The sequence below is a fragment of the Sphingomonas sp. AP4-R1 genome, from assembly GCF_013113735.1.
Lineage (GTDB): Bacteria > Pseudomonadota > Alphaproteobacteria > Sphingomonadales > Sphingomonadaceae > Sphingomonas_I.
Map to the genome: position 1 here is coordinate 4770128 of NZ_CP053346.1, position 461373 is coordinate 5231500.

A 461373-nucleotide genomic window follows, 5' to 3' on the forward strand; every position below is an offset into this window, starting at 1 on the left:
GAAGGATGATCGCCTCGCGCTGAACGCCCGGCGCGTGAACCAGGCCGAGGTGCGCCGCCTCGTCGCGCCGTATCTGGGGCCGGGCGCGGATCTGGCGCTGCCCGCTTTGATCGATGCGGACCTGCCGCCCGGCGGCGGGATCGCGGCGGTGCGCGCGGCGCTGACGTCGATCGACTCCGCCGAGGTGGATTCGGAAGGCGGCGCGCTGACGCCGCTGCTCGGCCTGATTGCGGCGCTGCGCCGGCTGTCGCTGGCGGTGCTGCTGCTGGCGGGCGCGGTCGCGATGCTGGTGACGGTGCTGGTCGCGCGCGCCGCGCTCGCCGCCCACGCCGGCACGATCGAGACGCTCCACGGCCTCGGCGCCACCGACATGCAGCTCGCCCGGCTGGTCGAGCGGCGCACGGCGCTGGATGCGCTGGCCGGCGCCACGATCGGGCTGGTTCCGGCCGTGGGCGTGATCGTGCTGGTCAGCACACAGCTGGGCGCGCTCAACGGGGGGGATGCCGCGCAGCGCCTGCCCCTCGCCGACTGGGGCCTGCTGGCGGTGCTGCCTCTGCTCCTTGCCGCGGCCGCCTTGCTGGCGACGCGCCTCACGATCCTCCGCCAGTTGCGGCGAGCCATCTGATGATCCGCCTGATCGCCACCCTCCTGCTGTTCTGGGCGCTCGGCTTCGCGCTGTTCGCGACCACGCTGCCGCACCCGGCCGACGATCGCGTGACGGACGGGATCGTCGTGCTGACGGGCGGCCCCGGCCGCGTCCAGCGCGGCGTGCAGCTGCTGGAGGCGGGCCGGGCGAAGCGCATGCTCGTCTCCGGTGTCGACCGGCAGGTTCGCCCCGCCGAACTCGCCACGATCAATCGCTTCCCCCACGCCTTGCTCTCGCGCATCGATCTCGGCGCGGACGCGGTCGATACGCGCACCAATGCGGACGAGGCGGCGGCGTGGGTCAGTTCCTATCGCTTCCACACGATCCGGCTGGTCACGACCGACTGGCACATGCGCCGCGCCCGGCTGGAGCTGGAGCAGCAGATGCCGCGCGACGTGGTGATGCTGCCCGATGCGATCCCCAGCACGCCGAACCTGCTCGCTCTGGTGCGCGAATATAATAAATATCTGCTCCGCCGGGGCGCCACGCTGATCGGGCGCTGAGCGGCGGCGCAGTCGCGTCTCCGACGCTCTGGGCTCCCGCTTTCGCGAGAGCATGGATGCGTGAGATGGGGTCTGTTCCCATCCAACCTAACGCACGGCCCGCCTTCCCGTTAAAGGCTCATGGGTGACCGATTCGCGCACAGAGCCCTCTCGCGTCCTGCCCATCCTCGCGCTGCTGGTCGCCAACGTCGTGCTGGCGCTCGGCCCGTGGCTCGTGCGCCTGTCTCAGAGCGAAGGCGGGATCGGGCCGGTCGCGGCGGGCTTCTGGCGGCTCGCGCTCGCGCTGCCGGTGCTGCTGATCGCCGCGCGCCGGATCGATCATTTCCCGCCGCATGCGCCACCCCGGGCGTGGGCCATCGTCGGCGCGGGCGGCCTCGCCTTCGCCGCCGATCTCGGCCTCTGGCATGTCGGCATCCTTCATACGCGGCTCGCCAACTCCACCCTGTTCGGCAACGTCACCGCCCTGCTCTTCCCGCTCTACGGCTTCCTCGTCGCGCGCGCCTGGCCACGCCCGCGCCAGTGGCTCGCCCTGCTCCTCGCGGCGGCGGGTGTGGCGCTGCTGGCCGGCCGTTCCTACGAGCTGTCCAGCCGCAATCTGCTCGGCGATCTGCTCTGCATCGGCGCGGGTATCTGCTACACGCTCTATCTGATCATGCTGGATCGCGCGCGCGGCCTGCTGCCGCCCGTCTCCACCCTCACCGTCTCGGCCGTCGCCGGCACGCCCGTGCTGCTGCTGTTCGCGCTCGGGCTGGGCGAGACGGTCTGGCCGCAAAGCTGGTGGCCGATGGTGCTGCTGGCGGTGGGCAGCCAGATCGTCGGCCAGGGACTGATCCTGTTCGCCGTCGGCCGAGTGCGCCCGCTCCTGATCGGCCTGATGCTGCTGACCCAGCCCATCGTCTCCGCCGCCGTGGGCTGGATCGCCTATGGAGAGGTGCTGACCATCGCCGACGCGATCGGCGCGATCGGCATCGCGATCGCGGTGATTCTGGCGCGGGAGAAACAGCGCAAGCCCTTGCCCGACGCACCACGGAGCCTAAATTCCGCGCCATGACCGACTCCGCCATCGCCCCCCTCGACATGACGCTGGACGAGCTGCGCGCCGCCCTCGGCCCGCTCCTGCCCCAGGAGGCCGCGTTCGATGGCTGGAGCGAGGCCGCGCTCGCCGCCGCCGCCACCGGGCTCGGCGTGCCGCCCGATCGCGCGCGCCTCGCCATTCCGGGCGGTGCGGTCGACATGATCGACGCCTGGTTCGCCAGCATCGATGCCGGCATGGTCGCCAGCTTCACCCCCTCGCAGCTGGCCGCGATGAAGATCCGCGACCGGATCACGAACATCCTGCTCGCCCGCCTCACCATCGCGGCCCCGCACCGCGAGGCGCTGCGCCGCGCGCTCGCCATCCTCGCTCTGCCCACCAACGTCGCGACCGCGACCACACTCGGCTGGCGCGCGGCCGATGCGATGTGGCGGCTGGCGGGCGACGACGCCACCGGCTTCGCCCATTATTCGAAGCGCACCACGCTGGGCGCCGTCTATGTCTCCACCCTGCTCGTCTTCCTCGACGACGAGAGCGAGGACATGGCCGAAACGCGCGCCTTCCTCGCCCGCCGCATCGCGGGCGTGATGCGATTCGAAAAGTTCAAGGCGCAGCTCCGCCCCGATCCGGACATGCATTTCAGCCCCGCCCGCTTCATCGGCCGCCTGCGCTATCGGGCGCGGTGATGGTGCGCCTATTCGGCGCATGACGGCACCAGCCCGCTCCCCCACCCGACCTCCCATCCAGGATATTCTGTGGGAGGTCGGGTGGGGGAGCGGGCTGGTGCCGCCTCGAAATGCGATCTTCCTCGCATTTCGCAAACAGACTCTTCCGCGCCGAACCGAACGCGACGTAATTGATAATCAGTCGCAACAGCCCTATGTCGCCGCCATGCGTCTCGATGAGCTCCCCCCGCGCCGTGCCACCCATATCGCCGCGATCGATTGGGATGCGCTGGACGACAAGGCCGCGCGCCGCCTGCGCGAGCTGGGTTTCGACGAGGGCGTGACGATCGAGACGCTTCATCGCGGTCCCGTCGGCCTCGATCCGATCGCGGTGCGCGTCGGTAAGATGACGATCGCGCTTCGCAAGGTCGTGGCCAATGCCGTCACGGTGACGCCGGCATGACGCCCGCCCCCCTCGTCGCCCTCGTCGGCAATCCCAATGCGGGCAAGAGCGCGCTGTTCAATGCGCTGACGGGCGCGCGCCAGAAGGTCGGCAATTATCCCGGCGTCACGGTCGAACGGAAATCGGGCCGGATGGCGCTCGACGACGGCCGCCCGATCGAGATGCTCGATCTGCCCGGCACCTACAGCCTCGATCCGTCGAGCCCCGACGAGGCGGTGACGCGCGACGTGCTGATCGGCACGCAGGATGGCGAGCGCCGCCCCAATGCGATGGTCGTCGTGGTCGACGCCACCAATCTCGACAATCACCTCCGCTTCGCGCTCCAGCTGATCGCTTTGGGGCTGCCCACCGTGGTGGCGCTCAACATGATCGACATGGCCGAGCGCGACGGCACGCAGATCGATATCGCGCGCCTTTCGGCCGAGCTGGGCGTGCCCGTCGTCGCCACCGTCGCCGTCCGCAAGCGCGGGCTGGAGGACCTGAAGGACGCGATCGGCCGCGCGAGCGCCGGCGGCGGCCGCGCGGTGGTGCCGCCGGTCCTTCCCGAAACCGACATCACCAGCCTGCAGCGGCGCGCCCGCCAGATCGCGCGCGCCGCGACCGTCCAGCGCCCGATCGCCACCCGCTGGACCGAGCGCTTCGATCGCGTCGCGCTCCATCCCGTCGCCGGGCCGATCCTGCTGGCGGTGCTGATGTTCGTGATGTTCCAGGCGGTCTTCTCCTGGAGTCAGGCGCCGATCGACTGGCTGGCCGCGCTGCAGGAATGGCTCGCGGCCCAGGCCGTCGCGCATCTGCCGGACATGTTCCTGCGCGATCTGCTGGTGGAAGGCGTGATCAACGGCGTCGGCTCGGTCGTCGCCTTCCTGCCGCAGATCCTCGTCCTGTTCGCCTTCATCCTCGTGCTGGAGGCGTCGGGCTATATGGTCCGCGCGGCCTTCCTGATGGACCGGCTGATGGCGAGCGTGGGCCTGTCCGGTCGCGCCTTCATCCCGCTCCTCTCGTCGTTCGCCTGCGCCATCCCCGGCATCATGGCGACGCGCGCGATCGACGATCCGCGCGATCGCCTGACGACGATCCTGATCGCGCCGCTGATGACCTGCTCGGCGCGCCTGCCCGTTTATGCATTGATCATCGGCGCCTTCATTCCGGCGCGCGACGTGGCGCCGGGCGTCGGCCTGCAGGGGCTCGTCCTGTTCGGGCTCTATATCGCCGGCATCGTCGGCGCGATGGCGGCCTCGGCCGTGCTGCGGCGGACCGTCACCAAAGGCGGCGGCGGCGGCTTCATGATGGAATTGCCGCGCTATCAGCTGCCGGTGGTGCGCGACGTGCTGCTCGGCCTGTGGCAGCGCACCTTCGTCTTCATGCGGCGCGCGGGCACGGTGATCCTCACCGTCACGGCGGTGCTGTGGCTGCTCACCTCCTATCCGAAGGTGCCGGTCGGCAGCCCGATGAAGCAGAGCGAATATTCGATCGCCGGACACATCGCGAGCGCGCTGGAGCCCATCGTCCGCCCGATCGGCTTCGGCCACGATATGGCGCTGGCGATCATTCCCGCGATGGCCGCGCGCGAAGTGGCCGTGTCGGCGCTCCAGACGGTCTATTCGATCGACAGCGCCAGCGACGAGACGCAGGGCGAGAAGAAGCTGGCCGAGCGGCTGCAGGGCGCCTGGTCGCTCCCCACCGCCCTCGCCTTCCTCGCCTGGTTCGTGTTCGCACCCCAGTGCCTCTCCACCATCGCCGTGATCCGCCGCGAGACCAATGGCTGGCTGTGGCCCAGCTTCACGCTCGCCTATCTGTTCGGCATGGCATGGCTGGCGGCGGGCGCGACCTTCTGGACGGCGACCGCGCTGGGGTTGTAGCCCGTCGCTTATCCCCGACTTTGATGCGTCAAGCCCTCATGCCGGACTTGTTCCGGCATCCACCGTGCGGCACAGTCCGTCCGATCGAGTTTCACGCATGGTGCCCCCGGGATGAGCCCGGGGTGACGCGGATCAGGCGCCTGCCGTCCGTTCTCACCCGACTATCGAGAGGAAAGACATGGCCGGATCGGTCAACAAGGTAATTCTGGTCGGCAATCTGGGCCGCGATCCCGAATCGCGCAGCTTCCAGAATGGCGGCAAGGTCGTCGAACTGCGCATCGCCACGTCGGAGACGTGGAAGGATCGCAGCAGCGGCGAGCGCAAGGAAAAGACCGAGTGGCACACGGTGAAGCTCTTCAACGAGGGCCTCGCCAACACCGCCGAGCGCTATCTGCGCAAGGGCAGCAAGGTCTATATTGAGGGCCAGCTCCAGACGCGGAAGTGGCAGGACCAGAGCGGCGCCGATCGCTATTCCACCGAGATCGTGCTGCAGGGCTTCAACGGCACGCTCGTGATGCTCGACGGCCCGCAGGGCGGTGGCCAGGGTGGCGGCGGTGCCAGCCGCGGCGGCTGGAACGAGGATGACGGCGGCGATTTCGGCGGCGGCTATGGTCAGGGTGGCGCAAGTGGCGGCGGAAGCGGCTTCGGCGGCGGCGCGGCCGGCGGCAGCTTCGGCGGTGCGCGCGGCGGCGGAAACGCGGGCGGTGCACGCCCGAGCCCGGCCCCCTTCGACAGCGATCTGGACGACGACGTCCCGTTCTAAGCAGACGCGTTCGCCTTGCTTCCGTACCCCGGCGAAAGCCGGGGTACGGTCTCACATCACTTCTTCAGCAGGTCCTTGAGGCCCGCCAGCGCGCCGGCGGGCTTGGCCTCCTCCTCGCTCTTCACGCCTGCCGCTTTCAGCGCCTGCGCCGCATGGGCCGCGCGCGGATAGGGATCGAGCGCCAGCGCCAGCGTCTGCGCCACCGCCTCGCCCACGTCGATACTGCCGCCCGTGTAGAACAGTTCGTCCAGTTCGCCCTCGTCCAGCTCCACTTCCTCGTCGCCGCCATTCGCGGCCTGCTCGGGCACGAAGCGCAGGGTGAAGGGCTCGTCGATCGCCTGCGGCACATCCTCGCCGCTCGCCACGCACGCCTGCACCACGTCGGCCACGATCCGGCCGGACACCTCGACCGCCTCGCCGACGCGCGTCAGCATCGTCTCCGCCTCCAGCCGGCCGATCGCCACGATGCGGAAGCGCGCCGTCAGCGCCGCACGCTCGGCCTCGTTCGCCGTCACGGCCAGCGCGCGCGCGCCTTCGCCGAGCGTGTCCAGCCGCACCGGCCGGGAAAATTCAGAAGTCACGTCCGCCATGCACCATCCAATAATTCGTTCACCGGCGTCGCTTCCAGCGCCGTATACAGCGAAACCAGCCCGTGGCGCAGCACCGCCACCGCCGCCGGGTCCGCCGCATCGCTGCGCAGCAGGTTGCGCGCGATAGGCCCGTCGAGATCGCCTTCCCAGGCCAAACCGTCGCGGAACGCGCCGAGCCTGCCGCCCAGCGCGCCCATCATCCGGCCGACATGCTTGCCCACCACGATGTCGCCCACGCCCTGCTGGCGCAGCTGGCCGTCCATATCGTCCACGAACAATTCCGTCAGCCGCGCCGATGCGGCGACCGCCCGATCGCCCTCGCGCTCCAGCCGGATCAGCACGAGGCTCAGGATCGTGGCGATCATGTCGAAGCGGCCGTCGATCGTGTCGGGCACCTTGCCCGCCTGATACCAGACCGGAAGGCGGGCGGCGGAGACGACCGCGCGATACAGCGGAACGAGCGCATCCCGCTCCGGATCGCGCCCGATCAGGCGGCTAATCAGCTTCGTGATCAATCCATCGTCCCTTTTGCGATCGCCCGTTCTTGCCTGACCGCGGGCTCCCGCATATTGAGGCCCCCGCCCGCCGTTGCAATCCCGGCCGGGTTGCCGGTGTTCCCAACGGGAGAGAAGTTGAATGCCCACCCTCGCATCGCGCCGCCTGATGGTCGGCCTGTGCCTTGGTGCGGTCCTCCTTTCGGGCTGCACGCGCATTCGCGACCACAAGGGCTATGTCGTCGATTCGACGTTGGTCGAGAGCGTCCAGCCCGGAGTCGACAATCGCGATTCGGTGATGAAGACGCTCGGCCGCCCGAGCTTCGCGTCCGAATTCGATGATGGCGCCACCTGGTATTATCTGTCGCGCGAGACGCGCCAGTTCGCCTTCACCAATCCGAAGCCGGTGCAGCAGGTGCTGCTCGCGGTCCACTTCACCAAGACCGGCGATGTCCTCAACGTGAAGAAGACGGGCACCGAGACGATCGCGAACGTCACGCCCTATGGCAAGAAGACGCCGACGCTCGGCCGCAATCGCGGCTTCTTCGCCGATCTGTTCGGCAATATCGGTGCCGGCGGCGCGAACGCCACCCGCGCGCCCACGGCGGACAATCCCACCAACCGTTGATCCGGGCGTGAGGCCAGCAAGAGCTGGCATCGCCTGAGGCGGAAGCGGCCTCCCCCAATATACGTCATCCCGGCGAAAGCCGGGATCCATGTCGGCGACTCGCTCTCCTTTGAGCGAACCGTAATGTGGATCCCGGCTTTCGCCGGGATGACGATCTTTCAGAGGATGGCTTGCGCGATGCCGCCCGTCAGACGGCGATGCCCGCTCCCGCCAGCACCGCCAGCGTCAGCAGTTCGGATGCGGTCGACGACATGGTCGCGATCTGCACCGGCTTTTCCATGCCCACCAGCATCGGCCCGATCATCGCATCGGCGCCCACCACCTCGCGCAGCAGCTTGGCCGAAATGTTGGCCGACTGAAGGCCCGGCATGATCAGCACGTTCGCCGGCCCGGACAGGCGGCTGAACGGATAATTCTTCATCACGTCCTCGTTCAGCGCGACGTCGGGCGCGATATCGCCCTCATATTCGAAATCGGGCTTGTCCTGATCCAGCAAGGCGATGGCGTCGCGGACATTGTCGATCCAGGTGCCGTGCGGATTGCCAAAGGTGGAGAAGGAAAGGAACGCGACGCGCGGCTCATGCCCCATCTTGCGGGCGACATTGGCCGTATGCTGCGCGATCGCCGCCAGCTCCTTGGGCTCGGGCCGCTCGGTCACCATCGTGTCCGACAGGAACAAGGTGCGGTTCTTCGCCACCAGCACGTGGATGCCGCACGGGCGGCGGCCCTTCACCGGATCGATCACGCGGCGCACCTGCTGCAGCGTGCGCGCATAGGTGCGCGTGACGCCCGTGATCATCGCATCGCCCTGGCCCAGCGCCAGCAGCAGCGCGCCGAAGACGTTGCGGTCCTGATTGACCATCGATTCCACTTCGCGGCGCAGGTAACCGCGCCGCTGCAGCCGGCCGTACAGATAATCCACCATCTGCGGCACGAGCGGCGAGTGGCGGCTGTTGTGCAGTTCGAAGCCCTCGGGATTGGTGATGCCCATCTCGCGGAGCTTCTCCGGCACGCCGTCGCGGCCGACCAGCACCGGGATGCCATAGCCGCCCTCGCGGAAGGCGATCGCGGCGCGCAGCACCACTTCCTCTTCCGCTTCTGCGAAGATCACGCGCTTGGGATTGGCGCGTGCCGCCGCATAGGCGCTCGTCAGGACCGAGGTGGTCGGGTTCAGGCGGCCGCGCAGGCTGTCGCGATAGGCGGTCATGTCCTCGATCGACTTGCGCGCCACGCCCGTCGTCATCGCGGCCTGCGCCACGGCGGCGGGCACGATCTCCATCAGGCGCGGATCGAACGGCGCCGGGATGATGTAATCGGTGCCGAACGAGGGCGCCCGGCCGCCATAGGCCGCCGCCACTTCCTCCGGCACCTGCTGCCGCGCCAGTTCCGCCAGCGCGCGGGCGGCGGCGATCTTCATCTCCTCGTTGATCGTCGTCGCGCGCACGTCCAGCGCGCCGCGGAAGATGAACGGGAAGCCCAGCACGTTGTTCACCTGGTTCGGATAGTCCGAACGGCCGGTGGCGATGATGCAGTCGGGCCGCGCCGCCTTGGCTTCCGGCGGCGTGATCTCGGGATCGGGATTGGCCATCGCGAAGATGATCGGCTTGGGCGCCATCGTCTTCAGATAGGCGGCCGGCAGCGCGCCTGCGGCCGAAAGGCCCAGGAACACGTCCGCATCGACGAGCGCCTCTTCCAGCGTGCGCCGATCGGTGTTGGCGGCATGGGCCGACTGCCACTGGTTGATGTCGTCGCGGCCCTTGTGGAGCACGCCGGTGCGGTCGCACATCAGCACCTGATCGTTCGGCACGCCCATCGCCTTGATCAGCTCGGTGCAGGCGATCGCCGCCGCGCCCGCGCCGTTCACGACGACATTGACGGTGCGGATGTCGCGCCCGGTGAGGAAGCAGGCGTTGATCAGGCCGGCGGCGGTGATGATCGCGGTGCCGTGCTGGTCATCGTGCATCACCGGAATGTTCATGCGCTCGCGCAGCGTCTGCTCGATCACGAAGCATTCGGGGGCCTTGATGTCCTCCAGATTGATGCCGCCGAAGCTCGGCTCCATCAGGGCGACCGCGTTGATGAAGGCGTCCACATCCTCGGTCGCCAGCTCGATATCGATCGAGTCGACGTCGGCGAAGCGCTTGAACAGCACCGCCTTGCCTTCCATCACCGGCTTGGAGGCGAGCGCGCCGAGATTGCCGAGGCCGAGGATCGCGGTGCCGTTCGAGATCACCGCGACCAGATTGCCCTTGGCCGTATAATCGAACGCGGCGCCCGGATTTTCGGCGATCGCGCGTACCGGCACGGCCACGCCGGGCGAGTAAGCGAGGCTCAGGTCGCGCTGCGTCGCCATCGGCTTCGACGCGACGATCTCGATCTTGCCGGGGCGCCCTTGCGAGTGAAAGTTCAGAGCCTCGCGCTCGGAAAATTCGACGTTGCTGCCCTCGGCCATGCGTTACTCCTGTCTGCGAGCCCCGCCCTATAGCCGCTGAGCCCCATGAGGGAACCGCCAAACGATGCGGATCGTAACTTGTCCGGCAGCGACTTGCCTGGGTGGTGCGCGACCGGCCGAGGCGTTATGCTCGGGCCATGAACGTGGAACGCGGATCATTCGACGGTGAGGAGACGTCCGAGCAGGCGGCGGAGCTGGATGCGCGCATCGCCGCACTGGCCGAGGCGGCCATGCGCGACCCCGCCTATCGGGCCATTTTCGGTCCGGAAAATGATGATGCGCGGCTGGCCCAGGCGCGCGCTGATATCGCGGCCGGACGCGTAGTGCCTCATGAAAAGGTCGCCGAATGGCTGAAGACGTGGGGCAAGCCCGACGCAGGGCCACCACCACGCGAATGGTTCGAGTAGTCTGGACAAAGCTCGCGATCGACCGGCTGGAGTCCATCCGAAGCTATATATCGATCTCCAACCCTTACGCCGCTGATCGGCTGGCCGGACGAATCTTCGCCGCCGGGCAAAGCCTGAGCGAGTTTCCCCGACGCGGCCGCCCCGCACGTGACGATTGTCGCGAACTGGTGGTGCATCGATCCTATGTGATTCTATACCAGATTTCCGCCGAAACCGTTTCCATCCTCGACGTGCGCCACGCCGCCCAACTGCAAGACGAACCCGGACAGCCATGACCACCGCCCCCACGCCGATGATGGCGCAATATCTCGCGCTGAAGGCAAGCGTGCCCGATTGCCTGCTCTTCTACCGGATGGGCGATTTCTTCGAACTGTTCTTCGACGATGCCGCCAAGGCGGCCGCCGATCTGGATATCGCGCTCACCTCACGCGGCGAGCATCTCGGCGCGCCGATCCCAATGTGCGGCGTGCCCGCGCACAGCCACGAAGGCTATCTCGCACGCCTGATCAAGGCCGGCCACCGCGTCGCCATCGCCGAGCAGACCGAATCCCCCGAGGAGGCCAAAAGACGCGGCGGCAAGACGCTCGTCACGCGCGCGATCGTCCGCATCGTCAGCCCCGGCACGCTGACCGAGGAAACCCTGCTCGACGCGCGGGCGGCCAACTGGCTGGCGGCGGTGGGCGAAGCGGCGGGCGGCCTCGGCATCGCCGCCTGCGACATCTCCACCGGCCGGTTCGAGATCGGCCCCGCCGCGCGCGACGCGCTGGAGGCGGAGATCGCCCGCCTCTCCCCCGCCGAACTGATCGCTCCGCCCGCGCTGGCCGCCACGCTTCCCGACGGCCTCGCCGTCGACAAGGGCTTCGACAGCGCCAACGGGGAACGCCGCCTGAAAGCGCTGTTCGGCGTGGCCACGCTGGACGGCTGGGGCGCCTTCACCCGCGCCGAGCTGGCGGCGGCGGGCGCGCTGCTCGACTATCTCGACCGGGCGGGACAGGGCCACCTCCCCTTCCTCCAGCCGCCCGTCCGCCGTGCCGCCGCCGATCACATGATGATCGACGCGGCCTCGCGCGAAAGCCTGGAAATCACCGCCACGGCCTCGGGCCAGCGCAAGGGCAGCCTGCTCGACGCGATCGACCGCACCGTCACCGGCGGCGGCGCCCGCGCGCTGGCGGCCGACCTGTCCGCCCCGCTCGGCGATCGCCCGATGATCGAGGCGCGGCTGGACCTCGTCGCCTTATTCCATGACGACACCGATCTGCGCGCGCGCCTGCGCAGCGCTCTCCGCGCCCAGCCCGATGTCGCCCGCGCCCTCGGTCGCCTCGCCTCGGGCCGGGGTGGCCCGCGCGATCTCGGTCAGCTCCGCGACGGTCTGGATCAGGCGCAGCGGCTGCAGGCGATGCTGCGCGGCGTCGATCCCGCCCCGCCCCTGCTCGCGCATCTGCTCCCGGCCCTCGGCGGCCACGGCGCCCTCGTCGACGAACTCGCCCGCGCGCTCGTCCCCGCCCCGCCGATCGAATCCGCGCAGGGCGGCTATATCGCACAGGGCTATGATGCCGCGCTCGACGCGCTGCGCGCCACCGGCGGCGAGGGCCGCCGCGCCATCGCCCAGCTGGAAGCGCGCTTCCGCGAGAAGACCGGCGTCTCCCAGCTCAAGATCAGGCACAACAATGTGCTGGGCTATCATATCGAGGTGCCGGCCAAGTCCGCCGATCCGCTGATGAAGGCGGAGAGCGGCTTCACGCACCGCCAGACCCTGGCGGGCGTCGTCCGCTTCAACGCGCCCGAACTGCATGAGGAGGCCAGCCGCGTCGGGCAGGCCGGCGCCCACGCGCTCGCCGCCGAGGCCGCGCATCTGGAGGCGCTGACCGAACAGGCGCTTGCCCGCCGCCACGACATCGCCGCCACCGCCGATGCGCTCGCCCGGCTGGACGTGTCGGCAGGCCAAGCCGAGCGCGCGGCCGAGGGCGGCTGGTGCCGCCCCGCCATCGCCGAACATCCCTGCCTCGAGATCGAGGGCGGGCGCCACCCCGTCGTCGAGAGCGCCGTCGCCGCCACCGGGGGGCGCTTCGTCGCGAACGATTGCCGCCTCTCGCCCGACGATCGCCTGTGGCTCGTCACGGGCCCCAACATGGGCGGTAAATCCACCTTCCTGCGCCAGAATGCGGCGATGCTGATCCTGGCGCAGGCGGGCGGCTTCGTGCCCGCCACCAGCGCCACTTTGGGTCTCTGCGATCGCCTGTTCAGCCGCGTCGGCGCGTCGGACAATCTCGCGCGCGGCCGCTCCACCTTCATGGTCGAGATGGTCGAGACTGCCGCGATCCTCGCGCAGGCGACCGAACGCAGTTTCGTGATCCTCGACGAGGTCGGGCGCGGCACCTCCACCTATGACGGCCTCGCCATCGCCTGGGCGGTGGTGGAGGCGGTGCACGACATCAATCGCTGCCGCTGCCTGTTCGCCACTCATTACCACGAGCTGACGCGGCTGGCCGACCGGCTCGACTCGCTCTCGCTCCACCATGTCCGCGCGCGCGAATGGAAGGGCGATCTCGTCCTGCTCCACGAGCTGGCGCAGGGGCCCGCCGACCGCAGCTACGGCCTCGCCGTCGCGCGGCTGGCCGGGCTTGCCCCCGCCGTGGTCGGGCGCGCCAAGGATGTGCTGAAGAAGCTGGAGGCCGGCCGCGTCGCCACGGGCGGCATCGCGGCGGGTCTGGACGACCTCCCCCTCTTCGCGGCTGCCGCAGTCGCCCCCGAGGAAGAGAAGCCAGACGCCCTGCGCGACGCCCTCGCCACGATCGATGCCGATGCGCTGAGCCCGCGCGAGGCGCTGGAGGCGCTCTATCGCCTCAAGGGGCTGGCGGCGGGAGAGTAAGCCGCCCTACCCGCCTCACGTCACCCCGGACTTGATCCGGGGTCCCGCTACCCATCCAGCGCCGAGAGGGAAGAAGACGCGGGATCCCGGATCAAGTCCGGGATGACGAGGAAGAATGAGCAATCTCTCCGCGCAATAGCACCGCCCCGCTCACCCCTCTTCCTTCTCCCCCAGCGCATCGCGCAGCGCGCTCACATCCGCGTTGAGCCGCATCAGCGTCTCCACCGGCAGGCCCGATCGCTCGGGCAGAGTCGCCAGCAGGCAGGCCGACTCCTGCTGCAGCGCCCGCCCCTGCTCGCGCAACGTCACGATCACCTGACGCTCGTCCTCGGGATTGCGCTCGCGCCCCACGAAGCCCGCCGTTTCCAGCCGCTTCACCAGCGGCGTGATCGTGCTCGATTCCAGCGCGAGCCGCTCCGCCAGCGCGCCCACCGTCTGCCCGTCCCGCTCCCACAACACGCGCATCACCAGATATTGCGGATAGGTGATGCCCAGCCGCTCCAGCACCGGCCGATAGGCGCGGTTGATCGCGATATTCGCGGAATAGATGGCGAAACACAGATGCGCGTCGAGCGGCAGAGTCTCGAGGGGCATAGGTGCGGACGGCGTCGTCACGATCGATCTCCAAAGGGGCAAACAGGCCCTTATCACGAAATTCGATATCGCGATAAACGAATCGCTTTACAAGGCCGTGGGACACGCCTACTTAATCGTTATCGCGATAATCAATATCGCGATCAATTATCGAAGGAACCCGCCATGAACGTTCTCTATCGCGCCGAAGCAACCGCCACCGGTGGCCGGACCGGCACCGCCAAGACCAGCGACGGCCGCCTCGCCGTCACGCTCGATACGCCGAAGGAACTGGGCGGCGCGGGCGGCGACGGCACCAATCCGGAGCAACTGTTCGCCTCGGGCTATTCGGCCTGCTTCCTCGGCGCGCTGAAATATGTCGCCGCGCAGAAGAAGGTGACGCTGTCGGAACAGACGACGGTCACCGCCACGGTCGGCATCGGCCCGCGTGACGACGGCAAGGGCTTCGGTCTCGAGATCGCGCTGTCGGTGAGCATCCCCGGCATCGAACGCGCCATCGCCGAGGACCTGGTCGCCGCGGCCGACGTGGTCTGCCCTTATTCGCACCTCGCCCATAACGGCGCCGCCGTCGCCCTCAGCGTCGCCTGAGCCCCCCTTTGCCCGAATGATGCCCGCCGGTGATCCCGGCGGGCGACAGGAGATTTGCCATGACCTCGTTCCGCACCCTGCTCGCCGCCGTTTCGCTGGCCGCCCTCTCCGGCACCGCCGTCGCCGCTCCCGCCACCGGCCCCGTCCGCAACGTCGTCCTCGTCCACGGCGCCTTCGCCGACGGATCGGGCTGGAAGCCGGTCGCCGATCTGCTGATCAAGGACGGCTACACCGTCAGCGTCGTGCAGGAGCCCGAAACCTCCCTCGCCGATGACGTCGCCGCCACCAACCGCGTCATTGATCGCCAGTCCGGCCCCGTTGTGCTGGTCGGTCACAGCTATGGCGGCACGGTCATCACCGAAGCGGGCAACAACGCCCGCGTCGCCAGCCTCGTCTATGTCGCGGCGCTGGCGCCGGACGAAGGCGAGAAATCGGGCGCGCTCCTCGCCTCCAAGCCCGGCGCGGCCACCAGCATCGGGCCCATCGCGGATGGCTATCTCCTGATCGATCCGGCGAAGTTCCCGGCCGATTTCGCGGCCGACGTGCCCGCCGCCGAGGCCCGGTTCATGGCCCTCTCGCAGGTGCCGATCAACGGCGTGATCTTTGGCACGGCGATCACCGCGCCGGCATGGAAGAGCAAGCCCAGCTACGGCATCGTCGCGACGCAGGACCGGATGATCAATCCGGATCTGGAACGCTCGATGTACAAGCGCGCCGGCGCGAAAGTGACGGAGATCAAGGGCAGCCACGCGGTGTTCGTGTCGCAGCCCCGCGCCGTGGCCGACGTGATCGAGCAGGCCGCGCGCGACGCCCAGTAAACCACCGCCCACGCGACCAGCCGACATTGCCATGTCGTCCCACACTCCGGTATGCCATCGCAGAAAGTGAGCATATGGAGAGGTTCGTGATGGCTCGGAAACTGGCGCTCGGCATGGCCGCCGCTTTGACGATCGGTGTCGCGATCGGCGCGACCGCCGCGTTCTCGGCGCCGCCGGCGCCCGTCAGCGTGATCGATCCCACCACCGGCCACCGCATCGTCAAGGTCGACGATCGCCCCGGCAATTACGCCCTCTATTTCAATTACAACGCCTTTACGCCCGATGGCGGGCGGATGGTCTATCTCACGCCCGAGGGCATCCGCACCGCCCATGTCGGCGACTGGACGACCAAGCTCGTGCTGAAGGAAAAGATCGATCGGCTGCTGTTCGTCGCGCACCGCAGCCCGACCGCTTATTACACGACCAAGCCCGCCGGTGCCACGGAAGCGGACGAGCCCTACACCGTCTGGGCGGTCAATCTCGACACGGGCAAGCGCCGCAAGATCGCGGACATGCCCAATGGCCGGATCGAATCGATCAACGCGGACGACACGTTGCTTTCAGGCAATCGCGAACTGTCGCCGCCACCGCCCGCCATCGCCGCGCAGGGCCGTCGCGATCCCAAGACCGGCTCGCCCAATTATGCCGGCACCGACGCAGCCGGCCGCCCCCTCTCCTTCGCCGACGCCAAGGAGAAGTGGATGGGCGAGCGGCTGCACGCCGCCGTGCCGATGGAGATCTTCACGATCGACACCGCCACCGGCGCGCGCAAGTCCGTCCACCAGGCGACCGACTGGCTGAACCACGTCCAGTTTTCGCCCACCGACCCCACCTTGCTGATGTTCTGCCACGAAGGCCCGTGGCACGAGGTGGACCGGATCTGGACGATCCGCACCGACGGCAGCGCGCTCACGAAGATCCACCAGCGCACGATGCAGGCCGAGATTGCCGGCCACGAATTCTGGTCCCCGGACGGCAGCACCATCTGGTATGATCTGCAGGCCCCCAAGGGCGCGATGCCGTGGCTCGCGAGCTACGACGTGAAGACGGGCGCGCGCCGCTGGTACAAGGTGGAGGCGAACCAGACCTCGGTCCACTTCAACATTGCGCCCGACGGCAAGATCTTCGGCGCGGACGGCAACGGCACCAACAAATATATGAGCCTGCTCGTCCCCAAGCCCGACGAACGGCCCGAGGCGAAGACCACATTGGATCGCGACAAGCTCATCGCCACCGGCACTCTGGTGACCGAGCATGTCGTGGACATGGCCAGGCAGGATTACACGCTGGAGCCCAATCTCCACTTCACGCCCGACGGCCAATGGCTCGTCTACCGCGCCAACGTGGACGGCAGCCCCGCCATCTACGCAGCAGAGATCGCCAGGGCGAAGTGAGGCTGGGATGACGCCCCCTTCCTCCCCCTCCCTTCCAGGGAGAGGGGAAGATGGTCAGCATCCCCGAACGGGCGTCGCTCCGCCCGCTCTCAGGCCTCCCCCTCCACCAGACTGCCGGGCGCGATGCCGGCCAGATAGGTCCCGACCTTCGTCTGCGGATCCGCGTCGTCGGTAGCATCGGCATGGCCATAGCGCGCCTTGTCCTCGGCGTTGGCGGCGCCGGTGCTCGTCTCGCTCGTCCCGTCCGTATAGGTCACCACGGTCGTCTTGATCGCGCCGGCCACCGTCACGATGCGCGAAAGCTCGGTCTTGGCGGCGCTCCTGCCGCCGCCACCTCCGCCACCGCCATGCGCCCCGCCCGCAGCCTGTGCCGCCCCGGCATCGCCCGTCGCCGCCCCGCTATCGCCTGAGGCCGCGACCGACGCATCCCCCATCCGGTCCAGCGCCTTGCCGATCGTCGCGGCGTCCGCCTCGCTCAGCTTGCCCGATGCGACATCGGCCGCGATCTTCTGGTCGAGCGCCGCGCGCACAGATGCGGGCCTGGCCGTACCCCCGGCGCCCGTCGCCTTGAGCGCCGAGTCCAGATCGTCCTGGACGAGCTTGGCCTTCGCGGTCGAGACGCCGCTCGAAACCAATCTGGTCTGCAGCGCGCTCGTCGAACTGGCGGCGGTGATCATGCTGTCCTCCGGGAACCCGTATGACCGAACGTCGCCCGCCCCCGAAACTTTAGAGAATCCGCCCTTCCCAGCCGCAATTTGCGACCGGCCGAGCCGCCGCGCTCTTCCTCACTCGGGCTTGGGCATCGCCGCATCGTCCAGTTCCGCCGCGCGCTTATGCGCCGGGCGCGCCTTCAGTCCGTCCCAATAGGCGACGAAGGCCGGGCGCGGCGGGATCCGGCCGAACTGCATCCCCCAGCCGATCTGCGAGCCGACATAGACATCCGCCGCGCTGAACGCGCCGCCCGCGACAAAGGCCTTGCCCGTCACCGCCTGCTCCAGCGCCGCCAGCGCATCGTCCATGCAGCCATAGCCGACCATGCGCTTCTTCTCGTCGCTGATCTCGATCCCCAGCGCGCCGTTCGTCACCGCCGCCTCCACCGGACCGGCCGCGAAGAACAGCCAGCGATAATAATCGGCGCGGTCGGGCGATCCCGGCGGCGGCGCCAGCCCCGCCTCGGGAAAGGCATCGGCCAGATAGGCGCAGATCGCCGCGCATTCGGTGACGACCACGTCGCCATGCCGGATCGCGGGCACCTTCCCCATCGGGTTGATCGCGCGATAGGCGTCGCCCTTCATCGTGCCGCCATAGCCCATGATCTCGACATCATAGGGCTGGCCCACCTCCTCCATCATCCAGCGCGCGATCCGGCCGCGCGACATGGGGTTCGTGTAGAGCGTCAGTTGAGCGGCCATGGCATCCCCTTCCCTCGATTCGGGCAGGGGGAGTATTTGTTCTTATTTCGTTCCTTGCAAGTCCTTCGTGCTCCCCGTCACCCCGAACCTCCGTCCGGGGTGACGAAGCGACCTCAGAACCGTGCCTTCACGGTCGCGCCATAGGTGCGCGGATCGGCGGGCTGGCCGACGACGAGGCCGGTATTGCCGGACTGGGTGGCCAGCACCTCGTAATAATTCTTGTCGAACACGTTCCGCACCCAGCCATACAGCTCCCACGTCCGGTTCACGCGGATGCCGGTGCGGATGTTGGCGAGGTAATAACCGGCGATATCGGTGTAGGCCGAGCGCGACGGATTGGACGAGAATTTGGAGCGATAGCTGCCGTCATAGCCGAAGAAGATCTCGCTATCGCCGAACAGCTTGGCGGGGATGCGATATTCGCCGCCATGGCTGCCCGCCCAGCGCGAGACGCCCGGCAGCCACTGGCCGGAAATGTCGCAGGCCAGCGGGCTGCGGCCGCCCGGCGTGCCGGGGGCACTCGGCGTCTGCCCCGCCGTCACGGCCGTTCCGCCGGCCAGTTCGGGCGGGCACGGCGCATCGACGAACTTCACGTACTTGGCGTCGGTGAACGCGCCCGAGGCGTAGAGGCTGAGCTGGCTGGTCGGGCGGAAGCTGGCGTCCAGCTCCACGCCACGCGTCCGCACCTTGCCCGCATTGGCGAGATAGCCGCGGATCACGCCCAGCTGCCCGTTCGTCACCGTCGCCTGATAATTCTTCACGTCGGTCCAGAAGCCGGCGACGTTGAAGGTCACGCGCCGGTCGAGGAACTGGGTCTTCAGGCCCACCTCATAATGGTTGACGCTCTCGGGCTTCACGCTGCCCGAGGACAGGATCGGCTGGTTGTTGGCATCCAGCGGCAGGCCGGAGAGGTTGATGCCGCCCGACTTGAAGCTCTTCGCATAGGTCGCATAGGCCAGCACGTCGCGCGCCACGTCGAACGAGGCGGTGAAGTCGCCCGAGACGTTCCAGTCGCTGAACTTGGGATTGTAGCTCTGCGGCGGCAGCGTCGCGCACTGGTCGGCCAGCGCCGAGCCGGAGGTGAGCGGCGGCGCGCAGTTGATCGTCACGCCCTGCCCGTTGATCACGGTCGCGACATAGCTGCCCGTCTTCTTGTCGTAATTCACGCGCAGGCCCGGCTGCAGGCGCAGTCGATCCGTCACGTGCCACGTCACCTGCCCGAAGGCGGCGAGGCTGGTATTCTTGAAGTGGATGTCGTTGAGCGAGGTCAGCCCGTTCAGCACCGCCGGATTGCTGGCATTGGCACTGGTGGGGTTGAGCAGCCAGCGGCTGGCGGCCGGCCCCTGCACCTGCGATCCGGTCGTGTCGATCTTCTGGTAGAAGCCGTAAAGGCCGCCGACATAATCGATCGGCCCGCTGGTGCCCGCATAGCGGAACTCCTGCGTATACTGATTCTGGTGGGACGGATTCTGCGACACGGTCGTGATCGGCAGGCCGGTGAAGTCGCGATCGTTGGACGGCTTCCAGTCCCAGAAACGCCACGCCGAAACCGACGTGAGCGTGCCCGGCCCCACATCCCATTCGGCCTTCAGCGACACGCCGCCGATGGTCTGCTTGGCCCGCAATGTCGCATCCAGATCGGTCACGCGATCGAACGCGTCGGTGGAGGGCGGCGCATAGTTGAACGCCGCAGCGAGGCCCGCAAACTGGCGATTGAGCGGCCGCTGCGTGGCGCCTGTCCGCACATAGATCTGCACGCAGCAATCCGGGTTCTGGCGATTATAGTCGCCCGACAGGGTCAGCTTGAAATCGCTGGTCGGCTTGAACAGCAATGTGCCGCGCACGCCCAGATTGTCCTGGCTGTTCACGTCGGCATTGGTGGTGATGTTGTGGATCGTGCCGTCGCGCTTCGTGACCGATGCACCGATGCGGACCGCCACCGTATCGGACAGCGGCCCGGAAACGGACGCCTTGCCCTGAACAAAGCCGAGATTGCCGGCCGAGACCTCCACCTGCCCCTCGGGCGTGAAGCTCGGTTCCTTCAGCGTGATGCTGATCGCGCCCGCCGTGGTGTTCTTGCCGTAGAGCGTGCCCTGCGGCCCGCGCAGCACCTCGACCCGATCGATATCGAGGAAGTCGAACGTCGCCGATCCCGGCCGCGCATAATAGACCTGATCGATATAGAAGCCGACGCCCGGCTCGATCCCGTCATTGATCAGGCCGAAGGGCTGGCCCAGACCACGGATGTTCACCGTCGTGTTGCGCGGATTGGTCGAATAGAATTGCAGGCTCGGCTGAATCTGCGTGAGCTTCAGCACATTGAAGCTGCCGGTCGCGTCGATCGCGCGCGCATCCAGCACGGAAATGGCAAGCGGCACCTTCTGCACCGTCTCGCTGCGGCGGCGCGCGGTGACGAGAATGTCGCCGGAAGGCGCGCCCGCGGGCACGGTGCGCTCGCGCGGCCGCTCGGCCGGTGTGGCGACGGGGGCAGGCGTGGATGCGGCGCTCGCCGCCGGAGCCGTGTCCGCTCCAGCCGGAGCCGCCGTCTGCGCTGACGCCGCGCCCTGCACGGCCATGGCCGCAATCAGCGATACTCCCGCCAAACTTCCGATACGGATCGCCCGCGACGCCATCTCATTCCCCTTGAATCGTTGTGGGAACGTTACCTACTTATCTGATAGGATTAGGCGAGTTAGCAAAACTTCGTACGCCGGAAGGCGAACTGCGGGTGCGGCATACGGTTCCCCGGATCGATCGGAGGGGGAGCCCGGTCAGTCCGTCACGATATGGGTGCGAAACCAGTCGGCCAGTTCGTCTTCGGCAAGCTCGCCCGCCGCGAGGGCGAGAACGGTTTTGATCGCATCTGCCGCGTCGAAAACCAATCGATGACCGTTGAGCACAAGAAACAGACGCGGGAGCACCCAGGCCGTTCGCTTATTTCCATCCACGAAGGGATGGAAATAAGCGACACCATAGGCATATGCCGCCGCAAGAACGGCGGGATCATCCTCGCCATAGGCCCAGCGATTTACCGCTCGCGCCAATGCGGACTCCAGCCCGCCCGGATCGCGCACGCCTGATCCCCCGCCATGTTCGGCGAGTTGACGATCATGAATGGCGAGAGCGTCGGTGGCGTCGAGCCAAATCGGCTCGATCCGATCCGACATGGCTATTGCGCCAGAACGCGCAGGATATCGCGATCCTCGCGCATGATCGCTTCGGCGGCCGCCATCTTCGTTTCGAAGTCGGGATTGGAGGCAGTCAGGCGTACGCCATCCGGCGATTCCGTCGCATACAGATTGTCGCCGGTCCCGACACGCAGGCGCGCAAGCAATTCCTTTGGCAGGATCACGCCGGTCGAGTTGCCGATCTTCACGAGCTTCAGGGGCATGTTCATACGAACGTTATAACAGATTGCTCATCACTCAATAATCGATGCCCCCAAACGCGAAAGGGGCGCCGGCTTCCGCCAGCGCCCCTCCCTCTCTGAACCCAAAAGAGCCGCTTACGCCTGCTCTTCCGGCGCCTTCTTGGTCTTGCCGCCCTTCTTGGGCTTCTTCGGTGCGGCCGCCACGATCTCGAACGCCATGGCGCCCTCCTTCATGTGGACCTTCACCTCGCCGCCGTGGAGCAACTTGCCGAACAGCAGTTCCTCGGCCAGCGGCTGCTTGATCTTCTCCTGGATCAGGCGGCCCATCGGCCGCGCGCCATAGAGCTTGTCATAGCCGCGCTCCGTGAGCCACGCCTTCGCATCGTCGTCCAGGCTGATATGCACGTCGCGATCCGCCAGCTGCAGCTCCAGCTGCAGGATGAACTTCTCGACGACGCGGCCGATCACCGGCGTCGGCAGATAATCGAATGGCACGATCGCATCGAGGCGGTTGCGGAATTCGGGGGTGAAGAGCTTCTTCACCGCCTCCTCCTGCACGTCCTCGCGGCTGCTGGCGCCGAAGCCGATCGACTCCTTGGCCATGTCGCTGGCGCCCGCATTGGTCGTCATGATCAGGATGACGTTGCGGAAATCCACCGTCTTGCCGTGGTGATCGGTCAGCTTCCCGTTGTCCATCACCTGCAGCAGGATGTTGAACAGATCCGGATGCGCCTTCTCGATCTCGTCGAGCAGCAGCACGCTGTGGGGCTGCTGGTCGACCGCATCGGTCAGCAGGCCGCCCTGATCGTAGCCGACATAGCCCGGAGGCGCACCGATCAGCCGGCTGACCGAGTGGCGCTCCATATATTCGGACATGTCGAACCGCTGCAGCGGAATGCCCATGATCGAGGCGAGCTGGCGCGCCACCTCCGTCTTGCCGACGCCCGTGGGGCCGGAGAACAGATAATTGCCGATCGGCTTGTCCGGATCGCGCAGACCCGCGCGGCTGAGCTTGATCGCGGACGACAGCACCTCGATCGCCTTGTCCTGCCCGAACACGACTCGCTTGAGATCGGTGTCGAGGCTGGCCAGCGCCTTGGTGTCGTCGGTCGAAACCGATTTCGGCGGGATGCGCGCCATCGTCGCGATCACCTGCTCGATCTCCTTGGCGGTGATCACCTTCTTCCGCTTGGAGGGCACGACCAGCATCTGCATCGCGCCGACTTCGTCGATCACGTCGATCGCCTTGTCCGGCAGCTTGCGATCATTGATGTAGCGCGCCGACAGCTCGACCGCCGATTTGATCGCCTCGGGCGTGTAGCGCACCGAATGATGCTGCTCGAACGCCGAGCGCAGCCCGGTGATGATCTTGATCGTGTCCTCGATCGTCGGCTCGTTCACGTCGATCTTCTGGAAGCGCCGGAGCAGGGCCCGGTCCTTCTCGAAATGATTGCGGAACTCCTTGTAGGTGGTCGATCCGATGCAGCGGATCGTGCCGCCCGACAGAGCCGGCTTCAGCAGGTTCGATGCATCCATCGCGCCGCCCGAGGTGGCGCCCGCGCCGATCACGGTGTGGATCTCGTCGATGAACAGCACGGCGTGCGGCATCTTCTCGAGTTCGGAGACGACCTGCTTCAGGCGCTCCTCGAAATCGCCGCGATAGCGGGTGCCGGCCAGCAGCGCGCCCATGTCGAGCGAGTAGATCACCGCTTCCTTCAGCACTTCGGGCACCTGGCCCTCGATGATCTTGCGCGCGAGGCCCTCGGCGATGGCGGTCTTGCCCACGCCGGGATCGCCCACATAGAGCGGGTTGTTCTTCGAGCGGCGGCAGAGGATCTGCACCGTGCGATCGACCTCGGCGGCGCGACCGATCAGCGGATCGACGCGGCCTTCCTTGGCCTTCTCGTTCAGGTTCACGCAGAATTGCTTGAGCGCGCTCTCGCCTTTCTGCTTGCCCTCGGATTTCTGCGCTTTCTCTTCCTCCGAGCCCTTCACCTCGCGGTTCTCCGTCGGTTGCCCGGCCTTGCCGACGCCGTGGCTGAGATAGCTGACCGCGTCGAGGCGGCTCATATCCTGCTGCTGCAGGAAATAGACGGCATAGCTCTCCCGCTCCGAGAAGAGCGCGACGAGCACGTTGGCGCCCGTCACCTCCTCGCGGCCCGAGGACTGGACGTGAAGGATCGCGCGCTGGACGACGCGCTGGAAGCCGCTGGTGGGCGACGGATCGGCATTGCCCGATGTCTTCAGGGCATCGAGCTCGGTATCCAGATAGGTGGTCACCGCGGTCTTCAGATCGCCGAGATCGACACCGCAGGCGCTCATCACCTTGGCGGCATGTTCGTCGCCGATCAGCGCGAGCAGGAGATGCTCCAGCGTCGCATATTCGTGGTGGCGGGAGGATGCGGCCGTGAGCGCATTATGCAGCGTCTGCTCAAGCTCGCGGGCAAAGGATGGCATAGTCAGCTTACTCCTGGCAGCGGCCGAAGAACGGCCCTGCGACCATCCTCATGTCGTGATGCCGATCCCGCCGATCAAGCCGGGCGCCCATCAAGGCGTTCCTTTCGAAGGCGGGATCCACCTTCATCTCTTGAATAGGCTCTCGGCGCTTGCACGATGGTTAACGGCGGATTTTATTTTTGCGCGGGTGCGCACGATCTCGGCCTCCAGCGTGGCGATCCGGGCGTTCAGCTCATCCACCGAGAGGCTGTCGAGATCCTGCGTGGCAAGGGCCGATGCGGGATCGGCGGATTTGCGCGGCAGGATGTCATCGATATCCATGAGCGGTAACGTTGACCCTCTCCGAAGCCCTGTCAATAAAGCGCGCGACCAATTGCCGGTTCCCGGAGAAGAGATGACCTCCCTGCCCCTGACGATGATGGCGCTCGATCCGGCGACGGCGGGCGAACCCGAGATATTGGTGCCGGTCGAGCGTCCCGTTCCGACTCCCGGACCCGGCGAATGGCTGGTCCGAGTCGCGGCGGCCGGCGTGAACCGGCCGGAGATCATGCAGCGCCAGGGCAAGTATCCGCCGCCGCCCGGCGCGCCCTCGATCCTCGGCCTCGAACTGGCGGGCGAGGTCGTCGCGGCGGGCGACGAGTCGGGCGCCGCGATGATCGGCACGAACGTCTGCGCTCTGGTCGCGGGCGGCGCGCAGGCCGAATATGCGATCGTGAACGCCGGTCATTGCCTGCCCGTGCCGCCGTCGCTCAGCCTGATCGAGGCGGCGGCGTTGCCCGAAACGCTCTTCACCGTCTGGCACAATGTGTTCCAGCGCGGCGGCGCGCAGGCGGGTGAGACGTTGCTCGTCCATGGTGGCACCAGCGGCATCGGCACGATGGCGGTCCTGCTCGGCAATCTGTTCGGGCTGGAGGTGATCGTCACCGCCGGCAGCGCCGCGAAGTGCGAGGCGGCCAAGGCGCTCGGTGCCGCCCACGCGATCGACTACAAGACGCAGGACTTCGTCGAGGCGGTGAAGGACATCACCGGCGGCAGGGGCGTGAACCTCGTGCTGGACATGGTCGGCGGCGACTATCTCCCCCGCAACATGAAATGCCTCGCGCCCGACGGTCGCCATGTCTCGATCGCGACGCAGGGCGGCCCCAAGGCGACCCTCTCGATCATCGATCTGATGGTCCGCCGCCTGACGCTGACCGGCTCCACCCTCCGCCCCCGCGACGCCGCCTTCAAGGCCGCGCTCTGCGCCGACATCCGCGCCAAAGCCTGGCCGTTCGTGGAGCAAGGCAAGCTGCGCCCCGTGATCGACCGCACCTTCCCGCTCGCCCGCGCCGCCGAGGCGCACGCGCATGTCGAGGCGGGCGATCATGTCGGCAAGGTCGTGCTGACGATCGGCTGAGCGCCGTTCTTCCTCTTCTTTCCGTTCGTGCTGAGCCTGTCGAAGCACCGTCCTTCTTCCTCTTCCTCGCGATGAAGGGGAGAAGAACGGCACCCTTCGACTGCCTGCCAAGGCAGGCGCTCAGGACAGGCTTCGACAGGCTCAGTGCGAACGGGAAAGCGGACGGCGGATTCTCGCAGACGCCTCCCAGGCGCACAGCACCCCCACCGCCTCCCCTTCCCTTTCCCCGCCACGCGCGCTTTAACCTCGCGGCATGACCAAGCCGCTCCCGCTCTCCGCCCTCGCCGTCGCCCTGCTCGCCACCACGGTCGCGTCCGCCCAGACGCCGCCTGTGAAACCGCAGGCCACGAACGACATCCCGGCCCACTATGACGCCCCCAATGAGGGCTATGATTATGTGAAGCGCGTGGTGGAAATCCCGATGCGCGACGGGGTAAAGCTCCACACCGTGATCGTCGTGCCGAAGGGCGCGAAGGGCGCGCCGATCCTGCTCACCCGCACGCCTTATTATGCCGACAAGCGCGCCGCGCGATCGGAGTCCGGATCGATGCTCGCGATCCTGCCGCAGGGCGACGACGTGTTCGTGGGCGCGGGCTACATCCGCGTGTTTCAGGACATTCGCGGCAAATATGGCTCCGAAGGCCCCTATGAGATGACGCGCCCCGTGCGCGGCCCGCTCAACCCCACCGACACCGATCATGTCACCGATGCCTATGACACGATCGACTGGCTGGTGAAGAACATCCCCGAGACGAACGGCAAGGTCGGCATGATCGGCTCCTCCTATGAGGGCTTCACGGTCGTCATGGCGTTGCTCGATCCGCATCCCGCGCTGAAGGTGGCGGCGCCCGAAAGCCCGATGGTCGATGGCTGGATGGGCGACGATTTCTTCCATTACGGCGCCTATCGTCAGGCGGGCGATTCCTACTTCGTCGGGCAGGAATCGGGTCGCAAGGGCGGCGAGAGCCTGATCACCTCCAACGCCGACGATTATGACGCCTATCTGCGCGCGGGCTCGGCCGGCGATTTCGCCAAGGCGCACAAGCTGGAGCAGTTCGGCATGTGGCGCCGGATGGTCGATCACACCGCCTACGACGCCTATTGGCAGGGTCAGGCGCTCGACAAATTGGTCGCGGCCCATCCCTCCAACGTCCCCACCATGTGGCTGCAGGGCCTGTGGGACCAGGAGGACATGTACGGCGCGATCCACAGCTGGGAGGGGCTGAAGGCGGCCGGGCATGAGGCGAACAATTATCTGGTGATGGGCCCGTGGCGGCACAGCCAGGTCAATTATGACGGCTATAATCTCGGCCCGCTCAAGTGGGACGGCGACACCGCGCTCCAGTTCCGCCGCGACGTGCTGCTCCCCTTCTTCAACCAATATTTGAAGGATGGCGCGCCCAGGGCCGATACGCCCAAGGTGTTCATCTACAACACCGGCGAGAACCATTGGGACAAGCTGCCAAGCTGGCCGCTCGCCTGCCAGACCGGCTGCGCCGCGCCGCTGAAGCCGCTCTATCTGGCCGAGGGCAAGGGCCTGTCCTTCACCGCGCCCGCCTCGAAGGGCAACGATTCCTATGTCTCCGATCCGGCCAAGCCGATCCCGTTCGTCCCGCGCCCGGTCAACATGCACAATGCCGATCAGTGGAAGCCCTGGCTCGTCAGCGACCAGCGCAATGTCGGCACCCGGCCGGACGTGCTGACCTACCAGACCGAGGCGCTGACGAAGCCGGTTCGCATCTCGGGCGCGGCCATCGCCGATCTGTTCGCCGCCACCACCGGCACCGATGCCGATTGGGTGGTGAAGCTGATCGACGTCTATCCGGACGAGATGCCGAACCAGCCTGAAATGGGCGGCTATCAGCTGTCGGTCGCGCTCGACATCTTCCGCAGCCGCTATCGCGACAGCTTCGAGAAGCCCAAGGCGATCCCGGCCGGCAAGGTGCAGGAATACAAGTTCCGCCTGCCGACGACGAACCACGTCTTCCAGCCCGGCCACCGCATCATGGTCCAGATCCAGTCGAGCCTGTTCCCGCTCTACGACCGCAATCCGCAGACCTACGTGCCCAACATCTTCTTCGCCAAGCCCACGGACTACAAGGCGCAGACGATGACGATCAGCCACGCCCCCGGCGCGGCCAGCGCCGTATGGCTGCCGCTGGTGGACGCGAAATAGCGTTCAGCGAAGAGACGGAGGCGCTCACTCTCCCCTCCCTGCAAGGGAGGGGCCGGGGGTGGGTGGAAACTCGCGCAACGCCGGCCGGATCGCACCTCTTTCTTCCCTCCCTTCTGATCTACGGAATGGAAGGCGCGTGACCGCAATTGGTGGATAGCGGACATCCACATCGAGGTTCTGCTGGTCTACGAAGAATGCCTGCGGCATCAAGATGCGATGAGCGAAAGGCTGATCCCGCTTACCTGCATCATCGTTGCCGCGATTGTTGTCGGCATTCCGGCTGATGCTCAGCCTCTGACCGGTGCAAATGCGCAAGTGATGATCACCGGACCCGAGACCATCGATCCTCCGGCAAATCAAAAGAACGATAGAGCTGCCGTTTTTCTCAGCGGCGAGGCCGCCCGAAAAATCTACGAAGCTATGCCCGGTGCGACCAAGCGCGGAGATGCGTGCGAGGAGGGGCTACGGCTACGGCAAAGCGGTGGTCTCGTGTGCACCAAACATCAGGCGGGCCAGTACGCTTGCAGCGTAGCCATCATTTTACAGACAGGTGAAACTCGATCTGTCGGAGCATGCTGAACGGTACGACGCTGCGTTCCGATGTCCGCTATTGGGGCGAAAGCCGACGCTCCCGTCATTCCAGCGCAGGCTGGGATCGATGCCTCTCTCTTTCCAGCGCGCCGAAGGCCAGAATAGTGAGGGGTGCCAGCCTGCGCTGACATGACGGGAGAAGATGCACTCGTCAGTGCAGTGCGACACCGTCAGCTTATCCCGAAAGGGCGCCCAGCCTCAGCCGGACGCCCACCCCACTCCTCAGAACTTGTACTTCACCGTCGCCTGGAAGCTGCGCGGCACTTCCGGCTTCACGTTCTGCGAACCGTACAGCTCGACGAAGTTGGCGCGGAAGTAACGCTCGTTCAGCGCGTTCTTCATGTTGACCTGGAACAGCCAGTGATTGACCTCGTAGGAAACACCCACATCGACCAGAGTGTAGGACGGCAGCCGCAGCGTATGCGGATAATCGGCCCACACCTTGGGAACGTGGCTCGCGCTGGCGGTGAGCGAGATGCCGTTGTCGAACGAATAGCTCGCCGTACCCGAATAGAGATTGCGCGGGATGCCTGGACGCTCCGCCATGCTCTTGTCGGTCAGCGCGACGAGGCCGTTCGGCGCCGCGCCGAGGATGAGCGCCGGATTGACCCCGATCGCCTGGAACGCGCCCGCGCCATAATAATAGAAGAAGGCGCCGCCACCGTTCAGGAAGGCCAGGTTGACCACCTTCGTATGCGTATAGGCGCCCGTCACGAACAGATGCCTGTCCACCGCCCAGCGCACCTCGCCCTCGATGCCGGTAGTGCGGATCGCCTGGTTCACCGTCAGCGACTGGACGGTGTAATCGGTGCGGGTCTGCTTGTAGACCGAGATCGCCGCATAGAGCCTGTTGTCGAGCCAGCTGCCCTTGACGCCGCCTTCATAGAGTTTCGAGGACGTGACCCACGTATCGGCATAGACGTTGTTCGGATCGACCTCCGCACCCTGCCCGGTGATGATCACCGATTGCTTGGAGATCGTGCCGTAGGGCTTCAGCCCGAACGGCAGCTTGTAATTGGCGCTGGCCGACCATGACCAGACGCCCTTCTTGTCCTGCACCGTCCGGTAGCCGCGCTGGAGATCCGCCGCCGTCGTCAGCGCGGTCTGCGGCATGTTCACGGAGAAAGCGGTGGCATCCATCCGCGACAGCACCGCCGTCGAGGTGACGGCCATCCGGTCATACCGGCCGCCCAGCACCACATCGAGGCCGAAATCGAAATCGAGATCGGCCAGCGTGCTGAACGACGTATCCCAATAATGTCCCTTGAAGTCGCTCGAATAGCCGGACCCGCTCTGCGTGGAGAGCAGGCGCGTCGAATTGGGCGTGTAACCCTGCGTCAGATCGACGCGACCGAAATATTCGTATCCGAAATCATCGGCGTGATTGAAGCGGGTGTAGCGCACCGAGGGCGACGCCTGGATCGAGAATTTGCCGAGGTCGGTCGTGAATTTCTTCGACAGAGTCGTCTTGTTCTCGAAGACCCAGGAGCGCGCGAACTGCGAGAAGCCGTAGGCATTCTCGTTATTGTTCTTCGTGCCGTCGTAGAAGCTCTGATTCTTGATCTCCAGATCGTTGCCGCCATCCCAGATGATGTCCGCATAAGCGGTGGTGGCGATGTTATCGAGGAAATCGTTCGGCCCGGTCAGCGTCTGGCGGCGGCTGAGCTTCGCCGTGCCGGGATTGATCAGACCAGAGTCCGGATAAACGCTCGAAAGGCAGGCATTGGTGATGCTGCTGATGAACGGATTGGCGAAGGGCGGCGTCGTGCAGAAGGCCGAGCCGAATGTCCCCAGCCCCAGCCCCCGGTTCGCCGCCTGCGCCTCGGCCTGCGAGATCTTGCCGTCGCCATTCGTATCCAGCGGCCGCGCGGTGCCGGTGATGTAGGTGCCGTTGTCGATCAGCTGCTGGGTAACGCGGTTCCATCCGCCATTCTGCGTACCGCGATAATTGTCATACATGCCGCCGAACTCGACCCGCAGCGAACTGGTGATGTCCGTGTCGAACGAGGCCTGCAACAGGGTCTGGTGCGTATAGATATTGTCGTAATAGCTGTCGGAATCGGTGACCTCGCCATAGAGGCTGTAGCCGAACTCGTGGCCCGCGATCTTGCCGGGGCCGACGATGTTTCCGGACAGGACATTCCCGTTCCAGCTGCTGCGCGTGTAGCTCAGTTCGGCCTTCGGCTCGGCGAGATAGCTGCCGTTGCCGGCACGCGCCGATTTGGGGACGAAGTTGATGTAGCCGCCGGTCTTGGCCGGCCCCATCAGGGGTGAGGCCGGGCCGCGCACGATGTCGATCCGGTCGGCGGCGCCGATCGGCGTCGGGTAATTGCCCGGATTGTCGAGGCGACGAATGCCGCGGAAATAGACTTCGCCCGGCGTGCCGCGAATATCGAGCGAGCCGCCGACGCCGAAGAAGCTGTTGGTGAACGTGCCCGGCGCCTGCGCCACGAGATCATAGATGCTCGTCACGCCGAAGCGCTCGATCTGCTCCTTGGACACGGTCGAGGCCGAGCGCGGCGTATCCACCAGAGTCTTGTCGAAGCCGAAGACCGTGCCGACGTCCTTCACGGGCAACGCGTTGAGCGAGCCCGAGACGACGATGTCCTCGCCGGACTTCGCGGTGGTTTCGGAATCCTGGGCCCACGCGGCGGAACAGAGCGAAGTACAGGCGAGGAAGCCGGCAACCAGCCCAAGTCGCGAAGCACCGCGCCCAACGCGCTGCACTGCGGCGACGCCATCGATCTCATCGAGACACACGTTTCCCATTGGTATCGCCCCCATTTTTTACGGCCGACACGCGCAAATCCCCCGCGCGTCCTCGCACGATGCTTGGGCAGGGGCCGATCTTCGGCTCTCCTGCTTTTGCCGCATCGCAGTAACGTAATGCTGCAGTCGCGAAACTGTAAAGAGAAACTTGCGGGCACATTTGAGAGGCGGGACATGATGTGTCGCCGCTCTTGCCAAGAGCATGAAATATCGATGATCGGCCCGCAAAAGCGTTGCCCGAAAGCTACAATCGCCGGGACAAAAAGACGTCTCGAGCGCCTGTTTAGCCGCCCCGTGCTCCTGCGAACGCAGGAGCCCAGGGCTTCAAACGAACCACTTGCAGCCCCGGACTCCGGCTTTCGCCGGAGTACGGCACTGATCGCCTTACACCCGCCGCGCGATCGCCTCGCCCTGCCGGATCGGCCGCCCCTCGCCCACGCCCTCGGCCAGCGCGAAGCCTTCGGGCAGGAACATCACGATCGTCGATCCATGTTCGAACCAGCCCATTTCCTCGCCCTTGGCCATGTCCGCCGCCAGCGGCACGGTTCGGTCGCCGCCCTCGCGGAGCAGCCGATCGGTATTGAGGAAGGTCAGGCGGATGCCCGCCACCAGGATCGCCGCCACCGCCACCAGCAGCACCGGCGCGCCGCCCTCGCGCAGGCGACAGCTGACCACCGCGCGCTCGTTGCGGCAGAATAGCCGCTCCACCCGCTTCAGCGCGATCGGATTGACGTTCCAGCAGTCGCCCGAAAGGTAGCGCACGCGCTCCACCGTCAGATCATCGGGCGCGTGGAAATGGTGATACATCGCCGCCGTCAGCCGCAGCGTCACATAGGTGCCGCCCAGAAAGGGTTTGGCGTCCGCCGCATCGCCCAGCAATTCGGCCAGCGAATAGGGCATGCCCTTGATCTGGTGGATCTCGTCCGATGCGATCGTGCCGTTCGCGCCGACGATCGCGTCGCAAGGGCTGGCCACCACGTCCGCGCGCGGATCGACCGGCCGTGCCCCCGGCTTCAGCGCCCGCGTGAAGCAGTCATGCATGCTGCGGAAGCGCGTCGCCGCCGCATCCGACAGATCGAGATCCGAGAAGATCCGCCACGCGCGGATCGAGGCCTTGGCGACGAGCGGCTGCTCGATCTTGCTGAACCAGCCGACCGCATTGGTCGCGAAGCGGCGCGGCAGCCGGTTGGTCAGAAGGAAGTTCACGTCTTCCTGCAGGAGCACGCGCATCAGGGCGCCGCGGACTGTCATCGTTTCGTCTGCCTTGTTGTCATAATTGCGTGTCTCGTCCTGCGTAGGGCAAAGCCATGATACCGACATTCGCACTCGTCGCCGGCGCCGCCGTCACCGCACTCGGCGCCGACAAGGCCCGCCGCCGCCTGATCCTCTCCAAGGCCAAGCATCCCTCGCTGGCAGGCCATGTGCGCTGGGGCAAGCGCATCGCGGGCCAGATCCCCGCCACGCGCTACGACGAGGCGCAGGCCTTCCATGTCGACGATGCCCCGGCCGATATCGTCGCGGCGCGGCGCGCGGGCTTCGATCGGCTCGCGGCCTTGTTCGCGGAGCGCTTCGCCAAGACCCGCGCGCTCACCGCCGAGGCGAGGAGCGGCTTGTCCGATCTGCAATTCACCGGCAGCTACCGCGTGCCCTTCCAGTTCGCGCAGATGATTTCCACCGCGCTGTCGGCCGGCACGTTCTACGAACGCTCCGAAGGCCCGATCCTCACCGATCTGGATGGCAATCGCCTGTGGGATCTCACCGGCTCCTATGGCGTCAACGTTCTCGGCAACGACACCTACAAGACGCTGATGCGCGAGGCGATCGATCAGGCCGAGCCGCTCGGCGGCGTGCTGGCGGGCCTGCACCCCCTCGTCGCGGACAATGTCGCGCGACTGAAGGCGCTGTCCGGCATGGACGAGGTCTCGTTCCACATGTCCGGCACCGAGGCGGTGATGCAGGCGGTGCGGCTGGCGCGCTACCATACGCGCCGCAGCCACCTCGTCCGCTTCGTCGGCGCCTATCATGGCTGGTGGGGCGACGTGCAGCCGGGCATCGGCAATCCGGTGCCGGCCGACGGCACCTATACGCTGGCCGACATGTCCGAAAAGTCGCTGCGCGTGCTGCGGACCAAGAAGAATATCGCCTGCGTTCTGGTGAACCCGCTGCAGGCGCTGCATCCGAACAAGGGCGCGCCCTCCGACGGATCGCTGGTGGCGGGGCGACAGGTGCCCGCCGTCGATCGCGCGGCTTATGCGGCATGGCTGAAGCGGCTGGCCGAGACGTGCCGCGAAAACGACATCGTCCTGATCCTGGACGATGTGTTCACCGGCTTCCGCCTCGCCCCCCACGGCGCCGCCGAATATTTCGACGTGCAGCCCGATCTCGTCACCTACGGCAAGACGCTGGGCGGCGGTTTCCCGGTCGGCGTGCTGTGCGGCAAGGCGGCTTTGATGCGCCGCTTCCGCGACGATCGCCCGGTCGATATCTGCTTCGCGCGCGGCACCTTCAACGCGCACCCCTATGTGATGGCGGCGATGAACGGCTTCCTGCGCCTGCAGGATCAGCCCGCCACGCGCGCGCTTTACGACGGGCTCGACGAGCGCTGGAACGGCCGCGCCGCCGCGTTCAACGCGAAGCTGGAGGCGGCCGGGCTGCCGGTGCGCGTCGCCAACCTTTCCAGCATCTGGACGGTGCTGCACACGGCCCCGTCGCGCTACAACTGGATACTGCAATATTATCTCCGCGCCGAAGGGCTCGCGCTCAGCTGGGTCGGTACCGGGCGCCTGATCTTCAGCCTGGATTATGATGATGCCGCCTTCGCCGAAGTGGCCGACCGCTTCGTGGCGGCGGCCGAGAAGATGAAGGCGGACGGCTGGTTCTGGCATCCCGACGGCGCCACCAACAAGACGATCGGTCGCACCCTGCTGCGCGAGGCGATCGCCAAGCGGCTGGGGCGCAACTGACACGTCCCACATTCCGTTCGTGCTGAGCCTGTCGAAGCACCGTCCCTTTCTCTGCCTCACGCGGGATAAGAAGGACGGCATTTCGACGGGCTCAATGCGAACGGAATAGATACGAGAGAAGGGAGCGGTTGCTCCCGATCCGCCAACCGGATCGCAAGCCTCCACCCCCTCCGTCACGCCTGCGGCGTGCCGCCTCCCCCTCGGGAGGGGGAGGCGCCTTGTCAGCCGATGACGTCAGGCAACGCCGTGATTGTCGATGCGCTCGCCCTTCATCAGGCGCAGCGGCGCGCGCCAGTAGAGCAGGAAGTCGTTGAACGGATCGGTGATGATCTTGGTCGCCCACACGATCCCCGACATCACGTCGCGAATGAAGAACAGATGCACGGTGCGGAACAGCAGACCGCCCACGCCCACCGCCAGCCACAGATAGCCGACTTCGCGCAGCACGTCGCGATAGCCCTGCGGCTCCGGGCACAGACCGAACAGGGTCGGGCTGAAGAACAGTACGGTCGGGCTCAGCGCCCACAGGGTCATCAACACGACCTTGCGGAACAGATTGTAGCCGACCTTGATGTCTTCCTTATGCTCGTGGGTCGCTTGGTTGAAATGGTCGTAACCCTTGGGCTCGAAGAAGAAGTGGCCCGCCTGGCGGCTCGTCATCGCCACGCCCCACGCCAGCAGGCTCGCCAGCGCCGGATCGGTGAACAGCAGCACATAAGCCGTGAGGAACGTCATCGCGCTCACGAAGTGCAGGCTCTGGTTGATCAGGCTGTGATGATAATAACGATGATCGTCCCAGCGCTGCTCGGCCAGCTGCGCCTTGAAGCCGACGCGGTCTTCCATGTCGGCCTGCAGTTTCAACGCCCTCATGCGGAGGCTCCCGGAAGCTTGCGGTAGCGGATCAGCTCGAAATGCCCGAGCGGCGGCAGCGGCGAACGCTCGACGAGGCGCACGGAGGGCGAACCCTTCTCCCACGCCGCATAGCGTTCCCACGAAAATTCGGTGCGGAAGCCCAGCCGGCTCGTGATCGGCATCAGGAACTTCTCGATCGAGGCGCGCGTGCCGGTGTCGGCGCCGATGCGCGTGGTGATGATCACCTCACCGCCCGGCCGCACGACGCGGGCCAACTCGTCCAGCGCCTTTTCCGGATTCGGCACGGCCGTGATCACATATTGGGCGATCGCCACGTCGAAGCTCTCGTCCGGAAAGCGGAGCGATTCGGCATCCATCACCTCGATCGCCTCGACATTGGTCAGGCGCTTGGCGCGGGCTCGCGCCTTGTCGAGGATCTTCTCGGAGATATCGATGCCGAACACGCGGCAGTTGCGCCCGTAGAGCGGCAGCGAGATGCCCGTGCCGACGCCGACTTCCAGCACGCGGCCGCCGATGCGCCCGGCAGCCTCGATCGAGCGCGCGCGCCCCGTGCGGAAGACCGGCCCGAAGACGAGGTCATAGATCGGCGTCCAGCGATCATAAGCGGATGCGACGCCACTGGTGTTCATCGTAAGTGCCATTTCGGGCTCCCTGAGCGAGCCCCCTCTATCGGTCCCTCTCAAGACAACACCGCGAAGATAAGATGAAAGTTCGATGACTATGGCCAAAATGAAATCGGCCTATCATCCAACTGTCATCTTGCCGAAACGAGAACATCACCCTGAAAGCGTAAGGACATCCTCGTGTTTCGAGGAGAAGAGGCGAGATGTCTCAGCCGGAAGCGAAGCGCGATCTGCGCCCCGCCCACCCTGTCCGTCCCCCTGCCCGGCCCGCCGCGAAGCGGTCCGTTCCACGCGTACCCGGCTGGCTGCTGGAGCCGGAACAGGATCATGATGGCGAAACGAAGTCACATCGTTCGCGCACGTCGTATCGCACCATCTGGATTTCGGACATTCATCTCGGCACGCCGGGCTGCAATGCGGAACTGCTCATCGATTTCCTCAAATCGATCAAGTGCGAGACCTTGTATCTCGTCGGCGACATCGTCGATGCGTGGCAGCTGAAGAAGGGATGGTACTGGCCGCCCCGCCATAACGACATCGTCCGTCGCATCCTGAAGATGGCGAAGCACGGCACCGACGTCGTCTATATTCCGGGCAATCACGACGAGATCTTCCGCGATTATACGGGCCTCGGCTTCGGCGACATCACGATCGCGGACGAGGTGATCCACACCACCGCCGACGGCCGCCGCCTGCTGGTGCTGCACGGCGATCAGTTCGACGGCGTCGTGCTCTATGCCCGCTGGCTCGCCTTCCTCGGCGACAGTGCCTACGTGATGCTGCTCAAGGCGAATGCCAGCGTGAACTGGGTCCGCCGCAAGTTCGGCCTGCCTTACTGGTCGCTCGCCGCGCATTTGAAGAAGAAGGTCAAGAACGCCGTCCAGTTCATCTGCCGCTACGAGGAAGTCGTGGCGCATGCCGCGCAGGAGCGCGGCGTGGACGGCGTGGTCTGCGGCCACATCCATTCGGCCGAGATCCGGCAGTTCGGCGACATCACCTATTATAATGACGGCGACTGGGTGGAGAGCTGCACCGCGCTGGTCGAGCATGCCGACGGCACGATCGAAGTGATCGACTGGGCCGAGAAGCGCCGGCTCGAAGCGATGGAAAAGCCCGCGGCCGATACCGCTCCGAACCTTGAGCTGGTGCCCGCGTGAAGATCGCGCTGGTTTCGGACGCCTGGGCGCCGCAGGTCAACGGCGTCGTCCGCACGCTGCAGACGACCGTCGCGACGTTGCGCGGGCGCGGGCATGAGATCGAGACGATCACGCCGGACGGCTTCCGCACGATCGCCTGCCCTACGTATCCCGAAATCCGGCTCGCGCTCGGCTGCAACCGCGCCGTGGCGGACAGGCTGGACCGGGCCGCGCCGGATGCGGTGCATATCGCGACCGAAGGCTCGCTCGGCTGGGCCGCGCGCAAATGGTGCCTCGCCCACGGCCGTCCGTTCACGACCAGCTTCCACACGCGCTTCCCCGATTATGTGGCGATGCGCACGGGGCTTCCCGCCGCCTGGTTCTGGCCGATCCTCGAACGCTTCCACCGCCCCGCGCACGCGATCATGGTCGCCACCGAGACGCTCTCGGCGGAGCTGGCCGCGCACGGCCTGCCGCAGACGCAACGCTGGTCGCGCGGCGTGGATCTCGCGCTGTTCACGCCCGGCAATGCGCCGCATCCGAAGCTCGCCGCCCTCAAGGGGCCGATCCAGCTCTATGTCGGGCGCGTCGCGGTCGAGAAGAATATCGAGGCATTCCTCGCCTCCAGGGTGCCGGGCACCAAGGTCGTCGTGGGTGACGGCCCTGCGCGCGCGATGCTGGCGCGGCGCTTTCCGGACGCGGTGTTTTTCGGCGCGCTGCACGGCGTGGAACTGGCTTCGGTCTATGCGGGGGCGGACGTGTTCGTCTTCCCCAGCCTCACCGACACGTTCGGTCTGGTCATGATCGAGGCATTGGCTTCGGGCGTGCCGGTCGCGGCTTTCCCGGTGCCGGGTCCGCTCGACGTGATCGGCGGCATGGGCCGTGGCGCAGGCGGACGGGCCGGCGCGCAGATCGGCGCGCTGCGCGACGATCTGGATGCCGCGATCATGGCCGCGCTTTCCACCGATCGGTCGGCCTGTGCGGCCGAGGGGCGGCGCTATTCGTGGGACGCCTGCACCGATCAATTCTACGCGGCGCTCGCCAAGCCCGACGAAAGCCTCGCCCGCGCCGCCTGACGACGGGTTGCGGCCGCCGCCGTTCCGCGCCACCATCCTACGACCAGAGCGCGCGGCTCCCATCCGTATAGAGAAAAGAATGGCGACGATTACGGTTTACAGTTCCAAGGGCGGCGTCGGTAAGACGAGCCTGTCGGTCAATCTCGCCTGGGCGTCCGCGACGCTTTCCTCCCGCCGCACCTTGCTGTGGGATCTGGACGGTCAGGGCGCGGCAAGCTTCATCCTCGCCCCCGATCGCAAGATCGGCAAGAAAGCGAGCGAGGTGATCGAGCGCGACGTGGCGCCCGAGAAGCTGATCGTGAAGACGGCCATCCCCCAGCTCGATCTGCTACCCGCCGACGAATCGCTCCGCACGCTCGATCTGCTGTTCGCCGAGCTCGGCGCGAAGAAAAGGCTGCAGAAGATCGCGGGCGAACTGGCCGGGCTCTACGATCGCATCATCGTCGATTGCCCGCCCGGTCTCGGCATCACCGCGGACCAGATCATCCAGGGATCCTCGCTGATCGTGCTGCCGATGATCCCCTCCGCGCTCTCGATGCGGACGGGCGAGGAACTGCGCCAGCATCTGAACGAGCGCCGCAAGGCCGGCCCGCCGATCCTGCCCGTCTTCAATCTCGTCGATCGCCGCCGCCTGTCGCACCGTCAGGCGCTGGATACCGCCCCGGACACGCCCGTCGTGCCGATGGCGAGCGCGATGGAGCAGATGGCCGAACGCCACGCCCCCGTCGGCGCCTATGCTCCGAAGAGCGCCCCGGCCAAGGCGATCGCCGAATTGTGGACCGGGATCGAGCGGAGGCTCGCCGCCGGCTGACCGTTACGGCTTCGCCGTCGCAATCGGCCTTTCCCGGCGCAGCATCGCGCGCGCGATCGCCTGAAAGCTCGTGCCGATCGCCGATCGGGGCGTGCTGAGGTTGCGGTTGAGGTGGACGGGAAGCGCGCCCGCGCCCTCGATCGGCACGATCCGGATCGCCGGGTCGCGCGCCTGCTCGGCCGTGAACGCGTCGATGATCGCCACGCCCAGCCTGCGCGCGACGAAGGCCAGCGCCGTCTCGCCGAAGCGCACATAGGCCCGGACATTGGCGGGATGGCCACCCATCGTCGCCGCGATGGCGCGGCCGTGCGGCGTATCCTCGCGGAACGTGACGAAGGGCGCCTCCGCCAGCATCGCGGGCGTCACCCGCGCCTCCGCCGCCAGCGGATCGTCCGCATGCACCGCCAGCACCAGTGGCGCGGCGCCCAGCTTCACCGAATGGATCGACGGGCTCGTCATCGCGAACACGGTCAGCGTGAAGTCGCCGCGCCCCAGCTCCAGATAATCGTCGGTCTGCTCGACCGAGAGGATGTCGAACTGGAGGACCACGCCGGGGTGTCGTTCCACCAGCTTCGCCAGCATCTCCGGCACGATCGAATGGCCGAGCGAGGGCGAGGCGGCGATGCGGAACAGCCGCCGGTCCCCCGAGGCGAGGCGCCGCGCGACCTGATCCAGATCGATCAGCCCCTTGTGCACCTCCTCGATATGGCGTGCGAGCAGGTGCGCCTCCTGCGTCGGCACCAGCCTACCGCTGGAGCGATCGAACAGAGCGAAGCCCAGCCGATCCTCGATATGCTTGATCATCCGGCTGAGCCCCGGCTGCGCCACGCCCAGCATCTGCGCCGCGCCCCGCACGCTGCCCGCGCGCATCACGGCGTGAAGGGCTTCGACATGGCGCGCGTTGAGCATGGTGGTTCGGTCCCGCTTACTCTCTCTCCCGTCATCCCGGCGAAAGCCGGGATCCATCTCGCGGCAAACGATCCCCTTTAGACCGAGCCGCAACGTGGATCCCGGCTTCCGCCGGGATGACCAAGGGGAAGTCCGTGAGGAGACATATACCATTTGGGTATCGCTGAGGAAGATATCGCCATCTCGTGCTATCGCTCGACTCACGCGACAGTGGCGGTGCTGGCAGAGGAGTTCCCGCAATGATCGACGCGATCGCCACCGTTTCGATAAGCGGCACATTGGAGGACAAGCTCCGCGCCGCCGCCGCCGCCGGCTTCACGGCGGTCGAGATCTTCGATCAGGATTTCCTCGCCTCGGATCTCACCGCCCGCCAGGTGCGCGCGCTGATGGACGACCTCGGCCTCGCCTGCGTGCTCTACCAACCGTTCCGCGATCTGGAGGGCATGCCCGAGCCGCAGCGCACCCGCGCCTTCCAGCGGATCGAGCAGAAATTCCAGGTGATGCAGGTGCTGGGCTGCGATCGCATCCTGCTCTGCACCAATTGCTCGCCCCTCGCCTCGCCCGACGAGGACCGGATGGTGGCGGACCTGCGCGACCTCGGCGATCTCGCCGCCCGCTACGGCGTCACCGTCGGCTACGAAGCGCTCGCCTGGGCACGCCATATCTTCGATCATCGCGATGCGTGGCGGATCGTCCAGAAGGTGGATCACCCGAATATCGGCATCCTGCTCGACAGCTTCCACTCGCTCTCGCGCGGCATCCCGATCGAAAGCCTGCGCGAGATCCGGCCGGAGAAGATCGTGTTCGTGCAACTGGCCGACGCGCCGATCCTGTCGATGGACCTGCTCTACTGGAGCCGCCACTTCCGCAACCTGCCGGGCCAGGGCGGCTTTGATCTCACCGGCTATGTCGGGGAGCTGTTCCGGCTGGGCTATGAGGGGCCGCTGAGCCTGGAGATCTTCAACGATCGTTTCCGCGCCAATTCGGCTTTGATGGTCGCGCAGGACGGCCTCCGCTCGCTCACCGCGATCCGCGACGCCGCCGCGCGATCGATCGGCGCACCTGTCACGATGCCGCCACCCGCGCAGATCGATCATGTCGAGTTCGTCGAATTCGCGGTGGACGAGGCGGATCGCGAGCCGCTGGAGGCTTTGCTGCGCTCGGCCGGCTTCGCGCCCGCCGGATCGCATCGCGACAAGGCGGTGGACCTGTGGTGCAACGGCGCCGCGCGCTTCGTGCTGAATTTCGAGCAGGAAGGGTTCGCCCACGCCTATCGCCTGACGCACGGCACATCGATCTGCGCGATCGGCCTCGCCGTGGCGGATCAGGCCGCGACGATCGCCCGCGCCCGCGCGCTCGGCATAACCGAGCATCCGACCGACATTCCCGCCATGCCCGCCTTGCGCGGCGTGGCCGGCAGCCTCGTTTATGTTCTCGACTCCGCCGACGTGGCCGGCGTGTGGGACGGCGAGTTCGACACGATCGACGCCGGTAGCCCCGGCGCGGCCGTGGGCGTCACCGGCATCGATCACCTCGCCGCCGTCGTCCACAATGACGAGTTCCTGTCGTGGCAGCTCTATTGGCGCGTCCTGTTCGACGTGCGCGTGCAGCAGCCGCAGGACGTGATCGATCCCAACGGCCTCGTCCAGTCGCAGGCGATCCAGAATCCGAGCGGCACGTTCCGCCTGACGCTGAACAGCACGGATGCGCGCGGCGCGCTGTCGGCGCGCTTCCTCAGTCATTCATTCGGCGCGGGCTTCCAGCATATCGCGCTGGCGGTGGCGGACATGACGCAGGCCGCGCGGGCGCTGGACGCGCGCGGCCTTCCCCGCCTGCCCGTGCCGGAAAATTATCAGGACGATGCCGAGGTTCGCTTCGCGCTCTCGCCCGAGCAGAGCGACGCCGCGCGCCGCTTCGACATCATGCTGGACGAGGATGCCGAGGGCGGCCGCTATGCCCAGCTCTACAGCCGCGCCTTCGCCCGTACCTTCTTCTTCGAATATGTCGAGCGCGTCGGTTACGACGGCTATGGCGCGCCCAACGCCCCGATCCGGCTGGCGGCGCAAAGCCGCTTCCGGCCGCTGACAGAGGCGGATTAAACAGCGACCTGATCCCAATTCCCGTTCGTGCTGAGCTTGTCGAAGCACTGTCCTTCCTTTGTGCGGGGAAAAAGAAAGAACGGCACTTCGACAAGCTCAGTGCGAACGGGATGAGGTCGGTGCTGCCAACAGGAGAGAGAGAATGCGCGTCGACCGCCTTGGCCATGTGAACATCCGCACGCCCGCCTTCGCGGAGACGATCGCCTTCTACGAAGCCTGCCTTGGCCTGCGCGCCGGGCCCGCCGTCTCCTCGCAGGCGCGGCCGCAGAATGTGTGGCTGCATGACGAGGCGGGCGATCCGATCATCCATGTGAACGGGCCGATCGAGGGCGAGGCCGTCCACCCGCACGGCGGCGGCAGCCGGCTCGATCATTTCGCGCTGGATTGCTCGGGCCTCGACAGCTGCATCGCCCGGCTGGACGCGCAGGGCGTGCCCTATCAGCGCATCCGCATCGCGGCGCGCGGGCTCACCCAGCTCAACATCACCGATCCGAACGGGCTGAAGGTGGAGCTGACCTTCAGCGATCCAGATGGAGATCGGCCAGCCCCCGCGAAATGATGCGCGCGGCGATCGCGCGCGCCTCCCGCGGGTCGGACGCTTCGATCGCCCCCATCAGCAGCCGGTGATCGCCGGTGGAATCGCGATGCTCGTGCGCCTGCCTCTTGGTGCGCGCGACATAACCGACCGAGACGCCGATCGTGGCGGTCAGTTGCCCCATCAGTTCGTTGCCCGCCGCCGTCGCCAGCGCGGCGTGGAAGCGGCGATCCGCATCCTCGGCCGCCTCGCTGTCCGGCTCGTGCCGCTCCATATCGAGCAGGGCCGCGCCCATCCGCGCCAGATCGTCACCCGATCGCCGCTCCGCCGCCAGTTCCGCGAGGCGCGGCTCGATCGTCAGGCGCAGCTCGAACAATTCGCGCAGGAAAGCGGGCGCCGGATCATTCTCCAGCGCCCAGCCCAGCACGTCGGGATCGAGCAGGTTCCAGCGGCTGCGCGGGCAGACGCGCGTGCCCGTCTTGGGGCGGCTCTCGACCAGCCCCTTGGCCACGAGGATGCGGATCGCCTCGCGATAGGCGGCGCGCGAGACGCCCAGCGCCTCGCTCGCGCCATTCTCGCCCACCAAAGTTTCGCCCGGCCGATAGCCGCCGGTCAGGATCGCCACCGCGATCTCGCGCGCGACGGCCGAGTGCAGCCGTTCGTGTCCGGCCAGCCCATGGGCCTTCTTGCCGCCCACCTGCGCGTTCATCGCGTCACACCACCCAGCCCGCTCATGCCGCGTGGGGTAGGTCGCGGCGGAAATCCTGTCGAGCGGCTATTTTCCAGGCAGAGGATGCGGCCGCACCGGATAATCCGTCACGCCCGCCGCCCACTTGATCGCCTCGAGGAACATCGTCTGCTGGCGCGGATCGTCCCATGAGGCATCCGAATGGCCGAGGCCCGAATAGAAGACGCGGCCCTTGCCGTAATCCTTGATCCACGCGACCGGGAAATCGCCGTCGGTGCGGTGGACGTTCGGGTTCTTCAGATCGACCGATTTGGTATCGATCCGGGCCAGCACGTCGAGGTTGGCGCGATCATAGGGCGCCATCATCTGATAATGCTCGTCCTTCACGATCGGGCTTTTCAGATAACCCTTCATCTCCGGCGCGTCGGGCCGCTCCACGATCACTTTCGCATCGACGATGCCCCAGGGGTGATTGTCGAAATAGGCGCCGATCATCGCGCCATATTCGGGCCACTTGGATGCCGTCGCGGTCGCGGTATGGATGCCGACGAAGCCCTTGCCGTCGTCATGCACGAAGCCCAGCAACGCCGCCTTCTGCTCGTCCGACAGATCGAGATCGCCGTTGGTGTAGAAGACGACGGCGTCGAAATCCTTCAGGTTGCGACCGCGCGCCTGACGCCGGCCGCCCTTCGCATAATCGCCCGTGCCCCACACCTCCTGCTTCGTCACCCATTCGGTATCGGTGCGGATGTAGAGGACGATGCCCGCCGCGCGCGTGATCCGCTCCAGCGTGGCCATGGCGTGGCTCACCGCGTCATGCGCATTCTGGTTGCCGGTGTGGAGATCGGCGACGAGCAGCACGCGCTTCTTGCCCGCATAGGGATCCTCATAGCCGGGCATGCGGCGGCCGGGCGCATAGGTGCCCGGCGGGATCGCGGCGGTGGCGCCTGGCTGCGGCATGGGAGCGGGAGTCTGCGCCGCCAGCCAACCGCCGCCGCAGAGCATCGCGAGGCCCGCCAGCCCCGTCCGTATGACCGATCCGATCCGCATCTGTCTCTCCCTTATGCCGGTATTTCGTCGAGCGTCAGGCGCTCCACCGGTCCGATGATGAAGATGTACGAGGCGGCCCCCACCAGTGCGACCGCGCCGATATAGGCCAGCGCCCCGTGGAAGGAGCCGCTCGCCTGCACCACCACCCCGATCACGATCGGCGTGACGATGCCGGCGATGTTCGCGCACAGATTGAAGATGCCGCTGGTGAGGCCGATGTGCGATTTGGGCGCCACGTCCGAAATCAGCGTCCAGCCCAGATTGCAGATCCCCTGCCCGAACGTCGCCACCGACATGATCAGGATCAGGATCGTATTGTCCTCGACGAAGTTGAGCGACAGGATCGTGGAAATCAGCAGCAGCCCCGCCACGATCGGCGCCTTGCGGCCGATGGTGGGCGATCCCGTCCGCCGGATCAGCCAGTCCGACAGCAGCCCGCCCAGCAGCACGCCCGCCGACGCCGTCACATAGGGCAGCGCCACGAAGAAGCCCGACTTCACGAAATCCATGTGGCGCTCGGTGGCCAGATAGGTGGGGAACCAGGTGATCAGGAACACCAGGGCCGAATTGCTGCAGAACTGGCCGATCGACGCGCCGAGGATCTGCCGCTTCAGGAACAGCCGGCCCATATCGGCCCACGAAAAACGGGGCGACACCTTGCTCTCCAGCCCGCCGCCGGCCGCGATATGCCGACGCTCGGCCTCGTTGATCCGCTTCGCATGCGTCGGATCGCGATAGACCGCGTACCAGAACAGTCCGTAGGCGATGCCGATCGCACCCACGAGCACAAACAGGGAGCGCCAGCCCCAGTGCGCGACGATCCAGAACAGGATCGGGCTCATGAAGGCGAGGCCGAAATATTGGCCGATCGAGTAGACGCCGGTGGCGCCCGCCCGCTCCGTCTGCGGAAACCAGCTCGCCAGGATGCGGCTGTTGCAGGGGTAGCAGGGCGCCTCCGCCACGCCGAGGCCGAAGCGCAGCCCGATCAGCGTGCCGATCGAATTGGCGAAGCCGTGCAGCAGCGTGAAGGCGGACCAGAAAGTGAGCGACAGCGCATAAGTGAGCCGCGTGCCCAGCCGATCGAGCAACAGGCCGCCCGGTATCTGCGAGGCGGCGTACGTCCAGGAGAAGGCCGAGAAGATCACGCCCAGCACGGCGGGGGTGATGCCGAGTTCCTCCGTCATCGGCTTGGCCGCGACGCTCATCACGGCACGATCCAGATAGTTCAGCATCGTCGCGCCCGTCACGAGCGCGAGGATGGTGAACCGGACCCTGGTGGCCCGAGGCGTGGCGCGGGCGGGCGCTGTCGCGAGGCTCATGGCTGGGTCGATCGCAGCCGGATGATGTGGCGCACCGCCAGCCCGTAACCGTCGATGCCGAGGCCGCTGACGATGCCCGTCACCGCCTGCGTCATGATCGACTTGGAGCGCCACTCGGCCTCGCGCCGGTGGATGTTGGAGATATGGACCTCCACGATCGGGCAGTCGCACATCTTCAGCGCGTCCAGCACCGGATAGGCGGCATAGGTGAAGGCGGCCGGATTGAAGACGACACCCGCCGCGCCGACGCGTGCAGCGTGAAAGAAATGCACCATCTCATGCTCGGCATCGGTCTGCTTGAAGACGATGTCGAAACCGGCGGGCTCGGCGATGGCGCGGCATTCCCGCTCCAGATCGGCGAGCGTCGCCGTGCCGTAGATTTCAGGCTCGCGCACCCCGAGCAGACCGAGGTTGGGGCCATTCAGAACGTGGATCGTACCGGACATGATCTTCCTTACTTGGGCAGCGCAAAGGCGACGACGGCGTCGCTGTTGATCGGGCTATCGAGGAAAGAGCCCCCCGTCGCGACGACCGTAACATATTGGCGGCCATCCGCGCCCCGATAGGAAACGGGGGTGGCATGGGCCGAGGCATCGAGCTTCACCGTCCACACTTCCTTGCCCGTCTTCGCATCGAAGGCGCGGAAGCGCGCATCGTCCGACGCGCCGATGAAGACGAGACCGCTCGCCGTGACGATCGATCCGCCGATATTGGGGCGGCCGGTCTTGGCGTTCTCGGCGGGCACGTTGTCGCTCACGCCCAGCGGCACGTGCCAGGCGATCTTGCCGGTGTTGATATCGATCGCGCTGAGCTGACCCCAGGGCGGTGCCTGACACATCAGCTTCGTGTCGGGCTGGGAGAAGCGCGCGCTGGGCGCGCCGCGCTCATAGGGCAGAGGCGATCCGGCGGCGGCGGGCACCAAGGAGGTCACCTGCCCCAGCTCGTTCGTGTTGACGAAGACGAGGCCCAACTGCGCGCTGTAGGACATGCCGCCCCAGTTCGCGCCGCCCTGCAGGCCGGGCAGGCTGATCGTCGTCCGGTTGAAGGCGACGGGCATGTAGATGTCGCCGGACTTCATATTGTTGTCCGCGATCCACTTCGCGCACCAGTCCTTCAGGCCCGGGGCGACATCGGCGATGTCGGTCTTTGGATCGAAATGGGTGCGGACGAGCGGCGGCGTCGCGACCGGGAAGGGCTGCGTGGGCGACGTCTTCTCGCCCGGCACGTCGCTCGGCGGCACCGGCCGCTCCTCGACCGGCAGGATCGGCTTGCCGGTCAGGCGATCCAGCACGAAGAACAATCCGCTCTTGGAGACGACGCCGACCGCCGGGATCGTCTTGCCGCCTTTCTTCACCTCCAGCAGCGCGGGCGCCGCCTCGGCATCGCCGTCCCAGATGTCGTGATGGACGATCTGGAAATGCCATTTGAGCTTGCCCGTCGCCGCATCCAGCGCGACCACCGAGGTGCCGTAGAGATTGTCGCCCTTCCGGTCGCCGCCATAGCGATCGAAGCTGGGCGCGCCGAGCGGCAGATAGAGGATGCCACGCGCGGCATCCGCTGTCATGAAGCCCCAATTGTTCACGCCGGTCCGCCGCTCCGCGCTGCCGGGCTCCCACGTGTCGAAGCCGGGCTCGCCCGCGCGGGGCACGGTGTGGAAGGTCCAGACGAGCTTGCCCGTCCGCACATCCCACGCGCGGATATCGCCTGCGGGCCCTTTCGCGGGAAATTCGGGCGTGGCGGAGCCGGTGATGACGAGATCCCGCCACACGAAGGGCGGCGAACTCATGCCATAATAGCCGGCCGGCTGGCCCTGCAGGATCTCCGGCGTCTTCAGCTCGACGATGCCGCTGGCTCCGAAGCCTTCCGCGAAGGCGCCGGTCTTCGCGTCCAGCGCCACCAGCCGCCCGTCGCGCGTGCCGAACAGGATGCGGGCGCCCATCTTCGCGTCGCCCGGCCAATATTCCACGCCGCGCAGCGAGGGCTGGCCCGGCCCCGGAATCTCGCGCGACCAGATCTCCGCGCCCGTCGTCGCATCGATCGCCACGACGCGCGAATAGGGCGTGCTGAGATACATGACGTTGCCGACCACGATCGGCGTCGTCTCGGATTGCGAGAAGCGGCTGCGCGGGCGGCGCATGCCCACGCCCTCCGCCGCGCGCTGCTGCGCTTCGCCCGCGCCCTGCGCCTGCTCCCCCGCCGTGGCGGCGGGCTTCATATGATAGGTCCAGGCGGGCGCGAGCTTCGCCACGTTGGCGGGCGTGATCTCGCCCAGCGGCGTGAAGCGCGCGCCGCCCTTGTCATGCCCGTAGGTGGGCCAATCGGTGCCGTCGGCCGCCAGCGCAGGCATCGCGACGGCGGCGGCCAGCAGCGCCGCGAAGGAGAGCGAGCGCCGCATCATTTCTTCTCCACCCCCTGATGGCGCGCCAGATAATCGAGCATCGCGTCATAATCCTTGTCGGCAATCTGGGCGCCGAAGCCGATCATCTTGTCGAGCGTGGCGCCCCAGTCGTCGCGCGATTTGCGCGCGGCGGTGACCTGCGTGATCGGATGACAGGCGGCGCAGCTCTTCTGGATCAAAGCGGCGGTGGCGGCATCGGCCGCCGGATCTGCCCCGGCGGCGGGAGCCTGCGCCCCCACCGCCGCGATCGGCAGAAACATCGCTACGCACATCGCTGTCAGCTTCATCGATCGTCCTTTGCGGGTGGGTCAGTCGCGCGGTCTGTCGGGGGTAGTGGACCTGGCGACCGGCGTGGCCGGGTGCGCGACCAGCCAGTCGAGCTTCTTGCCGTCGAGCGGCACCATCCTGGCCGGCACGTCGAAGTCCATCTTCGCGTCGGTCTTCATCGTCAGCGGCGTCCACGGCAAAGCCTTGGTGCTGGGGCTTCCCGTCTCGGCCATGGCGATCAGCGCACCGAGCATCTGGGCGGACAGCTCCCGATCCCCCGGCGTCCAGGCGCGGGTGGTGCGGAGCATGTTATATTTATCCAGAGTATTCAGCCAATATGGCATGTCGGCCGTGTGATAGGCACCGACCGTCTCGATATTCTGGTCGGCGATCTTCACGCCCGGCGCATAAGGATGCTTGCGCGTATATTCGTCGACATAGCCGTTCACGCCCAGCTTCTGCATCGCGAGCGCGCACTGGCGCGAGCTTTTCTCGAGCCCGGCCATCGTCGCATAGCGCTTGGCGAGCGCCGGCACCTCGGCATCGGTCGCGATCGGGAAGGCCTTCAGATAGGCCTCGGCATTGGGCCCGTAGAGCTTCTCCACGGTGGCCTTGTATTCGGCGACCGTCTTCACGCGGCTGAGCGGGCTCATGCCGGCGTCGATATCGTCGCTATTGTAGCTCGCGATGATCGGCACGCGCGCGATGTCGCCCGATGCCAGCATCTCGAAATTCTGCCGGGGCAGCACATAGCCGTCGACGATCGCGCCCTGGATGCGGACGCCCTCGACGCGCGCGCCCACCTGCGTCTCGGACTGGACCGAGAGGATCTTGTCCGCCGGCAGGGCGCGCAGATCCTCCAGATTCTTCGCGCCCAGTTTCTCCTGATAGGCGAGGCCGACCTTCTCGGCCTCGGGCAACGTCATCATCGTGCCGCCCAGCTGGCTCTCGCCCACGAAATTGCAGCCGCTGGACATGACGGCCGCGCGGAACAGCCCGCGCGCCATCGGATTGAACATCTGCAGCGCCACCGATCGCGCGCCCGCCGACTGGCCCATGATCAGGACCTTCGCGGGATCGCCGCCGAACTTGTCGATATTGTCGTGGATCCACTTCAGCGCGAGCGCCTGATCCATCAGCGCATAATTGCCCGAATGGCCGCCCTGCTCGGCGGTCAGTTCGGGATGCGCGAGGAAGCCCATCGCGCCGACCCGGTAATTGAAGTTCACATAGACAGCGCCGGCCTTGGCGACATTCTCGCCATCATAATTGGCCATGCCCGACGATCCGATCGTGAAGCCGCCGCCATAGATGAACACGATCACCGGCAGCTTCGCGCCCGGCTTCGCCGCAGGCGGCGTCCACACGTTCATGTAGAGGCAGTCTTCGGACGAAGGCTCTTCGCCGAAATAATGGTTGATGTTGTGCGGGCGCAGAACCTGGATGCATTCCGGCCCCTTGCGATCGGCGTTGAAGATGCCGTCCCATTTGACCGGCTTGGGCGCCGCCCAGCGCAGCTGGCCCACCGGCGGCTCGGCGAAGGGAATGCCGAGATAGGCACGCACGCCGGACGACAGCATCGTGCCGGACACGCGACCGCTGTCGATCGTCACCGGATCGCCGCCGATCGGATTCATCGCGGCGGGCGCGGAGGTGCTCGCCAGCAAAGAGGCAGCCAACAGGGAAGCAAGAACCTTACGCATCGACATCTCCCATCTTTTTTAGTGATTCTGGTCGCGTAACGTCTGGTCGAAGAAGGCGAAGGTGGCAGAGAGCGCCTTGAGCGTCGCGTCGCGCGTCGCGTCGGGCGTCTTGCCGATGAAGCTGTGGTCCACGTCCGGGATCAGGATCGTCCGAACCGGCACGCGCGCCGCCTTCAGCGCGGCTTCGAACTCCACGGTCTGCTGATAGGGCACGGTCCGGTCCGCCATGCCCGCGATCAGCAGCATCGGCGGATCGGAGGGATCGACATAGCTCACGGGGCTCGCCGCCTTGATCGCGGCGGTGCAATCGCCCCCCGTGCAGCCGAGGAAGGCGGTCTGGGGATTGCCGCCCGGGCCCGCGACGGGGCGCTTCGCCTGCGCGTCGATCGTGGCGAAATCGAACACGCCATACCAGGTGACGGCCGCCTGCACGCAATCGGACACGCCTGCGAGCGGGGCCAGCGGATTGGCCGGCAACGGCCGCCCCTCCCCGTCGATCGCGCCCGGCCGCACCGGCCCGACCGGATCGAGCGTCGGATCCTTGCAGGTGACGGCGGCCAGCGCGGCGAGATGCCCGCCCGCCGAACCACCCCAGACGCCGGCCCTGTCCGGATCCATGCGATAGTCGGCGGCCCGCGCGCGCAGCCAGCGCAGCGCGATCTTCACGTCCTTCTCGGCGGCCGGAAACGGCGCTTCTCCGCTCAGCCGATAATTGAGCGAGGCGACGACATAGCCTTTGGCGGCCAAGCTCGCGAGGACAGCCGGAAAGTCCGAAAGCGCGCCCGAGTGGCGGCTATGCCCGGCGGACCAGCCGCCGCCGTGGATATGGAGAATAAGAGGGAAGCCGCCTCGCGGCGGCTTCAGGCTTCGGGGAGGAAGATAGACGTCCAGCGTCAGCGGCCGGAAGCCCGCCGGCTGGGCATAAACGAGATCGGGCAGTCCGGTCACGCCGCCCGCGAACATCACCTGCCGCGCGGGATAATGATCCTCGACGACGGGGTGATCGGAGACGGCGGGAGCCGGCGCCTGCGCGCCTGCCGCACCGGCCAGAAGGCCCGCGAGGCAGGCGCCGGCGAGACGCGGCGCGAGGGTGGGAGAAGAGCGCCGCGCCCGCATCGTCAGAACTTCGTCCGCAGGCCGACGGTGATGACGCGCCCGATCGGGCTGGCCTGGAACGTGTCGTAGCCGCTCGATCCGTTGAGCGTGGCCGTATTGTAGAAGGGCGGATCCTTGTCGAAGAGGTTGGTCGCGTCGACGAAGATCTGCGCCTTCGAGATGAAGCTCTGCGGCAGCGTGTAGCCGATGTGCAGATCGATCGTGTTGTAGGCCTTCACCTTGTCGCCGCCGCCGATCGGCACGCCGGCCGCGCTGCGCGTGATCGGGGTCAGCGTGGAGCTGCTGTAGTTCCGGTAGCTGCCCGTATGGTTGAGGAAGGCATCGAAGGTGATGCCTGCATATTCCCAGCCGATATTGGCGCGGCCCTGCAGCTTCACCGACGGGAAGGTCGTGTTGAAGCCGGTCGTGTTCAGCACGCTGAAGGTCGGCCCGGTGCCGATCTGCTGGGTGAACTTCAACTCGCGGGTAAAGGCCACGCCGCCGGTGAACCGGCCGAGCGGGGTGTTGCGCGTGTAGCTGATGTCCGCATCGATGCCGCTGACCTTCAGGTTCAGCACGTTGCGCTGGCGATAATTGTAGATGAAGAACTGGTTGGCGGGCAGCGCGCTCGTCTGCGGAAGGCCCGCCGTCGCCGCCGCCAGCTGAGCAGCGCTCGGCAGGATCGTCAGCAGCGGATACAGATCGGGCGAGTTGATCGCGAGCGACGGGATCGGCGCGGTGATGCCGCCCTTGATCCGGTTGTGCCAGTAGGTGACGCTGATGCGCAGGCCCCGCGCGAAGGTGGGCGTGAAATCGCCGCCGAACGAATAGGTCTGGCCCTTCTGCGGCTGCAGATCGGCGTTGCCGCCATTGACCTGTACGCCGGTGATCGTCGCCGTGCCGATCGAGCAGAAGCCGTTCGTGCACGAAACGCCCGGAATGTTCGCCACCTGCGGGAAGGCGGAGATCGGCACGTTGACCTGGCCCAGCCCGTAATTGCCGTAGCCGGATTCGCCGGTCACGCCGGCCGCGTTGCTGCCCCGGCTGGTGAGCGCGGGCGCCACGAACGACTTGGCATAGTTGCCGCGCAGCTTCAGGCCCTCGATCGGCTCCCAGTTTGCCGCGAACTTCGGATTCTTCGTCGTGCCGAAGTCGCTGTAATGATCATAGCGGCCGGAGATGTTGGCGCTCAGCGAGCGGATCGCCGGCACCTCCATTTCGGGGCTGATCAGCGGCACCAGCACCTCGAGATAGGCGCTCTGGACCGAGCGATTATATTTGAGGTTGGTGGTGGAGGATCCGCTCGTCGCCGGCCCGATGTTGAGCGGGCGGGTGATGTCCTGCTTCAGCGTATAGCGCAGCAATTCGCCGCCCACCGCCGCCTTCACGTCACCGGCGGGCAGGGTGAAGAGCGAACCGTCCACCTTCAGCGTGCCGTTCTGGATCGTCTGCCGCGCGAGCTGCGTGGTGGTCGAATCCGTCAGCGCGGCGCGCCCCGCCGTCGAGGTGCGGTTGGTGGCGAGCGCATTCCACACGTCGAGCGAATTGGCCGCCGTCAGCGGCAGCCGCGTCACGATCAGGCCGGTCGCCGGCACCGAAGCCGTCGTCAGGCTGCCCGCGCCGTTGGTGGTGCCGTTGAGCGCGAGATAGGCGCAGCTCGTGCAGAGCTGGCCGACATTCTGCTGCGCGCTGTTGTCGAAGCCGAACGTGCCGCCCAGCGTCACGCGCCAATTGTCGTCCACCTTATATTCGGCGGTGCCGTGGACGTAGAAATCCTCGGCGCGGCCCTCGATATAGGCGCCCGGCCCCAGCAGATCGTCCGCGTTGAAGCGGATCGTCTCGGAGGTGGCGGTGCTGCCGGGCACGCCGACATAGAAGGGATTGGCCTGCGCGCCGGTCTGGAACACGGTGGCGGTCACGCTGCCGCGCGTCACGTTCTGCCGATTGACGCGGTTCGAATAGACGGCGTCGGCCGACAGGGTCAGCTTGTCGCCCACTTCCTGCGTCACGCGGAGCATGCCGTTGTTGCGGATCTCGCGCGGGATCAGATCCGAATTGTCGCTATAGTCGCAGAAGGCGTTGGCCTGCGCGTTCGCCACGCCCGCCCCCGTATAGGGATTGGCGTAGATCAGGCTGCTGCCGGTCGGCTGGATCGTCGCCGGCTGGCAGGCGAAGGTCGCGAAATTGCTGCCGCCCTGCGCGCGGTGATCGAAATTGGTGAAGTCGCGATCGGCGGCGGAGAGCGCGCTGCGCCGCGAATAGCTGTAGGCGAACAGCAGGGAGCCCGTCTCCCAGGTCTTCCCCGCCAGCAGGCTGCCATTGTAGGTCTTGTAGTTGCGCCCGAAGCCGAGCTGGCCGTTCGCCTCGATCCCGTCATAGCGGCGGCGCGTGATGAAGTTGATGACGCCCGCGACGGCATCCGAACCATAGACCGAGGAGGCGCCGTCCGGCAGCACCTCGACCCGCTCGATCGCGATCGAGGGAATGATGTTCGGATCGCCCAGCGCGTGATTGATGCCGCTCAGCGGAAAGCGGTGCCCGTCGATCAGGATCAGCGTCGAGTTGGAGGCCGAACCGCCCAGGCCGTGGATCGTCGGCGCGTTCGTGCCCGATCCGTCCGCCGAGCCGAACGCGCCCTGCCCGGCCGAACCAAGACCGACCACCGCCGGCACGCTCTTCAGCACCTGCTGCACCGATTGGGCGGGGGTGGCGTTGATCTGCGCCTGGCCGATCGAGATCAGATTGGAGCCGACCGGCGGCGCGCCGCGGATGCTCGATCCGGTGACGATGATTTCCTTGGCCGCATCCGCATCGATGTCGGCGGGCGTGGATGTCGCCGGCGCGGCCGCTGCCGGCGCGTCCTGCTCCGCTGCTGCCGTTGCCGCGGTGGTCCCGCAGACGCCCAGCGCAGCCACTCCAGACATAAGTATGGCGTGAAATGAACCCTTCATTTTTCCTCTCCCGACTCTTTTTTCTCAGACAAGGTTTATGTACTATCGAGTTAGTGTCAATATGCGTGTGCGGATCCCCTCCGCCGGGGCCTTGGTTACGGTGCGATTTTTACCCAGCGCATGATCATCTCGATCACGTTGGCGCGGCGGATCGCCTCCATCTCGGGCGACGCCACGTCGCGCGAGAAGATGCGCGAGAGCGTGTGGCGATTGGAGACGTTGTAGAAGCACAGCGCCGAGATTGACATGTGCAGCTGGAACGGATCGATGTCCGCGCGGAACAGGCCCGCCGCGATCCCGCGATCCAGCAGCTTGCGCAGCACGTCCAGCACGCTGTCCGCGCGGGAATCGATTCCCGGCACCTCGCCGATATTCTCGCCGCGATGGATATTCTCCACCATCACGAGGCGGACGAAATCGCTGTGCGTCTGGTGATAGTCGAAGGTGCCGCCCACCAATGTCGCCAGCGCGACCTCGGGATCGCCATGCTCGAAGCCGCTTGCCTTCTCCAGTACGCGGATCTCGTTGTATCGGCGGCCGAGAACCTCGCGATAGAGACCCTCCTTGCTGCCGAAATAATAATAGATCATCCGCTTGCTGGTATTCGTCTCGGCGGCGATCTCGTCGACGCGACTGCCGCTGAAGCCGTGCGACGCGAAATGCGCGGCGGCCACCTCCAATATGTCGGCGCGGGTGCGATCGGGATCGTTCGCCCGCTTCGGTGGGGACGACGACGCTTTCTTGCGGGATGCAGGCCGCGCCAGTTTGGCGGCGGCGCTGGAAAGGGTCGTCGGCCGGGCCATCAGTTCACCTTCTGCTGCAACAATGCGAGAAGATGCGTCTGCATCCGATCGGGATCGGCCGCCAGACCCGTGAAGATTTCGATCGCGCGCGCCGCCTGCAGCACGACCATGCCGCCGCCATCCACCGTGCGGCACCCCATCGCCCGGGCGGCGCGCAGCAGTTCGGTTTCGATCGGCACGTAGATGATCTCGGCCAGCCACATGTCGGGCTGGAGCGCTGCGGACGGGATGGGCATGCCGGGAAGCTTGGCCATGCCGATCGGCGTCGCCTGGACGAGCCCGTCCGCCTGCGCCAGCCTTTGCTCCGCCTCCTCGAACGGAACCGGCAGCAAGATGGTCGATCCGCCGCTCAGCCGCGCGACCAAAGCCTCGGCCCGATCGGCGTCGCGATCGATCACCAGCAATTCGCGCGCGCCCATCCGGCAGAGCGCGTAGGCGGCGGCGGCGCCGGCCCCGCCCGCACCCAGCAGCACGACCGTATCGACGGCCGCATCCGGGATCGTGCGGCGCAGATTTTCGCCGAAGCCCCACCAGTCGGTATTATGCCCCTCGCGGCGGCCGTCGGCGGTGAAGCGCACCGTGTTCACCGCGCCCATCGCCTCCGCTTCGGGGCTGAGCCGATCGAGCAGAGGCATCACCGCCTGCTTCACGGGGAACGTCACGTTGCAGCCGGCAAAGCCGTCGGCCTGCATCCGGTCGAGAATGTCGGGAAGCGCGGCCGCGCCCTTGGGTTCGGCCTCGATGTCGAACAGGCGATAGGAATAATCGAGCCCGAGCGCCCGCCCCTCCGCCTCATGCAGCGCGGGTGACAGCGATTGCCCGATCGATCGGCCGATCAGCCCCGTTTGTATGCGTCGTTGCGACGTCATGCGATTCCTCTCGGTCGCGAGATATGAACTATCTGGTTCATACGTCAATATGTCGGAGAATAATTCCGGCGCAAGAGAGTCTGAGCCAAGGCGATTTCCGGCGGATTAGAGCGGTTTCCGGCTCGATGATATCGCCCGCAGGCCCGGAAACGCGGCAGACCGAGCCACAGAAAAGATCGTCGTGCGCCGTGCCCGACGCGCGCGCGATCCCCGGAGCGTTATCGTTGCTGCGGCGTCGGATGCATCGACGACGCGCGCCGTCCGAGCGAAATCGCGACCGGCGCGCGTCCCGTCATGCCGCGACCGTGAGACTCCAACTCGATGTCAGGCGGCGCGCCCGCGCCCCTTCATCCGATCCCCAGCGCGGCCTCCACCGCCGCCACATAGCTCGGCCCCACCTGCACCGAGGTTCCGTCCTTCAGCAGCAGGATCGTGCTGCGCTGGGCGCGCCTCACCTCGGCCACGCGGGACGGTCGCACGAAGGCGGAGCGATGCACGCGGATCAGGGCTGTGCCCGCCAGCTTCTCCTCCAGCGCCGCCATCGTGATCCGCAGCATGTGGCTGCGAAGTTCGGTGTGGAGCAGCACATAATCGCGCGCCGCCTCCACCCAGTCGATCGTCTCGATCGGCACGCGGCGCTGGCCGTCCCGCTCGGGCACCCAGATTTCGGGATCCGCGCCCGGCGCACGGGCACCCGCGCGCAGCGCCTCCATCTCGGCTTCCAGCATCCCCGCGCGCGCCGCCGCCTCGCGCAGCTGGCGGCGGCGGCGGCCGCGATCGATCGCGAGGCGCAGCCGGTCGAAGCGCACCGGCTTCAGGATATAATCCGCCGCCTCCAGATCGAAGGCGTCGGGCGCATAATGTTCGTGCGCGGTGACGAAGACCAGTTCGGGTCGGGGATCGACAGGGATGTCGGCCGCCGTCCGCAGGCCGTTGCGCCCCGGCATCTGGATGTCGAGGATCACCAGATCGGGGTTCAGCGCCTCGATCCGCGCCAGAGCCTCGTCGCCGTCGCGCGCCTGCCCGACCACCTCGATATCGTCGATGTCCCCGCAGAAGACGCGCAGGCGATCCAGCGCGAGCGCCTCGTCATCCACCAGAAGCACCCGCATCGGCATCGGGTCAGCCGGCCGCCGGCACGTGCAGGATCGTCTCGACGCCCCGATCCCCCGATCGGACGACCACCGACGCCGCGCCGCCGAACAGAGCGCCGAGCCGGCCACGCACCGTCTCCACCGCCATCACCCCGTCCCGTGTCTGCGCGCGCGGTGCGTCGTCCGATACGCTCAACTCCAGCCCCCCTGCCTTGCGTTGAGCCGCGATCCTGATCCGTACCGGCGTGGAGGAAGGCTCCACCGCGTCACGGATCGCCGCTTCCACCAGCGGCTGGATCAACAGCGAGGGTACGATTACGCTACCTACTTCGTCCGGAGTATCGAAGATGACATCCAGGCGATCACCGAACCGCATTTCCTCCAGCTGCAGATAATGATCGACGAGCTGGAGCTGATCCTCGAGCGGGGCGACCGCGTCGGGATCGGTTTCGATCGAGGCGCGCAGAAAAGCGCTGAGCGTCTCGATCCCCTGTTCCGCCTCCGCATTGCGCGCGGTGACGACCATCGCCGAAATCGCGTTCAGCGTGTTGAACAGGAAGTGCGGATTGAACTTGAGCCGCAGCGCGTCCAGCTCGGCCTGCTTCGCGCTGGCGCGAAGATGGACCAGCTCGCGCTCCTGCCGGATCGCGCGACGTCGTCCGGCGGCAAGCTGGAACAGCGCGCAATTGACGGCAAAGACGGCGGCATAATTGAAGGCTGCGCCATAGCTCTGCAGAAGATCGTCCGGCAGGGCCAGCCAGCGCGCCTCCAGCGTGTGCGCGACGAAGCCGGTGAACAGCAGATCGAACGCCGACTGGACGATGGCGATGGCGAAGACGGCCAGGATCATGATGCCGACCTGCACGCGGCGGCGCAGCGAATGGATCGCGCGGAACAGGGCGAACAGCCCCATCGCGAACGCCATCGAGACGAGGATGGTGGAGCTGTCGAGCAGCACGCTCGTCATCCCCATCCCCTCATAGCGGTTGAGGATGATCGGCAGGTAGATGAGCAGGGTGAAGGACCAGAGCGCGACGGTGACGACGGCACCCTCGCGCCACATCCTGTCCTGCCGGCCATCATCGGCGCGCTTCGCCGCTTCGGCGAGGGGGCGAATGCCGGCAGGGGTAACGGGTGATTCGTACATCGCGCCCATTCACCGCGCCGCGCCCGTCACCGCATGGCGTGCGCGACGAATTTGTCGCCCGGTGCGACCGGGATGCTCACCCGCGCTCACAGTCGATAGATCGTTTCGGACACGATCGTCCGGTCCGGCGCGTTCGCGGCAACGCGCATATCCCGCCGCGCCGAGGAGTCACTCTGCGCGATCCGCTCGATCCCGGCGGCCAGTTCCCACCCGTGGCGCCGTGTCGCGCGACCGCGCCGTATCCGCGCATAACCGGCCCGGACGTAAACGAGCGTGCGCGGCGTCACCACGGCGCCCACCCGGCCGCCGACTGCCAGCGCAGGCGTCATCCCCCTGTCGCCGGCCACCGCGCTTTCCGCATCCACGCCCAGGCGCACGCCGGGCATCGGCGCGAAATCCCATCCGCCCCGACGGCTCCCTGCTCCGTCGCCCACCGACGCCACATAGGCGCCGGTGAAAGCGGGCCGTTCGCGCGCGGCCGGGATCAGCAGGCATCCTGCCAGCGCGATCGCGGCGATCGCAGTCCGCTTCGGGTTCGACATGCGCCTGATCCTCTCGCCCGGTGGCGAGCGCCCGTTCGCAGACGCGCCCTCGCGCCGCCGCCGCCACGCGATGGATCCGGGCATCGCCGCGACGAGCGCGGAAGCCGCACGTTGGTCGCGCCGATCGTCGCTCCGGTCGATCCGTCCGCCCCTGCCGGGCGGCGGACAGGTGCCGTTCAGCCCAGCGTCTTGTGGATTCCGGGCTGGGCCGGATCGAGCGTGAAACGGGCGATATCGGAAATGGCGGAATCCTCGCGCTTGGCATCGGCGAGCCCGCGATACCGCACCTCGCCGCCCTTCGGCGTCAGGTCGGCCAGGCCGTAGCCCCGCACCTCATTCTCGGCGAACACCAGTTCGTTGGCCTCGGCCTGTTTCTTGAAGCTGGCGTCGTGGAACAGCGAGGTGATCGATCCGCCGACGAACTCGGCCGCGATCGGCGCCCCGTCCGGCCGGGCCGGATCCCGGATCGAGTCGGCGGCGAAGGCGTGGATGTCGCCCCCGATCGCGAGGGGATTGGAGGTCTTCGCCTCCACCCAGCGCTGGAAGATGCGATCTCGCGCGACCGGATAGGTGGACCAGGTATCGCCCGAAAAGAGCGGTCCCTTCTCGGGATGTGCAGCGTCTATCCGCCCCTGCTTGTGCATCAGCGTCTCCTGCGCGAGCACGTTCCACGTCGCCTTCGAGGTGCCGAGCTGGTTCATCAGCCACTTTTCCTGCGTCGCGCCCAGCACGGTCCGGCGGGGATCGTCGAAATCGCCGCAGGGCGCCACCAGCACCTGATATTGCTCGTGCCGGGCCATCAGCTCGGGCGACTGGCAGGCGCGGTGCGCGCGATATTGCCGGTCGTCGATGATCTGGAACTGGGCGAGGCCGCCCCAGTCCACCGCCGTATAAAGCTTCATCGCCGGCCCCTTCGGGAGCGCCCAGGCCGGCAGCGGCTGATGTTCGTAATAGACCTGATAGGCAGCCGCACGGCGCTTCAGGAAGGTCGCCGGATCGCTGTTCTTCTCGTCCAGATCGTCCGCATAATCGTTGGCGACTTCGTGATCGTCCCACGTCATCACCCAGGGCGCGGCCTGATGCGCGGCCTGCAACAGGGGATCGCGCTTGTAGGTGGCGTACCGCACGCGATAGCCGCCGACATCCTTCGGCTCGGGATTGAGGTGCAGGCGCACCGCCTCCTTCGGGTTCGGATCGGCCTCGTAGATATAGTCGCCCAGGAACACGATCAGATCGGGATCGTCCTCCACCATGTGGCGATAGGCGGCGTAGAAGCCCGCCTCATATTTCTGGCAGGAGGCGAAGGCGAAGCGCAGCCGCTCGGGCGTGGATCCCGCCGCCGGCGCGGTGCGCGTGCGGCCGACCGCACTCTTCTCGCCGCCCGCGATGAAGCGATAATAATAAACGCGCGCCGGCTTCAGCCCCGTCGCCTCGACATGCACCGAATGGCCCCAGCCCGGCTCGGCCCGTGCCTCGCCCGATCGCACGATGCGCGCGAAATGCTCGTCCTCGGCCACCTCCCAGCGCACGGGCACGATCGCGGGCGGCATGCCGCCGTCCGGCTGCAGCGGCTGCGGCGCGAGGCGGGTCCACAGCATCACGCCGCCCGGCTGCGGATAGCCGGAGGCGACCCCCAGCGTGAACAACCCGGTCGGCAGCGCCAGCGCGCCCTTGGCCCCGATCGCGATCAGCGCCGCCGATCCCGCCGCGCCACCGATCAGGCCGCGCCGCGTCAGACGGGTGAGGAGCAGGGGCGAGGCGCCGGCGGCGGGATCGAAAGAGCTGTGCATGGTGCCGAGCCTTGGCAAGCAAGCATGTCCGCTTGGTGACACAAAACCGCGAAATGCGATGGACTGGAAAGAAAGTGTCATACCCGCGTCACCGAAAGATCGCGTGCCGGGACTAGCCGCATGGTCACTCTCGACAGGGGCTCGCCCCGTCCTCACAAGGGCATATTATGCGGAACCGACTGCTTTCGGCCTGCCTCATCGCCACGATCACGACGGCCTCCGAGGCCGCTGAGACGCCCGCGACGCTCGCCCCCGTCACCGAGGTCGCGCGCTTCTCGGCCGAGGAAGCCCGGCAGGGCGTCGTGGCGGACGGGAAATATGTCTATGCCATCTCCAATGCCGAGATCGGCAAATATGATCGCGCCACGCACAAGCGGGTCGACACATGGCAGGGCGATCCCGCCCGCTTCCGCCACATGAACAGCTGCATCCTCGCCGGCAAAGAGCTTGTCTGCGCCGCCTCCAACTATCCGGAAGTGCCGCAGGCCAGCTCGATCGAATGGTTCGACGCGGTCCACCTCGCCCATGTCCGCACGCGCAGCCTCGGCCCCGGTCGCGGTTCGCTGACGTGGCTGGACTGGCACGATGGCAGTTGGTGGGCCTGCTTCGCCAATTATGACGGCAAGGGCGGCGAGCCCAATCGCGATCATCGTTACACCACGCTCGTCCGCTACGGCACCGACTTTCAGGAGCAGGGCGCGTGGCTCTTCCCCGCCACCGTGCTGGAGCGCTTCGGCACCTTCAGCAGCTCGGGCGGAGTCTGGGGCGAGGACGGCCTGCTCTACGTGACCGGCCACGACCGGCCGGAGTTGTACGCGCTGCGCGTGCCCCCCGCCGGATCGACGCTGGAGCATGTGGCGACGATCCCGCTCGTCACGGACGGACAGGCCGTGGCGTGGGAACGCGGCGCCGATCGCATCCTCTGGGGCATCGAACGCAAGACCAAGGAAGCCGTCGCCGCGCACGTTCCTCCGGTGACGACGGGGAAGTAACCTGGCGGCAAGTACAACACGCTCCCCTCCCTGAAAGGGAGGGGCCAGGGGTGGGTCGAGGGCGGCAGCACGAACATCGCTGCCACCACATCATCACCGCAAACCCACCGGTCATCCCAGCGAAGGCTGGGATCGTCTCCAGCGAGCGTGCGCTCGCCCTTCCAGCGATGCCAGCCTGCGCTGGCATGACGGACAGTCATGCCTCAGCCCTGCGCCTTGGCTTCGATGCGATTACGGCCGCCTCGCTTGGCCGCATATAGCAGCTGATCGACCTCTTCGGTGAAGGCCGCGATGGTCGCGTCCGCACCGGGAATGATGGTGCCGACCCCGAAGCTGGCCGTAACGACCGGCCCGCTGGTGGATGTCTCATGCGGGATGGCGAGCTGAGCCAGCAGTTTCCTGCAGCGTCGCGCGAGATCCAGCGCCGCCTCCGCATTGGTTTCGGGCAGGAGAAGGACGAATTCCTCTCCGCCATAACGGGCAACGACGTCCCGCGGCCGCGTGGCCAGGCCTTTCAGCGCGGTGCCGACACTCCGCAGGCATTCGTCGCCCTGAAGGTGACCGTAGCGATCGTTGAATTGCTTGAAGTGATCGATGTCCAGCATGATCAGCGAAAGCGGCTGTCCGGTTCGGGCCGCGTCCTCGAATTCGCTCTCGAGATGATTGTCGAACACCCGCCGGTTGGCGATGCGGGTCAGGCCGTCCTCGAACGAAAGCACCTCCAGATCGCGGTGAAGCCGGAGCAGATCCTGTTCGGCTTTCTTGCGCTCGCTGATGTCGAACATGAAACCGACGAGGCTGTCGACCTCGCCGTCCGCATTCCTCACGACATGCACGACGTCGCGGATCCAGACATAGCCGCCGTCCGCCGTGAGAGCCCGATAATCGGCCTCGTGGTCCACCCCGGCCTGCGACTGCGAGACGCAGAAATTGACGACATAGTCGCGATCCTCCGGATGCATGCGCGACACCCAGTCGTCGACCGAAACCCAGCTGTCCTGCGTCCAGCCGAGGAGCGTTTCGATCTGGGGGCCGATATAGGCGAAGCGCATCGCGGCCCAGTCGATCTTCCAGGGGATTGCCTTGGTGGACTCCAGCAGCGTCTTGTAAACGGCCGGATCATAATCGGGGACGGCGGCGGCATCGGGCAGAATATCGAACGTGGAAACCCGCACGTCCGCAACGTCTTCACTCATGGATACAGGCACTTTCGCGGATCGATCGACGGCGGCGAAGGCGCGACCGTCATTCCCCGCATTATCGGGAAAAAACTGCGACTCCGCCAGAAGGCCAGCGACGCATCGTCGCATCGAGGGCGGCGTCGCATCGGAAGACATCCGCGTCCGGGATACGAAGACGGGGACGGGTGGCGCCCCCACGCCTATAGAGACGCGGCTTTCGCGAGACGTCCCCTCCCCGAGCCCTTTTCCTTCCCACCGCCCGTACACCACTCGCCTCACGCCCATCTTCCGGCCGCCCGCAGGACAGGCTAAGGCCCGGCGCGCATGAGCCTCCTCGCCCTCGCCGCCGCCACCGCGGCCACCGCCGCCGAGCCGATCCGCTATGCGGATCTGCATCTGTCGCCGATCGCCCTCGATCTCGGCTTCTTCCAGATCCGCTGGTATTCGCTCGGCTACATCGCCGGCATCCTGCTGGGCTGGTGGTGGCTGACGAAGATGATCGATCAGCCCGGCGCGCCGATGGCGCGGCGCCATGCCGACGATTTCGTCTTCTATGCCACGCTCGGCATCATCCTCGGCGGTCGCATCGGCTATGTGATCTTCTACGATCCGTGGATGGTGAAGCAGGATCCCCTGCAGGTGTTCCGCCTGTGGGATGGCGGCATGTCCTTCCATGGCGGCGCGTTCGGAACCCTCGTGGCGGTCTGGTGGCTGTCGTGGCGCGAGAAGCTCTCGCCGCTGCGCATGATCGATTATGTCGCCTGCTGCGCCTGTTTCGGCGTGTTCCTCGTCCGCCTCGCCAATTTCGCCAATGGCGAGCTGTGGGGCCGGATCACGGACGTGCCGTGGGCGGTGGTCTTCCCCGGCGCCGATGCCGGTCCATACCCCCGCCATCCGAGCCAGCTGTACGAGGCCGTGCTGGAGGGCATCGTCGTCGGTTCGGTCCTCAACTATTTCTTCTGGAAGACGCGCGCGCGCTACTGGCCGGGCTTCCTGTTCGGCGTGTCACTGCTGGGCTACGGCCTCGTCCGCTTCCTGCTGGAATTCGTGCGCGAGCCGGACGTGCAGCTGGGCACGCTCCCCTGGGGCCTCACCATGGGGCAGACCCTGTCGACGCCGATGGTCCTCGTCGGCCTCTATCTGATCGCGACGGCCAAGGGCCGCCGCATCCGCACCGAACCGATTGCGGGCAGTGACAGCGTCGCCTGATCCCGCCGGGGAGATTGCGGCGCTCATCGCCGCAGACGGCCCCATCCCGCTGTCCCGCTTCATGGGGATCGCCAACGCGCATTATTATGCGACGCGCGATCCCTTCGGCGCGGGCGGCGATTTCGTCACCGCGCCCGAGATCAGCCAGATGTTCGGCGAACTGGTCGGCCTGTGCCTTGCCGATCTGTGGGAGCGCCATGGCGGCGGACCCGCTGCCTATGTCGAGCTGGGGCCGGGCCGGGGCTCGCTGGCCGAGGATGCGCTCCGGGCGATGAAGGCGGCGGGCCTCGCCCCGGCCGCCCATCTGGTCGAGACGAGCCCCGTGCTGCGCGCCGCGCAGGCGGATCGCGTCGCGGGTGCGACATGGCACGATACGATCGAGACGCTGCCGGATGACATGCCGCTGCTGATCGTCGCCAATGAATTTTTCGACGCGCTGCCGATCAGCCAGTTCATCTCCACCGTGATGGGCTGGCGCGAGCAGATGGTGACGGCCGAGGAGAGCGATGGCGCCACCGCCTTCGCGCTCGTGCCCGGCACGAAGCTGATGGACAGCCTGATCCCGCGCCACCTGCTGGATGCCGATCCCGGCGGCGTGTTCGAGCTGAACCCCGAGGCGATCGCGATCGTCAGCGCCCTCGCCCGCCGCCTCGCGGCACAGGGCGGCGCGATGCTGATCGTCGATTATGGGCATGACGGCAGCCGCCACGGCGATACGCTGCAGGCGGTGCGCGCGCATGCCTATGCCGATCCGCTCGCGCATCCCGGCCAGAGCGACCTCACCGCCCATGTCGATTTCCTCGCGCTGGAGGCCGCCGCCGCCACCGCCGAGGCGCGCGTCTTCGGTCCGGTCGAGCAGGGCGAATGGCTGATCGCGCTCGGCATCTCCGATCGCTCGGCCATGCTCGCCCGCCACACCCCCGCCCGCGCGCAGGACATCACCGCCGCCTATCGCCGCCTGACGCACCCGGAGGAAATGGGCAGCCTGTTCAAGGCCTTGGCCGTGGTGGCGCCCGAGTGGCCCGATCCGGCGGGCTTTCCGCAGCGGCGCTAAACCTCTCTCCGCTCGTTCTGAGCGAAGTCGAAGGACGTGCTTCAGGCGGCGTCGTTTGCAGCCCGTGCTTCGACTTCGCTCAGCACGAACGGTATGGGATCAAGCCGCGAACCTCACCCGAACAGGCTCACCAGCAGCCACATATTCGCCCCGGCGATGATCGCGAACAGACACCACGCCAGCGCCACGCTCGGCCAGCGCGCCGCGAGCGATCCCATCACCCTTCGGTCGGAGACGATCCGGATCAGCGGCCAGATGGCGAAGGGCAATTGCAGCGACAGCACGATCTGGCTCAGCACCAGCATCGGCCCCACGCCCCCATCGCCCCACAGGGCCACACCCGCCAAGGCCGGCACGATCGCCGCGATCCGGGTGATCACGCGCCGCTGCCAGCAGGGGATGGAAAGCTTCAGGAAACCCTCCAGCACCACCTGCCCCGCAATCGTCCCGGTGAAGGTGCTGCTCTGTCCCGAGGCGAACAGGGCGATGCCGAACAGCAGGGCGGCGGCCCCCGCCCCCGTCACCGGTGAGAGCAGGCGATAGGCTTCGTCGATGCCCGTCACCGCGACATGTCCGTTGGCGTGGAAAGCACCCGCCGCCAGCATCAGGATCGCACCGTTCACCAGCATCGCGATCACCAGAGCCACCGCCGAATCCAGATTGGCGATGCGGATCGCCCGGCGTTTCTCGCCCGGCGCGGTGCCGACGGAGCGCGTCTGGACGATGCTGGAATGGAGATACAGATTGTGCGGCATCACCGTCGCGCCGATGATCCCGATCGCGATCGCCAGCGCGCCGGGCTGCGACAGCCGCCCCAGATCGGGCACCAGCCCGTGGGCCACCGCCGCGGGATCCGGCGGCACGATCAGCAGCTCGACAAGAAAGCACAGCGCGATGGTCGCGACGAGCGCGCCGACGATCGCCTCCACCTGCCGGAAGCCGCGCCCCTTCAGGCCGATCACCAGCAGCATGTCGCCCGCCGTCAGCAGGATGCCCAGCCAGAGCGGCAGGCCGAACAGCAACTTGATCGCCAGCGCCCCGCCCAGCACCTCGGCCACGTCGGTCGCGAGGATCGCGATCTCGGCCAGCGCCCAGAGCGTAAGGTTGGCCGCCTTGCCGTAGCGCTGCCGGCAGGCCTGCGCGAGATCGAGCCCCGAGACGAGCCCCACCCGCAAAGCCAGCGATTGCAGCAGGATCGCCGCGAGCGACGCCGCCGCCACCACGAACAGAAGATCGAAGCCATAGCCCGATCCCGCCGCGATATCGGTCGCCCAGTTGCCGGGGTCCATATAGCCGACCGCGACCAGCAGCCCCGGCCCGGCGAACCGCGCCAGCCGCTGCAGCAGCGGCGCGCCCTGCGGCACGGCGATGCTGCCCTCCACTTCGGAGGGGCAGAACGGGGCCGTGGCTGTAGCGGGCAGCGTCAGCCCCAGGATCGTCGCCATTCCCGCCATCTAGGCAGTCGCCGCGCGTGCGAACAGCCCCGCCGCGCGTCACCCCGTTTTTCCGCCTGCGCCCGGCCATTCAAACCTGTGGCCGGCTGCTCTAAGGCAGGCGCATGACCAGTCTCCCCCAGCCGATCCGCAGCCGCCTGATGGGCGATCTCCCCCACGCCTTTCTGGGCCGCGAGGGCGGTGTCTCCACCGGCATCCATGCCGGGCTGAACGTGGGTCTGGGATCGGATGACGATCGCGCCGCCATCGCCGAGAATCGCCGCCGCGCGGTCGAGGCGGTGCTGCCCGGCGCCACCCTCGCCACCCTCCATCAGGTCCATTCCGCCGACGCGGTGATCGTCCACACACCCTTTGGCGATGACGAGCGCCCCCGCGCCGACGCGCTCGTCACGCGCACGCCGGGCCTGCTGCTCGGCATCCTCACCGCCGATTGCGCGCCGATCCTGTTCGCGGATCTGGAGGAAGGCGTGGTCGGCGCGGCACATGCCGGCTGGAAGGGTGCGCTCGGCGGCGTCACCGACGCCACCCTCTCCGCGATGGAGCGGATCGGTGCCGATCGCTCCCGCATCGTCGCCGCGATCGGCCCCTGCATCGCGCGGGCTTCCTACGAGGTGGACGAGAGCTTCATCATCCGCTTCTGCGAGGACGATCCCGAAAACGAACGCTTCTTCGCGGACGGGCGCCCCGGCCACTGGCAGTTCGATCTGGAGGGCTATGTCGCCGCCCGGATCGCCGCTGCCGGCGTCACCCGGATCGAGGCGCTGGGGCTCGACACCTATGCCGACGAAGTCCGCTTCTTCAGCTATCGCCGCGCCACGCATCGCGGCGAGCCCGGCTATGGCCGCGAGATCAGCCTGATCGGGGTGCGGGGCTGATCCCCCGCCCCCCTCGCCATACTCAGAAAGGCGACCAGGTCGATTTCTCGGTGAACTTCATATAGCCGACATTGGCGCCCAGCCGCCAACCCACGCCCAGCCGGATCGGCACGATGACGACATCGCCGCGCTTCAGATAGCTGGCCGCGAAGCCGCCGATCACGAACACATTGCCCTCGGCCGCCGGGAAGCGCTTGTAGAGATCCTGCGTGTCGTAAAGATTGTAGACCAGCACGAAGGTCTTGCCCCCGTTCGCGCCGACATCGAAGCCCACGCTCGGCCCGGTCCAGTAGATCGGCCGCTGACCCTCGACCTTGTGGAACATCGTGCCCGATCCGTAGCGGATGCCCGCCACGAACGCGCCGCCCGCCTCACGCCCGGCGATATAGGCGTTGGGGCGGCCATATTGCTTGAACGTCTTTTCGATGACGCCGGCCAGGCCCTCCGCGCCCTTGCCGAACACGCCTTCGGCGGCGGCGAGAACATCATTCTCCTGATAGGCGCCGTCCTGCGAAGCCTGCCCCGCCGCCCGCTCGGTGGCGGGTGCTGCGGGCGGTGGAGCGGACGCGACGGGCGCCTCAGCCTCGGAGACGGGCGCGGGCTCCTCCCGAACCGGTTGAGCGGATGGCCGACCGGCGCGCGACGCCGCCTGGTTGGGATCGATCGTCTCCATCTGGGCCAGCGCGGGCATGGCCGCAAAGCCCATCACCGTGATCGCCCCGAGCCGCTTCATCCCCGTCACCATCCCACTATCCCCAAAAAAATGCCTGCCGAAATAGCCTATTCACCGATTGCCTCACGATGAACGCCGAGCTGCATTGATCCCCGCGAATGTGCCCGCTATAGCGCCCGCCTGCCGCCGGTCCGGAGACGTGGGTGAGTGGCTGAAACCAACGCTTTGCTAAAGCGTCATACGGGAAACCGTATCGAGGGTTCGAATCCCTCCGTCTCCGCCAGAGCCCCCTCCGCAGGGGTCCACAAAAGTCCACCGGTCTAGACTTTTCCTCAACGAAAACCGACGCTTAACTGGCTCACTCGGCCGCGTCCGTCCGTACCTGTCCACGCCTGTCCAGGCGATTCGGAGGTACTTTTTCGTGGTACTTGCGATGAAAAATCGTGGTACTTTTGGGGAGACCAGAGTGCTCACCGATGCAAAGGTCCGCGCGGCCAAGCCGCGCCCGAAATCTTATAAACTCACCGACGCCAACCGTCTGTTCCTGCTGGTCAGCCCCAGCGGCGGCAAGCTGTGGCGCTGGAACTACTATTTTTTCGGCAAGCAGAAGAGCATGTCTTTCGGCGCCTATCCGCGCGTCTCGCTGGCGGATGCGCGGTCAAAACGCGACGAGGCCCAGCAGCAATTGCTGGAGGGCCACGACCCCGCGCTCGCCAAGAAACTCGCGATCGCCCGGGTGCGCCAAGCCGCCCAGCAGACGTTCGAGGCCATCGCCCGCGAGTGGCATGAGAACGGAAAGTCGCAATGGGCCGTCGTCCATCAGAACGACATCATCCGCAGTCTCGAGCGCGACGTCTCCCCGCTATCGGCGCCATCCCGATCGCCCAGCTCACCCCGCCCCTGATCATGGCGGTGCTGCGGGAGGTCGAAAGCCGCGGCGCGATCGAGACCGCCAAGCGCATCCGGCAGCGCATCTCGGCCGTCTTCATCTACGGCATCGCAGAGGGCATCGTGACGAGCGATCCCGCCGAGAAGCTGGGTGCGGCGCTCAAGCCCCTGCGCAAGGGTCGCCAGCCCGCCATCACCGAGCTCAAACCCCTGCAGAAGATGATCATCGCCGCAGAGGAGGATTATGCCCGGCCGCTCACCCGACTGGCGCTGCGCCTGCTTGCCCTGACCGCCGTCCGCCCCAACGAGCTGCGCGGTGCCGAGTGGGCCGAATTCGAGGATCTGAACGGCCGCGAGCCGCTCTGGCGGATTCCCGCGACCCGAATGAAAGGGGATCTCGATCGCAAGGAGGAGATCAAGGGCGACCATCTCGTCCCGCTCACGCCGCAGGCGATCGCTGTGCTGCGGGCGCTCTGGCCCCTGTCCGGCGATGGTCGCCTCGTCTTCCCCAGCAACCGCCACCTGCATCGGCCCATGAGCGAGAATGCGATCGGCTATCTCCTCAACCGCGCCGGCTATCACGGTCACCACGTGCCACAGGGTTTCCGGGCCGCTTTCTCCACCATCATGAATGAATGGGCGGAGCGCCACGGCAAGGATCATGACCGCAAGGTGATCGACCTGATGCTGGCGCACGTACCCAAGGAGAAGGTCGAGGGCGCCTATAATCGCGCGGCGTTCATGCCACGTCGACGCGAACTGGCGATCATTTGGGCCGACATGCTCAGCGAATGCTTACCCCACCCCGTCATCCTGCTGGATCGCCCGGCCAAAGCGACTGCGTCCTCCTCGCGGCGTCGTGCTATCGCCCCTGTGGATGAAGATTTCCGTTTTCCGTCGCGACGACGCGCAGCATAGGAGCGTTCATTGTGCTGCTCGTGGTTGCGGAAAAGCTAGACTGCAACGTGATCGAGGCGTTCGACGGGAACACCGCGCTCTCAAACGAGGCGCCGAATGCGGACCTTCTTATTACCGACGTCGGTCTTCCCGTAAGACTGAAGGGGCGCCACGACGCCACTCAGCCTGAAGGCGGACTTCCGCATGCTGTTCATCAGGAGCATCGCATTGGGCGCGCAAGGACGTAGAGATTTCAAAGCTTCACCGGCGATAACGACCCAGTAGCGGACGTTCGGAGGCGCGTGCTCAATTCCGAACTTCCGACATTCATTGGTGCGATCATCATAACCAGCTGACCGTGTCTCTGCGCTCAAGCCTACGCTGCTGTGACCCGCTGTCGCGCCGCCTCCACGTCGCGCACCGGTGGCTGGCCGAACAGGCGGCGATATTCGCGCGTGAACTGGGGCACGCTTTCGTAGCCGACGGCATAGGCCGCGTTGCTGGCGTGCGCGCTTTCGGCCAGCATCATGCGCCGCGCCTCGATCAGCCGCAGTTGCTTCTGGAATTGCAACGGCGAGAGCGAGGTAACCGCGCGGAAATGGTGGTGGAAGGTCGAAACGCTCATGCCCGCGATCCGGGCAAGATTCTCGACCGGCTGCGCCACAGCATAATCGGCGCGGATCGCATCTACCGCGCGCCCGATACGCCGCGCGTGGCTGTCCGGAAAGCCGAGATGGCGGATAGCAGGGCCGTGCCGACCGGCGAGTAGCCAGTAATGCATCTCGCGCACCAGCGCCGCCTGCAGCATCGGGATCGAGGCGGGTCGATCCAGCAGACGCACCATCCGGAGCGCGGTATCGGCGACCTCCCCGTCGGTCGGCTGGAGCGTCAGCGGCGCGCCGTCATCGACCGACACCGCCTTCATCTCGGTCGACAGCTCCGCGATCAGCGCGGGATCGAGATAGAGCGCGAAGGAGAGATAAGGAACGATCCGGCTTGCGCGGCTGATCTGGCTCACGGTCGGCACGTCGGCGGTGATCAACATCGAATCGCCGCCGCTGAAGGCAAGAGTCCGGCTACCCATCGTCACCTCCTTAGTGCCCTGCACGACGAGGCAGATGAGCGGGCGCTGGATACCGTATTGCAACTCCCCGATGCTCGTCGTGCGAACGAGGTTCATCCCCGAAATCGGTACGCGGGCGATGCCGAGTGGATCTGCATGCACCTCGGCGTAACGTCGGATCGCGTCGAGGAGGGGCTGGGGCATGGCCGCCTTGTACCGCATCCCCGGCGCGGACTGAAGGCGATCCAGAGGATTAGGCAAGAGCTCGCCAGCTTCGGGCAACCGTCGCCGCCCCTTCCCGGCCATATCGGTCGGGCCGGACGAGGAGAGGCCTCGCCGCGGTCTTGAAGGAGACGAAGCATGAGCAAGATCCTGATCGTCCTGTCCGCCGCCGACACCTGGACCCGCGCGGACGGCTCCAAATATGCAAGTGGTGTCTGGGCCGAGGAATTCGTGGTGATGGATGAGACGTTCGTCGCCGCCGGCTGCAGCGTCGATATTGCCACGCCGCGCGGCGTGGCGCCGACGATCGACCCGCACTCGATGAACCCCGCTGTCGTCGGGCAGGAGAATGTCGATCATTTCCGCGCCTATCTCGACAGCATCGCCGACCGGCTGGCGCGGCCGCTGGTGCTCGCCGATGTCGTCACCGCCGATTATGACGCGGTGGTGATCCCCGGCGGCCACGGCCCGGTCGAGGATCTCTACAAGGACGCCGACATGGGCCGCGTGCTGGTCGATGCGCAGGCGTCCGACACGATCATCGCGCCGGTCTGCCACGGCCAGGCCGCCCTGCTCGCGGCAAAGGATGCCGACGGCAAGTGGCTGTTCGCCGGGCGCCGCATGACCGCGTTTAGCGACGAGGAGGAAGTGGAACTGGGCACCGCCGACAATGCGCCGTGGCTGCTCGCCGATACGCTGCGCAAATCGGGCGCGGCTTATGAGAAGGGTCCGAACTGGAGCGCTTACGTCGTCACCGACGGCAATTTGCTCAGCGGGCAGAATCCGGCGTCGAGCGCACCGCTCGCCGATGCCGTGCTCGCCGCGCTGCGCTGATCGCACCTGTGCGGGGCCGCGCGGTTCGCCGCCGACCCCGCCGAACGGGAGAGTTTCGATGAACGATGCCAGCCCCAAACATTGCGGCGTGCGGATGACCGGCGAAGACGGCGCCGATGGCCCCAAAGCCTTCTCGATCCTGATCGAGGCGAAGCCCGGCCGCGAGGAGGAGGTGATCAGGATGCTCGCCGCGATTCGGGCGGCCGTCGAGGACGAGCCCGCGACGGGACCGTGGTACGCCTACCGCCTGTCCGAAACGCAGTTCGCGATCTTCGAGGCGTTCCCGGACATCGCCGGGCGTGACGCGCATGTCGCCGGCCGGGGCGGCGACATCTTTCGCGACGCTGAGCGCATGAACCGCCTCCTCGCACAAGCAGCGCACGTGCAGAAGGTCGACGTCCTTTTCGTCAAGCAGGTGTTCGCGGGTGACGCGGCCGCCGTCAGCCAAGCTATAAATGCAGTCTCTGAAGGCGTCACAGTATAGGCCTCGTGCCGGCGCCGATTTTCCTGCTAATCGCTTTTATCAGCTCGTTCGTCGAAAGAGCGGCGGCGAGTGATCGAAATACATGTTCGGAGCATCGCAGCCGAGATGATGCCATGAAAGACAGCCGTGCGAGAGCACAAGCGTCCGCGGCCCTCAGCCTTCTCGCCGTGAGCATGTTGACCAATCCCGCCGGCGTATTGGGCGCGACGACACCGGTGATCGTCACCGCTCTCGTCGCGGAACTCGGCCAGACCCTGCGTAGCGCGAACATGCTCGTCGCGATCGAATTTGTGACGATGACGCTCGCGATCATGGCCGCGCCGCTTTTGCTGGGCCGGATCGGTGGCCGGGTTCTCGCCATCGCTTCCTGGATGCTGATGCTGGCCGGGCAGTTGGGCACGATTCTCAATATCCCTGTCGCCCTGGCGGTTGCGCGCGGCGCGACTGGCCTTGGCGAAGGTGCCCTTTATGGCCTCGCGCTTGCCGTGCTCGGTCGAAGCACCAAACCGGATCGAGCCTTTGGCGTCGTCGTATTTGCAAATCAGGTTGTAACCGCCGTTCTTCTGGCTCTCGCCGGCTGGGCACATCAACATGATCCGCGCTCCGGAATTTTACAGCTCATAACCGCCTTTCAGTTGGTCACCGGCTTTTTCATCCTGGCCATCGACCGGCAAAGGGTGAGCTCGCGCGAGCCAACGCCAGGATCGCTCGGCGGCCTGCTTGTCATTGCGCCGGCACTCCTCGCCATATTCCTCTTCGCCATCGCGTTCGGCACAATTTGGCCCCTGGCCGCGTCGATCGGTGAGATCAGAAATGTGCCGACCGGCGAGATCAATGCCGCGCTTGCGGTGGCAGGAATAGGGGGCATTGCTGGAGCGGCCGCAGCCGTTGCCCTCGGAAACCGCGCTGGCAGGACCATTCCCTTACTGACGGGATCCGTGGCGATGGCGATCGCTCTAGTAGGGGTGGTCGTCGGGCCGTTGGCGATCGCTGCTCCAGCGGTCCTCTTTCTCTGGTCGTTCCTCGTCCCCTATTATCTGGGAACCGTCGCGATGATGGACGGCGGCGCCCGGTTCATGGGGATCGCTGGCGCCATGCTGCCTTCCGGCATCGCCGCCGGGCAGTTTTTCGCAAGTTGTATGTCCGGAACGATCCCCAGTACCTTGGGGATCTGCGCGGCGATGCTGCAGGTCGCCTCCGCGATCGCTCTTTCGTTCTACCTGTGGATGTCCAAAAGCGACCGTCGCAATCGCGTTGGCCGTTGAAGCCGGAGCGATCCGAAACCGGACGTCGAACAGCGCTTGGCAGTCATCTGAAACCGGACGTTGGTTCATCCTGCTGCGGTCGGCTCGCCCCGATGATAGAAGGACGACCGATGGCGGCCTCGATCGATTTTGAGCGGGAGCAACGAGGCGTTGCGATCAGAATGGCAGCAGCGCTTTGTGTCACCATTTTCGCAGCAGCCGCGCGCCTGCATTGGGGCGCGAGCACGCCTCGCCCTTTGTCGGATCGCCTGATGATCACGGCGGGAGCGGACATGGTGGTTGTGGGTTGGTTGGCAGCGGCGATCGGAAATGTCGCCCGGCTGCGCTTCTTCTCCGTCACCGATATAGCCGGCAGTGGCTCCGCCACCGCCACTACGGAGGTAAGTCGCGCGAACGCGCCTACGAAGCCCTGAGCTGTCCGATTTTGGGGAAGACGGCTAGTCTGCTCTGCAGCAGTGACGGCTTTAGCGAAGGGTCCGCTTTGGTGAGAGGAAAGGGCATCGGCTGCTCCTTGGGGTGGCCATCAGTCGGTCCCTTTACGGAGCAGCAATTCTTTTGTTGCTGATTAACGGCATGACTCAGCTCAGAAAGGCCTACTGGCGGCGCCAGCGTGAATCCGAACGCGCGGCGCTACGAAGTGGCGCAGCGGGCGCTTCATTTCCATGCGCGGCGGAACGCTTTGCGACGAAGCGGCTCAACCTACGTCCAACGGAGATCTGGGAAGACGAGATAGATGCGATGCGCGGTGAGCGGCGCTACGAGATTCGGCAACGTCGAGAGGGGGATCGCCGCGCTTTCGAGCGTTTAGACACGGCCAAATTCGATATATTGGTCGTCTGCGTGTGGACCATCGGGGAGGCGCGAGGGGTTGTGCATCTCAAGTTCGAGTGCAAGCTCCTGACGGCGCAAGCCATTGCAAGAGCCGGAACGGCCAAACTGAACGCGTTGCTATCGGCTGCGCCTACACGATTGAGCGGTAAGGCCATGTCTTTACGCCGAAATCACGTCTAGATATTCACGGCCAAGATAGGCGCGATCAGACGAGCTGCTTTTCGACAAGAGGACCCACAAGTGGACGTTCAGGCCGCCCTCTTCGCTCCCGAAAACCAAACATTGGTTCAGAGAGCAGCGCCGTCACCCGTCGCCCTGCCACCGACCTGTCGTAGGGCTAATCTTGAAGGCAGGTCGCAATAGGGATGACGCAAACGGGGATGCGTTGCCATCGAGGCTTCCACAGTCAATGAAGGGGGGATGACGAACGCCCAAGCCCCCGACCGCGCGCTCGAAGCGAAAATCGCCCTGGACCCGCGGTATGTCGCACTGGTTCGCGACCGGACGCGTTTCTCCTGGTTGCTGACCGCTATTACCGTTGTTGTGTATAGCAGTTTCATCTCGCTGATCGCGTTCGACAAACCGTTTATGGCCAGGCCCATCGCCGGCGGCACAACCACCATCGCGGTCGCGCTGGGCGCGGCGATGTTGATCGGTACCATCGCGATCTGCGCGGTCTATGTCCGGCGCGCCAACGGCGAATATGACGCGCGTTTTGCCGCTTTGCTGACGGAGCTGACAGCATGACGCGCCGGCTCCTGGCGATGGCAGGCATGGTCGCGCTGCTGGGCTGGGCGACCGGGGCGAATGCGGAGATAACAGGCGCGATCACCAGGCAGCCGACCAACTGGACCGCGATCGCGATGTTCGCCGGCTTCGTCGCCATCACGCTCTGGATCACGGGCGTGGCGGCGCGAAGGACGCGCACCGTCTCCGATTTCTACACCGGCGGCGGGATCACCGGGTTCCAGAACGGCCTTGCCATGGCCGGAGACTATTGCTCGGCGGCGTCATTCCTCGGCATCACCTCGCAGATCTTCAACGACGGCTATGACGGGCTGATCTACGCGATCGGCTTTCTGGTCGGCTGGCCGATCGTCCTGTTCCTCGTCGCCGAGAAACTACGCAACCTCGGTCGCTTCACCTTCGCCGATGTCGCCTCCTACCGATTCCTGCAGGGGCCGGTTCGCGGCTTCTCCGCAATCAGCACGCTGCTGGTCGTTTCCTTCTACCTCATCGCGCAGATGGTTGGTGCGGGCCAGCTTATCCAACTGCTGTTTGGCTTGCCCTATCTCTATGCGATCGTCGTCGTCGGCGGGCTGATGATGGTCTATGTCCTGTTCGGGGGCATGCGCGCGACCTCTTGGGTGCAGATCATTAAAGCAGTGATGCTGCTGTGCGGCGCGACAGCGATGGTTTTCGGCGTGATGGCGCATGTCGGCTTCTCGTTCGAAGCGTTGTTCGCGCACGCCGTCGCCGTCAAAACGCAGGTCGCGCTGGATAGTGGGCTCTCGCCTGCGGATGCGGCTACCAAGGGCCGCGCGATCATGGGGCCGGGCGGCTTCATCAAGGATCCGATCTCGGCCCTTTCATTCGGCTTCGCGTTGATGCTCGGCACCGCAGGCCTGCCCCATATCCTCATGCGCTTCTTCACCGTCCCGGATGCCCGTGAGGCGCGCAAGTCTATCCTGTGGGCGACGATCTGGATCGGCTATTTCTATGCTCTCACGTTCATCCTCGGCTTTGGCGCGATCGTGATGATCTCGTTCAATCCCGATTATGTGGATGCTGGCGGCCTGCTGCGCGGTGGTAACAACATGGCCGTGATGCATCTGGCCCACGCTATCGGCGGCAACCTGTTTCTCGGCTTCATCTCTGCGGTGGCGTTCGCCACGATCCTGGCCGTGGTTGCAGGGCTGACATTGTCCGCCGCGTCGGCAATCTCACACGACATCTATGCGAGCGTGCTCCAAAAAGGCGCCGCCGCCCCTCAAAAGGAACTGCGCGTGTCGCGTATCACTACGGTGCTGCTCGGCATCGCGGCGATCGTACTGGGTATCGTGTTCGAGAAGCAAAACGTGGCCTTCATGGTCAGCCTGGCCTTCGCGCTCGCCGCGTCGGGCAATTTTCCGGTGCTGGTGATGTCACTCCTGTGGAAAGGATGCACAACCAGGGGCGCGGCGTGGGGCGGTGGGATCGGCTTGCTGAGCGCTTTCATTCTCACCGTTTTGTCGCCGGTCATCTGGATCGCGGTGCTTCATTTCGATCACGCGATTTTCCCCTACAGTTCGCCCGCTCTCTTCTCGGTGCCGGCCGCATTCCTTGCCATCTGGCTGATTTCGCGTCTCGACCAGTCTCCCCGCGCGGCAATCGACAAGGCAGCATATCCTGAACAGCGACTGCGCTCCGAAACCGGCATCGGCGTGCATAGCGCTGCGGCACACTAAGTCGGGTCCCGTATCGCGCCTTTCGATCGCTGGAGCGCCGCGCCGGGGGCCCCAGAAACAGATATTCAGTCGCGCTCGGCCATCTCCGAAAGGGAACGCTCGTGCAGTTGGCTTGTGCGGCCAATTGTATTCTCGTCCCGCGGAGCTCTCGCAATGATGGCCTGCGCTGCTCGCAGGCGGGCCTTCCATGTTTTCACGGACGGATGGGCGGCGGCGAGACCGGCGAGCCGCCCTTCGATCTGGGCGGCCTCACGCTTTGCAGCTTCAAGTTCGGCGGCCGTCGGCGGTGGCTGTATATTGGCGCGCATGTGTGCGCCGGTGCGTCCCTTACTCTTGCTCATCGATCGCCAAATGGTCTGAGAAGATGGCGCGGGTCAATGCCATGGCCCTCCTCGCCTCAGAGACCGCCAGACCCAGTTATGGACGCTCAGCGTCGCCCAAGGGCTTACCAAAAGCGGACTTTCATTAAGGTGCCTGCGACTGCGCAGCACGCGTCGGCTGGCACCGGCGCCGCGACTCACGGACAGTCTGCCGATCGCAATATCCCGTCGGTATCCAAGCTCCGCCTGAGATGACGAACGCCCCCCTTCGGCGCGAGCATAAGGACAAGATTGCGGCGCCCTTTCCGCGCATTTATCGCGCGCGATCTTCCAACAGCTTGCCAGCACAGAGTCCTGATGGCTGCCATACCTGCGTCAGCGTGGTCGGCGGAAGGCCACGATCGTGGAGGATGAGCGCGAAACCGTTTCTTGGGCTCTTGCCCACCGCCATGAGGAGCATCGGGGCGCCAGCCCTGATCATCTGACTATTGCCCGGCCCACGTCCGATCTGGGCGCCGTCAGGCGTTTCCAGACAGGTATCGCCGCTGATGGCATAAAATGCCTCTGGACCCGAATGAACATGTAAGGGGGCCGTCATGCCCGGGGTAAAGACGGAGCGAAGATATTCGGCCGCGTAGCTTGAGGCGGGCGCGATCGGAAGCGGGCCGATCTTGGCAACATGATCGCCCCATCGCGCGCGCCAGTTCACGTCGGCGATGGTGAAAAGCCAGTAGGAGCCGAAAGCCTCGACCACGGCGCCTGTCGCGGTGGCTGCCCGTTCGGCCATTTCCTTCGAAGGAAATCGGTCCAGGTGCCAGTAGATCTCTCCTGCGGGCAAATCCGGCAGCTCTTTATGGCTCAGCAGGCACGCGGCACCAGCGCCCTCTTCCGTCCCGCATGGCCGCGTCGTCGCCTGAGCCTGCCCGGCGGAGGGCGTGGCCAAAACCAAGAACGCCGCCGCAAGAAGGATCTTCGTTTTCATTGTTTGGCCGATCCTGACCTCGGGGCGACGTCGCTCGAGACTATTCGAAGGCCGAATCCGGCGCTTCTGTATTCAGTTACAACGAGGTTTGGCGGTGGGGCATAATTGCGGCTTGCCGACCGGATCAGGGCCGGAGTGTCCCCCCATGTTCCGCCCCGTGCGACCCGGAACTTGCACTCCGCACTGTCGACCGCCGACGCGTCCTTGGGACGTCCGGCAAGCGAGGCCGTGTAGCAATCCTGGGTCCACTGCCACGCATTCCCGATCATGTCGTAAAGGCCGAAGGCGTTGGGCGCGAACGACTTCACCGGCGAAGTGTTCACCCAGACATCGCGCCCACCCGTCGCGCCGGTGCAGCAGGCATCCGCACCATAGTTCGCGAAATCGTGCGACGGCTCGTCACCCCACGGGTAGGCGGTGACGGAGCCCGCTCTGGCCGCATATTCCCATTCGGCCTCGGTGGGGAGCCGGTAAGGACGCCCCATCTTGCGGCTGAGCCAATCGACATAGGCCTGTGCCTCCGACCAGCTGACGCAAACGACGGGGTCATCATCCCTTTGGGCGAAGCCGAGGTGACGCCAGGACGCTGTTCCTGCCTCTCCCTTCGACAGGCCGCTATAGGCGCAGCCAATGCCGTCCGGGCGGTGAGTGTCGGCGACGAAGGCTGCCCATTGCCGGCGCGTCACATCGGTCTGCCCCATCGCGAAGGACCGGACCTCGATCTGCGTCGGGGGGCTCTCGTCGTCTTTGCGGCCTTGCTCGGTCGCGGGCGACCCCATGACGAACCGGCCGGCCGGAAGCACGATCATGTCCGAACAGTCCGGACAGTCCCGGAACATCGGAAGGCTCTTGGAGGCCGGTTCGGCCGGAGCGGGCGTCCAAGACATTGCCAGTAACAATGTCGCCAGCAGAGCAGCACACAACTTCATGCTCGACCTCGGCTATTTGTGGTTCGAAGCGTGTCAGATCGCCCGAGCTCGCATCCGACGGTGTCGACGCATCCCGATCCCGACAAAACCAAAGCCTCCGATGAACATCGCCCATGTGGAGGGCTCCGGAGAAGCTGTAAGATCAGTCAATCTACCTGTGTTGGAGGTATATTGCGCGCCCTGATAAAAGGTTAAGCTATTCAATATGGGTGAATTTGAAGAGATTCCTTCAATGAAAAACCCGAACGATCCTTCTGTTGAGGAATTGTATCCGAAATTATCAACTAGGTCTGTTCCAATAGATACATTATCGTCATTGATGAAATACTGAAATTCTACCGATTTCGCGGCAGGAAAATCCAGCGATAAAACCGTCAATCCCGTCGTCGTTGGCGCGATGTGACCAGAGTTATCGAACGAAAGCTCAAACTGTATCGTGATCGTGGGATAGGGGCTTGCTATCGGGCCCTGACCGGTCGCGAAACGCGAATAGGTTGCTCGCAGTGTTTTGGTGATGAATGTGGCTTGCGCCGATCCTGTCACCAAGGTTGCAACCACAGCCGCCAGTAGCAAACGCTTCATATGTTCCCCCACATCAGCGCACGAACGAAGCAATGATTTAGCAGAGGATAGCGCGATCGAGGCGCCATGCACACCAAAACCGTGCCAATCTGGCTTTTTGGATTGCCGACAATTTGGCTGGTTCGGTCGGGGTGTCGTCTCGCCAAAGACTGGATGAGCGATCCATTCTTCACGTTTACTGACGCACCAGCAAAGAGCGTTCTCCCTCAAACACGCCCACAAATGCGACTAAACTAGCAGTAGCTCAAAGACGATCAGAGCCGACACCTCAATGGTTCATGTCGATCTCACGGCTACGTTCGACGACCCGTAACAGCCTTCTCGATGCCTCGAAGTCGGTGGAAAGCGGCCGTTACCGACCATCACAGGCGAGCGATCTCGCAACTGTGATCGACAGACAGTAGGGTTCGCGCAGCGTGAATATCCCACGGCGAACAAATTAGTCTGGCGAGCCCGGCGGAAGGCCGGTTCCGCGTGAACGAACCTTGCCGTCGGCACATGTGAAACGGAGGGCTATGCCGATCCTCGTGACCGGCAGGCGCTGGTGCTCCCGGCCTCTCCAGAAGCGCGGCGGCAGCGAGATTACGAAAAATTCCAAGCAGCGGGAATAAAACCGACGCGCCTTCGATCTCACCACTGAGTGGGGATCGAGGCGTCACACGATGAGGGTGTTTTCAGAAACTCGGCCGACGGTCATGGTGCTGCTTGGCGGTGAACATGGCTTGGGCGTGTTCAGGTTTGACACGGCGCGCGTGATCGGCCCCGGCCTCTGTCCTCACGCAAACCAGGAAGACGTCCTTTGCTTTTAAGCGCCGACACGCCCTCGGCGGCGGCGGACGAGGATATCGCCGAGACAGGCGCTATCACCACCAAACATTCCTTTTCACCGGGTTTGCCTGGGCGGCTCGCCGGCCTCGAAATCTCCCTCGCCTTCACCTCTTACCAGTCGGGCATGCTCAACATGCTTGGCTCCCAGGCGGGTCATGGACCTCAACTTCATCAGTCGGCGGTCGGCAAGCCGATGGGCATCACCATCGACGGAATGAACGGATTTGTGCTGGTCGGCGCCAACACCATCACCCGCTATCGGAATGTTCTGAACCCGTCCGAGCGCATCGATCATATTTTTGATGCCTGCTACATGCCGCGCGAGACCTGGCTGACTGGTGGTCTGGACGCGCATGACGTGGCTGTCGACGCGGACGGACAGGTGATCTTCGTCAACACAGCCTTCAATTGCTTAGCGACGCTATCGCCGGTGCACAGCTTCACGCCGGTGTGGCGGCCACGGTTCATTTCAGCGTTGGTGAACGAGGATCGTTGCCATCTTAACGGCTTGGCCATGGAGGCCGGCCGTCCCGCCTTTGTCACCGCGGCAAGCAGATCGGACACGATCGACGGCTGGCGCGATCGGCGCGACGGAGGTGGCGTCGCGATCGATGTCAGAAGCGGCGAAATCGTGTGCAGTGGCCTGTCCATGCCGCATTCGCCGCGCGTCCACCGCGGCAGGCTGTGGCTGCTAAACTCGGGCACCGGGGAGCTCGGGCGGGTCGGCGACAACGGCCTCTTCGAGCCGGCCGTCTTCTGCCCGGGATTTGTCCGTGGCCTCGCGTTCCACGACAATCTGGCTTTCGTGGCCCTGTCGAAGCCTCGCCACGAACGCTTTGACGGCCTGCCGCTCGATCGTCGCCTTGCCGAGGCGGATTCCGATTCGTGGTGCGGGCTGCAGGTCATCGACCTCGACACCGGCACCTGCGTCGACTGGTTCCGGATCGATGGCGATGTGATCGAACTTTACGACGTAGCTGTGATGGCCGGTCATCTTTGCCCGATGGCGGTCAGTCCGAGCTCGGCCGATGCCTTCAACCTGATCACGATCGGCGAAGGCCCATCCACCAACACCAGCACTTAGTCGCTTACGCTTTGCGAGGGGGGAATCATGACCAACGGCAGCAGGATTTTGCGCGGGCAGTTGACGGCCGGCGCGTCGGCGATGGCAGTGTTCTTTGGCGGCTATGGCCGGGCGTTCGCTCAGGCGAGCAATTGCGCACCCCAGCCGGACGGAACGACCTATCTGTGCTCCGGCGCGGCCACGACCACACAGGCGCTGACCTTCGACGCCACTCGGAACATCGCAAATACGGGGCCGGCCTTTTCGGTCGATACGAGCAGCGGCGCCGGACTCCAGATACAGGGTGCCGGCAGCTTCATCGACACAAACCAGTCGACGATCACGGGCCAGTCGAACGGCATCAACTTCACCACCAACACCGGCGATATCAATCTGACGACGAGCGGCGCCGTGACCGGCCGCACTGGTCTTGGCATCAACGCCTATAACCGGGCGGGCAATATCACGATCAACGCCAATACCGTGACCGGCCTGAGCAGCGTCGTGTCTGCCCAGGCGGAAGGCCCGGCCAGCAATATCGCGATTACGGTCAGCGGTGCGGTGACGCAGACCCATGCCACCGGCACATATGGACGGATCAATACCGTCTACGGGCGGATCGACTCCTACACATCCACCGGCTCGGTGACGGTCAGCACGTCCGACGTAACAGCGGACTATCGCGCCATCTGGGCAACGACCCATGGCAGCGGCAACGTCAACGTCATATCGACCGGCAGCCTGATCGGGCATGGCGATGACGTCGTCAGAACCTCGGTCACAAGCGGCACCGCCACGGTGAATGTCCACGACGTCTCGGGCGAAAGCCGTGCTGTCGAGACGTCGGCGACAACCGGCGCCATCGCCGTTACCATCTCGGGTGCGGTCACGACGAGCCATCCGCCGGGCACGGGCACGGACGAAAACTCGATCGCCGTTTTCACCCGCAACAATACCAATGATGCAACCGCCGCCGGCCCGACCAGCATCCACGTGACCAATACCGGCAGCATCACCTCGGCTGTTCGCGCCATTCTAGCGACGAATGACGGTGGGGCTGTGACCATCACTCTCGACGGTCCGGTCACTCGCAGCGCTACAGCGTCAGCCTCGTTCGCAGATAACGGCGTCGTGGTCGTCGCGCCAAACGCATCCTCTCCCGCTCCGACGCAGGGCTCCTTCGCGATCACCGCCAATGCCAACGTCACGGACGGGAGCGGCCAGACGTTTGGCATCAATGCCACCGGCTCCACACCGTCCACGATCGTCGTGGCCTCCGGAGCGACGGTGGACGCGGGCACTGCAATTCGAAGCGTAGGCCCGGCTTCGATCACGATCGCCGGCACGGCCGTCGGCCGTGCCGCAGGCGATGGACCGGGCAACGCCCCGGTCGGCATCCGGGCGGAGGTCAGCGCCGGCCAGAATGGCTCGCTCACCGTCGATGCCGGCGGCACCGTCGATGGACAGGTCCTCGTCAACCGCTCGCTCACGCCGGCCGGCAGCTTCACCCTGACCAGTGCCGGCTCGATCACGCAGAGTATTTTCTCAGCCGCGACAACGACGCTTGCGAACACAGGGTCGATCACCGCCACGAGCGGACAGTCCGCCGTCGAGATCCGCGGCCCGAACAGCGTGATCAACCTGACCAGCGGCACGGTCACCGGCGACATCAACGTCACCACCGCCGATCTCGCCCTTGGCGCCTCGAACGTCACGTGGAGTGGCGGCGCGATCGTCGGTGGGGTCGAGCTGCGCTATACGAGCGACACGACCAGCGACACTGTCGCGGGCAACCAGCTCAGGGTGTCTAGCGGCGCCAACCTTGCCGGCACGACGCATCTGCGGGGCCAGAGCAGTCATGACATCCTGGTCCTCGATAATGTAACACTGCGCGGCGGCACGTTTTCCGACGATGCGACACGCGGGGTCTCGCTCGGCTACGGCGCCGTCGGAGGCTGGAACCGGATCGACTTGGTGAATGGTGCGGCGATGACGCTCACCGGTGATCTGCGTACGGCGGTCGACAGGGCTAGCCAGATCAATATCGACGCCAATTCGCGCCTGCGCATCGCCGACGGCGTGAATCCCACGATCGGCGGGGCGGACATCACCGGTAATCAGCTTGGACTGATCCTGACGAATGCTGGCACGTTCGACATCTCGAACGGAGCCTTGGCGGGCAAGCTGGCGACCGTAAGCGGGAACTATGCTCAAACCGCGAGCGGCTCGATGATCATCGGCGTTTCGCCAAGCGCTATCGACCGCGTCAACGTGCTCGGGACAGCCTCGATCGCCGGCAATCTCGTGCTGGCCTGGGCTCCGGGCACCTACGTCGCGGGGACGCGTGCGTTTCTGACCTCGACTGCGCTTTCGGGCACTTACGCCACTGTCAGCAACGCGGCCGGCACCACCGCGCCGTCCGGAGCCTCGGTCGACTATTCGGCTACTGCGGCATCGCTGACGATCGCAGCACAAACGCCGACACCCACTCCGACGCCCACTCCGACGCCGACGCCAGCCCCAACGCCCACCCCGACACCAACGCCCACTCCGACCCCGACGCCCACTCCGACCCCGACGCCCACTCCGACTCCGACTCCGACCCCAACACCAACTCCCACCCCAACGCCCACGCCGACACCAACGCCTACTCCGACGCCCGCAGTCGTATCGCCGCTAGGCGCTCGCATGTTCAGCACGCAGGCGTCTGCGTTCGCACAGATCAGCGAGAGCCGGACAGCGGATCTTCTTGGCCGCATTCAGGCTGACGGCGGCGGCAACGGCTTCTACAATTTCGCGTCGTCTGGCGATCAGCGGGCTCGCGCCTGGATCGAGCTGACCGGCAACACGCTGGGGGCGGATAAGACCGTTACGCGCGCCCAATTCCGCGCGAGCGCTGCCGGGATGCAGATGGGCGCCGACCTTGCCGTTGGCGCGGGTGGACGTATCGGTATCGCGGGCGGCTATGACCGCACGTGGTTGAATGACAGCACCGGCGGCCACGGTTCCGGCGACGTCGCTCGCATCGGCCTTTACGCTTCTCAGACGATCGGCCGGATCGGTCTATCGGCCGTCGCCAATTATTCCCATGCGTGGCAGCGGAACCGCCGCGAAACGGGCATCGGACAGGCATCCACCCACTATGGCCTCACCGATCTCACCGGCGCGGTCCAGGCGTCGACAGCGTTCGACTTTGCCGGAACCACCATTACGCCGTCGGCGGGCGTTATGGTCTCGCGCCTGACAGCGAGCTCCTTCGCCGAGGGCGGGCAGGCACCGCGCGCCTTCGCCATCACCGGCAGGATTCAAAGCCGGACGTTCGTCTCACCCTTCGCCGCCTTGGGACTGTCCCGCGTGCTTGCGGGCGCTGGCGGGATGGAATGGGTGCCGGACCTGCTGATCGGCTACCGACACAGCGCTGCCGCTACGGGGCCAAACGTGCTGCTCGTTGCGCAGGATGGCACCAACTTCGATGGCAATCGGGCCGGCTTGAGCAAGGATAGCGTTCAGTTGGGCGCCGGTCTGACCGCGCACAAGGGTATCTGGACCGTCTATGCCCGATATCGCGGACAGATCGCCAATCAATGGACCGATCACGGCGGATCGCTTGGGCTCCGTGTCGCCTTTTAAGGAGCGATCCCGATGAAGCTCGAATGCTTCCTTTATCCGGGGTGGGAGCCACGCATCCGTCCCGCCCCCCGCCGCCGGGCATGGATGGACGAGACACCGGAATCGTTCGCCTATCGCTGTCTGCCGTTGTCGATCGCCAACAGCCACGGCTGGGAGATCGCCAATCCGTTTGGTTTCTCGGCGCGATGGAACGGAGGCTGTGCCGTTTCGGATGTCGAGATAAAGTTTGATGACTCGACACGGTCCGTAGTCGAGGCGCCCGTCTCCCTGTTCGGCGAAGGCGTGCTCACCTTTCATATCCCCGGACTGTTCAGGACCGAGCCCGGATGGAATCTGTGGGTTGGAGGGGCGCCCAATGCGGCGAAAGACGGCATAGCTCCGCTTTCAGGCATCATCGAGACCGACTGGTCGCCGTACAGCTTCACGATGAACTGGCAGTTCACGCGCGCCGGCCATTGGATCCGCTTCGAGCCGGACGAGGCCATCGCCTTCTTTTTTCCGGTCGAGCGTAAGATGATCGAAGAGACGGTACCGAGCTTCCACGACATCGGGGATGCTCCCGAACTCCACGCGGCATTTGAGCAGTGGAGTCGCTCTCGAGATGCTTTCCATAAGCGAATGCGCGAGGCACCGCCCCGCGACCCTGCCGACAAATGGCAGAAGCTCTACTATCGTGGAGTCTGCCCTGCCGGAAATCCGGGGACTGATCATCACCAGACGAAGCTGCGCGTTCGCGACTTTTGCACGATGAGAGAGACGAAAAAGTGATGCCTAGCGGCGTCGATACCGCAGCAGCGACAGCGCCTGAAGAGACTGCCAGCTAGCGCTTCCCGAGCCGGTCGATCAGCCGGCAGCTGCCTTCACAAAAAGCTGTTCGAACTCACGCAGCTCTTTCCCGTTGAGATCTGAGATGGCCGTGAACTCAAGATCGCCGGCCGTCCACCGGAGGATGTTGTATCCGTCTCTGGTTTCGTCCCCAGCGGCACGCGATCCACTCGAGGTAACAGGCCGGACGAACACGTTGATGACGTGAAGACGGCGGTGATAGATAAGAGCCGCAACCTCGCGGCTCTCAATCAGGTCGACGCGTCCGCCCGCCAGCGGAAAACCGTCCTTTACGAGGTCGGGCACGGGTGGAGCGAAATCGATCTTGCCGTTGAACCAGGGTTTCACGACGTGTTTGTCGGAGGTTGCGACGTCGATCAGATGATCGGCCAAAAGCGAACGGGTGTGCGCCGCAACCAAATCGTTTCCTTGTTGGACCGTCGGCGCGCGAGGGATCGCAATCATCAGCGCAAGGCCTGCGGCAAGTCCGGTCGCAACGCCGGACGCCCAGCGCCAGCTCAGCACATGACGCGCGAAACCTGCATTCCTTGGTCGAAGGGCTACGACGTTGGTTGGGGCGCCTTCCGAATGAAAATCGACCTCCTCCATCATAGCTAAGATGCTGCCCTTCAGGGCTCCCGGCACCGGATAGGATAATGGCTCGGCTCTCAGCGCCGTGCGAAGCGCCAGAATATGCTCATATTCGGCGCGGCACGCGCCGCACTGCCTCAGATGCGCCTCGATCGCGAGCGCGTGAGCGGCATCGATCTCGCCATCGGCGAGCCCGTGGACCAAAAGGCTTTTGTCCGGACAACCGCTCATGTGCGATCTCCGGAGACGGACGACAGCACCGAAAGTCTGGCTCCTAGCATCTGCCGCGCACGGGCGAGACGCGACATGATCGTGCCGATAGGTACATCAACGATGGTAGCGATTTCCTTATAGGACAGCTCTTCCAGCTCGCGGAGGACCAGAACCTCCCGAAAAACCGGAGGAAGCTCTTCGATCTCCCTCTGAAGGGCTGCCGCTTCGTAACGGCCGATCAGCCATTCTTCTGGCGTGGGGTCTTGATCGGCGACGAGCTCGGCCTCCTCGACCGGAACCGCGAAGCCCGGATCGCGAGACCTGGCGAATACGCAGTTGCGAACGATTGCGAGCAGCCATGCCTTGGACGCACTGCCCCGCCATCCGTCAAAACCGCGATAGGCATTGAGGAAAGCTTCCTGAACGACGTCGTCGGCCGCGACAGCATCACGCGTCAGGAAGCGTGCCAGAGAATAAGCGGCTCCCATGTGCGGAAGCATGATCGCTTCGAATCGCTTTGCACGTTCCGCCAAACCGCACCCCACGCGACGAAAGGCCGACTGCATTGCCGCTCGGACCAGCAGGCCATCACTTCGGCTCAAACAAATGGATCGGAGCCAGTGCGACCATGGCAGCAGCGGCGCGCCGAAGCGAGGCAAGAATGTCGTTTCTCCGAGATTTGAGGACCGTTCATCTTGAAGCGACGCACAACGGCGTGACCGCGCGCCGGCGCAGAAGTCCGGAAACAACAGCAAGGCACTTGGAAGGCGCAAATAGTGAGTAAATGGGGCCACGTCGGATATGAGATCGGCGGCCGCAAGTTTATTCCCGGCGATTAAAAACAGCTCTCGCTTGGCAAGATTCTTGCGGCGCTGTCGTCTAATCGCGCCCGGCGCAAGGAGTTTTTGAGATGCCGTTGCCAGAAGCATGGTCGTCTTCGCGGTCGGCATGGGCCGCCGCATGATGGGGCTTCGCGGAGCGATATCTCCAAGGTTCTCAGACGGCAACAGATGATCGACTGCCGACTGGCAGCGGTGACGGCGGTCTGAGGCAAGGCAGCGTAATTGTCGTCTCTCCCGGTCAAGCAGGGTTTTTAAGGGGCAGAGCGGGATGTCCGAACTACACCCAATCCGGGCAATCGCGCACGGCCGCGCCCACGCCCTCCTCGTTGCGATAGAACATGGCGGTGTCGACGTAGCGATAGCCCGCATCCAGCGCGGCGCGCACGATCGTCTCGGTTTCGGCGGGCGGGGTCTGATAGACGCCGAGGCCCAGCTGGGGGATCGTCCGGCCGTCATTGGAGACACGTCTTCACGGCGTTGCTTGCTGGCGAGCCTCTGCCAACTGCGGCCGTTCTGGGTGGTCAGGGCGCGGTGACATAGCCAGCAGCTTCTGGAAGTAGGTCCTGGCGCTCTGGCTGTTGCCGGCTCGCTTGGCCGCCTCGGCGGCACCGTACAGCGACCAGAACCGATTGGGCTCCTGAACAAGCGACGCTTCGAACGCCGCCAGCGCTTCTACCGGCTGGTTATCCTCTAATAGCATCTCGGCCAGCATCTCCCGGGCCGGCGCCAACGGTCCGGGCGTTACAGACGCCAACTGCGTCTTGTCCTCAAGGTCGGCAGCCTGGCGCATGCCCGTCAGTGCTTCGGCGATATGACCTTCTTCTAGGGAAAGGGTTGCCGCAACTTCCCGCCGCTGAATATCCGTCTGTCCTGCCCAATAGTCCTCGCCCTGCTGGGCGAGCTTATCGTGGATCTGGTCCAGCGATGAGATCGCCGTCCGCGCGGCAGCCGCGTCTTTCAAGTGCGCCGCGCCCAAGCCCCGAGCGAAGTAGGTGATCGATTCTGCGTAGGGAAACCGGCTCGGCGTCGGCTCGAGCTTGACCGCGCTTGCCCAGTCCCGGCGCTCGAGCGCGTAGCGCGCCGGGATCGCGGCGTGAGCGTAGTAGGCGGCCGAGGCCGGCGCGGCGCCGTTGGCTTTGGTGGGATCGAAGCGCGAAAACACTTGGACGGAGGCTTCGGCAAGCTGCCCGGCAGCCTTGTCCTGTCCAGTCTGTAGGTATGCGTAGATCATGTAGTCGCTGGCGTGCAGTTCGTCGGCTGGTTGTCCGGCAGCCCGCGCCGAGGTCGCCGAAGCCAGGTTGGTGTCGATCGAGGCCTGCCAGTCGCCGATCCGTGTGAAGGTGTGGGAGGGCATGTGCAGGGCGTGGGGCGTCGAGGGTGCGATCGCGCCGTAGCGCTTGGCCGCCCCGGCGGCGCGTGACGCCAAGGCCGGCTCGTCATAGGCGTGGATGATGTAGTGAGCCAGGCCAGGATGGTCGGGATATTTGGCAAACAGGCCTTCAAGGATTGCGCCGGCCTTCAGTTGCTTGGCGTAGGTCTTGTCGGCGGGATCGGCGGCCGCTGCGAGCGCCAGGGCGTAAAAGATCCTGGCTTCGGCGTCCTTGGGATAGTCGGCGGCCAGACGCTCCATCGCGCGTTCGTAAGCGACGGTTCGAGCGTCCTGGTCCAAGATCGCAGTCTCGGTGTAGAGGTGCGCGACCGCCTCGATATAGGCGCGTTCGCGCGAGGTCTTGGCCTTAACGGCGCGGCCGACCTGGACCGCTTCGAGGCCTTCTTTCAGCTGTAACGACGACTTGAATCCGGCAAACGGGTTGCTCCAGCTGCTCAGCGCGATTCCCCAATAAGCGATGGCGCAACTGGAGTCAGCCGCAAGCGCGGCGCGATAGCCGTCGATCGCCGGACCAAATTGGAAGGAATGCATGAGCGCCACGGCGCGATTGAAGCGCAGCTGCGCTCCCGCGTTGCACGAGGTTTCGAAGCTGACGTTGCCAAGTCGCTCCATCGCGACATGGTCATGCCCGGCCATCTGTGCCGACGCCGGGCCTACTGGGAGCACAACCAGGAGCCATGAGGCAAGAAAGATCTTCGATCTCATGACACCTAGCCGTTAAGATGAGGACTCGGGACATAGACAATTTTCCCCGTCGAAAAGTCCATCGCTATGGACGCAGAAGGACAGAGGCGCCTCACCATTTGCATGATGATAGGGGTTTGCAAGCGCAATTTCGCTCGGGCAGGATCCGGTAAAGCGACTTTGCTGGTCTGAGCCGCAGCTTCGTGAAAGAGTGTCGGCTAGCCTTGGGCCGGAGACACGTGATGACTTCGAAGCCCGATTTCGCCTCCGACCGCCGCGCACTGATCGTGGGCATGCTGGCCAGCCTATTGGGAGGGACAGTCACGCCAGTCCAGGCTCAGTCACGGTTCAAGTCGCCCGTGGTCGATCGGCTGACTCTGCAAGTGCTGGTCGACAACGCCACTTTCGGCCCGTTCCTCGCAAATCAGACATTGCCGGGCTTGACGGTGAAGCGCGACACCACGCCCCGCGCTGCTCGTATGCCGCGCCAGGCGCTTCTCGCCGAGTTTGGCCTCTCCATTCTGGGCACCTCTCAGGTCGGTGATCAGACCCGCCGGATACTGGTGGATTTCGGCTACAGTCCAAACACCTTGGCCAACAACCTGAACCTTCTTCGCATAGATCCCGACCAGTTCGACGCGGCGGTGCTGAGCCATGGCCACCTCGACCATTACGGTGGTTTCGACGGGCTTTTCGCAGGGCGCACCGCCAAGGACCGCCACCTTCCGCTCTATGTGGGCGAAGAAGAAGCGTTCTGCGAGCGGCTGGCCATGACCGGCTCGCCGCCCTCGATCATGGGTGCCTTGGATCGCGGAGAGTTGGCCCGCTCAGGATTACAGGTGCGCATCGCCCCCGAGCCGGTGGTGGTTGCCGACCAGGCCTTCACGACCGGCATCATCCCGCTGACGTCATTCGAGCGCGCCGCGATACCCACGGTGATGCGGGCTGGTGTCGGTTGCGATGCAGCCAAGCTGTCACCGGAGAAGCGCGGCGGTCAGACGCCCGACGATGGCGAGCACGAGCTGGCCACATGCTATGCCGTCAGGGGCCTAGGCCTGGTGGTGGTCTCCTGTTGTAGCCACCGGGGCGTACTCAACGCCGTTCGCCGCGCTCAGGCCTTATCGGGCGTCGACAAGATCCATGCCGTCGTCGGTGGCTTTCATCTGGTAAAACCTCGCACCGACGAGGATGCGCGCCGGACGGCCGCCGAGTTCGTCAAGCTGGACCCGACCTACATCGTCCCAATGCACTGTACCGGTGAGGTGTTCATCGCGGAGGCCACTCGGCTAATGCCTTCTAAGGTTATCCGGCCCTATGTGGGAACACAGTTGGTGTTCGACGCCAAAGCGTGAACGACACTGTTCGGCGCCAAGAGCCCGTATCTTAAACGGCTGGATGCGAAGCGCACAGGCCTCCGTCTGCTCGGTCCAAACGAATGAGCGGTTCCGAAGCGAGCGGGCTTTCAAGAACCGGCCAGGAATGTCGCGAGCTGGTCGGAAGCCGCCACTACCGCAACTGACCCATTTCCAGATATCCAACAGTGCTGAGCCGTTGTTTGAAACCGGACGCTGGTTCAGGTTGGCCCTTCATCGATGGCTTCGCTTGACTGGGCTTCGGAGGCGCTTCCTTCTTTGGCTTACGCGCCTCTTTCGTGCCCCGTTTTTGAGCTTTGGCCATCAATCAGCCATTCCGCGATCGGGAGTTTCGCTGGGATCAAGCGGATGCCCAGCGTTTGCGATGATCGCGTCGGCCACACCATAAACGGCGAAAGGTGCACCCGAACTGGCGCTGAGTTCGCCGATCCTTCGAGCATAGCCTGCCGCCAAACCGCGATGCGACGCACGCGCTTCCGGGCTGGCGCCCTGCGCTTCCCGCATCAACGAAACCTGGTGCCTGTGGAGGAGGAAATTGAGAGCCATAACTGCATCCCGACCTGTAAGCGGGAGCGCCATCGAGTCTCTCTGCCGCCGGCGCTTACTGCGAAATGCCGTCGATAACCCCCATATAGTGTCGCGATGAGGAAAAGTAAGGCCCCTGCCTTACACGATAGAACTTTTTAGGCCGATCCAACGCCGGACTGTGAGCGACCCGAGTTGTTTGCCACGCGCGGACGTCAGGTCATATCGATGCTACGGCAGTCTCGGGGATTTCTACATCTAGAATGGAACGGCACGGCGTGGCGAGAAATAGTTGGCCGACGCGCAAACCTCGATCCGCCTGACCTTGCAACTTACACCTATCGCAATTGTTAACTCCATAACGGTCCCATGCCGTCCGCCCCCTACAAGGATGACTCATGAGCGATGGCACGCCGCCTCACCCCCTCAACGACGGGGAGCTAGACGCCATGCGCGAAAGCATGAAGCATGGAGTTGATCGACTGGCTCTCCCACCCGGCAGGAAACGTTGGACGCCGCGCACAAAGCCCGTAGATGAGATCGGACCACCTCGACGTTCGTATCGCTGAGAACGCAGGCAATCGGTGTTAAATGCAAATTCCGGCTGGCAGCTTCGTAGCGGCCAAGACCCACAATCCGACATTCAGCCACTGCTCGCGGCTTCCCGGAACCCGCCGTTCGTTCATGTAGGTAGCGAAGCGGTGCCGCGCTGCCCGCTGCAATCGTCGACCATGAAGTCTCGCGCCGCTTAGCTGGCGATCGAGCTCAGGTCCCCAACCTCCTCAACCGTCTAGATCGGGTAGCGCGCCGACGAAAGCTGGCGGGCCAAGCCTGATGAAGATGAGCGATATGTCTACGGGTGCTGTCAGTCCAATGCGAAGCTGCTTTGACAAACCGCTGACACTGTCTGCGGCGGGGCGGTACGTCCCGCCTCACCTTCACTGGAGTGCTGGTTCAAACACTTGCGACACTGTCCATTTGCAGCTTCCACAACGCCAGATTTGTCATGCGAAAGCGATCAAAACTCCATTGCGAGTTTCTCAGTCATTTCCGCAATATTCTCAGGTGGCCACCCAGGATTCTCCGTGCCGAGCCGCAAGCCCATGGACGATAGCACCTCTTTGATCTCATTGAGAGATTTTCGTCCAAAATTCGGCATCCGGAGCATCTCCGCTTCAGTCTTTTGAACGAGATCGCCAATGAAGAGGATATTATCGTGCCTGAGACAGGTTGCAGTACGAACTGAAAGCTCCAACTCATCGATTTTTTTGAGAAGGAAGCGATTGAGCGACATGCTCACATGGTCAGGATCATCCGCTGGCAATGTATCTACCGAGGCTCTTAACCATTTCAGTGACGGGGCAGGCTGCTGAATCGCCGTTTGTTCCACGCCGACCTTTGCTGCGCTTTCGTACAGATCGAGGTGATTTCGCAGAATTCCGGCAGATTCCGCTAGCGCCTCGCCCGGCGTGAGAGAACCGTCGGTTTCGACCGTGAGCGTCAACCTGTCATAATCGAGCTCGCTTCCGCGTCGCGTATTCTCGACTTTGTATGCGACTTGTCGGACTGGCGAAAAAAGCGCGTCTATTGGAATGAGGCCGACTGGGGCGTCCGGCGGTCGGTTTGATGCGGCAGGCAAATATCCCTTGCCGCCGGAAGCCCAGAACTCAATGCCAAGCGTAGCATTGGCATCAAGGTGGCAGAGTGCGAGCTCTGGATTGAGAATCTCTACGCCTGCTCCAGCCATAATGTCGGCGGCCGTCACGACGCACGGACCCATCACGTCAAGTCTGAAGTGGCGCTCTTCATCGCCGTCTGCTTTGATCGCGATTTGCTTAATGTTCAAAACAAGATCGGTCACATCCTCTCGAACGCCCGCAAGGCTTGAGAATTCATGCAGTACGCCATCAATACGTATCGCCGTTATTGCCCATCCGTTGATCGCAGACAGAAGCACGCGTCGAAGGGCGTTCCCGAGAGTGAGGCCAAAACCGCGCTCCAAGGGCTCGGTCACGAAGGTCGCTCTGCGCTCTTTCAGTATCGACAACGATAACTGGCTCTCGACGACTGCAGGTGCGACGACCGTCTGCTCCACCGCCGAAGTCGACGCGCTCTTGCCCAGTATGCTGGCTACGTCGCTTAATTCGTCCGGCTGATCGGCGAGAAATGCTTCGACGAGCTTTCGGACGCTCGATCCTTCCGTATAGTCTGTGCGGATGCTCTCGAGAGCGGTCCGGAGATAAAAGACGTTGCCGATCAGTAGTCCGAGCGAACGAGATTTGAATGCTGAAAGCGGGCGATCGCCGATAGCCATGTGACGTTGGCTATTGGTGTTGATGACAACGTCATCTTCGTCGAGCTCAATCTCATCGAACCCGGTGATTACATCTCGTTGGCATCGCTGAACGTAGGCCGCCTCGTCACGATCGTCATCGGACTCGAACAACGGAATAACAAATCCGTCTCCGATCGCCGCTGGATGCAACGCGCCAGTGAGTCTATAAAAATTCTGGCTCATACGAGGTATTTTTCCGTCTTGAGCCACGCGCGTGTGGCGTCTCGAATCTGCCTTTGTCGTGCATCGACGTGATCGTGATCCAATTCGTATGGCACACGTTCGGCGTCTAGCTTCCCAGCAAACGCTACGATTTCGGGCTCTTCCAACGCCGTCGATGGCCCCACGATCGCGAGGACGTTATCTGGGCGCAACGTGATCGGATCGATGAAATGCAATTCGATCGATGCCGCACGTTGATCGTAGGTGGTCTTGTTGTTGGGGCTGCAAATCTGTTTCAAGCTGTCACTATGGAAATCTAGCTTTGATATCCTGTTGGACAAATCGCTTCGTATCGCCATCTCGTAATAAGCGGAGTTGTCACCGAAGAACGCGCTCACGACCTGAGACGGGGAATCTTTGCCGTCGGGGAGATAGTACTCGTCGATATCTGCATTCTCACAGATATCTTTGTAGAAAAGATCATATCCGCCGGAATCAAACGGGAGCATACTGGATGGGCAGGGAAGCTTGTTATAGTCAAGAATGAACGTGTAAAGCGCAGACCATATCGAGTTGCTCGACCTGCCATCGCTTTTCGGTCTGTAACTTGGTTTTCCGTAGAAAAAGAACGATGCCTCTTTTCCAACGATTGGGTCCAGACGCCCGGCCGCGATCGTGCCGCTCTCCATGATTCGGATGAAGCTTCGCCCAAAACATGTGTGCATGGCGGGGAGCACGGGTGTGGCCGATGCAGACGTTGTGATGAAGCTCTGAAAACGGTGCGCAGGACCTAGCGCCATCGATCTCATCCTTTTTGAACGTCGGCTCACTTGAAGCTAGGTTGGCCTAGGTGCCACCTTTCAACTCCAAATATCAAGACCGCGAGGCGGCCGCGTATGGCGCCATCGCCGCCAACGTGCATGCGCCTTGGCATGCGCGGCTTCGGTCCACAATTCGAGGCTCCTTGTGTCTCGCGTCGCCCATTCCGCGAAAAGATGATCGTCAAAGGATGCCAGCGCTGCAACAGCGATGGCGAACTGGTGCGTTTGCTTCTAGCCATCGCGGATGGCAGGTACGGATCTGGACGACGAGCATCAGGATATCCCCGAGGGTACAGACGGCTCCGACCTGAGGCCAAACGAGTCCATACAGAAGATCCTGATCTCGGCGGTCGCGCGCTTCACCGGCGAATTCTCTTCGCCGAATTTGCTGATCACGCATGCGTGGCCGCCATTCCATTCGGGCCGAAGGGACTGGTTTCGCGAGGATACGCCTCTGTCGCGCACGGCGTTCGTGCTGTCGTTCAGAACGGTGCGATCTCCGAAGCTGCCGGGCTTCGTCGTCCCGAACTATGAACCTGCGGGCCAAATCGTAGGCGCTGTGCTCAGTGTGCTATTTGGTAAGCGCTTCGATACGCACGGGCCTATCGAGATGTCGGGTAGTTTCGGTGTTCCTGATCTTTCGGCCTTCTCGATTCCCAACAATCCGTCGCTCCCTCACATCGGTCCGAAGGTACGGGCAGACTACCCCGTTCCTCTGGAAGTCTCGGAGGCTCGTCGGATGCAGCCCCTCTTCTTGGGCGATCATCCCGACGCTGCAGCACGATCGGCGTTCATGGCCGCCGCCCGTTTCTATCAGCGGGCACTCCAGGCGATCGAGGATGATCCTGAAGTCGCGTATCTCCATCTGATCACTGCCGGCGAGATCATCGCTAACCACAAGCCCTTCGTCGAGGAGGAACACATCGATGAACAAACCCGCGCGGCTCTCGCGCGGATCGAACGAGAAATGGATGGCGGAGCGGCATTGGCCTCGCAGCTAAGAGGAAAACTTCGCGGAATAAAGCGGAGGTTCGTCTCGGCTGTCGCCTCTTACATTGATCCAGGTTTCTTCGATCGAACCGAGGCAATTGATGGTTTTTCGGCCTTCCGGTCAGATAATTTCACCCAGCGCCTGGCGGCTGCCTATGATCTTCGCAGCAAATCCGTTCACACTGGCCGACCGTTCGGGAGCTGGATCGCGGCCAGAAGCGACAGAGGCGAGGTGCAAAGTGGCGAACCGGTTGTCGAAGATGACAGGGAGTTGGCGCGGATCCTTTACCGGGCACCGACCTTTGTGGGTCTGGAGCGCGTGCTCCGGTATGCCCTGATCGGGTTCGCGCAGGAGCTGGGCGCCGCAATGTCGAATATTGGCGTTCGCCCTGACAGTGACGACAACGGCTAGGCCGCTCGCCTAGCTTCGAAATGCGCCTCCATATCGATCAGGGGACGGCCGACGGCAACAAGGTGTGTTGGGCATCCCAGTTCCGACCCACAACCAAACGTTCAGGTTGCCCTGCCCGCTTCTCAACTTCAGACATTTACTAATCTTGGGCTCGCCCGGGGTTCGACGGGCTGCCGACGATGATCGAGATGGCAAAAAGTGGGACTTTCCGGTCATTCTGTTGCGACGTGTTCAACGACGGCTTTTGTCAAACCTAGACATTCGAGGTAGTTTGAGCACTGCCTGATACTGGATGATTGCTCAGGTGAATTTCTCTGGCGTCGACTGGGTCGCGAGCAGATCTGCCGTCCAATGGATGAACCCACACCAGCCTTCGCCTATATAAAGACTGCGGACCGACCCAAGCGTCCGCCGATGGGGGACGATTGAGCGACCGGGAAGACCTCATCGCAGCAGCGAATGCGGGCACGCTGCCCGAGCTGTTTGTCGAACGGCTGCGCCGTCACCGCACCGACGAGCTCGGCAAGGCTTTCCGCGCGACCCTGACCAAACTTCACAATGACGGCACGATCGATGTGCTGGAACCCGCGCGGCAAATGGCGACATCACCGATCAACCAGCACGACTTCTTCACGGTGATGCACGTCTATAGCGAGCTGATCCCGGCGCTCGACGCCAGCGTCCCGGACATGCTCGCCGCCGTCAAAGCCCTGTCGACGCGCGCCGGCGAGGATGTCGCCGCTGGCATGGCCAATGGCGGCTATCGGACCTGGGCCGAACAGGGCAGCCGTGCTCGCGACACGTTCGAGACAATCAACCCCGAGGACGGTGACGATAGCGCCTATGTCTTCCTGGCGTTGCAGGCGCTGGCCAAGACCGAGCCCGATACGGCGCTCGACCGCGCGATCCTCTATGTCGGCAGCAATGCCGGTCCGGCGCGGTCGGCCGCGGCCAAGGCGATCGGCACCTTCGATCTAACCGATCCCGACCGCCGTACCCGCGCTACCGACGCGCTCGCCGCCCATGCAGCGAGCGCCGACGACAACAGCCTCGGCCATATCCTCGCGGCGATCTGCGAAATCGCTAAAGCTCACCCCGACACTCACACAAAGGCCGCGGCGCTGATCGACGCCAATATCGAACGCACCGGCGACCATGCGATCCACCAGCTATCGCTCGAACTGATGTTCCATGCCGACGAGCTACCGCCGGCAATCGTAAAGCCCCTGACCGCGATCATGCACCGTGTTCCGATCGGCAATCGCGGCACGATCCGCGACATTGGCGCGGCAGCGGGCAAACTCGCCGACAAGAACCGCCTCGATGAAGCGCTGGCGCTGATCACGCCGTTGCTCTCACAGCATGAGGAGCTGACCTCCCTCGAGCCGCTCGGCAGCCTAAGCTATCATCTGCTACAGTTACCGCCCGACGAACTCGCTCAAACCATCGTCATCTGGCTGCTGGCGTGCGACCCCAATCTTGGCCGCGCTACTATGGCGCTGGTCGGCGACCATCATGGCGATGCGCCGCTCATCCTCGATCCTCGCTCCGCAGCCGCCAGCCTCGACGACCCCGAGCGGCTGCTGCTTGCCCACCGGGCGATCGGCTGGCTGTTCGTCCATCCGGTCACTGCCACGTCCCTGGTGGTCGGCCTGCTCGACGGCGCCGGCGACACTGCGCAGCGCACGATCGCCGAACTGCTGTTCGATCCGCTGCTGATCAACTTCTCGGGGTCGGTCGGCGAGTGGATCGCCGAACAGGCCAAGGCTCCGGATCATCCGTCGCAAGCCATCCTTAACGATCTCGTCACGCGACTCGAGGCCTATATCGAGGGGCTGCGCGCGCCCGGCCGGATCAAGGAGTTGCGCCCGTCCGAGCGCGAACGGCTGATCGAGAACCACCGCCAGCATGAGTCGATGCGCCAAGTCTATAAGGCATCGAAGAAAACCTCGATTCTCGCGTCGCTCGCGACGCGGCAGGTGCTGCTCTACGGCACGCGCTCGATCAGCTATTTCAAAGGAACGGGCGGCAAGCAGCAGCGCAGCGAGATGAAGATGCACAGCTTCAGCCACAGCATCGAATCGCCGCGCCTCGACATTCTCGAGCCGTTCGATCTCGACTATATGCTGCGCGTGTTTCGCGCGATGAAAGCCGCGTCATGAAACTCGTCATTCGGGAATATCTTGCGTCGCTAAAGGAGCGCGACGAACTGGATGCGGTTCTGCCCGACCTACTGACCGAACTGGGATTCACGGTCTACTCGCGGCCGGCGCGTGGCACGCGCCAATATGGCGTCGATGTCGCCGCGGTCGGCCCCGGCCAGGATGGCATCAGGCGCGTGCATCTGTTCTCGGTCAAGTCGGGCGACCTTGACCGCAACGAATGGAATACGGCGAGCCCGCAAAGTCTCAGACCGTCGCTGGATGAGATTCTTGATCATTATATCGCGAGCCGCATCCCGCCCGAGTATGCGAGCCTCCCGATCGCGATCTGCCTGACCTTCGGTGGTGCGATCGACGAGCAGGTCCGCGCCGAGGTGACGGGTTATATGACCCGCAACACCACGCCCAAGATCAGCTTCGAGGAATGGAACGGTGATCGGCTGGCGCAGGTTATTCTCGACGGCATCTTGCGCGAGGAACTGCTGCCAGCACCGCAACGCAGTCATTTGCGCAAGGCCGTGGCGATGGTCGAGGAGCCCGACATCGCGCTCGACCATTTCCAGAAACTGCTACGCGCACTCGCCGACCAGCCCGGCACGACGCCCGCAGCCCGGCTCAGCCAGGCGCGGCTTATCAACATCTGTCTGTGGATAGTGTTTGTCTGGGCGCGCGAAGCCGAGAATGTCGAAGCGCCGTACCGGGCCAGCGAACTGGCGTTGCTCGAGGTATGGCAGCTGCTGAAGACCGACATCGCCAGGACTTCGAGAGCAGGCGAGGCCGCCAGCCTCGTCCTCAACGAACTGGCCGAGCTCCATTTCCTAATCTGGGACGCGCTGTTCGAAGATAAAATCCTGCCGGCGGCCGAGACCCGTCACGCGATCTCGACCGTGGTCGAAAGCCACGCCGCGCTCGACATCAACCTCAAGCTGTTCGATCTCATCGGCCGGCTGGCACTGCGCGGGCTGTGGCTGGCCTGGCAATTGTCGCCGGCGAGCGGCCCCGTCGTTTTCACCAACGACTATCTCAACACGCTCCCGGCCCTCATCAGCGACACCACCCGAGCGACCGTCAACAAGATCGACCGGCTGATCGAGGCGATGATGGCGATCGTCAGCAACAATCGCGCGTTACTCTCGCCGATTGGAGACTGGCAAGCGATCGACATTGGTCTCGCCTTCACGCTGCTCGCCTGCCGTCCCGGCGCGCACGGCGCGATCGATCAATGGGCCGAGGAACTCGCAAAGCACTCGATGTTCGCGTTCAAAGCGCATGGCCGCTACCCGATTACCAGCAGCTCCTATTGGGACCTAGTCGACCATCCGTCGGAGCGCAGCGACGCGTATCGCACCGCCTCTACCGAGGGCAGCATCCTCTATCCGCTGCTGGCAATTTGGGCGGCGGCGAGAGGCGAGCAGATGCTGTTCGACGAGATCGCAAAGTTCAGCGAGGACGCCCTTGCACATTGCACGTTCCAGACTTGGCTTCCCGACGAGGACAGCGAGGACAATCTCTATCTCAACCGCGACAGCCACGGGGCGGCGCTAGCCGGCATTCCAGTGACCGAGGGCACGCGCGACGCGCTCGATTTCATTCTCGCCGAGGCGAACACCAACAAGCATTACGACCAGCTCACGGCGGTGAAGCTCAGCCATTGGCCGATCGTGCTGACCGCTTGCCGTGCACATCGCTTGCCGGTGCCGCCGCAAGTCTGGCGCGACCTGCTGCCCCATATCTGCCGACCAGCCCGGAGGACTTAGCCTGCCGGTATGGCGTAGGTTATTATATTCAGGCGATCGCTGTACCGGTTCAACGCGTTCAGCTCGCAAATGCGGATTTGGGCGGACCAGCCATAGATGTCGCTTCGCAGATAGGCCATCTCCGGGTGGAAGCCCGCTTCGTCGAGATCGATCCACCAAGCCTTGGGCCTACCGTCGCTGCCATCGGCCCACCGATAGCCACGGGCCTTGAGCAGATCCTTCTTCTCGAATGGCGCTCCATCGGCCCAACACCGCCAGCTTCGCGAGTTGGCCGATGACAAAAGCACCTTCATCGCGCTTTCCGGCCCTCCCACCGGGACGCCGCGGCTCAATATTTCGATGCCTGCGTAGCAGTCGTTCACCGCGCGGTGACCATCGTAGTAGAAACCGTGTGCCAGTCCGATCATGCTGAGCTTAGCGCTCTCAAAACCATGGGCCGCCCAAGGAATCTCAGAGAAGGAGCAGGCCCACCGGTTGTTCACCAGCTGTGGACAGAACCGCTCGACGAAGCGCCGATCGAACCCTGCATTGTGCGCGACGATAAGGCTTTCTCCAGCGAACTGGGCGGCCGCCGTGAAGTCGATCGCCTTGCCCGCCACCATATCAGGCGTGATGCCGGTCAGCCGTGTCACATCGGCGGAGATCAGCTTCTGTGGCTGGCGGAGGGCGGATCCTCCGATCTCAACCCCGGCTATGCGGCCCGAGTCCTCATACCAGAAGGGCACCATCGCGAGTTCGATGATCTCGTCCTCGTTTGGATCCAGTCCCGTGGTCTCGACATCAAGGAACACGGCCCGCTTCATGTGTGGCATCGGCACGAAGCCGGCGGGGGGCACCTTTAGCCGGCGAAGTACCCGGTAGTCACCGCTCGCCTCGAGCTGGGCGGCGAGCGCCTCCATCGTCGGATCGGTCATGATGTTAGCTCCCTTATCCAGCATGGATGGCGGTCGAGTTTCTCAAAGCACCGGCCGATACTCCGGAAGGGCCGCCATGCATCGGCGTTGATCGAAGCATGTGCTCAAGCCGGTGCGAAGTCCCCGACCGACGCCTTTCCAGCGATCCGGTTTCCCAAGGTTTCCGTCATCACGCGCTCGAACGCGGCGATCACCTTTGATGGGGTATCGGAGAGACGGTGCTCGAACAACAGCGCGTCGTGCATTGGAAGCAGAATGGTGACGTCCTTCAGGCTCTCCATTTCGAGGAGCGCCTTTTTGAAGATCAGCGATCCAGTGCCCTGAATGACCTGGCTGACCGCGGAACGCCGCTCCTTGCCCGTGAGTGCGCCCGAGTTGCTCCGGGCGTAGTGATTGCCCATCTCGGTAGCGATCCGTCCCGTGCGCTGGAACTCCGCGCAAACCTCCTTTTTCCATTCCTCGTATCGGGCGAAGACCCGAAAGGCGTCCTTAGCCTTATCGCGCTCGGCCCCCAGTTCGACGGCGGCATCCACCAGTGCCTTACGGCTCATCCCATAGGCGTATGACAGGAAGAGCTGCTTGGCGGCCTTCCGGTTGCCTGTGAGCCCGAGATGGCTCCCCGCGAACAGTTCGTACATGTCCCCAGCCGCGTACAGCGTGGCGAGTTGCTGATCGCCCGAGAGGGCAGCCATGATCCCCACTTCGAACTGATCGAAGTCAACGTAGCTCAGCTCCGCGCCTTCGCGAGCGCAGATGATAGGGCGATACTTCTTGGACATGCTCTGGAGCGGCGGGTTGCGCAAGAGTATGCGCGACGTGCGAGACCCGAAGACGTCCACGATAGGGCGCGTGCGCCCGCCAGCCAAGGTCAAGGAGGAGAGCACGCGCTTGGCGGCGTCGAACTCCTCAAGGGCGAGGGTATCGCCTCCGAAATCTTCGGAATGGGGCACAAACTCCAGGACGTATCTCGTGGAAACGCCTTCAAACTCGAACCCCAAGGCGTGAAGTTTCCGTTCGATTGATGTCCGTGACGGGGTCTCGAGCGGCATGTCGTGCTTGGCCGAATAGTTTTTCAGACAGTAAAAGTAGTCGTGCTCAGCCTCGCGGCGCTTGGCCGACAGATCCGCCGCTTTAATCGTTACTCCCGCAGACATTGCCTTCTGGAGCAGGCGGTAGACGGGCATTTCAACGCTGAAAAAGCGCTCCGTTTCGCCCTTCGCGGCGGCCTGGGCGCAGAGTGTCAGGTAGAGCCTTGCGATCGCTCCCGCCGCCTTCGTGGCGATTTCGGCATCGAACGGGATACCCCGATTGAACATTCTTTTGTACGCTGAGCAAACCTCCTCAGATGCTCCGCAGGGGCCGAGATGGGCGCTTATGTCGATCTTCTCGCGATTGAGCCGGTCGTCGGGATTGCCGCTGATCGAGATCCGCAATTCGTCAATGTCCAGCACGACTGCTGGAAGATCGCCGGTCGTATCGTAAAGCAGATCGCGGATCATCCAGAAGTCGTGACAGACCACCGGACCGGGATAGGCGACGATCTCGACAGGGTTCGTCGCCACGAGCCGATCATGGACGAACCAATAGAAGCAGTCGGCACCTCTGCCGGTGAAATCTTTGATAAAGATGAGTAGCTTGGAAACGAAATCAATCATATTCGCTGATCTCGTCCACAAGGTTCAGGATGTCTGGTCGCTCGCGGACAGCGAAGGGAAGCCCCTCCTCGTCGTCGTAACGGCCCGCCCGGTCCCTAGTCGCTTTCAGTGCTGTCGGCACCTTTCCATAGAGCGGACGCAGCTTGTCGTCGTCCAGCACTGCAGACGAAATGAGCAGATACCGGGCGTTCTGATACGGAAGGCCTTCGAAGCCACCTATGCTTCTCTCGATCAGGCCCTTCTCGCCGACACATCGCAGCCAGATAAGTATGGCTGCCGCCTCCCCTGACTTCATGTCCTCCTGAAGTTTGCGGTCGGCAAGAGCGACGAGGCCGTCAGATCGGTGCTTGCGCATGCCGAGAAGCAGCCAGATGTTGTAGTTCTGCCAATCGTGGATGGCACCGTCTTCGGCCAGCAGGAACGCCTCCAGTGCGGGCAAGCACCTCCCGCCGCGATCCAGGATTGATATGAGCCGGCAGTATTGATCGGTCGTTACGGCATGGTCCGAGAGTGACGCCGAGAGTGTATCGAGGAGCGAGGTAGAGAGGGCGTCACTAACGTCGAACAGACCGGATTCCACAATCTGGGCGACACGGTTGACCGCGAACCTGAAAGAGCGAGACTGCGTTTCTCCGGCTTCGATGCACTTGGTAAGGATTTCGAAGATGTAGGTTACGGACCGCGTGACGATCCGCCGACTCCGCGACTGCCACATCTGGTTGATCGCGGTCGTCGTGCTGTCCTGCGACGGGAAGAATTCGGTCAGGTCCTCCTGCGACGTCTCGGGGGACAGGATCGCCGTTTTGTTCGCGTTGATGTTTAGTCCCACCGTCCGGAGGAGGCGGATGAGGTCCTGCAGAGCACGTCGGGCATGGACCTCGCTATCGGCGATGACCCGGATGTCGTCGACGTAGCGGTAATAGTCATACCCCTTTGCCGCCATCGCTCTATCGACGCTGGCAAGGAGCATGTTGGAAAGGAACGATGAAGCGTCCCGGTTCTGTGGCAGGCCATGGCTTCCGCTGAACGTCCACCGTTCGAGAAGCCTGTCGAGGGTTGCGATTGCATTCCTGATCTGCAGCTTCTCCGGTCCGGTCGCGTCGATTTCCGGAATCACTTTCTCGAGCCCTGCGACGATCTGCTCGCGCGCGATATTCTCGAAGAAGTTGCTGAGGTCGGTGACCAGCAGGAACTTGCCAGAGCGGACGAAGGTCAGCGTAACGCCTTCGAATGTGAACCAGCGATTGATCTTGTTTTTGAAGAGATACTTCCTGTTCTGGGGATTGGGCTCGTATCGGTAGCTGAGCACCCGATGACCGAGCAGCTTGTCATAGTATGGTATCAGAAAGGTGCAGATCGACTGGTAGACAAACCGGTCGAAGAAATCGGTTTCCAGTCCATACCGTTCGCCAAAGCCCTTTTTGGGGATGTTACGAACTACGCTGCGGGTTCCCGCGTATACGCCGTTCCACTCCTGGAGCATTGCGACGATGATCCGCTTCGCCTCCTCGGAATCGTTGAACAGATCGTCGTATTGGAGGCAGTCGAAATACCAGTCGTCGCGCATGTCCTGTCGGAGATGCTTGAGGACCAGATCGAACTGGATCGGAAAGCCAAGTGCCTGACCGTTCTGCCAGAATGCGGAGGTCAGAAAGTAGTCCTTCTCCTCCTTGTTGTCAGTCGACACTCCCGAACCGCCCCCGATTGCCCATGGATAGTTTGTATTTGATCGCTTCATAATAGCTGCGGATCCTCTATCCGCCAGAGGCGCGCGCTCGCCTTCCGCACTAACACGTTTACGGCGAGTTGCCGCCAGACAAGTTCGGGCAAAGCGAATGGCAGCCTCTAGGGGAAGCTGCCGATCAACGCTCGATCAGCGAACGACGTATTTTGGTCGAAAATTGTCGGTCAGCTTCTTCCGCCAACGTTGATTCGCCTGCGATTCTGCCCGCGGGTGATGTGCGCTAAGCTCGTTGTCCGGGTTTGGTGTCGCGCAGTCCCGAACCGGCGTAACCGCGTGGCGGGGACAGCCGAGTGAGCTGGAAGGGAGGGGATGAACATGGAATTCGACTTCACGAACCGGGATCACGGCGAGTTCCTCTTGGAGGAGATCGATCTGACGGCGCAACTGGCTGCGGTGCGCAGCCTGATCAGGCGCCAGCAGCAGGCGGATGAAGAGCTCCAGAAGGAGGTCGCGGACATACGGGAGGCGGCGATGAAGGCCTCTGGCGAATACGCGGTGCACCTTGAGAACACCTGGGTCGACAACATGCATGCCGGCGTCTTCCAGGACGCGGCACACAGCATGTCGGCGCTCGGGATGCTTGCCCCGCTCGTGGAGACACTGATGACCGCGATCTTCCGTGCCATCGGTCGTGAAAAGCTGGTGGCGGTGGCCGATCTGAAGGAGCCGAGGTCGAAGCTCAAGCCTGACGAACTGTGGGATCCGCACGTGGTCGCCGGCACCGTCAGGAAGGGCAAGCGGAAGGGCGAGCTGACCAGGAGCACCGACATACTCCGGGGCACCGTGCAGCTAGCCGGACTGACGGGCCTCGGGGCCCATCTGCCGGCAGGCTGGCACGTCCGCATGGAGGCGCTGTTTCGCTACCGGAACAAGATGTTCCACAACGGCTTTGAATGGCCGGTCGATGAACGTGCGAAGTTCGACGAGGACGTGGCTGGGTGGCCCGACGGCTGGTTCCTGAAGTCGGAGCGCGGCACCTCGAAGAAGGGGGCCATGGAACCATGGATCTTCTACATGAGCGCGGACTTCATTCGCGACACGCTGAAGATGATCGAGGCGATCATAGAGGCTGCCGGGGCCTTTGTGATCGAACGGTCCGCGAAGGTGCGGCCCCCGGGTTGAACGCCCATGGCCACCTGAAAAATCAACGCCACTTCGACAATCCTACGGAAACGCATCGATGACGACACCGCCTGAAGCCGATCTTGAAGCCCACCTCAGCGCTCAGCTCCCGAAGATTTTTCCACATATCGCGCCTGGCGAGATTGACCATCAGACCAGACTCGTTCTGCGCTTCGGCCGGAACGAGATCGTGGTGAAGGGTGACACGCAGTGGAAGAAGGAGGGGCGTGCCGACATCATCCTCAACCACAAGGGCAAGCCGATCGCGGTTGTCGAGCTCAAGCGCGCAGGTGTGAAGCTGACCCGCGACGACGTGGATCAGGGTAGAAACTACGCGCGGGTCCTCGACGACCCGGCGCCGCTCGTGGTCGTCACCAACGGCACCAATACCTGGTTGATCGACGCCTACACAGGCGAGGATCTCGCTGGAGACAGCGTCGAGGCCGACCAGCTCCAGGAACTGTTCGCCAACGCATCGAAGATCGCGGCGGAGAAACGTCAATCGGCGATCGAGGCGCTTCTCGGGACGGACTCGTCCGTCTGGGCGCCCGCAGTGCAGATGGCGTCCGACAAGATCATCGACAGGCTGAGCACCCGGGACGGCGACATCCGAAAGCCGTTCGGCCGCTTTCACTTTCTGAGACAGGCGGCCTTCACGGCGGTCGCCGCGTTCGACAAGGGAGCGAAGACGTTCATCATCGAAGGGGGGCCTCTAACCGGCAAGACGAACGCGCTCAAATCCTTCGCGGTCGTGACGGACGAGGTCGATCCGAAATACGCGATGCTGTTCGTCAGGGCATCGGTGGCGCAGTCGAGCCTCTTCGAGCGGCTGGCCGACGTGCTAACGCTGCAGCTCGGCTGGGAGATCGAGGCGAAGGATGCGCGATCGTGGCTCCGCCGGTTTGCATCCAAGGCCGACGGTCCAGCACTCGTGATCGCTGTAGATGGTGTCACCAAGGACTCGCTAATCGCAAAGGAGCTCGAGAGCTTCGCGGAAGCTGGGTTCGGTGACCGGCTGAAGTTCCTGGTTACGACGGAGAGGTCGGACGATCTGCTGACGTCGGGCCGTGACGCTTCGGCGCTCAGCGAGGATGCCTTCGGGATCGAGCTGGGACCTTTGGCCGACAACGAATTTCGCGCAGCGACGACTTTGCTGAAGAAGGCAGGTGTCGGCTTCGACCGGGGGGCGGAGCTTTCTCGAGCGCACCGCCTACCTTGGATATTGCGAGCCGAGGTCAGCGATGTCCCTGAGAAGATTCCCTACGGTCGTGAGATCAGGCTTCCAGCGTCGGTCGGCGTCGAGATCGTCTGGATCGCCCGCGCGCGGCTTAAGGGGCTCACCGAGATTCAGCGGCCTCTTCGAGATCTGGCGAGAGCTCTGGTCAGCAGCACGAATCGTAAGTCTGCGGAACTGACTCTTGGCCAGATTGGAGGCTTCATCATTCCGATCGACGATCTCGATCAGATTGGTCGGGCCGCGATGGACGTGCTGGTTCGAGATGGTTGGGCCCGGGAATACCGCCACGCGGGTGGCGAAGACGTGTTGATCACCACCGTGCCTAAGTTCTTCATGGCCGAGCTTTGCGACGTAGTCTCACGCGAACTAGAGGGCAGACTCGGCGATCCCGCCGACGCTGCGGCGTGGCTGTCCGACGTGTGCTCGGGTCTCTTCCTCGGTGACGTCATCGGCGCGCAGGCGATCGTCGATTGCACCCAAAGACTAGGCTATTTCCCACGGCTGGTGATCGAGCATCTGCTCGAGGACCGCCCAGAGGTTCGCAAGATGGGTGCGGCATTGATCGCGCTCGCCCTTCGCGACGGCAGTCTGCTCTATCTGAACATGGACGATGACGGTGGTATTACGCCGAGCGATAAGAACGGGGTCGCTATCGGCGAGACGATGAAGTCCGATCCCGCCGAAGGTCTCGGTCAGACATACGGCGGTCTCACGTCGTGGGCGATGCTCGCGCAGTTGACCCGAGTTCCAATGGCGTCAGGGTCCAAGTGGTATGATCGTGTCGATCTCGCGTTGCTGCTCGAGCTCGGGACTTGCCCGTTCCCGCTCGTGCACGTGAGCAACGATCCATTGGACGTGATGGTGCACGATCTTGGTGAGCACGGCGAGACGCTGGCTCGCGAGCATGCCTTGGCGGACCCGATTACCATGTCGATGCGGCATTTGTTCGCGCGTGAATGGCGAGATCTGGACGACTTCCTCTCGGTGATGCTGGCGGAGAGCAGCGCGGTCCTGCTGGTTCGCGCCCACAACGCGCTGCATGCCTTGGAGGGAAGCTCCGATCCAGATCTCTCCGCGTGGGCCGAAAAAATGCTATCCGACACCATTCTTCCAGAAATCGAAAAACTGCTGAAGAGACCGGCGCACGCAGAGGCGGTTTCAGAGAACAAGAAGCTGGAATAGGCTTGGACGAAGACTGAACATGGGGGAGCCCCGCGACCATCATGTTGTCCCGCAGTTCCTGCTGCGGAACTTCGCGCTCGACGAAGCCCGCACGAAGATCGCCACGGTGGCCAAGGAGGGCGACCGCGCGATCTGGAAGGAGCGCTCGATCCGGGGCCTCGGATACGAGCGCGATTTCTACGTGCACATGGAGGATGGGAGGCCGGTTTCGGTCGAGACCGACATAAACCGGAGGATCGAGACGCCAATAAGCCAGAGCGACACCTGGGCCAAGATTGCCTCCGGACGATCCGATCTCCTCGATCGGGACGACCGACCGATCCTCTACGCGCTCGTGCGGCACCTCGAGGCACGCACGCCGCACTATCTGCAGACGGGCGACGAGCTCGCGGAGATGGCGGTCGACCCGAACTCGGACATGGAGTTCAGCGACGAGGAGCGAGAGATGTATGCGTTTCTTCGGGCGAACCCGGACTTCAGGAAGCAGATGTTCAACGCGATGACGCTGCGGCAGTTCGCTTTCGACTACGATCGATCGATCATCATGGTCGCGAGGTCACCGGTCCGGCTTCGCACGACCACGACGCCAGCCTTCGCCGCACCGATGGAGCCGCATCCGGCGATGGATCTGCCGCTCCCGGGAATGAAGGCGTTCCAGCGCGTCCTCATGGTTGATCCGCATACGATGGTCTCGGTGATCGTCGGGGATTTCGGCGGCGCCTTCGCCAACGTCGAGATGGAGCCGAATATCGCCCGGGGCATCAACAGGACCGTGGCGGGGCAGTTCACCAAGTTCCCGATGGTGCGTCACATGGTGACGGATCGGACCGATCTCATCGAGGATATGACCTGGGCGCCCTATGATCTGGTCACGGACACGCCCGAGAAGGTGGTGTTCAGGCGTCGGCCCGGTAAATGAGCATGGGATGGCAAACGCCCGCCGGACGTGCGCGAAGGGTTCGATCAGTATACAGGATCGCCGCTTGGACCGTCTCAGACCGCGCTGCAGACCGTCTTGCGCACCTCGCCGCAGATCCGTTCGACGCGACGGGCGCCCGCAGAGCCAGCACGTCCCTCGGAAGGTTCGCGTTTTGATAGACTTGCTAACTGGAAGTTTGCTGGGGAGCGCACCTAAACCAGCACGGAACGCGATCAACCTCTGGCATTCGGCTTCCCATGACGAACGTCGGGTTCGACCAGTAGCGGCCATTAGTGCGTTCAGAGCAGACGGCGGAACGTGGGTCGAAAGCCGTCTCCGCGGAGGCCGGCGATCGGTCGGCGGCGGCCGCCTCATAGCGCCGCAGGCTCAATCCACCAACGTCGCCCAGCGCGTCCAAACGGGGCGTTACGGGGCCAGATTCACCGCGGAAGGGGGCTGCCAAGACCTTGGGCTCGGCGGCAGTGGAGGCCTCCCCTCCCCCCGCCTATTCATTGCTGCTCGTAGCCGATCGCCTTGGCATAATCGTCGAGCCCATATTGCAGCATAGGATCAGCGCGGCCGAACGCCTCGCGTAGCCGGCTTTTGTAGAGTTTGCCGGGGTTGTGGTTGCCACCCTTGGCCACGTCCTCAATGATCCAGGCGCGCAAGCGTCCTTCAAAATCTTCGACATCAAGCTGGCTGATCATCCGCATCACACTCTCGTTCAAGGACATGGCGACCCGGTCGTCGATCGAGGTGCTCAAGAGTACGGTACGCAGCGCATCGGCGAGGATGACGGAGGCGGTCAGCGGGATGCTGCTATTGGGATAGGCATGGCGGTCGGGGAAGACGCGGTGCGGACTGTCCTCGCCGACCTTCGCGAACCCCTCGACCCAACCGATCAAAGTATCGAAGGCCATGCTGAGCAGCCGTGCTGCTCGCGTCGGAAATTCGGCCTCGCGATCGACCCCCAGCTTGTCGGAATCGTAGGCGCTCTCCAAGCCTTCGATGAAGCTGCGAAAATAAGGCAGCCACATATGATACTCGATGCCTTGGGCGAGGCCTGCAGTGACCATGATGTCGAAATAGAAGAAGCCGCAGAAGGCCGGATCGCGCCACTGCACCTCCTCAAACCCGCTGCCCGGGCCGTTTAGCCAAGCGTGATAATCTGTCCGTTCGCGGCCCTCAATCAGCCGCGAGACATAATTGCCGATCGGGCTCCACACCTGCAGCCGCTCGGCGCGCCGCGCGTCAACGAACAGGAAACGCAGGATGCGGTTCCGTTCAGGCAGCTCGTAGCCGACGGGATAGGTGAGGTTCTGGTTCTGCTCGAGCTCGCGATAGAGCAGGCTGCCAGGCGTGGCGATCAGCCGGGTCAGGATCTGGTCGGTGAAATCACGGCCGGAATGGAACCCGAGCTCCATCAGCGGCAGCGCATCGTGCGGGCGAACCTGCACGAAATGGTCAAGCAAGGGCACGGAGGTGAGCAGAGCGTGCAGCAGATCGTCGGCGGCCTGAGTGGCGAGGCGCTGCGCGGGCACCGCGCGAGCGATAAAGCGCACCGCCGCCGCAACGCGCTTGGGATATTTCTGTCCCGGCGGCGGTTCGTGGCCGGCGAAGTCGAGCCACTTGTTAGGGGGCCGTCCGAAAAGATCGAGCCAATCGTGCAGCGCCTGCCAGCGGCCGCGTCGGCGGCTGGCGGTCAACAGCAATGGTCGCTGCGGGAGGACGAGCTGCAGGAAGTCCTCATATTTGCCAGCATCGAGCAGTGGGAGGGCCACGCGGGCCAGCGCGGGCACCGACGCGACGCGCGGCCGGCCAAGCCGATGCAGCGCATAAGCGAGCGCGCCCCAGGCCAACACGATCAGGAAGGCGTCACGCCGGGCGACATCGTCGGGAAGAGCAATCACGTCGCAGAACCGGCCGAGCGACGCCGGGCAGTGGAGCACGGGCTGCCAGAGTTCCAGCCAGAGGATGGTGAGGCCGGCGACGGCCGCCAGGACGAGCTGGCCGACCCCGGACAGCGAGATGCGAAGCCGCTGGACGGGTGTCATCAACGCGAGGATCGCGGCGACGAGCGTCAGAACGGTGAGGAAGCCGTCGATCGTCATAGTGGCGGTCGGTTCATGCGCATAAGCCAAGCTCTATGCGAACCGCGAAGCTGGACCAAATGGCGACGCTAGCTGGCGCGGTTGCCACTCGCCCGCCAGCAATAAGTGATGCCAGCCGCACATCGTGAAGCGTCCGCGCTTGAACGTCGGTACCGATTCGCGAGGGGCCAAGTGCCCAAGCAATTTGGCTTCGCGTCACCGATCTCATGTACAGCACGATCAACCAGGCGTCGGCCGCACGCGCATTCGAAGACTGGTGGGCGAGCGCTGCAGTTCACCTTTATCGCCTGAACGAACGGCCGGAATCGCATGTCCGCGCTCCAAACCGGCCATTCCGTTTTCCTGAAGAGTTTCGGGCGCCGGCAGGCGTACGAAAGTCGTGGAAGCACGAACCCGCGGGCTGCAGGCGGTGCGCTATGGGGTTTTCGGTTTTAGCCCTGCCTCAGGGTTGGGGCGACACGGCAGGCATGGGCGTGTCCGCCAATGCGGACCGGCTGAATTTGGGCGGCGAGAGATATTCGCAGATGGCGGTGGCCGGGTTTCATGGGCTGTTCCGGCAGCCCTGACAGAGACCGGCACAGGCTCGGCTGCTTCCGCAGATGCAAGCACCGCGAGATTGGTTGGGGTCGGGCCATGCCGGGTCATGGCGCACGTATCCCGGGCGGCATTGCAGGCGCCGGTGGTGCGCGAGGCTGGCGTTGGCGCTCGAAGGTCTCGACGATGACCATGTGCCCGCCGCAACAGGGGCATGGAGGGCATGTATCCGGCGGCTCCACGGCGACATCGTCGGTGGACGCCGGCGCTACGCCGAGCAGCCGGCGTATGGTGTCGAGACCGGCCTTGCGGGTAGCGCCAGCGAGCAGGCCGTAGTGACGGATGCGGTGAAAACCTTTGGGCAGGACGTGAAGCAGGAAGCGGCGAATGAACTCGTCGGCGGCAAGCGTCATGACCTGCTGGCGGTCGGCGTCGCCGCGGCGATAGTCCTTGTAGCGAAACGTGACGCCGGTCTCGTCGAAGCGGATCAGGCGGCTGTTCGAGATGGCAACCCGGTGGGTGTATCTCGACAGATAGGCGAGTACCGCCTCGGGACCAGCGAAGGGCGGCTTGGCGTAGACGACCCAACGCTTCTTCCTGACCGGTGCCAGGTGGCGCAGAAACGCACGCCGGTCGGCGAGATGGGCGAGGCTGCCGTAGAAGCCGAGCTGGCCGCCCTCGTGGAGCGCCATCAGTCGGGTCAGGAACAACCGGCGGAACAGCTTGCCGAGCACGCGCACCGGCAGGAGGAAGGCCGGGCGTGAGGATATCCAGCGGCTTCTGTCTGGAGAGAGGCCACCACCGGGCACTATCATGTGGATGTGCGGATGGTGGGTCATGGCCGAACCCCAGGTATGGAGCACGGTAGTCATGCCGATGCGGGCGCCAAGATGCTTCGGGTCGGCGGCGATGGTGGTCATCGTCTCGGACGCCGCCTGGAACAGCAGGCCGTAGATGGCGGCTTTGTTCTGGAAGGCGGCGTCGGCGACCTCGGCCGGCAGCGTGAAGACGACGTGGAAGTAGCCGACCGGCAGCAGGTCGGCCTGGCGCTCGGCGAGCCAGGTGCGTGCGGCTGCCCCCTGACACCTGGGACAGTGCCGGTTACGACAGCTGTTATAGGCGACCCGCCAGTGCCCGCAGTCGGTGCAGGCCTCGACATGCCCGCCCATGACGGCGGTTCGGCAGGTCTCTATCGCCGACATTACCTTGAGCTGGTCGAGGCTCAGGTGCCCGGCATGAGCGGCCCGGTATGGAGGGCCGGCGGCGCGGAAGATGTCAGCGACCTCGAGAGAGGCGCGCACGCCAGCTCAGCCGCCAGGCGACCTTCCCTCCATGGCGGTCACTCCCAGCCTGTCAAACGGACTGGCCACGTTACGCAGAGTCCGCGTGGCGACCTTGGTGTAGAATGCGGTGGTATCCAGCCTGGCGTGGCCAAGCAGCGCCTGGATGATGCGGACGTCTATCCCGTCCTCGAGCAGGTGCGTGGCGAAGCAGTGCCGCAGCGTGTGTGGCCCGACCCGCTTGCCGATACCTGCCGCCAGGGCGGCCTCGACGACGACGCGGTGTAACTGACGGGTGCTGAGAGGCTTGAGATAATGCTGTCCGGGGAACAGCCATCCGTCGACATGCAACACCCCCTCCTGGCGACCGACCCTCCACCACTCCCTGAGCAAGTCCAGCAACCCGACAGGGAGCATGGCATTGCGGTATCGACCTCCTTTGCCGCGCTCGACCCGGAGCAGCATACGCTCGCTGTCGACATCGCGCACCTTGAGGGCCGAGACCTCGGCCGCACGCAGCCCCGCACCATAAGCGACGGACAGCGCCGCCTGATGCTTCAGACACGTGGTCGCGTCGAGCAGCCGCGCCACCTCGTCCTGGCTCAGCACCACCGGTAGCTTGCGCTCATGATGCGTGCGGACCAGCTTGCGCGCCAGGTCGGGCCGGTCGAGCGCCTGCGTGAAGAAGAAGCGCAGCGCCGACACGATGCTGTTCATCGTCGGCACCGGCACGCCAAGGTCGAGCTGCTCGACCTGGAAGCGCCGCACCTCCTCGGCAGTGGCCGTGTCCGGCGAGCGCCCCAGAAACGTCGCGAACCGCCCGACGTCACGAAGGTAGTTGCGCTGCGTCTCGCGGCCGAACCGCCGTATCTCCATCTCGTCGATGAGACGCTGGCGCAGAGGGCTGACGGCAACCGGAATAAGACTAGTCATAACAGGGCTCCTTCTCGTGGAGCCCCGATGCTCTGCCTGCCTCCCGTAGCGCTCAATCCGAGCGCAACGCTCGACCTGTCACCTCAACCGTGCCGCACATACCCCTCCCGCGCAGCGGGTTCGTGCTCCCACCCGAAGTGCCAGCCTCCGTCAGGCAGCCTTGGGTTTGCGCCTACGCCGCTTCGTCGGCGCGGTCGCGACCACAGCCTCGACCTTAGCGGCGACCTTCTTGGCGCCGGCACGAACCGGTTTTATCGCTGCCGCGACCTTTACGGCCTCCTTCCGGCCAAGGCCGATGGTTTGGGCGAGCGTCTTGCGCAAATCCGAATAGTTTGGAGCGACCATCGGATAGTCTTTGGGCAGCCCCCACCTCGCGCGATACTGGTCCGGCGTCAGATTATGACGCGATGCCAGATAGCGTTTCATCGTCTTGAGTTTTTTGCCGTCCTCAAGACAGACAATATAATCAGGCTTTACGGACGCACGGATCGAAACCGCAGGCTTTGGCTTTTCGGGGACCTCTGACGTCGCCTCGCTCCCGAGCGACGACAATGCATCATAAACGCTCTTGATGAGAACAGGCAGTTCGCCGCTGGCGACGCTGTTATTCGCTACATGGGCAGATACGATCTCAGCAGCCAGTCCCTTCAGGTCAACGATCTGTTCTGTCATCGCGATCTCTTTCTTCATTTTGGGATCATTAACGACGTTACTTTGTCAGATCCTAGCATCTCTGATGTATCTCTCATCACGCGATAAATGCAATCGCGTTCCCGGGGCCCACCCGTTCACAGGCGTGTGGGCCTTTTCTGGGCAGGTCGAGCCACTGCCCATGGCTGTGCTGTAGGGCACCGGGGCCCACTCGCTTCGAGCGTAGCCACGGCGCAGCCTTCCTCCGCGCGAATCGAAACACGTCACGTTGATTGCAGCAAGACCGCAAAGAGCCTGAAGCGGTTCTTAGCCAATCCTGTGTACAGGACGACGCAATCTGCGGGTCGCGGCCGATAAGGTGCAGAAATCGCCGGAATATCCGGCGAATATATCACGGATATCAGATCGGATGCTCTTGTGACGTCGCCGAATTTGGAGACCGTCCATGCCTGCTGCCGTCCCAAAGGATCCGCTCGTGCCGCGCGCCCAGGTGAGGATCGATTGCCTTGCCGGCGCATCGGGTTTTGCCTGCGAGATCTTGCGACGCAGATCGGACTATGCCGCGCATCGCGCCGTCGATCGCGAGCGTTGGTACGGCCGGTTCGGCCAGGCTATCGAGCGCATCACCTCGCACGAGGGCCCCAGTTCAGGAGGTCTCCTCTTTCGCTGAGGACCCCGCTTTGCCAGCCGACCGCGCACAGCTTTTCTGGGCACGAACGCTCGATCCGCTCGTGGTCCCCTCGATCGCCGTGCCGGCCCCTCCAGGGGATCCGGCGAGTCTCGATCTGTTTGCGCTGCCGATCCCGGCGGTGGTGCTGACCCGGCAGGGATGCGCCGAGGAACTGCTGCTGGGTCCGAACAACCGCTCGGTTCGACTGAGCGTCGTCCAGGGAAGCCTGCTGACCGGCCCCGTCCGGCTCCAGTTCTTGCTGACCAACATTCCGCAGTTCGCGCAGCATTTGCTGGCGCTGAGAAGGTTGACAGACCTTCTCCAGACCGGCAGCCCGTGCAGCGGCAGCATCCCCGATCGCCCGGCGCTGGCCCGACGCTTGCTCCTGATACAGACGCTCGATGCCCTGGCGGTCGACGCCCGCCACAGGAGCGTCGCGATCGCTTTGTTCGGGCAGGCGCGCGTCGAGCATGGCTGGAATGCGGGTACCGATCACCTGCGCTCCCGCGTTCGCCGCCTCATCCGCCAGGCGCTCGCCCTTGTTCAGGGCGGCTATCTCGACCTGTTTGCCATGCCGGCGGATTGAGGCGCGCCCGTCAGGGCTTTGCCGAGCGGCGACGTCTCTCACGCAAGCGCAGGGCCGACAGGCCGATCGAGCCGGTCCGCTTCTCGAACCAGTTCTGCAGGAAATTCTCGCGATCCGACAGCTTCCCGCTGAACTCGCGAAACACGCGCTCGAAGCCGCCGATCAGGTAAGGCGGCTCGAGGAACACGATATAGCTCCCCTCGCGCTCCACGAACTCCTCGAGATGCATCATCATGATCATGACCAGCTTGGTGTCGGCGCAGTCGACGGCGAAGGCTGGCGTCTTGAAGGGCGCGCACAGCATCAGCGCAAAGGGATCGCTGTCCGTCGCTTCGGTGAAGGCACAGATTCGGGCAAAGGTGATCGGACCTCGCCCCGCCTCGAACTCCTCGAACGTGCGCAATGCCATCCCCATGGCGTCCGCGACCGCGGATGCCGTCATGGTCCGCTTACGGCGGATGGCCCGGAGCGCCTGGGATACGATCTCGGCGTCAGCGCCGATCTCCAACGAATGCTTCATGGCATGCAGCCTTTACGCAACGTCACTCCAGCAAGAGCTGATCAAACCTGCACCGCAGTGCAGCATACCGCGGCACAAGAGCGATGCAGTTTCGGAGTATCCGGCGATATTGCAGAAAAATGACAGGACGAGTCGAGGGCAACCGAGGGTCTCATGTGGAAAACCCGCTCCAAAGCGGCGGAATATCGTCACCACTTCTGTATTGATCGGTCTTCGGCAACGCCTGCCGCCCAGCGTCACGGCGATCGCAGCGCAGAATGATCCAAGCGCCCATGCAACATGCCGGGCATGGCCGAACCCCGCCCTGTGCGCTCCCTCGAGCAGATCCACGCGCTCATCCTCGCCGAGATCGTCGGTGGCGCCTACCGCCCCGGCGACCGCATCGCGATCAAGGCCCTGTCCGACCGGCTGGGCCTCAGCACGACGCCCCTTCGTGAAACCCTGTCGCGCCTGGCCGGCAGAGGCGTCGTCGAGCAGCGCCGTAGCGAGGGCTATTATCTGTCGCGCCTCGACGCGCGGGATATCGCGCAGCTGTTTTCCCTGCATGAAATGTGCGTCGCCCGTGCGGTCTCAGCCCTTACGGCGCTGCCCACGATCGAGGCGACGGATGTCTTCGACGCCTGGTCCGTCTTCGATGCTCTGGGCCAGCACGCCGACGATGCGATCGTGCGCGACGTCCGGCGCTATCTCGATGATCGCCTGAAGCCCCTGCGACGACTGGAAGCTGATGCGATCCCGGACCAGGAGACCGAACTGGCACGCCTGATGGCGGCCTGCGCGACAGACAGGCGCGACGCGATGACCCACGAAATTGCGGTTTTTCATCAGCGACGGCGAGATCTCGCCCACCATTTCGCGCTCGAGCTCGGGCGCACCCGCAGATGATCACAAATATATCATGAATATCTTTTGCATGTTGTTGGTTGGTGAAGAACATCCAGCAGGTCACGATTGTCGTGACACTCCACTGCAAAGGACGAGATCATGAAGAAAGACCAGAAAGCACCGCGCAAGCTGATCGCCCTCGGCTCGGCCCGCATCAAGACGAAGGCCAGCGTGGTCGGGGACCAGGACGAGCCGATCCTCGGCGGCCGCTACGACGGTTGAACCTGCGGCGCCGGCTCCACGCCGGCGCCGTCTTTTGCGGGGGACAGGCCATGGCCCGAGCGATCACGCCCTCTGCGCCCGACGGCGTCTTCCAGGCTCGGCTGGCAGACGGGATCGTCTATCTGGATCTTGAGGCCGACACCTACAGCTTCGACTATGAGACCGGCCCGGCAGGCGGATCCGATGCGCCTGAGCCTGCCGCACCCGTCTGGCAGGATCTGCCCCACGCTGCGTCGTCGAGGCCGTCCCTGGCGAGCGTGCTGCGCTTCCTGGTCGCATTGGCGGCCACCCTGCTCTTCTTCGGGACGACCAGCCTAGCCCGGCAGGTCGCGCTGGCCCGGCGGCGGCATGTGGGCCGACACGCCGATGCCGCGCTCTATGGCCAGGTCCTCGCCCGGTTCGAGCATCTATGCCTGTACCTGCCGTTCCGCATCCAATGCCTGTTCCGCGCCCAGTTTCTTCTGCGCTTCCTCGCCGCCCATGGCCTCGCTGCCGACTGGATCTTCGGCGTCTCCGCCTTCCCGTTCGAAGCGCATTGCTGGGTGGCGGCCGACACCGTCCTGCTGGGCGAGCGGCGCGAGCGCATCGCCTGCTTCGCGCCCATCCTGGTCGTCGAGCCGACACGGATATGATCGGCTTTGCCGCGCTCCGCTGGGATGTGGGGGACAGTCAGGCGGTCACCCGGGTCGGTCGTGTGGTGGCCGCCCTGCGGGCTGCCGACTGGCGTCACGCCATCGATCTTCCGGGCTGGGCGCTGATGCACGATCCCCGCACGCCGTCCGACATGATCCGGCCCTACGTCACCACGGATCGCGTGGTCGTCGGTCCCCTGTTCGACCGGCAGGCGACCGCACACAGCCGCTCGGCAGCGGGCCGTCTCCTGGTCAAGGGACACGCGTTCGGCGCGCTCTGCCGGCATCTGCGCGATGCGTGCTGGGGCGGCTACGTCGCGCTGGGGATCGAGCCGAACGCGCCGCACACCCTCTCCCTCTTTCGCGACCCGATCGGGACGCTCGATTGCCTGACATGGGCGGCGTCCGGCATCAGGATCGCTACCTCCCGCCCGGATCTGCTGCTGCCGATGGCCCCGCCCGACGACCTCGGCATCGATTGGCCGCGTGTCGGCCAGCTGCTCCGCTTTCCGGGCTCGGGTGGTGAGGCGGTGCCGCTGCTCGGCCTGACCGTCGTTCCGCCCGGAACGCTTCTGCGCGCGTCCAGCGATGGCATCTGGTCGGAGCGGCTGTGGTCGTTTGCGGGCGCCGCCCATCGGCGGTTCGACTGGCCCCGCACCCCGGCGGAAAGCCTGCCCGATCTCATCGACGCTTGCGTCACCGCCTGGGCCGGCGGTGTCGATCGGGCGATCGCCGAACTGTCCGGGGGGCTCGACAGCGCGATCGTCGCCGCCGCTTTGGGGCGCTGCCAGCCCCAACCGGTCGCGCGCTGGTTTCATTATTATGGACCGGATGCGCCGGGCGACGAACGGATCCCCGCCCGCGCCGTGGCTCGGCAGCTGGGCCTGCCCTGTGACGAGGTCTGCGGGATCGAGCGGCCCATAGACGCCGTCCTGGTCGACGCCATACCTGTGGGAGCACGCCCGAGCCTCGCCAGTCTCAGCCTGTTTCACGACCAGGATCTCGCGCATCGCGGCCAGGCGCTGGGCGCGACTCATTTGTTCACCGGCCATGGCGGCGATGCCGTCTTCTACCAATATGCGACCCCGCTCATCGCCTGCGATCTGCGGGCGAGCCCCCTGCCGCTGGCGACGCGCCTGGCCGCGATCCCGTCGCTCGCCCGCTGGACCGGCCGGTCAACCTGGTCGATCGCGGCCCACGCGCTGATGCCCCGCCGTCGCCGGCTCTCCTTCGAACCGGACTTCCCGCTCGATCTGGTCAGCCAGGCGATTCCGCATCAGGGCGCGTTCGCCGACGAGCGCGCGGCCGCCGCCGATCTCGCGCCCGCCAAGCAGCTGCAGATTCTCAATCTCGCCGCCACCCGCGCGCGCTTTGCGCCGTCGTGGACGAGCGAGACGATGACGCTGGTCCATCCCCTGTTGTCCCAGCCGCTCGTCGAACGGATGGCCAGCCTGTCGGCCTTCGACCTCACCTGCGCGACCCGCGACCGGGCGCTGATCCGGTCGGCTTATGCCCGGCGGCTCCCGCCCGAGGTGATCGCGCGCCGCGGCAAGGGCAGCGTGACCGCTTATTACGGCCGGATGCTCGCGCGAAGCCTGCCGTTCCTGCGCGACTATCTGCTCGGAGGTGCGCTCGCCCGCCATCAGATCCTCGACCTGACGGCCCTCGAGACCTGCCTCACCATCGAGCGGCTGATGGAAAGCAACATCTATGCGGAGATCTATTCGATCCTGTTCATGGAGCGCTGGGTCCGGCATTGGCTGGCGGTCATCGCCGAGACGAAGCGTCAGGCGCGGACCGACTGGAGTTGGCAAAGCGCAGCGGAGTAAGTGCCGCACGATGCAAGGACGCCGCCCTCCCCCGCGTAGTGTGGGTCCCGTTTCCTCGATCTTGCAAAGGGTCTCCGCCCGGCGCGTCCTGCGCGGCTAGCCGGGGTGCTCGATTCCGTGCGGAGATTATGCGCCCTTATTTCCGCACATCATGCGGAGATAAGGCTTTCCCGTGCGGAGAAAAGTTGCAATATTCTCCGCAACCGGAGCGGCGAATATGGCAGGATATATCCACGAGCAGGCGGACTGGCCGCGCCTTCACTGGCGGCAGGACGAGCTTGCGCCCCAGCTCGCGGCCGTCAGCCGGCGTCAGGGTCGTCTCGTCGGCCGAATGGAACGGCTCGGGCTTGGCCTGCGGGCCGAAGCGGTTCTCGAAACGCTGACCGAGGAGGTCACCACCTCCAGCGAGATCGAGGGAGAGGCGCTCGATCGCGAACAGGTGCGATCGTCGTTGGCCCGCCGGCTCGGGCTGGATGCCGCCGGTCTGAAAATCCCCGATCGCAACGTCGAAGGCGTGGTCGAGATGATGCTCGATGCCACGCAGAATTATGCAGAGCCGCTGACCGCCGAACGCCTGTTCGGCTGGCATGCGGCCCTCTTTCCGACCGGCCGCAGCGGCATGAGCCGCATCGTCGTCGGTGCCTGGCGGACCGAGCAATCCGGCCCGATGCAGGTCGTCTCCGGGCCTCCGGGCAAGGAAACCATTCACTTCGAGGCGCCCACCTTCGATCGTCTCGACCGGGAAATGGCGACATTCCTGGACTGGTTCGAGACGGAAACGGCGATCGACCCCGTGCTCAAGGCCGCCGTCGCGCATGTCTGGTTCGTCACCATCCATCCCTTCGATGACGGGAACGGCCGGATCGCGCGCGCGATCGCGGACATGGCGCTGGCACGTTCCGAAGAGAGCCCGCAGCGTTTCTACAGCATGTCCGCCCAGATCCGGGTCGAGCGCAAAGCCTATTACGACATTCTGGAAGCGACCCAGAAAGGCAGCCTCGACATCTCCGACTGGCTGCGCTGGTTTCTGTCCTGTCTGGACCGCGCATTCGATGGTGCCGAAATCGTCCTGGAAAATGTCCTCCGCAAGGCGCGCTTCTGGGAGGCTGTCGCCGCCGAGGCCCTGAACGATCGCCAGCGGGCGATGCTGAACCGCCTGCTGGACGGCTTCGAAGGAAAAATGACCTCGTCGAAATGGGCGGTCATCACCAAGACATCCCAGGACACCGCCTCGCGCGACATCGCCGATCTCGTCGCCCGCGGCCTTCTGCGGAAAGATGCAGCGGGCGGGCGCAGCACGAGCTATTCACTCGGCGACCTCGCGCGCTGAACCGGCGCCATCCTCATCGAGCCGGCTGGTCCGCACCGCTGGCCGTGCCCAGATAGGTGTCGAACCAGGCGAGAATGCGCGCATAGCAATCGCGCAGATTGGCCGGGCTCGCCAGCGTGTGATTCTCGCCCCAATAGCTGACCAGCAGCGCATCCTTGTTCTGACGGTCCAGCGCCGAAAACAGCATCTCGCCCTGGTTGAGCGAGACGAAATCGCGGTCACCGGCGATGATCAGCAGCGGGGTCTGGATCCGCCCCGCCTGATAGACGGGGCTGTGCGCAATATATCGCGCCGGGTCGGACCAGGGCACGGTTCCCAGATGAGCCTGTCCGGTCTCGGTCCATCCGGCCTGCGTCACCAGACCGACATTGGCACCGGGATCCAGCCGGCTTTGCGGCGCGAACGTGCCGCGAAAGCTCGCAGGGTCATAAATACCGTTCGAGACGACGATCGCCTTGAACCGGTCGGTCTCGGTCGCCGTCGTCGCGGCCGTATAGCCGCCGAAACTATGCCCCCACAGACCGACATGCTGCCCGTCGACCCGGCCCGTGGCGACCGCGGCATCCACCGCAGACCCGATCTGACCGGCAAAATCATAAGACCGGTCGGTCACCGGCAGCATCGGCATGCTCGGCTGAAGAACGGCGAAGCCGTGGCCGCGCAGCACGGCGATGTTCGTCTGGGGCGATCCGTCACCCGGCCCCCAGCCCGCAGGGGGCGTCTCGCCGGACACGCTGCCGGCATAAGCGACCACGACGAGCGGCGGCGGGCGCGACGCCGGTGCCCGGTCCGGCAGATAGAGCCAGCTGGTCACCGATCGGCCATCGGGCAGGCGATGGTGCAAGGACAAGGGCGGTGGTGCCTCGACATCGGCGAGCATCGCATTGACCCGCGCGGCCATCAATGGCGGCTTGCCGGGGCGCAACACCAGCAGATCGGCAACCCCGCGGTCGTCGGTCACGGTCCCGACAACGGCCCGCTGCCCGGCGCTGACCGCCAGCGGGCGGAATGCGCGTCCCCCGATTGCGATCGACAGCGACCCGGCGGCCGTGGCCACCACCATCCGTCCATCCTGCGCGGCGCGCCATCCGAAGATCGCGCTTCCCGTCGACCGGGTTTCCCCACCCATGATGCTCGTCGGCGACACGCCGATCGCCGGCATGTCGCCCAGGATCCGACGCGGTCCGCTTGGCGTCAGCCGCCAGGCCGCATCGCGGGACAGCAGCAGCGGGACGCCCTCCCGCGTGCGAACCAGGGTCGGCGCCCTCTCCTCCATTGCACGCGCCAAGGCGCGCGGCCGACCGTCCAGCCGATACCAGGCCGCCGGAGCATGGGGATCCATGTGGCCCAGCGCGACCGGTGTGCGCCCCATCCAGCCGAGCGCGACCGCCGCATAGAAGGCATCGGCGGTGCGGACGCTGGCGCGAAACGCCGGATCGATCGCGGTCACCCGCTTGGCATCGACATCCGCCCGCCGCACCTTGCCCGCCTGCCAGTCGCTGTCCGGATCGCGCGCGTAGAAGAGCAAGTCGCGTCCCTGCGGCGACCAGAGCGGCGGATCGAACGGCACATCGCAGGCTCCGCATGGCGCCCAGCTGTGCCCGCTCCCGATCTCGATCAATTGCAGCGTGCGATGGCGAGGATCGTCGCTCGGGCGCACCAGCCTGCCCGGATCGGGCGGAATGACCGCGCCCTCGGCGACCAGCGCCACATGCCGGCCGTCGGGCGCCACCGCAATCGACTGGAGCAGTCCGGTCGCCAGTTCACGCTGCACGCCGGTTGCGATGTCGAGCGCGATCAGCCGGGTTGCGGCAGGTGACGGTGTTTCCTGACGATAGCGGCCGCTCCCGATCATCGTCGCCGACGGCGCGTTCCCTGCCCGCATCGTCGCCCACGCCGCGATCTGCGCGTCCTGGCTGCGCCGGTCGCCGCCCAGCACCCAGGGCAGCCGGCCGTCCGGCTGGGCGATCAGCACCAGTCTCCCCTCCCCGGCCCAGCCCAATGTCGCCCGCCACGACGAATAATCCGGCGACACAGCGAACCAGCGCACCGCGCCGGTCGCCAGCGTCACCACGCCGAGCTGCCAGCGGTCGTCCTGCAGCCGCCCGATCGCGAGCCGGCTACCCTGCGGCGAGAAACCCAGCGCGATCGTGCCTTTATTCTCGCCGGGGCCCAACATGGGCTGCGCCGGCCCCGGATGCGCCAGATCGACCCGGTAAAGGCTCGAGCGTGCGGTTCTGAGCGCCAGTTCCTCGACAGGATCGGCCTGGTCGAGAGCGCCGAGGCGCTCGACGATCAGCCAGCGGCCGCCCGGCGCGACCAGGGTGCGGCCAAACCGCTCGGTCCGGATCAGGTCGTCGACCGTATAAGGCCGCGCAAGCAATCCGGTCGCAACCGAGCAGGCGATGCAGCCCCACAGGGCGGTCAGGTTCGCCCATCTGCTCACCATGTCCGTGTCAGCTGAAGGGACACATAGCGACCGAGCGCGTCGGCGTTGGTCGCATCATAGCCATAGCCGTTCGGATTGTCGTAAAAGGGCGGTGCGGTGTCGAACAGATTGCTGGCTGCAATCGCAATCGACGTGCCGCCGAGCCATCCCGCACGCGCCGGAATCCTCACGCCCACCTGCAGGTCGACCGTATCCCATGCGTGGATCCGGCGCCCCGTCGGATCGCGATAACCGGTCACATGATGGAGCGTCGCCAGCGCATTGACGCGGCCCCGCGTCCAGCCGAGCGAGCCCTGCCCGCGCACACTCAGCGGCCGTCCGATCTGGTCGAGCCGGTCGACCGAAGCCGAGGTCGGCGTGACCTTCTCGTCCCAGCGATCCAAATAGGTCCCGGTCATCGACAGGTCGAAGCGGTTGGCCCCGACCGGCAGGGCATAGCCGACCGTCAGATCGAGCCCGCTCACGGTCACGCGGCCGGTGTTCGAATTGCGCGTGTCGACGATCGCGCCGATGCTCGTCGGCGGAAAGCCGCTGCTGCTCGCCCGAAACGCCGGGTCGGCGTACAGCGCGTTGATCCGGGCGAGATCGGCCGGATTGGTCACGGGCGACACCGTCTCGACGAACGGCGCGAGCGTGGGATCGCGCAGCGCATTCGAAAAATTGTCATTGGCCGGCGTCGCGATCCGCTGGCGGAATATGGTGTGGAACCAGGTCGCATGCAGCGACAGGCCGGGAACCGGCGCGGGCACGATATCGACCCCCGCCGTCCAGGAGCGCGCCTTTTCCGGTTTCAGATCCGGATTGCCGCCCGTGAGCTGGATGACCGGCACGGTCGCGCCCGTCAGGCTGCGCAACGTGCTGACCGAATAGACCTGGCCCGCCCGCAATTGCCGCAGATTGGGCGCCCGGAACGATGTTCCCCAGTTCGATCGCACCGTCAGCCCGGAAAGCGGTACCCACGACAGGCCGACCTTGGGATTGGCGGTGGTGCCGATCGCCTGATACTGTTCGACCCGGCCGGAGACCGACAGATCGAGGCGCTCGACGCCGGGACGGGCATTGGCCGCTCCAAACAAGGGCACCGCCAGTTCGGCAAAGCCGGCCGTCACCAGCCGATGCCCTCCTATGTCATAGAGCGTGCGCACGCCGGCCCCGCCCGATGGCGCCGTGCCGAGCGTGGCGAAGCTTTCGCGCCGGATGTCACCGCCCACCGCCAGCTTCGCGTCACCGGCCGGCAGCGCGATCAGCGCGCCATCGGCATCGACATGCGCGCTCAGCACCCGCGTCCGCACCCGGATGTCGCTGAAGCCGCTCGTAATATAAGCGATCGTCGTCGCCCTATTGGACGATCCCGCCCCATAGGGGTTGAAATAGCCGTCGCGCGGGGTGCTGTACGGCGTCGTCGGATCGTCGGCGACGCTGCCGGTCGCCTCCGCCAGCGCCGCCGTATTGACCTGATTGTCCGATCGATAATGTTCGCGCGACTGCGCGAACGCGCCATAGCCGCGCAGCTTCCAGTCCCGCCCGAGTTCGGCATCGAGCCCGACCGAGCCGGCCAGCGCCTCGCTGAAGCCGTGATTGCGGATCGCGCCCGCCTCAGGCCCCATCGAATAGGCGATCATGTCGGAGGCCGCCCCCGTCGGCGAGACGAAATAGGGATTGGCCCGCGTGATCGTCACCACCGCCAGAGCCGGCGGCAGATGCGCCTCGAACGCCCGGTGGCTGTAGCGCACATCTGCCGTGAGCGTGATCCCGTCGGCGATCTCCTGGTCGATGGCGGCATAGGCGCTGTGCCGGGTCTGGCGCGGAATCAGGTCGCCATAAGCCAGCCTGTCCTCCCGATTGGCGCTGCCGGCGGCGAATTGCGGCGCACCACCATTGCTGCCCGGCCGGATCCCGTAGGTGACGCCCAGCGCACCGGTCCGGGGATCGATGCCCAGAATATTGCCGGGCGCACTCACGATCGAACTATGGTCCGTGCCGCCGAGCGAGCGCAGATCCTCGGAGCGCGTGAAAGGCCGATCGAGATTGGCGAGACGACCGGTGCGGCCAAATTCATAGGCGAGCATCGCACCGCCGCCCGACCAGCGCCTGCCCAGCGTCTGGCCGGCCTGCACGTCCCGTCGGCCGCCTTTCGTCACCGTGCCCAAACGCAGCCGGCTCTCTTCGCCCGTGAAGCGTCTCCGCAGCAGGATGTTGACGACACCGCCGACCGCGTCCGAGCCATAAATGGCCGAGGCGCCATCCTCGAGGATCTCGACCCGGTCCAGCGCGCCGGTCGGGATCGTCGAGACGTCGGCAAACGCGCCCTCGGTGCCGGAGCCGCCCAGCCTCTGCCCGTTGACGAGCACGAGCGTGGCCCCTGCCCCCAGCCCCCGCAGATTGACGCCGGTCGCCAGCGTTGCATTGCTGCCCGTCCGGTCCGCCAGCGTCTGTGCACTCTGCTCGGTCGCCATCCCGCCGAAATTGCCGGGCAGCGCCTGCAGGGCCTGTCCGACCGTCGCATAACCGCGCCGGTCGAAATCGTCGCGATCGAACCGGATCACCGGCGGCGTCCCCGCCGAAACCCCGCGAATATGCGATCCGGTGACCACGATCGGCTCGATGGTGTCGCGGCGGGCATCGCTCGCGTCCGAAGTGCGGGGCGGTGCAGGGACCGGGGTGCTGTGTGCGGGCTCCGCCTCGGCGAGCGCGCCTTTGTCGTCGGTTCGCTGCGGCGTGCCCGGCGCGGGCGCGGGGCGTGCATCGACCTCCAGCACGACCACTTTTTCGTCGACACGGCGCGATCCGATGCCGCTCCCCGCCAGCAATCGGCTCAGCGCGTCGGTGTCGGTGTAGCGCCCGACCAGCCGCGGCGCGGTGCGCCCCTCGACCAGTTCGCTGGCATACAGAAGCTGGATGCCGGTGGTCGCGGCATAGGCCGTCAGCGCCTGCTGCAGCGGGCCACCCGCGATCGCAAAGACATGCCCTGCCTGTGTGCTCTGTGCGTGCGCGACCATCGCCGGTGCCCCTGCCAGCAGCACGGACCCGAGCCCCGAACAGCCTATGGTGCGCCCGACGCGCTTCCCCATCGTCATCGACCTTGTCCCCCCTTGCCCCGGTTTTGACCGGGCGGAACCGCGGACATGCGGTTCTTCGGCAGGAAAGACGCGCCGACAAAGAGCAGACCCTAAGCCTGCCAATGCAAGTTAATTTTGGCCGGATTCCGCGGACGCGACCAGATGGACACGGCCGTCGCTGCGAGGATCGGCCTTCAGCGGCAGGAGCGCGGTCGCGGCTGTCACGAAGCTCTTCGTGTCGCCGGTGTGGAACGACCCGCTGAAGCGATTGCCGGCATAACCGGCCGCATCGAGCGCGATCGGCGTGCGCGTATAGCGATTCACCTCGGCGACCGCGTCGGCGAGCGTCACCTTGTCGAGGATGATGCGCCCCCGCCGCCAAGCCGTATCGGCCGCGACATCGACGCGGTGAACCCGGGGCGCCGTCTTGCCTCGAAGCTCGAACTGCTCGCCCGACGTCAGGCGCGTCGGCTGGTGGGCGGCCGCGTCGGTCACCTCCACACTGCCCTCGACCAACGTCACCGCCGTCGCATCGCCCACGCGGCGCACCTCGAACCGCGTGCCGGTCGCACGCACTTTTGCCCCCTCCGCCTCGACGACGAACGGCCGGTCGGACGCATGCGCGACGACGAAGAACGCCTGTCCCCGCTCGAGCGAAATTCTCCGGAGGGAATGGCTGTAATGGACAGTCAGCCGCGTGTCGGTATCGAGCGTCACCTTCGAGCCATCCTCGAGCGTGATCATCTGCTGCTCACCCACCTGGGTCGCGTAGGCTTGGCTCCGGTCGGTCAGGAACAGAACCGACAGACCTCCGCCGCTTGCGATCAGCAGGCCGGCCACCGCCAGCGGCCAGCGCCAGGCTCGCCACCAGGGCAGCCCTGCCCTCCTGCCCCGGCCGAGCGCGGCCTCGGTCGCCGCCTGGATCGACGGACGATCGGCAGCCGCGCCCGCGGCCGACCAGACGCGCTCGACCGCGTCGAACGCCGCGCCATGCGTGCCGACCCGCCGCCATTCGAAGAATTGCTCGAGCGTCTCACGCGAGACGGGCACGCTCTTCAGGCGCGCGAACCACTCCGCCGCCTGGGCGCGTACCTCGTCGCCGTCGTCCACCGTTCCATCCATCGAAATGGCGCCGCCCTAGTCCCGCAACCTGCGCACGCAGAAATCGAGCGCCCTGCTCATACGCCATTCGACGGTTTTAATCGACACGCCCAGATGATCGGCGATCGCCTGGTTCGTCATGTGCCGGAAACGACTAAGTACGAACACGTCGCGCATCTTTTCCGGCATCGCCAGCACTAGCCGCTCCATCTCGAGCGCCAAGTCCTGCTCCAGGAGTTCGGCGTTGGAGGGCGGCGGCGGAGAAGCCTGGATCGAGCGCGCATGCTCACTGCGCACCGCCTCGCGCCGACGGCGATCGCGGAACAGGTTCAGCGCGATCTGCGACAGCAATGCGCGGGGACGATCAATCTGCCTGTCCGGTTGACGGGCGATCCGCAGATAGGCGTCCTGGACGATGTCGTCAGCATCGGCCGGCGAGATGCGTAGGCGTCTGGCGACGGCCGCGCGAAGCCAGTCGCCATGCTGGCGATACAGGTCGACGAGCGAGCTTCCGGAAAAGTCCAGGTCCACCGGCTCGGTGGAGAGGATGTGAGCTCGCGGCAAAGACGGTCTGTTCGTTCTCACCACCAATTCCCTACAGCCTCGGATCGGCGAAATTGGACTGACCCTGATGACTGATTGACGAGTATACTCCGTGGAGAAATACTCATCAACAGCATCTGTTCTGGCGGATGGACGTCCGTGAGATTTTGGCTTTCAATATGCGTACGCTGCGATCTGCTAGAGGCATGTCGCAAGAAGCCTTGGCCGATGCGGCAGAAATCGATCGGACATACGTAAGCTCGCTCGAGCGCTGCCAATATTCTGCAACCATCGACACGGCACAGCGCATTGCGACCGCTCTAGGTGTCACTTTGGATACACTGTTGAGAATGCCCGAATAGTTGCCGATCACGCTATTGACGCCTCGCGCTAACGCGCGATCGCGCTCTATGGCTCGGCGCGCCTCGCCACCGAGCCCCTTGCGGGTCTCGGCCTTCGGTTACGATCGCTGGCGCTCTTGCCAAGCTTGCAGCGGATTTTGCTCTTGTCTTCGGATCGCGCTAGATTGGATCATGGCAAACGCAGGCTGGATGGGCAGGGTTTTGCTGGCGAGCCTGATGACCGCTCCCGGTGCTGCCGTCGGCCAGAAACCGGATGTCTACATTCTGGCAGGCCAGTCGAACATGTCCGGTCGTGGCCTGCTCGCGGATCTAAGACCAGACGAAAAGGTCGTCGACCCCGGCATCATGCTTTACGGCAACGATGGGCGCTGGCGCCCTGCCCTCGATCCACTCGACGATGCGACGGGCCAGGTCGACGAGGTTTCGTCTGATAATGCCCTCCCGGCAGTCGGCCCAGGTCTTACCTTTGCCCGAACGCTCCGGCGCCAGCAGCGCCGTCCGATTACGCTTGTCCCCTGCGCGAAAGGGGGAAGTTCGATCTCGCGCTGGAAGCCGGACGAAAGCCGGTCGAGCCTGTTCGGATCATGCATCGCGCGCGTCAAAGAAGCCGGCGGACGTCTTGCAGGAATCTTATGGTATCAGGGCGAAAGCGATGCGGAGACACCTTCGGCGGAAGCCGAGCAATGGCCGCGTCGCTTCAGCGAGATGGTCGCGGCATTCAGAGACAGGTTGAGCGCCCCTCGTCTGCCGATCCTTTTCGTTCGGATCGGCGACCGCCCTGACAACAAAGGCGATTTTGCCAAGTTTCCGAGCTGGACGCTGATCCAGTCGCTGCAGTCGAACGTGCATCTGCGGTGCGTGTTCATGGTTGATGCTGGAGGCCTGCCTCGCAAGGAGGACCGACTTCATCTGACGACCGGAGCCCAGCGCATATTGGGGGAGCGGTTGGAAGTGGTAACCATTGCTGCTCGCCAGCAGAATTGTCAGTGACGATGTGAAACAAGCATCGGCTTGGCCTTCCGACTAGGCACCGGGCGTCAGATCGCGGTCGGAAGCTGAGATGCCCCTCAGACTCGGAAGCAGACATTGTCGCTCAACCTGCTCCGACATTCGTCTGCAGTTTTTAGGATCGCGCTGCTCTTCTCCGTCTATCAGACTACTTGTTTCAGACCCAATTGCGGGCTCTCAGTCCTTCTCTATCCTTTCCCGGCGGGAGACGTTCGCCCAAGGCGCACTATTCTTCACTTTGCGGCACGGGCACAGCGAAACAAACATTCATTACGCCTCCGGCCTTAACCGATCTGAAAGCTTCAGAACGTCACACTTGTAATATGGCTCAGGACAATGCTGCCGAACGCGACTATCGCGCTGCTCATCGACACGCCTGCGAAGCGCTGGCGGGGTGCCCGTATAGTAAGACTGGCGAGCACCTTCACCACGTGCTGCGGCGAGGATCGGTGAATCGTCGAAAGCACGGCGGCTTTCAAATGCTCTGCCAGAAGTGTCACGCCGCTGCACATCAGTACGCAACAAGCCACCGCTTCCCGCGCAACCACCCGCTGAACCTCCCCCATTACGGCTGACAGAATTTACCAGCTAACGAGCAGACGATACTAGGCGATCGAATTTGACCCAATAGCGGACATTGGAGATGCTTCCCCCCGTTTCCGGACATCGGACCTTTGTTCATCATGCCCGAACGGCGAACAGCCTCCCCACGTTCGCACTTCTCCCAGATGGATCGTCCCTAGCAGTTGCCATACCCTTGACGTCATCAGCTTGACGCGACTGGCTGTCATCTAGCTTTAGTTTAGATCTTGACCGAACAGTACCCCTTTAGGAAACCGGGCGCTGCGCGTCACTTAGCGAGAAGGTCATTGGCGGTAATGGTTCGGAACGCTGCTATAGGATGCCTCTCTCTTTTAATATTGGCCGACCCGGTTCCGGCACAACGCTATGTGGCCCAGTCCGCGCGCATCCTCGAATTCCACGAAGGTTCCGGACCGCGGCCGATCAGAGGGAGCTCGACACTCGTTGGACTGATTACGGGGACCTTGTCGGCTCCGGTAGGCGAACCAATTCTTTATGTGCACGGATTGACTGCGCGAGACAAAGTTGTCTGCTTGTCGATCGATAGGTTGAATGGCGCCTACTGGGCAACCGCCGTCGCGGCTGTAGATGCTAGGAAGGCGGACGAGCCACTGCGGATCGACTTGCGTTCGCGGACGCAAGGCTTCCGCGCGGTCGCGGGATTGCCAGCCGCGGCTGTGAGCGTACTCGCTCGGGCGGGAACGAGCATGCAAAACTGCCGCGATGGTGACATGCTTCCCACATCGTGGCGCTCGCCCACACGTATCCCGTTAACCGCTCTCATTTTGAACCCGGACGCCGCTGCCGAGGTTATCGCTCCCACGCGAGCTCCATGTCGAGCCATCGATCGCGATGCCGCCATCTCGGAACAGCGGACGACGTTCGATACGGCCTGTCCCCTGTATTCACCTGGCTGCCGGGAACAGGCGAGCGTCACTATAATCCGTGAAGAGTATGACGGTTCGCGCCTCAGGCCAGTCGTGGCAACTATCCGGGGGATCTGCGCGGCGGGTCGCCGGTGAGCTGGGTCGGCGGACTTGCTCTCGCGTTGGCGGCTCTGGTCGTGTTTCTCGCACTTAGTCGCGAGTCGCGCTTATCGTACCATCTCCGAGGTCTAGACCCAGTCGTGTGGTTCAGAGGCGAAGCGCTGGTGGTTGCCTTTATCCTGTTGATCGTTGGGATGGTGGCGCTGAGCGGCCAGTCAGCTTCTATGAGCCTTTCCGCCCGAAGCGAAACGCTGAAAGTGACGATCAGGCCGGAGGATCGCGCGCCTCGCTGGGGCCAGCCCTCATCTATGAAGGCGTTCGGATGGTCACTGCCGGAGTGCGAGGATCGCGTTCTAACGTTCGCATCCAATCGATCCGCTGACATCCCCGCGACCATCTACGGAATTCTGACGAAAGCGCCGTCAGAAGATCAGCCCGACTCCGTTGTTGCTGCCTCTGACGACGCAACAAAAGCGGTTGGGGAAAAGGTACTGCCAAGGCGTCCATCGACGCCCGTGCCTCCGCCTTCGACACCTGCGGAGCCTAAGCTAGATAGCGGCATCCGTGTTGTACTCGACCCACGCGCGAATAGCGATGTGCTTATCAGTTGTCCGGGACATGATAAGCCAACGGGAGCTAGCGGTAAGCTGGCAATCGAATATCGCGGGGGGGCGCGCAACAGGGCGCCAACCCTCTCTCTCAACGGACTGTTCGTAGTCGGCGGCAGCGTTTCAGATGGCGATCCCAATCAGCCCGCGTCCGCTACGCCACTTCTGCTGTCAGGCAACGTCGCCATTGAGGCGCGTTCTTGGCCATGGAGGTCGGGACGTGCCCGATCGGAGGTCCCGTTGGCGCTCGGGGATCTCGTCCACTTCGAATCCCGTGAAGGGGAGCCGGCCGCAACGGGCATCGTGCGCGCGGACGATGGAGCGCTTGAAGTGATCGCCTATACTGAGGCTAGCCTCGTTAAGATCGATAGACGCGGAGTATCTGACGCCATAGCAGTTGGCTACGCTCCGAGCTTCTGGGTGCGGGTGCAAGCGATGAGCGAATGGGCGCTCGTTGTGGCGATCGGCGGCCTGCTTCTCTATCTCGCGGGTGCCTTAGAGCGCCTATCGTCCCACCTCCGTCAGAACGGGCGGAAATGAGAATAATTCGCCTTTCGATCTCAGGCTTCGCGGCTCTGCTCCCGTTAGCCGCCGCTGCGCAAGACGGCTCCCCGGCAACGGCATACATCCAAGCAGACACAGGATCGCAGATCGGCCAAGGATTTTTTCTTAATGGTGCGCGGGGCTGTGTCCTAGTGACGGCAGGCCACGTCGCGGAGGGCACGGATCGCGTGCACTGGTGGTCCGAGGGAGTTTCAGGAACTGGACACATCGCGGTGTCGTCCGTGGACAAGGCCGCGAACCTCGACATTGGCATCATCGACGAGATCGCTCCGGCCCCGGCGCGCTGTCCGACGCATGAGGGGCTCACGCGCATCGGGCCGGCCATCTCTCAGCGTGGAACCGAAATATTCAAGGTTTCGCCGACCGGACGACGGCTTCGGATCGAGGTGTCAATCGTCGATGACATGCCAGATTTAATCGTACGCCCAATCTTCGCCGACGAAGAGATCAAGTCTGGAACAAGCGGCGCGCCTGTCCGCGTCGCCGGCGTTGTAGTTGGCATGGTGCAGAGCGTAGACAACAAGGGCGCTAATCCCATGGTGCAGGTGCAGCGGCTCGACAGAGTTCCGCAAGTCGTGGCAGCTTGGCTTACGGAACCGGTTGCACGTGCGGTTGTCGTACGCAAACCATTCGACGAAGCGCAGCTTCCACACAACATACTCGCCGTAGTTCGATCAGCTCGTGACATGCGCCAGCACGCCGAGCGCAACGCGAAGGAAGCCCGTAGGATCGAAGAGGAGGCCGATAAGGCCGCCGCCATTGCGAGCGGGGCAGGCCCGAGCGGAAATCCCTATCGCACTTTCGTCGCCGACAATGAAATGCTCGAATACTCTGGCCTGATAAAGACTTTGGCGAATGATGGCGCTCGAGCATCTAGTTACGGTATAAGCAAAACAGTAAAAGGTGACAACTTAGGACGCCAAGTAAAATGCATATATTCATTTCTCAAGGAAGGGAGCTGCGACGGACTCGGAGTCGTGATATTCGAGGACAAGAGCAGTTTGGCTCGATGGGAGGGCGAGATCTGTCCCAATCGGGTACTTTGCGGCCCCGGCATTCTCCATTATAAAGATGGCGCCGTCTGGTACTACGACCCCACAAAACCTGGCCCTGGGGTAGTCGAGCAACAGGATCCCGGCGACCGGAGTGCGGTGCGTTTCGAAGGGGTAATCGACGGCACTTGGGAGGGCCTCGGTGTTCTATGGAATGTGAGCGACGGGTCGGTTAACCGCTTCGGTCTTTGGAAAGCCGGTAAACCACAAACCACGACTACTTCAACCCAACCGCGCTGAACACTGCATGCACCGATGCTGCTTCGCCCTGGGAGTGCCACGATCAAAGTGAAGCATATAGCAGGCGCTACATAATAAATGCCAGAAGACCCAAGAGCCGACGTTCCCAAGCAAACTCGCACTCTCCAAAATCAGACACTTGTTCATATGCCGGCATCTCGACGCCCGCATTTTCCTGTATCTGCATCAACGACGGCGTCTGCTGTGACCGCCTGTAGGCGGGGTGAGATTCCAGAATATCTGTCAAGCTGAACGAGAAAATCCTGCGACATCTACAATTACTGATCGAAACCAGGCGTGCGCGGCATTGCCCCGATTGCGACCATGCCAGACCATCCCGATCCCGATCGGCGCCTCGTCCGTCACCGGCGAGAGGATGCAGATCTCGTTTCGCTCCACGCCGTGCTCGGCTATCCGGCGAGGAATGCAGGCGACCATGTCCGTCCGCGCGACGATCGCAGTGGCCGTGCGGGAATCGTAGACGATCGCCTGCGGGTGTGGCGCGGCATGGGAGAAGGTCGCTTCCGACGTGTCGATCAGCAGGTTGACGTCCGCCAATTCCCGCTTGAGGGCTGCGAACGGATAGCGGGACGCCAGTTGCACCTGGGGCTGGCTCATCAGTTCGGCGGCATCGATCGGCCGGCCCGAGAGCTTGTTGCCCGCCGCCGCGATCCAGACCATCTCCTCCGCGAAGAGTGGATCCACCACAAACCGCGACGGCATCGGCGCCGTGCCGGACAGCACGACGTCGACGATCCCCTGATCCAGCATCTCGCCCCCGTCATCAACGAGCGGCACGATCCGGACGGTCAGGTTCGGCGCCTCGTCCCGGATACGCGCCAGCAAAGGCGGAACGAGCAGCAGACAGAAGTAGGCGCCCGCCGCGATCGCGAACGAATGCGACGCCGTGGCCGGTGCGAAATCCGGTGGCGCCAGCGTGTCGTGAAGCTGGCGCAGGCTGGTCCTGATCCCTGGGGCGATCTGCTCCGCCCGCGCCGAAGGCTGAAGACCGCGCGGTCCGCGTACGAACAGCTGATCGTCCAGCATCCGCCGCAGCCGCCCGAGCGCGTGACTGACTGCGGACTGCGTGAGCCCCAGCCGATCCGCGACGCGGGTAACGCTCCGCAATTCCATCAGCGCATCGAAGATCTTCAGGAGGTTCAGGTCCAGCTCGGGCATGAATATCCTTCATAATGATGCTGACGAGTGATCATTATATTTATGGCTGCCGAACCGTTAGGTGGCAACCGATCGCCGTTGCGCCCGAACGAAAGTCCGATGACGTCCACACCCCGCTCTGCCGAATTTGAAAATGCCGTTGTCGCCGATCCCGATCTCGTGACCGGCTCCCCTTTGCCTCTGGACGATGAGGCAGCGCCTGTCGCTCGCCGCCAGCGGCTTCGCATCCCGCTGCTGATCGCGGGGGGGCTTGTCGCGGCCGCGGCGGCCTTGTTCTTTTATCTGCACGGCGGCCGCTACGAATCCACCGACAATGCCTACTTCCAGACAGGCCTCGTCTCCGTCGCGGCGAATGTAAGCGGCCCCGTCATCGCGGTCGAAGTCCACGATAATCAGCATGTGCGTGCCGGTCAGGTCCTGTTCCGGATCGATCCGGCGCCCTTCCAGGCCGCCGTCGACCAGGCCGAGGCGAGCCTGGCGGACGCGCGCGTCCAGATCGAGGCGCTCCGCGCCACATACCGCCAGGGTCAGGCGCAGCTCGATACGGCGCGCAGTCAGCTCGACTATGCGACCGGCGAAGCGGATCGTCAGAAGAAGTTGCTCGCCGAAGGTATATCGTCGCGCGCGCAATATGATCAGGCGGTGCTGGCCGAACGCACGGCGCGTCAGGCGATCGCCTCGAGCCACCAGAAGAACGAGAGCATCGCCGCCACGCTCGCCGGCAATGTCGATGTACCGACCGACCGGCAGCCGACTGTCCGGCGCGCGCAAGCCCAGTTGAACCGGGCGCGACTGGATCTCGGCTATACGATCGTGCGCGCGGCGCAGGACGGGATCGTCACCAAGGTCAATCAATTGCAGGTCGGCGATTATGTGAGCGCCGCCCGTCCTGTCTTCTCCTTGGCCGGTAGCCACATCTGGATCGAGGCCAACTTCAAGGAGAATCAGCTCGATCACATGCGGATCGGCCAGCGTGCCACGTTCGCGGTCGATGCCTTTCCAAGCCTGCATCTCACCGGCCGCGTCGGCAGCTTCAGCCCGGGCACCGGCAACAGCTTCGCACTGCTGCCCCCCGAAAACGCGACCGGCAACTGGGTGAAGGTCGTCCAGCGCCTGCCTGTGGAGCTGGAGATAGACAGCGTCCCGTCCGACGTCCCGCTCCATGCCGGCCTCAGCGTGACGGCGACGGTCGACACCGGCTTCCGACGCCGCCTGTTCGGCGGGGGCGACGCCCGGCCCGCGCAATGACGGTCGCCTATCCCGAGCCGGGGATACGTCGGCTTGTCACGGCCTCGGTGATGGCCGCGACCGTGATGAACTCGCTGGACAGCACGATCGCCAACGTCGCGCTGCCCCATATCCAGGGCAGCGTCGCCGCCTCCGCGGAGGAGATCAGCTGGGTGCTGACATCCTATATCGTCGCTGCCGCCATCTTCACGCCGTTGACCGGCTGGTTCGCCGGCCGCTTCGGGCGCAAGCGCCTGATGCTCTTCTCGATCGTCGGCTTCACGGTGGCGTCGGGCCTCTGCGGCATCGCGTCCACGCTGGGCGAGATCGTCGGCTTCCGCCTGTTGCAGGGTGTGTTCGGCGCGGCGCTCGTACCGATGAGCCAGGCGATCCTGCTCGACATCAATCCGCCGGAACGGCACGGCCCGGCCATGTCGGTCTGGGCGATGGGCGCCGTGCTGGGCCCGATCGTCGGCCCGGCGCTTGGCGGCTGGCTGACCGATAATCTCAGCTGGCGCTGGGTGTTCTTCATCAATTTGCCGATCGGCGTGCTCGCCTTCGCGGGCCTCTCGCTGTTCCTCACCGAGACCAAGGCCGCCGCGCGCGGCCGGCTCGATCTGTTCGGCTTCATGATGCTCGCGCTCGCGATCGGGGCGCTGCAGTTGATGCTCGATCGCGGCCAGACGAAGGACTGGTTCAGCTCGCTGGAAATATGCATCGAGGGCGGCTGCGTGCTGCTGTTCGGATATCTGTTCGTCGCCCACACGCTCACCGCGCGCCAGCCCTTTATCGATCTCGGGCTGTTCGCGGACGTGAACTTCACCTTGGGTTCGCTGTTCGGCTTCGTGCTGGGCGTCCTGATCTTCTCGGTCCTGGCGCTGCTGCCACCGATGCTCGAAGGGCTCCTGGGCTATCCGGTCGTGCTTACGGGGCTCGTTACCGCGCCGCGAGGCGTCGGCTCCTTCATCGCGATGACGGCGGCCGGCATCCTCATCAAACGCTTCGATCCACGGCTCCTCATCCTGATCGGCTTCGGCTTGGCCGCTCTTTCGATGTACCAGATGTCCGGCTTCTCGCTGGCGATGGATGAGCGGCTGATGATCGCCTCGGGCTTGATTTCGGGCCTCGGCACCGGCCTGATCTTCGTGCCTCTCTCAACGCTGGCCTTCGCGACGCTGCCCGCGCGCTACCGCAACGAAGGTGCCGCAATGTTCACGCTGATCCGCAATATCGGCTCGGCGATCGGCATTTCGGTGTTGCAGGCGATGACGATCCGCAACGCGGCGACCGTCCATTCGCGGCTGGTCGAAACGATCCGTCCAGACAATCCCGTCATGGCGCAGGCCGCCCCATCATTCGATTTCGGCACGCCCGTGCTCGTCGCACGGATGAATGCGGCGATCACCCGGCAGGCATCGATGGTTTCCTATATCGATGCCTTCTGGTTCCTGTTCCTGATCACGCTGGCGGTGATGCCGCTGCTCCTGCTCCTCCGCAAACCGAAGAAGGCCGATGCCGGTGACGGCGTCGCGCTCCACCTTGATTGATCGATCCTCGATGCGCCTGATACCGCTCTTCCTTTGCATGTCCGCGCTGGCCGGCTGCACCGTCGGCCCGAATTTCGAGCGTCCGGCGGCACCCAGCACTCAAACCTATCTGCCGCCGGCCGAACAGGCGGCCACCGCTCCGGGCCAGCCTACCGTGTCCGTCGGCGAAGGCCCCCGGCAAGGCTGGTGGCGCGCTTTCGGATCGCCAGATCTTGACCGGCTCGTCGATCAGGCACTGACCCACAATCGCAGTCTCGCCGCCAGTGATGCGACTCTCTCGGCATCGCGCGCCGAGATGCGGGCGGTGGCGGGGCGCGCCTTGCCACAAGTGGACGCGACCGCCCGTGTCGATCAGCAGCAGGTCAATCTCGCCGCCTTCGGCTTCGCGCCCTCACCGTCGCTCGGCCTCGCCGGCAATCCCAATTTCGAGCTTTACTCGGTCGGCGGTGGGATCAGCTACGATCTGGACCTGTTCGGCGGCACGCGCCGGCAGATCGAGCAGGCCGCCGCCCAGTCCGAGGCGCAGCGGCGTCGGACCGAAGCCGCACACCTCACCCTCGCGGGGCAGGTCGTCGGCCAGGTGCTCGGCATCGCCGCGATCCGCGCCCGCATCGCCGTGCAGCAGTCGATCCTCGACGAGGACCGCCGCAACCTCGATCTGACACGCAAACGGCACGAGGGCGGCGAAGGTACGCTCGTCGAAGTCCTGAACGCCCAGAGCCAGTTTACCGCCGATCAGGCGATCTCGCCGGGGCTGGACCAACAGTTGGCGGAAGCGCGGCATCTGCTCGCCATCCTGGTCGGCGTCACGCCGGCCGATCTGGGGCCTACCGACTTCGATCTCGCCGCCCTTACCCTGCCAACCGACGTTCCAGTGACTCTCCCCTCCGAACTCGTCCATAAGCGTCCGGACATATTGCAGTCCGAGGCCGAACTGCACGCGGCGACCGCCGCGATCGGCGTGGCGACCGCCAAACTCTACCCGGACATCACCCTCGGCGCGACGCTGACCCAGGCTTCGCCGTCGATCGACAACGCTTTCAAGAATGCTTTCCGCGGCTACGACATCTTCGCGGGCCTCGCCGCGCCGATCTTCCACGGCGGCACGCTCAAGGCCGAGCGCGCCGCTGCGATCGAGCGCGCGCACGCGGCGGATGCGACCTATCAGCAGACCGTGCTGAGCGCCTTCGGTCAGGTGGCAGACCTGTTGAGCGCGCTGCAGACGAATGCGCGCGCTGTCGAGCGGCAGAGCGAGGCGGAGGCAGTCGCCCGCCGCTCCCTTCAGCTGTCACGGCGCAGTTTCGAGGTCGGCAATAGCGGCCTGCTCCAGGTGCTGGATTCCGAGCGCCTCTACCAGCGCGCGAGCGCCGATCTGGTCACGGCGCGCTCGATCCAACTTCTCAATGTCGCCCGCCTCTATGTGGCGACGGCCGGAGGCTGGATAACCCCTTCTCCGAATCTCGCACGCCGGTAGAATATCCACGGTCACAGCGTAAACCGCTTGCCAGCTCGGTTGTGGGACGGCGTGCCTGAACGACCGGACCAGCGGAGTTCTGCGGTGGAATGGGTTCGCTCGAGTGGCAAGAACAGGTTCGGTAGCATGCAGCCATACATTCGGTAACGGATATCGGAAGGGTTACGGCGCCCCCGTCACCAAGCGTGCTCGAAATTCAGCGTGGTCCGCCGCGCGCATGCCATCGCCTTCCATCGTCGGGAATATGCCATGAAGATGTCAATCTCAGTCGCGATCCTTTCCTTGATCCTTTCGGCTTCTCCAGCGACCGCGCGTGATCGATGGAGACCGGCGCAGGCGCAAGCATGGTACGACAAGCAGCCTTGGCTGGTCGGCGCCAATTACGTGCCGGCGACTGCCATCAACCAACTCGAAATGTGGCAAGCTGACACGTTCGATCCCGCCCGGATCGATCTGGAACTGGGCTGGGCGGAGAAGATGGGCATGAACACGATGCGCGTGTTCCTTCACGATCAGCTCTGGGAGCAGGATCGGGAGGGTTTCAAGGCACGTCTCGATACCTTTCTGGCCATTGCCGCCAAGCATCATATCAAGCCGCTGCTGGTCCTGTTCGACAGCTGCTGGGATCCGGCGCCAAAGCTCGGCCCCCAGCACCCGCCGATTCCGGGTGTTCACAATTCGGGCTGGGTGCAGTCGCCCGGCATTGCGGCCCTGCAGGATAGCGCACAGCACCCCCGGCTGAGGGCCTATGTGGAGGGCGTGATCGGGGCCTTTGCCAAGGACGAGCGCATCCTAGGCTGGGATCTTTGGAACGAACCCGACAATCCCGCCGAACAATATCGGGGCCAGCCGAAGAACAAGGCCGACCTCGTGACCGCGTTGCTACCTCACGTGTTCGCCTGGGCGCGGTCAGTCGATCCAAGCCAGCCCCTCACCAGCGGCCTTTGGACGGGCATGACCTGGGCACCGACCGACACGCACCGGCCGATCGAAGCGGTCCAGTTGGCCCAGTCCGATATCCTTTCCTTCCACGATTATGGTTGGCCGGAATCGATCGAGAAACGAATTGCCATGCTGGAGGGCTATGATCGGCCGATCCTTTGCACCGAATATATGGCGCGCGGTGCAGGCTCGACCTTCGACGGATCGCTGCCGATCGGCAAAGCCCACAAGGTCGGTATGATCAATTGGGGCTTCGTCGATGGCAAGGAGCAGACGCGCCTGCCGTGGGACAGCTGGAAACGACCTTATGTGCTGGAGGAACCAACCCTGTGGTTTCACGATGTTCTGCATACTGACGGTACGCCCTATCGCCCGGCCGAAGTAAAGCTGATCACGACACTCTCGCGTGGAGGCGGGTAAGGCGGGACAGGGGCTTGGTGGGACGCAATCCACCCGCCGGTCTGTCCGCCTGCCGCGTCAGGCCAGCAAGGCCGTTGCGCACCAGAGTATCGGCGCCTGACCATGGAGATCGCCGGTGTTTCGTTTTCGATCCATATAATATTGATAGTCGTTCTTTTTGTTGGTGCCCTCGCAGACATCGGGGATCTCGGCATTGGCATTGATCCGGGCGCACAGAGCCAGCCAGCCCTTGCGCCCGGCCTGGGCATATCGCCCGTCAAGCCAGCCTGATTTGGCGCCGGTAATCATGGCGAAGGTGAACATCGCGGTGGCCGAACTCTCAGGCCAAGATTCCGGCCGGTCGATCAACTGGCGCCACATTCCTCCCTCGCCCTGGTGGGAGAGCAGCGTCGCCATCATCGTGCGATAATGCACGAGGATTTTTGCCCGGTTTGCATCGCCGGCCGGCAATGTCCGCAGCAGCTCCGCCATGCCGACAGCGAACCAGCCATTGCCGCGCCCCCAGTAGAAGGGCACGTCGGGAGCGTGGAAGAACAGCCCGTTGGGCTGTTGCAGGCGGTCAAGATAGGCGACCGCCTCGCGGCCGGCCCGATCGAGATAGACAGGATCGCCGGTCGCGCGGAACGCCTGCAGCTGCAGGATAGTAATCATATACATATCGTCGACCCAGAAGCGGGTCTGCGGACTCAGATTGGCGGCTACGGCCTCTGCGGAGATGGCGCGCTCGTCCGGCGTGAGCGCTGAAAGGCGCTCGGACGACAGCGGGGCCCACTGACGATCGGCGATCGCCTTGCCGATCGCCAGATATCGCGGATCACGTGTTTCGATATACAGCTCCAGCGGGACAGCCCCGAACATCGACGGATCGACATGCTGGACGGTGGGCAGCAGGGCGGATTCGGTTGAAAACAGCGGCTCGAAACGCGCTGCCAAACGATGGCTCAGGTCGGTATCACCGCTGAGCTTCGCGAAGGTCAGCGCGCCGTACCAGGCGCAGCCTTCCGGATAAATGATGCTGCCGGTCGGCTGCACGCCATCCGCATTACCGTGGGGCATGCGGACGAAACGTTCGGCGACGCGCTTGCCGATTGCGCCCGGCGACATGCCCTTGGGCCACCCCGACAAGACGGTCTCGGGTGCTTGCGCCCGGATGGATGGGGCAGCCGCCGAAGCCGCAAGCGCAACGATCAGGGAGCGTCGGTCCACAAGCATGTTCTCTCCATCAGGCTCGTTGAATCGATGCGCGCCACGATGGTCCACGATCCGGTGTGGCCTTCGGGGTTCACGCACCTTGGTCATTATTTGTCATACAACTCGGCCTGTGCCAACACTCGTCGAAATGCAGTTCCGTAATCGGCGGACGCCCCCACCGGGGGGATGAGATTATGAGCGCAGCCTTCAGGGCGTAGAACCAGGACGGCCGGCTCGCTCTCTGGAACCGGGCGCGACAATGGCGGCAGCTCTGCGGCTCGCGCATCACTGAGCTGCCGCTCGTGCCGGCTCCGACACTGGTTGACGCGCCAAGGGTCTCGGGGCAGCGCCCGGTGCAGTAGCTGGTCGGAACATCTCGGAAGTATTCGACGGCACAGAGTGGGATTGTCCTGCCATTCAAAAGCGACGGACGGAACGCCCGCTCTTGTCTGGAGCAGGCATTCGGCGTTTCCCCGAGTGGCATTGCAGGCCACCAATGATTTCAAATCCTAGGAGCACCTTCTGCGCGTGGAAGGATGGAGCATCGCTCAACTGGTGCATCTCGCAGAATTTCTAAATAAGTTCAATAAGATACAAGCCCACTCTCAAAGAGAGTACAGATATCGGGCAGAGTGGAGTATTTTTCAGAATACATTTTCCGAAAACCTTCGTCAAAAGGCAGATATTTTTTGAATAAGCATACTGTTACATAGTTGTCTCAAGCTTTTACAATTTTATCTCCGGATACACAGTGAAAACCCTCTCTTACCAGCCATGTTATTCGGGCGCACTACCTCCGATCAAACGCCTATCCTTATGCGGTGATTGGGTTTCAGACGAATGGTGCGCCTGGGAAGCCCGGGAATCGACAATTCTATCGTCTGGGGATTTTCTTCGATCCCCAGGAGCTCGAGAGGAATGCCTGTCGAGGTCGTGACGAGTCTCGCGCTACCGCCTTGAATCCGAGCCACCGGTTTGCCGGCAATTTCCAACTCGGCGCCGCCGAGGCGATACCGCATGTTCAGGCGCAGCCCTGCGTCACTATACGTCTCCAATCGCGCTTCGCGCGCGGCGGGATGCGATGGACGCACGTTCCAGCAGATCGTGTCCCGCTCTTCGTGTACGCCTACAAGACGCCAGCTATATTCGATCATGACAAGTGCGGTGGGAGAATAGCCGGGAGCATCTTCTTGCGTGAAGGCGCCGGTGAGCGGATCGACCTGAGTTCGAATAGACAGATCCCGTTGAATGGCTTCGCACCATTTGCTCATCATCGTCCCGAATTCGGCAGTGCGGCCGTAATGATCGAACCAACGGCAGGCTCGCAAAGCTGTGAGCGCCTGAGCGGCACCGCCCCAGCTGTTGTTCGGGATCGGCCGGACGAAGGTCGGATCGTCGAGCGCGACGGACGGCAGCGGGAATGCGGCCCAGAATTTCTTCGGATTGTGGATCTGGCGTTCCCATAATGTCTCGAAGAGCGCCTGATCCGGCACATGCTCGCCGATCACTCGGGATAGAAGATCGCAATTCACCCGGACGAAACGATCCTGCGCATCGCGATCGTAGAAGGTGGCATCCACAGGATCATAGAGCGTGGAGATGATGGTGGAGCGCAAGGTCTCCGCCTCCGTCAGCCAGCGATCAGCGTCTGCAGACTTGCCAAGGGAGGTGGCCATCTCCGCCAAGGCGCGCCGGGCACCAAATGTGCTGGCAGACAGGTCGGGACATAGGCGCGGAAGCGATGCGATCGGATGATGCGTGCGGGCATTCTTGTTCGGGCATTGGTTGGGCATACCGGCCCAACGCGGGCTGTTGTCATGTCCGGTGTCATAGGTGCAGAACCCTTCGACCAGACCAGTCCCCCGCGTATCCCGATATTGCCTGAGCCAAGCGTCCCAGGCGGCGCACGCTTTGTAGGCCGTCGCAAGCAGTTCCTCGTCGCCGGTGCTGCGGGCAAGCTCCCAGGCAGTTGCAGCTATCGGCACGACCATCTGAATTTGGCCGAAACCGGTCTCGGTTCGCTTGTTATTGGCTGGAAGTTGGCCGTCCGCGCGCTGAAGATCGAAAAATGTTGTGTGGCTGTTTCGGGCGACATCTGGCCTGAACTTTCGGTAGACGAGCGCTTCGTGCGGCCCGCATTCCATCCAAATGCCTTGATAGACCGAGCCCTCGATCAGGACCGGTCCGTCGATATAGGGCATGACCTGAACATTGCCTGCCAGCACCGACAGCGCCTTGTCATAGGCGGCCTGCCATCGCGCATTCGCTATCGCGAACTTCGGCGCACGGTGATCCAACCGTGGCGAGGCCTGTGAAGCGCTCAACGGCGTCGCGTCAACACCGAGGACCGTTGCGGAAGCCACCGCACCTGTGGAGATCGTCAAAAACGCACGTCTGTCCACTCGATCTCACCTCTGATTTGCTAGGTCGATGTCACGTCTTTTATGCCGATGGCGAATAGTCGGAATGACCGACGGAAGTCGCCCCGGATGATAGCCAGGCCTGAGCTTTTCCCGCCTGTTCTATAATGAAACCTAGCACCCGAATTCGGCTTACAGCATGGTTTTCAGGAGAGCCGGCATGGTACTTTTCGTGACATTTTAGCTTACGACGCATGCGAAGAGTTTCAACTCAATCACCTAGTGATTGAGTTCGAATCCCTCCGCCCCGAGCTCGTGCCGCTGACGCCGCAGGCGATCGCGGTCCTGCGCGCTCTGGCCGCTCTCCGGTCATCGCAGGCCGGTCTTTCCAGCAATCGCCATGCCGATCGCCCGATGAGCGAGAATGCGATCGGCTATCTGCTCAACCGCGCCGGCTATCATGGCCACCACGTGCCCCACGGCTTCCGGGCCGCTTTCTCGACGATCATGAACGAGTGGGTCGAACGGCACGGCAAGGACCATGATCGCAAGGTCATCGATCTGATGCTCGCCCAAGGCCCAGGGGCCTCATGGGATCTTGACCCGCTCGCCGATCGACAGTGGACGGACTTTGGGCCTACGACGTCAACTTGCCCGATCTGCAGGCTTTCATCGCCTCTCGTGCAAACTTGTCGACCCAAGCGCCGCTGGAGGCTTCGATCCACGGTCGAATATGTTCGACGAGAGCCACATCCGCAATGAGCGTCGCAGCTTCAAAAACCGGTAGACTTACAGAATCACCAGACAGCGCCACGATCGCCCAAGGAAGGGCCAGCTCAGGATCGCGCTGCGCAAGACCCAAGAGAGCTTCCGCTCTGACTATCTCTTCCATGTCACTCATGGCATTGAGCAAAGCCTCTCGCACCTCAGGCGTATCGATGCTTTGCTGCGAAAGCAGCATCGTTGCCCAATCTCGGTTCGCAACCTCATTGTCCCGCATCAGGGCGATTAGACGACGCAGGTTATCATTGGCGGATGCACCTCCAGCAAGAGAGACATCCCCACCTATAATCGCGTTCAGAAATCCGAAGGTGGATAATAGTCTTCGCTCATGTGCCAATTTTATCATTCTCGCTGAGCGTCCGCCAACCATGCTATAGTCTTACAAGTCTCGCATCAGACACTTTCGAACCGGCCGCAAACTGAACGAATGGCCGAGAGTTCGAAGCAGCCGAGCATGACGCGGCCAGACCGAAGAACGTCTTGCCGGCCTTGCTGCCGGGCATAGGAGCCCGATCTGGTTTGGCGTGAGATCCCATGTTGCGACTTAACCGCGTGGACGCCCAAATATTCGATCCCGGAACTCGATGGTGCATCACCGAGGATCTCTATGCGATCGCGCCGATCTCCGTCTTCCACTTACAGTAGCGCTTCCCTGGCTAACGCACCGGTCGGCGGATTCAGGCTCAGAAGCGAAACCGTATACCGGCCTGAACCGATCTCGGAGCGCCCGGCGCGTAGAAGGTCGAGTTCACCAGCGGCCGCTCGCCGCCGATCACCGGGGTCGCGAACGGTCGCGCCACGAAATTGCCGCCGCCGTCGAATGCGGTCGCAGCCAGTTGCGCGGCGGTCGCATAATGTTTGTCGAGGATGTTGTTGACCTGCACGAACAGCGTCAGCGCCTTCACCGGGCGAAGCTCCGCGCCGACATTCACGACCGCGTAGGGATCGGTTTTGCCTGATCCGAGATAATAGACCCCATCCGGCCTGTGCTGCCCATTCTCGTTCCCGCGCGCGATCATGCTCGACACCGCGATCAGCTCGAGGTCGAGCGAGAACCTGCGGCTCACGTCCCAGCCGACCCCAGCCTTGATCGTGTGGCGCGGGATGAGCGGGATCCGGTCCCCCCGCGCAATGGCGATGTCGCCCCCGAAACCCGGCCCGGCATGATCGGCCGAACTGTTGGCCGATCCGTCGACCTGCTCGGCCGAGCGATAGGTGGCGTCGAGGAAGCTGTAATGGCCGGTCAGCCGGAAGGCGCCGACGCGGCCGGACAGATCGACATCGATTCCCTGGCGCCGCGTCTTCCCGAAATTGCGGAAATAACCGAAGCCCGAGGCATCGTCGGTCAGGAACAATATGTCGTTGCGGCTCACCGTGCGGAATGCGCCGACCCGCGCGCGGATACCGGCGAGGTCGGCATCGACGCCGCCTTCCACCGTGCGTGCCACCACCTGCTTCAGCGGCGGATCGCCGGCCAGCGCATTGGGCAGGCGGCAGGGATTTTCGGGATCCGCACAGCCCAGTTCGATCGCGGACGGCACGCGGCTGGTCTGCGCGACCGCAGCATCGAAGGCGAGCGCCTTCGTGATCGCATAGCGCACCGCAATCGCCGGATTGAGTCGGTCATAGGTCTGGTCGCTATCCAGAGAGCCGGATCCCCCGCCCGGCGTGATCCGGTCGCGGTTGCGGATCGCGGTGCGGTCGTAGCGCGTCGAGAGGTCGACATGCAGCCTGTCCGTCAGCTCGATCGCATCCAGCGCATAGGCGCTGAAAACCGTCGTCCGCCCGGTCATGTCCACGCGCGCGTCGAACGCATTTTCCGAATCCTGCGATCCGTCAGCAAAGGCGCCAGGGCCCGCCACCGTCACGATCGTGCGATCGGACGTGAGATAGCCGAACTGCGACAATTGGGTGAAATGCGCGCGGCCGGCCACGTAGTTGAGCCCCACCGTCAGCGCATTCTTCACGCCACCGATCGGCGTCACCAGTGTCACCTCGCCGGTCGCGCCCCATTCGCGCTGCGTGGTGCCGGATCGGTTGGCCAAGCCATCGCATTTCTCGTTCGGCTCGCTGTTGAGCAGGATGTTGGCGATGCAGCGCCATTTCGGGAAAGGCGTGTTGGCCTGCGTCTCGCCGCTTGTTGGGAAGCCCGTATAGCCGGCCCGCGCCAGCGCGGTGCGCTCCGCCGCGCTTGGCTGGTAGAGATTTTCGCCCAGCGCATCGTCATTCACGTCACCGTTGAAACCGCGCGTCCGGATATGCCGCCAGAAGATATTGCCGTTGACGCTCAGCCTGTCCGAGAAACGATGGCTGCCGGTCAGGTTGGCCAGCCAGGCGCGGTTCTTCGTCGTGTCGGGATAGGAATAGACACTGGCGCGGTCCGCTGCCAGCAGCCGCATCTCCTGCAGCCCGTTGCCGTTGAGATCGGTATCGGCATAGCTGCCCGACAGATGCACGGCTGTCGCCGCATCCGACCAGCCGACCTTGCCGAATAGTTGCTTCGCCTCTGACTGCGAAACGTCGCGCCAGCCCTTTTCCTTGAACCAGTCGCCACTCGCGAACCAGTCGATCCCGTTGCTCGCGCTGCCGCCCGCCTGCCCCTCCAGCATCTTGCGCCGGAACGAGCCGTAACTTCCCTCGATCTCATAGCCCGGATCGGAGGTGCCGTCCTTGGTGCGGATCGAAAGCGCGCCACCCAGCGAGTTTCGTCCGAACAGCGGATTGGAGCCGGGCACGAGGCTGACCGAGCGGATCGCCGATTTCGGGATCAGATCCCAGCTGACCACGTCGCCGAACGGCTGGTTCACGCGCACGCCGTCCTGATAGACGGACAGGCCCTGCGGCGTGCCGAGCAGGGGCGAGGCCGTGAAGCCGCGATAATTGATGTCGGGCTGCAGCGGATTGCCCTGCACCTCGTTGACGAAGACCCCACCCGCAACGCGTTTCAGATAATCGGTCAGGTCCGTGGCGTGCGAGCGCTCCAGTTCCTCGTCGCTCGCGGTCTGCGCCGGAAAGGCCAGCGCGCCCTCCCCCACGTTGGACAAGGGCGTGGGCGCCGTCACCACGATCTCGGACGGCGCCTGCACATGCGACGGATCAGTCTGCGCGAGCGCCGGCACCGCCGCCAGGCCCGTCGTGGCAAACAGATACAGACGCCTGCTCATCGAGCCTCTCCCCTTTTTTCGTTGGCCGGGAAGATAGCGTCAGGCGCGGGTGCGATCCTGAAAACGGCTTCAGGAAGACTGATACCTTGGGTCGGTCTCCGTGCCCCCGGTGAGGCGGAAGCCCTGCCCGCGCACGGTTTCGATCGTCACCGCCGTGCCCGCTGCCGCGAGGCGCCTGCGGAGCGACCCAATATGCACGTCCAGCGTATTGTCGGTGATGTGCGCTTCCTCGCCCCAAAGGGCATCGATCAGGCATTGGCGCCCGATCACCGCATCTTTCGCGCGCACCAGCTGCAGCAGAAGATCGAAGGCCTTGCCCCCGCACGGAAGGAGCCGCCCCCTGCAGCGGACCTCGCGCAGCACGCCGTCCACGGTCAGATCGTGGTGCCGCAGAGGCTCGGGCGCGCGCTCGGCCACGCGACGCTCGATCACGCGCAGCCGCGCGATCAGTTCCTCGAAGGCGAACGGCTTGGGCAGATAATCGTCGGCGCCCGCATCGAAGCCCTCCAGCCTGTCCTCCACCGCATCGCGCGCGGTCAGCATCATCACCGGGATATTGCCCGTCGCGCGCAGCATGCGGCAGATCTCCAGTCCGTCGCCGTCAGGCAGGCCCAGATCGAGCAGGACCGCATCGAAACAGCCCGTCTCCGCCAGCTCGGAAACCCGCGCGGCGGTCCGCTCCCACGCCACCCTGTGCCCGCGCGCGGCGAGGCCGCGGTTGACGAAGCGGCCGATGCCGGCATCGTCCTCCACCAGCAGGATATTCATGCCGCCTCCGCCAGCGGCAGGCTGATCGCGATCCGGCAGCCGCCGCCGATATCGTTCGCGGCACGGATGACGCCGCCATGTTGCTCCACCACCCAGCGGGCGAGCGCGAGCCCCAGCCCGGTGCCCCCGCGCATGCGGCCGGCGGCGGACTGATAATAGGCATCGAAGATCCGGGGCAGTTCGGCGGGCATCACGCCCGCGCCCTGATCCGCAATCTCGATCTCTGCGCATCCGTCGCGTTCCTGCACCAGCATGGAAAGCGTGCCGCCCATCGGCGAGAATTTGATGCCGTTGTCCAGCACCGCCAGCAGCGCCTGCCCCAGCCAGCGCGCGTCGCCCCGCACCGCCAGCGCGGGCGCGGACATGTTCAGCGCGAGGCGGACATCGGAGGACCGGGCGTACGGGGCCGCCGTATCGCCCGCAACGATGGCAAGCGCCACCAGATCGAGCGGCACGTGATCGAGCCTGAGGCGCCCGTCCTCCGCGCTCGCCAGTCCCAGCAATTCCTCGATCCGGTGCCCGAGAAAATCGGCGTTGGCGACCACATGGCCCAGCGCCTCGCGCAGATCGTCCGTGCTGGCGGCGGGGTCGGCCAGCGATACCTCCGCCTCGCCCCGCATCACCGTCACGGGCGTGCGGAGTTCGTGGCTCGCCTTGGCGAAGAACAGGCGCCGCGAGGCATCGATCGCGCGCAGGTCCGCCGTGCGCGCCTCCACCTCGTCCGTCAACCGCCGGTTCGCCCGGGTCAACGCGGCGCTTCCCGCCAACGCCGCCGCGATGGCGGCACCAGCCAGGATCGAAGCGAGGAATGCCGTGCGCCTGCGCAGGGTCGCCATCGCGGAGACGACTTCGGCCGCCTCGCGCTGCTCTCGGCGGGTGATGCGATCGGCTGTCGCGATCAACCGATCGCGCGGCCCGCCGGCTAGCGCCAGGGCGACGAGCCCGGCGGCCTCGTCCGCCTCGGCCTGCTGCGCCGCAAGCGCCGCAGGGCCGTCGAGCGAGCCGCGTTCGAGATCGATCGACGCGCGATAGTCGCGCGCGGCGCGCTCGATCGCATCGCGCGACGCCCACTCCGCCACCATCGCCTCAATCCGGGCGACATCCGCGAGTTGCGACTGCGCGATCATGGCGCGCTCCAGGTGACGGCCCGCCGCGCCCATACTCAGCAAGAAGGCGGCGAGCAACGCCACCAGAGACAGAATCAGCGCCGCCAGGAGCGCCGCACCCGCCAGTCTGGGCTGCGTCACGATCTGCCTCCCCCGGCGTTGGCTAGAGCGCCACGGCGCGCGAGATGACCGGCCCGATATCCGTGAAATTGGGCAGCTCGCCCCTCACGGCCGGGACCGTCGGCGATCCGAGCACCGCGTCGATCGCATCGCCCGATGCGAAGGTCAGCATCGCCACCGCCTTTTCGGCGCGCCTTCTCCGGCGGAGAAATAAGCCTCGGCCGAGGACAGACCATATTGCCGCGACGCCTTCACGACGAGCGGCAGCTGCGACGCGACATAATCTTCGCGATCGAACCGGCCGCCGCCGTCCCTGGGATAGGTGGCGAACAGCGCGGCGGTCATTTTGCGGACGCCAGCATCGGCGCCATCCGCTTCTTGGCCAGCGGCGGCAGCGCGACGGCGGCGGCCGCCGCCGCGTTCGGCGACGCGCCGGTGCCCACCTTCACCAGTGCGACCATTCCGATCGAAAAATGCGGCAGGCACTTGATGCCGTACAGGCCGGGCTTGGAGACGGTGAGAACATATTCCTTGTTCATGGCGCCGTTCGGCTCGCTCACGCCGTCGGGCATCATGCCGGCGATCGGCTGGGCATTATGGCCCATGTCCGTGGGCATGAAATGGATCTTGTCGCCGGGAGACGCCTGCACGAAGGCCGGCTCGAACACCATCATCCCGCCGCTCCCCTGATTTTTCATCTGGACGGTGATGTCCTTGGCGAAGGCGGGAGCGGCCAAAATCGCGCCACTGAACAGCATGATCGTGAGCGGCGTAGCAAAACGCATTCGGGCATTCCCTTCGAAACGAGCAATTTAGGGAAGATCAGCACAGGCGCATGCGCCGTTCTATGGACCTTTGGTGCAATGGAGCAGTGCTTCCGACCCTGCAATTTTCACTGTTGAGGACGACCCCTGAGTCGATCGGAACAGCATCTGGGAGAGCGGACATGTTGCAGCAGACCATCGAGCAGTTGAAAGGCGATGTCGTCATTCGCTCCAAATATGATAATTTTATTGGAGGACAGTGGGTTGCGCCGGTCGAAGGGCGCTATTTCGACAATCCCTCACCGATCACCGGCAAGACGGTCTGCCAGATTGCGCGCGGCACCGCCGCCGATATCGAGCTGGCGCTGGATGCCGCGCACGCCGCCAAGGAGAAATGGGCCCGCACGTCGCCGCAAGAACGCGCCCGCATCCTCCTGCGGATCGCGGACCGGATGGAGGAGAAGCTCGATCTGCTCGCGCTCGTCGAGACGATCGACAACGGCAAGCCGATCCGCGAGACGACCCACGCGGATCTGCCGCTGGCCGTGGATCACTTCCGCTATTTCGCGGGCTGCCTGCGCGCGCAGGAAGGCTCGATCGCGGAGATCGATCACGACACGATCGCCTATCATTTCCATGAGCCGCTGGGGGTCGTCGGGCAGATCATCCCCTGGAACTTCCCGCTGTTGATGGCGGTGTGGAAGCTCGCCCCCGCGCTCGCCGCCGGCAATTGCGTGGTACTAAAGCCCGCCGAGCAGACCCCGATGTCGATCATGGTGCTGATGGATATCCTGTCAGACATCCTGCCGCCGGGCATCCTCAACGTCGTCAACGGTTTCGGCATCGAAGCCGGCAAGCCGCTCGCGCAGAACAAGCGCATCGCCAAGATCGCCTTCACCGGCGAGACGACCACCGGCCGCCTTATCATGCAATATGCCACGGAGAATTTGATCCCGGTTACGCTGGAACTGGGCGGCAAGAGCCCGAACATCTTCTTCGCAGACGTAATGCAGGAAGATGACGACTTCCTGGACAAGGCGCTGGAAGGGTTCACGATGTTCGCGCTCAATCAGGGCGAGATCTGCACCTGCCCAAGCCGCGCGATCGTCCACGAGAGCATCTATGATCGCTTCATGGAGAAGGCCATCGCCCGCGTCCGCAAGATCCAGCAGGGCAGCCCGCTGGACGCGGCCACGATGATCGGCGCGCAGGCTTCCAACGACCAGCTCGAGAAGATCCTGTCCTACATCGATATCGGCCGGGCCGAGGGCGCCAAGGTGCTTACCGGCGGCGATCGCGCGATGCTCGAAGGCGAACTGGCCGGCGGCTATTACGTCACGCCGACCGTGCTGGAAGGCCACAACAAGATGCGCGTCTTTCAGGAGGAGATATTCGGGCCGGTTCTCGCCGTCACCACGTTCAAGGACGAGGCGGACGCGCTCGCGATCGCCAATGATACGCTCTACGGCCTCGGCGCGGGCGTCTGGAGCCGCAACGGCACGACCGCCTATCGCATGGGCCGCGGCATCCAGGCCGGCCGCGTATGGACCAATTGCTACCACGCTTATCCCGCGCATGCGGCATTCGGCGGATACAAGCAGTCGGGCATCGGTCGCGAGACGCACAAGATGATGTTGGATCATTATCAGCAGACCAAGAATCTGCTGGTCAGCTACAGCCCCAAGGCGCTCGGCTTCTTCTGAGGCGCCGCCGGCTCGCCTATCCTGACTGGGGTCAGGAGTCCGGGAGGTTCTGACGCTCCCCAAGGCTCTCCGCGGAGCCTCCCGGACGCTTTGTTGGATGCCGCCCCGGAGGTTCGTTCATCCCCGGCGCATCCTCCCGCATCGTTCTTCCCGTTCGATGCGGGAGGATGCGCCGGCTTCGACGGGCTGCGGACAGACGGCGCAGTTCCATCGCAGCCTCATCACTCAGGCAGATCGCACGATGAAGCGCCCGCCCCGCATCCTCGCCACCCCCGCCGCCGAGGCTCTGATCGGGCAGCTTGCCGCGCAGCATGGTCCGCTGATGTTCCATCAGTCCGGCGGCTGCTGCGACGGCTCCGCGCCGATGTGCTATCCCGCCGGTGAATTTCGGACCGGCGCCCAGGACGTTCTCCTGGGTCATGTCGCAGGCGATGTCCCCGTCTGGATCGGCGCCGCGCAGTTCGAATATTGGCGCCATACGCAGGTGACGATCGACGTCGTGCCGGGGCGCGGCGCCGGCTTTTCGCTGGAAGGGCCGGAAGGCTTCCGCTTCATCATCCGCAGCCGGGTATTCAGCGATGCGGAATCCGACGCGCTCGAGACCGGGCCACCGCTCGCGCGCGGAGGATGAAATTGCGCTCCACGACATGGATGACGCGGCCGCGCGGCGCTGTCATACTGCCTGCCGTGGAGAGAAGAAAAGACGCGTACACGCCCGCCGTTCGCGCGGCGAGTTCCGATCTGGCCGATCCGGTCGGCGCGATCGAGGCCGTGTTTCGTGAACTTGATCCGCTCAGCCTGGCGGGCCTGATCCTGTTTTGCTCCAGCCGCTACGATCTAGCGGCGGTGGCCGATGCCATCTCAGAACGGAGCGAGGGCATCACCGTGATCGGCTGCACTTCCTCGGGCGAGATCAGCCCCGAAGGGATCAGCGAGGGCACGATCACCGCGATCGGTTTTCCGGCCGAGCATTTCGCCATGTCCGCGATGCGCTTCGAGGCGCTCGACCAGTTCGATACCGGGCACGCGCATCGCGCCGTTCGCGAACTTGTCGCGAGCGCGGCCGAGCATTCGCGCCACCTAGGGCCGGATATCAGCCGCGCCGCGCTGTTCCTCGTCGATGGCCTGTCCCATCGCGAGGAGATGCTGACCGTCACGGTGCAGGATGCGCTCGGCGAGATTCCGCTGATCGGTGGCTCCTCCGGCGACGGGCTGGATTTCCGGGAGACCTTCGTGCTGCACGAGGGCGCCTTCCGCCGTGACGCGGCGCTGGTCGCGATCCTCTCCTCCACGCATCGGATGCAGGCGTTCCGCTCGCAGCATTACAAGCCCGGCAAGGTGAAGATGGTGATCACCGGCGCGGATCCGGTCGATCGCATCGTTCACGAGGTGAATGCGGAGCCGGCCGCGCAGGAATATGCGCGCCTCGCCGGCGTATCGATCGCGGAGCTGGGTCCGGAGGTGTTCGCCTCGCATCCGCCGATGGTGCGCGCAGGCGGCGAATATTATTGCCGTTCGATCCAGTCTGCCAATCCCGACGGCAGCCTCACTTTCTATTGCGCGATCGACGAGGGCGTCGTCCTCACGTTGGGCGAGGCGCACGATGTGATGCACGAGTTGGAGGGCCTGTTCGATCGGCTGGACGAAGCGGTCGGCGGCATCGATCGGGTGATCGGCTTCGATTGCGTGTTGAATTCGGTCGATCTGCGCCAACGCCAGTTGCGGCGGGATGTCTCAAATCTCTTCGCCGCGCGCCGCGTCGTCGGTTTCAACACCTATGGCGAGCAATTCCATGCGTTGCATGTGAACCAGAGCTTCAGCGGCCTCGCGATCGGGCGATGAGCAGCCGCCCAGCCCCCAATCTGCAGCAGCAACGCATCGCCGAGTTGGAAGCGAAGCTCGCCAAGGCCGAGCGGATCAATCTGGTGCTGATGGACCGGATCGAGCGTTCCACCGATCTGCAGGGCAACGCTTTTTCGCTGTTCGAGACGGCCATCGCCCTAGAAGGGCATGTTCGCGACCGCACGGCGGATCTTGAGCGCGCCCTTGGTCAGCTGGCCGCGACCAATGCGGCGCTCGCCACTGCCAAGGAGCAGGCCGACGGTGCCGAACGACGGCTGCGCGATGCGATCGACAGCATCAACGAGGGCTTCGCGATCTTCGATGCCGATGATCGCCTGATCCTGTGCAACGAAACGTATCTCGGCCTGTGGCCCAGCGTCGCGCACCGCATTGTTCCCGGAATCACGTTCAGCGAGATCGTGCATCTGATCGGCGAGACCGGAGACAGCCTCGGCGCGCGCCTCGCGCCGGAACGCTGGGTATCGGAGCGGCTGGCACAGCATGGCGTGGTCGAGGGCGGGCATATCCACGTCCTGCCCGACGGCCGCTGGATCCAGGCCAACGAACTGCGGACGAGCGAGGGCGGCATCGTCGGCGTCTATACCGACATCACGGACGTGAAGGCGGCCGACGCGCGCCAGCGCGCGCACGAACTGGCGCAGAAGACCGCGGTGCTGCAATCGACGCTCGACAATATCCGGCTGGGCGTGGCGGTGTACGATACCGATCGCCAGCTGATCGCCTCGAACGGCCCGCTGCTATCGATGATCGGCCTGCCCGACGATTGCCTGCCGATGGTGACGACCCATTCTGGCATGGTCGAGACCTGCCGCCGGCTGAACGGCCCGCTGGGCGATCCCAACCCGCTGGACTGGCTTCCGGCCGGATCGCCCGACATCGTCGCGCAGCGCCGTCAGTCGCGCGGCCATGTCATCGAGGTGCGCCGCTCCGCCATGGCCGATGGCGGCATGGTGATGAGTTTCGAGGACATCACCGAGCGTCTCGCCGCTGAGGAAGCCCTTCGCGGAACGGCCGAGACGCTGGAGCGCCGCGTCGAGGAGCGGACCGCCGACATCGCCGCCGTCAATGCCAAGCTGCAGCGCGAAGTGAGCGAGCGTCTCGCCGCCGAGGCGGCGCTGCGCGGGGCCAAGACGGCCGCCGAGGAGGCGAACCTCTCGAAGACGCGCTTCCTCGCTGCGGCCAGCCACGATCTGCTCCAGCCTCTCAACGCCGCGCGGCTGTTCGTCTCGGCCATTGCCGAGCGGCGCCTGGCGACGCCTACGCGCGCGCTCGTCCGCCAGACCGGCTCTGCGCTGGATTCGGTCGAGGATCTGCTGGAGGCGCTGCTGGAAATCTCGAAGCTGGATGCCGGCGCGATCGTGCCGCATATGGCGGATTTCCCGCTCGCCGAGCTGCTCGGGGCGATGCGCGGCGAATTTGCGCCGGTCGCCCGTGCGCGCGGCCTCGCGCTGCGGATCCCGGCGACGTCCTTATGGGTGCGATCGGATATGCGGCTGGTGCGTCGCATCATCCAGAATCTCGTCTCCAATGCGCTGCGCTATACCGAGCATGGTCAGGTCGAGCTGCGGTGCCGCAAAGCCGGCGATCGCGTGAAGATCGAGGTGATCGATACGGGCATCGGTATCGCGGCCGAGCATCACGCCATGATCTTCGAGGAGTTTCGCCGGCTTGACGACGGGCGCGATCGGGGCCGCGGTATGGGCCTGGGCCTCGCGATCGTTCAGCGCGCCGCCCGCACGCTCGACGCGCATGTCGCCATGCGCTCGGCGCCGGGCGAAGGCTCGCTCTTCCGCTTGTCCCTGCCGATCGCGGCGCCGCAGGAGATCGCACCCGCGCCCCGCGATCTCCCCCGGCGCCGCGCGGCGACCGAGCAGACGGTGCTCGTGATCGATAACGAACCCGCCATTCTGGAGGGGATGACCGCGATGCTGGGCGGCTGGGGCTGCCGCGTCACTGCGGTCCGCGACGATGCCGGCGCGCTGGCGGCGATCGACGGAGGCGTCCAGCCCGACCTGATCCTGGCCGATTATCATCTCGATCAGGAAAAGACCGGCGATGAGGCGGTCCGTCGCGTCCGCGCGCGTCTCGATGCGGACATTCCGGCGATCATCATCACCGCGGATCGCATGCTTGAATTGCGCGACCGCCTCGTCGCGGCCGGCTTCGACTGTCTGACGAAGCCGGTAAAGCCGGCCCAGCTGCGCGCGCTGCTGAGCCGGCCTGCGGCATAGCGGGATCGGCATCATGACGATCCTCGGGGCCCGTTGCCAAATGACGTGACGCCACCTCGGCCGGGTCGCCGCTCGTTCACGCCGCTCCCGCCCGGTCCGAATGCAGCCGCCGTCCGCGCCGACGGAGCGGCATCCCGCGTCGCTCAGTGCGCCCCGGTCGCGCCCCGATCGAAACCGACCTTGTTGACCATGATCACCGCTTGCGTTCGGCTGAACACATTCAGTTTGGCGAGGATCGCCGAGACGTGCGCTTTCACCGTCGTCATCGAGACGTCGAGTTCATAGGCGATCTGCTTGTTCAGCTTGCCCTCCACCAGCAGCCCGAGCACCACTTTCTGCTGGGGCGTGAGATGTTCGATCCGCCGCATGATCTCCCGCCGCTCGATCTGCCCTTCGCCGTCGTCGCTGGCATTGGCCGGAACGTAGATTTCGCCGGCCAGAACCGATTTCAGCGCCTCCACGATCGCCCCGCGCTTCAGCGATTTCGGGATGAAGCCCGCCGCGCCCGCGCTCAGCGCGGCGGATACGATGTCGCGCTCGCATTCGGCCGAGACCATCACGATCGGCAGCGCTGGAAAGCGCCGCCGAAGCGTGACGAGCCCGCTGATGCCGCGCGCCCCAGGCATGTTGACGTCGAGCATGACGAGATCGAAATCGCCCTCGCGCTCGATCACCGCGATCGTCTCGTCGAGGGTTGCCGCCTCGAAGGTTTCGCAACTGTCGAACGCGACCGAGATGACGGAACGCAGCCCGTCCCGCACCATCGGATGGTCGTCCGCGATCAGCACGCGCTCCACCGATGTCGCCTCCGCCATGCTCTCTTCTACCAGCGCCGGCACCGGATCGCGAGGCCAGCCGATGCCGGGCGGAGGGACCGCGGCGGTCATGCCTTGGGAAGCTTGAACACCCACAGCGATCCTCCCTGGTTGATGTGCTGCACGGCCTTGGCCACCTCGCCCCCCCACAGCGGAACAGCACCGCCCCAGCCCGACATGACCGCGATATATTGCTCGCCATCCTGCTCCCACGTCACGGGCGAGCCGACCACGCCGGATCCGGTGTTGAACTTCCACAATTCCTTGCCGGTCTTCGCGTCGAACGCCTTCAGATAGCCTTCGGGGGTGCCGGTGAAGACCAGGCCGCCGGCGGTGGTCAGAACGCCGCCCCAGAGCGGAGCCTTGTTCTTATATTCCCACATGATCTTGCCGGTGGCCGGGTCCACCGCGCGCAGGGCGCCGATATAATCCTGATTGAGTGGCTTGATCGTGAAGCCCGCGCCCAGATAGGCCGCCCCCTTCTTGTAGGTGATCGGCTCGTTCCAGATGTCCATGCCCCACTCGTTGGCGGGCACGTAAAAATAGCCGGTCTGCTGCGAATAGGCCATCGGCATCCAGTTCTTCGCGCCGAGGAATGCGGGCGCGGAGAAGACGGTCGATCCCTTGTCCGTGGTGGGCGCGCCGGGACGGTTGCTGTCGTCGAAGATTGGCCGGCCGGCCTTGGTATAGCCCTTGGCCCAGGTGATCTTGTTCACGAACGGCGTCGCCTGGATGAACTTGCCGTTGGTCCGATCCAGCACGAAGAAATAGCCGTTGCGATTGGCCTGCGCGCCCAGCTTCATCATCTTGCCCCCGACCTTGGCGTCGAAGGGAATGAATTCGTTGACGCCGTCGAAGTCCCAGCCGTCGTGCGGCGTATATTGATAGTGCCACTTGATCTCGCCCGTATCGGCATCGATCGCCAGTGTGGACGAGGTGTAGAGATTGTCGCCCGGCCGGAGATGGCTGTTCCACGGCGCCGGATTGCCCGTACCGAAGAAGACGAGGTTGGTGTCGGGATCATAGGTGCCGCCCAGCCACGGCGCGCCGCCGCCCGTTTTGTACTGGTCGCCCTGCCAGCTGGCGTTGGTCTTGCCGGTGACGGTGGAATCCTTGCCGTTCAGCTGGCCCATATTCCCTTCGATCGTCGGCCGCGACCACACGAGTTCGCCGGTGTTGACGTCGCGCGCCTCGACCCTGCCGATGATGCCGAATTCGCCGCCGGAATTGCCGTAGATCACCTTGCCCTTCACGATCATCGGCGCGGCCGTGTTCGAATAGCCGGCCGCATAATCCTGCAGCGTCTTGTTCCAGATCACCTTGCCGGTGTTGCGGTTGAGCGCGACCATGTGCGCGTCCAGCGTCGCGAAAATGATCTTGTCGCCATAGATCGCGGCGCCGCGATTGACGACGTCACAGCAGGGCATGATGCCGTCGGGCAGGCGCGCGCTATATTCCCATTTCTCTTCGCCCGTCTTGGCGTCGAACGCGAACAGGCGGCTGTAGGAGCCGGTGACGTAGATCGTGCCGTCATAGACGATCGGCTGGCTTTCCTGCCCGCGCTGCTTCTCGCCGCCGAGCGAAGCCGAAAAGGCCGGAACGAGCTTGGCGACGGTCGTCGTATTGATCTGGTCGATCGGGCTGAAACGCTGTGCCTTCGGGCCCATGCCATAGGTGAGGACGGACGCGGTGTTCGTCGCGGATGACATCAGATCCGCATCGGTCGGCCCGGCGGGCGACTGGGCGATCACGGAGGATGCCAGCATCGACGTCAGCGCCCCCAGCGCCGCAATAGTTGGAAAGCGCTTCATCGGTCCCCTCTCCTTGTTGTCCGCGTGACTGACGCACGCATCGGGATGAGTGCGATGCTAAAAGCGGGGGCTGGGCGAGCAATTGGACCTTGGACCAAGTCTGAAGTCTTTTTCAGGTTTCGGAAGGGTCCGATTCCCTTCTCCGTTCGCACCGAGCTTGTCGAAGCACCGTCCTTCCTCTTACCGGCAAGAAGGACGGCACCCTTCGACCGCGTGGAAGACAGGCGTTCAGAGCATGCTTCGACAAGCTCGGCGCGAACAGGACGGGAATCAGCTTTCCGCTGCGGGCCGGTAGGTCACGCCATAGCGTTCGAAGATCGCCGGGATCTTGCCGTTGGCGATCAGCGCCGTCACCACCGCCTCCAGCTTGTCGCCCAGATCGCGGCTGTCGTCCTTCACGGCCAATCCGACATTCCAGCCCGGCGACATCATCATCGGCAGCGGCCCCTTGCGGGCCACCAGCCGCGCGCGATCCTTCACCAGCCCGTGCTCGATCTGCGCCCGCGTCGCGACGACGGCCTCAGTGTCGCCGGCCGCCGTCGCGCCCACCGCCAGCACGCCGTTGGAAAAGTGCTTCACGCTCGGCCGCAGCGCGCCCCCGCCCACGCTCGACAGGTAGAAATCGGGGATGGTGTCGATCTCGGCGGCGAGCGGGTTGCCCTTCAGCTCGGTCGGCGCGATCTCGCAATCCGGCTGCTTCTCGCGGTTGCACGCCATCGTGAAGCTCTCGCGATAATAAGGCGCTATCAGAACCGCGCGATCATTGGCGAGCGCCAGTTGCCGATCGATCGGCACGTGCATCATCACGTCGGCGGGCGCCTGGCCGACCACCGATCCGCGCCACACCGCGTTGCGGAGATCGGCCGCCACATCGTCGCCGGGGATCAGCTCCACGAAGCTCGCCCGCACCGCCAGCGCGGCCGCGATCAGTTCGCCCATCTCGATGTCGATGCCCTTCAGCGCATCGCCGTCGCGCCACGACCAGGGCTCGAAATCGCGATAGACAGCAATCGAGAGCACATCGTTCTTGATGACCCTGTCCAGCGGCGCGGCGAATGCCGGCAGCGCGATCGTCACGGCCGCGCCACCGGCCAGCGTCATCATCCGTCGCCGCGTGATCAGGGGCGTCATCAGCTGTCGGTATGCTTGGTTTCGAGCCATGCGCGGATCGCCCAGCCAGCCTTCTGGCCCAGCACCTCGCCCATGGGCGGCATATAGACCTTCCCGTCGCGGGCCGAGCCATGCTGGTAGCGTTGGATGAACCATTCGTCGCCGCTGTCGCCCACCTCCAGGTAGCGCAGATCGGGTGCAATCCCGCCCGATATCGCCTCGAGGCCATGGCAGCGCGCGCAATTCTGGCCGTAGGCGCCTTCGCCGATCTTGATGGCGGTGGCGTTGCCCCGATAGGGATTATGCTTCAGCCATTCCTCGCCTATGTCGGGCAGCGCGGAGGTGTCGACCGCCTGCGGCGTGACATTGCCGTGCGCGATCACCCGTCCGGAAATGGATGCCCCCGCCGCCAGCGCCGCGAGCCCCATCGCCACCGTGCTCACCCCAGCCTTCATGCAACCCTCCAGATACAGCGCGACCCTTCGCCGCTTCGCATCGGACAGTAGGATGGCCGGGATACGCGCCACATCGGACTTTCGGACTAGAGGCGGGAGTGCGGTCGGACGTCTAGAGTGACGGCATGCGCAAGACCTTCTTCGCCCTCGCCCCCACGCTCGTCCCCGCTTTCGCGTTGGCCCTGCCCGCCGCGCTGCCGGCGGCGACGGCCTATGTCTCCAACGAGCGCGGCAACACGATCACGGTGATCGACACCGCCACGCTCAAGACCATCGCGACGTGGGAGGTGGGCAAGCGCCCCCGCGGCATCCTTCTCTCGAAGGACGGCACGAAGCTCTACATCTGCGCGAGCGACGAAAATGCCGTGCAGGTGCTGGACCGCGCGACCGGCCGGCTGCTCGGCAATCTCCCCTCGGGTGAGGATCCGGAGCAGTTCGCCCTGTCGCCCGACGGCACCACCCTGTACGCCGCCAACGAACGCGACGCGGCCGTCACCGCAATAGACATCGCGAAGAAAAGCGTGGCCTGGCAGATCCCGGTCGGGGTCGAGCCCGAGGGAATGGCCGCCTCGCCCGATGGCAGATATGTCCTCTCCACCAGCGAAACGGACAGCCAGGTCCACTGGATCGACGTCGCCACCAGGACGGACGTCGCCCAGACAGAGGTCGGCCTCCGCCCGCGCCATGCCGAATTCACGCGTGACGGCGCACAGGTCTGGGTCTCGTCCGAGATCGGCGGCACGGTGAGCGTGATCGACGGGCGGACGCGTGCGGTGACGACGACGATCGCCTTCCGCCCCCCCGGCGTCCCGGCCGACAAGGTGATGCCCGTCGGCATCCGGTTCACCGCCGACGGCAAGACCGCGATCGTGGCGCTCGGCCGTGCCAACGCGATCGCGCTGGTGGATGTGGCGAGCCATCAGGTGACGGGCTACGTCACGGTCGGCCAGCGCGTCTGGCAGGTCGCGATCGAGCCGGGCGGCGCGCGCGTCTTCACCGCCAACGGCCTGAGCAACGACGTGTCGGTGGTCGATCTCGCGAAACGCACGGTCACGGCCACGCTTCCGGCGGGCAAGGCTCCCTGGGGCGTCGTGATCGCGCCGTGATCCCGCTCCTCCCCATTCGCGGTGGGGAGGATGGGAGCCGATTCCGACCCAAAGTCTCATGGCCCAAGGTCCAATAATCCAAAGTGCAATTTCGGCGAAAACACCGCCGGGGCAGTCTCCCCCGCAATCGGCCATGAGAGGCCGTCGAAACAGGGAGATAAGGGATGAGGACCCGGAAGGGGCGGCTTCACGCCGCCGTTGCGCTCGCATGTCTGATCGGGGTCGCCAGCCCCGCCATGGCGCAGGACGCGACCGATGCCCTGCTGCTGAAGCTCAAGGAGAAAGGCATCTTGAGTGAGGAGGAATATCAGACGCTGTCGGCGCGCAAGGCGGCAGCCCCGCCCGCCGCGACGACCGTGTCGACCACCGGCGCCGAAGGCGCCGCCCCGCAGCAGGCGGCGGCAGGCGCGCTGGACGACAAGAAGCTCGTCCGCGTGATGGATTCGGGCATCGGCATGAGCGTGGGCGACGTGAACATCGCCTTCGCAGGATCGGTAAACGGCTTCTACGTGCACGACAGCGGCGGCAACACCGCCGCCAATCGCCAGGTCGCCGGCGGTCTCGCCTCGGCCGGCCCCAAGAGTTCGTCGATCCGCAACGGCCTCCTTCCCGGCTTCTTCAAGATCAACGTGACGACGCAGCAGGCAGGCTGGGATGTCGGCGCGCATTTCGGTTTCTATCCCGGCATCAATTCGGTCTCCGGCGTCGGTGGCGCCAATTCGGCCGGCACGCCGCAGGCGCTGGCCACCGCCGGCATCGATTTCCGCCAGACCTACCTCACCTTCGGCAAGCCGAACGTGGGCGAGTTCAAGATCGGGCGCGATATCGGCCTGTTCGCGTCGGAAGCGATCCTGAACGACATCACCTTGCTGTCCGTGGGCTCTACCGGCGGCAACGCCGCGCCGTCGAACACGTCGCTCGGCCGGATCGGCCTTGGCTACATCTACACCGATTTCCAGCCGCAGATCACTTACACCACACCCAAGATCGGCGGATTCCAGGCGTCGGTCGGCGCGTTCCAGCCGCTGGTGACGATCGGCAACAACGAGGTGAACAAGCAGCCGGGCTTCCAGGGCAAGGCGACCTACGATTTCACTGCGGACAAGTTTACGGGCCATCTGTGGGTCGGCGGCATCACGCAGAAGCATGACGGTCTGCCCGGTTTCCCGTCCTACACCGGCAGCGGCTTCGATGCGGGCGCCAAGTTCGGCTATGCGGGCTTTACGCTGACCGGCTATTATTATGGCGGCAAGGGCATCGGCACGACCGGCCTGTTCATCCTCTCCACCGACGCCGCCGGCCGCAAGCGCAAGAGCAATGGCTGGTATGGCCAGGCCGCCTATACGATCGACAAGTTCACGATCGCCGGCAGCTACGGCGTCAGCCACCTGAGCCTGGCCAAGGGCGAGGTGAATCCGCTGCTGCTGGACGACAACAGCTCCTATGTCGGCCAGCTCCGCTATGGCCTGACCCCCTGGGTCACGCTCATCAGCGAATATGTCCACACCCGATCGACGGCGCACGGCCCGAACAAGGCCAATTCCGATGCTCTGGCGACCGGCGCGATCCTGTTCTTCTGAGCCCTCACCCGGTCGGCGGCGGGCCGCCGCCGTCGACCGCTTTCTATCCCGAGGAGTTGAGCCGCGTGGCTGACGATCTGATCCCCATCCCGGCCACCTTCCAGATCGATCCGCTCTACGATTCCGCTGGCTATGCGCGCGATTATCATCGCTCGCTCCACGATCCCGACGGCTTCTGGCGCGATCAGGTGCACCGGCTCGACTGGATCGAGACGCCCACCCGCATGGACGAAAGCAGCTTCCACGAAGCGGATTTCGGCATACGCTGGTTCGCGGACGGCACGCTGAACGTCGCCGCCAACTGCCTCGATCGCCATCTCGCCACGCGGCCCGACCAGACCGCGATCCTGTGGGAACCGGACAATCCCGCCGATGCGCCGCGCGCCATCACCTATGCCCAGCTTCACGAAGACGTCTGCCGCCTCGGCGCGGCTCTGCGCGCGCTGGGCGCGGGCAAGGGCGCGCGCGTCGCGATCTACATGCCGATGATTCCGGAAGCGGCCGTCGCGATGCTCGCCTGCGCGCGCATCGGCGCGATCCACTCGGTCGTCTTCGGCGGCTTCTCGCCCGATGCGCTCGCCGGTCGCATCCAGGATAGCGACGCCGGCATCGTCATCACCGCCGATGAGGGCCGCCGCGGCGGCAAGTCCGTCCCCCTCAAGGTCAATGTCAACGAGGCGCTGCGCCATTGTCCGGGCGTCCACGCCGTCCTCGTCGTCCGCAGCGGCAACGACACCGGCGGCGCGCCCGACGTCGTGATGCAGGCCGGGCGGGACCATTGGTATGACGAGGTGATCGCCCGCGTGCCGCCCGATTGCCCGCCCGAGCCGATGAACGCCTGCGATCCGCTGTTCATCCTTTATACGTCGGGCTCTACCGGCAAGCCCAAGGGCGTCGTCCATTCGTCGGGCGGCTACCTCCTGTGGGCCGCGCTCACCCATCAGGCCTGTTTCGATTATCGCCCGGGGCAGATCTTCTGGTGCGCGGCCGATGTCGGCTGGATCACCGGCCACACCTATATCGTCTATGGCGCACTCGCGAACGGCGCGACGACCCTGATGTATGAAGGCGTTCCCAACTGGCCGACGGCCTCGCGCATGTGGGAGGTCGTCGAGCGCCACAAGGTGGAGATCCTGTTCACCGCGCCCACCGTGCTGCGCTCGCTGATGCGTGAGGGTGACGAGCCCGTCGCGCGCACCGATCGCTCGTCCTTGCGGCTGCTCGGCTCGGTCGGCGAACCGATCAATCCGGAAGCGTGGCGCTGGTATCATGATGTCGTGGGCGAAGGCCGCTGCCCCGTGATCGACATGTGGTGGCAGACGGAGACGGGCGGCGGCATGATCGCCCCCCTCCCCGGCGCGATCCCGCTCAAGCGCGGCTCGGCCACCATGCCGCTGTTCGGGATCCAGCCCGAACTCGTCTCCGCCGACGGCCAGACGATCAAGGGTCCAGCGGATGGCAATCTCGTCATCGCGCGATCGTGGCCGGGCCAGATGTGCACGGTCTGGAACGATCATGCGCGCTTCTTCCAGGCCTATTTCTCCACCTATCCGGGCTATTATTTCACCGGCGACGGCGCCCGCCGCGACGCCGACGGCTATTGGTGGATCACGGGCCGCGTGGACGACGTCATCAACGTCTCCGGCCACCGAATGGGTACGGCGGAAGTGGAAAGCGCGCTCGTCCTCCACCACCAGGTTGCAGAGGCGGCCGTGGTCGGCATGCCGCATGCGCTGAAGGGCCAGGGAATCTATGCCTATGTGACGCTGAATGTGGGCGAGTTGCCGTCCGAGGATCTGCGTCGCACGCTGCGCGACTGGGTCCGGCGCGAGATCGGCCCGATCGCCGCGCCCGATGCGATCCAGTTCGCGCCGGGCCTGCCCAAGACCCGCTCGGGCAAGATCATGCGCCGCATCCTGCGCAAGATCGCCGAAGGCGAAGTCGGCGCGCTGGGCGACATCTCGACGCTCGCCGATCCCAGCGTGGTGGACCATCTTATCGCCAACCGGGCGAGCTAACGCCCAGCCTTCCACCTCTCTCACTCTCTCACCGGATCGTCGCGTCCCTCCATTCCCGTTCGTGCCGCGCCTGTCGAAGCACCGTCCTTCCTTCTGAAAAAACAGCCGGAAATGGACGGCCTCCTGCGACTACCTGCAGGGCAGGCGCTCGGGACAGGCTTCGAGACGAGCCCTCGGCTTCGCTCGACCCCGCCTCAGGATGAGCGGGAACATGAATGTGGATCGGTCCTAGCCGCGTCCGTCGATGCGCGGCAGCAATTCGGCCTCGATCGCCGGATACAGGTGACTCACCGATCGCTCCAGTTCGTAGCGTGCCGCCGCCATCCGGGCGAAGCGGTCGGGGATCGGCATCGCGCCCGCCGCCACCATGTCCATCCCGGCCAGCACGGCCGCGCGCAGCGCGCCCGTCAGCCATTCCAGCCAGTCACGCGTCTGGTCGATCGCGCTGGCGGGTCCCGGATCGAACGGGCCGTGCCCCGGCACGGTCGTCCGATGATCGATCGCCTTCAGCCTCGCCAGCGAGGCGAGCCACATCGGCACGTCGGCGTGCGGCGTGCTCGGCGCGCGATCGTGGAAGACGAGATCGCCCGCGATCAGCGTGCCCGTGGCCCGATCGAGGATCGCCAGATCGGCGCCGCTGTGGCCTGCCAGCGGCAGCAGGCCGAAGGTCCGGCCCCCGATCGTCTCGCTTTCGCCGGACAGGACCACGCCCGGCATGCGGAATTCGGTGCCGCGCATCCAGTCGCCCAGCAGCCGGTACATGCCATCGGCAAAGCCCTGCCCCTCGGTCCGCAGCGAGGCTGCCAGCGCCGGGGTCGCCGCCACGATCGCCGGATCGAACGCCGCCGCGCCATAGATATGATCGGGATGGAGATGCGTCAGATAGACCCGCGTCACCGGCTTTCCGGTCAGCGTGGCGGCCACCTGCGTCAGCGCCTGTCCATAGCGCAGCGAAGGGCCGCAATCGATCAGCACGGCGCCCGCATCGGTCGCCAGGATCGTGATGTTGGCGATCGCCCCGCCATTGCCCATCTCGATCGGGGCATCAGCGCCGTGGATCATCCAGATGCCGTCTCCGATCCGCTCCGGCACGATCCGATAGGCCGGCAGGGCCGCCGCCAAGGGCGCGGCGATCAGCCCCGCCAGGATGGTTCGGCGGCTCGGCGTCATGGCCGCGCCGCACCGACGGGGGTGGAGGTGGAAGGGGAGGCGGCGGTCACCGGCAACCGCGCATCATATTCGATCCCGCTCGTGTCGCGTCCCGTCACCGCCACCACGCTTCCCGGCGCGGCATCCACCAGAAGGGTCAGCGCGGGATCCTCGCTTACAGAGGCTTCCAGCGAGACGATGCCATATTCGTTCCCGTCGCGATCCGAGAGCGTCACCGTCTCCAGATTGTATGTGGGGATGTTGGCGACGAAGCCTGTATCCATCGGATGGCGGAACGAGAGTTGCACCCGCGCCACCCCGTCCGTCGCGATGGCCCGGCCGCGCACCTCGCCCAGATGTTGCGCCCAGTCGCCTCTCACCCGGCTCACCGGCGGGGCCGAGCAGCCCCCGCCCGCCGCGTCGATCCAGCCGCCCGCCGCCGCCCAGCTGCCGTCTGCCAGTTGCGCCGCGGCGCGGACGGGTGTGCGCTGGTCGAGCTTGATGCGCGTCGCGATGAAGGGTCTGGCGTGGGGCCCCGGCGCGAAATCGATCGCCAGCGGAATCGGGTTGAGGTCGGCAAAGATCAGGATCCGCTTCACCTGGCCCAGGGCGCGCGCATCCACCTGCACCGGAAACTGCCGCTGGTTTTCAGCGATGGCCGGAAAATGGACGATCAGCAGCGGATCGAAGCGCACCGGGTCGTCGCCGAAGAAGGTCTGCGCCAGCGCCGTCCAGTTCGGAGAACCCAGCGGATCGGCTGGTGGCGCTGCTTGCGCGCCGGTCGCGAACAGAAGCGCCAGCAGAAAAGCCTTTGCGGCCATGTCCTTCTCCCAAGGGACGGGTTTGACGTCACGCCGCAGCCGCTACAATGGCACCTTGGGAGGAGAGGAAGATGATCGCTGCCTTGCTCCTGGCCTTCATGACGCCGGCCGTCGGCCCCGCCCCTGCGCCTCCCGCAGCCCCCGCCCCTCGCGATCCCGCCCTGTTCGATCCCGCGACCGGATATCGCATCACCGCCTATCGTGGCGTGGTCCCCGCCCGGCCGCCCGGCATCGCGCGCATCGGGACTGCCGAGGCATCGCGGAGGCTGGCAGACGGCCGCACGTTGTTCATCGACGTGACGCCCGCGCGGGGCGCCGTTCACGATGCGGAGACCGGCGAATGGCGTCTCTCGGAGCCCCACGAGACGATCCCCGGCGCGCACTGGTTCCCGGAGGCCGGCCGGGGGACGCCCGATCCTGCGATCGATCGTTGGTTCGAACGGGGCCTCCATCGCCTCAGCCGAGGATCCCGTCGTAGCCCGATCGTCGTTTTCTGTCTGGCCGACTGCTGGATGAGCTGGAACGCGGGCTGGAAGCTCCGTCGTCTCGGTTACCGGACGGTCGCCTGGTATGCGGACGGTCTGGACGGCTGGCGCGAGACGAACCGGCCTCTCGTCGGTGCACGCCCCGATCACTAGCTGCGCCACGGCTCCTGCCGCGGCCGACGACGCCGTCTTGCCGTTGGCCTACGTCCGCCAGCGATGCACTGCATGCGACTTTTCGCAATGGGTCTAACGTATCGTGGCGGCCGGCGCATAAACGCGGGAATGGAAAAGTCGGGCGGAAACGATCGGACATAACCAGCGAGCGGCCCCACCGGACCCTCGCGCTCCGCACGAGGAGAGGCGCGCCATGGCTGCGAACGAGATCGACGGGGCGCGCTACACTCGCGTCGCGATGTGGCTACACTGGCTGATCGCCCTCGCCGTTTTCTACAATCTCGCGTCGGGCCTGTTACGGCCCGTTTTGCCACGCGGCTTCTTCGTCTGGCATATTTCATCGGGCATCACGATATTGGCACTGACGGCCGTCCGCGTGTTGTGGCGACTGACCCACCGGCCACCGCCCCTCCTCCCGATGAGAAAAGCGGAGGCGACAGCCGCCCATATTATCCATTTCCTGCTCTACGCCGCGATGGTGCTTCTGCCTTTGACCGGCTGGGCAATGATTTCGGCCAACCCACCGATCGGATCGCCGGGTGCGGCCTATGCCAGGCACCAAGCCATCGCAAACGCCGCGGCCCAAGGCCAGCTTGCTCCCCCGCCCCGGAAAGCGACGATGGTATGGAACCTGATCAAGTTACCGATGATCGGGCCCATAAATGAGATCGGCCGGGCGCCCAGCGCCCTGGCTAAACAGAATAAACTGCACGAGCGACTCGAACGGCTACATATGCTCGGCGGCTGGACGATGCTCTTGCTCCTGCTGATTCATGTCGGCGGTGCGATGAAACATCAGTTCGCGGACAGAGAACCAGAGTTGCAGAGAATGGGCTTTCGCCGTCCTGCTCGTCGCTTTATCCGCCAAGAGCAGAAATAGCGATTACGTCCCAGCTATCTTGCTCATTCTTCATTTGACATGGCATCGAGGCGGTCGGCGACGAGCCGACCGTCGATGACAACTGACCTCATTCTGTGGGCAGCCCGCGCATCAGACAGACTGTTCGATGATCTGGACGTGTCGCCCCCGAAGGATCCGCCGGGAAAAACCTGACGCGGACTGTAGAGCTGCGGTGGAGAAGCTGGTGGCCGACCACAGCTTCCCCGATCCACGGATGAGGGGAATTGCGGCGGCCAAGCGACGCTCAGTGCCGCTTCCACGTTCGGATGTCATGGCGACTGCAAGCCTGCGCCCGAAAAGCCGAACCCGAGGGCCATCATTGCCCAGGTTACCGGCTCGGACACGTCCGCGGCGGGGGCGTCCAGCCTCGACAGCGGCCGGTGCGGCATCTGGGCTGCGCCCCGACGCCTGAGAGCCGAGCCGGTCCAGATGACGCGGCGCCTCTGGCGGCCATTCGCCGGTTGTGATCGTCGGGCATCCGCCCCCTTCTTTTCCGGATGGACTAACGGAGCACCAGGATTTGCGAACCGTATCGCGGCAGATCGATCGACAGGCTGCGGCCGCCGCGCACGGCGCGGCTGGCCACGGTGCGTTCCTCGCCCGTCGATGGATCCCAGCTCTGGACGCTCCGCCCGGCGCCCCGAAGCATGATCGTCGAGGCGAGGGGGGCGGCGCTTTCGTTGAACAGGAAGAAGACTTTCGCATCGGCCAGCTGGCGGTGCGTGTAGCGGAGCGCGGTGCTTCGCGATGCCAGTTCGAGGTCCTCCATCCCGACGGCCGATCGCACGGCAGCGGCAAGCTTCGGCGGCACGATCTGCGGCGGCGGGGGTGCTGCGGGCGGCTGGTCGGGCGGTGTCGGCACCGGTGCTAGCCGCCCGGTTTCGACCGTCGCCCACGAAAATTCGTCGGGCCGCGCCGGTCGCGCCTCGCGATAGCTGCCCTCCGTGATCCGTGGCGGTGTCCGTCCCAGAAACAGCACCCTGCCGCCTGACGAAGCGAACGTCCGCAATCGATCGACGACCGCCTTCGGCATCAGATCCGGCATCGGCACGATGATGCTGCGGTAGCGGTTGCCGCTGGCCGTCTCGAACGTTCCCCCGCCCGCCTTGAGCGTCGTCCCGACCGCATCCTCGTCGACCAGATCATAATCGACCTGCATTTCGGACAGCATCCGTTCGGTGGCGACGAACATGTCGTCCGCGCCCTTATCCCGCATCCACACGGTGCCGCGCGACTGCAGCACGGCGACGCCCGCATCGGGCCGCCCCATCGACATCAGATAGGAGGCGCGCCGCGTATAGGCGGCCAGCGCCGGAAAATCGGGATCGGCATAGAAACTCGGCGTCGGCCGGCCACCCGGAATATACATGAATTCGAAGAGGTTGATGCCGCGCACCAGTTGCTCGTCCACCACGTAGCGCGCGACCGGCAACTCGGGCGTGGGCCGGAAGGCAGCGAAGCTCTCCGTCATCGCCTGCGGCCTTCCGTTCAGATGCGCGACCGACGACCCGAACCGCGGAAAATCCGATACCGTGTCGGTCCAGATCTGGTGCCAGATCGCATCGATGCCGGGCGACTGGACGCTGCGCATCGATCGGAAGAAATCGCCCTCGCTCTTGCCGAGCTCGATCTGGCGCTCCTCGTGATTGAGATGCACCTGATATTGCAGCCCGTAGCGCGCGCACCAGTCCGACTGCATCTGGAAGAAGGTGTCCGCGAACAGCCGCGAGAAGACGTCGTAATAATCGGCGCGCACCAGCGTCTGGCGCTCCGTCAGCCGCGTGTCATCATCAAGCAGGAGCGCCGGCAGATCCGCCGTCGGATCATATCCCTTCAGCGCTTTGAACGTCGCCAGGAAGGCACCCGTCCACGGCAGACTGCCCTTGATCGAATAATCCGGTTCGTCGCCGCGAAAGCCGAGGATCGTCTTGCCGAATTCGTCCCCCACCGCCGCGCGATAGGCTTCGTGCGTGACCGCGATGTAACGCGCGGTCGCCTCCGGATCGAGATAATCGTGGAGCGACTGGGTATCGTCCTTCTTGCCCGTGGGGTTCGTATCGGAGCGCGTCGGCGAAGTCCGGAATGCGTGCGCCACGGCGATGACGCGCCATGTGCGCCCGGCGGGGGCCTGCCAGCCTATCCGTCCGTCGCGGGGTTCGATCGCATGGCTCTCGCCCGAAACCGGATCGATCGCGCTGACGGCGATCAGATCCCCGGGCACGGGGACATCCAGCGCCCCGCCCCCGGAGACGCTCCAATCGCCCGCCTTCACCAGCGCCTTCATCCGCAGCGCCGGCGCCTGCGCGCTGATCTTTCCGCCGGCGAACCCGCTCGGATAGCCCGCATCGTCGACGATCCAGATCCGCATGTCGCGCTGCTTCGCGGCGGCCACGAAGCGCTTGAAGAAGGCGAAATAATCCGCGCTGAGATAGGGATAAGGCAGCCGCCGTCCCCACTGGACGGTGATCGCCTGAAACCCCAGCCCCTTCACCCGATCGAGTTCGGCGGCGATCGCCGCGTCGGTCACGCCATCACCGATCCCGTAATAGGGCTCGGGCCCATATTCGGGCGGAGGGCTTTTCCAGCGGGCGAGAACCTCCGCCGCCTTCGGCATCTGCAGGCGCTGCCAGTCCCGCCCCGCCGCGATCGACGGGCTCGCCATCGCCAGCAGGCCGGCGGCAACGAACCAGCGATCATATCGGCTCGACATAGGCCCTTCCCCCTGCGCCGTCCCGATCGTGCATCGGGATCCCGCGAAACGCACAGGACGGGCAGACCCAAACGGCCCACCCGCCCGATTTTTCAGAAATGCTTGCGAAGACCCAGCGTGACGACACGACCTAGGATGTTGCCGGCGCCATAGCCGTTGCTCGAGCGCATGTAGGATGGCTCCGTATCGAACAGATTGTCGATGTCCGCCGTCAGTTCCATGCTCTGCAGGAAGCCCTCGTCCGGCAGCTTCAGCCCGATGTGGGTCTCCACCGTCGTGAAGCTCGCGATCCTCCCCGTCGCCAGCGGGCCGGCGAAGGTGGTGTAGGCGTTGTGATAGGCGCCGCTGTAGTTCAGGCTGGCCGAAACGCTGAGGGGCCCCTTCTGTCCCGAAAGCGTGCCGCGCGTCCGAAACCGCTGCTGCCCGAGCGGAAACTGATCGACCATCGCCGCGCCGGCCGCCGCCGCCTGATTGAACTTCAGGACATAATTGCCCTGAACCTGCGCGGCGAAGCTCGTCCCCCATTTCTGCCAGCGATAGCCGACGTCGAAGTCCAGGCCCTCGGTCTTGATCACGGACAGATTGGTCCGCCGCAGCAACGTCACGTTGTAGATCGGCGGAAGATCGGCCGGGCCGTTGACGGTATTCGGAAAGTCGACCCGGCTGATATCCTTGATCAGGTTCCAGACGATATTCGGATCGAGCGGCCGCGCCTGGCAGTTCGTTCCCGTCGGATAGGTGCCGCTGCTGCAGACGATATTGTCGACGATATATTTGCGAAAGTTGGGATCGGTATAGAAGGTCCGGCTCGGCGTGCTGATCCGATCCTTGAACATCAGATTATAGTAGGTCAGGCTCGCCTTGAAGCCGGGTAGGAAACCCGGCTGAAAGTCGGCGCCGAGCGACCAGGTCTCGGCACGCTCCGGCCCGAGATTGGGATCGCCGCCGGCAATGTAGATGCCGCCGGGCACCGAACCCTGCGGCAGGCCGGGCGGCAACGTGCCGTTGGCCAGATAGCCGGCGCGCGTATCGGGCGAATACAGATCGTTGAGCGCGGGCGCGTGGAAGGATTTCCCATACGTCCCCCGGAAGGTCAGCCCCGAAACCGGCGCCCAGTTCACGCCGATCTTGGGATTCTTGGTCGATCCGAAATCGTTATAATGATCGTAGCGGCCGGACAGAGAAATGTTCAGAAGCTGCAGGAAAGGCAGCGCATTCGCCTGGGAAAAGACCGGGATGAACAATTCGCCGAAGCCCGAATAGATCTTCCGCGTGCCAAGCCCGCGCTGCGCGCCTTCATCGAAACCGATCCGGCCGGTGGCGAACAACCCGTTATAATGTTCGGTCCGGTAGACACCGCCCAGCGCGACCTTGAGATCGCCCGCCGGCAGGGTGATCAGCGATCCGTCGATCTTGCTGTTCAGTTCCCACAGATACTGCTTGCCGACATAATGGTTCTCATAATCGGCGATCGTGATCTGGTTGGCGGCGCTCGTCCGCCCCCCGAAAGGGTCCAGCGCCGTATCGGTCGTGGTGCCCGCAAGCAGCGCCGTCACCGCGCGGGGATTGAACGACGCCTCGTGGATGTCGGTATTGCTGCGCGATCCCGTCAGGTAGCTCGACCATTTGAAATCATGCGGCAGCGTCACGTCGGCCGTCAGCGTGCCGCCGTAGGTGGTCAGCGTCGTATGATCGAGCAGCGGTATGCCCGTGATCGTCTGCGGGCTGAAATAGGTCGTGATCGAGGTGACGCTGGCGGGCAGCCCGGTCGGGAAGAAAGGGTTGGCACGCGCGATCACGCCCGAGGTGAAGCTCGGCACGTTATAGGCGTTCGCCTTGGTCCGCGAATAGAAGCTGTCGAACCCGATCTCGACGCCGCCCGTCACCTCCTGATGGCCCGACGCGAAGAAGCTCAGCCGCTCCTGATGCGGATAGAGATCGCCATATTGATAGGTCGTGCAGCGCGGATCGATGGCGCCGGTCGCGGGCTGGATATAGCTGCCCGTCGCCGCGCCGGCCGCATTGTTGACCTTGTAGGTCGGCGGAATGCACGCATTGCCGATCAGCCGGAGATCCTGTCCGCCGGTGCCCGAGAAGTCGTTGGTCAGGAATGTCTTGGTCGAAGCGCGCAGCCGGCTCGTCGCGGAATATTCGCCGGAGACGATCACGCCGCCGCCATCCCACTTCTTGCCGGTCGAGGCATTGCCATTGAGAAGGTGATAATTGCTGCCGAAGCCCGAGCGAAACGTGCCCTCCAGCCCGTCATAGTCGCGCCGCGTGATGACGTTGACCACGCCGGCCACGCCGTCCGATCCGTAGGTGGCCGAGGCGCCGTCCGCCACGATCTCGACGCGCTGGATCGCCGAAGGCGGCACCATCGAGGGGTCGGGCAGGCTCGAAAGCGCGCCGACGCCCACGATGCGGTGACCGTTGACCAGCGTCAGCGTCGCGCTCTGCCCGATGCCGCGAATGTCGGGCCCCGTGGACAGGCTGCTGTTGGAACGCTGGCCGGGGCGGGGCGCCGTGTTGAAGCTGGCGAGTTGCGGAACGGTGGCCAGCAATTCCTGCGTGGTCGTGGCGCCCGTCTTGATGATGTCGTCGCGGCCGAGCTGGATCAGATTCGATCCGGTCGGCGGCGTGCCCCGGATACTGGAGCCGGTGACGACGATGTCCGCGACCTTTTCGTCGGACGGAGGCGCATCGGCGGCGCTGTTGCCGGGCGCCGGATCGGCCGGCGGCGGTGTCTGAGGATCGGCGGCCGGCGCGTTCGACGCCAGCGCATAGGTCTGCGCGCTCGTCTGTTGTGCCGTCAGCCCGGTGCCGCTGATCAATTGGTTGAGCGCGACCGGAACGGCCATCTTGCCGCGCACGGCATTGGCCTGCTTGCCGTCGGTCAACCGGCGCGCCGCGACGATCTGGACGTCGGCCTGCCGGCCGAACTCGACCAGCGCCAGCGTCACCGGCTGCGCGGCGATGTCGAAGGACTTGGCCTGCGCATGCGCCGGCCCCGCCAGGGCGACAGCGAATAGCGCGGTCGACGCCAGCATCTTATGATCGATCATCTTATCCTCCCCACCCGGCTATTCTGTGCCGGCGAAGGGGAAGAGGCCCGGAGCCCGAAAATCCTTGAAAAGAAAATTTCGGCGGACGCATTTTTGTGGGCGACCGTGCGCCGGGACGACCGTGGACGGGATAGGATGGGGCGACTTCTGACCTGTCGGAGCGGGCCCGGCGCCATCCGGCTCAGAGAGCCCGCGAACCCGGAACACCTATCCGAATATCTCCCGTGGACGGGATGGCGACCGGCGCGTTCAGCGTCACGCGCAGCGCCTTGGCGAACCCTTCGACGTCGTCGGTCCGGAAAAAGCCGTCCAGCCGTTCCTTGGCCAGCGCGGGATCGTCGAGGATCAATTGCCGGTCATTGTAGCGGTTGAACTCGCTGATCGCGGCCGCCACGGTTTCGCCCCGAAGATCGATGCGGCCATCGCGCCAGGCCAGCACATGATCCACCGATCCCTCCGCATCGCGCTGGACCTGCGCGCTATCGGACAGGAATATCCGTTCGCCCGCCGACAGACGCACGCTGGCGGTGTCCTTGCCTTCGGTCCAGGCCTTCACCGTGCCTTCGGTGACGACGATGTCCGCCCCCTGTTCGCGACGCCGCACCGAAAATGCGGTGCCCACGGCCATGACGCGAACCGATCCCGCCTCCACGAGAAACGGGCGATGCGGATCGCGGGATACCTGGAACCACGCCTCGCCGCGCTTCAGGGTCACATCGCGGCTTTGCTCGGCGAAGGCGATCTTCATCTCGCTGGCGGTGTTGATCGCCGCCACCGATCCGTCGGGCAACGGCAGCCGCCGTATCTCGCCGACCTCCGTCTTGATGGTCCTGGCCTTCGTCCAAAGCGCGACGCCGCCCACGAACGAGGCTGCCAGCGCCGCTCCTCCGCCCATCAGCAATCGACGCCGCAGAGGATTGATCTCCTCTTTCACCGGCGCCGCTTCGTCTTCGATCTTGTCGTCCAGCGCCAGCCACAAGGCCTGCGCGTGCAGGAAGGCGCCCCGATGCCGCCTATCCTGCTTCAGCCAGGCGTCCAGTTCCTGCTCATCGTCGAAGCTCCAGCCCGCACCGTCCATGCGGACGATCCAGTTCGTCGCGATATCGTCGATCTCGTTCCCGCTTGCGCTCGGCATCGACTTACTTTCTCGCACTTCGCAGCCACCGATCCTTATCGGTGGCGATCACACGACTCCAGCCCAAACGAACGGCCTTCAATCCCAGCCAGAGCTGCTTTTCGACCGTTTTCTCGCTGATGCCGAGATGCTGCGCGATCTCCCGCTGCGACCATCCCTCGATCTTTCGCAATTCCATGATCTGGCGGCACTTGATCGGCAGCGCCCGGATCAGGCCCAGCAGGCACTCATATTCCTGCCGGTCCGCCGCCTGCCGTTCGGGCGACTGCCCATGCAGGTCGTGACATGCATCGATCTCGGCGATCGTCTCGATCTTGACGATGCTTTCGCGCCGCAGCCGACGGATGGCGAGATTTCGCACGATCGAGAAGAAATAGGCGCGCGGATCGTCGATATGGCTGACGGTGTCGAGCGTCGCGATCCGGCAATAGGCATCCTGGATGATCTCGTCGCTGTCATCCTGCCTGACGCCCCAGCGCGACAGCCATGCCCGCACCTGACGCTCGCACGGAATGATATGCACGGATACCCAGCGCGCACGCGCCATTCTCGATGCTGTCGCAGAGGAACCGTCCCTGCCCGACATATCCACCCCTTATCTTCTGGCGTGACATGGATCCGGCAAATCACGGACCGCAGCCGACTTCAGTATATTTATCCGATAATTGAAGGAGCTGACCCTCGCTTTGTCAATCGCGCGGTCCAACGCTTGGCCGCATTCAAGATCATCTTGCCGACAGACGGGCGCTCACCGCAGTTGGACATCCCATACTTTGGATCGCCGCGATGTCCCGCTCGGGCCGGTCACGTCCAATATCGTCACGAAACTGCCCGCCTTGGCGAAGGCGTGGATCGGATGTCGCTCGGTAGAGCTGGTGCCGTCGCCAAAATCCCAGTGCCACCCCGTCGCCTCGCCCACGCTGTCATCGTGAAAGGCGACGAGGCGGCGATCCATGTCGACGACCTTCCAGCTCCAGCGCGCCTCCAGCCTGGGCTGATATTGCGGCTCGACCGGCATGAGCCTGAACAAGGGCAGATCGGAGCCGAGCGCGAACATCGGGCGCTGACTGGAGAGCGACCAGAAGCCGTTCTTCCGATCGGTTCTGACATCGTCATAGTCGATCACGATCCAGCCGAGCGCGATCAGGGCATTCTCCCGCAGCTTCGATTCCACCGCGCGCTCCGGCCCCTCCGGCCCGGCATAATCGAACGGGGTGATGTAGAATTCCAGCCGGTACGTGCCGCCCTGCCCCGGCTTGAAATTGTAGCTCTGGGCCGAGTTGGCGAAGGGGAAATCCTTGATCCATGTGGGGGAGCCCCACGCCATCGCCCAATCCTTGTCCTTGCGGGGCGTCATGATGTGATAATTCTGGGCCTGCACACCGTGGCTGTACCAGTGGGTGAGCGAACCGGGCACGCGCGGGTCGGTCCTAGAGGCGCGCTCGCCGACCCATTCGGGTTTCCAGATATCCTGATGCTGGACGTCGATCAGGGGCGTGCCGGTGAGATCGGCATCCACCACCACCTCGAACGTGTCGTTGTGCAGGCCCGGCAGCGAGAAATCCCAATAATCGTCCTTGGCCTCGTACAGGAAATACAGCCGGTTGAGCCCCTTCACCCAGCCGACCTTCACGCGGATGGTGAGCGTCTTGTCGGGATTGTGGTGGCCGCCGTCCTGATCCGTCATCTGGTCCTGGCCGACGACATAGCTGTCGGGCACCATGTCCCAGTCCGAAAAGTCACCGTCGATGCGCGGGATGCGGTCCTGCGGAAACTGGAACACCTTGTAGGTGGTCTGCGGCTTGTCGAACGCCGGGGCGGGAGCCGCCACCAGCCCCACCGCCAGCGCGGCTGCCGACAGAGCATGGGTGCGGATCATCGTCATCTCTCTCATCATTTCTTCGCGTCGAGCCGGAAGGCCACGATCGCGTCGCCCTGCGGATCCTTGAGCGAGCCGCCGCCCGCCGGGATCACGACATACTGATGTCCGTCGGCGCCGCGATAGCTCATCGGCGTGGCATGCCCCCCGGCGGGCAATTTCGTCTGCCAGACGAGCTTGCCGCTATGGACGTCGAACGCGCGGAACATCTCGTCCTGCGTCGCGGCCACGAAGACCAGGCCGCCACCGGTGGCCAGCGTGCCGCCGATGTTCGGTGCGCCCAGCACGATCGGTAGGCCCAGCCGCAATCCGAACGGACCGCTGGCGCGCGCATCCCCCAGCGGCCGCGTCCACACCGCCTTGCGCGTCTTCAGGTCGATCGCGGTGATCTCGCCATAAGGCGGCTTCTGGCAGGGCACGCCCAACGCCGAGAGGAACGGGCCCCAGTGCGCCGCATAGGGCGTGCCCGCCATCGCGCCGCCCGGAGCGGAATGGCCGCGCGGATCGACGCGGGGGATCAGGCCCTCGCGATCGGCCTGCGCCCGCGAGATGAGCTGGTCGCGATCCGCCATATGGTTGGAATTGACGATCAGCAGCCCGCGACCGGCATCGATCGAAACGCTCCCCCAGTCGATCCCACCCAGTTCGCCCGGATAGCGGATCGTGGGTGTCCTCCCCATCGGCGTGTACATGCCGTGATAGACGGACCGCCGGAACGCGATCCGGCAGGAAAGCTGATCGAAGGGGGTAAGGCCCCACATGTCGCGCTCGGTCAGGTCGCCCTTGAAGGGGCTCGGCATCCCGACCGAGAAAGGCTGGGTCGGCGCGGGGCGCTCGCCGGTTGCGGAGGCGGCCGGGGCCTTGCGCTCCTCGATGCGCGTGAGCGGACGCCCGGTGCGTCGATCGAGCACGAAGAGCTGCTCGGTCTTGGTCGCGAGGAGGATCGCGGGCACCGTCGCGTTGCCGACAGGAAAGTCGACGAGCGCAGGCTGCGCCGCGAGATCATAATCCCACAGATCGTGATGCACCGCCTGGAATTGCCAGCGGATCGCCCCGGTGGTGGCGTCCAGCGCCACGAGCGAGGTGGCGAGGCGATCGGTGCTGGCGGTGCGCTGGGCGCCGAAGAAATCGGGGCTGCCATTGCCCATCGGCACGAACACCAGATTGAGGCGATCGTCGCCGCTGAACACCGTCCAGGCGTTGGGCGTGGAGGGCGTGTAGATCGTGCCGGGCGGCGGAGGCTGGCGCGCCTCGGGCTTCGCGGGATCGAACGCCCATTTGAGCGTGCCCGTCACCGCATCATAGCCCCGGATCACGCCGGGCGGCACCTCGGTCGATTGGTTGTCGACCACGTAAGCCCCGATCACGGCCGTACCGTTGACGATGGTCGGCGGTGAGGTCGGGTGGGTCCAGCCCTGCGGGATCTGGCCGAGGCCGTCGAGCAGATCGGCCCGCCCGCCCGTGCCGAAACCCTGGCAGAAGGCGCCGGTCCTGGCGTCGAGCGCGATCAGATGGTTGTCGATCGTGCCCGCGATGATCCGGGTGGGGCAGTCTGCGGTCCCTGCCGGCGCATGGAAGAAGGTGACGCCCCGGCATGCGGGATGGCCGCCGGAGGAATCGCGGACGAGCGTATCGGTGCGCCACACCTGCCTGCCGGTCGTAGGATCGAGCGCGAAGACGGTGCTGAAGGCGGTGCAGCCATAGACGAGGCCGTCGGCCATCGTGGGATTGAACTGCAGCCCCCCGCGCCGCTTGCCGTCGGGCGACCGCAGGCCGCTATGATAGATCCAGGCCTGCTGCAGCCGGCCTACGTTGGCGGGCGTGATGTCCGCGAGCGGCGAATAGCGATTGGCCGAGCGGTTACCGTAGCTGGGCCAATCGACCGGAGCGGCGGAGACGAGCGACGTGGGCGCGACGCCCTCGCCTTCGATCCCGGCGCCCCTGAGCAAAGGCGACAGCAGCACCACCAATGCGACGGCCGCCAGCACGCCCAACGCTGGACGAGCCCCCTTGCTCGCCATCGGCACGCGGCGGAACGCGAGCAGCAATCCGATCGCGAGCGCCACCGGGAAGAAAAGACGCGGCATCAGCGCCCAGAAGTCGAAACCGCCTTCGGCCAGCGACCAGATGATCGTTACCGCAAGGAGCGCCGCCATCAGCCACAGCGCGGCCGGATTCCGCCGCCAGGCCAGCCACGCAATGGCCAGCAGCGCGATGCCCGCAGGCAGATAATAAGCCGATCCGCCAAGCGCGATCAGCCACGCCCCCGGAAGCGCCAGGCCAGCGCCGCTCACGGCGAATATCACGATCGCGATCCACAGCAGCCAGGGTCTTCGCCCCGATATGCGTTCTCGTCGGATCATGTCGTCCGATCCCTCATCCGGTCATCCTCTCCCGCGGGTGCTAGACGCGGCGCGGCCGGCCTGCATCCCGGGGTTGCGCCGCAGCCCTCACAGGATGAGAGATCGGCCTCTGGCTTGGTTGGCGACGGGCGCGCCGGGTGCCACTTCTTCCATCCAACGGAGAAAGTCATGACGGGAACCGGAAGCGAGATCGGGCGGCGTGCGCTGCTGGTCGGCGGAGTGGCGACGTTGGCGGCGGCCGCGACGGCCAATGCCGCCGCGCGCCCGATCCCGATCATCGATACGCACATCCATCTGTTCGATCCGCGACGGCCGCAGGGCGCGCCCTATCGCGGCCCGCGCAACAGCCCGACCTATGAGAAAGGCGCGTTCCCGGCCGATTATGCCGCGCTCGTCCGCCGTCATCACGTGATCGGCGCGATCGAGGTGGAGGCGAGTGCGTGGTTCGAGGACAATTTGTGGGTCCTCGAAACCGCCGCGCGCGATCCGATCATGGTCGGCGCGATCGGCAACATGCCGATCGAAGCGGCGGACTTCGACAATATCGTCGCCCGCTTCGCCAAGGACCCCCTGTTCCGCGGACTGCGCTACGGCAATCTGTGGGGCTATGATCTCGGTGCGCGGGTTCGCGAGGCGCCGTTCCTCGCCGGGCTGAAGCGGATGGCGGAGATGGATCTGGTGCTGGACACCGCCAACCCCCGGCTCGATCTGATGCAGGCGGTGGTGCGCGTCTCCGATGCGGTGCCGAGCCTGCGCATCGTGCTGGATCATCTGCCGCGCTTCGATCCCAAACCGGAGGAACAGGCGGAATACACGACGGTGCTGCGCGAGATCGCGCAGCGGCCCACGATCTTCGCCAAGCTGTCCGAGATCATCCATCCCGTGAACGGCAGGACGGCGACCACCGCCGAGGCCTATCGCGATCGCCTGCGGACTCTGATCGACGCGCTCGGGCCCGATCGCGTGCTGTTCGGCAGCGACTGGCCCAACATCCTGCAGGATGCCACGCTGGATCAGGTCTTCGCGGTGGCCCGCGACTTCTACGCCGATCGGCCGATCATCGAGCAGGAGAAGTATTTCTGGCGCAATTCCGTGGCCGCCTACAAATGGCGCGCCCGCTCGCCGGCACAGCATCGCCTGATCGCCGCATGAACAGGTTCCCGACGCTCTCACCTGTTGAGAGTGAACAGATTGGGCCGGTTTGACACTAACCTCCCCGCAGACACACTATTTCAATGGCCGCCGGACCCATCCGGCAAGAACATAAAAGATCGAAAGCCAAAAAAGCTCGGTCACTGAGGAGGGTGTATGAAGGGATTCCTTGAAGGGAGGCGGCTGCGCGTCGCACTTCTGTTGGGCGCCGGGCTCAACACCATGATTTTCACCGATCCGGTTCTCGCACAGGCCAGCGCATCGAATCCCGCACCGCCGGCCGCTCCCGATGCGAGCGCCACCACCCTGCCGCCCTCACCTCCCGCGAGCCCGTCCGAGGCCGACGTCGCCGAAATCGTCGTCACCGGCTCCAGCATCCGCGGCGTGCCGCCGACGGGATCGCAGCTCATCCAGCTGAGCGCCGATGCCGTGGTCAATACCGGCGCCACCACGACGCAGGAATTGCTGTCGAACGTGCCGCAACTCGGCACGTTCAACACCGCCGTCCGCCCCGACCAGAGATCGAACGGCATCATCTCCACCGCGCCGAACATTCGCGGTATCGGCCAGGCGCAGACCCTGGTGCTGATCAACGGCCACCGCCTCGTCGGCGTCGGCCAGCTCCAGAACATTCCCGATCCCTCGATCGTGCCGCCGTCCGCCATCCAGCGCGTGGAGATCGTCGCGGACGGCGCCTCGTCGGTTTACGGCTCGGACGGTATTTCCGGCGTGGTGAACGTCATCACCCGGAAGGATTATGAGGGCCTCGAGACCTCGTTCCGCGTCGGTTACGGCGATCATTACAGCACGCTCAACGCCAATGCCGTCGCCGGCCACAAATGGGGCACCGGCGGCGTGATGGTATCGGCCGAATATACGAAGAACAGCCGGATCGCGAACAAGGACCGCGATTATCTGACCGAGGATTTCTCGGCCGTCGGCGGCCGCGACAATCGCGTGATCGGTACGCAGTGCACGCCGGGCACCTATCGTTACAACACGTCGGCCACGGGTGGGGCGACCGGCGACTACATCCAGTTCGGCACCGGCGCGCTCAATCCGCGCTGCAGCAATTTCAATGATGGCGACATCTATCCGAAGCAGGAACGGCTCAGCTTCTTCGGGTCGGGCCATCAGGATGTGAACGACACGATCGACCTGTTCGGCGATGCATTCTACTCGCGCACGACCTCCGACGCGCTACGCCCCAGCGGCGGGCTCTACACCAGCGGCGTGATCACGCGCGCCAGCCCCTTCTTTCCGGCCGGCATTCCGGCGAACGTCCCCTCGATCACGGCCTATTACAACGTCAACCGGATCACCGGCATCCCCGAGCGCGATTCGCAGGACATTAGCGTCTATGGCGGCACGGTCGGCGCCAACGTGAAGCTGCCGCGCGAATTCGTGTGGACGACCTATGTGACCGGATCGCGCAGCAAGACCGATCTGCACGAGGGCAGCTTCAGCTCGATCGCCAATTCGGCGCTGATCAACGCGACCACCGCCGCCACCGCGATCGACCCCTTCGGCAACGGCACCAGCGACCAGACCAGGATCACGTTGGCCGACTGGGAACAGCGCTATTTCTCCAAGCAGTATATCTGGGAGATCAACTCCAAGGTGGACGGGCGGCTGTTCACCCTGCCCGGCGGCGACGTGAAGATCGCCGTCGGCGGGGTCTATCGCCAGGAATCCTATGACGGCCTGTTCCTCAACGGCCGGATCGGGTTCCGCGAAGGCGTCGGCGCGCAGGCCGGGCTCCGCAAGGTCTATTCGGGCTTCGGCGAATTGTTCATTCCGATCTTCGGCGACAGCAACGCCACGACGATGCTCCACCGCCTCGATATCTCGCTCTCGGGCCGCTACGACCATTATAATGATTTCGGATCGACCAAGAATCCGAAGATCGGCGTGAACTGGTCGCCCGTCGGCGGCTTCACGCTGCGGGGCAGCTACAGCACCTCGTTCCACGCACCGGCCCTGCCCGACCTGTTCGGTCCGGACACGCGCGCGGGGTATCTCACGAACGGGCTCCTGCCTCCGGGAATGCCGGTCGGCTCGGTGCCCGGCGGCATCTTCATCGCCGGCGGCAATCCCGATCTCGATGCCGAAAAATCGAAGAGCTATTCGCTCGGCTTCGATTTCCAGCCGGAGAGCATTCGCGGGCTGCACGCCAGCCTCACTTATTACAATGTCCGCTTCAAGGGCCGCGTCGCCTTCCCGAATTCGGCCTTCTTCTATGTCGATCCGGCCTTCAATCCGTATTTCGTGAGCAATATCGTCTGCGCCAGCGGCTCCTATCCGACCGGCTCGAACTGCGTCTCCCGGCCGATCGACAAGGCGACCGTCTACAATCTGGTCAAGAATCTCCCGCTGCAGGGCTTTCCCAATCCCGTGAACAGCGCGGCCGATCTGCCGGACATCTACAGCGTCACGATCCTGCGGCGCGCCAATCTCGGCCAGATCAATACGGACGGCCTGGATTTCGACGTGGGCTATCAGTTCGATACGCGCTTCGGCCAGATCGGTACGCAGGTTCAGGGCAATTACGTGATCAATTACGATCAGAGCGGCGCCCCGGGATCCGCGTTCGTCGATCAATTCAACTTCGGCCAGCAGCCTTTCAAGGCGCGCGCCCAGGTCTCGCTCAAGTCGGGCCCGTTCATCGGCGTGGTGACGGTCAATTATACGAGCAAGTACAAGAACCAGTATAATCTGGCGACCGGCGCGCTCGGCGTCGAAAAGATAGCGAGCTACACCACGGCCGATCTGCACTTTGGCTATCAATTCCCGCAGGGGGGCATTCTCAGCGGCAGCGAGATCGATCTCGATGTGAGCAACCTGTTCGATCAGGATCCGCCCTTCATCCGCTCCGCCACCGGCTACGGCATCGGCGATGTGATCGGCCGCGTCGTGAGCGTCGCGGTTCGCAAGAAGTTCTGATCCGGCTCCCGGTCGCCCATCCCGGCGGCTCAATGGGTCGGGCTTCCAGCGGGAAGCCCGACCTCTTTTTTGTGCGCCTCGCGGCGCTGGACACGATCCGGCCCCCGGAGCATAATTATCGTATAAATGTTCGCGACACCGAACGAAGAATGCGTCATGCTCCGGCAAGAGGCCTCGCGAGGGATCGACATCTCATCAGGTGAGAGGGGGACGCTGCCGACGGCGTGTCAGACGTGGGCGAACAGCCCTGAGATACGATAAAAGACGCACCAAAATGGGCCGGAAAAAGAGCCCTAAACAGGAGGAGAGGCTCGTGGGAACTCCGAAAAACCAATCGGTTATGAAGGCTTTCGTCCTGTTGCGGGCGTTTCGCCGGCCGGATGAATGGCTGACCAGTTCGGAGTTGTCGCGACGCGCCAAGATGCCCGAGGCGTCCGGCTATCGGATGATGCAGACGCTGGAGGGGATCGGCGCGGTCGTTCGCGACGCGCGCGGGCGCTATCGCCCCGGCATGCTGCTGCTGGAACTTTCGCACAGCATCGACGCGCAGGATCTGTGGCGGACGGCGGCGCAGGCGATCATCGAACGCTGGTCCCAGCGCCTGGACATGATCGTCCAGATCGGGGTCTATGAAGAGGGCATGGTCACCTATGTCGCGCGTGCGGGCCGGCCACGCGGCAGCTTCCGGCTGGCGCAAGGCATGCAGTTCGAGGCGTATTGCACGGCGCTCGGCAAGGTTCTGCTCGCCGAACTCACCGAAACCCAGTTGAAGGACTTTTTCGGCGAGGGCGATCTCATCGCCTTCACGCCCCAGACGATCACCCGCGAAGGCGAACTGCGGGCGGAATTGCAGGAGATACGATCGCTCGGTTACGCGCTGGACGATCGCGAGACGCTGGACGATGTCCGCTGCGTCGCCGCTCCCGTCCGCGATGCCGCAGGACGGGTGGTTGCCGCCATCTCCTTCTGCGACGCCGCCGATCGACTGGCCGAGGGCCGCCGACGGGAGTTGATCAGGGATTTGCTGGATGCCGCAGGCGAAGTCGGGCGCCGCATCTATCCGTGGTGCGAAACGCCGACGATGGGCAACCTGCCCTTGATCGCCGCGAAGGATACCAGCCTGATCGCGCAGTTCGGCGACGCCCTGTGAATGCGGGCACGGGTGCCGGAATGGCAACGAAGCGTGGCCGGCTGCGCTGGAGCGTCGTCACGTGGGCGTTCGTCATCAGCGCGGTCTCCTATCTCGATCGCAACAACATCTCGATCGCGGGCTCTTCGATCAAGGAGGCGTTCGCGCTCAGCGACAGGCAATTGGGTCTGGTCTTCTCGGCCTTCGCGCTGGGCTATGCGCTGAGCCAGCCCTTTGCGGGGCGGATCGCCGACCGGTTTGGCGCCTATCGCTGCGTGGCGGCCGCCATCGTCTGGTGGGGGGTGTTCACGGCGCTGACGGCGATGCTGCCGCCCGGCCTGCCGTTCGCCCTGACGCTGCTGATCCTCGTGCGCCTGCTGCTGGGCGTGGGCGAGGCCGTGATCTTCCCCGCGACCAACCGGCTGGTGAGCAGCTGGATTCCGCCATCCGAGCGCGGCTTCGCCAACGGCTTCATTTTCGCGGGCGTCGGCATCGGCGGCGGCATCGCGCCGCCGATGGTCACCGCGATCGTCGTGAATTTCGGCTGGCAATGGGCTTTCTACGCCAGCGCGATCATCGGGCTCCTCGTGGGCGTGGCGTGGCTGGCGGCGGTCCGCGATACGCCGGCCGAACACCCGTCCATCACGCCGCAGGAACTGGCCTATATCGAGGCACGCGTGGCGCCCAGGTCCCAAGGCGGCGCATCGACCAGCTGGCGCACCGTGATCAAGGATCGGCAGGTGCTGCTGCTCACGACGAGCTATTTCTGCTTCGGCTATGTCGCCTACATCTTCTTCTCCTGGTTCTTCATCTATCTGTCGAAGGTGCGCGGGCTGGATCTGAAATCCAGCGCCCTGCTCGCTACCCTGCCCTTCCTGGCGATGACGATCTTCTCGACGCTGGGCGGATCCGTGTCCGATCGCGTGGCGGCCCGGCATGGCGATCGCGTGGGGCGCTGCCTGATCGCCGCCGCCGCGATGATCCTGGCGAGCCTGTTCGTGGTGATCGCCACCGCCGTCTCCAGCGCGCAGTTAGCGAGCATCGTCCTCGCGGGCGGAGCCGGCTCGCTCTACTTCGCACAGAGCGCCTACTGGACGCTGAGCGCCAATATCGGCGGGCGATCGAGCGGCGTGCTTTCGGGCGTGATGAACATGGGCGCGCAGATCGGCGGGGTCGTCACCGCCTCGACCATGCCGATCGTGGCCGAAGCGTTCGGCTGGACCGCATCCTTCCTCGTCGCGGGCGGCATCGCGCTGATCGGCGGCCTGCTGTGGCTGCTGATCGATCCGCAGCACAGCCTGGCCGAAGCGGAGGGGTGATGAGAGGGAGGCTTGCACGCCAAGCCTCCCGACCAACCGCCGTATATGCAGCTTCGCGCCGAAAACGCGGTCAGGGCTGGGCGGACGCTTCGCTCCTGGGGATGTGCATCGAGATCAGCACAAGCTCCCCATCCGGCGCGGGGAATTGATGCGCGGTGCCGGCCGGTATGTAGAAGACGTCGCCGGGGCCGACCTTGATCGTGCGGCCGCCCTCGATGTGCATGCCGGAGACATTGCCGCCCTTGCCCGGCTTGGCATCGGTGATCGTGCCGCCCAGGATCAGCGTCCCCGTGCCGCGCACGACATGGAAAAGCTCGATGTCGGGATGTGTCGCGGCCGTCCAGCCGCCGCGCCGCACCTCGACGAAGCTGGTGTACGAGCCGAACTGGTGGATGGGCTGGACGATCACCGGCTGGCCCGGCTTCATTGCGCCTTCGGCATGCCGGATGATCGCCTCGATTTCGGACGAGGTGGCGTAGCTCGGGATCGCCGTCGGCCCCTGCAGCGGCAGCGCCAGCGTATAAGCGGGCTGCTGGGCGCAGGCCGCACCGGCCAAAGCGAGCGCGCCGAGGCCGGCGAACGAACGAGCGAGGGCGGCCATCGGCATCACCATTCTTATACGCGCAGATAGGGGCGCAGATAGGTATCGAGCACGCGCCTGATCTCCTCGACCGAGCGCGCGGGCAGATAGCGTCCGGTGGACGCGCCCGCCGCCGCCGGCGCCGCACGCAGCGCCGTGCCCGGCTTGAACAGGCCGCGCGCGATCATCGTCTCCACCGCACTTTGCGAGAACATCGTGTTCGCCGCCTGGATCGCGCCGAAGATCTGGAACGCCTTGGCCTTGTCGCCCGCCTGCCACGCTTCCCACGCGCTCTGATAGACATCGGGCAGGCTCATGAACGGACACGCGCCGATGAAGCCGCGCTCCATCTCGGTGACGAGCGTGTTGGCACCGCGACCGGAGAAATCGGCCACCTCGCCCTTCGTGCGCCGGAGGAGTTCCTGGACGCGCTCCAGCGGCTCGCCGGATTCATCCTTCACGTAGCGCATCGTCGGGATCGACTCGTACATCCGAACGAGCAGATCGACGCTCATCTTGCCCACGGCCTGCACGAACAGAGGCAGATGCGTCATCTTGCCGACCTGCTGATAATAATCGAGCAAGGCCGCTTCGTCCGTCACCTTCTCGGGCGGGATGCAGATGATCGCGTCGGCACCGATCTTGGCCGCGTGCGCCGCATAACGCTTCACCGCCGCCAGATCCGGACTTTGCACGCCGATCACGACGGCCGTCTCGCCCCCTTTGGCCGCCGCGACCAGCGCCTCGGCGCCCTGCAGACGCTCCGCCTCGCTGAGGACAGTCCAGCCGCTGGCGATCTGCGGCCAGGCGATGCCGGGCACGCGCGCACGACGCAGGAAGGTGACCTGCCCGCCCAATTGCGCGAAATCCACCTTGTCGGCCGCGTCGACCGGCGTCGCGCCGATCGGGAAGAGGCCGCGAAAGCGCGTGTCCGCCGCCGCCGCGCGCAGCAGCGCGCCGGGCATCGCGATCGCCGCCGCGCCCAGCGCGATCCCTTGCAGCACATGTCGCCGCGTCGGCATGGTAATCACCGCAGGATCTTCTTCGTCGCGCGATCGAAGGCGGCGCGATCAATCTCCACGCCCAGCCCCGGCGCGGTCGGCGCGTGAATATAGCCGTCCTTATCGGGGCGATACCTGGCCGGCATATAGGGATGATCCACCAGAGTGGGCGGATAGGGCACTTCGAACCACGAGGCGTTGGGCAAGGCCAGCTCCAGATGGAAATGCACGGCGAGGTCCATCGGGTTGCCCCAATTGTGCGGCGTGCATTCCAGCCCGAAGGCGTCCGCGAGCAGGCCCACGCGCATCGATCCGCTGATGCCGCCCGTATTGTCCGCGATCAGGCGGACCACATCGAGCGCGCCCTTGGCGATATAATCGGCGAAATCGGCGATCGAATAGATGAACTCGCCGACATGGATGGGCAGGTTCGCATATTTGCACAGCTCGATCAGGCCATCCTGATCGTCGGTCCGCAGCGGATCCTCGAACCAGGAGAAATCGAGATCGTCGAGCACGCGGGCGACCTTCATCGCCTCGTAGCGATTGTACATCATCACCGGATCGTGGGCGAGGATATACTCGTCGCCCACCGCCGCACGGATCTGCCGGGCCTCCTCGATATGGCCGAGATAGGCCGGCACGTCCGCGCCCTTGCGGTGCGCGCCCGTGCCGGGGTGGATCTTGTAGGCGCGGAAATTCTCGGACTTCGCCTTCAGCGCTTCCGGCGCATAATCCTCGATGCTCGGGTGATGGGTGGAACTGGCATAGGCCATCAGCTTGGTCTTCTGCGCGCCGACGCCGCCGTGCAGGATCTGGTAGATGGGCCGGTTCACGGCCTTGCCCATGATATCCCACAGGCAGACATCGGCCGCCGCGCGATACCAGTTCGGCCAGGCGCCCCCGCCCCGCAGGACGAGGCCGCTGCCGCGCAGCGCCTCGGTCATGAAAGCGGACTCGTCGCCCACCCCGCCGCGCCGGCCGAAGGTCTGCGCCCCGGTGTAGCGGCCCGTATCCTTGGGATCGCCGATCTGCCCGTTGAAGCCGTACGTGCCCTTGAGCCCCGACGTGGAGGCCAGCGAGGGCAGCAGATCGACGACGCTCTTGCCGACCAGCGTGGCCTTGGCCCAATCGACCCAGCCCTGCGCCGGCGTCTTGTTGCGGTTGCCGAGCGTGTAGAGCCCCTCGATCCCGCTGTTGGTGGTGATCGAGACGATCTCGCCCACTTCGCCGTTCAGGCTCTTGTAGCTGCCGATATCGGTGACGTAGGCCTTCACCTCCTTCACGGTCAGGTCGGGCAGATCGCCCGATTTCACGCCGACCGTCTGCGCGGCGGCCGTGCCCGGATCGGCCAGCGCCGCGAACCCCGCCGTGGCGAGCGCCGCCGAGGAGCCGAAGAACTCGCGCCGGGAAGCCATGGGATTCATGCGATGTCGCGCCTCTGCCTGATGTTTATCATTCTCCCCCGGACTTTGGCCGACGCCCTTGGCGGGCGCAAAAACCGCCTCTCACGATGTGAGAGATGAGGCTTCCTGCGGCGGCGAGGTGATCTCGATCGACATGGCGAGCGCAGCGAAGCCATCCATCCCCGCACGCCTAAGACTGGCGCGCGGCCGGACGCGCGGAGCGCAAGCCCATCATCAGCCCCGCGCCGAGCAAGGTGAGCAACGCCAGCAGATAAAGGCCGGCCCCGCTCCGCCCCGTCAGCGTGTCCGCCATCACGCGCGCATTGGGCGCCAGGAACGCGCCGATCGCCCCGCAGCTGTTGATCAGCGCGATGCTGGCGGCCGCCGTCACGCCGGACGGACCGCCGGAGGCCTGCGCCCAGAAGATGGGCTGCGCGGCGATGAACCCGCTCGCCGCGAAACAGAGCCCCAGCAGACCGAGCCAGGCCGATCCCGCCGCGACCGATCCCGCAATGCCGAAGCCGGCCGCGATCAGCGCCCCCGCCGCGATCTCGCGCCGCCGCCCCGTCCGGTCGGCGAGCCGCGGCAGAAAGAAGGTGGCTCCGAGTGCGCAGACCCAGGGGATGGCCGAGACGATTCCCACCTCGACCCCGACACCCCTGCCGAGCAGCGCGGCCACCTGCGACGGCAGGAAGAAGACCACCCCGTACACACTCATCTGGATCAGCAGATAGATCAGGCCCAGATAGAGCAGGCGCGCGTTGAACAGATACGCGAGCACGTCGCGCAGGCCCGGCACATGCTCCGGCTCGGCGCCGGAGCGCAGCGCGCGCGCCAGCGCCGCCTTTTCCTCGGGCGACAGCCAGCGCGCATCGTCGGGCTGATCGTCGAGGTAGAAAAATGCGGCGATCCCCACCGCCGTGGCGCCAAGCCCGGTGGCGACGAACAGCCATTGCCAGCCATGCAGGCCACCCTGGCCGTCCATGTCGAGCAGCAGCCCCGCCACCGGCCCGCCGAGAATGAACGTGATCGGCGCGCCGAAATAGAACAGCCCGATCGCCTGGCTGCGCGCCTGCGGCGGATACCAGCGGGTGAGGTAATAGATCACGCCCGGAAAGAATCCGGCCTCGCAGATGCCGAGCAGCAACCGCAATGCGTAGAAGAGCGGTTCGCTGCGGATGAACATCATCACGGCGGTCACAATCCCCCAGGTGATCATGATCCGCGCCATCCACAATCGCGCGCCGACACGGTGGAGGATGATGTTCGAAGGGATTTCGAACAGCGCATAGCCGAGGAAGAAGATCGAGGCGCCAAAGGCATAAGCGGCATCGCCGATCGCAGTGTCATGCTGGAAAGCGTCGCGCGCGAAGCCCACATTCGTCCGGTCGAGGAAGGCGAGAATATACATCAGCAGCAGGAACGGCATCAGCCGGCGCTGCAGCTTCCCGATCGGCAGGCCGCCATCGTCCCGCGAATTTCCATCCATCCTCATGCTTCGTCCCGACGCGTGTTGCGCGCCAGCCGAGCCGGCGCCTCTCTCACCCTGTAACCCCGCATGCCCCGGCTGGCTCTCGTCGGTTCAATCGTCCACACGCCATGATCGCTCGATCTCTTCCAGCGATTTGCCCTTCGTTTCGGGCAGGCGGCGCAGGATGAAGACGAAGCCCGCCGCGCACACGATCGCATAAAGCCAGAAGGTCAGGCCGGTGCCCGCGGCGGCATTGAGCAACGGGAACCTGTAGGTGAGCACGAAACACGCTCCCCAGAGTGCCGTGGTCGCTGCCGCCATACTGGCTCCGCGCGCCTCGCCGGGGAATATCTCCGAAAGCGCGACCCAGGTGACCGGCGCCAGCGTCATCGCGTAACAGGCGATCGCCGCCACCACGAGCAGCAACATCGGCCAGCCCTGCAGGCCCATCACGTAACAGCCCCCCAGCGCGACATAGATGATGGCCAGGCCCGCGCAGCCGATCAGCAGCAGGCGCCGCCGCCCGAGCCGCTCGATCGTCCCCAGCGCCACCAGCGTGAAGACGCCGTTCACGACTCCGGTGATGACGATGTTGAACAAAGTGTCCGACACGGCATAGCCGGCCGAGGCGAAAATCTCCTGCGCGTAATTGAAGATCACGTTGATCCCGCACCATTGCTGGAGGATCGCGAGGACCATCCCGATCGCCAGCACGCGGCGGAAGCGGGGCTCGCGCAGGATCGCGCGCAGGCTTCGCCCCGGTGCCCCGGCCAGCGCCACCCGAATGTCGGCAATCGCGGCGCGGGCATAATCCTCCCCACCCAGCCGGCGCAGACTGGCCGCGCTGTCGTCCCAGCGCCCTTTCTGCGCGAGCCAGCGCGGGCTTTCCGGCAGGAAAATGCAGCCGATCAGGAAGCCGGCGGCCGGCACGGCGGTCGCCGCGAACATCCAGCGCCAACCGACCGTCCCGTTCCACGACGCCGCGATCTCGGCCATGCCCGCATGGGGCGGCACGGGCGCCGCGATCAGCAGGTTCACGATCTGCGCGCCCAGCAGCCCCAGCACGATCGCGATCTGATTGAGCACGACCAGCCGCCCCCGGCTCCGCGCGGGCGCGATCTCTGCGATGTAGAGCGGCGACAGTCCCGATGCCATGCCGATCGCGACACCACCGACGATCCGCCAGACGACGAACACGTCGAAGCCTGACGCCAGCGCCGTCCCGATCGAGGAGACGGTGAAGAGCAAGGCCGCGATCAGCAGCGCGGGCTTGCGCCCCAGCCGGTCGCTCACCACGCCCGAATAGGTCGCGCCGGCAAGACATCCGATCAGCGCGCAACTGACCGCCCAGGCCTGCGCGGGCGGCGACACCAGCCCGAACGCCGCCTCGTAGAAGGGCTTGGCGCCCCCGATCACGACCCAGTCATATCCGAACAGCAGTCCGCCCAGCGCGGACACCGCCGCCGCCAGCCAGATCGCGCCGGACGCACCGGCCGGGGAAGGTCCGTCCGCGCGCGGCGGGGCGAAATCCATTCCCTGCATCGTCAGAGCCGCCCCATCCGGCCGCCATCGGCCACGATATCCTCGCCGGTGATAAAACGCGCGCCCTCGGAGGCGAGGAAGATCGCGAGCGCCGCGATATCCTCGGGCTGCCCCAGATCGGCGGGATCGACCACCTCGGCGCCGGAGCGGATATTGGGGCTGTCCCGCAGCATCGGCGTATCGATCGCCCCCGGCAGGATCGCGTTGACGCGGATGCCGAGCGGCTTGCCCTCGATCGCCGCCGAGCGCGTCAGGCTGACGAGCGCCGCCTTGGCCGCCGCATAAGGCGCCACGAGCGGCGAGGTCCGCCGGGCGTGGACGGAGGCGACGTTGATCACGCACCCGCCCGGCCGCATCCGCCGCAGCGCCTGCCCCGTCAGCAGCGCGGCGCCGATCAGGTTCACGTCGAGCAGCCTCCGCCAGTCGGCCGCATCCAGATCGGCGACGGGCTTGTAGATCATCGCGCCGGCCACGTTGACCACCACGTCCAGCCCACCGAAGCGGGCCACCGCCTCCTCGACCGCCCCGAGAAGTGCCGCTTCGTCGGTGATGTCGATCGCGGCGCACAGCACGTCCGCCGCTCCGGCGGAGCGCAGCCCATCGGCCGCCGAACCATCGTCGGCACGCGCATCGATCAGCAGCAGCGACGCGCCTTCCGCCGCGAATGCGCGCGCGACGGCCATACCGATGCCACCGAGCCCGCCGGTGACGATCACGCTGCGGCTCACCATTCGCGTAAATCCCCATGCGGCCCGCGCCACGCGGGATTGCGCCAGCGATGCGGTTCGCGCGCCATCTCGCGCACCGCCGCCTCGTCCACCTCGACGCCCAGCCCCGGCGCCTCGGGCACCGCGACCGATCCGCCCTCGATCGCGAACATCTCCGGATTGGTCACGAGCGTCGAAAGATCCTCGGACGGCCGGTTGTAATGGATGCCGAGCGACATTTCCTGGATCACGAAATTCGGCGTCACCGCCGCCACCTGCAGGCACGCCGCGAGCGCGAGCGGGCCGATCGGGCAATGCGGCGCGAAGGCGACGTCATAGGTTTCGGCCATCGCCGCGATGCGCCGGCATTCCGAAATGCCGCCGGCATGCGCGAGATCGGGTTGGATGATGTCGACCGCTCCGCTCTCCAGGAACGGGCGGAAATCCCATCGGCTGTAGAGGCGCTCGCCCAGCGCCAGCGGCACGCTGGTCTGCTGCGACAGCTGCAGGATCGCCGCCGGATGCTCGCTCAGCAGCACCTCCTCGGCAAACAGCACGCCGAGCGGCTCGATCGCGGACAAGGCCCGGCGCGCCATCGGCTTGTGGATACGGCCGTGGAAGTCGACGCCCACGTCGATGCCCGTCGCGCGGACGGCGGCGATCCTTTCGGCCATCGCGTCGATCTGCGCGGCGCTGTCCAGCCAGCCGATATCCTCGGTGCCGTTCATCTTCACGGCGGTGAAGCCCTGCGCCTTGCGCGCCGCGGCCCCCTCGGCCACGTCCTGCGGCCGATCCCCGCCGATCCATGCATAAACCGCGATCCGATCGCGGACGCGACCACCCAGCAAATGGTGAACGGGCACACCCAGCTTGCGCCCCTTGATGTCCCACAGCGCCTGATCGATGCCGGAGATGGCCGAGAGCAGGACCGGCCCGCCGCGATAGAAGCCCAGCCGGTGGAGCATCTGCCAGGCATCCTCGATCCGGTCCGGATCATGGCCGATCAGCCGATCCCGCGCCGCATCGATCGCGCCGATGACGCTCTCGACATGCCCCTCGAGCGTCGCCTCGCCCCAGCCGATTGCGCCCTGCGCCGTTTCGATCCGCACGAACAGCCAGCGCGGCCGAACGGCGAACGCCTCGATCCGTGCGATGCGATCGGCCGAGGCAACGGCTCCCGGATGCGTCTCAGCCCCATCCACGCCAGGACCCATGAACTTCCCTCTCCGCTCGATCCGCTTCGTTTCAAGCCAGATTGGATCGCCGGCACGGGATCGGCAACTCAATTATCAGATAAAAGGATTTCGCGGCGTCGGATGCATAGCCGGGGGGCGTCCGAACCAGATCGATCGCGGAAGGCGCGGTCGTCCGCCGCCCCCCTTTCCTGGCGCAGACAAGGCGCGGAAACCGGGCTCGACACCAGAGCCGATACCCGACGAGAGACATGGCTCGGCCTCGATGCCGGTGTCAGCTGGACCGGCGCCTAGGGCTGAGGGTTAGCCCCACCCTGCCCTGGCGGTTGCGCCGCCTGGGCCTTACGCATCTCCGCAATTTCAGCCGCCGTCTTGAAATCGATCAGCTCGACCTGGAAGACGAGGTCGGAGTTGGCCGGGATCGTCTCCGACGCCTGCGCCCCGTACGCCATCGCCGCCGGAATGCAGAGCCGTGCGATTCCGGTTCTGCTCAGCAGCTGTAGCCCCTCCGAGAAGCCCGGAATCACGCCGCCGACCGGCATCGGCGTCTGCATGTTCTGATCGAACACCGCCCCGGTCGCGGCGAGATACCCGACATAGTTGACGAGGACCGTGTCCTCTCCCGCCGGCTGCGCGCCCGTTCCCGCACGCAGCATCGTATAGCCGAGCCCGGACGGTGTCCTGGCGGCGCACGCACGCTGCGACGCGGGCACGATGGGCATCAGGGGCAGCGGGATAATTCCGGTGTTCGGTTCAGCCGGCTTCGGCGAAGCCATGGCCGGCTTCGCTCCGCCAACGGCCTGCGCTCCGGCGGGCAGCGGCGTTGCCAAGAATGGCAGGGAGATCAAACAGATCAGGCGGGGCATCACGCGACGGAAGCTCTTCATGATCGAGGCATATGCAGGATCGAGGCGTTCGGGCAAGCGGAAGACGATCGACCCGACGATGCGACGGAGCGACGCTTTCTGAAGCGCGGCGTGTGACGCAGCGAAGCCGGTGCGGCCGGACTCATGGCCGACCTCTATCCGCATCATGCAACGCGGCGGCACGAAGCCACCACGACCGGGTGCCACGCGATGCTGGTGAAGGACCGGCCGTCAGCGCTGCTTCTTCGTGATGGTCGCGGTGAAATCCGGGTCCTTCTTCGCGACCCAGTCGACGAACTTGCGCACATTCGGATGGGCCAGCAGCGCCTCGACATCCATCCCGTGGCGCTGGAGTTCCGAGTTGGTGAAATTGGCGATGAGCGTCTGCTGGCAGATGGAGTGCATCGGGACGACATCGCGTCCACCCCGGCTCTTGGGGATGGGGTGATGCCAGACGATCGTCTTGCCGGTCGGCCGCCCACAGAGCCAGCAGGCGACGGGAGCCGCAGGCGCTTCCTCCTCGCCGGCTTCGTAGGAATCATGTTTCGAATTTCTACGAGCCATCTGTCTAACCGAATACCTCTTGCTGCGAAGCCAATTATCCTGACTTGGACCGCTTTGCCACTCGTGCGTTCGGGGAGCGGAAGACGCCCTATGCGTCGCGTCTTTGCAGGGTGAAGCGCGTCAGTTCGGACGGTTTGCCCAGTCTCAGGGCGAAGCCGGGCCATATGCCGGTGCCGTTGTTGACGTAGAGCGTCATTCCGTCGACGGCATAGCGGCCCGATACGAAGCCGCCATTGGCGCGGGCTACGAGACGGTGGAGCCCCAGGATCATGCCGCCATGGGTATGGCCCGATAGCTGGAATGCGACCCCGCGTTCCGCCGCCTGCCGGGCGCGTCCCGGCTCGTGATCGAGCAGCACCACCGGCGCGCCTGTCGGCCGACCGGCCAAAGCCCTGTCGAGGTCCGGCGGAGGCAGATTGGCGCGGCGCGCGGAGGGATCCGTCACACCGGCCAACACGAGAGAGTCGCCGCCGTGCCGGATGACGGCGTGCGCATTGGCGAGGATCCGCATCCCCAACGAGCCGAGATGCGCCATCCACGCGGCATAGCCGGACAGATATTCGTGATTGCCGGGGATCAGATAGACCCCGTCAGCCGCCCGCAAGCCGCGCAACGGTTCGACGTCCGCACGTCGCATGGCGACGCTGCCGTCGATCACGTCGCCCGTTACCACGATCAGGTTCGGCTCAAGCCGATTGGTGGCGTCCACGACGGCCCGCGTCCAGGCTTCCGGGAAGAGGCGGCTGATGTGCAGGTCCGTCAACTGGACCAGCGTGTAGCCGTCGAATGCGGCGGGCAGCCCCGGAACGGCGATCGTCACGTCGCGCAGCCGGGGGACGCGGACGGCCTGCCGGACGCCCAGCGCGGCGAGGACGAAGGCGACAGCGGCGATCGCATACCGGCCTTCGATCCAGACGTCCGATCCCGCACCGCCAGCCGCCAGCGCGACCAGCGCCGCCAGATCCAGCCCGATCTGGAACACCGCCAGCAAGGCGATCGCGCCGAAGATCCAGTTGAACAGGAGGATCAGCGGGCGGGGGAATTCGGGCGTGAACACCGAACCGGACGAGAGCCGGCTCCAGTAATGGAACTGGGCACCCGCCAGCAGGGCGACGGAGACCGCGATCTTGATCGCGACATCCCAGGGCAAAGGCGCGACGGTCCGCGTCACCACATACAGCCACGGGAGCGCGAAGAGGACATGAAACATTGTCGAGGGCTTTCTAACCGACCGTCTACGTGGGTCGGAATATCGGATGCGGGGAGCGCATGAGGCGGACATCGTCTGTCGTGCGACCAACCCGCATTGTAAATCTCTTCCAAGCCCCCATATGGAAGCTTAGCGTCGCCTGCGACGGAATTGCTGTCGCCGCTTAGCGCTGCCGGATTTTCCCTTTCACGCTGCATCGTTGGTTGGCCGTTGCGCCGGCTGGGCCCTCTTCGTGGATGGACTATCTCTTGCCTGTCGGCACCGTCAAATTCTTCAACGGCATCAAAGGCTTTGGCTTCATCACGCCGGATGGCGGCGGCAAGGACGACTTCGTCCATGTCGACGCCGTCGCCAAGGCCGGGATGAGCACGCTCAAGCTGCGCCAGCGGATCGCATATGATCTCGTCACCGATGCTCGCGGCAAGGACACCGCCGTCAACCTGAGGCGGACCTGATCGTGGCCAAGGAAGAACTCATCACCTTCGAGGGGCTGATCGAGGAGGTGCTTCCCGACGGACGCTTCCGCGTTCTGCTCGACAACCAGCATGAGGTTATCGCCTACACGGCCGGAAAGATGCGGCGTTTCCGTATCCGGACCGTGTCCGGCGATCGGGTGCATGTCGAGATGACGCCCTACGATCTCACGAAAGGGAGGCTCGTCTATCGCGAGCCGACGGCAGGAAGCGGCGGTCCCAGACGGCGGACCTTCCGACGCTAGCTCCCCCTCATTGTACATGCGGGCCAGACGGCCCGCCCAAGGATAATATGCACGATAACATCACTACCCCGGCCGGCCCTTCGCGACGCCGCCTTTCGCTTTCCTATCCGGCCAGCCAGCCGGAGGCCCGCTCGTCCGAACCGTCGGCTACCCTGCCCACCTCCATCATATCGCGCGCCGAACTGCGCCGCATCGTGGCGGAAATGGTGGGCTAGACACCTAACAGCAGTTCCCATCCGACCATCGCCATTGGAGATCGTCCATTGAAGTCCAGCTTCCGCAAAAACCCGGCCGTGCCGCATCTCACCAGGGAACAGGCGGCACGCCAAAGCCGGGTTTCTCGTCTGGCCTTCGAAACGCTCCGCAAGCCGGGAACGGCGGTAACCTTTCTCAACGCGCACAATGATGCGCTCGAAGGCCGCCCGATCGATCTTGCGATCGCAAGCGACGATGGCCTGATCCGGGTGGAAGGGGTCATCGCCGCGCTGGCCCGCGGCTGACGTCTTCTCGCGGACGGCATCGGATGACGGCTGCCGAGGGCGCAGCCGCCGGAGCGCCACACCGGAACGAATGCCCGGAATCGCCCCGGCGACCGCCCCGTGCCCGTCTTTGAGGGCCATGTTCAACGACGGCGCGATGCCCGTACGGATCCGGATACGCGATGGAGCCCGCATCGCGCTATCCGTTTGGCCCGGGCTACATCTCGCCGGCCGCGCCGCCCGGCATCGGCATCATGTTCGCGTTCAGGTGATACATCACCCACATCGATCCACCGATCGTCAGCACGACGATGATCGTCGTGAAGAGAAAGGCGAGCAGGCTCCAGCCGCCTTCCGAGCGCGTGTCCAGATGCAGGAAGCAGATGACGTGGACGACGATCTGCGCCAGCGCCATCGCGAAGATCACGGCGATGGTCGCCTGGGCATTGTGCAGCGCGTCCGACATGACGAGCCAGAAGGGGATGGCGGTCAGCAGGATCGCCAGGATCGTTCCGACCCAATAACCCCGTCCATGGCCGTGCGCGGACGCGCCAGCCGGATTGCCTGTGTGCGACGAGCGGCTCAACGGACGACTCCAAACAGATAGACGAAGGTGAAGACGCCGATCCAGATGATGTCCAGGAAGTGCCAGAACATCGAAAGGCAGATCAGGCGGCGTTTCATGGGCACGCTGAGGCCATGCCCGCCGAGCTGGACGAGCAGGACGAGCATCCACAGCAGCCCGACGGTGACGTGCAGGCCATGCGTGCCCACCAGCGTGAAGAAGGCGGACAGGAAGGCGCTGCGCTGCGGTCCCGCGCCCTCCGCGATCAGATGGGAGAATTCGTAAAGCTCGATGCCCACGAACCCCGCGCCCAGCAGCCCCGTGATGGCGAGCCAGAAGCGGGTGGGCCCGACCCGGCCCGCCTCCATGTGCGGCATGGCCTGGCCGAAAGTGATCGACGAGGCGAGCAGCATCGCGGTGTTGACCGCGACCAGCGGCAGATCGAAGATTTCGCGCGGTGCGGGCCCGCCCGCGAAGGCGGCGCTCACCACGCCGTACATCGCGAACAGCGAGGCGAAGATGAGCGCGTCGCTCATCAGATAGATCCAGAAGCCCAGGACCGTAGCCACGCCGCTGCCATGATCATGGTCGTCCTCGGTGACGTGCCAGATCGGGGCCTCACCGTCGGAATGAAGGGTAAGCTCGGTCATGTCAGGCTCCCGTGGCAAGCTGGGCACGCTTGCTCTCCGTGCGGGCGACGTCGTCGGCCGGAATGAAATAGTCGCGCGCGAAGTTGAAGGCGTGGCCGATCGCCACGATCAGCAATCCGGCGAAGCTCAGCGCGGCCAGCCACCACATGTACCAGACCATCGCGAAGCTCATCACCATGGCCAGGCCAGCCAGGATCACCCCTGCGCCGGTGTTGCGCGGCATGTGGATCGATCGGTAACCGCCGGTCTCGGGCTTGTAGCCGCGCTGCTTCATGTCGTGCCAGGCGTCGAGGCTGTAGACCATCGGCGTGAAGGCGAAATTATAGGCCGGCGGCGGCGACGAGGTCGACCATTCGAGCGTGCGGCCATCCCAGGGATCGCCGGTCGTGTCGCGTAGCTTGTCGCGGTTCACCAGACCCATGACGATGCTCATCACGAAGCCGAGGATGCCGATCAGGATGATGACCGCACCGAGCGCCGCGACGATGAAGTAAGGCTGCAGCGTCACGTCGTCGAAGTGGTTCACGCGCCGCGTCGTGCCCATCAGGCCGACGATGTAGATCGGCGTCCACGCGACCCAGTAGCCGATCACCCAGCCCCAGAAAGCGACATGGCCCCAGAACCGGTCGAGCTTGAAACCGAAGGCCTTGGGGAACCAGTAGACCATGCCGGCGAACAGGCCGAACACCACGCCGCCGATGATCGTGTTGTGGAAGTGGGCGACGAGGAACAGCGAATTGTGCAGCACGAAGTCCGCAGGCGGGATCGCCAGCAGCACGCCGGTCATGCCGCCGACCACGAAGGTGATCATGAACGCCACCACCCACATCATCGGCAGTTCGAAGCGGATATCGCCGCGATACATGGTGAACAGCCAGTTGAAGATCTTGGCGCCCGTGGGGATCGCGATCACCATCGTGGCGATGCCGAAGAAGCTGTTGACGCTCGGCCCCGCGCCCATCGTGAAGAAATGGTGCAGCCAGACCAGATAGGACAGCAGGGTGATCACCACCGTCGCATAGACCATCGACGAATAGCCGAAGAGGCTCTTGCCGGTGAACGTCGCGGTGATTTCCGAATAGATGCCGAAGGCGGGCAGGACCAGCACATAGACTTCCGGGTGACCCCAGATCCACACCATGTTCCAGTACATCATCGGCGCGCCGCCGAGTTCGTTGGTGAAGAAGTGCGTCCCGATGTAGCGATCGAGCATCAGCAGGAAGAAGGCGGCGGTGAGCGCCGGGAAGATCGCGATCGCGAGGATGTTGGAGCACAAAGCCGTCCAAGTGAAGACGGGCATCTTCATCATCGTCATGCCCGGCGCGCGCATCTTCACGATCGTCGCCACCATGTTGATCGCCGACAGGGTCGTGCCGACACCGGCTATCTGGAGCGACCAGAGATAATAATCGACGCCCGTATCCGGACTGTAGGCGAGGCCCGCGAGCGGCGCGTAGGACAGCCACCCCGTGCGCGCGAATTCGCCGACGAAGAGCGAGATCATCACCAGCACCGCTCCGGCGGCGGTGAGCCAGAAGCTCAGATTGTTGAGGAACGGGAAAGCCACGTCGCGCGCGCCGATCTGCAGCGGCATCACGAAATTGATGAGCCCCACCACCAGCGGGATCGCCACGAAGAAGATCATGATCGTGCCGTGCGCGGTGAAGATCTGGTCGTAATGGTGCGGCGGCAGGAAGCCTTCATTGGCGCCGAAGGCCACGGCCTGCTGCGCCCGCATCATCACCGCGTCGGAAAAGCCCCGGAGCAGCATGATGATGCCGAGGACGATGTACATGATGCCGATCTTCTTGTGATCGACGCTCGTGAACCACTCCTTCCAGAGATAGCTCCAGAGACGGAAATACGTGATCGCGGCGACGAGGCCGAGGCCCAGCGTCGAGACGACGACGAACGTCCAGAACAGGATGGGCTCGTGAAGGGGAAAGGATTCCCAGGAAAGACGCCCGAAGATCGTCTTGAGAAGGCTGCTGTCTGTCATGATGTCCCTGCCGGCTGGCGGTCAGGCCCGCGCGGCGCGGAGTGCGCCGGGGGCAAGGAGTGGTTCGATGGCCGAAAGATCCCGGTTCCGCGGATCACCGGGCCGCTTCGCGCCCGGCGCGGCCCCCGGATGGGCGGGCTGGGTGACGTTCGGGCCGATATCCTTTTCGGCCGGGGTCTTTTCCAGCGCGGGCGTCGGCTGGAGGCCGTTGGCGGGGGTCGTGTCGCGACCCGGCGGCATCGGACCATGACCGCCCACGGGAACGACGCCGCTGCGCGCCATGTCGTGCCGCATCACGTCGATCATGCAGGGCGTGCCGGGCTGGACGCAGCGGTTGAGCACGCGACCGAACAGGCCGGGCGTGACCGAGGCGAAGTGCATCACCGGCACCTTCTCGCTCGGCTTTTCCAGCGCCAGATAGCTGGCCGGCGCGAGGGCGCCCTGCCCGCTCGTCTTCACCTGGGCGATCCACTGGTCGAAGGCGCCGGTGTCCATCGCGCGCAGCCTGAAGCGGTTATCGGTGTGGCCGGCGCCGGTATAATTGCCCGAATAGCCCCAGCTCTCGCCCGGCTTGTTGATCACGGCGTGAAGCTGGGATTGCATGCCCGGCATCACGTAGATCATCCCGGCCATGGTCGGCGCGTAGAAGGTGCTGAACTGGTTCGCGGAGGTAATCTTGAAGCGGACGGGCCGATCGACCGGCAGCGCCAGTTCGTTGACCGTGGCGATGCCCTGCGCGGGATAGATGAAAAGCCATTTCCAATCGAGCGAAACCACCTCCACCTCGAGCGGCTTGGTTCCCGGCGGGATCGGTCGCCCCGGCGCGATCCGGTCGAGCGGGCGGAACGGATCGAGCTGATGCGTGGTCGTCCACGTCACCGCGCCCAGAGTGAGGATGATCAGGAGCGGGCAGGTCCAGATGACCAGTTCCACCTTCGTCGAATGGGTGAAGCCCGGATCGTAATTCTTGTTCGGATTGCCGCGCCGGTATCGCCACGCGAACAGCACGGTCAGCACGATCACCGGCACGATGATCAGCAGCATCACGCCGGTCGAAAGCAGAATCAGATTGCGCTGCTGCAGGGCGATATCGCCCGTTGGGTTCATAACCACCATGTCGCACCCGCCCAACAGGACGGGCAGGACGAAAGGTGGCAGGCGGCGGGCCCATCGGGCGAGAGGGTGTGCTGCGGTCCACATGGGTCCCGTGCTAGCCAGCAACCGCCTCCGCACCTTTGATCTGGATCAAAGGCGGAATCACAGCCGATGCGTATCTCCCACGGCGAACGGGCAACACCCTTTATGCAGTGTCCCATGGTGACCAGCCCACCATCGACGCCGTCGGTTTAGCAGGCCTGCCGTTCGGCCGTATAACGCTGGAGCTTTGCATGTCCTTCGATGTGATCGTGGTGGGCGGCGGCCCTGTCGGGCTGGCCTTCGCCCGCTCGCTGGCCGGCAAGGGACTTCGTCTCGCGCTGGTGGAGCGGCAACCGCTCACGGCTCTGGCCGAGCCGGCGAGTGACGGGCGCGAGATCGCGCTCACCCGCCGATCGAAACGGATCCTGGACGAACTGGGCGCGTGGCGCCATCTCGAACCCGCCGACATCGCACCGCTGCGCGCGGCCCGCGTGCTGAACGGGGATTCCAGCTTCGCCCTCGCCTTCGATCCCGCGGCGACGGGCGATGACCGGCTCGGCCACCTGGTGTCGAACCATCGCATCCGGGCCGCGCTCTTTCGCACGGTCGAGGATCAGCCCGGCCTCGATCTCATGACCGGGGTGGGGGTCGCGTCGATCCGCCACGATTCCTCCTCCGTTGCGGTCCGCCTGACGGACGGGCGCGAGATCGAGGCCCGGCTTCTGGTGGCGGCGGATTCGCGCTTTTCGCGCATCCGGGATCAGCTCGGCATCCCGGCCGCGATGAACCCGCTCGGCCGTTCGATGATGGTCGCCCGGATGGCGCACGACAAAGATCATCGCGGGATCGCGACCGAATGGTTCGGCCATGGCCAGACGATCGCCATGCTGCCGCTCAACGGCCGCCTGTCTTCGGCCGTACTCACGCTGTCCGCGGCCGAGATGTCGCGCATCGCCACGCTCGACACCCCCGTTCTCGGCGAAGAGATTACGCGCCGCTTCGGCCGGCTGCTCGGATCGATGCGGCTCGTGGGCGGGCTGCATATCTATCCGCTCACGACCAGCTACGCGCGACACTTCGTCGCCCGGCGGGCCGCGCTGATCGGCGACGCCGCCGTCGGCATGCATCCCGTCACCGCGCACGGATTCAATCTCGGACTGGTGGGGCAGGAAACGCTCGCCCGCCTCATCGCCTCGGCGCAGGCGAAGCGCAGCGACATCGCCTCGCCGAACCTGCTGCGGGATTATGAGCGGGCACACCGGCTGGCCACGCGCCCGCTCTACACCGCCACGAACCTGCTTGTCCGCCTCTACACCGAAGAGGGGCGCGCCGCCCGCTTGCTGCGGCACGCGACGCTGCGGGTGGGCGCCCGCCTGCCGCTGGTCCGCCGGACGGTGACCAGCCTGCTGATGCAGAATTGACCAATCCCCCGCGCCGATGGAGACCCCGATCGTGAAAGACGCCCAGCCTGCCCCACCTCCGCCCGTCGGGGAGCCCACCCCGAGCCTGTTAGAGCGGGCGGGCGGCGCGGCCGGCGTCGGCACGCTGGTCAACCGCTTCTACGATCTGATGGAGAGCCAGCCCGAATATGCGGAGCTTCGCGCCCTGCACCAGCCCGATCTCCGGCTGACGCGCATCTCCCTGACGGATTTTCTCACAGCCTGGCTGGGCGGCCCGCGCACATGGTTCGAGACGCGACCGGGCGTCTGCATCATGTCGATGCACCGATCGATGGCCATGTCGCGGGAGACCGCCGCGCAGTGGGTCCATGCGATGAGCCGGGCGATGGCGGAATGCGGGATCGAACCGGCACTCGCCCGGCAAATGCAGCAGGCCTTCCTGCGGATGGCGAACGGAATGCTGGCGCGTTGATCGCCTTTCCGGCGTGACCACGCTTGACCGGATTTGACACCGACATTGCTGCCTTCGGCCTAATCCTTCCCCATGACGGAACTCCACCTCCCAATCGGGAGTCGCCAGGATGCGAAGGACGGCGATTGCAGCGATCCCGGCGCTGAGGCCCGCGTCGGTCAAACAGGTCCGCTGATCATGGAAGCGCCGATCCTGTCGGCCGTCCTCCCGGTCATCCTGCTGTTGGCGCTGGGCGTAGTGACGGTGATCGTGTCGAAGGCGGTGCGCCTCGGTCCCATCGTCGGCTATCTCCTGCTCGGCGTCGCCCTCAGTTCCTCCGGCCTCGTGCAATCCAGCGATGCCGTCCACATCCTCGCCGAACTCGGCGTTGTCTTTCTCCTGTTCGATGTCGGCCTGCATTTCTCGCCGCGCCATCTCAGAGATCAGGTCGTGGACGTCTTCGCGTTCGGACCGGTCCAGGTGGCGGCCTGCACACTTGGTCTGGGCCCTCTCGCGATCGCGCTCGGAATGCCGGCCGCGCCCGCTTTCTTCGTGGGGGCCACGCTCTCGCTGTCTTCAACCGCCGTCGTCGCCCGCATCATCGCCGATCGCCACCAGCAGAGCTGCCCGGTCGGCATGGCGGCGACCGGTATTCTCGTCTTTCAGGATCTCGCCGCCATCTTTCTGCTCATCATCGCGAGCGCCCTGTCGTCCGGTGCCGCGTTGCTGCCGGCGCTCGCGATCGCGCTTGTGAAGGCCGCGGCATCGTTCGCGGCCGCGATGATCCTCGCGCGCTTTCTCGTTCGGCCGGTGTTCGACCTGGTCGCGCAGACCCGCAACGAGGAGGTGTTCACGGCCATGGCGCTCCTCGTGGCGCTCACGGCCGGCTGGGTGACGGGCACCCTGGGATTATCGCTAACGCTCGGCGCATTTCTCGGGGGCATGATGCTGGCCGACACACCCTATCGGGCGATCGTGCAGTCGGAGATCAAGCCATTCCGCGGCTTGCTCCTGGGATTCTTCTTCATCTCCGTCGGCCTGTCGCTCCAGATCGCGCTTCTGCAGCGCCTGTGGCCCCTGATACTGGTCGTAAGTCTCGGACTTGTTGCCGCGAAGGTCGCGCTGAACGGTATTGCCAGCCTCGTCTTCCGCTGGTCGGTGCCCGGATCGCTGCAGCTCGGGTTTCTGCTGGCCCAGAGTTCCGAGTTCGCACTGGTGATCTTCAGCCTGTCTCCGGTGCGGGCGATGGTCGGCGCGGACCGAAGCGACGTCCTCATCGCCGCGGTGGTGCTGAGCCTTGGCGCGACACCGCATCTCGCATCGCTCGGCCGGTCCCTGGCGGGTCGCCTGCGCCACGGTCGGCTCGACCAGCCTGCGCAGGAGCTTCAAGCGCGAGACCTGACCGGCCCGGTCTTCATCGTGGGGATGGGGCCGCGAGGGCGCACGGTGGCAGACGCCCTCCATGAATTCGAGATCCGATACGCGGCGATCGAGACCGACGCCGCCCGGTTACGACGCGCGATCGCCGACGGCTATCATGTGGTGTTCGGAGATCTGGCCGACCCCCGAATTTGGGAGCCCTTTGCGATGCAGGATCGCAGGATCAGCGTCCTCACCATGCCCTCGTTCGAATATTCGGCCGACATTTCGCCGGTCGCGCACACATTCTATCCCGGGCTCACGCGCATGGCGGTCGTCGACACGCCCGCCGAGGCCGCACAATATGCCGCCATCGGGGTCGTTCCCGTCGTCGATGTCGGGCACGTGCCCGGTCTCGAAGCGGCGGCCGCCGTGCTGCACCGCCTCGAGCTCGACGCCGAGGCGATCACGGCTTGGATCAAGCGGCAGACGGAGAAGGCGGCGTTGCAGCCGGACGGTGACGATCTGGTCGGCCTATGATGGTTCGTGCCGGTCGCATCGATGTCATGGCGACCGTCGCCAACGGCGCCTGCCGCAGCCGTTCCCGCCCTTCGAAGGCAACCTCGGACCGAAACGGACAGCGCCACGCCGCCGCGCGCCCACCGGGACGCGCGGCGAGAGCCTCACATGTCCGCGATCATCGAGCGGCCGTCACGCCGGAGCAGTGCCTGCCTGAAGCGCCGCGACAATCTCCTTGCCGACCTGGCTCGCCGAAGCGGGATTCTGCCCCGTGATCAGCCGACCATCGACGACGACATGCGGCTGCCAGTTGGCGACCGAGGAATAATCCGCACCCTCCGCCCGCAGCGCATCCTCCAGTTCGTAGGGAACGTCCGCGCGGGCGTAGTCAAACTCTTCGGCCTTCGAAAAGCCCGTCAGCTTCTTGCCCTGTACGAACGGTTTACCGTCGCCGAGATCGACGCCGAGCAGTCCGCACGGGCCATGGCAGACGGCGGTCACCAGCTTGCCCGTGGTCCACGCGCGCACGATCGCCTTCTGGACGTCCGCATTGCGCTGGATGTCGACCATCGGTCCGAGCCCGCCGGGCATCAGGATGGCATCATAGTCGGCGGCGTCGACCTCGGAGAGCTTGCGACTGCGATTGAGGCGACGAAAGGCTTTGCTTTCGAAGAAGGCCTTCTGCGAGGGGTCCGTCTCGTCATACGCGTCATAGGGGGTCCACCCGCCGGCCGGGGACGCGAATTCCACGGCGATGCCCGCTTTGTCGAGCACATGGAAAGGATGCGCGACCTCGGCGAAGAAAAAGCCGGTCTTCCGATTGAGCGGGCCGATCACGGCCGCGTTGGTGACGATGAAGAGGACATGCTGGGTCATTGTCTTTCCTTCCCGGATGCTGGCATGACGCGCGTACGGAACCTACACCGGCACTGTCTTCCAGAACGGTCAAGCGGCGTGAAATCGGGTTAATCGCCGTCCCGCTCGGATAAGGTCTTGCGGCAACCCGGGCCGAGCCCTGAACCGGCGTGAATTACGGTAATCATCGCTTACCCGATCGGGTAGTCGCGCCGCCCCATGCGGGTGATGTGCCGCCCGTCTCGCAACGATATCGTCCGCACACGATCAAGCCTGGTGCGTAGGCGAAAGCGCCGGGTGCCTGAGACGGAGTTGGCGTTCACACTCAAAAGCGAAGGGGGTCATCATGGTGCCCGATTTGGTGGAAGCCGCCATTCGCCATGCTCAGCCATGCGAGCGGCGCTCCGTCGCAGATGAGAGGGTCACCGGCGCGTGGCAGCCCCGCTCCTTCGCCTTCGGCCCATTCCTGCTCCAGCCCGAGCATCAATTGCTCCTCCGCGCGGACCAGCCCGTCCGGATCGGCGGGCGCGCCTTCGACATCTTGACGATATTGGTCAGACGCCCCGGCCAGGTGGTCAGCAAGCGCGAACTGTTCGATCTCGTCTGGCCCGCAATCTTCGTCGACGAGAGCAATCTCAAGGCGAATGTGGCGGCGTTGCGCCGCGCGCTCGGCGAACGGCATGCCGAGCCACGCTACATCGCGACGATCATCGGCCGTGGATATCGTTTCGTGAGCCCCGTCCGCGCCTTTGGTGACGGCTACGCACCCTAGCGATCGAGATAACCACGCCGCGTCGCCACGGTCACCGCATGCGTGCGATCATCGACGCCCAGCTTGGCGAAGATCGTCTTCAGATGCGCCTTGATCGTGTCGGTCGAAAGATCGAGGCGCCAGCCGATCTGCTTGTTGGCATGTCCTTCGGCAACGAGCCGGAGGACCGCCACTTCGCGCTCGGTCAGCGGGTCGACGAGCGCGTGGACGGCGAGATCGTGGGCGACATCCGGGCTGATCGCTCGACGCCCGGCATGGACCGAACGGATCGCGTCCAGCAGTTCGCGGCGGATGCAGTTCTTGAGCAGATAGCCGGCCGCGCCCGCCCGCATCGCACGGATCGCCTGCGCGTCGCCGGGATAGGTGGTGAGGACGAGGATGCGGGCGTCGGGCGCGATGCGGCGGATCGCCTCGATCGCCTCGAGCCCGCTCATGCCCGGCATCTGCACGTCCATCAGCACGATATCGGGATCGAGTTCGCGAAAGCGCGCGATCGCCTCCGCGCCGTCCACCGCCTCCCCGACCACCGCCATGTCGCTCTGGCGGTCGATCAGGGCGATGATGCCGTCGCGGACCATCGGATGATCGTCCACGGTCAGCACGCGGATCGGCACGGGAAGGGCGTCAGCGGACATCACCCAGCCTCCGAAAGCGGGCGAACGGGCGGCGTTCCTTTCCGTCATACGCGATCCTACCCGACACGGGTAGCAGGGGTTCGGTGCCGCCACCTGCGGCAGCGCGTATCGCCACGTCGCCGCGCGGCATCCGCGCACGCCCGTCCCCGCGTTCGGCCGCGCGGAAAATGGCGGGCAGTCCGTGCATTCGCATCCCCGACAAGAGCTGGCCCGACAGGAGCTGGGCGACCTCAAGATCGTGGAATGCGTAAGCTTCGCCACGATCGCTGACCAGTTATTGCCGACCGGGTTTTACCGCAATTCACCAGTCCCGACCCTGATCCACCCACCAATAGGATAGATCCGCTCCGACGCTTCATTCGCATCTCCGGTCCCGGAAAGGCCTTCGATGAGACATTTCATCCTGGGAGTGCTCATGGTCATGATCACAGCCTCGCCCTCCTCCGCCCAGACCGCGCCGAGCAAGCCGGTTTCGATCGTGCTCGTACACGGCGCGTTCGTCGACGCGTCGGGCTGGAAGCAGGTCTACGACATGCTGGTGCGAAACGGGTACGAAGTCCTCGTCGTCCAGAACCCGACCGTGACGCTGGAAGGCGATGTCGCCGCCACCAGATGGGTGATCGCCAAGGCGTCCAAACCCGTGCTTCTCGTCGGACACAGCTATGGCGGCGCGGTGATCACCGAGGCCGGCGCCGATCCCAAGGTGAAAGCGCTCGCCTACATCGCCGCCTTCGCGCCCGATGTCGGGGAATCGGTGTTCGAACTCGCCACCAAGCCGTTTCCGGGCGAAAGCGGGCCGCCGCTGCTGCCGCCGAACGATGGCTTCATCCTCGTCGATCCCGCGCAATTCCCGGCGGCGTTCGGCGCCGATGTCGATCCGTCGATAACCCGGTTCATGGCCGCATCCCAGAATCCCTGGGGTCTGGGTGCGGTCCAGCCCAGGCTCACGAGCGCGGCATGGAAGGACAAGCCGGTCAGCTACATGCTGACGCTCAATGACAGGATGGTCTCGCCCACCACCCAGCGCTTCATGGCGACCCGCGCCAAGGCGAAGCTCGTCGAGATCAGGAGCAGTCATGCGGTGATGCTGTCGCATCCGAAGGAGGTCGCCGACTTCATCGAAACCGCCGCCGCCACCATCCAATAGCCATCACCCCGAAGGAGATCGCCATGAACCGATTCTTTCTGGCGGCCACGGTCGCCGTCCTTGGGCTCGCGCCGACCTTACCTGCGGCGGCGCAATCGGCGGGGCTCCCTCGCGCCGGCGTACCGGCTCCGCCGATCATCCATTATCGCGAGGAGACGATCGACGGGGTCAAGGTCTTCTACCGCGAGGCGGGGCCGAAGGACGGGCCCGTGGTGCTGCTGCTGCACGGCTTCCCAACCTCGTCGCACATGTTCCGCAACCTGATCCCGCTGCTGGCGGACAAATATCGCGTGATCGCGCCCGATTATCCCGGCTTCGGGCAGAGCGATGCACCCGACCACACCAAATTCGCATATTCATTCGGACATTATGCCGACATCGTCGATGCGTTGGTCCAGCGGCTGGGCGCATCCCGTTACGCCATGTACGTGATGGATTACGGCGCCCCCGTCGGATACCGGCTGGCGCTCAAACATCCCGAGCGGGTGAGCGCGCTGATCATCCAGAACGGCAACGCCTACGAGGAAGGGCTGCGCGAGTTCTGGGATCCGATCAAGGCCTATTGGCGCGAAGACACGCCCGCGCGACGCGCGGCGATGGCGCAGATGGTGAAGCCTGAGACCACCCGCTTCCAATATACCGACGGCATGGGCGACGTCTCGCGCATCAGCCCCGACAATTGGGTCATCGATCAGGCCCTGCTCGACCGGCCCGGCAACAACGAGATCCAGTATGATCTCTTCTACGATTATCGCACCAATGTGCCGCTCTATCCGCAGTTCCAGCAATTCTTCCGGACCCGCAAGCCGCCGACGCTGATCGTGTGGGGCAAGAACGACAGGATCTTCCCGGCGGAAGGCGCGTTTCCCTATCGCCGGGACCTGCCGGACGCCGAATTCCATCTCGTCGACAGCGGCCACTTCGCACTGGAGGACAGGCTGGCCGAGATGGCACCGCTGATCCGGGACTTTCTCGACCGCAAGATCGCGTCCCGCTGATCGAAGGATACCGAACGGTGACGGTGGGCTGCCCGCCACCGTCACCACCTCGCTTTCGCGACGCGACCACGGGCCTCCATGTCCCGATCTCGCAATACGGCGATCGACCGAACCTCGCGGCGCGCGTTGCCAGCGCATCGGGGGATGCCAATCGTCGCGATCGTGCCGGCGCCCCATCTTATGGCTTGAATACGATCATCTTCTCGGCGGTCATCTCGTGCATCGTGTAGGGAATGCCGCCGACTCCCAGGCCCGAGGCGTGGCGACCGGCAAACGGCATCCAGTCGGTTCGGAACGCGGTATGATCGTTGATCATCACCGCCGATGCGTCGAGCCGCTCGGCGGCATCCAGCGCGACCGCCAGGTTGCGGGTGAAGATGCTCGACTGGAAGGCGACCGGCAGCGCATTGGCGGCGGTGATCGCGTGATCAAGATCGTCATAGCCATAGACGCACGTCAGCGGACCGAACACTTCGAGCGTCGAGACCTTGGCGTCGGCAGGCGGATCGACGAGAATGGCGGGCCTCATCGTGGTCTGGCTCAGCCGTCCGCCGCCGATCTGGCGCGCGCCGCCCGCAACCGCCTCACCGATCCAGCTTTCGACGCGATCGACCTCGGCCGGCCGGATCAAGGGGCCGACCTCGGTATCGGGGAGCATCGGATCGCCCACCTTCAGCGCGGCCACGCGCGCCGAAAAGCGGTCGAGAAACGCCGCCTGCATGTCGCGGGGAACGTAGATGCGCTGCACCGACACGCACACCTGCCCGGCATGATAATAGCCGCCCTTCGCGATCGGCTCGATGATCGCATCGAGATCGACGTCGCGGTCGATGATGAGCGGCGCCACGCCGCCATGTTCCAGCGCGCAGCGCGTGCCCGGCGCGAGGACGGAACGGAGATGCCAGCCGACGCGTGCCGAACCGATGAAGCTGAGAAACGCGATGCGCGGATCGGTGACCAGCTTTTCGGCGAGCGCCTGCTCGGCCGGCAGGAAGGTCTGCACCCATCCGTCGGGCAGGCCCGTCTCCGCGATCAGCCTGACCAACTCCAAACAGCATGAAGGCGTCGGCGCCGCCGGTTTGACGATCACCGGGCAGCCGGTCGCGATCGCCGGCACCACCTGGTGAACGATGAGATTGAGCGGATGGTTGAACGCCGAGATCGCGGCGACCACGCCGATCGGCTCCTTCACGGTCCAGGCGCGCCGCCGGTCGCTCGCCGGCGTCACACCCATCGGGATCTCGATGCCTCCGCGCGCGCGGAGGATGTCGGCCGCATCGCGGATACCGTCGATCGCGCGATCTGTCTCGACCAGCGCGTCGGCATGGGGCTTGCCGCCTTCGCGCGCGATGAGCGTCGCGAAATCCCCGCGTCGGGCGGCGACGCGAGCGGCAAGGTCGCGCAGCACCCGAATCCGCTCGTGCGTCGACAGCCACGCGCCGCGATCGAGAAAGAGCCGCCGCGCTTTCTCGAGCTTCGCTTCCAGCGCGCCGACATCGTCACTGTCGAGTTGCGCGATCGGCGCGCGGTCGAATGCCTGAACGACCTCGATCATCCGTCTCTCCCACCTCTGGCGGCGAAGCCGGCCCCAAGATCGGGCGGCTCCGATGGGTTTCGGTCGTTCACGTGGCCGGCGCGAGTGAAGCGCGGACAATTGCGGTGAAGCCTGCGGGCGATGACGGCTCAGCCGGGTCCCAAGCGCCTCCAGAGCGTCCGCAGCCGGTCGCCCAGCCGCGCTTCACGGTCCTGATAGGCCAGGCGCGCGGCGATCGAGAGCCGGATCTCGGTTCCCTGCCCGGGCGTCGACAGAATGTCGAAATGGGCGCCGATCTGTCTGGCGCGCTCGCGCATGCCGAGCAGGCCATAATGCCCCGCGCGACCGCCCGCTTCGAGGATGCCCATTGCGATTCCCGAGCCGTCGTCGCCAATGGCCAGGCGAAGCTCGTCGCGCGCATAGTGCAGGCGCAGCGTGATACGGCCCGCTCCGGCATGCCGCACCGCGTTGCGCAGCGCCTCCTCCGCGATGCGCAGCATTTCGCGGCCGACGATCGCCCGTATGGCCCGCGTGGTCCCCTCCACCGAGACGTGAAAGGCGAGCCCGGTGCCTTGCACGATCGCCGCGCCGGCCTGCGACAGCGCTTCGGGCAGGCTTTGCGGCGCGACGTCGCTGCGCAGCGCCCGCACCTGATCGCGCCCTTCGCTCAGCACGGCATCGGCCCGGTCGAGCGCCTGTTCCACCGATCTCCGCGCCGTATCGCCGGCCGGCAGATGTTCGATCGCGGACTGGACCTGCAGGATCAGCCCCTGCACGCTTTGGAGCAGCGTATCGTGCAGATCGCGCGCGATCTGCTCGCGCTCCGCCATCCGCGCGTTGAATCGCGCCTGAAGGCCGGCGCGCACCGCCCGCGTCCGGAAGCGGACGATCGCCCAGACGAGCAGCGCGAGCCATGCCGCGACGAGCAGCTTGAACCAGATCGATTCGGCGAATGTCGGCGCGATCTTGATATCCAGCGTGGCGGGCGTCCTGCTCCACACGCCGTCATTGTTCATCGCCATCACCCGGAAGCGATGGGTGCCCGCCGGCAGATTGGCATAGAATGCTTCGCGGCGGCTGCCGGCATCGACCCAGCCGTCGTCGACGCCTTCGAGCTGATACCGGAAGCGGACGCGCTGCGGCAGCGTGAGGCTCAGGCCGGCATAGCGGATCGCGACCGTCTTCGTCCCGCGCGGCAGCTCCAGCGCGACCGGCGGATCGCGATATCGGGCGGAGCCGGCGATCAGGCTGCGGACATGCACGAGTGGCGGCGTGCCGTTCCGGACCAGGTGATCCGGGTCGATCCACACCACGCCGCCCGCCGTCGCGAACCAGATGCGGCCATCGCCGCCGCGCACGGCGCCATGCTGGCTGACGAGGCTCCGGACCTCGGGCAGGCCGTCCTGAAAGTCGAGGATCGTCGCGGGCAGCCTGGCGGCGCGATCGACGAACGCACGATCCAGCGCGCCCTTCCTGAAGCCGACGATGCCGGCACGACCGAGCATCCAGGTTTCGCCACCGGGCGTTTCGGCCAGGCCCGTGGTGTCCGCGATCGACGGGACACGTTCGGGATCGATGATCCGGAGCGTCCCACCCGCGATCCGCGCCAGGCCGAACTTGCCGCCGAGCACGATGCCCCCGTGTGTCGCCTGGATCACGTGTCCGTCGGTCAACGGCGACGTGACCCACGACCTCCCGACTTTCCCATCCCCGTCCATCGGCCCGACGACGCCCGATCTCAGCCACGCCACGACGCCCCCGGCCGCCGTCCGGTCCAGGCCGCGGGGCCAGTCATCGGGGGAGAGCGGCAGATGCCGCCATCGGCCGTCGCGCAGCGCGAACAGGCCGCTGTCTGGATTGCCCGCCCAGTACCGAGAGACCCAGAGCGTGCCTCGGCCGTCCGCGATGCAGCCGCCCATGTCATACGAACCGAGCTTGCGGAATGGCGCGGGGAGCGGCACTCGACGCGCGACGCCATCGCGGAAATGGACGAACGCGTCATTGCCCATCGCCCAGATGTCGCCGCCGGCCGCCTCGCAGACCAGCCGGGGCTCGACAAGCGGACCCGCGACGCGTTCGGGGCGGCCACCCGGCACGATGCGGTAGAGGCCACCCGCCGCGCCGGCATAGACCGTGCCGTCCGACGCGGCGAGCAATCCGACGCTCCGCCCCGTGCCGGCGACCAATGCGGGCTCGTTGACGATGCTGACATCGCGAAACTGATCGAGCCCGCGCGACGTGCCCATCCAGACATTGCCTTCGCGATCCTCGAACAGAGGCGTCGTCGTGTTGGCGGTCAGGCCATCCCGCGTCGTCATCGCTTCGATCCGACCGGCACGGTCCGCGCTGCTCGCCGCCGTGCCTGTGGCCGGCGACCGGACGCGGATCAGCGCTTCGCCGTTCGCGATCCACAGATTGCCGTCGCGATCGAACCGCGTGACCGCGGTCCAGCGCCGGAACAGCGGCGTCGGAAACAGGGTCTCCTTCACACCGATCGGCAGGAACGGCCGTGTGCCGCGATCGTCGGATATCCAGAGGCGGCCATAGCCGTCCTCGCTCAATACGGTGCGGCCATGAGCGTCGGTCACACGCTCGAACCGGATTGCCCCCTCGCGCAGCACATAGAGGGAGCGGTCGGTCGCCAGCCAGAGCGCACCGTCACGCCCGGCGAACAGGCCGCGCGGCGAGGTATGCTCATCCCGGTCGTAATCAGGCGTCACACGTTTCCACTGGCCGCGCTGGTACCGCAAAAGCGCGGGCCCCAGGCTCTGCTGGCTGAGCCAGATGGCGCCGCCTCGGGTCTGGACCATGCCGTTGGGCTCGTCCGACATTCGCGGCGCGGACCGATCGAGCCGGAGGATGCCGTCGCGATACGTGGCGATCTGGCCCGTGTCATACGCCACCCAGATCGTGCCATCCCGCGCCTTCAGCAGGAACAGGACTCGGCCGTGCCGGATTTCGCGGTCTTCGGTCGGGATAGGATCGAAGGTCAGACCGTCGAAACGATAGAGGCCGGTCGCGCTGCCGATGATCAAATATCCGCGATCGTCCTGAGTCAGCGCGTAGATGAGCAACGGCGCGCCTTCGGCGGCGGTCCAGCGCGCATGCTTGTAGGCCGATAGCGGACGCTCGGGATTCAATGCTTCCGCCTTGCCCGACAGCAGGATCGCCGCCGCAAGCAGCAGCGCGCCTCCTGCGATGCTCAGGCGCATCGGTGCGGACCGATCGATGCTTTCAGCGGCGGCGTCATGTCTTCCCCCGCCGTCATCATAGCTTCCACACCCAAAATGAGGAGCGATAGATCGGGTGATCGGCAGCGCTGGGGATTCGCGTCTTCAGCTGCGACGCGACGCGCGCGGCGAACGCTCCAGAACGCCCATCTTCGACCGCATTTCACCCCAATTGACGCCGGTGCGGCCCGGCCGGGTGGTATTCCCCGCGACACGGTTGGCACGCGAGCCGATATGCCGGGAGCAGGTGGCGATGCGGACGTTCAGGAGCCTGTCGCTCGTCGATGCGAAGCGCATGCTGGAGGCGGGCGAGGCGCGGGCCGCGCAGCTCGGCATCGCCTATAATATCGCGGTGGTCGATGCGGGCGGCGCGCTGGTCGCCTTCGCCCGGCAGGACGGCGCGCTCGTCGGCAGCATCGATCTCGCCATCGGCAAGGCGATCACGTCGCGCCTCTTCGACAAGACCACCGCCACTCTCGCCGAACTGGCGCAGCCCGGCGCCCCGCTGTTCGGCATCGGATCGAGCAATGCCGGCAGGGTCGTGATCTTCGGCGGCGGCCTGCCGGTGCGTATCGACGGCGAGATCGTCGGCGCGGTCGGCGCGAGCGCCGGTTCGGTCGAGCAGGACATCGCGGTCGCCGAAGCGGCGGCCGCCGCACTCCCAGCCTGATCCACCAGCCTGATCCAAAGGAGACCATCGATGAAAGCGGCCCGCATCCTCGAATATCGCAAGCCCCTGGTTCTGGAGGATATCCCGATCCCCGACATCGAGCCCGACGAGGTGCTGGTGAAGGTGGCGGCCTGCGGCATGTGCCGTTCGGACGTTCTGCTGATCGACGGCTTCTTTCAGGGCTATGCTGAGATCCCGCCGCCCGTCATCCCCGGCCACGAAATCACCGGTACGCTCGACCGGATCGGCAGCCTGGTGCCGAAGGTCGCCGGCCTCGCCGAGGGCGACCATGTCGTCGTGGCACCCGGCTGGGGCGACGGCGTCTGCCGTCATTGCATGGTCGGCGACACGCATATCTGCCCCAACGTCCGCTGGCCGGGCTTCGGGCCTTATGGCGGCTTCGCCGAATATATTCCGGTGCCCGCGCGATACGTGATCAAGGTGGCCAAGCATCTGCAGTTCGAGCAGCTCGCGCCGCTCACCGATGCGGGGCTCACGCCATATCGTGCGCTCAAGAAGATTCGCGATGCGGGCGGGCTCGGGCCTGATCGGGTGATCGGCGTGTTCGGGGTCGGCGGCCTCGGCTCCTACGCGATCCAATATGCCAAATTGCTCGGTGCCGGCGCGCCGGTCGTCGCGGTCGCCCGGAGCGAAGAGAAACTTCAGATCGCCAAGAAATACGGCGCCGATCATATCATCGCGATCGCGGGGAAGTCGTCCGAGGATGTCGGCCGCGAGCTGAAGCAGGCGACCGGCCAGGACAAGTTCGACGCGATCATGGACTGCGCCGGTGCCACCGAAATGATGCAGCTCGCTTTCTCGCGACTGGCGATCGGCGGCCACTATGCCGATGTCGGTTTCATCGGCGACCGCATCGATGTTCCGCTCTTCCCGCGCGTGTCCGGCGAGCAGACCTTTCACGGCTCGTTCTGGGGCAACAATGCCGATCTGAGCGAAGTGATGGCGCTCGCGGCCGCGGGCAAGATCCAGCACACGATCAAGACGATCGCGTTCGACACCATCAACGAGAATATCGATCTGATGCGCGAGAACAGGATCGTCGGGCGCGCCGTCATGACCTTTTGAGGGCTGTTCGAGGGCGCTGCCAGCGCAAGTGGCAGCGCCCCGCTTCAGCTTCCTTTTGGCGGCGCGCGGCCTGCAAGGTCGGTCGCCGGCGATCCCTGTCCAGCGCTTTCACCAGCGCTGCCGGGTCGTGGTGTCGACCTCCGCATCCCCCGCGCCGCCACGATCCGGCCCGGCTTCCTGCTCGCCGCCTGTCGAAGCCGATTGCAAGTTGGGGTGTCTCTCGCCAACGAGGGACAGCTCATGCCGGGAGATGCGCGATGGAAACCATAGGCCGTGATCTGCGCGAAATGCAGCGGGTGCCGCTCTCACCTTCCCATGTCGCCGCGCTTCGCGATGCGGGCGTCGCGCGGCGGTATCCCGCCGGCACCTTCCTTGTCCGGCCGGGCGATCCGGTCGACTGTTTCGTCTACGTCGTGGCGGGCGAGATCGAGGTGGTGAATCCGTTCACCGACGAGCGGCTGGTTCCCTCCACGCTCGGCCCCACCCAGTTCATGGGCGAAATCTCGTTCCTGGACGGCGGCAGCTGGTCGATGCCGATGCGGACGGTCTGCGATACGGACGTGATCGAGGTTCCGCGCGCGACGATGCTGCGCCTGATGTCCGAAATTCCGGAAATGTCGGACATCATCATCACCGTGCTGGCCGCGCGTCGGCGCCGCCAGCTGGAAGCGCGGGACAGTACGCTGGTGCTGCTGGGCGAAGATGACGATGCCGCCGTCCGCCGCGTCGCCGAATTTGCGAGCCGCAACCGCCTTCCCTACACATCCTATGCGCTCGGCAGCGCGGAGGCCGCCTCCGTCGCCACCAGTTGCTCCATCTCCGCCGATCGGCCCGCCGTGATCTTCGGCAAGGGCAACGTCATCGCCGATCCCACCCCCGACAAGGTGGCGCGGCTGCTGGGCCTCAATCGCGAGCTGGTGGAAGACGAAAGCTTCGACGTGGTGATCGTCGGCGGCGGCCCCGCCGGGGTGGCGGCGGGCGTCTATGCGGGGGCCGAAGGTTTGCGCGCGCTGGTGGTGGAGGACACCGCCATCGGGGGACAGGCCGGCACGTCCAGCCGCATCGAAAACTATATGGGCTTCCCCACCGGCATCTCCGGAGCCGACCTCGTCTGGCGTGGCGAGGTGCAGGCGATGAAGTTCGGCACGCGCTTCGCCATGCCGCGCCGCGTGGCGAAGCTGGAGTGTCTGGACGACGGGACGTTCTGCGCCACCTTCGATAATGGCCAGCGGGTCCGCGCCGGCGCGATCGTCGTCGCCACGGGCGTCCAATATCGGCAGCTCCCGATCGATCGGCTGTGCAAATATGAGGGAAGCGGCGTCTATTATGCCGCGACCGAGAATGAAGCCCGCTTCTGCCGGGGCGCCGAGGCGGTGGTGATCGGCGGCGGCAATTCGGCCGGGCAGGCGGCGATGTTCCTCAGCCGGTCGGCGGCGCATGTGCGCCTGCTGGTGCGCGGAAATTCGCTCGCCGCATCCATGTCGCATTATCTGTCGAGCCGCCTGGAGGCCGATCCGGCAGTGACGATCGAATATGGGGCCGAGGTGGTCGCGGTGGATGGCGAAGACCGGCTGGATGCCGTCACCATCCGCAGCGGAGACGACGCTTCGACGCGGCTGCTCACCACCTGCGCGCTGTTCATCATGGTCGGCGCGGCACCCAATACCGGGTGGCTTTCGGGCCTCGTCGCGCTGGACGACAAGGGCTTCGTCCTGACCGGCGAGGCGGCCGGCGGCCATTCGCCTTATGCCACGTCCTGCCCCGGCATCTTCGCGGTGGGAGATGTCCGGGCCGCGTCCGTGAAACGGGTGGCATCGTCGGTCGGCGAAGGATCGGTGGTGATCTCCGCCGTCTGGCAATTCCTGCAGAAATAAAGCGGCCGCGAAAATCCTGCCGGAGCGGATCCTGCGCCGAAATCTTTCGGTCATGTGCCGGAGGCAGGGTCCGCGCGCCGCTTTCCGTCAGCCTGAGCCGCTCTGACGACGCGATCCCGCGCGTTGGAAGTCCACGCGGCGAGCCCAGAAAGCGCGACTTCCCATCGCACTCGTCGCATTTTTGCTGTGAATGCGGCGCCCCGCAAAATTTTTTTGTCGGTTTTGTGACACACCGTCGTCTCTCCTGATGAAAGCCGAAGCATTCGATTTCGGCTCCAACCAGGGATCGGCTCATGACGAAATTTGGCAATGTGATGCGCGTGTGCGCGGCGGTCGCAGCACTCCAGGGTGTGACGGCGGTATGGGCCGCTCCGGCCGATCAGGCCCCGGCCAGCACCGATGCGGCCGCGTCCACCGACAGCGATGCGATCGTCGTCACCGGCTCGCGCATCGATCGCGCGGGCTTCCAGGCGCCGACCCCCACCGTCCACCTGCCGGCGGCGGACCTCGCCATCGGCGCGCGCGCGAACGTCGCCGCCGCGCTGAACGATCTGCCGCAGTTCCGCGCCACCACCTCGGCGCAGACCACCGGCACCAACACCGGCGCCGGCCAGGCCCCGGTCGATCTGCGCGGCCTCGGCGTCACCCACACGCTCGTCCTGCTCGACGGCCATCGCCTCGTCAGCGACAATGATCTGAACACCATCCCGACCGTGCTGATGAAGACGGTGGACGTGGTGACCGGCGGCGCATCGGCCGCCTGGGGCTCGGGCGCCGTCGCCGGCGTCGTCAACATCGTGCTCGACGACAAGTATAAGGGCCTGCAGCTCGGCATCGAAAAGGGCATCTCGTCCTATCATGACGATGCCTCGATCCGCGCCGAGGGCAAGTTCGGCACCGATTTCGCGGGCGGCCGTGGCCATGTCCTCGTCGGCGGCGAATATTATGACAGCGAGGGCGTCGTCCCGAAGGCGAGCCGCCCGAATGTCGGCCGCTGGGCGACCATCTCGAACGGCGACGGCACCTTCTCGAACGTCCCCAATGTCGGCTTCGCCAATGCGGCGCGCGGCGGCCTGATCCTGTCGGGCGTGAACAAGGGGCAGGTGTTCGGTTCGGACGGCACGCTCCACGCGTTCGGCGTCACCAAGACGGTCGGCACCAACGCGATCGGCGACGAGGCCCCCTCGAACGACGATCTCAGCCCGCTCGTCACGCCGCAGCGCCGTTATTCGGCGCTGGGCCGCGTGAGCTACGAATTCTCGGACGCGTTCAAGCTGACCGGTGAAGTGCGCCACTCGCGCATGTGGAACGACTATATCTGGTTCGGCGATCATAATCGCGGCAACCTGACGATCAGCATCGACAATGCCTACCTGCCCGCAGCCCAGAAGGCGGCGATGCTGGCGGCCGGCGAGACCAGCTTCACGATGGGCCGCTTCAACGACGACCTCTCTTACTCGACGATCGATTTCCAGCGCGTCGTCACGCAGGGCACGCTCTCGGCCGACGGCCGCTTCAACATCGGCAGCAAGGATTTCCGCTGGAGCGCCTATTACAGCTACGGCGCGTTCGACACGGACATCCGCACCCCCGGCTTCCTGCTGAAGCAGAATTACGCGAATGCCGTGGATTCGATCATCGATCCCACCACCGGCCAGGCCGTGTGCCGCAGCGGTGCCGCCGGCTGCGTGCCGATCAACCTGTTCGGTGAGGGCTCGCCCTCGCAGGCCGCGATCAATTATGTGACCGGCACGCCGGAATCGCATTCGCACCAGACGCTCAACATCGGCGGCGCCAGCCTGCGCGGCGAGCCGTTCAACACCTGGGCGGGCCCGGTGTCGTTCGCGGTCGGCGGCGAAGTCCGTCGCGAGCAGATCAACACGAAGGTCGGCGCGCTCGACGCGGCCGGCGCGTTCAGCTCGTTCAGCTTCGCGCCACTGCACGGCGGGTTCACCGTGAAGGAGGCGTTCGGCGAAATCGTCGTGCCGCTCGCCAAGGACCTGCCGGTCCTGCGCGACCTCGAGCTGAACGCGGCGGGCCGCGTTTCGGACTATAGCACGACGGGCTCGATCTGGTCGTGGAAGGTCGGCCTGACCGACGAGGTGTTCCAGGGCTTCCGCCTGCGCGCCACCCGTTCGCGCGACATCCGTGCCGCCAATCTGACCGAACTCTACACCCAGTCCTCGATCGGCTATAACAACCTCACCGATCCGCAGACCAACCAGAGCGTCTACGTCCAGAATATGGGTGGCGGTAACCGCAACCTGAAGCCGGAGACGGCCGACACCTGGACCGGCGGCTTCACGTATTCGCCGGCGATGATCCCGGGCCTCGATCTCTCGATCGATTACTACAACATCAAGATCAAGGACATCATCACCACCATCGCCGCGCAGGACCTCGTCACGCGCTGCTACAACGGCAACACGTCGCTCTGCTCGCAGATCAGCCGCGATGCCTCGGGCACGATCACGCAGACCCGCTCGGGCTATGTGAACCTGTCGCAGTACAAGACGGACGGCATCGACGCCGAGCTGTCCTACCGCATGCCGCTCAGCCGCATCGCGCCGAACCTGCCCGGTACGCTGCGCTTTCACGCATCGGGCAGCTGGGTGAACCGCCTGCAGGTGAACGACGGCATCAGCACGATCGAATATGTCCGCTCGCAGGGTTATTCGTTCGGTCTGGGTGTGCCGAAATGGCGTGCCAACGGCAGCATCGGCTATGAAGGCGCGCGCGTCGGCGGCGAGTTCCGGGCCCGTTACATCTCGCCCGGCCTGTACAACTCGACCGTCAACCTGACGAACAACCACATCAACGCCTACACCTACTTCGATCTCGAGGCGCACACGCGCATTCCGAACCCCGCCGGCGGCACGCTGGAGCTGTACGTGAATGTGAGCAACCTGTTCGACAAGGATCCGCCGGTCAGCTCGCTCTACTCGCCTTACTATGACGTGGTCGGCCGGTTCATCTCCGTCGGCGCCCGCGTGAAGTTCTAAGGTCCAACGCCTCCCCCCGGCCGTCGCGCTCCCCCGGCGCGGCGGCCAAACCGTTTTCCGAGGAGTGATTGTATGCCGATCCGCCCGATGATCGCGCTGTTGCTGGCGAGCGTCGCCACCGCCGCCCCCACCGTCGCGGTCGCCGCCCCCGAGGCCACGGCCCCCAAGCCCGCCGCGATCGAGGCGGACGGCGTTCCGGCCATCCCGATGTCGATCGTCGAGGCGACCCGCCCCTATCTGGAATCGCGCTCCGCGAACTTCCTCGGCTGGAACCCGGTCGATCATTCGATGCTGATCAAGACCCGGTTCGGCAACACCAACCAGCTGCACACGGTGGCGACGCCGGGCGCCGCGCGCTCGCAGATCTCGTTCGAGAGCGAGCCCGTTCTGACCGGCTCGCTCGCGCCCACGCGCGGCGACACCCTGGTGTTCCAGGAGGATGTCGGCGGCGGCGAATTCTTCCAGCTGTTCCGCCTCGATCATGGCCGCGCCACGCTGATCACCGACGGCAAGAGCCGCAACTGGTTCGGCGCCTGGAGCCCGGACGGCGCGAAGATCGGTTACTCCTCCACCCGCCGCAACGGCACCGATTCCGATCTCTACGTGATGGATCCGCGCGATCCCAAGTCCGATCACCTCGTCGCACAGGTCGCGGGCGGCGGCTGGAACATCGTCGATTTCTCGAGCGACGGCGGCAAGGCGCTCGTCCTCAACCGGATGTCGGTCAATCAGGCGGACGTCTATGAGCTGGATCTGGCCAGCGGCAAGATGACGCAGATCAACAAGGGCAAGCCGGCCTCGTTCAGCGACCTGCATTATGCCCATGACGGCGCGATCTGGACGATCTCGGACGTCGGTTCCGATTTCGCGCGCCTCGGCATCCTCGATCGCGCGTCGGGCGCGTTCGCGTCCAAGACGAGCGAACCCAAGTGGGACGTCAGCGATTATGCGGTCGCCCCCGACGGCTCTTTCGTCGTCTATGCGATCAACGAAGCCGGCGTCAGCAGCGTCCGCATCATGGACACCCGGACGGGCGCCGTCCGCCCGATCACCGGCCTGCCGGTGGGCGTGATCCCCTATGCGATCGGCTCCGCGATCGAGATCGCGCCGTGGGGCACGATCGGCCTCAGCATGGCCTCGGCCCGCGTGCCGGGCGATGCCTTCTCGATCGATCCGAAGACGCTGGCGGTCACCCGCTGGACGCAGAGCGAGACGGGCGGCCTCGATCCCTCGCACAACGTCGAGCCCACCCTGGTCGAGATCAAGAGCTATGACGGCCAGCTCATCTCGGGCTTCCTCTACCGCCCGGATCCGAAGAAATTCCCCGGCAAGCGCCCGATGATCATGGATATCCATGGCGGCCCCGAAGGCCAGACCCGGCCGGACTGGATCGGCGGCTTCAACTATCTGCTGAACGAGCTGGGCATCGCCCTGTTCGAGCCGAACGTGCGCGGCTCGACCGGCTACGGCAAGCGCTTCGTCAATCTCGACAACGGGCCGTTCCACCGCGAGGATTCGGTGAAGGACATCGGCGCCTTCCTCGCGGCGTTGCAGAAGGATCCGACGCTCGATCCCGCGCGCTTCGCGGTCAACGGCCTCTCTTATGGCGGCTATATGTGCTACGCGACCGCGACGCATTACAGCCCGCTGCTGAAGGGCGCGAACTGCTATGTCGCGATCTCGAACTTCGTGACCTTCCTGCAGAACACGCAATCCTATCGCCGCGATCTGCGTCGCGTCGAATATGGCGACGAGCGCGATCCGGTGCAGCGCAAGAAGCTGGAGGAAATCTCCCCGCTCTCCAGCGTCGACAAGATCACCGTGCCTTTGCTCGTGGCGACGGGCGGCAACGATCCGCGCGTGCCCGCCTCCGAAGCGATGCAGATGATCAAGGCCGTCCGCGCGCACGGCGGGCAGGCCTGGCACGTCCTCGCGAAGGACGAGGGCCATGTGTACCACAAGAAGGAAAACGAGGATTATTACTTCTGGGCCAGCATGCTCTTCTGGAAGGAGATGCTGCTGGGCGAGAAGGCGCAGTGAACGCATTCTCGACCGTGGCGGCCGCGGCGATCAGCATGATGCTGGCCGCCGCGGACCCGGCGGCAGGCGCCCCGCCTGCTGCCCCCGCCGCCCTTTCCGTCCCCGTGATCGTGGATCACCACGTCCATCTTCACTCCCCGGCGATCCTGGCCTTCCTGCCCGGCTATTGCGCGAGCCCGTCGCGCACGAGCAAATGCGAGCCTGATTTCACGCGGCCGCTGAAGCCGGAGGATCTGCTCCACGCGATGGATGCCGCCGGCATCAAGCGCGCCTGGATCATGTCGACCGGCTATCTCGCGGAAAGCCCGCTGATGGGGCCGCTGGTGCCCAACCATGCGGACATCCTGCGCGCCGCCAACGATTTCACCGTCGGCCTGGCCCAGCGCTACCCCACCCGTTTCGATGCCTATATCGGCGTCAATCCCGTCACCCCGACCGCTCTGGGAGAGATCGCGCGCTGGCGCGGCAACCCGCATGTGGCGGGCATCAAGCTGCACCTCGCCAATTCGCACTTCGATTTTCACGATCCGGAGCAGGTGAAGCAGTTGGCGACCGTGTTCCGCACCGTCGCCGCGCAGCACCAGCGGATCATGATCCACATGCGCAACGGCGCGACCGGCTATGGCGCGGAGGAAGCGAAGATCTTCATCCGCGACGTGCTTCCGGCCGGGCGCGGCACCAGGGTTCAGATCGCGCATCTCGCCGGCTGGGGCGGGATCGACGCGCCGACGCTCGCGGCGCTGGGCGTCTTCGCCGATGCCAGCGAGGCCGATCGCGCGACCTGCCGGGATCTCACCTTCGATCTGGCCGCGATCCGCCCCGAAAAGGTCTCGGCCGCCGATCAGGCGACGCTCGTCGCCTTGATGCGCCGGATCGGGGTCGATCATTTCGTGACGGCGTCGGACTGGCCCTTCTCGATGGACCTGAAGGCCTATTATGCGTCGCTGGAGACGCTGCCGCTGACGCCCCAGGAATGGCAGAGGATCGTCCATAACGATGTGGACTGATCCGGACGCCCCGTTTCGTCCGGCCGAAAATACCGGACTCCTGGCCGGCCTTCGCTTATAGGGCCGGCCAGAGAGCCCGATGAATCACCTTGGCGACATGATGCGACGCGTTCGCGGAACGCTGCGACGGCGCGGCGTCGCCGATCAGGATACCGAGGATCTCGTCCAGGAAGCCTTCCTGAAAGTGGAAAGCTACGAGCAGCAGCATGCCGTCCGCTCGCAGGAGGCGTTGCTCGTCAGCACGGCGGTCAATCTCTCGATCGACGAGGCCCGGCGACAGGGCCGCGCACCGTTCACCCAGGTTTCGAACGTCTTTTCGATCGCCGACGCCACGCCTGACCCCGAACAGTCCCTGCGCTCCCGCCAGCGCCTCCAGCGGGCGTCGTCCGGATTGGAGCGGCTGCCCGAGCGGACGCGGCGCATCCTCCTCCGCCGTCGGCTGGACGGGGTGAGCTACGCGATCATCGCGCAAGAAGAGGGGATGAGTATCCCCGCCGTAGAAAAACAAGTCGCCCGAGCGACACTGGAGATGATGAAATGGATGGAGCAATGGTGACGCCGCCGCCCGAGGAGCGGGCACGGATCAACGCCGAAGCCTCCGCCTGGCTCGCCCGGCTGCAGGGGCCCCAGCGCACCGCCGAGACCGAGGCCGCGCTGCAGGATTGGCTGCGCGCCGACGATGCCCATCAGGCCGCGTTCGAGCGCGCGACGGAGATCTGGGATCTGCTGCCGGGTGCGGTGGTCGCCGGGCACGTGGAGCCGATAGAGCGCCCGTCCCGTCGTTTCGCGCCGATGGCGATGGCCGCGTCATTTCTGGCGATGGTCGGCGCGGGTGCGCTCACCCTGTACATGGGGCAGGCGCCCGTCCTCTCCACGCATGTCGGCGAACAGCATTCCACGACGCTGGATGACGGCAGCCGGGTGGCGCTGAACACGGACAGCCATCTGACGGTCCATTTCGCGCGTGCGGAGCGCCGCATCTCGCTGGAGCAGGGCGAGGCGATGTTCGATGTCGCGCATGATACGTCCCGTCCGTTCATCGTCAGCGTCGGCAACGAGCATATCAAGGCGCTGGGCACCGCTTTCGTCGTCCGCAAGGATGGCGATCAGGTGCGGGTGACATTGCTGCGTGGCCGGGTCGAGGTGACGCGTGACGGCGCCAGGCCGCAGCTTCTGGCCGTGCTGCGGCCCGGCGATCGGCTGTCGGCCGGCGCGTCCGATGCGCCCCGGCTCGATCGGCCGGCGCTGGATACGGTGACGGCCTGGCGGCGCGGCGAGCTTCTGTTCGACGGCACGCCGCTCGCGGACGCGGTCGCCGAGGTGAATCGCTACGATCATGTGCAGGTCGTGGTGGAGGATCCGCGCCTGCGCGCGCTGCCGATCTCGGGTGTCTTCAATACAGACGATGCGACCGAATTCGCGGCGGCGGCGGCGCAATTGCATGGCCTGAAGGTGCGCCGACAGGCCGATACGCTGCTGCTGACGCCCTGAGGAAGGCGACGAGCCGTCGGTCTTCCCGTCGAAAACGGCTCGCACTTTTCGCACGAACGCATATCGGGGACTATGCGTCTCGGAGCGGGTAGCGTGTTGGGAAGGGTCTGCGTCGCGAGTGCGCTCGTGGCGGCCTGCCTCGGCGCGACCGCCGCGTTCGCCGCGCCGGCCGGGTTCGACATCGCCTTGCCGCGCCAGCCCCTGGCGGCTTCGCTGGAGGCGATCGGCCGGCGCGCTCATGCCAACATATTCTTTTCGCCTGAAAATATCCGGGGGCGCACCGCATCTTCCCTCAAGGGCAGCTTCACGGTCGCGGAGGCGCTGGACCGGCTGTTGCGGGGGTCGGGCCTCGGCGCCAGCGTCACGCCGGGCGGCTCGTACATCATCTCTCCCCGCCCCCCCGCCCCGCCCCGGATCGCGAAAAAGGCATTGCCGCAAGTGCCGTCACCCCCGCCACCACCCGACGCCGCAGGCGCGATCGTGGTGACCGGATCGCGGATCGACGCGCGCGGCTTCGATGCGCCGACGCCGATCGTCCATGTGTCGGCCTTGGCCCTGTCGATGGGCATGCGCCAGAATGTCGCGGCGGCGCTCAACGATCTGCCGCAGTTCAGGGGCACTACCTCCCCGCAGACCACCGCGACCAATACGCAGAGCGGCATCGCCCCCGTCGACCTGCGCGGCCTCGGCGTGAACCGCACCCTCGTCCTGCTCGACGGGCGCCGCCTGTCCGGCGACAATGATCTGAACAGCGTTCCGACCGTCCTCGTCAAATCGATCGACGTGATTACCGGCGGCTCCTCGGCCGCCTGGGGATCGGGCGCGGTGGCCGGCGTCGTCAATATCGCGATCGATCAGGATTTTCGCGGGCTGAAGCTCGGCACGCGCAGCGGCATATCCGCTTATGGCGATGCCGCCGACCGCGCCTTCGAAGGCGCCGCCGGCCTGTCCTTCGCGGACGGCAGGGGCAGTCTCGTCGTCGGCGGCGACTATCTGGCGAGTGCCGGCATCGCCACCAAGACGGCGCGCGATCGCGTCGGCCGCTGGGCGACGGTCGCCGTCGGCAACGGCCAGTTCCGCATCACGCCCGACGTGGGGTTCGCCAATGCCGCGGTCGGCGGCGTGATCCTGAGCGGGGTGCTGGCGGGCAAGGCCTTCAACCCCGACGGATCGCTGCGCGACTTTCGCACCGGCACCGTCGTCGGCAACGATATGATCGGCGGCGAGGGGCCGTCGAACGACACGATCAGCCCGCTCATCGGGCCCCAGCGCCATTATAGCGGGCTCGCCCAGATGCGCTTCGAGCTGAGCGACCGGATCCGCATCACCGCGCAAATCCGCCATGCGCGCGTGTGGGGCGATCACATCTGGTTCGGCGACAATGATCGCGGCGACATCACGATCTCCAGCGACAATGCCTTCCTCTCGTCCGCCATCCGCTCCCAGCTGGCCGCCGCAGGACAGACCAGCTTCACGATGGGGCGCTTCAATTCGGATTTCCCCTTCCCGCGCATCGATTATCAGCGGATCGCCACGCAGGGGACGCTGGCGATCGACGGCGCGTTCGGCCGAAGCTGGCGCTGGAACGCTTATTACAGCCACGGCCTCTACCGGAACGACATCGCCACGCCCGGCTTCGTCCTGACCGACAATTTCGCGCAGGCGGTGGATTCGGTGATCGATCCCGCGACGGCGCAACCCGTCTGCCGCGTGACGCTCACCAATCCGTCCAGCAGCTGCGTGCCGATCAATCTGTTCGGCAACGGATCGCCCTCGGCCGCCGCGCTCGCCTATGTCACCGGCACGCCCCGGCAACATGCGCGGACCACGCTCGACGTGGGCGGCGCCAGCCTGCGGGGCGAGCCGGCCTCGCTGCCGGCGGGAACGATCTCGATCGCGACGGGCGTGGAGCTGCGCCGCGAGGCGATCGATCAGACCGTCGGCGAACTGGACAGCGCGCAGGCCTTCCGGGCGTTCAACTTCTCGGCCTATTCGGGCTCCTATTTCGTGAAGGAGGGATTTGCCGAGGTCCTGCTGCCGCTGGTCGCGCGATCGCCCGTGGTGCGGAAGCTCCAGCTCGATGCCGCCGCGCGCATCTCGGATGTGGACGTCACCGGGCGCATCTGGTCCTGGAAGCTGGGCCTGACGGGGGAAATCGCGCCGGGCCTGACGCTGCGCGTCTCGCGCTCGCGCGACATACGCTCGCCCAATCTGAGCGAACTCTTCACGCGGCAGACGATCGGCTATTACACGATCAGCGATCCCGTGAAGGATGCCAGCGCCTATGTGCTGGCGCTCGGCGGCGGCAATCGATCCCTGCGATCCGAGACGGCCGAAACCTCGATGATCGGCCTGGCCTTCGCGCCGCGATCGTCGACGGTCCGTTTCTCCGTCGATTATTATGCGATCCGCGTCGACAACGTGATCTCGACATTGTCGCCGCAGGATATCGTCACGCGCTGCTTCAACGGCAGCGCCGCGATGTGCGCCCGGGTGGTGCGGGACAATGCGGGCAACATCACCCGGATCAGCACGACCAATCTGAATCTGGCGCGATATCGCACCAACGGCGTGGATGCCGACCTTTCGGCCGCGATGCCCGCACGGACGATCGTGCCGTCCTGGCCGGGAGACCTGACGTTCCGGCTGTCGGCCAGCTGGGTCGAGAAACTGGTGACCGACGACGGCGCCAGCAGCTTCGATTATGTCGGCTCGCAGGGCAATGCGTTCAATTCCGGCGTGCCCAAGCTGCGCGTCAACGGCACGATCGGCTACGAAACGGACGGCGCCTCGATCCGCCTGCGCACCCGCTTCATCTCCGCCGGGAAATACAACAAGGCGGTCAACATCATCAACAATGACATCCCGGCTTACGCCTATTTCGACCTGCAGATCAGGAAGACGATCGCCTCGGGGAAAGGCCCGTCGCGCCTCGAAATCTACGGCGACGTTTCCAATCTCCTGAACAGGAAGCCGCCCTATCAGTCGCTTTATTCGCCTTATTACGATGTGGTCGGCCGCTCCATCACGATCGGCGCCCGCATCAAGATATGATGCGTGCGCCGGGCGCCCGGTGGGGCGGAGAGAGGGATGCCCCCTCTCTCCTGCCCGGATCAGAAGGAGGCGCGCACCGCCACGAACAATGTGCGGCCCAGCACGTCATAGGTGGAGCTGAACGTGTTGGCGGTGGGCGACGGCGTACCGATCACCGGCGGGTCGCGATCGGTGAGGTTGCGGACGCCCAGCGTCAGCGTCATCGATTTCTGGATCGCGATGTCGGTGGTCAGGTCGAAATAATGCTGCGTCGGGATCACCGGATTGGTGAGCGAGGCCAGGCTCGGCACGGTGCCGCCGGAAGCCCTGGGCAGCTTGTACGTATCCACCGTCACCTTGCCGATGAAACGATGACGCAGGCTGAGCGTCAGCGGCCCGCTCTGCCACGTCAGTCGCGTCAGGCCCTTCCAGCGCGGGATGGGCTGGCCGCAGGTCGCGCCGAAGCTGCCGACGCAATGGTTCTGGATGTTCGGCATCGCCGAGACCGGCGTGCTGGTGAAATCGTCGGTGTAGTTGAGGTCGGCCGACAGCAGGAAGCGGCTCGCCCGATCGAAGCCGAACGCGGTGGCGAAGGTGTAGCTCGCCTCGATATCGACGCCGGACGTCTTCAGTGCGCCGGTATTGGCGTTGAGCGAGCTGATATATTTCGGCGCGTTGATCTGGCCGGTCAGCGTGTCGCGGCTGATCGCTTGGCAGAAGGGGCTGCCCGCATCCTGCACCACATTGTAGCACAGGTTCAGGATGTTGGCGGCGCCCCCGCCAAGCGTGGCGATCGCGCCCTTCACCTCGATCGAATACCAGTCCGCGCTGGCGCTGAAGCCGGGCAGGAAGGAGGGCGTCAGCACGACACCCGCCGTCTTGGTGGTGGACGTTTCCGCGCCCAGCGCCGGATTGCCGCCGGTGATGGTGGTGATGAACTGGTTGGGCTGGACGTTGGCGGTGAAGACCTGCGCAGCCGGAACGCCGGTGGCGACGCAGACGGCGCGGACGGCGGCGGTCTGCTGCCCGCTCGGCTGGCGGCTGGAGCAGGGATCGGTGAGCGAGGGGCCGCTGCTGCTGGTGCCGGCGAAGAGCTCGCCCACGCTCGGCGCACGGGTCGCGCGCTGATACTGGCCGCGCAGCGCGATGCCGCGCACCGGCTCGTAGCGGGCGCCGCCGGAATAGGTCCACACGCCGCCCACGCCCGACAGGTCATAGTCCGAATAGCGGAAGGCGCCCGTCACATCGAGGCGACGGATGGCGGGGAGATCGGCGAGGATCGGCACGCGGACCTCGCCGAACGCCTCCTTGCTGCTCTCCGATCCGTTCGTGGGTAGCGCCGCGCCGTAGCCAGAAACGTCGCCGATGATCGAATGCTGATCGGGCTGGAAGCTGGCCCAGGCCTTGCGCCATTCGACGCCGAGGCTGAAATCGACGGGGCCGGCGGGGAGCGCGAACAGCTCGCCGGTCAGGTTGGCATTGGCCACCTGCTGGCTGGCGCGCGTGCTGTTGTAGAGTGAGACGGTGATCGCGCGCACCGCATCGGCCGAGAGGTTCGCGCCGAAGATGTTGGCGACGGGCGCCGCGCCATTCTGCGACAGGAGCAGGCGCTGCAGCGTGCTGGGCGAAATGGCGCCGTCCGTGCGGTCATTCTCGTTGGTGCGGGCATACATGTAATAAGCGTCGTATTTCAGGTTCCGCAGGAAGCCCGAAGAGACATCGCCCAGCGAACCGCGCAGGCCGATCAGGCCGCGATAGGCGTTCGTATCATATTGCGCGGCGCGATAGCCGGTCTCGTTGAGGCGACGGCCGATATTCAGGATCGCCAGCCCGTCGCCGCGCGTGGTCGTCTGCGTCATGCCGGCGTTGGTGAAGGTCGTGCTCGCCGCCTCGGCCAGATCCAGTTGGCGCAGCACATTCTGCATCGCGGGCGTGAGATAGGGGTTATCGACATTGAACAGATAATTGCCCGACGCGTCGCTCGACGTGAGCTGGATGTTCACGCGGTTGCGGCTGAAATGGCCTTCGCCATAGAGCTCGACGGCGTCGCTGAAGTGATAGTGGGCGAAGAGATTGCCCATCAGCCGCTGCTGCGGGACGATCAGGTAGGAATCGGGCAGCAGGTTGAAATCGTCCTGCGGCGTGAGCGCGGGACGTGCGGCCGTGCCGGCATCGTTGAAGGTGAAGCCGCGCGTCGTCAGGCCGCCCAGTCCGGCAGCGGCGAGCGCAGCATTCAGAGCAGGCGTCGAGCTGGAACCGATGGCCGGCAGGATGGCGAAGCGGCCGTTGGGGATGCTGCCGCTGCCGGTGGTCACCAGACCCGGCCGCCCCCCGGCGGTCAGACAGGTGGATCCGCTCGGCACGGCCAGCGGCGTGCCGGGTCGCGTGGTGCTGAAGCTGCTGGGCGTGACGCAACCATCGGCGACGCGCGCGGCGGCCCAGGCGCCGCGATCGCGCGCCGTGACGCCCTGGCGGTTCAGATAATTGAATGACGCGGTGATGTTGCCGCGGCCCTCGGCGAAATTCTTGCCGGCGGTCACGTCGATCGTCGAATTGCTGTGCGAGGTGTGCGTATCGAGCGAATTCTGCGCTCCGATCTCCAGCCCCTGAAAGTCGTCGCGCAGGATGAAGTTCACCACGCCCGCAATCGCATCCGATCCGTAGACGGCGGAGGAGCCGCCCGTCACCACCTCGGTGCGCTTGATCAGAGCGGTCGGGATCGAATTGATGTCGGTCGCCTGGCTGGGGCCGGTGATCGTGTAGCGGCGCCCGTTGACCAGCACGAGGCTGCGCTGCGCGCCCATGCCGCGCAGGTTCAGCAGCGCATTGCCGCCGGGCACGTTGTTGCCCGTGGCGCCGCTGTTCGCGGCACCCAGGAATTGCGGCGTATCGAGCAGCAACTGCTCCGTATTCTGTGTGCCAGACAGGCGGAACTCCTCGCTGCCCAGCGTCGTCACCGGAGTGGGCCCCATTTCACCGGCGCGCGCGGCGAGGCGCGATCCCGTCACCACCAGTTCCGGGCCGCTGTCCGCCGAGGACATGTCGGAGTCCGTCGTGCGCGTCGGCCCCTCGCGGAGGATCACGACCTTGCCGTCGTCCGACGCCACGATCAGGTTCGTGCCGGCCAGCACCTTGGCCAAAGCGTCGCGATAGCTCATCGCGCCGCGCACGGCGGGCGAGGTGCGTCCGGCAAGCGGCGTGCTGGGGAACAGGATCTGGATGCCGGCCTGACGCGACAAAGCCGTCAGGGCCGAGACGGTGGAGCGCGCGGGAAGATCGAACGTGCGGACCGACTGCGCGCTGACCGGCGTCCAGGTGACGCAGGTGGCGGTGGTAAGCGCCAGCGATGCCGCGAACGGCAGGTTGCGAATGCTCCGAAGCATGGATGTCCCTCTTTGGTGGAGCGTTGGATGCCGCTCCTTTCATCGGATGGGACTCCCGGCGGGGCCGGGACCGCCACGTCGGCAGAAAATTATTTCTGGGCGAGAAGTATGCCGTCGTCCCGCTCGGACACGCTGACGCCGAAGCCGTCGCGCAGGCCGCGCAGGAAGGGCTCGGGATCGCTGGTGGTGAAGCGGCCGCCGATGCGGATGTCGGCCAGAGCGGGATCGACGATCACGATCTTGCGGGTGAGATAGCGGTTATAATCCGCGATCGCCTCGGCCAGAGGCTCGTCCTGAAACAGGATCTCGCCGCCCTGCCAGGCGAGCGCGCGCTCGATACGATCGTCGGCGCGTAGGGTGGTTCCGCCGTCGGGACCGATCCGCAGGATCTGGCGGGACAGGGCCGTCTTCGGTCCGCCGGTCCCCACCATGCGCGCCGAACCGCCGAGCACCGCGACCTCCAGCCCATCCCGCTCCAGCCGCGCGCAGAAGCGGCCGGCGGACAGGATCGATTCGCAGTCGCCCGCCTTCAACGTCGCCGGCTGGCGGCCATTCAGCTGGAGCGCGACCTCGCCGCGCTCCAGCCGGAGCCGCAGGCCCTGATCGGTTTCGTGCCAGGCCAGTTCGCTGTCGGTGTTGAGCATCGCGCGGCCGTCGCGTCCGAGCGCGACGATCCGCCGCTCGCCGATCGCGGTTTCGGCGCGCGGCCAGGCGGCAGCACGCACCGCGACGAAGCTTGCCGCAAGCCCGCCGGCCGCCACCAGACCCGCCGTTCGCAACAGGGTGCGGCGGCTGGGCGACGCGGGCGCCGCCGCCACGACATCGGGCACCGCGTCGACGGTTTCCCAGGCCGCCGTGACGCGGGCGACCGCGACGGCATGCGCGGGCGATTCGGCGCGCCACCGCTCGAACGCCGCAGGATCCGCGGTGCCGATTGCCAGGCGGGCGCACCAGTTTGCCGCTTCGTGCGCGATGCGATCGCGCGTTTTCTCATCGTTCGGCAGTGCTGGAGGCATGTCGGCTATATGTGGCGCCGCCATCGGCTTGACCAGCCATGTCGACGGGGCAAGCGGATACGGGCTTCGGTTCGGTCGTGGGGTCGGGCTTGTCCACAGGGGCGGGGTAGAGCGCCGCGGCCAGCAGCTTCAGGCCGCGCGTCAGCCGCTTTTCCAGCGTGGAGAGGCTCAGGCCCGCCGCCGCCGCGACCTGGGTGGGCGTCTCCCCCTGCACCCGGCATTGCACCACGGCGTGGCGGCAGCGCTCGGGCATGGCGTCCAACGCCTTCCCCGCGCGCATCACCGCTTCGCGGCCGGCGGCGATCCGGAAGGCATCCGGGCTTTCATCCGGAACCGCCAGATTCTCGGTTTCGATCAACTGGCTGAACTCCACGATGCGCGCGCGACGCATCTGCGACATCGCCAGATTGCGGATCGTCTGGATCGTATAGGCGCGCGGATCCAGCGAGAGCGCCCAGCCATTCCCCTCGAACAGGCGGCAATAGGCCTCCTGCACCAGATCCTCCGCCTCGCCCCGACTGCCGGTCACGCGCCGCGCCGCGCGCAGGAACAACGCTTCATGGGGCAGGATTTCATCGATGAACCATCGATCGATGGGGCGAAGAGGAGTCATGCCTGGCCGGACTGCGAGCGGAGGATCGCAGCCCCTAAAGCCACCATATTGCGCTTTCAGGACAAAGGCCGATCCTGTGCCACGCCGCCCCGAAGGCCGGGCGGCGCGGAGCGTTCCCCTGCCCGCCCCGCAACGAAAGCGTGGCGCCCGATCCCTCTTTGCGGCAGGAAGGGCGGCATGAAGAAGATCGGTTTTCTGTCGTTCGGCCATTGGTCGCCCTCCCCCCAGTCGGCGACGCGGTCGGCGGCGGATGTGCTGCTCCAGTCGATCGATCTGGCGGTAGCGGCCGAGGAACTGGGCGCCGACGGCGCCTATTTCCGCGTCCACCACTTCGCCCGCCAGCTGGCTTCGCCCTTCCCCCTGCTGGCCGCGGTCGGCGCGCGCACGCGTCGCATCGAGATCGGCACCGGCGTCATCGACATGCGCTACGAAAATCCGTTCTACATGATCGAGGATGCCGGATCGGCGGACCTGATCGCAGGCGGGCGCCTGCAGCTCGGCATCAGTCGCGGCTCGCCCGAGCAGGTGATCGAGGGGTGGCGCTATTTCGGCTATGCCCCGCTGGACGGGGAGAGCGACGCCGACATGGGGCGCCGCCATACCGAGGTGTTTCTGCAGCTTCTCAAGGGAGAAGGCTTCGCCAAGCCCAATCCGCAGCCGATGTTCGCCAATCCGCCAGGACTGCTCCGGCTGGAGCCGCATGCGGCGGGCCTGCGCGACCGCATCTGGTGGGGATCGGCCACGAATGCGACCGCCGAATGGGCGGCCCGGCTCGGCATGAACCTGCAGAGTTCGACGCTGAAGGCGGACGAGACCGGCGAACCCTTCCATGTCCAGCAAGCCCGGCAGATCCGCGCCTATCGCGAGGCGTGGAAGGCGGCCGGCCATGCCCATGCGCCGCGCGTCTCGGTCTCGCGCTCGATCTTCGCCTTGGTCAACGATCTCGACCGCAGCTATTTCGGCCGCGATCAAAGCAGCGACCAGATCGGCGTGATCGACAATATGCGCGCGGTTTTCGGCCGATCCTATGCCGACGAACCGGATCGCCTGATCGAACAGCTCCGCGCCGACGAAGCCATCGCCGAAGCCGATACGTTGCTGCTGACCGTGCCGAACCAGCTTGGCGTCGATTACAATGCCCATGTCATCGAGAGCATCCTGACGCACATCGCACCGGCGCTCGGCTGGCGCTGACCGCCCGCGCTTGATCGTTCTCGACCCGACTGTTGGCGTGACGGCCAACCTCCTGCTTCCGAGAATTGCCGATCTCGCGCGTCGCAGGGGCGATCGCGCTTCTGCCGGTGAGTCTTCCCGCGTTGGTGATCGGCGTCGTGCTGCTCGACCTGGCGGTGCAGGCGGTGCATGTGACGAGCCAGAGCGCCATCTTCGCGCGATATCCCACCGCGCATAGCCGGCTGATCGGCGGGTATATGGTCTTTTATTCGCTCGGCAGCGCCCTCGCGCGATTGCCTTGGCGAGTTGGCTGATCGGCCGGCCAGTCGCCCGAAACGACCGCTGGACTTGTTCGTCGGTTCGCTTTCCGCTCAAACTGCCGCATGCGCGGCCCTAAAGTGTCTGCCAGACGCTGCGAAAGCACGGGCGCTCCAATCGCCGATGGGCGTTCGCTGGATCCGCCGACCGCTATCGAACGAACCAGCCGCACGGTCTCACCATCCAGCAATCCTATTGTCATCATCGGTCAGCTAGGACGCTCGCAGACATCGACAACAAGAAGATGACGATCATGATGAGAGAGGATGAGTCGGCGCCTGCCAAGGCTGCTCGAATGACCGTTGATCAACTTCAGGCGGTCAACAAAGCCCTGGAGAGCGTGATGATGTTTGGGTGGCGACGGCCAACCGACCGCCCGGCGAAACTACCTGACAGATCTACAAGAGGGCATAAGCATATCCGCTAGCGATTGTCGGTGCTCGCTCGCCCAGGCACCGACAGGAAAGCGCCGCCGGCATAGCCGGCGGCGCCGTTCTCCCGGAACGAACCGCCTCTGATCAGCCGAAGCTGACGCTGGGACGCCGCCGACGCATCACGCCCCCGACCATGCCGAAGCCGCCAATCATCAAAGCCCAACTGGCCGGCTCGGGCACGGCGCTGGGCGCAGCCGCCGCCTGGAGGAAGACGCCGGAGTCCGACGTGAACGACACGCCGTCCACCTTCCCGATGCTGACGCTGCCGGTATTGGTGTAGTCGAGCCCGGTGCCACGAAGCCCCAGATCGAAGTCGATGCCGATGTCTGCCGTCGCACCGATGATCGCGTAGAGGCCCGTGAACTGGGTGTTCAGCGGATCATAGGAACCGAAGCTGTAGGATACCCATCCGTTTACCCGCGGATCGCTGGCGAAGACGAAGGTGGGATAGGTGTTGTTATACCCGTAATAGCCGGCACCGTAGTCGCCGAACTCGTAGGCTTGCGCATTGCCGAAATAGAAGCCGTAATTGAGTTCGCCCGAGGCCGTCGCCGGATCGTTTGTGCCGGACAGCTTGCCGTCGAACGCGAAGCTGATGGGGATCAGCGTCACCGTATCGGAGGAGGCACCCGCGATCGTGAAATGAAGGGTGTCGCTGAGATGCGCCGAGGCGCTGGCTTCCGAGAAGTTCGCAGCGCTCACCGACAGATGGACCTGACCGGTCGCGAGGTCGGCGGCGGCGGTGGCGTAAGCCGCGTCGGGTAACGCAACGACACTGGACTCATCGTGGGAGGCGGTCAGCGTGCCCGTCGTGTCCGTGGATCCGCTGACGGTCACGGCCGCATTCTGCTGCGACAGGAACCCGGCCGGGTTGCAGGCACAACGGCTGCCATCGTTGACCAAAAAGCTCGCACCCACGTCGCCGCCGGAATTATACCCGGCCTGGCAGCCGCGATTGTAGCCGCGGCCCGTGTTGGCGGTGGTCGAAACATAATAGCCCGCATGCGCGGCGGTCGTGACGCCGATCATCGCGGCGGTGCCAAGGAACGAGACGAGACGCATTTCAACTCCCCAAAAGCCGATGAAATGCGGGTTCGCAGCCAGTCGCTGCGCCGGCTCGATTCGATGGACAGCAGATGCTGATGTCACCTGATACCCCTCCAAAGAGACGGCGCAGGGTTCTCCAACTCCCCCACATCACAGACTGCGCGGGCGGCGGAAAAAGCAGCGGAAAAACTGGCCAAGGGGCTAACGATTTTTTTACCGTTCCATTTTCTGGCCAGTGGCGGGAGGCGTCAGGTCATGCGCCGCAATGCTCGCGCTGGTTTTTGATGATGCCGCCCAACTGCGTCTTTCGGTCGACTGCGGAGAGATGGCCCTCCCGTCCCATCCTTTCAAAGATGGCCTGGGATCGCCCGTAGCTGGCACAAGCGTCGTCCGTATGGCGATATTTGAGCTGCAGGTTGGCGAGCCCCATCTCGAAGACGGCATAGTCGCGCATGCGCCGATATTCGTGTGGACGCGCTGTCCAGATGCGTTTCGTGTCGGCCACCAGCGTCGCCATGATCGCCAGGCCTCGATCGACCTGCCCGGTGTCCGCCAGCGCGATCGCCCGGGCGCGCTCGACGATCGAGAAGGAGCGCTTGAGATTGTCGTCGTCGGGCTCGAATCTCGTTAATTCCCGTTCCTCGTCGGAGCTTGCTGCAGCAGCTTCAGCCCGCCACGGGGATCGCCGAAGAGCGTCAGGATCGTGCCGACATCGTAATGCGTGACCGCCAGCCTTCGGCGCGCGGCATAATTGCCGGGATGGCCATCGACCGCACACTGCGCGAACGCCATCGACTGGCGATATTGCCGGATCGAGCGAATCTTGTCGCTGAGATAGGTGCCGTCACCCTTGTTTATTTATACAAAATCATGTATGACTTACCGGTTCGCAAAAATACGATACGAAACAATCACCCGATCAAATCTTCCTTTTTCTTCCCTCAAAGCCATCTATTACATCATCGATCCAAGATACAATCTCGCGATCACTCCACCGGGAAGCGAAAGACGACACTTTGTATGGTGCGGGAAATTTATCTTCCTGGATCAGCCGATAGATCATCGACTTTCCCAATCCGACACGGCGCTTGACCTCATCAAGCCTGATGAAGCGGTCAGGCTTTTCGTCGGCGCTCAATTGCTGGTCCGACCGCGCGTGAACGCGCGATCGCTATCCAGAAAAGCGGTGAGCATCGCCGGGATCAGCTCGCCTATGGGCTCGTCTCGCCCATAAGTGGAGGCATAGAGACTGGCATATTCAGTCAGAGCCTGATGAAGGTCAGGCAGAACCGAAATACTGAGTTTGATCGGCGTCCTGTCAGGAAGCGGCGGGAGCTTGAGATTGGTCACTTCAATTCTCCTTGCGGAAGGGCACCATCTCGAGATCCTTGTGGACAACCAGCCGAACGGGGGTCCCCGGTCGGATCGTGATTGTCGGCTGCACCCCAAGACTGGCTCTCGTGATCTGGTCGCCCACGCGTGAGACATTGTCCTGCGTCGACATGCGGATCGCCTGAACGAGGTCACCTTGGCCGGAGAGGGCCAGCTCCGAACTGACCCCGAGCAGCGTGGATAGCGCGACGCCCTTCAGAAGCTGCCAGGTGTGAAGGTCGACTTTGTCGGCCACGCCCGCATAACCGGCGGCATCGGTTGCAGGCACGTTGTCAATGCGGAGCGAGCTACCGTCGGGCATAATGATGCGCTGCCAAACGACAAGGGCGCGCTTTTGTCCGAATGCCACCACACTGTCGTAACTTCCGATCAGGCGGGCGCCTTGCGGCACAAGCAGAAGACCGCCGGTGGCACTGTCGTAAATGTTCTCGGTAACCTGCGCTGTCACGAGCCCCGGCAGATCGGAGCGCACGCCGGTGATCAGGCTAGCCGCGATGACGCTACCCGCCGATAGGGTGTAGGGTGACGGCAAGGGCGTCATCGCGTGCGGATTGGTGTCACCTTTCGGGTCGAGACTCCCGACGAAGGCGGCCTTCCGACCCTGCGCGTTCGGATCCCGATCGGGATCGAGGGCGACCTTATCGGGGCCGGTTGGCGTCGATCCGGCAAGCGGCGCGGCCGCAAGCGCCTCGGGCGGCGCTTGAACCTGACGCTCCTGAACGAGCAGACCCGACTCGCGGGCAGCCTTCACCTCAGCAAACCTCCGTTGCTGCTCGGCCGCCTCGGCCTCCAACCCAGACTGATCTGCGTGGCCGATCTCGCGCTGATGTTCGAGGATCGGTTTGCCAAGGTCACCCGGCAGCGGCGGCCCGAGACGTGGCACGTCGCCATATGTGGCCGGCACGCCCTCCAAGGCGCCGGTCGCCGGCCTGACATTCGGTTGCGACAATTCCGTCTGCGTGCCGCCATGCCGGAGCAAGCGCGGCTTCAGCGCCATCCATGTCACCGCGAGCAGGCTGACTGAGCCGACGGCTGCAATCGCGACGATCGCGCCGCGCTTGAACCGGACTGCGCGCGGCGGCCGTGCGCGGATCGCCAGTGTCTCGGGATCGACCTTGGCGATCGGGGAGACTGCGTCGTCCGTCATGCCGCCCGCCGTCCGTAGCTGCGGCTGATCCGCACGATCTCCTGGTGCTTCAGGCCGAGCCGGAGTTCGGCAACCTCAAACAGCCTATCGACAATATAATAGCGGCCCTGCACTCGGTAATTAACGAGTTGGGCCGCGCCCTTCTCATCGACCAGAAACAGTGGGGGCGCCTCGCCGACCGCCAGCGACGGCGGAAACTCGATGAATGTCTGGCGGCCGTCATCGAAGGCGCGCAGCGGCCGCCATGTCGGCTGGTCGCCCGATATCACATAATCGAAGTGGAGTTGATCGATCTGCAGCCCGGTCGCGACCGGCCTCACCTCGCGTGCCCGATCCTCCGCCGCCTTCAAAGCGAGGATTTGGTCCTGAGGATAGGACCACGACAGCGCCACCATCGCTGAACGATCCCCGCTTGCCAGCGACAGGTGATAGGTGCGCCGGTCGGTGGTGATTACGATATTCGTAGAAAGGCCGGTCGAAAAAGGCTTCACCAACACATGCGTCCGCCGGGTATCACCAGTGCCGCTGCTGGTATCGCCGATGACCCACCGGGCAGTGTCGCCGGCGGCAACGGCGCCCAGCACCTCGCCGGGCTGAAGCGCGATATCGGTGATCTGGCCGGGCGCGGTAAGGACGCGAAAGATTGCTCCTTCGCTATAGGGGTAGACCTGCACGGCGTTGATGTAACCGGCCGCGACCGGCTCCAGCGTGGCGGCGCGGTTGGCGGCACGGACGCGCAGCTCGGCAGGCGACAGGGGTTTGTGCCGACGTACGCTGACCGGCGGTGGGACTGGCGCGGCGAGCGGCGCCGCCGCAGGGGGTGCAACGGTGAAAGGGAGAGTGGACGGCGGGGTCACGGGTGGCGCAGTCGGCGCCAGGGCGAGCGCCGAACCGCTGAACATCCACATCAGGGTCGGTGTTTTCATGGACGTGCCTCCTTTTGCGGTTCGGGGGATCGGGAAAGGTTCGGATCGAGTGGCGATCCGAGCGGTAGGTTGGGCGCAGGCGGGATGATCGGAATCCTGCCCTGTTGTGATGTCGAGGGCGTGCTCACGCCCGGTTCGAGCTCGCGGCTCCAGTCGACCGCATCGACGTAAAGGCCGAGCGGATTCTTGCGCAGTCGATCGGTCGATGATGGTGCTTCGAGCAGGACGGTGAGGATTGCCGTCCAGTGCGTAGCCCCGGTCTGATCGCCGCGTTCGTAATCCGTTTCGATCCACTTGACCTGGAAAGAGCGGTCCGACGCCCGGACGACGCTCGTCACCTGCACCGAGACCGTTCGTTCACCGATATGGCCGAATGGGTCGGCGGTGCGCGCATAGTCGTCGAGGAAGACAGCGCCCCGTTTCGTCGTGAAGTCGTAGGCAGCCAGCCAGTCCTGGCGCATCAGCACCGGGTCGAGCGAGACCGACCGGACGCTGATGATGAAGCGGCCCAGAAACCAAGCGATCTGCGGATCGGTGGGACGATAGCCGGTCTCGGCCGCCGCGATCGCGCGGGGCTCGCCGAGCCTGTCGACCTCAACGACGTAGGGGACGACCCGGCTTTGTAGAGATTGCCAGAGCAGTCCACCGGACAGCGCGGTTGTCAGCCCGAGGCAGCCGAAGGCCATCAGGCGCCAGTTGCGGGCTTGCACGCGGGCCGATCCGATACGCTCATCCCAGAGTTGACCCGCCCGCTGGAAGGGCGTCTCCGGTTCAAGCGTTCGCCCATAGCGCTGCACGGCACGTTTGAAGCGCATCAGTCGTCCCTTTCCTTGATGTCGGGGGTGGCGCCGGCCCCGCCACGATCACCTTGGGCAACAGCGTGAATTGCGGCCTGTCGGTAGGATCGGGCGGACGCATCCGCCTTCATGGCGCGCGCCCAGCCAGGCATGTCTCGCGGGTCGGAGGAACTGCCTGCCGGAACGGCGCCACTCTGGGCGGCCATCGCGCTCAAGGCACCCTGCCTGCCAGACTCTGCCGCCTCGCCGAGACCGAGGGCCGTGGACATGCGCGAGCGCGCGGCGCTCGATGCGGCCGTGGCCATACCGCGCAAGCCAGCGCCGACGGTCGAGGAGCCACTGGCGTCCTGGCCGAGGCCGTAAGCCGTGGATGCGGCAGCGCCCATGGTCGTGCCCGCCCGGATCGCACCAAGGCCGGCCGTGGCGAGGCCACGTGCCGCACCGATCGCACCGGCTCCGCCGAGCGCGATCATCCCGCCTGCGCCGAGAATGCTGCCGAGCGCCGCGCCACCACCAAGCTGTGGCGCGCCGGAGACCAAACCTGAAGCGATACCGGGTCCGAAGATGCCCAGACCGAACAATGCGAGGCTCGCCAGCACGAGGCTCATCGCCTGCCCGATATCGGGCTCTTGCCCGGCGAGTGCGGTCGTGAACTGGGTAAAATAGTTGGAGCCGATGCCGACGATGACGGCCAGCACCATCACCTTGATGCCGGAACTGACGACATGGCCGAGCACACGCTCGGCGAGAAAGCTCGTCCGGTTCCAGAGCGCGAACGGCACGAGGATGAAGCCGGCCAATGAGCTCAGTTTGAACTCGATGATCGTCACGAACATCTGCACGGCGAGGATGAAGAAGGCGAGGATGACGATCACCCACGCGACGAGGAGGATCGCGATCGTCAGGAAATTGTCGAAAAAGCTGGTGAAGCCCATCAGCTTTGAGGCTTGCTCGAGGAGCGGCCACGCCGCCGAAAAACCCGTTCCCGCAAGGCGGCCGGGCTTGAGCAGGTCCGTCGGACTGATCCCGCCGCCGCCCGCCGTGAGCCCAGCCTGCGCGAACGATCGGAAGATGATGCCGGCTAGCGTCGAGAAGCTGTTCAGGATGAACGCGAACGCGCCAACATAAAGAATTTTGCGGATCAGCCGGCCGAGGACATTCTCCTCGCCGCCCAATGACCAGAACAAGCCCGCCAAGGTGATATCGAGCGCAATCAGGGTGCGGCTGAGGAAGCTGACGTCGCCACCGAGCAGCCCAAACCCGCTGTCGATGTAGCGGATGAAGGCGGCCATGAACTCGTCGATGACGCTGAGATCGTTCACGGGATCAATGTCCTGACCGAGGTGCATTTCCGCGGGGCGCGTCTGGGGGCTTGTGGCGCGCCCCGCGGCGACGGCGGCAGGGAGGCGCACCCGCCGCCGCCGATCCAGCGGGCCTACTGGGGGGTGTAGGCGGTGCCGGAGCCGAGGAACTTGGCGGTTGCGCCCCGCGCATCGGCCTGCGCCTGTGCGCGATTGGCGCGGTCGATGGCGTCGGCCCGAAATTGGGCCGCCATCAGGTTCTGGAGCTGAAACTGCTGCTTGGCAGCAAGCGCGAGCAACTGGTTGGTGGCCTGTTGTGCTTGGAGCGCGCCCTCGGCCCCCTGGCTGCGCTGGACGATGCCGCTCAGCGCATTTGCATCGGCAGTGACATTCTCGACCACGCGGGCCTGAACTGTCATCGTATGCTGATAGGCATCCATGGACGCATCGAGCCGCGTCCGCGCATCGGCGACGTGGCGATCGCTGGTCAACGCACTATCAAAGCTGCGCGGAAACAGCGAACGGAACTGGTCGTCGAGGTTCGAGACCTGGAACTGGATGGCTCGCGCCTCGCCCATCAGTCCGTCGATCTGCCTGATGGTGTCGGTGATTGCGGTCAGCTCCGGAAAGCCGATTGTCGTCAGGTTCTTCGCCTGATTGATGAGCCCTTGCGCCTGGTTCTGCAGCATTCGGATCTGATTGTCGATTTGGCTCAGCGTGCGCGCCGCGATCACGATATTCTGGCTGTAATTGCTGGGGTCAAAAACGGTCCACTGCGCTTGCGCTGGCTCGCTCGGCGTCATCAAGCCGAGCGCGAGCGTGCCAGCGGTAGCGAGAGTGAGGGTGCCCGTCAGGAGACCCTTGCGGGCGCGGGACGGTTCGGGCCGACGTGACATACAGGCTCCTTGAGCGCGAGAATGAGCTTCAAGGATTGCGGATTTTGATCGGTGCGTTCAGGCCTTGTCTAGGGACATTGGGAGCGTCTCTGGCGTCGCCCCGGCCGCATGCAGCCAGATACTCGCGGGGGCCTTTCTGTGTGTCCTGTTATTGACGGTACGTGCTGGACAAGCCCACGATCGGATCGATGGTCGCCGGCCCGGCAAGGCACTGCATCTCGCGAAGATTGCGGGATGGAACCCCGTTGAGCGGTATCGGGACCGAAACGCAGCGCCTTTTATATCCGGCACTTCCGCGCCATCGCCACTCCCCGCAGGAAACCGCGCCGCGCATGGCCCGCGCTGATCGCCGCATTCAGCCGCCGTTGTGCCGGCGCCGCGCCAGAAATCTCGCGCACGAGGCTGCGGAACGGCACCAGTCCGTTCACCAGCGATTTGCCGCCCGCCTCGGCGAGCTTGCCAGCGCGATTCTCTTTCGTGTCCGCACCGGGCTGGAAATCCTCGCCCAAGGCGGCTGAAAGGTCCGCAACGCGGGCCCGTATTTGGCCGCAGCTTGCTGTGCCTGTCGTAGAATAAGGATTGACCGCTGCGCGCTGCAGCACGGGAGGTATTTGAGTCTTCTTGGCGCCGACATCCTCGGCAGGGCGCGAGGCGATCCGGCCGCCATCGTGTGCGATCTGAGTGGCGCGGGAGGGATGAGGCGAGGCCGCCTGTGCGGTAATAGCGATGAGGATCGTCAGCATGGCGGCAGTATGCGCACGTCGCGTGTTTGTTCCGTAGACCCGCGGAATGCCGACGCTGGCCTGTGGTCGGACGCTTGCGTATCCGCCCCCGCGTGCCCGCCTACAGAATCGGAAACAATTTCGCGGGCGCCTTGTCGCCGTCTCCGATTGGCTCCGCACGCGTGGAAATAGATACGTCCGTTTTGCCACCTGTCTCGATGTAGACCGGGCTCTCGTTCCGTAACAGGTCTAGCACCGCGGCATAATCGCCCATGTAATAGAAGCCGTGAGGCACACCGGATGCTTCGTTGGGTGGTAGCAGGGTTCCATCGGCAACGAAGAATAGAATTCCGATAGTGCTCTGGTTTTCGTCGAGAAGTAGGATGGTGGCTCGGCTCAGGTTCGGGCGATCACCGGCGTAAATGACGGCCTGATACTTGCTGATCTGCGTGTTCGGCATCTCGGATCTCCCCTTCGACAAGAATTGATCGGAATTGTCCTGTCGCACTACCGTGATCGCCCCCTGACCGACCCACAAGCGCGCGCCCGCGCGAACGTACGAAGCTCTGTTTGAGGAACAACGATCCCCGTTTGCTAAACATGAGCGGTCGGCTTTCACTGCGGAGGCGCTGGCGCTCTTGGTGTTTCGGACGTGGTGTCGCGCGAAATTGGCTGCGGCCCGTTTCCCGGCATGGTTGCCACATAAATACCGATAGCGATCACGACGGCGAAGGCGATCACGACCGCGCCGAGCAGGCACCAGCTGGTAATCTTATGCCTAGGCCCAGTCGACATGTGTTAACCTCACGAGCCTTTTGTCGCTGATGCTATTTCGAACCAAAAGAGGGCCGGGATCACCGGCGGCCCAGTGTCGTTGGTTTGGCCATTCTGAGGCAGATTGATCAACGGCTGCTGCGAGGCAACGTTCCCTCATTTGCCGCGCATCCCATTACGTCTTACACGTGATTTGAACAGCCTCCACAAACGGCACTCTCAGTACTGAGACGCCTCGAGAATCGGCTATTTCAATGTAGCCGGTCATGTCCATGACGCCGTTGAGCACTTCTGCGGCGAGCAGCTCTCTGATCCCCGAAATTGCGTGTTCCTTGGCAGCTGCCAGTGTCCTCACTTGGATCGGCTCATCAGCCTCGGCATCTCCATGGCCGTTATGGATGTGAAGATAAAACGTTTGCACCCTTATCTCCTCATCCGGCTGCATCGCCAAGACGACAACGTCGCCGACGATCAATTTGAGCGGCGAGGGCGGCACTATGAACTGCAAGTTCCGCGGCCATGTGCCGCGCCCAAACACCCTTCACATTAAGAGGCCAACCGCCATCGGCGCCGTGTACAACTGTACCTGTTATTGCCTGCATGCCCATCTCCGCCGCGTTGCAATCTATCAACGTGCAAATCGAAGCGATTGAACGGGTAGAAACGGCAGTTTGATCCATCGCATAATCAGCTTCCCTACTGTGCGATGCGGCATCCCGCGATAGGTGGCGCGATTGAAGCAAAGGCCCAAACCAGCATTTGTGCACGCGTTTCGAGCAGTCGCATTTTTACAAGTACGGCCCCTAAAAGGAGCACTACGCCCATAGACCAGCAAATGAGCGACAGCAGGGTGTTGAGCGAGACGGCGACGGCAATCATCGCCGCCCCCGCTAATCGTCGTTGATTGAGATCCAGTTAGCGCCACATTTTAGCTCGGCTACGGCTGCGCAGCGTCCAGCCGATCAATTCAAAGCCAGTAGGCCATGAATCCACATAGCGCGCTGCCTGCCGCAGTCGCCTGCCAGCCCGGGTCGGCGGCACTAGAATGTTGCCGGGGCGAACTAGCCGAACGTCCAACTGCTCAAGCGCGCAAAGCCCCCCACTGCTTCGGCCTGGATTTCTCCGCTAGGGCCAAGCGGAGCCGCCTTGGGCTGACCCGCGGCGCCAGTAGACCGAACAGGGCCGACTAGCGCGCTTTGAGCTCGAACGAAGACCGGCGCTGAAATTCCACCGTTCGCAGAGGAACGGCAAAAGCGGTGGATGAGGTCTCCCCACGAGCATCCATCCACCGACCTCACTACGTCAGGCGGCAATACGCTTAATCCGAAGTCTTTTCTCAGGCAATGATCAACTGACAGCTTGCCGCTATTTCATTTACATGATTCTGTATCCATTACATATATATTATGGCGATTTTCACTTAAACTGCTTCGACATAAGGGGGTTGTCGCAAGTTGATAATGGCGGTTTTCACAGCAATTTTAGCAGAGCTTTAGCTGAGACTAAGCGCAATCTCGATCACAGGTTTTGAGGTTTGAAGTGGCAAATGCCCGTGCTGCTGCGCGACTACTCGACAGCGCTTCTTCGCGCGCTAAGGTGGATACATCTGGAAAGGAGCAAGATTTGTCAGACGACGCGCTTCTTACGCTGACCGCCGATATCGTCGCCGCTCACGTGGCGAACAATCAGGTGACGGCCAATACCTTGCCCGAGCTGATCGCTGCCGTGCACGGCGCTCTCAGTAATTTGGGGAAGCCAGATGCACAACCGGGCCCTGCTCGGACGCCGGCGGTGTCGATCCGGTCTTCGGTGAAGCCCGACTATATCATCTGCCTTGAGGATGGCGCGAGGCTAAAAACCATGAAGCGCTATCTGAAGACAAAATTCGACCTGACGCCCGAGCAGTATCGGGCAAAATGGGGCCTGCCTCGCGACTATCCATTGGTCGCGCCGAGCTATGCGGAAAAGCGCCGGACGCTGGCCAAAGCAATCGGGTTTGGTCGCATGCCGGCGAAGGTCTTGGAGGAGGTTGCCCTGCCCGCGGTTAAGGCAGCGAAGACGGTTCGAAAGACGATCGGGATTGCCGCAACAAAAGCGGCGGCCGTCGCTCACCTCAGCGTCTCTCCCGAGAAGCCTGCCCGGTCCGCACGCACGCCGCGCGCAAAGACGATTCAGGCCTGATCAGGGCGGCGGATCTTTTGGATCCGCCGCGCTTCTAGTTTCGAACGCGCGTTTCACGCGCCGTCTCCAGAGCCGATTCTTTTGCGCTCATTCCTCGGTCCGCCGCATCGCTGCGGCTTCGACAGCTCGCCCAAATAGCATAGCATGACCGGCGTCGGTAAATTCGACCAGCTTGGCCGGGTCGCGAGCCTGCTAAAATTGATCGGCTGCGGCGTCATTCGCCGGCAAGAAACAGCAAGTCGCGGCACCCTTCCTGCGGGCCGGGCATGAACTGGCGCGGACTCTGCGTCAGGGACGAAGACCCTCTCGCCGCGGAAAGCCGGCAAGCAGGTCCGCCGCCCAGTCCAGGCCGACATCGGCGAGGAGGGCGGCTGTGAAGTCGTGGCGGTCGACCTTCGCAACGATCGCATCGATCCGGCGCTGCATGATGGGATTGGAAGCGCCGCACAGCGCCAGCGCGACGGGGCCGAGGCCCAGTTCGAACAGGCGGTTTCCGCGGGCGGATTGCAGGTAATATTGCCGCTTGGGCGTCGCCCGACTGACGATTTCGATCTGGCGGTCGTTCAGGCCGAAGCGCGCGTAAGCCTCGCGCCCCTGCGGCTCGATCGCCCGGTCGTTCGGAAGCAGGATGCGCTGCGGACAACTCTCGATGATGGCGGGCGCGATGCTGCTGCCGGCGATGTCCGCCAGGCTCTGCGTCGCGAACAGCACCGCGACATTCTTCTTGCGGAGCGTCTTCAGCCACTCGCGAATGCGGGCTGCGAACAGCGGGTGATCAAGGAAGATCCAAGCCTCGTCGAGGATTAGAAGGTTCGGCCGCCCGTCAAAGCGCTCCTCCAACCGGTGGAAGAGGTAGGTCAGGACGGGTGCTACGACATTGGATTGCCCTAGCAGCGCCTCGGTCTCGAAGCATTGGACGTCGGCGAACTGCAACTCGCTCCCGGCAGCATCGAGCAGACGGCCGTGCGGGCCGTCGAGTGTATAGGGCTGGAGCGCGACACGCAGCGCGTTCGACTGGAGGAGCAGCGTCAGGCCCGTCATGGTCCGCTCCTGAGGTGGCGCGGATGCGAGACTGCCGAGTGCCGACCAGACAGCGTCCTTCACCTCCGGCGTGACGGTGACATTCTCGGCGTCGAACAGGGCTGCGATCCACTCGGCCCCCCAGGCCCGCTCGGCAGGATCATCAATGCGCTGCAGCGGCTGGAACGCGAGCATAGGACCACCTTCGGAGTCGCTTCCGAGCGAATGATGCCTTCCGCCCATCGCCAGCACCGCAGCCCTTGCCGAATAGCCTTTGTCGAAAATCGTGATCCGTGCGCCTGTATAACGCCGGAACTGGAGCGCGATGAGTGCCAGCAGCACCGACTTGCCCGCGCCGGTCGGCCCGACCACCATCATGTGGCCGACATCGCCGACGTGGGTTGACAGCCGGAACGGGGTTGAGCCCGACGTCCGGGCCACGAAGAGCGGCGGCCCCTCGAGATGGCTGTTGCGCGTCGGTCCAGCCCAGACCGACGACAGCGGCATGAGATGGGCCAGGTTGAGCGTGTGGACGATGGGCTGCCGGACGTTGGCATAGGCATGGCCCGGCAGTGACGAAAACCATGCCTCGACGGCGTTGACGCTTTCGCGGATCGTCGTGAACCCGAGGCTGCCGGTGATGCGCTCGATCGCCCTGATCCTCTGCTCGACCCGACCCCGGTCCGTGTCCGACACGGTGATCGTCGTCGTAAGATAGCCGAAGGCGACATGATCGCCGCCGAGCGCCTGCAAGGCGAGATCTGCATCGACCACCTTGTTGTCGGCATCGCTGTCGAGCAACTGGGCCGGCTGATTGTACATGATCTCGCGCAAGAGCGCGGTGATCGATTTGCGCTTGTTGAACCACTGGCGTCGGATCTTCGTCAGCGCCTTCGTGGCATCGGCCTTGTCCAGTGCGATGAAGCGGGTGACCCAACGATAGGGAAAGTTTGCCTCGTTAAGCGCATCGAGGATTCCCGGCCGACTCACGTTGGGAAAGCCCGTGATGGTCAGCGATCGGAGATGGCGGTCGCCCAGCATCGGTTCGAGACCCCCGACGAGAGGGACGTCCGCCAGCAGCCCGTCGAGATACATCGGCGTCTCGGGCACGGCGACCGGATGGTGGCGGGTCGAGATGGTGTCGTGGAGGTAGGTCAGTGTCTCGGCTGAGGAGAGCGCGCGAACCTCAGGCATGAAGGCGGCGAACAGATCGAGCGCACGATCGGTCTCGGCAGCGAAGGTCGCCAGGGCACCCCGCCAGTCCCTGCCCTCGGCTGCCTCCGGCCGATCGACGAGGGAACGTCCGGCGGCATCGCCTCCATCCGGTGCCGGCAGCCAGGTCAGGGTCACATGGTAGCGGCTCTCATAATGCGCGCCGTCTTCGATGAAGAGGGCGCGCCGTTCCTGATCGACGAGCCAGGATGCTGCGTCAGGGAAGTCGCTGCCGGGATAGTTCAGCGCCTCGCGCCGCTCGGCGTCGAAGAACAATGCCCAGCCGGTTCCGAACCGCTTGAGCACGTTATTGGCGCGAGCTGACGCCGACACCAGTTCCGCTTCCGTCGCGGATTCAAGATCGGGTCCACGGAACGCGAGCGTCCGCTGGAAGCTACCGTCCTTATTCAGGATGATGCCGTCTGCGACCAGCGCTGCCCATGGCAGATGGTCGGCAAGGTGATCGCCCGAATGACGATATTCGGCCAGGGACATCATGAGGGAAGCCTCAGCATCCGAGATAGCCTTTCTGACGGAGATGTCGGACGAGGACCTGTGCGAAAGCGGGATCGCGCCGGGTCGCGAAGACCGCGATGCTGTGCCCCACCGCCCAGACGACGATGCCGGCGATCCACTGCTGGAGACCGAGACCAATTGCGGCGGCAAGGGTGCCGTTGACGATGGCGAGCCCGCGCGGTGCTCCGCCGAGCAGGATTGGTGCCCCGAGGCTCCCATGAATGGGAACCTCGAAGCCCGCGATCCGGCCGTTGTGCTGGCCTCCGCTCACGCTATCAGCGCCCCGCCGCCGAAGCTGAAAAAGCTGAGGAAGAAGCTTGATGCGGCGAAGGCGATCGAGAGCCCGAAGACGATCTGGATCAGGCGACGGAAGCCGCCTGCCGTCTCACCGAATGCCAGGGTGAGGCCAGTCAGGACGATCACGGCCACTGCCATGATCTTGGCAACGGGGCCCTGGACGGAATCGAGCACCTGTTGGAGAGGTTCTTCCCACGGCATGCCTGTGCCGGCCGCATGCGCGTTGCTGGCGAGCATGATCCCGAAGCCGATGAAGGCTCCGACCAGGAACGTGGTGCGGCGATCGTTGATGATAGCGGTCGTCATGGTTAATCTCCTTCAGGGTGCGAGGGCAGGAGTTCGGAGAGCGTGTAGGAACCGCTGTCCGGATCGAGCGCGGAAACACGCGCGATGCTGGCGATCCGGCGCTGGGAACCCCGGCCGGCGATAAAGACGATGATGTCGATGGCCTCGGCGATCAGCTGGCGCGGCACGGTGACGACCGCTTCCTGCACCAGTTGCTCGATGCGGTAGAGCGCTGCGATCGCGCTATTGGCATGAACGGTCGCGATCCCCCCCGGGTGGCCCGTGTTCCATGCCTTCAGCATGTCGAGGGCCTCTGGACCGCGGACCTCGCCGACGATGATCCGGTCGGGGCGCAGGCGCATCGTCGAGCGCACGAGATCGGTCATCGTTGTGACGCCGGGTCGTGTGCGCAGCGCGACCGTGTCGGGAAGCGGGCACTGCAATTCTCGCGTGTCCTCGATGAGAATGACGCGCGCATCGATCCAGGCCATCTCGGCGAGCAGGGCGTTGGCGAGCGTGGTCTTGCCCGAGCTGGTGCCGCCCGCGATCAAGATGTTGGACCGTTGGGTAACGGCCCTGCGCAGGATGTCGGCGGCAGCCGCCGACATCAGGGCGTCGCTGACATATTCGTCGAGGGTATGGAGCCGCTCGGCGGGTTTGCGGATCGAGAAGCAGGGGCCTAGCGCGATTGGCGGGAGTACACCTTCGAATCGTTCTCCTGCGCGCCCTTCAGCGTGAGGAGGAAGTTCGGCTGAGATGATCGGACTGTCGGAGTGGATCTCAGCACGGGCGTGCGCGGCCACGAGGCGGATGATGCGCTCAACCTGCTCCGCTTCCAGCCGGATCTCGGTGTCGACGCGACCTTCGCCCAGAATATCGATGCGCAGTGCGCCATCGGGATTGACCATGATCTCGATCACACGTGGATCACCAAGCCCGGCCGCGATCGCGGACCCCATGGCGGTCTGAAGCATCGCGCGGCGTCGGTCGCTTGTGAGCGAGCCCGTCATCGATGCTGCTCCGTCTGTCCCAATGTGCGTTTGCCGGCCGCAACTTGCCTGCCGACCTGCATGACGAAAGCTTGGAAGCGGTCCCGCGCGAGCGCGCGTCCGGCCGCATCATTTTCGGCGAGCGGCGCTTGGATTGAGAGCTCGAAGCGGATGAACAGCGCGAGTGTCTCAAGCGTGACATGACCGTCGCGCTCTATTCGCGACAGAGCCGTCGATAGGCGATCAAGGCGGAGCCCGAACCGATCGTCGAGTTCGGATCCGCCGCGGCGATTGAGCCAGGCGGTCACCGCGTCGACAAGGATCGAAGACTTCGATGCTCCCGGCTTCGCCGCGAGTGCCTCGAGCCGGTCGCTGATCGGTCTGGGCAGGAAAAGCTGGTGGCGGACCTTCTCGACCATCATCAGAAGTCCAGCTGCAGGTCGTCGGGCCGGGCCGACGAGGCATCGACCGCGTAGACGCGCGAGGCAGTGAGCGACTGCGCCTGATCCATCGTGCGCTTGTCGGCCGCGGCATCGTCATCATCGTCACCGAGACCTAGGGCATCGGTGGAGACCGGATCGGGCTGGGCAATCCGCTCGATCTCGTGTGCCGGATGTCTGACCTGTTCGAGACCGCCCTCTCCGTGCTCGGGTACCTCGCTCGCGCCGTCGCCCAGCCTCGTATCGATGCCGCGGACATGGTCGTTCCAGTCATGGGGACGAAGCTTCGGCAAATCCGCATAGCCATCGGTGGCGAGCGGCGGCGCGGGGAGGATACGCTCCTTGAAGGTGCGGTCTTCATAGTAGCGCAGCTTCTGTGCGCGGACGGGCGCGTGGCCGGCTACCAGCACCAACTCGTCGGTCGGCGGAAGCTGCATGACTTCGCCGGGCGTCAGCAGCGCGCGGGCAGTCTCCTGCCGGCTGACCATGACGTGCGCGAGCCAGGGAGCCAGCCGATGGCCCGCATAGTTGCGCATGGCACGCTGCTCGGTCGCGGTGCCGAGCGCATCCGAAATGCGCTTGGCGGTGCGTTCGTCGTTGGTCGCAAATGCGACGCGGACGTGGCAGTTGTCGAGGATCGCATTATACTCGCCATACGCCTTCTCCACTTGATTCAGGCTTTGCGCGATCAGGAAGGCGCGGACGCCATAGCCGGCAAGGAACGCGAGACTCGTCTCGAAGAAGTCGAGCCGTCCGAGTGCCGGAAACTCGTCTAGCATCATCAGGAGGCGGTGGCGGCCGGGCGTATTCTCGGCATGAAGCTGTTCGGTGAGGCGCCGACCGATCTGGTTGAGCACAAGCCGGATCAGCGGTTTGGTGCGGCTGATGTCCGATGGTGGCACGACCAGATAAAGCGAGACGGGATGATCGCCTTCGACCAGATCGGCGATACGCCAATCTGATGCGGCGGTGACGGCGGCGACGGTCGGATCGCGGTAGAGACCTAGGAACGACATAGCCGTCGACAGCACGCCGGACCGCTCGTTTTCGCTCTTATTCAGCAGTTCGCGTGCGGCAGACGCCACCACCGGATGGACGACGGGATTGTCGGCAGTGCCGAGATGATTGGTCGTCATCATCGTGCCGAGCGTTGCGACGAACGGCCGCTGCGGATCCGAGAGAAAGGTCGCTACGCGAGCGAGCGTCTTGTCTTCGTCAGCGTAGAGAATATGCAGGATTGCGCCGACCAGCAGCGAGTGACTGGTCTTTTCCCAATGGTTGCGCCGGTCGAGCGCCCCTTCGGGATCGACGAGGATGTCGGCGATGTTCTGTACGTCGCGCACTTCATCGGTGCCGCGGCGAACTTCCAGCAGCGGATTGTAGCGCGCCGAGCGGGCGTCGGTCGGATTGAATAGCAGGCAGTGCGAGAAACAGGCCCGCCAGCCGGCGGTGAGCTGCCAGTTTTCGCCCTTGATGTCGTGGATGACCGCTGAGCCCGACCAGCCAAGCAAGGTCGGAACGACAAGGCCGACGCCTTTGCCAGAGCGGGTGGGCGCGAAGGCCATGACGTGTTCGGGACCGTCATGTCGAAGATAGTTATCGTGCAGCCATCCGAGAAACACGCCGTCATTGCTACAAAGCCCTGCAGCGCGGACAGCGCGTGGCGATGCCCATTGTGCCGAGCCGTAAGTGGAAACGTCGCTACTCTGGCGGGCGCGCCAGAGTGATCCCACGATCGCCGCGCCGCAACCCAAAAACCCACCGGTCGCGGCGATTAACCCGCCACGGTTAAAGACATGCGGCGCATAGCCGTCGAAGTGATACCACCAGAGGAATATCGCCCACGGGCGGTAGACCGGTAGACCGCCAATGATGACCCATGGCTCACCGAGTTCAACTTGGTAAGCAAGTGCGGCCGCCGTCCACTGCGTCGCAGACCAAATGCTCGCGAGCACGAGCGCGACAACGACGAATATCTGTCCAACTAAGAGTTTTGTCGGGGTCATGCAGGGCTCCGCCCGCGCGACATTCTTGTCCAGCGGGTTGGGCGCAACTATGGGATTTTGGTGCGCATTCAGTCAGAGCCTTGCGAGGGCCAATGAGTGCCTTTTGGTGACACTCGGACTTTTGCCGGCTTCAAGACAGCGGTGACCGGAACGGCGAATTGACGGGGCCCGAGATCTGCTCGCGCGCTGGCGCGGTTCCGTCTCACGCCCAACCGAGCGGCAGCGTCGACCGAGAACCGCCCACTGAGGCCCACGCGGCAGTTTTCGAAATCTCGTCGCTGGCATCATCGGCATGCCTCCCGACCATAGTGGTCGAAATCGTTCTACGATAAGCTTTAAGCCTGCTAATGCGTCTCATCTGTCATAGCGGAGCGAGCCGTGAGCAAACCGAATATGATCGAGATCGTAGCCCGCGCGATCAGCGGCGGCGATCTAGTGACACATCGGGATCTCGCATCAGCGCGCAGGGCGATCGAGGCGATGCAATCGCCCTCCCCCACTATGCGTCAGATTGGCGGAGCCTTCTTCGATAACGATGACGCATCGCTCAACGGTCGATCCGCGATAGCCGTGTACACAGCGATGATCGGCGCTGCGTTGGCGATCTGCGCCCCCGCAGCACAAAGCCAGGATAGCGTAGAGACAGCTTATTCGGATCAGCGCTCTGCTTCCCGAATGTTATAAGGAAGGGTCTGCCCTCACCATGCAACCGTCGCGCACAGTCTATCCCATGCAGGATAGCACCCACCGCATTCCGTATATCTGAGACAGCGTTAAGCTTTTGGCAGCGCATTTTCGCTTTCGGTCTGCGCGCCGCCCCTCCACCATACCCCATCGAAATAGCCGGCGAGCCGATCCTCGCGGCATGACATTGAGAGATCAAAGCGTTGTTCGAGACTGCACGCTTGGATAACGCTCGAAAACGCCATGGGCATCGAACACCCCCATGTTGATATGAGATCCTAAGTCGACAGCTGCCGATCGAGAGCACCCGGGGCCAGATCGAGATAAGGCGATACCAGTTGTGTGGCCGGAATGGCGCAAAGAAGCGGGTAGCCATTGAACAACTCCCGACCCCATATCCCACCACGTTAAGACCTTCAGCGACGATTTCCGTGCCGGATCTTGCATCCTCACAATCTCGTGCATATTCCCGGCCAATGACTTTCAGAGCATGCCCGTCGTTTCCGGGTTATTCCGCCGCCCTTTGCGGCGCCGTCCGACGAGATACTTGGGTCTCTCGCTCGAAGCTTGGCAATCCTGTCATACGGCATTCGCACCCATTGCGATCGACCGGGCCCAATCTGAACTATGTCTATATCAATCGCGCTGTCGTCCGCCGCGACCGGGTTGTTGCCGACGCTTGGCCGCCAGAGGCCCGAACGCTGATGGCGTGGATAGAGCGCGATCGACAAGGCTAATATGAATAAAAGCTGTGCATGTTCGGCAGCATTTTGGAGGTGCCTGTTTGTGCGCTGACAGGTGGCACGTCATCCGCCTTTCCCACGGGTTTCTGATGTGATCGCCATATCCCATTTCCATCGCGCTTGGAGGCTCATCAGCCTTCAGGATTCACCGTACCGTAGCCCTCGCCCGCGTCGCCGGGCTCCGCCTGACCCGGATCGTCCGTTCATGTGACCGATCCTATGCTTTGGCGGGCTTCCGGCGTCTTCGGCGGCCGGCCGCCAAGGGTGCAACATCGTTCTCCGTTGCATTCAGGTCCGCATTGCGGAGGGGGCCCGTTCCTGGTCCAGGCACTGAGCTCTGGCGAGCATCCAAGCTTCCGGGGTGATCCAATGGTCATCTTGGAGGGTATCGGCGAAACAACCGGCCCTTTCCTTTTTTGGAACAGCCCCTTTCGTGACACATCAGCGCCCGCAGCCCTGCTCCGGCTGCTCTCGGTGATATGCAAGAGAGCCTAATGGGAAGCTTCGTCGAAGCCGGTCAGCCAGTGACCACGCTCCGGCCCCTTGAGCAGGCTATTCGGCTGGTTACGTTCCTTTGACCCGATCGATTCCCCCGTCGCCTGCGCTGCTGAAGGGCGCTGCCGACGTTGTAAACATTCGATGCGCGGCATCGCACCGCAAAGATTTAAGACGGATCATTGTGGAACAAACTGCCGCTGGGAATGTTGAGGACAGCGGCAGATTCGGGGAGGTATCCTCGGTCCGATCTGATCCAACCGGCGCCCTCTATGGACGGTGTCGTGACATTAAGTAACGTTGCGTAACTGAGATACCCCCGGTCCCTTTCGAGATCGGGGGTTCTTTTCTCGTCCACGTGCCTGGCAGCTGCAATGCACGACGGATGGGTTATGATCCTGACGGCTCGGCTCGCCATCGTCGTGATGCTGCTATCCTCGCCGGACCCAGCCCTTGGTGAGGTACGAAAGCCCGCTACAAATCCTGAGCCCGTACGGGGTAGCGGCGACAAGATCTCCGGGAGAGCGCAATCCCGATGATCGGTTACCTTCACGCGGCAATTAAGCGGGATCTAACGCTCAGATCGGCTTATCCAAATAAATGGCCACCGCGTTCGCGCTCGTACCGACCTGCTCCACAGCGTCGGCGAGCTCCTCGCGGGTAATACCGAATTTCTCGCTCCAATATCGGATCTCGTGCTCCTCTCCAAGACTAATGCGTGTCCGATCCTGGCCGCCTGTGTCTGTAAGATCGTCTGGCATATTCATCTCCTATGATGAAGTTCAAACGCACCGGCAGCCATCTCGGGTGCTCGTCGCCCGCGGATAGGTCCATCCCGCTCCGATCTATGCCCCGTGCCGAGGCGTAACATGATCTGCTCTGGCGCAGCATCGCACCAGTGGCGATCCCCGGAGGTCAGGGCAGCCTCCGTTCGCGATTGACCCTCACCCGCTTTCAGCAGCGCGTCGTCCCATCGCAGCCCCCACACGTCGGTGTCGCTCATGATGACGAGCATCAAGGTCCTCCGGTCGTTTTCGAGGCAAGCCTTCGCCTCGGTGAGGTTCTGGCTGGGGTGCTGGAACACGGGCGCAACGGGAGGCTTTCATTCTGCCGAGGAGAGATCCATGGCGCGTAGCTTCTTGATCACCGGTTGCAGCATCGCCGGAAACACCGCCGCCACGCTGCTCAGCCGGCACGGTTTCGACGTCACCGTGGTTGAGCGTGCCCCAGAGTTCCGCGACGGCGGCCAGAACGTCGACGTACGCGGTGTCGGTCGCGAGGTTCTGCGCCGCATGAAGCTCGAGCAGGCGGCGCTGGACCAAGGCACCGGTGAAGAGGGCACGGTGTGGGTCAATGAAGACGACAGCGCCGCCGCCCGATTCGAGGCCGACGCGATCGACGGCGACGGCCCGACCGCCGAGATGGAGATATTGCGCGGCGACCTCGCCCATCTGCTTCATGACGCAGCAGGCGGAGACGTCGACTTCCGCTACGGCGATCACATTACGGCAATTAGCAACGAAGAGGGGGAGGCTGTCGTCACCTTCGCCAGCGGCGCCATTGAGCGATACGATGCAGTGATCGTCGCCGAAGGGGTCGGCTCGAAAACGCGAGAAATCGTCTTTGCGGGCGAGAACGACACCCGCTGGATGGACATGACGATCACTTTTTTTACGGTCCCACGGACAGCCGACGACGACCGGATGTGGCGCTGGTACAACGCGCCGGGCGGGCGTAGCGTTTCGCTCCGCCCCGACAGGCACGGTACTACGCGTGCGATGCTCTGCCTGTCGAAAAAGCCTGGGGGCGAGCAGGACTGGGGCCAGGAGCGGCAGAAGGCGTTCCTGCGCGATCGCTTCGCCGATGCCGGTTGGGACACGCCCCGCATCCTGACGGCCATGAAAGACAGCGACGACTTCTATTTCGACGTATTACGGCAGGTACGGATGCCGCGCTGGTCGAAGGGCCGCGTCGTCCTGACGGGGGATGCCGCTTGGTGCGCGACCCCGCTGGCAGGCGTCGGCACCACCCTCGCTGTTACGGGTGCTTACGTTCTCGCCGAGGAGCTAGCGCGGCATGATACGGTTGCGGATGCCTTCGCAGCATATGAGGAGCAAATGCGGCCTATGGTCGAGGACGGCCAAAGCATCCCTAAGATCGCTCCGAGGCTGATGCATCCAGAGACGCGGCTCGGCATACGGCTGCTCCATGGCATGCTTGGCGTCGCCAGCCTTCAGCCCGTGCGCCATGCTGCCGCCAAGCTGATTGGGGGCAGCGCCAAGGAAGCCGACTTATCCCGGTATGATTAAGTGCGTGGCCGGTTGCATGAAGTTGCGGACCGCGCGAACTCAATGCCCTACCGTCTATCTTATCGGGACAGGCGAGGAAGCAGGCTCAAGGCGATCGGCATGACCACAATTCTCGCCGCTGTAGAGGTGCTTCGGCTACTTGCGCCAAGGACGAGCGCACCTCCGGAGATAGGCGCCGCTTCGCTTGGCTCAACGAGTAGCAACGCATGCCAATGGCATCTCCACCATATGGGCGGAGAACTTGCTCGTGGTCTCTGTCCCTTCATCGACCCTGACAAAGCTTTCGCACAATTGTCGGACCATGAAGGATCGGACGCGGGATCGCGCATTGCGTTGTCTGGCCTGCATGAGGCCAACACATCTCAGCCGACCGGCGGAGTCATGGTGCCTCCGATTTCGATCGCCTTGCGCAGACCAGCCGTCGCCTCCAGTCGCTCGAGATAGGCCGATACGGCCGGATAGCCCTCAAGCTGACCTATGTTGCGGAGCGCTGCTACCAGATAGCTCATCTGGATGTCGGCGAGTGTCAGCCGATCGCCCATGAGATAGTCGCGACCTTTCACTCGATCCGAGATGAGGGTCAGTGCCTTGGCCAGCTCGGGACCCGCGAAGCCGGCAAGGCCGGCAGACAGACCGCCCGTCTTCGCACCGAGAAGCGTGAACATGGCTGGAAGCGCAGCGGAGCTTTCGACATAATCGAGCCATTCCTCATGGATAGCCCGGTCGGAGGTGCCGGCTGCCGGGACGAAACGCCCATCGCCATATTTGCTCTCCAGATAGCGCAGGATCGTAGCCGATTCCGCAAGCACCAGCCCGTCATCTACCAGGATCGGCGCCTTTCCGAGCGGATGGACGACCGCGAGCTCGGGCGGGGCGCGAAAGGTGCGGTCACGCACATAGGCCTTCACCTCATAGTCAAGGCCAAGCTCCTCGAGCAGCCAGAGAATGCGCGTGGAGCGCGAGAAATTCAGGTGGTGAAGCGTGATCATAATGAGCCTTTCGGAATGATAATGCTCGACCGGATGTTCGAGAGGTGTCAGGCCCCGGGGGGACCGCCCTCGTCGCTCACATCCGGCAGCTGGAGGCCAACCTGCTCGCATATCGATCGGAGCGCGGGCTTGAGGCCTTCCTCGAAAGTCGGATGATAAAAGGGCCGGTTGAGCAGGTCGTCGGCTGTGCAACCGGCCTCGATCGACCAGGCAAGCAGATGGCCGAGATGGTCGGCTGCGGGGCAGAATAAAGTCGCGCCCCGCAAACGACCGTCACCAGGATCGGCATAGATTTCGACGAGGCCGGTAGGCCGGTTCTCGACGCGAGCACGCCCCTGATTCTCGTAACTGGCCTGTCCCGTGACCAGGCCCCCGCCGGGCTTGCTGCCGACGATCGCCACCGGGGGGTCGGTAAACATGATCGAGAAAGGCACGTTCCGCCTCGCCATCACGATCTCCGGCAGTTTGGCGGCGTTCGCTCCGGCGATCGCGCCCTCGCTCGAGGCTTCGTGCAGCACGGGCCGGTCTGCATCGGCATCGCCGGCTACGAAAATCGAACTGTCCCCGCAGCGCATTGTTTCCCGGTCAAAGACTGGCGTGCCGTGCTCGTCCAACTCTATGCCGGTCGTCTCCAGATCGAGATCCCTCACGGTTGGCGGCCTACCGGCGGCGACAAGCACCCGCTCGAACCTCTGTTCGCCCTCCGATGCTCCGGACCAAACCAGCTTCGCGTCGTGATCCACGATGGTCGCCTCGATCCTCACGCCGAGATGAATCTCGAACTCGAGTGAAAGCGCGGCTTCCAGCTTCTCGGCAACGTCCCCGCTGAGACCCCCGATCGCATCGCCTTCATCAAGCACCGTCGTCGCCACACCAAGGCGCGCCATCGCCTGAGCAAGTTCGAGACCGAGTGGCCCCGCGCCAATAACCGCAAGCGTTGCCGGCAGCGCGTCCAGCTCAAAGACCGTCTCGTTCGTGAGAACGAGATCAGAGATGCTGCACAAAGACGGTGGAACAGATGGACGTGCGCCCGTCGCGAGGACGATGGCCTTGGCTCGGACCGTCCTGCCGTCCTCGAGAGCGAGCGTCTCGCCATCCACAAAACGGGCCCTGCCCTTCACGACGACGCCGTCGGGAAGCTTGGCGATTTCATCCCGGGTGACCCGCGCGAACCGGTCGCGCTCCGTGCGCACGCGGCGCATGACGGTTGCCCCGTCCACAACAACTTCCGTGCGGATTCCAAAGACATCCGATGCGCTCGCAGTGTGCGCCGCCCGGGCGGCCGCTATCAACAGCTTTGACGGCATGCAGCCAACATTAGCGCAGGTCGTCCCGGCGAAGGCGGGATCGATGAGGATTGTCTTGGCTCCCGTCTGGCGCGCCCGCCGCTCGGCGGAAAGGCCAGCGGTCCCTGCGCCGATAACGGCTACGTCGCACTCGATGCTGCTCACGGCTGATGGATGTCCTCACGTCTTTGCTGCAGCGGTCAACAGACGAGCGCAGCCCATGGATCCGGCAGGCTGGTTGCGCGGGCAGCCCTCAGCAGCGTGATGGCGCGCGTCTCGTCACCAGTGCCGATGACGCCGAACCCCTCATTCGACAGTCAGCTCCGCTCGGATGGCGTCGTCGACTTTGCCCGAAAGGCCCGGCACCTCATCGAGCTGTCGCAGATCCGAGAAGCGTCCGCGCTCCTGGCGGTAGCGCACGATCTCGAAGCCGTGTCCCTTCAGGCCCGGCACGTCGTCCAGTGCCTCCTGATCCGCCGTGTTCACGTCGACCTTCACCAAATCGCCCTTGTTGCGCTCGGCACAATTAGAGGACCGCCGCGACAAGACCGAGTGTCTGCGCTTCAGTTGCCTCGATGTACCAGTTGGAGGGCGCCTTCTGGAGCACCTCGTCCATGGTCACGCTTGATCCGCGGATGAGGTTCTCGAACCCCTCATTCTGAATCGCGATCGATGCCTCAATCTCGTGAAGCGTCGCCTTCACCGTGGCGATGCAGGTGGTAAGCGGACCATCGATGGACAGCCGTTTCGAGAGCTTCCGCTCATGAACCATCAAGCGTGTGCCGCGGGTGAGATAGCGGTTCTCTGGCGCGAAGAAGCTCATGAATGTCGTGCCAGCCGAATAGATCGCGGCCTTGCCCAGGAAGACGAAGCGACGCGCGGGCTCAAGCTCGCTGTGAAACCGCACGTCCTCGCCCATCATCCGCGCGACCTCGGGATCGCCCCCGAGAGTCGATAGCTCCACAACTACGAGTCCCTCGGCCGGCGCATCCGCCAGCTGTGAGCGAAAGCTCTCGTACATCGCGTAGTCGACGGTGTCGCACAGCATGATCGCTGGGTTTCGAAAATCGGCGGCGGTCAGAGTCGCGGCAATCATCGTCGTCCTGTTCGTTCTTTCGAAGGGCTGGAACGCGCGCGCGCAGCTTTCGAGCCGCGTCGTCGCCTGTCACTCGCAATCACCCTGAAGGATCGGCGCCAAGGCCATTCCTAGAAATGGTGCCAGCGCCGCTGCCGCAGCGAAATTTGATCTTCAGCGCCGATACTGATCCGGTCGCCGTGCACGCTGCCACCGACCCGGTGCTGGTGTCGGCCCGTGCTGAGCCGATCTGAGAGCCCTTGGTTTCGCACGCCCCCCCTTATTGTGCGTGCGAGACGTGAGCCGCCAAGCGATCCGCAATGATCAAGCTGCCCTGGTCGACAGAACTGAGAAACTGCCGCGTGTCCGAGCTGATGCTCACGGCAGGAAGAGCAGCTATAGCTTTTCTGCGAGAGCTTCGCATGGATGTCACTGACGATGCAAACGGCTCGGCCAAGTTCCGGTATTACTGCCTTGGCGAGCTGAAGGCTGCTCAAACATCGCTGTCCGGCAGAAGCTAGCCTGGGTCCGTCGTGCAGCATGCGCCGGCTCTGCTGATCCTGCTAGGACGGGAACATTTTGCCGGCGTCTCGCGCTAGAGATTCATCCCACAAGGAGCATGCGAATGGGCTCGACAGTGTCCGGAACTTTCCCGTCCCGCCGCGAGGCAGAACTCGCGATCGAACACCTCGTGCAGGAATACGGCATCAACCGGAGCGACATCTTTGTCGAACCCATCGGTTCTGATAACAGTTCGGGCCAGTCCCCGTCTGGAGCTGACGTCGAGAGCGGCCACGTCGGAATTTCGGCCGATGCAAAGGGCGCTTCCTATGGAAACGCGCTGAAGGTTTCGGTCGACGTCAACAGCGATGAGATCGTGGATGTTCGAACCGCCTTCCGGAAGGCTGGCGCCACGGAAACGGGCGAAGCGTGACCGTTTGAAATTCTATTGTAGGGTTCGCTCGCAGAGCCCTGCTGCGGTGATCAAGCATGGGCTGCGCCAAACGTAAGGGGCCTTGCAAGGATGCTCCCGTTGCTCAAGTGGCTGGCCTTTTGGCGAGGATGATCCCGACAGGTTGGAGAATTTCTGCGGCGCGATCCTTCATCACGTCTGTTCAGACAACGGTACGTTGCTCGCCAAAGCGTACCGAGAAAGCAGGCGCAGCTGAACGGGCGCATATCACCGAACGCTACGGGCAGGCGACGGCATATGGGCTGATCGCAGCGATCCAAGACGTCGCGACGCTGCTCGCCTTGTCGTCGATTGAACGTCGAATTTCAAGCTGATCAAACTGGCGCTGCAAGCATCCTTGCGTCATTCAGAACAGCGTCTGACAGGCGCTTGAACTCGGAGATGAGACACCGCGCACCGCCATCGCCGCGCCGATCAATCATCTGATCTGCCAAGTCGCTGGCGCCGCTCGAGGGCCCGTCGTAATCTCGCCGAGGAGCTAGCTTTAGGCAGATCTGTGGCAACGGATACAGCTCGCGTAACTCCCGTTCGTCGGTGCGTGCCGAGTGAAGGATTAAAACGCACCTCGGCTCCCTCTAGAACGGCTGAGAGTGGAAAGACGTCGTGGTCCGACAGCCGAACATCCGGAATCGCGCAGGCCGGCAGTCGCTGATCAACGGCGGTCACCGCATCTGCGACGCGTTCACAAGGGCCTTAGGCTCTGTGCCCGGCGGCCTCGACAACCTGTCTCAGTCGAGTGCGACTACGAGATTGTCCTCAACAGACGATGTCGCACGGCCCCGGTTCAAGGTTGGGAACGATTTTTGAAAGCACCGGTTCGACCACAGATCATGCCAGAACCCCTGCACGACGCCTTGGAGCTTTACCTGCGGCGACTGTGTCTGCGCACGCAGCTTGGTCGTCAAGAGCGCGACGCCATTATGGCGCTTCCCGGTGAGATGACCATCGTCGATGTCGAACATGATTTTGTTCGGCTGGGGGAGAAGGTCGAACACGCCTGCCTGATCGTTGACGGCATGGCGGCCCGGTTCGCTCAGCTCAGGAATGGACAGCGAGGGATTGTCGCGTTGCACCTGCCGGGCGATATGGCGGATCTTCATTCCGTCGTGGCCCCCGAGACCAGTTGGGCGCTGCATGCGACGACACCGACAAAAATTGCGCGGATACCGCACAAAGCGCTGCGAGATCTGAGCGAGCGCTTTCCGTCGCTTGCGCTCGCCTTCTGGCGCGACTGTGTGGTCGATGCGTCTATCTTGGCGCAATGGACGCTCAATCTTTCGCGTAAAGATGCGGCAGCGCGGCTTGCCCATTTGTTCAGCGAGATGCGCTACCGCTACGCGGCGGTTGGCGCACTCCGCAAGGGGAGCTTTCCTTTCCCAATTACACAGACGACGCTCGCCGATGCGTTGGGTTTAACTCCCGTCCACCTCAACCGCATCCTCAAGCGGCTCAGGGAACAAGCTATCCTCGTCAAAAGCCTAGACCGGATCGATGTGGGTGATCCAGAACAGTTAGCAATCCTCGGAGAATTCGATGATGCCTATCTGCAGGGTTTACCAAAGCCGGATGCTTCCCTGTGATACGCGGGTAACGAGGTTTACGGGGCGAAATCGTAGTGTGATCATGCATTTTGTGGAAATGTCTCACCGCGATTGAACATAGACGCCGCATCAGGCGACGCGCCCGACGCGGAAGGTGCTGACTTCATAAGTCTGGACGGCGCCCGATATCAGGGCATCGCTGGCATCCGCTGGTCCTCAGTGCCGAGATTTTGCACGGCTCACTTGATCTGCGCGATAGGCCAGAAATGGTCGTGACGATGGATCGTTGATCGGACACCATCCTCTTTTTTTGGCACGCTGCGCACCACCCGGCTGATCCGGATAAATCGTCCTAACTTAGATTTGTGTGCGTCAGCCCAGCGGGGTCGATGCGGAACTTATAAGATGCCGGCGGCTTTCTCGGGAACGAAATGGCGGAACCAGGCACGATCGTGACGCTCGAGCAATGCCGACGCGATCGGGCCCGTTCCAACGCAAATTTTGTGGAGAGTGAAATGCTTCGTTCGGTGAACGAACCTGTCGTGCCGCGTCCTTCTCAATTTCAGACAGACAGCTTCCAGCGCAGCCTCGCCCAGTGGAATCGCGAACGGCTGATTCCCCGGCTGCCCAATGATGACTGGCAGCGCGAACTTGAACGGGACATGCGGATGGAGCGCCTCCAACGCGCCTTCCTAGAAGAGTTACGCGCCGAAGTCGCGGAAATGACTGCCGCAGTCCCAACGGATGCCGAGCAATTTGTCGGCTGGTTCGAGGCGCTGAAGATCGCAGGTCCAGGTCAGGGCGATCCGCTCTTTCCATGGCTTGCCGAGAATGCCAACCGGGATCAGTTGCGCTGGTTTTTCGAACAGGAAGCAGCCGGCGAGGCCGGCTTCGATGATCTTGTGGCCATGACCCAGGTCAAGCTGCCCGTCGGGCCTAAACTCGAGCTGGCACGAAACTATTGGGACGAGATGGGGCGTGGCGCGCGCGCCGGCATGCATGGCCCGATGCTGGATGAATTGGTTGACACGCTTGAGGTTCAGCCCACCATCGAGACCACAGTGTGGGAAAGTCTCGCGCTGGCCAATGTCATGACCGCGATGGCGACGCGGCGAGATTATGCGTGGCATTCAGTCGGTGCGCTGGGCGTCATCGAGCTTACTGCTCCGGGGCGCTCGGCGCTGGTTGCCAAAGGCTTGCGCCGGATCGGGCTCAGCAACCGCGAACGGCGCTATTTCGATCTTCACGCCGTACTCGACGTCAAGCATAGCGAGTCTTGGAACAAGGAGGCTCTTCTGCCTGCGGTGGCAGAGGACCCGGCGCGCGCCACGGCTATTGCCGAGGGCGCGTTGATGCGATTGCTCTGCGGCGCTAGATGTTTCGCTAGATACCGCACGCACTTCTGGGGCTGAGAGCACGATGATCGCACGAACGCGCTTCCTGTGCGGGGCGGAGAACGGCGCTATTGCGTGGTAATGCGTTCGCCTGCTGTCAGGCCAGGCCCAGGTGTCATCTGCCAAAGGATGCGCCGCTGCGTTTATCGGCGCGACTCCTCCGCTGACCGCAGATCGAGCGATCGTGGCTAAATTGGCCCGGTGTTCGAAAGCTTGCTGTCGAGAGAGCGGCGCGGTCGATGCCACCAAACGAGATGGCTAGGACGGGTGGAGGCACGTCACAAGGGCGACGAAGTGGCGCCGTTGTTGTGATGGCAACACTTCAGTATCAGCCTGTGATGCGGCATGCCCGTCGCTCCTCTATTGCGAATCCGTCATGACAAGGACTTGGCAGCGATCGCGCTTCCACTCCCACAGCTGCGTCTCTGACCACTCAGACTGAAACGTGGGCAGAGAGACCGTTTCGACTTGCCGGAAGCGCGGGGCGGCCGGAGCGGGCAGAGTTGCGGCAAATGCGGTCAAGCAGATCTGGCCGGCCTGGTTCGCGCAACCGAATCCCATGCCACGTATTATCATCGCGTAAGCCAAACTAGGGTGCGCGCGAATGACCGATGCCGATCGAAGTGGACGCCCCCTGCCCGCGCCAGTGACTGAAAGCTGCGAAGCGCCGCCGGCCTATGTGGCCCCCGCATCCAGGCCGCCGATCGCTCGACCATCGAGTGGAGCGGTATTCGGGCGCGGCCTGCTTTTGATTGTCGCCGAGATGGTTCAGCTGGTGCTTGCGCTCATTCTTGTGGTCTTCGCACTCGCCTGCTGCTTGGCACTCGCGGTCAAAGCGAACGATGCATATCATTTTCTGGGGGAAAACTTCGTGACGCCCCGCGCGGTGTTGACGACGTTTGGGTCGATGCTGGCATGGACGCCCACTTTCCTCATCATCTGTGTGCTCGCATCAATTTTTGGGATTAAGCTCCTTGACCTGATTGTGCGGGTTCTAGGCCGGCGGGCTCGCCTCGCAGAGATATATTCGGCGTAGCGCCGCCAGCGATAATTGGCCGAACTAAGTCCCAACGCTACGTCGCAGCGATATTCGATCATAGCGCAGAGATAAACGGCAAATCAAAACAGCTTGTCTCGCCGCACATTGCTGTCTCGATTGGTTGAACCCAAGCTTCAAAGTTGCTGGGTGCTTTCAAACTCAATGTATGGAAAGATGGCTCAAAAGTCTCCGCCAAGTCTCTTCGAGGCTTCACTCAATGGTCGCGAAGGTCCGCCGCCGAACTGCACGAGCCGACTTATGTCATATGTCCTATGAATGGGTAACGACGCCCGGCTCATTCTTGCTGAACCCATCAAGGTCGAGCACGAAAGCAGTTAACTAAGGCGGCAGTCGATCCGCGATCAAACCCCAGTTCGACGCCACGCGACAAAAATGTCTGAAGGTAAGGCAGCTCCAGATAGGACATCGCGCCATCGGCCTCCATCCTTCGGCGACCAGACCATTTCATGCTCGACCCCCTCTACACGCGTGCACCCAATGATGTGACGGCCGTCTTTTGGCGCGTCGGACATGGACCATCGACGCATGCTGCTCCCCCAAGATAACGTCAAAGGATTGTCCACCCTTTCAGAACATAGGTCAATTATCGCGGCGTTAAGCCTGTAGACCTCCGCAGATCGAACATCTCTCTTGGTGGACGTATTTGGGTCCAGGCGGGGCAACGGGCAGGATGCTGGAAAACAGGCCCTGCATCAGGTTAGCCGCAAAGTCTGCCGGGCATAGCCAGCAGGCGGTCGCGCCGCTGGATCAAAAGCCGGGATTGACAGCAGCGGATTGTCGGAGGTCTGGTTGTCGAGATGGACGAGATCCAACACCGGGCCACCTTAAGATGAGGCGCGCCCGTGTCAGCCTATTTGATCTGACTGCGTCCCGCGTCTTCCACGAACCGGATTTTTCTTTCGAGAGCGCACAAAGAGCACGTTCTCTCATGTGGGATGGGGAGCGTGGGTCGATGGTAATCGCGATGCCGGAGCGGGCGGCCTCCCCACCGGGTGGCAAACTCGACATGGCCATGAGTTCACCGCTGCGTCGTCAGACGTGCGACGAAGCAATGTCACCTACGATGTCGGCCGCGCACCTTTTTGCGTGACGCTCATATTTTTTGGCAAGCTGAAGGTGCGCATGCGCCGCGCCAATATCGTCCGCCGCTTCCGCTGCCGCGCGCTCTTCCTATGCACGGCGGACGAAACAGCTATGATCATGGGCCCTGTCATGCGCATCCATATCTCCTCCGTGCGCCGCTTGCCTGAAATGTTCGGGTTGGTCAGCGCCGACTGGCAGTGGCGCCGGCAGGCCCGCGGGACGCGCTGGGTGACGCTGCGGCTCGCGCGTCGATCGCTGGCGTTCTAAGGCGAACGAGCAACGTCGCAAGAGCAGCACCCACCACCGCCCCGATGCCGATCGACGCCGCCGGGTGCGCCGCAGCGGTGCGCTGAAGATCCGTCACGAGATCGGCGGCCTCGCGCTCGCTTGCCGCGGACCCGAAATTGCGCAGCTTCTGGCTGGTCGAGGTGACCAGGTCCCGCACCGAGTCCGGCAACGGCAGCGAGTCGGCTGACGCGAGCCGTTCGACGGTGTCGGCGGCATCGATCACGGCCGTCGACCAAGTCGCGATCTTCGCATCGGCGGCGTCGAGCAGCCCCTGCGGAACGAAGGATGATGACGCAGGCCTCGAGGAAGCCGGGTTAGACACCGTCTTCGACGGTGCGCTGATATCGGCGAGATTCTGATCCATAACCAACTCCGTCTCTCCCATCGCTTTTCTTAGAGCGATCCGTCTCTCTCAACTGGCAGCCTGCACCGACGTTCCGGCTGTTCAGCTCAATCGATCAGGGATGAGACCGATAGGTGTCGTGGCGGCGACAACGCCCATCCCATGGCATGGCCGATTCGGTGGAGTTCGGCAGCGACCTCGGTGACTGGGCTTAAGGTCATGCACATCGGCGGCGAGCGCCTCGCGGCCGCTGGCGCGGCCGGCGGGCCGACAAGCAGCCGAAGCTGCGGGAACCACAGCGGGAATTGCCCTGTTAACCGCGCTCAGCGGCACCAATCCAAGATGGGCGGAACGAATGGCAGGTAGCGATCCGGTGGGAGATGCGGGCGCCAACGCCCGGCGGATAGCAGCGGCCGTTATTGGCCTCGACGATGGCGCCAACACCTTCATCGCTGCCGTGCGCGAAATGCGCATGCCGATAGTCGTCACCGATCCTGGGCTGAACGACAATCCCATCGTCTATGCCAACGACTCGTTCTGCAGGATGACGGGTTACGACAGGAGCGAAGTGCTGGGCCGGAACTGCCGCTTTCTACAAGGGCCGGAAACCGACCCGGCGACGGTGATGTCCATTCGCGAGGCTGTGAAGGAGGCGCGGCCGATCGAGATCGATATCCGAAATCATAGGAAGTCGGGTGAGTGTTTCTGGAACCGGCTCCTGCTGACGCCGATCTTCGACGCGGCAGGCAAGCTTGCCTACTTCTTCGCAAGCCAGCTGGACGTCACCGTGGAGCGCGAACGCCTCGCTGGTCTGGAGACGTCGAACCGGAAGCTCATGTTTGAGCTCACCGATCGCCTGCAGAAACAACATGAACAGGAGCGCGAGCTCGACTTCGCGCTGCGCGCCGGACGTTTTGGGACGTGGAGCATCAGCTTCGAGAACGGCGAACTGTCATCCTCGCCTGCCTGCCGGGCGCTCTTCGGTGTGGGCCGGGACAGTCCCTTCTCCTTCGAGGATCGGATCGCCGCCATTCATCCCGACGACCGGAAAGCCAACCTCGACGCCATCGAGCGGACGCACATCACGGGCGCCGACTTCGACGAAACCTACCGCGTCATTACGCCCGCAGGTGAAACCCGTTGGCTGACTTCGCGCGGACAGCCGTTTCTAAGCGAGGACGGCAAGCCGCTCAGGCTCGCAGGCGTGTCCTCGGACGTCACCGAGCAGCGCCGCGCCGAACGGATGCGCACTGCCCTGGTTGAGCTCGGCGACCTCGTGCGCGACGTGCAAGATCCCGCCGACATCTCCTTCGAGGCCGCCCGCATTCTCGGTCAGGCTTTGGAAGTCAGTCGTGCAGGATATGGCCTGATCGACCCCGCAAATGAGACCATTACCATCGAGCGCGACTGGAACGCCGCTGGCGTCTCGTCGCTGGCCGGGGTCCTGCGCTTTCGCGACTACGGGTCTTACATCGAAGAGCTTAAACAAGGTGTCGACGTGATCATCGCCGATGCAAGGAGTGATCCCCGTACGACCGATGGCGCCGAAGCGCTGGAAGCGATCAGCGCGAAGGCGGTCGTCAACATGCCCCTGACCGAACAGGGCGGTGTGGTGGCGCTGCTTTACCTCAACCACGCCCGCGCGCGGCAGTGGCCTGAGGATGAGCTCGCCTTCATCCGTGAGGTCGCCGAACGCACGCGCGTGGCGACCGAACGCCGCCGCGCGGAGATCGAACTCCGCGATCTGGCCGCTTCGCTCGAGCGGCAGGTCGAGGAGAGGACTAGGGAGCTTCTTGCAGCTGAGGAAGCGCTTCGCCAATCACAGAAGATGGAGGCGGTCGGTCAGCTCACTGGCGGCATCGCGCACGACTTCAACAATCTTCTGACCGGGATAAGCGGTAGCCTCGAAATGATCCAGGTGCGCCTGGCACAAGGACGATCTTCGGAAACCGACCGATACGTTCAGGCGGCGCAGGGCGCCGCGCGCCGCGCCGCTTCGCTCACACACCGCCTTCTAGCGTTCTCGAGGCGGCAGACCCTCGCGCCGCAGCCGACCAGCGTGAAGGATCTCGTCAATGGGATGACCGACCTCATCGAGCGTACGGTCGGCCCGTCGATCCAGGTGGAGGCCGTGAACGCCGCTGGCCTCTGGCCTGTTCTCGTCGATCCCAGTCAATTGGAAAACGCGCTCCTCAATCTCTGCATAAACGCGCGCGACGCCATGCCCGATGGCGGCAAGATCACGATAGAGACGGGAAACCGGTGGCTCGACACGCGTGCCGCCGGTGAGCGCGACATGGAGCCTGGGCAATATGTTTCGCTTTGCGTGTCGGACACGGGGACCGGCATGAGCAAGGAAACGATCGCCAAAGCGTTCGATCCCTTTTTTACGACGAAGCCCATCGGCATGGGTACGGGGCTCGGCCTCTCTATGATCTACGGTTTCACGCGGCAGTCGGGGGGACAGACGCGGATCTACTCAGAGCTCGGCCAAGGCTCGATGGTTTGTCTTTATATCCCGCGTTACGTGGGGAACGCCGACGATGTTGTCGTTCCGGATGCTGAGCCGACACTGAAACCCAGCGCACGCGATGGCGAGACCGTGCTCGTGATTGACGACGAGCCTACTGTGCGGATGCTCCTGACGGACATTCTAGACGGCCTCGGCTATGCAGCTCTCGAGGCGGCCGATGGTGCAGCGGGCCTCAAGATCCTGGAAACCGATGCCCGCATTGACCTCCTGATCACCGATGTGGGTCTGCCGGGCGGCATGAATGGCCGGCAGGTCGCGGATGCGGCCCGGGCGCGCAGACCCGGCCTCAAGATATTGTTCGTGACCGGCTACGCCGAAAACGCCGTCCTCAGCCACGGTCATCTCGATCCAGGGATGCACGTTTTGACCAAGCCGTTTGCGATGGACACGATGAGTCAGCGGATTACCGACCTGCTAAGCTAGCAGAGGCGCATCTTCGCGATACCCCTTATGGGCACGGCGGCGAGGATCGGCGGTTTTGATTCTCAGGCCCCGACCCGGGTCGCGGGGCATCCCATGAACACGGTCGATCCAAGCCCAATCAACAGCAGTTCCCCGGCCAGATGAATTTGGGGGAGCGGAAAGCGTTCGCGAGGCCTGGCCCGGAAGCAGTCACCAAAGCCACTACGGCGCTCTGAGGAAATCGGCGGATGGTTAGGAGGACGGTGGCGGCGGCGAACGGTGTCCTAGAGGCAAGCGCGGGCGGGTAATGCGTAACGTGATCGGCAAACGCGCCGTGCGCACCCGTCGGGTCGACGGGACGCTCCCCTCCCGCCGTCCGGAAAGGACATTGCCGTCGAGGCCCCGCCGAGGTTTTCCAGTGAGCGCTTGGATGAGAGAACCGCTGCTTTTGGGCCACCGTGACGCTCCATAATCAGCGTTTGGGAACCCAGAGGTTCAACCCGCCTTTGTCAGTCCAGTGCGTACCTGATCGATAGCTCACCACCTCCCGACGACATTGATGCCTTTTTGCGATCAGCGCCTCTCAACGAGCATCTGGGTAGTTATGTCTAGGTCAAAAACAGGAGATCGCATGATCACCGATAGCGAAGCCGGATCTGGAAAAGACGAGAATTCCAACGAACACGCTTCGGTCAAGGGTATCGGATCGGAGGGTGGCCCCACCGACGGCGATGAGGAAAAGGCTCTGGATGATGTCAAGGAGAGCACCGCCGAAGACCGAAAATACGAATGACTTCGTCGATGCGCACTATCGACGTCCCAAGTCTCACCCTAGCCGATAGAGGATCTATTATGACTGACGACCAGTCGGACCATAGCATAAAAAGTGATGACGAAGGCAAACCTGCAGGCGACAGTGGCGGCGGCGAAGACGAAAGCAGCACCGAGCATAATGGGGATGACAGCCACCTCCATGAAGATCAAAAAGCACCGGCCTTTCCCGCTGCAGAGCCGGATAAGAAAGGCCCGCAATAGCGCTGCTGGGTGACATGGCCCCGCTGCCCAAGGACGATACGAGAGACGCTCGCGAAACAGCCGCTGACAGCACCGATCTCCCGTCCTCTTGCGGACCGTGCAGTAAAGCGTGTCACGAGACCCAATCGGAGCGCGCCATGCTCATCGCCCTGCGCGGAACTGGGTATCTGATCATGTGACACTAACAGAAATAATGATCGTTGGGGTAACGCTCCGGCGGCGTAGCGCGGGCCCGACCGCGACGACCGACCGTTCCCCTCCAATCGCGGGAGGTGACATGACGGTCAGGGCTATTCTCTTCGACATCGACGGCACTTTGGTGGACAGCAATGAGCAGCATGTCGCCGCGTGGAGCTTCGCGTTCAGAGAGGCCGGCCATCCCCAGGAAGTCGACGACATCCGGCTTCAGATCGGCAAGGGCGGCGATCTTCTTGTTCCAACCCTTGCGCCGGACCTGTCTGAAGACGCTCGCAAGGCGATCTCCGAAGCTCACGGTGAGTATTTCAAGACGATCTATCTGGAATCAGTGCAAGCCTTTCCGGACGCGGCCGACCTGGTCCGCCGGGTCAAGGCAGACGGCAGGAGAGTCGTGCTCGCCTCGTCTGCGAAACGGAGCGAGCTGGAGCATTATGTGGCGCTGCTCGGAATTGCTGATGTTGTCGACGCATCCACCAGCATCGACGACGTGGAAGCATCGAAGCCGGCACCCGACATTTTTGAGATGGCGCTGAAAAAGGCCAGCGTCGACGCAGCCGAGGCGATCGTGGTGGGCGACACCATTTACGACGTAGAGGCTGCGGCGCGCTCGGGCATTGCAGCGATCGGGCTGACCTCTGGGCCATTTGACGGTGGCCAGCTGCGAGACGCAGGAGCCATTGCGATATTCACCGATGCTGCAGCGCTTTTGGCAGAAATCGACCGCTCGCCGCTCAGCCTGTCGGACTGATTGTATCCGCGCCTTTGCTTTCGCGGTGAGGCTATATGCCTCTGCCGGGCAGCGTCAGGGAGAAGCTACGTGGTCGTCGTCATATCATCGCGCTACCACTTCGTCGTGAGACGGCCGGCATCCCATCGACCTCTCTTGCAGAGTTTTAGGGGGTTGGAAACGCTCGTTTCTACCGGCCCCTTCGATGTCAACCGACGCGCTCATCGATAGGACGCGAGAACGCTAAAGGACTGAAAGATAAATCTAATCAGGGCCCACGGGCGACTCTCGGCCGTTCATCTTGTTCACTCAGGACAGGAGAGATCGACATGAATCCGGATCCAAAAACCGAGACGGAACTGGACGAGACTATCGCTGTGCAGGGCACGCCCGAAGGGGACGAGTTGACCATCCCTGACGATGAGGAGGGCACCGAGCCCGAGGATGCCGATGCGATGGAAGAGGCGCAGGAGGATGCCGCCGAGGAACGTAAGGAAGGCGGCTATCAATAAGATCGGAGCGATCGCTGGCCCGTATGAAGGGCCGGCGATCTACCCGGCTCGAGACGCAGGCGGCTCGAGAACTTAGACGATGAGCGCGCTATGCGTCAGCGCAAAGCGAGACCGCGCGGGCTTTAGGCAATCGGCAAGCACCCTTTGCGGATGCCCCGTGACGCCCACTGGCAGGTGCGCGTTGGATCTTGTTGGCCTTGAATATTGCCGACTCGCAACACATGCATTTTTGACGGCAGCGTCTCACGTCTCAATGCCACCCTATGTCTGTGTAACAATGTTAGCGGTGTGTTTGCGTGATTGGTCAGGCGTTCGTCTAAATCGAACGTTCAATCGTCAACCATCTGGTAGATTGTTCTCATTTCTGGTCAGCGCATCTATTCAACGAACAACCATTTCTGTGAGGATCGTCAAAGCCGCCTGCCGCTTGGCGGGATTCGTTCCAGCTACATCCGTGAATAGCCCCCGTGGCGCGCGGTCGAGGGCGGTCCTAATCTCAGCGGCTATCTGACCGCTCGTCGGACTAAAAGGCGGGGGTGAAACGGACATTGCGCGGTCACTATAACATCGTACGGTCATCGCAACAGTGATCGTCGACCTGCACCGGCCCATAGCATCCTTTCAATACGGCCGTTCCCTCAAGATGCGTCCAGCCAGGATTTGCGACGAATGCGATCACGAAACCGATCTGCTCTATCTGTCTGCCATTCTCGCCGTGTCCACGACTGGAGCTAGCGCTTTTCAATCGATCGCTATCGCAACCGATCGAACTAGGCTGTCGCACGCCACCCCGCATAGCTGAACCACCATCGGCGAGACGCACATCCGATCGTTCGGCGTCGTCCTGCACTTCACCGAAAACGAGAGTGCGTTCACCGCCTTGTGTCGGTGGCAGCGCCCCCCTGAGCAGGTGCCCTTCTTGCAGACAGACCTATGCATACTTATTCCGGTCGATCGGCGGGCATGTACCCGGATATGACTTATCGCTGCGACCGACGCTTGCCGCCAACGCACCCACGGAAGAACCAAGCCTGGGGCTGGTGATGCACGGTGAAACTGGATGCGCACATCCAATGAATGATGGTGGAGACATGACGGACGAGACAATGATCGAACGCGTTGCCCGCACGCTATCGTCGCTTGCCGGTCATGACGCGGATGCAGATTGGACTGTCTTTGAGACCCCGGCCCGGGCCGTCATATTGGCCATCCGCGAGCCCACACGTTATATGCTTGATGCAGCCACGGTCGCGACTGGCGGGCGGGATGAGTGGCTGCTCAAGGATGGCGCGTGGCAGACGATGATCGATGCGGCGCTTGCCGGCGATCTTATCGAACCTGACTGACTGCATCTTGAGCACGATCGAGATGCTTGGACGAGCTATTTCGGCGATGGGCCGATCATACCAGCGCTCAAAAACCGACCTTCACTGGGCGCAGCATGCGACGGACGACGCGGTCGTGAACGCGCGTCCTGCTAGCGGGTATTACGCTTGATCTCGCTTCTGGTAAGGGTACCAGGGGCTTCGCCATGCGGGATCCAAGGTGGCCGGTCATGAATGCGCGGCCTGGCCTCTATAATGACAGCCTGATCGATAAACTTCGGTCGTCCAGGCCGACATCCGAAAGCGACGAGCCCGCCATTCCCGCTAGCGCGACGAGGATGCCGCTCCCGAGAACGCCGTGATGATGGAAGAAGCCCTAAGGGGGCCGCCCAGGAGCGCAAAAAAGGCGGGTGCCAGTTGAACAGTTGCCGCTGCCTCCGCCATCCGGAAGCAGGCACTTATGCGGCGCGAGCGCTGGGCCCGCCGAGCGCCTTTAATACGTGCGGCGCGACACTGTCGGCGCACAGCGCTACCGCCCGTGCGTTCGGATGCAGGCGATCAGGCAGCACCATCTGCGGATGCCCGAGCACCCCAGCGGGAAAGAAGGCGCATGTCGGTAAACCGTATCGGGTGGCCACTTCCGTGTAGACCGACAAATAGCCCGACAACGTCCGAGCCATGAAGGGCGGCGGCTCGACGGTAGCGAGCAGCACGGGAATGGCGCATCGGGAAAACTCCTCCACGATCGCGCTCAGGTTCGCGCGCACCTGCGCCGGCGGCACGCCGCGCGTGCAGTCGTTAGCACCGAGCTCGACCAGCGCGAGATCAGGTCTTCCAGTGAGTGAAGAGAGCAGTCGCGGCAGGCGGCGGAGCGCGTCTGCAGACGTGTCGCCCGACACGCCGGCGTTGATCACCCGCGTTCCCGGGAGCGCCGACCCGAGCCGGATCTCTAGCTGGCTGGCAAAAGATTCGTGCGCCGCTAGGCCATAGCCCGCCGTCAGGCTGTCACCGAGCGCAAGGATGAGAGGGGCTGTCGCGACGGCAACATCAGGCATCGGTGTCCGCATCTACCGAAAATGGGAACAGATACGGAAAAAACCATTGCGCAGATTTCGCGACTTTTCTCGGGAGAGGCAGATGCGCCTCAATGCGCGCGCCGGGATTGGCTCGATCCGGCGTCCCGCCAGCTAAGGACACGCCAGAGGTGCGTCGCCGGTTCGCGTTCGCCTGTCAGGCCGCCCAGCGCCTTTGCAGATTGGCTGACGGAATCAGGCTGGACGGGCGCGGCACGGAAGGCGGAGGGTCGAATACGCCTTCCGCGAGATACCGGATCGCGTTGATTACACCGGCATGCGAGAAAGGCTTCGCGATGACGCCGTGACCACCGGCAAAGTCCTCAGGGATCTTCGAAACGTTTGCCGTGACGAAAACGACGAGGGCGTCCGGCCAACGCTCCCGGATCAGCCGGCAGACGTCGATGCCGTTAGATCCGTGAGCGAGGTGAATGTCGACGAAAGCCAGTTGGGGATCGATGTCGGAAGGAAGCCTCTCCACGTCCATGAGGCTCGCGGCCTCAGCAAGCACGCGGTGACCGCTGTCCTCGACCATGGCCTCGATGTCCATGGCGAGGAGCATCTCGTCCTCGACGATCAGGACGTTCATGCCGTCAGGCATCCGCTGCCTCCCCGCGCGGGAAGGTGATGGTCACGCATGTACCGGGCGCGTTGTCACTCCACGTCGCCTCGGCCCTCGCCTGCTTGGCCAAACGTGTGATGAGCGACGTGCCGATGCTTCTGGTCCGCTTCACCGATGGGAATCCTGGACCATCGTCACAGATCCGGATGATCCCGCGCTCATCGTCCTCGTCAACGCGCAGCGTGAGAGAACCATGGCGCCCGTCACCGAAGGCATGTTTGATCGCGTTGGTCAGTATCTCGTTCAAGATCAGCCCCAGCGCGGAGGCATGGACCGCGTCGACCAGCAGGGGCCGCACCTCGATCCGGAGGTCTATGTCGCCCCGTCCGCTCGACCCCACAACATCGCGTGCCAGGCCTTCGGCGAAGCCGCCTATGTCAAAGGTGGTGATGTCATCGGATTGATACAGCTGCCGATGCACGACCGCGAGCGCATCCACCCGTTCCAGCATGCTTTCCAGCTTCACGCTGATGGCGGGGTCATCGATTGTGCGAGCCTGAAGACGCAGCAATGATCCAATCATCGTCAGGTTGTTCTTCACGCGGTGATCGACTTCGTGGAGTAGGATCGTCTTGGCATCGAATGCCGCACGCAGGTCGGCGGTGCGACGAGCCACCTCGCGCTCCACCAGCTCCTTCTGCTCGCTTATGATGTTCTGGGCCTCGATCCGCTCCGTCACGTCGAGTTGCGAGGCAAAGAAGAAACGGATGATCCCGTCCTTGTCCCGCACCGGCGACATATAGAGAGCGTTCCAAAAGGTGGTGCCGTCCTTGCGGTAATTGAGGAGATCGACATCAACGTCATGGCCCTCCTCAATCGCCGCGCGCACTTTTGCGACTTCGGCCACATCCGTGTCGGGACCCTGAAGGAAGCGGCAGTTCCTGCCTATAATCTCTTCGCGGGCATACCCAGTCAGCTCCTGGAACGCGACGTTGCAGAATACGATGGGGTTGTCGTGCTGTGCTGGGTCGGTGATGACCATCGGCATCCGCGTCGCCCGCACGGCCGCAGCGAATGGATCGCCTCGGCCATGTTCGTATTCGAGCTCGTCGGTAAGGTGCCAGTCGTCACGCTGCTTCAAGATTGCCTCCGGTGAGTGCCGGACGGCGTCACGCATCCAGAAAACGACACGGTGGCAGCGTGGTTCCTGCCTTCATACGCTCCGATTAAAGCGGCGAGATCGCGTTCGCGCAGCACACTGGGTCATCTGGATCACGCAACCTCTGTGCTTGGCCCTCGATCCATCCATCGACAGCGCGAGCGCGCTCCGGATCATCGCCCATTCGACCATCTCCGGATCGGCCTGATCAAACAGTTCATCGATCCTAGCCTGCACGAACGCTGGCGCCTCGTCGCCCATCTCGCCGAGCAGCCTCAAAGCGATCTGGAAGTACCTGCCGTCATCGCCACTTTCCACATGTCTTACCCTTAAAAGGCCCTCGAACCGAGCTGTTCCTCGACGAACGCCATACAGGCGGTCTGTCCGGCGCGGAGCAGATCCCATACCATGAAACACCGCCTGCCGCTCGCTCCACATCGCGCCGTTACCTTCCCGGCCGCCTGCCATCCTGAGCTTCCCGAGCGATATGCCGAGTGAGCCTTCCGATGAAACGATCGTGCCAGCGGTGGTACGCAAAGGGTGAACGGGAACCTTTTCGCCCACGAAACCATAGTCTTTCGTGAGCATCGGATCACATATTTCGCCGAAGGGCGGAGGCATCCCTCGGTTTGCGATGGCAGGTATTCCGGGCGAAGACCGCGATCGCATATCGCCGGGGCAGGATGCGCCGGCCGATATGACCCGGCGCGTTTCCTCATACGATTGGTCGTCCACGCCGCTAGGGCCCATCTCGACATGGCCGCAAAGCCTCCAGACGGCCACCGATGCGATGCTGGCGTCCGGCCATGCCATGTGTCTCGCGTGGGGACCAGAGCGCACGTTCTTATACAACGACGCATATGCACCGATGCTCGGCGCACGTCATCCGCACGCGCTCGGCAAGCCGTTCGAGGACGTCTGGCCGGACGTATGGCCCGAGATCGCGCCACTGGTCGATCGAGGAGAGACCTCCACATTTCGCGACATGCCGCTCCTCATGACAAGGAACGGGTATGCAGAAGATACGTGGTGGAGCTTCTCCTACTCCCCGATCCGCAACGAGCAGGGGGAAGTCGGTGGGTTGCTCAATGTGACTTTGGAAACGACTGGCCGGGTTCTCACCGAGCGCCAGCGGGACAAGGCCGTCGCCGATCTCAGCCGGAACGAAGCAAAATGGCGCACCATTTTTGAGACCCTGCGAGAGGGTTTCATCCACGGCGAGGTCATCCGCAACGACGCTGGCGAAGTTGTGGACTGGCGCTACGATGAGGTAAATAACGCCTGGTACGACCTCGTGGGGATCGAGCGCGGCTGCGCGGTCGGGCGGACGATCCGCGAGGTGTTCCCGGGCATTGAGGACGACTGGGTGCTGGAATTCGCCCGGTTGGTCGACACCCGGGAGACCATCCGCTTTACCCGCCAAGTCGGCACCCTCGGCCGATGGTACGACGGCGTCGCCCAGCCAGCCGCCGACGACCGCTTCACGGTTATCTTCACGGAGGTTACAGATCGTGTCCTGCGCGAGCAAAGAAACGCAGCCATCCTAGAACTAAGCGACCGCCTCCAGGACGAGGGCTCGGTCGAGGACATGGCATGGGCCGCCAGCGAAATCCTCGGTCGCGAGCTCGACGTCCAGCTTGTTGGCTATGGCGATGTCGATCCCGTGGCCGAGACGATCACGACGCACAGGGACTGGACCGCTGGAGGGGCACATCCCCTCGGCGGAACAGTCCGATTCCGGGATTATGGCAGCTACGTGGACGACCTGAAGGCGGGGCAAGTGGTCGTGGTGAACGATGCGCGAGAAGATACGCGCACGCGGGAAAACGCGGCTGGGCTGGAAGCGAGAAGCGCTCGGGCGTTCGTGAACGCGCCCGTGACGGAGCGGGGCATATTCGTCGCGATGCTCTTCGTCTGCACGGCTCATGTGCGGAGCTGGACCGACGAGGAAGTTCAGTTCATCCGCGACGTGGCCTACAGGCTCCGGTCCGCCATCGAACGGCTGCGCGCCGTCGAGCAGCAAGAAATCCTGAACGGCGAGCTTGCCCATCGCATCAAGAATACCCTCAGTGTCGTTCAGGCGATCGCCATGCAGACGTTGGCGCGGTCGACGGATCCGGCCGTGATCGATGAGTTCAGCGCTCGCTTGAAGGCGCTCTCCTCAGCACATGACGTTCTTCTTACTCGAAGCTGGTCTGCCGCGGGTCTGCACCAAGTAATAGCATCGGCGCTCGAGACCTTCGCATTGCATCGGGTCAGCATCGTTGGGCCCGATCTCGGCATCGGATCCCGGACGGCAATGTCGCTTTCGCTCTTGCTCCACGAGCTTGCGACGAACGCGGTCAAGTACGGGGCGTTGAGTGTCGACGAGGGCCGCATCGCGATCGAGTGGGCCATCCTCGAAACGGATGGCCGCCCGATCCTTGATATGACCTGGACTGAGCGAGGAGGTCCGCCGGCCGTCGAGCCCACCAAGCGTGGCTTCGGGTCGCGGATCATCCGCATGGGGCTGACCGGATCAGGCGGCGTGAAGCTGGATTATGCGAGCGAGGGCCTGAGGGTAGAAATGAATGCGCCGCTCGACCAAGTCCAACAGGGCTGAGAATGGAAGCCATAGCCAGAATGGGTCAATTACAGCGCCTCAAGCCGATCCCCGTGCTCATCGTCGAGGACGAGCCGGTGCTCCGCCTTGAAGCCGTCGACATGGTCGAACGTGCTCTGTTCGAGCCGATCGAGGCGACAAGCGTCGACGACGCGATCCGCATCTTGGAGAAACGGCTCGACATAAGGATCGTCTATATGGACCTCGACATGCCGCGTGGGGTGAAGGGGATCGAGATCGCGGCCATGATCCGCAACCGCTGGCCGCCGATAGAAATCATTCTGACTGCCGCCAGCTTTTCGAAGGCAAACCTGGATTTGCCAGTCCGCGCGGAATTCTATTCCAAGCCGGTTCAGCATCGGGATATCGTGACGGCCATGAAGCGCATGGCGGCCCGCCTCGGGTGACCAAGCGAGCGTCACTTTTTATCCGTCAAGTCGGACGCGGGTCATCATGGAACCAATCGGAGCGTCGGCTGAACCACCGCACCGTGTTTAAATCAAGCCGGGATCAACGGACCGCCCGCTTGCGTCAAACTGAGCGGATGGCGTCGCCAATTCCATTATTATTATCGACGGACATCGCAGTGGCGCCGACACGTGCAGGCAAGCATCCTCTTCACGGCCGCTCTCGAAATCTGCACCCCCTTCAATCTCACCTGCGCTGTTCGTGCCCGATGCAGGTTCGGTGACACGGTAGATCAGGCGTGAATCTCAGCTCCAGACTATGATCGACCGTCCAACTGATTGATCCTCTGCGATCGACCGGTTGCAAAGCCATCGAGCCATGCGGCCCTAACTAGAAACCTATGGAAGGGGACGGGGCATTCGACAGTCGAGCGCTTAAGGTCGCGGCCAGCGGCACAGCCGTGTGCAAACGCTCGTGCGCGGCTTCCCAAAGATGCGTTGGCGGACATTCCCCGCTCAACGAGCGCGCCGGCTGTCGTTTCGTTGCAAACTAATAGTTTGCGCCATGTCGGTTCACGCACGAGCTGAGTCGATCAGCATTAGGACAATTTGCTAATCCGAACTTCGATCATCTTGATAACCGGACCTATCCGGCCAGTGATGCATCTCGGTACGGCGAGCAACGGCGCCTCGTCACTTAGCGGCGGCTATGATGTGAGTGCAGCTTAGTGACGAACCTTGTCGCTTCCCGCGAACCTGCCCACGGGCGCGAGCAATCCATTCCGAGTGCACCCAGCCGCCATTCCGCGCATCTTCGAAGCGGACATCCGTTAATCCGGCCTGGCCGGACCGCGTTTGCCGACACAGGCCACGTGCGGCGCGCCGTCCCTACAAGCGTTCCGCACCGATCCCATTTGCTTATTATTCAAGCGACGCCACCATTGAGTAGGGCCGCCATGGCGTACGCCGCCACAGCGCCCCTGCATTCCCCCCCGGATCAACGTCTCCTCGGTTTAAATGCGGGTCGCGCCCTTGTGACAACATTGTCACAGTTCACAACGGAGCGACGGGCGGAGGAACGCCAGCCTTCAGGCACGGTTCTAGGCGGCCATCGAGATGTAAATGTAAGGATGTGTAAATGCGTTACGTCATCGCCGCCAGCCTGCTCGCTGTCAGCGTCGCCACGGCGGCTGCGGCTCAGGACGCTCCCCCCGAAAACCTGGCTGGCACGCTGGCCGGCTTCCGCGTCGAGGGAAATCTGGGCTGGGATAAGACCCATTCGCTGGGCCAGAGCAACGACCGGTTTGGCTATGGCGGCTCAGCCGGCTTCGACGGCAACCTCACGAATCAAATCGTGATCGGTCCTGAAGTTAGCTATTGGCGGCCTTCGAAGAACCGCAACCAGACGTCGGTACCCGGCGTAAATGGTGGCACGGTCGTCCATGAGGGTCGGGAGATGTGGGCTGCGGATATCCGCATTGGCTACCGCGTCGGTCCTGATCTCCTCGTCTTCGGCAAGGGTGGCTACGTCAACCAGGCGCAACGAAGCTATTTCAATGCACCCGCTGGCCAGCAGGGCTACGCCACGCGCGGGCGTACCGACGGCTATCAGGTTGGCGGCGGCGTGCAGTTCTCTCCGCACGATCAGTTCAGCTTCGTCCCGGCAAATGTGTATCTGAGCGCCCAGTACGTTTATTCTGACTTCAACAACCACACCCGCGATGAGCATGCCATGGCGGGCATCGGCTTCCGTTTCCGTTAAAACTTCGACGGGCGCGCCGAACGAGGCGCGCCCGTTCAGCCCTGACATCACCGTTAGATGCAGCAGCCGAAAAGTAGGGGCAGCAGCTCAATCCTGCTGCTGCCGTCCACCATTTCGAGCCGGCATGTCGACCCACCTTACCGCCCTCGTCCGACGTCGCTGCAAATAGACGGCCCGACGCAAGTTGAGCGGCACTGATTGGGCCTGAATCCAGCTTTCGGGCGCGGCGAACAACCATCTCAACGGCTTACTGTGGTCGCAAGCCTCCCCGTGCCGATCCCCTCGACATCGGATAGGTCTGGCCAAGACCATCGCTGCGTGAGGTGCGGACGATCGCGAGCCACAAGACCTTCATCGACCATAAGCGGTTGGCTCCGGCACGCAGCATCGCGTTCTAGCTCGCGTGCAGGACAGCCTCCAGCAGAACGATAGCGAGATCATATCGGTCGGGTTCACATAGAGGCGTCCCGACCGAGCTATGCAAAAAGCGCGCGCTCGCCGCCTGATCGCTACCGGTATCGCAGTCGAGCATCATCGTTACGACGGGATGGTCGACGCCTTTCTGCACATAGGTCCTCAGATCAACGCGATCCCTGAGGTTGCTCGACGAGATCGCAGACCGGCTTTCTTCAAGCACAGCCTGCGATCCGTCCGTCACTTCAGGAACGGCTTGCCCTCATGGGCGACGAGCAGATCGTGCATGTCGGATGCATGATCCTCTTCATCGGCGAGGATATGTTCGAGCATGATCCGCGTCGTAGGATCCCTGTCGGCGAAGAAGCGGATCAGTTCCTGATAGTGTTCGATCACCAGGCGCTCGGCGATCAGGTTCTGCTTGATCATCTCGACGAGATTGCCGCCTTCACCATATTCGGTGGCTGAACGCGAAGCGAGGCCTTCCGGATTCAGATTCGGAACGCCGCCCAGTTGATCGATGCGGTTTGCGGCCATGAGCATGTGGCCATGCTCGCTCTTGGCATGCTCGTCGAACTCGGCTGCCACGCTTTTCGAGGTGATGCCATCCGCTGCGATTGCATGCATCTGATAGCGCAGGACGCAGACCAGCTCCGTGGCGACAACGGTCTGCAGCAGATCGATCGTCTGGTCGACGTGACCTTGGTAGCTGGGCATGACAGCACCATCGTCGAGCGATTTCCGCGCCCGTTCGCGAAGGGTCTGGACGTCCGTAAGAAAAGCGCTTTGCGTCGATGAGGTCGTGGCCACGATGCTGCTCCTGCAAGGAAAAATTCAGCGCCCCTACGACTGCGCCGCCCGCAATGTTCCTCGCGAATGACTCGCAAGCCGGATAATCAGAGTCGGAATGGCGTGAAACCGACGAGGCACTTAGTCTCTGCCGGCGGCAGAGCATATCGGTCCGTAAGTTAGATCCGCCATCCCACCATCACTTGTCGAGCTTGGCTGCGTTGCGGTCCGCCCAAATCTTGCCCTCGTTTCCGCCCCACAGCAGCCAGGCAATGTAGCCCGCCGACGGATCGATGCTCGATCCCCAGTCATGCGATTGGCCATCTTTGTCTACTCCGTGCCGGGCAAAGTAACTGTGCATTGACTTCACGTCGGCCTCCGAGACATCGCCGCGCTCGGAGAGCTGACGGGCGCGCCGGACGCCCACCTCTGTCCCGCCTCGGCCAAACTTCTCGCGCAGCTTCAGGCCCTTCTTAGCATTCGCGGCCATTTTCAGGGTGGGACGGAACGTCTTCGCCATGGTCAGTCCCTCTTCAAAGCGCCAGCCTTGTGAGCAGCACGCTTGCCCTCCTCGGTCTCGACGATGAATTGCGGGTTGTCCTTGGACGCCGCGACCCGGTGAGACTTGATCTTGGTCGGGCTGGTCGCCTTTTTCACGACCTTCCCGTGGGCTTCGCCGCCTGAACTGGACCAGCTTACCCTGTCGCCGACCTTTGGATCCTTCTTCATCACGGTCTCCTCGGCTCTTCAACGCGGCGCGGAAGCGCAGGGTTGCGACGGCGAGGTCCTCTCGGAGGCCATCCCTACCCCCATGATCGCTCATGAAGTCGCACCGCCCCCGGGTCATCGTCCCGGAAACAACAAGCTGCCGGCCTCCAGCTCCCAGCGTTTGCGAGACCGGTTGGCAGGACGTGATGCTCGGAGAGGACGACCGCTGGGAGGGTTAGCGGCGAGCGCGGCGCAATCCTGATGAAACCCGACCAGCCCACCCCGCCGATGACGATGGCAAACCACCGCAGTATGGATCGAGACGGGCAAACGCTCTGTGCTGGCGCGACGCGGCCCGCCGCTTCTGAAACCCGATAAGAGATTCCTCGCGCTGCCGCGCACCGCGCGTCGTTCGATCAGCGCGTCTGCACACCTCAGCTGTCTGCGGGCACCGACTGGATCCGCATGTGGACGTGCGCCCTCCGGCTGTGGCCGGACAGCCCCGGTTTTACGAAATCCGGAAGTGTACGAACCGCGACATATCGGCATGCGATCCGCCACGACAGGAGATGCTGATCTAGCCGTGATTATTTAGAAAACGCGCCACCCGGCCATGGTCATGAGCGTCATATCCCCTTTTTGGCAGGTAAACGCCACCGCCCTTCAGAGCAGGGGCGTTATTCCCGCATTCTCAACTTTGCTTTTTAAATGCTAAAATCAAAACGTGCGTAATTAACTTAAATCAATGCATACGGGGATACTTCGGCATCCGGCTAACCTATAGCCGCGGAAATAAAGTGCTGCGGACGCGTTCATCATCTGCCGAACGCCTATCCCAGCGCGCGCGGCAGCTGGAGGGGACTGTCCGACATGCGGATCGCGATCATCGCACACCTGAAATACGCGATCCGGGAACCCTTTGCCGGCGGCCTTGAAATGCACACGCACATGCTGGCCCGATCGCTGCGGGCGCGTGGTCATGACGTGACGCTCTTCGCATCCACTCAGTCAGACCCCGAGCTTGGCGTCGAAGCGATTTGCGAAGAAACATCGCTTCTGGAGACAGGTGTCGCCGAAGCCAATGATGTGGCGTTCTTCCGCGAGCATCACGCCTATCTGCAGTTGATGACAGAGCTTAGGAGTCGATGCTTCGACGTCATCCATAACAATTCGCTTCATTATCTTCCGGTCAGCATGGCAGAGACGATCGCCACACCAATGGTGACCACGCTCCACACGCCCCCTTTCTGCTGGCTCGAGAGCGGCATCCGCCTCAATCGCGGAGCAATGCGGTACGTGGCGGTCTCGCAGGCAACGGCTGACATGTGGAGCCATGTCGCGGAGGTGCACGACATCGTCCCCAACGGTATCGATCTGCGCCACTTTCCGTACTTCCCTGCCAGCGACGACCTTCCTTATCTGGTGTGGTATGGTCGCATCGTGCCCGAGAAGGGGCTTGACCATGCGATCGATGCTGCTCGGCTGGCCGACATACCGCTGCGGATTGCCGGGCCCGTGTCGGACGCCTGCTATTATAATGAAATGATCCTTCCACGGCTGGGCGGGGAGATCACCCATGTCGGCCACCTCGCACACGACCAACTCGCAGGTCTGGTCGGGAGAGCGAGCGCGGCCTTGTGCACGCCGCGCTGGGAAGAACCTTATGGACTTGTTGTGGCGGAAGCTCTGGCGTGCGGTACACCGGTTGCTGCTTATCGTCGCGGAGGCGTTCCCTCCCTCCTCAATAAAGACTGTGGCGTGCTTGCCCAACCCGACGATGTGGCGTCTCTCGCAGCAGCAGCCATCGCCGCGACCCGGCTCAGTCGTCCGGCTTGCCGCGCCTATGCCGAGCGGCACTGTGACGCTGAACGAATGGTCGATCGATATGAGGCGGTGTATCGGGAGCTTCGTGCGATGCCGTCCTGCGTGAACGACCTGACGGTTGACGCAATGCCCGTCATGGCGAGCGTTGCGTGAGCGTCGAAGTCTGTGTCTGCATACCCGCGCGCAACGAAGCCGATCGTATCGCCACGTTGATCGATGCCTTGGCAATGCAAACCGTCGATAGGCCCTTCGGGGTCGTACTGTGCGTGAACAACAGTAGCGACGACACCGGGGGCGTCGCCCAGCACGCGGCCGCGCGATGCGAGGGACGGTTCACGCTCACCCAGATCGAGTGCTTTTTCGAGCCCCCACTAGCACATGCCGGCTCGGCGCGTCGCGCTGCCATGGAGCTTGGTGCCGAGATGCTCGGAAACACCGGGCTGCTCATCTCAACAGATGCCGATTGCAGGCCCCCTGCCGACTGGATCGCCGCCAATCTTGCGGCCGGTGGATCTGACCGGATCATCGGAGGCCGCATCGAACTGGATGAAGCCGACGCGGATGAATACCCCGCGATCTTTGCTTTCCGGCGGCATTTCGACGCGTACTGGCAGCGCGTGCGCGCGATCGAGGACAGCATCGATCCCTCGCCTTGGGATCCGGCACCCCGCCATGGTGACCATACCGGCGCCAGCCTTGCATTGTCGGTCGAACTCTACCAGCGGTCGGGCGGCGTGCCGCTGCAGCCCAGCGGCGAGGACCGTGCTCTGGTTGAGGCCGCGATCGTGGCGGGGGGCAAGCTCGTTCACCCCCAGACGGTGTGGACGCGCACGTCGGCCCGAACCAGAGGCCGCGCCACAGGCGGTATGGCAGAAGACCTCCAGCGCTGGGCCGACGCCGAAGCGCGCGGGGAGCTGCCAAATGTCCCGCACTTCGACCATTGGGAGGCGCGCGCACTGTGGCGCCGCGATTTTCGACAAGGCCGTGGCACCAAAGCGCTGATGGAAGCCGAGCGCCTCCTACCCGCCATGCCATGCGACATGGCATTGCCGATGGTGAGTGGCTCATGAGCCGGCCGATCGGCTATTATGTCCACCACCATGGCGATGGACACCGCCAGCGCGCGATCGCGATCGGGCAAGCCCTCGAGCATGGCGCGACGTTGCTGGGCACAGGCCTCAAAAATCGAAGCGGCAACCTACCGGTGGTGGATCTGCCGGACGATCGAATGGACGATGGCTTCGCGGGAATCGACCGGGTCGAACGTCCCACCTCGCTCCATTATGCGCCGATCGACCACGAAGGCATCCGACAGCGAACGGCTTTGATCGCCCGATGGATTGCGGAGGAGCGTCCCCAACTGCTTGTCGTCGACGTATCGGTCGAGATTGCGATGCTGGCTCGCCTAGCATCCGCACCGACCGTGTACGTCCGGCTGTCCGGCAAACGGCTGGACGAGCCTCATCTGGATGCTTTCCGAAGCGCGGAGGGCCTGATCGCACCGTTCCATGAGGCGCTCGACGATGACGAAACGCCAGACTGGCTTCGGGAGAAAACCTTCTACGCCCCGCTCATCAACGGCATCGGCGCGGCAGCGGACGAGATCGAAAAGGACGTCGTGCTGGTCGTGCTGGGCCGTGGGGGTGGCGTCAGTGATGGCGATCGCTGGGCGCAGGCGGCGCGCGCGGTGCCGGATCGTCGGTGGCGTGTGGTCGGCGCCTGCACCGTGCCGCCCACCCTGCCGCCTAATCTCGAATTGCGCGGGTGGGTGGATGATGCGGCCTCGTTGATCGGCAGCGCCGGCGTTGTTGTTGGTGCAGCCGGCGACGGCGTCGTGAGCGCCGTTCTCGCGAATAGACGACCCTTCATCTGCCTGCCGGAAACGCGCCCGTTCGATGAACAGATTTCGAAAGCGAAGCGGCTCAATTCGCTTGGTGCGGCCGCCGTCTCGCTGGATTGGCCGCAACCGACTGACTGGCCACAGCTGCTTGCGGATGCGGTCCGAGTGGCTTCGGCGTGGCCGCGCGAACTGGAAACACCAGGCGGGTCCGAACGGGTCGCGCGCTGGCTTGAAGCGTTGGGCCAGCAGGATTCTTTCTCGCGGAGCCGTATTGCATGACCCTGTCCGTCCAACCGCGCTCCGAGCAAGGAGGCGATATCGTTTCGCGACTGACCGAATTGGGCGCACGCTATGATGCCGCGCCCCACTTTCCGGTCGAGAGCCTGCGGGCGCTCCGTAATGCGGGCTATCATCGCCGTTTTGCACCCAGCATCTGTGGCGGCGACGTCTTCACGGATCCCCATACACGCGCCGCGCAGATGGCGCGGGCGCTTCGCGAGGTCGGGCGTGGGGATCTGAGTGTCGGCCGGCTCTTTGAAGGGCATGTCAACGCACTCCAACTGTTCGACTGGTATGCCACGTCGGAACAGCTTGAATGGCTGACCGGCGCCTTGAATGCCGGCGCATGGTTTGGCGTCTGGGCAACCGAGCCACAACCCGGAGTCCGCCTCGAACTCCGGGATCCGCCGACGCTCTCGGGCGAGAAGATGTTTGCCAGCGGCGCGGGCGGCCTCGAGCATGCTCTGGTGACCGCGGCGGTCGACGGCGGTGAGCGACGTCTCGTGATCGTGCCCGCCAACGACACCTGCCGGGCCGACGTGTCGGGATGGCGGGTACGCGGCATGCGCGCGAGCGTCAGTGGTCGGTATTCGCTCGACGGTGTTTCCGTCGATCCGGAGATGCTGCTCGGGGCCTCGGGCGACTATGACCGTGACCCCCGTTTCACCGCGGGAGCCTGGCGTTTCTGCGCCGTCCAGCTCGGCGGAATCGAGGCCTTGATCATCGAAGTGCGCCAATCCATGAGCGACACGGCGCGTGAAGATCCGCTGCAGCGGGCCCGCTTCGCCGAGGCTGTGGTTGCGACGCGCAGCGCGGGTTTCTGGGTCGAGGAAGCGGCCCGTCGCTTCGCAGCCGATGATGAGGACGCCATCGCAATTGCGCGACTGACGCGTGGCGTTGTCGAACAGGCGGGCTTCACCGTGATGGAAGCCGCCGCGCGCATTCTCGGCACGCGCAGCGCCTTCGACGGAGAGCGCGCGGACAAGATCATCCGCGACCTATCGCTTTACCTTCGCCAAGCCGGTCCGGACCACGCGCGCGACGAGGCGGCCAAAGCGCTTCTCGATCGGGATATCTGGCACGGGGACGATCTTTGGTGGTGACGGCCGAGCGTTTGACGCAAAGCCGATGGGCACGGGCGCGATGGTTGATCCTGGCACCGCATCCCGACGACGAAACGCTGGGCGCAGGCGCCCTGATCGCTCATGCCGCGGCAATCGAACGGTTGGGCGGGGTCGTATTCCTGACCGATGGGACGGGCTCGCATCCGGCCGGTACGCCGCGCGTCGCTATGATCCGTCGCCGCGAGGCAGGTCAGGCAATTCGCAGACTGGGTGGCGGCGGCGTCCGCCTCTACTGGCTCGGATGGCGGGACGCCCATCCTCACGATGCCCGCAGCGTCGCTTTTGTCCGGACCGCCAGGATCCTCGGAGCGCTTCTGCGCTCTTGTCGAATTGATGCGATTGCGGTCTCAGACCGGACCGAGGCACATTGCGATCATGTCGCGGCCTTCGAGCTCGCCGAAGGAGCGATGCGGGCAGCAAGGCGTCGTGTGACCCTATTCGCCTATCATGTCTGGAGCGCGAACCCGGCGTCGGTGCGGCGTATCGTGACACCGGTCATGCCGCCCGGTCGGCGACGACATGCGCTGCGCTCGCATCGCAGTCAGATGTCGCCCGTCCTTGGCAACGGCTTTCGATTGCCTTCGGAAAAGTTGCGCATGCCCGGAAATGATACACTCACCTTGAGGAGCCTGCGGCGATGAGCCGATCCAGCCTGAACGCCGCCTATTTCGACGGTATTTTCGAGTCGGACGACGATCCGTGGGATCTGGCAAGCAGCGCCTATGAAGCCGCCAAGTTCAGGCACACGCATGATGCCCTCGCTGGCCGACGTTACGCGCGGGCGCTGGAAATTGGCTGCGCCCACGGGGTGCTGACCGGCCAACTGATCGGCCTGTGCGACACGCTGTTGGCGATCGACATCAGCACCAGGGCCCTGGCGAAAGCGCGCGAACGGGTGGGTGACCGGCCGGGCCTGACGCTGCAACGCATGGCCTTTCCGAGCGAGACGCCCGAGGGTGCGCCGTTCGATCTCGTGATCCTGTCGGAGGTCGCTTATTACTGGAGCATCGCCGATCTCGACCGGGCGGCCGAATGGCTTCGAGATCACATTGCCGCCGGTGGGCGGATCATCCTCGTTCATTATACGGGCGAGACCGACTATCCTCAAACCGGGGACGAAGCCGTGGATGCGCTCTGGACCGAACTGAGCGCAGTTTTTTCGGTCGTGGCTGCCGAGCGCCGCGACACCTATCGGCTCGATCTGTGGGAGAGGAGCTGATGGGCGTTTCCGTCCTGACGATCGTCCGCAATCGTAGCGATCATCTCCAGCAGTTGGTCGAAGGACTGCGCAGGAGTAAGCGGCAGCCCGACGAACTGGTGATCGTGGACATGAGCGACACGCCGGTGGCCGTCGCGTCTGCCGGCTTTCCGATCCGCATCGATCGTTTCGAGACAGACGGCCTGCCGCTCGCCGCCGCTCGCAACAGGGCGGCTGTGCTGGCCCGGTTCGAGAATCTGATCTTCCTTGATGTCGACTGCATCCCGCTCGAACACTGCGTCGGCACCCTGATTGATGCCCTCGCGCATCACGATGCCCTGCTTTGCGCCGACATCCGCTATCTAGGGCCGGATGATGCGCGGGGCATCTGGACCGAAAAGGATTTGATGGCCGCCGGCCGGCATCACCCGGTCCGCACATTCCCGAACGACGGTGTTCGCGAGGAGCTCAATCCGGGCCTGTTCTGGTCTCTTGCCTTCGCGCTGAAGCGCGCCCGCTTTGTCTCACTGGGCGGGTTTGACGAGGCGTTCACAGGCTATGGCGCTGAGGATACCGATTTCGGCTTCCGCGCATCTGAGGCTGGCATGAGGCTGCTATTCGTGGGTCAGGCCATTGCGTGCCATCAGCATCACGACAGTTACGAACCGCCTCTCCAGCACCTCGAGGACATTGTCCGCAACGCCCGCACCTTCCACGCTCGCTGGGGCCGGTGGCCAATGGAGGGATGGCTCCGCGCATTTGCTGACCTTGGATTGGTGCGCTGGCACAAGGATGGGCTTGAGCTTCTTCGGTTTCCGTCAGACGCCGAGAAAGCAGCTGCCAAGGTCCTCCCGGAACAGCCCCTCAATCCACCTACGCGATCATCACCCGAAATGGCGGACTGAGAGCGTTCGATCCGGGCGACCGAGACGCCCTCCCATCGCAGCTCGGATCAGGCAGCTCGTTGCACCATGGGCCCATCGTTAGCCGGCACGGCCAGCCCGCCGTCGCGGGCCAATTCGGCGAACGTGCCGCCGCTGGCCACGAGCTCGTCGAACGTGCCCATCTCGACCATCCGTCCCTGATCCAGCACGATGATCTTGTCGGCCGAGCGGATGGTCGAGAGACGATGTGCGATGACAAAGGTCGTCCGTCCCTCGCGCAGCTGATCAAGGCTTTCCTGCAAGCGCGCCTCTGTGGCTACGTCGAGCGCGCTCGTCGCCTCGTCGAGCAGGAGGATCGGAGCGTCCTTTAACAACGCGCGCGCGATGGCGATCCGCTGCCGCTCGCCGCCAGACAGCCCCTGCCCCCGATCGCCAACGGCAGACGCAAAGCCGCCCTCCTTCCGCATGATGAAGTCATAGGCGCCGGCCACCTTCGCCGCCTGCTCGATCTGATCCATCGACGCATCCGGGTCACCCATCGCGATATTCTCCGCGATCGAGCGATTGAACAGGCCGGCCTCCTGAAACACCACTCCCGTCGACGCACGCAGTGAGGACAAGGTCACCTCGCGAATGTCCTGCCCGTCGATCAGGATGCGTCCCTCATCGGGATCGAACGCCCGCTGAAACAGTCCCAGTGCGGTCGACTTACCCGAGCCGGTCGGCCCCACGATCGCAATGGTCTCGCCGGGCTGAACCTCGAAGCTGAGCTCCTGCACGCGCCCCGACCCGCCGGGATAGCGGAACGAGACATTGTCGAAGCGAATGTGTCCGCGCTTTACCTCCAGCGCCTTCGCGCCGGGCGTCTCCTGTATATGCGAGTCCTCGTCCAATACCGCGAAGAACTGCTCCAGCGCGGGAATTCGCTGGGCCATGCCGACGATGAACCCGGTCAGCTGCTCCAGTCGAGAAATCAACAGCGTGGTGAAGCCTACGAACGTCACCACGTCGCCAATGGTAGCGAGATGATGAGCGACAAGCGTCGATCCGATCCCGAAGATCGAGACGATGGCAATGGAGGAGGCTCCGCGCGTCAGCACAGCGGAGATCGCCCACCAGTTGAGGACCGGATATTGTGCGTGCAGCAGCTCATGCAGCGACGAACGGATCGAACGGAGCTCGCCCGGCACGGCCAGGAAGCTTTGCAGCACCGTGACATTGCCGAAAAGATCGCCGAGCTGACCGGACAGGTCGGTGAACTGATTTTCGACGCGCGCCTGTCCATAGGAGGTCCGTCGCATCACCACGATGTTCACCACCGTATAGGCCACCATGAGAGTAACGAGGACAAGCGCCAGACGCCAGTTGGTGAAGGCCGCAACCGGCAGCAAAGCCAGCAGGATCGCGCCATTCACGATCTGCTCGCGTAACAGCGGCAGCCAGAGCGAGAACAGGTTCTCGCACCCTGAGATCATGATCCGCATCAGGCGCCCCGAACGCGCCTGGAAGTGAAACGCCGGCGGCAGGGCAAGTAGGTGCTCGACATATTTCGCCATGGCGGAAAGCCGGCGGCGGTGGGCCATGCGATCTGCGCCGAGCGAAATCACCATGCCGGCTAGAAAGCCCGTAACGCTGATCGCGCACCACATGGCGACAAACGATAACGGATTAGCGCCCGAGGTGAGCCCGTTTACCGCCTTGCCGAAGAGGACGGGCTCGATCACCTGAAGCAGCGCCACGAGCCCTCCGGCCGAGGCCAAAGCGACCGCTTTGCCGCGCTCGGGGCGCAGTTTCGCGATAGCGCGAAAGAAGACGTGGCTCCGCAGACGCTGCAGAGACGCAATCGATCCAACCATGGAGCTACTCATCTGAGAGACAGTGCACCGGTCCCGCTCTGCGGTTACGCGGTGGCGGCGCTTTTAGCGGATCATGGTTAACCGAAACTTACTTTCGTATGACCGACCGACAGCTCCATTGACCCGGTGGCGGTCATTCGATCTCTTCATGTGCAAGCCTCGGCCCCATTCGGGCCTCATAAAAAATCGAACGGGCCTCAGCGCCGTGCCATGAATCCGACAACGGCGTTTACCACCTTCACCTCGACATTCATTGACAAGATATCCTCGGCAACCCCCAAATATGTTCCAGAAACCGGCATGATCTGGCGATTGAGCCGGGCGAAAGCTACCGGAATGAGATTGGCACCACCCATCCGGCGGTGCGTCGGATCGAATGCGATCCAGCCGGCTCCGGGAAGGTAAATCTCGGCCCATGCGTGCGTTGAGCCAGCATCACCTGCAGGCTGGTCCGGATCGAAGATATAACCCGATACCGCCCGGGCTCCGAACCCAAGATGTCGCGCGGCCTCTATGAACAGTGCGGCGATATCGCGACATGACCCATTGCCCCGGTCCAGCGTCTGTGAGGGAGCCTGTGTGCCTTCCTCGTCGCGCACCCGGTACGTGACGTCGGCCAGCACGCCCCCATTCAGATCTTTCAGGAGTGCCAGGGTGTCGGTCTGCCCCCGCATGACGAAGGCGCTCGCCCACTCGCTGACCCGCTCACCGCCCGCCCTCCGCCAATCCGGCTGCGCCAGCGCGCCAAGATCGATGATGTCATCGAGAGAATAGGTGAACGGATATTGGTGAGCGGCAGGGTCAACCGCAAAGACCGGCCATTCGGGGGCAGTGATCTCGACGGTCGCTTCACGGGTAATCGTTAGGGAGCAAGATGGCTCAGGGAAACGAGCCGTTCCAATCAGATTGCCGAACACGTCCACGGTCCAGCAAATTTCTGCGGCAGGCTCACATGCTAAGACCGATCGAGGACCCTGAGTTCGCCGCTCTCTCGCGGTGTCACGATCAGGGTATGCGGTTGGAGCGTGACGGGCCGAGCGTAGCAATAAGCCGTACGGTGGCTGATCGTAAGCTTCATGCACGCCCCACCACCAGAGAAACGGACGAGCGCGAATGACCGGCGCCCTTTCGAGCACCGGTTTCGGGGTTCAGGCCAAGCTGTGCTTGAGCGCGCTCATTTGATCGTGGCCCTGCCGAACCGTGACGAACGTCTCACGGATAACCCCAATGGCCGCAGGCGATAGGTCATTATCGCCCAACGCCTTCTCGAACTTGGCCTTTATATGATCCTCGCCGCGTTCGACTTCGGCAACGATGGCTTTGTCGTCATTGGAGGTGAAGGCCTGCTTCAGATCCAGGAAGGTGCGATGCGCCGCAGCAAGAAAACTACTGTCGGTCTCAGGTGTGCCCCCAAGCCGGGTCACTTCCGCCTGCAGGGCGCGAGCAGCCTCACCGCGATCGCGCGCGAAATCGGCAAACATGGTGGCGAACCGCGTGCTTTCCGCATCCTTGGCGGCGTCCTCATAACCCTTCATGCTGTCGAGGGTCGTCTTGGTCAGATCGTTCAGGACCGAGATGTCATGGTCGCTCATGCTACTATCCTTGTTGGGAGTTGCTTGAACGACGGGCGGACGCCTTTGGGCCCGCGCAAATTTCGGGGCTGGCCCTAATCAAACAAGAACGGCCGATCTAGCCCGTGCCCCCTGCACCGTCTGCGCTTTTCTCAATGGTCCAATCTGACGAGTTCTGCCGCAGCGGCATTGCGTGCGGGGACTTCCCCGTGGTTGGAGTAATTCCTACGATGAGTTGATCGAAACCACACACGTCGCGATCCAAGCAGTATGGGCCGAAGGCTGGCCCATCGGAAAAGAGACACCATATGCGCGAAAGCAATCCCGCCGGCCCGTCGGTTTTGACGCGGATGCAAACCAATGTTCTTGCCACCGCAGAGCGACACCTGGTCTGCCTTGGAAAATCCGGTCCATTTCTGAAGAGAGCCCGCGAGGGTATCTGGAATGGAGAATGGCATGGGACGTCAGCGATTTACGCCGGAGCAGATCATCGCGAAGCTGAGTGAGGTGGATGTACTCGTCGGCCGGGGTTCGACGGCCGTCGAGGCTTGCCGGCAGATCGGCATTGCCGAGCAGACACTGTATCGATGGCGTAAGGAATATGGCGGACTGAAGGTCGATCAGGCTCGCCGGATGAAGGATCTGGAGCGCGAGAATGCGCGGTTGAAGAAGCTCGTCGCAGATCTCGCGCTCGACAAGGCGATCCTCCAGGAGGCGTCCAAGCTAAATTTCTGAGCCCCTCCCGTCGCCGCGAGGCGATCGAGCAGGTCCGTCGCGTGTTGCCCGTATCGGAGCGGCGGACTTGCCGGGTGCTTGGCCAGCCCCGCTCGACGCAGCGCCACCCACCGAGGGACGATGCAGACGAGCAGCGGCTGACCGCCGACATCATCGCGCTGGCGACGGACTATGGTCGGTATGGCTATCGTCGGATCCATGCTCTGCTCGGCAATTCCGGCTGGCAAGTCAGCCTGTCGGTGGTCGAGCGGATCTGGCGGCGGGAGGGTTTGAAGGTTCCCAAACGGCAGCCGAAACGCCGCCGTCTCTGGCTGGGCGACGGGTCGTGCATCCGCCTTCGCCCCCAACATCGCGGGCATTTCTGGTCCTATGATTTCGTCGAGGATCAGACCCACAACGGACGCAAATTCCGAATGCTCAACATCATCGACGAGTTCAGCAGAGAGCGCCTGGCCATGGTGCCATTGCGGCGCTTCCGGTCGAACGACGTCATCGACGTGCTGGCCGATCTGTTCATCGAACATGGGCCGCCTCAGCATATCCGGTCCGATAACGGCCCAGAATTCGTCGCTCACGCCGTCCAGGGCTGGCTCGGCAGGCTGGGCGTCACCACCCTCTATATCGAGCCGGGCAGCCCGTGGGAAAACGGCTATATCGAAAGCTTCAACGCTCGCCTGCGTGACGAGCTGCTCAACGGTGAGATCTTCTATTGCCTCGAGGAGGTCCGCTGCGTCACCAACTGGTGGCGCGACCATTACAACCGAGCGCGGCCGCACAGCAGTCTGGGCTACCGCCCGCCCGCGCCAGAAACGACGATGATGCCAGCGTGGCCGCTCGGCTCCGCTGCGCTCCGCCTCCCGCCCACGCTGGCATCGGAGGCGCGTATCAACTAACTATACAACCGGACCGGACATCGCGGGCAGTCCACCAGACATTCCCGACTGTGCTCATCGATCACCGTCAGCATCCGGAACGCCTTGCCGTCGTGAGTGCGGTCGGCAACAAAGTCGTAGCTCCAGACATGGCCACGATAGTGCGGCCGAAGCCGCACGCATGATCCGTCGTTCAGCCATAAACGACCCCGCTTGGGCTGCCGCTGCGGTACTTTTAGCCCCTCCCGACGCCAGATGCTCGACCCGTTTGGCATTCACCGTCCATCCCTCGCTTCGAAGCAAGGCTGTGATCCGGCGATACCCATAGCGCCCGTAGATCGCTGCCAAGCGAACGATAGCCGCCGTCAGGCGCATCTCGTCGGACCGTGGCTTAGCCGGCTTGCGCTGGGTCGAGCGGTGCTGTCCGATCACCCGACATGCGCGACGTTCGGATACACCGAGCGCCGCACATGCATGGTCGACCCCAGCACGGCGTCGCGAGGGGCTTAGAACTTTCCCTCGATCACCTCCTTCAGGATCAGCGCATCCAGCGTCAGGTTCGACACCGCCTTGCGAAGCCGGGCGTTCTCCTTCTCCAGCGCCTTCATCCGCGACGCCTGCGTCACCTTCAGGCCGCCATATTCACGCCGCCACCGGTAATAGCTCTGCTCCGATATGCTCAGCCCGCGACAAATCGCGCCAACCTTCTCGCCTTGGCTCAGCCGGACATCGGCTTCGCGCAGCATCCCGATGATCTGCTCCGCTGTGTAAGTCTTCCGTGCCATTCCTCGCTCCTTCCAAGCGCAAAATAGCCGGTTCTCTCTCTACCAATACGGACCACTTCTCAGGGGCAAGGCCACCCGCCGCGTCGGCTCTGACCGCCTTTGGAATTGTCGGCAGTTCGGTGGTATCGGATGGTGAGATGAGAAAAACGTTGCGGGACGGAGCGTCAACCGCATCCTAAAAGTTTGAGAAAGGATCAGCCATACGAGTATTTATGCTCGGCGGCCAATCCGAGATAATAAATCAAATCGGAGCAGGATCGTAAATGGCTGTATCGAAGTGCGAGCATGATTACGCTTGTCGAAATATTTCAAAATGTCTCGATATTGTTTTACGAGGACATCAAGACATTCGAACGGACTTGTCACTCGGCGCAATGGCAGGTCTGATATTTTTATGTGATAGTTACTTCGAAGGCGAAGCCCTCATATTATGGCAGAGCATTCACGAGCGCCTTTCGCGCAAATGCGATCCGACGTTCGGGGTCTATGGTGCCAGCATCAAAACCATGCGGATCGAAACCGCGCTGGAGATCGTCAGCGATCTGAGGAAGTTAGAACTGCTAATAGGCGGGCCGACGCGCGGGGGCTCCTGAAAGCGCGGGCAGCGGGGTTAATCGCCGCCTCGACTACCCGTCCGAGCGGCTGGGGCTTTTCGTTCACACTAACTAAATGATAACGTCTGCACCCCAAACGATCGGGCGAATGTGAATTGCTGAGGAACGACGGTGTTAGACGGTAGCATGGAAGCGCTCTACCGGATGATTTTCTTGATCACCGTTTCCATGGTGGCGCTGACAGCGGTCGGCTGGATGCTCGTCAAAATTCACGTGCTGCGTTCTCGAAAAGAAATTACTCTCTGGGCCTTGGTCACTCTCACGCCAGCCGTGATTGGATGGATAGCTCTATTTAAAAGAGTTATGTCCACCCCTTGATCAGAGACGGTTCGGGCGCTCGCTTTCATACCATCGATGATAGCTTTGAAATCAAAGGGCGATTGACCGCCAGCAATCGCGAGCGCATTGTCGAAAGCGGAAGATTAGCCACCTTCCAGTCTCCATTGGTTGGGTAAACTGGTGCTCGGGTCGGAAACGGTCCGAGCAATTTTTCGCATCCTTTTTGCGCCGCCGCGCCAGCCTATCCTCTGCCTGACAACGCATCGCAACGGACTATCTCAAACTGGTTGAAATACGTTCGATAATATCAATGATGGACGTGCCGACGTAATTTCCTGCGGCGGTAGCTTGGTTGCCCGGCCGTTCCCCCATGACGGCCGGGCATTTGCCCAGTCATTTGCAGCGTTGACGATGCTCGTGGAATGATCATCACGAGCTTCCGTCTGCTGGACACCTCATCCTACTCTCCACACATCGTTCATCCACCTTTTTACCCACAGGCCCGCACGAGCGCATCCCAATTGCCCCCTGTTTGTTCTAATATGGGTGGATGCCCGATTCTTCGCCACCTTCTGACCGTCCGATCCTGCTGACCGCTTCGCAGGTGCGCTTTGAGATCAGGTTTGCGCTTGGGCAGGCTGGCGCCTCGGCCTATGCGGATATTGCCTCAAAATCGCCCGCTAGGCGGCTGTCAGGCCTCGATCGGTTGTCGAAGCTTGTCAGCGACCGTTTTATTAATTTAAGCGTCTACGGGCCCCTACCGCTCGGTTCTCATGCCCGGCCGGAATGAGGGTCAGCGACCATGCCACGCGATCGTCGGTGCCACGATCTGCGAGAGAATGTCAGAGCATCGCGGAAGCGGTTGGCGATGGATTTTCGATCGTCATATATTGTCGGGCCAAAGGGTGCGCGCATCGTGTCGTAACGCCCGCCAGACCGCTGTTCGCATTATTCAACGCGCGTGGATGGGCAACGGACTGGACGAGCGCCAAGACGCACATGAAGTGTCGGGAATGCGGATCGAAATACAACGCAATGGCGGCCACAGACGACGGTCTTACCGCCGATCCCGCCATTGGCCCGCAATCGGGAAAGGAATATCGGGAACTGGTCCAGAAGTTGCGAAACAAGTGATCCGCAACCCCGCTTGAAAACGGCTATCGATGTTATAAATGGCTGAAAATGTCCGATTCTTCTTCCTCAAACCGGCCGACAAGCGGTCAGATTGCCGCCGAGATTAGAACCGCTCTGGATCGGTCCGCCCGCTCATTGTTCGCCGATGCGGCTGGATCGAACGCCACGAAGCGACAAGCCGCTCTGACGATTTTGACTGAGATGATCGTTCGCAGGATCGATCTTCTCGAAAGCGGTGAAAACGATCCTACTGGCGGGTGATCGGAGGCCCGATCTTTCACGAGCCTCCCAACCGTTTACGCAAACGCTACACTGATATTTTGGCGCTTACGGCGCATCGATCCGCCGATCAAGCCGAAGCCTCCGATGAACATCGCCCACGTGGCGGGTTCAGGGACCGCTGACAGGTTGGTGACCGTCACAGCGGGACGAGAAACTATTGATTGAACCGTCCCATTCACGAAGGGACTGAAAAATAATGCTGTGGTCGGGAAGATCGCATCAGAAAATCCATTTGTCGCCGACGTGCTGTCGAGGATGGACCCATTGCCGTATTGGCCGAATTGCATGGTGGAGAAGTTGTTAGCCGAGTTAACGACGAAAGTGATCGCGTCGTTATCGCTGAAATTTGATACCAACAAAGTTGCCGAGATATATCCTGCCTTTATCTCGAATGACCCAGTCCGACAAGAATAGTCAAATAAGCCTATGTCTTAAGTCGCATAGTCCGACGTGGATGAGGCAAGCTTCACGAACGAGTTGTCGAAAATAAAACTCGCTTGCGTCGTATCTCCAACTTTAATTCCAGTGGCGCCTTGATCATTAACTTGGACAACCGGCCCAATCCAGTCATACTGCCAGCGGGTCGCATCCGCTGATCCAGCCACCATCGCAGCGGCCAACGCAGCCGTAGCCATCGCATTCAAACGCTTCATCACTCGTTCCCCCATCGTCGCGATCCCGATGCGAGATCACTTACGAGTTGCAAAGGCGGGAGAATGGCTGAAATCGTCGGATTTCGACGGATCAAGGAGCCGTCGGAAGGATCAATGTGGGAGCGGACAACGCCGCCCCCACTTTAGTGCCCTGCCGTCTCAAACGAATGTCCAATCGGACACTGAACCGCGCCGGGTCTGCCGGAGGCGTTGGGTTATGAGTCACGCTGCCATATCGAGGTTGTCCGCGGCAGCATAATATTGCTCTTCGGCTTCGGCAGGCGGGATGTTGCCGATGGGTTCGAGCAGCCGACGATGGTTGAACCAGTCGACCCATTCGAGCGTGGCGTACTCGACGGCTTCGAAGCTGCGCCACGGTCCACGCCTATGGATCACCTCGGTCTTGTAGAGGCCGTTGATCGTCTCGGCCAAAGCGTTGTCGTAGCTGTCCCCGACGCTGCCGACGGAAGGTTCGATCCCGGCTTCGGCGAGGCGCTCGGTATACTTGATGGACACGTATTGCGACCCACGGTCGCTATGATGGATGAGGCCGCCACGATGGGCCGGCCGGCGATCATGCAGCGCCTGTTCGAGAGCATCGAGGACGAAGCTGGCATGGGCCGTTCTGCTCGCCCGCCACCCCACGATCCGCCTGGCGTAAGTGTCGATAACGAAGGCGACGTAGACGAAGCCCGCCCAGGTCGCGACGTAGGTGAAGTCCGACACCCACAGCATGTTCGGCGCTGGCGCGTAGAACTTGCGATTGACGTGATCGAGCGGGCACGGCGTAGCCTGGTCGCTGACCGTCGTGCCCCGGATTACACCTGCCAAACCCATCTCGCGCATCAACCGCGCGACCGTACAGCGGGCGACCGGAAAGCCCTCCCGCATCATCTGCCGCCAGACCTTGCGTACGCCGTAGACCGCGAAGTTCTCGGCAAATACGCGCGCGATCTCTGGCTTCAAGGCGACATCCCGCTGCGCCCGCGTCGACAGGCGTGTCGGGTCCTGCCGCTGCGCGACGCGCTCGTGATAGGTGGATGGGGCGATCGGCAGAACGCGGCAGATCGGCTCGACCCCATAGGCATCGCGGTGATCGTCAATGAAAGCGATCATCGCCGGAACGGGCGGTCGAGCTCCGCCTGCGCAAAATATGCCGACGCCTTGCGGAGAATCTCGTTGGCCTGCCGTAGCTCACGGACCTCGCGCTCCAGCGCCTTCACCTTGTCGGCAACCTCGGTCGGGACGCCCGCCCGCTTACCGCTGTTCACCTCGGCCTTCTTCACCCACTCCAGCAGCGTGTGCCCTGAACAACCAATCTTCTCGGCAATGGATATGATCGCTGCCCATCGTGACGGGTGATCGCGCTCGTGATCCAGCACCATCCGTACCGCTCGCTCGCGGACCTCAGGTGCAAACTTGTTCGTCGTCTTGCTCATACGGGCTCCACCTTCTCAGGAGTTGGAGCCTCCGGCAAACCCGGCGCGGTTCAGATCGGCAGGTTTACACCCGCACTATAAAATTCTGCATCGGTATATGAATCACCGAAATATGCGCGACCGCCCGTTACATCTTTGATGACGATACTATCTCCTGTGGACTTTAGAACGATAGCCAGATCACCCATAAGCGTATCTCTAGAAACATACTCCACACTACCTGATATTTCTTGCTCTATGACCTGAGCATCCCAATGCACCGTCACGTCGCTCAGGGATATTCCGTTCATTTTGAGTTGAAGCCAACCCTGCCAATCGATGGTGTCATGTCCATCGCCCGCCGAGAAATCGACCGCCGTGTAACCTTTCACAACAATCCTGTCGTTGCCAGCCCCGCCGGTCACAGAGGCATAATCATCGGTTCCCGCGTTGATCTCGATCACGTCGTCACCGGAACCACCCTCCACAACGACACCCGCTGCTGCGGTTGCGGTGATGTGATCGTTGCCGACGCCGCCGAAAAGCTGGTCTGCGCCGCCCGCGCCACCATCGATGTAATCATTACCATCGCCGCCCTCGATCACATCATCGTTGATGCCGCCGTAGAGGTGATCGTCTCCCTTTCCGCCATACAGGTAGCCATCACCATCTCCGCCATAGATGTAGTCGTTCCCAGCCCCGCCTCTGATAGTGTCGATCCCGCCAAAACCGAAAGCGAGCATACTTTCAGTGCGCGCCGAAATATCGATATCGTTATCGACCGAATTTTGGCCGAAACGGGCGATCTCGACGGTGTGACCATCGGTGTAGCTGATGCTGGGATCGAACGACGCCTCTAAACCGCCCGCTTCTCGTTGGGCGTTGTAGCTGATCCGATGATTGGCCACCCCTAGTTGGTCAGCAATGACGTTTTCGAGATCGACGGCGCTTCCCGCATAATTGTAGTTGGCGACGTTCATCGTAGCATCGCTGGCGAAGCCGTTTCCATCGTTCACCGGGTCTTGCGTCCCACGGATCAGGTGCCCAAGCTCGTGGCCAAGGATCACTCGCTCATCGGCATTCACCCACCGACCATCGGCGGTCATAAACTGCTGGGTAGAGAATGCCTGAAAATCGATTCCGAGGTAAGGGTCAGCAACCCCAGACCATGCAATCCCAGTTGCTGCACTGGCAGCAATTTTTAGGATCATACCGTTCGCGGTCGCGGTTTCAAGCATGGCGCGACCATCGGCAGAATTATCGTAGAGCGATCTCAACTGGGCCACGATAGTCAGTCGCTGCTCTTCAGTGAATGCGCTGCTGTTTGGATCAGCGCCATCGAACGTGCCATTATATCCGTAAAAAATGATTTGAGATTCGATGTCTGAAAATGCCATATTTACCCCCTAATCGGCTCAAGTTTAATCAACTCGGATTGCGAACGGCCATCGATCTTCTGATAGATATCGCCATTCTTTGATTTCCTGATTTGCCGACAGATCGCCTGAGAAGATCGCTTCGATACGCACAGCCGCCCACCCTCGACCCGATAAGTTCCGGGAATTGGTGCGAGATCGCTATTAAGCTGGTATGTAACCCCATCCGCGAAGAACATCTCCGACATCGGAGGGATCGTTTTTCCGCTCAAAATGAAGTGTCCGACGACAAGCCGCTTAATTTCAGCATCGATTAACAGCCTGTTATTCGAAGGTTTAGCAACTGCACCGCATGTCATAACGGACGCGCAACATACTGCGAGCATCACACTGGTGATCTTCATCTCACGATCCTTGGCTTTGATCTTGGATATGTAGCGCTGGTTAACAATTTTAAGAAATTGTAGATTGCCGATCTCTTAACCAGCGATACCGGTTCGGAATGAAGCAAACCGCCCCCTTAGCGTCCGAGACAGGGCATTGGAGACAGGATCAACTCCGACGCCTGCAAAGTGACAAACTGCCCTCGTTTGTCGCTCGCCACCCCCAAAGCTGTGTTTTGCCGTTCTAATGGCGGTGACGTGCTCCCCTGAAACTCCGCCAGTCTGAGCTAGAGTCCTTCATTGAGGAGGACGAAGATGAAGCGCAGCAGGTTTAGCGAGGAGCAGATCATAGCGATCCTGCGAGAGCAGGAGGCTGGGTCGACGACGGCGGACGTATGCCGCAAGCATGGCGTGAGCAGCGCGACCTTCTACAAGTGGAAGGCGACCTATGGCGGCATGGATGTGTCGCAGGCGCGCAAGCTGAAGGTGCTGGAGGACGAGAACGCGCGGCTGAAGCGCTTGCTGGCCGATGCCATGCTCGACAATGCGGTGCTGAAAGAGGTTGCCTCAAAAAACTGGTGAGGCCTGCCGCTTGCCGGAGGGCTGTCGAGGATGTTCGGCAGACCTTCGGCATCAGCGAGCGTCGGGCCTGTGCCATCCTCAGCGTGGATAGGTCGTCGATGCGCTATGCGCATCGGCGTAGTGATGATGGCGACCTGCGGTCGCGTCTTCGCGAGATCGCGCTTGAGCGTCGTCGGTTCGGCTACCGGCGGCTGGGGATCATGCTGGCCTGTGAAGGCATCGTGATGAACCACAAGAAGCTGCTGCGGCTGTATCGCGAGGAGAACCTGCGCGTGCGGCGTCGCCGGGGCCGGAAGCGAGCGATGGGAACGCGGGCACCGATGACGCTGCCGCAAGGGCCGAACCAGCGGTGGAGCCTGGACTTCGTCAGCGACACGCTGGTGTGCAGCAGGCGTATCCGCATCCTTGCCGTCGTCGACGACTTCACACGCGAGAACCTCGCGCTGGTCGTCGATACGTCGCTGTCGGGCGCTCGTGTTGCTCGCGAGCTCGATGCTATCATCGCCGTGCGCGGCAGACCGCTGATGATCGTGAGCGACAACGGCACCGAGCTGACCAGTCTGGCGATCCTACGCTGGGCACAGGACCGGCAGATCGAGTGGCATTACATCGCGCCGGGCAAGCCGCAGCAGAACGGCTACGTCGAGAGCTTCAATGGTCGCTTGCGCGACGAATGTTTGAACGAGACGCTGTTCGCGTCGTTGAGCCATGCTCGCTCGGTGCTGAGCAACTGGCGCGACGACTACAACAACGTGCGGCCGCATAGCGGTATAGGCGGGCTAACGCCCGCCGATGCTGCCAGGCGCGTTGCGCAACCCCACCCGTCAGGGCATCCTGACAACCCCGGACTCTACTTATGAGTGGATGAGTTTTGGGGAGCACGTCACTTCGGGACGGCGCTTCTGTCGATGATTATCCGGATGGACCTGTCCTGATGTCGCTGATTGAGGATGCGGGCTCCACATCTGCTTGCTTACGAAAAAAGCAATCGTTCCGACCTTTACGATCTTGAAGCAACTGTTGCAGCAATGCTTCGGTTGCCGATTGCTCCTCTAATCAATTCAAACTAAAAATAATATTGCCTAACGTAGTGGGGCCGGTGGATGGATGCTCGTGGGGAGACCTCATCCACCGTTTCTACTGTTTCATCTCGAATCGGTGACGCAACGATGTCGAGAATAATTTCCCCAGCACTCACTGATTTAATTTGTCGCCAAAGCCGCAGCAACCCGAGCGAAGAACAAGGCTGCGAAGAACGGTTGAGAAATAGTCCGGATCGGACTATTCCGATGTAGTTCGTCCACAATGGATGAATCGGGGGCGGACGATTAGGGATAGTCCGCCCCTGTCTCTGCCATTTTCGCTTCAAACTGATCGCCCGCAATTGCATTCATCTACCGTTCACCGCGATGAACGCGCTGAATGCGGAGCCGTAACCTTTGCTTTGGTCGGTAAGATGGGGCGGCTCCGCTTTTAACCGCCAGCCCGTCGGCGCAGAAAATTCGCAACAGTATTCTTATCCTCGACAGGCAACCCTCCGTCATAGACACGCCCGCTTTTCACTACATCGAGGTATCCGGCCCGGCCATCTGGGAAGATGTGCATTGCCCCCATCCCAGACAGTAGGCGAACGGTTCCCAGACCAGAGGCAGGATCGAACACAATCGATTCAACGATGCTTTGAATGGCGGCCTTGACCCAGTTCCAGCCGTTCACGGCGCGATTGCCCACGCCGGAAAGCGGACATCGGTTCAGGTGATACGTGCCCGCCTATCTGCGGGCCAGCGAGATCGCCGGGAAGGGCAAGGTTTGGGACGAAGCTGTCGTTCACGCTTGATCGGCTGAATGACGGCTATTGTTGAAATCGGACGTCGCTAAGAGACTCATCACTGAGCGATGGTGTGCAGGACGGGGAGAACGAGGACTTAATCACCGGGCATTAGCGCTGGGCAACGGATAGCGCATAGCTTGCCCTCTCATGTCGCCGAGCAGCGTTACGCATCAGGTGGACTTCGATCAGATAATCGTTGGTCGCGGGAGCCACGAAATCATATCTGTCACCTTGGACTAATCCGACAAACATTGCCGTCTTCGCCCCAGATGCGGTCACATTCATATAGTTCGAACGATTGTTGGCCCGAAGATTAATCGAGACCCATTGCCCAGCTAGAACGCTCAGGACATAAGTTTTGCTAGCGTAGGCTTGGATCGTGCCAGCCACGACTTTAGGCTTGCCCTCGGCCAGCGCGATCCGATCTGTACGCGCCTGAGCATATAACACGACGGGTGCGACCAAGCCGACCGCACAGGCCAGCACGGCGCGAAACCTCAGAACCGCCTCTGTCCGGGATCGACCTTGTCGCAGGTGCCGGAAAAGTCCTGCCCGGTGCCCCTGATGGTGATTTCACCGGTCTGGCGGTCGATCCTTATCTTAGGCTTGTTGAGCCCGTTCAGTCGATAGCTGGCGCGTATTTCGTTGGCGCCCACGATCGATCGTCGAGCTGCCACCAATGCTGGTGATCGCCGCCCGAGTTGAGGGGGGGAATCAGTTTCTCCGGCAGGCGGATGCGGCCGTCATTGCCGTAAATCTGGAGGGTTACCGCAGACGAAAAGCCCTGCATCTCCGTCTGCACGCCGCTGCGCGTCCGATATTTATTGTCGTATCGATCCCACTCCAGCGTGTTCACATAGCCCGATCCGAGCTTCTCGCCCTGACCCGAGCAGATCAGGTTGATTGCATCGCCGGGTTCAGCCTGCGCCACAGCCGGCGCCGCGACCAGTACGGCCATTGCCGTCGCCATCAAGATTGCCGCGCGCACCGCTATTCTCCCGCATCTTCGCCCGCAGGATGTCAGAGCTGCCCGAGATAGGCCAGCCTTCACTTAGTGGACGACAATCGCCGCGAGCACGAACAGGACGATGCTGTAGAAGGTAGCGACGCAGGCGTCGCCGGCACCGACAAAGAATGAAACTCGCAATTTGCGGGCGAACCAGCGGGCTTGAGTGGCGAAATACCACAGGACGCCCGCCCCAATCACTACGGCCGAGATGATACGGGCACCCGCGAGAGGCAGGTTCGGAGCCAGCGTGCCTACCCCTAGCATCAAAGCGAAAGGGGCCGCCGTGTAGCATTGCCCGTAAAAGGGGCGGCGCAGGCTGGCATGGGTCAACCGCGTGCGCTGGCGTTGCAGCAAGCGGACCGCCATCATCAGCGGGAACAGGCTGAACAGCAGCAACCTGAGCGCCAGCAGCGCCAAGTCGCTGTCGACGAGAGATGCCAGCCCGTGCGTGTCGGACAGCAGCGGGTTGCGCGATGCCGTCGCGACTTCAAGGCCATGCGAAATGAGCAATGTCAGGAAGAGGAAGAGAGGCGGACGGATCGCATCATCATATTGCTCGTCCGGCCGATCAGACACTTCGCGATCGGCATAGTCCATCATCTTCTGGGGCCGGACGACCGTACGCCATAGGGTTATCGGATAGAAAATCAGCCAGCTCATGACGCTGTAAAGCGCCTCATCGAGTGACTCGATGATCTTCATGAAATCCATACGTGCAGCTTCGCGCGTGCGGCTCAGCCTGTCGAGTGGGTTACACTTGGGTGATCGAGAGACGTCCGGAACTGGCTGAAGGCGAAAGGCAGCTTGACGGTTCTCCAGTGGCTGCTTTTGTCCGTAGCGACCATCCATCGGAGCACGACCGAACGTCCCCAGTTGGTAGCGGGAAGGCGGGACGTGGTTTTGTCATCCTCGTAAAGCGGCCGGGTAAATGGTATCTAAGGCCGCCGGGCTCCCCGTGACCGAATAATCGTGGGGTGTTTGAAATAGGGGTTTCACGAAGTCACTTGGTCCCCCCTAGGCAGGAGGCCCGGCTGCCCGGGCCTCCCCCAATCAATAATCCATCGCCGGCATAGGCGCGGATTTCTCCTCCTTGGGAAGCTCTGCGACGAGCGCCTCCGTCGTGATAAGCAGCGAGGCGACCGACGCGGCGTCCTGGAGTGCGGTGCGCACGACCTTGGCCGGGTCGATCACGCCCGCCTGGACCAGGTCTTGATACTCAGCGGTGACTGCATTGAAGCCCCAGTTATAGTCGGAGCTTTCGAGCAGTTTGCCGACTATATAGGCGCCATCCTCGCCGGCATTTTCGGCGATCTGCCGTGCCGGCGCGCGCAGCGCCCGACGGATGATGTCAATACCGGACTGCTGGTCGTCATTGGCGGCCTTAAGCCCATCGAGCGCGTTGATCGCACGCAGTAGCGCGATGCCGCCGCCCGGCAGGATACCTTCTTCGACCGCAGCCCGCGTCGCATGGAGCGCGTCGTCGACGCGGTCCTTCTTCTCCTTGACCTCGACCTCGGTTGCGCCGCCGACGCGGATCACCGCGACACCGCCAGCGAGCTTGGCGACACGCTCTTGCAGCTTCTCACGGTCATAGTCGGATGTCGTGGTCTCGATCTGCTGGCGGAGTTGCGCGACGCGACTATCGATATCGGTCTTCTGCCCGACACCGTCGATGATAGTCGTATTATCCTTGTCGATCGTCACCTTCTTGGCGCGGCCGAGCATGTTGACCGTGACATTCTCAAGCTTGATGCCGAGATCCTCGGAGACCACATTGCCGCCGGTCAGAATCGCGATATCCTCCAGCATCGCCTTGCGGCGATCGCCGAAGCCAGGTGCTTTGACCGCAGCGATCTTGAGCCCGCCGCGCAGCTTGTTGACGACCAGCGTGGCGAGGGCCTCACCCTCGACATCCTCGGCGATGATCAGCAGCGGCTGACCGGACTGGACGACCTTCTCGAGCAGGGGCACGAGCGCCTGCAGGTTCGAGAGCTTCTTCTCGTGGATGAGAATGTAAGGATCGTCGAGCTCGACCTTGAGCTTCTCGGCATTGGTGATGAAGTAGGGCGACAGATAGCCCCGGTCGAACTGCATGCCCTCGACCGTCTCGAGCTCGGTCTCGAGGCTCTTCGCCTCTTCGACCGTGATCACGCCTTCGTTGCCGACCTTCTCCATCGCTTCCGCCAGGATGCGCCCAACCTCCTCGTCGCCGTTAGCGGAGATGGTCGCGACCTGCGCGATCTCACTGTTGGCGCCGACCTTCTTGGCGTGGGCTTCGAGGTCCCTGACCACCGTGCCGACCGCAAGGTCGATGCCGCGCTTGACGTCCATCGGGTTCATGCCGGCTGCGACGGCCTTCGAGCCCTCGCGCACGATCGCCTGGGCGAGAACGGTTGCGGTAGTGGTGCCGTCGCCGGCCTTGTCGTTTTGCTTGTTGGCGACCTCCCGCAGCATCTGCGCACCCATATTCTCGAACTTGTCGGCTAGTTCGATTTCCTTGGCGACGGTTACGCCGTCCTTGGTGATGCGGGGAGCCCCGAAGCTCTTTTCGATGACGACGTTGCGGCCCTTGGGCCCCAGCGTCACCTTCACCGCGTTCGCGAGGGTGTCGACGCCGCGCAGCATCCGGTCACGCGCGTCAGACGCAAACTTCACTTCCTTTGCAGCCATCGCTGCTACTCCTTTCTATGTCCTTCCTGAATGTTCGAGGGATAAGGGCGGTCGATCAGGCCGCCTGCTTGAGAGGCACGACATTGTCGATCACGCCGAGGATATCGCTCTCCTTCATTATGAGCAGATTCTCCCCGCCAATCTTGACCTCGGTGCCCGACCACTTGCCGAACAAGATGCGGTCGCCGGACTTGACGGAAAGCTCGACGAGTTGGCCGCTATCGTCGCGGACACCCGGGCCAACGGCGACGATCTCACCCTCCTGCGGCTTTTCCTTGGCGGTGTCGGGAATGATGATGCCGCCCGAGGTCTTTCCCTCGGCTTCGATGCGGCGGACGACCACACGGTCGTGCAAGGGGCGGAAATGCATGCATAACCTCCAGATGCAAAACAGATTGTGATGTCCCCGCCGTCCATCTGAACGACAGGTTTGCGTGAACTAGGAAAAGAGATTTTCAGGTTCAAGAGAGCGAAAGAAATTTTTCGGCATTCATCTCTCCAGAGTGCCAATCCAGCACTTTTCAGTAACATGCGATGACATCATGCCTCTTGACGCGAATCGGATCAGCACCAAAATCTTGAGCCGCTTGCGGCACCGCACGCAATGAGAAAGGAGCGACACAAGGAAAGGAGCCACGGCCATGTCGCAGCCATTTTCCCGTTTCTTGCACCCCTTCGACGTTGCGCACCATCCGAACCTTGAGCCGGAAGTCAAACGCGCCATCCTCGCCTCCTGGGCGTCCGACCACTCCGCGGTGAAGGACCGGCCGGCGATGCGAAAGCCGCCCGGCGCCAAGCGCGCCGTTCCGATCGATGAGGTGTTCGCCGCCATGCGATCGCTCGATGAACCGCGGACTGACGGCCGACCGCTGCAATGAGCGATCGCGGCTTCATCGCGCAGCTGGAGGGCTACGGCCTCACCACAGCCGAGATCCATTACTACCGGCCCGATGCGCCATCGCTTCTCCAGCTGTTCATATGGCAGGAATATGATCTTGCGCCCGATTTCCCCGTGCTGTTCGATTTCCTCGACCATTGGCGGCGCGAGATCGAGGCTGCGCTCCATTCGGTCCGGATCGCCCATGGCCGGCTGGTCGGACCTACCGAATGGCGCGCGGTCTCTGGCATCATCCCGCTCTCATGACAGGCGGTCTTGGCGAGCGCTGGCGCCGGCGAGGCGGACGGACGGTCCGCTGAGCCCGCCCTGGTTGGTTGCGCGCGGCACCGGCTCGATCACGGCGCGCGCATCTGGCGATAGCGCGCTCAACGCGCTCAGTCGGGTTTGGTTATCGTTGGCGGATGGCCCGGAACCGAAGTCCCGGGCCAGATCGTCAGGCCGCCTTGCCATTCACCTGGATGCGGCGAACATTTTCGTTCGCCGCCTCCGTCTTCGGCAGGGTAACCGTCAGCACGCCGTTCCTGAAGGTTGCGGCCGCGTGGTCACGGTCGATGCCCTGGGGCAGTCCGATACGGCGTTCAAAGCGGCCGTAGCTGCGCTCGGTATAGCCACGATCCTTGTCTTCGACCTCGGAGCGCTTCTCGCCACGAAGCGTCAGCGCCCCGTCTTCGACGGTGATTTCGACGTCCTTCTCGTCGAGGCCCGGCAGTTCGGCCGTGACGCGGATTTCCTTGTCGGTCTCGCCGAGCTCGACATGCGGCCAGCCGGCAGCGCGGTCGAACCCGGCTAATGCGGGCACGCCGAAGCCGCGGAAGGCATCGTCGAACAGCCGGTTCATCTCGCGGTGGAACGACAGCAACCGGTGGGTATCACTGTCGCGGCCGCGCTCGGCGCTGACTGGAACGGTGAGCCGGTTTTCCTGCCGGCTCCAGGGAATGAGATCACGAAAGGCCATGATGGTCATCTCCTTTTCTGGCTGGAAGGGGCAAGGCCTGCCGGCCCGCTGGGGGCGGCGCCGGCAAACCTCTCGAACAGGATCAGGCCGCTTCGCGGACCTCATCCCTGGGCGCTTCGATCTGATCCGGGGCAGCTTTGCTACCGCTGATCTCGATCCGGCGCGGCTTCATTGCCTCGGGCACGACGCGCTTGAGCGCGATGCTCAGCAGGCCGTTCTCGAAGCGGGCATCGCCAGCTTCCACGAAGTCGGCCAGCTGGAAGCGCCGCTCGAACGCACGTGTGGCAATGCCGCGATGCAGATACTCGCCCTGGCCGTTGTCGTCGGCACGCTTGCCGGTGACGGTGAGCTGGTTCTGCTGGGCCACCACCTCGATATCCTCAGGGCGGAAGCCGGCGACCGCCAGCGTGATGCGGTAGCTGTCGTCGCCTTCTCTCAGAATGTCGAAGGGTGGATAGCCGTCGTCTTCGCGCGTACCGGCTTCGAGCAGGTTGAACAGCCGATCAAAGCCCACGGTCGAGCGCCGGTAAGGCGCAAAGTCAAAAGCACTCGTTCTCATTTCCAAATCCTCCTGATTGAGCAATTCGGGCATGAGGCGCGCCGGAAAGAGCCGGCGCTCTCAATGTCCACCGGACCCGGTTTTCAGCGTCCGGCGAAAAAAACCTAGGATGCCGCGAACCGGTTTCAAGACAGATTTTTTACCAATTGCTCGCTAACCGCGCGGTCTCGTCGGATCCGACCCAGTTAGGCCCGGACGGTTTGAATTCTGCGCTTGGGCAATCGGTCATGCTCCGCACTTATGTCGGCTTCTGGCACGAGACGACATTGGCATCGAAGCGAGCGAATGGCGGAAGGTGGTCGCGAGCCGCCGCCAGGTTCGCGGCGCGACTGACCCAGTTGCGGTCATTCGATGCGCGCTTAGAGCTCCTCAAGATCAGACGCTTGTTCATAAAGTTGCAATAGGACCTTCGCATCCGAAAGAGATGAGGAGCGTGTCGCGGTGATCAGTCGCCCTCGCCGATCTGCCTTTTTCTAATTGCCTTCACACTATGCACGCCGGGCGCTTCCTGCAGCCTGGAGGCACATGATCGGATGTCAGCTTCTGACACGCGCGTGAGATGCACAAAGGTCTCATCGCCGCCATCATCGGCAGGCGTCACATGCACTCGCTTGATCTGCCCTGACCGGACGCGCAGGATTTTTTGCAGATCCTCGATTGAGACGGCACCGCGCTCGCAACGGAAACTGAACGAACAGCTCTGGACACGAGCCCTGTAGGCTCGCTCAAAAGGCTTCAGACCTGCGAGGATGCCAAGAATGATGGCGGTGGACACAGCCGCGGCAAAGAACAGGCCACCGCCTGCTGCCAGCCCGAGGGCTGCCACGGCCCATATCGATGCCGCCGTCGTGAGGCCCCGGACTGTGCCACCTCGAAGCAGAATCGATCCGGCACCGAGAAATCCCACGCCGGAGACGACTTGAGCCGCCACGCGGGATGGGTCGAGTACGACATGCGGCAATTGCGTCGAGCGTTGAAAACCATAGGCGGAAACGATCATGAACAGGCAGGCACCGACGCTCACCAACATGTGCGTACGGATCCCCGCCGACCACAGCAGTCTTTCACGCTCGAAGCCGACAAGGCTTCCAAGCAAGGCCGCGACGGTCAAGCGCAGCAGTATGTCAGTGTCGCTAATCACTCCGTGCGAACCGGGAGGCCGCCGCAATCGTTCCAAAGCCTAGCTGCCGATCAGCCGGAAAGAAAATCGATTGTCATAAAAGTGTCACATTATATGAGGGCGCGATGGTGGAATTGGGCTTTCCTCGGTGACGCTTCAGTCGGCGGCCATACCGTATCGGATCGATGAGGCCGGCGAAGTCGCCGTGCTGCTCGTAAGCTCGCGAACTCAGGGACGATGGATTCTTCCTAAAGGGAAGATAGGTGCCCGAATGATGGCGCGCCGTTCAGCCGAACGAGAAGCTTTCGAGGAAGCGGGCGTGCTCGGGCGCATCGGCCGGGAGCCGGTTGGATCCTATCGGCAGCCTATCGGCGGCGGCACAGATCGCGGTGAAGTGCTGGTCGTGCACGCCTTTGCGCTGCGCGTGACGGATGAGTTGGATGTCTGGCAGGAAATGCATCAGCGCCAGCGAAAGTGGTTCACGATCAAGGAAGCACTGCGGGCGGTTCGGGATCCTGAGATCAAAAAGATGATCCGAAAATTCCGCTCTTACCTCAAACAGTCTGCGCGGTCCGAGATGCCATCGGCCGCAGACTGACGAGAATGGTGGGTAACCGCAGACAGGCACCCTGCCCCACCGGCTAACTACTCCCACCGGACGATTGGCATCCGGTTGAAGGTCAAGCTATGCCTGATGGCCAATACAAATCGCACCGATTGCGACGACCAGGCACGCTGCTATCCTGTAAGCGGTCAGGCGCTCGTGCAGGAATACGCGACCGATCAATGCCGCAAACACCACGCTCGTTTCACGAAGGGCCGATACCGTCCCCATCGCGCCCAGCGACATCGCATAGATCACGATGCCATACGCGATGAGGGACACGATGCCACCGCCTGCGGCGGTCAGCGTCTCCGGCACCCCTCTTACGAGTGAGCGACCATCACGAAGCGCAACGTAGACCAAGGGTGCGGACACGCCCCAGAGCAGGCACATCCACACCGTATATCCTACGGGCGCGCCCGACAGTCGAACCCCAATCCCATCTGTGACGCTGTAGGCGCCAATGAAACAGCCCGTGCCGAATGCGTAGGGCAGACTATCGAGGCCGACTCCTCGGTTCTGGAAAGCAAGCGAGACGATTCCGCCCGAAACCAGGGCGATCCCGACCGCGCTGACCGCGTCCGGTATTTCGCCTGCAAAGGCCGCGGCTCCTAGCGAAACGAGGACCGGTGATGATCCTCTCGATATCGGATAGGTCTGGCCAAGATCGCCGCTGCGGTAGGTGCGGACGAGGAACAGGTTGTAGCCGGTATGAAGAAGAGCCGAGACGATCGCATAGACCCAGCTGCTTCGGGCCGGAAGGGCGACGAATGGCGCCAGGCAGGTACAGACGACCGCGATCGCGAGGCACATCACCGTCATCGACCATAAGCGGTCGGCTCCAGCACGCAGCATCGCGTTCCAGCTCGCGTGGAGGACCGCCGCGAGCATGACGATAGCGACCACGCCCAGCGTCATCCCCGTCGAGCGCTCATCGCGACGATCTGATCATTCAGCGTTCCGGTCCGCCGGGAAAAAGCGCAGCGTTCCTGCCGATCGCGCTTTGCCACCTGTGTCCTTGGGGTGGTGGACGCCATCGGTGACAGGAACCTCGAAAAAGTCGAACGGACTGACGCCGTCCAGACAGGCGACGTTCACCCCATAAAGGTTTGGATCGGAGCGACGCTGGTGATGGGTGTAGATGCCGCAGCGAGAGCAGAAAAAATGCTCAGCTGTCATCGTGTTGAACCGATAGCGGGTCAACGCATCCGCGCCCTGCAGGATCTTCATTCCGCTGACTTCCGCTGACACCGCGATCGCTCCGCGCATCCGACAGAAGGAGCAATTGCACCGGCGGATTGTCTCGAAGCCTTCAGACAGCTTCACCTCGAATTGGACGATGCCGCAATGACATTGCCCGTTCAGCGTCTTTTCTGTGTCACCCAAGGGAAGCCTCCAAACGCAACCACGCTAGGACCGCGAATAGCTGAGGAGCAAGCGCGACCAAAACCGCGACGGTTACGAAGCGACCAGCGGCTGATGCGCCCCATATCCGGCCATTCGCATCTAACGCTGATCTCCACTTTCTGCCGCTTATTCATGTCTGAGGCGGAAAGGCAGGAACAAGAACGCGGATCGTGTCGAAAAACGGTGAGCGCTTTCCTACAACGGCCCGGTCGAGCCAGCCGTTGTTGCGATCCAAGCGATATCAGCCGAAGGCGGTCCATCAGCAAGAGATATACCATGAGCGAGAGCCGCCCCGCCGCCCCACCCGCTTTGATGCGGATGCAGACTAACATCCTCGCGAACGCAGAGCGGCACTTGCTCCTGCGCCTATGCGGATTACTCCCCCGCTGGATGCGCCCGGACCATCTCACAAGCATTGGCATGCTGGGTTCGATTGCAATTTTCGCGGGCTATGCCGGGAGCAATTTCGGTGCCGGTTGGCTGCTTCTCTCGCTAGCCGGCTATTTTATACAGTGGTTCGGAGACTCACTCGATGGAAGTCTGGCGCGGTTTCGTCAGATCGAGCGACCTTCCTATGGCTATTTTCTCGATCATAGCTGCGATGGAATAACCACTTTCCTGATCTTAGCAGGGATCGGCGTGAGCCCGTATGTCAGGATGGACATCGCGCTGCTCGGGCTCGTGGGCTATCTGCTTCTGTCGGTACATGCCTTTCTGTGCGCCCGTGTTCTTGGCGAGCTTAAACTGACATATGCAGCAGCGGGGCCAACGGAATTGCGTTTAATGCTGATTTTGTTGACGGTAGCGATGATGGTTCTGGGACCGGCTCCAGGCATGTTCGGCTTTATTTCAGGATTCGATCTTTTTTTTAGGTGCCGTTGGCTGCATTCTCTTGATGTTGTTCATCAGGCACACGGTCGGCGTCGCCCGCAGGCTGGCCAAATTGGATCCAGCATCGACTTCTTGAACGACCCATGTGTGGACCTCGGGTAATCGCGGGACTGATTCGAGCTATCGATAGTGCTGCGATCCGGGCGCTCGGCCCGGTGGTGAGCACCATCGGAGGGTTCGATGCCGCATTCAGTTGGTTTGGACGTATCCCAGAAGACCACGGCGATCTGCGTGGTCGATGCCGAAGGGCGGCGGGTTTGGAGGGGCACCAGCCCGACCGATCCTGGTCCGATCTCGCAGCTCATCTCCAGGCATGCAGGCGCCAACGCGAAGTTAGGCGTTGAGACCGGCGCGATGACGCCGTGGCTTGTACACGGCCTCCGTGCGGCTGGTCTCGATGTCGCGGTCCTTGACGCCCGCCGGGTGAAGGCAGCGCTGCAAATGAGGCTGAACAAGACCGACCAAAATGACGCAGAAGGGCTGGCGCAGGTGGTACGGCTGGTACCGCTCGGTCCACGTCAAGTCGCTGGATGCGCATCAAGCACGATCCCTTCTCGGCGCGCGAGCCCAACTCGTCGGAATGAGGACGCGACTTTCCAATATGGTGCGCGGCGTGCTGAAGACATTCGGCCTGCTGCCGGGGGCCGACCGCGGCCTCAGGTTCGACCGCCGCGTCGAAGCAATGATCGAGGATGCGCCGGACGTCGCATTGATCGTGAGACCGCTCCTTGCCACCTGGAGGCAGCTTCGTGAGCAGATTGCCGTCTTCGACACGACCGTTCAGCGCCGGGTGAAGAGAGACGCGACCTGCAGATTGCTCATGACAGTTCCGGGCATCGGCGCCCTATCGGCACTCGCATTCGTCAGCACTATCGAGGATCCAACCCGCTTCGCTCGCTCGCGATCCGTCGGAGCACACCTCGGCCTGACGCCGCGGCGCTACCAGTCAGGTGAGATGGACCGTAGCGGGCACATTTCTGGATGCGGCGACGTCCTCGCGCGAACGCTCATGTACGAGGCGGCCATCGTGATCCTCCACCGGGTGAAACGACCGCTGCACCTGAAGGACTGGGCGCTGGCGATCGTCGAGCGAGCCGGACCAGGCAAGGCGCGGGTCGCGCTGGCGCGGAAACTATCGGTGATCCTGCACAGCGTGTGGCGCTCAGGTGAGCCGTTCCGCTGGGAGCCTGCCACCGTAGCGTAGCCAGATCGTCCGGCAGGAGCCGGACGTACGTGTCGCCTCGGGCGAGGTGTGGGCGACTGCGCGGTAGGGGCCATGGGCACGTGATCTGACGTCAGCCCGTTGTGGACCTTGCAGCGCCCGCGCTTTTCCGACCGGACCAGATGCTGCGGCGGCCGATGCCGACCGCGAAGAGAACCATGACCCGGAAGGCGACAAAGAAGAAGTTGACGAGGGAGGCGCGATTAGAGAACGGCCCTCCGTTGGCAAGTACGAGCATTCGCCTAGCGTTGCTGGTTGGTGCGGCCATGTGTCCGACCTGTTGGTGCGGCGCATAGTGCCGCTGGCCGTAATGCCATTCGCGCGTCTCGGGTCCCGATCAATCCCGCGCACTCGAGGTGCTTGGGTCATAGTGGGTTTTCCCGATCCGGCGGTTCAACCGGCTTGTTGCATTAGCTCCTGATCGCCCTTTCCAACCTCGTCAGGCGCGGTCGCCCGCGCCGTGTTCCTTATGCCACCAGCGGCTCACGATACCGCTCACCGCTGGCCATCATCGCCCAGATCATGCGCGCGTTCTTGTTGGCGAGCGCAACCGCGGCGACCTTGGTCTTGCGGCGGGCGAGCAGCTGAACAAGCCACGGCCGCTTGGCGCCGTTACGTTCGGCAAAGCGCACCACCGCCATGGCGCCGACGATCAGCATCTGGCGCAGGTACTGATGGCCGGCCTTGGTGATGCCGCCGAGCCGCTCCCTGCCGCCGCTGGAATTCTGCCGCGGCACCAGGCCGATCCACGCGGAGAGGTTGCGGCCTGAGCGGAAGATCGCAGGATCGGGAACGGTGGCGACGATGGCGCTGGCGAGCAGCGGCCCCACGCCGGGTATCTCCATCAGCCGACGGCCAAGCTCGGTCTCGCGTGCGCTCGCCAAGATGCGGCGGTCGTTTTCCAGGATCTGCTCTTTCACGATGCGCAGCTGAGCCGCAAGCATCTCCAGGCAGAACCGCGCGTCGGCCGGCACCCGCTCGTCAGTCGGGTCGGCGATGACGTCGAGGAGCTGCTCGATGCCGTTCCTGCCGATCGGTGCCGCAATCCCGAACTCGGCTAGGTGCGCCCGCATCGCGTTCGACAGCTGCGTCCGTTGGCGGTTCAGGATCAGGCGAACACGATGCAGCATCATAGCGCTCTGCTGCTCGGGCGACTTGATGCCGACGAAGCGCATGGTCGGGCGGGTCACCGCCTCGCAGATCGCCTCGGCATCGGCTGCATCGTTCTTGCTGCGCTTGACGTACGGCTTCACGTACTGCGCCGGCATGAGTTTCACGTCATGCCCGAGCGCCACCAGCTCGCGTGCCCAGTAATGCGAGGTTGTGCAGGCCTCGATGCCAACCAGGCACGGCGGCAGCTTGGCGAAGAACTTTAGCATGCGGCCACGGGTCAGGCGCTGGCGAACCACCGCAACACCCTCCGCGTCGACCCCGTGCACCTGGAATACGTTCTTCGCGAGATCGAGACCTATCGTCGTGACGTTCCCCATCGTGGCTCTCCCTTCCGGCTCTCCGCAGATCATTCTGCGGGAGGGTTGGAGAGCCGTCCACGTCATCAATCCCGGCCATTCATGGCCGCCATTCCATCTCTCGAAACCGGCCATCCGTTAATGCCGCCGGTGCCCCGGATCGGTGCTGCGAACCGGCTGCGCGGTACGGCCGGATTTGCCACTTTCCGGCCAGACCGCTTCCCGTATTTCATGCTAGCGTGCTGACGTTCTGCTTCATGCCGTTTGGCTCTGGAGCGATTGTTGTGCGGGGGCAGGATGCGGGGACGCGAGCAGCACGACAGTAAACCCACGCTTTCGCGTACGCTGACGCTTCTCCCGGCAATGGCCCTGATCGTGACGAACGTGGTCGGCACAGGCATCTTCACGAAAACCCGCGTGATGACCTGCAATGTCGGGTCGCCGTGGCTGGTGATGCTGGCTTTCACCGCGGCAGGGCTGCTTACCCTTGCAGGAGCGCTCACCTTCGCTGAACTCGGCGCGATGCTGCCACGCTCCGGCGGACACTACACCTACATCCAGGCAGCGTTCGGGCGCCTGTGGGCCTTCCTGTTCGGCTGGATGGAGACCCTGCTCGATGGTGCCGCCAGCGTCGCAGCGATCGCGATGGTCTTTGCGATGTTCCTGAACGATCTGACGAGCGACACGCTTTCGCCAACCGTGGTTCTCGTCGTGACGCTGCTGACAATCGGTGTCACGACCTTGCTCGCGAGCGCATCGATGCACGCGAACGGCCTCGTCGTCGCGACAGTAACCGTGCTCAAGGTCGTGCTGGTGCTAAGCATCGGACTCGCCGCATTCTGGGTCACGGACGGATCGTTCGCACATTTTTCCAGCGCAACGACCGGGGCCACATGCGCCAACGTACCTTCGACCGCCCGGTACGGTATCGCAGGCTTTGGCGCGGCGATGACCGCTGCACTATGGGCCTATAACGGGTGGGCCGACCTCTCCTTCGTGGCGGAGGAGGTCAGGCGGCCCGGCATAACCGTCCCGCGCGCGATCATCGGTGCCAGCCTTTTAGTCATCATGCTCTATCTCGTGGTCAATCTGGGCTATTTCTACGCGCTTGGCCCGGAGCGCATCGCGGCGCTTCCGGAAAATGCTTCCGTGGCGGGGGCTCTCCTTTCACGGCTGCTCGGGGCAAGCGGAGCATCCTTCCTGATCATTGCGATGATGATCTCGACCGCCGGGGCGCTGCATTCCACCGCGCTGTCCATCGCGCGTATCCCGTTCGGAATGGCCCGCGATGGCCTATTACCCAAGTGGCTGGCGGCAGTTTCGCCCAGAGGCAACGTGCCCGTTCATGCCACCGTCTTCATCGGCGTCTGCGCCTGCCTGTTCGCGCTCTCGGGCACGTTCGATGCACTGACGGACATGATCGTATTCGCCTTGGTGTTCTTCAACGCGCTGGGCGTCGCGTCCGTCTACGTCCTGCGGCGCAAGCTGCCCGACATGGATCGTCCCTATCGCGTCCCCGGTTATCCCCTCGTCCCGGCGGCATTCCTCATCGTCAGTGCAGGCCTGATGTTGAGCACCCTGGCGACGGCACCTACGCGGGCCATCGTCGGAATTATGCTCGTCGCGACGGGAGTGCCGATATTCATGTGTTTCAGTCGGAGAAACGCCACGCCGACGGACCCGGCAAAGACCTCTTTTGGGGGACGCGACACTTGAAGCAGAGCGACTGACATTGGTCGAAGCCGACTGAGAGTCGCGCGACCGAGGAGACCCACAATCGGCTGTTCATGCCAGCTTTGCGGCCACCCGGAAGCGGGCGTTCGTTAAGACACGATACTATTGCCGCAAAGGGATCGACAGCAGACTGCCAGCTGGAGAGATATCGAGCACTCTGAGCGCATGTCCGCTTCTTAGCGCTATAATTCGCCGAGCCCCAGAAGCGGACGCTCTCGGCTTTCTGTTACGTCGCTAAGAGTTGTCTACTGTCTTGAAGAGTGATGCGGCAGGCAGCGCACCGACCGTTACGTCAGCCTCAGCACTCCGCCGCGGAGCGCAGACCGAAAATGCGTGTAGAGCCTTGCCGCTAGCCCAACGATCGCCATATGCTGCAGTGCAGCAAAAACGCTCACCATGCTGAGGAGCTCGCTGCTCTAGGAGCCGTCACATGCGCAACACGTTCTTCGACAACATCGGGAGGGGTGCTAGCGCAACGACGCCGGTAAACCGGCTTGCCAATTTGACGGTTTTCGGCACTAACCCGGGGGCGCTTTGTGGCCGCGTCTACGTACCGGCGCAACTGGCAGAATGTCCGGCGCTCGTCGTCGTGCTGCACGGGTGTACGCAGACCGCGGCGGGCTACGACCACGGTTCAGGCTGGTCGCAGCTCGCCGAGCGATACGGCTTCGTACTCCTCTATCCAGAGCAGGACCGCTCCAACAACGCCAACCTATGCTTCAACTGGTTCGAGCCCGGAGACATCGCGCGCGACAAAGGCGAGGCGCTGTCGATCCGTCAGATGATTGAAGCGATGGTAGTCGCTCATGGCATCGATCGTGACCGCATCTTCGTGACCGGCCTCTCAGCGGGTGGCGCCATGACGTCGGTGATGCTGGCGACCTACCCGGAAACGTTCGCAGGTGGGGCAATCATCGCTGGCCTGCCCTACGGCTGCGCGTCCAACATACAGGAAGCGTTCGGCGCGATGCGCGCTCGCGGGCAAGGTCGTCCGGACGCGTTGGCTGCGCTTGTTCGACGCGCCTCCGGCCACGACGGGCGTTGGCCTTCGATCTCCGTATGGCACGGCACTGGCGACGCCACGGTTAACCCTGGCAATGCCGAAGCGATCATTGAGCAGTGGCTGCCGCTGCACGGTGTCTCCAGCCCCCCCTCCACCGATATCGTTGACGGATACCCCCACCGCGCCTGGCGTAATGCAAGCGGGCGGATTGTGGTCGAGGCTTACAGCATCACCGGGATGGGCCATGGCACCCCGCTCGATACGGGTGGCGCAGACCCGTCTGGCGTTGCGGGACCGTACATGCTCAATGTTGCGATCTCGTCGTCCCAGCGGATTGCAGAGTTCTGGGGTTTGACTGCGAACACGATGACGAGGCCGGAGGCAGCGGAACAAGAGCGGGATACACCGGCGATCGCCGGGACGAGCATAGTACGCCGCGCTACCAAAGCGCAGCGGATTTACCCCGATCCGAAACCCGCGCCTGGTATCAACGTGCGCCGGATCATCGAGGACGCGTTACGAGCCGGCGGACTGATGAAATAGCTTGCTGCTCGGAGAAGCAGCCGCGCACGCTCTTAGGCTGCTGGGGGAGAGAGGCTTTTATTCGGTCATGTGGAAGCCTATGCTTCGTCATGACACGCATGCCGCTCGAGGAACATAGGCCAAGCGAGGCAGGGTACGCTCTATATCGGCCGTAAAGACCCATAACCGGCCGCTCATACGCACCTGCCGGGTCCGAAATGCGGCCATTCGTTAATCGGACCGTCCCCCATCGTTGCTGATGGACGATGCAAATTCGCCGGTCGAATAGATGTTATCCGAAACGACCCGCTACCAGCGTGTCCTGAACAGACCGACAAATAGCCGCGCCGGGCATCCCGCCCCGGCTGTCGGAGGTTACAGCTATGGTCGACGAAAACGGCCCCCACTACTTCGTCGCGTTTCAGACGCCGGGGCCCAAATGGGTCGAGGGCGTGAAGTATAACGAACAGCCCGACTTCATGGCGCATGTGGGCTACATGACCGAGCTGCAGGAACGTGGTCTCACCGTGCTCAGCGGTCCGTTCATGGAGAAGGCGGGTGGCCTCAATGGCGTGCTCGCGGATGGCGGCATGACGATCTTCCGCGCCGCCGACCTCGACGAGGCTATCCGGATCGGCACCGACGATCCCACGGTGAAATCCGGCATGTTGAGCGTCGAAGTGAAGATGCTCTGGGTGCCATTCCACCAATGAGTTCGGATTGGCCGCAAATAACTCTTATTCGCCGCGGCCGTCTTTTGCCCCAATTCCGATGCGCCACTTTAGCGCGCGGCGAGCCGTACTTTTCCGCTCGCACTGAAGGACCCCAGAGATGAAGAGACTAGAAGGCAAGATCGCCGTCGTCACCGGCGGCAGTAGCGGCATGGGTCGCGCCACCGCGCAGCAGTTCGTGGCTGAAGGCGCGACCGTTATCATCACCGGCCGCCGGCGGGACCGGCTCGCCGAGGCGGTTGCCGAAATCGGCGGTGCGATCGAGGGCTTCCAGGGGGACATCGCCGATCTCGCCGACCTGGAGCAGCTGCGCGATCGCATCGCACAGACCCATGGTCGGATCGACGTTCTGTTCGCCAATGCTGGTGGCGGTTCGCTGGGAGCGTTCGGAACAGTGACGGAGGAGGATTTCGATCGCACGATCGCCATCAATCTGAAGGGCACTTTCTTCTCGGTCCAGACCCTGCTGCCGTTGATGGTCGATGGCGGGTCGATCATCCTCAACGGCTCGATCGCTGCCAGCCTCGGCATGCCCGCCTTTACCGTTTATTCGGCCACCAAAGCCGCGATCCGTTCCTTCGCTCGCACCTGGACCAAGGACCTGAGCGCGCGCCGGATCCGCGTGAACACGCTCGCTCCGGGCACGATCATCACACCGATCATGGTCGAGCAGGCCGGCTTCAGCGAGGAGCAGCGCGACGCCTTCTACGACCAGTTCGCTGCCGAGACACCGCTTGGCCGTAATGGAGACCCACGGGAAATCGCCTCGGTTGCCACCTTCCTAGCTTCGTCTGACAGCAGTTTCATCACCGGTGTCGAGCTGCACGTCGACGGCGGTTACGCCCAGATCTGACGGTTCTCTAACCTGTTCGGGCCGGCCGTCGTCGGCCCGAACTGAGCCCCCACCCCACGTGCATACGCAATGGCGTTTAGGCTGGGATCAGCTAGGATCGGAGCCTTTCCATGGCTTTCGGAAGCGAGGGCGTGAGCGATCAGTTCCAAGCCCTCCGTCTGTTCGTGCAGATCGCGCGAACCGGCAGCTTCTCTAAGGGCGCTCGCGAGATGCGGCTGTCGCAACCGACCGCATCCCGCATCATAGCATTGTTAGAGGAGCAGCTCGGCGTCACCCTGTTCGCGCGCTCGACCCGTGGCCTTACTCTGACCGAGCCCGGCGCCGCTTACCTCGACCGTGTCCGACCGATCCTGGACTCGCTTGAAGAGGCCGACAATTTCGTGCGCGGCAGCGATGATCTGCGCGGCACTTTGCGGATCGCGGTATCGTCGATCATCGCGTCGCGTGCCATCGTACCCTTGCTGGGGGCCTTCGTCGCGCGCCATCCGAATCTGCGCGTTGAACTCTTGATCGACGACCGCCGTCAGGACCTGATCCAGGAGGGCATCGACGTCGCGATTCGTTTCGGCAAGCTCCCTGATTCCAGTGCGGTTGCGCGGCTGATTGGGCGTTGGCCGCTCGTGGTCGCTGCGGCGCCCTCTTACCTCGAAACCTATGGCACGCCCGAAGTCCCCGAGGCGCTTGCGGATCATCTCTTCGTGATCGCGGGGCCCGTTGCTGGCAAGGAGCTAATCTTTCGTCAGGACAATCGGCAGGTCGTCGTCCAGCCTCAAGGCCAAGTCGCCATCAATAGCGCGGAGGTTGCGGTCAGCGCCGTTCGCGCCGGGCTTGGTATTGCCGTCGCCAGCTTACCCTCTTTTGCGGAGGATTTTGACACCGGCGCCCTCGTCCGCCTTCTCCCAGAATGGTGTCTCTCCGACATCGAAGCCCATGCCCTGTTCGCTAGTGGTCATCCCGCCAAACCGGCGGCGCGTGCCTTCGTCAAGCATCTCGTGCAGGAACTGCGTCCGGTCTGACGCTAGGGTCAATGGCTGGACGGACCCAATTGCGGACGCTTAGGACCATCAGCCAACTTCCTGGGTTCGGACATCCGTTCATCGTCGCTACAAGCCACGCTTTAGCTGCGCGCCGGTGGCGCGGAATGTTCTGCCCATACCTCCGAACCTGAAGCGACGCGGCCGCCATCAGCAAAATGTTCTCTATATGTTCTTTTTGCTTTCCTACAGGCCGCGGCCCTGCCAGATGGATCAGCGGAGGTGCCCCATGATCGATTCGGCCATGATCCTCGCGTTGTCCGCATTCCTCACCAGCCTGTCCGCCGTGATCTGGTCCATCAGACGGAAGGCGTGATGTCCGTCCCAATACCTTGGGTATCGACGCAATAAGTTGAGGTGAGGAGGTGGTAATGCGTAGAAGCGAAACGCCGGCACGCCAGCCTATCAGAAGCGCGATCTATACACGAAAGAGCGTCCGAGATGGTTTGGATCTCGAGATGAATATGGCACGACGCTCGGCCGCGAAGGCTTCTCATCCGATCTTGAGATCGAGATCTCGGGCGGCCTCGGCCGCATCAAGCCGACTGGAAAGCTGATATCGCCAATTCACTTGGGCGGCGTAGACGGGTGGTTGCCCATCGATGGCCTGACGGTGACGCCAGACCGTATCGCGGGCGGATACCGGATGAACGGAATGAACAAGCCGCGCATCGAATACGACTGCCGAAGTCGCATTATTCATGTCCGCGCGGCGACAGATTTTAAGGGGTGCTGTGAGAAACGTTAGACTCGGGCAAAGGCGGATTGCGACGTTCGCGGGCATTCCCGGGAAATTTGAGCATCAACACACAACTCGGTAATCCACGTCGAGGTTGCGGCGCCTGTAAAGTGGGCATTGTAGCATGTGATACAGCCCCCAACCTTTGCCTGCCGCCCTCTAGTCTAAGAGCAGGCTTGGGACGTCGCGAGTTTTGCTATTCGCGTGAGCCGACCGAGAGGGAGCCTTTGGGCTAGGCGGACGTCGCTTCATTGATTACCACGTTTCAGGTTTCTTGTTAGCCTAGGCTTTTCGGGGCTTGGCGCGTAGGGTCACTCTGCGACAAGTATTATGCTCGTCCAGCGGAATAGCTGTTATTAAATACGGACCTAGATCCCCAACGGAAGGAACGGATCCAACGCGTATGAGCGATTGGTTCCGCTCACAGGCGGGTCGCAACTCCCAAACAAAGTACCAAGAGGACGGGCCGCCTCGCTGAGGCGGCCCCTGCAGAAGTCAAATCTTATCGCCCAACGCACCTTTCACGCTGCCCTTGACGTCTTGCGCGGTGCCCTTGAGCTGCTGCGCGTCGCCCTCTGCTTCGAGCTGCGCGTTGCCAGTTGCCTTTCCGACCTCTTCCTTCAATTTTCCGGCAACCTTGTTTGCAGCTGCACTGACCTTGTCGGTGAATTCACCCATCGTATCCTCCTTCGTTAAATCGATTTGGTGTGAACAAACTGATGAAAATCAGTCTCGTTCCTGAGCGATTTCGGTTGTCTCGCCAATCCGAAACCGGCAACGTATCAAAGCGGGGCGGCATCTGTACCAGAAACAGCGGCGACCCGACGTCCCCAAACGAGAATGCGTCGCAGCGCAAAACTTTTGGGTTAAGGCGCGCCCTAGCCTTCCCGACACGGCGATTTCGCCGTGACCCAAAATGTCCGCTGATCCGTAAACTTGATCTCGATCAGCGCCTCGGGAACGAAGTGGGCCCATTCTCATTGTGGAACGAGCGGCTCAACTGGTGGCAAGTAATGAAATCCGTACTGATTGTGGAAGACGAAATCCTGGTGGCGTTGGACCTCGAACGCATCCTCGAGGACGCCGGCTATCACGTCGCCGCAATCGCAGCCGATCAGCGCGAGGCGCTTTCCGCTGTTGGCGACGTCGAATTGGCCTTCGTTGACCTCAATCTTCGTGATGGGCCGACCGGCCCCCAAATTGCGCGTGATCTTGCTCAGCAGCACGGAGTGCGGATCGTCTATGTAACGGCAAATCCGTCTCAGATCGGAGAGCCGGCGGCTACCGCGATCGGCTGCATCCGCAAGCCGTTTCGTGAAGATGCGATCTTAGCGGCGGCGGCGCTCGCAGCGTCGACGGTTGAAACCCTGCCTGTGCATGAGGATATCATTCTGGTTTAAGCCCAATTGGCAATCACCGTCTCATCGACGATGTCGGTACGTCGAGCTGCAAAATAAGGCCCTCCTCGCCCCATTGCCGTTCGATCCGGCCTCCCATTTGCCGAACGATGCTCAGTTCGATGAGCTTGCTACCAAAGCCCTCACTCTGAGGCTGGGTTACGGCAGGACCTCCCCGTTCTTCCCAGCGCAGCCGCGCGACGTGACCACCTTCGCTGCTCTTGATCACGACTGAGCCATCGGTCGCCGATAGTGCACCATATTTCGCGGCGTTGGTGGCAAGTTCGTGGAAAAGAAGTGCCAATGGTGTCGCCGAGCGGTCATCGATCTCTAGATCGTCGCCTGCGATCGTGATCCGCTCGCGGTAGGCGCCAAGAAGCTCTTCGACCATGCCATGAAGACTGTTCTGCTTCTTGCCCGGGCGTGACACGTCGCTATGGGGACGGACGAAATCGTGGGCGCGGCCAAGCGCAAAGATCCGATCTCGCAGATCAGTGGCAGCTATTTTCATCTCTGGGTAATGGCGGGTTGAGAATGTGATCAGTCCGCCGATCACAGCAAAGATGTTTTTTATCCGATGGCTGAGCTCCTGGGCAATAACCTCGCGTTGCGCCTGCAGCGTTTTTTGGTCATGGATATCAGTGCAAGTGCCGAACCAGCGTGTGATTTTGCCGTCCGCGCCGCGAATGGGCAGCGCACGCCCTAGCGTTCATCGATATTCGCCTTTGGCGTCTCTCAAACGATATTCGATCTCGTATGGTTCGCCGGTCTCCAAGGAATGCCGCCAGGCCGTCCAGGCACGCTCCTGATCGTCCGGGTGGAACATGCCATTCCAACCCTCGCCATCGGTCGATCCCTTAGGAACACCCGTAAACTCATACCAACGCGCGTTATAGTAATCATGGAATCCGTCAGGCAGCGTGGACCAGACCATCTGCGGCATCGTGTCGGCCAGAATGCGAAACTTTGATTCCTGTTCATCGCGCTCACGGCCACGGCGATCGGTCGATCGGCGTAACGTGAGGATGGCCATTATATTCGCGGCCAAGACAGTCAGCCCCTGCCACTGAACCGCCGTGAGATCGCTACGCGGCGATGGGTCTATTACACAGAGCGCCCCGAGTGGCGTACCGTCATCGGCGATCAACGGTGCGCCTGCATAGAAGCGGATATAGGGTTCCCCCAGTACAAACGGATTGCTCGCAAAACGAGGGTCCTGACTGGCATCCGCGACAACCATGATTTCTTGGTTCAGCATCGTGTGGGCGCAGAAAGAAACATCGCGCGCTGTCTCGCGAGCATCGAGCCCCGTCCGCGCCGGAAATGATTGACGGTCTGCCTCGACAAAACTCACGAGCGCGATCGGAGCGTCGCACAGCGTCGCGGCAAAATCGGTGATTGCAGTCAGCCGTGGATCGTCGGTGAGGCCGTCCAGATCATAGCTTTGCATCACGATCTTACGGTCGGATTCGCTAAACTTCGATGCAGCCAAATCAATCACATCGGACATCAACGCTGCTCATTCCTTACATCAACCGGGGTAATTCCTGTAGCCGACCATAACGCGCGACTGAGGGCAAAGGGGTCACCTATCGTCGCCCGATCGAAATAGTCCATCAGGCGTGCGGACGATGTCCCGTGATCGCGTCCAACCCGCGCCGTGCCAGATATTGTACGCCCCAACCGATCGCAAAGGTCATCACCAACGGCGCGGCTGCTTTGACGGCGCCTTCGATGAGATAGCCCTTCAGCGCACCGCTGACGCCCGAGCCCCCTCGTCACGATCGATCTCGGCACCGATCAGTATTCCAAGGTCATTGTTGATCATCGTTTTCCTTTCTCAACCGACAGAGAGATCAGCGGGCGGGACGCCGTAGTAATTGGAAACCCGATCGGCGTAGGCCTGGTTGAAGTCCGGCGCGTTGTTCGACCAACTCGGTCCGCCCTCGAGCAGCCGGCGATCGATCGTTACGACATAGCCGTCCGCCACGTGGTCATAGGCGAGAAGTTCAAACGGAAGCGGATAGTAGCTTTTGCCGATCCCTAGAAAGCCGCCGAGACTGAGCACGGCATAAGTGGCGCCACCTGTCCGCTTGTTGATCATGAAGCTGTAAACCGTACCGAGAGCATCACCGTCCCGAGTGGAAATTTTCGTTCCGTCTACCTTATTCGACGCCAAAAGCAGATTAGTCGGCACCGTGGTCGTTACGGCATCATTGCCATCCGTCATGATCATATCCTTGGTTATCGGTCGGCAAACTGCCGTGGCCGCCGGGTGTTCCGTCGGAAAGGACAATCGCTCATGACCGGGTTTGCATGCTTTGCCGATCGTCCATTGCAAACCGTCTGATCGGCAGCTTGCGGCAGGACCAGACTTGCACAATCTTTCCGCTGGACGACCAAAGGTGGCCGGATGCTGCCGCGACAGCCAGACCCAAAATCGGACGCCCAGTGAGGTGCGGCGGCTTCCAATAAACGGACATACGTTAAGCTAGCTCACCGTCCAGACTACCGTTGATTTGCTACTCGGCGGGCTGACGCGGCCCGCCAAGTAGCGATAGCTCTTTATATCGTGGGGCAAGCGGTTGCCTTTCTCCGGCGCGCACTTCACACCTTCGCCATGTCCCGGCCCCCGATCTCGCCGACTGTACCTACTTACCCGCAATAACACGTTATAGCAGCTTTAGTGCGGGGCTGGAGCTGGGCATTACCGCCTCAGGGCTGGGTCACAGGTCTTTGTTGGTCAGCGAAGCTTCAGTGTATCGCCTTCAATCGAGACGAGGTCGAAGCGCGAGAGCATGCTCTGCCCCATTAGGCCGATGCCACTATTCGCCGGCATGACCATCACGGTCACGTCTTCGAAGGTACGTCCGGCGACGTCCATATGATCCAAGACGGCTCGGCTCATCGCGACCGTTCCCGCGCTCGTTATGACCCGCTGGTCGAATGTCAGCTTATCCACGTCAACACCCATCCGGCGGGCTTCGGCCGTGGAGAGCATGATCGCGCTGGCGCCGGTATCGATCAATAGCCGAACTTGTCGACCATCGACGCTGGCGACTGCATAGAAGAAGCCATCCGCGCTACGCAGCAGATGACTGCTGTCGACGGACGGGGTCAGTGCCAGATCCGGGGTAATCACCCCGATCGACTGGCCGGGCCGTGTGGAACCGAGGGCGTAAGCGGTGGGCAGGCCTGCAGTAAGCAAAGAGGCCAGTGAGATGGCGAGAACGCCGAAATGTGCGGCCATGAGAATTTACCAGTGTATCGAAGCGATCGGTTCGATCAGCGTATTACATAATGAGCAAGGCAAGCAGGACGGGCGGCGCCCAGCATGCCAGTGCCGCGCCGACGATGAACGCCGCTCGCGATCGAGGCATCCACTGGTTCTCAAGTGGAGCGATGGCGCGCGTCGAGCTTGGCGCGATGTGCCGTCCCTGCTCGCTGAGGGGTGCGTTTGCCGCACGGCCCAGATGATCGGGATGCACATAGATAAGGCTGGCCTCAGACGGCGTGAGAACAGGCGCAACAAGAATGATTGCCATGAGGTTTTCCTTGATCGCCCGATCTCGCCCACGGTTGGCAGAGCGGGATCGGCGGCAAGGACATAAAGATCCGACGTCGACTCTGTTCCGGTCAAGTAACATTAACCATAAATTATTATGCATTAACTAACCGTATACCCAACGCCATTTTTTAATATTTACTACCGTCCATGAGAGTTCACATTGCTCTATTTAATAACTTGGCAAGTTTTGCAGTTGGCTATAATTGGCAGTTTTATACCACTTTCCATTTTTACTCGGCCCGGGATTCTAAACCACTATCGCTTGAACCCCAGGTGGCGATGTCGCGGCCGGCGTCGGTGATGGAGCGGCATCGAAACGCAGCTGGCCGATACCTTCTGCAATGCCCGGGGGCTCAAAACTTGGAGATTGGCCGAGCAACTTCATCCCAGCTCAGAGCAGCACCGCGTAAGAAGCCTTCCATTGCAGCCAACCCGACCACCCGCCGCATATGCCCGCACATGGGCAGATCCTGCCCGACGGCGGGTGCGACCCATTCCCGGTCAAAAGACGACGTTCAAAGGGCCCTGCTCGCTTCCCAACACCAGACATTCGTTAATCGCGATCGAGGCGGCGATGTCGATAGGCAAGCAGTCGGTCAGCAAGGCGATAGTGGCAAGATTGAAGGGGCTGCGCTGGCGCCGTATTGGCAAGCAAGCATGCCCGCTTAGTGACAGGAAAGCGCCAGATACGATTGCGTGAAAGAAAAACGTCACGCCTGCGTCACTGAAAGATCGCGCACCGAGCCTAGCCGCGGCCCCGATACGAAGGGGACATCATCCCCGACTCACAGGGGCAAAACATGCGGAAAATCCTGCTTCCGGCCAGCGCCATCGGCGCGATCGCGGTCGCCACCTCGGCATACGGGCAGGCCGTCGCTGAGGCCGAGGATGACGCGATCGTCGTCACCGGCCAGCGCGCGCAGCAGGAACGGTCGATCCAGGTGAAGCGCGATGCGATCGGCGTGGTCGATGTTTCCGCCGCCGACGATATCGGCCGCCTGCCCGATCGCAACGTGGCCGAGGTGGTCGAGCACCTTCCCGGTGTCGGCGTCACCTACGATCAGGGCGAGGGCCGCTACGTCGCGATCCGCGGCGTGCCCTCCAATCTCAACAATTACACGCTGAACGGAATGGAGATCGGCAATCCCGATGGCACCACCCGTTCGCTCCCGCTCGACATCGTCTCGGGCCAGCTGCTGAACCGCGTCGAGATCGCCAAGGTGAAGACGGCCGACATGGACGGCCAAGGCATTGGCGGCACCGTCAATCTCGTCACGCAGACGGCGTTCGACTTCAGGAACCGCACCAACATCGCCGTCAGCGGCAAGGCCGGCATCCAGCAGTTCAACAACAAGGTGCCCTATCAGGGTGATCTCACTGCCGGCACGCGCTTCGGCTCGGACGACCAGTTCGGCATCGTGCTGGGCGGCAGCTATTCGGACCGCAATTTCTACAGCATGGGCTTCTATCCGGATAACTGGAAGCCGGTGGCGGCCGCCGCGCGCGGCGGCCTCCCCGACAATATCAAATATACCCGCTACTCGCTCGATCGCGAGCGGATCAGCGGTGCGGGCTCGTTCGACTGGCATCCCAGCGACACGCAGACCTTCTACGTGCGCGGCGTCTACAGCCGCTTCACCGAGAATGAGATCCGCCCGCGCTACCGCCTCGATTTCACCACCACCGCCTATACGCTCAACCCGGACGGCCTGACCGGCTTCGCCAACGGCACCCCGAGCAGCGCCACCGGCACGCCCGGCAACGGCACGGAGCGGCGCGAGGATCTGCGGCTCGACTATAAGGTGAAGACGCTCGCCACCGGCATGGTCGGCGGCTCCAGCGAGTTCGGTGGCTTCAAGCTGGATTATGAAGGCGCCTACAGCCGCAACATCACGAACGACAAATACCCGCTCTGGCAGTTTCGCTGCAATCCGGGTCGCGTGACCTTTGACTTCAGCGACAAGATCTACGACGCCGCGCCCGTCACCGAATGCTCGGCCAACCAGATGCAGTTCCGCCAGTATCAGGAGTTCGACCAGCGCAACGTCGAGAAGATCTGGCAGGGCAAGGTGGACGGCACCTACGCGCTCGAGAGCCTGGATGCGGGCAGCTTCATCAAGGTCGGCGCCAAATATCGCGATACGTCGCGCGATTTCGATCAGGATCAGCCTACCTGGGTGCGCGCCAGCGCCACTGCGAACCGCTGGACGCTCGGCCAGTATAATCTCGGCGGCCCCGGCGTCTGCGTGAACCCCGACAGCGCCAACGTGAAGCAATGCTATTATAACAGCCCGACGTTCGACATCGATGCGCTGAAGGCGTTCACCGCCCAGAATCTCGGTGGCGCGCTGATGCCGCTGGATGCGGCCACCACGCTCTCCAACAATACGATCGCCGATTTCCAGCTGAAGGAGAAGGTCGCCGCCGGCTATGCGATGGCGAACCTGAAGTTCGGCGCGCTCACGATCACGCCGGGCATCCGCTACGAACACACGTCGCTCGACATCACCGGCTTCCGCCTCGTCGCCAACAGCACCACGATCCTGCCGGACGCGCGCCACAACACGTATGACGATTTCCTGCCGAGCCTGATCATCAAGGTCGCGCCCAGCGCCACCACCATTTTCCGCTTTGCCTATTCGAAAAGCCTCGGCCGTCCCGAATATAGCAATCTCAGCCCAGGCGGATCGATCAACAGCACGGACGGCACCGTCTCGCTCGGCAATCCCGATCTGAAGCCCTATCGTGCGGACAATTTCGATGCGACCGCCGAATGGTATTTCGCCAAGGGCGGCCTGCTCTCGATCGGCGCCTTCGCCAAGATCATCAAGAATCCGATCTTCAGCCAGACCACCGTGCTGCGCAACACCACCTATGCCGGCGTCGCTTATTCGGTGCTGGGAATCACCCAGCCGCTGAACGCCGACAAGGGCGACATCATCGGCATCGAGGCCCAGTACCAGCAGCAGTTCACCTTCCTGCCCGGCCTGCTCTCCGGCCTCGGCATTTCGCTGAACGGCACGCTGACGGATTCGAACCTCACTCTGCCCGACGGCCGCAAGTCGACCTTCCCGCAGCAGTCCAAATATCTCTACGGTGCCGAACTCTTCTATCAGAAGGGCATCGTCGAGGCCTCGATCGCCTATCACAATACCGGCCACTCGCTGCTTGCGATCGGCAGCCCCGCCTACAACGATCAGTATAATGACGATCTGCGCCGCCTGGATGCCAAGGCCAGCGTCGCCGTGTGGCGCGACATCCGCGTGTTCGTCGAGGCGCAGAACCTGACGGACGAGCCCACTCGCCAGTATCAGGCCGGCATCAAGGATTGGGTCGTCCAGAACGAACGCTATGGCCGCACCTATTATGCTGGCTTATCCGCGAAGTTCTGATGATCGCGCCATGAACCGCTGATCGTAACATTGACCCAAAACCGGTCGTTCGCGTCCCCATCCCTACGTTCCAACTTCGGTCATTCGTTCAGGAGAGCGAGACGTGCTCCCGACTGTGTTTTCGCACGGATCGGCCGATCTCGCGGCGTTGGAGACGGGCGACGCTGATCGCGCGATCTATCCGATCCACGTGTCAGGTGCCGCCCGTTCATCTGCCTACACTTGTCGCATGCCTCCATCGACGCAGAGTTCGGCGCCGGTAATAAAGCTGGCTTCGTCGCTAAGCAGGAAGACAGCCGCATCCGCAACTTCGTCGGCGCGCGCCATGCGGCCGAGCGGAATCGGCGCGATGAGCATCTGCCGCATCTCCTCGGATACCGCAGCCATCATGTCCGTATCGGTCGGTCCCGGCGCGACGACATTGACGCGGATCCGTCGCGGCGCCAGCTCGGCCGCCCAGCTGCGGGCATAGGAGCGCAGTGCCGCCTTGGTCGCTCCGTAAGTACTGAACGGCGTGACGCCCATCACGTCGGCGATCGAGCCGACCAGCACCACCGATGCTCCGTCGCTGAGCACGGGCAGCGCCGCCTGGATCCCAAACAGCGCGCCGCGCACGTTGACGGCGAAGTGCCGGTCGAAATGCTCGCCAGTTTCCTCGACGATCGTTGCCGGCTCCGACAATCCGGCGTTAAGCACTAGCGCGTCAATGCGACCATGCAGACGCTTGGCCTCGGCCACGACTTGCTCAAGATCGCCTTGGGACGCCGCGTCGGCTTCGACGCCGTGCGCCGATGGACCGATACTCTCAGCCGCGGCGGCTACCTCATGCGACCGACGTCCGGTCAGAAGGACCGTGGCCCCTTCCTTCGCGAGCCCGCGGGCGGTCGCGAGACCAATTCCTTTCGCCCCACCGACTACCAGCGCGACCTTGCCTGCCATTCTTGCCATCTTCAGCCCTTTCATTCGAGATGGCGAACCAGATATACGAAGCATATCTGCTATCAAGAACGCACTCGGAGTAGCGTAGATATGGCGAGCGATACCGACCTGCAGGCCCTGTCGTGCAAGGCGATGATAGACGTGCCTCGTATCCGCCCAGTGCTGGACAAGATCGCAGACAAGTGGACGATCATGATCCTGACGGTGCTGTGCCCTCAACCAGCACGCTTCAACGAGATCAAGCGACGGCTCGACGGCATCACCCACAAATCGCTCGCTGATGCACTGAAGCGCTTGGAACGCCATGGACTGATCACCCGCACTGTGATCCCAACTACCCCGATCGGTGTCGTCTATACGATTACGTCTCTAGGCCACTCGCTTCGCGAACCCTTCGAAGCGCTATGTTCTTGGGCGCTGGATCAGGAGCAGGCGATGGCAGAGGCAGTGACCGCATATGACAAATCGCGGAATTCGTCGGTCCGTTGACCTACATTCTGCCATTCGCAGCAAGGCAGGTGCTGCCGGAAAGATGTCGTTCTTTTATATAGCGCAAAGGGCTCTTTGAGCCGCTGACGGTCAGCACCGATCATCCAGATAGGCCGCGAGTTCCTCGGCCGTCCCGTTCGGAAAGGACTGCCGCAGATACTCCAGGAGCGCCGATACCCTGGCGTTCAGCAGGCGTCGCGAGGGATAGAGCGCCCATAGCGCGACGCGTGAGGCCGGGACATCACCCCACGCGATCAGCCGCCCTCTTGCAATGTCCCCGCTGACCAGCGAGAGGGGCAAGCGGGCCACGCCGGCACCAAGACGCACCGCATCTCGTATCATCACCAGCGAGGATAATCGGAGCACCGGATCGATCGCGATCGCGCGTTGCCCATCGGTGGTGTCGATCGTCCAGCTACTTTCGACGTCGCGGTCGCGCACCACAGCAGGAAAGATGCCGCCTGCCAGCGGCGACACGTCAGGGGCAGCAACGACGACCAGTCGGTCGTGAAGGAAGGGCCGGCCCACCAGCGCATCGTCCGCTGTCGGATTTACCCGGATGACCAGATCATAACCTTCCTCGATCATGTCGACCGCGCGATCGTCGGTCGTGACCTCTAGCCGAACATCGGGATGGCGCTGCGCGAACCCGGCCGCCAGCCGCCCCATCGCGGTCTGAGAGAAGAGAAGCGGCGCGCTGATCCTGAGGCGTCCACGGACTGCTGCGCTGCCCGATGCGATCGCGATCGTTGTCTCCTCCAGCTCGGCGAGCAGAGCGCCTGCCCTCTCGGCCAGCGCCCGGCCCTCCTCGGTCAGCTTGAGGTCGCGCTGGCCGCGCTCGAATAGGCGCAAGTCGAGCGCGGACTCCAGCTCCGACACGCGGCGCGACAGCGTCGCCTTGGGCCTGCGCGCGGCGCGCGCGGCTTTGCCGAAGCCGCCATGGCGGGCGACCAGCGTGAAATCGGCGAGCGCGAGCAGGTCCATATCGTTCCACCCATGAGACGGCGCGTCCAGATTGCGCGTCTAGTTGCCGTACCATGGATCACGCATCTTGCTCGGGTCAGCAAGATCCAAGGAGAAGCCCCATGACCATCCTCGTAATCGGCGCCACCGGACGCGTCGGCCGCCATGTCGTCGAACAGCTCGTCGCTCGCGACGCCTCTGTCAGCGTCCTCACCCGTGATCCTGCCAAAGCGGCGTTTCCGGCCGGTGTCGATGTTGCCAAAGGCGATCTGCTCGATATCGACTCCCTGCGCGCGGCCTTTGTCGGCGTGAGGACGCTGTTCCTGCTCAACGCGGTGACCGGCGACGAATTCACCTAGGCGATCGTGACGCTCAACGTCGCGCGAGAGGCCGGTGTCGATCGCGTCGTCTATCTGTCGGTGTTCGATGCCGACCGCGCCGTCAACGTACCCCACTTCGCAGTGAAATCGGGTGCCGAGCGGATGCTCGAGGCGATGAACTTCGGTGCCACCATTCTGCGTCCGACCTACTTCATCGACAACGAAGCGATGGTGAAGGGCGTAATCCTTCAGCACGGCGTCTATCCGATGCCGATCGGTGGCAAGGGCGTGGCCATGGTCGATGCGCGCGACATCGCCGAGATCGCGGCGATTGAGCTGATCCGGCGTGACCGCGCACCTGAAAAGCTGCCAATCGAGACGATCAACGTGGTCGGTCCCGAAACGCTGACGGGCGAGGACGTGGCAGCGATATGGTCCGACGTCCTCGGCCGCCCCATCGCCTATGGCGGCGACGATCCCAGCGGCTTCGAACAGAATATGGCGACGTTCATGCCGCGCTGGATGGCCTATGAGATGCGGCTGATGGCCGAGCGCTACGTCAGCGACGGGATGATCCCGGAGACCAGCGACCGCGAGCGCCTGGCTAACATGCTTGGCCGACCCCTGCACGACTATCGCGAGACGGCAGTCCGGCTCGCTTCCGCTTGATCTTCGGGCTGCGGCCCGGCGGCCAGCGGATGGGTACCCGCCGGCCGCCGGGTTTCACACGTCAGGCGGCGTCCGCCATCCAAGCGATCGCATCTGCGCCAGCGGGGATCTTGAGCGGTGCGGACGGGTTGGTCGCGGCCTCGAACACGGCAGCTGCAACGTCTTCAGCATGGGTGACCGGCCCCGTGTCCTCCTGGAATTGTTTGATCATACCCTCGATCAACGGCTTATAGTCGGGATTATCGAGACCGCGCAGGTGCGGCCTCGCATTCGCGCTGAACTGCGTCGCCGGGGAACGGCCGGGCAGCACGATGTGAACCCGAACGCCGAACGGCTGCATCTCGACCGCCAGGCTTTCGGTGAGCGCATTCACCGCGGCCTTGCTGGCGCGATAGGTGCTGACCAGCGGCAGCGGCTTGAGCGTGACGGTCGAGGTCACGTTGATGATCACGCCGGATCGCCGCGCGCGGAAAGCCGGCAAGACCGCCTGCATCATCGCCAGCGTGCCGAGCGTATTGGTCTCGAAGAGTTGGCGCGCCGTGTCGAACTCGATGAGTTCGATAGGGACCGCGGCCCCGAAACCGGCATTGTTGACCAGCACGTCGACAGGCCCCGCCTGCGCGACCGCACTGGCGACGCTGTCGCGATCCGTGACGTCGAGCGGCAGGATGGTGAGCCGGTCGGACGACGGCAGCAGGCCCGGATCAGGCGTGCGCATCGTCGCGACGACACGCCAGCCGCGGTCGAGGAACAGTTTTGCGGTTTCGAGACCGAAGCCCGAGGAACAGCCGGTGATGAGAACGCTGGGCATGTCTTGCTCCATTGACGAGTGTGGGAGCGCCAAAGATAGATTCCGCGACCAAGACTGCCTATGGTTGGCAATCCTGACTTCATTGGCGATCGTCCTGATATGACCATCGATCCGCTGGCCGAGATCGTGACCCTGCTGCGGCCCTCCGCGAGCTTCTCGAAACTCGTCGAATATGCCGGGCGCTGGCGCATCCGCCGCGACGTCGAGGGCAAGCCTGTCTATTTCGCGGTGCTGGAAGGCGAATGCCGGGTGGTGAACGCCGGCCAAGCCTCGATCGTCGTACGGGCTGGCGACTTCGTACTGCTTCCGGCCACCGGCGACCGGGCCATTGACGGCATCGAGAGCATGGACCCACCGCCGGATGGCGCCGTCATGACCCCGACCGAGATCGGTGAGGGCCGGTTCCGCATCGGACAAGCCGGTCAGCCCGTCAATTTGCGCATGCAGGTCGGGATTTGCAGTTTCGCGTCGCCAGACGCCGCTCTGCTTGTGTCGCTGCTACCGGCGATGGTGGTGGCACGTGATGAGCCGCGGCTGGCCACATTGATGGACCTGGTCGGGGACGAGACCCGTAAGGCAAGGCCCGGGCGTGAATTGATGCTGGAGCGCTTGCTCGAAGTCCTCCTGATCGAGGCGTTGCGCTGCGGCTCCGGTCCCGCCGCGATGCCGAGCCTCGCCCGGGGCATGTCCGACGAACGACTGGTCGCCGCATTGCGGGCTATGCATGCGCGCCCTGCGCATCCGTGGACGGTCACGGACCTGGCAGCCGAAGCGGCCATGTCGCGCTCTGCCTTCTTCGCACGCTTCACCAGCACCGTCGGCATACCGCCGATCGAGTACCTGCTCACCTGGCGTATGGCATTGGCGAAGCGCCTGTTGCGAACGCGCGGTCTCGCAATCGGTCAGGTCGCCGTCGAGGTCGGCTACGGATCGGCCAGCACGTTCAGCACAGCCTTCACCCGGCACGTCGGCATGCCGCCTATGCGGTATGCGCGAGTTTCGGAGACGGCCTAACTTCGCGAGAAGCGTCATGGCATGGAGCAGCGCTTTCGACCCAAAATCGGACGTCCAGACCGTGCTCCTGAGATCCCAACTACAGCCCTTCGTTCAGGTTTAAAGAGCGACCGCTCGGGCGGGCCGCCTAAAAATTTGGTTCAGCCTGCTGTTCGGCCTAGCTGCTTTCATTCATTATCTTTTAGGAGCGGCCCTTTATCGGTAAGCCATGCAAAAGGAACGTATCTGTAGCGGATGCCGCGATGGCGCGGAGTTTGAAATTCCATTCGCCATGGCCTTCCAACCGATTGTCGACGTCGAAACTGGACGAGCGTTTGCCTATGAGGCGCTAGTTCGGGGCGTGGACGGCGCTAGCGCGTATGAGATCCTTTCCAGCGTGAACGAGACCAATCGCTACGCGTTCGATCAGGCTTGCCGGGTCAAGGCGATCGAGACAGCCATGGAAGCAGGCCTCATGCAAAGCGATGCCAAGCTGTCGATCAATTTTCTGCCGAACGCGGTTTACTCGCCGCTCGCATGCATCCAGCTGACGCTGGCGACAGCGCGTAGAGCCAGCTTGCCCATCGACAGGCTGATCTTTGAATTTACGGAAAACGAACAGATGGGCTCGCCGGAGCACGTCTCCTCGATCATAGATACCTACAAGCAGATTGGCTTCACGGTAGCCGTCGATGACTTCGGTGCGGGACATTCGGGTCTCGACATGTTTGCAAGATTTCACCCAGACGAAATTAAGCTGGACATGGAGCTGATCCGCGGGATCGACAAAGATCACCGTCGCCAAGCGATAGTCCGCGCGATCGTTCGGATGTGCAAAGAGCTGGAAACTCTCGTCATTGCCGAAGGCATCGAGAATGCTCAGGAAGCATCGGCATTACGCGAGCTGGGTGTAAGGTATCATCAAGGCTACTGGTATGCCCGACCGCAGCTGGGCGTACTGCCCGGCATCCATCCTCAGGCCTTCCTATAACTGCGAACAGCCGCTTTGACCCATGTGTGGACGGCCCTCCGTTGGCAAGTACGAGCATTCGCCTAGCGTTGCTGGTTGGTGCGGCCATGTGTCCGACCTGTTGGTGCGGCGCATAGTGCCGCTGGCCGTAATGCCATTCGCGCGTCTCGGGTCCCGATCAATCCCGCGCACTCGAGGTGCTTGGGTCATAGTGGGTTTTCCCGATCCGGCGGTTCAACCGGCTTGTTGCATTAGCTCCTGATCGCCCTTTCCAACCTCGTCAGGCGCGGTCGCCCGCGCCGTGTTCCTTATGCCACCAGCGGCTCACGATACCGCTCACCGCTGGCCATCATCGCCCAGATCATGCGCGCGTTCTTGTTGGCGAGCGCAACCGCGGCGACCTTGGTCTTGCGGCGGGCGAGCAGCTGAACAAGCCACGGCCGCTTGGCGCCGTTACGTTCGGCAAAGCGCACCACCGCCATGGCGCCGACGATCAGCATCTGGCGCAGGTACTGATGGCCGGCCTTGGTGATGCCGCCGAGCCGCTCCTTGCCGCCGCTGGAATTCTGCCGCGGCACCAGGCCGATCCACGCGGCGAGGTTGCGGCCTGAGCGGAAGATCGCAGGATCGGGAACGGTGGCGACGATGGCGCTGGCGAGCAGCGGCCCCACGCCGGGTATCTCCATCAGCCGACGGCCAAGCTCGGTCTCGCGTGCGCTCGCCAAGATGCGGCGGTCGTTTTCCAGGATCTGCTCTTTCACAATGCGCAGCTGAGCCGCCAGCATCTCCAGGCAAAACCGCGCATCGGACGGCACCCGCTCGTCGGCAGGATCGGCGATCACGTCGAGGAGCTGCTCGATGCCGTTCCTGCCGATCGGCGCCGCAACCCCGAACTCGGCCAGATGCGCCCGCATCGCGTTCGACAGCTGCGTCCGTTGGCGGTTCAGGATCAGGCGGACACGATGGAGCATCATCGCGCTCTGCTGCTCAGGCGACTTGATGCCGACAAAGCGCATCGTCGGCCGGGTCACCGCCTCGCAGATCGCCTCGGCATCGGCTGCATCGTTCTTGCTGCGCTTGACGTACGGCTTCACGTACTGCGCCGGCATGAGTTTCACGTCATGCCCGAGCGCCACCAGCTCGCGTGCCCAGTAATGCGAGGTTGCGCAGGCCTCGATGCCAACCAGGCACGGCGGCAGCTTGGCGAAGAACTTTAGCATGCGGCCACGGGTCAGGCGCTGGCGAACCACCGCAACACCCTCCGCGTCGACCCCGTGCACCTGGAATACGTTCTTCGCGAGATCGAGACCTATCGTCGTGACGTTCCCCATCGTGGCTCTCCCTTCCGGCTCTCCGCAGATCATTCTGCGGGAGGGTTGGAGAGCCGTCCACGTCATCAATGCCGGACGCTCAGGCCGCCTCTTCAGAGCCCCGAAAGCTGCCGTCCGTTCATGTGAGCGGGCGGGCCGCTTTCAGCCCATCGAGCCAACAGCTCGAAAGGTTTGAATTGGGACGAAGCCGTCGCTCACGCTTGATCTGCTGAATGACTGCGATTGCTGAAATCGGACGTCGCGAAGAGACTCAATGCCGAGCCATAATGTGCAGGACGCGCAGAACGGGGACTTGGTCACCGGGCATTAATGCTGGACAACGGCTAACGTATAGCTTGCCTTCTCATGTCGCCTAGCAGCGTTACGCATAAGGTAGACATCGCTTAAGTAATCGCCTGTCGCGGCAACTACGAAGTCATATCGGCCGCCTTGGATCGATCCGATGAACGTTGCAGCCTCCGCACCTGGCGCGGTCACATTCATATAGTTCGAACGATTGTTGGTCCGAAGGGTAATCAGTAGCCTTTGCCCAGCTCTGGCGCTCAGGACGTACGTTTTGCTACCGTCGCCTTGGATCGTGCCAGCCACGACTTTAGGTTTGCCCTCGGCCAGCGCGATCCGATCTGTACGCGCCTGAGCATATAACACGACGGGTGCGACCAAGCCGACCGCACAGGCCAGCACGGCGCGAAACCTCAGAACCGCCTCTGTCCGGGATCGACCTTGTCGCAGGTGCCGGAAAAGTCCTGCCCGGTGCCCCTGATAGTGATTTCACCGGTCTGGCGGTCGATCCTTATCTTAGGCTTGTTCAGCCCGTTCAGTCGATAGCTGGCGCGGATCTCGTTGGCGCCGACGATCAGATCATCGAGCTGCCACCAATGCTGGTGATCGCCGCCCGAGTTGAGCGGGGGTATCAGTTTCTCCGGCAGGCGGATGCGGCCGTCATTGCCGTAAATCTGGAGGGTTACCGCAGACGAAAAGCCCTGCATCTCCGTCTGCACGCCGCTGCGCGTGCGATATTTATGGTCGTATCGATCCCACTCCAGCGTGTTCACATAGCCCGATCCGAGCTTCTCGCCCTGACCCGAGCAGATCAGGTTGATTGCATCGCCGGGTTCAGCCTGCGCCACAGCCGGCGCCGCGACCAGTACGGCCATTGCCGTCGCCATCAAGATTGCCGCGCGCACCGCTATTCTCCCGCATCTTTGCCCGCAGGATGTCAGAGCTGCCCGAGATAGGCCAGCCTTCACTTAGTGGACGACAATCGCTGCGAGCACGAACAGGACGATGCTGTAGAAGGTAGCGACGCAGGCGTCGCCGGCACCGACAAAGAATGAAACTCGCAATTTGCGGGCGAACCAGCGGGCTTGAGTGGCGAAATACCACAGGACGCCCGCCCCAATCACTACGGCCGAGATGATGCGGGCACCTGCGAGAGGCAGGTTCGGAGCCAGCGTGCCTACCCCTAGCATCAAAGCGAAAGGGGCCGCCGTGTAGCATTGCCCGTAAAAGGGGCGGCGCAGGCTGGCATGGGTCAACCGCGTGCGCTGGCGATGCAGCAGGCGGACCGCCATCATCAGCGGGAACAGGCTGAACAGCAGCAACCTGAGCGCCAGCAGCGCCAAGTCGCTGTCGACGAGAGATGCCAGCCCGTGCGTGTCGGACAGCAGCGGGTTGCGCGATGCCGTCGCGACTTCAAGGCCATGCGAAATGAGCAATGTCAGGAAGAGGAAGAGAGGCGGACGGATCGCATCATCATATTGCTCGTTCGGCCGATCAGACACTTCGCGATCGGCATAGTCCATCATCTTTTGGGGCCGGACGACCGTACGCCATAGGGTGATCGGATAGAAAATCAGCCAGCTCATGACGCTGTAAAGCGCCTCATCGAGTGACTCGATGATCTTCATGAAATCCATGCGTGCAGCTTCGCGCGTGCGGCTCAGGCTGTCGAGTGGGTTACACTTGGGTGATCGAGAGACGTCCGGGACTGGCTGGAGGTGAAAGGCAGCTCAACGGTTCTCCAGTGGCTGCTTTTTGTCCGGAGCGGCATCGATCGAAGCACGGCCGAACGTCCCAATCTGGTCGCGAACGAACCAACAGGCACTGGCGACCGCTTTACCGGCGTCTCGACGCGAGCTGAGACGAAGGCGCCAGCCCGGTTCAGAAAACCACGCTTCCCGCACCCAATGCATGTCACTCAGCATCCCAATTTGATTGGAGCGGGCCCATGACAGAGCGCGAGCCGTTGACCCCTTCTGGAGTGTTTATGTGCCATGTACTTGTGATCGAAGATGAGTGGCTGTTGTCCGAATATATCTCGGACATCGCCGAACGCGCCGGCGGCACGTCAATCGACACGGCGGCGACCGAGGCTGACGCTGTCGACGCCGCCTTCGCCCACAGGCCTGATATCATCCTGTCAGACGTGATCCTTGGCGAGGGCAATGGTCCGAGCGCTGTCCAGGCGATCTACCAACGCTACGGCGAAGTGCCGGTAATATTCATCACCGGGACGCCCGCCGACTGTCATCCGTGTGCTCCGCCCGGCGTCATCTTCGGCAAGCCCATCAACGAGCGGCAGGTAATGGCGGCATTCCGGCAGGCGATGCCGCACTAATCGTCCAGCGCCTCGCGGATCTTAGACGCGAGTTGGTCCATGCCGAAGGGCTTGGGCAGGAAATTCGTACCCGGATCGATCACGCCATTATGTACCACGGCATTGCGGGTATAGCCCGTCGTATAGACCACCCTGAGGCGCGGCAGGCGCTTAACAGCTTCGTCTGCGAGCTGACGTCCGGTCATCTCCGGCATCACGATGTCGGTGAACAGAAGCGTCACGTCCTGGCCGCCATCGATGATCGCCAGCGCCGCGTGACCGCCATCAGCGTGGATGACCGTATAGCCCAGCTCGCGCAGGGCCTCGGTCGAGAAGTTGCGGACGCGTTCCTCGTCCTCCACCACCAGGATGATCTCGGACGAGTTGCCGCCGCGCGCCATCGCAGCCGATCGACGCGGGATGGCCTGGGGTTGCTCAGCGAACGTGCGCGGCAGATAAATCTTGATCGTGGTCCCGTGTCCGACCTCGGAGTAAATCCTCACATGGCCGCCTGACTGCCGGACAAAGCCGAAGACCTGGCTGAGGCCGAGCCCTGTGCCCTTGCCGACCCCTTTGGTCGTGAAAAACGGGTCGAAAGCTTTCGCGATCACGGCTGCCGGCATACCGCTTCCGGTATCGCTGACGGCCAGCATCACATAATGGCCGATGGGGATCTCGGCATCATGCGCATATTCGGCATCGATGTTGGCGTTGCCGGTCTCGATGGTGAGCTTCCCGCCGTCGGGCATCGCGTCGCGCGCGTTGACCGCGAGGTTGACGATCACATTCTCGAGCTGGATCGGATCGGCCAGCGTCTTCCAGAGGCCGGGCGTCAGCACGGTCTCGAGTTGAACCCGCTCGCCGAGCGTTCGCGAGAGGAGTTCGGTGAGACCGTTCACCAGCTTGTTGCCGTCGACGGTTTCGGGCGCGAGCGGCTGCTGGCGCGAGAAGGCAAGCAGGCGCTGGGTGAGCGCGGCCGCACGGGTCGCGCCCTCCATCGCACCATCCATGAAGCGCTTGATATCGGTGTCGCCGCGATCGAGACGGCGCTGAGCGAGATTGAGGCCGCCAATGATGACAGCGAGCATGTTATTGAAGTCATGCGCGATGCCGCCCGTCAGCTGGCCCACGGCTTCCATCTTCTGGAGCTGCCGGACCTGGCTTTCGGCGTCCGACTGTCCGGTCGTAGCGCTTCTGAGGTCAGATGCGGCCCGGGCCAGATCACCATCCTGCCGGGCGACGCGATCTTCCAGGCGTATGATCGCCTCGGCTCGTTCGACCGCCAGCCAGGTCAGTTCGGCGACTTCGCGTACAAGTGCCAACTCGTTCTCGGTCCAGAGGCGAACCTCACCATGGGCGATGTAGAAACCGCCGATCACGCTGCCCGCGCGGCTGATCGGGACATCGACCGCCGCAAGGATTCCGCTGCCGGAAAGTTCGACCAGACCTTCAAGAGGATCATGACGGCTGTCGCCGAAGCTGGTCAGCTGGCCAGTCCGTCGTGCCTTCTCCAGCCGTTCTCCAAGATGACCGCTCGCGCTCTCACCGCTGAGATTGGGAAGCCCGGCATCGGACCAGCATCCGACATAACGAACCCGCTCGTTTTCCAGCAGTCGGTAGAAGCAGGCGCGGTTGATCCCGAGCCGCCGCGCGATGTGCTCCGCCGAGAGATGCATGATCGCCAGCGGGTCATGCAGGCTTCGCTGACGCGCGGTGAGGTTGATGATGAAGTCGCGCTCGAGCTTGGCGGCGTACAGTGCGGCCTCGACCGCATCCCGACGCGCTTCCTCCTGAAACTGCGCGCTGACCTCGGTGTTGACGCCGTACCATCTGGCGATTTCTCCCGATCCGTCTCGTAGCGGCGAGATGCGGGTAAGAAAGGACCGGAGCTGGCCATCGCGACCGCGCAGCGGAAAGACCATTTCAAAAGGCTCGCCGACGCGGATGCAGGCCTGCCAGCGATTGGTGACGGCCTCGACCTGGTCCGGATCGTGAACGGCTTGCCAGCCCCATCCCTCCATGTCCTGCGGCGTCGTGCCACAATATTCGTGCCACCGGCGGTTGTACCAGACGATGTAGCCGTCCGCCCGGGCCATCCAGCATAAGGCGGGGAGATTATCGGCGAGCAGCCGAAACTCGGAGTCTGCCGGCGCCTCGGTCAGCTCAGCTAAGGTTTCGATAACGGGCGCCTCGCGGCGCCAATAGGTCTGCTCATGGCTCGTAACTGCATGGGAAGGCGCGTCATTCATACCTACGCCTTATCCGCAATGATCACTCAATCCCAGACCGCACGCTAAGCCCGCTCTCCGAAATAACGTCCGCTAAGCCGCATTTCATCCACCAACGGCGCCGACCCCTGACGAGATTAGGCGGATCAGGGCTTTCGCTCCACGTCCTTCCTATCGGCCTCGGCCGGGGTAAGCCGGGCGCGATCGCGGATGCGGCGTTCGAGCGGAGCCCCGACGAACAACACCAGCATCGCCAGGAACAGCCCACCCACGATCAGCGGCCACACCGCAAGTCCTGCCGCGGCGCCGATCGTCGCTGTGACCCAGATGCAAGCCGCAGTGGCCAGCCCGTGCACTTCCTGACCCTGGCCAACACGTAAAACGGCGCCGGCACCGATGAAGCCCACGCCCGACAGGATGCCCTGCATCGCTCGCCCTGCGGCGTCCGCGTTTACGTTGGGCAAACCGCTGTGAACAATCGCCTGTACCGCGATGCAGCTCGCCAGACCCACAAGCCCCAGCGTGCGAAGGCCCATGATCTGACGGTTTTCGCGCGAGCGCTCCCAGCCGAGCACCAACCCGGCAAGCGTCGCCACGATCAGCCTGCCGAAGGCGTCGGCCCAAAAAGAGAGATCCGTCATGGCAGTGTGAATCACTCGACCAGCACGTGGACGTGATGCCAAGCGGTGCACAGATAGCCGGCGAAGTTCCACATCGTGTCGGGTCGTTCGGGCTGCCCCTGTCCGGCCTCGTCGAACGCGCGCACGACGAGGTGTTGGCGCCCCTTGGCGAGCGTGGTGTCAAGCGACCAGCGCCGCCAGCCCCAGTGCGCTTCGGGATCGTCGGCGAACGTGGCCTGACACCAGTCCCTACCGCCGGTGGTCGATACTTCGACCCGCGAGACGCGTCGATCATAAGCGATGGCATAGCCCTCGATTCGCATTTCGCCCGCCGACAGGCTCTCGCCAGATCCGGGCGAGCAGATCGCAGCGTTGAGGGGCATGGCGTTGATCGTCAGGCCCTGGCTCCAGTCGGCCGTCTCTGCCGTCACGTCGGCCGGGAACAGCTTGTAGTCGTGGGCCTGGATCGGCGCTTCGGACGGGGTGTCACGCACCTCGATGCGTGTCAGCCATTTGGCGCTGCGGACGCCAGCATAGCCTGGAACGACCATGCGCAACGGTGCACCATGCTCTGGTGCCAGCGGCTCGTCGTTCATTGCCCAGGCGAGCAGCACGTCGGGTGCCCGCGCTTTGGCCATCGCGATCGATATGCCAAACGGTGCTTCCTCGCCCTCCACGTCCACTTCATCGGCACCGGTGAATGCGACGAACAGATCGTCGGCATCAGGCGCGCCGACCGCATCAAGCAAATCGGCCAGCCGGACGCCCGTCCATTCGGCATTGCCGATCGCGCCGACATCCCATGGGTCGCCCGAGGTCTTGCCGACCTGCTGCATATCCGTGCGGCGGTTGCCGGCGCATTGTAGCACCGCCGTCACTGAGCGTGTCTTGAAGGCAGCCCGCAGCTCCTCCACCGAGAAGGAGCGACCCTTCACGCCAATCCCGCTCACCTCGATCCGATGACCGGCAGGCAGATCGGGCACAGCTCCGTGGCTGCGGACGTAGAATAGCGACTGCGGGGTTAGGAACCGCTCGATGAGCGCGCTCGGCTCTGGCTCCGCGTTGTAAGGATCCGGGTTCCGCTCGATCATTTGCTTGCTCATGATCAGGGAACGCATCGAAGCACGATTTGTCCCGGCCTTCCGATTGCCGATCTGTCGGATCACGCGATGTGCAGCACCGCAAGCAAGGCGAAGCTGATCGCGCCGAGGCCGAGGAGCGAGAGCACCACCGCCGTCGTGACCCGACCGCCTGCCTTGGCGACGGTGCGCACGTCTACGCCCAGCCCTAGCGCTGCCATGGAGACGACAGTCAACAGGGAGGCGATACGGCCGAGCGGCGCAATAGTGACCGTGGGGACCAGTCCGAACGACCGGAAGGCGACCAGCATAAGGAAGCCGATGATGAACCACGGTACGAGGTGGGCAAGGTCGAGCCGCCCGCGGGAGGGCTCGCCGGTGACGAACTCGCCAGCGGGCACATGCTCCGGCGCAAGCCGCGGCGCAACCAGCGAAAGGACCAGGCAGACGGGCCCTAGCATCAGCACCCGCACCAGTTTGACCAGCGTGCCCATTTGCACCGCCGCGGCACCGAGCGGAGAGGCGGCAGCGATCACCTGCGGCACCGCATAGACCGTGAGGCCGGAGAGCGCGCCGAAGGCAAGGCCGCTCATACCTAAGGCGATCCCCAGCAGCGGGAGGCCTAGCACGACCACCACGCCCAGCACTGCCGTGAAGGCGATCGAAGCGGCGACATCTTCGCTGTCCGCGCCGATCACAGGCGCTACAGCTGCGATGGCGGAGTTGCCGCAGATCGAATTGCCGCATGCGATCAGCAACGCCATCCGTGCTGGGAGACCGAGCAGTCGGCCGATACCAAAGCTGAGCAGGATCGCGCAGATCACTACCCCCGCGATACCGGCAAGCAGCGGAAGCCCGGCCGCCAGGATCGTCGCGGCGCTGACCGACGCGCCCAGCAGGACGACGGCGATCTCGAGCAGATACTTGGCGCTGAAAGCGACGCCGTCGTGCCAGCGGCTCCCGGGTATCCACAGGCTGCGCACCGCCGTACCGATCACGATGGCAAGCACCAGGGCTTCCAGCCACGCCTTGCCCGCGAGAGCACGCTCGCCCGCCTCCAGGGCGTAGGCGGCGCCTGTAACGGCGAGGCAGAGACCGATGCCGGGGAGAAGGCCGGCATGCTTGCTGATCCGATCTGCCGGCGAAGAGAGATGGAGGTTAGCAAGACTGGCCACGGCGGTTTCCTTCCGCCGATTGATCTATGCCGCATCCATTGATCGCTCCAACGCAGCTTTCTTTTCATTCCGATCGCAATTCATGATCGGTTGTGCTACGAGCGTAAGATGACGCTCGAACAGCTTCGCATTTTTGTCAGCGTAGCCGAGCGCGAGCATATGACCGCGGCGGCGCGAGCGCTGAACGTGACCCAATCGGCGGCCTCGGCGGCGATCGCGGCGTTGGAGGAGCGGCACGCGATCAAGCTGTTCCATCGGGTCGGCCGCGGCATTACGCTGACCGAGGCCGGGCGACTATTCCTTGCCGAGGCGCGCGGCGTGCTGGCACGTGCTGGAGCGGCCGAGACGGTGCTGGATGAACTGAGCGGGCTGAAGCGCGGCACGCTGCGCGTCGTAGCGAGCCAGACCATTGCCGCTTATTGGCTGCCGCCGATCCTGGCGACCTTCCGCGAGCGCCACCCAGAGCTCGGGGTCGAGCTGGCGATCGGCAACACCGAACAGGTCGCCGCGCGCGTGCACGACGGAGACGCCGATCTCGGCATCGTCGAGGGTGAGATCGACGATCCGGCGCTGGCGCACTGGCAGATCGGCGAGGATCGGCTGTTGCTTGTCGGCGCCAAGCCGTTCGGCAACGCGCATATCGATGCCGCCTGGCTACGCACAGCGCGGTGGATCCAGCGCGAGCCGGGCTCAGGCACGCGCTCGACGCTCGATCGCTATCTGCTCGATGTCGGCGTTGACCCCGCCACGCTCGATGTCGTGCTCGTCTTGCCGTCCAACGAGAGTGTCCGCAGCGCCGTCGAAGCGGGAGCCGGGGTCGGCGCTCTTTCCGCGCTGGTGGTCGCCCCGGCGATCGACGCGAAGATCTTGCACGCCGCACCGATCGAGTTCGGCACGCGTCCCTTCTACGGCCTGCGTCACAAAGAGCGGTATCGCAGCAAGGCGGCAGATGCGTTGCTCGATATGCTGTGAAGATCGTCTGTCAGAATGACCTAGCACTGCCTTTACTGAAGTCGGCGGCGCCTGCACCCACCCCGGCCATCGTGGGAAGGCTATGGCGCGATGCTGATGCGCGAGATCGCGAATGCAATTTTGGCGCGCGAAGAGACGCCATTTCTCCCCGCATTCGCCAACAATCATGGCGCTATCGGGCTGTACGAGAAGCTCGGCTTTATGACGCGATGGGATCCGGTGCTGATCGTACTTCAGGAATCCTGAAGGCGCTCCTTCAACGATACGGAACGCAACCTGAACGGCAGGTTCTACCAAACCAGACACTAGTCGCCGCCTGGCTGTTCGACCGGGTTTGGTCGAAAGCCGTCCCTGCCCCTCCCGTCAGCGACGACCCATGTGTGGACGGCCCTCCGTTGGCAAGTACGAGCATTCGCCTAGCGTTGCTGGTTGGTGCGGCCATGTGTCCGACCTGTTGGTGCGGCGCATAGTGCCGCTGGCCGTAATGCCATTCGCGCGTCTCGGGTCCCGATCAATCCCGCGCACTCGAGGTGCTTGGGTCATAGTGGGTTTTCCCGATCCGGCGGTTCAACCGGCTTGTTGCATTAGCTCCTGATCGCCCTTTCCAACCTCGTCAGGCGCGGTCGCCCGCGCCGTGTTCCTTATGCCACCAGCGGCTCACGATACCGCTCACCGCTGGCCATCATCGCCCAGATCATGCGCGCGTTCTTGTTGGCGAGCGCAACCGCGGCGACCTTGGTCTTGCGGCGGGCGAGCAGCTGAACAAGCCACGGCCGCTTGGCGCCGTTACGTTCGGCAAAGCGCACCACCGCCATGGCGCCGACGATCAGCATCTGGCGCAGGTACTGATGGCCGGCCTTGGTGATGCCGCCGAGCCGCTCCTTGCCGCCGCTGGAATTCTGCCGCGGCACCAGGCCGATCCACGCGGCGAGGTTGCGGCCTGAGCGGAAGATCGCAGGATCGGGAACGGTGGCGACGATGGCGCTGGCGAGCAGCGGCCCCACGCCGGGTATCTCCATCAGCCGACGGCCAAGCTCGGTCTCGCGTGCGCTCGCCAAGATGCGGCGGTCGTTTTCCAGGATCTGCTCTTTCACAATGCGCAGCTGAGCCGCCAGCATCTCCAGGCAAAACCGCGCATCGGACGGCACCCGCTCGTCGGCAGGATCGGCGATCACGTCGAGGAGCTGCTCGATGCCGTTCCTGCCGATCGGCGCCGCAACCCCGAACTCGGCCAGATGCGCCCGCATCGCGTTCGACAGCTGCGTCCGTTGGCGGTTCAGGATCAGGCGGACACGATGGAGCATCATCGCGCTCTGCTGCTCAGGCGACTTGATGCCGACAAAGCGCATCGTCGGCCGGGTCACCGCCTCGCAGATCGCCTCGGCATCGGCTGCATCGTTCTTGCTGCGCTTGACGTACGGCTTCACGTACTGCGCCGGCATGAGTTTCACGTCATGCCCGAGCGCCACCAGCTCGCGTGCCCAGTAATGCGAGGTTGCGCAGGCCTCGATGCCAACCAGGCACGGCGGCAGCTTGGCGAAGAACTTTAGCATGCGGCCACGGGTCAGGCGCTGGCGAACCACCGCAACACCCTCCGCGTCGACCCCGTGCACCTGGAATACGTTCTTCGCGAGATCGAGACCTATCGTCGTGACGTTCCCCATCGTGGCTCTCCCTTCCGGCTCTCCGCAGATCATTCTGCGGGAGGGTTGGAGAGCCGTCCACGTCATCAATCCCAGACACTCAGCAGTCTCGGCGAGCTCTTCGAAACCGGTCATCCGTTAATGTCGCCGATTGCCCCGCGAGCCGACCGCTCGAAACGGCTTGAAGTGGGACACAGCGCTCGATCCGCTTTTGCCGGGCGACTTGGGCTTAGCCGTCGGTCAGTATTTGCGATTAGAAACGGCGGCTTTCGCCTCGCGGTCGCTTTGCGGCCTTGGTATCGTTCACCTGACAGGAGTTGTTGCCACCGCTAGGCTATACTGATGACATTTGCTCCTATCCACATCGCATGAAGATCGATCGGCAGACCGTGAAGACACCACGCCGAATGAGGGCCGCATGGCGCGCGCTGACACTGGCGGCGCTCGCCCCCGTGCCGGCCGCGAGCGCTCCTCCTGCCCTCCACTCGCTCGTCATCCAGTCCAGCGAGACGCTCCAAATTGCCCCGAAGGAGGACAAGGAATGGTATGAGAAGGGCGTGTGGCCGCTGGTCGGAGCCGGAGTGACGCTCGCAATCACTAACGCGATCGCGCTCTGGATCGTGCATCTCCAAGCCGGCAAGACCTTCAAGGCGACCCTTAAGCAGCGAAAAATTGACCAACTCTCGGCGTCGCTCAGCGAGTTCTACAACCCGCTGCTGGCGCTGATCGACATAAACGGTGAGATTTTTGACAAGACGAGCAAAAAGGCGTGGCCAGAAGATGAGGCCGGCCGAGAGGCCGCGGCGCTCGTCTGGGTGGAGACGAAAAAGAAGGTGCTCGCCAACAACCTCGTGATCGAGACAATCCTGCGGACGAAGACGCATCTCATGTCGGAAACCGACTCGCTCGCTTCCTATCAGCCGCTGCTGCTGCACGTCGCGATGTATGAGACGTTCCAGACTGTGCAGACTGATCTCTACAAAAAGTTCATGTTTCCGGCCTCGGTCCGTAGTCACCTCGTTGACCAGCGATCCACTGTCCTGTCTGCCTATTACGAAACCTCGGGAGACAAAATTTGAGCACCAACTGGCTGCGGACGAAGATCGACGAGGAGAGTGACGCGGCGTCCGACGGCGGCGACCCGATCTTGACGATTACGTTTCACGGTGGGGAGGAGCGCGTCTACTGCCCTAACTCCAGCGAGTATAACGTCGATAGCGATGTCGTGGAGAAGGCTCGCGAGCTTGGCGCGACGATCATTGCCTATTCGAACACCTGGAGCGGCGCGACCGTCGAGGCGAAAGCCTACGGTCGCGCGAACGGCGTCTCCGTGATGCCCTACGGCCAGTTCTTCGCCTATCTGAAGCGCAAGGGTGTCGGGTTCGCCGAATGAGGGCTTGGCTGCGCGACGCACTGGCACCGGTCCGGGGCGATCTGTCGGCTGCCTATCTGTTCGGCTCCGTGCTCCACCCCGACGCTCATCCGGCGGATGTCGATCTGGTGTTGGTCGCGATCGATGGAGCCGGCGCGCCTGGGTGGCGTCGGGTGCGGGCTCTTCGGACGGCGATAGCGCCCGCGTTCAAACGAGCGTTCGGCCTGCCTCTCTCCGGTATGGTGCTCACCCCCTCCGAGTGGCGCGAGGTCGACGGTACGATCGTTCGCGAGCGCGAGCCGCTTCTGGGCGACTAGCAGGTCGCCGAGTGGCATGTTTTGGTCGGTACGGTCGCTTTTTGCTCTCGCGATCAATCCGATCGCCCGCCGAAGGGCTGTTGCATGAGGAAACGATGTTGAGTGAAGAAGCGAAATGGGCGTTTATTTCCGCGCTTGACGACGAACTGTTGAAAGGCAGCGCTACCATGTCGGAATGGTGCGCTTTTATCGTTCGCGATTGCGACTATGCCTTTGTCGGCGGCGCGAACCTAGCAACCGTGATTACCGCTACTGCGGCAATCGAAACCTATCTGCGCGCCGAGTATGCAGGTAGAAACCTTTTTCGCCTCGTGGATCTGATTGATAGCGCGCCTATCGAACCGGGGCTTCGCGAAGACATCCACAAACTGCGAAAATATCGCAACACATGGGTTCACGTGGCAACGCCAGAAGATGATGACGAAATTCTACAGAATCCCGAATCGTATGAAGAACAACTAGAAGAGTGGGCCAAACTGGCGCAACGCACCCTGCGCCGGACCGTCTATGAAAACCAATGGATATGAAAGATTCTACAGGCGTACGCGTCCGCGCCCTCAACTTAATGGCCGCCTTTGTCACCAGCTGATACGCCGCCGGCCGAGTTGCTGATTGAGCGACAGCGTGATCGATTAAAAGGCCATTTCGGACTGGACAGGACGGTCCGAGGAAATTTTAGGGGGGTAGATCATGCTGATGATCAGCCACTGATCCGGGAAGCGATGAATCGTCCCCATCAGGAAATGCAAATCCCTAGCGGGTAATTCGGTTTCCAGCCTTTGCCTAAAGGGCGTCTCCCAGCCGTCGCCATATTTGTCGACGCAGTGCCAGTAGAGAGCGCCCGCTTCCCAATCGGCTATTTTGTGGCGGTACCGGCGTGTCTCCCCATCGACCATACACTCATAATGGTAATGGAAATTGTGCGGCAGTTTGCGCAGCACGCGAACATCGCGTTCATCCTGTTCGTCGAAGAGGCCGCCTTGAATCTGATTTTTGACCAATCGTTTGAGCTCTTCCTCGGTCCAGTCCGGGCTATCTGCCTTAGTAATTTCAAGTCGGTCAACTCGCGCTGGGCAAAGTAAAGCGAGAGTCCAGCCTTGAGTCTTACGCGCAGCTTCAAGATCCGCAAAATCCGCAAAAAGTGCGAGTTTGCTCAGTTGATTGCGGCGCACAGTCCAGTCGTTCTTGGTGCTGATCGGCTTGCCCGCCAAGGTGATTGTGTCTACTGAGATCGTATAGCTCTCGGGCCGGTGATCCTTATGGGCTTTGCGGATTTGAGCCGAAATCCATTGCCATTTCTGGAATTTCTGGCTGTCGCTGATCAGGCGAAATGGAACCGGATATAGCCTGATGAATTCGCCCGACTGCGTCATACCCGCAACGCAGGATGTCTCGGCATATTTTTCACTTGGCGAAGGGTAGGTCTTGCACAGGATGAGTATGCGCTCGGTCCGGACAACTGCCATAAGCCCCTCCGCGCTGCAAAAAGCGACGCTCGCGCTCAGCTTTTACATCGATCGTTGGTGACGTTTAAGAGCTCATCAAAAATTTCACGTATTTTGCATCATCAGGGGTTTATCCCTACGTTCTTGACGTTGAAATCGGCTAGAACTGCCATTTCTTTCGCCACCACTGTGCGATGGCATTGGATCGGGCTACGCTCATAGCAAAGCAGGATCGATGGGTTCTCTGTGGCCAACTTCACCGCTACGCGCAGGGCCGCCTGTCCCTCCGGTGTCGCGATGTGGGCGGTGTAGATTTCGAGAAAGCGGGGATAATCCCCACGGCGCATGGCTTCTCGCCCTGCTTTAGGATCGCCAAGCGCCTTGAGGTGGATGTAGGCGATGTTCCGCTCTTCCAGAGCGTTCGCCAAGGCTGTTTTCGAAAAGCCACGTTTGCGTGATACCGGAACATCCCGGATGTCGATCAGGCGTTTGATGCCGCAATCCTTCATTGTCTGCAGGAAATGGGCGATATCCGCCCCCTCGTAGCCGACGGTGTACAGTTCGCTGGGCACTCAATTCTCCTTAGTGCGCGGCCTGATACACAGAACGGTCAATTCTCGTTAGTGCGAATGCCTATCTTCCTGAGATGCCTAGTCCCGTAAGCGCGGGCTTGGGAGTGGCAATGCCGTCGCTCCGAAGGCGGATTGCAGATCTCGGCCTTGGCGCTTCAGCGCCGGTCAAATTCCTGCCCAACTGCAGATCGCAGCAATTCCACTAGTTCAACGCGGTTTGAGGACGCTGAAGCGGACCGAAGCAGATGGTCGTAATTTACCAGAAGCGCCGCGTTCCGGCGGGGGTTCAGCAGGAGCACGTCCGACCAGACCCGACCGTCGTTCTCTACAGTCCGGGCATACTTCAGCAGCCAATACATGAGCACCTGCCGAAAATCGCCCGCACCGAAGTTCCGTCCCGTATGCTTGATCTCGATGAGGGTCGAACCGAGAGCGAAGTCTCCATTGCCGGAAGCTACCCAGCCTAAGCCAGGGATAAGGGGCGCGTGTTCAAGAATGGCAGAAGGGCGTTGAGCCCGGACGCTGTCCAGCATCGCAACTACATTTCGTGCGGCGTGGTCAGCGACCGAGATGTCTTTCGGCTCAAGCTTCTCCGGGATGCGGGCGTCGAAATGGCGACGCTGTCGTGACGAAGCGACCTTCAGGCATTCGTCCCACGACAATGCGCCGACGCCACGCAATTCGCTTTCGGCTCGGACCATCGAAATCTCGAAGAGCATCGCGTTTTGCAGGCTGCTGGCTTCAATCACATCAGCCGGGATCGCTTGCACGTCGGTGAAGGTGAACATCTTGCTGTTGAGAGCATTGACCAGTCCGCCGGTCAGGCGGGGGAACAGGATGTCAAGAACACCAGGAATGTCGCGCGCCACCGTCCTCGGGTCGCGTGCCGGAAGGCGACTAGCCGGCATTATTCACCCAGTCCTCGTAGAAGGCTGCGAAGTCACCCTGCGCGACGGTCTCGATCCCAAGTCGCCAGGCCAGTGAGAGGGTGCCGCGCAACTGCTTCCGCGATTTCTCGCCTTCGTCCCCGAATGCGCCTGCCGCCAGCCACAGCATACGCTGTTCGTCGGCGCCAAGATTCTGCCACTGATTGCGAAGTCGCGTGAAGTTCGACCGGTCGCGCCAATGCCGCCAGCAGTCGATGCAAGCCCGCCGAACCGATGCGGACTTCGTTGCATCGTAAGTGCGACGGACAAAGGCCCCGCGGATATCCGTTCTAGTGAACCGGATCGCCCGGAGGTAATGCAACATGTTGGCTTCGGGAACGAGAAGATGGGCAGCAGCACCCGGAATGCGATCGAGCAGGTCGTCGATGGCGTCGAAAATCAATCCGAACTCGGCATTGGCGCGAACCGCATAGACGCCGCGCATGATCTTCGACCAGGAGGCACGAAAGGAATCGAGATTGCTTGGGTCAAGGAGCGTGGCACAAAGTTGGACCGCGACGCCAGGCTCTTGAAATTTCAGGGCGCGTCCGATCTGGGCGATTACGAAGGCGTCGGGCTGTGATTTCTCCCGCTCGAGATCGAGCAGAAACGATATGTCGATCTTCTCAAAGGACTGTTTGAGCTTCTCGTACTCGGCAGTGGCATTGTCGGAATATGGGTCAAAATGAAGATCCAGCTCACGCAGCGCGAGACTTGAGTCCTCGCCATCTCCCAACTGCACCGCAACGAAGTCGCGATAATGTTTCGCGCTCAGAATCGTCGTTTTGCTACGGTTGAGTGAAAGTCCATAATCGGCGAGCGCATGGGACAAGTCCGAAAGCGCCTTGTAGGCCTCCTGCCGGGAGCGACAAATTAAGGTATAGTCGTCGACATAACGATGCCAGACCAGCCCGCCATCGGTGAGCGATCGATCGATTGGCGTCATCATCACTTCTGCCAGTATTCGCGCGCACTGACCGCCGACTGGCAGACCGAAGGAACGGCCGGCCGCAAGCTGGCTCAGGATGCGATCAATCTGCAGCGCCACAGTCGAGGCCGGTGCCAGATCCTTGAGGACGTTCTCCAATCGATGGTGGTAGATGTGCTCGTAGAAGCTTGAGATGTCGGTCTGAATCACAACGGAGCCCTCCTGGTCGAGGTTGGGCTCGTCTAAGGTTGCAAGCTTGTATGTGCGCCACGATCTGCTGCGATCGAAGAAACCTGGGCCTTCGGACGCAAGCCGATAAGAGTGCGCGCGATCGCTCCGCTGGCTTTCGTTCGCCTCTGCAATCGCCACACCAAGGCCATTGAGATACAGGTTCCAGAATGGATGGATTTTCGTCGTAATACGAAAACCGTGTGCCCCTGACGGAACGAGCAGGCGCTCCGCCACGATTGCCAGCCCGTTCATGAAGCTGACGGCCTTTCCAACCTTGCCTGTCTCGATGTTCTGAAACAAGTCGAGGCAAAGCGCTGCGAGATCGCCGGCCTTCTCCTTCACGAAGCCGGAATCCAGATCGTAGGGCAGCGTGTCGTTGTCACCGTTGTGACCAATCTCGAGCGCCGCGCGTACGAAATGATTAATATCGACCTTGACCATTTTGGAATTCTCGCATGGCGCACCGAGAGGATACCCACCCCGATGACATCTTCTTGCAGAGACACGAATCGTGTGTCCAGCATCCAACGATTACGAGGCGGATCCGAGGACTCGAACGGTTACCCGCCGGGTCGATTTGGCCTGGCGATGACGAAGACGGCTTCCAGATACGCGAGGTTTGCTCGCGCTATGGCCGGCAATGTACTAGGCGCAGGTGCTCGAACACGGGATGGTCAACGCAGTCATCGTCGCCCGTATGCTGCCAACGATGCGCGGGGATCCGGACATCGCGGCATGGGAGGCGGCGTTCGACCGCACCCACGATGTCGAATTGGTCAAGACCTTCAAAAATATGCTCCGCTCGCTGAAGCCGCTCCTTAAGATGAATAAAAGGTCGAAGACAAAGATCTTTGTCCAAAAGCAGACAGTCCGTTTTCCACCCGAGTTTCGGGCGCCGGCAGGCGTACGAAAGTCGTGGAAGCACGTGCCAGCGCGCTGCCCGCTACGCGCTACGCGCTATGGGGGTTCGGGTTTAGTCCTGCCTGAAAGTTCGAGCGATACGGCGGCGCTGCGGCCGGCTAACTTCCTCGAGCCATTAGTGGGCCATTGCGACGTGCTCTTTCCACGTCGGCGTCAGATCGTCCCTCTGTCGAGACCTTTGCTGATGTACGCCGCAAGATGCTGGCGTTGAATTTCGAGTCATTTTTTAGTATTTTTTCAGTTTTGATTTCGTAAAGTGTAGTTTAATCTATATGTTCAATAACGTAAATATACCTAGGTGATAATGTCTAGTATGACCAGTGTGGGTTCAGTGAACTCATCAATGTTCATGCGTCGATGTTGCTGTCTTCCCAGTCCGTGACCAGCGGCGGCTCTGGTTCGGCTACGGTGTGCACGAGCAGCGCTTCCATCGCCAAGATCATCGCCGAGCCGCCCTCCTCGGCAGTCGAGGCGCCCTTACGCATGAAAGCGAAAAGCTCGCGACCTGTGCCCTGCTGTGCCCAGGCCCGCGGTGCGAGTGACCGCGCCTTCCACTCGACAGGATCGACCAGCGCCTCGATCAGTCCCTCCTCGCCGGAGAGCCGCACGATGTCGCCGTCGCGCAATTTGCCGATCGGCCCGCCCGCCAGCGCCTCGGGCGTCAGGTGGATCGCCGCCGGCACCTTGCCCGACGCGCCCGACATGCGCCCGTCGGTGAGCAAAGCCACCTTGAAGCCCTTGTCCTGGATCGAGCTGAGCGGCGGGGTCAGCTTGTGCAGCTCCGGCATGCCGTTCGCCTGCGGCCCCTGGAAGCGGACCACGATCACGACGTCGCAGAACAGCTCGCCCGCCTTGTACGCGCGCACCACATCGTCCTGCTCGTCGAACACGCGCGCCGGCGCCTCGATCGTCCAGCGATCGGGTTCCACCGCGCTCGCCTTGAAGATCGCGCGGCCCAGATTGCCCGCGATCAGGCGCATGCCGCCGTCCGGCTGGAACGGCGCCGAGGCCGGGCGCAGCATCTTCTCGTCACGCGTCTCGACAGCCGGAACCCACTCCAGCTTCTCCGCCGCGTCCAGTTGCGGCGCGCAGCCATAGGCCGCCATGCCGCCCTTCCACACGGTCAGGATATCGTCGTGCACCAGCCCCGCCTCCAGCAGGGTGTGGATCGTGAAGGCGATGCCGCCCGCCTCGTGATAGCCGTTCACGTCGCCCGGCCCGTTCGGATAGACGCGCGCGATCAGCGGCACGGCGGACGAGATCCGGTCCAGATCCTCCCAGTCGATCAGGATCCCCGCCGCGCGCGCGATCGCGGGCAGGTGGATCGCGTGGTTGGTCGATCCGCCCGTCGCCAGCAGGCCCACCGCCGCGTTCACGATCGCCTTCTCGTCCACGCACAGGCCGAGCGGGCGATAATCGTCGCCGCTCCAGCCGATCTCGGTCAGGCGGTGGACGGCGGCGCGGGTCAGTTCCTGACGCAGCTTCGTGCCCGGATGGACGAAGGAGGAAGCGGGCACGTGCAGGCCCATCATCTCCATCATCATCTGGTTGGAATTGGCGGTGCCGTAGAAGGTGCAGGTGCCGGCCGAGTGATAGGATTTGCTCTCGCCCTCCAGCAGCGCATCCTCGCCCACCTTGCCCTCGGCATAATCCTGCCGGATGCGGGCCTTCTCCTTGTTGGGCAGGCCGGTGCCCATCGGCCCCGACGGGATCAGGATCGTCGGCAGATGGCCGAAGCGCAGCGCGCCGATCATCAGCCCCGGCACGATCTTGTCGCAGATGCCGAGCAAGGCCGCGCCCTCGAACATGCCGTGGCTGAGGCCGATCGCGGTGGAGAGCGCGATCGTGTCGCGGCTGAACAGCGACAGCTCCATGCCCGGCTGGCCCTGCGTCACGCCGTCGCACATCGCCGGCACGCCGCCCGCCACCTGCGCCGTCGCCCCCACTTCGCGCGCGAAGATCTTCATCTGCTCCGGATAGCGGCCATAGGGCTGATGCGCGGAGAGCATGTCGTTATAGGCGGTGACGATGCCGATGTTCATCGCGCGCTGGGCGATGATCGCTTTCTTGTCCTCGCCCGAGGCCGCGAAGCCATGCGCGAGATTGCCGCACGACAGGCGCGGGCGATCCACCCCCGTCTCCCGCTCGGACGCGATCAGGCGGAGGTAAGCGGCGCGGGTCGTCCGCGATCGTTCGATGATGCGATCGGTGACGGCGGCGATGCGGAGATCAAGGGTCATTCCAAATCCTTATTCGTGCCAGCTCACACCGTCGCGTTCCACCAGCGCTATTGCGCCAGGCGGGCCCCAGCTGCCGGCCGTGTAGTTCGCGGGAGCCATTTGCGTTTCGGCCCAGGCCGAGCGGACTGCGTCCACCCATCGCCATTGCGCTTCAATCTCGTCGCGCCGCACGAAGAGGGTCGGATCGCCTTCGATCAAGTCGAGCAGAAGCCGCTCGTAGGCAATACGGCGCCGAGCCCCGGCAAACGCGTTGGGCAGAGATATATCGAGCGGTATCTCACGCAGGACGACCCCTCCGCGCCCGAGCCCAGGCTGCTTCGCCATCAGCAATAGTCGAACATTCTCCTCGGGCTGAAGGCGAATGACGAGGCGGTTGGCGCGGAGGACCTGGCCTTGAAAGATCGAGTGTCGAAGACCGCGAAACTGGATCACAATCTCCGAAAAGCGTTCCGGCAGGCGCTTGCCCGTTCGCAGATAGAAGGGCACGCCCCGCCAGCGCCAATTGTCGACATGCGCTTTGATGGCCACGAATGTCTCGGCGGTCGACGGCCGGCCAAGCTCGGCTTCATAGCTTGCCACCGCCGCGCCGGAGATAGCACCGGCGCGATACTGTCCAGTGACGCTATGGCTCGTAGCTGAAGCCGGGTTTATGCTGCGGAGGGAGCGGAGCACCTTGACCTTCTCGTCTCTTACGTCCGTTGCGTCGAAGGAGGCCGGCGGCTCCATCGCGACAAGTGCGAGCAGCTGAAGCATATGGTTTTGCACCATGTCCCGCGTCGCGCCGGTGGCGTCGTAATAATCAACGCGCCCCTCAAGCCCGACCGTTTCGGCCACGGTGATCTGGACATGCTCGATGCCGCTCCACTCCCACATTGGCTCGAACAAGGAATTGGCGAAGCGCAGCGCAAGGAGGTTCTGGACGGTTTCCTTTCCCAGATAATGGTCGATGCGAAAGATGCGCTCTTCCGGGAAGGCGGCCGCCACCGTGTCATTTATCACGCGGCTGGAAGCGAGGTCGTTCCCGAGTGGCTTTTCAAGCGCGATGCGCGCGTTAGCCCCCGTCAGCCCGACACCGGCAAGCCCGGTGATCGCGGGCCGAAAAAGATCGGGCGCCGTCGAAAGGAAAATGGCGAGAGGCTGCGTCGCGCGCGCACCGAGCGCGCTCGCCAGACCATCGAACGACGATACATCGATCAGATCGAGCGGAACGTATCGCAATCGCTCGAGAAAGGAAGGAATCGCGGAACGACGATCGTCGTGAACGATCCCTTCCAAAGATGCACCGGCCATTGTGCGGAAGCTTGGCCCATCCTCTTCGCCGCGCGCGGTGCCGAGGATCATCAGATCCTCTGGCAGAAGGCCGTCGGCATGAAGGCCGAACAGCGATGGCAGGAGCATCCGGCGCGACAGATCGCCGGTCGCGCCGAAAAGCACCAAGGTGCGCACCGTTGGCATCGACATCCGGAGACGGCCTACAGTCGAGCTGGACCGAGCTGCACGTCCACCGCCCGGGGATCAATCGGAAAGACGGAGCAGGAGTAGACGCGTCGTCCTCCGTCGACGAACAAATCAACGAGGCACCCGTCGAAGAACAGCTCGATCGCGAGCGATCCGTTGGCTTGATACGGCGCGTCGGTGGTGAACCCGAAGGAAGTTTCGGCCAAGCCGCCATGCTCCCCACGCCGAAAAACGAGCCCCCGCGTGCCGTCGTAGTGAAGGCCCAGCAGGATGTTTCCGTCGGCCAGCACTTGAAGCGCGTCCGAGACGCCATCCACGAGCGTCAGTGAGGCCGTCGCGCGAAACGCAGCTCCGGTGGTGGCCCACGCCACCGCAAGCTTCTCGTCAGGGCTTTGTAGTGCTGCTGGAAACGCCTCAACTGCCGACGACACCGGCCGTTGGCCGAGCCTGAGCCTGCCGTCCTCGCCGAACAGGAACAACGTTCGTGGCAGCGACTGCGCACCCCGCCAAGGCTCGGTCGGGTAGAACCGGCCTGTCTGGTGGTTCGACATCCAACCGACCCACAAAGGTCCGGGCTGGTCGGCAGGCAGATCGGACCATGTGACGGCCGCGTAAAAATCAGGACCGAAATCGACGATATCGCCATGCGGGGCAGCGGGATCGACCGTAAAGGTCCAACCGTCGAACTCGCCCACGAAATATTGCGCTCCCGACCCGCCTCCCACGAAGTCGGCATCGACATCTACCTTCAGGACCCATCGTGATGCGTCGGGATTATCTTCCAAGGGTACGGCGATCAGATCCGGGCATTCCCACTGCCCGGTCGTGGCACCCGACGGCCCAAACGCGCTTGCCAGTTCCCACGAAAGGAGATCGGTCGAGCGGTAGAATTGCACCTTATGCTCGCGCGCCAGTGCCACCGACATCACCCAGGCGTTGCTCGGCTCGTGGCGAAAGACCTTGGGGTCGCGAAAGTGGGCCATCCCAAGGTCGATCAGCGGATTGCCGGTGTAAAAAGTGAAAGTTCGCCCTCGATCGTTACTATAGGCCAGACATTGGCGCTGAATGTCCGCCTCGGCATCGAAGCCCGTATAGAAAGCGAGCAGAGGCGGCTCGTTGCCATCGCCAAATCCAGAGACATTGTCTCGGTCAACGACGATCGAACCCGAGAAAATCATTTCCCGCTCGCGCTCGGCCATCGCCACCGGGAGCTCCTCCCAAGTGACAAGATCACGGCTGACGGCATGGCCCCAGCTCATATGGCCCCATTGATCGCCATAAGGATTATATTGGAAATACAGATGATATTCGCCGGCGAAATAGACGAGGCCGTTGGGATCATTCATCCAGTTGCGCCGGGGGGCGAAATGGAGGCTGGGACGGTAGCGCGCCTCGTCAGCGTCTCCGCCATGTAGTTCGTCAGGGCGAACGGTTGCAGGCTTGTCCATCATCACTCCAGTATTCGTCATATGATCAAAGAAGTTCGCGCGACCGCTCAGCGGACGGCCACACCGTCAGCGTCGAACAGGTGAGCGCGATCGGGATCGAAGCGAAGACCGACGCGATCACCGACTGCGACCCGTCGCGCATCTCCATTTAGCCTCACAGCGACCGTATCTTCCGCCCCCGCGACGTCGAGGAATGCAAAAGTGTCCGCACCAAGCCGCTCCACGATGACCACGGTTCCAGCCAGCATCGCATCTCCAATCGAACTGAGCTGACAGTGCTCGGGCCGAATACCCAGCGTCGTCGCGCGTTCGCAGGCCATCGAATCTCTCAGATCGAAGAGAATCGGCATCGTGCCGTCGGGATGCCCTAGGACCGTGACGGGAATGCGCCCGCCCTTCACATCTCCACGCCGGATCTTTAGGAACGCCATTGTGGGCGTGCCGATGAAGCCCGCCACGAAACGGTTCGCAGGCCGCTCGTACAGCTCCAGGGGCGCGCCGACCTGACGGATAACACCGCCTTCGAGCACGACGATGCGATCGGCCAAGGTCATCGCCTCGACCTGATCGTGGGTAACGTAAACGACCGTGTTGCGCAGCCGCTGGTGTAGCCGGCTTATCTCCATCCGCATCTGAATGCGCAGCGCAGCATCGAGATTTGAGAGCGGCTCGTCGAACAGAAAGACATTCGGGTTGCGCACAATCGCGCGTCCGATCGCAACCCGCTGGCGCTGACCGCCTGAGAGCTGGCTCGGCTTATTGTCGCGCAACTGCTCCAATTGCAGCACTCTGAGGGCTTCATCGACTTGGCGCGCCCGCTCGGCGCGGGGCATCTTGGCGAGCCTCAGGCTGAAGCCGACATTTTCGGCCACGGTCATATGCGGATAAAGCGCATAGGACTGGAACACCATTCCGACGCGACGGCGAGCGGGATCCCAATCGTTCACCCGCTCGCTATCGAAGAAGAGATCGCCGGAGCTGATACCCTCAAGACCGGCGATCATTCGCAGCAAAGTAGATTTGCCGCATCCAGACGGCCCGACCAGAACGAGAAACTCGCTCGGCGCAACGGTCAGGCTTACGCCCCTGATGATATGGCGGCCCCCATATTCCTTATGGATATCGCGCAGTTCTAAAGATGCGGGCAAACTTGCTGTCTCCTATCCCTTGACGCCGCTGCCGATCACGCTGCGGACGAACCAGCGTTGGAACACAACGAAGGCGATGAGCACGGGGATGGTAATGATGGTGGCGTAGGCCATGACATTGCCCCACTCGGTAGTGTGGCCGAAGAATTGCTGCATCCCGACCATCAGCGGCCGAGCGGACTCTCCGGGCACGGTGATGACTGGCCATAGGTACTGGTTCCACATGGCAAGGCCCTGCAGAATGCTGACCGTCGCAAAGACCGGTTTGGACGATGGCACGATGACGTGAACATAAACCTGGAGTGGCGTCGCGCCGTCGATATAGGCGGCTTCATCGAAATCCTTCGGGATGCCGCGGAAGAACTGGAAGAACAGGTAAATCGAAAAAGCATTGGCGACGAACGGCAGGATTTGCACGTAAAGCGTATTGAGCCAGGAGCGCGTAAGCACCAACTTTCCGGCAACAAGGCCGATGCCGGGCAGGTGTGCGACGAGAAGCATCAGCGGGACCGAAATCGCCTCGAACGGTATGACCAGCAGGATCACGAGCAAAGCCGCGACCGTCTCCCGGCCGCGCCACTCCAATCGGGCAAGGCTGAAAGCCGCAAGGCTGTTGACCACGAGCCCCATTCCGACGGTGAGCGCCGTGATCAGCACAGAGTTCAGAAAGAAGTGGAGGACGTTGCCGCCTCCGAACACGTAGGAATAGTTCGCGGTCGTCAGCGGTCCGGTTGGCAGGAACGCCTGGATCGATCCAGCATGGGCGAAGATCGCGTCGTTCGTCCGCAGCGAGGCGGTGATCATGAAAAGAAACGGGAAGACGAACATGGCCGCCAGTAGAAGCATCAGCGCATACAATGCGAAGCGCAGGGCAGCCGACGGCCGGTTGGAAGATGCCGGAACGCTCATTTCGACCACCGCCGCTGCAGTGCCTGCTGCAAAAGGATGAGCGATGTGATGAGAGCGAAATAGACGACCGCGACCGTCGATCCGTAAGCGATATTCTCCTCGCGCACGCCACGCTGAATGGCATGAAACATGACGGTCGAAGTGGCGTTCTGCGGCCCGCCCTGTGTCATCACGTCAACCTGCGTAAAGAGGCCGAGCGCTGCGATCGTGGTGACGACGAGTACGAATGCGATCGTCTGGCGCAGACCTGGAAGGGTGACGTGCCGAAACCGTTGCCACGCCGTCGCACCATCGATGCGAGCCGCATCGTAGAGCTCCTGGGAGATCCCCTGAAGCCCGGCAAGGAAAATGAGCATCTGAAATCCAGCGCCTTGCCAAGCAGACATGACGGCGATCGCTGGCATCGCGGTAGCGCGATCGCCAATCCAGTCGATATGGCCGGCAGCGCCGAACGTCAGGAAAGCCAGCAGGCGATTGATCGAGCCGAGATCGCGGTGGAATAGAAACGTCCACACGATGGACACTACGACCATCGACATGACCACGGGCGAAAAATAGACGGCTCGAAAAAAGGTCTGGGCACGCAAACCGGCATTGACGAGCAGCGCCGATCCTAGGGCCACCGCGCACTGAAGCGGCACAACCAAAAAAGCGAACTCGAACGTATTGATGAGCGAATGCAGAAAATCGGGATCGCGCGCGAGGATCGTGATGCGATACGCACCGCTCCTCACCTGCGTGAACGGCCGGTAGCCGCGATAATCCGGATCGGCCCGCGTCACGTCGCGAACGCGGACGAAAGTCGGCGAACTACTTTCGGAATCGACGGGGTCTTCGACAGGCTTCTGGGCGATGTAGGAGATCCCGAGTAAGCGCTCGTAATTTCGCCAACCGATAAAGCGGGTGTGGTCACCGCTCACCAGCCGCTGGTCGGTGAACGTCAAGGCAAATGCCATTACGAAAGGCAGGGCCAGGAACAGCAAAAGGCCGCCGAGCGCGGGTGCGCCCAGGATGAGGGCGACCCGGCCGTTTCGTCGCGAGGTGACACCTGTGCTCATCCCGACTTCTCCGTATCGAACGTCCGCGACGTATTGCCGAAGTCGGCGATCGCCTGGTCGATCGCGTCTGTCGCGTCGTCCAGGGCATCGCGCGGATCGGCACCGTCGGCGATGTTCTGAAGTGCGAAGAAGACACTGTTCGAGACCACCGGGAAGGCGGGCGTCGCTGGCCGCTGCCGGGCAAAGCGTTGCATGAGATCGAAGAAGATACGGCTGCGACCGCCCGGTCGAAAATCGGTTGAGAGCGCAGCACCCTCCGCGCTAACCGGGATCATGCCTGCGGCATCGGCGACGCGCGCCATCTCGACCGGCCGCTCCAGAAACCGGATGAACGCGGACGCACCGTCCGGATGGGGGCAGCTGCTGCTGATCGCCCACTGCCAGCTGCCACCGCCAATGACGGTGCCATGCCCGAAATCGGGCGGCGGAAGGATCAGCAGATCATCCCCTACGGCAGCGCGATAATCGGGCGCCCACCAGTTGCCAGTATAGGCGATGGCAGCGCGACCTGTCACGAATGCGCGGTCGTCGGGTTCGCGCCGGTCCACCAGTGCGCGCGTAAAGAGCGAGCGGAACCAGCGGCCGAAAGCCTGCGCTTCCGGCCCGTTGAGGGCGCCGTCAGCGCTCCGCAGCGTCCGTCGATCGAGCAGGTCGCCACCGAAGCTCTGCAAGATCGGCGAAAAAGCGTAGGTCCACCAATCAGATTTGGTGTCACGCGTGGCAAGGTCGAGCGGATGGCGATAGCCGGTCGCCTTCAGCCGCTGCAGCACCATGTCGAATTCTGTCAGAGACCAAGGATGATCCAGCGTTGGAATGCGAGCACCGATGCGCGCCAGCGCCGAACGGCGCGTGAACAAGGCGAGCGCGGCATCGAACTGTCCTATCGAATAAAGGTGGCCCTCGTATCGGCCCTGCGCGGCAGGTGTCACTTGCGCCGTGATCGTTGCAGGAATGAGCTCGTCGAGTGGTCGCAGATGGCCAGCCTCAACGAAGTTCGCGACCATCGGCTGGTCGACCGTCATCAGGCACGGCAATTGCCCGGCGAGTGATGCCGCGACGATCGACTGAGTATAACCTCCCTGCGGCAGCGATTGGGCCGTAATGTGCCAGCGAGACTGGGACGCGTTGAAACGATCGATTGCGCCCTGGCCAGCTGCTTCCTCAATGTCGCCCGCCTGATGTCGCCACAGGACGAGCTCCGTTCTGCCATCATGCCGCCCTTCGGCCGAGCACCCAGCGAGGATTGCCGACAGAAGTAGAACAGTCATTGTCCGTCGGCGATGCGACATCAGGCGGAAACCGAAATTTGTGTGCGCGCGAGTGCGAGCGCGCCAATCAGTCCGGGCGAAGGCTCTTCCGCCAAGGGCGCGGCGATGAAGGTCGCAGGATCCGCGCTGCAACGGTCTAGCGCATAGCCCGCTGTCAAAGTGGCAAACTGCTCGCGTACAAGATCAAGCAAGGATCGATGAGCCAGAACGCCGCCGCCAAGTATGATCCGCTCGGGGCGGAGCACATAGGTGAGATCAGCGCACAGGGCACCGAGATAGTGCGCCTCAATCGCCCAGCCGGGATGACCGTCGCCCAGGGTCTCTGCGGGCATCCCCCAACGCATGGCCATTGCCGGTCCGCATGCGAGCCCCTCCAAGCAGTCGGTATGATAAGGGCAGATGCCAGGGAACTGAGCGTCCCCGGGTGCACGGGGCATGCGAATGTGCCCCGCCTCGGCATGGCCGATCCCACCCAGCGGCTTTCCCTGCTCAATTACGCCTACGCCGATGCCAGTTCCCACGGTTACGTAACAAACCCGATGGAGGCCGCGCCCGGCGCCCTGCTCCACCTCGGCCAACCCCGCGCAGTTGACGTCAGTGTCGATCACAGTCGGCGCGCCAACCGCATCTTCGATGATGCCACGCATATCGACACTGGACCAACTTGGCTTTGGCGTGCTCGTCAATCGTCCATATCCGGGCGACGCGGGGTCGAGGTCGAGCGGCCCGAAGCTCGCCACCCCCGCCGCCGCGACTGCCCCCCGCTTCTCCCGTTCGCTTCGGAAGAAGCGACGAACGGCCGCGAACGTCTCGTCTGGCGTCGAGGTCGCAATGCGCGCCTGAGTCAGTACCTCTCCGCCCGGCGACATGACCGCGCAGAGAAATTTGGTTCCGCCAGCCTCAATGGCGGCAAACAGAGGAGCTGTCATCATGGAGGTCCGAACGATATCAGAAGCGATAGTTGAGCATGAGCCGCGCGGTGCGCCCAAACAACGGACGGGCCACTCCGCGATTGCCGACCCCGTCGGGCGCTTTCAGGTCGAAAAACAGCGGATCCCCTTCGGTGAAGGAGAGTTGGTTCGTAAGATTTGCGACATGCACTTGCAGAGACAGTCGGTTTGTGACGTCCCAGAGTGCCCCGGCATCCAGGATGTAATAGGACGGATAGACCGTCACGTTGATGTCCTGCGACGTTGAATAGCGCGCGGACTCATGCTCATAGCTCGCATAGAGTTTGACCGGCACGTTCAGAAGCGGCTTCAGGTCCCATCGGGGCCGGATGAAGATACGGGTGACGGACTGCCTGGCCTCGCGGCGCCCGTCCTGGGTGACAGTCGCCAGCTGATAGGTCGTGCCGACCTGATTGACGATTGTAAAGGTCGATCCCTTCACCCGCGGATTCTGCAACGTCACGTCCACGCCGACCTCGAAGCCCGGAATAAACGGCCTCAATGTGGCTTGAATCTCGGTGCCATAATTGGTTGTTCCAAAGGAATAAGGCTGGTTGACGCGCGGGCACAACGTAATCGTCGACGTGGTCGCGACCGTGCCGCCAGCCGTACACAATGGCGAGTTGATGTCCTGATAGGTATTGATGAGAGTGCGCGGCGTGAACTTGTTGTAAAAGCCGGCCGCGGACATATCGAGGTAGCGCGACTGGAAGCGTGCCCCGCCCTCGAACTGCGTAATGCGCTCGACAGGGTCCGCGAGCGGCGCGCTCTGGGCGAAGGCGATGCCGTCATTCATGCTCGGCAGGCGGAATGATCGAGACGCGAGCCCATAGATCGCAATCTGGCGCGCCACCTCATAATTGGCACCGATGGTCCAGCCGTGAGCCGAATAATGATCGTTCAAAAACTGCGGATCGCCGAGCGACTGATTTTGGGTGAAGGCCCGATTGCCAGTGGTTGCATTACCCGGAAAGTTGATCGTGCAGCAGTTACGATTTTGGAACCGAACGTTGAGCTTCTCGCGTTCCCAGCGGAAGCCCGCATCGATTTTCAGCTTGTGATCAAACGCTTCCCAATGGTCCAGCACATACCCGGCGAAATTTTCGGAATCGGCCGAGACGGCATTACCGTAGAAGCCGGGAATGAAGCTGCCCCGCAGCGACAACGGCGCGACCTTGGCCCCGCTCGCGTTCACCAGATAAAGGTCGACGAGTTCCGTCGGCGATGCGAGCGTGGAGATCGTCAGGCTGGCCTGAAAGTTATAGTCGTCCGAAGCGTCGGCGTGATATCCTCCGAATGTCAGCGTGTGCTCGCCAAACAGCTCGAACGTCTTCTGGATCCGGAGATCCTGCGTCGCGCTCTTCAGCTTTGAACGAATGACCCAAGGGATCTCGAAGCTGAGATTGCTGCCAGCTGCAATGGGCTGCCCATCGCGAACGTTGAAGGCTGCGATCCGTCCCCCCGGCCCGGCGATCGTCTGCGTATTCCCGTACTGCGCCCTGAGTGCATCGAAATTGGCGAAGCCGGATGCATTGAGCGGGTTGATATACTGGTTCTGGAATGCCGCATTGTCCAAGGCATTGAAATAGGTCGCCAGTATATTGCGATTATAGGCAGACGAATTAAGCGGCGTTCCGGACGCTGCTTGGAAGTTGGCATCGAAGGCCGGCTGAAGGAAGTCTCCAATGTAGCGATCGTTTAAGAACGACGCGGCCGGCGCAGCATCATTGCCTGCAAACAGCGCATTGAAGCCACTTTTCCCATCGACATAATTAGCCTTGAAATCGACCCGCCAGCCCGAGTCAAATTCATGTGAAAGCGTCGCAGCCAACGTTGTGAAAACAGGATGGATACCGTCGGCCAAATCGATCGTCTTTACCTCTCCATTGTCGCCGACCTGGGTGAGGTAACGATTTGACGGTGACAGAAGCGTGCCGTCGCGGAAGTTTATGCCGATTGGTTTGACAGATCCCGACTTGATGCGGATGGGATCGTCGACGGTGCCTGGCGCGGAAAATCCGGGGACCTCGATCGGCAAGTTGTTGAAAACCGCCGACCGGTCGTTCAGGAAAGTGGCATACAGCCCGACGTTCGTTCGGCCATCATCGCTGCGATATGTGAGATTGCCGCGGACCTGCCCGCCTCTGTCCGCGGTATACCCAGTATCCCGCAGACCATGCGACGTACGATAAAAACCGCCGACTGCGAAATGCAGCGTGTCGGTGATCGGGCCTGAAACGAAAAGATCGTTGCGCACGAACCCGTAGTCGGCGAGCTCCAGCTTGTATCCGCCAGCGAATTTGTCACCGCCGGTCTTGGTAATGTAATTGACGACTCCTCCGAGACCGTTCGAATAGAGCGCCCCGCCGGGCCCTCCCTTGATCGCCTCAACCCTATCGGTCATCAGGTCCGTCGAGAAGAAGACGTCGCTGTTCGCGAACGGCACGTCGGAATCCTGGAAGACGGGCATCCCGTCTACCAACTGAGGCGCATAGCGATATCCGCTGCTTGGCAGGCCGCGAACGGTGACGTTATTGCTCCGTTCGCCAGCCGTGCTGCCCTCGGCAAAGAAGCCGGGAATGTTGTTGAGCAGAGCAGCCGTGCTGATCGGAGCCAGCTGCTGAATCTGAGCCTGCGAAAGCGTATTGATCGTAAAGGTGGTGTCGAGCTTCCTCGAACTATCGGTCACGCCGGTGACGACAATATCATTCTGCCCCTGGCTGTCAGGGGTTGCCGACGGCCGCGCCGACTTCGAGGCGGTGGACGCTGCTTCGCGCGTCGCCGCTCTCTCGTCTGCATTCGAGGTTGCCGAGGTAGGCGGCGCGGTAATCGCATTCTGAGCGCGCACTGGGCAAGTCACGTTCACCGAAAGCGCCACCCCCGACACCGTAATGAGAAACGTCGACTGCCAAAGCCGTTTATTCATTTTCCCCTCTCCCCTTGGACCGTCTGAAGCGGCCTCTTCGTGACGCGAGCACCACGCTCTGCGAGGCCTGCATCCCCCAAAATGTCGACGTCGTCAATCGTAAATTGTCGACGTCGACATTAACTCCCCTGCTTGCGTGCGTGAGCCATACCTGTAACCAAAACGAGGCGCCTGCCGGATTGTGGAGATTTCGTTGGTAAGCATTAGAGATGTTGCTGCTCACGCCGGCGTATCGGACAAGACCGTATCCCGCGTGGCGAATGGCGAACCGAACGTTAGCCCAGCGACTAAAGTCCGCGTCGAGGAGTCAATTGCCGCGCTCGGCTACGTTCCGAACATGGGAGCGAGGCTGGTCCGGACCAATCGGTCGGGAGTGATAGGCCTGATGACGGATGTTGTCTCGACAACTCCCAATTCCGTGGAAATCATCAGAGGCGTTCAGGACAGTGTATCGACTGCGAGGCAGAGCTTGTTGATAGCGAACACGTCGGGGGCGCCGGAGATCGAGCAACGCGTTTGGCGGACTTTTCGTGAACACCGAATCGACGGAGTGCTGTACGCCACAATGTACCATCGGCGTATACGCTTCGCGGCCCGACCAGACATCCCGACGGTGCTCGTGAACTGCTCAACCGCGGAAGAGCCTGACCTCCCATCTGTCATACCTGATGACTACGAAGGGGGCCAAATCGCAGCCAATCGAGCCCTCGACAGGGGGCACCGCAAAATCGGTTTTGTGACGCTTAATCCACAGATCATTGCAGCCCAGCTGCGTGGAAAGGCGTTTGTCGATACAATGACGCGGCGGCGATGCCAAATCCGGTCGGACTGGATCCGCCCCGGCTATGCGGGCGAGGTCGGCGAAGAAATCCTCTGTGCGTTCGACGTTGCACGCGACATGCTGCAACCGACCGACCGGCCAACGGTGCTTCTGACGGGCAACGATGAGATCGCAATGCAGTGCCTCTTCGCTGCTCAGTCGCTGAACCTTCGGGTCCCGGATGATGTCGAGGTTATTGGATTCGACGATTTCCACATGATCTCAGCGCAGGTCATTCCGCCACTCACAACCGTTGCGCTTCCTTACTATCAGATTGGAATGCGCGCGGCTGATCGCCTGCTCTCCATACTTGCTGGCGACATTTCCGACATGAGCGTGGAACGCCTGCCCTGCCCGCTCGTGGAGCGAGCGTCAGGATGACCACGATCAGCGCAGCACGACATCCGAAACGAAGCTGCTAGGACGCATTGCCCATCCTTCATAGCGGACGGTGGCGGCCGTGGCGCCAATCACGCCTAGACGGGTGCTGTCCGAACGCACTGGATAGATTCGAAAGGAAAATGCGGCAGCATCGTTAATGAACACGTCCACCACAGAGTGATCGATGAAGACGTGAAATGTCCTGGGCTTACCAAACGCAGCTTCGTCATAGCTGCCGGATAGAAGCATCGGCCCTTCGGCATCGCTCGATATGCTCGACTTTCGCTTGTCCAGCGTAATCGAACGTGTCGCCGGATCATACATCAGGCGGGTCGTTTCTTCGCCTTCGCGGGATGTTGCGAGGATTATGCCGTACGGGTGCGACCCTACATCTCCTTCGAAGTTGACGATCAGCTCGCTGCTCGCGCCGAGGTCGCCGATCATGGAATCCCCAGCAAGCTCGCTTAGGACTCCACTTAGTCGGCGAGAGGGATCGCGGAGCTCGGCTAAGGCCGGCAAGGGCGACTGGCCAAGGGTCATTCCGTCGTCGAGCAACCGCCAAGCGCGCGGAAGGCTGAATACGTGCGCCCAACCTGCGGCCTTTTGCGCCCGCGTGCTGCGTCGTTCGTCGACGATCCCGATCGCCTCGAGCGTCCCGGCGCGGTCCCGGGCAACGGTGGGGCTAAGATGCCCAGGTATCAGGTCGAGAAGCTTGGGCGCCAGCTGGTCGGGTGTGAAGGCACTGCCGTCCCATCGCCCGATCCAATAGACGGCGCGCGTCGCTTTGTCCCCATACTTTGACACCGATCCTCCGATCGGATTCGCCACTAAGATATATTTGTTCTGGCCGATCGGTTCGAAGACAGGCATCTCCCATATGTCTGATCCGATATCCATCCGCTCGAACGGCGCGATGCGCGGCTGCTTTTTCCAACACTTGAGATCGTCGATATTCGCGCACCGGTAATAAGCCAGGCCGCCGCCGCCGCCTGGCATTGCCGCGCCAACGATCATGCGCCACTCGCCACCTTCTTCCCAGACATAAGGGTCGCGAAAGTCACGCAGCCCCTTGGCGTCGATGATAGGCCCGCGTTTGCGCCAAGTGCGCAAGTCCGGATCCGCGCTAAGGGCGACGGAGATGCCAGGATTGAAGAGGTCCCTCGAGTGATTTACGCTCGTGTAAAAGGCATAGGCGAGGCCATGCGAGCCGATCACGACATCGCCCGACCATATTCCCTTCATGTCGAAACCGAACGTATCGGTCTGCAGCGTCGGCCACAGCGCGTCGGGGAGGTACGTCCAGTTAACGAGGTCCTTGCTAGCCATGTGACCCCAATGCATCTCGGTTTTGTAGGGTCCGTTGGGCGTGCGCTGATAGAAGATGTGCCACTCGTTGCCGCGGCGGACGAAGCCGTGCGGTTCGTTCGTCCAATTTGCGGATGGCATCGCATGGAAGACGGGCCGCGCCAGATCGGTAGCGAAACGACTAGCAGGCACGGCGAGTGAGGCGGCCGCATTGGGCGGTATGACTGCCCGGGCGTCCCATTCGATCTCAGACGGTGCAAGGGCGCGATCGAACACCCGCACCTCGTCGAACGCTGCGTTGAGCCCGTTCACCCTGAAGATGCCGAGCTCCGCGTCCTGCCAGCTTAGGCCGACGTGTAGATCGCCGGGTGCGGGCACAAATGGTTTGCCCGCCCTAGTCCGCATCTCGCCTACAGGTTTCCCGTCGAGGAAGAGTCGTGCGAGCCCGGCTGCGGGATCGAACGTAACACCCACGAGCGCCCAGCGCGCGAGGGGAAACGGCAAAGTTGCAATAATGCGCTGATTGCCGTCCGGAGTAGACAAGCGGAAGCCCCACCGGCCGAACATATCAACGTACAGGTCAAACCCGCGTCTACCGTCAGCCTGATTCAGGAAAGAAGCAGGTTTGAGCGCATTTACCGGCACCTCTGCATCCGACGGGTAGCTCTCCAGAGCGATCCACGTCTCGATAGTGAAGCCTCGATGGGCATCAAGCGTGAGAGGCGCGGAAACGGAACTTGAAAAGCCGTCGCTCCGCCATGCACGACCGATCACTCCAGGTGTGAAGTCCGGTTGCCGGAACTGCGTTGCGATCTGCGTGGAGCCATTCAAGCTGGTCGGCTCGAAGGTTAGGTTCAAGATCGGGTCCGGCATGCGGGCAGAACAGGTGGACCACGGGACCAGCAGGCTGCACCATATGAGGAGCCGAAGTCGGACCGTCGAGACCAGCCGCGGAACTGAATGACGCGGCTCGTTATACCCCAACATAGCTCTCCCAGCCTGGCTTTGCGATCGCGACAAAAAGCAGTGTGACCTTGGTACCATCCGTCAGTCAAACGAAAATGTCGACGTCGACATTTTGTCTCGCAAATGAGCGGAGCGGCGAACAGATCATCCTCGTCGATGCTGGACTTGGTAGTCGGTTTCCGGGCTTCCCGCGCGCAGGACAATTTCCCTCACCGTCTCGAAGCCCCCGGCATCGATCTCGAATCGGTGACCGACGTCATCTGCGCGGGCTGCTCTACGAAGCCGCTACCGTGCTTCTCACCCGCAGCCGATCCGAATGCGATCTACGCAAATGGGGGCTGCAGCTCCGAGAGCGGCTCGGCCTCAAGCGCGCCGCCGTCGCCGTCGCCCGCAAGCTCGCCGTCATCATGCATAGCATGCTGACCACCGGCGAGCCGTTCCGGGGAGCACTAGCTACCGCCTGATTTACCCAGCTCGCCAGCGTCGCAAGGCGCGCGAGACGTCCTGCCGGGACGTAGGCCGATCCATTCCGCGCCATTCGTTGCACCCATGGCTCTTGCAAGCGGCGTGCGTCATGAACCTTGGAAGGGTCGCCAGCGAAGCCCCATCATGAGGCGACACCTGTCGAATGCGAAGACGACCATGCTCCCGGCGGCGGCATCTCAAAAACACCTTGCACCCGACGCGATTAGACGACGAATGGCCATTCGCGTCAGCTTTGCCGTCCAAACCGGTCGTTCCGCTTTCCACCCGAATGGCACGGATGGGGTTTGCCCGCTCTTGAACCGCCGCTTTACGACCTTGCTAAGACCATAGCCGCTGAGCTCACTCGACAAATCAAACTGCTTTAATTTCGACGCAAGGTCGGCTGATCCCCTGTTACGGGAGGCGCAGAACATAACAGGATCCTTTCGCGATCTTGCCCGGTCGACTTACGAATTCCGGGCGAAACCGTAGGATCTCTGTGCCCTCATTCGCGGATTGTTAAGCGACAGCGGCTAGATCGCTCGCGTCTGTTCCTTTTTTGGACAGGCTCCGGCTCCGACATTCGCAGATGCGCGTTCGCCGAACCAGGATGCGGTCGCAGCAACAGCGGCGGCACGGCAGAGGAACGCGGCGGCAGATGGGGACGCCGCGTTCCTCATAGACCACTTCCTCCACGGTCCTCCGCATCTTTTTTCGCGCGCGGTTCAACCGTCGGCGCGATATGGTCGGGCTGAGACCTCATACATTTGCTTTGGAGGAGTAAGTTTGCGCGCGCATTTCTTTACCTCCTCACCTCATCCTCATCGGGATGGGAAAACGCTCTCGTGATCATGGTGGGCCTGAAGCATTCCGCATCGTTGGCTGCGGGCGGAGCTATCTTCAGAATGCCGAGGGAAGTTTGCTGTTCGTCGTTGCCAGCCAGTCGCCGCCATAGATCACGATAGTCTCGGAAGGCCACTGCCCGGCTTTCCCGTTGACCAACGGATCGACGGGCTGGGAGCATCGCATCGGTTGAAAGCCGTGATGATCCGCCTCGCAACGGCAAAAGGAGGATTCATCTCCGCTCTCTCCGAGCATCACGGCCTGACCCATCCCTTCCTCAATTTGTTCCTATTTTGTTCTTTTTTGTGTCCTACAGGGAACGAGCTCTCTATCGAACGAGTCGGAGGTGCCCAATGCCGACGTTAGATGCTTCGTTCGTGCTTTCGATTGCTACGCTCGTAAGCAGCTTCGCCACCCTCGTTTGGGCGTTCCGCCGAAAGGCGTAAGTCTGCTCTTGGCGTCCTTTCAGGAGGTGAATCTCCAAGGCCGCCCAGATCGGCTCCGTGTCCCGTAAGCTGGCGCTAGCTCGGATGCCCAAGAAGGCGCTTAAGTCGATTCGCCGGTCGCCGTGGATTGCCTCGGCTTGTCCGCGGTCCCTCCACAGCGATGGTGCGCAATCGATCGCGCGTTGCGTGGAATGCCCAGAATATATGCGTGAAATAGGACGAATCGGCGCCGAAGATTTCGGCTTGTGCCCCCGTCGAGCTGAACTGCCCTCTCCGAACACGGGGAGTTGGCCGTGCCATGCGTCACTTTCGAAATCAGCCGGTGGCTTTGGTGCCGCGGTCTTTGCCGGGACGAGACGATCTGGACGATCTCTCCCTCTTTGCCTGGGAAGTCCTGAGGCGCACCGCCGCTTACAAATTCGATGCGGACGCGAAAATCGACCACCAAATGGGACTCAGGGATCAGGCCATCGAGGTGATCCGGACCGAAACGCCGCTTCGACCATCGGGCCTTCTCTTTCGCAGAAGATCCGACCCGTAGTGCTGCCGACGCACGCTTGTTCTGGTCGCCGGACCTCGATCCCCGGATCATCCCGGTCTCGGCCCGTCCGGCAAGCGTCGATGATCCAGACGCCTTCGACATCCTCGATCAATGGGGACCGGTCGCCATTCTCCAGCGCAAAGGTATGGCGGAGCAAATCCTGCTGACACGCTCGGGGCAGAGCGTTCGCCTGGCCCTCGTCGCAGGCACGTTTCTGAACGGCCCCGTCCGACTGGCCATGGAGTTTTCGGAATGGCCGTTGCTGAATAAGCGGCTCGAAACGGCGCGGCGGCTCGCGGCCTTCAGGGAGCCATCTTTCGTACAGCGCGTGACATCATCGCCGGCCGGTCGCGACCGACGCCTGCTCGTCCTGCGCACGCTTGACGCCATGGCGACCGAGTACAGCTATCGCGCGGTCGCGACCGCGCTCTTCGGTCCAGAATATGTCGCGCGCGAATGGAACGGCCGCTCGGACTTTCTGAAGTCCCGGACACGCCGGCTGGTCGCGCACGCCGAGCATCTGGTCGATGGCGGCTACCGTGCTGCCATGGCCCTGGGTTCTTGAGCGCGCTCATGGGCCGACGAAACGATGTTAGTCTCGCCGCCGCCTGCGCTTGATACCGCGCATCCGCAGGGTCGCCAATCCGATCACGCCGGTACGTTGCTCCAGCCAGTTCTGAAGAAATGTCACGCGATTGGAGAGCGTCGCCGCAAGATCTTTGAAAACGCGTTCGAAGCCTCCGATGATCAATGGGGGTTCGAGATACGCGACATCACCGCCCTGCTCTTCCATGAACTCCTCGAAGTGCATCATCATGATCGTGAGGAATTTTGTGTCGGCGCAGTCGATCCCGATGGCGGGCGACTTGAAAATCGGGCTCAGGATCAGTGCGAAGGGGTCGCTATCGGTTGCGTCCGCGAACGCGAAGATGCGGTCATGTGTAAGAGAGCCACGTCCTCCTTCGAAATCCTCGTAGGTGCGGACCGCCATTCCCATCGCGTCGGCCACCTGCGCAGCTGTCATGCCGCGCTTCCGGCGGATCGCACGCAGCGCCTTCGACAGGATCTCGGCTCCAGCACCGACCTCGAGAGATGGATGCCGCATCGACGCACCCCTGCCCGCTTACACACTCTGCGCCGACTGGCGGCCGCACGCCCACCAGATACGACGCAGTGCAACATGTAACCAGAGTGTCATCGAGTTTGAAGCCAATCAGGACAAGGTTTCTGTCCATTTTGCGCTGATTCGTGATGAAGCCACGGTTTTTCTGCGGACGGACCGCAGGCCTTCCGCGGTACGGACCCGTAGATTGCCGCGATAACCGCCAACTTATTTTGCTCAGCGCCTGCACGAGCGGCTGTCAGCCTTTGGCAAGTCGGGGCCTCTGCTACGCCTTTCCGATGAGCCCGCCCGCACTCTCAACCAAATTCGAGCGAATCCACGCCGCTGTCTTCACGATCCTCTGCACGGGCGAATATCGACCAGGCGACAAGATCGGGATCAAGGATCTCGCAGGGCGTCTGGGTGTCAGCACCACGCCGCTGCGCGAAATCCTGTCACGTCTTGCTGGTCGGGGGGTCATCGAAGAGCGCCGGGCCGAGGGCTTCTACCTTGCCCGCCTTGACGCGCGCGACATCGCCGATCTCTACACGCTGCACAGCCTCTGCGTGCTGCGCGGACTCCGCCGGTATGGAGCCGTCCTACCCGATGCGCTTGCAGCCTCCTCGCCTTGGAATCTCTTCGCGCGCATCGCGCAAGCGTCGGGCGACATCGCCATCATAGAGGCACGCGCCTTGCTCGACGATCGCCTTCGCGTGGTTCGCCGCATCGAGGAGACATGGGTGTCCGACCAAGCCTCGGAATTCGAGCGCATGCGACACGTCGCTGCGAACGGGCCGCTCCGCGAGACCGCCATCGTGATCCGGCGATTTCATGATCGGCGTCGTGCGCAGGCTCCGGCCATCGCGTCCGCGCTGACCCGGAATTTCGGCTTCAGAATATATCCTGAATAGTGCTTGGATGTCGCGATCCACTGCCGGACGATGATCGACGCCACAGCAGGTGGCGATCAACCGACTGAGAAAGGAACGCACCATGAAGCGCGACAATCATCGTCGTCGCGAGCCGGTCCTCGTGGGCTCGGCACGCAAGAACACCAAGGGTGGGCCGCTCGGCGAAACCGACGAAGCCGTCATCGGCCTTCGTTTCTACGCCTAACCATCCTGGCGGCGCCGGTCCTGCGGGGTCGGCGCCGCTTTGTTCGGGAGATGGAGCGGCCGATGCGCGTTCCCAACACCCCCATGCCGGACGCCGTGCGTCCGCTCCAGGTTCGCTCGTCGGACGGGCTCGTCACGCTCGATATCGAGCGTGACGCCTATCACTGCCGATATGACCCGCTCGAGGGCACGCTTGCGCGCGACGATGCACGCCATATCACGCGTCTCTGGCGTGAACTGCCGCAGGTGATGTCCGGTCGTCTGGCCATCGCCAACATCGCGCACTTTACGGCGGCTCTTGTCCGGACGATCTACGACATTTGGCGCCTCTCCTTTGCGGACCTCCTCGACGCATGCCCGCGCGCGCCGGTGGCAAGGCCAGCATGCCCGCCCGATCCCGAGGCCTGTGCGCGGACCGTCGCCTCGTTCGAGCGGCTCTGCCTTTACGTCCCGTTCCGCTTCCAGTGCCTGTTCCGGTCCTATCTGCTGCTTCACTTTCTTCGTCGGCACGGGGTGCAGGGCCAATGGGTGTTCGGCGTCGCGCTCTTCCCGTTCGAGGCCCATTGCTGGGTCGTCGGCGGCGAGTTCCTCATGGGTGAGCGCGCCGAACGGATCGCGCGCCTCTCGCCGATCCATATCGTCGAGCCAGAACGCCCATGATCGGCTTTGCGGCGCTGCGTTGGGTGACCATCGACCCCGCCGCCAATCGAGCCGCCCACGACCTCCATGCGGTTCTGGAGCAGCGCGGATGGCGGTCGGTGATCGACGCGCCCGGTTGGCGGCTGCTCGCCGATCCGCGCACCAACGTCGATCTCGTCCGCGGAGGAGCGGCGTCTCGCACCATCGTCATCGGCCACCTGTTCGACCGTCGCGCGACCGAGCAGAGCCGGCATGCCTTCGGCGTTGTCCCGGATGACGCCGACGATTTTGCGGATCTGTGTACACGCCTCGTCGAGACATGTTGGGGCGCTTATGCGGCGATCGAAATCGATCCGGCCGCGCCCGATCGCGTGTCCCTGTTTCGAGATCCGATCGGAATGATGGAATGCGTGACCTGGGCCTATCATGGCGTCCGGATCGCGACCTCCGTGGCGGAGGTCATCCTCCCGCTCGCCATGCCGGACGGGCTCGGCATTTGCTGGGCGACGCTCGCGCAACTGGTCCGGTTCCCAGGCGGCGCCGGTGAGACGCTACCCCTGGACGGCGTGACCGCGCTCGATGCCGGATGCCTTTTCGCGGTCGATGATAAAGCGGTTCGCTCGATCCGGCTCTGGTCGCCGGCGGATGCCGCGCGACGCCGGGTATCGCACCCGCGCCCGCCGCGAGACTATCTGCCGGACCTGATCGATGCGACGCTGGGAGCGTGGGGGACACGCTTTGGGACAGCGATCGCCGAACTGTCGGGCGGTCTTGATTCAGCGATCGTCGCGGCCGGCTTGAGCCGGTGCCGCCCGCGCGCGGATGTTCGCTGGTTCCATTATGTCGCGCCCGACCCGCAAGGCGACGAGCGTGTCTGGGCCCGCGCCACGGCCACTCAGCTCGCTTTACCCGTCGAAGAGATCGCTGTTGGCGAGCGGTCGATCGATGCGGCTGTCGCCGAGGCCTTGCCGTTTGGGCTGCGCCCGAGCGTGGCGAGCCTGAGCCTGTTCCACGATCGGGATCTGGCCGAGCGCGGCCGGGCGCTTGGCGCTTCCTGCCTCTATACGGGCCATGGTGGCGACGCGCTCTTCTACCAGTTCGCGACGCCTTCGCTCGCAGGCGACATCTGGCGTGGACGACGATCGCTTGGCACAAGACTCGCCCTGACCCAGGATCTGGCGCGCTGGACCGGATGCTCGGTCTGGAGCGTGAGCGCCGCAGCTCTCGCTGATCGGCGGCGCCAGATACCGCCGCCCGATCCCCATTTTCCGCTCGACCTCGTCGCCCGCGACGTGCCGCGCAGGTGGCCGGCCCTTTCCTCGCTCGAGGACGCGCTCGACCTGCCGCCGAGCAAGCAGATCCACATTCTCCAATTTGCCGCGGCCCGCGCGGTCTTCGCCCCGACCTGGACCAACCAGGCCATGACGGTCGTCCATCCCCTTCTGTCCCAGCCGATCGTCGAGCATGCGCTCGCTCTGTCTGCGCTCGATCTGACGCAGGCCCGGCGCGATCGCGCGCTCATCCGCGAAGCCTATGCCCACCGACTGCCCGCGATCCTGGTCGACCGGCGCGGCAAAGGCAGCATCACCGCATATTATGGCCGCATGCTGGCGCGCAGCGTCGATGTCCTGCGCGCCTATCTGCTCGACGGCGTGCTCATGGGCAACGGCATCCTCGACCGCGCTGCGGTCGAGCGCGTGCTCGACGAAGATGCGATCATGCTCACCAACGTCTATGCGGAGATCTTCGCGATGCTGTTCGCCGAACGCTGGGCGCGGGGCTGGCTGAGCATCATCGCGAGTGCCCGCGCCTCATGAGCCGATGCCGGCGAGATGGCGGTCGAGCCAGTCGAGGATCCGTCGGTAGCTGTCGCGCAGGTTCGCAGGGCTGCTCATATTATGCTCTTCGCCCCAATAGCTGAGCAGCACCGCATCCTTGCCCTGTCGGTACAGCGCCGAGAACAATTGCTCGGCCTGCTGCAGCGGCACGAAGTCGCGCTCGCCGGCGACGATCAGCATCGGGGTCACGATCCGGTCGGCCCGATAGAGGGGGCTGCTGCCGACATAGTGGCTTGGTACCGACCAAGCCGGGCCACCGAGGCGCGGCTGCCCGGTCTCCGCCCAGCCCGATAAGCCGAGCATGCTTTGATAGTCGCCCGGCTCGAGCCGCGTCTGCGGCGTAAAGCTGCCCGGAAAAGTCGCGAGATCGTAAATGCCGTTGGAGGCGACGACCGCGCCGAACCGGTCGGTCTGGGTCGCGATCAACGCGACCGTATAGCCGCCATAGCTGTGGCCCCACAGACCAAGCCTTTTGCCGTCGACCGTGCCGGTCGCGATCGCGGCGTCGACCGCCGACAGCACCTGGCCGGCCAGATCGGGGGCCTGGTCGCTCCCCGGCAACGCCGGCATGCTCGGCATGAGCACGGCATAGCCATGGTCGCGCAGGACCGCGACGTTGGTGAAGGGTGGGCCGTCACCGGAGCGGAAGCCGCGCGGCGGTTCGCCGCCATAGGCCGTTCCGGCATAAGGGATGACGATCAGGGGAGCCGGTCGGCCCGACGCGCTCCCTCGCGGCTGACAGAGCCAACTCGTGACCATCTGGCCATCTGGCAGGCGGTGATGGAGAGGCGTGGGCGGCGGATCGTCGACATCGGCAAGATGGCCGTTAATCCGTGCGACCGCGATCGGTGGTGCCCCTCGCCGGTAGACGGTCAGGGCTGCCCGGCCATGCCCATCGGTCGCGATACCGACGATCGTCCCCATAGCGGCACTCGCCGTCACCGGCCTCACGTCGTCAGCGGCTGCGATCCGGACAAAGTGGCCATTGCCGGGATCGGCGACGATACCATCGTCCGTCGGTCGCCAGCCGAACAGGCCCGCTGCCTCGGTCGTACCCATGATCGCGACCGGCAGGCGTTCGACCCGGCTCAGCTCGCGCCATCTCCGCGTGGCACCGGTGCGGCCAAGCTGCCACGCCGTCCCGGCGAGCATGACCGGCGACCGGCCCGCTTGCTCCACCAGCGATGGCGAGGATGTGGCCAAGGCCTTCGTCAGATTGTGCGGGCCGTCCGGGTCAAGCCGATACCAATCGTCGCGCATGCCATCATCGGGCCGGCCGAAGACGAGGGGCGCGGCGCCGGACCAGCCAAAGCTGGCCGCGCTATAGTCGCCGAACGGCGTGCGGACCGTGGCCTGGATCGGGCCGGGCAAAGGCGCGCTCGTCGCGGACGACAGGTCTGCCCGCCACACACGGCCCTGCGCCCACTCCTGCCCCGCTTTGCGGGCGAAGAAGAGCAGGGCGTTGCCGGACGGCGCCCAGGATGGCGGCCGATATTGCACATCGCAGGCGTCGCATGGACTCCAGCTCTGGCCGCTCGCGATGTCGATGATGCTGAGCCCGCGGTGGCGCAGTTCCGCTCCCGTGCTGATCAGCGCCTTCGATCGAATCCGGATCGCGTCGGTCTCCGCGACGAGCGCGACATGGCGACCGTCTGGTGCGACCGTGACCGACTGGAGGACGCCGCGCGCCAGCGATCGCTCGACCCCCGTCATGGCGTCCAGGTCGACCAGCCGGGTCTCGGTCGGTGGCGGGGTCGCAGACAGATACGCGCCGCTGCCGACCGCCGTCACCGTCGGCGTCCGGCCCTCGCTCTTCCTAGCCCACGCCTCCTCCAGCCGGGCGATGTCCCGGCGGTCGGCGCGCAGCACATAAGGCAGGCCGCCCTTAGGCTGCGCGATCACGAGCAAATGCGTCTCCGACGCCCAGCCGAGCGTCGTGCGATAGGGGTAATAATCAGGCGCGAGGTCGAACCAGCGCACCGCCGCCGTCGCAAGCGTCACGACACCGAGCGTCCAGCGATCGCGTGTCAGCCGTGCGATTGCCGCGCGCGTGCCCGCCGGTGAGAAACCGAGCACGATCGTGCCGCCATCCTCGCCCGCCGGGAGCAAAGGCACGGCCGGGCCCGGATGGGCAAGGTCGACGCGGTAAAGGTGGCTGCGCAGCACCTCCATCGCGCGCTCGTCGAAATAGGGCGCGTCGTCCCGCCCCCCGCGCCGCTCGAACAGCAGCCATCTGCCGCCGGGTGCGACCAGGATCCGCCCGAACGCCTCAGTCCGGACCAGATCATCGACGGTATAAGGCCGGCTCGATGCGGCCGGCGGCATAGCGACGAGGACGAGCACCGCCAGGCGCGCGAGCGCGCTGCTCCAGACGATCCGCATCCCTCACCACCGCCGCGTCAGCTGGAGCGAGACGAAACGACCAAGCGCATCGGCATTGGCCGCATCATAGCCGAGCCCCACGGGCGAATCGTAGAAAGGGGGTGCGGTATTGAGGATGTTCGAGACGGCAAGCGAAAGCGTCATACCGGTGAGCCACCCGCGCGCGCTTGACGATGCCGTCAGTCCGATCTGCAGGTCCGCGGTCGTCCAGGCGTCGATCCTGCGGTTCGTCAGGTCGCGATAGCCGGCGACATGGTTGACCCCGATCTGCGCATCGACGATCCCGCGCCGCCAGCCCGCTGTTGCCCGGCCACGCAGGTCAACCGGGCGCCCGACCAGGTTCAGCCGGTCGACCGGGACGGACGTCGGCGTCACCCGTTCGCGATAGGAATCGAGATAGCTGCCTGAGGCGCCGAGCTCGAACCGGTCGGGGCCGACCGTGAATGTATAGCCGGCCTGAAGATCGAGGCCGCTCACGATGACCCGGCCCGTGTTGACGTAGCGCGTGTCGACGATCCCGGCGATGCTCGTCACCGGAAAGGGATTGCTGCCGGAAAAGGCGGGCGATGCCAGCAACGCGTTGATGCGCGCGAGGTCGGCCGGATTGGCGATCGGGTTGAGCAATTGGACGAAGGGCGCGAGTGCAGGATCGAGGAGCGCACGCGCGAAATTCTCGGCAGCAGGCGTGGCGATCCGCTGACGAAAATTCGTGTGAAACCAGGTCGCATGCAGCGTCAGGCCCGGCACGGCGCGCGGTGCGAGATCGGCGCCGGCCGTCCAGCTTCGCGCTTTCTCAGGGCCCAGATCCGGATTGCCGCCCGTCAACTGAATGACCGGGAGCGTTGCCCCGCTCCCGCCGGTCAGCGTCGTCACCGCATAACGCTGGGCATTGCCCAGCTGGCGCAGATTGGGTGCCCGGAACGACGTCCCCCAGCTTGCGCGTAGCGTCAGGCCATCGACGGGCACCCAGGATGCACCGAGCTTCGGATTCGTGGTCGTCCCGAACACTGCATAATGTTCGACGCGGGCGGCTGCCGTGAACTCGAGGCGCTGGAAACCGGCCCGCGCATTGTCCGGGCCGAAGAGCGGCGCGCGCAACTCGACGAAGCCGGCCGTCACCGTCCGTGCGCCCGCCACATCATAGAGCGTCCGGACGCCGACGCCGCCCGTTCTTCCGGTGCCGTAGGTCGCGAAACTCTCACGGCGGACATCGCCGCCGAGCGCGACCTTCACCGCACCGCCGGGCAGATCGACGAGGCTCCCGTCGGCATCGACATGGCCCGTCCAGATCCGGCTCCGGATATGCGAGTCGTTGAAGCCATTGCTCACATAATCGAGGATCGCTCCCGAGTTGGACGCACCGGTCCCATAAGGGTTGAAATAGCCGTCGACCGCCGTGCTGAACGGCGTCGTGGGATTGTCGGGCGTCGTGCCCAGCGCCTCGTTGAGCGCGGTCACGTTGACCATCCTGTCGGTCACGTTGCGCTCGCGCTCCTGCGCGAACGCGCCATAGCTTCTGAGCGTCCAGCCCCTGCCCAGCTCGGCGTCCATCGACACAGAACTCGCGAGTGCTTCGGCAAAGCCGTAGCTCCGCGTTGGGCCGGCCTCCTGCGCCAGCGAATAAGCGATGATGTCAGACGCCGCGCCCGTCGGCGAAACGAAATACGGATTGGCGCGCGTGACCTGTGCGACCGCGACCGCACCGGGCAGGCGCGAATCGAACGCGCGGTGCGCATAGCGGACGTCCGCCATCAGCGTGATACCGTCCGAAATTTCCTGGTCGGCCGATGCATAGACGCTGTGCCGGATCTGGCGCGGGATGAGGTCCGAGCCCAGCCGCCGGTTCTGGAGGTTGGTGACGCCCCTCTGGAAATCGGATGGCCGAAGCGACCTGCCGTCCTGCCCTGCCGGGATCGCATAGGCCGCCGCAAGCTGACCGGTCCGAGGATCGACCGCCAGCACATTGCCCGGCAGGCTGTAGAAAAGGTCATGGTTCGTGCCGCCGAGCGGCGTCAGGTCGGAGGCGCGGGCAAAGCTGCGATCGGCACTTTCGAGCCGTCCCTGGCGGTCATATTCGTAGGACAGCATCACGCCGCCCGTCGCCCAGCGATGGCCGTGCGTCTGCGCCGCCTGGACGTCGCGCTTGCCGCCCGTCGTCACCGTTCCGAACCGGACCTGCGTCTCGGCGCCTTTGAAACGGCGCCGCAGCAGGATGTTGACGACCCCGCCAACCGCATCCGAGCCATAGACCGCAGAGGCGCCGTCCAGCAGCACCTCGGCCCGGTCGAACGCGCCTGTCGGGATCATCGACACGTCACCGAACGCGCCCTCGGCCCCGGCGCCGCCGAGCCGCTGGCCGTTGACTAGTACCAACGTCGCCCCGGCACCGAGACCGCGGAGGTTCACGCCCGTTGCCAGCGTCGCGTTCGTGCCCGTCGTATCGGCGCCCGAGAGCGCACTCTGCTCGGTCGCGGTGCCTGAGAAATTGCCGGGCAGCGCCTGCAGTGCCTTGCTCACCGTCGCATAGCCGTTGCGCGTCAGGTCGCCCCGGTCGATCTGGATGATCGGGGGCGAGCCCGGGCTCAGGCCACGGATATGCGTGCCGGTGATCACGATCGCGGCGCGCTCGGCGGCCAGCTCTGCGAGCCTGTCCGAGGTGATCGGGTCGGCTGCGGGCGCGGCTTGATCACCGGCGATCTGCGTGCCGGCCTCTGCGGTACGGGGTGCGGCACTGACCGGCACCTTCGCGACACCCTTCGTTGCCTCCAGCACGAAGACCCGCTCCCGGATCTTGCGCGCGCCGAGCCCCGAGCCCTTCAGCAGCAGTGCCAGCGCTGCTGCCGGCGTATAGCTGCCAACCAGGCGAGGCGCGGTGCGCCCTTCGACGACGTCGCTCGCATAGAGCAGTTCGATCCCCGTCGCCGCCGCATAGGCGACGAGCGCGTGCTGCAATGGCCCCGCCTCGATCGCGAAGGCGATCGTCGCCGTCTGTGCAGGCGGCTCGGCGGCTCGCGCCGGCGTCATCGCCACCAGCGAGGTTGCCCCTAGCCAGCCGATCATCCAAGCCCGTGTCGGCGAGTTTGCGAATGTCATAATCTTGCCCCCCTGACCCCGTCGGGAGATCCCGATGGGCGTGGACGCCGCGCACCTGCGGGTCCTGGGCAAGAAGGACGCATCAGCACGGGTGCGACCCTAACCGGCTTTCTGCCGATTATTCCGGGCTTTTCGACTCCATATCGGTCAGACGGATGGTTCCATCTGGCTGATCCACCGCTTTGACCGGCAGGATCGCGGTGGCGGCCTCCACAAAGCCGGCCACATCGCCCGTCTCGACCGAGCCGCTCAGGCGGTTCGCCGCGTTGCGCGTCGCCTCGAGCCGCACAGGGTGGACGGTATAGCGGTTCACCTCGGTGACGGCGGCCGCGAGCGTCGCTCCGTCGAGGACGATTCGGCCTTTCGTCCAGGCGGTTGCCGCCGCAGTGTTGACCGATGTCACGACCGGGGGACGGGCCGCACCCAGTTGCACTTGCTGGCCCGGCGACAGGGGGATCGGGTGCGCGATCATCTGGCCGCTGACCAGCACGCGGCCCTCGATCAGCGTCACGCGCGGGCCGCCGTCCATGCGGACCGCGAACTGCGTGCCGGTCGCCTTGACCTCGGCATCGCCCATAGCGACCGTGAACGGACGATCGGCGGCATGCGCGACCGTAAAATAGGCCTGGCCGCGGTCGACGCGAACATGCCGCTCCTGCGCGTCGAACCGGACGGCGACACGTGTGCCCGTGTCGAGCGTCATCCGTGATCCGTCGTCGAGCGTGACGATACTTTGTTGCCCGACCCGCGTCTCGAATGTCTGACCGCGCCCTGAGAGCGACCAGCTGAGAGCGATGCCGCCGAGTGCCAGCGCGCTGCAGGCTGCGAGGATCGATCTCGCGCCGAACCAGCGGTTTTTCCGTGATCGACGATGAAGTGCGGCTTCGGTCGCGGCCAGGACGGCCGGGCGGTCGGCGGCGAGCGCGCTGGCGCTCCAGAAGCGCTCGACCGCCTCGAACGCCTCATAATGGCCGTCCTTGCGGCGCCACGCGAAGAATTCTTCGAGCGTCCCGCGCGAGACAGGCACCGTCTTCAGGCGCGCGAACCACGCCGCCGCCTCGGCGCGCACGTCGTCTGTCTGATCCCCCTCGTCACCCATCGATGCGCCGCCACTCAATCCCGCAATGTGCGGAGGCAATAGTCGAGCGCCTTGCTCATACGCCATTCTACAGTCTTTATCGACACGCCAAGATGCGAGGCGATCTCCTGGTTTGTCAGGTGCCGAAAGCGGCTGAGAACGAACACGTCGCGCCATTTTTCGGGCATGTCCGCCACGAGTTGTTCGATCGCGACGGCGGCCTCCTGGGCGGTCATCGCATCGTGCATATGCCCGGCTTGCGGCACCAGCCGGAGCTCGGCGCGATGGGCTGCGCGCACGCTCTCGCGGCGGCGGCCGTCGCGGAAAAGGTTGAGCGCGATGCGGGACAGGAGCGCGCGCGGACGTTCCACCTCTTCGGTAGGCGTGCGGGCAAGCCGGAGATAGGTTTCCTGGACGATGTCCTCGGCCTCGGCTGGCTGGACCCGCAGCCGGCGGCCGACGAGGCGGCGCAGCCAGTCGCCATGCTCGCGATAGATGTCGTCGAGGGAGGAACCGAGCGAGCGGCCCTCATCAGCGATGATTGTCACGGGATTATTCGCGTTCAATTTGGCTACCCTCCGAGCCCCGCAGATAAAGCGCCCGTTGCAAGTAAAGCCGTTTGCCCCACCACAGCGCACCGCAGGTCGCCTCGATATGGAAAAACGGCATATGACAAAATGGTATCTACGCCAAGTGCGATGCCAAAGACGATCTTCACTGACGCCAATCAGGCGGTTGTTGAGGTCGTGAAGGCTGCCCGCCTTTCTGCCAATTTGAGGCAAGTCGACTTGGCAACCCGGATGGGAAAAGATCAAAGCTGGATGAGTTTGGTGGAAGGCTCGCAGCGTCGGCTTGATGTCGTCGAGTTTATCAAAATCGCCCAAGCGTTAGGCATTGAGCCAACAGCGCTGCTGGCTGAGGTCGTGAGAAAGTTGCGTTAGGCCGCAGTGCACCGCGCGCGTTTGCGCGACCGCGCTCTATGACTGCGCCACCGAGCCCCTGCCGGGTCTCGTCCTTACGTTGACGATCGCTGGTGCGGATAATGGACGCCGCGCTTATGCGCGGCGGCGTTGCTTCTTGCCTCTCCCGTAGTGGCGGGTGCGGGCAGCGCTTCCGGCTAGGCCCGGCGCGGCCGGCGCCAACCCCTTGCGGGGTGCTCCACTCCGTTATGCCCTGACGGTGGCGCCGTCCGCTGATGCGGGCCTTTTGGTCGCGTCTCGCCGCCCACCCCCGCCTTTGCGGGGAGGTTTTGTACCTTTTTAGGGTGGCGTGGAGACGACCATGCCGAACCGATCGAGCCGTCGCGCACGTCGAGAGGACAGTGCCAATCCAGCCGTTGAGAACCGGACAAACCTTTATGACGAGGTGACAAGGCGCATCGTTAGCGAGCTGGAAGCCGGACGCCTGCCATGGGTTCAGCCATGGGCCGGGGCCTCTTCCAGCGGTGAGGTTGGCCCGAGTCTTCCGCGCAATGCGCTGACCGGGCGAACCTATTCGGGCGTCAATATCCTGATCCTGTGGGGCGCCGTCATCGCGCATCGTTTTCCCTCGCAGTCGTGGCTGACCTTCCGACAGGCACAGGAGGCAGGCGGCTGCGTCCGCAAGGGCGAGCATGGGCAATGCGTCGTCTATGCTGACCGCTTCACGCCCGAAGCCGAAAAGGAACGCGCGGCTCGCGATGGCGACGACGCCCGCGCCGTGTCGTTCTTAAAGCGCTTCACCGTCTTCAATGTCGCTCAGTGCGATGGATTGCGGTCTGACCTCGCCGGCGATCCTGCACCTTTGCCCGAGCGCGAGATCATACCCATTGCCGAACAGGTGATCGCGGCATCGGGTGTCGATTTCAGCATCGGCGGAAATCGCGCTTACTACGTGCCGAGCGAGGACTTCGTCGCCGTGCCGCCGCAGCCCGCTTTCTTCGACCAGATCAATTATTACCGAACCTGCCTGCACGAACTGACCCACGCCACCGGCCATGCCAAGCGGCTGGGACGCAACCTGACCAATCCCTTCGGCAGCAAGGATTATGCGCGCGAGGAACTGGTCGCCGAGATGGGATCGGCTTTCCTCTGCGCAGAGCTCGGCATCGTGCCCACCGTCCGCCATGCCGACTATATCGGCACGTGGTTGGAGGTCTTGCGCGAGGACAATCGCGCGATCTTTCGCGCGGCGAGCGCCGCCACCAAGGCGGCCGAGTGGATTCTGTCGCGCCACCGCGATGCGCAGGAACAGCAGGCAGCCGGAAGGATCGTGGCATGATCACCCTGCCGCCCGAACTGCGCGCGCAGCTCCGTACCAATCACGACGCGCGGCGCAGGGCCGATGTTGCCAGCCGGCGTTTCGACCCGTCGCCCGTGGTCAAATTCTTCAATCCCTTGAGCGCGGCGACGTGGCTCGCGACCGAACTGGACGAGGACGGCGACACTCTGTTCGGGCTTACCGACTTCGGCTTCGGATGCCCGGAACTCGGGTCGTTCAGCCTTTCGGAATTGAGGGCGATCCGCCTGCCTTATGGCCTCTGGATCGAGCGCGATCTCGGTTTCGAACCCTTGGTTCGGCTGTCGCAATGGGCCGATACCGCGCGCCGCGCCGGCTCGATCCTCTGGGCCGAGCGGCTGCTGCGCCGCGCGGCCCAAACCGGAACCGATCCGGAGGATCCGCTGCCGCCGGGCAGATGAAAGGCGCCAGCATGGACACCGACCGGCCGGGCCCGTCCTCAAGCGAGGACGGGCCTGAGTCCCGCAAGCGGGCTCCTTTGGGCTGGCGCGCGCCTCCGCCTTCGGCTCCGGCGCGCGAGCTTTTGAAGCAAAACCGGAGTCCTGGCCGATACCGGTTCGCTCCTTGAGCGGCGGACAATCTCGAAACAGACGCGGGAGAGCTGGACGACGGCAAGCGTGCCACCAGAGCAAACTCGGGCGCCGTGCAGCGACGCGGTCGCGGCACGAGTTTATCATTGTCGCTGCCGCGCCAGGCATTGGATAGGATAGACAACACCCGTGGCGGACTGATTCATCGGAGCGCTCTAGTGCTGAAGGTCAACGTCCGGATCCCCTCGCAACTGGTCCATGCGGGTTGCGATCGCGAGCCATACCGCGATCTCTTCCTCATCGCCTTCGAGTGCCAACGCACCAACCCGTTCGGCCACGACTTTCGGTGCTTCCTCGCCATGCCGGCGGAGCAAAGCCGCGGCACGCGCCCATAATTCACGATCGCGCGTCATGTCCACGATAGCCTTGCTACCGGCACGATGGACGCGGGTCGACCGGCTTTCCTCATCCGAAAACGTCAGATTTGCGCCAATGGCTCAGCGGTCCGGTGGTCATGGACCGTGCTGCATCTTTTCGGCTTGTTCGAAGCCGACTGGCGCCCCTTCTTGCGACGAATGACAGGCGATCCTCGATCGTCCGCGCGGCGGCGTCAAGGCACACGTCGTGTGCATGGATCAGGCTCCCGAATATGAGCCGCCTCGTGCAGAACGGCGCGCGACCAGCGAGAACGTATCATGGTTCAAGCCGCGCTACTGTCAGACGTGAAACTAACCCAGGCGTTTTGTCTCGCATGTCCCGGTCGCGATCAGCGCACCTTGGCGCGGGTCACCTTCGTGGTCGCACCGCACAACGCACAGGCGTCGATCCGTCGCTCGAAACCAGCGGTACCTGCCAATTCCTGGCTCTTGTGATCCGCACGCTCGCACCGTGAAAGGTCGAGCCTGTCGTTGATGCAATCGTCACAGACAGGCGCCGGTGAGAGCCGTTCGATGAGCGCGCGCACCTGATCCAATACCGTCACTGCCGATGTCCCCCAAGCGTCGGATCTATCCTCCATCGGTTAGAAAAGCCAATGCGGGAGCGCCTTCACGTTCGACCTCGCGTCCATGCCGATTTGTGCCGATCGCGAACCGACCCGTGAACCAGACGCCCCTGCCATTCACGGCGGCGAGCCGCCCAGCGACCTCTCTTGATTGCGGTCTGCCGCGGGCCGTCCTTCGACGGGCAACGGCTCCGCCGACCTTCTTCCCCGGCGCGGGAACCGCGCCCTCCTCGCGAAACAAGAAGCTCGGCTCCCGGCCGTCCTCCGCTTCGCTTCGGCCCGGCTCTCATCCCTTACGGGATGGGCCGGGTGCCCATCGTCCGGCCCGCGGCCTGCCAACCGCATCGAGGCCGCATGGGGCGGCTTCGGGCATCGAATGGAGATTATCATGGCACAGATCGGCATTTTCACGCGCGACAAGGACGGCATCTATACCGGCGAAATCCGCACCCTCACCCTCCGGGTCAAGGCCGTCATCCGACCCGCCGAACGCGATCACGACAAGTCCCCCGACCACCGTGTCAGCGCCGGCGGGGTCGAATTCGGCGCGGGCTGGACGAAGGCGGCACGCGACAGCGGCGCCGGATATCTAAGCCTCAAGTTCGACGATCCGTCATTCCCGGCACCGATCTACGCAACCCTGACGCCCGCTGAGAATGATATGTTCAAGCTCATCTGGTCGCGTTGAAACGACCGACCCCGCGCCCCCCGGCGCGGGGTTTCCCCCTTTCGCCGGCCGGGCGTCTGACCCCCTTGGGGCAAAGGGACATGAAGGGTGTCGAATTCGACGCCGGCGTCTTCGACACTCCCTGGGCAGTGCCTCGTCGCGCATCCCCGGTGACGCAGCCGCCCAGATGCGGCCTCCGCCACCGGGAGATTGCGTGATGGACACGGACGACGATATTGCCCGCGCGAACCGCGCCAAACGCGGCTCGCCCTTTCTCAATACCGACCAGGCGGCTGCCTATCTCAAAATGTCGGGGCGCCTGCTCAAGCGTCTCCGGCGCAGCGGCAACGGACCGACCTTTCGCCGTCACAGCCGCTATATCCAATATCATATCGACGATCTCGACACCTGGTCGGACGCGCATCGCGCGCGCGAGCTCGACCGATGAGCATGCACCGCCGCCGCACCAGCGACGCCCCTTTGCTGGCTTGGGGCGAGGCGCTTGCTGCCGCCAAAATCCGGCGCACGCGCATAGCGCGCTACGCTGCGATCATCGCCATGGGCGTGTGCGCGACGCTGCTCCCAGCGGCGCACTCGCCAGCGCCTCGCCTGGTCTGGAATGCGAGCGCCAGCGCCCCGATCGGGCTTTATCGCGTGACGCCCGACGTCCCCGTGGAGCCGGGCCAGATGGTGATCGCGCGGCTGCCAGAACGCTATCGGCAATTCGCCGCCGGGCGCCATTATCTGCCTTTGAACGTGCCGCTCGTGAAGCGCGTCGCCGCTGTTGCAGGCGACGAAATCTGCGCGCGCGGACAGACGATCTTCGTCAACGGCCGCCGGACCGCCATGCGCAGGGCGCTGGACGGTCGAGGCAGGCCCATGCCGATGTGGCACGCCTGTATCGTCCTGCGCGGGCGAGAGCTTTTCCTGCTCATGGACCATCCTGCGTCGTTCGACGGCCGCTATTTCGGTCCGACGGAAGGCCCGGACATTGTCGGGAAGGCGACCCAGCTGTGGCGTCGCTGAAGGCCGCGGCAGCGCTGTTCGCGTTGGCGATCGCGAGCCCCGGCCGGGCGGAATCGGTCGGCGACTGGACGTCCGCTATCACCGAAGCGTCTTATCGCTTCGGCATTCCAGCAGCCTGGATCGAGCGCGTGATGCGGGCCGAAAGCAATGGCCAGACCCGGTTGAACGGACGGCCGATCCGCAGTCCAGCAGGGGCCATCGGCTTGATGCAGCTCATGCCAGACACGTGGGAATCGGTACGCCTCAAGCTCGGCCTCGGGACCAATCCCGACGATCCGCGCGACAATATCCTGGCCGGAACCTTCTTCCTGCGCATGATGTACGATCGCTTCGGCTATCCGGGCCTCTTCGCGGCCTATCACGCCGGACCAGGTCGCTTTTCCGAACATCTCGCGACCGCGCGCACGCTCCCGCGCGAGACCATTGTCTATCTCGACGGCATCGTCGGACGCGACCAAATTGTCCCAGACGCGACCGCCGAGCCACCGCGCGACATGCTGTTTGCGGTCCGCAGAGAGAATAGCCTTCCGCCCGTCTCGCAAGGTTCGGCAGCGCGGGCCGCCACGCTCTTCGTACGGCATGATAATGTCCCATAGGGCCGTTCCCCAGACCACTGAGAGCGTCGATGGCGCGCCGGATCGTCAAGGAGCTGGGCGATGTCGGCGGTCCGGCCGCGTCCATCTGCATAGGGCATTCAAAGGGAGCAGGATCGGGAGCGAGGGAAAACAAGATAAAGGCAGTGTCTCGCAGACCTGCCCAAATCCTTGTCTGCACATCATTTTTTCTCGAGACATACGCTTAAAGCGGCGAGACAAGCCTCTGGCGGGTCGCGGGTTTCTGCTCAAACCACCTCGTTTTCTCTCTTTCGCCCGGGCCCCGGCGCGATGAGCAACGACGAAGAGTTTACGCCAAAACTCGGCAAAAGCGCCGCCGGCAAGTCGGCAAAGAAGGCGTTTCGATACGGTGGTCGCATCCTGGCAGCCGCACGGCTGGCTGGGCGTCGAACTGGGATCGTCAATCAGCGTTTTGACGGCAGCAGGATCGGCCGTGGCGCGAGCATCGGACGCTTGCTGTCGAGCCGGGATAGGTTCTCCGGCCTTCGCGCGCGCCGCGCGATCGTGAAAACCAGGCTCGTTCGGCTGGGCGGCAACGGCGGCGCTGGGGCCAAGGCACATCTGCGCTATATTCAGCGCGATGGCGTCACCCGCGACGGTGCGCCGGGCGAGCTTTACGGGCCGACCACGGACCAGGCGAGTGGTAACGCCTTCCTCGAGCGGGGTGCCGGCGATCGTCACCAGTTCCGCTTCATCGTGTCGGCCGAAGACGGCGCCGAATATTCCGATCTGAAGCCCTATGTCCGCCGGCTGATGACGCAGGCAGAGCACGACCTCGGTACGAAGCTGGACTGGGTCGCCGTCGATCACTTCAACACCGACCAGCCGCACACCCACATCATGCTGCGCGGCGTCGATGATCGAGGCGGGAATTTGATCATCGCTCGCGAATATATCGCGCACGGATTTCGCGAGCGTGCCGCCGAGCTGGTCACGGTAGACCTCGGGCCTCGTACGGATCGGGAAATCGAAGGACGCCTGCGGCACGATGTCGAACAGGAACGACTGACCGCGATCGATCGTCGCCTTATACGGACGATGGATGACGACCGGGTCACGACCGCGATGGGCAAGGATCCGTTCCAGCAATCGATCGCCGCCGGGCGCCTTCGCAAGCTCGGTGCGATGGGATTGGCGGAGGATCTCGGGCACGGACGTTGGCAGCTGGCCGACGGCCTTGAAGACACGCTGCGCCGGATGGGCGAACGCGGCGATATCATCCGCACGATGCAACGGGAATTGGCCGCCCGGCAGCTCGCACGAGCCGGCGTCGATCATCGCATCCATGATGCCCTCACCGAGCCAATCATCGGGCGCATCGTCCACCGCGGTCTATCCGACGAGCATCGCGACCGTCATTACCTGATCGTCGATGGAGTGGATGGGCGGGTCCATTATCTGGATATCGGCCGTGGCGATCTCACCGAGCCGACGCCGGAGGGATCGATCGTCCGGATTGCCGCGCGGACGTCTGGTATCACCGACACTGATCGGACGATTGTTGACATCGCTGCAGCGAATGCCGGCCGCTATTCGATCGAGGCCCATCTTCGTCACGATCGCCGTGCCACATATGCCTTTGCAGAAACGCATGTGCGCCGGCTCGAAGCCATGCGCCGGGGTGGCGTGGACGTCGAACGTGGACCCGATGGGAGCTGGTCAATCGCAGCGGACCATCTCGACCGAGCGGTTTCCTATGTCGCGCGCAGCCTACGCGATCGGCCGGTCTCTATTGAGACACTGTCCTCAGCGCCGCTGTTCCAGTTGGAGCAAGCCCGGGCAGTGACGTGGCTGGATCATGAGATTGAAACGGCCTCCCCCGTCCCGCTTCGCGACTCAGGCTTTGGGCGCGACGTTCGCGCCGCCATCGCTGCACGACGACAATGGCTGGTCGAACAGGAGCTCGCTGATCTTGACGTCGGGACCATACGCCTCCGTCCCCAAGCCCTCCAAGTCCTGCAGCGGGCGGAACTGGCCAGCGCGGCGAAGCGCCTTGCCGAAGAGTTGGGAAAGCCTTTCGTCGAGTCAGCGAACGGCATGGTCGTCGCGGGCCAGCTGACGCGGCGTATCGACCTGCTCGGCAGCCGCTATGCACTCGTCGAACAATCCCGCGAATTCACGCTCGTTCCCTGGCGGCCCGTGCTCGAGAGGCAGATCGGCACGTCAGTCAGCGGTCTTATGAGGGCAGACGGGATAAGCTGGCAGTTCGGACGAAACCGATCTGGGCCATCGATGTCATGACCACCAGCGGCAGACCGCCGGTATTGAGGACACTCGTTCTCCGATGTGGCTCGAAGGGAAACGGCCGCCACCGGCGTCCCCATTGAGGCTTGCCCGTGGGATCAACCGCCCTGGCAGAAGAGATGACCGTGGGGCGAACTCGGATGCCCTCCGCGCTGCTCATCATTTCGAGCCAATCGACGGCCAATCTGTCCCTGTGATGAGATGCCATGCGCACCTCGTTTCACGGGATGGCGTCGACGGTAGGCGGAAGTCCGCTCAGCACTTGGATAAAAAGGCGTCGGGTGAGAACTAATGTCGGCCTCAGGGATTGGAACGCGATGGCGTGTTTGGTGCGAAGGAAGATCGATGGCTGCGCGTCCCTATTGGAAAGGTCAGATCCGACTGGCACTGGTTTCCATTCCCGTCGAAATTTATTCGGCCACTCGCAGCGGGGCCACGATCGCGTTCAACCAGATCCATGAGCCGTCCGGCCAGCGCATCAAATATGAAAAGGTCGTGCCAGGGATCGGCCCGGTCGATCTCGACGAAATCGTGAAGGGCTTCGAATATTCCAAGGGCGAATATGTCCTGCTTGACGATGACGAGATCGAGGGCGTCAAGCTGGAGAGCAAGAAGACACTTGAGCTGACGCAGTTCGTCGACAGCCACGACATCGACGCGATCTATTTCGAGAAGCCTTATTATGTCGTGCCCGCCGACGATCTCGCCGAGGAAGCCTTCATCGTCCTGCGAGAGGCGCTCCGCCGCACACGCAAGATCGGACTCGGCCAGCTCGCGATGCGCGGTCGGGAATATGTCGTCAGCATCAAGGCATGCGGACGCGGCATGGTGATGGAGACGCTGCGTTATGCTGACGAAGTCAACAGAGCGACGAGCTATTTCCGCGAGATTGGCGATGCCGATCCCGACGAGGAGTTGCTCGATCTGGCCACCACGCTGATCGACAAGAAGACCGGCAAGTTCGATGCAAGCGAGTTCCACGATCGATATGCCGACGCACTCAAGGACCTGATCGAGCGCAAAAAGAAGGGCAAGACGCTCAACATCGAGAGTGACGACAAAGGCAGCGACTCACGGGGCTCCAATGTCGTCGACCTGATGGCCGCGCTCAAAAACTCGCTCGGCTCTTCGGGCGGCGGGTCGAAGGCGGCGGCAAAGAAGCCAGGCAAAGCCGCTCCGAAACCGGCCGCAAAGAAGGCTGCAGGCAAACCGGCCGCCAAACCGGCCGCGCGCAAGCGGGCCTGACTTGTGGCGAACGGCATGGACACGGCAGCAGTACCAGTCGACGATGAGGCCGCGTTTGCTGAAGGCGCGATCACGCTTTGGGCCAACCTCCTGACGTTGATCGGTACGCATCTGCGGGAAACCGGCACACCCCGTCAGGACGTCCTCGACATGCTGACCATGCTGCACGAGACCAATGAGGCGACGATCCGCTCACCCCGCGCTCGCGCCGTCGCCTCACGTCATCTGATGTCCGTTTATCGTGCGCTCGGCGAAGCCTGACCGCTCAGGCATTTGGTCCGAACCGCCGCCGCTCGGGATCGCGCACGCAGCGGAAACGGTCTTTGATCCGCTCATTGAAGAAGGTGCCCGCCGACAGCGCCTGACAAAAGGCCTCGAAGATGACGGCCGGTACCTCGTGATAGAGATATTTGCCGCTGTCGCGGAACGAGATCGACAGGATGCCAGTGTCGTCATCATAGCCAATGCGGTCAATCATCGTAGATTTGAGAAAGCGGTGCGCGCGCATGTCTGGAAAAGCGCATGGCACCGCGCGCCGTTCCGGTCGGGTCAGCACCTCTTTTCTCCGAGACGCCAAGCCGATTTGTGCAGGCTCGTGCGTGCTGTCGTGACGAGGCGACAGCAGCATGGCTGAGGTCAGCGCGGAGCAACTTCGCGAGATGGCCCAGCATCGCGGGCTGAAGCTGGTCAAGTCGCGGCGGCGCAAACCCGGCACCGGAGATTTCGGCAAATATGGCCTGACCGATGCGAGCGGTGCGGCGCTGCTCGGCATCGGCGACGATGAGCTGACCGCGAGCGCCGACGACATTCAGGATTATCTTCGTAGCAGCGAGCAAAGCACGTGGAAGCAGTCGGCTGATACGACGCCCGACCGACCTGTGCTCAAAGACAAACCCCGCCCGTCCGAGCCGGACGAAGGTGATGCCCCCATCCGCCGCCGCGTCAAAGCGGCGCTGCGAGATCGTCAAGCGCCGCGAAAACGAGAAAAATCAAATCCGGTCCGGACACCGACCGTGGAGGCGCGTCCTAAGCCGTCTCTTCGGCTCGTGCCGAAAGTCGTGCCAGAGCCCCAGCACGATCCCGAACCGATGCCCGCACCAGAGTTGCGCGTTCGCGCAGCTACGATGGACGATGCCGATGCGCTGGCGACGCTTCTCAGCCAGCTCGGTGGCATATCGCTGAAGGGCGCGGAAGTCGCCGATCATCTTGCCATCGTTCGTAAGGCCAAGGCCGGTATGGTCGTTGCCGAACTGGGCGAGATCGTCGGATGTTGCGGCTGGGCCGTCGTCGCGACCGTCCATCGCGGGGCGATCGGGCGACTGACCGCGCTGGTTGTCGATAAAGCGCACCGTCGCCGCGGCTTCGGAACGGCGATGCTGGCGGCGGCAGAGACCGCCTTGGCCAAGGCCGGCTGTCAGCAGGTCGAGGCGATGAGCGATATCACGATCAACAACAGCCACAATTTCTTCCGCTCGTTGACGTTCGAACAAGCGAGCTATCGTTTCGTCCGCAAGATCAGCGAATAGTCGCGCGGGGAACGAGTCCGTGCCGGCAGGGATTGAGGGAACGATCGGAATCAGCATGGCACGAGCCGCGACAGCGACCATCACCTCGGCAGAACAGCGCCTCGCCAAATATCGCGAGAAGCGCGATTTTGCCCGCACGGCCGAGCCGGCCGGCGCCACCGAGCCGACGACCGGCAATGGGTTCGTGGTGCAGAAGCATGCGGCCTCGCGCCTGCATTATGACTTCCGCCTCGAACTCGACGGCACCTTGGTCAGCTGGGCCATCACGCGCGGCCCCAGCAGCAACCCCGACGACAAGCGTCTCGCGGTCCGTACCGAAGATCATCCGCTCGATTATGCCCGGTTCGAGGGCACCATTCCCAAGGGCGAATATGGCGGCGGCACCGTCATGCTGTGGGACAACGGCACCTGGGAATCAGTGCCCGGCAAGGACCCCAGCAAAACGCTTCCCGAAGGTCATCTTCACTTCATCCTTCACGGCCGGCGCATGCAGGGGGAGTGGATACTTTTTCGCCTGAAGCCGCGCGGTAAGGAGAAGGGTGAGAATTGGATCCTGCGCAAGGTCCAAGATGACTTCGCCGGCGGCTCAGACGATCTTGTCGGCACCCATCTTACCAGCATCGACAGCGGGCGCACGATGGAGGAGATTGCTGCGGGTAAGGCGTTGCCCAAGCCCAAGGCCCGCAAGAAAGCGTCATTAGTCGCGACCGCGCCCAAAAAGATGCCGACCGCCGCGCCGCCCCGCCGGCGAAGGACGCCGAGTGTTCTGCCGGCCTTTCTGCCCGTCCAGCTTGCCACGCTCGTCGATCATGTCCCGCCTGGCGACCGCTGGCTGCACGAGCTCAAATATGACGGCTATCGAACGCTCATCGCGATCGGTGGCGGGGAGGGACGCGCCTATACGCGCTCGGGGCTCGACTGGTCGGATCGGTTCGCCGGCCTGATCGCCGAGGCGTTGACGCTGAGCATCGGCAGCGCGTTGATCGACGGCGAGGCCGTCGTGACTCTCGCCGATGGCCGCACCAGCTTTCAGGCCTTGCAGGCTGCGCTTAAGAGCCATCCGGAGACGATCGACTATTTCGCATTTGACCTGCTCGAACTGGACGGTGAGGACCTGACCCGGTTGCCGCTGATCGAGCGAAAGGAAAAGCTGGCCGCGTTGATCGGCGACGGTTCGGGCCGTATCCGTTATTCCGATCACATCGTCGGCAATGGCGAAAAGCTGCTCGCCAGCTTTTGCAAGGCGGGCCTCGAGGGGGTGATCTCGAAGCGCGCCGACGCACGCTATATCGGCGCACGCTCGGGCTCATGGCTCAAGACCAAGTGCATCCGCCGTCAGGAGTTCGTCATTGTCGGCTGGACGCCCTCGGACAAGCAGCGTGGGTTCCGCTCGTTGCTGTTGGGCGTCAACGAGAATGGCAGGCTCCGTTATGCCGGAAAGGCCGGCACCGGCTTCACCGCCGGTGAAATCGAGCGGCTCATGGAAATCATGGCGCCGCTCGCGCGCAAAGGTCCGACGGTCGACGCGCCACGGGCCGCCGTTCGCGGCGCGCACTGGATCGAGCCCCGGCTCGTTGCTGAGATTGCCTATGTCGAGTTTACCGATGAGGGTGTGCTGCGTCACCCGAGCTATCTCGGCTTGCGCGAGGACAAGAAGCCCGAAGCTGTGGTGCTCGAGACCGAAACTGCGGTCGCCGTCGCGACTGCCCCGGCACGCAGCGGCATCAAGATCAGCAACCGCGATCGAATAATCTTTCCAGAGGGCAATCTCACCAAAGGACAGCTCGCTGATTATTACGAGATCGTAGCGCCTATCATGCTTCCCTGGGTAGGCAGCCGACCGATGAGTCTGGTGCGGTGTCCGCAGGGACGGTCCAAGAAATGCTTCTTCCAAAAGCATGACGCCGGAAGTTTTGGCGACGCCGTCAGGCAGGTCGGCATCCGCGAGAAGGACGGCCATGAGGAGCCCTATCTGTTCGTCGATACGCCACCCGGCCTGCTGACCTGCGTGCAGATGGGCACGATCGAGTTTCATGGCTGGGGCGCGCGGATCGAGGATGTCGAGAAGGCCGACCGCTTGGTGTTCGATCTCGACCCCGACGAGGGTTTGGAGTTCGGGGACGTCGTTTCGGCGGCCTTCCATGTTCACGACGTTCTCGCCCAAATGGGGCTCACGACCTTCCCCATGGTCACCGGGGGCAAGGGAGTTCACGTCATCGCGCCCCTCACTCCCTCGGCCGAATGGCCGGTGGTGAAGGACTTCGCGCATCGCTTTGCCCTGGCGCTCGCACAAGCCGAGCCCGACCGCTTCACCGCGGCGCTGGCCAAGGCGAAGCGCTCCGGCAGGATTTTCATCGACTATCTGCGCAACCAGCGCGGCGCGACCGCAGTGATGCCCTATAGCGCGCGGACCCGCGAAAATGCGCCGATCGCGGTACCGCTGACCTGGGAGGAATTGCGTGACCTCCATACGCCATCGCACTGGCATATCGGCGACGGAGCCGAGATGGTGAAGCGCGCGGCGTCGAAGAATCTTGCCCATTGGGGGCGCGCCGATCAGATCCTTCCCGACCTGTGATCATCGCGACCTATAACGTGAACGGCATCAATGGCCGCCTGCCCGTTCTGCTCCGCTGGCTGGCCGAACGCCAGCCTGACATCGTCGTGTTGCAGGAGTTGAAGGCGCCGCAGGAGAAATTTCCGCTGAGCGCGATCCGCGATCTGGGCTATGACGCGATCTGGCACGGACAGAAAAGTTGGAACGGTGTCGCGATCCTCAGCCGTGTCGGCGAGATCCACGAGACACGGCGCGGGCTTCCCGGCGAAGTCGATGACAACCAAAGCCGTTATATCGAGGCAGCGGTCAACGGCATCCTCATCGGCGGACTATATCTGCCCAACGGCAATCCGCGGCCAGGCCCAAAGTTCGATTACAAGCTCAGATGGTTCGAGCGGCTGATCGAGCATGCCGCGGGCCTGTTTGAAACAGGGCTGCCGGTCATGCTTGCCGGCGACTTCAACGTGATGCCGACCGATCTCGACGTCTACAAACCCGAACGATGGCTCAACGACGCTCTGTTCGCGCCGGAGGTGAAGGCGGCCTATTTCCGGCTGCTTGATCAAGGCTGGACCGACGCGCTCCGCACGCTCCATCCGGGCGAAATCATCTACACGTTCTTCGATTATTTCCGGAACGCCTATGCGCGCAACGCCGGACTTCGCATCGACCATATCCTCTTAAGCCCAACGCTGGCTGACCGCCTGGCCGATGCACAGGTCGATGTCGAAGTCCGGGGCTGGGAGAAAACCAGCGACCATGCCCCAGTATGGGTCCAGCTGGCCGAGAAACCGAAACGCCGCCGGAAGCCAACCGCATCCAGCCAAGTGGGAGCATCGCTATGAGGATCGAGAATTCACGCTTCCCAAGCATGGTCCGAAAAATTCCAAGCTGACGGTAATCCCCTGTTGCCGCGCGATAGACGAGCGATCTTCCGAGGCGACAGCCAATGCATTCGAGACAGCCCTCGAAGAAGGGCTGGTCGCCGCAATGGCGCGATGGCTGTGCGACGATCATCATGATTACTCGACCGCGCATGAGGCACCGGGCGTTATGGCCGGCTCAGCGACGCTGCCGATCAGCGATCCAGCCGGAGAGGACATGCGGGCCTAAACAGGCGATACTGTCCTTCTTCCCACCGGCACGGGCATCCCTACATCACGGCGAGCAAGGATTTCGTTGTAGTCGGCGCTTATCCGAAGGGTCCGGACTGGGACATTTGCCGGACGGCGCCGACCGTTGCGGCGCCGCGGCGTATGGCAGCTTTGCCGATCCCCATGCAGATTCGGTCGTGGGGGCCCGAGCTCTCGCCAAAATGTGCAGGCAAAAGGGGCGGCGCGGTCGCTTACCGCAGCTGGCTGTCCTTGCTGCCGCGCCGATTGATGCCAACGCTGCGAAGGGTCGCGTCGCGCTTGGCTTGACAGGCGACGCACCTCCGCGTGCCCGGAAGCGCGGCGCGCCGGGCAGCCGGAATATCCTCGCCGCAATCGTCGCATTCGTCGCTACCGTCGCCGGAAGGCATCATGCCCCGTGCGCGCAAGACCGCGTCTTTCACAGTGTCATCGATTTGATCCTGCACGGCGCCATCGGGCGCCCAGCCATTGGCCATACCACCTCCGTACAACGTGCGGTTTCAAATGCTTAGATAGGAACTCACGTGGCGAAATCAAATCAACGATCGCGCCAATCTCTTCGATGACGAAAGCGCCGCCGGCGATGCGAGCAGGCCGACTTCAAGAATGGTGCGGTTGAGCCACGGCATGACCTGCTGGCGGTGAATGATTGCGCCGTGTCGATCCTGATCGCGCGCGACCTCAGGATTGGCGGCAACTGTAATGACGCGGTAGTGGAACGGTCCGTTGCCCATCGCCGGCTGCCGGATACCGGCGAGGGAGAAATGATTGCCCTCATCGCGTTTCACCCGGTAGCGCTTGTCGCCGACGGTCGTATGAAATTCACTGGTGGAAATTAGGCAGCGATGGCGAGGACAATGCGGCCTTTCGAGCGGACGAAGCGATAAGCGACATCGTCGCTGAAGCGTGGGTCCGTGTCCCAGGCCGCCTAGATCATCTCGAATTCGTTGGCGTCGTCCGGATTCTGCCGGATGATGGCGCGGCGGCTCCCAAGTGGGCCATTCGACGCGAAGGGCGTGGGCGAGCCCATGCTTGGAACATGATATGAACCACCTTAGTCGCAACGAAGGCGCAGCGTCCCATGTGCAACGATTACAAGCTAGAACTCGATATCGCCTCGATCGTCCAGGACTTCTCGGAATCGAAGATCAAGATCAGGATGCCCGAAGGCACACCCAATGTTGCGGCGCGCGAGGATATCAAGATTGGTGACATCGCGCCGATCGTACGCGGGGCCAACGGGAAGCGCAGCTTGGGTGAGCTGGTTAACCGCAAGTGGAGTTGGCCTGGCCAAGGCGGCAAGCCGGTCTATAATTTTCGCTCCGAAGGTCGCCAGTTCGCCAGCGGCCGCTGCCTGATCCTCGCCGACGGCTTCTATGAATTCACCGATCCGATGCCGAGCCAGAGCCGCAAAACGAAGTGGCTGTTCACAATGAAGGATCATGACTGGTTCTGCATTGCCGGTATCTGGCGTTCCGATTCAAAGTTCGGCGAAGCCTTCACCATGCTGACGACCGAGCCGGGCGACGACATCGCGCCATATCATCACCGGCAGATCATCCCGCTGCCCCGCAAACGTTGGGTAGACTGGCTCGATGCGACCGTGCCGGCGCAGGATGTACTCGGCGTCCTGCCCAAAGGCAGCCTGCCAGTAACGCGCGTGTTTCCTCCGGAGGCTGCACAAGGGACGCTGGTTTAACGCAGGATATGCACGGGTCGTTCGCACCAACCCTTATGGATGGAATGCTCCCCCAGCCAAGGTGATGGGTTCGATGTTGGCACCGAGCAGCGCTTGCGCGGCGGCGACGACGTCGGCCTCCACGCTCAGCCGCGCAAGCTGTCGGGAACTATCCCGCCATTCTCAGCGAGCTTAGCGATAACGGCCTTGTGAAGCGCGATGTTCTGCTCGGCCGTGCCGGGCTCGCCGGCATGGACGCCGAGCTCGTCGGCAAGCTCCTTGCGAGCCTCGAGACTCGAATCGAGATCGAGCAGCCGGAGCAGGTCAACGATCGAGACCTTATAGTTGCCGCCCCCGCCCTTAGCGTTCGCCATTTCCGCCAACACGGCCCCGACATCGACTGGCTGGGCGGCGGGTGCCGAGGCCGGGGCCGGGGCCGCCGTTGGTGCAGGAGCCGCAGCGGGCGCAGCCGACGGCGCGGGATCGGCGGGTGCACTCGGAGCCGAGCGCGATTGCGCATGGCCATTGCCGAAGATCTTTCCCATAATATTACCAAAGATGCTCATCCGTTGATCCTTTACCGGTCTAAGAACATGGGCGCTCGCGTTCGAAAAACGGCTCACGGACCGGATAGCTCCTCCACCGGTTGCCGGGAACGGTCGCGTCCCACGACTCGTTGTAAGCTGGCTGACGAACAGGATGAGGGAGCTGGCCATGAACCGCGTGTCGATCGTGCTTTTGGGAGCCACCGCCTTGAGCCTCGGCGCCTGCGGCAGCAAGAAGGACACGGCAGCGCCCTCGCCCAATACGACAACGAATGTTGCGGCAGCCGAAGCGCCTCCGCCGCTTCTCGCACCGGGTCAGGAGTTCGCCAATAAGGCGGCATCCAGCGACGCATTCGAGATCGAAAGCTCGAAGCTCGCACTGGACAAATCGACGTCAGCGAACGTCAAAAGGTTTGCGAAGGCGATGATCACCGCACACACCGACTCTACCGGCAAACTTAAGACCGCAGCGGCATCGGTCAGCCCCGCGATCAAGCCAGATCCGACACCTACGGCCGAACAACAGGCTAAGCTCGATACATTGAAATCGACTAACGGTCCCGCGTTTGACACCGCCTATATCGATGCACAGCGCGGCGGGCACGAAATGACTCTCGCAGCACTGCGCGATTATGCAGCGAACGGCGATGTACCGGCGCTCAAGACATTTGCAACCGACTTGGTGCCGACAGTTACCGCACATCTCAATATGGCAAAAGGATTAAAACCTTAAGCATGGTGGCAGAAGGCATTATGTCGCGGCAACTATACAATCAGGGCGAGAAGATGACTGATAAGGGTCATCGTCCGAGGCCGACAGCTTAGCCTTCTCCGAAAAATTGAGCGGGCGTCTGAGCGTCGCGATCATCTCTTGTCGAAAGAGACCTTCCGCGCCGACCGAGTAACGGACGGTAGTGCAGCGATTGATCTAAAAATGGGTCTGCATCCGTCCGAACTTCTTCCGCTCGTAGCAGGTATCACGGATCTGCTCGCACGTAGGCTGTCGACGATCCCGCCTTGGAGACCTCGCGGGATCGACGACCTCGCTGCCGATAGCAGTCGATACGGCGAGCGTTTATGACTTTACGCGAATGTATCGAGTTCGAGGTTTCCCAACTTCGTCGTCATGAAACCCTAGCACCCGGCGACGTTACCGCGCCGCTCATTTCGGTTCCGGGTCGCCGCGCTGGAACATCGTAACACCATGCCTGTTTGACTATTGGATCGGTAAGCGATCGACGTAGTGTTTTGGCGAGGAGATGACGATGTTCCGTTGGGCTATAATATTTGCCGTCGTGGCAGTCGTTGCCGCGCTCTTGGGTTTTGGAGGTGTGGCGGGTCTCTCGGCCGACCTCGCAAAAATGCTTTTAATCGTGGCGGTCATCGTGCTGGCCCTGGGCTTCCTCTTCGGACGCGGTGCCAGGGTGCCGTAAACAAGTTTTTGACTACTACTCTTACAACGCGAGGGAGCGAGATTCGTGCGTTTTCCCGCTCCCTCACGTTAAGTTCGAATAGTCGATTGCTACTGCAAGTTCGAGCAGCCGTTCGAATTGTGGACTGCTGTGTAGCAGCAGAACTTTTGCTGTCGTGCTCCGCAAAAAGTCTGCCGGTTCTGCAAACGGGCCCACGTCTGTTGAGCCACTCGTTTTGTTTCCGAATATGATAATCAGACCCGGTAGTCGGACAGCGTCGTTCCCGATCGACGGGATGGCTTACGCCATCTTCCGGTAGCGCCGACGAGAGCTTCTGCCTGAGATAGGCGCCGTTAGGCTGATACGGGCTCACGGCGTATCTGTGCTGCTCTGATCATACGAGCAAACGTCGAGAGCTGAACCGACGTCCGTTTTGCGGCAGGGCTCGGATACCACTGGATGTCGCCTCTGGGTCCTAACCGCCACGTCAGCTATCGACCGCTTCTCGCCGTTTAGCATTCTAAACGGCACACCTAATAGCGGTCGTTGATCAGGATGGATGAAAGTCGGCTCGCTTAAACGCAGCGCTCAGCCGGCAAATCGACGTGTGAGCTGCGAGCATGAGCTCTCGCGTCCAAGGGCGATGGAAGCTAGCGGCCGTTTGATCGCGCCCCTGACGCCTCGTGACCACCAAGCGCCTCGACCAATTTCTCCACCCGGGCCAGCCGGGTGACCGGATCCTCGATCCGCTCGCTGAGCAGCCACCGCTGCTTCTTTCGTTTCAGACCAAGGCCATCTATTTTGCTTAAGAGGTCTCCGCGAGAAGTCAGAGCGATCGCAGCCGGTCCGGCGTCGATGCGGGCCACACGCGCAGCGCGCGCGGCGATTCGAATGCGGGCGATCCTGAGCAGCGTTTCGGCATCAGCCGGAATTGTTCCGAACCGGTCCTCGAGTTCATCGGCGAACGCCCGGAGATTCTCTGCATCCTCGATACGGGCGAGACGGCAGTAGAGCGTAACTCGAAGCTCCTCGTCCGGCAGCCAGTCCTCGGTTAGCCTGCCCTCGATGCCAAGATGAAGCTCTGGATTCCACCGCTCGACGTCCTCTCCGCGCGCCGCGCGGATCGAGGACTCTAGAAGATGCTGATAAAGATCGATGCCGATCAGCTTCATGTGGCCTGCCTGCGCTTCACCCAACAGATCGCCGGCACCCCGCATGTCGAGATCGCGCGCGCTGATGGCGAAGCCGGCGCCCAGCCGATCGAAGGCCTCAAGAGTTCGGAGGCGCTTTAGCGTGCGTGGCGCGATCTCGGCGGCGGGGTCGGTCAAGAGAAGCACCTGGCCGCGGCGACTACCTCGGCCGACCCGGCCTCGTAGCTGGTGCAGCTGCGACAGACCGAACCGATCCGCCCGCCAGATCACCATCGTATTTGCTCGTGGAACGTCCAGGCCCGCCTCGATGATGTTTGTCGCCAGCAGCACGTCTCCCTCGCCACGGCCAAAACGGACCATCGCCTCGTCGATCTCGGCCGCCGGCATTTTGCCATGTGCCTGCAGTACTTCGAGTTCTGGAACGATACGCGCCAGTTGCTCGGCAAGAGCCGCCATGTCCTCGATCCGCGGGACGACGACGAAGCTCTGTCCTCCCCGGCTCCTCTCGCGGAGCAGTGCGGCACGGACCGTCTCGGGCACGAACGGGCCCACAGAGGTGCGTATCGGCTGTCGGCGTGCGGGCGGGGTCGCGATGACCGAAAGCTGCTGGAGACCGACCAGCGCTGTCTGCAGGGTCCGAGGTATCGGCGTCGCGGAAAGGGTCAGGACATGGCCGGCGCCTAAGTCTCGCATGCGGGTCTTGTCGGCGGCGCCAAAGCGCTGCTCTTCGTCAATCACCACCAGAGCAAGATTCTTGTATGTCACGCCCTTGGCTGCGACCGCCCCGGTACCGACGACGACGTGGATGGAGCCGTCCGCGAGGCCGGCCTTCACGCGCTTCTTCTCCGCCGCTGACGACAGCCGTGAGAGGCCGGCAACGACCAGTCCGGTGCCTTCGAAGCGCGCCGAGAAGGTTTCGATATGCTGCCTGGCAAGAACGGTCGTCGGTGCCGCCACGGCCACTTGGGCACCGGACAGTGCGGCTACGGCCACAGCGCGTAGCGCGACTTCGGTCTTGCCGTACCCGACATCGCCTACGACGAGCCGATCCATCGGTCGTCCCGACGCCAGATCGTCTCGAACAGCGGAGATCGCGCGTGCCTGGTCCGGCGTCTCGCTGAACGGAAACCCAGCCGCGAAGCGTTCGTAGGCATCGGACGGTGGATCTAGCACCGGCGCGGTCTTTCCATTTCGTTGCGCAGCGAGTTCGGCCAGTCCTCGCGCACTCTCGGCGATCGCGGCATCGATGGCGCCTCGGCGCTTTTCCCAGCTGCCGCCATCGAGCTGATCCAGTGTGACCGCGTCTTCTTCGGCCCCATAGCGCCAGATTCGGTCGGCCTCCGCTACGGGCACCAGTCGTATCCCGTCGCTGGCGAAGGTTAGCGCGATCGCGTCGCCCGCCTCTCCGCCATCCCCCGCAGGCATCCGCTGCAGTCCGGAGACGACGGCAATGCCATGATCCTCGTGGACGACGACATCGCCGACCCGGATCTCGCCAAAAGCGAAAAGCGTCGCATCGGCCGACGCCACCAGCGCGTCCGCCCGCTCCGCGCGGCTTCCGAGCAGATCGGGCGCAGCGACGGCAAAGACGCCGTGTCGGACAAAACCCCTATCCACGGCCATCGCTAGGGCGCAGACGGATCCGGGTTCTGATGCCGTGACCTCTGCCCAAGAACTGGCCTGCTCGATAGGACATTTAAACGCTGCGGACACGCGTCTGGCCATGAAGCGCAGATCCCGTTCAGTCCCGAGCAGCGCGACGCGCTGCCCCGTCTCGATCGCGGCCTTGGTGGCCTTGGTGAATGCCTGGATCGGCCGCTTCGCCTCAACGAAGCGGGACGGAGCCTCTCCCGGTGGTCCGAGATCGACGACGTCGCGCCCCGAAAGCGCCCTCGCCCAGACCGCCTCGCCGGCAGCATCGCGGATGGCGCGGGTCGGGCGACGTCGGTTTGCATCTGCGGCCAGGGCGAGGAACCGTCGGCGGCGATCGGCCGAGGCGGCCGGCACGATCACGCGCGCTTCTGGCAGATGCTCGAGCAACGTAACGCCGTCCTCGCCGAGCGGCGGTTCGGCCACCCGACCAAGCTCGCGATGATCGCATGCGTCCACGGTGCGCTGATCAGCCGGATCATAGACGCGGATTGCGGAAACGCGGCCATCGACGGCTTCTATGCGGAGCGGGGCGTCGGCATCGGCGGGATACACATCGAGGACTTGCCCGCGGAGCGCGATCTCGCCCGGTTCGTCGACGCGCTCGTCCGAAACATACCCTAGACTTTCGAGTTCTCCGAACAAGGCGCTCAGGTCCACAGGGTTTCCGACGACGACACGCGGCAGGACGGCGTCGAAGGCCGCCGGCGGCGGATAGAGCCTACCAAGCGCCTCGCCCGTCGTGACGCACGCGATGCGCGGACGATCCCCTTGGGTAAGAAGCTGCCTGATCCTGAGCAAGGTCGAGACCCGCCGCCCGACGTTGGCCGGGGAAGCGGGTGCATCGTCGCCTGGTAAAGCATCACTGCTCGGACAGAATAGCACGGTGGCACTGGGCGCGGCGGCGGACAAAGCTTGCGTAATCGCTATCCCCCGCTGCTCGTCTGCGGCCGCGTAGAAGACATCGCTCTCTGCAACGATTTCTGCCAGATCCGTTGCAATTTCCCCGATCCCCAGCTCAGCCACCGCGAGCGGCTCCGCCAAAACAGCGTCGGCGACTTCAGGCACTCGTGTCTCCCAGAAGTGAGGACGTAGCTCCTCTTGTTTAGCCAGAACGAACGGGTCAGGCCTGCCGCCGTTCCTCCTTACTAATTCAAATCAAGGCTTTTTACGGGTTTGTCGCAGCAGGCCGCCGAGGATCGAACCTACTCGCTAACGCCGCAGCGGTGCGTGCTCATCGCGGTCATTGCGTATGGTCGTGGCGGCTACGCTCCTTCGCCCATTGCATGACTGATCTGGTCCAGCCCGAATACGACGTCGCCGGCGGCGTACAGACCGGGGAGATCCGTCCGCTGGTGACGGTCGACGACCATGCAGCCGTCATCACTCATCTGTACGCCCAGCGGCCTTGCGAGGTCGGAGTGGATGCGTGACCCGAGCGCCGGATAGGCTGTGTCGAACCGCAGCCTGCCGGTGGACGCCGTCATCGCGATGGTGTCCCCTTCGAGCGCAATTCTCGTGCAGGGGCCATCGATTACGGAAATGCCGGCGGCGGCAAGACGAGCGCGCACGTGCGCGTCGAGATCATGCGGCCTGTCGGACGCGATGAGTGTCACATCGGCGGTAAAGCTGCGCAGGAAGCAGGCTCCTTTCGCTCCGTGGGCCCCCGACCCGATGACGGCCACTCGCTTATCGGTCACCTCATAACCATCGCAAACCGGGCAGTAGCGCAGAAGACCGCGCTTCAGCGCGTCGTCGTGCACCGTCGGATCCATCTTGGGCCGGTTGTTCGAAACGCCGGTCGCCAGCAGGACGGCGCACGCAGCGTAGGTTTCATGGTGGGTGCGCACCTCGAACCCCTCCCCGCGCTGCTCTATCCGGTTCACCTCGGCATCGATCATGCGCGCGCCATAAAGTTCGGCCTGTTGACGCATGCGTCGCACGAGATCCTCGCCCGAGATGCCGCCGGGAAAACCCGCATGGTTGCGCGTTTTAAGGATCATCGATGCGCGGCTTCCGCCCCGATCGATCACAATCACATCAAGGTGAAACCGCGCGAGATAGATGGCGGCTGTCAGCCCGGCAGGGCCACCGCCGATCACGATGACCCTGGCAGTCTCTTGCGCGTCCTGTTCGGTTGATGACCAGAGGGTCTGCGCCGTCATGCGCGATCCCGCGTCTTGCTGATCCGGTAGGGGCCGTCACGCCTTGGCAACTCCCGCCCCTTCCACGTTAGACGGACCAAGCCGTCCGCCAGAAGGCGATCAACGGCGTCATGAACTGCCGGCATCTGAGCCCGCCATGCAGTAGCGCTCTGCTCGTTACCGCCAGCCATCGCCTTCGCCACTTCGCTGGGGCGAATCGTTGCGAACTCCGCTCGCCGGTCCAGAAGCGATAGGGTCAGATCGCGCGCTTTTGAGAGCACGCTTAGAAAATCGCGATCAAAGACAAACCGGCGATCATAAGCGCGCCTCCGATGAATCGCCCCCAGCCGGCCTGATGGACGTCGAAGCCAAGCAGACCGAAATGATCGAGTATCAGCCCCGTCAGCACCTCGGCGGTGACGATGCAGGCCATGAAGAGACCGGCGCCGAGCTTTGGCGCCGCATAGACTGTTCCGAGCACGAAGCCGACGCCAAGGATGCCGCCGGTCCAAGCCCACCAAGGCGCCGTCCCGGCGGCACTCGCCGCCGGCAGGCGTTCACCGGAAACGAGAACGACTGCAATCGAGGTGACCGCTGTCACCAGCGCGACCAGTGCCGCGGCCCAAAGCGGCGCGTCGAGAGCCCTCTGCAGCGTCTGATTTGATCCAGACTGAAAAGCGCTCGCGATGCCTGCGGCTAAAGCCACGCTGATGAAGACAAATTGCATGGTCGCCGAACGCTGCGCTTGGGCAAGTGGGTCCGGTCCGGATCAAGAGCATCGCCGCGCGATTGGCTCTTGCCCTTTATTCGTCCGGATTCGCGCTGCCGGGCTCGGCCATCTTGCGATGTTGTTCGGCGAGTACCGAGCCGGGCGTCACGTTGGCCAGCACCCCCTGGAGCTTTGTCTTCCAGCCAGAGAAGATCGACGCCTTGCCGGACATGACAGCGTCCCATCCGTCCTTGGCGACGTCGGCGGGATCGCTCTTGTTCGGGTCGGCACCCACCGATGTGTCGAGCATCTCGCCGCGCGCGAAGAACTCGGTCTCGACCGGGCCCGGCATTAGCGTCGTGAGCGTCACGCCATCGCTGTCCTTGATCTCATTGCGCAGCGCCTCGGTGAAGCTGTCCACGAAGGCCTTGCTGCCATTGTAGACCGCCTGGAAGGCACCGGGAACGTAACCAGCAACGGAGCCGGTCACGAGCACCTTTCCGTCGTTGCGCGCGACCATGCCAACGAGCACCTTCTGGATCAGATACAGCGTGCCGGTGATGTTGGTGTCGATGACATGCCGCCAGTCCGCGACCTGTTGATCGAGGAAGGCGTGCCCCAAGCCATGCCCGGCGTTGGCACAAAGCAGATCAATCTGCCGGCCCTCTGCGGCAGCGAGCAGCTTGTCGACGCCCTCGATCGTGGAAAGGTCGGCCTCGACCGAGGTCACCTGCGTGCCGAACTGCTTGAAATCATCGGCCGCCGCATTGATCAGCGGTTCGTCGGCCACGACCAGAATATCGTAGCCATCCTTGGCCGCCAGCGTCGCCAGTTCGAAGCCGATACCGGTCGAGGCGCCGGTGATGATCGCGAATTTCGCCATGTCTCTTCTCCGTGTCAGGCGGCGATGCTGAGGCCGGGCTTCAGCACGACCTTGGTCACCTCATTCTGGTTGTCGTGGAACATCTTGTAGCCCTCCGGCGCCTGCTCGAGGTCGAGCCGGTGCGAGATCAGGAAGGTCGTATCGATCTTGCCTTCGAGAATCGCGGCCAACAGCGCGGGCATGTAATGCTGGACGTGCGTCTGCCCGGTCTTCAGCGTCAGGCCCTTCTCCATGAAGGCGCCAAGCGGAAACTTGTCGACAAAGCCGCCGTAGACGGCCGGCATCGAGACGCGGCCACCCTTGCGGCAGGCGATGATCGCCTGACGGATCGAGTGCGGTCGATCGGTGCCCAGCATCAGCGTCTTCTTCACCTGGTCGAGCACATTATCGACGAAGAAGCCGTGGGCTTCGAGGCCTACCGCGTCGATCACCGCATCAGGACCGATCCCGCCCGTCATCAGCATCAGCGCCTCATATGTCGCCGTCTCTTCGAAGTTGATCGTCTCCGCCCCGAACTTCTTCGCCAGTTCCAGCCGGTGCGGGAAATGATCGATCGCGATCACGCGCTCGGCGCCCATCAGGAAGGCGGACTGAACCGCGAACAGGCCGACGGGCCCGCAGCCCCAGACAGCGACCGTGTCGCCCGGTTCGATCTGCGCATTCTCCGCCGCCATCCAGCCAGTCGGCAGAATGTCGGACAGGAACAGCACCTTCTCGTCCTCGATGCCGTCGGGAATGACGATAGGGCCGACATCGCTAAAAGGCACGCGGACATATTCCGCCTGACCGCCGGCATATCCGCCAGTCATGTGGCTGTAGCCGAACAGGCCGCTCATCGGCTGACCGTAGAGTTCCTGCGCGATGTCCTGGTTGTCGGCGGGCAGCGCATTGTCGCACGCTGAATATTGATGCTTGCCGCAATGATAGCAGCTGCCGCAGGCCATCGTGAACGGCACCACGACGCGCTGACCTTTCTTGAGATTAGACTTGGGGCCGACCTCGACGACCTCACCCATGAACTCGTGACCGAGGATGTCGCCCGATTGCATCGTCGGGATGAAACCGTCGTAGAGATGAAGATCCGACCCGCAGATCGCGGTTGACGTCACCTTGATGATGGCGTCGCGCGGGTTGAGGATCTCCGGATCGTCGACCGTGTCGACGCGGACGTCGTGTTTACCGTGCCAGGCAAGTGCGCGCATCGATCAGGCCCTCTCTTCTTCGAACTGCTTTTTGGTCCACGACGACGTCGCGATCTCACCGGTTTCCATCAGCTGCTTGAAGCGCCGGAGGTCACGACGCGCCTGGATCGCGGGCTCGCGCTGGAACATCTTGGCGATGACCTTGCCGATCACGCCGGCTGGCGGATCATAGGCGATGGTCGCCGTCACCACCGTACCGCGGGCGCCGGCGTCCCGAAATTCGATACGGCCGCTGTTGGATACGTCCGCACCCTCCTCCGATGCCCAGGCGATCAGTTCGTTCGGCCGGTCCTCGGTGATGCGCGCATCCCACTCGACGGTCTTGCCTCCGGGCGCCTTGACGACCCAATGCGAACGATCGCCGTTCGGCGCGATCGACACGACATTGTCCATGAAGCTGGGCAGGTTCGAGAGGTCACGCCAATAGGCATAGAGCTCGGCCGCCGGACGATTGATCGTCACGGCACGCGCGGTGATTGCGCCGCCCTTTCCATCGATCAAGCTGTCGGTGAGGTCCGTTGCGGCATCATGCCGCTTCGACGTCGCAATCGGCGCGTCGTCGTCCGCTGTTCCGGGCATCGCTGTCTCCTGGGATCTGTCGGTCAAAGCGTCCGGAACACCCGGGAGTTCCGCTCGTTTCCTTACCGAAATCTAGTCGTGACAAGTATTTAGGACGCGCGGTCATTGGGTCCGGGCGGCTGGATAGCTGTGCGATCTGCCAAGGAGATCCAGCATGACCGCATCGCCCATCCGCTACGCCGCTTCCGTCGAACAGCCGTCACCGGACGAGGCGGAAGCCATCCAAGGTCTGGAACAGACGTTTCAGAAGATCATGGACACCACGACCCGCGACTATGGGCGGGCCGTCCGTGGCGTCCATGCCAAGGGCCACGGCATCGTACGCGGATCGCTTACCGTTTCCGACGCACTTCCCGTGGAGCTGGCCCAGGGCCTGTTCGCAAATCCCGGAACCTATGAGACGGTGCTTCGCATATCGACGGCGCCCGGCGACATTCTCGATGACGGAGTCAGCGCGCCGCGCGGCATTGCGCTGAAGGTGCTGGGGGTTCCCGGCGAGCGTCTGCCCCGATCGGACGACGGCGACCAGGACTTCCTGATGGTCAACGGCCCGGTGTTCGGCGCCCCGACCCCTGCCGCGTTTCTGAAGAATTTGAAGCTGCTCGCCGCCACGACCGACAAGGGCGAAGGCCTGAAGAAAGCCTGGTCGGCGACATTGCGCGTGCTCGAGGGTGCGCTCGAGGCGGTCGGCGGCAGCTCGGTCCTGCTGTCGCAGCTCGGCGGCGCCCCCGAAGTCCATCCGCTCGGCGAGACCTATTTCTCGCAGACCGCCTACCGCTACGGCGAATACATCGCGAAGTTTGCACTCGTGCCAATCTCGGCCGGACTGACCGAAGTGACTGGCGCTAAGGTCAACATCAGCGATCGACCGGACGCCCTGCGCGAGGATGTTCGCGAGGTGATCGCCGAGCAGGGTGGGACCTGGGAACTGCGGGTGCAACTTTGCCGCGACCTGGAAACGATGCCCGTCGAGGATCCGACCAAGCCCTGGGATGATAAGGAAAGCCCCTTCCAGACCGTTGCGACGCTCCGCGTCGAACCGCAGGTGGCGTGGGAGCACGGCCGCAGCGATCGCGAGGAAGACAGCCTTTACTTCAGCCCGTGGCATGGCTTGGCGGCTCATCAACCCCTCGGTTCGATCAACCGCGCTCGGCAACAGGCCTACGAATTCTCCGGCGGCTTTCGCAGTCGCACCAACGGCTGCCCAATGCACCAGATCAAGCAGCTTAAGGATCTGGATTCCGAATGACAGTCCGCTTGAAGCCGCTTTCCGAACAGGTGGTCCTGATCACGGGCGCCAGCTCCGGGATCGGCCTCGCTACTGCCCGCGCAGCCGCCAGGCGGGGCGCTGCGGTCGTGCTCGTCGCCCGCACCGAGGCGGCGCTTTCCTCCATCGTCGAGGGTATCCAGGCGGGAGGCGCACGCGCTGCCTACGCGGTCGCCGATGTCGGCGTTCTGGCTGAGGTCGAGGCAGCCGCAGGCTTGGCCGTCGAACGCTTCGGTCGGATCGACACCTGGGTGAACTGCGCGGGCGTCGCGATTTACGCGAAGCTGGTGGACACGCCGGCTCATGAACACGAGCGACTTATCGAGACCAACTATTTCGGAGCAGTTCACGGTGCGTTGAACGGCGTGAGGCATCTGCGCGACCGCGGCGGTGCGCTGATCACCGTCGGCTCGATCGCGTCGGACTTCCCGTCTCCGATCATGGGCGCGTATGCGGCTTCAAAGCATGCGGCGAAGGCCTATATCGAGTCCCTCCGCATCGAGATCAACGCCGAGCGCCTGCCCATCTCGGTCACGCTCATCAAGCCATCCGGCACGAACACGCCGATCGCAGAGCATGCCGCCAACCATCAGGACGGCGAGGCGCTCATCCCTCCCCCCGTCTACGATCCCGACCTGGTCGCTGAGGCCATCCTCGATGCTGCGGAGAAGCCGCGCCTTGACGTTACCGTTGGCGGCGTGGGGCGTCTGCAGGCGCTGGCCGCGACGCACTTTCCAGGCCTCTACGCCCGCTTCGGTGGCGCGGTCGCGCCGCTGCTGTCCGATCCGAAACGGCAAAAGACGACAAGCGACAATCTCGATGCCGCACGTGCCGAGGCCCGCGAACGATCGCTCCATGAGTCAGGTCGGACGTTCAGCCTCTACGCCCCGATCAGCCGCGGACCGCTGGTACCCGTCGTTGCAGGTTTGGCAGTCACACTTGGTCTGGCTCTCCTTGTCTCTCGAAAGTCGGCATCGTCGGGGGACGCAAAAACGCCGACCACCCTTCCAAAGCCGCGCGTCCAGCAGAAGAAGCGCTAAGCGACTGGCTCCGAAAACGCCCATCGCAACGTGCTGGCAAGACCAAGCGCACCGCCCGTAACGACCGGGCGCAGAAGCGCTGGGGTGCGGTTGAGACCGTGCATCCGGCGCGCCCAGGCCGGCAACAGGTCGACAGCCGCCTGCGCGGTCATGGCATAGAGCGGGATTGCGAGCGGGTTGTCCGGCCGATGCTCCAGCACGAGGCGTGACACCTCACGCGTTCGTGCGTCGGCGTGAAGCGAGGCGCGCATGCTCCCGATCAAATCGAGCGCGGCCGCGCGCGAGGTGGGCACGGGATCGGCACCGACTGCGATCGCGACGCGCGCAAATTCGGCGAAGTACCGATCCTGCTGGGCAAGCGACAAAGGTCGGTCGCCATAGTGTTGCCAGGCATTGAGAAAGCTAGTTGCCTCGCTGACATGAACCCACGCCAGGAGGGCCGGGTCATCCGCTCGGTAGGCCGTGGCATCCGCCAAGACGCCCGCGACCGTGCTATGGACGGCGCGAACGCGTTCGATCGCAGCGTTAGCGAGCTCCCTGTCGCCGTAAGTCGTCAACGCAATGAAGCGCGCCGTCCGACGCAGACGGCCGAGCATGTCGGACCGAAAGTTGGAATGGTCCCACACGCCGGCGAGAACGGCGGGGTGAAGCATCTGGAGGAGCAAGGCGGAGATGCCACCCACCATCATGGATGTGACATCGCCGTGAACACGCCAGATCATCGATGTCGATGCGAACAGCGCGTTGGCGCTCCGCTCGACGGGCCTCTCCCCTTTTTCTTGATCGTTGAAAAGCTGGCGAACCCGCGCGACGATATCGCCCTTCGCCATGTGCGTTAAGCGAGACAGCATTAAACGAGGGTCAATCGCTGACGTTGGCGGTTCTAAGCCTTGCCGAGCTCACCGAGCTTTTTGCCGGGTGCTTTCTGCTCGACCTCGGTTTGGCCGCCGTGGCCGAGAAAATCCGACGTGGGCGATTTGTCCGTATGGGGGTTTGGATAGGCACCGCCGCCGGATTCTCCAGCGCCGCGCACACCCGGCATGGGCGCCTCGCGATCCTTCGAGCCTGCGCCATCCGCCTGCATGGGCTGCTTGTCATCGGCCATGACAAATCTCCTGCATCGAACGGTCAACGCTCAAGCTGCGCAAAGGGCCAAGTTCGTGCCGGTGAGGGGCCTTCAAAACGTCCTAACATGGGTTTGTCCGACCGCTTGGATCGCAACCTCCCATGTTTCCCCTGGTTTTGACATGCTTCAGGACAGGAGCATTCATGGCCAAGCGACCGGGCACCAACGACCGCAAAGACCACGCGGGACCGACGTTCGAAACTGCAGCGGGTGAAGGCGGCGAGACGCATCAGCTGGCGAGCAGCCCCGAGGAGACGCTGACGACCCAGCAGGGCGTGCCGGTTGCCGACGATCAGAACAGCCTCAAGGCCGGGGAGCGTGGTCCGACCTTGCTCGAGGACTTCCACTTTCGCGAAAAGATCTTTCACTTCGATCATGAGCGCATTCCGGAACGCGTTGTCCACGCTCGCGGCTTCGGCGCGCATGGTACGTTCACGCTGGCCGAAAATCTTTCTGAATTCACGTCCGCTAAGATCCTGACCGAGGTCGGCGAGCAGACGCCCATGTTCGTCCGGTTCTCGACCGTCGCGGGCAATAAGGGCTCGTCCGATCTCGCCCGCGACGTGCGTGGCTTTGCGGCAAAGTTTTACACCAAGGAGGGTAATTGGGATATCGTCGGGAATAACATCCCGGTGTTTTTCATCCAGGATGCGATCAAATTTCCCGATCTCATTCATGCCGCCAAGCAGGCGCCCGACCGCGGTTTCCCGCAAGCTCAGACTGCCCATGACAATTTCTGGGACTTCATCAGCCTGACACCTGAGTCGATGCACATGGTGATGTGGATCATGTCGGATCGCACCATCCCGCGCTCCTTCCGTTTTATCGAAGGTTTCGGGGTCCATAGCTTCCGGCTGATCAATGCTGAGGGCAAAGGCACCTACGTCAAATTCCACTTCAAGCCGAAGCTGGGGCTTCAGTCAGTGACGTGGAACGAGGCCGTCAAGATCAACGGCGCTGATCCCGACTTCCACCGCCGCGATCTCTGGGACGCCATCAATATGGGATCGCCGCCCGAGTGGGACCTGGGCGTTCAGCTCTTCGACGATGAGTTCGCGGACAAATTCGAGTTCGACATTCTCGATGCGACCAAGATCATTCCCGAAGAGCAAATTCCGGTGCGCCGCATCGGATCGTTCGTGCTTGACCGGGTCGTCGATAACTTCTTCGCCGAAACCGAGCAGGTCGCGTTCTGCACGCAGAATGTCGTGCCGGGCATCGGCTTCACGAACGACCCGCTTCTACAGGGCCGCAACTTCTCCTATCTCGATACGCAGCTGAAGCGCCTGGGCGGCCCGAATTCTACTCATATCCCGATCAACAGCCCCAAGGTGCCGGTCCAGAACTTCCAGCAGGACGGCCACATGGCGATGCGCAATCCGAGGGGTCGCGTAAACTATGAGCCGAACAGCTGGGGTGGACCGCGCGAGAACCCTGCCGCCGGCTACCGTCACTTCTCCGAAGACCTGACGGGCCGGAAGGTGCAAGCGCGATCGGCGACATTTGCCGACCATTACAGCCAGGCTCGCCAATTTTTCCTTTCTCAGACGTCGATCGAGCAGAAGCATATTGGCGACGCGCTGGTCTTCGAACTGTCGAAGGTGCAGCGGGTCGATATTCGCGAGAAGATGGTCAGTCACCTGCGGAATATCGATGACAAGCTCGCGCGAACGGTCGCGACCGGGTTGCGCCTGAGCAACTTCCCCGATCCGATCGCAGCGGCCTCGCCACCGATCGACTTGCCGCCTTCAGAAGCGTTGAGCATCATCCGCCGTGGTCCCAACAGCTTTGAGGGGCGCAAACTGGCGATCCTCGTTACCGATGGCGCGTCCGCCAAGATCGTGACGGCCCTGACCAAGGCGGTCGAGAAGGCCAAGGCCGTCTATGAGGTAGTTACACCGCAGATCGGCGGTGCCCAACTGGATGATGGCACGGTCATCGAAGGCCAGCAAAAAATCGATGGCGGCCCCTCGGTGCTTTACGACGCGGTCGCGATCGTGGTGTCGGCGGACGGTGCAGCGCAGCTGGCGATCGACAAGCCAGCCAAGGATTTCGTCAGCGATGCCTATGCCCATGCGAAATTCATCGGCTTCACGGCCGACGCCCTCCCGTTCCTGGAAAAGGCAGGGGTCGCACCTGACGATATGGATGAGGGTGTCGTGGCGCTTGATGGAGCCAAGGATGCAAATGCATTCCTTGATCTGTGCGGTAAGCTGCGGCTGTGGGATCGCGAACTGAAGGTCGATCTCGACGCGGCTGCGTTCCTCGATCCACTTCCGGCTTAAGGGGAAAGGCAGCGCCTGTGCAACAGGCGCTGCCTTTCAGGAAGACTCGACCAGGATGTCCGCGAGCTCGGAGGGCTTCAGTTCGCGCTGCAGCTGGTCGGAGCCGCATTGTTTGGGGGCTTTATCCGGGCGCCATCTCAAAAGACGTGTGCCGTGGCGAAAGCGATCGTCGGTGACCTGGTCGTAAAGCACTTCGACAACGAGTTCTGGTTTGAGCGGCTGCCAATTCACGGATCGGTCGGTCGCCCAACGGCTCTTTCCGCCCGGACTTTTTCCAGTGAAGCCCGGCGCGCCGATCAGCCTCTCCAGCTTTTTGGTGAGTGCGGGTTTTTCGTCGTCCGACAAGCCGGAACAGAAGCCGACGTGATTGAGCCTTCCTGCCTGATCATACAGGCCGAGCAGCAGCGATCCGACGAGCAATCCCTCGGTTTCGTAGCGAAAGCCGCCGATCACGCAGTCGGCCGAGCGGCGCTCCTTCAACTTGACCATCGCGCGCTCGCCGCATCGATACGGTCCCTCACGGCGTTTCGCGATAATGCCATCCAAAGCGCTGCCCGATCGCGCGAGCCACGCCAGCGCTTGTTCCCGGTCTAGGCTGTAGGGCGACAGGAGCAGGCGATCTCCGAGCCTTTGGGAGAGGACTTGCTCCAGTTTTTTCCGGCGCCGGGACAGCGGCCACGCCGTCAGATTTTTGCCGTCAGCCATCAGGCAGTCGAAGAGGATAAGCTGGGCCGGGGTCTCGCGTGACAGACGTTCGATCCGCGACGCGGCCGGATGCAACCGCGCCTGGAGAGCGCCGAACGAGAGATGGTCGCCCTGCGCGACCACAAGTTCGCCATCGAGCACGACATCATCCAACTGCAGGGCAGCCAGCGCGTCGGTCATCTCCGGGAAGTAACGACCCAGCGATTTGCCCGATTTGGAGATCAAGGCGACATCAGCGCCCCGGCAATGCGCAAGGCACCGAAAACCATCCCACTTCGGTTCGAACTGCCAGCCGTCATCAGGCAATTCGGAAATGAGCTTGGCCTCCATTGGCACAAGCTCGGTGTCCCACCATGCTGCCGAAGGAGAGCCTGCCTGCGTCACTTCGCCAGCGACACGGTCCCGAACGTTCGTGCTTCGGGCGTCGGCAGCTTTTTCTTATACTTTTTGACAAGCTCTTCCTTGCGCGCTTCGAGCTCGGCACCCAGCGCATCCAGATCGATGTCACTGCGCTTGGCCTGCGAGAACAGGCCCTTCAGAAAGGCTTCTTCTTCATGAACATGATGTTTGATCTGTTCGGCTAGCACGGTCACCTTCGCGTCGTAGAAATCGTCGCTGGGCTTCCCACCCTCGATCTCGGCAATCAGCACCTTCGCGCCGTCATGTTCGACATAGCTCTCGTCGAGCAGGTCCGCCTCGACCTTGCCTTTGCAGGCCGGATAGAAGATTTCCTCTTCAATCTGCGTGTGGACGGTGAGCTCCAAACAGATCTGCTCGGCAAGCTTGCGCTTGGCGACCGCACCGCTGGCGTTTTCGTAGTCGGAAAACAAATCCTCGACCTTGCGATGGTCGGCTTTCAAGAGACTGATCGCGTTCGGCATGATGGTTACCCCTGTTGATCGTGATTTCAACGCGGCGAGCCGGCGATCGTTCAGAGTGGGACGCGATCTTCTCCACCGTATGATTGGGGAACCGGACGGATGCATGCGCGTCACACAGCCATGTCGGTAAAAGAGCGGCCTCAAGAAGCCCGTGCGAGGGCGACGGCTCCCTTTCGCGATACCCCACGCGATCAATCGGCGCTGCTGATCATCGACATGATCTCGACCCTAGAATTTCCTGAAGCTGACAAGATGCTGCCGGCCATCCGATCGGCGGCGCTAGCCATCGCGAAATTGCGGGCTGCGGCAGACAGGCAGCGCATTCCGGTCATCTACATCAACGACAATTTTGGCGAATGGCATTCGGAGCGCTTTCGCCTGGTCGAGCGCGCGCTGCAGAATGCGCGCGCGGTCGACATCGTCTCTGCCTTGGCACCGCGAGACGGGGATTATTTCATCATCAAGCCACAGTTTTCGGGCTTCTACGCGACGAACCTTCCCGTCCTCTTACCCAAGCTTGGCGTCGACCGGCTCGTTCTGACCGGCATGGCGGCCGATGTCTGCGTTCTCTTCACCGCCGCCGACGCGCACATGCGCGACTATCGCTTGTGGATACCGTCCGATGCGGTCTGCGCGATGAGCTCGGCTCGCAAGCGCTGGTCTCTTCAGACCGCACACGCCAGCATGGGGGCCGAGACCCGGCCAACGTCGAAGCTCACGCTCTCAAAGTGGCGCAAGAACTGAACGCGGCGATCGCAGGCGCGTTCAGCAGCAGGCCTCAAACCAGAGCTCCTCTCATTCGAACAGGGACAGCGATGACCGAATCCGCAGATGCGCATACCGACCGCCCCCCGTTGCAGGGCAAGCGCGCCATCATCAGCGGCGGCACCACCGGCATTGGTCGGGCGATCGCCGTCTTGTTGGCCAGTTACGGCACCAAGGTTTTTATCTGTGGCCGAAATCCGGTGCATCTGGACGATGCCCTCGCGCGGATCCGCGAGGTCGGCGAGGGGAGCGGGCTCGCGATCGATCTTTCAGAGCCTGAGAATATCACGCGCTTTTTCAAGGAAGGTGACGCCTATCTGGGCGGTCTGGACATCGCCGTCATCAATGCGGCCGTGCCTGCCCAGGGTTTGACCGAGATGGGCGAGGCGGAGCTTCGCTACGCCATCGCCACGGATTTCACCGCCTACCTGCTGTGCGCACATGCGGCCGCCGAAACGCTCGGGGATCAGGGTGACATCGTCCTCATCGGATCAATGAGCGCCTATGTTTTGGGCGCCGGATCGACCGTCTATGCCGGCATGAAATATGGCATTCAGGGTTTCTCCGAGGCGCTTCGCAAGGAATTGGCGCCGAAAGGTGTCAAGGTCAGCCTCGTTGAGCCGGGCAAGACCGGAGCGGATTTCCAATATCCCGATATTCCTGCTGACGAACAACGGGCCATGATCGCAAGGGATGAAATGCTCCGTGCCGAGGATATCGCGGTCGGGGTCCATTACCTGCTGACGCAACCGCGGCGCGCGGTCGTCCAGCAATTGACCATCGCTCCGCGTCAACAGCCGAAGGAGTGAAGGGTCATGCCTTGCTGCCTATCGCGCAGATGTCGATAGCAGCCGCAGAGGTTGCCATAGGCTTCGGCGCCCGACGCCGGTTGACCGAGCTTCAGCCCATCCTCCTTGCGGTCGGCCGCCGGTTGAAAGGGTCCGCTGTCAAGCTGATCTCAATCTAGAGCTTTCAGCGCAAAAACAGTTTAGGCTGATGCGTTTGCGGGCCTGCCTTGCTACGGCTCGCGACCGGCTTTCAGACCGTGGCAGCAATCGACGGCTTGCCATGCTGGAGCGGGCGACGTGCGCGATGGTACCGGGAGACGTGAGTTGGATTTGCCTGAAGTTCCCTCCGAAATCCGCGTTTTCTTCGAAAATTCGCCGGTAGCGCTCGGACTTGCATCGCCCGTGGCCGACCACGAGCTCGTCTTAGTCAACAAGAGCTTTTACACTTTGACTGGATATCGGCCTTCTGACGCCATCGGCCGCAATTGCCGGTTCCTGCAAGGCGAGGCTGAAAACGGGAGCGCCCGCGCGACGCTGCGCGCGTTTCTCGCCGATGACGCGAAGCCCAATGTCCGGACACCCATCATCAACTTCAAGGAAGACGGTACCCCGTTCGTCAACCTTCTCTACATGTCGCGCCTGCGATCGCTGAGCGGCAACACGCGCTTCATTTTTGCATCTCAGTTTGACGTCAGCCGCTCGCATCCAGATTTGCTCTCTGCCTATGACCGCGACCTCGGCTCCACGCTCATCCGGCTCAGCCCGGTCATCGCCGAGAGCGGGCTGATCGTCGAAGGCACGCTCACGACGATAGCCAACACAGCCAATGTCATCGCGCAGGCAAAATTGACGCTGGCAGACCTCGACGACGCCTCGTTCCTGTGAGCGCCGCGACCACGGACGCCTTGCCTGCCGACGATCGCTCTTCCACTTCGGTGCCGGTCGTCGGCATCGGTGCGTCAGCCGGCGGTCTCGAGGCGCTGCGCGAAATGCTCGCCGGTGCCGGCTCGGCAACGAACATGGCGTTCGTTATCGTCCAGCATCTTGATCCGACGCACGAAAGCATGATGGCGCAGCTGCTCGATCGTCACACGACGCTTGATGTCTTGCAATGCGAGGGCGGTGAGAGCCTCGAAGCCGATCGCGTGTATATCATTCCACCGGGCCGCGGTCTCGCGATTCAGGACGGTCGACTGCAGTTGACCGATTTCGCGCAGCCGCGCGGCATGCGACGACCGATCGACGATTTCTTCATCTCGCTCGCGAACGATCAACAGGCGAACGCGGCGTGCGTCATTCTCTCGGGAACTGGAGCGGATGGATCGACGGGTCTGCGCGCCGTGAAGGAGAATGGCGGCGTCTGCGTCGTGCAGGAACCCTCGACGGCCCGTTATGATGGGATGCCGGTGTCAGCGGTCGGAACGGGTCTGGTCGATTTTGTGAAAGAGCCCGGCGAGATCGTCGACTGCCTGCGCTCTTTTTTCAGCCGACGGCATGGCGGCGCGGATGAGGAGCAGGCCGAACTTGTCGCCGACCACGTCGACGATCTTTGCCGGGTGCTAAGAGATGCGATCGGTCATGACTTCTCCGGCTACAAACGCACCACGCTCGTTCGACGCGTCGAGCGTCGCATGCACGTGCTCAACATCGCGAGCGGCAGCGCCTATCTGAAACGGGTCACGTCGGACGCCGCCGAGTGCGAAGCGCTGTTTCGCGATCTTCTGATCAACGTCACGCGCTTCTTCCGGGATCCGGACATGTTCGAAACCCTCCGCACGAAGGTTGTGGTGCCGCTTGTAGCGGCTCGCGCACCCGAGGAAGAGATCCGCGTTTGGATACCGGGCTGTTCGAGTGGCGAGGAGGCCTACAGCATCGCGATGTTGTTCGCCGATGCAGCCAAGCGGGCGAATTCCCCAGCTGCGTTTCAAATCATCGCGACAGATATCGACGAGCAAATGCTCGCGATCGCGCGAGAGGGGTCTTATCCGGCTTCTGCCCTGGCCGACATTCCGCAGCCGTTTCGCGATGAGTGGATCGTGCCTCAGCGCGACCGATTTACGATCTCGTCCAAGATCCGCGACAATATCCGGTTCTCCAATCACAGCGTTGTGAAGGATCCCCCCTTTTCGCAGGTCGATCTCATCTCGTGCCGGAACTTGCTCATCTATTTCGACGATCGCCTTCAGCAGGCCGTCATGCCGATTCTCCATTATGCGCTGAAACCGCAGGGCTTCCTGTTTGTGGGTCCCTCGGAGAGCATTGGTCGTTTCGAGGATCTGTTTCCTTCGGTCGACCACCATGCCCGGATTTTCACGCGGTCAGCCGGGGGCCCGAGTTATCCACTCGAACTTCCTGGTCATGGGCGGCTTCCTACCCGTCGCAAAACGGAGCTGACTGAAAGTCGCCGGTCGCGGGGCGTCAGCACGGAAAGTCTTGCCGTCCAGCGGATTGCCGATCGATATGGCCCCCCCTCCATGGTCCTTGGCCAAGACGGCACTGTGATCTCGGCTTACGGCAAGCTCAGTCGCTATTTCGACTTCCCCGTTACCCGCAGCGGGGGCAACAGTGCTACGTCGCTCGCGAGGCCCGGTCTCCGCGACATTTTGGGCCCGCTCCTTCGCCGGTCGCGCGACACCGGCAAGCGCGTCGTCGCCAGGGATGTCGCCGTTCAATCGGAATATGGCACGCAGCAGGTCGAAGTCATTTGCGAGCCACTCGATGACGCGAACGCGCTGCTCGTGTTTCGCGACAGCGCTGCCTTCGAACCTCTCGACGAGCCTGGCCTGATCGAGATTGAGGGCAGCGACGATCATATGGAGACGCTGGAGGAGGAACTTCGCCTCGTCCGGCATAAATTGCGCTCAACCGTTGAGGAGCTGGAGACCGCGAATGAGGAGCTGAAGAGTTCCAACGAAGAAATGATGTCGATGAACGAAGAGCTCCAGTCGACCAACGAGGAGCTTACAACGGTCAATGACGAGCTGAAAAACAAAGTCGATCAGCTCACAGTCGCGAATTCCGATCTCCGCAATTTCTTCGAGTCCACCGATCTTGCGGTCGTCGTGCTCGATGGCGCGCTTCGTATCCGCAGCTTTACGGAGGCCGCCACCACGATATTCCCGCTGAAACCGGGCGACCGTGGACGCGGCCTCTCCGATGTCACGAGCCGCCTGAGCGACCGAAATTATCTCGAAGACGCCCGCGCCGTAGCCGATGGCGCCGATCCGATCCGGCGTCGTGTCTATATCACCGAGGGCGCGCGCACTCTCTCTCTACAGGTTCTACCGTATCGGACTCAGCACGGCAAAACCGATGGTGTCACCATGGTGCTCACCGATGTTACCGATGCACTGTTCATGGAACGAGAGCTCGCAGCCGAACGCGAGCGGCTGGACCTAGCGGTCCGCGCAGGGGGCATCGGCGTCTGGGATTATTGTGCCGAAACCGGCCAGCTGATCCTCGACGCTACCAATCGTGCCATGTTCGGCTTGCCAGCAAAGGGCAATGTCCAGCTGGAAGATGTAATGCGCCGCATCACCGAAGCCGATCGCGACCATGTTGAGATCGCGCTCAAGCGCTCGGTCGATGGGCCCGAGCCGCTGGAGCTCACTTTTCAGATCGAGCGAGACGGCGAGCGTCGCCACATCAAGAGCTTCGGACGAACGGTCGATGGTTCCGCTCCAAAGCGTTTGATCGGGGCCGCAATCGACGTCACGGCGGAATATGCGCTCGCTGACACGCGCGCGCTCCTGCTGCGGGAGATGAACCATCGGGTCAAAAACCTGTTTGCGATCGTGAGCGGCATGATCTCGGCCGCGGCCCGCTCCCACTCGGACGTCGCGTCGATGTCGGACGATCTGCGTGAACGTATTGCCGCGCTTGGGGTGGCACACTCTTTGGCCTCGCCTGCCGGTGAGGGCGAGGGAATAGAGCTCAGCACCCTCCTCCAAGAGACCTTGTCGCCTTATGACGGACGCGCGAGGCTGCAACTCGATGGTCCGCGGCTGGCGATCAATCGGTCCTGCGTTTCCCCCCTCGCGCTTATCTTTCATGAGTGGACCACCAATGCTGCAAAATACGGTGCATTGTCGGACGAGCATGGCGCGATCGACGTTCGCTGGGAGCGTGACGGCTCAGATGTGCGCTTGAGCTGGACCGAAACGGGCGCATCCTCTGCGTCTACGTCCACAGGCAGCGGCTTTGGAACGCTGTTAGTCAGCACCTCTGCACGTCAGCTTCGCGCGCATGTGGATCGCAAGAGTGATGACGGGCGTTACTGCCTGGAAATTCTGCTTCCCGGGTCGGTGTTCCAAGAGTGAAAAACGTGATGATCGTCGAGGACGAGTTGCTCGTCGCATTCGACCTGGAGCACATTGTCGAAGATGCCGGTCATCAGGCACTGGGGCCCTACGAGACCGTCGCGGATGCGGTTGCCGCCGTTGCTGAGCGTTTGCCGGCCTGCGCGATACTCGACGTCCGGTTGTTGGATGGCGACGTATTTCCTGCAGCAGACTTTCTTCATGAAGCCGGAGTTCCGCTGATCTTTCATTCGGGGCACGCGGACGAGAGGGACCTCCGGCGCCGTTATCCGTCAGCGCAAATTTGCCCCAAGCCCAGTTCTCCCGCGCGATTGCGGCAGGCACTGGCGGTTGCTCTAGCGGCTTAGGCCCACAAGCGCGCCCGCGCCGGATATCGTGACATCCGGCGCGGATCGGGCCGGGATCGGCGCCTATGTCACGGCGCATCTGGATAGCTGTGAGGGCAGCGAGCCATCGTTGAAGCGCGGTGAGGAGACGTCGAATGGCCTATGACCGGCAACGGGAAAAGACCAGCGGAGATGGCGCCAGCAAGGGTGGTGGTGCCGATGCGATCGACAAGGATGATCCGCACAAGTCGAGAAGTTGTCGAAACTGGGAAGTGCCGGAGATGAGGCGGCCGAAGGCGAAGAGTATCAGGCGGCGGCGCGAACCCGTGCGAAACCGCGGATTATTTCCCGGGTGTTCGCGTCAGCTACGCGGGCGGTCAGCTGATCGACGAGGACCGGGATGGTCGTTCCTGCGGCTTGGGCGATCTTCTCGGCTGCCATCGACCACTCGCCAAAGGAGCGGGTCTCGACGATCTTCGAGCTTAACAGCACAATGCCTCGATGGCGGGTGTCGCGCTTAATGCGCTCGTAGGTTGTCGAGACCGCAGTCTCGCTGCCCTCCAAGGCCTGAAGAAATCGCTTGCCATCGTACAACAGCAATCCGGTTACGCCGGCAGCCGCATTGTTACGACGGGATGTGGTTAGAATCTCTCCCACAAGCTCGTCGCTCGCAGCTCTTGTCACGCTGCTGATGTAAAGAAGCTGAAGCAAGGCGCCCTCCGTCTTGGGCCTTGATGGCCAACGACCCGTTAAAACAGCGTTACGTTGTTGAATTCAGGGCGCATCACGTTCGGCTGAATTGCCAACTTCCCTCTGAACCCGGCGCATCGGAACGACTCGACAAGGCAGGAGTCTATGGGCTGCGGATCAGGTTAGCTAACAATGGCACGCGGGGCGTCCTCCTCCAGCAAGCTGGCAGTCCTCGGCCCGGTCCCAAATTCGAGTATAAGCTCCGCTGGTTCGAGCGATTGATCGACCCATGCCGCGGAGCTGCTGAGGGAGTGCTGTAATGCGGCTTCATCCAGCCAAATGAGCCGCGAGTTGAAAATTTCTCTGCTGTGCAGCTAAAGAGGCCGCGTCGTTGCCTGCCGCGTCGACATGAGCCGCGTCTGCTCCAGCCTCGAGCAGCGCATCGATAATATCATCGTTTCCGAAAAGGGCCGCCATCATGAGCGCCGTCTGTCCGGCGCCGTTTCGATAATTCGGGTCGGCCCCTGCTTTCAAAAGCTTTTGCGCTATTGTGAGGTGACCCTTGAAGGCCACACCCATCAACGCGCTATTCCCAGATGCCTCGTCCGCCCCGTCCGGACGCGCGCCCAGTTCAATCAACAGTTCGGTCGCGTGTTCATGACCGTTATAACTTGCAAGGATCAGAGGGGTGTAGCCGCGGGCATCCTGCCCTTCGATGTCGGCGCCAGCTTGGAGGAGCGCTGGAATGACATCTGACCTGCCGAGCCGACATGCATCGAACAGCAGCTCTCGCAAGCGCTCACGAGATGGGAGCGGCCGATTGCGTTCATCTTCTTGCGGGTCGATCATGATTGGGGCGCGCCAACCAGGCGCGCGATCCGGAGCCGCTCTTCGACGTTGCCGGCTTCTACCGGAGATCGCAGGTTAAACGCTCTTAGTCGGCCTAGGCCCTGGATCATGATTGTGCTCCTCGAGCGAGAGAACACCGTACAGACTAGCCAGTTTCCCAAACATGTGCAGTTTTACTAAAACAACACCGCGCTTACCGTCTGACACGCCAGAGGCGGCTGGCTTCAACTCGCACCCGATGCTCATGGATCACACCCATCGAAATCGCGTACCCGTCACGTTGACCAGCGTATCGCAGCCTTGTTTCGGATGGCTGGCCAGATCGCTCTGATGGAACCGCGCCTGGCTTATGCTGAAGAAAGCGAACTCGAAAGCTGTCTTCGCCCGGACTTGGCGCAGATGCCGTGGTCGCTCGATGGTTTGATCGATGACTTGAGAGGCATCGTCAACGAGATGCCTTGGGCGTCGGATTGGATACGACGCACGGGCCCTGCAACCGGCGGCGTCCCGCTCAATTAGGTTCCAGACGTTTGGTACCGCTTAAAGAGAGCGCGCGCCTTGGGATGGCATCGCTTTTGGCTTCGGACGGCCAGCTGCGACGGTCCCGTCGGCTAGCGGAACTGTCCAGCTATGAGTCTCATTTCCGAGGGGGTCTGACCGCCCTCCTTTAGCAGAGATCCGGCCGCCGCTCGTTGTCTGAATGACAGCAGCGGGATCTACATGTGCTCTTCGCCTTCACGCTGTGCAACTTCGCCCAGCTTCCGAGCTGGCTCGATAACCTGTGAGGGCTGGCAGCCTTCGTTAACTTCTGGCTGGTCTCGCTACCATCGCCCTTCTTTTCGGTCAGGTCGCATCTTCTCGTCGAGCCGTCCGTTACGTGTCCGAGCGGTTCGGCTCAGCCAAACGAAAGCCCTCCTGGCCAGGAACAGTTCTTGAAAACCCGTCCGGTCACCGTCTCGGGATCATGTCGTCTCCGGGTATCAAAAAAGGATGGTCGCTATGGCGGATGATCGGCGCCCACGGTCCGTGCCCAAGAGCCGCGGGTCGCGGCTCAGCGCGTTTGGCCGTCTGGCCGGCGGGGTTGCCGGTGGCATGCTCGCCGAAGGCGCGCGCAAACTCGCGTCCGGCGAACGCCCGCGAATGAGCGATTTGCTGCTCACGCCAGCGAACGCAGCCCGCGTCGCGGACCAGCTTTCTCATCTGCGCGGTGCGGCGATGAAGCTCGGCCAGATGATCTCGATGGATGCCGGCGACATGTTGCCGGCTGAGCTCTCGAAGATCCTCGCGCGGCTGCGGGACAACGCCCATCACATGCCGCCGCCCCAGCTCGACAAGGTGCTCATTGCGGAATGGGGCCGGGATTGGCGCCGCCGATTCAAAAGCTTTCAGGCGCATCCGATCGCAGCCGCCTCAATCGGGCAGGTCCATCGCGCCGAGCTGCCCGACGGCCGTTTGCTCGCAATCAAGGTCCAATATCCCGGCGTCGCCGCCAGCATTGATGCCGACGTCAACAATGTCGCGACTTTGCTGAGAATCTCACACCTCCTTCCGCGCGAACTCGATATCGCCCCGCTGCTGTTCGAAGCGAAGCGGCAGCTGCACGAAGAGGCCGATTATGTCCGTGAACTCGCTATGCTGGAGCGCTATCGCTCGCTGATCGGCGACGATCCGGCCTATGTCGTTCCGAGAGCTGAGCCAAACTTCAGCACGTCCAAGGTGCTCGCCATGGAGTTTGTAGCCGGTGAGCGGATCGAGGCGTTGGAGGAACGATCGCAAGAGCAGCGTGATCGCGCGGCGAGAGCGCTTGTCGCTCTGGTGCTACGTGAGCTGTTCGCTTGGGGCTACATGCAAACCGATCCCAACTTCGCGAACTATCGCTGGCAGGCCGAAGCGGAACGGCTCGTTCTGCTCGACTTTGGCGCCGCGCGCGCCATCCAGCCGGAGACGCAGGCGGGCTATCACCGATTGCTGATGGCCGGCCTCAGTGGAGACAAAGACGCCGTGCGCGATGCCGCTATCCACGCTGGCTTCCTTGGTGCGACGGCGGCAACCCGCCACCGTGCAGTCGTGGACAGGATGGTTGAGGTGATCCTCGCCGAACTCAACCGCCCCGGAGTCTTCGATTTTGGAGACCGCGCCTTCGTATCCGTGCTGAAGGAGCAGGCGACAGTGATGGCCGAGGATCGCGCCACCTGGCACCTGCCTCCTGTCGACACGCTGTTCGTCCAGCGCAAGATCAGCGGGACCGCGTTGCTGTGCGCGCGGCTCAAAGCGCGCGTCGACGTCCGTTCAATGATCGAAGCCTACCGTGACGCCCCCCCTGTTCGGAAGGATTAGCCATGCTGCAGCGCTCTATATTCGTTGGAAGGCTACGACAGATACCGCAGTGGAGGGCTCACGATGCGGTAGGGCAGCGATCGGACGTTAGCCGGTGCCCTTCCGGCACTGTCAGTAGCCGATCCGGCTTCCATCCCAGGCAAACATCCCACCGGACTCGCTGGGACCGAGTCCGTCTATCACGTCCAGCAATTGGCGGGCGGCGCGCCACGGAGTGAAGAGCTTTTCGGGCGGCACCCCCCGCTGGAATGGTCCACTAAGCGGCGTGTCCACCGTTCCTGGATGGAGGGCTACGCAAATCGCCTCTGGCCGAGATCGGCCGATCTCGATGGCGGCCGATCGGACGATCATATTTAGTGCCGCCTTGGATGCGCGATAGCTATACCAGCCGCCGCTGCGATTGTCTGAAATGCTGCCGACCCGCGCGCTCAGCACCGCTACGCTCGCACGCCGATCCTTAGCGAGCAGCGAGGCAAAATGCTTGAGGACCAAGGCCGGCCCGATGGTGTTTACCGCAAAAAGCCGTGTCATTGCCGCACCCGACAGGTTTTGAAGCGACCTTTCAGGCTTGTGGTCGCCCTCGTGCAGGATGCCAGTGGCAACGATCAGCAAATCGATCGGACCGCGGATCGCCTCTGCGGCGCGGGACACGCTCTCCTCGTCGGTAACATCGATAAAGCCGCCGAGGGCACGCGCGTTTTCGATTCGCGGACTTCGCGACAGCGCATGGATTTGCGCGTATCGGCTCGATGACGCCAACTGCTCGACAAGGGCATAGCCGATGCCGCCGCTGGCTCCGATGACCACCGCCGTCGGCCCGCTCACCGAAAACGGCTCCCAAGATCACCTTTGAAAGGGCCTGATACGGCGACCGTAATCCAGCCGCCGTAGAGACCTCCCGGCCGTGGCACGACCGCTTCGTCATCCACCAAACACGCGTTTGGCGCAGCGGTATAGAAGGCAATGTGATCCCGAATGATCTCGAACGGCAACGTGGGACAACTCCATGCTTCTCTTGTACGGCACAGGTCTTCGCTGATCGCATCATAACAGATTGCCGATCCCTTCCACGCGCAGAAGGAGAATCCTGTCGCAGGGCGCCGCGCATCGAGGGCAATATCCTGGAATGGGAAATAATAGGTCGGCGGGTGGCTGGTCTCGATCGTCCGAGCGCCGCGTCGCGTCTGCGCAATCGTTTGCTCCACAAGTACGGCCCGCAGATAGTTGTGGATAGGCTGGGCAATCGAAGGCCTTGGGAAGCCCGATACGGTTTCCTGCTCGGACGGAATCGAATCCAGATCGAGAGGATGCATGGCTAGGAGTCCCAACGGTGGGTGACACAAACGAGGCTTTTAGACAGGTACGCATCCGCGGATCGCGCTGGACGTTGGAGCTGGCATATGACCATCCTCATCCCAGTCTTGGGCGACCAGCTCTCGCATAGTCTCGCCTCGCTAAATGACGTCGAAAAGACCGGCGCGGTAGTGCTGTTTATGGAAGTGGCGGATGAGACGACATACGTTCGTCATCACAAACGCAAGATTGCGCTGATCCTCTCGGCGATGCGGCATTTCGCCGAAGAGCTGCGTGGTGACGGATGGAGCGTGGATTATATCCGGCTCGACGATGTCGGTAACTGCGGCAGCTTCACGGGCGAAGTTGGGCGAGCGGTCCAACGGCATGGTCCCTCCCTGATCCGCATTGTCGAGCCCGGCGAGTGGCGCGTGAAGACGATGATCGATGAATGGTCGAACCGCTTCGGCGTGCCGGTAGAGGTGCTTCCCGATACTCGCTTCGTGTGTGGCATTCTTGAGTTTCAGACTTGGGCGCAGGCACGCAACGATTTGATGATGGAATTCTTCTACCGCGAGATGCGCCGAAAGACCGGGCTGCTGATGACGGTCGATGGCAAGCCCGAGGGCGGGCAGTGGAACCTGGATAAGGAGAACCGCGCGCGTCCCAAGCATGGGCTCAATTATCCCGAACCGATGCACTTCGAGCCGGATGAAACGACCCGCGACGTACTGGCGATGGTCGCGGAGCGCTTTGCCGAACATTTCGGGCGGCTGGAAAAGTTCGCGTTACCTGTCACTGCCGGGCAGGCGCACCGCGCGCTGAGGCATTTCGTCCGTACCGCACTTCCCGACTTCGGGACCTATCAAGACGCGATGGTGACGGGCCAGGATTGGCTTTATCACAGTTGGCTTAGCCCGGCCTTGAACCTTGGCCTGCTCACTCCATTGGAAGTGGCACAGGCCGCCGCCGACGCTTACGCGGCCGGTGAAGTGCCGCTCAATGCGGCGGAAGGCTTCATCCGCCAAGTTATCGGCTGGCGGGAATATGTCCGCGGCTATTATTGGATGGAAATGCCGGAGGTCGCCGACGCGAATGCGCTTGAGGCGACCCGTCCGTTGCCTGAGTTCTACTGGACCGGCGAAACGGACATGTTGTGCATGGCGGAGGCGGTACGCAACACGCGCGATTATGGCTATGCTCATCACATCCAGCGACTGATGGTGCTGGGCAATTTCGCGATGCTCGCCGGCGTGCGGCCACAAGATCTCGCTGACTGGTTCCTGGTCGTCTATGCCGATGCCTATGATTGGGTCGAGTTGCCCAATGTGATCGGCATGAGCCAGCATGCCGATGGCGGACGGCTGGCGACCAAGCCCTATGCGGGCGGCGGCGCGTATATCAATCGCATGTCGGATCATTGCGGTCGGTGTCGCTATGACGTGAAGCAGAAGACCGGACTCGAAGCCTGCCCATTCAACGCTCTTTATTGGGATTTCCTCGCGCGTCATGAGCGCCGGTTTCGTCGCAACCGACGCATGGTGCAGATGTACGCCAACTGGGACCGGATGCGGCCTGAGGCTCGCGCAGCCTATCGCGCCAGTGCGGCAAGATTCCTTGAGGGGCTCGAACCGGCGCGTGAAGGCTGGGCGCGATGACGACTGCCCGTCGAACAGCTAGGAACCAACCCCTCGCCACGACGAGCCCGCAGCTCGTTCGCGACCGTCTTACAACGGGGGCCGCTCGATAGGAGCCTATTACTGCGGGACGCGGCGGGTGCTGACGCTGTTGAGCTCGGCCAGCGTAAGCTCTCAACCGCCAGTAACGCTCATGTGCCGCCCTAAGGCCGGAGCCGCGCCACGGCCTCCTATGCGGAACATGTGACGTTCGGGCTTCGACAGCAACGCGCGGTCCAACGCTGCATCAACGGCCCTCCTGCCACCACTCCGTAGGACCGCCTTCAGGTCGATCCGATCATCATGTCCCAAACACATGTAAAGTCGCCCAGACGCGGTCAACCGGACGCGATTGCAGCCATCACAGAAGTTGTTTGTGAGTGGAGTGATTAGTCCGAGGCGAGTACCCGTCTCCCGGACCCTTACGTAGCGCGCCGGCCCGCCCGTTCGATCCGCGATCGTCTCAAGCGTGAACCGCTCCGCCAGGCGCGCGCGGACGCCGTCGAGCGGGAGGTATCGATCCGTCCGATCTTCGTCGACAACACCGAGCGGCATAGTCTCGATCAGCGTCAGATCGAAGCCCTGATCCCCGCACCAGCGGATCATTGGCTCGATTTCGTTCTCATTCAGACCTTTAAGAGCGACCATGTTGATCTTGATGGTCAGGCCCGCCGCTTTGGCGCCCGCGATTCCCCCCAAAACCTTGTCGAGCTCCCCGGTGCGAGTGATGAGGCGGAAGCGATCGGCATCCAGACTGTCGAGACTGACGTTGACCCGACGCACGCCCGCCTCAGCCAAAAGGTCAGCGTGCTCCGCCAGCCGGGTCGCGTTCGTCGTCAGGGTGAGTTCGTCAAGCGTCCCTCCACCTAATTGGCGCCCAATGTGAAGAGCGAGGTCGTTAATCCCCCGCCGGACGAGAGGCTCGCCCCCAGTGAGGCGGATCCGCTTGACGCCACGGGCGACGAAGGCATCGGCGATGACCCCAAGCTCCTCGATCGTCAGCAGCTCACTGCGGGGCAGAAACGTCATCACCTCGCTCATGCAGTAGCGGCAGCGCAGGTCACATCGGTCCGTCACCGACAAGCGAAGGTAAGTGATGCGGCGACCGAAGCTGTCGACGAGCGGGGGACGCAACGCCTCTCGATCAGATGCTAGTGTGTTCATCGGGTTCTCAACGCTCGACGGTCCCTTGCGGCGCATAAGAAAGGGAGCATAGCCAGGATATTTCCGCGGCTCACGCCGGCGGTTTGAACAGGAGGCGACATGCGGCGTTCTCGTTTGACGAACCGAGGGACGCGCCATGCATTTCAAGATCAACGGTCAGACCTACGTGGCCGATGTCGACATTCGCACATCGATCCTAGACCTTTGCCGGGAGCATCTCGGCCTGACCGGTGCCAAGAAAGGCTGCGACCACGGCCAGTGCGGAGCGTGCACCGTGCTGATCGACGGCCGGCGGGTTAACAGCTGTCTTACCCTGGCGGTAATGCACCAGGACGACGAGATCACGACGATCGAAGGCCTCGGGCAGATTGGCGACCTGCATCCGTTGCAGGAAGCGTTCGTGCGTCATGATGGATATCAGTGCGGTTACTGCACACCGGGCCAGATCTGCTCTGCCGTCGGTATGCTCGACGAGGTCGCCAAGGGCTGGCCCAGTCATGTATCCTCAGATCTGGCTGCCCCTTTGTTTGACGACGCCGAAATCTCCGAGCGTATGAGCGGCAACCTCTGTCGCTGCGCCGCCTATCCCAACATCGTCGATGCGATCCGCGAAGTCGCTCAGGCGGCGCCGGAGGACCGAACGGCTGATGAGAAGGACGCCGCGATGATCAAGGAGGTGATGGCATGAAGACCTTCACCTACGAGAAAGCGGATACGCCTGAAGCGGCCATCCGCGACATCGATACAGATCAAGCCTCCTTCATCGCCGGTGGCACCAATCTGCTCGACCTGATGAAGCTGCAGGTCGAAACTCCGGGCAAGCTGGTCGACATCAGCAGGCTGGATCTTGCAAGCATCGAGGACTCGGGAGACGGCGGCCTGCTTATCGGTGCGATGGTTCGAAACAGTGATCTCGCTGCAGATCCGCGCATCATTGAGAAGTACGAAGTCCTGAGCCGCGCATTGCTGGCTGGCGCTTCCGGTCAGCTGCGCAACAAGGCCTCGACCGGCGGCAATCTGCTGCAGCGAACGCGATGCTACTATTTCTACAACCTCGCCTCCCGATGTAACAAGCGCTCGCCGGGGAGTGGGTGCGATGCCATCGGCGGTACCAACCGTATCCTCGCTGTGCTCGGCACGAGCGAACATTGCATCGCTACGCATCCAAGCGACATGGCGGTGGCGATGCGCGCCCTGAACGCGACCGTCGTCACGCTGAGAGCTGATGGCGACCGTCGTCGGATTCCAATCCACAATTTCTACCGCCTGCCCGGCGATACCCCGCACATCGAGACAGTGCTCGAGCGAGGCGAACTCATCACGCACATCGCCCTGCCGAAGCCCATGAGCGGCAGACAGTCGTATCGCAAAGTCCGCGACCGCGCCTCCTACGCGTTCGCGCTCGTCTCTGTCGCCGGCATCGTCGGGATGGAGGATGGCAGGATTGCAAACGTATCGCTCGCGTTCGGTGGTCTGGGGCCCATGCCGTGGCGTGACCCTGCCGTCGAGGCTGCGTTGATCGGACAGGTCCCTAATATGGAGGCCTTTGCCGCCGCCGCTGACGCCCTCGTCGCTGATGCCAAAGGACATGGCTCCAACGACTTCAAAATACCCTTGGCACGCCGCACTCTGATCGCGGTCTTGCGTGATCTGACGGGAGCATGAGCATGTTCGGCCTCGGTACCACCAACAGCTTGACCATGGACAAGCCCCACCCGTTCAGCCTGCTCGATACTGGCGTGCAGGGTGCGATAAGCCGGCCTTTCGACCGCATCGATGGCCCGAAGAAGGTTTCAGGCGCGGCCACTTATGCGGCCGAATACGAGTTCGACAATCTCGCTTACGGCTTTCTTGTCAGTGCGCGGATCGGTGCCGGCAAAGTCGTCTCGATCGACGCCGACGCCGTGCGCTCCCTCCCCGGCATCATTGACGTGGTCTGGGATTTCGACCGCTTCATCCGCGTCGCGGGCCAGGGAGGAGACACCAAGGCGCCGACGCAGGGTGTCCAGGAGATTACCTTTTTTGGAGAGATCGTCGCAATTGTCGTCGCAGAAAGCTACGAAGCCGCCCGGGACGCGGCGTTGCAGCTTCCCGTCACATACGAGCGTGATCAAGGCGTCTTCGACCAGATGGCCAACCGGGACGAGGCCTACACGCCGCCGGACGCCGCCACGCCCGGCCGTTTCGCAAAGGGCGATGTCGGTGAGGCAGTGGCGCAAGCGCCCGTTGCGATCGACGTGACCTATAAGACGCCGAGCCAGAACTCAGCGGCGATGGAGCCCCATGCATCGACGGCGGTGTGGGAGGAAGACGGTTCGCTGACGCTCTATGGTGCCTACCAGATGCCAACCTCGGACGCATCACAGCTCGCCAAATCGCTGGGCCTGTCCGCCAGGAAAGTCCGCATCATCTCGCGCTACATCGGCGGCGGCTTCGGGTCGAAGCTCGGTATCGCGCCGGAGAGCGTGGCAGCGGCGATCGCGGCGAAGCAGGTCGGCCGGCCAGTGAAGGCGGTAATGGCCCGCCAGCAAGTCTTCGAGGCCACGGTGCGCCGCTCCAACACCGAGCAGCGGCTTCGGCTCGCGGCAAATGCCGACGGTCGGCTCACGGCAATCGCTCAGGAAAGCTACGTCTCGAACCAGCCCGGCGAGGACTATTTCGAGCCCGTCGGCATCGGCACGCACATGATCTATGCCGGCGAGAACCGCCTGATCAGCCATCTGCAGATCCCTGTGAACTATGTCCTTTCCGGCTCGATGCGCGCCCCCGGCGAAGCAGTCGGTATGATCGGCCTCGAATGCGCCATGGACGAGCTTGCGGAGAAGCTCCGCATGGACCCGATCGCGCTTCGCAAAGTCAATGATACCTCGGCTGATCCGGAGAAAGGCGTTCCCTTCTCCTCGCGCAGCCTCACATCCGCCCTCGATGAGGGGGCGCGCCGGTTTGGCTGGAATATGCGTGGTGAGCCTGGGGCGCGGCGCGAGGGAGAGTGGCTTGTCGGGATCGGCATGGCGGCGGCCGTGCGCGGCAATATGCTGATGGAATCTTCGGCCAAGGTTGAGATACATCCTGACGGATCGGCCACGGTGTGCTCCGCGATGACCGACATCGGGACGGGCAGCTATACGATTCTCGCACAGATCGCCTCGGAAATCCTCGGCATTCCCGTCCCACATATTACCCTGGCACTTGGCGACACGAACGCGCCGCCGGCCGCCGGCTCAGGCGGCTCGTGGGGTGCGGGCTCGTCGGGCTCGGCCGTCTACCTTGCTTGCGAGATGCTCAAGGACGACCTTGCGAAAGCCATGGGTGTGACCGCAGACGTTCTTACGCTGAAGGACGGCATGGCGATCGGCGCCAACAGATCCGTAGCCATTGGCGAGCTTGCCGGCAAAGGCCTGGAAGCGATCGGCCACATCAAACCTGGCAAGCAGGAAAAGGAAACGACGCAGGCGTCCTTCGGCGCGCATTTCGTCGAAGTGGGTGTGAACGTCGTGACCGGCGAGATCAGGGTCCGCCGCATGCTCGGGGTGTTTGCCGCTGGCCGGGTGCTCAATGCCAAGACCGCGCGATCACAGTGCCTCGGCGGAATGACCTTCGGCATCGGTGCGGCCCTGACGGAGGAGCTGTATCACGACATTCGTGACGGCAAGATCGTGAACCGCGATCTGGCGGAGTATCATGTGCCGGTGAACGCGGACGTGCCGCAACTCGAGGTTCATTTCCTCCAAGAGCGCGACATCCACGCAAATCCGATCCACGCAAAGGGCATCGGCGAACTCGGCATTTCTGGCGCGGCAGCAGCGGTCGCCAACGCCGTCTACAACGCGACAGGGGTCCGTGTGCGCGAGTTTCCCATCACGTTGGACAAGTTGCTTCCCGGACTACCCGCCCTCGAGTGATGCTTGAGGTGGGCCGCTTATGGCGTTCCGAGTGTCGGGGTTGCCAATGCTGACCCACCTCATTGCACCGCGGCTGTCACGATAGCGGCTTGGATGAGTGACATAAGCTTCCGACCCCGGGGCAGTTTGGGCGTTGTTCGACGGCATTGGCGCGGATGACTGCTTCTGCGGAGATGTGCCGGTTCTCACCATGAGCATCCGTTCGGCGGCCTTGCACCATCTGCCGCTCGACTTGTCAGTCGTGACGGCCAAGCATCTCCCCGTTCAGCTCGTTCTAATCGGCCGGTCTGAAGAGCGGAAGACAATAGCGGTATGGGAAACCTTCGGTCCGCCTTTCGTTACTTATTAAAAGCAGCAGGAAGCAGATAATCGGCTGAGAGCAGAATCTGCCCAGCGCGGGTGGCTAAAGCGCTGTCGGCGAGGAGTGACCGATGACTGTCAAGGAAACGACACTGCGGGAGCGAAAGACCTTGCAGATCGATGTCATCCGACACGCCTTGCACACAAATTCCCCGGACGATGATCAATTCTGCTTTAGACCGGACATTGCCCAGCTGCTCCGGGAGATCGACGCGCGCGATCAAAAATCGTCTCAATAGTAAAGCCTATGCACTTAGGGCCGCCGCATGAACCGCAATACATTGACACCCTCAGATTTAAACATGTCCGCCTCTAGCTTATCCGCTTCGCGGTCTATCGCACTGGCCTCGTCTTGAGCTAGCCATGCATCGTCCATGGACGCAAAGTCGAGCGCGACCCGGCGATGCCTCTCGGCCCGGCGGCGCAGCCGGTCTATCTCCTGTCGTATCGCGGCCTGCTCAGGCATGGCTCGTCTCCAGCATCGGCAGTACACCGAACTAACGCTATGTTAGTTCCGAATTGAGATGATTGATCCGCTCGCCTGTGCACGTTGGTCGGCAAGCCGTTCGGCGCGCAGGCGTGCAAGACATCTGGTCATTTCGTTCTCTTTGTGTTCTCATGCGGGCATGCAACGACTCACCGCGCCCGCTATTGCCTCCATGCTCCTGACAGCACCTACATGGGCTCGCTTAGGTCTCTCGGTGCGCGATGAGCGCCTCCGCGAACGGGCCGCCGACGCGATGGCCGCGAGGATCGTGCAGGGCCTTGAGGGCATTGCTGAACCTGACCCGCGTCAACTCGTCCTGCATCTGGACGGGCAGGTTGGAAGATAGTTGGCTCATGGCTACGGCTGCGAAGCGCTATGACGCGGCAACAAATGCTCAGTTTCGCTTGGAATTGCCGAGTGGACCCGAGCTGCCTGAAGGCAAGTTTCCGCGCGCTGGCGGCCGAGTAAAGCGGCTTCCCGTTGTGCCGGTCGAACCTGTCGAGCAATTGGAGCTTCGGCCAATCCCGACGCCGCCCGAACCCGCCCCGACGCCCCCTGAGCCCGTGGCACAAGGTGTCCAGGCCGAGCCGTTCGCGCGGTGGCTGATCGAGCAGAAGGCGCGACGCGATTGGATCGCGGAGCTAGCGAAAGCCGCTGCGGCCGATCGGGGATTCCCCAAGAACGGCTCTCCGGACGATGTGCGGAAACGCTTGCAGGCCCTTGGGGCGGACGGCGACGCCTTCGAGCAGGTCGACGATGCAGAGTTGGCGTGGATGGCCGCGCAGGAGGAAGTCGCATGAGCGAACAGATTGACGACGGCGGCATGGTGACCGTCGAGTGGCCTGCGTTCGACCTAGGCCAACTCGATTGGTGGCCGATGGACCGCTATTCCCCAGAGGCGACCTTGCGGCCCGTGGTGCAGGATGCGGACGGCAAAACGTGGCTGGTCGAGCAGGATGAGCGCGGGGATTGGCGCGAGTTCCTAGACGGGGAATTGTTGTCCAAGGTCTTACCGGTGCGCTGGGCGGTACCTACCGCTGAAATCGTTCAAGCCTTGGCCTTTGGATGACGTCCGGAGCGGCAGTCCCGGACCTAGGAGGCAATATCGAAGTGTTGGCGGTCATGGGTTTGGCCAGTTCGTGAAAGGCCGCCATTTGTACCCGGCGTGCTTTCCACGTTCTCCCAATCAGGCGTTTGGAACCGCGGAACGTGCTTGGTGTCCTCGCTAGGAACCTGCCACCGGTCGAGGCGGGCTGCGGAGCGACACTCCCGATTGCGCCGATCTTGAGTTAATGGGCCGCCCCGCTCCCGCCCTGACGAATCTGGCGCTCCACCCGGCCTATCATAAAGCCATCCATCCAGGCGCCACGCAGCTGGGGTTCGGTTTTGGGAAAGGGACAGGCCGTCTCCTTCTCGCCGAGATCCAAGCCCGATAACCGTCCATCAGCAAACGCGGTACGGACGCGGATGAGGTCGCTGACATTGTCCACTCCGGTCCCATAGCACCAGAAAAGCTAAAGCCGCGTTACGCGAACCGGGGCTCTGATGGATGCTTCGGCCTGTGCCATGGAGACCGCACACCGCGACGGTCAAGCGTGGGTTTCCTGTCATGCACCAAGCTTTGCCGGAGGCCGGCCCATCCTTGCTGCTGAGCAACGGATCGGGCTCGGCACCCGTTCGAGACCTCAAGCCTTACGCCGCCTCGACAGTATGGGCTTCGAAGGCAACACCTAACCGTTTGCTCACGGCGCCGAAGATGGCCGCAAGATTGTCCATGCTCGGGTTGCCCTTCTCGGACAGCATCCGGTGAAGGCTCTTGCTGAGGTGGTTGGTCTCGGTCGCCAGTTCCTCGAAACCGACCGAAGCATTGACGAGATCGCGCAGGATCAGCCGCGCAACGTGGGGTTCGCCGTTGAGGAATGCGGTCGCCGCTTCGTCGAGCATGGCTTTGGCGAAGGCGGGGTCGCGCGTAGCGCGTTCCTTCACCGTTTCCTTGAAATCGCGCGTCAGAACCATCTCGTTATTCCCTGCCCTTCCGGTCTGCCGCCTTGCGCGCCTTATACTCGCTCAGCGACATTTCGGCCCGCTGGATATCCGACTGCTGCCGCTTCTTGGTCCCGCCCACGAACAGGATGATGAGTTCATTGCCATCTCGGGCGAGATAGAGCCGATAGCCCGGACCCCAGTCGATCCGATATTCCCCGAGACCGCCCCCGATCCATTTGACGTTCGACAGATTACCCAGCTCCAGCCTGACGATGGCCGTTGCCACCTTGGCAGAAGCCTGGGCATCAAGATCGTCGAACCAGGATCGGAAGGGGCTCGAACCGTCCTCACGAATATATTCCTGAACAATCACATTACCGCCCTTTAAGTAACATATACGTTACCAATCGTCCAGTCACGACCGCCGTGCGACACGGCGCTGAACAGGAAAGCGGAAATCGGTCTCGACCGGAGGCTGCAATCTGCGCCGCGAGTGGAAGCGAACCTCTTTCACGGGCCGATCGATCAAAGCCGCCGGATCGCTCAGACCGTCGCTGAGCATATCAGCCCAGATGGCGGCGAGTTCGCGTCGTCGCGGCATATAGGCGGCACGGTTATAGGCGCCCTCGACTTTGTCCTTGGGGACGTGGGCGAGCATCAGATCAATCACCTTGCGGTCATGGGGATCGCCATGTCGCTCGGTCCATTCATTCATGATCGTGGAGAAAGCTGCGCGAAATCCGTGCGGCACATGATGCCCGTGATAGCCGGCCCGGTGGAGCAGGTAGCCGATCGCATTCTCGCTCATCGGGCGATGTGCATGACGGTTGCTCGGAAAGACCAGCGGCCCCTCCCCGGTCAGCGGCCAGATCGCCCGCAGGACAGAAACAGCCTGTGGCGTGAGCGGAACGAGGTGATCGCCACCGACTTCATGCTTTCGTTCGAGGTCACCTTTCATCCGGGCCGAGGGGATCCGCCACAGCGGCAGCTTGCCATCAAGGTCCTCGAACTCCGCCCAATGCGCGCCGCGCAATTCGCTTGGCCTGACAGCCGTGAGCGCCAGCATCCTCAAGCCGAGCCGCGTGATCGGCCTGGCGTTGTCTGCCTCAGCGAGCCGGATCATGGTGCGCAATGGCCCGATGTCGGTGATCGCCGGCTGCCGGCCCTTGCGGAGTGGTTTGAGCACGGCACCGAGTTTTTCGGCGGGGTCGCTGCTCGCGATCCCTTGGGCAATGGCGTAGACGAACACGGCCGAGATGCGCTGGCGCACGCGCTTTGCGGTTTCGATGGCACCTCGTGCCTCGATCTCTCGTAGGACGCCGAGGATCAGCGGCGGCGTAAGCTGCGCGATCGGCAGGGCGCCGATGGTTGCAAAGACATCGCGCTCAAGGCTCCGGATAATGTCGCTGGCATGGATCGTGGCCCACTGGGCCTTGGCATTTCCATGCCACTCGCGGGCCACCCGCTCGAACGTCTGGCGCGAAGCCTCGATGTTCGCCTCGACCTTCAGCCGCTTCACGACATTGGGATCGTGACCTTCGCACAGCATGACATAGGCCGCGTCGCGCTTTTCCCGCGCATCCGCCAACGACACGAGCGGATAGGCTCCCAACGCCATCGTCTTGTTCTTACCGTCATACTCATAGTTCCAGCGCCACAGCTTGCCGCCGCTGGGGGTGACCATCAGAACGAGACGATTGGCGTCAGACAATTTATAAACTTTGGGGCGTGGTTTGGCCGTCCGCACCCTGGCATCGGTAAGCATGGTTCGGTCTCCGAAAATACCTCGTTTTTCGACCGCGCGTACCTCGTTTTCGTCCCTCCGATTCGTCGGATGGGCATGGACGGGCATGGACGGCCGAGGCCGAACCGGTCTGCTAAGCGTCGGTAATCAGGAGGAAAAAGTCGAGACCAATGGTCTTTTGCGGACCCCTGTGGAATGGTCCTTGGCGGAGCGGGAGGGATTCGAACCCTCGATACGGTTTTGCCGTATACTCACTTTCCAGGCGAGCGCCTTCGACCACTCGGCCACCGCTCCGCATTGCTCTGGAAGCGGGCGCCCTAATGCGAGCGGGCGGCTTTCGCAAGCCGCCTTGCCGTGGCAGTCTCCGCGAATGCGATCATTCTTTCTTTCCGCCGCCACCGCGCTCGCCCTTTTCGCCGGGAATGGCGGCGCGGCCGCCCCGGTCACGCCCGCCTCCGTGCTGGCCGAGGCGCCGGCCTCGGCCTGGGTGGCGCCCGCGCCCGACGATCTGCTGGTGATGGATCTGGCGGGGGGCAAGCGCGTGGTGATCGCGCTCGCGCCCGATTTCGCGCCCGTCCATGTCGCCAGCATCCGGACGCTCGCCCGCGCGCATTGGTATGATGGGCTGTGGATCGAGCGGGTGCAGGACAATTATGTCGTCCAGTGGGGTGATCCGACCGAGAAGAAGCCGCTGCCGGCCGGCGTGCCAGCCGATCCGCCCGCCGAATATGAGCGCAGCGCGGCGGGGCTGGCCCTCACCGAGCATCCCTATCGCGACACGTTTGCCGACAGGACCGGATTCGTGTCCGGCTGGCCGGTGGCGGAAGATGGCGGGCAGGCGTGGCTCACCCATTGCTATGGCATGGTCGGCGTCGGGCGCGGCAATGCGCCGTCGACGGGCAGCGGAGCCGAGCTTTACGCGATCATCGGCCATGCGCCACGCGCGCTGGATCGCAACATCGCGCTGGTCGGCCGCGTGCTGACCGGGATCGAGGGGATGACGGCGCTGCCGCGCGGCAGCGAGGCGATGGGCTTCTACAAGACCGAGGGCGAGCGGCTGCCGATCCTGTCGGCGCGGCTGGCGAGCGACCTGCCCGAAGCCCAGCGCCCGCACGTGCGCGTGCTGGATACGGCCAGCCCCGCCTTCGCCGCCTGGGTGAAGGTCCGCGCCAACCGGAAGGACGATTTCTACGTCCGCCCGGCCGGCGCGATCGACCTGTGCAGCGTGATGCCGCCGGTGAAGGAAGGCGATTAGACTTTGAGCCGCTCACGCGGATGGCGGCACCGGCCCGCACCCCCACCCGACCTCCCATCAAGGATACTCTGTTTGGGAGGTCGGGTGGGGGTGCGGGCCGGTGCCGCGCTGGTTCAGCACAGCTGAACCGGATCTACCGCGCGATGCCGATCACGGCCGTCGCCACATAGCCGTCAGCGACGCTGCCCGTCATCGTCGGAGTCTGCTGCGCGATCTGGGCGGCGGTATTGTCGCCGAAGACGTTGTCCGAGGTCAGGGTGATGCGCGAGAAATTGCTGATGCTCGTGCTGTATCCGGTCGCGCCGTTATAGACGGTGGAGCAGGTCGCGCTCGGCAGCGCCAGCTGCGAGGTGAGCAGGGCATTGCGCCCGCTCGTCGCGGTGGAGAGGCTGGCATAGACCTCGAAATGGATGTGCGGCCAGCGGCCATCGTAACAGCCGGGAAAGATGGTGGTGAAGGTCACCTGCCCGTTCGCATCCGTCACCTGCACCCCGCGCAGATAGCTTTCGGCCGGCGCCGAATAGAGCGAATAATTGCCCGACCGATCGCAATGCCAGAGGTAGATGGCATAGCCCGCCAGGGGCGCGCCGCTGGCGCTGACGTTGACGAGGGTGAGCGTCAGCGTGACGGGCACGCCCGCCGCCACGTTGGTGGAACCGGACAGGAAGCTGGGGCGGATGTCGGAGCGGACGATGCCGCTCTGGATCAGGACATTGTTGGTGGATCCGCTGGCGCTGTTGGTCCCGTCGCCGGGATAGGGCCCGGCCGTCTCCGCCGGATCGGCGATGTAGGTGCCGCTGGTCGTGGTCGTCGTGGTCGTCGTGGTCGTAGTCGACGAGGTGGTGCCGGTCGAGGTCGTGCCCGTGCTGGTCGTGGCGCTGGACGTGCTGGTACCGGCCGTGCTGGCGGAGGCCGTATCGCCGCTGCCGCCGCCGCAACCGGTGACGAGCGCGCCCGCCCCGGCCCCTGCGAACCAGGCGAGCGCGCGACGGCGATCCATCATCCGATCGCGAATGACGGTGAGATCGTGGGCCAGGCCGCGATCATGATCTTCGATATCGTGTTGCAAGATTGTCTCCCCCAATGGATGCGGGGAGCAAGCTAAGCCACCGTATTTGCCTGTGGATTTCGGACCATAACGGCCATGTTGCAGGCTTTCGTCAGCTCCGCGTGACGGCCGGCGCGAACAGATAGCCTTCGTTGCGGACGGTGCGGATCAACTCGCCCGATCCCGCCCCCGCCCCGTCGGACAGCTTGCGGCGCAGGCGGCTCACCTGCACGTCGATCGCGCGATCATAATGGTCGCTCTCCTCGCCGCGCGCGAAATCCAGCAACTGGTCGCGCGTCAGCACGCGGCGGGGATGCTCGACGAAGGCGCGCAGCAGGCGGAATTCGCCATCCGTCAGCGCGATCAGCTGATCGGCCGGATCGTAGAGCATCCGCATGTCGAGATCGATGCGCCAGCCGGCGAAGCGCAACGCCTCACCCTCGGGCACCTCCGGCTCCTTCACCGGCGCCCCATCGCGCTTCTCGCGCCGACGCAGCACGGTGCGGATGCGCGCCAGCAGCTCGCGCGGATTGCAGGGCTTGGCCAGATAATCCTCGGCGCCCATCTCCAGCCCGACGATGCGATCGACATCGGTGCCCACCGCCGAGAGCATGATGACCGGCGGCCCCTCGTCCCGCTGCAGCTTGGTGAGCGCGGAGAGCCCGTCTTCCTTGGGCATCATCACATCGAGCACGATCAGGTCGTAGCGATTCTGCGCGAGCATCTCGCGCATCTCGATCGGATTGGCGGCCGTTTCCGTCTGGAAGCCGTGCTTGTCCAGGAAGGATGACATGAGGCGGCGAATGCCGGCGTCGTCGTCGACGATCAGGATGCGCGTCGCGAGGTCCATATCCGCAGTGATGGCGTTCATAGCCGTTAAATGCCAGCCTCTTGTGCCGCGCTTATTTCGCCAATCTTGCCGTAAGCGCATGGGATGTTGCGGCACTTGGCGGAAATGAACTTCGCCGCCCCCCGTGTGTTGCGGTGCGAGATATCCCCTGCCCTTCGGCCGAATCCTCAAGGAACGCCCATGACGCGCGGCACCGATCTGATGACCCATTCCCGCCTGCACCTGCGGCCGGACCCGGCGCGAACCGTGATCCGCCCGTTCGATGTCGGCGATCCGGAAGGGCATCGCGGGCCGACCCGCGCGCAGCAGATCGCCCAGCGCGTGATCGCCATGGAGGAAGGCGCGCTGCAGGCGGAAATCCGCCGCGTGATCGACAGCCTTTCCGAACGGCATCGCGACGTGGAGGCGGTGATGCGCCGCCGGTTCGAGGATATGAAGAACCTCGCCGGCTGCGGCGGGGTGGATCCCGATCGGGCCTTGCTGATCGGCGCCTATTTCAGCGAGGAATATTCGTTCGAGAGCGCCGCTCTCTTCAATCCCAGCATCGCGCTGGCGCAGGATCAGTCGACCGCGCCGGATGGCGGGGTCAATTTCGTGCTGTCGCTGCGCGGCATCGGCGAAGGGCATCTCTCCTCCGTCACCTTCCGGCTCGGCAGCTGGGATCCGGCGGGCGGCTTCCAGGTGGGAAAGCCGAGCAAGACGGCGGTGGCGCCCCGCATCCAGAAGGACATGAGCAAGGACGACGGCAGCTATACGCGCATCACCTTCGAGGGCAGCAACGATCCCACCGAGAGCGTGCTGTTCCCCGTCACACCCAGCCAGCAGCGCGGGATCGAGGATCTGCGCCTCACCCGTTTCGTGGAGGAGGATGGCCGGGTGCGGATGCTGGGCACCTATACGGCCTTCAACGGATCGGTCGCGCGATCGGAGCTGGTGGAGGCGGTCGACTATCGCGCCTTCGATCTGTTCGCGATGACGGGGGCTGCGGCGGGCAGCAAGGGCATGGCCCTGTTCCCGCGCCGGATCGGCAGCAAATATGCGATGCTGAGCCGCCACGATAACGAGAATCTCTATTATCTCACCTCGGACGAGCTGACCCACTGGGATGGCGGCGAGAAATTCTTCAGCCCGAAACTGTTCTGGGAATTCGTGCAGATCGGCAATTGCGGCGCGCCGATCGAGCTGGACGAGGGCTGGCTCGTCATCACCCACGGCGTGGGCTCCGTCCGCAATTACTGCATCGGCGCCTGCCTGCTCGACCTCGACGATCCGACCAAGGTGATCAAGCGCATGCAGCTGCCGCTCGTCCATCCCAGCCCCAAGGAGCGCGACGGCTACGTGCCCAACGTCGTCTACAGCTGCGGCGCGCTGGTGCATGATCGCACGCTGCTGCTGCCCTACGGCGTGGCGGACAATTTCACGAGCTTCGCCAGCGTGGCTGTGGATGAGGTGCTCGCGGCGATGAAATAGCGCCCCTAACCCGCCACCAGCCCCGCAATCGCCTCGCCCGCCGCGCGGCCGCTGGCCCAGGCCCATTGGAAATTATAGCCGCCGAGCCAGCCGGTGACGTCCACGGCCTCCCCGATCGCGTAAAGGCCGGGCACGTCGCGCGCCTCCATCGTCTGCGAGGAGAGGCGCTGGGTGCTGATGCCGCCGACCGTCACCTCGGCCTTGGCAAAGCCTTCGGTGCCGTTCGGGTGGAAGGGCCAGGCGGCGAGCGCCTGTTCCGCCGCCTGCAATTTGCCGTCCGTGAGCGCGCCGAGTTCGCCCCCAAGGCCGAGCTTCTCGGCCAGCGTCTCCGCCAGCCGATCCGGCAGGAGCGCGCCCAGCTGGCGCCGGAGCCCCATCCTGGGTGCCTCGCGCTTGGCCTCGCGCAGCCAGCCGGACGGACGATCGGGCAGGAAATCGATCGTCACGGGCTGGCCGTGGCGCCAGTAGGACGAGATCTGGAGGATCGCCGGGCCGGAGAGGCCGCGATGCGTGAACAGGGCCGCCTCGCGAAACGCGGTCTTGCCCGTGCGGACGACCACCTCCGTCGCAACGCCCGAAAGCTCACGGAACAGCACTTCGTCCCCACCCAAGGTCAGCGGCACCAGAGCCGGGCGCGGCTCGACCACCTTCAGCCCGAACTGACGGGCGAGATCGTAGGCGAAGCCGGTCGCGCCGATCTTCGGGATGGAGGGGCCGCCGGTGGCGATCACGAGCGCGGGCGCGGCCGACGCGCGGCTGCCGTGGCGGACGCGGTACAGACCATCGGCATGGTCCACGGCGGAGACGGGATTGCCCAGCGCGATCTCCACGCCCCCGCGCGCGCATTCGTCCAGCAGCATCGCCACGATCTGCTTGGCCGAACCATCGCAGAAGAGCTGGCCCAGCGTCTTTTCGTGCCAGGCGATGCCGTGGCGCACGATCAGCTCCAGGAAATCGCCCGGCGTGTAGCGGGCGAGCGCGGAGCGGGCGAAGTGCGGATTGGCCGACAGGAACCGCTCGGGCACGGTGCCGACATTGGTGAAGTTGCAGCGGCCGCCGCCCGAGATCAGGATCTTCTTGCCCGGCTCGTCCGCATGATCGATCAGCAGCACGCGCGCCCCGCGCTGCCCGGCCGTGGCCGCACACATCAGCCCGGCCGCGCCCGCGCCCAGCACGATGGCGTCGTAAGTGTCGGTAGCGGCATCAGTCATGGCGCCTCCTAGGACGGATCGGCAGACATCCCAACCGCTCATCCTGAGAGGCGCACCCCGGATGGCAAGGATGGCCGCTCCATTCCACCGTTCGTCCTGAGCGAAGTCGAAGGGCGTGTTTCGGGCGATGTCGCTCATAGCCCGTGCTTCGACTGCGCCCAGCACGAACGGGTGGGGAGCGTTTAGCAAGTCGCCCGCACCGCTTTCCCTCGCGGACAGCCGATGTTGCTAATTTGTGGATCGACCATTGCGCGGATCATCTTCCGCCAGCATGATCCGCCGCGATGGCATCCGCGGCAGCCCCCGAAAGCTACGCCTTCGCTCCCGAGGAGCGGCCGGTCTTTCCCGGCTCGCCTTATTCGCCGACACATCCGCCGCTGCGCCGCGTGGGCTATGCGCTGATCGCGCTGCTGACGGGCATCACCTCCAACCTCGTCAATTCGATGGTGACGGTGAACCTGCCTAATCTGGCGGGGGCGATGGGGCTCTATGTGGCGCAGGTGGCTTGGTTTCCCGCCGTCTACGTGGCGTTCAACGCGACCGCGAACCTCACGCTCGTGCGCGCGCGCATCCAGTTCGGCATTCCGGCGGTGATGCATTTCCTGCTCGTCATCTATGGCGCGGCGGTCGTCTATCAATTGATCCTGCCGAGCTTTCCGGTGGCTTTGTTCACGCGCGCCATGTGCGGCATGACGATGGCGGCGCTGAGTACGATCACGCTCTACAATCTGATGCAGGTGTTCAGCGCCAAGACGCGGCCACTGGCGCTGCTGATCGGTATCAGCATCCCACAACTGGGCCTCGCGCTGGCGCGGCTGATCCCGGTGGAGGCGCTGGCGCTGGACGGGTGGCGCGGGCTGCATCTGATCGAGCTGGGGCTGATCCTCGCGGTGATGGCGAGCACGATCGCGCTGCCCGTGCCGCCGACCGACCGCACCAAGGCGTTCGAACCGTTCGACGCGATCACGATCGGGCTGATGGTGCCGGGCTTCCTGCTGGTCTGCGCCGTTCTGAGCGTCGGCCGCTATCTGTGGTGGACGGATACGCCGTGGCTGGGCGTGGCGCTGGCCGCCGCCGTGCCGCTGCTGGCGGCGGCGATCCTGTTCGAGCATTTCCGCGCGCGCCCGCTGATCCAGACGCGCTGGATCGGCACCGCCGATATGCTGCGCTTCGCTTTGATCGCGTTCGTCGTGCGCGTGGCGCTGGCCGAGCAGACCTATGGCTCGGTCGGCCTGCTGACTTTGGGCGGGCTGATCAACGACCAGCTCCATCTGCTGTTCATGCTGGTGGTGCTGGCGATGATCGCAGGTGTTGTCGTCGCCGCGCTGACGCTGAAGCCCGATCGTATTCCGCTGCAGATCATGGCGGCATCGCTTTGCATTGCGCTGGGCGCGTGGATGGATACCGATGTGAGCAACCTCACCCGCCCGCCCCAGCTTTATGCCAGCCAGATGCTGATCGCGTTCGGCACGACGCTCTTCATCGGCCCGTCCCTGCTGTTCGGCATTTTGCGCGTGCTGCAGCGCGGGCCGGAATATCTCGTCACCTTCGTCGTGCTGTTCAGCGCGACACAGAATCTGGGCGGACTTGCGGGATCGGCGTTGCTCGGCAGCCTGCAATATGATCGCGTGCGCTATTACACCGCGATGCTCTCGCAATATCTGGACGCGGGCAATCCGATCGTGGTGCAGCGGCTGCAGGCGGGCGCGGCGGCGGTGAGCGGCGTGATCGTCGATCCCGCGCAGCGGACGGCGCAGGGCGGCGCGCTGCTCTCGCAGGCGCTGGCGCGCGAGGCCAATCTGCTCGCCTTCGCCGACGTGTTCCGCGCGGTGGCGCTGATCGCACTCGCCAACGCCGTCTATCTCGCGATCCGCATCCTCGTCGTCCAACGCCTCGACGCGCAGAAGAAGGCCACCGCATGACCGACACCGCTGCGTCCCCTCCGCCGCCGGTCGCACCCACGACGCCCTCCATGTGGCGGCCGGCCAGGCATGGCCCGCTGGTGGTGGCGATCGTGATCGCGATCGCGCTGGCCGCGATCATCGCGATCCTCTCCGTGTGGCGCCTGCTGCCCTTCCAGGGAAACAGCGTGACCACCGAGAATGCCTATGTGCGCGGGCGGCCGACCGTGATCGCGCCGCAGGTGAGCGGCTATGTGTGGGACGTGCGGGTGCGCGATTATCAGGCCGTGCCGCCGGGGGCCGTATTGGTGCGGATCGACGACCGCATCTATCGCGCACGGGTGGCGCAGGCGCGCGCCAACGTCGCCTCGGCCGAGGCGCAGCTCGCCAATTATCGCCAGTCGCGCGCGTCGCGCGAAGCGAGCCTCGTCAGCCAGACGGCCGGCGTCGCCAGCGCCGACGCGCAACTGCTGCGCGCGCGGGCGGACATGGCGCGGGCACGCGACCTCGCCAGCGACGGCTCCATCTCGATCCGCGAACGCGACCAGACGCTGGCGGCGCTCGCACAGGCCGAGGCGCAGGTGCGGCAGGCCAACGCCTCGGGCGAGATCGCGCGGCAGGACATCCGCACCGTCGACGTCAATCGCGACAGTCTGGTGGCGCAGGTGATGGCGGCCAAGGCGCAATTGCGACTGGCCGAGATCGACCTTTCGAACACCATGATCCGCGCGCCCGAGGGCGGCCAATTGGGCGAGATAGGCGTGCGGCTGGGCCAATATGTGACGAACGGCACGCAGCTGATGACGTTGGTGCCGCCCGATCACTGGGTGATCGCCAATTTCAAGGAAGTGCAGACGCGCGGTATAGCCGAGGGACAAGCCGCGCGCGTGTGGGTGGATGCGCTGGGCGGGGCCGCGCTGACGGGTCATGTCCAGCACATCTCGCCCGCCGCCGGATCCGAATTCGCGGTGTTGAAACCCGACAATGCGACGGGCAATTTCGTGAAGGTGCCGCAGCGCATCGGCGTCCGCATCCTGATCGATCGGGATCAGCCGCTCGCGGCGAAACTGCGGCCGGGCATGTCGGTCGAGGCGCGCGTCGAGCGATGAGGGCGGTTCCCGCTTTGGTGATCGCGTGCCTGCTAGCGGGATGCGCCGGGCCGCGCCCTGCCCCGCCGCAGGCGGCCGCCGTCGTGCCGCCGGGTGGCTGGCGCGATACCGCCGCGAGCGATCGGCCGATCGATGCGCAGTGGTGGACCGGCTATGACGATCCCGCGCTGACCGCGATCGTGCAACGCGCGCTGGATCGCAATCTCGACCTCGCCATCGCCGTCTCGCGCGTGGAGGAGGCGCGCGCCCAGTTCGCGCTGGCGCGGGGCGCGCAGCTTCCGGCGCTTTCGGCCAGCGCCGCGGGCGGGCCGCAGCGCGCGCCCAACGCCTTCGGCATCGATACGAACCAGACGGCCGGGCAGGCGCAACTCTCTGTATCGTTCGATACCGATCTGTTCGGCCGGCTCCGCAGCGCCAGCGCCGCCGCGCGCGCCTCGCTGCTGGCGACACGGGCGGCGCGCGACACGGTGCGCCTCGCCATCGCCTCGTCCGCAGCCAGCGGCTACCTGACCCTCGTGGCGCTGGATGCGCGGCTGCAGGTGCTGCGCGATACGCTGGCGGCGCGCGACATTTCGCTGAAACTCGCGCGCAGGCGTGCCGATGCCGGCTATTCGCCCCGGCTGGACCTCGCGCAGGCGGAGGCGGATTATCACGCGACCGAGCAGCTCATTCCCATCGCCTTGCTCGCGATCCGGCGGCAGGAAGACGGGCTGAACCTGCTGCTGGGCGACGCGCCTTCGCCGATCGCGCGCGGACGTCCGTTCGTCGATCTGGCCATCCCGACGCCGGGGCCGTCGCTCCCTGCGGCCCTGCTGCGCCGCCGCCCCGATATCGTCTCGGCCGAGGACCAGCTGGTCGCCGCCGATCACCAGCTCGATTCCGCGCGCGCGGCGTTCATGCCCACCTTCCAGCTGAGCGCGGCCGGGGGCGTCGCCGCCTCCACCTTGCTGCCCGATCCGATCAGCATTTTCTCGATCGGCGGATCCATCCTCGCCCCCTTGTTTCAGGGCGGGCGGCTGCAGGCGCAGGCGGATACGGCGGCGGCGCGGCGCGATCAGGCGGCCTTCGGCTATCGCCGCGCGGCACTCACCGCCTTTCGCGAGGTGGAGGATGCGATGGCGGATCAGCAGCGCTATCAGGAGCAGCAGACGGCGCTCGCCGCGCAACGCACCGCGCTGGCCGAGCAATTGCGCCTCGCCACCAATCGCTACCGCGCAGGCTATTCGCCCTATCTGGAGCAACTGGATGCGCAGCGCGGGCTGCTCTCCGCCGATCTGGCGCTGGTGCAGGCGCGGCTCGATCGGCTGACGGCGTCGGTGCGGCTGTATCAGGCGCTCGGTGGCGGCTGGGAGGCGAGCGCGGACACGACGGCGCGCTAGGCTACATCCCGTACTCCTGCGAAAGCAGGAGTCCAGGGTTGCAAGCGCTGCGTTCGGAGCCCTGGCCTCCAGCGTTTGCCGGAGTACCGGAATACGCTCTCAATATTCCCAGGATACCGCCAGCCGCAGGTTGCGCGGGCGCAGCGGCGTATATTGATCGCCCTTCGCCACGCCGAAGGGATTGCCCAGTGCAAAGCGATCGCCCTTCGTGTTCGTGACATTGTCCAGCGTGAGATCCACCCTGAACGCATCGTGCCGCCAGCTCGCGGCGGCGGTGCCCATCGCATAGCCGCCCTGCCGGATGTTCAGCAAAGCGACCGGATCGAGATAGGATTTGCCCACGTAGCGCGCATGCACGCTCCAGCGCAGCGAGTCCCGGCCCAGCGGCATATCGTAATCGGCGCCGCCGGTCATCGCGAAGCGGGGCGTATCGGGCAGACGCGTCGCGCGGAAGCCCGGCGGCACATCGGGATGATCGAAGCCGCGATTGTCGGCGAACAGCGCGCCGCTCTGGATGTGGAGGCGCCGCACCGGGACCCAATCCAGATTGGCCTCCACGCCCATGATCCGGCCATTGCCGACGTTGGAGGTGAAAGGGAAACCGCGCGTATTGACCAGATCGGCCTGGATGTGGCGCCAGTTCGCACGCGAAAAGGCGATCGACCCGGAGAGGCCGCGCTCGCCCACCCGCTCCAGCCGCAGGCCCGTCTCGATCACGCTGATCGTATCCGGATCGAAATTGGCGACCCGGCCGATCCCCGCCGCCACGCTGAGGCCGCCGGTGCGATAGGCCTGCTCGTAGCGGCCATACCAGGCGAGGTGGCGCGTCAGCAGCCAGGAATAGCCGATCGTCGGATCCAGCCGCGTCTGGCTGCGCCCGCGCACGAACGCGCCCACGCCGCGCGTGGTGGAGGGGTCGCTGTCCGTGCGCGCATGCGAGAGGCGCGCGCCCGCCGTCACCGCGAAGCTTTTGCTCAGCGGCAGCGTGAACTCGCCGAACAGCGCCTGGGATTCGGTGCGGTTGGTGACGCCGACGATGCTGCGCTCCGCCATCGGCGAGCCGAATTCGCGCGAGATGACGTCGCGATCGTGGAGCAGGCTGCCGCCCAGCACCCAGCCGCCGATGCCGACCCGACGCGTGAGGCGCACCTCCTGCGTCACCTGCTCGTTGCGATTGTGCGTGTCGTAGGCGAGCGGCAGGGAGGGGACCGCCGTGGCATCGAAGCGATCGTCGGCATCGGCGCGCACGAGGCCCGTGGCGGAGACGAGGGTGACGCCATTGTCCCATTCCTTCGTGACGACGAGGCGCCCGAGATAGAAATCATCCTCGAACGGCTGCGCCAGATAGGATCGGCGGACGATCCCCGGCAGATCGCGCAGGCCATATTGGGAATCGCGCGTCCTGATCGACTGGGCGACGCCGCTCGCGTCGATCGTCCAATGATCGCCGGGCGTGATCCGCACGGCGGCGCGGCCGCCGCTCGTGCTTGTCCTGTTGATGTTGCGGAGGCCGCGCAGCGTATCGTCGACATAGCCGCCCTCGTCCGCATGATAGCCGACCAGCCGGAGGCCGACGAGGCCCTGCGCCACCGGCAGGTTCAGCATCGCGCCGCCCTCGCCGCCGAGATTTCCTCCCTGCGTCGCAACCGCGCTGGCGCTGAGTGCCGCGCCGATCCGGTTCGGGTCGGCGGCGCGGGGCACGATCCGGATCACGCCGCCGATCGCGCCTGCCCCGTACAGCGTGCCCTGCGGCCCTTCCAGCACCTCGACCCGCTCGACATCATAGAGGACGAGGTTCGGATCGGGCCCGTTATTGGCGAGCTGCACGTCGCCGAAATAGATGCCGGTGGTGGATTCGCTGGAGCCCAGGAAGCTGCTGTCGGCGATGCCGCGGATGAAGACCTTGTCGCGCCCGGCGCCCAAAGCGGTCGACTGGAGCGCGGGCGTGCGCGTGATCTGCTGGGCGAGCGATTGCTGCCCGTCGCCACGAAACCCGTTCTCGCCCTTGTCGAGGATCGCGACGCTGCCGGGATAGCGCAGCAGCGGGCTGCCATATTTGTTGGCCCGGATCACGATCTCGCGCTGATCACCGGGGGCCGCCGGCACGGGGGCCGCCGCCACGTGCTCGGGCACGGGCCGCGCGGGGCGCGGCACCAGCCGGAAGCCGACGCCGGGCACCGCCACCGCCCGCCACGCCGTGCCATCCAGAAGCTTGTCCAGCGCGCGCGCCGGCGGCATGCGGCCGCGCACGCCCCGGCTCTGCGCGCGCGCGATACCGGCACCGGCCGCCCCGACATCGACGCCGCTCTGCGCCGCGAACATGTCCAGCGCGCTATCCAGCGATGCGGGCGGGATCGCGAAACGCGGATCGGCCGCCATCGCGGCCGTCGGCGCCAGCCAGATCAGGGAAAAGGAAGCGAGCCGTCCGAAATCAGTGCGGCGCATCCGTCACCGACGTCAGAATCCATCGGCCTGTATCCTGATGGGCCCGCGTGCCGGTGAGGGCGGCGATGCGCGCCGCATCCTTCGCATCGTCACCCACGAGCCGGATCGTTCCGGTGAACGGCGTGTCCGCCAATGTATCCGATACGGAGAGCGGCGTGCCCGTCGTCCGCCCCACGGCGGCCGCGATCTGGCGCAGCGGCGTTTCCCGGAACGTCAGGCGATTGTCGCGCCAGCCGCCCACGCTTTCCGGAGCGATATGCCGGATCACCAGGCGATCGTCCCGATCGCTGGATACCAGTGACATCCCCTGCCGCACCATCACCGCCTCCCGGTCCGGACGGAACATCACCGCTCCCTCCGCAACCTGCACGCCCAGCCTTCCGCCATCCCGCGTCACGTCGAAGACGGTGCCGATGTCGCGCAACACCACATTACCAGAAACCAGTTCGAAAGGCGCGCTTTCATTATGCTTGATGTTGAACGTGGCCTGCCCACGCACCAGCGTGGCGGAACGGCCGGAATCCGCCACCGCCAGCTCCGTGCCGCCGTTCAGCTCGACATGCGATCCGTCGGCGAGCGTGAGACTGCGATGCTCGCCGGGGGCCGTCACGATCACGCGCCGGCCCGTTTCGTCCTGCGTGGACGGCATCATCACCACCGCCGCGACCGACGCCGCCAGCGCGCCGCCGCCGGCCAGCAGCCAGCCGCTTCGCTTCTGCCAGCGTGCGCTGCGCTCCGCCACGCGGGTTACGGACGCGCGCCCCTCATGCCCGACATCCAGCGTATGTGCGACCAAAGCATCGTCCGTGACGATCCGGTCATAGGCGGCGGCATGCTGCGAATCCGCCTCCAGCCACGACGTGAACCGCATCCAATCATCCTCGGATGCCGCCGTCAGGCGCAGGTGCCAGGCAATCGCCTGATCCACGATGGCTTCGCTCGACGGTGTCACGTCCGGTCCTCCTTCGAAAAGAGACGTGGCGGAGCGCGCCGACCCGCATCATTTTCTCGCCCGGCGTCGTGAATGCGGCGATAGGCATTCTGTAGCAGCTTTTCGACGAGACTGAGAGAGACCCCCATTTCGGCCGCGATCACCTTTTGCGGCTTGCCTTCCAGGCGGAACATGCGGAAGGCGCGCGCCTCCCGCTCGGGCATCGCGGCGATGGCGGCCTGCACGTGGGCGAGGCGCTCGCGCGCGATCATCACATCCGTCGTATCGGGCAATTCCGACGCCGCCGGCTGCGTTTCCACCCACTCCGCCTCGCGCACCGCGCGCCACGCGGCGCTGCGGCGGCGATCGATCGCGAGATTGTTGGCCATGCGGAAGAGATAGGCGGCCGGCTCGGAAATCGGCCCCAGCGGCGTGCCGTTCAGCTTCAGCCACAGCTCCTGCAGAATATCCTCCGCCTCCTCCGCGCTGCCGAGCCGCGCGACCAGCAACCGGGCGAGCTTGGACCGCTCCTGCAGATAGACGGCGAGGATGCCCGATTCGCTCATGCGCGCACCCGCGCCTCCCGCGCGAACAGGCCCGCCACGAGCAGAAACGCCATGAGGTTCTGCGCCAGCACATGCCACCCCGCGCCATCGATCCCCTGCCAGTGGAGCAGCAAAGGCAGCAGCGGATAAAGCGCGAGATTGATCGCGAGCGCGACCGCGACGGACAGGCCCGGCCGGCCCAGCGCGGTGAGCGCGGCGGCGGCGGGCGCGGTGCCCAGCGCCAGCGCACGGCCGCAGCCGACCAGAATCACCAGCATGCCCGCTGCCCGGAAACTGTGGCCGCCCAGCGCCTGCATCAGCACCTCGCCATAACCGCCGAGCGCGAGCACGATCACGCCGCCGATCCCCAGCGCCAGAAACGTGCTCGACCAGACCGTGCTCCACATCCTGCTGAGGTCGCGCATCGCGGCCTGTTCGGCAAGGATCGCGAAACTCGCCTGCGACAGAAGCACGGCCGGCTGCTGAAGAATGTTCGTCGCGCGCTGCGCCAGCGCATAGAGGCCCGCGCCCGCCGGCCCGAGGAACCAGCCCACGGTGAGCGGCGCGAGATTGGGAGCCAGCTCGCGCAAGGTGATGTCGAAATTGGTGAGCAGGATGAAGCGGCCGAAGCCGTCGCGCTGCTCCGTCACACCGCGCCACGCGCCGAAGACCGGCTCGCCCGCCAGCAACTTGCGCCACGCCGGCAGCGCCAGCAGCCACATCGCCACGCCCTCCGCCACCGAAGAGATCAGCCACACGGACAGATAGCCGACGAGGCCGCCGCCCGACAGCCACACGATCAGCACGCCCGCCATCCGGACGATCGGCGACACCGTCTGATGCAGGCCGATCAGATCGAAGCGGTCGGCCAGCTGCAGCACGCCCTGCGGCGTTGCGCGCACCGTGGCCATCACCGCCAGCGCATAGGGCACGGCGAACCGCTCCGCCTCCACCGACCAGCCCAGATGCGGCCCGACCAGCGGCGCGCCGATCGCGGCGATCAGGATCGCCGCCGCGCCGCAGCTCAGCTCGATCACGCCCATGAAGCGGATCAGGCGCGCGAGGCCCGCCGTGTCCCCGTCCGCGATCGAAAGTGCGCCGTAGCGCACCACACCGTGAAAGCCGGAGAAGGCGACGAGGCTGCCGACCGTGACCGCATAAGCGTTGACGAGCATGAGCAGGCCATAATCGCGCGCGCCCAGTTGGTGCGCGACGATGACGAGATAGACGAGGCTCAGCAGCCCCGCCGCCGCCTTGCCGCTCAGCAGGCGAAAAATGTTGGCGAGCAGGCGTCGCAGGGCCCCCGGGACGGGAGCCAGAGCCGTCTCGGGCGCAGAATCGGGTATTTGGGCGTCCGGCGGCATCACGCGCCCCCTCTAGAGTTTGATGCGGGATCGTGGAAGCGGCAGCGCCGGCTCGCGCCGGCGAGTGAAAATAATCGTGCGGGATGACGCCGCCCGCCCCGTCTACCGGTCATGAAGATCGGCTTCCTGTTCAATCACGACCAGATCCATCAGGTCGCGCATTCGCTGCCCATCGCGGTCGCGCTCCGCCGCGATTATCCCGATGCGGAGATCGTCACCGCCGTCACCAACGCCCGGCTCGCCTCCGAGGTGACGCGTCTGTCGCTGATGCTCGGCATGCGGATGAAGATCGTGCGCCTCGGCCTCACGCGCCGCAGCTCGCGCCTCGCCAAGTGCCTGCTGGAGGCGGTGGTGCCCGTGTCGAAGCTGGCCATCTATCGCGACAATCTGGA

Annotated in this window: 414 protein-coding genes, 2 tRNA genes, 7 pseudogenes and 1 other annotated feature (2 of these 424 only partly in view); of the genes and pseudogenes, 196 read left to right on the forward strand and 227 right to left on the reverse strand. The window is 63.8% G+C overall.

Going from position 1 to position 461373, the window contains the following annotated elements; genetic code table 11:
- The 7 genes from HL653_RS21625 to ssb form a co-directional block, all read left to right on the forward strand.
- On the forward strand, positions 1-625 hold the 3' portion of the coding sequence (locus HL653_RS21625) for a cell division protein (protein ID WP_171746325.1). 230 nt of this gene lie to the left of the window's left edge; the window shows 625 of its 855 coding nt (coding positions 231-855); its start codon lies off the left edge, out of view; the stop codon is at positions 623-625.
- The gene (locus HL653_RS21630; protein WP_171747190.1) at positions 622-1149 is read left to right on the forward strand and encodes a YdcF family protein; all 528 of its coding nucleotides are present in this window, start codon (positions 622-624) and stop codon (positions 1147-1149) included. Before HL653_RS21625 ends, HL653_RS21630 begins: the two co-directional genes overlap by 4 nt.
- A 124-nt stretch (positions 1150-1273) precedes the next feature.
- Positions 1274-2200, forward strand: coding sequence for a DMT family transporter (locus HL653_RS21635; RefSeq protein ID WP_253717252.1), 927 nt, complete (start codon positions 1274-1276; stop codon positions 2198-2200).
- A complete protein-coding gene (locus tag HL653_RS21640) occupies positions 2197-2868 on the forward strand; it encodes a COQ9 family protein (RefSeq protein ID WP_171746326.1) in 672 nt (223 codons plus the stop codon). The genes HL653_RS21635 and HL653_RS21640 overlap by 4 nt, the downstream gene beginning before the upstream one ends.
- Positions 2869-3073: 205 nt before the next feature.
- A complete protein-coding gene (locus HL653_RS21645) occupies positions 3074-3310 on the forward strand; it encodes a FeoA family protein (RefSeq protein ID WP_171746327.1) in 237 nt (78 codons plus the stop codon).
- Positions 3307-5169 (forward strand): ferrous iron transporter B, encoded by a 1863-nt coding sequence (locus HL653_RS21650; RefSeq protein ID WP_171746328.1) that lies wholly within the window; start codon positions 3307-3309, stop codon positions 5167-5169. Before HL653_RS21645 ends, HL653_RS21650 begins: the two co-directional genes overlap by 4 nt.
- Before the next feature lie 178 nt (positions 5170-5347).
- Positions 5348-5932, forward strand: coding sequence for a single-stranded DNA-binding protein (gene ssb, locus HL653_RS21655; protein ID WP_171746329.1), 585 nt, complete (start codon positions 5348-5350; stop codon positions 5930-5932).
- A gap of 56 nt (positions 5933-5988) precedes the next feature.
- On the opposite strand, the gene HL653_RS21660 is transcribed toward ssb, so the two are convergent.
- Both HL653_RS21660 and HL653_RS21665 read right to left on the reverse strand, forming a co-directional pair.
- Positions 5989-6522: a DUF177 domain-containing protein gene (locus tag HL653_RS21660; protein ID WP_171746330.1), complete on the reverse strand. Its 534-nt coding sequence runs from the start codon at positions 6520-6522 to the stop codon at positions 5989-5991.
- Positions 6510-7037 (reverse strand): ubiquinol-cytochrome C chaperone family protein, encoded by a 528-nt coding sequence (locus HL653_RS21665; protein WP_253717254.1) that lies wholly within the window; start codon positions 7035-7037, stop codon positions 6510-6512. The genes HL653_RS21660 and HL653_RS21665 overlap by 13 nt, the downstream gene beginning before the upstream one ends.
- 121 nt (positions 7038-7158) lie before the next feature.
- Between HL653_RS21665 and HL653_RS21670 the strand changes: the two genes are divergently transcribed.
- Entirely contained in the window at positions 7159-7644 is a 486-nt protein-coding gene (locus HL653_RS21670) for an outer membrane protein assembly factor BamE (RefSeq protein WP_171746332.1), read from the forward strand.
- A gap of 187 nt (positions 7645-7831) precedes the next feature.
- On the opposite strand, the gene HL653_RS21675 is transcribed toward HL653_RS21670, so the two are convergent.
- Entirely contained in the window at positions 7832-10096 is a 2265-nt protein-coding gene (locus HL653_RS21675) for an NADP-dependent malic enzyme (RefSeq protein ID WP_171746333.1), read from the reverse strand.
- 137 nt (positions 10097-10233) lie between these two features.
- On the opposite strand from HL653_RS21675, the gene HL653_RS21680 reads away from it, so the two are divergent.
- Genes HL653_RS21680 through mutS form a run of 3 tightly spaced genes read left to right on the forward strand, consistent with a single transcriptional unit; the run spans position 10234 to position 13372 of the window.
- Entirely contained in the window at positions 10234-10503 is a 270-nt protein-coding gene (locus HL653_RS21680) for a hypothetical protein (protein ID WP_253717256.1), read from the forward strand.
- Positions 10443-10778: a type II toxin-antitoxin system RelE/ParE family toxin gene (locus HL653_RS21685; RefSeq protein ID WP_171746334.1), complete on the forward strand. Its 336-nt coding sequence runs from the start codon at positions 10443-10445 to the stop codon at positions 10776-10778. The genes HL653_RS21680 and HL653_RS21685 overlap by 61 nt, the downstream gene beginning before the upstream one ends.
- Positions 10775-13372, forward strand: a complete 2598-nt coding sequence (gene mutS / locus HL653_RS21690) for a DNA mismatch repair protein MutS (RefSeq protein ID WP_253717259.1) — start codon at positions 10775-10777, stop codon at positions 13370-13372. Before HL653_RS21685 ends, mutS begins: the two co-directional genes overlap by 4 nt.
- Before the next feature lie 150 nt (positions 13373-13522).
- Here mutS and HL653_RS21695 read toward each other — a convergent pair whose 3' ends face one another.
- Positions 13523-13966, reverse strand: a complete 444-nt coding sequence (locus HL653_RS21695) for a MarR family winged helix-turn-helix transcriptional regulator (protein ID WP_171747194.1) — start codon at positions 13964-13966, stop codon at positions 13523-13525.
- A gap of 165 nt (positions 13967-14131) precedes the next feature.
- Here HL653_RS21695 and HL653_RS21700 point away from each other — a divergent pair, with 165 nt between their 5' ends.
- From HL653_RS21700 to HL653_RS21710, 3 genes are all read left to right on the forward strand, one after another.
- Entirely contained in the window at positions 14132-14554 is a 423-nt protein-coding gene (locus HL653_RS21700) for an organic hydroperoxide resistance protein (RefSeq protein ID WP_171746335.1), read from the forward strand.
- Between the two features lie 59 nt (positions 14555-14613).
- On the forward strand, positions 14614-15372 hold the full coding sequence (locus HL653_RS21705; protein ID WP_171746336.1) for an alpha/beta fold hydrolase: 759 nt from the start codon (positions 14614-14616) through the stop codon (positions 15370-15372).
- An 89-nt stretch (positions 15373-15461) separates the two neighbouring features.
- The gene (locus HL653_RS21710; RefSeq protein ID WP_216599915.1) at positions 15462-16766 is read left to right on the forward strand and encodes an oligogalacturonate lyase family protein; all 1305 of its coding nucleotides are present in this window, start codon (positions 15462-15464) and stop codon (positions 16764-16766) included.
- 89 nt (positions 16767-16855) lie between these two features.
- Here HL653_RS21710 and HL653_RS21715 read toward each other — a convergent pair whose 3' ends face one another.
- From HL653_RS21715 to HL653_RS21745, 7 genes are all read right to left on the reverse strand, one after another.
- Positions 16856-17443: a hypothetical protein gene (locus tag HL653_RS21715; protein ID WP_171746338.1), complete on the reverse strand. Its 588-nt coding sequence runs from the start codon at positions 17441-17443 to the stop codon at positions 16856-16858.
- 108 nt (positions 17444-17551) lie between these two features.
- Positions 17552-18178 (reverse strand): glutathione S-transferase family protein, encoded by a 627-nt coding sequence (locus tag HL653_RS21720; protein ID WP_171746339.1) that lies wholly within the window; start codon positions 18176-18178, stop codon positions 17552-17554.
- Between the two features lie 113 nt (positions 18179-18291).
- Complete coding sequence (locus HL653_RS21725; RefSeq protein ID WP_253717261.1) at positions 18292-20811, reverse strand: TonB-dependent receptor; 2520 nt, start codon at positions 20809-20811, stop codon at positions 18292-18294.
- 138 nt (positions 20812-20949) lie between these two features.
- Positions 20950-21345 carry a type II toxin-antitoxin system death-on-curing family toxin gene (locus tag HL653_RS21730; RefSeq protein WP_171746340.1) on the reverse strand — a complete coding sequence of 132 codons (396 nt, stop codon included), beginning with the start codon at positions 21343-21345 and terminating at the stop codon, positions 20950-20952.
- Positions 21346-21347: 2 nt separating this feature from the next.
- Entirely contained in the window at positions 21348-21575 is a 228-nt protein-coding gene (locus HL653_RS21735) for an AbrB/MazE/SpoVT family DNA-binding domain-containing protein (RefSeq protein WP_216599916.1), read from the reverse strand.
- Positions 21576-21683: 108 nt separating this feature from the next.
- Positions 21684-24005, reverse strand: coding sequence for an ATP-dependent Clp protease ATP-binding subunit ClpA (clpA, locus tag HL653_RS21740; protein ID WP_171746341.1), 2322 nt, complete (start codon positions 24003-24005; stop codon positions 21684-21686).
- Between the two features lie 123 nt (positions 24006-24128).
- Complete coding sequence (locus HL653_RS21745; protein ID WP_171746342.1) at positions 24129-24326, reverse strand: DUF1192 domain-containing protein; 198 nt, start codon at positions 24324-24326, stop codon at positions 24129-24131.
- Positions 24327-24399: 73 nt separating this feature from the next.
- Between HL653_RS21745 and HL653_RS21750 the strand changes: the two genes are divergently transcribed.
- From HL653_RS21750 to HL653_RS21760, 3 genes are all read left to right on the forward strand, one after another.
- The gene (locus HL653_RS21750) at positions 24400-25401 is read left to right on the forward strand and encodes an NAD(P)H-quinone oxidoreductase (RefSeq protein ID WP_171746343.1); all 1002 of its coding nucleotides are present in this window, start codon (positions 24400-24402) and stop codon (positions 25399-25401) included.
- Between the two features lie 253 nt (positions 25402-25654).
- Positions 25655-27577, forward strand: coding sequence for a CocE/NonD family hydrolase (locus HL653_RS21755; protein WP_171746344.1), 1923 nt, complete (start codon positions 25655-25657; stop codon positions 27575-27577).
- Between the two features lie 216 nt (positions 27578-27793).
- Complete coding sequence (locus tag HL653_RS21760) at positions 27794-28156, forward strand: hypothetical protein (RefSeq protein WP_171746345.1); 363 nt, start codon at positions 27794-27796, stop codon at positions 28154-28156.
- Between the two features lie 234 nt (positions 28157-28390).
- Here HL653_RS21760 and HL653_RS21765 read toward each other — a convergent pair whose 3' ends face one another.
- Together HL653_RS21765 and asd are read right to left on the reverse strand one after the other, a co-directional pair.
- Positions 28391-30937, reverse strand: coding sequence for a TonB-dependent siderophore receptor (locus HL653_RS21765; protein WP_171746346.1), 2547 nt, complete (start codon positions 30935-30937; stop codon positions 28391-28393).
- Positions 30938-31321: 384 nt separating this feature from the next.
- Complete coding sequence (gene asd / locus HL653_RS21770; protein WP_171746347.1) at positions 31322-32188, reverse strand: archaetidylserine decarboxylase; 867 nt, start codon at positions 32186-32188, stop codon at positions 31322-31324.
- A 56-nt stretch (positions 32189-32244) separates the two neighbouring features.
- Here asd and HL653_RS21775 point away from each other — a divergent pair, with 56 nt between their 5' ends.
- The gene (locus HL653_RS21775; RefSeq protein WP_171746348.1) at positions 32245-33900 is read left to right on the forward strand and encodes an aminotransferase class III-fold pyridoxal phosphate-dependent enzyme; all 1656 of its coding nucleotides are present in this window, start codon (positions 32245-32247) and stop codon (positions 33898-33900) included.
- 234 nt (positions 33901-34134) lie between these two features.
- Here the strand turns inward: HL653_RS21775 and HL653_RS21780 are convergent, their stop codons facing one another.
- Together HL653_RS21780 and HL653_RS21785 are read right to left on the reverse strand one after the other, a co-directional pair.
- Positions 34135-34770 carry a hypothetical protein gene (locus tag HL653_RS21780; protein WP_253717263.1) on the reverse strand — a complete coding sequence of 212 codons (636 nt, stop codon included), beginning with the start codon at positions 34768-34770 and terminating at the stop codon, positions 34135-34137.
- Positions 34767-35414: a class I SAM-dependent methyltransferase gene (locus HL653_RS21785; protein ID WP_171746349.1), complete on the reverse strand. Its 648-nt coding sequence runs from the start codon at positions 35412-35414 to the stop codon at positions 34767-34769. Before HL653_RS21785 ends, HL653_RS21780 begins: the two co-directional genes overlap by 4 nt.
- Positions 35415-35599: 185 nt before the next feature.
- Between HL653_RS21785 and HL653_RS21790 the strand changes: the two genes are divergently transcribed.
- The 3 genes from HL653_RS21790 to HL653_RS21800 all read left to right on the forward strand — a co-directional run bounded on the left by HL653_RS21790 (position 35600) and on the right by HL653_RS21800 (position 38419).
- Positions 35600-36553, forward strand: a complete 954-nt coding sequence (locus HL653_RS21790; protein WP_171746350.1) for a UDP-2,3-diacylglucosamine diphosphatase — start codon at positions 35600-35602, stop codon at positions 36551-36553.
- On the forward strand, positions 36550-37608 hold the full coding sequence (locus tag HL653_RS21795; RefSeq protein WP_171746351.1) for a glycosyltransferase family 1 protein: 1059 nt from the start codon (positions 36550-36552) through the stop codon (positions 37606-37608). Before HL653_RS21790 ends, HL653_RS21795 begins: the two co-directional genes overlap by 4 nt.
- Positions 37609-37687: 79 nt before the next feature.
- Positions 37688-38419 carry a ParA family protein gene (locus HL653_RS21800; RefSeq protein ID WP_171746352.1) on the forward strand — a complete coding sequence of 244 codons (732 nt, stop codon included), beginning with the start codon at positions 37688-37690 and terminating at the stop codon, positions 38417-38419.
- A gap of 3 nt (positions 38420-38422) precedes the next feature.
- On the opposite strand, the gene HL653_RS21805 is transcribed toward HL653_RS21800, so the two are convergent.
- A complete protein-coding gene (locus HL653_RS21805) occupies positions 38423-39328 on the reverse strand; it encodes a LysR family transcriptional regulator (protein WP_171746353.1) in 906 nt (301 codons plus the stop codon).
- A 239-nt stretch (positions 39329-39567) separates the two neighbouring features.
- Here HL653_RS21805 and HL653_RS21810 point away from each other — a divergent pair, with 239 nt between their 5' ends.
- Together HL653_RS21810 and HL653_RS21815 are read left to right on the forward strand one after the other, a co-directional pair.
- The gene (locus HL653_RS21810) at positions 39568-41427 is read left to right on the forward strand and encodes a bifunctional sugar phosphate isomerase/epimerase/4-hydroxyphenylpyruvate dioxygenase family protein (protein WP_171746354.1); all 1860 of its coding nucleotides are present in this window, start codon (positions 39568-39570) and stop codon (positions 41425-41427) included.
- 142 nt (positions 41428-41569) lie between these two features.
- Positions 41570-41986, forward strand: a complete 417-nt coding sequence (locus HL653_RS21815) for a VOC family protein (protein WP_171746355.1) — start codon at positions 41570-41572, stop codon at positions 41984-41986.
- Here the strand turns inward: HL653_RS21815 and HL653_RS21820 are convergent.
- From HL653_RS21820 to HL653_RS21890, 15 genes are all read right to left on the reverse strand, one after another.
- The gene (locus HL653_RS21820) at positions 41946-42671 is read right to left on the reverse strand and encodes a FadR/GntR family transcriptional regulator (protein WP_171746356.1); all 726 of its coding nucleotides are present in this window, start codon (positions 42669-42671) and stop codon (positions 41946-41948) included. The genes HL653_RS21815 and HL653_RS21820 overlap by 41 nt on opposite strands.
- 66 nt (positions 42672-42737) lie before the next feature.
- Positions 42738-43700 (reverse strand): ThuA domain-containing protein, encoded by a 963-nt coding sequence (locus tag HL653_RS21825; RefSeq protein ID WP_171746357.1) that lies wholly within the window; start codon positions 43698-43700, stop codon positions 42738-42740.
- Positions 43701-43711: 11 nt separating this feature from the next.
- Positions 43712-45019: an MFS transporter gene (locus HL653_RS21830; protein WP_171746358.1), complete on the reverse strand. Its 1308-nt coding sequence runs from the start codon at positions 45017-45019 to the stop codon at positions 43712-43714.
- The gene (locus tag HL653_RS21835) at positions 45016-45465 is read right to left on the reverse strand and encodes a type II 3-dehydroquinate dehydratase (RefSeq protein ID WP_171746359.1); all 450 of its coding nucleotides are present in this window, start codon (positions 45463-45465) and stop codon (positions 45016-45018) included. The genes HL653_RS21830 and HL653_RS21835 overlap by 4 nt, the downstream gene beginning before the upstream one ends.
- An 8-nt stretch (positions 45466-45473) precedes the next feature.
- The gene (locus HL653_RS21840) at positions 45474-47417 is read right to left on the reverse strand and encodes a pyrroloquinoline quinone-dependent dehydrogenase (protein ID WP_171746360.1); all 1944 of its coding nucleotides are present in this window, start codon (positions 47415-47417) and stop codon (positions 45474-45476) included.
- A complete protein-coding gene (locus tag HL653_RS21845) occupies positions 47414-47704 on the reverse strand; it encodes a hypothetical protein (protein ID WP_171746361.1) in 291 nt (96 codons plus the stop codon). The genes HL653_RS21840 and HL653_RS21845 overlap by 4 nt, the downstream gene beginning before the upstream one ends.
- A gap of 21 nt (positions 47705-47725) precedes the next feature.
- Positions 47726-49387, reverse strand: a complete 1662-nt coding sequence (locus tag HL653_RS21850) for a carboxylesterase/lipase family protein (protein WP_171746362.1) — start codon at positions 49385-49387, stop codon at positions 47726-47728.
- Between the two features lie 18 nt (positions 49388-49405).
- A complete protein-coding gene (locus HL653_RS21855; protein WP_171746363.1) occupies positions 49406-50503 on the reverse strand; it encodes an alpha/beta hydrolase in 1098 nt (365 codons plus the stop codon).
- Between the two features lie 2 nt (positions 50504-50505).
- Positions 50506-53406 (reverse strand): TonB-dependent siderophore receptor, encoded by a 2901-nt coding sequence (locus HL653_RS21860; RefSeq protein ID WP_171746364.1) that lies wholly within the window; start codon positions 53404-53406, stop codon positions 50506-50508.
- A 122-nt stretch (positions 53407-53528) separates the two neighbouring features.
- Complete coding sequence (locus HL653_RS21865) at positions 53529-54236, reverse strand: TetR/AcrR family transcriptional regulator (protein ID WP_171746365.1); 708 nt, start codon at positions 54234-54236, stop codon at positions 53529-53531.
- Positions 54236-55105: a shikimate dehydrogenase gene (locus HL653_RS21870; RefSeq protein WP_171746366.1), complete on the reverse strand. Its 870-nt coding sequence runs from the start codon at positions 55103-55105 to the stop codon at positions 54236-54238. The genes HL653_RS21865 and HL653_RS21870 overlap by 1 nt, the downstream gene beginning before the upstream one ends.
- Positions 55106-55452: 347 nt before the next feature.
- The gene (locus HL653_RS21875) at positions 55453-56223 is read right to left on the reverse strand and encodes a LytTR family DNA-binding domain-containing protein (protein WP_253717265.1); all 771 of its coding nucleotides are present in this window, start codon (positions 56221-56223) and stop codon (positions 55453-55455) included.
- Between the two features lie 4 nt (positions 56224-56227).
- Positions 56228-57346: a sensor histidine kinase gene (locus tag HL653_RS21880; RefSeq protein ID WP_171746367.1), complete on the reverse strand. Its 1119-nt coding sequence runs from the start codon at positions 57344-57346 to the stop codon at positions 56228-56230.
- A gap of 86 nt (positions 57347-57432) precedes the next feature.
- The gene (locus HL653_RS21885; protein ID WP_171746368.1) at positions 57433-57888 is read right to left on the reverse strand and encodes a hypothetical protein; all 456 of its coding nucleotides are present in this window, start codon (positions 57886-57888) and stop codon (positions 57433-57435) included.
- Between the two features lie 176 nt (positions 57889-58064).
- A complete protein-coding gene (locus tag HL653_RS21890) occupies positions 58065-59678 on the reverse strand; it encodes an alkaline phosphatase (RefSeq protein WP_171746369.1) in 1614 nt (537 codons plus the stop codon).
- 167 nt (positions 59679-59845) lie between these two features.
- Between HL653_RS21890 and HL653_RS21895 the strand changes: the two genes are divergently transcribed.
- A complete protein-coding gene (locus HL653_RS21895) occupies positions 59846-60670 on the forward strand; it encodes a hypothetical protein (RefSeq protein WP_171746370.1) in 825 nt (274 codons plus the stop codon).
- Between the two features lie 203 nt (positions 60671-60873).
- Here HL653_RS21895 and HL653_RS21900 read toward each other — a convergent pair whose 3' ends face one another.
- Entirely contained in the window at positions 60874-62130 is a 1257-nt protein-coding gene (locus tag HL653_RS21900; protein ID WP_253717267.1) for a sensor domain-containing diguanylate cyclase, read from the reverse strand.
- A gap of 45 nt (positions 62131-62175) precedes the next feature.
- On the opposite strand from HL653_RS21900, the gene lgt reads away from it, so the two are divergent.
- Together lgt and HL653_RS21910 are read left to right on the forward strand one after the other, a co-directional pair.
- Positions 62176-63060, forward strand: a complete 885-nt coding sequence (gene lgt / locus HL653_RS21905) for a prolipoprotein diacylglyceryl transferase (RefSeq protein ID WP_171746371.1) — start codon at positions 62176-62178, stop codon at positions 63058-63060.
- Positions 63044-64114, forward strand: coding sequence for a class I SAM-dependent methyltransferase (locus HL653_RS21910; protein ID WP_253717271.1), 1071 nt, complete (start codon positions 63044-63046; stop codon positions 64112-64114). The genes lgt and HL653_RS21910 overlap by 17 nt, the downstream gene beginning before the upstream one ends.
- Positions 64115-64227: 113 nt before the next feature.
- Here the strand turns inward: HL653_RS21910 and HL653_RS21915 are convergent, their stop codons facing one another.
- Positions 64228-65559, reverse strand: coding sequence for an Nramp family divalent metal transporter (locus HL653_RS21915; protein ID WP_171746372.1), 1332 nt, complete (start codon positions 65557-65559; stop codon positions 64228-64230).
- Positions 65560-65672: 113 nt separating this feature from the next.
- Here HL653_RS21915 and pgeF point away from each other — a divergent pair, with 113 nt between their 5' ends.
- Positions 65673-66443, forward strand: coding sequence for a peptidoglycan editing factor PgeF (gene pgeF, locus HL653_RS21920; protein ID WP_171746373.1), 771 nt, complete (start codon positions 65673-65675; stop codon positions 66441-66443).
- Positions 66444-66465: 22 nt separating this feature from the next.
- Here pgeF and HL653_RS21925 read toward each other — a convergent pair whose 3' ends face one another.
- Complete coding sequence (locus HL653_RS21925; RefSeq protein ID WP_253717273.1) at positions 66466-67188, reverse strand: DUF1134 domain-containing protein; 723 nt, start codon at positions 67186-67188, stop codon at positions 66466-66468.
- A 121-nt stretch (positions 67189-67309) separates the two neighbouring features.
- Between HL653_RS21925 and HL653_RS21930 the strand changes: the two genes are divergently transcribed.
- From HL653_RS21930 to HL653_RS21935, 3 genes are all read left to right on the forward strand, one after another.
- Positions 67310-67399, forward strand: a tRNA-Ser gene (locus HL653_RS21930).
- 183 nt (positions 67400-67582) lie between these two features.
- Positions 67583-68020 carry a tyrosine-type recombinase/integrase gene (locus HL653_RS24710; RefSeq protein WP_367613576.1) on the forward strand — a complete coding sequence of 146 codons (438 nt, stop codon included), beginning with the start codon at positions 67583-67585 and terminating at the stop codon, positions 68018-68020.
- Positions 68021-68022: 2 nt separating this feature from the next.
- Entirely contained in the window at positions 68023-68922 is a 900-nt protein-coding gene (locus tag HL653_RS21935; RefSeq protein WP_367613577.1) for a tyrosine-type recombinase/integrase, read from the forward strand.
- Between the two features lie 355 nt (positions 68923-69277).
- On the opposite strand, the gene HL653_RS21940 is transcribed toward HL653_RS21935, so the two are convergent.
- On the reverse strand, positions 69278-70168 hold the full coding sequence (locus tag HL653_RS21940; protein WP_171746374.1) for an AraC family transcriptional regulator: 891 nt from the start codon (positions 70166-70168) through the stop codon (positions 69278-69280).
- A gap of 156 nt (positions 70169-70324) precedes the next feature.
- Here HL653_RS21940 and HL653_RS21945 point away from each other — a divergent pair, with 156 nt between their 5' ends.
- From HL653_RS21945 to HL653_RS21975, 7 genes are all read left to right on the forward strand, one after another.
- Positions 70325-71020, forward strand: coding sequence for a type 1 glutamine amidotransferase domain-containing protein (locus HL653_RS21945; RefSeq protein ID WP_171746375.1), 696 nt, complete (start codon positions 70325-70327; stop codon positions 71018-71020).
- Positions 71021-71078: 58 nt separating this feature from the next.
- On the forward strand, positions 71079-71504 hold the full coding sequence (locus HL653_RS21950; RefSeq protein WP_216599917.1) for a putative quinol monooxygenase: 426 nt from the start codon (positions 71079-71081) through the stop codon (positions 71502-71504).
- A gap of 5 nt (positions 71505-71509) precedes the next feature.
- The gene (locus tag HL653_RS21955) at positions 71510-72769 is read left to right on the forward strand and encodes an MFS transporter (protein ID WP_171746376.1); all 1260 of its coding nucleotides are present in this window, start codon (positions 71510-71512) and stop codon (positions 72767-72769) included.
- 110 nt (positions 72770-72879) lie between these two features.
- Positions 72880-73182, forward strand: coding sequence for a hypothetical protein (locus tag HL653_RS21960; RefSeq protein ID WP_171746377.1), 303 nt, complete (start codon positions 72880-72882; stop codon positions 73180-73182).
- 142 nt (positions 73183-73324) lie between these two features.
- Positions 73325-73780, forward strand: a complete 456-nt coding sequence (locus tag HL653_RS21965) for a hypothetical protein (protein ID WP_171746378.1) — start codon at positions 73325-73327, stop codon at positions 73778-73780.
- Between the two features lie 240 nt (positions 73781-74020).
- Positions 74021-74347, forward strand: a complete 327-nt coding sequence (locus HL653_RS21970; protein ID WP_171746379.1) for a DUF485 domain-containing protein — start codon at positions 74021-74023, stop codon at positions 74345-74347.
- Complete coding sequence (locus tag HL653_RS21975) at positions 74344-76047, forward strand: cation acetate symporter (RefSeq protein WP_171746380.1); 1704 nt, start codon at positions 74344-74346, stop codon at positions 76045-76047. The genes HL653_RS21970 and HL653_RS21975 overlap by 4 nt, the downstream gene beginning before the upstream one ends.
- A 65-nt stretch (positions 76048-76112) precedes the next feature.
- Here the strand turns inward: HL653_RS21975 and HL653_RS21980 are convergent, their stop codons facing one another.
- The 4 genes from HL653_RS21980 to HL653_RS21995 form a co-directional block, all read right to left on the reverse strand.
- Positions 76113-76388, reverse strand: a complete 276-nt coding sequence (locus HL653_RS21980) for a hypothetical protein (RefSeq protein ID WP_171746381.1) — start codon at positions 76386-76388, stop codon at positions 76113-76115.
- Positions 76389-76680: 292 nt separating this feature from the next.
- Positions 76681-77349 (reverse strand): hypothetical protein, encoded by a 669-nt coding sequence (locus HL653_RS21985; RefSeq protein ID WP_171746382.1) that lies wholly within the window; start codon positions 77347-77349, stop codon positions 76681-76683.
- Positions 77346-78152, reverse strand: a complete 807-nt coding sequence (locus HL653_RS21990; protein WP_171746383.1) for a formylglycine-generating enzyme family protein — start codon at positions 78150-78152, stop codon at positions 77346-77348. The genes HL653_RS21985 and HL653_RS21990 overlap by 4 nt, the downstream gene beginning before the upstream one ends.
- Before the next feature lie 159 nt (positions 78153-78311).
- Positions 78312-78860, reverse strand: coding sequence for a PEPxxWA-CTERM sorting domain-containing protein (locus HL653_RS21995; RefSeq protein ID WP_171746384.1), 549 nt, complete (start codon positions 78858-78860; stop codon positions 78312-78314).
- 799 nt (positions 78861-79659) lie between these two features.
- Here HL653_RS21995 and HL653_RS22000 point away from each other — a divergent pair.
- Genes HL653_RS22000 through HL653_RS22010 form a run of 3 tightly spaced genes read left to right on the forward strand, consistent with a single transcriptional unit; the run spans position 79660 to position 85149 of the window.
- On the forward strand, positions 79660-80772 hold the full coding sequence (locus tag HL653_RS22000; RefSeq protein WP_171746385.1) for a TIGR03032 family protein: 1113 nt from the start codon (positions 79660-79662) through the stop codon (positions 80770-80772).
- 27 nt (positions 80773-80799) lie between these two features.
- Positions 80800-84381 carry an autotransporter domain-containing protein gene (locus HL653_RS22005; RefSeq protein ID WP_171746386.1) on the forward strand — a complete coding sequence of 1194 codons (3582 nt, stop codon included), beginning with the start codon at positions 80800-80802 and terminating at the stop codon, positions 84379-84381.
- 12 nt (positions 84382-84393) lie between these two features.
- The gene (locus tag HL653_RS22010) at positions 84394-85149 is read left to right on the forward strand and encodes a DUF6065 family protein (protein WP_171746387.1); all 756 of its coding nucleotides are present in this window, start codon (positions 84394-84396) and stop codon (positions 85147-85149) included.
- A gap of 75 nt (positions 85150-85224) precedes the next feature.
- Here the strand turns inward: HL653_RS22010 and HL653_RS22015 are convergent, their stop codons facing one another.
- From HL653_RS22015 to HL653_RS22030, 4 genes are all read right to left on the reverse strand, one after another.
- A complete protein-coding gene (locus HL653_RS22015; protein WP_171746388.1) occupies positions 85225-86028 on the reverse strand; it encodes an anti-sigma factor in 804 nt (267 codons plus the stop codon).
- Positions 86025-86960: a sigma-70 family RNA polymerase sigma factor gene (locus HL653_RS22020; protein ID WP_171746389.1), complete on the reverse strand. Its 936-nt coding sequence runs from the start codon at positions 86958-86960 to the stop codon at positions 86025-86027. Before HL653_RS22020 ends, HL653_RS22015 begins: the two co-directional genes overlap by 4 nt.
- Positions 86961-87129: 169 nt before the next feature.
- Positions 87130-87237: an aldo/keto reductase gene (locus tag HL653_RS22025; protein WP_253717274.1), complete on the reverse strand. Its 108-nt coding sequence runs from the start codon at positions 87235-87237 to the stop codon at positions 87130-87132.
- A gap of 84 nt (positions 87238-87321) precedes the next feature.
- The gene (locus HL653_RS22030) at positions 87322-88878 is read right to left on the reverse strand and encodes a hypothetical protein (RefSeq protein ID WP_171746390.1); all 1557 of its coding nucleotides are present in this window, start codon (positions 88876-88878) and stop codon (positions 87322-87324) included.
- A 290-nt stretch (positions 88879-89168) separates the two neighbouring features.
- Between HL653_RS22030 and HL653_RS22035 the strand changes: the two genes are divergently transcribed.
- Entirely contained in the window at positions 89169-90278 is a 1110-nt protein-coding gene (locus tag HL653_RS22035) for an MBL fold metallo-hydrolase (protein ID WP_171746391.1), read from the forward strand.
- Between the two features lie 324 nt (positions 90279-90602).
- Here the strand turns inward: HL653_RS22035 and HL653_RS22040 are convergent, their stop codons facing one another.
- The 3 genes and pseudogenes from HL653_RS22040 to HL653_RS22050 form a co-directional block, all read right to left on the reverse strand.
- On the reverse strand, positions 90603-90845 hold the full coding sequence (locus HL653_RS22040) for a hypothetical protein (protein ID WP_171742676.1): 243 nt from the start codon (positions 90843-90845) through the stop codon (positions 90603-90605).
- Positions 90846-91842: 997 nt separating this feature from the next.
- Positions 91843-92856, reverse strand: a pseudogene (locus tag HL653_RS22045) (DNA-directed RNA polymerase subunit alpha); the annotation flags it as partial.
- 482 nt (positions 92857-93338) lie between these two features.
- Positions 93339-94121: a hypothetical protein gene (locus HL653_RS22050; protein WP_171746392.1), complete on the reverse strand. Its 783-nt coding sequence runs from the start codon at positions 94119-94121 to the stop codon at positions 93339-93341.
- 265 nt (positions 94122-94386) lie between these two features.
- Here HL653_RS22050 and HL653_RS22055 point away from each other — a divergent pair, with 265 nt between their 5' ends.
- The 3 genes from HL653_RS22055 (at position 94387) to HL653_RS22065 (ending at position 99463) form a co-directional block, all read left to right on the forward strand.
- Positions 94387-95544 carry a HEPN domain-containing protein gene (locus HL653_RS22055; RefSeq protein ID WP_171746393.1) on the forward strand — a complete coding sequence of 386 codons (1158 nt, stop codon included), beginning with the start codon at positions 94387-94389 and terminating at the stop codon, positions 95542-95544.
- Positions 95545-96119: 575 nt separating this feature from the next.
- Complete coding sequence (locus HL653_RS22060) at positions 96120-97706, forward strand: hypothetical protein (RefSeq protein WP_171746394.1); 1587 nt, start codon at positions 96120-96122, stop codon at positions 97704-97706.
- On the forward strand, positions 97703-99463 hold the full coding sequence (locus HL653_RS22065; RefSeq protein ID WP_171746395.1) for a chemotaxis protein: 1761 nt from the start codon (positions 97703-97705) through the stop codon (positions 99461-99463). The genes HL653_RS22060 and HL653_RS22065 overlap by 4 nt, the downstream gene beginning before the upstream one ends.
- Here the strand turns inward: HL653_RS22065 and HL653_RS22070 are convergent.
- From HL653_RS22070 to HL653_RS22080, 3 genes are all read right to left on the reverse strand, one after another.
- Positions 99460-100377 (reverse strand): 3'-5' exonuclease, encoded by a 918-nt coding sequence (locus HL653_RS22070; RefSeq protein ID WP_171746396.1) that lies wholly within the window; start codon positions 100375-100377, stop codon positions 99460-99462. The two genes, HL653_RS22065 and HL653_RS22070, sit on opposite strands and share 4 nt — an antisense overlap.
- Before the next feature lie 104 nt (positions 100378-100481).
- On the reverse strand, positions 100482-102032 hold the full coding sequence (locus HL653_RS22075) for a DNA polymerase (protein WP_171746397.1): 1551 nt from the start codon (positions 102030-102032) through the stop codon (positions 100482-100484).
- Positions 102025-103719 carry an RNA-directed DNA polymerase gene (locus HL653_RS22080; protein WP_253717277.1) on the reverse strand — a complete coding sequence of 565 codons (1695 nt, stop codon included), beginning with the start codon at positions 103717-103719 and terminating at the stop codon, positions 102025-102027. Before HL653_RS22080 ends, HL653_RS22075 begins: the two co-directional genes overlap by 8 nt.
- Before the next feature lie 372 nt (positions 103720-104091).
- Between HL653_RS22080 and HL653_RS22085 the strand changes: the two genes are divergently transcribed.
- The 3 genes from HL653_RS22085 to HL653_RS22095 are packed head-to-tail and all read left to right on the forward strand — an operon-like array spanning position 104092 to position 108236.
- Positions 104092-104898 (forward strand): hypothetical protein, encoded by an 807-nt coding sequence (locus HL653_RS22085; RefSeq protein ID WP_171746399.1) that lies wholly within the window; start codon positions 104092-104094, stop codon positions 104896-104898.
- Positions 104899-104956: 58 nt separating this feature from the next.
- Positions 104957-107317 carry a type I restriction endonuclease gene (locus tag HL653_RS22090; RefSeq protein WP_171746400.1) on the forward strand — a complete coding sequence of 787 codons (2361 nt, stop codon included), beginning with the start codon at positions 104957-104959 and terminating at the stop codon, positions 107315-107317.
- Positions 107318-107336: 19 nt separating this feature from the next.
- The gene (locus tag HL653_RS22095) at positions 107337-108236 is read left to right on the forward strand and encodes a DUF4238 domain-containing protein (protein ID WP_171746401.1); all 900 of its coding nucleotides are present in this window, start codon (positions 107337-107339) and stop codon (positions 108234-108236) included.
- A 509-nt stretch (positions 108237-108745) separates the two neighbouring features.
- Here HL653_RS22095 and HL653_RS22100 read toward each other — a convergent pair.
- Complete coding sequence (locus HL653_RS22100; protein ID WP_171746402.1) at positions 108746-110347, reverse strand: hypothetical protein; 1602 nt, start codon at positions 110345-110347, stop codon at positions 108746-108748.
- Between the two features lie 206 nt (positions 110348-110553).
- On the opposite strand from HL653_RS22100, the gene HL653_RS22105 reads away from it, so the two are divergent.
- Positions 110554-110913, forward strand: coding sequence for a hypothetical protein (locus HL653_RS22105; RefSeq protein ID WP_171746403.1), 360 nt, complete (start codon positions 110554-110556; stop codon positions 110911-110913).
- Between the two features lie 75 nt (positions 110914-110988).
- Here HL653_RS22105 and HL653_RS22110 read toward each other — a convergent pair whose 3' ends face one another.
- The 3 genes from HL653_RS22110 to HL653_RS22120 form a co-directional block, all read right to left on the reverse strand.
- The gene (locus tag HL653_RS22110; RefSeq protein ID WP_171746279.1) at positions 110989-112182 is read right to left on the reverse strand and encodes an IS91 family transposase; all 1194 of its coding nucleotides are present in this window, start codon (positions 112180-112182) and stop codon (positions 110989-110991) included.
- Between the two features lie 6 nt (positions 112183-112188).
- Positions 112189-113094 carry a tyrosine-type recombinase/integrase gene (locus tag HL653_RS22115; protein WP_171746280.1) on the reverse strand — a complete coding sequence of 302 codons (906 nt, stop codon included), beginning with the start codon at positions 113092-113094 and terminating at the stop codon, positions 112189-112191.
- A 150-nt stretch (positions 113095-113244) separates the two neighbouring features.
- Positions 113245-113766, reverse strand: a complete 522-nt coding sequence (locus tag HL653_RS22120) for a MucR family transcriptional regulator (RefSeq protein ID WP_253718166.1) — start codon at positions 113764-113766, stop codon at positions 113245-113247.
- 536 nt (positions 113767-114302) lie between these two features.
- Between HL653_RS22120 and HL653_RS22125 the strand changes: the two genes are divergently transcribed.
- Positions 114303-115001, forward strand: coding sequence for a DUF2285 domain-containing protein (locus HL653_RS22125; RefSeq protein ID WP_171746405.1), 699 nt, complete (start codon positions 114303-114305; stop codon positions 114999-115001).
- A gap of 10 nt (positions 115002-115011) precedes the next feature.
- On the opposite strand, the gene HL653_RS22130 is transcribed toward HL653_RS22125, so the two are convergent.
- On the reverse strand, positions 115012-115509 hold the full coding sequence (locus HL653_RS22130; protein WP_253717280.1) for a helix-turn-helix transcriptional regulator: 498 nt from the start codon (positions 115507-115509) through the stop codon (positions 115012-115014).
- Positions 115510-115809: 300 nt separating this feature from the next.
- Here HL653_RS22130 and HL653_RS22135 point away from each other — a divergent pair, with 300 nt between their 5' ends.
- From HL653_RS22135 to HL653_RS22150, 5 genes are all read left to right on the forward strand, one after another.
- Entirely contained in the window at positions 115810-116406 is a 597-nt protein-coding gene (locus HL653_RS22135; RefSeq protein WP_171746407.1) for a GntR family transcriptional regulator, read from the forward strand.
- A gap of 99 nt (positions 116407-116505) precedes the next feature.
- Positions 116506-116628, forward strand: coding sequence for a hypothetical protein (locus HL653_RS24520; protein WP_301337939.1), 123 nt, complete (start codon positions 116506-116508; stop codon positions 116626-116628).
- A gap of 50 nt (positions 116629-116678) precedes the next feature.
- Entirely contained in the window at positions 116679-117260 is a 582-nt protein-coding gene (locus tag HL653_RS22140; protein ID WP_171746408.1) for a lasso peptide biosynthesis B2 protein, read from the forward strand.
- On the forward strand, positions 117257-119089 hold the full coding sequence (locus HL653_RS22145; protein ID WP_171746409.1) for an asparagine synthetase B family protein: 1833 nt from the start codon (positions 117257-117259) through the stop codon (positions 119087-119089). The genes HL653_RS22140 and HL653_RS22145 overlap by 4 nt, the downstream gene beginning before the upstream one ends.
- 217 nt (positions 119090-119306) lie before the next feature.
- Positions 119307-120419: a Fic family protein gene (locus HL653_RS22150; RefSeq protein WP_171746410.1), complete on the forward strand. Its 1113-nt coding sequence runs from the start codon at positions 119307-119309 to the stop codon at positions 120417-120419.
- Between the two features lie 13 nt (positions 120420-120432).
- Here the strand turns inward: HL653_RS22150 and HL653_RS22155 are convergent, their stop codons facing one another.
- The 4 genes from HL653_RS22155 to HL653_RS22170 all read right to left on the reverse strand — a co-directional run bounded on the left by HL653_RS22155 (position 120433) and on the right by HL653_RS22170 (position 127559).
- Positions 120433-122868 (reverse strand): S9 family peptidase, encoded by a 2436-nt coding sequence (locus HL653_RS22155; protein ID WP_171746411.1) that lies wholly within the window; start codon positions 122866-122868, stop codon positions 120433-120435.
- Entirely contained in the window at positions 122862-125945 is a 3084-nt protein-coding gene (locus tag HL653_RS22160) for a TonB-dependent receptor (RefSeq protein WP_171746412.1), read from the reverse strand. The genes HL653_RS22155 and HL653_RS22160 overlap by 7 nt, the downstream gene beginning before the upstream one ends.
- 111 nt (positions 125946-126056) lie before the next feature.
- The gene (locus tag HL653_RS22165; protein ID WP_171746413.1) at positions 126057-127037 is read right to left on the reverse strand and encodes a FecR domain-containing protein; all 981 of its coding nucleotides are present in this window, start codon (positions 127035-127037) and stop codon (positions 126057-126059) included.
- A gap of 27 nt (positions 127038-127064) precedes the next feature.
- Positions 127065-127559, reverse strand: a complete 495-nt coding sequence (locus tag HL653_RS22170) for an RNA polymerase sigma factor (protein ID WP_171746414.1) — start codon at positions 127557-127559, stop codon at positions 127065-127067.
- Positions 127560-127777: 218 nt separating this feature from the next.
- On the opposite strand from HL653_RS22170, the gene HL653_RS22175 reads away from it, so the two are divergent.
- The 3 genes from HL653_RS22175 (at position 127778) to HL653_RS22185 (ending at position 132973) form a co-directional block, all read left to right on the forward strand.
- Entirely contained in the window at positions 127778-127933 is a 156-nt protein-coding gene (locus tag HL653_RS22175) for a helix-turn-helix transcriptional regulator (protein WP_253718168.1), read from the forward strand.
- A gap of 171 nt (positions 127934-128104) precedes the next feature.
- A complete protein-coding gene (locus tag HL653_RS22180) occupies positions 128105-128923 on the forward strand; it encodes a sialate O-acetylesterase (protein WP_253717282.1) in 819 nt (272 codons plus the stop codon).
- Between the two features lie 2979 nt (positions 128924-131902).
- Positions 131903-132973 carry a hypothetical protein gene (locus HL653_RS22185; protein WP_171746416.1) on the forward strand — a complete coding sequence of 357 codons (1071 nt, stop codon included), beginning with the start codon at positions 131903-131905 and terminating at the stop codon, positions 132971-132973.
- A 243-nt stretch (positions 132974-133216) separates the two neighbouring features.
- Here the strand turns inward: HL653_RS22185 and HL653_RS22190 are convergent, their stop codons facing one another.
- Positions 133217-134152, reverse strand: coding sequence for a LysR family transcriptional regulator (locus tag HL653_RS22190; RefSeq protein ID WP_171746417.1), 936 nt, complete (start codon positions 134150-134152; stop codon positions 133217-133219).
- A gap of 99 nt (positions 134153-134251) precedes the next feature.
- Between HL653_RS22190 and HL653_RS22195 the strand changes: the two genes are divergently transcribed.
- The 4 genes from HL653_RS22195 to HL653_RS22210 all read left to right on the forward strand — a co-directional run bounded on the left by HL653_RS22195 (position 134252) and on the right by HL653_RS22210 (position 139762).
- Positions 134252-135400 (forward strand): HlyD family secretion protein, encoded by a 1149-nt coding sequence (locus HL653_RS22195; RefSeq protein ID WP_171746418.1) that lies wholly within the window; start codon positions 134252-134254, stop codon positions 135398-135400.
- The gene (locus HL653_RS22200; RefSeq protein ID WP_171746419.1) at positions 135397-136926 is read left to right on the forward strand and encodes a DHA2 family efflux MFS transporter permease subunit; all 1530 of its coding nucleotides are present in this window, start codon (positions 135397-135399) and stop codon (positions 136924-136926) included. The genes HL653_RS22195 and HL653_RS22200 overlap by 4 nt, the downstream gene beginning before the upstream one ends.
- Before the next feature lie 10 nt (positions 136927-136936).
- Positions 136937-138400: an efflux transporter outer membrane subunit gene (locus tag HL653_RS22205; protein WP_171746420.1), complete on the forward strand. Its 1464-nt coding sequence runs from the start codon at positions 136937-136939 to the stop codon at positions 138398-138400.
- 255 nt (positions 138401-138655) lie between these two features.
- Positions 138656-139762, forward strand: a complete 1107-nt coding sequence (locus HL653_RS22210; RefSeq protein WP_171747205.1) for a cellulase family glycosylhydrolase — start codon at positions 138656-138658, stop codon at positions 139760-139762.
- Between the two features lie 57 nt (positions 139763-139819).
- Here HL653_RS22210 and HL653_RS22215 read toward each other — a convergent pair whose 3' ends face one another.
- From HL653_RS22215 to HL653_RS22255, 10 genes are all read right to left on the reverse strand, one after another.
- Positions 139820-141061, reverse strand: coding sequence for a glycoside hydrolase family 105 protein (locus HL653_RS22215; RefSeq protein ID WP_216599895.1), 1242 nt, complete (start codon positions 141059-141061; stop codon positions 139820-139822).
- Between the two features lie 692 nt (positions 141062-141753).
- Positions 141754-143337, reverse strand: a complete 1584-nt coding sequence (locus HL653_RS22220; RefSeq protein WP_253717284.1) for an alpha-L-rhamnosidase — start codon at positions 143335-143337, stop codon at positions 141754-141756.
- A 345-nt stretch (positions 143338-143682) separates the two neighbouring features.
- Complete coding sequence (locus HL653_RS22225; protein ID WP_171746422.1) at positions 143683-143889, reverse strand: hypothetical protein; 207 nt, start codon at positions 143887-143889, stop codon at positions 143683-143685.
- A gap of 61 nt (positions 143890-143950) precedes the next feature.
- Positions 143951-144466: a lyase gene (locus HL653_RS22230; RefSeq protein ID WP_253717286.1), complete on the reverse strand. Its 516-nt coding sequence runs from the start codon at positions 144464-144466 to the stop codon at positions 143951-143953.
- 313 nt (positions 144467-144779) lie between these two features.
- The gene (locus tag HL653_RS22235; RefSeq protein ID WP_171746423.1) at positions 144780-147260 is read right to left on the reverse strand and encodes a TonB-dependent receptor; all 2481 of its coding nucleotides are present in this window, start codon (positions 147258-147260) and stop codon (positions 144780-144782) included.
- Positions 147261-147329: 69 nt separating this feature from the next.
- Positions 147330-148028 (reverse strand): response regulator transcription factor, encoded by a 699-nt coding sequence (locus HL653_RS22240; RefSeq protein ID WP_171746424.1) that lies wholly within the window; start codon positions 148026-148028, stop codon positions 147330-147332.
- The gene (locus HL653_RS22245) at positions 148025-149275 is read right to left on the reverse strand and encodes a cell wall metabolism sensor histidine kinase WalK (RefSeq protein ID WP_171746425.1); all 1251 of its coding nucleotides are present in this window, start codon (positions 149273-149275) and stop codon (positions 148025-148027) included. Before HL653_RS22245 ends, HL653_RS22240 begins: the two co-directional genes overlap by 4 nt.
- 22 nt (positions 149276-149297) lie before the next feature.
- Positions 149298-149426, reverse strand: a complete 129-nt coding sequence (locus HL653_RS24525; protein ID WP_301337942.1) for a hypothetical protein — start codon at positions 149424-149426, stop codon at positions 149298-149300.
- Complete coding sequence (locus HL653_RS22250; RefSeq protein WP_171746426.1) at positions 149420-149599, reverse strand: hypothetical protein; 180 nt, start codon at positions 149597-149599, stop codon at positions 149420-149422. The genes HL653_RS24525 and HL653_RS22250 overlap by 7 nt, the downstream gene beginning before the upstream one ends.
- A complete protein-coding gene (locus HL653_RS22255; protein WP_171746427.1) occupies positions 149596-150039 on the reverse strand; it encodes a pseudoazurin in 444 nt (147 codons plus the stop codon). Before HL653_RS22255 ends, HL653_RS22250 begins: the two co-directional genes overlap by 4 nt.
- Before the next feature lie 161 nt (positions 150040-150200).
- On the opposite strand from HL653_RS22255, the gene adh reads away from it, so the two are divergent.
- The 4 genes from adh to HL653_RS22275 all read left to right on the forward strand — a co-directional run bounded on the left by adh (position 150201) and on the right by HL653_RS22275 (position 155815).
- The gene (gene adh / locus HL653_RS22260; protein WP_171746428.1) at positions 150201-151721 is read left to right on the forward strand and encodes an aldehyde dehydrogenase; all 1521 of its coding nucleotides are present in this window, start codon (positions 150201-150203) and stop codon (positions 151719-151721) included.
- Between the two features lie 241 nt (positions 151722-151962).
- The gene (locus HL653_RS22265) at positions 151963-152352 is read left to right on the forward strand and encodes a DUF779 domain-containing protein (protein ID WP_171746429.1); all 390 of its coding nucleotides are present in this window, start codon (positions 151963-151965) and stop codon (positions 152350-152352) included.
- 56 nt (positions 152353-152408) lie between these two features.
- Positions 152409-153563, forward strand: coding sequence for an FIST N-terminal domain-containing protein (locus tag HL653_RS22270; protein WP_253717290.1), 1155 nt, complete (start codon positions 152409-152411; stop codon positions 153561-153563).
- Positions 153560-155815, forward strand: a complete 2256-nt coding sequence (locus tag HL653_RS22275) for a NahK/ErcS family hybrid sensor histidine kinase/response regulator (protein ID WP_171746430.1) — start codon at positions 153560-153562, stop codon at positions 155813-155815. Before HL653_RS22270 ends, HL653_RS22275 begins: the two co-directional genes overlap by 4 nt.
- Before the next feature lie 143 nt (positions 155816-155958).
- On the opposite strand, the gene HL653_RS22280 is transcribed toward HL653_RS22275, so the two are convergent.
- From HL653_RS22280 to pedF, 4 genes are all read right to left on the reverse strand, one after another.
- Positions 155959-156702 (reverse strand): response regulator transcription factor, encoded by a 744-nt coding sequence (locus HL653_RS22280; protein ID WP_171746431.1) that lies wholly within the window; start codon positions 156700-156702, stop codon positions 155959-155961.
- Positions 156699-158396: a methanol/ethanol family PQQ-dependent dehydrogenase gene (locus HL653_RS22285; RefSeq protein WP_253718176.1), complete on the reverse strand. Its 1698-nt coding sequence runs from the start codon at positions 158394-158396 to the stop codon at positions 156699-156701. Before HL653_RS22285 ends, HL653_RS22280 begins: the two co-directional genes overlap by 4 nt.
- 315 nt (positions 158397-158711) lie before the next feature.
- The gene (locus tag HL653_RS22290; RefSeq protein WP_253717292.1) at positions 158712-159572 is read right to left on the reverse strand and encodes an ABC transporter substrate-binding protein; all 861 of its coding nucleotides are present in this window, start codon (positions 159570-159572) and stop codon (positions 158712-158714) included.
- Positions 159572-160006, reverse strand: coding sequence for a cytochrome c-550 PedF (pedF, locus tag HL653_RS22295; RefSeq protein WP_171746433.1), 435 nt, complete (start codon positions 160004-160006; stop codon positions 159572-159574). Before pedF ends, HL653_RS22290 begins: the two co-directional genes overlap by 1 nt.
- Before the next feature lie 125 nt (positions 160007-160131).
- Here pedF and HL653_RS22300 point away from each other — a divergent pair, with 125 nt between their 5' ends.
- From HL653_RS22300 to acs, 3 genes are all read left to right on the forward strand, one after another.
- Positions 160132-161112, forward strand: a complete 981-nt coding sequence (locus tag HL653_RS22300; RefSeq protein ID WP_171746434.1) for a PQQ-dependent catabolism-associated beta-propeller protein — start codon at positions 160132-160134, stop codon at positions 161110-161112.
- Between the two features lie 164 nt (positions 161113-161276).
- Positions 161277-162692, forward strand: a complete 1416-nt coding sequence (locus tag HL653_RS22305; RefSeq protein ID WP_171746435.1) for a porin — start codon at positions 161277-161279, stop codon at positions 162690-162692.
- 65 nt (positions 162693-162757) lie between these two features.
- Positions 162758-164710, forward strand: a complete 1953-nt coding sequence (acs, locus tag HL653_RS22310) for an acetate--CoA ligase (protein WP_171746436.1) — start codon at positions 162758-162760, stop codon at positions 164708-164710.
- A 228-nt stretch (positions 164711-164938) separates the two neighbouring features.
- Here acs and HL653_RS22315 read toward each other — a convergent pair whose 3' ends face one another.
- Positions 164939-165880: a quinoprotein relay system zinc metallohydrolase 1 gene (locus HL653_RS22315; RefSeq protein ID WP_171746437.1), complete on the reverse strand. Its 942-nt coding sequence runs from the start codon at positions 165878-165880 to the stop codon at positions 164939-164941.
- Entirely contained in the window at positions 165877-166680 is an 804-nt protein-coding gene (locus HL653_RS22320) for a quinoprotein dehydrogenase-associated SoxYZ-like carrier (RefSeq protein WP_171746438.1), read from the reverse strand. The genes HL653_RS22315 and HL653_RS22320 overlap by 4 nt, the downstream gene beginning before the upstream one ends.
- Before the next feature lie 71 nt (positions 166681-166751).
- On the opposite strand from HL653_RS22320, the gene HL653_RS22325 reads away from it, so the two are divergent.
- Together HL653_RS22325 and HL653_RS22330 are read left to right on the forward strand one after the other, a co-directional pair.
- Complete coding sequence (locus HL653_RS22325) at positions 166752-167318, forward strand: rhodanese-like domain-containing protein (RefSeq protein ID WP_253717297.1); 567 nt, start codon at positions 166752-166754, stop codon at positions 167316-167318.
- 214 nt (positions 167319-167532) lie between these two features.
- A complete protein-coding gene (locus HL653_RS22330) occupies positions 167533-168219 on the forward strand; it encodes a cytochrome b (RefSeq protein ID WP_171746439.1) in 687 nt (228 codons plus the stop codon).
- Between the two features lie 523 nt (positions 168220-168742).
- Here the strand turns inward: HL653_RS22330 and HL653_RS22335 are convergent.
- The 6 genes from HL653_RS22335 to HL653_RS22360 all read right to left on the reverse strand — a co-directional run bounded on the left by HL653_RS22335 (position 168743) and on the right by HL653_RS22360 (position 179332).
- Positions 168743-170950, reverse strand: coding sequence for a glycosyl hydrolase (locus HL653_RS22335; RefSeq protein WP_171746440.1), 2208 nt, complete (start codon positions 170948-170950; stop codon positions 168743-168745).
- A gap of 92 nt (positions 170951-171042) precedes the next feature.
- Positions 171043-174012 carry a TonB-dependent receptor gene (locus HL653_RS22340; protein ID WP_171746441.1) on the reverse strand — a complete coding sequence of 990 codons (2970 nt, stop codon included), beginning with the start codon at positions 174010-174012 and terminating at the stop codon, positions 171043-171045.
- Between the two features lie 181 nt (positions 174013-174193).
- On the reverse strand, positions 174194-175147 hold the full coding sequence (locus HL653_RS22345) for a FecR domain-containing protein (protein WP_171746442.1): 954 nt from the start codon (positions 175145-175147) through the stop codon (positions 174194-174196).
- 4 nt (positions 175148-175151) lie between these two features.
- On the reverse strand, positions 175152-175694 hold the full coding sequence (locus HL653_RS22350) for an RNA polymerase sigma factor (protein ID WP_171746443.1): 543 nt from the start codon (positions 175692-175694) through the stop codon (positions 175152-175154).
- A 201-nt stretch (positions 175695-175895) separates the two neighbouring features.
- Positions 175896-177032 (reverse strand): PKD domain-containing protein, encoded by a 1137-nt coding sequence (locus HL653_RS22355; protein WP_216599918.1) that lies wholly within the window; start codon positions 177030-177032, stop codon positions 175896-175898.
- A gap of 8 nt (positions 177033-177040) precedes the next feature.
- On the reverse strand, positions 177041-179332 hold the full coding sequence (locus tag HL653_RS22360) for a membrane-bound PQQ-dependent dehydrogenase, glucose/quinate/shikimate family (RefSeq protein WP_171746444.1): 2292 nt from the start codon (positions 179330-179332) through the stop codon (positions 177041-177043).
- 225 nt (positions 179333-179557) lie between these two features.
- Between HL653_RS22360 and HL653_RS22365 the strand changes: the two genes are divergently transcribed.
- The 4 genes from HL653_RS22365 (at position 179558) to HL653_RS22380 (ending at position 185932) form a co-directional block, all read left to right on the forward strand.
- The gene (locus tag HL653_RS22365; protein WP_171746445.1) at positions 179558-180541 is read left to right on the forward strand and encodes an amidohydrolase; all 984 of its coding nucleotides are present in this window, start codon (positions 179558-179560) and stop codon (positions 180539-180541) included.
- A 156-nt stretch (positions 180542-180697) separates the two neighbouring features.
- The gene (locus HL653_RS22370; protein WP_171746446.1) at positions 180698-183484 is read left to right on the forward strand and encodes a TonB-dependent siderophore receptor; all 2787 of its coding nucleotides are present in this window, start codon (positions 180698-180700) and stop codon (positions 183482-183484) included.
- A 340-nt stretch (positions 183485-183824) separates the two neighbouring features.
- Positions 183825-184634, forward strand: a complete 810-nt coding sequence (locus tag HL653_RS22375; protein ID WP_171746447.1) for an IclR family transcriptional regulator — start codon at positions 183825-183827, stop codon at positions 184632-184634.
- Positions 184635-184654: 20 nt separating this feature from the next.
- A complete protein-coding gene (locus HL653_RS22380) occupies positions 184655-185932 on the forward strand; it encodes an MFS transporter (protein ID WP_171746448.1) in 1278 nt (425 codons plus the stop codon).
- Between the two features lie 70 nt (positions 185933-186002).
- On the opposite strand, the gene HL653_RS22385 is transcribed toward HL653_RS22380, so the two are convergent.
- The 10 genes from HL653_RS22385 to HL653_RS22430 all read right to left on the reverse strand — a co-directional run bounded on the left by HL653_RS22385 (position 186003) and on the right by HL653_RS22430 (position 196472).
- Positions 186003-186533 (reverse strand): cupin domain-containing protein, encoded by a 531-nt coding sequence (locus tag HL653_RS22385; protein ID WP_171746449.1) that lies wholly within the window; start codon positions 186531-186533, stop codon positions 186003-186005.
- 14 nt (positions 186534-186547) lie between these two features.
- A complete protein-coding gene (locus HL653_RS22390) occupies positions 186548-187534 on the reverse strand; it encodes a dihydrodipicolinate synthase family protein (RefSeq protein ID WP_171746450.1) in 987 nt (328 codons plus the stop codon).
- A gap of 5 nt (positions 187535-187539) precedes the next feature.
- Positions 187540-188940, reverse strand: coding sequence for a mandelate racemase/muconate lactonizing enzyme family protein (locus tag HL653_RS22395; protein WP_171746451.1), 1401 nt, complete (start codon positions 188938-188940; stop codon positions 187540-187542).
- A gap of 169 nt (positions 188941-189109) precedes the next feature.
- Positions 189110-190414 carry an MFS transporter gene (locus HL653_RS22400; protein WP_216599919.1) on the reverse strand — a complete coding sequence of 435 codons (1305 nt, stop codon included), beginning with the start codon at positions 190412-190414 and terminating at the stop codon, positions 189110-189112.
- An 87-nt stretch (positions 190415-190501) separates the two neighbouring features.
- The gene (locus HL653_RS22405) at positions 190502-191923 is read right to left on the reverse strand and encodes a sugar porter family MFS transporter (protein ID WP_171746452.1); all 1422 of its coding nucleotides are present in this window, start codon (positions 191921-191923) and stop codon (positions 190502-190504) included.
- An 11-nt stretch (positions 191924-191934) separates the two neighbouring features.
- Positions 191935-192663: an SDR family NAD(P)-dependent oxidoreductase gene (locus tag HL653_RS22410; protein WP_171746453.1), complete on the reverse strand. Its 729-nt coding sequence runs from the start codon at positions 192661-192663 to the stop codon at positions 191935-191937.
- Positions 192657-193853 carry a galactonate dehydratase gene (gene dgoD, locus HL653_RS22415; RefSeq protein ID WP_171746454.1) on the reverse strand — a complete coding sequence of 399 codons (1197 nt, stop codon included), beginning with the start codon at positions 193851-193853 and terminating at the stop codon, positions 192657-192659. Before dgoD ends, HL653_RS22410 begins: the two co-directional genes overlap by 7 nt.
- Before the next feature lie 269 nt (positions 193854-194122).
- The gene (locus HL653_RS22420) at positions 194123-194866 is read right to left on the reverse strand and encodes an FKBP-type peptidyl-prolyl cis-trans isomerase (protein WP_253717298.1); all 744 of its coding nucleotides are present in this window, start codon (positions 194864-194866) and stop codon (positions 194123-194125) included.
- A gap of 63 nt (positions 194867-194929) precedes the next feature.
- Positions 194930-195262, reverse strand: a complete 333-nt coding sequence (locus tag HL653_RS22425; RefSeq protein ID WP_171746455.1) for a hypothetical protein — start codon at positions 195260-195262, stop codon at positions 194930-194932.
- Positions 195263-195350: 88 nt separating this feature from the next.
- A complete protein-coding gene (locus HL653_RS22430) occupies positions 195351-196472 on the reverse strand; it encodes a metallophosphoesterase (RefSeq protein ID WP_171746456.1) in 1122 nt (373 codons plus the stop codon).
- 248 nt (positions 196473-196720) lie between these two features.
- On the opposite strand from HL653_RS22430, the gene HL653_RS22435 reads away from it, so the two are divergent.
- From HL653_RS22435 to HL653_RS22450, 4 genes are read left to right on the forward strand one after another with little or no spacing between them, the layout of a single operon-like run.
- Positions 196721-196927, forward strand: coding sequence for a cold-shock protein (locus tag HL653_RS22435; protein WP_216599921.1), 207 nt, complete (start codon positions 196721-196723; stop codon positions 196925-196927).
- A 2-nt stretch (positions 196928-196929) separates the two neighbouring features.
- Positions 196930-197190, forward strand: a complete 261-nt coding sequence (gene infA / locus HL653_RS22440) for a translation initiation factor IF-1 (RefSeq protein WP_171746458.1) — start codon at positions 196930-196932, stop codon at positions 197188-197190.
- A gap of 47 nt (positions 197191-197237) precedes the next feature.
- Positions 197238-197405, forward strand: a complete 168-nt coding sequence (locus HL653_RS22445; RefSeq protein WP_171746459.1) for a hypothetical protein — start codon at positions 197238-197240, stop codon at positions 197403-197405.
- A gap of 48 nt (positions 197406-197453) precedes the next feature.
- Entirely contained in the window at positions 197454-197690 is a 237-nt protein-coding gene (locus tag HL653_RS22450) for a DUF2384 domain-containing protein (protein ID WP_171746460.1), read from the forward strand.
- Positions 197691-197886: 196 nt separating this feature from the next.
- On the opposite strand, the gene cyoD is transcribed toward HL653_RS22450, so the two are convergent.
- From cyoD to cyoA, 4 genes are read right to left on the reverse strand one after another with little or no spacing between them, the layout of a single operon-like run.
- Complete coding sequence (gene cyoD / locus HL653_RS22455) at positions 197887-198255, reverse strand: cytochrome o ubiquinol oxidase subunit IV (protein ID WP_171746461.1); 369 nt, start codon at positions 198253-198255, stop codon at positions 197887-197889.
- The gene (cyoC, locus tag HL653_RS22460) at positions 198252-198884 is read right to left on the reverse strand and encodes a cytochrome o ubiquinol oxidase subunit III (RefSeq protein ID WP_171746462.1); all 633 of its coding nucleotides are present in this window, start codon (positions 198882-198884) and stop codon (positions 198252-198254) included. Before cyoC ends, cyoD begins: the two co-directional genes overlap by 4 nt.
- A 1-nt stretch (position 198885) precedes the next feature.
- Positions 198886-200883, reverse strand: a complete 1998-nt coding sequence (gene cyoB, locus HL653_RS22465) for a cytochrome o ubiquinol oxidase subunit I (protein ID WP_171746463.1) — start codon at positions 200881-200883, stop codon at positions 198886-198888.
- Positions 200884-200904: 21 nt separating this feature from the next.
- Complete coding sequence (cyoA, locus tag HL653_RS22470; RefSeq protein WP_253717301.1) at positions 200905-201999, reverse strand: ubiquinol oxidase subunit II; 1095 nt, start codon at positions 201997-201999, stop codon at positions 200905-200907.
- Between the two features lie 272 nt (positions 202000-202271).
- Here cyoA and ubiM point away from each other — a divergent pair, with 272 nt between their 5' ends.
- From ubiM to HL653_RS22485, 3 genes are all read left to right on the forward strand, one after another.
- Positions 202272-203441 (forward strand): 5-demethoxyubiquinol-8 5-hydroxylase UbiM, encoded by a 1170-nt coding sequence (gene ubiM / locus HL653_RS22475; protein ID WP_171746465.1) that lies wholly within the window; start codon positions 202272-202274, stop codon positions 203439-203441.
- Between the two features lie 31 nt (positions 203442-203472).
- Entirely contained in the window at positions 203473-203892 is a 420-nt protein-coding gene (locus HL653_RS22480; protein WP_253717303.1) for a group II truncated hemoglobin, read from the forward strand.
- A gap of 177 nt (positions 203893-204069) precedes the next feature.
- Positions 204070-205770 carry a cation:proton antiporter gene (locus HL653_RS22485; RefSeq protein ID WP_171746467.1) on the forward strand — a complete coding sequence of 567 codons (1701 nt, stop codon included), beginning with the start codon at positions 204070-204072 and terminating at the stop codon, positions 205768-205770.
- Positions 205771-205941: 171 nt separating this feature from the next.
- Here HL653_RS22485 and HL653_RS22490 read toward each other — a convergent pair whose 3' ends face one another.
- Positions 205942-206625, reverse strand: a complete 684-nt coding sequence (locus HL653_RS22490) for a type 1 glutamine amidotransferase domain-containing protein (protein ID WP_171746468.1) — start codon at positions 206623-206625, stop codon at positions 205942-205944.
- A 325-nt stretch (positions 206626-206950) separates the two neighbouring features.
- Here HL653_RS22490 and HL653_RS22495 point away from each other — a divergent pair, with 325 nt between their 5' ends.
- On the forward strand, positions 206951-207376 hold the full coding sequence (locus tag HL653_RS22495) for a transcriptional regulator (protein ID WP_171746469.1): 426 nt from the start codon (positions 206951-206953) through the stop codon (positions 207374-207376).
- Here the strand turns inward: HL653_RS22495 and HL653_RS22500 are convergent.
- Positions 207373-208011 carry a response regulator transcription factor gene (locus tag HL653_RS22500; protein ID WP_171746470.1) on the reverse strand — a complete coding sequence of 213 codons (639 nt, stop codon included), beginning with the start codon at positions 208009-208011 and terminating at the stop codon, positions 207373-207375. The two genes, HL653_RS22495 and HL653_RS22500, sit on opposite strands and share 4 nt — an antisense overlap.
- Before the next feature lie 415 nt (positions 208012-208426).
- On the opposite strand from HL653_RS22500, the gene HL653_RS22505 reads away from it, so the two are divergent.
- Both HL653_RS22505 and HL653_RS22510 read left to right on the forward strand, forming a co-directional pair.
- Complete coding sequence (locus tag HL653_RS22505; RefSeq protein WP_216599922.1) at positions 208427-209158, forward strand: alpha/beta hydrolase; 732 nt, start codon at positions 208427-208429, stop codon at positions 209156-209158.
- A gap of 23 nt (positions 209159-209181) precedes the next feature.
- Positions 209182-210156, forward strand: coding sequence for an alpha/beta fold hydrolase (locus HL653_RS22510; protein ID WP_171746472.1), 975 nt, complete (start codon positions 209182-209184; stop codon positions 210154-210156).
- 178 nt (positions 210157-210334) lie between these two features.
- Here the strand turns inward: HL653_RS22510 and HL653_RS22515 are convergent, their stop codons facing one another.
- Together HL653_RS22515 and HL653_RS22520 are read right to left on the reverse strand one after the other, a co-directional pair.
- A complete protein-coding gene (locus tag HL653_RS22515) occupies positions 210335-211711 on the reverse strand; it encodes an aldehyde dehydrogenase family protein (RefSeq protein ID WP_171746473.1) in 1377 nt (458 codons plus the stop codon).
- 128 nt (positions 211712-211839) lie between these two features.
- Positions 211840-214902 carry a sensor histidine kinase gene (locus tag HL653_RS22520; RefSeq protein WP_171746474.1) on the reverse strand — a complete coding sequence of 1021 codons (3063 nt, stop codon included), beginning with the start codon at positions 214900-214902 and terminating at the stop codon, positions 211840-211842.
- Between the two features lie 271 nt (positions 214903-215173).
- On the opposite strand from HL653_RS22520, the gene HL653_RS22525 reads away from it, so the two are divergent.
- The 9 genes from HL653_RS22525 (at position 215174) to HL653_RS22565 (ending at position 229144) form a co-directional block, all read left to right on the forward strand.
- Positions 215174-215590 (forward strand): heme-binding protein, encoded by a 417-nt coding sequence (locus tag HL653_RS22525; protein WP_171746475.1) that lies wholly within the window; start codon positions 215174-215176, stop codon positions 215588-215590.
- Positions 215591-215620: 30 nt separating this feature from the next.
- A complete protein-coding gene (locus HL653_RS22530; RefSeq protein WP_171746476.1) occupies positions 215621-216676 on the forward strand; it encodes an NAD(P)-dependent alcohol dehydrogenase in 1056 nt (351 codons plus the stop codon).
- A 257-nt stretch (positions 216677-216933) separates the two neighbouring features.
- Complete coding sequence (locus HL653_RS22535) at positions 216934-218550, forward strand: cyclic nucleotide-binding domain-containing thioredoxin-disulfide reductase (RefSeq protein WP_171746477.1); 1617 nt, start codon at positions 216934-216936, stop codon at positions 218548-218550.
- Positions 218551-218843: 293 nt separating this feature from the next.
- Positions 218844-221552 (forward strand): TonB-dependent receptor, encoded by a 2709-nt coding sequence (locus tag HL653_RS22540; RefSeq protein ID WP_216599923.1) that lies wholly within the window; start codon positions 218844-218846, stop codon positions 221550-221552.
- 72 nt (positions 221553-221624) lie between these two features.
- Entirely contained in the window at positions 221625-223592 is a 1968-nt protein-coding gene (locus HL653_RS22545; RefSeq protein ID WP_171746478.1) for a prolyl oligopeptidase family serine peptidase, read from the forward strand.
- Positions 223589-224599, forward strand: a complete 1011-nt coding sequence (locus tag HL653_RS22550) for an amidohydrolase family protein (RefSeq protein WP_171746479.1) — start codon at positions 223589-223591, stop codon at positions 224597-224599. Before HL653_RS22545 ends, HL653_RS22550 begins: the two co-directional genes overlap by 4 nt.
- A gap of 97 nt (positions 224600-224696) precedes the next feature.
- Entirely contained in the window at positions 224697-225155 is a 459-nt protein-coding gene (locus HL653_RS22555) for an RNA polymerase sigma factor (protein ID WP_253717306.1), read from the forward strand.
- Entirely contained in the window at positions 225149-226090 is a 942-nt protein-coding gene (locus tag HL653_RS22560) for a FecR family protein (protein WP_171746481.1), read from the forward strand. The genes HL653_RS22555 and HL653_RS22560 overlap by 7 nt, the downstream gene beginning before the upstream one ends.
- A gap of 93 nt (positions 226091-226183) precedes the next feature.
- Positions 226184-229144, forward strand: coding sequence for a TonB-dependent receptor (locus HL653_RS22565; RefSeq protein WP_171746482.1), 2961 nt, complete (start codon positions 226184-226186; stop codon positions 229142-229144).
- 59 nt (positions 229145-229203) lie between these two features.
- Here the strand turns inward: HL653_RS22565 and HL653_RS22570 are convergent, their stop codons facing one another.
- The 3 genes from HL653_RS22570 to HL653_RS22580 all read right to left on the reverse strand — a co-directional run bounded on the left by HL653_RS22570 (position 229204) and on the right by HL653_RS22580 (position 234135).
- On the reverse strand, positions 229204-232506 hold the full coding sequence (locus tag HL653_RS22570; protein WP_253717309.1) for a TonB-dependent receptor: 3303 nt from the start codon (positions 232504-232506) through the stop codon (positions 229204-229206).
- An 89-nt stretch (positions 232507-232595) separates the two neighbouring features.
- Positions 232596-233522, reverse strand: coding sequence for a DUF4880 domain-containing protein (locus HL653_RS22575; protein WP_171746483.1), 927 nt, complete (start codon positions 233520-233522; stop codon positions 232596-232598).
- Positions 233497-234135 (reverse strand): RNA polymerase sigma factor, encoded by a 639-nt coding sequence (locus HL653_RS22580; protein WP_171746484.1) that lies wholly within the window; start codon positions 234133-234135, stop codon positions 233497-233499. The genes HL653_RS22575 and HL653_RS22580 overlap by 26 nt, the downstream gene beginning before the upstream one ends.
- A gap of 177 nt (positions 234136-234312) precedes the next feature.
- On the opposite strand from HL653_RS22580, the gene HL653_RS22585 reads away from it, so the two are divergent.
- Both HL653_RS22585 and HL653_RS22590 read left to right on the forward strand, forming a co-directional pair.
- Positions 234313-235329, forward strand: coding sequence for an LLM class flavin-dependent oxidoreductase (locus tag HL653_RS22585; protein ID WP_171746485.1), 1017 nt, complete (start codon positions 234313-234315; stop codon positions 235327-235329).
- Between the two features lie 65 nt (positions 235330-235394).
- Positions 235395-235622, forward strand: a complete 228-nt coding sequence (locus tag HL653_RS22590) for a hypothetical protein (RefSeq protein ID WP_216599924.1) — start codon at positions 235395-235397, stop codon at positions 235620-235622.
- 522 nt (positions 235623-236144) lie between these two features.
- On the opposite strand, the gene HL653_RS22595 is transcribed toward HL653_RS22590, so the two are convergent.
- From HL653_RS22595 to HL653_RS22655, 13 genes are all read right to left on the reverse strand, one after another.
- Positions 236145-237224 carry a PEPxxWA-CTERM sorting domain-containing protein gene (locus HL653_RS22595; protein WP_253717311.1) on the reverse strand — a complete coding sequence of 360 codons (1080 nt, stop codon included), beginning with the start codon at positions 237222-237224 and terminating at the stop codon, positions 236145-236147.
- 136 nt (positions 237225-237360) lie between these two features.
- Positions 237361-237624 carry a hypothetical protein gene (locus HL653_RS22600; RefSeq protein WP_171746486.1) on the reverse strand — a complete coding sequence of 88 codons (264 nt, stop codon included), beginning with the start codon at positions 237622-237624 and terminating at the stop codon, positions 237361-237363.
- Between the two features lie 110 nt (positions 237625-237734).
- On the reverse strand, positions 237735-237899 hold the full coding sequence (locus HL653_RS22605; protein WP_171746487.1) for a hypothetical protein: 165 nt from the start codon (positions 237897-237899) through the stop codon (positions 237735-237737).
- Positions 237900-238026: 127 nt separating this feature from the next.
- Complete coding sequence (locus HL653_RS22610) at positions 238027-238245, reverse strand: AlpA family transcriptional regulator (RefSeq protein ID WP_171746488.1); 219 nt, start codon at positions 238243-238245, stop codon at positions 238027-238029.
- Complete coding sequence (locus HL653_RS22615; RefSeq protein WP_171746489.1) at positions 238242-238457, reverse strand: DUF2274 domain-containing protein; 216 nt, start codon at positions 238455-238457, stop codon at positions 238242-238244. Before HL653_RS22615 ends, HL653_RS22610 begins: the two co-directional genes overlap by 4 nt.
- A gap of 1 nt (position 238458) precedes the next feature.
- Positions 238459-239646 carry a TrbI/VirB10 family protein gene (locus tag HL653_RS22620; protein WP_171746490.1) on the reverse strand — a complete coding sequence of 396 codons (1188 nt, stop codon included), beginning with the start codon at positions 239644-239646 and terminating at the stop codon, positions 238459-238461.
- The gene (trbG, locus tag HL653_RS22625; RefSeq protein WP_171746491.1) at positions 239643-240572 is read right to left on the reverse strand and encodes a P-type conjugative transfer protein TrbG; all 930 of its coding nucleotides are present in this window, start codon (positions 240570-240572) and stop codon (positions 239643-239645) included. Before trbG ends, HL653_RS22620 begins: the two co-directional genes overlap by 4 nt.
- On the reverse strand, positions 240569-241387 hold the full coding sequence (gene trbF, locus HL653_RS22630; RefSeq protein WP_171746492.1) for a conjugal transfer protein TrbF: 819 nt from the start codon (positions 241385-241387) through the stop codon (positions 240569-240571). The genes trbG and trbF overlap by 4 nt, the downstream gene beginning before the upstream one ends.
- Entirely contained in the window at positions 241387-242691 is a 1305-nt protein-coding gene (gene trbL, locus HL653_RS22635) for a P-type conjugative transfer protein TrbL (protein ID WP_171746493.1), read from the reverse strand. The genes trbF and trbL overlap by 1 nt, the downstream gene beginning before the upstream one ends.
- Positions 242692-242804: 113 nt before the next feature.
- Positions 242805-243566: a P-type conjugative transfer protein TrbJ gene (gene trbJ, locus HL653_RS22640; protein ID WP_171746494.1), complete on the reverse strand. Its 762-nt coding sequence runs from the start codon at positions 243564-243566 to the stop codon at positions 242805-242807.
- Positions 243567-243844: 278 nt separating this feature from the next.
- A complete protein-coding gene (locus HL653_RS22645) occupies positions 243845-244309 on the reverse strand; it encodes a hypothetical protein (RefSeq protein WP_253717313.1) in 465 nt (154 codons plus the stop codon).
- Between the two features lie 100 nt (positions 244310-244409).
- On the reverse strand, positions 244410-244748 hold the full coding sequence (locus HL653_RS22650; protein WP_171746495.1) for a hypothetical protein: 339 nt from the start codon (positions 244746-244748) through the stop codon (positions 244410-244412).
- Positions 244749-245237: 489 nt separating this feature from the next.
- Positions 245238-245570, reverse strand: coding sequence for a hypothetical protein (locus HL653_RS22655; RefSeq protein ID WP_171746496.1), 333 nt, complete (start codon positions 245568-245570; stop codon positions 245238-245240).
- Between the two features lie 1115 nt (positions 245571-246685).
- Here HL653_RS22655 and HL653_RS22660 point away from each other — a divergent pair.
- Together HL653_RS22660 and HL653_RS24530 are read left to right on the forward strand one after the other, a co-directional pair.
- The gene (locus HL653_RS22660) at positions 246686-247243 is read left to right on the forward strand and encodes a MucR family transcriptional regulator (protein ID WP_171746497.1); all 558 of its coding nucleotides are present in this window, start codon (positions 246686-246688) and stop codon (positions 247241-247243) included.
- 144 nt (positions 247244-247387) lie between these two features.
- On the forward strand, positions 247388-247513 hold the full coding sequence (locus HL653_RS24530; protein ID WP_301337943.1) for a hypothetical protein: 126 nt from the start codon (positions 247388-247390) through the stop codon (positions 247511-247513).
- 18 nt (positions 247514-247531) lie between these two features.
- On the opposite strand, the gene trbE is transcribed toward HL653_RS24530, so the two are convergent.
- The 6 genes from trbE to HL653_RS22690 are packed head-to-tail and all read right to left on the reverse strand — an operon-like array spanning position 247532 to position 254008.
- The gene (trbE, locus tag HL653_RS22665) at positions 247532-249973 is read right to left on the reverse strand and encodes a conjugal transfer protein TrbE (protein WP_171746498.1); all 2442 of its coding nucleotides are present in this window, start codon (positions 249971-249973) and stop codon (positions 247532-247534) included.
- A gap of 10 nt (positions 249974-249983) precedes the next feature.
- On the reverse strand, positions 249984-250262 hold the full coding sequence (locus tag HL653_RS22670) for a VirB3 family type IV secretion system protein (RefSeq protein ID WP_171746499.1): 279 nt from the start codon (positions 250260-250262) through the stop codon (positions 249984-249986).
- Complete coding sequence (locus HL653_RS22675; protein ID WP_171746500.1) at positions 250259-250594, reverse strand: TrbC/VirB2 family protein; 336 nt, start codon at positions 250592-250594, stop codon at positions 250259-250261. Before HL653_RS22675 ends, HL653_RS22670 begins: the two co-directional genes overlap by 4 nt.
- A gap of 2 nt (positions 250595-250596) precedes the next feature.
- On the reverse strand, positions 250597-251583 hold the full coding sequence (gene trbB / locus HL653_RS22680; protein ID WP_171746501.1) for a P-type conjugative transfer ATPase TrbB: 987 nt from the start codon (positions 251581-251583) through the stop codon (positions 250597-250599).
- The gene (locus HL653_RS22685; protein WP_171747217.1) at positions 251580-251981 is read right to left on the reverse strand and encodes a CopG family transcriptional regulator; all 402 of its coding nucleotides are present in this window, start codon (positions 251979-251981) and stop codon (positions 251580-251582) included. The genes trbB and HL653_RS22685 overlap by 4 nt, the downstream gene beginning before the upstream one ends.
- A gap of 2 nt (positions 251982-251983) precedes the next feature.
- Positions 251984-254008 carry a conjugal transfer protein TraG gene (locus tag HL653_RS22690; RefSeq protein ID WP_171746502.1) on the reverse strand — a complete coding sequence of 675 codons (2025 nt, stop codon included), beginning with the start codon at positions 254006-254008 and terminating at the stop codon, positions 251984-251986.
- Between the two features lie 393 nt (positions 254009-254401).
- Here HL653_RS22690 and HL653_RS22695 point away from each other — a divergent pair, with 393 nt between their 5' ends.
- Positions 254402-254692, forward strand: a complete 291-nt coding sequence (locus HL653_RS22695; protein WP_171746503.1) for a hypothetical protein — start codon at positions 254402-254404, stop codon at positions 254690-254692.
- A gap of 1816 nt (positions 254693-256508) precedes the next feature.
- On the opposite strand, the gene HL653_RS22700 is transcribed toward HL653_RS22695, so the two are convergent.
- Complete coding sequence (locus HL653_RS22700; protein ID WP_171746504.1) at positions 256509-256691, reverse strand: DUF3606 domain-containing protein; 183 nt, start codon at positions 256689-256691, stop codon at positions 256509-256511.
- A 363-nt stretch (positions 256692-257054) separates the two neighbouring features.
- On the opposite strand from HL653_RS22700, the gene HL653_RS22705 reads away from it, so the two are divergent.
- A complete protein-coding gene (locus tag HL653_RS22705) occupies positions 257055-258239 on the forward strand; it encodes an FAD-dependent monooxygenase (protein ID WP_171746505.1) in 1185 nt (394 codons plus the stop codon).
- Positions 258240-258601: 362 nt separating this feature from the next.
- Here the strand turns inward: HL653_RS22705 and HL653_RS22710 are convergent, their stop codons facing one another.
- From HL653_RS22710 to HL653_RS22725, 4 genes are all read right to left on the reverse strand, one after another.
- Positions 258602-259228, reverse strand: coding sequence for a glutathione S-transferase family protein (locus HL653_RS22710; RefSeq protein ID WP_171746506.1), 627 nt, complete (start codon positions 259226-259228; stop codon positions 258602-258604).
- A 47-nt stretch (positions 259229-259275) separates the two neighbouring features.
- The gene (locus HL653_RS22715) at positions 259276-260679 is read right to left on the reverse strand and encodes a dihydrolipoyl dehydrogenase (protein ID WP_171746507.1); all 1404 of its coding nucleotides are present in this window, start codon (positions 260677-260679) and stop codon (positions 259276-259278) included.
- Positions 260680-260820: 141 nt separating this feature from the next.
- A complete protein-coding gene (locus HL653_RS22720; RefSeq protein WP_171746508.1) occupies positions 260821-261012 on the reverse strand; it encodes a helix-hairpin-helix domain-containing protein in 192 nt (63 codons plus the stop codon).
- Between the two features lie 28 nt (positions 261013-261040).
- The gene (locus HL653_RS22725; protein WP_171746509.1) at positions 261041-261610 is read right to left on the reverse strand and encodes a peptidase S14; all 570 of its coding nucleotides are present in this window, start codon (positions 261608-261610) and stop codon (positions 261041-261043) included.
- 299 nt (positions 261611-261909) lie between these two features.
- Here HL653_RS22725 and HL653_RS22730 point away from each other — a divergent pair, with 299 nt between their 5' ends.
- The 5 genes from HL653_RS22730 to HL653_RS22750 all read left to right on the forward strand — a co-directional run bounded on the left by HL653_RS22730 (position 261910) and on the right by HL653_RS22750 (position 266533).
- Entirely contained in the window at positions 261910-262110 is a 201-nt protein-coding gene (locus tag HL653_RS22730; protein ID WP_171746510.1) for a hypothetical protein, read from the forward strand.
- 104 nt (positions 262111-262214) lie between these two features.
- Positions 262215-262523, forward strand: coding sequence for a hypothetical protein (locus HL653_RS22735; protein WP_171746511.1), 309 nt, complete (start codon positions 262215-262217; stop codon positions 262521-262523).
- 869 nt (positions 262524-263392) lie between these two features.
- A complete protein-coding gene (locus tag HL653_RS22740; protein WP_171746512.1) occupies positions 263393-264142 on the forward strand; it encodes a Crp/Fnr family transcriptional regulator in 750 nt (249 codons plus the stop codon).
- A gap of 476 nt (positions 264143-264618) precedes the next feature.
- Positions 264619-265515, forward strand: a complete 897-nt coding sequence (locus tag HL653_RS22745; protein ID WP_171747218.1) for an iron-containing redox enzyme family protein — start codon at positions 264619-264621, stop codon at positions 265513-265515.
- Positions 265516-266101: 586 nt separating this feature from the next.
- Complete coding sequence (locus tag HL653_RS22750) at positions 266102-266533, forward strand: hypothetical protein (RefSeq protein WP_171746513.1); 432 nt, start codon at positions 266102-266104, stop codon at positions 266531-266533.
- 1288 nt (positions 266534-267821) lie between these two features.
- Here the strand turns inward: HL653_RS22750 and HL653_RS22755 are convergent.
- On the reverse strand, positions 267822-268292 hold the full coding sequence (locus HL653_RS22755) for a hypothetical protein (protein ID WP_171746514.1): 471 nt from the start codon (positions 268290-268292) through the stop codon (positions 267822-267824).
- Between the two features lie 334 nt (positions 268293-268626).
- Here HL653_RS22755 and HL653_RS22760 point away from each other — a divergent pair, with 334 nt between their 5' ends.
- The 6 genes from HL653_RS22760 to HL653_RS22785 all read left to right on the forward strand — a co-directional run bounded on the left by HL653_RS22760 (position 268627) and on the right by HL653_RS22785 (position 275024).
- Positions 268627-271227: a PAS domain-containing protein gene (locus HL653_RS22760; protein WP_171746515.1), complete on the forward strand. Its 2601-nt coding sequence runs from the start codon at positions 268627-268629 to the stop codon at positions 271225-271227.
- Positions 271228-271837: 610 nt separating this feature from the next.
- Positions 271838-271999 carry a hypothetical protein gene (locus HL653_RS22765; RefSeq protein ID WP_171746516.1) on the forward strand — a complete coding sequence of 54 codons (162 nt, stop codon included), beginning with the start codon at positions 271838-271840 and terminating at the stop codon, positions 271997-271999.
- Positions 272000-272058: 59 nt separating this feature from the next.
- On the forward strand, positions 272059-272241 hold the full coding sequence (locus HL653_RS22770) for a hypothetical protein (RefSeq protein ID WP_171746517.1): 183 nt from the start codon (positions 272059-272061) through the stop codon (positions 272239-272241).
- A 277-nt stretch (positions 272242-272518) separates the two neighbouring features.
- Positions 272519-273187: an HAD family hydrolase gene (locus HL653_RS22775; protein WP_171746518.1), complete on the forward strand. Its 669-nt coding sequence runs from the start codon at positions 272519-272521 to the stop codon at positions 273185-273187.
- 308 nt (positions 273188-273495) lie between these two features.
- Positions 273496-273678 (forward strand): hypothetical protein, encoded by a 183-nt coding sequence (locus tag HL653_RS22780; protein ID WP_171746519.1) that lies wholly within the window; start codon positions 273496-273498, stop codon positions 273676-273678.
- A 1091-nt stretch (positions 273679-274769) separates the two neighbouring features.
- A complete protein-coding gene (locus HL653_RS22785; RefSeq protein WP_171746520.1) occupies positions 274770-275024 on the forward strand; it encodes a hypothetical protein in 255 nt (84 codons plus the stop codon).
- Positions 275025-275461: 437 nt separating this feature from the next.
- Here HL653_RS22785 and HL653_RS22790 read toward each other — a convergent pair whose 3' ends face one another.
- The 4 genes from HL653_RS22790 to HL653_RS22805 all read right to left on the reverse strand — a co-directional run bounded on the left by HL653_RS22790 (position 275462) and on the right by HL653_RS22805 (position 278385).
- Positions 275462-276058, reverse strand: coding sequence for an arylesterase (locus HL653_RS22790; protein ID WP_171746521.1), 597 nt, complete (start codon positions 276056-276058; stop codon positions 275462-275464).
- 175 nt (positions 276059-276233) lie between these two features.
- Positions 276234-276677, reverse strand: a complete 444-nt coding sequence (locus tag HL653_RS22795; RefSeq protein WP_171746522.1) for a response regulator — start codon at positions 276675-276677, stop codon at positions 276234-276236.
- On the reverse strand, positions 276670-277779 hold the full coding sequence (locus tag HL653_RS22800) for a histidine kinase dimerization/phosphoacceptor domain -containing protein (protein WP_171746523.1): 1110 nt from the start codon (positions 277777-277779) through the stop codon (positions 276670-276672). Before HL653_RS22800 ends, HL653_RS22795 begins: the two co-directional genes overlap by 8 nt.
- Positions 277780-277851: 72 nt before the next feature.
- Positions 277852-278385, reverse strand: a complete 534-nt coding sequence (locus HL653_RS22805; RefSeq protein ID WP_171746524.1) for a hypothetical protein — start codon at positions 278383-278385, stop codon at positions 277852-277854.
- A 46-nt stretch (positions 278386-278431) separates the two neighbouring features.
- Here HL653_RS22805 and HL653_RS22810 point away from each other — a divergent pair, with 46 nt between their 5' ends.
- The 3 genes from HL653_RS22810 to HL653_RS22820 all read left to right on the forward strand — a co-directional run bounded on the left by HL653_RS22810 (position 278432) and on the right by HL653_RS22820 (position 282568).
- On the forward strand, positions 278432-280399 hold the full coding sequence (locus HL653_RS22810) for an HWE histidine kinase domain-containing protein (protein ID WP_171746525.1): 1968 nt from the start codon (positions 278432-278434) through the stop codon (positions 280397-280399).
- A gap of 2 nt (positions 280400-280401) precedes the next feature.
- Positions 280402-280806, forward strand: coding sequence for a response regulator (locus tag HL653_RS22815; protein ID WP_253717319.1), 405 nt, complete (start codon positions 280402-280404; stop codon positions 280804-280806).
- Between the two features lie 1138 nt (positions 280807-281944).
- Positions 281945-282568 carry an outer membrane protein gene (locus HL653_RS22820; protein WP_171746526.1) on the forward strand — a complete coding sequence of 208 codons (624 nt, stop codon included), beginning with the start codon at positions 281945-281947 and terminating at the stop codon, positions 282566-282568.
- A 654-nt stretch (positions 282569-283222) separates the two neighbouring features.
- Here the strand turns inward: HL653_RS22820 and HL653_RS22825 are convergent.
- From HL653_RS22825 to HL653_RS22835, 3 genes are all read right to left on the reverse strand, one after another.
- Positions 283223-283792, reverse strand: coding sequence for a bacterioferritin (locus tag HL653_RS22825; protein ID WP_171746527.1), 570 nt, complete (start codon positions 283790-283792; stop codon positions 283223-283225).
- 178 nt (positions 283793-283970) lie between these two features.
- Positions 283971-284291: a hypothetical protein gene (locus HL653_RS22830; protein ID WP_171746528.1), complete on the reverse strand. Its 321-nt coding sequence runs from the start codon at positions 284289-284291 to the stop codon at positions 283971-283973.
- 2 nt (positions 284292-284293) lie between these two features.
- A complete protein-coding gene (locus HL653_RS22835) occupies positions 284294-284500 on the reverse strand; it encodes a DUF2945 domain-containing protein (RefSeq protein WP_171746529.1) in 207 nt (68 codons plus the stop codon).
- An 849-nt stretch (positions 284501-285349) separates the two neighbouring features.
- Between HL653_RS22835 and HL653_RS22840 the strand changes: the two genes are divergently transcribed.
- From HL653_RS22840 to HL653_RS22870, 7 genes are read left to right on the forward strand one after another with little or no spacing between them, the layout of a single operon-like run.
- Positions 285350-286456 carry a glycosyltransferase gene (locus HL653_RS22840; RefSeq protein ID WP_171746530.1) on the forward strand — a complete coding sequence of 369 codons (1107 nt, stop codon included), beginning with the start codon at positions 285350-285352 and terminating at the stop codon, positions 286454-286456.
- Positions 286453-287373, forward strand: a complete 921-nt coding sequence (locus HL653_RS22845) for a glycosyltransferase family 2 protein (protein ID WP_171746531.1) — start codon at positions 286453-286455, stop codon at positions 287371-287373. Before HL653_RS22840 ends, HL653_RS22845 begins: the two co-directional genes overlap by 4 nt.
- Complete coding sequence (locus HL653_RS22850) at positions 287370-288422, forward strand: glycosyltransferase (RefSeq protein WP_171746532.1); 1053 nt, start codon at positions 287370-287372, stop codon at positions 288420-288422. Before HL653_RS22845 ends, HL653_RS22850 begins: the two co-directional genes overlap by 4 nt.
- A complete protein-coding gene (locus HL653_RS22855; RefSeq protein WP_171746533.1) occupies positions 288419-289525 on the forward strand; it encodes an acyl-CoA dehydrogenase family protein in 1107 nt (368 codons plus the stop codon). The genes HL653_RS22850 and HL653_RS22855 overlap by 4 nt, the downstream gene beginning before the upstream one ends.
- Positions 289519-290187, forward strand: a complete 669-nt coding sequence (locus HL653_RS22860; RefSeq protein ID WP_253718186.1) for a PIG-L deacetylase family protein — start codon at positions 289519-289521, stop codon at positions 290185-290187. Before HL653_RS22855 ends, HL653_RS22860 begins: the two co-directional genes overlap by 7 nt.
- Positions 290184-290765, forward strand: coding sequence for a class I SAM-dependent methyltransferase (locus HL653_RS22865; protein WP_171746534.1), 582 nt, complete (start codon positions 290184-290186; stop codon positions 290763-290765). Before HL653_RS22860 ends, HL653_RS22865 begins: the two co-directional genes overlap by 4 nt.
- The gene (locus HL653_RS22870) at positions 290765-291649 is read left to right on the forward strand and encodes a glycosyltransferase family 2 protein (RefSeq protein WP_171746535.1); all 885 of its coding nucleotides are present in this window, start codon (positions 290765-290767) and stop codon (positions 291647-291649) included. The genes HL653_RS22865 and HL653_RS22870 overlap by 1 nt, the downstream gene beginning before the upstream one ends.
- A gap of 47 nt (positions 291650-291696) precedes the next feature.
- Here HL653_RS22870 and HL653_RS22875 read toward each other — a convergent pair whose 3' ends face one another.
- The 4 genes from HL653_RS22875 to HL653_RS22885 form a co-directional block, all read right to left on the reverse strand.
- Positions 291697-293484 carry an ATP-binding cassette domain-containing protein gene (locus HL653_RS22875; RefSeq protein ID WP_216599925.1) on the reverse strand — a complete coding sequence of 596 codons (1788 nt, stop codon included), beginning with the start codon at positions 293482-293484 and terminating at the stop codon, positions 291697-291699.
- Positions 293485-293681: 197 nt separating this feature from the next.
- Positions 293682-294401 (reverse strand): transglutaminase family protein, encoded by a 720-nt coding sequence (locus HL653_RS22880; RefSeq protein ID WP_253717321.1) that lies wholly within the window; start codon positions 294399-294401, stop codon positions 293682-293684.
- A gap of 38 nt (positions 294402-294439) precedes the next feature.
- Positions 294440-294562 (reverse strand): transglutaminase N-terminal domain-containing protein, encoded by a 123-nt coding sequence (locus HL653_RS24400; protein ID WP_253717323.1) that lies wholly within the window; start codon positions 294560-294562, stop codon positions 294440-294442.
- A 70-nt stretch (positions 294563-294632) separates the two neighbouring features.
- Positions 294633-295076 (reverse strand): PA2169 family four-helix-bundle protein, encoded by a 444-nt coding sequence (locus HL653_RS22885; protein WP_171746537.1) that lies wholly within the window; start codon positions 295074-295076, stop codon positions 294633-294635.
- A 435-nt stretch (positions 295077-295511) separates the two neighbouring features.
- Between HL653_RS22885 and HL653_RS22890 the strand changes: the two genes are divergently transcribed.
- Positions 295512-296683 (forward strand): IS3 family transposase gene (locus HL653_RS22890; protein WP_171746538.1). Its coding sequence is split into 2 segments (ribosomal slippage): positions 295512-295779 and positions 295779-296683, totalling 1173 coding nucleotides; the frame shifts between segments, so codons are not numbered across the junction.
- A gap of 35 nt (positions 296684-296718) precedes the next feature.
- Here the strand turns inward: HL653_RS22890 and HL653_RS24405 are convergent.
- Positions 296719-297447 (reverse strand): annotated as a pseudogene (locus HL653_RS24405) (transposase); the annotation flags it as partial.
- A gap of 263 nt (positions 297448-297710) precedes the next feature.
- On the opposite strand from HL653_RS24405, the gene HL653_RS22905 reads away from it, so the two are divergent.
- Both HL653_RS22905 and HL653_RS22910 read left to right on the forward strand, forming a co-directional pair.
- Entirely contained in the window at positions 297711-298040 is a 330-nt protein-coding gene (locus tag HL653_RS22905) for a hypothetical protein (protein ID WP_171746541.1), read from the forward strand.
- A 147-nt stretch (positions 298041-298187) separates the two neighbouring features.
- A complete protein-coding gene (locus HL653_RS22910) occupies positions 298188-298379 on the forward strand; it encodes a hypothetical protein (RefSeq protein WP_171746542.1) in 192 nt (63 codons plus the stop codon).
- Between the two features lie 1391 nt (positions 298380-299770).
- Here HL653_RS22910 and HL653_RS22915 read toward each other — a convergent pair.
- The 5 genes from HL653_RS22915 to HL653_RS22935 form a co-directional block, all read right to left on the reverse strand.
- Positions 299771-300112, reverse strand: a complete 342-nt coding sequence (locus HL653_RS22915; RefSeq protein WP_253717324.1) for a PEPxxWA-CTERM sorting domain-containing protein — start codon at positions 300110-300112, stop codon at positions 299771-299773.
- 75 nt (positions 300113-300187) lie between these two features.
- Positions 300188-300409 carry a hypothetical protein gene (locus HL653_RS22920; protein WP_171746543.1) on the reverse strand — a complete coding sequence of 74 codons (222 nt, stop codon included), beginning with the start codon at positions 300407-300409 and terminating at the stop codon, positions 300188-300190.
- Between the two features lie 222 nt (positions 300410-300631).
- A protein-coding gene (locus HL653_RS22925; RefSeq protein ID WP_171746544.1) for an IS3 family transposase occupies positions 300632-301848 on the reverse strand; the annotation gives its coding sequence in 2 pieces (ribosomal slippage) (positions 300632-301560 and positions 301560-301848; 1218 coding nt in all).
- Positions 301451-301567: a sequence feature (AL1L pseudoknot), on the reverse strand. It overlaps the preceding gene by 117 nt.
- Positions 301849-301898: 50 nt before the next feature.
- Positions 301899-303224, reverse strand: coding sequence for a calcium-binding protein (locus HL653_RS22930; protein ID WP_171746545.1), 1326 nt, complete (start codon positions 303222-303224; stop codon positions 301899-301901).
- Between the two features lie 2 nt (positions 303225-303226).
- Positions 303227-303607, reverse strand: coding sequence for a hypothetical protein (locus HL653_RS22935; RefSeq protein WP_171746546.1), 381 nt, complete (start codon positions 303605-303607; stop codon positions 303227-303229).
- A 294-nt stretch (positions 303608-303901) separates the two neighbouring features.
- Between HL653_RS22935 and HL653_RS22940 the strand changes: the two genes are divergently transcribed.
- A protein-coding gene (locus HL653_RS22940) for an IS3 family transposase (RefSeq protein ID WP_253717325.1) occupies positions 303902-305028 on the forward strand; the annotation gives its coding sequence in 2 pieces (ribosomal slippage) (positions 303902-304160 and positions 304160-305028; 1128 coding nt in all).
- A 1079-nt stretch (positions 305029-306107) separates the two neighbouring features.
- On the opposite strand, the gene HL653_RS22945 is transcribed toward HL653_RS22940, so the two are convergent.
- From HL653_RS22945 to groES, 5 genes are all read right to left on the reverse strand, one after another.
- Positions 306108-306485 carry a hypothetical protein gene (locus HL653_RS22945; RefSeq protein WP_171746548.1) on the reverse strand — a complete coding sequence of 126 codons (378 nt, stop codon included), beginning with the start codon at positions 306483-306485 and terminating at the stop codon, positions 306108-306110.
- 133 nt (positions 306486-306618) lie between these two features.
- Positions 306619-306987, reverse strand: coding sequence for a hypothetical protein (locus HL653_RS22950; RefSeq protein ID WP_171746549.1), 369 nt, complete (start codon positions 306985-306987; stop codon positions 306619-306621).
- A gap of 63 nt (positions 306988-307050) precedes the next feature.
- The gene (locus HL653_RS22955) at positions 307051-307710 is read right to left on the reverse strand and encodes a hypothetical protein (RefSeq protein WP_171746550.1); all 660 of its coding nucleotides are present in this window, start codon (positions 307708-307710) and stop codon (positions 307051-307053) included.
- Positions 307711-308058: 348 nt separating this feature from the next.
- Positions 308059-309678, reverse strand: a complete 1620-nt coding sequence (gene groL / locus HL653_RS22960) for a chaperonin GroEL (protein ID WP_171746551.1) — start codon at positions 309676-309678, stop codon at positions 308059-308061.
- 55 nt (positions 309679-309733) lie between these two features.
- Complete coding sequence (gene groES / locus HL653_RS22965) at positions 309734-310048, reverse strand: co-chaperone GroES (RefSeq protein ID WP_171746552.1); 315 nt, start codon at positions 310046-310048, stop codon at positions 309734-309736.
- Positions 310049-310319: 271 nt separating this feature from the next.
- On the opposite strand from groES, the gene HL653_RS22970 reads away from it, so the two are divergent.
- Positions 310320-310556 carry a hypothetical protein gene (locus HL653_RS22970; RefSeq protein WP_171746553.1) on the forward strand — a complete coding sequence of 79 codons (237 nt, stop codon included), beginning with the start codon at positions 310320-310322 and terminating at the stop codon, positions 310554-310556.
- Complete coding sequence (locus HL653_RS22975; protein WP_171746554.1) at positions 310553-310822, forward strand: usg protein; 270 nt, start codon at positions 310553-310555, stop codon at positions 310820-310822. The genes HL653_RS22970 and HL653_RS22975 overlap by 4 nt, the downstream gene beginning before the upstream one ends.
- 187 nt (positions 310823-311009) lie before the next feature.
- Here the strand turns inward: HL653_RS22975 and HL653_RS22980 are convergent, their stop codons facing one another.
- From HL653_RS22980 to HL653_RS24410, 3 genes are all read right to left on the reverse strand, one after another.
- Positions 311010-311531, reverse strand: a complete 522-nt coding sequence (locus HL653_RS22980) for an Hsp20/alpha crystallin family protein (protein ID WP_171747222.1) — start codon at positions 311529-311531, stop codon at positions 311010-311012.
- A gap of 82 nt (positions 311532-311613) precedes the next feature.
- Positions 311614-312090 carry an Hsp20 family protein gene (locus HL653_RS22985; protein WP_171747223.1) on the reverse strand — a complete coding sequence of 159 codons (477 nt, stop codon included), beginning with the start codon at positions 312088-312090 and terminating at the stop codon, positions 311614-311616.
- 445 nt (positions 312091-312535) lie between these two features.
- Positions 312536-313231, reverse strand: a complete 696-nt coding sequence (locus HL653_RS24410) for an MgtC/SapB family protein (RefSeq protein WP_171746555.1) — start codon at positions 313229-313231, stop codon at positions 312536-312538.
- 127 nt (positions 313232-313358) lie between these two features.
- Between HL653_RS24410 and HL653_RS22995 the strand changes: the two genes are divergently transcribed.
- The gene (locus HL653_RS22995) at positions 313359-313808 is read left to right on the forward strand and encodes an NUDIX hydrolase (protein ID WP_171746556.1); all 450 of its coding nucleotides are present in this window, start codon (positions 313359-313361) and stop codon (positions 313806-313808) included.
- Between the two features lie 87 nt (positions 313809-313895).
- Here the strand turns inward: HL653_RS22995 and HL653_RS23000 are convergent, their stop codons facing one another.
- Both HL653_RS23000 and HL653_RS23005 read right to left on the reverse strand, forming a co-directional pair.
- Positions 313896-314732 carry a DMT family transporter gene (locus HL653_RS23000; RefSeq protein ID WP_171746557.1) on the reverse strand — a complete coding sequence of 279 codons (837 nt, stop codon included), beginning with the start codon at positions 314730-314732 and terminating at the stop codon, positions 313896-313898.
- 30 nt (positions 314733-314762) lie between these two features.
- Positions 314763-315200 (reverse strand): GFA family protein, encoded by a 438-nt coding sequence (locus HL653_RS23005; RefSeq protein WP_171746558.1) that lies wholly within the window; start codon positions 315198-315200, stop codon positions 314763-314765.
- 297 nt (positions 315201-315497) lie between these two features.
- Here HL653_RS23005 and HL653_RS23010 point away from each other — a divergent pair.
- The 3 genes and pseudogenes from HL653_RS23010 to HL653_RS23015 all read left to right on the forward strand — a co-directional run bounded on the left by HL653_RS23010 (position 315498) and on the right by HL653_RS23015 (position 317316).
- Positions 315498-316188, forward strand: a pseudogene (locus tag HL653_RS23010) (CDP-alcohol phosphatidyltransferase family protein).
- Positions 316189-316292: 104 nt separating this feature from the next.
- Positions 316293-316550: pseudogene (locus tag HL653_RS24715) on the forward strand (transposase); the annotation flags it as partial.
- A gap of 28 nt (positions 316551-316578) precedes the next feature.
- Positions 316579-317316 carry an IS110 family transposase gene (locus HL653_RS23015; protein ID WP_171746559.1) on the forward strand — a complete coding sequence of 246 codons (738 nt, stop codon included), beginning with the start codon at positions 316579-316581 and terminating at the stop codon, positions 317314-317316.
- Positions 317317-317801: 485 nt separating this feature from the next.
- Here HL653_RS23015 and HL653_RS23020 read toward each other — a convergent pair whose 3' ends face one another.
- Positions 317802-318824, reverse strand: coding sequence for an IS110 family transposase (locus HL653_RS23020; protein WP_171746560.1), 1023 nt, complete (start codon positions 318822-318824; stop codon positions 317802-317804).
- A 276-nt stretch (positions 318825-319100) separates the two neighbouring features.
- Between HL653_RS23020 and HL653_RS23025 the strand changes: the two genes are divergently transcribed.
- From HL653_RS23025 to HL653_RS23045, 5 genes are all read left to right on the forward strand, one after another.
- Entirely contained in the window at positions 319101-320519 is a 1419-nt protein-coding gene (locus HL653_RS23025) for an APC family permease (protein WP_171746561.1), read from the forward strand.
- A 448-nt stretch (positions 320520-320967) separates the two neighbouring features.
- Positions 320968-322083 carry a PHB depolymerase family esterase gene (locus HL653_RS23030; protein ID WP_171746562.1) on the forward strand — a complete coding sequence of 372 codons (1116 nt, stop codon included), beginning with the start codon at positions 320968-320970 and terminating at the stop codon, positions 322081-322083.
- A 362-nt stretch (positions 322084-322445) separates the two neighbouring features.
- Entirely contained in the window at positions 322446-322775 is a 330-nt protein-coding gene (locus HL653_RS23035) for a YciI family protein (RefSeq protein WP_171746563.1), read from the forward strand.
- Positions 322776-322893: 118 nt separating this feature from the next.
- On the forward strand, positions 322894-323646 hold the full coding sequence (locus HL653_RS23040; RefSeq protein WP_171746564.1) for an SDR family NAD(P)-dependent oxidoreductase: 753 nt from the start codon (positions 322894-322896) through the stop codon (positions 323644-323646).
- Positions 323647-323777: 131 nt separating this feature from the next.
- Positions 323778-324662 (forward strand): LysR family transcriptional regulator, encoded by an 885-nt coding sequence (locus HL653_RS23045; protein WP_171746565.1) that lies wholly within the window; start codon positions 323778-323780, stop codon positions 324660-324662.
- A gap of 511 nt (positions 324663-325173) precedes the next feature.
- Here HL653_RS23045 and HL653_RS23050 read toward each other — a convergent pair.
- Complete coding sequence (locus tag HL653_RS23050; RefSeq protein ID WP_171746566.1) at positions 325174-325383, reverse strand: hypothetical protein; 210 nt, start codon at positions 325381-325383, stop codon at positions 325174-325176.
- A gap of 531 nt (positions 325384-325914) precedes the next feature.
- Positions 325915-326097 carry a CsbD family protein gene (locus HL653_RS23055; protein WP_171746567.1) on the reverse strand — a complete coding sequence of 61 codons (183 nt, stop codon included), beginning with the start codon at positions 326095-326097 and terminating at the stop codon, positions 325915-325917.
- 335 nt (positions 326098-326432) lie between these two features.
- On the opposite strand from HL653_RS23055, the gene HL653_RS23060 reads away from it, so the two are divergent.
- Complete coding sequence (locus HL653_RS23060) at positions 326433-326819, forward strand: response regulator (protein ID WP_171747224.1); 387 nt, start codon at positions 326433-326435, stop codon at positions 326817-326819.
- 13 nt (positions 326820-326832) lie between these two features.
- On the opposite strand, the pseudogene HL653_RS23065 reads toward HL653_RS23060, so the two are convergent.
- The 4 genes and pseudogenes from HL653_RS23065 to HL653_RS23080 form a co-directional block, all read right to left on the reverse strand.
- Positions 326833-328266: pseudogene (locus HL653_RS23065) on the reverse strand (sensor histidine kinase).
- A 390-nt stretch (positions 328267-328656) separates the two neighbouring features.
- Positions 328657-329052, reverse strand: a complete 396-nt coding sequence (locus tag HL653_RS23070; RefSeq protein WP_171746568.1) for a PRC-barrel domain-containing protein — start codon at positions 329050-329052, stop codon at positions 328657-328659.
- A 507-nt stretch (positions 329053-329559) separates the two neighbouring features.
- Positions 329560-330066, reverse strand: coding sequence for a TIGR02281 family clan AA aspartic protease (locus tag HL653_RS23075; RefSeq protein WP_171746569.1), 507 nt, complete (start codon positions 330064-330066; stop codon positions 329560-329562).
- Between the two features lie 43 nt (positions 330067-330109).
- Positions 330110-330361 carry a hypothetical protein gene (locus HL653_RS23080; RefSeq protein WP_171746570.1) on the reverse strand — a complete coding sequence of 84 codons (252 nt, stop codon included), beginning with the start codon at positions 330359-330361 and terminating at the stop codon, positions 330110-330112.
- 823 nt (positions 330362-331184) lie between these two features.
- Between HL653_RS23080 and HL653_RS23085 the strand changes: the two genes are divergently transcribed.
- Positions 331185-333776 (forward strand): TonB-dependent receptor, encoded by a 2592-nt coding sequence (locus HL653_RS23085; protein ID WP_171746571.1) that lies wholly within the window; start codon positions 331185-331187, stop codon positions 333774-333776.
- Between the two features lie 216 nt (positions 333777-333992).
- On the opposite strand, the gene HL653_RS23090 is transcribed toward HL653_RS23085, so the two are convergent.
- Entirely contained in the window at positions 333993-334715 is a 723-nt protein-coding gene (locus HL653_RS23090; RefSeq protein ID WP_253717326.1) for an SDR family NAD(P)-dependent oxidoreductase, read from the reverse strand.
- Between the two features lie 90 nt (positions 334716-334805).
- Between HL653_RS23090 and HL653_RS23095 the strand changes: the two genes are divergently transcribed.
- The gene (locus tag HL653_RS23095; RefSeq protein ID WP_171746573.1) at positions 334806-335204 is read left to right on the forward strand and encodes a helix-turn-helix domain-containing protein; all 399 of its coding nucleotides are present in this window, start codon (positions 334806-334808) and stop codon (positions 335202-335204) included.
- Positions 335205-335294: 90 nt separating this feature from the next.
- Here the strand turns inward: HL653_RS23095 and HL653_RS23100 are convergent, their stop codons facing one another.
- On the reverse strand, positions 335295-336188 hold the full coding sequence (locus tag HL653_RS23100; RefSeq protein ID WP_171746574.1) for a LysR family transcriptional regulator: 894 nt from the start codon (positions 336186-336188) through the stop codon (positions 335295-335297).
- Positions 336189-336289: 101 nt separating this feature from the next.
- On the opposite strand from HL653_RS23100, the gene HL653_RS24720 reads away from it, so the two are divergent.
- A complete protein-coding gene (locus HL653_RS24720) occupies positions 336290-336526 on the forward strand; it encodes an SDR family oxidoreductase (protein ID WP_367613578.1) in 237 nt (78 codons plus the stop codon).
- A 6-nt stretch (positions 336527-336532) separates the two neighbouring features.
- Positions 336533-337156: an SDR family oxidoreductase gene (locus HL653_RS23105; RefSeq protein WP_367613579.1), complete on the forward strand. Its 624-nt coding sequence runs from the start codon at positions 336533-336535 to the stop codon at positions 337154-337156.
- Between the two features lie 61 nt (positions 337157-337217).
- Here the strand turns inward: HL653_RS23105 and HL653_RS23110 are convergent, their stop codons facing one another.
- Positions 337218-337967 carry an SDR family oxidoreductase gene (locus tag HL653_RS23110; RefSeq protein ID WP_171746575.1) on the reverse strand — a complete coding sequence of 250 codons (750 nt, stop codon included), beginning with the start codon at positions 337965-337967 and terminating at the stop codon, positions 337218-337220.
- Between the two features lie 99 nt (positions 337968-338066).
- Here HL653_RS23110 and HL653_RS23115 point away from each other — a divergent pair, with 99 nt between their 5' ends.
- Both HL653_RS23115 and HL653_RS23120 read left to right on the forward strand, forming a co-directional pair.
- Positions 338067-338981, forward strand: a complete 915-nt coding sequence (locus HL653_RS23115) for an AraC family transcriptional regulator (protein ID WP_171746576.1) — start codon at positions 338067-338069, stop codon at positions 338979-338981.
- Positions 338982-339189: 208 nt separating this feature from the next.
- Positions 339190-339951 carry an EAL domain-containing protein gene (locus HL653_RS23120; protein WP_171746577.1) on the forward strand — a complete coding sequence of 254 codons (762 nt, stop codon included), beginning with the start codon at positions 339190-339192 and terminating at the stop codon, positions 339949-339951.
- A gap of 287 nt (positions 339952-340238) precedes the next feature.
- Here HL653_RS23120 and HL653_RS23125 read toward each other — a convergent pair whose 3' ends face one another.
- The 3 genes from HL653_RS23125 to HL653_RS23135 all read right to left on the reverse strand — a co-directional run bounded on the left by HL653_RS23125 (position 340239) and on the right by HL653_RS23135 (position 343180).
- Positions 340239-341261 carry an IS110 family transposase gene (locus HL653_RS23125; RefSeq protein WP_171745610.1) on the reverse strand — a complete coding sequence of 341 codons (1023 nt, stop codon included), beginning with the start codon at positions 341259-341261 and terminating at the stop codon, positions 340239-340241.
- A 695-nt stretch (positions 341262-341956) separates the two neighbouring features.
- Positions 341957-342448, reverse strand: a complete 492-nt coding sequence (locus tag HL653_RS23130; protein WP_171746578.1) for a hypothetical protein — start codon at positions 342446-342448, stop codon at positions 341957-341959.
- A 63-nt stretch (positions 342449-342511) separates the two neighbouring features.
- Positions 342512-343180 carry a hypothetical protein gene (locus tag HL653_RS23135; protein ID WP_171746579.1) on the reverse strand — a complete coding sequence of 223 codons (669 nt, stop codon included), beginning with the start codon at positions 343178-343180 and terminating at the stop codon, positions 342512-342514.
- A gap of 311 nt (positions 343181-343491) precedes the next feature.
- Here HL653_RS23135 and HL653_RS23140 point away from each other — a divergent pair, with 311 nt between their 5' ends.
- Positions 343492-343881, forward strand: coding sequence for a response regulator (locus HL653_RS23140; protein ID WP_253717328.1), 390 nt, complete (start codon positions 343492-343494; stop codon positions 343879-343881).
- Here the strand turns inward: HL653_RS23140 and HL653_RS24040 are convergent.
- The 4 genes from HL653_RS24040 to HL653_RS23170 all read right to left on the reverse strand — a co-directional run bounded on the left by HL653_RS24040 (position 343878) and on the right by HL653_RS23170 (position 348962).
- Complete coding sequence (locus tag HL653_RS24040) at positions 343878-346109, reverse strand: ATP-binding protein (RefSeq protein WP_216599926.1); 2232 nt, start codon at positions 346107-346109, stop codon at positions 343878-343880. The genes HL653_RS23140 and HL653_RS24040 overlap by 4 nt on opposite strands.
- Before the next feature lie 125 nt (positions 346110-346234).
- Positions 346235-346729 (reverse strand): MgtC/SapB family protein, encoded by a 495-nt coding sequence (locus HL653_RS23160; RefSeq protein WP_171746580.1) that lies wholly within the window; start codon positions 346727-346729, stop codon positions 346235-346237.
- An 11-nt stretch (positions 346730-346740) separates the two neighbouring features.
- On the reverse strand, positions 346741-347874 hold the full coding sequence (locus HL653_RS23165) for a molybdopterin-dependent oxidoreductase (RefSeq protein ID WP_253717329.1): 1134 nt from the start codon (positions 347872-347874) through the stop codon (positions 346741-346743).
- The gene (locus HL653_RS23170) at positions 347871-348962 is read right to left on the reverse strand and encodes a YeiH family protein (RefSeq protein ID WP_171746581.1); all 1092 of its coding nucleotides are present in this window, start codon (positions 348960-348962) and stop codon (positions 347871-347873) included. Before HL653_RS23170 ends, HL653_RS23165 begins: the two co-directional genes overlap by 4 nt.
- 108 nt (positions 348963-349070) lie before the next feature.
- On the opposite strand from HL653_RS23170, the gene HL653_RS23175 reads away from it, so the two are divergent.
- Positions 349071-349934 (forward strand): LysR family transcriptional regulator, encoded by an 864-nt coding sequence (locus tag HL653_RS23175; RefSeq protein ID WP_171746582.1) that lies wholly within the window; start codon positions 349071-349073, stop codon positions 349932-349934.
- 90 nt (positions 349935-350024) lie between these two features.
- Positions 350025-350180, forward strand: a complete 156-nt coding sequence (locus tag HL653_RS23180; RefSeq protein WP_253717331.1) for a GNAT family N-acetyltransferase — start codon at positions 350025-350027, stop codon at positions 350178-350180.
- A gap of 395 nt (positions 350181-350575) precedes the next feature.
- On the opposite strand, the gene HL653_RS23185 is transcribed toward HL653_RS23180, so the two are convergent.
- Positions 350576-351598, reverse strand: coding sequence for an IS110 family transposase (locus HL653_RS23185; protein ID WP_171745610.1), 1023 nt, complete (start codon positions 351596-351598; stop codon positions 350576-350578).
- A gap of 347 nt (positions 351599-351945) precedes the next feature.
- On the opposite strand from HL653_RS23185, the gene HL653_RS23190 reads away from it, so the two are divergent.
- The 4 genes from HL653_RS23190 to HL653_RS23205 all read left to right on the forward strand — a co-directional run bounded on the left by HL653_RS23190 (position 351946) and on the right by HL653_RS23205 (position 353793).
- Entirely contained in the window at positions 351946-352656 is a 711-nt protein-coding gene (locus tag HL653_RS23190) for a hypothetical protein (protein ID WP_171746583.1), read from the forward strand.
- On the forward strand, positions 352653-352970 hold the full coding sequence (locus HL653_RS23195; protein ID WP_171746584.1) for a hypothetical protein: 318 nt from the start codon (positions 352653-352655) through the stop codon (positions 352968-352970). The genes HL653_RS23190 and HL653_RS23195 overlap by 4 nt, the downstream gene beginning before the upstream one ends.
- Positions 352967-353266, forward strand: a complete 300-nt coding sequence (locus HL653_RS23200) for a hypothetical protein (RefSeq protein WP_171746585.1) — start codon at positions 352967-352969, stop codon at positions 353264-353266. Before HL653_RS23195 ends, HL653_RS23200 begins: the two co-directional genes overlap by 4 nt.
- Before the next feature lie 95 nt (positions 353267-353361).
- Positions 353362-353793: a hypothetical protein gene (locus tag HL653_RS23205; RefSeq protein WP_253717333.1), complete on the forward strand. Its 432-nt coding sequence runs from the start codon at positions 353362-353364 to the stop codon at positions 353791-353793.
- Between the two features lie 105 nt (positions 353794-353898).
- On the opposite strand, the gene HL653_RS23210 is transcribed toward HL653_RS23205, so the two are convergent.
- The 4 genes from HL653_RS23210 to HL653_RS23225 all read right to left on the reverse strand — a co-directional run bounded on the left by HL653_RS23210 (position 353899) and on the right by HL653_RS23225 (position 357809).
- Complete coding sequence (locus HL653_RS23210) at positions 353899-354732, reverse strand: hypothetical protein (protein ID WP_171746586.1); 834 nt, start codon at positions 354730-354732, stop codon at positions 353899-353901.
- A gap of 101 nt (positions 354733-354833) precedes the next feature.
- On the reverse strand, positions 354834-355283 hold the full coding sequence (locus HL653_RS23215; RefSeq protein WP_171746587.1) for a DUF488 family protein: 450 nt from the start codon (positions 355281-355283) through the stop codon (positions 354834-354836).
- Between the two features lie 155 nt (positions 355284-355438).
- A complete protein-coding gene (locus HL653_RS23220) occupies positions 355439-356152 on the reverse strand; it encodes a hypothetical protein (RefSeq protein ID WP_216599927.1) in 714 nt (237 codons plus the stop codon).
- Between the two features lie 28 nt (positions 356153-356180).
- The gene (locus HL653_RS23225; protein ID WP_171746589.1) at positions 356181-357809 is read right to left on the reverse strand and encodes an RNA-directed DNA polymerase; all 1629 of its coding nucleotides are present in this window, start codon (positions 357807-357809) and stop codon (positions 356181-356183) included.
- A 229-nt stretch (positions 357810-358038) separates the two neighbouring features.
- On the opposite strand from HL653_RS23225, the gene HL653_RS23230 reads away from it, so the two are divergent.
- Positions 358039-358500 carry a hypothetical protein gene (locus tag HL653_RS23230; RefSeq protein ID WP_171746590.1) on the forward strand — a complete coding sequence of 154 codons (462 nt, stop codon included), beginning with the start codon at positions 358039-358041 and terminating at the stop codon, positions 358498-358500.
- Positions 358501-358636: 136 nt separating this feature from the next.
- Here HL653_RS23230 and edd read toward each other — a convergent pair whose 3' ends face one another.
- The 9 genes from edd to HL653_RS23275 are packed head-to-tail and all read right to left on the reverse strand — an operon-like array spanning position 358637 to position 371694.
- Positions 358637-360529: a phosphogluconate dehydratase gene (gene edd / locus HL653_RS23235; RefSeq protein ID WP_171746591.1), complete on the reverse strand. Its 1893-nt coding sequence runs from the start codon at positions 360527-360529 to the stop codon at positions 358637-358639.
- A 9-nt stretch (positions 360530-360538) separates the two neighbouring features.
- A complete protein-coding gene (zwf, locus tag HL653_RS23240) occupies positions 360539-361990 on the reverse strand; it encodes a glucose-6-phosphate dehydrogenase (RefSeq protein WP_171746592.1) in 1452 nt (483 codons plus the stop codon).
- A gap of 11 nt (positions 361991-362001) precedes the next feature.
- Entirely contained in the window at positions 362002-363438 is a 1437-nt protein-coding gene (locus HL653_RS23245; protein WP_253718188.1) for a glycoside hydrolase family 32 protein, read from the reverse strand.
- A 44-nt stretch (positions 363439-363482) separates the two neighbouring features.
- Positions 363483-364583, reverse strand: a complete 1101-nt coding sequence (locus HL653_RS23250; RefSeq protein ID WP_171746594.1) for an ABC transporter ATP-binding protein — start codon at positions 364581-364583, stop codon at positions 363483-363485.
- A 12-nt stretch (positions 364584-364595) separates the two neighbouring features.
- Positions 364596-365492 carry a carbohydrate ABC transporter permease gene (locus HL653_RS23255; protein ID WP_171746595.1) on the reverse strand — a complete coding sequence of 299 codons (897 nt, stop codon included), beginning with the start codon at positions 365490-365492 and terminating at the stop codon, positions 364596-364598.
- A complete protein-coding gene (locus HL653_RS23260; RefSeq protein WP_171746596.1) occupies positions 365489-366550 on the reverse strand; it encodes a carbohydrate ABC transporter permease in 1062 nt (353 codons plus the stop codon). The genes HL653_RS23255 and HL653_RS23260 overlap by 4 nt, the downstream gene beginning before the upstream one ends.
- A complete protein-coding gene (locus HL653_RS23265; RefSeq protein ID WP_171746597.1) occupies positions 366547-367839 on the reverse strand; it encodes an extracellular solute-binding protein in 1293 nt (430 codons plus the stop codon). The genes HL653_RS23260 and HL653_RS23265 overlap by 4 nt, the downstream gene beginning before the upstream one ends.
- Complete coding sequence (locus HL653_RS23270) at positions 367839-368750, reverse strand: ROK family protein (RefSeq protein ID WP_171746598.1); 912 nt, start codon at positions 368748-368750, stop codon at positions 367839-367841. Before HL653_RS23270 ends, HL653_RS23265 begins: the two co-directional genes overlap by 1 nt.
- A 16-nt stretch (positions 368751-368766) precedes the next feature.
- Entirely contained in the window at positions 368767-371694 is a 2928-nt protein-coding gene (locus HL653_RS23275; protein ID WP_171746599.1) for a TonB-dependent receptor, read from the reverse strand.
- A gap of 385 nt (positions 371695-372079) precedes the next feature.
- Here HL653_RS23275 and HL653_RS23280 point away from each other — a divergent pair, with 385 nt between their 5' ends.
- Positions 372080-372895 (forward strand): substrate-binding domain-containing protein, encoded by an 816-nt coding sequence (locus HL653_RS23280; protein WP_253717343.1) that lies wholly within the window; start codon positions 372080-372082, stop codon positions 372893-372895.
- A 6-nt stretch (positions 372896-372901) separates the two neighbouring features.
- On the opposite strand, the gene HL653_RS23285 is transcribed toward HL653_RS23280, so the two are convergent.
- On the reverse strand, positions 372902-375058 hold the full coding sequence (locus tag HL653_RS23285; protein ID WP_171746600.1) for a LamG-like jellyroll fold domain-containing protein: 2157 nt from the start codon (positions 375056-375058) through the stop codon (positions 372902-372904).
- A gap of 338 nt (positions 375059-375396) precedes the next feature.
- Between HL653_RS23285 and HL653_RS23290 the strand changes: the two are divergent.
- A pseudogene (locus HL653_RS23290) lies at positions 375397-375630 on the forward strand (IS110 family transposase); the annotation flags it as partial.
- Between the two features lie 901 nt (positions 375631-376531).
- On the opposite strand, the gene HL653_RS23295 reads toward HL653_RS23290, so the two are convergent.
- Complete coding sequence (locus HL653_RS23295; RefSeq protein ID WP_171746601.1) at positions 376532-376744, reverse strand: hypothetical protein; 213 nt, start codon at positions 376742-376744, stop codon at positions 376532-376534.
- A gap of 733 nt (positions 376745-377477) precedes the next feature.
- Here HL653_RS23295 and HL653_RS23300 point away from each other — a divergent pair.
- Entirely contained in the window at positions 377478-378026 is a 549-nt protein-coding gene (locus HL653_RS23300) for a DUF2285 domain-containing protein (RefSeq protein ID WP_171746602.1), read from the forward strand.
- A gap of 27 nt (positions 378027-378053) precedes the next feature.
- Here the strand turns inward: HL653_RS23300 and HL653_RS23305 are convergent, their stop codons facing one another.
- A complete protein-coding gene (locus tag HL653_RS23305; protein ID WP_171746603.1) occupies positions 378054-378566 on the reverse strand; it encodes a helix-turn-helix domain-containing protein in 513 nt (170 codons plus the stop codon).
- A gap of 146 nt (positions 378567-378712) precedes the next feature.
- Here HL653_RS23305 and HL653_RS23310 point away from each other — a divergent pair, with 146 nt between their 5' ends.
- The 4 genes from HL653_RS23310 (at position 378713) to HL653_RS23320 (ending at position 382134) form a co-directional block, all read left to right on the forward strand.
- Positions 378713-379474: a GntR family transcriptional regulator gene (locus tag HL653_RS23310; protein WP_171746604.1), complete on the forward strand. Its 762-nt coding sequence runs from the start codon at positions 378713-378715 to the stop codon at positions 379472-379474.
- 82 nt (positions 379475-379556) lie between these two features.
- Entirely contained in the window at positions 379557-379679 is a 123-nt protein-coding gene (locus tag HL653_RS24535; RefSeq protein ID WP_301337944.1) for a hypothetical protein, read from the forward strand.
- A gap of 62 nt (positions 379680-379741) precedes the next feature.
- Positions 379742-380338 (forward strand): lasso peptide biosynthesis B2 protein, encoded by a 597-nt coding sequence (locus tag HL653_RS23315; protein WP_216599929.1) that lies wholly within the window; start codon positions 379742-379744, stop codon positions 380336-380338.
- Positions 380335-382134 carry an asparagine synthetase B family protein gene (locus tag HL653_RS23320; protein WP_171746606.1) on the forward strand — a complete coding sequence of 600 codons (1800 nt, stop codon included), beginning with the start codon at positions 380335-380337 and terminating at the stop codon, positions 382132-382134. Before HL653_RS23315 ends, HL653_RS23320 begins: the two co-directional genes overlap by 4 nt.
- On the opposite strand, the gene HL653_RS23325 is transcribed toward HL653_RS23320, so the two are convergent.
- From HL653_RS23325 to HL653_RS23340, 4 genes are all read right to left on the reverse strand, one after another.
- Positions 382129-384537: a S9 family peptidase gene (locus tag HL653_RS23325; protein WP_171746607.1), complete on the reverse strand. Its 2409-nt coding sequence runs from the start codon at positions 384535-384537 to the stop codon at positions 382129-382131. The two genes, HL653_RS23320 and HL653_RS23325, sit on opposite strands and share 6 nt — an antisense overlap.
- A 3-nt stretch (positions 384538-384540) precedes the next feature.
- Positions 384541-387597, reverse strand: a complete 3057-nt coding sequence (locus tag HL653_RS23330) for a TonB-dependent receptor (RefSeq protein WP_171746608.1) — start codon at positions 387595-387597, stop codon at positions 384541-384543.
- A 151-nt stretch (positions 387598-387748) separates the two neighbouring features.
- Positions 387749-388699, reverse strand: a complete 951-nt coding sequence (locus HL653_RS23335) for a FecR domain-containing protein (protein ID WP_171746609.1) — start codon at positions 388697-388699, stop codon at positions 387749-387751.
- A 44-nt stretch (positions 388700-388743) separates the two neighbouring features.
- Positions 388744-389274, reverse strand: coding sequence for an RNA polymerase sigma factor (locus tag HL653_RS23340; RefSeq protein WP_171746610.1), 531 nt, complete (start codon positions 389272-389274; stop codon positions 388744-388746).
- A 132-nt stretch (positions 389275-389406) separates the two neighbouring features.
- On the opposite strand from HL653_RS23340, the gene HL653_RS23345 reads away from it, so the two are divergent.
- The 3 genes from HL653_RS23345 to HL653_RS23355 all read left to right on the forward strand — a co-directional run bounded on the left by HL653_RS23345 (position 389407) and on the right by HL653_RS23355 (position 391386).
- Entirely contained in the window at positions 389407-389649 is a 243-nt protein-coding gene (locus HL653_RS23345) for a helix-turn-helix domain-containing protein (RefSeq protein WP_171746611.1), read from the forward strand.
- A 340-nt stretch (positions 389650-389989) separates the two neighbouring features.
- Positions 389990-390967 carry an ArdC family protein gene (locus tag HL653_RS23350; RefSeq protein ID WP_171746612.1) on the forward strand — a complete coding sequence of 326 codons (978 nt, stop codon included), beginning with the start codon at positions 389990-389992 and terminating at the stop codon, positions 390965-390967.
- Positions 390964-391386: a DUF2958 domain-containing protein gene (locus HL653_RS23355; protein WP_171746613.1), complete on the forward strand. Its 423-nt coding sequence runs from the start codon at positions 390964-390966 to the stop codon at positions 391384-391386. Before HL653_RS23350 ends, HL653_RS23355 begins: the two co-directional genes overlap by 4 nt.
- Before the next feature lie 344 nt (positions 391387-391730).
- Here the strand turns inward: HL653_RS23355 and HL653_RS23360 are convergent, their stop codons facing one another.
- Together HL653_RS23360 and HL653_RS23365 are read right to left on the reverse strand one after the other, a co-directional pair.
- Positions 391731-391928 carry a hypothetical protein gene (locus HL653_RS23360; protein WP_171746614.1) on the reverse strand — a complete coding sequence of 66 codons (198 nt, stop codon included), beginning with the start codon at positions 391926-391928 and terminating at the stop codon, positions 391731-391733.
- Positions 391929-392281: 353 nt separating this feature from the next.
- Entirely contained in the window at positions 392282-392497 is a 216-nt protein-coding gene (locus tag HL653_RS23365) for a hypothetical protein (RefSeq protein WP_171746615.1), read from the reverse strand.
- Between the two features lie 409 nt (positions 392498-392906).
- Between HL653_RS23365 and HL653_RS23370 the strand changes: the two genes are divergently transcribed.
- The 7 genes from HL653_RS23370 (at position 392907) to HL653_RS23400 (ending at position 398575) form a co-directional block, all read left to right on the forward strand.
- The gene (locus HL653_RS23370; protein ID WP_171746616.1) at positions 392907-393206 is read left to right on the forward strand and encodes a DUF736 domain-containing protein; all 300 of its coding nucleotides are present in this window, start codon (positions 392907-392909) and stop codon (positions 393204-393206) included.
- A 196-nt stretch (positions 393207-393402) separates the two neighbouring features.
- Positions 393403-393633: a helix-turn-helix domain-containing protein gene (locus HL653_RS23375; protein WP_171746617.1), complete on the forward strand. Its 231-nt coding sequence runs from the start codon at positions 393403-393405 to the stop codon at positions 393631-393633.
- The gene (locus HL653_RS23380) at positions 393630-394211 is read left to right on the forward strand and encodes a S26 family signal peptidase (protein ID WP_171746618.1); all 582 of its coding nucleotides are present in this window, start codon (positions 393630-393632) and stop codon (positions 394209-394211) included. Before HL653_RS23375 ends, HL653_RS23380 begins: the two co-directional genes overlap by 4 nt.
- Positions 394199-394807 (forward strand): lytic transglycosylase domain-containing protein, encoded by a 609-nt coding sequence (locus HL653_RS23385; protein ID WP_171746619.1) that lies wholly within the window; start codon positions 394199-394201, stop codon positions 394805-394807. Before HL653_RS23380 ends, HL653_RS23385 begins: the two co-directional genes overlap by 13 nt.
- Positions 394808-395095: 288 nt before the next feature.
- Complete coding sequence (gene rlxS, locus HL653_RS23390; RefSeq protein ID WP_171746620.1) at positions 395096-397066, forward strand: relaxase/mobilization nuclease RlxS; 1971 nt, start codon at positions 395096-395098, stop codon at positions 397064-397066.
- Positions 397067-397414: 348 nt separating this feature from the next.
- Complete coding sequence (locus tag HL653_RS23395; protein ID WP_171746621.1) at positions 397415-398314, forward strand: Ku protein; 900 nt, start codon at positions 397415-397417, stop codon at positions 398312-398314.
- A gap of 15 nt (positions 398315-398329) precedes the next feature.
- A complete protein-coding gene (locus HL653_RS23400; protein WP_171746622.1) occupies positions 398330-398575 on the forward strand; it encodes a hypothetical protein in 246 nt (81 codons plus the stop codon).
- Positions 398576-398579: 4 nt separating this feature from the next.
- Here HL653_RS23400 and HL653_RS24415 read toward each other — a convergent pair whose 3' ends face one another.
- Positions 398580-398942, reverse strand: coding sequence for a KTSC domain-containing protein (locus HL653_RS24415; RefSeq protein WP_253717350.1), 363 nt, complete (start codon positions 398940-398942; stop codon positions 398580-398582).
- Between HL653_RS24415 and HL653_RS23410 the strand changes: the two genes are divergently transcribed.
- Genes HL653_RS23410 through xth form a run of 3 tightly spaced genes read left to right on the forward strand, consistent with a single transcriptional unit; the run spans position 398941 to position 403242 of the window.
- Positions 398941-399840: a GNAT family N-acetyltransferase gene (locus tag HL653_RS23410; protein WP_171746623.1), complete on the forward strand. Its 900-nt coding sequence runs from the start codon at positions 398941-398943 to the stop codon at positions 399838-399840. The two genes, HL653_RS24415 and HL653_RS23410, sit on opposite strands and share 2 nt — an antisense overlap.
- Before the next feature lie 55 nt (positions 399841-399895).
- Positions 399896-402418, forward strand: coding sequence for a DNA ligase D (gene ligD, locus HL653_RS23415; RefSeq protein WP_171746624.1), 2523 nt, complete (start codon positions 399896-399898; stop codon positions 402416-402418).
- The gene (gene xth / locus HL653_RS23420; protein WP_171746625.1) at positions 402415-403242 is read left to right on the forward strand and encodes an exodeoxyribonuclease III; all 828 of its coding nucleotides are present in this window, start codon (positions 402415-402417) and stop codon (positions 403240-403242) included. The genes ligD and xth overlap by 4 nt, the downstream gene beginning before the upstream one ends.
- A 500-nt stretch (positions 403243-403742) precedes the next feature.
- On the opposite strand, the gene HL653_RS23425 is transcribed toward xth, so the two are convergent.
- Together HL653_RS23425 and HL653_RS23430 are read right to left on the reverse strand one after the other, a co-directional pair.
- On the reverse strand, positions 403743-404006 hold the full coding sequence (locus HL653_RS23425) for a DksA/TraR family C4-type zinc finger protein (protein WP_171746626.1): 264 nt from the start codon (positions 404004-404006) through the stop codon (positions 403743-403745).
- A 57-nt stretch (positions 404007-404063) separates the two neighbouring features.
- Positions 404064-404594, reverse strand: coding sequence for an SOS response-associated peptidase family protein (locus HL653_RS23430; RefSeq protein WP_253717353.1), 531 nt, complete (start codon positions 404592-404594; stop codon positions 404064-404066).
- Positions 404595-404611: 17 nt separating this feature from the next.
- Between HL653_RS23430 and HL653_RS23435 the strand changes: the two genes are divergently transcribed.
- The gene (locus HL653_RS23435; protein WP_171746627.1) at positions 404612-405229 is read left to right on the forward strand and encodes an SOS response-associated peptidase family protein; all 618 of its coding nucleotides are present in this window, start codon (positions 404612-404614) and stop codon (positions 405227-405229) included.
- A 125-nt stretch (positions 405230-405354) separates the two neighbouring features.
- Here the strand turns inward: HL653_RS23435 and HL653_RS23440 are convergent, their stop codons facing one another.
- Entirely contained in the window at positions 405355-405774 is a 420-nt protein-coding gene (locus tag HL653_RS23440; protein WP_171747231.1) for a DUF3597 domain-containing protein, read from the reverse strand.
- Between the two features lie 148 nt (positions 405775-405922).
- Here HL653_RS23440 and HL653_RS23445 point away from each other — a divergent pair, with 148 nt between their 5' ends.
- Together HL653_RS23445 and HL653_RS23450 are read left to right on the forward strand one after the other, a co-directional pair.
- Positions 405923-406486: a DUF4142 domain-containing protein gene (locus HL653_RS23445; RefSeq protein ID WP_171746628.1), complete on the forward strand. Its 564-nt coding sequence runs from the start codon at positions 405923-405925 to the stop codon at positions 406484-406486.
- 532 nt (positions 406487-407018) lie between these two features.
- Positions 407019-407186, forward strand: coding sequence for a DUF1328 domain-containing protein (locus HL653_RS23450; RefSeq protein ID WP_171747232.1), 168 nt, complete (start codon positions 407019-407021; stop codon positions 407184-407186).
- Between the two features lie 629 nt (positions 407187-407815).
- Here the strand turns inward: HL653_RS23450 and HL653_RS23455 are convergent.
- The 7 genes and pseudogenes from HL653_RS23455 to HL653_RS23485 all read right to left on the reverse strand — a co-directional run bounded on the left by HL653_RS23455 (position 407816) and on the right by HL653_RS23485 (position 415483).
- Complete coding sequence (locus HL653_RS23455) at positions 407816-411034, reverse strand: helicase-related protein (RefSeq protein ID WP_253717363.1); 3219 nt, start codon at positions 411032-411034, stop codon at positions 407816-407818.
- A gap of 144 nt (positions 411035-411178) precedes the next feature.
- Positions 411179-412131, reverse strand: a pseudogene (locus HL653_RS23460) (NAD(P)/FAD-dependent oxidoreductase).
- Positions 412128-412391, reverse strand: coding sequence for a DUF3253 domain-containing protein (locus HL653_RS23465; RefSeq protein WP_171746629.1), 264 nt, complete (start codon positions 412389-412391; stop codon positions 412128-412130). Before HL653_RS23465 ends, HL653_RS23460 begins: the two are co-directional and overlap by 4 nt.
- A 2-nt stretch (positions 412392-412393) precedes the next feature.
- Complete coding sequence (locus HL653_RS23470; RefSeq protein WP_171746630.1) at positions 412394-412837, reverse strand: DMT family transporter; 444 nt, start codon at positions 412835-412837, stop codon at positions 412394-412396.
- A 76-nt stretch (positions 412838-412913) separates the two neighbouring features.
- Complete coding sequence (locus HL653_RS23475) at positions 412914-413702, reverse strand: SDR family oxidoreductase (protein WP_171746631.1); 789 nt, start codon at positions 413700-413702, stop codon at positions 412914-412916.
- A gap of 14 nt (positions 413703-413716) precedes the next feature.
- Positions 413717-414904, reverse strand: coding sequence for a zinc-dependent alcohol dehydrogenase (locus HL653_RS23480; RefSeq protein ID WP_171746632.1), 1188 nt, complete (start codon positions 414902-414904; stop codon positions 413717-413719).
- Between the two features lie 3 nt (positions 414905-414907).
- Complete coding sequence (locus tag HL653_RS23485) at positions 414908-415483, reverse strand: SRPBCC family protein (protein WP_171746633.1); 576 nt, start codon at positions 415481-415483, stop codon at positions 414908-414910.
- 154 nt (positions 415484-415637) lie between these two features.
- Here HL653_RS23485 and HL653_RS23490 point away from each other — a divergent pair, with 154 nt between their 5' ends.
- Together HL653_RS23490 and HL653_RS23495 are read left to right on the forward strand one after the other, a co-directional pair.
- On the forward strand, positions 415638-416732 hold the full coding sequence (locus HL653_RS23490) for a catalase family protein (RefSeq protein WP_171746634.1): 1095 nt from the start codon (positions 415638-415640) through the stop codon (positions 416730-416732).
- An 8-nt stretch (positions 416733-416740) separates the two neighbouring features.
- Positions 416741-417790 carry an SDR family oxidoreductase gene (locus tag HL653_RS23495; protein ID WP_253717365.1) on the forward strand — a complete coding sequence of 350 codons (1050 nt, stop codon included), beginning with the start codon at positions 416741-416743 and terminating at the stop codon, positions 417788-417790.
- Here HL653_RS23495 and HL653_RS23500 read toward each other — a convergent pair.
- On the reverse strand, positions 417787-418620 hold the full coding sequence (locus HL653_RS23500; RefSeq protein WP_253717366.1) for an oxygenase MpaB family protein: 834 nt from the start codon (positions 418618-418620) through the stop codon (positions 417787-417789). The genes HL653_RS23495 and HL653_RS23500 overlap by 4 nt on opposite strands.
- Positions 418621-418673: 53 nt before the next feature.
- Positions 418674-418895, reverse strand: coding sequence for a hypothetical protein (locus tag HL653_RS23505; RefSeq protein ID WP_171746637.1), 222 nt, complete (start codon positions 418893-418895; stop codon positions 418674-418676).
- A 164-nt stretch (positions 418896-419059) separates the two neighbouring features.
- Between HL653_RS23505 and HL653_RS23510 the strand changes: the two genes are divergently transcribed.
- Complete coding sequence (locus HL653_RS23510; protein ID WP_171746638.1) at positions 419060-421201, forward strand: catalase; 2142 nt, start codon at positions 419060-419062, stop codon at positions 421199-421201.
- Between the two features lie 36 nt (positions 421202-421237).
- On the opposite strand, the gene HL653_RS23515 is transcribed toward HL653_RS23510, so the two are convergent.
- Both HL653_RS23515 and HL653_RS23520 read right to left on the reverse strand, forming a co-directional pair.
- Complete coding sequence (locus tag HL653_RS23515) at positions 421238-422236, reverse strand: ATP-dependent DNA ligase (RefSeq protein ID WP_171746639.1); 999 nt, start codon at positions 422234-422236, stop codon at positions 421238-421240.
- Between the two features lie 50 nt (positions 422237-422286).
- Positions 422287-422787 (reverse strand): hemerythrin domain-containing protein, encoded by a 501-nt coding sequence (locus tag HL653_RS23520; protein ID WP_171746640.1) that lies wholly within the window; start codon positions 422785-422787, stop codon positions 422287-422289.
- 99 nt (positions 422788-422886) lie between these two features.
- On the opposite strand from HL653_RS23520, the gene HL653_RS23525 reads away from it, so the two are divergent.
- The 5 genes from HL653_RS23525 to HL653_RS23545 all read left to right on the forward strand — a co-directional run bounded on the left by HL653_RS23525 (position 422887) and on the right by HL653_RS23545 (position 429006).
- Positions 422887-423531 carry an isochorismatase family cysteine hydrolase gene (locus HL653_RS23525; RefSeq protein ID WP_253717367.1) on the forward strand — a complete coding sequence of 215 codons (645 nt, stop codon included), beginning with the start codon at positions 422887-422889 and terminating at the stop codon, positions 423529-423531.
- A 71-nt stretch (positions 423532-423602) separates the two neighbouring features.
- A complete protein-coding gene (locus HL653_RS23530; protein ID WP_171746641.1) occupies positions 423603-424361 on the forward strand; it encodes an SDR family oxidoreductase in 759 nt (252 codons plus the stop codon).
- Between the two features lie 276 nt (positions 424362-424637).
- Positions 424638-425225, forward strand: coding sequence for a PAS domain-containing protein (locus tag HL653_RS23535; RefSeq protein ID WP_253717369.1), 588 nt, complete (start codon positions 424638-424640; stop codon positions 425223-425225).
- Positions 425222-428659: a CheR family methyltransferase gene (locus HL653_RS23540; RefSeq protein WP_367613580.1), complete on the forward strand. Its 3438-nt coding sequence runs from the start codon at positions 425222-425224 to the stop codon at positions 428657-428659. Before HL653_RS23535 ends, HL653_RS23540 begins: the two co-directional genes overlap by 4 nt.
- 8 nt (positions 428660-428667) lie before the next feature.
- Positions 428668-429006 carry a response regulator gene (locus HL653_RS23545; RefSeq protein ID WP_171747237.1) on the forward strand — a complete coding sequence of 113 codons (339 nt, stop codon included), beginning with the start codon at positions 428668-428670 and terminating at the stop codon, positions 429004-429006.
- A gap of 285 nt (positions 429007-429291) precedes the next feature.
- Here HL653_RS23545 and HL653_RS23550 read toward each other — a convergent pair whose 3' ends face one another.
- Positions 429292-429696, reverse strand: a complete 405-nt coding sequence (locus HL653_RS23550) for a BLUF domain-containing protein (protein WP_171746642.1) — start codon at positions 429694-429696, stop codon at positions 429292-429294.
- Between the two features lie 306 nt (positions 429697-430002).
- Complete coding sequence (locus HL653_RS23555; protein WP_171746643.1) at positions 430003-430524, reverse strand: ankyrin repeat domain-containing protein; 522 nt, start codon at positions 430522-430524, stop codon at positions 430003-430005.
- A gap of 330 nt (positions 430525-430854) precedes the next feature.
- On the opposite strand from HL653_RS23555, the gene HL653_RS23560 reads away from it, so the two are divergent.
- The gene (locus tag HL653_RS23560; protein ID WP_171746644.1) at positions 430855-431043 is read left to right on the forward strand and encodes a hypothetical protein; all 189 of its coding nucleotides are present in this window, start codon (positions 430855-430857) and stop codon (positions 431041-431043) included.
- 480 nt (positions 431044-431523) lie between these two features.
- Positions 431524-432861 (forward strand): AarF/ABC1/UbiB kinase family protein, encoded by a 1338-nt coding sequence (locus HL653_RS23565; protein ID WP_171746645.1) that lies wholly within the window; start codon positions 431524-431526, stop codon positions 432859-432861.
- A 111-nt stretch (positions 432862-432972) separates the two neighbouring features.
- Here HL653_RS23565 and HL653_RS23570 read toward each other — a convergent pair whose 3' ends face one another.
- Both HL653_RS23570 and HL653_RS23575 read right to left on the reverse strand, forming a co-directional pair.
- Positions 432973-433686, reverse strand: a complete 714-nt coding sequence (locus HL653_RS23570) for an SDR family NAD(P)-dependent oxidoreductase (RefSeq protein WP_171746646.1) — start codon at positions 433684-433686, stop codon at positions 432973-432975.
- On the reverse strand, positions 433683-434174 hold the full coding sequence (locus tag HL653_RS23575) for a DUF427 domain-containing protein (protein WP_171746647.1): 492 nt from the start codon (positions 434172-434174) through the stop codon (positions 433683-433685). The genes HL653_RS23570 and HL653_RS23575 overlap by 4 nt, the downstream gene beginning before the upstream one ends.
- An 87-nt stretch (positions 434175-434261) precedes the next feature.
- On the opposite strand from HL653_RS23575, the gene HL653_RS23580 reads away from it, so the two are divergent.
- Positions 434262-435812 carry a cryptochrome/photolyase family protein gene (locus HL653_RS23580; protein WP_171746648.1) on the forward strand — a complete coding sequence of 517 codons (1551 nt, stop codon included), beginning with the start codon at positions 434262-434264 and terminating at the stop codon, positions 435810-435812.
- 153 nt (positions 435813-435965) lie between these two features.
- Here the strand turns inward: HL653_RS23580 and moaA are convergent, their stop codons facing one another.
- Positions 435966-436994, reverse strand: coding sequence for a GTP 3',8-cyclase MoaA (gene moaA, locus HL653_RS23585; RefSeq protein ID WP_171746649.1), 1029 nt, complete (start codon positions 436992-436994; stop codon positions 435966-435968).
- Positions 436995-437130: 136 nt separating this feature from the next.
- On the opposite strand from moaA, the gene HL653_RS23590 reads away from it, so the two are divergent.
- Genes HL653_RS23590 through HL653_RS23600 form a run of 3 tightly spaced genes read left to right on the forward strand, consistent with a single transcriptional unit; the run spans position 437131 to position 440896 of the window.
- Complete coding sequence (locus HL653_RS23590) at positions 437131-437682, forward strand: 2Fe-2S iron-sulfur cluster-binding protein (protein WP_171746650.1); 552 nt, start codon at positions 437131-437133, stop codon at positions 437680-437682.
- Complete coding sequence (locus HL653_RS23595) at positions 437679-438659, forward strand: xanthine dehydrogenase family protein subunit M (protein ID WP_171746651.1); 981 nt, start codon at positions 437679-437681, stop codon at positions 438657-438659. The genes HL653_RS23590 and HL653_RS23595 overlap by 4 nt, the downstream gene beginning before the upstream one ends.
- Before the next feature lie 2 nt (positions 438660-438661).
- Positions 438662-440896, forward strand: coding sequence for a xanthine dehydrogenase family protein molybdopterin-binding subunit (locus tag HL653_RS23600; RefSeq protein WP_253717371.1), 2235 nt, complete (start codon positions 438662-438664; stop codon positions 440894-440896).
- A 338-nt stretch (positions 440897-441234) separates the two neighbouring features.
- On the opposite strand, the gene HL653_RS23605 is transcribed toward HL653_RS23600, so the two are convergent.
- Together HL653_RS23605 and HL653_RS23610 are read right to left on the reverse strand one after the other, a co-directional pair.
- Positions 441235-441480, reverse strand: a complete 246-nt coding sequence (locus tag HL653_RS23605) for a hypothetical protein (RefSeq protein ID WP_171746653.1) — start codon at positions 441478-441480, stop codon at positions 441235-441237.
- A 29-nt stretch (positions 441481-441509) separates the two neighbouring features.
- Entirely contained in the window at positions 441510-441722 is a 213-nt protein-coding gene (locus tag HL653_RS23610; protein ID WP_171746654.1) for a hypothetical protein, read from the reverse strand.
- Between the two features lie 193 nt (positions 441723-441915).
- Between HL653_RS23610 and HL653_RS24725 the strand changes: the two genes are divergently transcribed.
- The 3 genes from HL653_RS24725 to HL653_RS23620 are packed head-to-tail and all read left to right on the forward strand — an operon-like array spanning position 441916 to position 442812.
- A complete protein-coding gene (locus HL653_RS24725; protein ID WP_367613616.1) occupies positions 441916-442089 on the forward strand; it encodes a DUF6771 family protein in 174 nt (57 codons plus the stop codon).
- Positions 442031-442543: a hypothetical protein gene (locus tag HL653_RS24420; RefSeq protein ID WP_253717373.1), complete on the forward strand. Its 513-nt coding sequence runs from the start codon at positions 442031-442033 to the stop codon at positions 442541-442543. Before HL653_RS24725 ends, HL653_RS24420 begins: the two co-directional genes overlap by 59 nt.
- The gene (locus HL653_RS23620; RefSeq protein ID WP_171746655.1) at positions 442540-442812 is read left to right on the forward strand and encodes a hypothetical protein; all 273 of its coding nucleotides are present in this window, start codon (positions 442540-442542) and stop codon (positions 442810-442812) included. The genes HL653_RS24420 and HL653_RS23620 overlap by 4 nt, the downstream gene beginning before the upstream one ends.
- 623 nt (positions 442813-443435) lie before the next feature.
- Here HL653_RS23620 and HL653_RS23625 read toward each other — a convergent pair.
- From HL653_RS23625 to HL653_RS23640, 4 genes are all read right to left on the reverse strand, one after another.
- Entirely contained in the window at positions 443436-443759 is a 324-nt protein-coding gene (locus HL653_RS23625) for a DNA-binding protein (protein ID WP_171746656.1), read from the reverse strand.
- A 4-nt stretch (positions 443760-443763) separates the two neighbouring features.
- Positions 443764-444102: a type II toxin-antitoxin system RelE/ParE family toxin gene (locus HL653_RS23630; RefSeq protein ID WP_171746657.1), complete on the reverse strand. Its 339-nt coding sequence runs from the start codon at positions 444100-444102 to the stop codon at positions 443764-443766.
- A gap of 42 nt (positions 444103-444144) precedes the next feature.
- The gene (locus HL653_RS23635) at positions 444145-445494 is read right to left on the reverse strand and encodes an integrase arm-type DNA-binding domain-containing protein (RefSeq protein WP_171746658.1); all 1350 of its coding nucleotides are present in this window, start codon (positions 445492-445494) and stop codon (positions 444145-444147) included.
- A 182-nt stretch (positions 445495-445676) separates the two neighbouring features.
- Positions 445677-445767: transfer RNA gene (locus tag HL653_RS23640), tRNA-Ser, on the reverse strand.
- Between the two features lie 76 nt (positions 445768-445843).
- On the opposite strand from HL653_RS23640, the gene HL653_RS23645 reads away from it, so the two are divergent.
- Positions 445844-446728 carry a peptidylprolyl isomerase gene (locus HL653_RS23645; RefSeq protein ID WP_171746659.1) on the forward strand — a complete coding sequence of 295 codons (885 nt, stop codon included), beginning with the start codon at positions 445844-445846 and terminating at the stop codon, positions 446726-446728.
- A gap of 133 nt (positions 446729-446861) precedes the next feature.
- Here the strand turns inward: HL653_RS23645 and HL653_RS23650 are convergent, their stop codons facing one another.
- Complete coding sequence (locus HL653_RS23650) at positions 446862-447797, reverse strand: intradiol ring-cleavage dioxygenase (protein ID WP_253717375.1); 936 nt, start codon at positions 447795-447797, stop codon at positions 446862-446864.
- 91 nt (positions 447798-447888) lie between these two features.
- Positions 447889-448647: a response regulator gene (locus tag HL653_RS23655; RefSeq protein WP_253717377.1), complete on the reverse strand. Its 759-nt coding sequence runs from the start codon at positions 448645-448647 to the stop codon at positions 447889-447891.
- 159 nt (positions 448648-448806) lie between these two features.
- Between HL653_RS23655 and HL653_RS23660 the strand changes: the two genes are divergently transcribed.
- Positions 448807-450096, forward strand: a complete 1290-nt coding sequence (locus HL653_RS23660) for a glycoside hydrolase family 130 protein (protein WP_171746660.1) — start codon at positions 448807-448809, stop codon at positions 450094-450096.
- Positions 450097-450101: 5 nt separating this feature from the next.
- Here the strand turns inward: HL653_RS23660 and HL653_RS23665 are convergent, their stop codons facing one another.
- Positions 450102-451307 carry an NAD(P)/FAD-dependent oxidoreductase gene (locus HL653_RS23665; protein WP_171746661.1) on the reverse strand — a complete coding sequence of 402 codons (1206 nt, stop codon included), beginning with the start codon at positions 451305-451307 and terminating at the stop codon, positions 450102-450104.
- 284 nt (positions 451308-451591) lie between these two features.
- On the opposite strand from HL653_RS23665, the gene HL653_RS23670 reads away from it, so the two are divergent.
- From HL653_RS23670 to HL653_RS23680, 3 genes are read left to right on the forward strand one after another with little or no spacing between them, the layout of a single operon-like run.
- Entirely contained in the window at positions 451592-453229 is a 1638-nt protein-coding gene (locus tag HL653_RS23670) for an MFS transporter (protein ID WP_171746662.1), read from the forward strand.
- A gap of 50 nt (positions 453230-453279) precedes the next feature.
- Entirely contained in the window at positions 453280-454317 is a 1038-nt protein-coding gene (locus HL653_RS23675; RefSeq protein ID WP_253718194.1) for an HlyD family secretion protein, read from the forward strand.
- Complete coding sequence (locus HL653_RS23680; RefSeq protein ID WP_171746664.1) at positions 454314-455696, forward strand: efflux transporter outer membrane subunit; 1383 nt, start codon at positions 454314-454316, stop codon at positions 455694-455696. Before HL653_RS23675 ends, HL653_RS23680 begins: the two co-directional genes overlap by 4 nt.
- Positions 455697-455795: 99 nt before the next feature.
- On the opposite strand, the gene HL653_RS23685 is transcribed toward HL653_RS23680, so the two are convergent.
- Genes HL653_RS23685 through HL653_RS23700 form a run of 4 tightly spaced genes read right to left on the reverse strand, consistent with a single transcriptional unit; the run spans position 455796 to position 460981 of the window.
- Positions 455796-458141, reverse strand: coding sequence for a TonB-dependent receptor (locus tag HL653_RS23685; protein WP_171746665.1), 2346 nt, complete (start codon positions 458139-458141; stop codon positions 455796-455798).
- Positions 458128-459093, reverse strand: a complete 966-nt coding sequence (locus HL653_RS23690) for a FecR domain-containing protein (protein WP_171746666.1) — start codon at positions 459091-459093, stop codon at positions 458128-458130. Before HL653_RS23690 ends, HL653_RS23685 begins: the two co-directional genes overlap by 14 nt.
- Positions 459090-459638 carry an RNA polymerase sigma factor gene (locus HL653_RS23695; RefSeq protein WP_171746667.1) on the reverse strand — a complete coding sequence of 183 codons (549 nt, stop codon included), beginning with the start codon at positions 459636-459638 and terminating at the stop codon, positions 459090-459092. Before HL653_RS23695 ends, HL653_RS23690 begins: the two co-directional genes overlap by 4 nt.
- Positions 459635-460981: a lipopolysaccharide biosynthesis protein gene (locus tag HL653_RS23700; RefSeq protein ID WP_253717379.1), complete on the reverse strand. Its 1347-nt coding sequence runs from the start codon at positions 460979-460981 to the stop codon at positions 459635-459637. Before HL653_RS23700 ends, HL653_RS23695 begins: the two co-directional genes overlap by 4 nt.
- A 111-nt stretch (positions 460982-461092) precedes the next feature.
- Here HL653_RS23700 and HL653_RS23705 point away from each other — a divergent pair, with 111 nt between their 5' ends.
- On the forward strand, positions 461093-461373 hold the 5' portion of the coding sequence (locus HL653_RS23705) for a hypothetical protein (RefSeq protein ID WP_253717381.1). Its footprint extends 934 nt past the window's final position; 281 of the gene's 1215 nt are visible here — the first part of the coding sequence; it begins with the start codon at positions 461093-461095; its stop codon lies off the right edge, out of view.

Coding starts and splice junctions, on each gene's coding strand:
- HL653_RS21640 (WP_171746326.1), top strand. CDS start 2,197: ATGACCGACTCCGCCATCGCCCCCCTCGACATGACGCTGGACGAGCTG.
- HL653_RS21645 (WP_171746327.1), top strand. CDS start 3,074: ATGCGTCTCGATGAGCTCCCCCCGCGCCGTGCCACCCATATCGCCGCG.
- HL653_RS21650 (WP_171746328.1), top strand. CDS start 3,307: ATGACGCCCGCCCCCCTCGTCGCCCTCGTCGGCAATCCCAATGCGGGC.
- ssb (WP_171746329.1), top strand. CDS start 5,348: ATGGCCGGATCGGTCAACAAGGTAATTCTGGTCGGCAATCTGGGCCGC.
- HL653_RS21660 (WP_171746330.1), bottom strand. CDS start 6,522: ATGGCGGACGTGACTTCTGAATTTTCCCGGCCGGTGCGGCTGGACACG.
- HL653_RS21670 (WP_171746332.1), top strand. CDS start 7,159: ATGCCCACCCTCGCATCGCGCCGCCTGATGGTCGGCCTGTGCCTTGGT.
- HL653_RS21675 (WP_171746333.1), bottom strand. CDS start 10,096: ATGGCCGAGGGCAGCAACGTCGAATTTTCCGAGCGCGAGGCTCTGAAC.
- HL653_RS21680 (WP_253717256.1), top strand. CDS start 10,234: ATGAACGTGGAACGCGGATCATTCGACGGTGAGGAGACGTCCGAGCAG.
- HL653_RS21685 (WP_171746334.1), top strand. CDS start 10,443: ATGGCTGAAGACGTGGGGCAAGCCCGACGCAGGGCCACCACCACGCGA.
- mutS (WP_253717259.1), top strand. CDS start 10,775: ATGACCACCGCCCCCACGCCGATGATGGCGCAATATCTCGCGCTGAAG.
- HL653_RS21695 (WP_171747194.1), bottom strand. CDS start 13,966: ATGCCCCTCGAGACTCTGCCGCTCGACGCGCATCTGTGTTTCGCCATC.
- HL653_RS21700 (WP_171746335.1), top strand. CDS start 14,132: ATGAACGTTCTCTATCGCGCCGAAGCAACCGCCACCGGTGGCCGGACC.
- HL653_RS21705 (WP_171746336.1), top strand. CDS start 14,614: ATGACCTCGTTCCGCACCCTGCTCGCCGCCGTTTCGCTGGCCGCCCTC.
- HL653_RS21710 (WP_216599915.1), top strand. CDS start 15,462: ATGGCTCGGAAACTGGCGCTCGGCATGGCCGCCGCTTTGACGATCGGT.
- HL653_RS21715 (WP_171746338.1), bottom strand. CDS start 17,443: ATGATCACCGCCGCCAGTTCGACGAGCGCGCTGCAGACCAGATTGGTT.
- HL653_RS21720 (WP_171746339.1), bottom strand. CDS start 18,178: ATGGCCGCTCAACTGACGCTCTACACGAACCCCATGTCGCGCGGCCGG.
- HL653_RS21725 (WP_253717261.1), bottom strand. CDS start 20,811: ATGGCGTCGCGGGCGATCCGTATCGGAAGTTTGGCGGGAGTATCGCTG.
- HL653_RS21730 (WP_171746340.1), bottom strand. CDS start 21,345: ATGTCGGATCGGATCGAGCCGATTTGGCTCGACGCCACCGACGCTCTC.
- HL653_RS21735 (WP_216599916.1), bottom strand. CDS start 21,575: ATGAACATGCCCCTGAAGCTCGTGAAGATCGGCAACTCGACCGGCGTG.
- clpA (WP_171746341.1), bottom strand. CDS start 24,005: ATGCCATCCTTTGCCCGCGAGCTTGAGCAGACGCTGCATAATGCGCTC.
- HL653_RS21745 (WP_171746342.1), bottom strand. CDS start 24,326: ATGGATATCGATGACATCCTGCCGCGCAAATCCGCCGATCCCGCATCG.
- HL653_RS21750 (WP_171746343.1), top strand. CDS start 24,400: ATGACCTCCCTGCCCCTGACGATGATGGCGCTCGATCCGGCGACGGCG.
- HL653_RS21755 (WP_171746344.1), top strand. CDS start 25,655: ATGACCAAGCCGCTCCCGCTCTCCGCCCTCGCCGTCGCCCTGCTCGCC.
- HL653_RS21760 (WP_171746345.1), top strand. CDS start 27,794: ATGAGCGAAAGGCTGATCCCGCTTACCTGCATCATCGTTGCCGCGATT.
- HL653_RS21765 (WP_171746346.1), bottom strand. CDS start 30,937: ATGGGAAACGTGTGTCTCGATGAGATCGATGGCGTCGCCGCAGTGCAG.
- asd (WP_171746347.1), bottom strand. CDS start 32,188: ATGACAGTCCGCGGCGCCCTGATGCGCGTGCTCCTGCAGGAAGACGTG.
- HL653_RS21775 (WP_171746348.1), top strand. CDS start 32,245: ATGATACCGACATTCGCACTCGTCGCCGGCGCCGCCGTCACCGCACTC.
- HL653_RS21780 (WP_253717263.1), bottom strand. CDS start 34,770: ATGAGGGCGTTGAAACTGCAGGCCGACATGGAAGACCGCGTCGGCTTC.
- HL653_RS21785 (WP_171746349.1), bottom strand. CDS start 35,414: ATGGCACTTACGATGAACACCAGTGGCGTCGCATCCGCTTATGATCGC.
- HL653_RS21790 (WP_171746350.1), top strand. CDS start 35,600: ATGTCTCAGCCGGAAGCGAAGCGCGATCTGCGCCCCGCCCACCCTGTC.
- HL653_RS21800 (WP_171746352.1), top strand. CDS start 37,688: ATGGCGACGATTACGGTTTACAGTTCCAAGGGCGGCGTCGGTAAGACG.
- HL653_RS21805 (WP_171746353.1), bottom strand. CDS start 39,328: ATGCTCAACGCGCGCCATGTCGAAGCCCTTCACGCCGTGATGCGCGCG.
- HL653_RS21810 (WP_171746354.1), top strand. CDS start 39,568: ATGATCGACGCGATCGCCACCGTTTCGATAAGCGGCACATTGGAGGAC.
- HL653_RS21815 (WP_171746355.1), top strand. CDS start 41,570: ATGCGCGTCGACCGCCTTGGCCATGTGAACATCCGCACGCCCGCCTTC.
- HL653_RS21820 (WP_171746356.1), bottom strand. CDS start 42,671: ATGAACGCGCAGGTGGGCGGCAAGAAGGCCCATGGGCTGGCCGGACAC.
- HL653_RS21825 (WP_171746357.1), bottom strand. CDS start 43,700: ATGCGGATCGGATCGGTCATACGGACGGGGCTGGCGGGCCTCGCGATG.
- HL653_RS21830 (WP_171746358.1), bottom strand. CDS start 45,019: ATGAGCCTCGCGACAGCGCCCGCCCGCGCCACGCCTCGGGCCACCAGG.
- HL653_RS21835 (WP_171746359.1), bottom strand. CDS start 45,465: ATGTCCGGTACGATCCACGTTCTGAATGGCCCCAACCTCGGTCTGCTC.
- HL653_RS21840 (WP_171746360.1), bottom strand. CDS start 47,417: ATGATGCGGCGCTCGCTCTCCTTCGCGGCGCTGCTGGCCGCCGCCGTC.
- HL653_RS21845 (WP_171746361.1), bottom strand. CDS start 47,704: ATGAAGCTGACAGCGATGTGCGTAGCGATGTTTCTGCCGATCGCGGCG.
- HL653_RS21850 (WP_171746362.1), bottom strand. CDS start 49,387: ATGCGTAAGGTTCTTGCTTCCCTGTTGGCTGCCTCTTTGCTGGCGAGC.
- HL653_RS21855 (WP_171746363.1), bottom strand. CDS start 50,503: ATGCGGGCGCGGCGCTCTTCTCCCACCCTCGCGCCGCGTCTCGCCGGC.
- HL653_RS21860 (WP_171746364.1), bottom strand. CDS start 53,406: ATGTCTGGAGTGGCTGCGCTGGGCGTCTGCGGGACCACCGCGGCAACG.
- HL653_RS21865 (WP_171746365.1), bottom strand. CDS start 54,236: ATGGCCCGGCCGACGACCCTTTCCAGCGCCGCCGCCAAACTGGCGCGG.
- HL653_RS21870 (WP_171746366.1), bottom strand. CDS start 55,105: ATGACGTCGCAACGACGCATACAAACGGGGCTGATCGGCCGATCGATC.
- HL653_RS21875 (WP_253717265.1), bottom strand. CDS start 56,223: ATGCCGATGCGGGTGCTTCTGGTGGATGACGAGGCGCTCGCGCTGGAT.
- HL653_RS21880 (WP_171746367.1), bottom strand. CDS start 57,346: ATGTACGAATCACCCGTTACCCCTGCCGGCATTCGCCCCCTCGCCGAA.
- HL653_RS21885 (WP_171746368.1), bottom strand. CDS start 57,888: ATGTCGAACCCGAAGCGGACTGCGATCGCCGCGATCGCGCTGGCAGGA.
- HL653_RS21890 (WP_171746369.1), bottom strand. CDS start 59,678: ATGCACAGCTCTTTCGATCCCGCCGCCGGCGCCTCGCCCCTGCTCCTC.
- HL653_RS21895 (WP_171746370.1), top strand. CDS start 59,846: ATGCGGAACCGACTGCTTTCGGCCTGCCTCATCGCCACGATCACGACG.
- lgt (WP_171746371.1), top strand. CDS start 62,176: ATGAGCCTCCTCGCCCTCGCCGCCGCCACCGCGGCCACCGCCGCCGAG.
- HL653_RS21915 (WP_171746372.1), bottom strand. CDS start 65,559: ATGGCGACGATCCTGGGGCTGACGCTGCCCGCTACAGCCACGGCCCCG.
- pgeF (WP_171746373.1), top strand. CDS start 65,673: ATGACCAGTCTCCCCCAGCCGATCCGCAGCCGCCTGATGGGCGATCTC.
- HL653_RS21925 (WP_253717273.1), bottom strand. CDS start 67,188: ATGGTGACGGGGATGAAGCGGCTCGGGGCGATCACGGTGATGGGCTTT.
- HL653_RS21935 (WP_367613577.1), top strand. CDS start 68,023: ATGGCGGTGCTGCGGGAGGTCGAAAGCCGCGGCGCGATCGAGACCGCC.
- HL653_RS21940 (WP_171746374.1), bottom strand. CDS start 70,168: ATGCCCCAGCCCCTCCTCGACGCGATCCGACGTTACGCCGAGGTGCAT.
- HL653_RS21945 (WP_171746375.1), top strand. CDS start 70,325: ATGAGCAAGATCCTGATCGTCCTGTCCGCCGCCGACACCTGGACCCGC.
- HL653_RS21950 (WP_216599917.1), top strand. CDS start 71,079: ATGAACGATGCCAGCCCCAAACATTGCGGCGTGCGGATGACCGGCGAA.
- HL653_RS21960 (WP_171746377.1), top strand. CDS start 72,880: ATGGCGGCCTCGATCGATTTTGAGCGGGAGCAACGAGGCGTTGCGATC.
- HL653_RS21970 (WP_171746379.1), top strand. CDS start 74,021: ATGACGAACGCCCAAGCCCCCGACCGCGCGCTCGAAGCGAAAATCGCC.
- HL653_RS21975 (WP_171746380.1), top strand. CDS start 74,344: ATGACGCGCCGGCTCCTGGCGATGGCAGGCATGGTCGCGCTGCTGGGC.
- HL653_RS21980 (WP_171746381.1), bottom strand. CDS start 76,388: ATGAGCAAGAGTAAGGGACGCACCGGCGCACACATGCGCGCCAATATA.
- HL653_RS21985 (WP_171746382.1), bottom strand. CDS start 77,349: ATGAAAACGAAGATCCTTCTTGCGGCGGCGTTCTTGGTTTTGGCCACG.
- HL653_RS21995 (WP_171746384.1), bottom strand. CDS start 78,860: ATGAAGCGTTTGCTACTGGCGGCTGTGGTTGCAACCTTGGTGACAGGA.
- HL653_RS22005 (WP_171746386.1), top strand. CDS start 80,800: ATGACCAACGGCAGCAGGATTTTGCGCGGGCAGTTGACGGCCGGCGCG.
- HL653_RS22010 (WP_171746387.1), top strand. CDS start 84,394: ATGAAGCTCGAATGCTTCCTTTATCCGGGGTGGGAGCCACGCATCCGT.
- HL653_RS22015 (WP_171746388.1), bottom strand. CDS start 86,028: ATGAGCGGTTGTCCGGACAAAAGCCTTTTGGTCCACGGGCTCGCCGAT.
- HL653_RS22020 (WP_171746389.1), bottom strand. CDS start 86,960: ATGCCGACCGCGAAGACGACCATGCTTCTGGCAACGGCATCTCAAAAA.
- HL653_RS22030 (WP_171746390.1), bottom strand. CDS start 88,878: ATGGCCGGGCATGACCATGTCGCGATGGAGCGACTTGGCAACGTCAGC.
- HL653_RS22035 (WP_171746391.1), top strand. CDS start 89,169: ATGACTTCGAAGCCCGATTTCGCCTCCGACCGCCGCGCACTGATCGTG.
- HL653_RS22040 (WP_171742676.1), bottom strand. CDS start 90,845: ATGGCTCTCAATTTCCTCCTCCACAGGCACCAGGTTTCGTTGATGCGG.
- HL653_RS22050 (WP_171746392.1), bottom strand. CDS start 94,121: ATGGCGCTAGGTCCTGCGCACCGTTTTCAGAGCTTCATCACAACGTCT.
- HL653_RS22055 (WP_171746393.1), top strand. CDS start 94,387: ATGGCAGGTACGGATCTGGACGACGAGCATCAGGATATCCCCGAGGGT.
- HL653_RS22065 (WP_171746395.1), top strand. CDS start 97,703: ATGAAACTCGTCATTCGGGAATATCTTGCGTCGCTAAAGGAGCGCGAC.
- HL653_RS22070 (WP_171746396.1), bottom strand. CDS start 100,377: ATGACCGATCCGACGATGGAGGCGCTCGCCGCCCAGCTCGAGGCGAGC.
- HL653_RS22075 (WP_171746397.1), bottom strand. CDS start 102,032: ATGATTGATTTCGTTTCCAAGCTACTCATCTTTATCAAAGATTTCACC.
- HL653_RS22085 (WP_171746399.1), top strand. CDS start 104,092: ATGGAATTCGACTTCACGAACCGGGATCACGGCGAGTTCCTCTTGGAG.
- HL653_RS22090 (WP_171746400.1), top strand. CDS start 104,957: ATGACGACACCGCCTGAAGCCGATCTTGAAGCCCACCTCAGCGCTCAG.
- HL653_RS22095 (WP_171746401.1), top strand. CDS start 107,337: ATGGGGGAGCCCCGCGACCATCATGTTGTCCCGCAGTTCCTGCTGCGG.
- HL653_RS22100 (WP_171746402.1), bottom strand. CDS start 110,347: ATGACGATCGACGGCTTCCTCACCGTTCTGACGCTCGTCGCCGCGATC.
- HL653_RS22105 (WP_171746403.1), top strand. CDS start 110,554: ATGTACAGCACGATCAACCAGGCGTCGGCCGCACGCGCATTCGAAGAC.
- HL653_RS22115 (WP_171746280.1), bottom strand. CDS start 113,094: ATGACTAGTCTTATTCCGGTTGCCGTCAGCCCTCTGCGCCAGCGTCTC.
- HL653_RS22120 (WP_253718166.1), bottom strand. CDS start 113,766: ATGACAGAACAGATCGTTGACCTGAAGGGACTGGCTGCTGAGATCGTA.
- HL653_RS22125 (WP_171746405.1), top strand. CDS start 114,303: ATGCCGCGCATCGCGCCGTCGATCGCGAGCGTTGGTACGGCCGGTTCG.
- HL653_RS22135 (WP_171746407.1), top strand. CDS start 115,810: ATGGCCGAACCCCGCCCTGTGCGCTCCCTCGAGCAGATCCACGCGCTC.
- HL653_RS24520 (WP_301337939.1), top strand. CDS start 116,506: ATGAAGAAAGACCAGAAAGCACCGCGCAAGCTGATCGCCCTCGGCTCG.
- HL653_RS22140 (WP_171746408.1), top strand. CDS start 116,679: ATGGCCCGAGCGATCACGCCCTCTGCGCCCGACGGCGTCTTCCAGGCT.
- HL653_RS22145 (WP_171746409.1), top strand. CDS start 117,257: ATGATCGGCTTTGCCGCGCTCCGCTGGGATGTGGGGGACAGTCAGGCG.
- HL653_RS22150 (WP_171746410.1), top strand. CDS start 119,307: ATGGCAGGATATATCCACGAGCAGGCGGACTGGCCGCGCCTTCACTGG.
- HL653_RS22155 (WP_171746411.1), bottom strand. CDS start 122,868: ATGGTGAGCAGATGGGCGAACCTGACCGCCCTGTGGGGCTGCATCGCC.
- HL653_RS22160 (WP_171746412.1), bottom strand. CDS start 125,945: ATGACGATGGGGAAGCGCGTCGGGCGCACCATAGGCTGTTCGGGGCTC.
- HL653_RS22175 (WP_253718168.1), top strand. CDS start 127,778: ATGTCGCAAGAAGCCTTGGCCGATGCGGCAGAAATCGATCGGACATAC.
- HL653_RS22180 (WP_253717282.1), top strand. CDS start 128,105: ATGGCAAACGCAGGCTGGATGGGCAGGGTTTTGCTGGCGAGCCTGATG.
- HL653_RS22190 (WP_171746417.1), bottom strand. CDS start 134,152: ATGCCCGAGCTGGACCTGAACCTCCTGAAGATCTTCGATGCGCTGATG.
- HL653_RS22195 (WP_171746418.1), top strand. CDS start 134,252: ATGACGTCCACACCCCGCTCTGCCGAATTTGAAAATGCCGTTGTCGCC.
- HL653_RS22200 (WP_171746419.1), top strand. CDS start 135,397: ATGACGGTCGCCTATCCCGAGCCGGGGATACGTCGGCTTGTCACGGCC.
- HL653_RS22205 (WP_171746420.1), top strand. CDS start 136,937: ATGCGCCTGATACCGCTCTTCCTTTGCATGTCCGCGCTGGCCGGCTGC.
- HL653_RS22210 (WP_171747205.1), top strand. CDS start 138,656: ATGTCAATCTCAGTCGCGATCCTTTCCTTGATCCTTTCGGCTTCTCCA.
- HL653_RS22215 (WP_216599895.1), bottom strand. CDS start 141,061: ATGACCAAGGTGCGTGAACCCCGAAGGCCACACCGGATCGTGGACCAT.
- HL653_RS22230 (WP_253717286.1), bottom strand. CDS start 144,466: ATGGTTGGCGGACGCTCAGCGAGAATGATAAAATTGGCACATGAGCGA.
- HL653_RS22235 (WP_171746423.1), bottom strand. CDS start 147,260: ATGAGCAGGCGTCTGTATCTGTTTGCCACGACGGGCCTGGCGGCGGTG.
- HL653_RS22240 (WP_171746424.1), bottom strand. CDS start 148,028: ATGAATATCCTGCTGGTGGAGGACGATGCCGGCATCGGCCGCTTCGTC.
- HL653_RS24525 (WP_301337942.1), bottom strand. CDS start 149,426: ATGCTGACCTTCGCATCGGGCGATGCGATCGACGCGGTGCTCGGATCG.
- HL653_RS22250 (WP_171746426.1), bottom strand. CDS start 149,599: ATGACCGCCGCGCTGTTCGCCACCTATCCCAGGGACGGCGGCGGCCGG.
- HL653_RS22255 (WP_171746427.1), bottom strand. CDS start 150,039: ATGCGTTTTGCTACGCCGCTCACGATCATGCTGTTCAGTGGCGCGATT.
- adh (WP_171746428.1), top strand. CDS start 150,201: ATGTTGCAGCAGACCATCGAGCAGTTGAAAGGCGATGTCGTCATTCGC.
- HL653_RS22265 (WP_171746429.1), top strand. CDS start 151,963: ATGAAGCGCCCGCCCCGCATCCTCGCCACCCCCGCCGCCGAGGCTCTG.
- HL653_RS22275 (WP_171746430.1), top strand. CDS start 153,560: ATGAGCAGCCGCCCAGCCCCCAATCTGCAGCAGCAACGCATCGCCGAG.
- HL653_RS22280 (WP_171746431.1), bottom strand. CDS start 156,702: ATGACCGCCGCGGTCCCTCCGCCCGGCATCGGCTGGCCTCGCGATCCG.
- HL653_RS22285 (WP_253718176.1), bottom strand. CDS start 158,396: ATGCTGGCATCCTCCGTGATCGCCCAGTCGCCCGCCGGGCCGACCGAT.
- HL653_RS22290 (WP_253717292.1), bottom strand. CDS start 159,572: ATGACGCCCCTGATCACGCGGCGACGGATGATGACGCTGGCCGGTGGC.
- pedF (WP_171746433.1), bottom strand. CDS start 160,006: ATGAAGGCTGGGGTGAGCACGGTGGCGATGGGGCTCGCGGCGCTGGCG.
- HL653_RS22300 (WP_171746434.1), top strand. CDS start 160,132: ATGCGCAAGACCTTCTTCGCCCTCGCCCCCACGCTCGTCCCCGCTTTC.
- HL653_RS22305 (WP_171746435.1), top strand. CDS start 161,277: ATGAGGACCCGGAAGGGGCGGCTTCACGCCGCCGTTGCGCTCGCATGT.
- HL653_RS22315 (WP_171746437.1), bottom strand. CDS start 165,880: ATGACGCCGAGCCGCCGAACCATCCTGGCGGGGCTGATCGCCGCGCCC.
- HL653_RS22320 (WP_171746438.1), bottom strand. CDS start 166,680: ATGGCCGCAAAGGCTTTTCTGCTGGCGCTTCTGTTCGCGACCGGCGCG.
- HL653_RS22325 (WP_253717297.1), top strand. CDS start 166,752: ATGATCGCTGCCTTGCTCCTGGCCTTCATGACGCCGGCCGTCGGCCCC.
- HL653_RS22330 (WP_171746439.1), top strand. CDS start 167,533: ATGGCTGCGAACGAGATCGACGGGGCGCGCTACACTCGCGTCGCGATG.
- HL653_RS22335 (WP_171746440.1), bottom strand. CDS start 170,950: ATGTCGAGCCGATATGATCGCTGGTTCGTTGCCGCCGGCCTGCTGGCG.
- HL653_RS22340 (WP_171746441.1), bottom strand. CDS start 174,012: ATGATCGATCATAAGATGCTGGCGTCGACCGCGCTATTCGCTGTCGCC.
- HL653_RS22345 (WP_171746442.1), bottom strand. CDS start 175,147: ATGCCGAGCGCAAGCGGGAACGAGATCGACGATATCGCGACGAACTGG.
- HL653_RS22350 (WP_171746443.1), bottom strand. CDS start 175,694: ATGGCGCGTGCGCGCTGGGTATCCGTGCATATCATTCCGTGCGAGCGT.
- HL653_RS22355 (WP_216599918.1), bottom strand. CDS start 177,032: ATGACGATGATCCGCACCCATGCTCTGTCGGCAGCCGCGCTGGCGGTG.
- HL653_RS22365 (WP_171746445.1), top strand. CDS start 179,558: ATGACGGGAACCGGAAGCGAGATCGGGCGGCGTGCGCTGCTGGTCGGC.
- HL653_RS22370 (WP_171746446.1), top strand. CDS start 180,698: ATGAAGGGATTCCTTGAAGGGAGGCGGCTGCGCGTCGCACTTCTGTTG.
- HL653_RS22375 (WP_171746447.1), top strand. CDS start 183,825: ATGAAGGCTTTCGTCCTGTTGCGGGCGTTTCGCCGGCCGGATGAATGG.
- HL653_RS22380 (WP_171746448.1), top strand. CDS start 184,655: ATGGCAACGAAGCGTGGCCGGCTGCGCTGGAGCGTCGTCACGTGGGCG.
- HL653_RS22385 (WP_171746449.1), bottom strand. CDS start 186,533: ATGGCCGCCCTCGCTCGTTCGTTCGCCGGCCTCGGCGCGCTCGCTTTG.
- HL653_RS22390 (WP_171746450.1), bottom strand. CDS start 187,534: ATGCCGACGCGGCGACATGTGCTGCAAGGGATCGCGCTGGGCGCGGCG.
- HL653_RS22395 (WP_171746451.1), bottom strand. CDS start 188,940: ATGAATCCCATGGCTTCCCGGCGCGAGTTCTTCGGCTCCTCGGCGGCG.
- HL653_RS22400 (WP_216599919.1), bottom strand. CDS start 190,414: ATGAGGATGGATGGAAATTCGCGGGACGATGGCGGCCTGCCGATCGGG.
- HL653_RS22405 (WP_171746452.1), bottom strand. CDS start 191,923: ATGGATTTCGCCCCGCCGCGCGCGGACGGACCTTCCCCGGCCGGTGCG.
- HL653_RS22410 (WP_171746453.1), bottom strand. CDS start 192,663: ATGGTGAGCCGCAGCGTGATCGTCACCGGCGGGCTCGGTGGCATCGGT.
- dgoD (WP_171746454.1), bottom strand. CDS start 193,853: ATGGGTCCTGGCGTGGATGGGGCTGAGACGCATCCGGGAGCCGTTGCC.
- HL653_RS22420 (WP_253717298.1), bottom strand. CDS start 194,866: ATGATGCGGATAGAGGTCGGCCATGAGTCCGGCCGCACCGGCTTCGCT.
- HL653_RS22425 (WP_171746455.1), bottom strand. CDS start 195,262: ATGGCTCGTAGAAATTCGAAACATGATTCCTACGAAGCCGGCGAGGAG.
- HL653_RS22430 (WP_171746456.1), bottom strand. CDS start 196,472: ATGTTTCATGTCCTCTTCGCGCTCCCGTGGCTGTATGTGGTGACGCGG.
- HL653_RS22445 (WP_171746459.1), top strand. CDS start 197,238: ATGCACGATAACATCACTACCCCGGCCGGCCCTTCGCGACGCCGCCTT.
- cyoC (WP_171746462.1), bottom strand. CDS start 198,884: ATGACCGAGCTTACCCTTCATTCCGACGGTGAGGCCCCGATCTGGCAC.
- cyoB (WP_171746463.1), bottom strand. CDS start 200,883: ATGACAGACAGCAGCCTTCTCAAGACGATCTTCGGGCGTCTTTCCTGG.
- cyoA (WP_253717301.1), bottom strand. CDS start 201,999: ATGGTGGTTATGAACCCAACGGGCGATATCGCCCTGCAGCAGCGCAAT.
- ubiM (WP_171746465.1), top strand. CDS start 202,272: ATGTCCTTCGATGTGATCGTGGTGGGCGGCGGCCCTGTCGGGCTGGCC.
- HL653_RS22485 (WP_171746467.1), top strand. CDS start 204,070: ATGGAAGCGCCGATCCTGTCGGCCGTCCTCCCGGTCATCCTGCTGTTG.
- HL653_RS22490 (WP_171746468.1), bottom strand. CDS start 206,625: ATGACCCAGCATGTCCTCTTCATCGTCACCAACGCGGCCGTGATCGGC.
- HL653_RS22495 (WP_171746469.1), top strand. CDS start 206,951: ATGGTGCCCGATTTGGTGGAAGCCGCCATTCGCCATGCTCAGCCATGC.
- HL653_RS22500 (WP_171746470.1), bottom strand. CDS start 208,011: ATGTCCGCTGACGCCCTTCCCGTGCCGATCCGCGTGCTGACCGTGGAC.
- HL653_RS22505 (WP_216599922.1), top strand. CDS start 208,427: ATGGTCATGATCACAGCCTCGCCCTCCTCCGCCCAGACCGCGCCGAGC.
- HL653_RS22510 (WP_171746472.1), top strand. CDS start 209,182: ATGAACCGATTCTTTCTGGCGGCCACGGTCGCCGTCCTTGGGCTCGCG.
- HL653_RS22515 (WP_171746473.1), bottom strand. CDS start 211,711: ATGATCGAGGTCGTTCAGGCATTCGACCGCGCGCCGATCGCGCAACTC.
- HL653_RS22520 (WP_171746474.1), bottom strand. CDS start 214,902: ATGCGCCTGAGCATCGCAGGAGGCGCGCTGCTGCTTGCGGCGGCGATC.
- HL653_RS22525 (WP_171746475.1), top strand. CDS start 215,174: ATGCGGACGTTCAGGAGCCTGTCGCTCGTCGATGCGAAGCGCATGCTG.
- HL653_RS22530 (WP_171746476.1), top strand. CDS start 215,621: ATGAAAGCGGCCCGCATCCTCGAATATCGCAAGCCCCTGGTTCTGGAG.
- HL653_RS22535 (WP_171746477.1), top strand. CDS start 216,934: ATGGAAACCATAGGCCGTGATCTGCGCGAAATGCAGCGGGTGCCGCTC.
- HL653_RS22540 (WP_216599923.1), top strand. CDS start 218,844: ATGACGAAATTTGGCAATGTGATGCGCGTGTGCGCGGCGGTCGCAGCA.
- HL653_RS22545 (WP_171746478.1), top strand. CDS start 221,625: ATGCCGATCCGCCCGATGATCGCGCTGTTGCTGGCGAGCGTCGCCACC.
- HL653_RS22555 (WP_253717306.1), top strand. CDS start 224,697: ATGATGCGACGCGTTCGCGGAACGCTGCGACGGCGCGGCGTCGCCGAT.
- HL653_RS22560 (WP_171746481.1), top strand. CDS start 225,149: ATGGTGACGCCGCCGCCCGAGGAGCGGGCACGGATCAACGCCGAAGCC.
- HL653_RS22570 (WP_253717309.1), bottom strand. CDS start 232,506: ATGCTTCGGAGCATTCGCAACCTGCCGTTCGCGGCATCGCTGGCGCTT.
- HL653_RS22575 (WP_171746483.1), bottom strand. CDS start 233,522: ATGCCTCCAGCACTGCCGAACGATGAGAAAACGCGCGATCGCATCGCG.
- HL653_RS22580 (WP_171746484.1), bottom strand. CDS start 234,135: ATGACTCCTCTTCGCCCCATCGATCGATGGTTCATCGATGAAATCCTG.
- HL653_RS22585 (WP_171746485.1), top strand. CDS start 234,313: ATGAAGAAGATCGGTTTTCTGTCGTTCGGCCATTGGTCGCCCTCCCCC.
- HL653_RS22600 (WP_171746486.1), bottom strand. CDS start 237,624: ATGGCGACGCTGGTGGCCGACACGAAACGCATCTGGACAGCGCGTCCA.
- HL653_RS22605 (WP_171746487.1), bottom strand. CDS start 237,899: ATGGCGTTCGCGCAGTGTGCGGTCGATGGCCATCCCGGCAATTATGCC.
- HL653_RS22620 (WP_171746490.1), bottom strand. CDS start 239,646: ATGACGGACGACGCAGTCTCCCCGATCGCCAAGGTCGATCCCGAGACA.
- trbG (WP_171746491.1), bottom strand. CDS start 240,572: ATGAAAACACCGACCCTGATGTGGATGTTCAGCGGTTCGGCGCTCGCC.
- trbF (WP_171746492.1), bottom strand. CDS start 241,387: ATGCGCTTCAAACGTGCCGTGCAGCGCTATGGGCGAACGCTTGAACCG.
- trbJ (WP_171746494.1), bottom strand. CDS start 243,566: ATGTCACGTCGGCCCGAACCGTCCCGCGCCCGCAAGGGTCTCCTGACG.
- HL653_RS22645 (WP_253717313.1), bottom strand. CDS start 244,309: ATGCTGACGATCCTCATCGCTATTACCGCACAGGCGGCCTCGCCTCAT.
- HL653_RS22650 (WP_171746495.1), bottom strand. CDS start 244,748: ATGCCGAACACGCAGATCAGCAAGTATCAGGCCGTCATTTACGCCGGT.
- HL653_RS24530 (WP_301337943.1), top strand. CDS start 247,388: ATGACCGGCGTCGGTAAATTCGACCAGCTTGGCCGGGTCGCGAGCCTG.
- trbE (WP_171746498.1), bottom strand. CDS start 249,973: ATGATGTCCCTGGCCGAATATCGTCATTCGGGCGATCACCTTGCCGAC.
- HL653_RS22675 (WP_171746500.1), bottom strand. CDS start 250,594: ATGACGACCGCTATCATCAACGATCGCCGCACCACGTTCCTGGTCGGA.
- trbB (WP_171746501.1), bottom strand. CDS start 251,583: ATGACGGGCTCGCTCACAAGCGACCGACGCCGCGCGATGCTTCAGACC.
- HL653_RS22685 (WP_171747217.1), bottom strand. CDS start 251,981: ATGGTCGAGAAGGTCCGCCACCAGCTTTTCCTGCCCAGACCGATCAGC.
- HL653_RS22690 (WP_171746502.1), bottom strand. CDS start 254,008: ATGACCCCGACAAAACTCTTAGTTGGACAGATATTCGTCGTTGTCGCG.
- HL653_RS22695 (WP_171746503.1), top strand. CDS start 254,402: ATGATCGAGATCGTAGCCCGCGCGATCAGCGGCGGCGATCTAGTGACA.
- HL653_RS22700 (WP_171746504.1), bottom strand. CDS start 256,691: ATGCCAGACGATCTTACAGACACAGGCGGCCAGGATCGGACACGCATT.
- HL653_RS22705 (WP_171746505.1), top strand. CDS start 257,055: ATGGCGCGTAGCTTCTTGATCACCGGTTGCAGCATCGCCGGAAACACC.
- HL653_RS22710 (WP_171746506.1), bottom strand. CDS start 259,228: ATGATCACGCTTCACCACCTGAATTTCTCGCGCTCCACGCGCATTCTC.
- HL653_RS22725 (WP_171746509.1), bottom strand. CDS start 261,610: ATGATTGCCGCGACTCTGACCGCCGCCGATTTTCGAAACCCAGCGATC.
- HL653_RS22730 (WP_171746510.1), top strand. CDS start 261,910: ATGATCAAGCTGCCCTGGTCGACAGAACTGAGAAACTGCCGCGTGTCC.
- HL653_RS22735 (WP_171746511.1), top strand. CDS start 262,215: ATGGGCTCGACAGTGTCCGGAACTTTCCCGTCCCGCCGCGAGGCAGAA.
- HL653_RS22740 (WP_171746512.1), top strand. CDS start 263,393: ATGCCAGAACCCCTGCACGACGCCTTGGAGCTTTACCTGCGGCGACTG.
- HL653_RS22745 (WP_171747218.1), top strand. CDS start 264,619: ATGCTTCGTTCGGTGAACGAACCTGTCGTGCCGCGTCCTTCTCAATTT.
- HL653_RS22750 (WP_171746513.1), top strand. CDS start 266,102: ATGACCGATGCCGATCGAAGTGGACGCCCCCTGCCCGCGCCAGTGACT.
- HL653_RS22755 (WP_171746514.1), bottom strand. CDS start 268,292: ATGGATCAGAATCTCGCCGATATCAGCGCACCGTCGAAGACGGTGTCT.
- HL653_RS22760 (WP_171746515.1), top strand. CDS start 268,627: ATGGCAGGTAGCGATCCGGTGGGAGATGCGGGCGCCAACGCCCGGCGG.
- HL653_RS22765 (WP_171746516.1), top strand. CDS start 271,838: ATGATCACCGATAGCGAAGCCGGATCTGGAAAAGACGAGAATTCCAAC.
- HL653_RS22770 (WP_171746517.1), top strand. CDS start 272,059: ATGACTGACGACCAGTCGGACCATAGCATAAAAAGTGATGACGAAGGC.
- HL653_RS22775 (WP_171746518.1), top strand. CDS start 272,519: ATGACGGTCAGGGCTATTCTCTTCGACATCGACGGCACTTTGGTGGAC.
- HL653_RS22780 (WP_171746519.1), top strand. CDS start 273,496: ATGAATCCGGATCCAAAAACCGAGACGGAACTGGACGAGACTATCGCT.
- HL653_RS22785 (WP_171746520.1), top strand. CDS start 274,770: ATGACGGACGAGACAATGATCGAACGCGTTGCCCGCACGCTATCGTCG.
- HL653_RS22790 (WP_171746521.1), bottom strand. CDS start 276,058: ATGCCTGATGTTGCCGTCGCGACAGCCCCTCTCATCCTTGCGCTCGGT.
- HL653_RS22795 (WP_171746522.1), bottom strand. CDS start 276,677: ATGCCTGACGGCATGAACGTCCTGATCGTCGAGGACGAGATGCTCCTC.
- HL653_RS22805 (WP_171746524.1), bottom strand. CDS start 278,385: ATGCTCACGAAAGACTATGGTTTCGTGGGCGAAAAGGTTCCCGTTCAC.
- HL653_RS22810 (WP_171746525.1), top strand. CDS start 278,432: ATGGCAGGTATTCCGGGCGAAGACCGCGATCGCATATCGCCGGGGCAG.
- HL653_RS22815 (WP_253717319.1), top strand. CDS start 280,402: ATGGAAGCCATAGCCAGAATGGGTCAATTACAGCGCCTCAAGCCGATC.
- HL653_RS22820 (WP_171746526.1), top strand. CDS start 281,945: ATGCGTTACGTCATCGCCGCCAGCCTGCTCGCTGTCAGCGTCGCCACG.
- HL653_RS22830 (WP_171746528.1), bottom strand. CDS start 284,291: ATGGCGAAGACGTTCCGTCCCACCCTGAAAATGGCCGCGAATGCTAAG.
- HL653_RS22835 (WP_171746529.1), bottom strand. CDS start 284,500: ATGAAGAAGGATCCAAAGGTCGGCGACAGGGTAAGCTGGTCCAGTTCA.
- HL653_RS22840 (WP_171746530.1), top strand. CDS start 285,350: ATGCGGATCGCGATCATCGCACACCTGAAATACGCGATCCGGGAACCC.
- HL653_RS22850 (WP_171746532.1), top strand. CDS start 287,370: ATGAGCCGGCCGATCGGCTATTATGTCCACCACCATGGCGATGGACAC.
- HL653_RS22855 (WP_171746533.1), top strand. CDS start 288,419: ATGACCCTGTCCGTCCAACCGCGCTCCGAGCAAGGAGGCGATATCGTT.
- HL653_RS22865 (WP_171746534.1), top strand. CDS start 290,184: ATGAGCCGATCCAGCCTGAACGCCGCCTATTTCGACGGTATTTTCGAG.
- HL653_RS22870 (WP_171746535.1), top strand. CDS start 290,765: ATGGGCGTTTCCGTCCTGACGATCGTCCGCAATCGTAGCGATCATCTC.
- HL653_RS22875 (WP_216599925.1), bottom strand. CDS start 293,484: ATGGTTGGATCGATTGCGTCTCTGCAGCGTCTGCGGAGCCACGTCTTC.
- HL653_RS24400 (WP_253717323.1), bottom strand. CDS start 294,562: ATGAAGCTTACGATCAGCCACCGTACGGCTTATTGCTACGCTCGGCCC.
- HL653_RS22885 (WP_171746537.1), bottom strand. CDS start 295,076: ATGAGCGACCATGACATCTCGGTCCTGAACGATCTGACCAAGACGACC.
- HL653_RS22905 (WP_171746541.1), top strand. CDS start 297,711: ATGGCTGTATCGAAGTGCGAGCATGATTACGCTTGTCGAAATATTTCA.
- HL653_RS22910 (WP_171746542.1), top strand. CDS start 298,188: ATGGAAGCGCTCTACCGGATGATTTTCTTGATCACCGTTTCCATGGTG.
- HL653_RS22920 (WP_171746543.1), bottom strand. CDS start 300,409: ATGAAGCGTTTGAATGCGATGGCTACGGCTGCGTTGGCCGCTGCGATG.
- HL653_RS22930 (WP_171746545.1), bottom strand. CDS start 303,224: ATGGCATTTTCAGACATCGAATCTCAAATCATTTTTTACGGATATAAT.
- HL653_RS22935 (WP_171746546.1), bottom strand. CDS start 303,607: ATGAAGATCACCAGTGTGATGCTCGCAGTATGTTGCGCGTCCGTTATG.
- HL653_RS22955 (WP_171746550.1), bottom strand. CDS start 307,710: ATGAAGATCATCGAGTCACTCGATGAGGCGCTTTACAGCGTCATGAGC.
- groL (WP_171746551.1), bottom strand. CDS start 309,678: ATGGCTGCAAAGGAAGTGAAGTTTGCGTCTGACGCGCGTGACCGGATG.
- groES (WP_171746552.1), bottom strand. CDS start 310,048: ATGCATTTCCGCCCCTTGCACGACCGTGTGGTCGTCCGCCGCATCGAA.
- HL653_RS22970 (WP_171746553.1), top strand. CDS start 310,320: ATGTCGCAGCCATTTTCCCGTTTCTTGCACCCCTTCGACGTTGCGCAC.
- HL653_RS22975 (WP_171746554.1), top strand. CDS start 310,553: ATGAGCGATCGCGGCTTCATCGCGCAGCTGGAGGGCTACGGCCTCACC.
- HL653_RS22980 (WP_171747222.1), bottom strand. CDS start 311,531: ATGGCCTTTCGTGATCTCATTCCCTGGAGCCGGCAGGAAAACCGGCTC.
- HL653_RS22985 (WP_171747223.1), bottom strand. CDS start 312,090: ATGAGAACGAGTGCTTTTGACTTTGCGCCTTACCGGCGCTCGACCGTG.
- HL653_RS23000 (WP_171746557.1), bottom strand. CDS start 314,732: ATGACGCTGGGCGTGGTCGCTATCGTCATGCTCGCGGCGGTCCTCCAC.
- HL653_RS23015 (WP_171746559.1), top strand. CDS start 316,579: ATGACGCAGAAGGGCTGGCGCAGGTGGTACGGCTGGTACCGCTCGGTC.
- HL653_RS23020 (WP_171746560.1), bottom strand. CDS start 318,824: ATGGGGAACGTCACGACGATAGGTCTCGATCTCGCGAAGAACGTATTC.
- HL653_RS23025 (WP_171746561.1), top strand. CDS start 319,101: ATGCGGGGACGCGAGCAGCACGACAGTAAACCCACGCTTTCGCGTACG.
- HL653_RS23030 (WP_171746562.1), top strand. CDS start 320,968: ATGCGCAACACGTTCTTCGACAACATCGGGAGGGGTGCTAGCGCAACG.
- HL653_RS23035 (WP_171746563.1), top strand. CDS start 322,446: ATGGTCGACGAAAACGGCCCCCACTACTTCGTCGCGTTTCAGACGCCG.
- HL653_RS23040 (WP_171746564.1), top strand. CDS start 322,894: ATGAAGAGACTAGAAGGCAAGATCGCCGTCGTCACCGGCGGCAGTAGC.
- HL653_RS23050 (WP_171746566.1), bottom strand. CDS start 325,383: ATGAATAATGCGACTTCGGCAGTCGTATTCGATGCGCGGCTTGTTCAT.
- HL653_RS23055 (WP_171746567.1), bottom strand. CDS start 326,097: ATGGGTGAATTCACCGACAAGGTCAGTGCAGCTGCAAACAAGGTTGCC.
- HL653_RS23060 (WP_171747224.1), top strand. CDS start 326,433: ATGAAATCCGTACTGATTGTGGAAGACGAAATCCTGGTGGCGTTGGAC.
- HL653_RS23070 (WP_171746568.1), bottom strand. CDS start 329,052: ATGATCATGACGGATGGCAATGATGCCGTAACGACCACGGTGCCGACT.
- HL653_RS23075 (WP_171746569.1), bottom strand. CDS start 330,066: ATGGCCGCACATTTCGGCGTTCTCGCCATCTCACTGGCCTCTTTGCTT.
- HL653_RS23080 (WP_171746570.1), bottom strand. CDS start 330,361: ATGGCAATCATTCTTGTTGCGCCTGTTCTCACGCCGTCTGAGGCCAGC.
- HL653_RS23085 (WP_171746571.1), top strand. CDS start 331,185: ATGCGGAAAATCCTGCTTCCGGCCAGCGCCATCGGCGCGATCGCGGTC.
- HL653_RS23090 (WP_253717326.1), bottom strand. CDS start 334,715: ATGGCAGGCAAGGTCGCGCTGGTAGTCGGTGGGGCGAAAGGAATTGGT.
- HL653_RS23095 (WP_171746573.1), top strand. CDS start 334,806: ATGGCGAGCGATACCGACCTGCAGGCCCTGTCGTGCAAGGCGATGATA.
- HL653_RS23100 (WP_171746574.1), bottom strand. CDS start 336,188: ATGGACCTGCTCGCGCTCGCCGATTTCACGCTGGTCGCCCGCCATGGC.
- HL653_RS24720 (WP_367613578.1), top strand. CDS start 336,290: ATGACCATCCTCGTAATCGGCGCCACCGGACGCGTCGGCCGCCATGTC.
- HL653_RS23110 (WP_171746575.1), bottom strand. CDS start 337,967: ATGCCCAGCGTTCTCATCACCGGCTGTTCCTCGGGCTTCGGTCTCGAA.
- HL653_RS23115 (WP_171746576.1), top strand. CDS start 338,067: ATGACCATCGATCCGCTGGCCGAGATCGTGACCCTGCTGCGGCCCTCC.
- HL653_RS23120 (WP_171746577.1), top strand. CDS start 339,190: ATGCAAAAGGAACGTATCTGTAGCGGATGCCGCGATGGCGCGGAGTTT.
- HL653_RS23125 (WP_171745610.1), bottom strand. CDS start 341,261: ATGGGGAACGTCACGACGATAGGTCTCGATCTCGCGAAGAACGTATTC.
- HL653_RS23135 (WP_171746579.1), bottom strand. CDS start 343,180: ATGGATTTCATGAAGATCATCGAGTCACTCGATGAGGCGCTTTACAGC.
- HL653_RS23140 (WP_253717328.1), top strand. CDS start 343,492: ATGACAGAGCGCGAGCCGTTGACCCCTTCTGGAGTGTTTATGTGCCAT.
- HL653_RS24040 (WP_216599926.1), bottom strand. CDS start 346,109: ATGAATGACGCGCCTTCCCATGCAGTTACGAGCCATGAGCAGACCTAT.
- HL653_RS23160 (WP_171746580.1), bottom strand. CDS start 346,729: ATGACGGATCTCTCTTTTTGGGCCGACGCCTTCGGCAGGCTGATCGTG.
- HL653_RS23175 (WP_171746582.1), top strand. CDS start 349,071: ATGACGCTCGAACAGCTTCGCATTTTTGTCAGCGTAGCCGAGCGCGAG.
- HL653_RS23180 (WP_253717331.1), top strand. CDS start 350,025: ATGCTGATGCGCGAGATCGCGAATGCAATTTTGGCGCGCGAAGAGACG.
- HL653_RS23185 (WP_171745610.1), bottom strand. CDS start 351,598: ATGGGGAACGTCACGACGATAGGTCTCGATCTCGCGAAGAACGTATTC.
- HL653_RS23190 (WP_171746583.1), top strand. CDS start 351,946: ATGAAGATCGATCGGCAGACCGTGAAGACACCACGCCGAATGAGGGCC.
- HL653_RS23200 (WP_171746585.1), top strand. CDS start 352,967: ATGAGGGCTTGGCTGCGCGACGCACTGGCACCGGTCCGGGGCGATCTG.
- HL653_RS23205 (WP_253717333.1), top strand. CDS start 353,362: ATGTTGAGTGAAGAAGCGAAATGGGCGTTTATTTCCGCGCTTGACGAC.
- HL653_RS23210 (WP_171746586.1), bottom strand. CDS start 354,732: ATGGCAGTTGTCCGGACCGAGCGCATACTCATCCTGTGCAAGACCTAC.
- HL653_RS23225 (WP_171746589.1), bottom strand. CDS start 357,809: ATGGTCAAGGTCGATATTAATCATTTCGTACGCGCGGCGCTCGAGATT.
- HL653_RS23230 (WP_171746590.1), top strand. CDS start 358,039: ATGGTCAACGCAGTCATCGTCGCCCGTATGCTGCCAACGATGCGCGGG.
- edd (WP_171746591.1), bottom strand. CDS start 360,529: ATGACCCTTGATCTCCGCATCGCCGCCGTCACCGATCGCATCATCGAA.
- zwf (WP_171746592.1), bottom strand. CDS start 361,990: ATGTCGATGCCAACGGTGCGCACCTTGGTGCTTTTCGGCGCGACCGGC.
- HL653_RS23245 (WP_253718188.1), bottom strand. CDS start 363,438: ATGATGGACAAGCCTGCAACCGTTCGCCCTGACGAACTACATGGCGGA.
- HL653_RS23255 (WP_171746595.1), bottom strand. CDS start 365,492: ATGAGCGTTCCGGCATCTTCCAACCGGCCGTCGGCTGCCCTGCGCTTC.
- HL653_RS23260 (WP_171746596.1), bottom strand. CDS start 366,550: ATGAGCACAGGTGTCACCTCGCGACGAAACGGCCGGGTCGCCCTCATC.
- HL653_RS23265 (WP_171746597.1), bottom strand. CDS start 367,839: ATGTCGCATCGCCGACGGACAATGACTGTTCTACTTCTGTCGGCAATC.
- HL653_RS23270 (WP_171746598.1), bottom strand. CDS start 368,750: ATGATGACAGCTCCTCTGTTTGCCGCCATTGAGGCTGGCGGAACCAAA.
- HL653_RS23275 (WP_171746599.1), bottom strand. CDS start 371,694: ATGAATAAACGGCTTTGGCAGTCGACGTTTCTCATTACGGTGTCGGGG.
- HL653_RS23280 (WP_253717343.1), top strand. CDS start 372,080: ATGACGGATGTTGTCTCGACAACTCCCAATTCCGTGGAAATCATCAGA.
- HL653_RS23295 (WP_171746601.1), bottom strand. CDS start 376,744: ATGGGTCAGGCCGTGATGCTCGGAGAGAGCGGAGATGAATCCTCCTTT.
- HL653_RS23305 (WP_171746603.1), bottom strand. CDS start 378,566: ATGCGGCATCCATCTCTCGAGGTCGGTGCTGGAGCCGAGATCCTGTCG.
- HL653_RS23310 (WP_171746604.1), top strand. CDS start 378,713: ATGAAGCCACGGTTTTTCTGCGGACGGACCGCAGGCCTTCCGCGGTAC.
- HL653_RS24535 (WP_301337944.1), top strand. CDS start 379,557: ATGAAGCGCGACAATCATCGTCGTCGCGAGCCGGTCCTCGTGGGCTCG.
- HL653_RS23315 (WP_216599929.1), top strand. CDS start 379,742: ATGCGCGTTCCCAACACCCCCATGCCGGACGCCGTGCGTCCGCTCCAG.
- HL653_RS23320 (WP_171746606.1), top strand. CDS start 380,335: ATGATCGGCTTTGCGGCGCTGCGTTGGGTGACCATCGACCCCGCCGCC.
- HL653_RS23325 (WP_171746607.1), bottom strand. CDS start 384,537: ATGCGGATCGTCTGGAGCAGCGCGCTCGCGCGCCTGGCGGTGCTCGTC.
- HL653_RS23330 (WP_171746608.1), bottom strand. CDS start 387,597: ATGATCGGCTGGCTAGGGGCAACCTCGCTGGTGGCGATGACGCCGGCG.
- HL653_RS23345 (WP_171746611.1), top strand. CDS start 389,407: ATGCCAAAGACGATCTTCACTGACGCCAATCAGGCGGTTGTTGAGGTC.
- HL653_RS23350 (WP_171746612.1), top strand. CDS start 389,990: ATGCCGAACCGATCGAGCCGTCGCGCACGTCGAGAGGACAGTGCCAAT.
- HL653_RS23355 (WP_171746613.1), top strand. CDS start 390,964: ATGATCACCCTGCCGCCCGAACTGCGCGCGCAGCTCCGTACCAATCAC.
- HL653_RS23360 (WP_171746614.1), bottom strand. CDS start 391,928: ATGACGCGCGATCGTGAATTATGGGCGCGTGCCGCGGCTTTGCTCCGC.
- HL653_RS23370 (WP_171746616.1), top strand. CDS start 392,907: ATGGCACAGATCGGCATTTTCACGCGCGACAAGGACGGCATCTATACC.
- HL653_RS23375 (WP_171746617.1), top strand. CDS start 393,403: ATGGACACGGACGACGATATTGCCCGCGCGAACCGCGCCAAACGCGGC.
- HL653_RS23380 (WP_171746618.1), top strand. CDS start 393,630: ATGAGCATGCACCGCCGCCGCACCAGCGACGCCCCTTTGCTGGCTTGG.
- rlxS (WP_171746620.1), top strand. CDS start 395,096: ATGAGCAACGACGAAGAGTTTACGCCAAAACTCGGCAAAAGCGCCGCC.
- HL653_RS23395 (WP_171746621.1), top strand. CDS start 397,415: ATGGCTGCGCGTCCCTATTGGAAAGGTCAGATCCGACTGGCACTGGTT.
- HL653_RS23400 (WP_171746622.1), top strand. CDS start 398,330: ATGGACACGGCAGCAGTACCAGTCGACGATGAGGCCGCGTTTGCTGAA.
- HL653_RS23410 (WP_171746623.1), top strand. CDS start 398,941: ATGGCTGAGGTCAGCGCGGAGCAACTTCGCGAGATGGCCCAGCATCGC.
- HL653_RS24415 (WP_253717350.1), bottom strand. CDS start 398,942: ATGCTGCTGTCGCCTCGTCACGACAGCACGCACGAGCCTGCACAAATC.
- ligD (WP_171746624.1), top strand. CDS start 399,896: ATGGCACGAGCCGCGACAGCGACCATCACCTCGGCAGAACAGCGCCTC.
- HL653_RS23425 (WP_171746626.1), bottom strand. CDS start 404,006: ATGGCCAATGGCTGGGCGCCCGATGGCGCCGTGCAGGATCAAATCGAT.
- HL653_RS23435 (WP_171746627.1), top strand. CDS start 404,612: ATGTGCAACGATTACAAGCTAGAACTCGATATCGCCTCGATCGTCCAG.
- HL653_RS23440 (WP_171747231.1), bottom strand. CDS start 405,774: ATGAGCATCTTTGGTAATATTATGGGAAAGATCTTCGGCAATGGCCAT.
- HL653_RS23445 (WP_171746628.1), top strand. CDS start 405,923: ATGAACCGCGTGTCGATCGTGCTTTTGGGAGCCACCGCCTTGAGCCTC.
- HL653_RS23450 (WP_171747232.1), top strand. CDS start 407,019: ATGTTCCGTTGGGCTATAATATTTGCCGTCGTGGCAGTCGTTGCCGCG.
- HL653_RS23470 (WP_171746630.1), bottom strand. CDS start 412,837: ATGCAATTTGTCTTCATCAGCGTGGCTTTAGCCGCAGGCATCGCGAGC.
- HL653_RS23475 (WP_171746631.1), bottom strand. CDS start 413,702: ATGGCGAAATTCGCGATCATCACCGGCGCCTCGACCGGTATCGGCTTC.
- HL653_RS23480 (WP_171746632.1), bottom strand. CDS start 414,904: ATGCGCGCACTTGCCTGGCACGGTAAACACGACGTCCGCGTCGACACG.
- HL653_RS23485 (WP_171746633.1), bottom strand. CDS start 415,483: ATGCCCGGAACAGCGGACGACGACGCGCCGATTGCGACGTCGAAGCGG.
- HL653_RS23490 (WP_171746634.1), top strand. CDS start 415,638: ATGACCGCATCGCCCATCCGCTACGCCGCTTCCGTCGAACAGCCGTCA.
- HL653_RS23500 (WP_253717366.1), bottom strand. CDS start 418,620: ATGGCGAAGGGCGATATCGTCGCGCGGGTTCGCCAGCTTTTCAACGAT.
- HL653_RS23505 (WP_171746637.1), bottom strand. CDS start 418,895: ATGGCCGATGACAAGCAGCCCATGCAGGCGGATGGCGCAGGCTCGAAG.
- HL653_RS23510 (WP_171746638.1), top strand. CDS start 419,060: ATGGCCAAGCGACCGGGCACCAACGACCGCAAAGACCACGCGGGACCG.
- HL653_RS23515 (WP_171746639.1), bottom strand. CDS start 422,236: ATGGAGGCCAAGCTCATTTCCGAATTGCCTGATGACGGCTGGCAGTTC.
- HL653_RS23520 (WP_171746640.1), bottom strand. CDS start 422,787: ATGCCGAACGCGATCAGTCTCTTGAAAGCCGACCATCGCAAGGTCGAG.
- HL653_RS23525 (WP_253717367.1), top strand. CDS start 422,887: ATGCATGCGCGTCACACAGCCATGTCGGTAAAAGAGCGGCCTCAAGAA.
- HL653_RS23530 (WP_171746641.1), top strand. CDS start 423,603: ATGACCGAATCCGCAGATGCGCATACCGACCGCCCCCCGTTGCAGGGC.
- HL653_RS23545 (WP_171747237.1), top strand. CDS start 428,668: ATGATCGTCGAGGACGAGTTGCTCGTCGCATTCGACCTGGAGCACATT.
- HL653_RS23555 (WP_171746643.1), bottom strand. CDS start 430,524: ATGATCGACCCGCAAGAAGATGAACGCAATCGGCCGCTCCCATCTCGT.
- HL653_RS23560 (WP_171746644.1), top strand. CDS start 430,855: ATGGAACCGCGCCTGGCTTATGCTGAAGAAAGCGAACTCGAAAGCTGT.
- HL653_RS23565 (WP_171746645.1), top strand. CDS start 431,524: ATGGCGGATGATCGGCGCCCACGGTCCGTGCCCAAGAGCCGCGGGTCG.
- HL653_RS23575 (WP_171746647.1), bottom strand. CDS start 434,174: ATGCATCCTCTCGATCTGGATTCGATTCCGTCCGAGCAGGAAACCGTA.
- HL653_RS23580 (WP_171746648.1), top strand. CDS start 434,262: ATGACCATCCTCATCCCAGTCTTGGGCGACCAGCTCTCGCATAGTCTC.
- moaA (WP_171746649.1), bottom strand. CDS start 436,994: ATGAACACACTAGCATCTGATCGAGAGGCGTTGCGTCCCCCGCTCGTC.
- HL653_RS23590 (WP_171746650.1), top strand. CDS start 437,131: ATGCATTTCAAGATCAACGGTCAGACCTACGTGGCCGATGTCGACATT.
- HL653_RS23595 (WP_171746651.1), top strand. CDS start 437,679: ATGAAGACCTTCACCTACGAGAAAGCGGATACGCCTGAAGCGGCCATC.
- HL653_RS23600 (WP_253717371.1), top strand. CDS start 438,662: ATGTTCGGCCTCGGTACCACCAACAGCTTGACCATGGACAAGCCCCAC.
- HL653_RS23610 (WP_171746654.1), bottom strand. CDS start 441,722: ATGCCTGAGCAGGCCGCGATACGACAGGAGATAGACCGGCTGCGCCGC.
- HL653_RS24725 (WP_367613616.1), top strand. CDS start 441,916: ATGCTCCTGACAGCACCTACATGGGCTCGCTTAGGTCTCTCGGTGCGC.
- HL653_RS23620 (WP_171746655.1), top strand. CDS start 442,540: ATGAGCGAACAGATTGACGACGGCGGCATGGTGACCGTCGAGTGGCCT.
- HL653_RS23625 (WP_171746656.1), bottom strand. CDS start 443,759: ATGGTTCTGACGCGCGATTTCAAGGAAACGGTGAAGGAACGCGCTACG.
- HL653_RS23635 (WP_171746658.1), bottom strand. CDS start 445,494: ATGCTTACCGATGCCAGGGTGCGGACGGCCAAACCACGCCCCAAAGTT.
- HL653_RS23645 (WP_171746659.1), top strand. CDS start 445,844: ATGCGATCATTCTTTCTTTCCGCCGCCACCGCGCTCGCCCTTTTCGCC.
- HL653_RS23655 (WP_253717377.1), bottom strand. CDS start 448,647: ATGAACGCCATCACTGCGGATATGGACCTCGCGACGCGCATCCTGATC.
- HL653_RS23660 (WP_171746660.1), top strand. CDS start 448,807: ATGACGCGCGGCACCGATCTGATGACCCATTCCCGCCTGCACCTGCGG.
- HL653_RS23665 (WP_171746661.1), bottom strand. CDS start 451,307: ATGACTGATGCCGCTACCGACACTTACGACGCCATCGTGCTGGGCGCG.
- HL653_RS23670 (WP_171746662.1), top strand. CDS start 451,592: ATGGCATCCGCGGCAGCCCCCGAAAGCTACGCCTTCGCTCCCGAGGAG.
- HL653_RS23675 (WP_253718194.1), top strand. CDS start 453,280: ATGTGGCGGCCGGCCAGGCATGGCCCGCTGGTGGTGGCGATCGTGATC.
- HL653_RS23680 (WP_171746664.1), top strand. CDS start 454,314: ATGAGGGCGGTTCCCGCTTTGGTGATCGCGTGCCTGCTAGCGGGATGC.
- HL653_RS23685 (WP_171746665.1), bottom strand. CDS start 458,141: ATGCGCCGCACTGATTTCGGACGGCTCGCTTCCTTTTCCCTGATCTGG.
- HL653_RS23695 (WP_171746667.1), bottom strand. CDS start 459,638: ATGAGCGAATCGGGCATCCTCGCCGTCTATCTGCAGGAGCGGTCCAAG.
- HL653_RS23700 (WP_253717379.1), bottom strand. CDS start 460,981: ATGCCGCCGGACGCCCAAATACCCGATTCTGCGCCCGAGACGGCTCTG.